The 461373-nt window shown below is 61.0% G+C and carries 426 protein-coding genes, 1 other RNA gene and 4 pseudogenes (2 of these 431 only partly in view); 175 read left to right on the top strand and 256 right to left on the bottom strand.

Annotation, left to right across the window (positions count from 1 at the left end; all coding sequences use genetic code 11):
• Together AO356_RS01795 and AO356_RS01800 are read right to left on the bottom strand one after the other, a co-directional pair.
• Positions 1–701, bottom strand: partial view of a TerC family protein gene (locus AO356_RS01795; RefSeq protein ID WP_060738328.1) — the 5' portion only. The gene continues 49 nt to the left of window position 1, outside the view; 701 of the gene's 750 nt are visible here — the first part of the coding sequence; its start codon is at positions 699–701; the stop codon falls past the left edge of the window.
• A 26-nt stretch (positions 702–727) separates the two neighbouring features.
• Positions 728–979, bottom strand: a complete 252-nt coding sequence (locus AO356_RS01800; protein ID WP_060738329.1) for a hypothetical protein — start codon at positions 977–979, stop codon at positions 728–730.
• 140 nt (positions 980–1119) lie between these two features.
• Between AO356_RS01800 and nhaR the strand changes: the two genes are divergently transcribed.
• Positions 1120–2016, top strand: a complete 897-nt coding sequence (gene nhaR, locus AO356_RS01805) for a transcriptional activator NhaR (RefSeq protein WP_060738330.1) — start codon at positions 1120–1122, stop codon at positions 2014–2016.
• On the opposite strand, the gene AO356_RS01810 is transcribed toward nhaR, so the two are convergent.
• Positions 2013–3173 (bottom strand): MFS transporter, encoded by a 1161-nt coding sequence (locus tag AO356_RS01810; RefSeq protein ID WP_060738331.1) that lies wholly within the window; start codon positions 3171–3173, stop codon positions 2013–2015. The genes nhaR and AO356_RS01810 overlap by 4 nt on opposite strands.
• A 281-nt stretch (positions 3174–3454) precedes the next feature.
• Here AO356_RS01810 and sstT point away from each other — a divergent pair, with 281 nt between their 5' ends.
• Entirely contained in the window at positions 3455–4687 is a 1233-nt protein-coding gene (gene sstT, locus AO356_RS01815; protein WP_060738332.1) for a serine/threonine transporter SstT, read from the top strand.
• 200 nt (positions 4688–4887) lie between these two features.
• Here the strand turns inward: sstT and AO356_RS01820 are convergent, their stop codons facing one another.
• Positions 4888–5397: a DUF1993 domain-containing protein gene (locus tag AO356_RS01820; protein ID WP_060738333.1), complete on the bottom strand. Its 510-nt coding sequence runs from the start codon at positions 5395–5397 to the stop codon at positions 4888–4890.
• A gap of 129 nt (positions 5398–5526) precedes the next feature.
• Here AO356_RS01820 and AO356_RS01825 point away from each other — a divergent pair, with 129 nt between their 5' ends.
• On the top strand, positions 5527–6174 hold the full coding sequence (locus AO356_RS01825) for a YceH family protein (protein WP_060738334.1): 648 nt from the start codon (positions 5527–5529) through the stop codon (positions 6172–6174).
• A gap of 6 nt (positions 6175–6180) precedes the next feature.
• Here the strand turns inward: AO356_RS01825 and AO356_RS01830 are convergent, their stop codons facing one another.
• On the bottom strand, positions 6181–7002 hold the full coding sequence (locus tag AO356_RS01830) for a shikimate 5-dehydrogenase (protein ID WP_060738335.1): 822 nt from the start codon (positions 7000–7002) through the stop codon (positions 6181–6183).
• Positions 7003–7262: 260 nt separating this feature from the next.
• Between AO356_RS01830 and AO356_RS01835 the strand changes: the two genes are divergently transcribed.
• Positions 7263–7613 carry a hypothetical protein gene (locus AO356_RS01835; RefSeq protein ID WP_060738336.1) on the top strand — a complete coding sequence of 117 codons (351 nt, stop codon included), beginning with the start codon at positions 7263–7265 and terminating at the stop codon, positions 7611–7613.
• Positions 7614–7691: 78 nt separating this feature from the next.
• Here AO356_RS01835 and AO356_RS01840 read toward each other — a convergent pair whose 3' ends face one another.
• The 4 genes from AO356_RS01840 to AO356_RS01855 form a co-directional block, all read right to left on the bottom strand.
• Entirely contained in the window at positions 7692–9209 is a 1518-nt protein-coding gene (locus AO356_RS01840) for a nucleobase:cation symporter-2 family protein (protein WP_060738337.1), read from the bottom strand.
• Positions 9210–9332: 123 nt separating this feature from the next.
• The gene (locus AO356_RS01845) at positions 9333–10157 is read right to left on the bottom strand and encodes an arylamine N-acetyltransferase family protein (RefSeq protein ID WP_060738338.1); all 825 of its coding nucleotides are present in this window, start codon (positions 10155–10157) and stop codon (positions 9333–9335) included.
• Between the two features lie 102 nt (positions 10158–10259).
• Positions 10260–11054, bottom strand: coding sequence for an exodeoxyribonuclease III (xth, locus tag AO356_RS01850; protein ID WP_060738339.1), 795 nt, complete (start codon positions 11052–11054; stop codon positions 10260–10262).
• A 102-nt stretch (positions 11055–11156) separates the two neighbouring features.
• Complete coding sequence (locus AO356_RS01855) at positions 11157–12728, bottom strand: sensor domain-containing diguanylate cyclase (RefSeq protein WP_060738340.1); 1572 nt, start codon at positions 12726–12728, stop codon at positions 11157–11159.
• Between the two features lie 322 nt (positions 12729–13050).
• Between AO356_RS01855 and chrA the strand changes: the two genes are divergently transcribed.
• The gene (gene chrA / locus AO356_RS01860; RefSeq protein WP_060738341.1) at positions 13051–14409 is read left to right on the top strand and encodes a chromate efflux transporter; all 1359 of its coding nucleotides are present in this window, start codon (positions 13051–13053) and stop codon (positions 14407–14409) included.
• Here chrA and arsN2 read toward each other — a convergent pair.
• Positions 14406–14837 (bottom strand): arsenic resistance N-acetyltransferase ArsN2, encoded by a 432-nt coding sequence (gene arsN2, locus AO356_RS01865; RefSeq protein ID WP_060738342.1) that lies wholly within the window; start codon positions 14835–14837, stop codon positions 14406–14408. The two genes, chrA and arsN2, sit on opposite strands and share 4 nt — an antisense overlap.
• Positions 14838–14964: 127 nt before the next feature.
• On the opposite strand from arsN2, the gene AO356_RS01870 reads away from it, so the two are divergent.
• From AO356_RS01870 to AO356_RS01880, 3 genes are all read left to right on the top strand, one after another.
• Positions 14965–15279: a type II toxin-antitoxin system RelE/ParE family toxin gene (locus tag AO356_RS01870; RefSeq protein WP_060738343.1), complete on the top strand. Its 315-nt coding sequence runs from the start codon at positions 14965–14967 to the stop codon at positions 15277–15279.
• A 2-nt stretch (positions 15280–15281) separates the two neighbouring features.
• Positions 15282–15569: a NadS family protein gene (nadS, locus tag AO356_RS01875; RefSeq protein ID WP_060738344.1), complete on the top strand. Its 288-nt coding sequence runs from the start codon at positions 15282–15284 to the stop codon at positions 15567–15569.
• Between the two features lie 142 nt (positions 15570–15711).
• Entirely contained in the window at positions 15712–16200 is a 489-nt protein-coding gene (locus AO356_RS01880) for a hypothetical protein (RefSeq protein WP_060738345.1), read from the top strand.
• A 45-nt stretch (positions 16201–16245) separates the two neighbouring features.
• Here the strand turns inward: AO356_RS01880 and AO356_RS01885 are convergent, their stop codons facing one another.
• Together AO356_RS01885 and AO356_RS01890 are read right to left on the bottom strand one after the other, a co-directional pair.
• Positions 16246–16482: a hypothetical protein gene (locus AO356_RS01885; protein ID WP_177344100.1), complete on the bottom strand. Its 237-nt coding sequence runs from the start codon at positions 16480–16482 to the stop codon at positions 16246–16248.
• 144 nt (positions 16483–16626) lie between these two features.
• Complete coding sequence (locus AO356_RS01890; RefSeq protein ID WP_060738346.1) at positions 16627–17844, bottom strand: MFS transporter; 1218 nt, start codon at positions 17842–17844, stop codon at positions 16627–16629.
• A 369-nt stretch (positions 17845–18213) separates the two neighbouring features.
• Here AO356_RS01890 and AO356_RS01895 point away from each other — a divergent pair, with 369 nt between their 5' ends.
• A complete protein-coding gene (locus AO356_RS01895) occupies positions 18214–19122 on the top strand; it encodes an AraC family transcriptional regulator (RefSeq protein WP_060738347.1) in 909 nt (302 codons plus the stop codon).
• Positions 19123–19183: 61 nt separating this feature from the next.
• On the opposite strand, the gene AO356_RS01900 is transcribed toward AO356_RS01895, so the two are convergent.
• Entirely contained in the window at positions 19184–20695 is a 1512-nt protein-coding gene (locus tag AO356_RS01900) for an amino acid racemase (protein WP_060743051.1), read from the bottom strand.
• 10 nt (positions 20696–20705) lie between these two features.
• Positions 20706–22001 carry a dicarboxylate/amino acid:cation symporter gene (locus tag AO356_RS01905; RefSeq protein ID WP_060738348.1) on the bottom strand — a complete coding sequence of 432 codons (1296 nt, stop codon included), beginning with the start codon at positions 21999–22001 and terminating at the stop codon, positions 20706–20708.
• 183 nt (positions 22002–22184) lie between these two features.
• Here AO356_RS01905 and AO356_RS01910 point away from each other — a divergent pair, with 183 nt between their 5' ends.
• Complete coding sequence (locus tag AO356_RS01910; protein ID WP_060738349.1) at positions 22185–23120, top strand: LysR substrate-binding domain-containing protein; 936 nt, start codon at positions 22185–22187, stop codon at positions 23118–23120.
• A gap of 608 nt (positions 23121–23728) precedes the next feature.
• Here the strand turns inward: AO356_RS01910 and AO356_RS01915 are convergent.
• On the bottom strand, positions 23729–24004 hold the full coding sequence (locus tag AO356_RS01915; protein ID WP_025212783.1) for a hypothetical protein: 276 nt from the start codon (positions 24002–24004) through the stop codon (positions 23729–23731).
• A gap of 677 nt (positions 24005–24681) precedes the next feature.
• Here AO356_RS01915 and AO356_RS01920 point away from each other — a divergent pair.
• Positions 24682–24947: pseudogene (locus tag AO356_RS01920) on the top strand (BrnT family toxin); the annotation flags it as partial.
• A 12-nt stretch (positions 24948–24959) separates the two neighbouring features.
• On the top strand, positions 24960–25322 hold the full coding sequence (locus AO356_RS01925; RefSeq protein ID WP_060743052.1) for a DUF6364 family protein: 363 nt from the start codon (positions 24960–24962) through the stop codon (positions 25320–25322).
• Between the two features lie 15 nt (positions 25323–25337).
• Here AO356_RS01925 and AO356_RS01930 read toward each other — a convergent pair whose 3' ends face one another.
• Positions 25338–26216 carry a TIGR03915 family putative DNA repair protein gene (locus AO356_RS01930; RefSeq protein WP_060738350.1) on the bottom strand — a complete coding sequence of 293 codons (879 nt, stop codon included), beginning with the start codon at positions 26214–26216 and terminating at the stop codon, positions 25338–25340.
• Complete coding sequence (locus AO356_RS01935) at positions 26207–27427, bottom strand: putative DNA modification/repair radical SAM protein (RefSeq protein WP_060738351.1); 1221 nt, start codon at positions 27425–27427, stop codon at positions 26207–26209. The genes AO356_RS01930 and AO356_RS01935 overlap by 10 nt, the downstream gene beginning before the upstream one ends.
• Before the next feature lie 166 nt (positions 27428–27593).
• Between AO356_RS01935 and AO356_RS32925 the strand changes: the two genes are divergently transcribed.
• Positions 27594–27767, top strand: a complete 174-nt coding sequence (locus tag AO356_RS32925) for a YhfG family protein (RefSeq protein WP_109791036.1) — start codon at positions 27594–27596, stop codon at positions 27765–27767.
• On the opposite strand, the pseudogene AO356_RS01940 reads toward AO356_RS32925, so the two are convergent.
• Positions 27742–28106 (bottom strand): annotated as a pseudogene (locus AO356_RS01940) (terminase); the annotation flags it as partial. The gene AO356_RS32925 and the pseudogene AO356_RS01940 sit on opposite strands and share 26 nt — an antisense overlap.
• A 191-nt stretch (positions 28107–28297) precedes the next feature.
• On the opposite strand from AO356_RS01940, the gene AO356_RS32505 reads away from it, so the two are divergent.
• Entirely contained in the window at positions 28298–29383 is a 1086-nt protein-coding gene (locus AO356_RS32505; RefSeq protein WP_152032407.1) for a hypothetical protein, read from the top strand.
• Between the two features lie 299 nt (positions 29384–29682).
• Here the strand turns inward: AO356_RS32505 and AO356_RS32930 are convergent.
• A pseudogene (locus AO356_RS32930) lies at positions 29683–29808 on the bottom strand (site-specific integrase); the annotation flags it as partial.
• Positions 29809–31137: 1329 nt separating this feature from the next.
• Here AO356_RS32930 and AO356_RS01945 point away from each other — a divergent pair.
• From AO356_RS01945 to AO356_RS01955, 3 genes are all read left to right on the top strand, one after another.
• Entirely contained in the window at positions 31138–31416 is a 279-nt protein-coding gene (locus AO356_RS01945; RefSeq protein ID WP_060738353.1) for a hypothetical protein, read from the top strand.
• Entirely contained in the window at positions 31413–31898 is a 486-nt protein-coding gene (locus AO356_RS01950) for a PIN domain-containing protein (protein WP_060738354.1), read from the top strand. The genes AO356_RS01945 and AO356_RS01950 overlap by 4 nt, the downstream gene beginning before the upstream one ends.
• 80 nt (positions 31899–31978) lie before the next feature.
• Positions 31979–32551, top strand: coding sequence for a hypothetical protein (locus tag AO356_RS01955; RefSeq protein ID WP_060738355.1), 573 nt, complete (start codon positions 31979–31981; stop codon positions 32549–32551).
• Positions 32552–32557: 6 nt separating this feature from the next.
• On the opposite strand, the gene AO356_RS01960 is transcribed toward AO356_RS01955, so the two are convergent.
• Positions 32558–33580 (bottom strand): phage portal protein, encoded by a 1023-nt coding sequence (locus tag AO356_RS01960; protein ID WP_060738356.1) that lies wholly within the window; start codon positions 33578–33580, stop codon positions 32558–32560.
• Positions 33580–35337, bottom strand: coding sequence for a terminase ATPase subunit family protein (locus AO356_RS01965; protein ID WP_060743053.1), 1758 nt, complete (start codon positions 35335–35337; stop codon positions 33580–33582). The genes AO356_RS01960 and AO356_RS01965 overlap by 1 nt, the downstream gene beginning before the upstream one ends.
• A gap of 167 nt (positions 35338–35504) precedes the next feature.
• Between AO356_RS01965 and AO356_RS01970 the strand changes: the two genes are divergently transcribed.
• The 12 genes and pseudogenes from AO356_RS01970 to AO356_RS02020 all read left to right on the top strand — a co-directional run bounded on the left by AO356_RS01970 (position 35505) and on the right by AO356_RS02020 (position 41766).
• Positions 35505–36335: a GPO family capsid scaffolding protein gene (locus tag AO356_RS01970; RefSeq protein ID WP_060738357.1), complete on the top strand. Its 831-nt coding sequence runs from the start codon at positions 35505–35507 to the stop codon at positions 36333–36335.
• 43 nt (positions 36336–36378) lie between these two features.
• Positions 36379–37398, top strand: a complete 1020-nt coding sequence (locus AO356_RS01975) for a phage major capsid protein, P2 family (RefSeq protein ID WP_047230284.1) — start codon at positions 36379–36381, stop codon at positions 37396–37398.
• A 3-nt stretch (positions 37399–37401) separates the two neighbouring features.
• Entirely contained in the window at positions 37402–38103 is a 702-nt protein-coding gene (locus tag AO356_RS01980; RefSeq protein WP_060738358.1) for a terminase endonuclease subunit, read from the top strand.
• A gap of 104 nt (positions 38104–38207) precedes the next feature.
• On the top strand, positions 38208–38669 hold the full coding sequence (locus tag AO356_RS01985) for a head completion/stabilization protein (protein WP_060738359.1): 462 nt from the start codon (positions 38208–38210) through the stop codon (positions 38667–38669).
• Entirely contained in the window at positions 38669–38881 is a 213-nt protein-coding gene (locus AO356_RS01990; RefSeq protein WP_003199765.1) for a tail protein X, read from the top strand. The genes AO356_RS01985 and AO356_RS01990 overlap by 1 nt, the downstream gene beginning before the upstream one ends.
• Positions 38882–38926: 45 nt before the next feature.
• Positions 38927–39250, top strand: coding sequence for a phage holin, lambda family (locus AO356_RS01995; RefSeq protein WP_203225774.1), 324 nt, complete (start codon positions 38927–38929; stop codon positions 39248–39250).
• Positions 39247–40089 (top strand): N-acetylmuramidase domain-containing protein, encoded by an 843-nt coding sequence (locus AO356_RS02000; protein ID WP_060738360.1) that lies wholly within the window; start codon positions 39247–39249, stop codon positions 40087–40089. Before AO356_RS01995 ends, AO356_RS02000 begins: the two co-directional genes overlap by 4 nt.
• The gene (locus AO356_RS02005; RefSeq protein WP_060738361.1) at positions 40086–40292 is read left to right on the top strand and encodes a hypothetical protein; all 207 of its coding nucleotides are present in this window, start codon (positions 40086–40088) and stop codon (positions 40290–40292) included. The genes AO356_RS02000 and AO356_RS02005 overlap by 4 nt, the downstream gene beginning before the upstream one ends.
• The gene (lysB, locus tag AO356_RS02010; RefSeq protein ID WP_060738362.1) at positions 40289–40732 is read left to right on the top strand and encodes an Rz-like lysis system protein LysB; all 444 of its coding nucleotides are present in this window, start codon (positions 40289–40291) and stop codon (positions 40730–40732) included. Before AO356_RS02005 ends, lysB begins: the two co-directional genes overlap by 4 nt.
• Positions 40644–40832, top strand: a pseudogene (gene lysC / locus AO356_RS32935) (Rz1-like lysis system protein LysC); the annotation flags it as partial. The gene lysB and the pseudogene lysC, both read left to right, overlap by 89 nt.
• Positions 40829–41305, top strand: coding sequence for a phage tail protein (locus AO356_RS02015; protein ID WP_060738363.1), 477 nt, complete (start codon positions 40829–40831; stop codon positions 41303–41305). The pseudogene lysC and the gene AO356_RS02015, both read left to right, overlap by 4 nt.
• On the top strand, positions 41302–41766 hold the full coding sequence (locus AO356_RS02020; RefSeq protein ID WP_060743055.1) for a phage virion morphogenesis protein: 465 nt from the start codon (positions 41302–41304) through the stop codon (positions 41764–41766). The genes AO356_RS02015 and AO356_RS02020 overlap by 4 nt, the downstream gene beginning before the upstream one ends.
• Here AO356_RS02020 and AO356_RS32940 read toward each other — a convergent pair.
• Entirely contained in the window at positions 41761–42552 is a 792-nt protein-coding gene (locus tag AO356_RS32940; RefSeq protein ID WP_237140796.1) for a DUF4145 domain-containing protein, read from the bottom strand. The genes AO356_RS02020 and AO356_RS32940 overlap by 6 nt on opposite strands.
• 133 nt (positions 42553–42685) lie before the next feature.
• On the opposite strand from AO356_RS32940, the gene AO356_RS02030 reads away from it, so the two are divergent.
• From AO356_RS02030 to AO356_RS02090, 14 genes are all read left to right on the top strand, one after another.
• Positions 42686–43258 (top strand): phage baseplate assembly protein V, encoded by a 573-nt coding sequence (locus AO356_RS02030; protein WP_060743057.1) that lies wholly within the window; start codon positions 42686–42688, stop codon positions 43256–43258.
• Positions 43255–43599: a GPW/gp25 family protein gene (locus tag AO356_RS02035; RefSeq protein ID WP_060738364.1), complete on the top strand. Its 345-nt coding sequence runs from the start codon at positions 43255–43257 to the stop codon at positions 43597–43599. Before AO356_RS02030 ends, AO356_RS02035 begins: the two co-directional genes overlap by 4 nt.
• On the top strand, positions 43596–44507 hold the full coding sequence (locus tag AO356_RS02040) for a baseplate J/gp47 family protein (RefSeq protein WP_060738365.1): 912 nt from the start codon (positions 43596–43598) through the stop codon (positions 44505–44507). The genes AO356_RS02035 and AO356_RS02040 overlap by 4 nt, the downstream gene beginning before the upstream one ends.
• Positions 44507–45124, top strand: coding sequence for a phage tail protein I (locus tag AO356_RS02045; RefSeq protein WP_060738366.1), 618 nt, complete (start codon positions 44507–44509; stop codon positions 45122–45124). Before AO356_RS02040 ends, AO356_RS02045 begins: the two co-directional genes overlap by 1 nt.
• On the top strand, positions 45121–46506 hold the full coding sequence (locus tag AO356_RS32945; RefSeq protein WP_237140797.1) for a phage tail protein: 1386 nt from the start codon (positions 45121–45123) through the stop codon (positions 46504–46506). The genes AO356_RS02045 and AO356_RS32945 overlap by 4 nt, the downstream gene beginning before the upstream one ends.
• Before the next feature lie 2 nt (positions 46507–46508).
• Entirely contained in the window at positions 46509–46937 is a 429-nt protein-coding gene (locus tag AO356_RS02055) for a phage tail assembly chaperone (RefSeq protein WP_060738367.1), read from the top strand.
• 116 nt (positions 46938–47053) lie between these two features.
• Complete coding sequence (locus AO356_RS02060) at positions 47054–48223, top strand: phage tail sheath protein (RefSeq protein ID WP_060738368.1); 1170 nt, start codon at positions 47054–47056, stop codon at positions 48221–48223.
• Positions 48224–48279: 56 nt separating this feature from the next.
• A complete protein-coding gene (locus AO356_RS02065) occupies positions 48280–48795 on the top strand; it encodes a phage major tail tube protein (RefSeq protein ID WP_060738369.1) in 516 nt (171 codons plus the stop codon).
• A gap of 50 nt (positions 48796–48845) precedes the next feature.
• Positions 48846–49175, top strand: a complete 330-nt coding sequence (locus tag AO356_RS02070) for a phage tail assembly protein (RefSeq protein ID WP_060738370.1) — start codon at positions 48846–48848, stop codon at positions 49173–49175.
• 8 nt (positions 49176–49183) lie between these two features.
• A complete protein-coding gene (locus tag AO356_RS30550) occupies positions 49184–49303 on the top strand; it encodes a GpE family phage tail protein (RefSeq protein WP_003183333.1) in 120 nt (39 codons plus the stop codon).
• Positions 49293–52238: a phage tail tape measure protein gene (locus AO356_RS02075; protein WP_060738371.1), complete on the top strand. Its 2946-nt coding sequence runs from the start codon at positions 49293–49295 to the stop codon at positions 52236–52238. Before AO356_RS30550 ends, AO356_RS02075 begins: the two co-directional genes overlap by 11 nt.
• 5 nt (positions 52239–52243) lie before the next feature.
• Positions 52244–52684 carry a phage tail protein gene (locus AO356_RS02080; RefSeq protein WP_060738372.1) on the top strand — a complete coding sequence of 147 codons (441 nt, stop codon included), beginning with the start codon at positions 52244–52246 and terminating at the stop codon, positions 52682–52684.
• Positions 52681–53940, top strand: a complete 1260-nt coding sequence (locus tag AO356_RS02085; RefSeq protein ID WP_060738373.1) for a phage late control D family protein — start codon at positions 52681–52683, stop codon at positions 53938–53940. Before AO356_RS02080 ends, AO356_RS02085 begins: the two co-directional genes overlap by 4 nt.
• Before the next feature lie 51 nt (positions 53941–53991).
• Complete coding sequence (locus AO356_RS02090; protein ID WP_060738374.1) at positions 53992–55365, top strand: hypothetical protein; 1374 nt, start codon at positions 53992–53994, stop codon at positions 55363–55365.
• Positions 55366–55417: 52 nt separating this feature from the next.
• Here the strand turns inward: AO356_RS02090 and AO356_RS32690 are convergent, their stop codons facing one another.
• From AO356_RS32690 to AO356_RS02100, 3 genes are all read right to left on the bottom strand, one after another.
• Entirely contained in the window at positions 55418–55579 is a 162-nt protein-coding gene (locus AO356_RS32690; protein WP_160320210.1) for a hypothetical protein, read from the bottom strand.
• Positions 55580–55708: 129 nt separating this feature from the next.
• Complete coding sequence (locus AO356_RS02095) at positions 55709–56053, bottom strand: DUF2511 domain-containing protein (RefSeq protein WP_060738375.1); 345 nt, start codon at positions 56051–56053, stop codon at positions 55709–55711.
• 11 nt (positions 56054–56064) lie between these two features.
• Positions 56065–56385 (bottom strand): helix-turn-helix domain-containing protein, encoded by a 321-nt coding sequence (locus AO356_RS02100; RefSeq protein WP_060743058.1) that lies wholly within the window; start codon positions 56383–56385, stop codon positions 56065–56067.
• 84 nt (positions 56386–56469) lie between these two features.
• Between AO356_RS02100 and AO356_RS02105 the strand changes: the two genes are divergently transcribed.
• From AO356_RS02105 to AO356_RS02160, 11 genes are all read left to right on the top strand, one after another.
• A complete protein-coding gene (locus AO356_RS02105) occupies positions 56470–56682 on the top strand; it encodes a DNA-binding protein (protein ID WP_060738376.1) in 213 nt (70 codons plus the stop codon).
• Positions 56683–56711: 29 nt separating this feature from the next.
• Entirely contained in the window at positions 56712–57185 is a 474-nt protein-coding gene (locus AO356_RS02110; RefSeq protein ID WP_060738377.1) for a YmfL family putative regulatory protein, read from the top strand.
• Positions 57182–57472: an ogr/Delta-like zinc finger family protein gene (locus AO356_RS02115; RefSeq protein WP_060738378.1), complete on the top strand. Its 291-nt coding sequence runs from the start codon at positions 57182–57184 to the stop codon at positions 57470–57472. The genes AO356_RS02110 and AO356_RS02115 overlap by 4 nt, the downstream gene beginning before the upstream one ends.
• Positions 57469–57840 carry a hypothetical protein gene (locus tag AO356_RS02120; RefSeq protein ID WP_060738379.1) on the top strand — a complete coding sequence of 124 codons (372 nt, stop codon included), beginning with the start codon at positions 57469–57471 and terminating at the stop codon, positions 57838–57840. The genes AO356_RS02115 and AO356_RS02120 overlap by 4 nt, the downstream gene beginning before the upstream one ends.
• Before the next feature lie 75 nt (positions 57841–57915).
• Positions 57916–58149 (top strand): hypothetical protein, encoded by a 234-nt coding sequence (locus tag AO356_RS02125; protein ID WP_003183349.1) that lies wholly within the window; start codon positions 57916–57918, stop codon positions 58147–58149.
• Positions 58150–58155: 6 nt separating this feature from the next.
• Positions 58156–61008 (top strand): toprim domain-containing protein, encoded by a 2853-nt coding sequence (locus AO356_RS02130; RefSeq protein WP_081015305.1) that lies wholly within the window; start codon positions 58156–58158, stop codon positions 61006–61008.
• A gap of 57 nt (positions 61009–61065) precedes the next feature.
• Positions 61066–61404, top strand: coding sequence for a DUF7673 family protein (locus AO356_RS02135; RefSeq protein WP_060738381.1), 339 nt, complete (start codon positions 61066–61068; stop codon positions 61402–61404).
• An 8-nt stretch (positions 61405–61412) separates the two neighbouring features.
• Positions 61413–61607 carry a hypothetical protein gene (locus AO356_RS02140; RefSeq protein WP_237140798.1) on the top strand — a complete coding sequence of 65 codons (195 nt, stop codon included), beginning with the start codon at positions 61413–61415 and terminating at the stop codon, positions 61605–61607.
• Positions 61608–61664: 57 nt separating this feature from the next.
• Complete coding sequence (locus AO356_RS02145) at positions 61665–61928, top strand: hypothetical protein (RefSeq protein WP_060738383.1); 264 nt, start codon at positions 61665–61667, stop codon at positions 61926–61928.
• Between the two features lie 275 nt (positions 61929–62203).
• Positions 62204–62749 (top strand): DUF2786 domain-containing protein, encoded by a 546-nt coding sequence (locus AO356_RS02150; RefSeq protein WP_060738384.1) that lies wholly within the window; start codon positions 62204–62206, stop codon positions 62747–62749.
• A 256-nt stretch (positions 62750–63005) separates the two neighbouring features.
• Positions 63006–63281 carry a pyocin activator PrtN family protein gene (locus tag AO356_RS02160; protein WP_060738386.1) on the top strand — a complete coding sequence of 92 codons (276 nt, stop codon included), beginning with the start codon at positions 63006–63008 and terminating at the stop codon, positions 63279–63281.
• Here AO356_RS02160 and AO356_RS02165 read toward each other — a convergent pair.
• Entirely contained in the window at positions 63256–64407 is a 1152-nt protein-coding gene (locus AO356_RS02165) for a site-specific integrase (RefSeq protein WP_060738387.1), read from the bottom strand. The genes AO356_RS02160 and AO356_RS02165 overlap by 26 nt on opposite strands.
• A gap of 173 nt (positions 64408–64580) precedes the next feature.
• Between AO356_RS02165 and dusA the strand changes: the two genes are divergently transcribed.
• Together dusA and tal are read left to right on the top strand one after the other, a co-directional pair.
• Complete coding sequence (gene dusA, locus AO356_RS02170) at positions 64581–65519, top strand: tRNA dihydrouridine(20/20a) synthase DusA (RefSeq protein ID WP_237140799.1); 939 nt, start codon at positions 64581–64583, stop codon at positions 65517–65519.
• A gap of 177 nt (positions 65520–65696) precedes the next feature.
• Positions 65697–66623: a transaldolase gene (gene tal / locus AO356_RS02175; RefSeq protein ID WP_060738388.1), complete on the top strand. Its 927-nt coding sequence runs from the start codon at positions 65697–65699 to the stop codon at positions 66621–66623.
• Between the two features lie 204 nt (positions 66624–66827).
• Here the strand turns inward: tal and rssC are convergent, their stop codons facing one another.
• From rssC to AO356_RS02190, 3 genes are all read right to left on the bottom strand, one after another.
• The gene (gene rssC / locus AO356_RS02180) at positions 66828–67310 is read right to left on the bottom strand and encodes an anti-sigma factor antagonist RssC (protein WP_025212773.1); all 483 of its coding nucleotides are present in this window, start codon (positions 67308–67310) and stop codon (positions 66828–66830) included.
• On the bottom strand, positions 67310–68491 hold the full coding sequence (gene rssB, locus AO356_RS02185; protein WP_060738389.1) for a two-component system response regulator RssB: 1182 nt from the start codon (positions 68489–68491) through the stop codon (positions 67310–67312). Before rssB ends, rssC begins: the two co-directional genes overlap by 1 nt.
• Before the next feature lie 346 nt (positions 68492–68837).
• Positions 68838–69527, bottom strand: a complete 690-nt coding sequence (locus tag AO356_RS02190) for a VacJ family lipoprotein (RefSeq protein ID WP_060738390.1) — start codon at positions 69525–69527, stop codon at positions 68838–68840.
• Positions 69528–69728: 201 nt separating this feature from the next.
• On the opposite strand from AO356_RS02190, the gene AO356_RS02195 reads away from it, so the two are divergent.
• Both AO356_RS02195 and AO356_RS02200 read left to right on the top strand, forming a co-directional pair.
• A complete protein-coding gene (locus AO356_RS02195) occupies positions 69729–70349 on the top strand; it encodes a hypothetical protein (protein ID WP_060738391.1) in 621 nt (206 codons plus the stop codon).
• A gap of 109 nt (positions 70350–70458) precedes the next feature.
• Positions 70459–70722: a DUF4404 family protein gene (locus AO356_RS02200; RefSeq protein WP_060738392.1), complete on the top strand. Its 264-nt coding sequence runs from the start codon at positions 70459–70461 to the stop codon at positions 70720–70722.
• A 184-nt stretch (positions 70723–70906) separates the two neighbouring features.
• Here the strand turns inward: AO356_RS02200 and queF are convergent, their stop codons facing one another.
• Entirely contained in the window at positions 70907–71737 is an 831-nt protein-coding gene (gene queF / locus AO356_RS02205; protein WP_060738393.1) for an NADPH-dependent 7-cyano-7-deazaguanine reductase QueF, read from the bottom strand.
• Between the two features lie 61 nt (positions 71738–71798).
• Complete coding sequence (locus tag AO356_RS02210; RefSeq protein ID WP_060738394.1) at positions 71799–72320, bottom strand: cupredoxin domain-containing protein; 522 nt, start codon at positions 72318–72320, stop codon at positions 71799–71801.
• A 152-nt stretch (positions 72321–72472) separates the two neighbouring features.
• On the opposite strand from AO356_RS02210, the gene AO356_RS02215 reads away from it, so the two are divergent.
• On the top strand, positions 72473–73153 hold the full coding sequence (locus AO356_RS02215; RefSeq protein WP_060738395.1) for a heavy metal response regulator transcription factor: 681 nt from the start codon (positions 72473–72475) through the stop codon (positions 73151–73153).
• The gene (locus AO356_RS02220; RefSeq protein WP_060738396.1) at positions 73150–74502 is read left to right on the top strand and encodes a heavy metal sensor histidine kinase; all 1353 of its coding nucleotides are present in this window, start codon (positions 73150–73152) and stop codon (positions 74500–74502) included. Before AO356_RS02215 ends, AO356_RS02220 begins: the two co-directional genes overlap by 4 nt.
• A gap of 101 nt (positions 74503–74603) precedes the next feature.
• Here the strand turns inward: AO356_RS02220 and AO356_RS02225 are convergent, their stop codons facing one another.
• The 3 genes from AO356_RS02225 to AO356_RS02235 form a co-directional block, all read right to left on the bottom strand.
• Positions 74604–75848: a lipoprotein-releasing ABC transporter permease subunit gene (locus tag AO356_RS02225; RefSeq protein WP_060738397.1), complete on the bottom strand. Its 1245-nt coding sequence runs from the start codon at positions 75846–75848 to the stop codon at positions 74604–74606.
• Positions 75849–75911: 63 nt separating this feature from the next.
• Positions 75912–76595: a lipoprotein-releasing ABC transporter ATP-binding protein LolD gene (lolD, locus tag AO356_RS02230; protein WP_162843734.1), complete on the bottom strand. Its 684-nt coding sequence runs from the start codon at positions 76593–76595 to the stop codon at positions 75912–75914.
• A 7-nt stretch (positions 76596–76602) separates the two neighbouring features.
• Positions 76603–77853, bottom strand: coding sequence for a lipoprotein-releasing ABC transporter permease subunit (locus tag AO356_RS02235; RefSeq protein ID WP_060738398.1), 1251 nt, complete (start codon positions 77851–77853; stop codon positions 76603–76605).
• 94 nt (positions 77854–77947) lie between these two features.
• Here AO356_RS02235 and AO356_RS02240 point away from each other — a divergent pair, with 94 nt between their 5' ends.
• Together AO356_RS02240 and AO356_RS02245 are read left to right on the top strand one after the other, a co-directional pair.
• Complete coding sequence (locus tag AO356_RS02240) at positions 77948–78544, top strand: PilZ domain-containing protein (protein WP_060738399.1); 597 nt, start codon at positions 77948–77950, stop codon at positions 78542–78544.
• Entirely contained in the window at positions 78541–79263 is a 723-nt protein-coding gene (locus AO356_RS02245; RefSeq protein WP_060738400.1) for a glycerophosphodiester phosphodiesterase, read from the top strand. The genes AO356_RS02240 and AO356_RS02245 overlap by 4 nt, the downstream gene beginning before the upstream one ends.
• Before the next feature lie 42 nt (positions 79264–79305).
• Here AO356_RS02245 and sthA read toward each other — a convergent pair whose 3' ends face one another.
• Together sthA and AO356_RS02255 are read right to left on the bottom strand one after the other, a co-directional pair.
• A complete protein-coding gene (sthA, locus tag AO356_RS02250) occupies positions 79306–80700 on the bottom strand; it encodes a Si-specific NAD(P)(+) transhydrogenase (RefSeq protein ID WP_003183399.1) in 1395 nt (464 codons plus the stop codon).
• 211 nt (positions 80701–80911) lie between these two features.
• Positions 80912–81961 (bottom strand): FAD:protein FMN transferase, encoded by a 1050-nt coding sequence (locus AO356_RS02255; RefSeq protein ID WP_219739293.1) that lies wholly within the window; start codon positions 81959–81961, stop codon positions 80912–80914.
• Positions 81962–82155: 194 nt separating this feature from the next.
• On the opposite strand from AO356_RS02255, the gene AO356_RS02260 reads away from it, so the two are divergent.
• A complete protein-coding gene (locus tag AO356_RS02260; RefSeq protein WP_060738402.1) occupies positions 82156–83454 on the top strand; it encodes an MFS transporter in 1299 nt (432 codons plus the stop codon).
• Between the two features lie 168 nt (positions 83455–83622).
• Here AO356_RS02260 and AO356_RS02265 read toward each other — a convergent pair whose 3' ends face one another.
• Entirely contained in the window at positions 83623–85086 is a 1464-nt protein-coding gene (locus AO356_RS02265) for a glyceraldehyde-3-phosphate dehydrogenase (protein WP_060738403.1), read from the bottom strand.
• 168 nt (positions 85087–85254) lie between these two features.
• Between AO356_RS02265 and mfd the strand changes: the two genes are divergently transcribed.
• From mfd to AO356_RS02280, 3 genes are read left to right on the top strand one after another with little or no spacing between them, the layout of a single operon-like run.
• Complete coding sequence (gene mfd, locus AO356_RS02270; RefSeq protein WP_060738404.1) at positions 85255–88704, top strand: transcription-repair coupling factor; 3450 nt, start codon at positions 85255–85257, stop codon at positions 88702–88704.
• A 10-nt stretch (positions 88705–88714) separates the two neighbouring features.
• Positions 88715–89281, top strand: a complete 567-nt coding sequence (locus AO356_RS02275; protein ID WP_060738405.1) for a CsiV family protein — start codon at positions 88715–88717, stop codon at positions 89279–89281.
• A gap of 11 nt (positions 89282–89292) precedes the next feature.
• A complete protein-coding gene (locus AO356_RS02280) occupies positions 89293–91986 on the top strand; it encodes a DEAD/DEAH box helicase (protein WP_060738406.1) in 2694 nt (897 codons plus the stop codon).
• A 274-nt stretch (positions 91987–92260) separates the two neighbouring features.
• Here AO356_RS02280 and nagZ read toward each other — a convergent pair whose 3' ends face one another.
• The gene (gene nagZ, locus AO356_RS02285; RefSeq protein ID WP_177431707.1) at positions 92261–93259 is read right to left on the bottom strand and encodes a beta-N-acetylhexosaminidase; all 999 of its coding nucleotides are present in this window, start codon (positions 93257–93259) and stop codon (positions 92261–92263) included.
• Positions 93260–93442: 183 nt separating this feature from the next.
• Positions 93443–94150, bottom strand: a complete 708-nt coding sequence (locus AO356_RS02290) for a TetR/AcrR family transcriptional regulator (RefSeq protein ID WP_013692622.1) — start codon at positions 94148–94150, stop codon at positions 93443–93445.
• Between the two features lie 241 nt (positions 94151–94391).
• On the opposite strand from AO356_RS02290, the gene lexA reads away from it, so the two are divergent.
• A complete protein-coding gene (lexA, locus tag AO356_RS02295) occupies positions 94392–95000 on the top strand; it encodes a transcriptional repressor LexA (RefSeq protein ID WP_003199651.1) in 609 nt (202 codons plus the stop codon).
• A 10-nt stretch (positions 95001–95010) separates the two neighbouring features.
• Positions 95011–95484 (top strand): SOS-induced cell division inhibitor SulA, encoded by a 474-nt coding sequence (sulA, locus tag AO356_RS02300; protein WP_060738408.1) that lies wholly within the window; start codon positions 95011–95013, stop codon positions 95482–95484.
• A 71-nt stretch (positions 95485–95555) separates the two neighbouring features.
• Here the strand turns inward: sulA and AO356_RS02305 are convergent, their stop codons facing one another.
• The 7 genes from AO356_RS02305 to AO356_RS02335 all read right to left on the bottom strand — a co-directional run bounded on the left by AO356_RS02305 (position 95556) and on the right by AO356_RS02335 (position 104111).
• On the bottom strand, positions 95556–95789 hold the full coding sequence (locus tag AO356_RS02305; RefSeq protein ID WP_003183419.1) for a hypothetical protein: 234 nt from the start codon (positions 95787–95789) through the stop codon (positions 95556–95558).
• Between the two features lie 106 nt (positions 95790–95895).
• Complete coding sequence (locus AO356_RS02310; RefSeq protein WP_060738409.1) at positions 95896–96420, bottom strand: DUF6586 family protein; 525 nt, start codon at positions 96418–96420, stop codon at positions 95896–95898.
• A gap of 236 nt (positions 96421–96656) precedes the next feature.
• Positions 96657–99269: a type I DNA topoisomerase gene (topA, locus tag AO356_RS02315; protein ID WP_060738410.1), complete on the bottom strand. Its 2613-nt coding sequence runs from the start codon at positions 99267–99269 to the stop codon at positions 96657–96659.
• Between the two features lie 115 nt (positions 99270–99384).
• The gene (locus AO356_RS02320) at positions 99385–99621 is read right to left on the bottom strand and encodes a DUF1653 domain-containing protein (protein WP_060738411.1); all 237 of its coding nucleotides are present in this window, start codon (positions 99619–99621) and stop codon (positions 99385–99387) included.
• A gap of 108 nt (positions 99622–99729) precedes the next feature.
• Positions 99730–100905, bottom strand: coding sequence for an acetyl-CoA C-acyltransferase FadA (fadA, locus tag AO356_RS02325; RefSeq protein ID WP_060738412.1), 1176 nt, complete (start codon positions 100903–100905; stop codon positions 99730–99732).
• Positions 100906–100935: 30 nt separating this feature from the next.
• On the bottom strand, positions 100936–103083 hold the full coding sequence (gene fadB, locus AO356_RS02330) for a fatty acid oxidation complex subunit alpha FadB (protein WP_060738413.1): 2148 nt from the start codon (positions 103081–103083) through the stop codon (positions 100936–100938).
• Between the two features lie 590 nt (positions 103084–103673).
• Positions 103674–104111, bottom strand: a complete 438-nt coding sequence (locus tag AO356_RS02335; protein ID WP_060738414.1) for a hypothetical protein — start codon at positions 104109–104111, stop codon at positions 103674–103676.
• Positions 104112–104212: 101 nt separating this feature from the next.
• On the opposite strand from AO356_RS02335, the gene AO356_RS02340 reads away from it, so the two are divergent.
• A complete protein-coding gene (locus AO356_RS02340) occupies positions 104213–104653 on the top strand; it encodes a universal stress protein (protein WP_060738415.1) in 441 nt (146 codons plus the stop codon).
• Positions 104654–104827: 174 nt separating this feature from the next.
• On the opposite strand, the gene AO356_RS02345 is transcribed toward AO356_RS02340, so the two are convergent.
• On the bottom strand, positions 104828–106744 hold the full coding sequence (locus AO356_RS02345; RefSeq protein ID WP_060738416.1) for an ATP-binding cassette domain-containing protein: 1917 nt from the start codon (positions 106742–106744) through the stop codon (positions 104828–104830).
• Between the two features lie 214 nt (positions 106745–106958).
• On the opposite strand from AO356_RS02345, the gene AO356_RS02350 reads away from it, so the two are divergent.
• The gene (locus AO356_RS02350; RefSeq protein ID WP_060738417.1) at positions 106959–108887 is read left to right on the top strand and encodes a transglycosylase SLT domain-containing protein; all 1929 of its coding nucleotides are present in this window, start codon (positions 106959–106961) and stop codon (positions 108885–108887) included.
• A 144-nt stretch (positions 108888–109031) separates the two neighbouring features.
• Here AO356_RS02350 and AO356_RS02355 read toward each other — a convergent pair whose 3' ends face one another.
• Complete coding sequence (locus AO356_RS02355; RefSeq protein WP_060738418.1) at positions 109032–110804, bottom strand: ABC transporter transmembrane domain-containing protein; 1773 nt, start codon at positions 110802–110804, stop codon at positions 109032–109034.
• A 258-nt stretch (positions 110805–111062) separates the two neighbouring features.
• On the opposite strand from AO356_RS02355, the gene AO356_RS02360 reads away from it, so the two are divergent.
• A complete protein-coding gene (locus AO356_RS02360; protein ID WP_003199629.1) occupies positions 111063–111242 on the top strand; it encodes a PA1571 family protein in 180 nt (59 codons plus the stop codon).
• 120 nt (positions 111243–111362) lie between these two features.
• Here the strand turns inward: AO356_RS02360 and pdxB are convergent, their stop codons facing one another.
• Positions 111363–112517 (bottom strand): 4-phosphoerythronate dehydrogenase PdxB, encoded by a 1155-nt coding sequence (gene pdxB / locus AO356_RS02365; protein ID WP_060738419.1) that lies wholly within the window; start codon positions 112515–112517, stop codon positions 111363–111365.
• A 284-nt stretch (positions 112518–112801) separates the two neighbouring features.
• On the opposite strand from pdxB, the gene AO356_RS02370 reads away from it, so the two are divergent.
• Entirely contained in the window at positions 112802–114205 is a 1404-nt protein-coding gene (locus AO356_RS02370) for an MATE family efflux transporter (RefSeq protein WP_060738420.1), read from the top strand.
• Here AO356_RS02370 and tusA read toward each other — a convergent pair.
• Together tusA and rlmM are read right to left on the bottom strand one after the other, a co-directional pair.
• Positions 114202–114453, bottom strand: a complete 252-nt coding sequence (gene tusA / locus AO356_RS02375) for a sulfurtransferase TusA (RefSeq protein ID WP_003183455.1) — start codon at positions 114451–114453, stop codon at positions 114202–114204. The two genes, AO356_RS02370 and tusA, sit on opposite strands and share 4 nt — an antisense overlap.
• 144 nt (positions 114454–114597) lie before the next feature.
• Positions 114598–115686 carry a 23S rRNA (cytidine(2498)-2'-O)-methyltransferase RlmM gene (gene rlmM, locus AO356_RS02380; RefSeq protein ID WP_060738421.1) on the bottom strand — a complete coding sequence of 363 codons (1089 nt, stop codon included), beginning with the start codon at positions 115684–115686 and terminating at the stop codon, positions 114598–114600.
• Positions 115687–115859: 173 nt separating this feature from the next.
• Between rlmM and acnA the strand changes: the two genes are divergently transcribed.
• The 3 genes from acnA (at position 115860) to AO356_RS02395 (ending at position 121464) form a co-directional block, all read left to right on the top strand.
• The gene (acnA, locus tag AO356_RS02385) at positions 115860–118601 is read left to right on the top strand and encodes an aconitate hydratase AcnA (RefSeq protein ID WP_060738422.1); all 2742 of its coding nucleotides are present in this window, start codon (positions 115860–115862) and stop codon (positions 118599–118601) included.
• 431 nt (positions 118602–119032) lie between these two features.
• Complete coding sequence (locus AO356_RS02390) at positions 119033–119821, top strand: CPBP family intramembrane glutamic endopeptidase (protein WP_060738423.1); 789 nt, start codon at positions 119033–119035, stop codon at positions 119819–119821.
• 77 nt (positions 119822–119898) lie between these two features.
• Positions 119899–121464 carry a methyl-accepting chemotaxis protein gene (locus tag AO356_RS02395; RefSeq protein WP_060738424.1) on the top strand — a complete coding sequence of 522 codons (1566 nt, stop codon included), beginning with the start codon at positions 119899–119901 and terminating at the stop codon, positions 121462–121464.
• A 160-nt stretch (positions 121465–121624) separates the two neighbouring features.
• On the opposite strand, the gene AO356_RS02400 is transcribed toward AO356_RS02395, so the two are convergent.
• The gene (locus AO356_RS02400) at positions 121625–122317 is read right to left on the bottom strand and encodes an alpha/beta family hydrolase (protein WP_060738425.1); all 693 of its coding nucleotides are present in this window, start codon (positions 122315–122317) and stop codon (positions 121625–121627) included.
• 96 nt (positions 122318–122413) lie between these two features.
• On the opposite strand from AO356_RS02400, the gene ccoN (AO356_RS02405) reads away from it, so the two are divergent.
• The 18 genes from ccoN (AO356_RS02405) (at position 122414) to AO356_RS02490 (ending at position 138921) form a co-directional block, all read left to right on the top strand.
• Complete coding sequence (ccoN, locus tag AO356_RS02405) at positions 122414–123838, top strand: cytochrome-c oxidase, cbb3-type subunit I (RefSeq protein WP_060738426.1); 1425 nt, start codon at positions 122414–122416, stop codon at positions 123836–123838.
• 10 nt (positions 123839–123848) lie between these two features.
• Positions 123849–124457, top strand: a complete 609-nt coding sequence (gene ccoO, locus AO356_RS02410) for a cytochrome-c oxidase, cbb3-type subunit II (protein WP_053120686.1) — start codon at positions 123849–123851, stop codon at positions 124455–124457.
• 5 nt (positions 124458–124462) lie between these two features.
• Positions 124463–124663, top strand: a complete 201-nt coding sequence (locus AO356_RS02415) for a cbb3-type cytochrome oxidase subunit 3 (protein ID WP_060743060.1) — start codon at positions 124463–124465, stop codon at positions 124661–124663.
• Positions 124660–125613, top strand: coding sequence for a cytochrome-c oxidase, cbb3-type subunit III (gene ccoP, locus AO356_RS02420; RefSeq protein WP_060738427.1), 954 nt, complete (start codon positions 124660–124662; stop codon positions 125611–125613). Before AO356_RS02415 ends, ccoP (AO356_RS02420) begins: the two co-directional genes overlap by 4 nt.
• A 482-nt stretch (positions 125614–126095) precedes the next feature.
• Entirely contained in the window at positions 126096–127538 is a 1443-nt protein-coding gene (ccoN, locus tag AO356_RS02425; RefSeq protein ID WP_030140905.1) for a cytochrome-c oxidase, cbb3-type subunit I, read from the top strand.
• The gene (gene ccoO, locus AO356_RS02430; protein ID WP_053120680.1) at positions 127538–128146 is read left to right on the top strand and encodes a cytochrome-c oxidase, cbb3-type subunit II; all 609 of its coding nucleotides are present in this window, start codon (positions 127538–127540) and stop codon (positions 128144–128146) included. Before ccoN (AO356_RS02425) ends, ccoO (AO356_RS02430) begins: the two co-directional genes overlap by 1 nt.
• A gap of 5 nt (positions 128147–128151) precedes the next feature.
• Positions 128152–128337 carry a CcoQ/FixQ family Cbb3-type cytochrome c oxidase assembly chaperone gene (locus tag AO356_RS02435; RefSeq protein ID WP_003183474.1) on the top strand — a complete coding sequence of 62 codons (186 nt, stop codon included), beginning with the start codon at positions 128152–128154 and terminating at the stop codon, positions 128335–128337.
• Positions 128334–129317: a cytochrome-c oxidase, cbb3-type subunit III gene (gene ccoP, locus AO356_RS02440; protein WP_060738428.1), complete on the top strand. Its 984-nt coding sequence runs from the start codon at positions 128334–128336 to the stop codon at positions 129315–129317. The genes AO356_RS02435 and ccoP (AO356_RS02440) overlap by 4 nt, the downstream gene beginning before the upstream one ends.
• A gap of 149 nt (positions 129318–129466) precedes the next feature.
• Positions 129467–129721 (top strand): type II toxin-antitoxin system Phd/YefM family antitoxin, encoded by a 255-nt coding sequence (locus tag AO356_RS02445; RefSeq protein ID WP_060738429.1) that lies wholly within the window; start codon positions 129467–129469, stop codon positions 129719–129721.
• Positions 129721–130143 carry a type II toxin-antitoxin system VapC family toxin gene (locus tag AO356_RS02450; protein WP_060738430.1) on the top strand — a complete coding sequence of 141 codons (423 nt, stop codon included), beginning with the start codon at positions 129721–129723 and terminating at the stop codon, positions 130141–130143. Before AO356_RS02445 ends, AO356_RS02450 begins: the two co-directional genes overlap by 1 nt.
• Before the next feature lie 205 nt (positions 130144–130348).
• Positions 130349–131764 (top strand): cytochrome c oxidase accessory protein CcoG, encoded by a 1416-nt coding sequence (ccoG, locus tag AO356_RS02455; RefSeq protein ID WP_060738431.1) that lies wholly within the window; start codon positions 130349–130351, stop codon positions 131762–131764.
• Between the two features lie 11 nt (positions 131765–131775).
• On the top strand, positions 131776–132315 hold the full coding sequence (locus AO356_RS02460) for a FixH family protein (RefSeq protein WP_060738432.1): 540 nt from the start codon (positions 131776–131778) through the stop codon (positions 132313–132315).
• Positions 132316–132493: 178 nt separating this feature from the next.
• The gene (locus AO356_RS02465) at positions 132494–134944 is read left to right on the top strand and encodes a heavy metal translocating P-type ATPase (RefSeq protein WP_060738433.1); all 2451 of its coding nucleotides are present in this window, start codon (positions 132494–132496) and stop codon (positions 134942–134944) included.
• Between the two features lie 24 nt (positions 134945–134968).
• Positions 134969–135187, top strand: coding sequence for a cbb3-type cytochrome oxidase assembly protein CcoS (ccoS, locus tag AO356_RS02470; protein WP_060738434.1), 219 nt, complete (start codon positions 134969–134971; stop codon positions 135185–135187).
• A complete protein-coding gene (locus AO356_RS02475) occupies positions 135180–135863 on the top strand; it encodes a sulfite exporter TauE/SafE family protein (protein ID WP_060738435.1) in 684 nt (227 codons plus the stop codon). The genes ccoS and AO356_RS02475 overlap by 8 nt, the downstream gene beginning before the upstream one ends.
• A gap of 221 nt (positions 135864–136084) precedes the next feature.
• Positions 136085–137467, top strand: a complete 1383-nt coding sequence (gene hemN, locus AO356_RS02480; protein ID WP_060738436.1) for an oxygen-independent coproporphyrinogen III oxidase — start codon at positions 136085–136087, stop codon at positions 137465–137467.
• Between the two features lie 94 nt (positions 137468–137561).
• Positions 137562–138296 (top strand): fumarate/nitrate reduction transcriptional regulator Fnr, encoded by a 735-nt coding sequence (fnr, locus tag AO356_RS02485; RefSeq protein WP_060738437.1) that lies wholly within the window; start codon positions 137562–137564, stop codon positions 138294–138296.
• A gap of 76 nt (positions 138297–138372) precedes the next feature.
• Positions 138373–138921, top strand: a complete 549-nt coding sequence (locus tag AO356_RS02490; protein WP_003183509.1) for an adenine phosphoribosyltransferase — start codon at positions 138373–138375, stop codon at positions 138919–138921.
• Between the two features lie 126 nt (positions 138922–139047).
• Here the strand turns inward: AO356_RS02490 and recR are convergent, their stop codons facing one another.
• The 4 genes from recR to dnaX all read right to left on the bottom strand — a co-directional run bounded on the left by recR (position 139048) and on the right by dnaX (position 143505).
• Positions 139048–139650 (bottom strand): recombination mediator RecR, encoded by a 603-nt coding sequence (gene recR, locus AO356_RS02495; RefSeq protein WP_060743061.1) that lies wholly within the window; start codon positions 139648–139650, stop codon positions 139048–139050.
• Between the two features lie 66 nt (positions 139651–139716).
• Positions 139717–140751, bottom strand: coding sequence for an NADP-dependent oxidoreductase (locus tag AO356_RS02500; RefSeq protein ID WP_060738438.1), 1035 nt, complete (start codon positions 140749–140751; stop codon positions 139717–139719).
• 275 nt (positions 140752–141026) lie between these two features.
• Entirely contained in the window at positions 141027–141365 is a 339-nt protein-coding gene (locus AO356_RS02505) for a YbaB/EbfC family nucleoid-associated protein (protein WP_003183512.1), read from the bottom strand.
• A 64-nt stretch (positions 141366–141429) separates the two neighbouring features.
• Positions 141430–143505 carry a DNA polymerase III subunit gamma/tau gene (dnaX, locus tag AO356_RS02510; RefSeq protein ID WP_060738439.1) on the bottom strand — a complete coding sequence of 692 codons (2076 nt, stop codon included), beginning with the start codon at positions 143503–143505 and terminating at the stop codon, positions 141430–141432.
• 142 nt (positions 143506–143647) lie between these two features.
• Here dnaX and AO356_RS02515 point away from each other — a divergent pair, with 142 nt between their 5' ends.
• The gene (locus AO356_RS02515; RefSeq protein WP_060738440.1) at positions 143648–144418 is read left to right on the top strand and encodes a substrate-binding periplasmic protein; all 771 of its coding nucleotides are present in this window, start codon (positions 143648–143650) and stop codon (positions 144416–144418) included.
• On the opposite strand, the gene AO356_RS02520 is transcribed toward AO356_RS02515, so the two are convergent.
• The gene (locus AO356_RS02520; protein ID WP_060738441.1) at positions 144364–146112 is read right to left on the bottom strand and encodes a putative bifunctional diguanylate cyclase/phosphodiesterase; all 1749 of its coding nucleotides are present in this window, start codon (positions 146110–146112) and stop codon (positions 144364–144366) included. The genes AO356_RS02515 and AO356_RS02520 overlap by 55 nt on opposite strands.
• A 338-nt stretch (positions 146113–146450) precedes the next feature.
• Here AO356_RS02520 and AO356_RS02525 point away from each other — a divergent pair, with 338 nt between their 5' ends.
• Both AO356_RS02525 and AO356_RS02530 read left to right on the top strand, forming a co-directional pair.
• The gene (locus tag AO356_RS02525; RefSeq protein ID WP_053120652.1) at positions 146451–146765 is read left to right on the top strand and encodes a helix-turn-helix domain-containing protein; all 315 of its coding nucleotides are present in this window, start codon (positions 146451–146453) and stop codon (positions 146763–146765) included.
• A gap of 199 nt (positions 146766–146964) precedes the next feature.
• Positions 146965–147471 carry a DUF4823 domain-containing protein gene (locus tag AO356_RS02530; RefSeq protein ID WP_060738442.1) on the top strand — a complete coding sequence of 169 codons (507 nt, stop codon included), beginning with the start codon at positions 146965–146967 and terminating at the stop codon, positions 147469–147471.
• Between the two features lie 181 nt (positions 147472–147652).
• On the opposite strand, the gene ffs is transcribed toward AO356_RS02530, so the two are convergent.
• The 6 genes from ffs to AO356_RS02560 all read right to left on the bottom strand — a co-directional run bounded on the left by ffs (position 147653) and on the right by AO356_RS02560 (position 157080).
• Positions 147653–147749: signal recognition particle sRNA small type (ffs, locus tag AO356_RS02535), an RNA gene on the bottom strand.
• A 294-nt stretch (positions 147750–148043) separates the two neighbouring features.
• The gene (locus tag AO356_RS02540) at positions 148044–149204 is read right to left on the bottom strand and encodes a zinc-binding metallopeptidase family protein (RefSeq protein ID WP_060738443.1); all 1161 of its coding nucleotides are present in this window, start codon (positions 149202–149204) and stop codon (positions 148044–148046) included.
• Positions 149205–149329: 125 nt separating this feature from the next.
• Positions 149330–151693: an NAD-dependent DNA ligase LigA gene (gene ligA / locus AO356_RS02545; RefSeq protein ID WP_060738444.1), complete on the bottom strand. Its 2364-nt coding sequence runs from the start codon at positions 151691–151693 to the stop codon at positions 149330–149332.
• 133 nt (positions 151694–151826) lie between these two features.
• Positions 151827–152672, bottom strand: coding sequence for a cell division protein ZipA (gene zipA / locus AO356_RS02550; protein ID WP_060738445.1), 846 nt, complete (start codon positions 152670–152672; stop codon positions 151827–151829).
• A 258-nt stretch (positions 152673–152930) separates the two neighbouring features.
• Positions 152931–156419, bottom strand: coding sequence for a chromosome segregation protein SMC (smc, locus tag AO356_RS02555; protein WP_060738446.1), 3489 nt, complete (start codon positions 156417–156419; stop codon positions 152931–152933).
• A 1-nt stretch (position 156420) separates the two neighbouring features.
• Positions 156421–157080 (bottom strand): GntR family transcriptional regulator, encoded by a 660-nt coding sequence (locus tag AO356_RS02560; protein WP_060738447.1) that lies wholly within the window; start codon positions 157078–157080, stop codon positions 156421–156423.
• A 370-nt stretch (positions 157081–157450) separates the two neighbouring features.
• Between AO356_RS02560 and xdhA the strand changes: the two genes are divergently transcribed.
• The 4 genes from xdhA to guaD all read left to right on the top strand — a co-directional run bounded on the left by xdhA (position 157451) and on the right by guaD (position 163588).
• On the top strand, positions 157451–158905 hold the full coding sequence (xdhA, locus tag AO356_RS02565; protein WP_060738448.1) for a xanthine dehydrogenase small subunit: 1455 nt from the start codon (positions 157451–157453) through the stop codon (positions 158903–158905).
• Positions 158898–161297, top strand: coding sequence for a xanthine dehydrogenase molybdopterin binding subunit (gene xdhB / locus AO356_RS02570; protein ID WP_060738449.1), 2400 nt, complete (start codon positions 158898–158900; stop codon positions 161295–161297). Before xdhA ends, xdhB begins: the two co-directional genes overlap by 8 nt.
• A gap of 124 nt (positions 161298–161421) precedes the next feature.
• Entirely contained in the window at positions 161422–162264 is an 843-nt protein-coding gene (gene xdhC / locus AO356_RS02575; RefSeq protein WP_060738450.1) for a xanthine dehydrogenase accessory protein XdhC, read from the top strand.
• 19 nt (positions 162265–162283) lie between these two features.
• Positions 162284–163588: a guanine deaminase gene (guaD, locus tag AO356_RS02580; protein ID WP_060738451.1), complete on the top strand. Its 1305-nt coding sequence runs from the start codon at positions 162284–162286 to the stop codon at positions 163586–163588.
• A gap of 122 nt (positions 163589–163710) precedes the next feature.
• Here guaD and AO356_RS02585 read toward each other — a convergent pair whose 3' ends face one another.
• A complete protein-coding gene (locus AO356_RS02585) occupies positions 163711–164475 on the bottom strand; it encodes a GntR family transcriptional regulator (protein ID WP_003183531.1) in 765 nt (254 codons plus the stop codon).
• A gap of 355 nt (positions 164476–164830) precedes the next feature.
• Here AO356_RS02585 and AO356_RS02590 point away from each other — a divergent pair, with 355 nt between their 5' ends.
• The gene (locus tag AO356_RS02590; protein ID WP_060738452.1) at positions 164831–166021 is read left to right on the top strand and encodes a benzoate/H(+) symporter BenE family transporter; all 1191 of its coding nucleotides are present in this window, start codon (positions 164831–164833) and stop codon (positions 166019–166021) included.
• A 169-nt stretch (positions 166022–166190) separates the two neighbouring features.
• On the opposite strand, the gene AO356_RS02595 is transcribed toward AO356_RS02590, so the two are convergent.
• Together AO356_RS02595 and AO356_RS32510 are read right to left on the bottom strand one after the other, a co-directional pair.
• Complete coding sequence (locus AO356_RS02595) at positions 166191–166535, bottom strand: YggL family protein (RefSeq protein WP_060738453.1); 345 nt, start codon at positions 166533–166535, stop codon at positions 166191–166193.
• Positions 166525–166719, bottom strand: coding sequence for a hypothetical protein (locus AO356_RS32510; RefSeq protein WP_139236193.1), 195 nt, complete (start codon positions 166717–166719; stop codon positions 166525–166527). Before AO356_RS32510 ends, AO356_RS02595 begins: the two co-directional genes overlap by 11 nt.
• Positions 166720–166766: 47 nt before the next feature.
• On the opposite strand from AO356_RS32510, the gene dacB reads away from it, so the two are divergent.
• A complete protein-coding gene (gene dacB, locus AO356_RS02600) occupies positions 166767–168233 on the top strand; it encodes a D-alanyl-D-alanine carboxypeptidase/D-alanyl-D-alanine-endopeptidase (protein WP_060738454.1) in 1467 nt (488 codons plus the stop codon).
• Between the two features lie 149 nt (positions 168234–168382).
• On the opposite strand, the gene AO356_RS02605 is transcribed toward dacB, so the two are convergent.
• Both AO356_RS02605 and rlmKL read right to left on the bottom strand, forming a co-directional pair.
• A complete protein-coding gene (locus AO356_RS02605; RefSeq protein WP_060738455.1) occupies positions 168383–170767 on the bottom strand; it encodes a GGDEF domain-containing protein in 2385 nt (794 codons plus the stop codon).
• Between the two features lie 143 nt (positions 170768–170910).
• Entirely contained in the window at positions 170911–173181 is a 2271-nt protein-coding gene (gene rlmKL, locus AO356_RS02610; protein ID WP_060738456.1) for a bifunctional 23S rRNA (guanine(2069)-N(7))-methyltransferase RlmK/23S rRNA (guanine(2445)-N(2))-methyltransferase RlmL, read from the bottom strand.
• 531 nt (positions 173182–173712) lie between these two features.
• On the opposite strand from rlmKL, the gene rmf reads away from it, so the two are divergent.
• Positions 173713–173928 carry a ribosome modulation factor gene (gene rmf / locus AO356_RS30565; protein WP_003223300.1) on the top strand — a complete coding sequence of 72 codons (216 nt, stop codon included), beginning with the start codon at positions 173713–173715 and terminating at the stop codon, positions 173926–173928.
• A 398-nt stretch (positions 173929–174326) separates the two neighbouring features.
• On the opposite strand, the gene AO356_RS02615 is transcribed toward rmf, so the two are convergent.
• From AO356_RS02615 to AO356_RS02750, 28 genes are all read right to left on the bottom strand, one after another.
• Entirely contained in the window at positions 174327–175346 is a 1020-nt protein-coding gene (locus AO356_RS02615; RefSeq protein ID WP_060738457.1) for a quinone-dependent dihydroorotate dehydrogenase, read from the bottom strand.
• 96 nt (positions 175347–175442) lie between these two features.
• Positions 175443–176813, bottom strand: coding sequence for a hypothetical protein (locus AO356_RS02620; RefSeq protein WP_103308503.1), 1371 nt, complete (start codon positions 176811–176813; stop codon positions 175443–175445).
• A gap of 51 nt (positions 176814–176864) precedes the next feature.
• On the bottom strand, positions 176865–177302 hold the full coding sequence (locus tag AO356_RS02625; RefSeq protein ID WP_060738458.1) for a hypothetical protein: 438 nt from the start codon (positions 177300–177302) through the stop codon (positions 176865–176867).
• Positions 177292–177993, bottom strand: coding sequence for a hypothetical protein (locus AO356_RS02630; RefSeq protein ID WP_060738459.1), 702 nt, complete (start codon positions 177991–177993; stop codon positions 177292–177294). The genes AO356_RS02625 and AO356_RS02630 overlap by 11 nt, the downstream gene beginning before the upstream one ends.
• Entirely contained in the window at positions 177965–178531 is a 567-nt protein-coding gene (locus AO356_RS02635; RefSeq protein ID WP_060738460.1) for a secretion system protein, read from the bottom strand. The genes AO356_RS02630 and AO356_RS02635 overlap by 29 nt, the downstream gene beginning before the upstream one ends.
• On the bottom strand, positions 178518–179240 hold the full coding sequence (locus AO356_RS02640; protein WP_060738461.1) for an EscJ/YscJ/HrcJ family type III secretion inner membrane ring protein: 723 nt from the start codon (positions 179238–179240) through the stop codon (positions 178518–178520). Before AO356_RS02640 ends, AO356_RS02635 begins: the two co-directional genes overlap by 14 nt.
• Complete coding sequence (gene sctI / locus AO356_RS02645) at positions 179237–179545, bottom strand: type III secretion system inner rod subunit SctI (RefSeq protein WP_060738462.1); 309 nt, start codon at positions 179543–179545, stop codon at positions 179237–179239. The genes AO356_RS02640 and sctI overlap by 4 nt, the downstream gene beginning before the upstream one ends.
• Positions 179546–179604: 59 nt before the next feature.
• Positions 179605–179850, bottom strand: coding sequence for a type III secretion system needle filament subunit SctF (gene sctF, locus AO356_RS02650; RefSeq protein WP_109791136.1), 246 nt, complete (start codon positions 179848–179850; stop codon positions 179605–179607).
• A 21-nt stretch (positions 179851–179871) separates the two neighbouring features.
• Positions 179872–181050 (bottom strand): PrgH/EprH family type III secretion apparatus protein, encoded by a 1179-nt coding sequence (locus tag AO356_RS02655; protein WP_060738464.1) that lies wholly within the window; start codon positions 181048–181050, stop codon positions 179872–179874.
• 128 nt (positions 181051–181178) lie between these two features.
• Complete coding sequence (locus tag AO356_RS02660; RefSeq protein ID WP_060738465.1) at positions 181179–181643, bottom strand: transglycosylase SLT domain-containing protein; 465 nt, start codon at positions 181641–181643, stop codon at positions 181179–181181.
• Entirely contained in the window at positions 181640–182821 is a 1182-nt protein-coding gene (locus tag AO356_RS02665; RefSeq protein WP_237140800.1) for a winged helix-turn-helix domain-containing protein, read from the bottom strand. Before AO356_RS02665 ends, AO356_RS02660 begins: the two co-directional genes overlap by 4 nt.
• A 341-nt stretch (positions 182822–183162) precedes the next feature.
• A complete protein-coding gene (locus tag AO356_RS02670) occupies positions 183163–183420 on the bottom strand; it encodes an acyl carrier protein (RefSeq protein ID WP_060738467.1) in 258 nt (85 codons plus the stop codon).
• 79 nt (positions 183421–183499) lie between these two features.
• Entirely contained in the window at positions 183500–184606 is a 1107-nt protein-coding gene (locus tag AO356_RS02675; protein WP_060738468.1) for an IpaD/SipD/SspD family type III secretion system needle tip protein, read from the bottom strand.
• A gap of 13 nt (positions 184607–184619) precedes the next feature.
• The gene (locus AO356_RS02680) at positions 184620–185717 is read right to left on the bottom strand and encodes a hypothetical protein (protein WP_060738469.1); all 1098 of its coding nucleotides are present in this window, start codon (positions 185715–185717) and stop codon (positions 184620–184622) included.
• A gap of 24 nt (positions 185718–185741) precedes the next feature.
• Positions 185742–187511, bottom strand: a complete 1770-nt coding sequence (gene sctE / locus AO356_RS02685; RefSeq protein WP_060738470.1) for a type III secretion system translocon subunit SctE — start codon at positions 187509–187511, stop codon at positions 185742–185744.
• A gap of 2 nt (positions 187512–187513) precedes the next feature.
• Positions 187514–187996 carry a type III secretion system translocator chaperone SicA gene (gene sicA, locus AO356_RS02690; RefSeq protein ID WP_060738471.1) on the bottom strand — a complete coding sequence of 161 codons (483 nt, stop codon included), beginning with the start codon at positions 187994–187996 and terminating at the stop codon, positions 187514–187516.
• A gap of 271 nt (positions 187997–188267) precedes the next feature.
• Positions 188268–189302 (bottom strand): EscU/YscU/HrcU family type III secretion system export apparatus switch protein, encoded by a 1035-nt coding sequence (locus AO356_RS02695; protein ID WP_060738472.1) that lies wholly within the window; start codon positions 189300–189302, stop codon positions 188268–188270.
• The gene (gene sctT, locus AO356_RS02700; protein ID WP_060738473.1) at positions 189277–190080 is read right to left on the bottom strand and encodes a type III secretion system export apparatus subunit SctT; all 804 of its coding nucleotides are present in this window, start codon (positions 190078–190080) and stop codon (positions 189277–189279) included. Before sctT ends, AO356_RS02695 begins: the two co-directional genes overlap by 26 nt.
• Before the next feature lie 3 nt (positions 190081–190083).
• Complete coding sequence (locus tag AO356_RS02705) at positions 190084–190338, bottom strand: EscS/YscS/HrcS family type III secretion system export apparatus protein (protein WP_014337351.1); 255 nt, start codon at positions 190336–190338, stop codon at positions 190084–190086.
• Between the two features lie 8 nt (positions 190339–190346).
• Positions 190347–191006, bottom strand: coding sequence for an EscR/YscR/HrcR family type III secretion system export apparatus protein (locus tag AO356_RS02710; protein WP_060738474.1), 660 nt, complete (start codon positions 191004–191006; stop codon positions 190347–190349).
• Positions 190999–191928, bottom strand: coding sequence for a FliM/FliN family flagellar motor switch protein (locus AO356_RS02715; protein WP_060738475.1), 930 nt, complete (start codon positions 191926–191928; stop codon positions 190999–191001). Before AO356_RS02715 ends, AO356_RS02710 begins: the two co-directional genes overlap by 8 nt.
• Positions 191925–192794: a hypothetical protein gene (locus tag AO356_RS02720; protein WP_060738476.1), complete on the bottom strand. Its 870-nt coding sequence runs from the start codon at positions 192792–192794 to the stop codon at positions 191925–191927. Before AO356_RS02720 ends, AO356_RS02715 begins: the two co-directional genes overlap by 4 nt.
• Positions 192791–193246, bottom strand: coding sequence for a type III secretion protein (locus AO356_RS02725; protein WP_060738477.1), 456 nt, complete (start codon positions 193244–193246; stop codon positions 192791–192793). The genes AO356_RS02720 and AO356_RS02725 overlap by 4 nt, the downstream gene beginning before the upstream one ends.
• Positions 193230–194516: a type III secretion system ATPase SctN gene (sctN, locus tag AO356_RS02730; protein WP_060738478.1), complete on the bottom strand. Its 1287-nt coding sequence runs from the start codon at positions 194514–194516 to the stop codon at positions 193230–193232. Before sctN ends, AO356_RS02725 begins: the two co-directional genes overlap by 17 nt.
• Before the next feature lie 66 nt (positions 194517–194582).
• Positions 194583–196634, bottom strand: a complete 2052-nt coding sequence (locus tag AO356_RS02735) for an EscV/YscV/HrcV family type III secretion system export apparatus protein (RefSeq protein WP_060738479.1) — start codon at positions 196632–196634, stop codon at positions 194583–194585.
• A gap of 24 nt (positions 196635–196658) precedes the next feature.
• Positions 196659–197765: a type III secretion system gatekeeper subunit SctW gene (gene sctW, locus AO356_RS02740; RefSeq protein WP_060738480.1), complete on the bottom strand. Its 1107-nt coding sequence runs from the start codon at positions 197763–197765 to the stop codon at positions 196659–196661.
• On the bottom strand, positions 197762–199417 hold the full coding sequence (sctC, locus tag AO356_RS02745; RefSeq protein WP_060738481.1) for a type III secretion system outer membrane ring subunit SctC: 1656 nt from the start codon (positions 199415–199417) through the stop codon (positions 197762–197764). The genes sctW and sctC overlap by 4 nt, the downstream gene beginning before the upstream one ends.
• Before the next feature lie 4 nt (positions 199418–199421).
• The gene (locus AO356_RS02750) at positions 199422–200159 is read right to left on the bottom strand and encodes a helix-turn-helix domain-containing protein (protein WP_060738482.1); all 738 of its coding nucleotides are present in this window, start codon (positions 200157–200159) and stop codon (positions 199422–199424) included.
• Positions 200160–200404: 245 nt separating this feature from the next.
• Between AO356_RS02750 and AO356_RS02755 the strand changes: the two genes are divergently transcribed.
• The 8 genes from AO356_RS02755 to cobA all read left to right on the top strand — a co-directional run bounded on the left by AO356_RS02755 (position 200405) and on the right by cobA (position 212547).
• Complete coding sequence (locus AO356_RS02755; protein WP_060738483.1) at positions 200405–201616, top strand: CmpA/NrtA family ABC transporter substrate-binding protein; 1212 nt, start codon at positions 200405–200407, stop codon at positions 201614–201616.
• Positions 201617–201630: 14 nt separating this feature from the next.
• Positions 201631–202206 (top strand): ANTAR domain-containing response regulator, encoded by a 576-nt coding sequence (locus tag AO356_RS02760; protein ID WP_060738484.1) that lies wholly within the window; start codon positions 201631–201633, stop codon positions 202204–202206.
• 771 nt (positions 202207–202977) lie between these two features.
• Positions 202978–204189: a nitrate/nitrite transporter gene (locus AO356_RS02765; RefSeq protein WP_025212688.1), complete on the top strand. Its 1212-nt coding sequence runs from the start codon at positions 202978–202980 to the stop codon at positions 204187–204189.
• Positions 204190–204198: 9 nt separating this feature from the next.
• Complete coding sequence (locus tag AO356_RS02770; protein ID WP_060738485.1) at positions 204199–205869, top strand: bifunctional protein-serine/threonine kinase/phosphatase; 1671 nt, start codon at positions 204199–204201, stop codon at positions 205867–205869.
• Between the two features lie 427 nt (positions 205870–206296).
• On the top strand, positions 206297–208750 hold the full coding sequence (gene nirB / locus AO356_RS02775; RefSeq protein WP_060738486.1) for a nitrite reductase large subunit NirB: 2454 nt from the start codon (positions 206297–206299) through the stop codon (positions 208748–208750).
• Complete coding sequence (gene nirD, locus AO356_RS02780) at positions 208747–209064, top strand: nitrite reductase small subunit NirD (RefSeq protein ID WP_018605256.1); 318 nt, start codon at positions 208747–208749, stop codon at positions 209062–209064. The genes nirB and nirD overlap by 4 nt, the downstream gene beginning before the upstream one ends.
• Positions 209064–211781 (top strand): nitrate reductase, encoded by a 2718-nt coding sequence (locus AO356_RS02785; RefSeq protein WP_060738487.1) that lies wholly within the window; start codon positions 209064–209066, stop codon positions 211779–211781. Before nirD ends, AO356_RS02785 begins: the two co-directional genes overlap by 1 nt.
• Positions 211782–211791: 10 nt before the next feature.
• A complete protein-coding gene (gene cobA / locus AO356_RS02790) occupies positions 211792–212547 on the top strand; it encodes a uroporphyrinogen-III C-methyltransferase (RefSeq protein ID WP_060738488.1) in 756 nt (251 codons plus the stop codon).
• 216 nt (positions 212548–212763) lie between these two features.
• Here the strand turns inward: cobA and AO356_RS02795 are convergent, their stop codons facing one another.
• From AO356_RS02795 to ppsA, 8 genes are all read right to left on the bottom strand, one after another.
• Positions 212764–213798 (bottom strand): OmpA family protein, encoded by a 1035-nt coding sequence (locus tag AO356_RS02795; RefSeq protein WP_060738489.1) that lies wholly within the window; start codon positions 213796–213798, stop codon positions 212764–212766.
• Positions 213799–213905: 107 nt separating this feature from the next.
• Positions 213906–214496: an RNA polymerase sigma factor SigX gene (sigX, locus tag AO356_RS02800; RefSeq protein WP_003183614.1), complete on the bottom strand. Its 591-nt coding sequence runs from the start codon at positions 214494–214496 to the stop codon at positions 213906–213908.
• A gap of 91 nt (positions 214497–214587) precedes the next feature.
• Positions 214588–215412, bottom strand: coding sequence for a mechanosensitive ion channel family protein (locus AO356_RS02805; protein WP_003199523.1), 825 nt, complete (start codon positions 215410–215412; stop codon positions 214588–214590).
• Positions 215413–215414: 2 nt separating this feature from the next.
• Positions 215415–215660 (bottom strand): hypothetical protein, encoded by a 246-nt coding sequence (locus tag AO356_RS02810; RefSeq protein WP_014337331.1) that lies wholly within the window; start codon positions 215658–215660, stop codon positions 215415–215417.
• A 64-nt stretch (positions 215661–215724) separates the two neighbouring features.
• Positions 215725–216720: a zinc transporter ZntB gene (locus tag AO356_RS02815; RefSeq protein WP_060738490.1), complete on the bottom strand. Its 996-nt coding sequence runs from the start codon at positions 216718–216720 to the stop codon at positions 215725–215727.
• 25 nt (positions 216721–216745) lie between these two features.
• A complete protein-coding gene (rraA, locus tag AO356_RS02820) occupies positions 216746–217237 on the bottom strand; it encodes a ribonuclease E activity regulator RraA (RefSeq protein ID WP_060738491.1) in 492 nt (163 codons plus the stop codon).
• A gap of 126 nt (positions 217238–217363) precedes the next feature.
• Positions 217364–218353, bottom strand: coding sequence for an alpha/beta fold hydrolase (locus AO356_RS02825; RefSeq protein WP_060738492.1), 990 nt, complete (start codon positions 218351–218353; stop codon positions 217364–217366).
• A gap of 157 nt (positions 218354–218510) precedes the next feature.
• A complete protein-coding gene (ppsA, locus tag AO356_RS02830) occupies positions 218511–220886 on the bottom strand; it encodes a phosphoenolpyruvate synthase (RefSeq protein ID WP_060738493.1) in 2376 nt (791 codons plus the stop codon).
• A gap of 184 nt (positions 220887–221070) precedes the next feature.
• On the opposite strand from ppsA, the gene ppsR reads away from it, so the two are divergent.
• The gene (gene ppsR / locus AO356_RS02835) at positions 221071–221889 is read left to right on the top strand and encodes a pyruvate, water dikinase regulatory protein (RefSeq protein WP_003199510.1); all 819 of its coding nucleotides are present in this window, start codon (positions 221071–221073) and stop codon (positions 221887–221889) included.
• A gap of 132 nt (positions 221890–222021) precedes the next feature.
• Here ppsR and AO356_RS02840 read toward each other — a convergent pair whose 3' ends face one another.
• On the bottom strand, positions 222022–222867 hold the full coding sequence (locus AO356_RS02840; protein WP_060738494.1) for a type 1 glutamine amidotransferase domain-containing protein: 846 nt from the start codon (positions 222865–222867) through the stop codon (positions 222022–222024).
• 103 nt (positions 222868–222970) lie between these two features.
• Between AO356_RS02840 and AO356_RS02845 the strand changes: the two genes are divergently transcribed.
• Positions 222971–223867 carry a LysR family transcriptional regulator gene (locus AO356_RS02845; protein ID WP_060738495.1) on the top strand — a complete coding sequence of 299 codons (897 nt, stop codon included), beginning with the start codon at positions 222971–222973 and terminating at the stop codon, positions 223865–223867.
• A 192-nt stretch (positions 223868–224059) separates the two neighbouring features.
• Here AO356_RS02845 and AO356_RS02850 read toward each other — a convergent pair whose 3' ends face one another.
• The 5 genes from AO356_RS02850 to AO356_RS02870 all read right to left on the bottom strand — a co-directional run bounded on the left by AO356_RS02850 (position 224060) and on the right by AO356_RS02870 (position 228672).
• Positions 224060–224287 (bottom strand): MbtH family protein, encoded by a 228-nt coding sequence (locus AO356_RS02850; protein WP_060738496.1) that lies wholly within the window; start codon positions 224285–224287, stop codon positions 224060–224062.
• A gap of 84 nt (positions 224288–224371) precedes the next feature.
• Positions 224372–225784 carry an aspartate aminotransferase family protein gene (locus AO356_RS02855; protein ID WP_060738497.1) on the bottom strand — a complete coding sequence of 471 codons (1413 nt, stop codon included), beginning with the start codon at positions 225782–225784 and terminating at the stop codon, positions 224372–224374.
• A gap of 97 nt (positions 225785–225881) precedes the next feature.
• Positions 225882–226403 carry a GNAT family N-acetyltransferase gene (locus tag AO356_RS02860; protein WP_060738498.1) on the bottom strand — a complete coding sequence of 174 codons (522 nt, stop codon included), beginning with the start codon at positions 226401–226403 and terminating at the stop codon, positions 225882–225884.
• A gap of 266 nt (positions 226404–226669) precedes the next feature.
• The gene (locus AO356_RS02865) at positions 226670–227995 is read right to left on the bottom strand and encodes an ATP-binding protein (RefSeq protein WP_060738499.1); all 1326 of its coding nucleotides are present in this window, start codon (positions 227993–227995) and stop codon (positions 226670–226672) included.
• Complete coding sequence (locus tag AO356_RS02870; RefSeq protein ID WP_060738500.1) at positions 227992–228672, bottom strand: response regulator; 681 nt, start codon at positions 228670–228672, stop codon at positions 227992–227994. The genes AO356_RS02865 and AO356_RS02870 overlap by 4 nt, the downstream gene beginning before the upstream one ends.
• 175 nt (positions 228673–228847) lie before the next feature.
• On the opposite strand from AO356_RS02870, the gene dsbD reads away from it, so the two are divergent.
• From dsbD to dsbG, 3 genes are read left to right on the top strand one after another with little or no spacing between them, the layout of a single operon-like run.
• The gene (gene dsbD / locus AO356_RS02875; RefSeq protein WP_060738501.1) at positions 228848–230575 is read left to right on the top strand and encodes a protein-disulfide reductase DsbD; all 1728 of its coding nucleotides are present in this window, start codon (positions 228848–228850) and stop codon (positions 230573–230575) included.
• Entirely contained in the window at positions 230575–231444 is an 870-nt protein-coding gene (locus AO356_RS02880) for a TlpA disulfide reductase family protein (protein ID WP_060738502.1), read from the top strand. Before dsbD ends, AO356_RS02880 begins: the two co-directional genes overlap by 1 nt.
• The gene (gene dsbG, locus AO356_RS02885; protein WP_060738503.1) at positions 231420–232187 is read left to right on the top strand and encodes a thiol:disulfide interchange protein DsbG; all 768 of its coding nucleotides are present in this window, start codon (positions 231420–231422) and stop codon (positions 232185–232187) included. Before AO356_RS02880 ends, dsbG begins: the two co-directional genes overlap by 25 nt.
• 168 nt (positions 232188–232355) lie before the next feature.
• Here the strand turns inward: dsbG and AO356_RS02890 are convergent, their stop codons facing one another.
• A complete protein-coding gene (locus AO356_RS02890) occupies positions 232356–233162 on the bottom strand; it encodes an alpha/beta fold hydrolase (protein ID WP_060738504.1) in 807 nt (268 codons plus the stop codon).
• Between the two features lie 197 nt (positions 233163–233359).
• Complete coding sequence (locus tag AO356_RS02895) at positions 233360–246346, bottom strand: non-ribosomal peptide synthetase (protein WP_060738505.1); 12987 nt, start codon at positions 246344–246346, stop codon at positions 233360–233362.
• Positions 246347–246627: 281 nt separating this feature from the next.
• Here AO356_RS02895 and AO356_RS02900 point away from each other — a divergent pair, with 281 nt between their 5' ends.
• On the top strand, positions 246628–247176 hold the full coding sequence (locus tag AO356_RS02900; RefSeq protein WP_024619408.1) for an RNA polymerase factor sigma-70: 549 nt from the start codon (positions 246628–246630) through the stop codon (positions 247174–247176).
• Positions 247177–247285: 109 nt separating this feature from the next.
• Here the strand turns inward: AO356_RS02900 and AO356_RS02905 are convergent, their stop codons facing one another.
• The 3 genes from AO356_RS02905 to AO356_RS02915 all read right to left on the bottom strand — a co-directional run bounded on the left by AO356_RS02905 (position 247286) and on the right by AO356_RS02915 (position 249888).
• Positions 247286–248299: a GNAT family N-acetyltransferase gene (locus AO356_RS02905; RefSeq protein WP_060738506.1), complete on the bottom strand. Its 1014-nt coding sequence runs from the start codon at positions 248297–248299 to the stop codon at positions 247286–247288.
• 70 nt (positions 248300–248369) lie between these two features.
• Positions 248370–249146 carry a substrate-binding periplasmic protein gene (locus AO356_RS02910; RefSeq protein ID WP_060743063.1) on the bottom strand — a complete coding sequence of 259 codons (777 nt, stop codon included), beginning with the start codon at positions 249144–249146 and terminating at the stop codon, positions 248370–248372.
• A gap of 115 nt (positions 249147–249261) precedes the next feature.
• Positions 249262–249888 (bottom strand): TetR/AcrR family transcriptional regulator, encoded by a 627-nt coding sequence (locus tag AO356_RS02915; protein ID WP_060738507.1) that lies wholly within the window; start codon positions 249886–249888, stop codon positions 249262–249264.
• 180 nt (positions 249889–250068) lie between these two features.
• Between AO356_RS02915 and AO356_RS02920 the strand changes: the two genes are divergently transcribed.
• The 6 genes from AO356_RS02920 to AO356_RS02945 all read left to right on the top strand — a co-directional run bounded on the left by AO356_RS02920 (position 250069) and on the right by AO356_RS02945 (position 257901).
• The gene (locus tag AO356_RS02920) at positions 250069–251859 is read left to right on the top strand and encodes an acyclic terpene utilization AtuA family protein (protein ID WP_060738508.1); all 1791 of its coding nucleotides are present in this window, start codon (positions 250069–250071) and stop codon (positions 251857–251859) included.
• 166 nt (positions 251860–252025) lie between these two features.
• Positions 252026–253642, top strand: a complete 1617-nt coding sequence (gene atuC, locus AO356_RS02925) for a geranyl-CoA carboxylase subunit beta (RefSeq protein WP_060738509.1) — start codon at positions 252026–252028, stop codon at positions 253640–253642.
• A gap of 26 nt (positions 253643–253668) precedes the next feature.
• Complete coding sequence (atuD, locus tag AO356_RS02930) at positions 253669–254826, top strand: citronellyl-CoA dehydrogenase (protein WP_060738510.1); 1158 nt, start codon at positions 253669–253671, stop codon at positions 254824–254826.
• Positions 254827–254947: 121 nt separating this feature from the next.
• Positions 254948–256918, top strand: coding sequence for an acetyl/propionyl/methylcrotonyl-CoA carboxylase subunit alpha (locus AO356_RS02935; RefSeq protein WP_060738511.1), 1971 nt, complete (start codon positions 254948–254950; stop codon positions 256916–256918).
• Between the two features lie 62 nt (positions 256919–256980).
• On the top strand, positions 256981–257523 hold the full coding sequence (locus tag AO356_RS02940; RefSeq protein WP_060738512.1) for an exonuclease domain-containing protein: 543 nt from the start codon (positions 256981–256983) through the stop codon (positions 257521–257523).
• A 93-nt stretch (positions 257524–257616) separates the two neighbouring features.
• Positions 257617–257901, top strand: coding sequence for a pyrimidine/purine nucleoside phosphorylase (locus AO356_RS02945; protein ID WP_003183665.1), 285 nt, complete (start codon positions 257617–257619; stop codon positions 257899–257901).
• Positions 257902–258113: 212 nt separating this feature from the next.
• On the opposite strand, the gene AO356_RS02950 is transcribed toward AO356_RS02945, so the two are convergent.
• Entirely contained in the window at positions 258114–258923 is an 810-nt protein-coding gene (locus tag AO356_RS02950) for an MOSC domain-containing protein (RefSeq protein ID WP_060738513.1), read from the bottom strand.
• A gap of 71 nt (positions 258924–258994) precedes the next feature.
• Positions 258995–259918: a chemotaxis protein CheV gene (locus AO356_RS02955; RefSeq protein ID WP_053120553.1), complete on the bottom strand. Its 924-nt coding sequence runs from the start codon at positions 259916–259918 to the stop codon at positions 258995–258997.
• 479 nt (positions 259919–260397) lie between these two features.
• Between AO356_RS02955 and AO356_RS02960 the strand changes: the two genes are divergently transcribed.
• The 3 genes from AO356_RS02960 to AO356_RS02970 all read left to right on the top strand — a co-directional run bounded on the left by AO356_RS02960 (position 260398) and on the right by AO356_RS02970 (position 262638).
• Entirely contained in the window at positions 260398–260868 is a 471-nt protein-coding gene (locus tag AO356_RS02960) for a hypothetical protein (RefSeq protein WP_060738514.1), read from the top strand.
• Between the two features lie 220 nt (positions 260869–261088).
• Positions 261089–261982 carry a sensor histidine kinase gene (locus AO356_RS02965; RefSeq protein WP_060738515.1) on the top strand — a complete coding sequence of 298 codons (894 nt, stop codon included), beginning with the start codon at positions 261089–261091 and terminating at the stop codon, positions 261980–261982.
• Entirely contained in the window at positions 261979–262638 is a 660-nt protein-coding gene (locus AO356_RS02970) for a response regulator transcription factor (protein ID WP_060738516.1), read from the top strand. The genes AO356_RS02965 and AO356_RS02970 overlap by 4 nt, the downstream gene beginning before the upstream one ends.
• Here the strand turns inward: AO356_RS02970 and yegS are convergent.
• Positions 262622–263539 (bottom strand): lipid kinase YegS, encoded by a 918-nt coding sequence (gene yegS, locus AO356_RS02975; protein WP_060738517.1) that lies wholly within the window; start codon positions 263537–263539, stop codon positions 262622–262624. The two genes, AO356_RS02970 and yegS, sit on opposite strands and share 17 nt — an antisense overlap.
• A gap of 316 nt (positions 263540–263855) precedes the next feature.
• Here yegS and AO356_RS32955 point away from each other — a divergent pair, with 316 nt between their 5' ends.
• On the top strand, positions 263856–264164 hold the full coding sequence (locus AO356_RS32955) for a hypothetical protein (RefSeq protein WP_237140801.1): 309 nt from the start codon (positions 263856–263858) through the stop codon (positions 264162–264164).
• A gap of 58 nt (positions 264165–264222) precedes the next feature.
• Here AO356_RS32955 and glp read toward each other — a convergent pair whose 3' ends face one another.
• Both glp and moaB read right to left on the bottom strand, forming a co-directional pair.
• Positions 264223–265410, bottom strand: a complete 1188-nt coding sequence (glp, locus tag AO356_RS02985) for a gephyrin-like molybdotransferase Glp (RefSeq protein ID WP_162491249.1) — start codon at positions 265408–265410, stop codon at positions 264223–264225.
• A 22-nt stretch (positions 265411–265432) separates the two neighbouring features.
• On the bottom strand, positions 265433–265972 hold the full coding sequence (gene moaB / locus AO356_RS02990; protein WP_053120541.1) for a molybdenum cofactor biosynthesis protein B: 540 nt from the start codon (positions 265970–265972) through the stop codon (positions 265433–265435).
• A 78-nt stretch (positions 265973–266050) separates the two neighbouring features.
• On the opposite strand from moaB, the gene mobA reads away from it, so the two are divergent.
• Positions 266051–266653 (top strand): molybdenum cofactor guanylyltransferase MobA, encoded by a 603-nt coding sequence (mobA, locus tag AO356_RS02995; protein ID WP_060738520.1) that lies wholly within the window; start codon positions 266051–266053, stop codon positions 266651–266653.
• A gap of 75 nt (positions 266654–266728) precedes the next feature.
• On the top strand, positions 266729–266950 hold the full coding sequence (locus AO356_RS03000; protein WP_003199454.1) for a YgdI/YgdR family lipoprotein: 222 nt from the start codon (positions 266729–266731) through the stop codon (positions 266948–266950).
• A 77-nt stretch (positions 266951–267027) separates the two neighbouring features.
• Here the strand turns inward: AO356_RS03000 and AO356_RS03005 are convergent, their stop codons facing one another.
• The 3 genes from AO356_RS03005 to AO356_RS03015 all read right to left on the bottom strand — a co-directional run bounded on the left by AO356_RS03005 (position 267028) and on the right by AO356_RS03015 (position 268640).
• Positions 267028–267918 carry a pseudouridine synthase gene (locus tag AO356_RS03005; RefSeq protein ID WP_060738521.1) on the bottom strand — a complete coding sequence of 297 codons (891 nt, stop codon included), beginning with the start codon at positions 267916–267918 and terminating at the stop codon, positions 267028–267030.
• 72 nt (positions 267919–267990) lie between these two features.
• Positions 267991–268311, bottom strand: a complete 321-nt coding sequence (locus AO356_RS03010) for a hypothetical protein (RefSeq protein WP_060738522.1) — start codon at positions 268309–268311, stop codon at positions 267991–267993.
• Between the two features lie 92 nt (positions 268312–268403).
• Positions 268404–268640 carry a glutaredoxin family protein gene (locus tag AO356_RS03015; protein ID WP_060738523.1) on the bottom strand — a complete coding sequence of 79 codons (237 nt, stop codon included), beginning with the start codon at positions 268638–268640 and terminating at the stop codon, positions 268404–268406.
• A gap of 189 nt (positions 268641–268829) precedes the next feature.
• On the opposite strand from AO356_RS03015, the gene AO356_RS03020 reads away from it, so the two are divergent.
• The gene (locus AO356_RS03020) at positions 268830–270542 is read left to right on the top strand and encodes a cation:proton antiporter (protein ID WP_060738524.1); all 1713 of its coding nucleotides are present in this window, start codon (positions 268830–268832) and stop codon (positions 270540–270542) included.
• Between the two features lie 29 nt (positions 270543–270571).
• Here AO356_RS03020 and AO356_RS03025 read toward each other — a convergent pair whose 3' ends face one another.
• On the bottom strand, positions 270572–271780 hold the full coding sequence (locus tag AO356_RS03025) for an ammonium transporter (RefSeq protein WP_060738525.1): 1209 nt from the start codon (positions 271778–271780) through the stop codon (positions 270572–270574).
• Positions 271781–272117: 337 nt separating this feature from the next.
• Here AO356_RS03025 and AO356_RS03030 point away from each other — a divergent pair, with 337 nt between their 5' ends.
• From AO356_RS03030 to AO356_RS03060, 7 genes are all read left to right on the top strand, one after another.
• Positions 272118–272432, top strand: a complete 315-nt coding sequence (locus AO356_RS03030; RefSeq protein WP_060738526.1) for a DUF883 family protein — start codon at positions 272118–272120, stop codon at positions 272430–272432.
• A gap of 2 nt (positions 272433–272434) precedes the next feature.
• Positions 272435–272824: a phage holin family protein gene (locus AO356_RS03035; RefSeq protein WP_060738527.1), complete on the top strand. Its 390-nt coding sequence runs from the start codon at positions 272435–272437 to the stop codon at positions 272822–272824.
• On the top strand, positions 272821–273156 hold the full coding sequence (locus tag AO356_RS03040; protein WP_060738528.1) for a hypothetical protein: 336 nt from the start codon (positions 272821–272823) through the stop codon (positions 273154–273156). The genes AO356_RS03035 and AO356_RS03040 overlap by 4 nt, the downstream gene beginning before the upstream one ends.
• Positions 273157–273282: 126 nt before the next feature.
• The gene (locus tag AO356_RS03045; RefSeq protein WP_053183171.1) at positions 273283–274611 is read left to right on the top strand and encodes a deoxyguanosinetriphosphate triphosphohydrolase; all 1329 of its coding nucleotides are present in this window, start codon (positions 273283–273285) and stop codon (positions 274609–274611) included.
• Between the two features lie 492 nt (positions 274612–275103).
• A complete protein-coding gene (locus AO356_RS03050; RefSeq protein WP_042730435.1) occupies positions 275104–275730 on the top strand; it encodes a response regulator transcription factor in 627 nt (208 codons plus the stop codon).
• A 9-nt stretch (positions 275731–275739) separates the two neighbouring features.
• Entirely contained in the window at positions 275740–279360 is a 3621-nt protein-coding gene (locus AO356_RS03055) for a transporter substrate-binding domain-containing protein (RefSeq protein WP_060738529.1), read from the top strand.
• 116 nt (positions 279361–279476) lie between these two features.
• Positions 279477–282425, top strand: coding sequence for an HD domain-containing phosphohydrolase (locus tag AO356_RS03060; RefSeq protein WP_060738530.1), 2949 nt, complete (start codon positions 279477–279479; stop codon positions 282423–282425).
• Here AO356_RS03060 and AO356_RS03065 read toward each other — a convergent pair whose 3' ends face one another.
• Entirely contained in the window at positions 282426–282908 is a 483-nt protein-coding gene (locus AO356_RS03065) for a GAF domain-containing protein (RefSeq protein WP_060738531.1), read from the bottom strand. It lies immediately after the preceding gene.
• A complete protein-coding gene (locus AO356_RS03070; protein ID WP_060738532.1) occupies positions 282905–283795 on the bottom strand; it encodes an ATP-binding protein in 891 nt (296 codons plus the stop codon). Before AO356_RS03070 ends, AO356_RS03065 begins: the two co-directional genes overlap by 4 nt.
• Before the next feature lie 163 nt (positions 283796–283958).
• On the opposite strand from AO356_RS03070, the gene AO356_RS03075 reads away from it, so the two are divergent.
• Positions 283959–286280: a hybrid sensor histidine kinase/response regulator gene (locus AO356_RS03075; protein WP_060738533.1), complete on the top strand. Its 2322-nt coding sequence runs from the start codon at positions 283959–283961 to the stop codon at positions 286278–286280.
• Here AO356_RS03075 and AO356_RS03080 read toward each other — a convergent pair.
• The 3 genes from AO356_RS03080 to msrB all read right to left on the bottom strand — a co-directional run bounded on the left by AO356_RS03080 (position 286264) and on the right by msrB (position 287789).
• Positions 286264–286725, bottom strand: a complete 462-nt coding sequence (locus AO356_RS03080) for a MarR family winged helix-turn-helix transcriptional regulator (RefSeq protein WP_060738534.1) — start codon at positions 286723–286725, stop codon at positions 286264–286266. The two genes, AO356_RS03075 and AO356_RS03080, sit on opposite strands and share 17 nt — an antisense overlap.
• A complete protein-coding gene (locus AO356_RS03085) occupies positions 286722–287207 on the bottom strand; it encodes a glutathione peroxidase (RefSeq protein WP_003199416.1) in 486 nt (161 codons plus the stop codon). Before AO356_RS03085 ends, AO356_RS03080 begins: the two co-directional genes overlap by 4 nt.
• A 186-nt stretch (positions 287208–287393) precedes the next feature.
• The gene (gene msrB, locus AO356_RS03090; RefSeq protein ID WP_060738535.1) at positions 287394–287789 is read right to left on the bottom strand and encodes a peptide-methionine (R)-S-oxide reductase MsrB; all 396 of its coding nucleotides are present in this window, start codon (positions 287787–287789) and stop codon (positions 287394–287396) included.
• A 221-nt stretch (positions 287790–288010) separates the two neighbouring features.
• Here msrB and AO356_RS03095 point away from each other — a divergent pair, with 221 nt between their 5' ends.
• Positions 288011–289222, top strand: a complete 1212-nt coding sequence (locus AO356_RS03095) for a pyridoxal phosphate-dependent aminotransferase (protein WP_018603142.1) — start codon at positions 288011–288013, stop codon at positions 289220–289222.
• Between the two features lie 302 nt (positions 289223–289524).
• Positions 289525–290412: a protease HtpX gene (gene htpX, locus AO356_RS03100; RefSeq protein ID WP_003183732.1), complete on the top strand. Its 888-nt coding sequence runs from the start codon at positions 289525–289527 to the stop codon at positions 290410–290412.
• 195 nt (positions 290413–290607) lie between these two features.
• Here htpX and AO356_RS03105 read toward each other — a convergent pair whose 3' ends face one another.
• The gene (locus tag AO356_RS03105; RefSeq protein ID WP_060738536.1) at positions 290608–291261 is read right to left on the bottom strand and encodes a thiopurine S-methyltransferase; all 654 of its coding nucleotides are present in this window, start codon (positions 291259–291261) and stop codon (positions 290608–290610) included.
• Positions 291262–291364: 103 nt separating this feature from the next.
• On the opposite strand from AO356_RS03105, the gene AO356_RS03110 reads away from it, so the two are divergent.
• The gene (locus tag AO356_RS03110; protein ID WP_060738537.1) at positions 291365–292132 is read left to right on the top strand and encodes a DODA-type extradiol aromatic ring-opening family dioxygenase; all 768 of its coding nucleotides are present in this window, start codon (positions 291365–291367) and stop codon (positions 292130–292132) included.
• 190 nt (positions 292133–292322) lie between these two features.
• Here the strand turns inward: AO356_RS03110 and AO356_RS03115 are convergent, their stop codons facing one another.
• On the bottom strand, positions 292323–293996 hold the full coding sequence (locus tag AO356_RS03115) for a DEAD/DEAH box helicase (protein ID WP_014337279.1): 1674 nt from the start codon (positions 293994–293996) through the stop codon (positions 292323–292325).
• A gap of 490 nt (positions 293997–294486) precedes the next feature.
• On the bottom strand, positions 294487–295242 hold the full coding sequence (locus AO356_RS03120) for a spermidine synthase (RefSeq protein ID WP_025212625.1): 756 nt from the start codon (positions 295240–295242) through the stop codon (positions 294487–294489).
• A 142-nt stretch (positions 295243–295384) separates the two neighbouring features.
• Between AO356_RS03120 and AO356_RS03125 the strand changes: the two genes are divergently transcribed.
• Positions 295385–296731 carry a class II 3-deoxy-7-phosphoheptulonate synthase gene (locus tag AO356_RS03125; RefSeq protein ID WP_060738538.1) on the top strand — a complete coding sequence of 449 codons (1347 nt, stop codon included), beginning with the start codon at positions 295385–295387 and terminating at the stop codon, positions 296729–296731.
• A gap of 127 nt (positions 296732–296858) precedes the next feature.
• On the opposite strand, the gene AO356_RS03130 is transcribed toward AO356_RS03125, so the two are convergent.
• Together AO356_RS03130 and AO356_RS03135 are read right to left on the bottom strand one after the other, a co-directional pair.
• A complete protein-coding gene (locus AO356_RS03130) occupies positions 296859–298088 on the bottom strand; it encodes a winged helix-turn-helix domain-containing protein (RefSeq protein WP_060738539.1) in 1230 nt (409 codons plus the stop codon).
• Between the two features lie 64 nt (positions 298089–298152).
• Entirely contained in the window at positions 298153–298371 is a 219-nt protein-coding gene (locus tag AO356_RS03135; protein WP_053120494.1) for a DUF1127 domain-containing protein, read from the bottom strand.
• Positions 298372–298468: 97 nt separating this feature from the next.
• Here AO356_RS03135 and AO356_RS03140 point away from each other — a divergent pair, with 97 nt between their 5' ends.
• The gene (locus AO356_RS03140; RefSeq protein WP_027912697.1) at positions 298469–299323 is read left to right on the top strand and encodes a LysR substrate-binding domain-containing protein; all 855 of its coding nucleotides are present in this window, start codon (positions 298469–298471) and stop codon (positions 299321–299323) included.
• Here AO356_RS03140 and AO356_RS03145 read toward each other — a convergent pair.
• Complete coding sequence (locus AO356_RS03145) at positions 299313–300062, bottom strand: sulfite exporter TauE/SafE family protein (protein ID WP_060738540.1); 750 nt, start codon at positions 300060–300062, stop codon at positions 299313–299315. The genes AO356_RS03140 and AO356_RS03145 overlap by 11 nt on opposite strands.
• A 147-nt stretch (positions 300063–300209) precedes the next feature.
• Between AO356_RS03145 and AO356_RS03150 the strand changes: the two genes are divergently transcribed.
• From AO356_RS03150 to AO356_RS03160, 3 genes are all read left to right on the top strand, one after another.
• Positions 300210–300671 carry a MarR family winged helix-turn-helix transcriptional regulator gene (locus AO356_RS03150; protein WP_060738541.1) on the top strand — a complete coding sequence of 154 codons (462 nt, stop codon included), beginning with the start codon at positions 300210–300212 and terminating at the stop codon, positions 300669–300671.
• A 352-nt stretch (positions 300672–301023) separates the two neighbouring features.
• Positions 301024–301443: an organic hydroperoxide resistance protein gene (locus AO356_RS03155; RefSeq protein ID WP_060738542.1), complete on the top strand. Its 420-nt coding sequence runs from the start codon at positions 301024–301026 to the stop codon at positions 301441–301443.
• A gap of 35 nt (positions 301444–301478) precedes the next feature.
• Positions 301479–302492, top strand: a complete 1014-nt coding sequence (locus AO356_RS03160) for an alpha/beta hydrolase (RefSeq protein ID WP_060738543.1) — start codon at positions 301479–301481, stop codon at positions 302490–302492.
• Positions 302493–302587: 95 nt separating this feature from the next.
• Here AO356_RS03160 and AO356_RS03165 read toward each other — a convergent pair whose 3' ends face one another.
• Positions 302588–303157 (bottom strand): elongation factor P, encoded by a 570-nt coding sequence (locus AO356_RS03165; RefSeq protein ID WP_003199385.1) that lies wholly within the window; start codon positions 303155–303157, stop codon positions 302588–302590.
• Between the two features lie 48 nt (positions 303158–303205).
• On the bottom strand, positions 303206–304339 hold the full coding sequence (earP, locus tag AO356_RS03170; RefSeq protein WP_060738544.1) for an elongation factor P maturation arginine rhamnosyltransferase EarP: 1134 nt from the start codon (positions 304337–304339) through the stop codon (positions 303206–303208).
• Between the two features lie 121 nt (positions 304340–304460).
• Between earP and AO356_RS03175 the strand changes: the two genes are divergently transcribed.
• Positions 304461–304847: a hypothetical protein gene (locus AO356_RS03175; RefSeq protein ID WP_060738545.1), complete on the top strand. Its 387-nt coding sequence runs from the start codon at positions 304461–304463 to the stop codon at positions 304845–304847.
• Between the two features lies 1 nt (position 304848).
• Entirely contained in the window at positions 304849–305331 is a 483-nt protein-coding gene (locus AO356_RS03180) for a GreA/GreB family elongation factor (protein ID WP_060738546.1), read from the top strand.
• Between the two features lie 14 nt (positions 305332–305345).
• On the opposite strand, the gene cysB is transcribed toward AO356_RS03180, so the two are convergent.
• The 4 genes from cysB to AO356_RS03200 form a co-directional block, all read right to left on the bottom strand.
• Entirely contained in the window at positions 305346–306320 is a 975-nt protein-coding gene (gene cysB / locus AO356_RS03185; protein ID WP_003199376.1) for an HTH-type transcriptional regulator CysB, read from the bottom strand.
• A gap of 110 nt (positions 306321–306430) precedes the next feature.
• The gene (locus tag AO356_RS03190; protein WP_060738547.1) at positions 306431–306931 is read right to left on the bottom strand and encodes a universal stress protein; all 501 of its coding nucleotides are present in this window, start codon (positions 306929–306931) and stop codon (positions 306431–306433) included.
• 96 nt (positions 306932–307027) lie between these two features.
• Positions 307028–307933 carry a 5'-nucleotidase gene (locus AO356_RS03195; protein ID WP_060738548.1) on the bottom strand — a complete coding sequence of 302 codons (906 nt, stop codon included), beginning with the start codon at positions 307931–307933 and terminating at the stop codon, positions 307028–307030.
• 21 nt (positions 307934–307954) lie between these two features.
• Positions 307955–308908, bottom strand: coding sequence for a putative 2-dehydropantoate 2-reductase (locus AO356_RS03200; RefSeq protein ID WP_060738549.1), 954 nt, complete (start codon positions 308906–308908; stop codon positions 307955–307957).
• 268 nt (positions 308909–309176) lie between these two features.
• Here AO356_RS03200 and AO356_RS03205 point away from each other — a divergent pair, with 268 nt between their 5' ends.
• The gene (locus AO356_RS03205) at positions 309177–310253 is read left to right on the top strand and encodes a 3-deoxy-7-phosphoheptulonate synthase (protein ID WP_060738550.1); all 1077 of its coding nucleotides are present in this window, start codon (positions 309177–309179) and stop codon (positions 310251–310253) included.
• 163 nt (positions 310254–310416) lie between these two features.
• On the opposite strand, the gene AO356_RS03210 is transcribed toward AO356_RS03205, so the two are convergent.
• Positions 310417–310698 (bottom strand): GNAT family N-acetyltransferase, encoded by a 282-nt coding sequence (locus AO356_RS03210; protein ID WP_053120470.1) that lies wholly within the window; start codon positions 310696–310698, stop codon positions 310417–310419.
• A gap of 635 nt (positions 310699–311333) precedes the next feature.
• On the opposite strand from AO356_RS03210, the gene oprI reads away from it, so the two are divergent.
• A complete protein-coding gene (oprI, locus tag AO356_RS03215; RefSeq protein WP_003183784.1) occupies positions 311334–311585 on the top strand; it encodes an outer membrane lipoprotei OprI in 252 nt (83 codons plus the stop codon).
• A gap of 123 nt (positions 311586–311708) precedes the next feature.
• On the opposite strand, the gene AO356_RS03220 is transcribed toward oprI, so the two are convergent.
• The 3 genes from AO356_RS03220 to AO356_RS03230 form a co-directional block, all read right to left on the bottom strand.
• Complete coding sequence (locus tag AO356_RS03220) at positions 311709–312680, bottom strand: L,D-transpeptidase family protein (protein ID WP_060738551.1); 972 nt, start codon at positions 312678–312680, stop codon at positions 311709–311711.
• 252 nt (positions 312681–312932) lie between these two features.
• Positions 312933–313226: a hypothetical protein gene (locus AO356_RS03225; protein WP_003199347.1), complete on the bottom strand. Its 294-nt coding sequence runs from the start codon at positions 313224–313226 to the stop codon at positions 312933–312935.
• A gap of 56 nt (positions 313227–313282) precedes the next feature.
• Entirely contained in the window at positions 313283–313888 is a 606-nt protein-coding gene (locus AO356_RS03230) for an arylesterase (protein ID WP_060738552.1), read from the bottom strand.
• Between the two features lie 10 nt (positions 313889–313898).
• On the opposite strand from AO356_RS03230, the gene AO356_RS03235 reads away from it, so the two are divergent.
• Genes AO356_RS03235 through greB form a run of 3 tightly spaced genes read left to right on the top strand, consistent with a single transcriptional unit; the run spans position 313899 to position 317618 of the window.
• Positions 313899–314582: an ABC transporter ATP-binding protein gene (locus AO356_RS03235; protein ID WP_060738553.1), complete on the top strand. Its 684-nt coding sequence runs from the start codon at positions 313899–313901 to the stop codon at positions 314580–314582.
• Entirely contained in the window at positions 314582–317086 is a 2505-nt protein-coding gene (locus AO356_RS03240; RefSeq protein ID WP_060738554.1) for an ABC transporter permease, read from the top strand. Before AO356_RS03235 ends, AO356_RS03240 begins: the two co-directional genes overlap by 1 nt.
• A 34-nt stretch (positions 317087–317120) precedes the next feature.
• A complete protein-coding gene (gene greB, locus AO356_RS03245; protein WP_003199337.1) occupies positions 317121–317618 on the top strand; it encodes a transcription elongation factor GreB in 498 nt (165 codons plus the stop codon).
• An 8-nt stretch (positions 317619–317626) separates the two neighbouring features.
• Here the strand turns inward: greB and AO356_RS03250 are convergent, their stop codons facing one another.
• From AO356_RS03250 to AO356_RS03260, 3 genes are all read right to left on the bottom strand, one after another.
• Positions 317627–317935 carry a hypothetical protein gene (locus AO356_RS03250; RefSeq protein WP_024618163.1) on the bottom strand — a complete coding sequence of 103 codons (309 nt, stop codon included), beginning with the start codon at positions 317933–317935 and terminating at the stop codon, positions 317627–317629.
• Between the two features lie 249 nt (positions 317936–318184).
• Entirely contained in the window at positions 318185–318619 is a 435-nt protein-coding gene (locus tag AO356_RS03255; protein WP_060738555.1) for a DoxX family protein, read from the bottom strand.
• A gap of 100 nt (positions 318620–318719) precedes the next feature.
• Positions 318720–320141: a transglycosylase SLT domain-containing protein gene (locus AO356_RS03260; protein ID WP_060738556.1), complete on the bottom strand. Its 1422-nt coding sequence runs from the start codon at positions 320139–320141 to the stop codon at positions 318720–318722.
• Positions 320142–320376: 235 nt separating this feature from the next.
• Between AO356_RS03260 and AO356_RS03265 the strand changes: the two genes are divergently transcribed.
• The 3 genes from AO356_RS03265 to AO356_RS03275 all read left to right on the top strand — a co-directional run bounded on the left by AO356_RS03265 (position 320377) and on the right by AO356_RS03275 (position 323515).
• Positions 320377–321183, top strand: a complete 807-nt coding sequence (locus AO356_RS03265; RefSeq protein WP_060738557.1) for a TatD family hydrolase — start codon at positions 320377–320379, stop codon at positions 321181–321183.
• A gap of 245 nt (positions 321184–321428) precedes the next feature.
• Positions 321429–322910 carry a methyl-accepting chemotaxis protein gene (locus tag AO356_RS03270; protein ID WP_060738558.1) on the top strand — a complete coding sequence of 494 codons (1482 nt, stop codon included), beginning with the start codon at positions 321429–321431 and terminating at the stop codon, positions 322908–322910.
• Between the two features lie 230 nt (positions 322911–323140).
• Positions 323141–323515 carry a hypothetical protein gene (locus AO356_RS03275; RefSeq protein ID WP_060738559.1) on the top strand — a complete coding sequence of 125 codons (375 nt, stop codon included), beginning with the start codon at positions 323141–323143 and terminating at the stop codon, positions 323513–323515.
• Between the two features lie 11 nt (positions 323516–323526).
• Here AO356_RS03275 and AO356_RS03280 read toward each other — a convergent pair whose 3' ends face one another.
• The 3 genes from AO356_RS03280 to AO356_RS03290 all read right to left on the bottom strand — a co-directional run bounded on the left by AO356_RS03280 (position 323527) and on the right by AO356_RS03290 (position 325715).
• Positions 323527–324324 carry an acyl-CoA thioesterase gene (locus tag AO356_RS03280; RefSeq protein WP_060738560.1) on the bottom strand — a complete coding sequence of 266 codons (798 nt, stop codon included), beginning with the start codon at positions 324322–324324 and terminating at the stop codon, positions 323527–323529.
• A 233-nt stretch (positions 324325–324557) separates the two neighbouring features.
• On the bottom strand, positions 324558–325319 hold the full coding sequence (locus AO356_RS03285; protein ID WP_060738561.1) for a CHAD domain-containing protein: 762 nt from the start codon (positions 325317–325319) through the stop codon (positions 324558–324560).
• Positions 325320–325424: 105 nt separating this feature from the next.
• The gene (locus tag AO356_RS03290) at positions 325425–325715 is read right to left on the bottom strand and encodes a hypothetical protein (RefSeq protein WP_060738562.1); all 291 of its coding nucleotides are present in this window, start codon (positions 325713–325715) and stop codon (positions 325425–325427) included.
• Between the two features lie 207 nt (positions 325716–325922).
• Between AO356_RS03290 and AO356_RS03295 the strand changes: the two genes are divergently transcribed.
• The gene (locus AO356_RS03295; RefSeq protein WP_060738563.1) at positions 325923–326960 is read left to right on the top strand and encodes a patatin-like phospholipase family protein; all 1038 of its coding nucleotides are present in this window, start codon (positions 325923–325925) and stop codon (positions 326958–326960) included.
• A 117-nt stretch (positions 326961–327077) separates the two neighbouring features.
• Here AO356_RS03295 and AO356_RS03300 read toward each other — a convergent pair whose 3' ends face one another.
• The 6 genes from AO356_RS03300 to kdpF form a co-directional block, all read right to left on the bottom strand.
• Complete coding sequence (locus AO356_RS03300; protein ID WP_060738564.1) at positions 327078–327776, bottom strand: response regulator; 699 nt, start codon at positions 327774–327776, stop codon at positions 327078–327080.
• A gap of 64 nt (positions 327777–327840) precedes the next feature.
• Positions 327841–330492 (bottom strand): sensor histidine kinase, encoded by a 2652-nt coding sequence (locus AO356_RS03305; RefSeq protein WP_060738565.1) that lies wholly within the window; start codon positions 330490–330492, stop codon positions 327841–327843.
• Between the two features lie 191 nt (positions 330493–330683).
• On the bottom strand, positions 330684–331229 hold the full coding sequence (kdpC, locus tag AO356_RS03310; protein WP_060738566.1) for a potassium-transporting ATPase subunit KdpC: 546 nt from the start codon (positions 331227–331229) through the stop codon (positions 330684–330686).
• 204 nt (positions 331230–331433) lie between these two features.
• Positions 331434–333488 (bottom strand): potassium-transporting ATPase subunit KdpB, encoded by a 2055-nt coding sequence (gene kdpB, locus AO356_RS03315; RefSeq protein ID WP_060738567.1) that lies wholly within the window; start codon positions 333486–333488, stop codon positions 331434–331436.
• Positions 333489–333498: 10 nt separating this feature from the next.
• Positions 333499–335193, bottom strand: a complete 1695-nt coding sequence (gene kdpA, locus AO356_RS03320) for a potassium-transporting ATPase subunit KdpA (RefSeq protein ID WP_060738568.1) — start codon at positions 335191–335193, stop codon at positions 333499–333501.
• A gap of 8 nt (positions 335194–335201) precedes the next feature.
• Positions 335202–335291: a K(+)-transporting ATPase subunit F gene (kdpF, locus tag AO356_RS03325; protein WP_003218754.1), complete on the bottom strand. Its 90-nt coding sequence runs from the start codon at positions 335289–335291 to the stop codon at positions 335202–335204.
• Positions 335292–335687: 396 nt separating this feature from the next.
• On the opposite strand from kdpF, the gene eat reads away from it, so the two are divergent.
• Positions 335688–337052: an ethanolamine permease gene (gene eat, locus AO356_RS03330; RefSeq protein WP_014337249.1), complete on the top strand. Its 1365-nt coding sequence runs from the start codon at positions 335688–335690 to the stop codon at positions 337050–337052.
• 119 nt (positions 337053–337171) lie between these two features.
• Positions 337172–337339 carry a DUF2897 family protein gene (locus AO356_RS30575; RefSeq protein WP_003183831.1) on the top strand — a complete coding sequence of 56 codons (168 nt, stop codon included), beginning with the start codon at positions 337172–337174 and terminating at the stop codon, positions 337337–337339.
• Between the two features lie 184 nt (positions 337340–337523).
• Here the strand turns inward: AO356_RS30575 and AO356_RS03335 are convergent, their stop codons facing one another.
• The 3 genes from AO356_RS03335 to AO356_RS03345 all read right to left on the bottom strand — a co-directional run bounded on the left by AO356_RS03335 (position 337524) and on the right by AO356_RS03345 (position 339549).
• Entirely contained in the window at positions 337524–338375 is an 852-nt protein-coding gene (locus tag AO356_RS03335; RefSeq protein WP_060738569.1) for an urea carboxylase-associated family protein, read from the bottom strand.
• A gap of 15 nt (positions 338376–338390) precedes the next feature.
• On the bottom strand, positions 338391–339044 hold the full coding sequence (locus AO356_RS03340) for a GntR family transcriptional regulator (RefSeq protein WP_060738570.1): 654 nt from the start codon (positions 339042–339044) through the stop codon (positions 338391–338393).
• 169 nt (positions 339045–339213) lie between these two features.
• Entirely contained in the window at positions 339214–339549 is a 336-nt protein-coding gene (locus AO356_RS03345; protein ID WP_060738571.1) for a ComEA family DNA-binding protein, read from the bottom strand.
• Positions 339550–340000: 451 nt separating this feature from the next.
• On the opposite strand from AO356_RS03345, the gene AO356_RS03350 reads away from it, so the two are divergent.
• A complete protein-coding gene (locus AO356_RS03350) occupies positions 340001–340903 on the top strand; it encodes an acyltransferase family protein (RefSeq protein ID WP_060738572.1) in 903 nt (300 codons plus the stop codon).
• Between the two features lie 55 nt (positions 340904–340958).
• Here AO356_RS03350 and AO356_RS03355 read toward each other — a convergent pair whose 3' ends face one another.
• The 28 genes from AO356_RS03355 to mtnA all read right to left on the bottom strand — a co-directional run bounded on the left by AO356_RS03355 (position 340959) and on the right by mtnA (position 375189).
• Positions 340959–342953 (bottom strand): polysaccharide biosynthesis protein, encoded by a 1995-nt coding sequence (locus AO356_RS03355; RefSeq protein WP_060738573.1) that lies wholly within the window; start codon positions 342951–342953, stop codon positions 340959–340961.
• A 114-nt stretch (positions 342954–343067) separates the two neighbouring features.
• Positions 343068–344084 (bottom strand): MraY family glycosyltransferase, encoded by a 1017-nt coding sequence (locus AO356_RS03360; RefSeq protein ID WP_060738574.1) that lies wholly within the window; start codon positions 344082–344084, stop codon positions 343068–343070.
• Between the two features lie 4 nt (positions 344085–344088).
• A complete protein-coding gene (locus AO356_RS03365; protein ID WP_060738575.1) occupies positions 344089–345045 on the bottom strand; it encodes an NAD-dependent epimerase/dehydratase family protein in 957 nt (318 codons plus the stop codon).
• A 14-nt stretch (positions 345046–345059) separates the two neighbouring features.
• The gene (locus AO356_RS03370) at positions 345060–346280 is read right to left on the bottom strand and encodes a glycosyltransferase family 4 protein (RefSeq protein WP_160320212.1); all 1221 of its coding nucleotides are present in this window, start codon (positions 346278–346280) and stop codon (positions 345060–345062) included.
• Positions 346281–346326: 46 nt separating this feature from the next.
• Complete coding sequence (gene wecB / locus AO356_RS03375) at positions 346327–347391, bottom strand: non-hydrolyzing UDP-N-acetylglucosamine 2-epimerase (protein ID WP_060738577.1); 1065 nt, start codon at positions 347389–347391, stop codon at positions 346327–346329.
• Between the two features lie 7 nt (positions 347392–347398).
• Entirely contained in the window at positions 347399–348499 is a 1101-nt protein-coding gene (locus tag AO356_RS03380; protein WP_310650587.1) for a glycosyltransferase family 4 protein, read from the bottom strand.
• A 30-nt stretch (positions 348500–348529) separates the two neighbouring features.
• Positions 348530–349663, bottom strand: a complete 1134-nt coding sequence (locus tag AO356_RS03385) for an N-acetyl sugar amidotransferase (protein ID WP_103308852.1) — start codon at positions 349661–349663, stop codon at positions 348530–348532.
• Positions 349664–349764: 101 nt separating this feature from the next.
• Positions 349765–350526 (bottom strand): AglZ/HisF2 family acetamidino modification protein, encoded by a 762-nt coding sequence (locus AO356_RS03390; RefSeq protein WP_060738580.1) that lies wholly within the window; start codon positions 350524–350526, stop codon positions 349765–349767.
• Positions 350526–351134: an imidazole glycerol phosphate synthase subunit HisH gene (gene hisH / locus AO356_RS03395; RefSeq protein ID WP_060738581.1), complete on the bottom strand. Its 609-nt coding sequence runs from the start codon at positions 351132–351134 to the stop codon at positions 350526–350528. Before hisH ends, AO356_RS03390 begins: the two co-directional genes overlap by 1 nt.
• The gene (locus AO356_RS03400; RefSeq protein ID WP_060738582.1) at positions 351131–352366 is read right to left on the bottom strand and encodes an oligosaccharide flippase family protein; all 1236 of its coding nucleotides are present in this window, start codon (positions 352364–352366) and stop codon (positions 351131–351133) included. Before AO356_RS03400 ends, hisH begins: the two co-directional genes overlap by 4 nt.
• Positions 352363–353679 carry a hypothetical protein gene (locus AO356_RS32785; RefSeq protein WP_203225775.1) on the bottom strand — a complete coding sequence of 439 codons (1317 nt, stop codon included), beginning with the start codon at positions 353677–353679 and terminating at the stop codon, positions 352363–352365. The genes AO356_RS03400 and AO356_RS32785 overlap by 4 nt, the downstream gene beginning before the upstream one ends.
• Positions 353680–353682: 3 nt before the next feature.
• Positions 353683–354765 carry a DegT/DnrJ/EryC1/StrS family aminotransferase gene (locus AO356_RS03410; RefSeq protein ID WP_060738583.1) on the bottom strand — a complete coding sequence of 361 codons (1083 nt, stop codon included), beginning with the start codon at positions 354763–354765 and terminating at the stop codon, positions 353683–353685.
• A 2-nt stretch (positions 354766–354767) separates the two neighbouring features.
• The gene (wbpD, locus tag AO356_RS03415) at positions 354768–355343 is read right to left on the bottom strand and encodes a UDP-2-acetamido-3-amino-2,3-dideoxy-D-glucuronate N-acetyltransferase (protein WP_060738584.1); all 576 of its coding nucleotides are present in this window, start codon (positions 355341–355343) and stop codon (positions 354768–354770) included.
• Positions 355340–357190, bottom strand: coding sequence for an acyltransferase family protein (locus AO356_RS03420; protein WP_060743065.1), 1851 nt, complete (start codon positions 357188–357190; stop codon positions 355340–355342). Before AO356_RS03420 ends, wbpD begins: the two co-directional genes overlap by 4 nt.
• Before the next feature lie 110 nt (positions 357191–357300).
• A complete protein-coding gene (gene wbpB, locus AO356_RS03425; protein WP_060738585.1) occupies positions 357301–358251 on the bottom strand; it encodes a UDP-N-acetyl-2-amino-2-deoxy-D-glucuronate oxidase in 951 nt (316 codons plus the stop codon).
• 17 nt (positions 358252–358268) lie between these two features.
• Positions 358269–359582: a UDP-N-acetyl-D-glucosamine 6-dehydrogenase gene (gene wbpA / locus AO356_RS03430; protein WP_060738586.1), complete on the bottom strand. Its 1314-nt coding sequence runs from the start codon at positions 359580–359582 to the stop codon at positions 358269–358271.
• Between the two features lie 618 nt (positions 359583–360200).
• The gene (locus tag AO356_RS03435) at positions 360201–361256 is read right to left on the bottom strand and encodes an LPS O-antigen chain length determinant protein WzzB (protein ID WP_060738587.1); all 1056 of its coding nucleotides are present in this window, start codon (positions 361254–361256) and stop codon (positions 360201–360203) included.
• 176 nt (positions 361257–361432) lie between these two features.
• On the bottom strand, positions 361433–361657 hold the full coding sequence (locus AO356_RS03440) for a lipopolysaccharide assembly protein LapA domain-containing protein (protein WP_041475801.1): 225 nt from the start codon (positions 361655–361657) through the stop codon (positions 361433–361435).
• 26 nt (positions 361658–361683) lie between these two features.
• On the bottom strand, positions 361684–361980 hold the full coding sequence (gene ihfB, locus AO356_RS03445) for an integration host factor subunit beta (protein ID WP_003199243.1): 297 nt from the start codon (positions 361978–361980) through the stop codon (positions 361684–361686).
• 144 nt (positions 361981–362124) lie between these two features.
• Entirely contained in the window at positions 362125–362403 is a 279-nt protein-coding gene (locus AO356_RS32960) for a hypothetical protein (RefSeq protein WP_060738588.1), read from the bottom strand.
• A 231-nt stretch (positions 362404–362634) separates the two neighbouring features.
• Entirely contained in the window at positions 362635–364329 is a 1695-nt protein-coding gene (gene rpsA / locus AO356_RS03455) for a 30S ribosomal protein S1 (protein WP_060738589.1), read from the bottom strand.
• A gap of 120 nt (positions 364330–364449) precedes the next feature.
• Entirely contained in the window at positions 364450–365139 is a 690-nt protein-coding gene (gene cmk, locus AO356_RS03460; RefSeq protein WP_014337227.1) for a (d)CMP kinase, read from the bottom strand.
• Entirely contained in the window at positions 365136–367343 is a 2208-nt protein-coding gene (locus AO356_RS03465; RefSeq protein ID WP_060738590.1) for a bifunctional prephenate dehydrogenase/3-phosphoshikimate 1-carboxyvinyltransferase, read from the bottom strand. The genes cmk and AO356_RS03465 overlap by 4 nt, the downstream gene beginning before the upstream one ends.
• A gap of 28 nt (positions 367344–367371) precedes the next feature.
• Positions 367372–368484 (bottom strand): histidinol-phosphate transaminase, encoded by a 1113-nt coding sequence (hisC, locus tag AO356_RS03470; RefSeq protein WP_060738591.1) that lies wholly within the window; start codon positions 368482–368484, stop codon positions 367372–367374.
• 13 nt (positions 368485–368497) lie between these two features.
• Positions 368498–369592, bottom strand: coding sequence for a prephenate dehydratase (gene pheA / locus AO356_RS03475; RefSeq protein ID WP_003199233.1), 1095 nt, complete (start codon positions 369590–369592; stop codon positions 368498–368500).
• Positions 369592–370677 carry a 3-phosphoserine/phosphohydroxythreonine transaminase gene (gene serC / locus AO356_RS03480; protein ID WP_041024563.1) on the bottom strand — a complete coding sequence of 362 codons (1086 nt, stop codon included), beginning with the start codon at positions 370675–370677 and terminating at the stop codon, positions 369592–369594. Before serC ends, pheA begins: the two co-directional genes overlap by 1 nt.
• Before the next feature lie 325 nt (positions 370678–371002).
• Positions 371003–373666 (bottom strand): DNA gyrase subunit A, encoded by a 2664-nt coding sequence (gyrA, locus tag AO356_RS03485; RefSeq protein ID WP_060738592.1) that lies wholly within the window; start codon positions 373664–373666, stop codon positions 371003–371005.
• A gap of 446 nt (positions 373667–374112) precedes the next feature.
• Complete coding sequence (mtnA, locus tag AO356_RS03490) at positions 374113–375189, bottom strand: S-methyl-5-thioribose-1-phosphate isomerase (protein ID WP_060738593.1); 1077 nt, start codon at positions 375187–375189, stop codon at positions 374113–374115.
• 106 nt (positions 375190–375295) lie between these two features.
• Here mtnA and AO356_RS03495 point away from each other — a divergent pair, with 106 nt between their 5' ends.
• The 5 genes from AO356_RS03495 to AO356_RS03515 all read left to right on the top strand — a co-directional run bounded on the left by AO356_RS03495 (position 375296) and on the right by AO356_RS03515 (position 380262).
• Positions 375296–376627 carry a TRZ/ATZ family hydrolase gene (locus tag AO356_RS03495; protein ID WP_060738594.1) on the top strand — a complete coding sequence of 444 codons (1332 nt, stop codon included), beginning with the start codon at positions 375296–375298 and terminating at the stop codon, positions 376625–376627.
• 61 nt (positions 376628–376688) lie between these two features.
• Positions 376689–377387, top strand: a complete 699-nt coding sequence (gene ubiG / locus AO356_RS03500) for a bifunctional 2-polyprenyl-6-hydroxyphenol methylase/3-demethylubiquinol 3-O-methyltransferase UbiG (protein ID WP_060738595.1) — start codon at positions 376689–376691, stop codon at positions 377385–377387.
• A 4-nt stretch (positions 377388–377391) separates the two neighbouring features.
• Complete coding sequence (gene mupP, locus AO356_RS03505) at positions 377392–378063, top strand: N-acetylmuramic acid 6-phosphate phosphatase MupP (RefSeq protein ID WP_060738596.1); 672 nt, start codon at positions 377392–377394, stop codon at positions 378061–378063.
• A gap of 183 nt (positions 378064–378246) precedes the next feature.
• Positions 378247–378987: a YciK family oxidoreductase gene (locus tag AO356_RS03510; protein ID WP_060738597.1), complete on the top strand. Its 741-nt coding sequence runs from the start codon at positions 378247–378249 to the stop codon at positions 378985–378987.
• Between the two features lie 348 nt (positions 378988–379335).
• On the top strand, positions 379336–380262 hold the full coding sequence (locus AO356_RS03515; protein WP_060738598.1) for a GGDEF domain-containing protein: 927 nt from the start codon (positions 379336–379338) through the stop codon (positions 380260–380262).
• A gap of 288 nt (positions 380263–380550) precedes the next feature.
• Here AO356_RS03515 and AO356_RS03520 read toward each other — a convergent pair whose 3' ends face one another.
• The 7 genes from AO356_RS03520 to AO356_RS03550 all read right to left on the bottom strand — a co-directional run bounded on the left by AO356_RS03520 (position 380551) and on the right by AO356_RS03550 (position 388540).
• The gene (locus tag AO356_RS03520; protein ID WP_219734601.1) at positions 380551–381321 is read right to left on the bottom strand and encodes a TenA family transcriptional regulator; all 771 of its coding nucleotides are present in this window, start codon (positions 381319–381321) and stop codon (positions 380551–380553) included.
• Between the two features lie 78 nt (positions 381322–381399).
• A complete protein-coding gene (locus AO356_RS03525; protein WP_060738600.1) occupies positions 381400–383859 on the bottom strand; it encodes an EAL domain-containing protein in 2460 nt (819 codons plus the stop codon).
• Positions 383860–384040: 181 nt separating this feature from the next.
• On the bottom strand, positions 384041–385867 hold the full coding sequence (locus AO356_RS03530; RefSeq protein WP_060738601.1) for an ABC transporter ATP-binding protein: 1827 nt from the start codon (positions 385865–385867) through the stop codon (positions 384041–384043).
• Positions 385860–386462, bottom strand: a complete 603-nt coding sequence (locus tag AO356_RS03535; protein ID WP_177431752.1) for a DsbA family protein — start codon at positions 386460–386462, stop codon at positions 385860–385862. The genes AO356_RS03530 and AO356_RS03535 overlap by 8 nt, the downstream gene beginning before the upstream one ends.
• Positions 386463–386498: 36 nt before the next feature.
• The gene (locus AO356_RS03540) at positions 386499–387440 is read right to left on the bottom strand and encodes a rhodanese-related sulfurtransferase (protein ID WP_060738603.1); all 942 of its coding nucleotides are present in this window, start codon (positions 387438–387440) and stop codon (positions 386499–386501) included.
• Positions 387441–387709: 269 nt separating this feature from the next.
• The gene (locus AO356_RS03545; RefSeq protein WP_060738604.1) at positions 387710–388009 is read right to left on the bottom strand and encodes a BolA family protein; all 300 of its coding nucleotides are present in this window, start codon (positions 388007–388009) and stop codon (positions 387710–387712) included.
• A gap of 12 nt (positions 388010–388021) precedes the next feature.
• Complete coding sequence (locus AO356_RS03550; RefSeq protein WP_060738605.1) at positions 388022–388540, bottom strand: DUF2059 domain-containing protein; 519 nt, start codon at positions 388538–388540, stop codon at positions 388022–388024.
• A 202-nt stretch (positions 388541–388742) separates the two neighbouring features.
• On the opposite strand from AO356_RS03550, the gene AO356_RS03555 reads away from it, so the two are divergent.
• The gene (locus AO356_RS03555; RefSeq protein ID WP_060738606.1) at positions 388743–390137 is read left to right on the top strand and encodes a class II fumarate hydratase; all 1395 of its coding nucleotides are present in this window, start codon (positions 388743–388745) and stop codon (positions 390135–390137) included.
• Positions 390138–390322: 185 nt separating this feature from the next.
• On the opposite strand, the gene AO356_RS03560 is transcribed toward AO356_RS03555, so the two are convergent.
• Complete coding sequence (locus AO356_RS03560; protein ID WP_060738607.1) at positions 390323–391285, bottom strand: DMT family transporter; 963 nt, start codon at positions 391283–391285, stop codon at positions 390323–390325.
• 191 nt (positions 391286–391476) lie between these two features.
• Here AO356_RS03560 and AO356_RS03565 point away from each other — a divergent pair, with 191 nt between their 5' ends.
• Complete coding sequence (locus AO356_RS03565; RefSeq protein WP_060738608.1) at positions 391477–391674, top strand: DUF6316 family protein; 198 nt, start codon at positions 391477–391479, stop codon at positions 391672–391674.
• 177 nt (positions 391675–391851) lie between these two features.
• On the opposite strand, the gene AO356_RS03570 is transcribed toward AO356_RS03565, so the two are convergent.
• Both AO356_RS03570 and pap read right to left on the bottom strand, forming a co-directional pair.
• The gene (locus AO356_RS03570; protein WP_060738609.1) at positions 391852–393036 is read right to left on the bottom strand and encodes a thiolase family protein; all 1185 of its coding nucleotides are present in this window, start codon (positions 393034–393036) and stop codon (positions 391852–391854) included.
• 103 nt (positions 393037–393139) lie between these two features.
• Positions 393140–394654 carry a polyphosphate:AMP phosphotransferase gene (gene pap / locus AO356_RS03575; protein WP_060738610.1) on the bottom strand — a complete coding sequence of 505 codons (1515 nt, stop codon included), beginning with the start codon at positions 394652–394654 and terminating at the stop codon, positions 393140–393142.
• A 151-nt stretch (positions 394655–394805) separates the two neighbouring features.
• On the opposite strand from pap, the gene mnmC reads away from it, so the two are divergent.
• The 5 genes from mnmC to AO356_RS03600 all read left to right on the top strand — a co-directional run bounded on the left by mnmC (position 394806) and on the right by AO356_RS03600 (position 402394).
• Positions 394806–396788 carry a bifunctional tRNA (5-methylaminomethyl-2-thiouridine)(34)-methyltransferase MnmD/FAD-dependent 5-carboxymethylaminomethyl-2-thiouridine(34) oxidoreductase MnmC gene (mnmC, locus tag AO356_RS03580; RefSeq protein ID WP_060738611.1) on the top strand — a complete coding sequence of 661 codons (1983 nt, stop codon included), beginning with the start codon at positions 394806–394808 and terminating at the stop codon, positions 396786–396788.
• Between the two features lie 283 nt (positions 396789–397071).
• Positions 397072–398844 (top strand): N-acetylglutaminylglutamine amidotransferase, encoded by a 1773-nt coding sequence (locus AO356_RS03585; protein ID WP_060738612.1) that lies wholly within the window; start codon positions 397072–397074, stop codon positions 398842–398844.
• Between the two features lie 3 nt (positions 398845–398847).
• Positions 398848–400593 (top strand): N-acetylglutaminylglutamine synthetase, encoded by a 1746-nt coding sequence (gene ngg, locus AO356_RS03590; protein ID WP_060738613.1) that lies wholly within the window; start codon positions 398848–398850, stop codon positions 400591–400593.
• Positions 400594–400794: 201 nt separating this feature from the next.
• Entirely contained in the window at positions 400795–401985 is a 1191-nt protein-coding gene (locus AO356_RS03595; RefSeq protein WP_060738614.1) for an osmoprotectant NAGGN system M42 family peptidase, read from the top strand.
• A gap of 181 nt (positions 401986–402166) precedes the next feature.
• Positions 402167–402394 carry a YheU family protein gene (locus AO356_RS03600; protein ID WP_003199186.1) on the top strand — a complete coding sequence of 76 codons (228 nt, stop codon included), beginning with the start codon at positions 402167–402169 and terminating at the stop codon, positions 402392–402394.
• Here AO356_RS03600 and csrA read toward each other — a convergent pair.
• The 3 genes from csrA to AO356_RS03615 all read right to left on the bottom strand — a co-directional run bounded on the left by csrA (position 402383) and on the right by AO356_RS03615 (position 403940).
• Positions 402383–402583, bottom strand: coding sequence for a carbon storage regulator CsrA (gene csrA / locus AO356_RS03605; RefSeq protein WP_060738615.1), 201 nt, complete (start codon positions 402581–402583; stop codon positions 402383–402385). The two genes, AO356_RS03600 and csrA, sit on opposite strands and share 12 nt — an antisense overlap.
• 151 nt (positions 402584–402734) lie before the next feature.
• Entirely contained in the window at positions 402735–403067 is a 333-nt protein-coding gene (locus AO356_RS03610; protein ID WP_060743066.1) for a YnfA family protein, read from the bottom strand.
• A gap of 57 nt (positions 403068–403124) precedes the next feature.
• Positions 403125–403940 (bottom strand): SDR family oxidoreductase, encoded by an 816-nt coding sequence (locus tag AO356_RS03615; RefSeq protein ID WP_060738616.1) that lies wholly within the window; start codon positions 403938–403940, stop codon positions 403125–403127.
• 230 nt (positions 403941–404170) lie between these two features.
• Here AO356_RS03615 and AO356_RS30580 point away from each other — a divergent pair, with 230 nt between their 5' ends.
• The gene (locus tag AO356_RS30580; protein WP_003183939.1) at positions 404171–404323 is read left to right on the top strand and encodes a DUF3309 family protein; all 153 of its coding nucleotides are present in this window, start codon (positions 404171–404173) and stop codon (positions 404321–404323) included.
• 63 nt (positions 404324–404386) lie between these two features.
• On the opposite strand, the gene AO356_RS03620 is transcribed toward AO356_RS30580, so the two are convergent.
• The 11 genes from AO356_RS03620 to ccmA form a co-directional block, all read right to left on the bottom strand.
• Complete coding sequence (locus AO356_RS03620) at positions 404387–406480, bottom strand: LTA synthase family protein (protein WP_060738617.1); 2094 nt, start codon at positions 406478–406480, stop codon at positions 404387–404389.
• A 387-nt stretch (positions 406481–406867) separates the two neighbouring features.
• Complete coding sequence (locus tag AO356_RS03625) at positions 406868–407275, bottom strand: hypothetical protein (protein ID WP_060738618.1); 408 nt, start codon at positions 407273–407275, stop codon at positions 406868–406870.
• Positions 407276–407289: 14 nt separating this feature from the next.
• On the bottom strand, positions 407290–408492 hold the full coding sequence (ccmI, locus tag AO356_RS03630) for a c-type cytochrome biogenesis protein CcmI (RefSeq protein WP_060738619.1): 1203 nt from the start codon (positions 408490–408492) through the stop codon (positions 407290–407292).
• A complete protein-coding gene (locus AO356_RS03635) occupies positions 408485–408958 on the bottom strand; it encodes a cytochrome c-type biogenesis protein (RefSeq protein ID WP_060738620.1) in 474 nt (157 codons plus the stop codon). Before AO356_RS03635 ends, ccmI begins: the two co-directional genes overlap by 8 nt.
• Positions 408955–409491 carry a DsbE family thiol:disulfide interchange protein gene (locus tag AO356_RS03640; protein WP_060738621.1) on the bottom strand — a complete coding sequence of 179 codons (537 nt, stop codon included), beginning with the start codon at positions 409489–409491 and terminating at the stop codon, positions 408955–408957. The genes AO356_RS03635 and AO356_RS03640 overlap by 4 nt, the downstream gene beginning before the upstream one ends.
• Entirely contained in the window at positions 409488–411476 is a 1989-nt protein-coding gene (locus AO356_RS03645) for a heme lyase CcmF/NrfE family subunit (protein ID WP_060738622.1), read from the bottom strand. The genes AO356_RS03640 and AO356_RS03645 overlap by 4 nt, the downstream gene beginning before the upstream one ends.
• A 3-nt stretch (positions 411477–411479) precedes the next feature.
• A complete protein-coding gene (gene ccmE, locus AO356_RS03650; protein ID WP_060738623.1) occupies positions 411480–411935 on the bottom strand; it encodes a cytochrome c maturation protein CcmE in 456 nt (151 codons plus the stop codon).
• A complete protein-coding gene (gene ccmD / locus AO356_RS03655; RefSeq protein ID WP_003199159.1) occupies positions 411932–412108 on the bottom strand; it encodes a heme exporter protein CcmD in 177 nt (58 codons plus the stop codon). The genes ccmE and ccmD overlap by 4 nt, the downstream gene beginning before the upstream one ends.
• Positions 412105–412860: a heme ABC transporter permease gene (locus AO356_RS03660; protein ID WP_060738624.1), complete on the bottom strand. Its 756-nt coding sequence runs from the start codon at positions 412858–412860 to the stop codon at positions 412105–412107. The genes ccmD and AO356_RS03660 overlap by 4 nt, the downstream gene beginning before the upstream one ends.
• Before the next feature lie 94 nt (positions 412861–412954).
• A complete protein-coding gene (ccmB, locus tag AO356_RS03665; protein WP_003183957.1) occupies positions 412955–413623 on the bottom strand; it encodes a heme exporter protein CcmB in 669 nt (222 codons plus the stop codon).
• Complete coding sequence (gene ccmA, locus AO356_RS03670) at positions 413620–414255, bottom strand: cytochrome c biogenesis heme-transporting ATPase CcmA (protein ID WP_060738625.1); 636 nt, start codon at positions 414253–414255, stop codon at positions 413620–413622. Before ccmA ends, ccmB begins: the two co-directional genes overlap by 4 nt.
• Before the next feature lie 199 nt (positions 414256–414454).
• Here ccmA and AO356_RS03675 point away from each other — a divergent pair, with 199 nt between their 5' ends.
• A complete protein-coding gene (locus AO356_RS03675) occupies positions 414455–416026 on the top strand; it encodes a flagellar hook-length control protein FliK (protein WP_060738626.1) in 1572 nt (523 codons plus the stop codon).
• Positions 416023–416352, top strand: coding sequence for an EscU/YscU/HrcU family type III secretion system export apparatus switch protein (locus AO356_RS03680; protein ID WP_060738627.1), 330 nt, complete (start codon positions 416023–416025; stop codon positions 416350–416352). The genes AO356_RS03675 and AO356_RS03680 overlap by 4 nt, the downstream gene beginning before the upstream one ends.
• A 788-nt stretch (positions 416353–417140) precedes the next feature.
• Here the strand turns inward: AO356_RS03680 and AO356_RS03690 are convergent.
• From AO356_RS03690 to AO356_RS03905, 44 genes are all read right to left on the bottom strand, one after another.
• A complete protein-coding gene (locus AO356_RS03690; RefSeq protein ID WP_060738629.1) occupies positions 417141–417536 on the bottom strand; it encodes a DUF2802 domain-containing protein in 396 nt (131 codons plus the stop codon).
• Positions 417537–418022: a chemotaxis protein CheW gene (locus AO356_RS03695; protein ID WP_003199144.1), complete on the bottom strand. Its 486-nt coding sequence runs from the start codon at positions 418020–418022 to the stop codon at positions 417537–417539.
• A gap of 72 nt (positions 418023–418094) precedes the next feature.
• Positions 418095–418970 (bottom strand): CheW domain-containing protein, encoded by an 876-nt coding sequence (locus AO356_RS03700; protein WP_060738630.1) that lies wholly within the window; start codon positions 418968–418970, stop codon positions 418095–418097.
• A 96-nt stretch (positions 418971–419066) separates the two neighbouring features.
• Complete coding sequence (locus tag AO356_RS03705) at positions 419067–419858, bottom strand: ParA family protein (RefSeq protein ID WP_060738631.1); 792 nt, start codon at positions 419856–419858, stop codon at positions 419067–419069.
• Positions 419859–419907: 49 nt separating this feature from the next.
• Entirely contained in the window at positions 419908–420792 is an 885-nt protein-coding gene (motD, locus tag AO356_RS03710; protein ID WP_060738632.1) for a flagellar motor protein MotD, read from the bottom strand.
• A 15-nt stretch (positions 420793–420807) separates the two neighbouring features.
• On the bottom strand, positions 420808–421548 hold the full coding sequence (locus AO356_RS03715; protein ID WP_003199135.1) for a flagellar motor protein: 741 nt from the start codon (positions 421546–421548) through the stop codon (positions 420808–420810).
• A complete protein-coding gene (locus AO356_RS03720) occupies positions 421548–422681 on the bottom strand; it encodes a protein-glutamate methylesterase/protein-glutamine glutaminase (RefSeq protein WP_060738633.1) in 1134 nt (377 codons plus the stop codon). The genes AO356_RS03715 and AO356_RS03720 overlap by 1 nt, the downstream gene beginning before the upstream one ends.
• A 48-nt stretch (positions 422682–422729) precedes the next feature.
• Positions 422730–424982 (bottom strand): chemotaxis protein CheA, encoded by a 2253-nt coding sequence (locus tag AO356_RS03725; protein ID WP_060738634.1) that lies wholly within the window; start codon positions 424980–424982, stop codon positions 422730–422732.
• A gap of 30 nt (positions 424983–425012) precedes the next feature.
• On the bottom strand, positions 425013–425798 hold the full coding sequence (locus AO356_RS03730; RefSeq protein WP_060738635.1) for a protein phosphatase CheZ: 786 nt from the start codon (positions 425796–425798) through the stop codon (positions 425013–425015).
• Positions 425799–425816: 18 nt separating this feature from the next.
• Positions 425817–426188, bottom strand: a complete 372-nt coding sequence (locus AO356_RS03735; protein WP_003199125.1) for a chemotaxis response regulator CheY — start codon at positions 426186–426188, stop codon at positions 425817–425819.
• A 166-nt stretch (positions 426189–426354) separates the two neighbouring features.
• Positions 426355–427098: an RNA polymerase sigma factor FliA gene (gene fliA / locus AO356_RS03740; protein ID WP_014337177.1), complete on the bottom strand. Its 744-nt coding sequence runs from the start codon at positions 427096–427098 to the stop codon at positions 426355–426357.
• Complete coding sequence (fleN, locus tag AO356_RS03745) at positions 427095–427925, bottom strand: flagellar synthesis regulator FleN (RefSeq protein WP_003184001.1); 831 nt, start codon at positions 427923–427925, stop codon at positions 427095–427097. Before fleN ends, fliA begins: the two co-directional genes overlap by 4 nt.
• Before the next feature lie 115 nt (positions 427926–428040).
• The gene (gene flhF / locus AO356_RS03750) at positions 428041–429390 is read right to left on the bottom strand and encodes a flagellar biosynthesis protein FlhF (RefSeq protein ID WP_060738636.1); all 1350 of its coding nucleotides are present in this window, start codon (positions 429388–429390) and stop codon (positions 428041–428043) included.
• 11 nt (positions 429391–429401) lie between these two features.
• A complete protein-coding gene (flhA, locus tag AO356_RS03755) occupies positions 429402–431531 on the bottom strand; it encodes a flagellar biosynthesis protein FlhA (RefSeq protein ID WP_060738637.1) in 2130 nt (709 codons plus the stop codon).
• A gap of 135 nt (positions 431532–431666) precedes the next feature.
• Positions 431667–432350 (bottom strand): hypothetical protein, encoded by a 684-nt coding sequence (locus AO356_RS03760; protein WP_060738638.1) that lies wholly within the window; start codon positions 432348–432350, stop codon positions 431667–431669.
• A 127-nt stretch (positions 432351–432477) separates the two neighbouring features.
• Positions 432478–433614: a flagellar biosynthesis protein FlhB gene (gene flhB, locus AO356_RS03765; protein WP_060738639.1), complete on the bottom strand. Its 1137-nt coding sequence runs from the start codon at positions 433612–433614 to the stop codon at positions 432478–432480.
• 3 nt (positions 433615–433617) lie between these two features.
• Complete coding sequence (gene fliR / locus AO356_RS03770; RefSeq protein WP_060738640.1) at positions 433618–434400, bottom strand: flagellar biosynthetic protein FliR; 783 nt, start codon at positions 434398–434400, stop codon at positions 433618–433620.
• Positions 434401–434404: 4 nt separating this feature from the next.
• Positions 434405–434674: a flagellar biosynthesis protein FliQ gene (gene fliQ / locus AO356_RS03775; RefSeq protein ID WP_038858957.1), complete on the bottom strand. Its 270-nt coding sequence runs from the start codon at positions 434672–434674 to the stop codon at positions 434405–434407.
• A 23-nt stretch (positions 434675–434697) separates the two neighbouring features.
• Entirely contained in the window at positions 434698–435447 is a 750-nt protein-coding gene (gene fliP, locus AO356_RS03780) for a flagellar type III secretion system pore protein FliP (RefSeq protein WP_060738641.1), read from the bottom strand.
• Positions 435447–435884 carry a flagellar biosynthetic protein FliO gene (gene fliO / locus AO356_RS03785; RefSeq protein WP_060738642.1) on the bottom strand — a complete coding sequence of 146 codons (438 nt, stop codon included), beginning with the start codon at positions 435882–435884 and terminating at the stop codon, positions 435447–435449. The genes fliP and fliO overlap by 1 nt, the downstream gene beginning before the upstream one ends.
• On the bottom strand, positions 435885–436343 hold the full coding sequence (fliN, locus tag AO356_RS03790; protein ID WP_060738643.1) for a flagellar motor switch protein FliN: 459 nt from the start codon (positions 436341–436343) through the stop codon (positions 435885–435887).
• Between the two features lie 71 nt (positions 436344–436414).
• Entirely contained in the window at positions 436415–437383 is a 969-nt protein-coding gene (gene fliM, locus AO356_RS03795; RefSeq protein ID WP_053120288.1) for a flagellar motor switch protein FliM, read from the bottom strand.
• Positions 437384–437392: 9 nt separating this feature from the next.
• Positions 437393–437896, bottom strand: a complete 504-nt coding sequence (gene fliL / locus AO356_RS03800; RefSeq protein WP_060738644.1) for a flagellar basal body-associated protein FliL — start codon at positions 437894–437896, stop codon at positions 437393–437395.
• A 231-nt stretch (positions 437897–438127) separates the two neighbouring features.
• Entirely contained in the window at positions 438128–439501 is a 1374-nt protein-coding gene (locus AO356_RS03805) for a flagellar hook-length control protein FliK (protein WP_060738645.1), read from the bottom strand.
• An 88-nt stretch (positions 439502–439589) separates the two neighbouring features.
• Positions 439590–439934 (bottom strand): Hpt domain-containing protein, encoded by a 345-nt coding sequence (locus tag AO356_RS03810; protein ID WP_053178502.1) that lies wholly within the window; start codon positions 439932–439934, stop codon positions 439590–439592.
• Between the two features lie 31 nt (positions 439935–439965).
• Positions 439966–441672, bottom strand: coding sequence for an ATP-binding SpoIIE family protein phosphatase (locus AO356_RS03815; protein ID WP_060738646.1), 1707 nt, complete (start codon positions 441670–441672; stop codon positions 439966–439968).
• A 5-nt stretch (positions 441673–441677) separates the two neighbouring features.
• A complete protein-coding gene (locus tag AO356_RS03820) occupies positions 441678–441983 on the bottom strand; it encodes an STAS domain-containing protein (protein WP_060738647.1) in 306 nt (101 codons plus the stop codon).
• A gap of 102 nt (positions 441984–442085) precedes the next feature.
• Complete coding sequence (gene fliJ, locus AO356_RS03825) at positions 442086–442535, bottom strand: flagellar export protein FliJ (RefSeq protein WP_053182982.1); 450 nt, start codon at positions 442533–442535, stop codon at positions 442086–442088.
• A gap of 6 nt (positions 442536–442541) precedes the next feature.
• Complete coding sequence (gene fliI / locus AO356_RS03830; protein WP_003199089.1) at positions 442542–443900, bottom strand: flagellar protein export ATPase FliI; 1359 nt, start codon at positions 443898–443900, stop codon at positions 442542–442544.
• Positions 443890–444735 (bottom strand): flagellar assembly protein FliH, encoded by an 846-nt coding sequence (fliH, locus tag AO356_RS03835; RefSeq protein WP_060738648.1) that lies wholly within the window; start codon positions 444733–444735, stop codon positions 443890–443892. The genes fliI and fliH overlap by 11 nt, the downstream gene beginning before the upstream one ends.
• Before the next feature lie 7 nt (positions 444736–444742).
• Positions 444743–445762: a flagellar motor switch protein FliG gene (gene fliG, locus AO356_RS03840; protein ID WP_024778656.1), complete on the bottom strand. Its 1020-nt coding sequence runs from the start codon at positions 445760–445762 to the stop codon at positions 444743–444745.
• Positions 445755–447539 carry a flagellar basal-body MS-ring/collar protein FliF gene (gene fliF / locus AO356_RS03845; RefSeq protein WP_060738649.1) on the bottom strand — a complete coding sequence of 595 codons (1785 nt, stop codon included), beginning with the start codon at positions 447537–447539 and terminating at the stop codon, positions 445755–445757. The genes fliG and fliF overlap by 8 nt, the downstream gene beginning before the upstream one ends.
• Before the next feature lie 15 nt (positions 447540–447554).
• Positions 447555–447881 carry a flagellar hook-basal body complex protein FliE gene (gene fliE, locus AO356_RS03850; protein WP_003199082.1) on the bottom strand — a complete coding sequence of 109 codons (327 nt, stop codon included), beginning with the start codon at positions 447879–447881 and terminating at the stop codon, positions 447555–447557.
• A gap of 223 nt (positions 447882–448104) precedes the next feature.
• A complete protein-coding gene (gene fleR / locus AO356_RS03855; RefSeq protein WP_060738650.1) occupies positions 448105–449499 on the bottom strand; it encodes a sigma-54-dependent response regulator transcription factor FleR in 1395 nt (464 codons plus the stop codon).
• Positions 449500–449504: 5 nt separating this feature from the next.
• The gene (locus tag AO356_RS03860) at positions 449505–450713 is read right to left on the bottom strand and encodes a sensor histidine kinase (RefSeq protein ID WP_060738651.1); all 1209 of its coding nucleotides are present in this window, start codon (positions 450711–450713) and stop codon (positions 449505–449507) included.
• Between the two features lie 110 nt (positions 450714–450823).
• The gene (locus AO356_RS03865) at positions 450824–452299 is read right to left on the bottom strand and encodes a sigma-54 dependent transcriptional regulator (RefSeq protein WP_003199076.1); all 1476 of its coding nucleotides are present in this window, start codon (positions 452297–452299) and stop codon (positions 450824–450826) included.
• Between the two features lie 169 nt (positions 452300–452468).
• A complete protein-coding gene (locus AO356_RS03870) occupies positions 452469–452765 on the bottom strand; it encodes a hypothetical protein (RefSeq protein WP_003199075.1) in 297 nt (98 codons plus the stop codon).
• A gap of 11 nt (positions 452766–452776) precedes the next feature.
• The gene (fliS, locus tag AO356_RS03875) at positions 452777–453172 is read right to left on the bottom strand and encodes a flagellar export chaperone FliS (RefSeq protein WP_060738652.1); all 396 of its coding nucleotides are present in this window, start codon (positions 453170–453172) and stop codon (positions 452777–452779) included.
• A gap of 131 nt (positions 453173–453303) precedes the next feature.
• Positions 453304–454734 (bottom strand): flagellar filament capping protein FliD, encoded by a 1431-nt coding sequence (fliD, locus tag AO356_RS03880; RefSeq protein ID WP_060738653.1) that lies wholly within the window; start codon positions 454732–454734, stop codon positions 453304–453306.
• Between the two features lie 82 nt (positions 454735–454816).
• Positions 454817–455182 (bottom strand): flagellar protein FlaG, encoded by a 366-nt coding sequence (locus AO356_RS03885; RefSeq protein WP_060738654.1) that lies wholly within the window; start codon positions 455180–455182, stop codon positions 454817–454819.
• Between the two features lie 72 nt (positions 455183–455254).
• The gene (locus tag AO356_RS03890) at positions 455255–456103 is read right to left on the bottom strand and encodes a flagellin domain-containing protein (RefSeq protein ID WP_053178496.1); all 849 of its coding nucleotides are present in this window, start codon (positions 456101–456103) and stop codon (positions 455255–455257) included.
• Positions 456104–456377: 274 nt separating this feature from the next.
• Positions 456378–457304, bottom strand: a complete 927-nt coding sequence (locus AO356_RS03895; RefSeq protein ID WP_027912745.1) for a ketoacyl-ACP synthase III — start codon at positions 457302–457304, stop codon at positions 456378–456380.
• Positions 457305–457634: 330 nt separating this feature from the next.
• Positions 457635–460529 carry a TIGR00180 family glycosyltransferase gene (locus AO356_RS03900; protein ID WP_060738655.1) on the bottom strand — a complete coding sequence of 965 codons (2895 nt, stop codon included), beginning with the start codon at positions 460527–460529 and terminating at the stop codon, positions 457635–457637.
• A 64-nt stretch (positions 460530–460593) separates the two neighbouring features.
• On the bottom strand, positions 460594–461373 hold the final stretch of the coding sequence (locus AO356_RS03905; protein ID WP_060743067.1) for a glycosyltransferase. It continues 2802 nt past the right edge of the window; 780 of the gene's 3582 nt are visible here — the last part of the coding sequence; its start codon lies beyond the right edge, outside the window; its stop codon occupies positions 460594–460596.

The following is a 461373-nucleotide window of genomic DNA, read 5'->3' on the forward strand; positions in this document are numbered from 1 at the left end:
TTCAACACCTCGATCGCCGCCGAGAACGCCATGGCCGCATAGATATAGCCTTTCGGTACATGGGCGCCGAAGCCTTCGGCGATCAGCGTCATGCCGATCATGATCAGGAAGCCCAGGGCCAGCATGACCACCGTCGGGTTGTCATTGATGAACTTGGCGAGCGGTTCAGCCGCCAACAGCATCACCAGCACCGATACGACGACGGCGATGATCATGATCGGCAAATGCTCGGTCATGCCCACGGCGGTGATGATGCTGTCGATGGAGAACACCAGGTCCAACATCAGGATCTGACCGATGGCCGCGGCAAAGCCCAGGGTCACGCCGGACGTGGCCGACTTGGGATCATTTGGCGCAGGATCCATGCTGTGGTGGATTTCAGTGGTCGCTTTCCACAGCAGGAACAGGCCACCGGCGATCAGGATCATGTCTTTCCAGGAGAACGCCTGGCCCAGGATTTCGATGACCGGTTCGGTCAACTGCACAATGAAGGCAATGGTGCTCAACAAGCCCAGGCGCAGGATCAGCGCCATGCCGATACCGATCCGCCGAGCCTTGGCACGATGCTGTACGGGCAGCTTGTTGGTCAGAATCGAAATGAAGATCAGGTTATCGATGCCTAGCACGATTTCCATCACGACCAGAGTCGCCAGGGCAATCCACGCGGTGGGGCTGGCGGCGAGCTGTAAAAGATAATCCATGGGTCAGTCCTGACTGATGTGACGCGTTAGATGGTTTTGGTAGGGGTTTGTGTTTCGTCAGCTTCGTCCGCCGGCTCTTTCTTCGGGCTGATCAAGCCACCGGTGGCTTCGCTGATCGCCTGTTCGGCGGCCTTGTGGGTCTCGTCGATGGCCTGCTTGGCGGTTTCCGCTGCCTGTCCCATCAGTTGCTGGGCACTTTTTTCAGCCTGTTCACAACCTGCCAGTGTCGTTACGGACATCACCAACAGGGCTGCCAGCCCCAGGGATTTGTATGTCATGGAATCAATGCCTCTTGGGAGAATAAAAGGAGCACGAAAAGTGGCCCACCAATGGCGAGGCATTCTAGAGACGCGAATACTTCAGGAAAATTCGTATTTTCAGCGGTTATACTTCGGTTTTTACGAAGCAATGTGATCCCATGCTCAATTATCGACAACTGCATTACTTCTGGGTGGTGGCGAAAACCGGCAGCATCGTGCGCGCGTGCGAGCAGTTGAACCTGACGCCACAAACCATCAGCGGTCAGATTTCCCTGTTCGAGCAGACGTATAACATCAAACTGTTTCGCCGTGTCGGGCGGCAGTTGGAACTGACCGAAGCCGGCCGCCAGACGCTCCCCTACGCCGAACACATGTTCCAGTTGGGCGGCGAACTGGAACTGATGCTGCGGGCCCAGCCCAACGAACAACAGACCCTGTTCCGGGTCGGGGTGGCGGATGTGGTGCCCAAATCCATCGTCTATCGACTGCTGGCGCCGACCATGGAGTTGAGTGAGCCGCTGCGCATCACCTGCCGCGAGGACAAGCTCGAACGGCTACTGGCGGACCTGGCGATCCAGCGTCTGGACCTGGTGATTTCCGATAGTCCGATGCCGACTCACCTGGACATCAAGGGCTACAGCCAGAAACTGGGGGAATGCGGGATCAGTTTTTTCGCCACCGCCGCGCTGGCCGAACGCTACGGGCAGGATTTCCCCCATGGCCTGCATGACGCTCCGCTGCTGATTCCCGGGCCGGAGACCGTGGTGCGCAGCCGCTTGCAACGCTGGTTCGCCGAACAACAGATCCAGCCGCGCATCGTCGGCGAATTCGACGACAGCGCACTGATGCAGGCCTTCGGTCAATCCGGCAGCGGGATTTTCATCGGCCCGAGCGTGATTGCCGAAGAGGTCAAGCGCCAATACGGCGTAGAAGTGATCGGCCAGACCGATGCGGTGAGTGAGTCCTTCTACGCCATTTCCGTGGAACGCAAGGTCAGCCACCCCGGCATCGTCGCGATTGCCGAAGGTGCGCGTCGCGAGTTGTTCAGCACTTAGCCATCCATGCAAGTCGCACGGGGCTTGACGGTCATCAGCAGCAACGCCAGCAGAATCGACACAAAGATGAACCCGGCTGCAGCGAACCCGACACTGTCCAGGCCCAGGTTATCGATGACTCGGCCACCAACCATCGCCCCCAGGCCAATCCCCAGGTTGGCCCCGGCAATGTTCAACGAGGCGGCAAACGCCGGCGCCTGCGGGGCCGCCTTCATCAGCCGCACATGACTGACCAGGAACAAAGCGGCCTGGGTCACGCCCCAGATGCCCATCGCCGCCGCCAGCGCGAGGGGCGAATGAATGCTCGGCACCAACGCCACCATGCCGCCGATCAGGAACAGGCAGAACACCATCGACGCAATCAACGGATGCCGGTCCACCGCACGGCCGCCCAGGGAATTGCCCAGTAGCCCGACTGCACCAAAGCCCATCAGGCACCAGCCCACCAAGGTGCCATCGAATCCGGCGAGGCGCTCGAGGATATCCGCCAGATAGGTGTAGGCGGTGAACATGCCGCTGAACACCAGGATCGACAACAGCACGTGCCCCTGCATCAGTGGGCTGCGCAGGATCTTCAATTGGGAGCGGAAGCTCACCTGATGCTGGTGCAAATTGGTTTTCGGCAAATAGATAAACAGCAACAAGGCCTTGGCGAAGGCAATGACCGCCAGGATCGCAAACGCGCTGCGCCAGCCAAACGCATCGGCAATCAACGTGCCCACTGGAATGCCGAACACCGTGGCGCAGACGATGCCGAAGCCGATCCGGGCGATGGCCCGCCCGGCCAGCTGCGGCCCGACAATGTCCACCGCCGTTTCACTGGCCAGCGCCCAGAACACCGGCAGGCCCAGGGCCGGGATCAACCGGGCAATGGCCATCACCCAGATGTTGGGGGCGAAGGTGGCCAGCAGGTTGGCCAGGCCGAACATCACCAGCACGCTGATAAACAGCTTGCGCCGCTCGAAGCGAGCGAACCAGGCCGTCAGGAATGGCCCGAAGGCCGCTACCGTAAACGCGAACAACGTCACCAGCAGCCCCGCCTGGGGAATGGTGACGTGCAGGTCGCGGGCAATGGACGGTAACAGGCCAACGATGACGAATTCCGTGGTCAGCACGGTAAAACCGGCGGCCGACAACAGGAAAATGGGTAACAACATGCAGAACTCCAGCAAAACGACGACACCAGCGTTAGCCGGAGGCCCGCTGGCGGAAAGAAAGTGAGAGCGACAAAGCCTAACAGAATGCGTGCGTCATACAAACGCTCGGCATGACCCGGATAAGGGTGACGGACTGTCACAGGTCCGTCAGATTTTTCATCGGCTGTGATAAAGTCCGCGGCCTGCAAATGCCCTACTTTCTCTCGGTCCGCTCATGTGGCCTGCCCGCTTGTTGCCCTGATTCGTCGACCGTTGAACACAATAAAATCAGAGATGCCGCTATGACAGCTTCGTCCGTTACCCCTTTGCAACGCCTCAAACGCACCAGCCTGGTGACGCAAATCATCATTGGCCTGATCGCCGGTATTGTCCTGGCATGGCTGGCGCCCGACCTGGCGAAATCCACCGCGTTCATTGGCAAGGTCTTCGTGTCCGCACTCAAGGCCGTGGCGCCGATTCTGGTGTTCGTGCTGGTCATGGCGTCCATCGCCAACCACAAGCACGGCCAGGAAACCCATATCCGCCCCATCCTGTTTCTCTACCTGCTGGGCACCTTCGCCGCGGCGGTGGTCGCGGTGGTTGCCAGTACGCTGTTTCCGTCCAGCCTGGTGCTGTCGACCCAAGACGTCGCGGTCACAGCGCCCGGAGGCATCAGCGAGGTGCTGCAAAGCTTGCTGCTGAGCGTGGTGGATAACCCGGTCCGGGCGCTGATGGACGGTAACTTCATCGGCATCCTGGCCTGGGCCATCGGCATGGGCATCGCCATTCGTCATGCGGGCCAGACCACGCGTACCGTGCTCGAAGACCTGTCCAACGGCGTGACCGTGATCGTGCGCCTGGTCATCCGCTTCGCCCCGCTGGGGATCTTCGGGCTGGTGGCCTCGACCCTGGCCACGTCCGGCTTCGGCGCCCTGCTCGGCTACCTGCAACTGCTCACTGTACTGATCGGTTGCATGCTGTTCGTGGCGTTGGTGGTCAACCCACTCATCGTGTTCTGGAAACTGCGTCGCAACCCTTACCCACTGGTGTTCACCTGCCTGCGGGAAAGTGGCATCACGGCGTTTTTCACGCGCAGTTCGGCGGCGAATATTCCGGTGAACCTGGAACTGAGCAAACGCCTGGGCCTGCACGAAGACACCTATTCGGTGTCGATCCCCCTGGGCGCGACCATCAACATGGCCGGCGCCGCCATCACCATCACCGTACTGACCCTGGCGGCCGTACACACCCTGGGTATTGTGGTGGACGTGCCAACCGCCGTGCTGCTGAGCGTTGTCGCCGCCATTTGCGCGTGCGGTGCATCCGGGGTGGCCGGCGGTTCGCTGTTGCTGATTCCCCTGGCGTGCAGCCTGTTTGGCATTCCCAGTGAGATCGCCATGCAAGTGGTCGCGGTGGGCTTCATCATCGGTGTCCTGCAGGACTCGGCGGAGACGGCGTTGAACTCGTCGACGGATGTGCTGTTCACGGCGGCGGCGTGCCTGGGTGAGGAAGAGAAGCTCGCCCGTACGGCGTGACAATTGCTGTGGCTGTGGGCTTGTCATCGCGAGCAGGCTCGCTCCCACAGGGGCAGCGGCGCTCACACAATAGCCGCTACGCCACCAATTCTTTGTGGGAGCGAGCTTGCTCGCGATAGCGGCGCCGAGGATGTAACAGACAGCCACAAAAAAGCCCGGGAACGGCCCACACCGTCCCGGGCTTTTTCATGCCTGCGGGGTTAGAACGCGCCCATGTAGTCGCGCTTGCCCACTTCCACGCCATTGTGGCGCAGCAATGCATAAGTGGTGGTGACGTGGAAGAAGAACTGCGGCAGGCCGTAGGTCAGCAGATAATTCTGGCCGCTGAAGCGCTTCTCCTTCGGCGTCCCCGGGCGGGTAACGATTTCGATGCCTTCCTTGCCATCGATCTGCGCAGGGCTGATGCCGTCGATAAAGGCCAATACCTTGGCGATCAGGGCTTGCAGCTCAGCGAAAGTGGTCTCGCTGTCCTCATACTTCGGCACCTCGACCTCGGCCAGGCGGGCGGACACACCCTTGGCGAAATCCACCGCGATCTGCACTTGGCGCACCAGCGGGAACATGTCCGGGTACAGGCGGGCTTGCAGGAAAGCATTCGGGTCGATGTTCTTCGCGGTGGCGTGGGCTTCAGCCTTGTTCAGAACATCGCTCAACGCGTTGAGCATCTGCTTGAAAACCGGGACGGAAGCGGCGTACAGGGAAATAGTCATGGCAATCTCATGCAGGTGGCAGGAAAGAATGATCAAACGGCTGCGATTATAGCCACGCCTTGTTGCACGGCTTGTCTTTTATTACGCAAGGATTAGGCTAGGCGGCTTCCACAGCATAGGGAACGCGCGATGAGCATCGAAGAACAACAGCAGGCTGAAGAACCACGGCTCAATAGCACGGAAATCCGCATCCTCGGCGCGCTGGTCGAGAAACAGGCCACCAACCCCGAGACCTACCCGTTGACGCTCAACGCCCTGGTACTGGCCTGCAACCAGAAAACCAGCCGCGAACCGGTGATGAACCTCAACCCGGGCCAGGTCGGCCAGAGCCTGCGGGCGCTGGAAGGTCGCGGTTTCACCAAGCTGGTGATGGGCAGCCGCGCCGACCGCTGGGAGCATCGGGTCGACAAAGCCCTGGAGCTGGTGCCGGCCCAGGTGGTCCTGATGGGCCTGCTGTTCCTGCGTGGCCCGCAAACGGTCAATGAGCTGTTGACCCGCAGCGGACGGATGCACGACTTCGAAGACGCCGAACAAGTGGTGCACCAGCTCGAACGTCTGATCGCCCGCGGCCTGGCGTTGCTGGTGCCACGCCAGGCCGGCCAGCGCGAAGACCGTTATGTGCACGCCATGGGTGACCCGGCGGACGTCGAAGCGATTCTCGCCGCCCGCCAGCACCCGGTGGAGCGTGGCGCCGGCGGCAGTGTCTCGCTGGAACGCATCGAGGAGCTCGAAGCGCGGATCGCGGCACTGGAAGAACGCCTGGCGCGGCTGGAGTAGCGGCGCCTACGCCGACCGGGCGAAGGCCACGGCTTTTTCGAATTGCTCCAGATTGGGCCGCACACCGGTGTACAGCACGAACTGCTCCAGGGCCTGGATCGCAATGACTTCCAACCCGGTGATGACCCGTTTGCCTTCGGCCCGGGCGCGTACGATCAGCGGCGTTTCCGACGGGATCGCCACCACATCGAACACGGTCTCGGCCGCGGCGATGGTCTCGGGCTCAAACGCCAACTGATCGGCTTCCGGGCCGCCGGTCATGCCGATCGGCGTGACGTTGATCAGCATCTGCGGCCGCCGGGCGCCCAGTTCCGCTTGCCATTCATACCCCAGGGACTCGGCCAGGGCTCGCCCGGTGGCCTCATTGCGGGCAACGATCAGCCCGTTCCTGTAGCCCCCATCGCGCAAGGCACTGGCCACAGCCTTGGCCATACCGCCGCTGCCGCGCAGGGCAAAGGTCGAATCCTGGGGCACGGCATGGCTTTGCAGCAATTGGGCGATGGCGATGTAGTCCGTGTTGTAGGCCTTCAGATGGCCGTTGGTATTGACGATCGTATTGATCGACTGGATCGCGGCGGCCGAAGGATCCAGCTCGTCCACCAGGGCGATGCAGGCTTCCTTGAAGGGCATCGACACGCCGCAGCCGCGAATGCCCAGCGCGCGGATACCACCCACCGCCCCAGGCAGGTCCTGGCTGCTGAACGCCTTGTAGTAGAAGTTCAGCCCCAATTGTTCATACAAATGATTATGAAAGCGCAGGCCGAAGTTTCCGGGACGCCCCGAGAGCGACATGCACAGTTGGGTGTCTTTGTTGGGATTGATCTGCATGCGTGTCTCCTTGCATTCACTTTCGGACAGACGGAAACACCGTCGCCAAAGGTCTATTCGATGATGATACCGCCAGGCCCGGCCCGATCTCAGGCCGCTGGATGACGCGGCGCGGTCAAGAAAAGCGCTACAGACCTTACACAATATTTACCCAACGGCGTCGCAAATCCTGAGAAAATCGCTGTCATAGCAAGTATCCCCGCGACCCTCATCGGGTCTGTTGCAGACCACAGGCGCCGGGGCCGAAACGAGGAACAGCCATGAATCGTAGACTTCCCATCATCGCCCTGCTCATGGGGGCACTCGCGGTCACCGGCCAGGCATCCGCCCACGGTCGTGGTGGTTGGGAGGGGCCCGCCGTTTTTGGTGCCATCGTCGGTTCGGCCATCGTTGGCTCAGCCATCATCAACCGTGATCGGCCGGTGTATGTGCAGCAACCGGTCTACGTCCAGCCGCAGCCGGTCTACTACCAGGCCCCACCACCGGTCTACTATCAGCCGCAACCGGTGTATGTGGAACAGCCTATCTACTATCGCCCGGCACCGGTGTATTACGGGCCACCACGGGGCTACTACTACGGCCCGCCCCGGGGTCATTACGGCCGCTGGTAAACGCCTCCCGGGCGGCACAAGAAAGCCTGTGATCATCGATCACAGGCTTTTTCATGTCTGCTGATAAACCGGTATTTGTCAGACGTGCTCGCTGCTTTTCAGTCGGATCGGCCCATGCTCCGCCGGCTCGTGAACAGGCTCCACCACAGGAATCTCGTTGCCATCACAATCATGCAGCTTGCCGTCACTGAAATAGTCGCCTTCGCGCAGTGCCGCCAGGTCCTGGTAGCGCAACACACGCTCGGTACCGGCAGCGAAGACTGACTGCTGGTCGGAATTGCCCGCAGTGAAGTGGTTGAATGCCAGGTTCAGCACGATCGCCATGATTGCCGAAGAACTGATGCCCGAATGAAAGATGGTCGCGAACCAACTCGGGAAATGGTCGTAGAAATTCGGCGCAGCAATAGGAATCATGCCGAAGCCGATGGAGGTGGCGACGATGATCAGGTTGACGTTGTTGCGGTAATCGACTTTCGACAGCGTGCGGATGCCGCTGGCAGCCACCGTGCCGAACAGCACGATGCCGGCACCGCCCAGCACCGAGGTCGGCACTGCGGCGATCACCCGGCCCATGAACGGCAACAGGCCGAGCACCACCAGGAACACCCCACCGGTCGCCACCACGAAACGGCTCTTGATTCCAGTCACGGCCACCAGCCCGACGTTCTGGGCAAAGGCACTCTGGGTGAAGGAACCGAAGATCGGCGCGATCATGCTCGACAGCATGTCCGCCCGCAGGCCGTTACCCAGGCGCCTGGAGTCGACTTTGGTGTCGATGATCTCGCCCACCGCCAGGATGTCGGCAGAGGTTTCCACCAGGGTCACCATGATCACAATGCACATCGACAGGATCGCGGCGATATGGAACGTCGGCATGCCGAAATGGAACGGTGTCGGGAAGCCGAACATCGGGCCTTGGCTGACCGATGAAAAGTCCGCCATGCCGAGGAACACCGCGATGACCGTCCCCATGACCATCGCCAACAGAATCGACAAACGGGAGATGGTTGCGCTGCCCATTTTGCTCAACAGCAGCACCAGCACCAGGGTCACGGCGGCCAGGCCAATGTTCGCCATGCTGCCAAAATCGGCGGCGTGGCTGTCGCCACCCATCGCCCAACGCGCCGCCACCGGCATCAGGGTCAGGCCGATGGTGGTGATCACAATGCCCGTGACCAGTGGCGGAAAGAACCGGGTGATGCGTGAAAACACCGGGGTGATCAGCAGACCGATCAGCGACGCTGCGATCACCGCGCCGAGGATGGCTTGAAAGCCCCCTTCCCCGCCGCTGCCGACAATCGCCACCATGGTCGCGACGCCCGAAAACGATACGCCCTGCACCAAAGGCAACTGGCAGCCGAAAAACGGCAGGCCGAGGGTTTGCAGCAACGTGGCCAGGCCCCCTGCGAACAATGACGCGGCAATCAACAGGCCGATGTCCGCCGGCGAAAGCCCAGCCGCCTGGCCGATGATCAACGGTACGGCGACAATGCCACCGTACATGGTCAACACATGTTGCAGGCCGTAAGCCATATTCGCGCCGACGCCGAGGTTTTCGTCCTCGGGCCGTGGGAGTGAAACATGGGGCGTTTTCATGGTTCGGGGATTCCCTGTTTTTTGTTATGGGCACACTGTATTCAAAATTCAGGACAAATGTCCATAGAGTTGTATACAACTTATTGTGTGCACATTCGGAACAGGCCTGCGGCCAACCGCCTTTTATCCTTGAAGCAACCCCACAAGCGCGGGCCGCAACAGCTCCCGTGGCGGCACGCGCAGGCTGAACGCCTGTTCCAGCAGGTCGATCAACTCATCGGCATCGACGATCACGCGCCGCTCGCTCTCCTGCCCTATGCGATGCACGGCGTAGCTGTTGCCGTTCAGGGTCTTGCGCAATCCGTCACCGGTGCGGGCCACCATCAACCGGCCCATGAACGGCGACTCCGGATGGTTGCAGACATACCAGTTGCCGACGGTGTAATCGATGTCTTCCTGGCGTTGCAGGTCGAACAGGTACATCGGCCGCCATTCGCCGGCGACGTTCGCGCGCAACAGATAGCCGTCCGCAGGGGTCTCGATGCGGTACGGCTCATGGGGCGTGACTTGGGTATCACGGCTGTCCAGCAGCAGCGGCGCGGTGGGCACCATGCCGCCAAAACCGACGTCAGTGATATAGCGCACACCGTCGATCGTCACCAGGCTCAGCCGATGGGTCCGGGCAGGCCAGGCGTCCTCCGGCGCATTCATCACCACACGCCCAGTGATGCCACGGGCATCGAAACCCAATGTCTGCAACAGCGCCAGGAATAACTGGTTGAGTTCATAGCAATAGCCGCCACGCCCATCTTCGAAAACCTTGCGTTCGACCGATTCAAGGTCAATGGGCACGGGCTGACGCAGCAATGTCGACAGGGTTTCAAAGGGGAATTCAGCGGTATGCCGCCATTGCAGTTGGCGCAAGGTGTCGAGCGTCGGCGCCGGTGGTGCGTCGAAACCCAGGCGCCGCAGATAACGGCTCGTATCGCTCAGTTGGGGATGACTCATGACGGTTGTCCTTTTCCGGGGGCGGCCAGCGCTCACAACAAGCGCACGGCTAATGGGCGCAGGTATAAGGCATTCCCTTCACAGAGACAACAATCGGCCCCGTCAGCGCCGTTTACGCGAAGCCAGCCGGATCCAGGTGGGCGCATGGTCGCTGGGGTGGGGCTGGTTCCGGACCCAGGCGTCCACCCCGCCTTCGCTCAGGTAGGCGCTGGCGACCGGATTGAGCAGCAGATGATCGATGCGCAGTCCGGAGTTCTTTTGCCAGTGCTGGCGAAAATAATCCCAGAAGGTGTAGAGGCGCTCGTCCGGATACAGATGGCGCAGCGAATCGGTCCAGCCCTGGTCCAGCAACCGCTGGTAACACTCGCGGCTTTCGGGCTGCAACAGCGCATCCTTGAGCCAGGAGCGCGGGTTGTAGATGTCCAGGTCGGTGGGCACCACATTGTAGTCACCGGCGAGCACCACGGGATGGTCGCTGGCCTGCAGCCCTTGGGCGTATTCGATCAGCCGTTCGAACCAGGCCAGCTTGTAGTCGAACTTGGGGCCCGGTTGCGGATTGCCGTTGGGCAGGTAGAGGCACCCCACCAGCACGCCGTGCACCGCCGCCTCCAGATAGCGACTGTGGCTGTCGTCATCTCCACCGGGCAGGCCTCGGCGGCTCTCCAACGGCTGCGCGTCACGGGCCAGGATCGCGACACCGTTCCAGGACGCCTGCCCGTGCCAGATTGCCCCGTACCCCACCGACTCCAGCTCCGCCGCCGGGAAATCCTTGTCCACGGCCTTGAGCTCCTGCAAACAGACAATGTCGGGTTTTTCCCGCTCCAGCCATTCCAGCAGGTTGGGCAGCCGTGCCCGGATGCCATTGATATTGAAGGTCGCGATCCGCAGGTTTTTCATAGAGCCAGCACTCGAAACGTCACGTTACTGGCTGTGACCGTCAACCCGGTGCGGTGGTTGCAACGGGTCTTCGTCAGCCCATGGCCGATGTTCCAATCGCTCTCAACGATCCGAGCGCGCCAGCGTATCCAGCCCGCCTTCTGTCGATAACACCGCCACTCGGTTGCGGCCACTGTGCTTGGCCTGGTAAAGCGCCGCATCGGCGCGCTGGATGAAGACTTCGATGCTGTCCAGGCTGCTGGGCACAAAGGCATAGCAACCCAGGCTCACCGTGAGGAAGCCGGTCGGGGAGCCGGAATGGGTGATGTGCTTGTCGATGACGCTGCGGCGGATCTGCTCGGCCAACGCCATGGCCCCCGAAAGGTTCGTGTCGGGCAGCAGTACCGCAAACTCTTCGCCGCCATACCGTACCGCCAGATCGGCCTTGCGATGGCAGCAACTCTTGAGCACCTTGGCCACTTCCGCCAGGCAGTGATCCCCGGCCACGTGCCCATAGGCGTCGTTGTAGCGTTTGAAAAAATCGATGTCGAGCATGATCAGGCTCAAGGGACTGCGCTGACGAGCGCCCCGACCGAACTCGATGTCCAGGGCCCGTTCGAACAGACGCCGGTTCGCCAGCCCGGTGAGGCTGTCATGGGTGGCAATCAGTTCCAACGCCTCCTGCGCCTTGCGCAAGTCAGCTTCGATCTTTTCGCTGTTGCGTACCTGGCGCACGAAGACCCAGCCGAACAAGCAAATGCCCAGGACCACCAGGCCCACGATGAGGCTGGATTGGAACGCCCGGTCATGCCAGCCCGCCAGGATCGATTCTTCGGACATCGCGGCGGTGACCACCAACGGATAAGCCTGTAAATGTTGATGCCCATACAGCCTGACGACACCGTCGACATCTGAACGGATGATCGCATCACCAGACATCCCTCCCGAGAGGTCATGGTTGTAGATATGTTCCTCGGCCAACGGGCGGCCGATCCGCGCCTCATCGAAGGGGCGCCGGGCCAACAGCGTCCCGTCGGACAAGGCCAGGGCCATCTCGCCTTGCTCATCCAGGCTGAAGCTTTTGAAGAACCGGTCGAAGTAGGACATTTTGATGCCGGCCAGCAACACCCCCTGGAAGTTGCCGTCTCGGTCATTCAAGCGCCGGGAAACCGGGATGATCCACTCACCGTTTTGCCGACTGCGGATCGCCGGGCCGATATGGGGGACCAGGGAGGCGTTCTGCTGGTGGAAAACGAAATACTCTCGATCCGCCACCCCTGCCCCCCTGTGCAGGTCCTCGAAGGAGGTAATGACCCAATGGCCGCGCTTGTCGAACAGGAACAGGCCATGCAACTGCTCAAGCGATTGCACGCGGCGGGCAAAGGTTTGCTGCAAGCGTGGCTGAACCGCAGGGCCAAAACCGTCGACCTGGATCCAATCCGCCAGACTGGCCAGGACCAGATCGGCCTGGAGGAAGGTGTCCTGGGCCTGCTGGGCCATGGCCCGGGTAAGGGTGGCCGAGGCGATGCGGGCCGACGCCACGTCGTGGCTGCGGGATTGCTCCAACTGCAGGTAAAGCAAACCGCACAGGCACAGGCATACCGCCGCGATAAACGTAACCGCAGCCTTGAGCAGCGGCAGGCGTTTCAGGGCACCGGCTGGGGAATGAAAAGGATCGTAGATGGGGATTGGCAAGCGAATTCCTGAAGAGGGCAAAGCATGCGCGAATTCGCGCATAACCCCTAATATTCGTGAGCTTAGCCTACCGCTTGTAAGGCGGCAATTTGCCTGTGCAGCGAAGCCGATGGGTGGCTGGAGTGGATCCAAAACCCCGCACCTGGGCTTGCAAAAATGCCTGATTCAGAACGAAGAAATTCCCGTGGCGAGAGCATGCACACCCGCACTTGCGACAGCGTTGAAGGACTGTTTTTTACAAGCAAACCTTCCTGGGGCTATCTAAATTGCGTAACGCCCCATAACGTATGGTCGCCTTTGACTTCCAAGTGCCCCATCGACCATGAGCCAACCGACCCGAATCGATGATGAACAGGCCCTGACCCGACCCGGCGCCGTCAGTCTGCGCGAGGCGTTCTGGTTCTGGCTCAAACTGGGCTTCATCAGTTTCGGCGGCCCAGCGGGGCAGATCTCGATCATGCACCAGGAACTGGTGGAACGGCGGCGCTGGATTTCCGAGCGGCGCTTCCTGCACGCCCTCAATTACTGCATGTTGCTGCCGGGGCCTGAGGCCCAACAATTGGCGACGTACCTGGGCTGGTTGATGCACCGAAGCTGGGGTGGAGTGATCGCCGGCGCGTTGTTCGTGCTGCCTTCGCTGTTCATTCTCATCGCGTTGTCGTGGCTGTACATCGCCTTTGGCGAAGTGCCGGTGGTGGCCGGTATTTTCTATGGCATCAAACCGGCCGTGACGGCCATCGTGGTGCATGCCGCCCACCGGATCGGCTCCCGCGCGCTCAAGAACAATTGGCTGTGGGCGATTGCGGCGGCATCGTTCACCGCGATCTTCGCCCTTGATCTCCCCTTCCCGCTGATCGTGCTGGGTGCGGCTGCCATCGGTTATTTCGGCGGTCGCTGGGCACCGGAAAAATTCAGCCTGGGCGGTCACGATACCCGACACAAATCCTTCGGCCCTGCCTTGATCGACGACGACACGCCAACCCCGGAGCATGCCCGGTTCAGCGCCGCCAGGTTGACCCGCCTCGTGGTCGTCGGTGCCCTGTTGTGGATCGTGCCCATGGGCCTGCTGACCGCCGTGTTCGGCTGGGGCGGCACGTTGACGCAAATGGCCTGGTTCTTTACCAAGGCCGCGCTGCTGACCTTCGGCGGCGCCTATGCGGTCTTGCCCTACGTGTACCAAGGCGCCGTCGGGCACTTCGGCTGGCTGACACCGACACAAATGATCGACGGCCTGGCCTTGGGCGAAACCACGCCCGGGCCGCTGATCATGGTCGTGGCCTTCGTCGGTTTCGTCGGAGGTTATGTGATGCAGGTGTTCGGCCCCGAACAGGCCTTCCTCGCCGGGGCCGTCGCGGCCACGCTGGTGACCTGGTTCACGTTCCTGCCCTCGTTCCTGTTCATCCTGGCCGGCGGCCCTCTGGTGGAATCGACCCATAACGCGTTGAAATTCACCGCACCGCTGACGGCGATTACCGCGGCGGTGGTCGGGGTAATCCTCAACCTGGCCTGCTTCTTCGGTTACCACGTGCTCTGGCCCAACGGTTTTGCAGGTGCCCTGGACTGGCCGTCAGCGATCATCGCGATCGCGGCGGCGGTGGCGCTGTTTCGCTACAAGCGCGGGGTGATCCAGGTGTTGCTGGCGTGCGGGTTGGCCGGGTTGGCGGTGCATTTGCTGCGCTAGACGAGGCGCTTGCTCAGGTACGTCGCCGAGGCCGGACACAAGGTCTTGAACTGGGCCGTCGCGCTGATCGACGCGGGCGCCAGCGAGCGATCCTCCTGCTGATAGCCCTGGCCGGTAAAAAACGCCGCGGCACTGTCGGTCAACAAGTGGAGCCGCTCCACCCCCTCGCGTCTCGCAAACGCTTCGACAGCGGCGAGCACCGCCACACCAGCACCCCGGCCCCGCTGCCCCTCAAGGACAACCAACGAGCGCAGCAACCGCTCGGCCCCCTCCCCCTCGATGCCAGCAAACCCCACGTCGACACCCTGGTGGTTGGAGCTGAAGAACTGGCGACCGGAATATGTCAGGTCGTCCACGGGTAGCCCGGCTTGGGTGAGTGCATCGCGCAAGGGTCCCAGATCGTTATTGCTTAGAGCTGTCATGTGCATGGTGGGTGCTCGTCTACGTCTTGCCTTGATCATCGGGCACCCCGAATTTGGTTACAACTCACGGAGTGCATCGGAGGTCGGGCTTCAATAGGATTGCTCGAAAGTAAGCCACTGGCGTACATTAGCAATGATTTTTATTGAAACTCCAATTTTTACCCGTCGGGTCAAAGAACTGATGGATGACGATGATTTCGCTGTCCTACAGAAAATACGGGTCTGCAATCCTTCCGCTGGTGAAGTTATGGAAGCCACCGGGGGGATCCGAAAGATTCGTATCGCAGCCAAAGGCCATGGCAAACGGGGGGGAGCCAGGGTGATCTACTACCACTTCGTCCATGCTTCGCGGATCGCGTTACTGATGATATATCCGAAAAATGAACAGCAAGACTTGACTGTCGATCAACGAAAAGCGTTGAAATTGATTGTCGAGCACTGGAGATAACCATGAGCAAATTTTTCGATGAGCTGATGGAAAGCGTGCAGCAGATGGATGAAATCGTCCGAGGCGAACGCCAGCCATCACGGGAATTCATCGTCGATGCACTGCAAGTGAAGGCGATACGCAAGGCTACCGGCCTGACCCAAGCCAAATTTGCAGCACTGATCGATGTCCAACTGGGCACGCTTCGCAACTGGGAGCAGGGACGGCGCGAGCCTACCGGCCCCGCTAAAGCGCTGCTGCGGGCGATTCACAATGATCCGAAACACGTGATCAGCGCCTTAGCCGTTTAAGCATTGTCGAAATGAACAGAACGCTCAGGCAGTGCTTCCATGTGGCGAAGGCGCTTGCTCCCAGCCCGCCATGACCTGGCGCAAATGAACACCCCACCCCATCAGCTAAGCTCAAAACCTATCATCACGACAAGGAATCGACATGAGCAAGGCAGACGAGCTAGCGGCCAAACTGAGGAAAACCCAGCAGACCCGCACCGATACCGACAACTGCGCCGACCTGGCGATCGAGCACTGGCCGGCCCAGGTCTACGAGCTGTATCGCCAGATCGAAACCTGGCTGGCTCCCGTGTGCGAGGCGGGCCTGGACATTCGGCGCAACCCCACCCACGTCTTTGAAAGTCACTCCAGCGGTTCGACGTACAACTACGCCATCGACCAACTGATGATCGAAGGCAATCATCGCCGCATTTCATTCGACCCGATTGCGCGCTTCTCGGCCAAGGGAGAGGGCTGCATTGAAGTCCATATGAAAGGGCAGGAACACTGCATCGTGCGCACACTCGGTGAGCATGGCGAATCGCTTTGGCATATCCAGGCCCTGCGCTCGACAGGGCAACAGCCCGCTGAACCTACCATTCTGGACGAGGACGCCTTGCTCTCGCTGGTAGAAGAAGGCCTTGGCCTATAACGTAAACGGGCGATCCTTGATCGCCCATTTTCATTGGAGGGCACGCTAGATCTGTGGCGCTGATTCGAGTGCTGGATCGTTTCCGGGCACCGGCAGCGTCAGTTCTTGGGCCGGTCTTCCTACCAGTAAATTCAAGGCATTGTCGATTTCGTCAGCCGCGCCTTGCGCGTATCGAGTATCCGCCCAGCTCCAGTACGGATCGGATATCAGCCCACCCACGGCCTGTGCGCACAATTCATCGCGGCTGATGCCCATCTTCCCGGCCGCGGCGATCACGGCCATAAGGGCTTGCTCTAATTGGGAAATTCGCTCGGTCGTCACAATGAACCAACGTGATGGATGACAAACCCAGAGCATAACAAGCCATCAATGTGCCACCAAACTCAAGCGCCCAACGGTCGCTCTTCCTGGCGTGGATGATCCGCCTCAACCCGCCGCGCCATAGGACGCCGCCCCCCCAGTCGATGACGACTCCCGGACCGCTGACCGAGCAGCCAGCACCGTCAGCACAGCGGCCATGGCCAACACGGCCGCACTGGTTTCGAAGGTCGCGCGATAGCCACTCAGATCAAACAGCAGGCCACCCACTGTCGCGCCCGCTGCGATGGCGAGCTGGACGATCGCCACCATCAGGCCGCCACCGGCTTCGGCATCTTCCGGTAGCGTTCGCGAGAGCCAGGTCCACCAGCCTACGGGCGCTGCCGTAGCCACCAGGCCCCAAAGGCCGAGCAGGAGGGTCGTGATCGTGACCGAGCCGCCGCCCCCCACCAGGGCAATGGCAATCACGGCCATCAACAGGGGGATGACGATAAGCGTCCGATAGAGGTTGTTTTTCAAGCAGGTCCCGATCAGGAAGGTGCCCAGCAGCCCCGCCACACCGATCACCAACAACATGAAGGACAACCTTGAAACGCTCACTTGCGTCACTGTTTCAAGGAACGGGCGCAGGTAGGTGAACAACATGAACTGGCCCATGAAAAACGTGCTGACCGCCAGCATGCCCAGCGCGACCGGTGCCCGGGTCATCAACTTGAAGACGTTGGTACTGCCCTGCTTCGCCTTCGAAGGCATGGAGGGCAGGCGCAACAGCAGCCAGACCAGGGCGATGGCGGCGACCGGCACGATGCAGAAAAACGCGCCACGCCAACCGATGATCGCCCCCAGGAAGCTGCCCAGCGGCGCAGCGACCACGGTCGCCAAGGCATTGCCGCCATTGACCACGGCCAGTGCCCGCGGAACCTGAGCGTCCGGCACGAGCCGCATGGCCGTGGCCGCCGACAGCGACCAGAAGCCGCCAATCGCCACGCCGATCAACGCGCGACCGACCATGAATACCGGGTAATTCGGTGCGAACGCCACCACGGTGCCTGAAACGATCATCAGCAAGGTCAGCCCCAGCAGAAGCCATTTGCGGTCGACCCGGGCGGCAATCGAGGCGATGAACAGGCTGGTGATCAGGGCAAACGCGCCAGAGACGGCAATGCCTTGACCGGCCTGCCCTTCACTGACATGAAGATCGGCCGCTACCGGCGTCAGCAAGCTGACGGGCATGAACTCCGAGGCAACCAGCACGAATGCGGCGAGCGCCATGGCAAATACCGCACCCCAGGCGGGCGGGTCTTGTGGCAATGAGTTATCGGTCATGGAATGACAATCCTGTGTTGCTTGATGGAGCTGTGGGAGCGAGCTCGCTCGCGATGACGGCGGCACATCCGACACCACCGCCTTAGGCAGACCGCTATCGCGAGCAAGCTCGCTCCCACAGTTTTGAATGGGGTGTTCACATATTTCGTGCCCGCCACACCTCCCCCTGTGGGGGCGAGCTTGCTCGCGATTCTTTGGTGGATTGAGTGAGGGAGTATTTTCAGCGCTCGATCCGGCCGGTCGGTAACGCATTACGCTGAGATGCTTGCCTGATCCTATGAGTTCTTCCATCGCGCATAGGCAGCGCTTCGTTTAGCGCGTTAATGTTCTGCCTATAGCGCTTGAGCCGAGATGACACCCGGAGCCGACATGGTCGTCCAACGCAGATCCGTACAAGAGACATTGACCGCCATCATTGGCGCCTGGACACCACACCCGGGCGACGTCGAAACGCCCATTCCCGGCCTGGTCTTCTTCCGGCGTGAAGCCCCGGCGCCACCGGTGATTTGCATGATCGAACCGAGCATCGTGCTGGTGGCCCAAGGCGAGAAGCAGGTGTGGATCGGTGGCGAAGCCTATGGCTACGACACCGAGCGGTTCCTCATGACCTCCCTGGACATCCCGGCCAATTCCGAAGTGCTGCAGGCAAGCCCGGAGCAACCCTGCCTGGGCCTGGTCCTGAGGCTCGACTTGCGCATGGTGGCCGACCTGATCGCCCTGGGCAGCCTGTCGCCGCCGCGTGATCGAGCGGTCGGGATCGGCGCAGGAATCGGCACCGCGACGCCGGACCTTTTGGCGCCGTTCGCACGCCTGCTGGCGCTGCTCGACGAACCGGAAGCGATTCCCATACTGGCACCGTTGATCCAGCGCGAGATCCACTACCGGCTGCTGCTCAGCGACCAGGCCGCCCGACTGCGGCAGATCGCCTCGGTCGACAGCCAGGGCTACCGGATCGCCAAGGCCATCGACTGGCTGAAATTGAACTACACCGAGCCCGTGCGCGTGGACGACCTCGCGGCGCGGGTGCAAATGAGCGCGCCGACGTTTCACCACCACTTCCGCCAGCTCACGGCGATGAGCCCACTGCAATACCAGAAGTGGCTGCGGTTGAACGAAGCCAAACGCTTGATGCTCAACGAACATGTGGACGTCGCGAGTGCGGCCTTCAAGGTGGGTTACGAAAGCCCTTCACAATTCAGCCGCGAATATGCCCGCTTGTTTGGTGTGCCGCCCAAGCGGGACATTGCGGCGTTGCGTGGGCCGGCCAAGGCTGGCTGATTCATCATCGAGCATGGCCCTGTGGGAGCAAAGCTTGCTCGCGATGCCGTTACCTTGGCTTTCAGAAGACCGCATCAGCTTCATCGCGGGCAAGCCTTGCTCCCACAGAGCCATGCCTTTGCGCCAACGTCACACACCTCAACGCCAGGATCATCGTCGGATCAACCAGCGCCACCCTGTGCCCATTGATATCGAACGCTTCGCAATGTTCCAGCACCAGCGGCAACTCCGTACACCCCAGGATCAACACCCCCGCCCCCAACTCGCACAGGTGCTCAGCCGCCAGCAACAATTGCTCCCTGCAGAGCCCCTGTGTGAAGCCAGCCTTGATACCCCGCGGTCCGTAGATGGCGTCCATGACCATCGCCTGGTAATCGACACCTGGCGTAAGAAGCTGGAACCCGGCATGACGCGCCGCCTGGTGATAAACCTGGCTCTGCACCGTACCGGACGTCGCCAGCAGGCCAATCGCCTTGCCCGAACCATAAGTGCCCGCGATCCACGCCACCGTCTCGCTCAGCATGTTCACGATGGGCACCCTCAGGTGCGCCTGGATCCGGTCGACGAAGGCATGGGCGGTGTTGCAGGGAATTGCGATGGCGTTGGCGCCGGCGCTTTCGAGACGTTTGCACGTGGCGTACATCGCCATCGTCGGATCGGTCTCATCCCGCAACAGATTCGCCGTCCGGTCCGGTATCTGCGGGTTTTGCTCGACCACCATCTTGATGTGGTCCTGGTCCTTTCCCGCTGGCGTATTGGCCACCACCTTGGCCATGAAATCCACCGTGGCGGCAGGCCCGACGCCCCCCACGATGCCCAGCTTGAAGGGTGGGCGCCTGGGCTGCTGGTCCAGCGTCGCGAAGTCGGCGTAGATCTCATTGATGTCCAGCACAGTGACCCCGCGACGCTGCAAGTCGGCACAGACCAGGGAAAGCTCGGTCATGCCGGGCAGGATCACCGTCGCCCCCTGGGCCTGCAATGAGAGACACGCCCGATAGACCGCCTCAAGCGGCACACCTTCGAGATGACCGTCCTTGATGCCATTGAGGCCGTACATCGCCTCCATCAAACCCGCTTGAGCGTCTGCGTCGGGGTAAACGATCTGAAAGTCTTTGCCAAAATGTCGCTCGAACAATCCGCAATGACGCACAAAGTCGGAGGCGATCACCCCCAACGTCGCCTGGGACGGCACCGTGTGGCTGACGTGCTGGGTCAAGGCGGCCATCATGTCCAGCACGGGAATGCCCAGCGCCTCCTCGATTTCAGCGCGAAACGTATGGCTGGCGAAACATGGAAGCATCACCGCATCGAAGCCACTGTCCTCGAACGACTTGCACACCTGGAACACATAGAACTTGCGCGACGTCATGTTCGCGCCCTGGTCCAGCGGCAGCAGCACATCCTTGAAGGGGTGCTGCTCGAACAGGAAATGGTAGCGCCCCTGATCCTCGAGCACCGCCCGGGACTTGACCAACTTGTAGAACAGGTCGCCACCGGCCAGTGACCCGAGCCCACCAACAATCCCCAACTTGCGCACCACAGCCTTGTGGCTCGACTTCGCTTTAGCCTTCATGAGTCTCTCCTCAAGCCACCGGCACCGGCTCGGATCGCGACCGAGCCGGAGCATGTTCACCCTCTTCCTCGTCGGCTTCTTCGTGGGATTCGGACTTGGCGACAACCGCCGTCGCAATGCTGTTACCCACCACATTCGTGGCCGTACGGGCCATGTCGAGGAACTGGTCGATGCCGATGATCAACAGCAGCCCCGCCTCGGGAAGATTGAACATCGGCAACGTGGCCGCGACCACGACCACCGAAGCCCGGGCGACACCGGCCATGCCCTTGCTGGTGATCATCAGCGTCAGAAGAATCAGCAACTGCTGGGTGAAACTCAGATCAATGTTGTAGGCCTGGGCGATGAACAGGATGGCGAACGCCTGGTACATCATCGAGCCGTCAAGGTTGAACGAATAGCCCAGCGGCAACACGAAGCTGGACACACGTTTTGGCGCGCCAAACTTCTCCAGCGCCTCGATGGTTTTCGGGTAGGCGGACTCACTGCTGGCGGTGGAAAAGGCCAGGAGAATCGGCTCACGGATGAGCTTGCCGAGGTGGAAAACAGAGCGACCGAGGAACAGGTAGCCGGCACCGAACAGCAACGCCCAGAGGATCAGGATCCCCAAGTAGAACTCGGCGATCAGCTTGCCGTAATCCACCAGCAAGCCAAGCCCCTGGGTGGTGATTGCCGAGGCGATGGCGGCAAACACCCCAATCGGCGCGAAGGCCATCACGTAGTCGGTGATCTTGAACATCACCTTCGCTAACTCTTCGATGGAATCGGTGATCCGGGTGTAGCCCGCCCGCTTCACCCCCGCCAACGCAAAGCCGAAAAACAGCGAAAACACCACGATCTGCAGGATCTCGTTGTTGGCCATCGCTTCGGCAATGCTGCGGGGAAACACGTGGCCGATGAACGCCTTGAGACTGAAGTCGCCGGTATTGACCGGCACGGCCGCCGTTGCGTGCTGGGCCACGTCCATGTTCAGCCCGGCACCGGGTTGAAACAGGTTGACCAGCCCCATTCCGATCAGCAGCGAGACGACCGAGGCGGTGACAAACCAGGCCATCGCCCGGGCCCCGATCCTGCCGACAGAGCGAGAATTGCCCATGCTGGCGATACCGCCCACCAACGTCGCGAACACCAGGGGCGCGATGATCATCTTGATCATGCGCAGGAAAATATCAGTGACCATCGAGAAGTAACTGGCGATCTCTTTGGCACTTTGCTCGCTCCCTGCGAAATGGTGACACGCCCAACCGACCAGCACGCCCAGGGCTATGCCCATTGCAATTCGACGTGGGAGCTTATTCTTCTTCACGGTGCTGTCCTCAAGTAGTTCTTGGAGTTTTTTACTTGGCAGGATCGATTCTAAGGAGCAGATCCGGGAGGATGATGAGTAATCCGGCTAACCCCATGCGCTTTTGGAATAGTTAGCGAAAGGCCGCGCTATGCTGGGGAATTGCCCAGTAAAATCGCGCTCTCACAGGGGGAGTTTCTCGATATGCAACTCAAATGGCTGGATGATCTTCTGGCGATTGGCGAATGGAAAAATTTCTCACGCGCGGCCGAGGTTCGATGCGTGACGCAATCGGCCTTGTCCAGGCGTATTCGTTCACTTGAGGAATGGGTGGGCGTCAAGCTGGTGGACCGGGGCACCTACCCTGTCCAACTCACCCCCGCGGGAGTCACCTTCTGCGATGAAAGCCGAGAGGCCCTCGCCGGACTACTGCGGTTGCGCTCGACGCTGCGGGACGTGGAACGAATGCCGGGACGCTCCATCCAGATCACCGCCGGCCACAGCCTGTCGATGACCTTCCTACCCAAGTGGCTGTCGCAGTTCCAGCAACACAACGAGCAGTTCAACGCCCGGGTGGTGGCTGCCAACATCCATGACGCCGTCATTGCATTGGAGGAAGGCAGTTGCGACTTGATGATGGTCTACCATCACCCGCTTGCGCCCATCCTGCTGGACGCCGAGCGTTTTGGCAGCCTGGTGCTCGGCCACGACGCGTTCATCCCCTTATGCGCGCCCAACCGCAAGGGCGAACCGCTGTTCCGCCTGCCCGGACGCGCCGGCAAACCGGTGCCCTACCTGGCCTATACGGCAACGACATTCCTCGGGCGCGTCGCCGACATCGTCATCAACAACGGCCCTGAACCCATCGCGCTGGAGCGCTGTTACGAAGCGGACATGGCGATGCTGCTGATGCGCATGGCCATCGAGGGCTACGGCGTGGCCTGGTTGCCGCAGAGTGCGGTGGCCGACGAGCTGGAGCGTGGGCTGTTGGTGCGGGCCGGCGGTGAGCAATGGAGCACGCGATTGGAGATTCGCTCGTATTGTGCGATTGCCAATCGCAATCCGACGATGCGCAAGTTGTGGAAGACATTGGAGGGTGCTTCGTTGCATCGGCTGGGCAGCGCACCGAGTGCGAACTGATCAACACCACCCAAGCGTTGCTCGCAAAGGGTAGGTACACGCCGATTAACTGTGGGAGCGAGCTTGCTCGCGATGACGGCATCACATCAAACATCGCCATCAACTGAACCACCGCTATCGCGAGCAAGCTCGCTCCCACAGAGGATTGAGGGTGTACGCCACATTTGTATGCCCACCAAACCCTGTGGGAGCGAGCTTGCTCGCGAAGACGGCAGCACATCAGACATCACCATCAACTGAACCACCACTATCGCGAGCAAGCTCGCTGCCACAGTGGATTGAGGGTGTACGCAACATTTGTGTACCCACCAAACCCTGTGGGAGCGGGCTTGCTCGCGAAGGCGTCAGCACAACCAACATCCTGCAAACTGACACACCGCTTTCGCGAGCAAGCCCGCTCCCACACAGGGATTTGTGGTGAACGCACTATCTGTGAACAACTCGGAAAAAACTGTGGGAGCGAGCTTGCTCGCGATGACGGCATCACATCAAACATCGCCATCAACTGAACCACCGCTATCGCGAGCAAGCTCGCTCCCACAGGTTCCAGGCTGCACAGGATGATGAGCAAGGCAATGCAGGCGACCTTGTGAGGTCGCCCACTTCCCTTACGACGCCAGAACCTGCGCCTGCAATCGCCGCCCAATCACATCCAGCAAATCACACCCATCGCGCAGGGGAATCGCCAACACTTGGGCAAAATCATGGAGTACCACCGCGTCCGTACTGATGTCGGACCGCATGGCGAGGTTTTCCAGTAACTGGGTGACAGCGGCGATGCGGTAAGCGGCGGTGTCGTGCAACACGTCCAACGGCGCTTCCGTGTCGATCAGCAGCGCGTGGAAATTGTTTTCGATACCGGTAATAGGCATGTAACGGGACATAACGGGTTACTCCTGCGGGAATGGGCGGTCAGTGGCGGATTGGGATGCCGCTGGCGAAGGGAGTGAATCCGGGAGCGAGATTCGGATACGTGGCAGGAGATGTTCTTGGGTGACGCTAGACGAAAGCCACCTTGGATTGGCTGTGGCTGTCGGAGGGTTGGGGGTGAGTTTTTTCATTGGCTTGTACCTAGGTTATGTAAAGGAACTGCCTTCACCACTTCCACCTGGTGGGTGGCAGCTGTACGCGGGTGTGGAAGACCGAGAACCTAGGACCCGGCGCACCCGAAGGCGCCCCGCGTACAGCCGCCGTAATTTAACAGCAGACCTAGGAAAAGCGTCTGCTTTTTAATTTAGCGGTGCAACGCGCTAGGTTTTCGTGAGGGCTTCCACACCCTCTCGCTGAATTTGCAGCGACGGAGAGAACTTAGCCCACGGGGTGATTAGGTGGATAGTCAGCGGGGAGCGACGCAGCTTGAGGGAAATTTCCGATGAGGGTGTCCGGAGCTGGACTCAGCAGTTCAGGCGGTGGGATGCAAAGAATGATTTCGATACGAATGAGCGCTCAGCGCCATAAGCAAGGGCTGAGGTTTCATCGTATGGTTGAGCACACCCGTCCTGGCTGCAAGTCAAACGAAAGGGCTGACACAGGGTCTTTTTATACATATAGAATATGCATAATGACAACATTCAGAACTCAGTATGATCCAGCAAAAAACGTCGCTAACAAGAAGAAACACAAGGTGAGCCTGGCCGATGCCGAAGCTGTGTTTTATGACGAAATGGCTCTTGAGCGTGAGGATAATGATCATGATGAAAGCGGTGGATTATCATGGGGCAAGACGCCTGCGGTCGTGTACTCGTCGTTGCATACACCTACCGTGAGCCAGATTTCGTTCGTCTTATCAGCGCACGACTAGCCTCCAAAAAAGAACTACGTCAGTACCAGGTTGAACCCATGAAAGAAGAATACGATTTCAGCACAGCCAAGCGTGGGGCGGTTGCAAGCAGCAAAGGCAAAACCCGCATAACCATCATGCTTGATGAGGACGTGATCGAGGCCGCTCGCGAACGCGCCGAAAGTGCTGGTACTGGATATCAGACACTCATCAACAATCTACTGCGTCAGGCTTTGATATCTGAAACTGCCCACAATCTGTCACCGGCAGCCCAAAAGCGAACCCGAACAGTTAAACCCTATGCAAACGGTATTACCCGGTCCGACGTGAAGGATCTGGAAAAGCGCCTAGCCGCCATGACTGAGGAGCTGCACAAGATGGTGGACGCATCCAGGCCCGGTAAAGCCAAAGCATCGGTATGAACCGAGAAGATCGATTTACTCAGGAGCAAGGCACTGTCTTAACCCGGTGCCTTCACCCACACCCACAATAATCCGCTTGCCCATTTTCTCCCCCACCTCCAACGCCTGCCCATCCCGCTGCTTTCCCCGCCGCGCCAACCCCACCAGGCGCGGAATCAACTCTCCTTCCGGCAAGTGCTGCCAGAATCGCCCCGGCATGTGCTGACGCAACGCCTGGGGATTGAGCCGCGCCGGGTTAAAGATGTGACTGTAATAGGTCCGCCACAGCTCGGCGCCGGGATCTTCAGCGTGACGTGCCCAATGCTGCCACTGCTCGGGGCAACGTCGCTGGTAATCCAACGACTGCCCATCGAAACGGATACCGTCGCGAGGCGTTGCGATCAGCCAGCGTTGTTGCCCCAACCGCTCGGCAAAATGGCCGCTGGCACTTTCGAGGATGTCATGGGCCGGTTGATGAAAGGCGACCAGATCCAGTTGCAGTTGCTCGGCCAATGCTTGCGGCAAGGGAACGAAGCGCACGAAGGCATGCAGGTGATGAGCCTCGCGTTGGACCTGCTTGATCCGCCGCTGCAGCTCACTGCCCAGGCGGTCGCCCGCGAGCATGGCCGTGCGGTCGCCGTGGGCAACCCGCCAAAGCACCTCATACAGCAGATTCCAACGTTGCTCGCCCCGGTAGCGACCAGCCTGTTCGAGTTGGGTCAGCAAGGCGGCGGGAACCCGCGTACGGAACGGGCCCGGCCCTTGGGGCAGCGGTGCCGGCACGGCCAACAAGTCGGCCATTGGGCCCTGGGCCCATGTGACATCGCTCGGATCGATGCCGTGGCCGAGCAGCGTTCGAGCCTGGTCCCGCCACGTAGCGAAATCATCCTCGCAATCCAGGGCAATCACGACCAAAGCCCCATCTGCACCGGCCGCTGGGGATCACGCAATCGCGCCCGCAGCAGACCACTGCGCACCTGGGCGTCGGCAGGCCGGTAATCGCTGGTGACAATGAACGGTCGCGCCTTCTCCAGCACGCACCGCAACTGCACCAAGTCGTCATAACGCACCCGCCGCTCCCGGCGCAACGCAACCAGGCGTTGCACACTACGCAGGCCAATCCCCGGAATACGCGCCAACAAGGCGGGTTCGGCGCGATTGATATCCAGCGGGAACACCTCGCGATTGGCCAGCGCCCACGCCAGCTTGGGGTCGATGTCCAAGTCCAGGTTGTGGGTTTCGCTCAAAAGCTCGCCTGCCTTGTAGCCATAACCGCGCATGAGAAAATCGGCCTGATACAGCCGGTGCTCGCGCAGCAACGGCGGCGCTGCCAGGGGCACACTGGCGGGGCTGTCGGGAATCGGGCTGAACGCTGAATAGTAAACCCGTCGCAAACCGTACCCCTGGTAGAGCGACTCGGCGTTGCTCAGGATGGCGTAATCATCGGTGGCATCGGCCCCCACAATCACCTGCGTGCTCTGCCCGGCCGGAGCGAAGCGAGGCGCCCGCGGCTCACCGGCCGCCGCCTGTTGCCCCTGGTGGATGGTGCCCATGGCTTGGCGGATGGTCGTCAACTGCTTTTCCGGTGCGAGACGCTTGAGGCTGATATCGGAGGACAACTCGATATTCACGCTCAAGCGATCAGCCAACCGCCCCGCTTCCTCGATCAATAGCGGATCGGCATCGGGAATGGTCTTGAGGTGGATATAGCCACGAAACTGGTGCTCCTCCCGCAACAACCGCGCCACTCGTATCAACTGCTCCATGGTGTAATCGGCCGAGCGAATGATGCCGGAACTCAGAAACAGCCCACTGATGCAGTTGCGGCGATAAAAATCCAGGGTCAACCGCACCACCTCCTCCGGCGTAAAACGCGCCCTCGGCACATTGCTGGAACGACGGTTGACGCAATACTGGCAGTCGTACAGGCAAAAATTGGTCAGCAACACCTTCAGCAACGAAACGCAGCGCCCATCCGGCGTATAGCTATGGCAAATACCCATGCCATCGGTGGCCCCCAGCCCCTCACGACCACGGGAGCTACGCTTGGGGGCACCGCTGCTGGCGCAGGAGGCGTCGTACTTGGCAGCATCGGCGAGAATGCCGAGCTTGGCGATAAGCTGCATGAAGTGAACTCAGATACTGGATATAAACACAGTATTTTGAGATGCACCGAGATGCAAGCGCCATTGGTCAATTCAACACCTGCCATGAGTCGCCCAGGCCGTGACGTAGGCCATGCCGGTGGGATGGGGTATAATCGGCCAACCAACGCGATTGAGGTCCAGCCCCATGGGCAATGTCAGCCTTGAAACCAAAAAGGCCTATGCCGCCAGGACGCGCAGATCCAACTACGCGGCTAGCTTGCGCCTGGAAGGCTTCAAAACGACCTTCGCGGACGGCGAACGCAAAATGCCAACGCGCGAAGAGGTCTTGAAGGCCAGTAGCGGTCGCACACGCCCTTGATGGCGGCGGCCTGGGCGGCGAAGTCCATGCCGCGAAACTGGTGGCGCTCGAGCACGCGGAACTTGCCTCCCGGCACCAGAGGCCGCGCGACCACCACCAGGCCGGAACAATCGCCCGTCTCGGCCGGGTCATAGCCGACCCACACCTGGCGGTCGCCGAACGGGCGCATGGCGAACGGTTTGTAGTCCTCGGCCCACTCCACCCAGCTATCGACCATGCAGGGCTGCAACACCGACAACGGAAAATCAGCAGGTTGGCGAAAGCCTCCGGGCTGTACTCCCGACTTAGCTCTTCGATATCGAATAGGTCTCAGCCGCCCCGCTCGGCGTCGAGGATGATGAACATTCTCTGACGCATTGGAGTGAAAGCCATAGCGCGCCGGAATGCACACCGAAGGGCTTTCTATCCTGGCCCTTGTTGCAAGGCGCATTCGAAACATCCATGCACCAGTTACAACAAATTCCAACTCGCACTCACCAATTTGATACTATATAGCCACCACTCATTCTCAACCACATATGGAAATGTAAATGGCTCCAACAATCAAATTAGCTTTATGCATTTTAGGCCCACTGCTTTTAAGTTACATAGTTGTGCAAGGTGCTTATTGGCTTATAAATCGACATAACGCAGCAAAGGCTTCAACCTATAAAAAACTTGAAGTATTCGCCTTAGATGCTGATCGTGGCTTAGCAGAGCAAGGCTACCTATGGCTAAGCATTGTTACACCCATCATCTACTTCATAGTATTTGGGAGTTTCGCCTGGAGCGATTACAGTCTTTCTTTGACGAGCGAGGGGTTTAGAACATTTATAGAAATAAGTGCTTTACCTCTAGCACTTCTCTCTCTAGCTATTCCGACAACGGTTTTAATCGCAAGAATTCACGCAACTCATCAAACATCCGTACAAATAGCTACAACCCGTCACAAAAACAATATAGATGCCTATTACGCCCATAGAAAGGCAATGTTCGAATATTTTGGCAGCTTAAAAAAAACCAAATATCCAGGTGAAATAGAAGGTGATTTTTATGCTCACCCGAGGCTGCACCTTCGCTTCTTCGTCGATAGGGGACCCACTAACGGCACGCCAGAGGTTAATACTAAAAAATTCGAAGAAGCCATCAACACCCTTTCTGAGATTCAAGACCACATAAACGAAGCACTATTGCAAAGAAACTACAAGGAACAGCTTGACATCTTCCTAAAAAACTATATGCCGGCCTGTACTAAAATATTTAAACTTTCCAGCACTCTACACTTACCGTGTATATATGAAGATTTGAAAACCAATTCCACAGAGCATCACCTATGCCGAAACAGCTCGCTCCCGGAAGAAAACGACATAACATTTAATGCAGTCGGAGCATCCACCGATCATTTAATCGGAGCCTATCGATATACTCGATCTTTCCTACGAGTTTTATGTGAATTTGCAGGACATGACGTTTCTTTCTTCGATAAAAAACTACACCTAGCTATCGACAAGGGAGATGACTACAAACGCAGGCCGTACACCACTTCCGACGCAGAACATCTAATGAACATAATTAAAGACAGCAGCGATCGACTAACAAAAGAGCGAAGAGAACTAAATGAACAAGCCGTAGATTAAAATACACCTATCGATATATGAAACCTGACATGGAACTGGCTCCCCGCTAGGGGGGGGGAGGCCAGGATAGGTCGACATGCTGGCGAGGATTGGTTGAGGGGTTTATCGGTTTGGTGATAAGCCCTTTCGACATAAAGGTTCAGGTCCTGAAGCTTATCCAGGCGGCCCGGCGCAACTCAAAGAACACATGATAGGATCCGCTCGAATAATACTGATCAATCAACCGTGGTGCCTTCAGTTTGTCCGCTCATCGGACCAGGCTCATCCAGTTCGGATTCACGCTTGCGTTCCCAGGTCTACGCCGCCTGTTTTCGGGCGAAGGTCTGGCTCTCTTGATAGACTTGCACTCCGTCGCGCTTGATGCGGATCTGAGCCGTGTAGCTAACAGACCCATCCGCCAGTTTTCTTGCCCTGATAGTCGCCATGTCAAAAGTGGTACGCGTCAGTTTTGGAGTGGTACATCGTATCACCGAGCCTTAAAAAACGCCTGAAAACGCCCGAAATCACGCCCAGAACACGTTGAGTAAAATGCTAGATAAACAGAGCTTTAGCCCAGTAAATACGCGGCCTACGCTGTCTCGGCGCTTCAGTGTTGCACCCATGATGGATTGGAACCTCTAACTCTGGAGGCCGCGTAATACAAGCTCTCCAGCACCTACCGAAAACGCCCGTACCATTTTCGTACCACTCACTTCCTGAAACATTCACTCCCCTAGTGAGCTGACCCGTGCGAATGGCCGCGCTGTAATGCTTGTCGCTCCAATCCCAACACCATCCACAAACGCACCGACTGATACGGTGTGTACGAGGGTGTGTGCGTGTAAATGACGAACGTGAGGCGGAGTGTCCATTTCTGTATGCAGCGTCAGTAGATGCTCCGCCCGAGGCATGTCCGGCGTTTTTATGTTGACCCACGGGAAAGAGGTTAGGAGGGTTAGTTTTTTACTCGCTGCCCTGAAAGGCTTGTCTGGCAAGGCTTTGCGAAGGATTTAGAAGGTTAGTTTCTGGTTAGATTTTGGTTATTTCCTAACCTTTATTGATGTTAAATATTCATTTTATAAATTCCTTTAAAAACAGTTAGTTATACATTACTAACCTTTGACCTAACCCAACCTAACCCATCAAAGTTAGGTCTCAAGCCCAACAAATACGGGCCCTCCAGCTCAAAACACCCCTCTCAAAAAAAACCTAACCCTTTTCCCGTGGCGCCTCCGAAATTCGTATGCCTGTGCATGCGTATGAGCATTACGAAAAGACACCCACCTTCGCAGGGATCCGCAGGTATTCGATAGCCTGGATAAGCTCCGATAGCGCCCAGCGGGCTTGGTTGCAATGGGGGTGCAGAAGTGCGGAAAAAAAGACCTATTTAGACCGGAGGCGAGGTGGGGGGACGACGGCGCGCGCCAGGTTTGAAGCACGCCACTGGCCGCCAGCCGCGTCCCATTTCGGTGCATTTTTCTCTGAACGAAAAAGCCGCCTCGACGGGCGGATCATGGGTCATACACCTGCCAGAGCCGTCTAGCCTGGTCGTGTAAACTCTGGCTCATGGCTGTCGCTAGATCTTGAGCCTGACCGTGCCGCTGAGATTGCGAATAGGCGTTGCCGTCCCGTCGGAGATTTCGAGTGGTATCCCATGGACGAAACGTTGGGAGACGTGAGAAACCAGGGCGCCTAATCGATATCATGAGTGTCGCAAGGTGAAGTGCTATAATTTGAGAAACTTAGGGGTACCTCAACCCAATGAAGGAGTTGAAATGATAGAAGTGAAAGATGCGGTCAAGGTTGCCAAGTCGGCGGCAAATGATTTCCTAGGGGCTGAGACAGCGCTCAACGATCTCTTGCTTGAAGAGGTCGAGCTTGACAAAGCAAGCCGAGCATGGGTAATCACATTAGGATACAACGTACCCGCCCCAAATAAGTTTGAAAGATTAGGGGCGACACTTGCTGGGCAGATGTATACACGAAAATATAAAATGTTCATTGTCGATGCGGAGACCGGAGAGTTTCGTTCTATGAAGATCCGCGATCTATGATAGATGCCTACGTAAAGCAATATCAAAAAAAAGGAATCATAGTCGACACTAATCTCTTGCTATTAGTAATAGCCGGAGGCACGCCAAGCATTGCGAACTTTAAGCGAACTAGTGGATATACGCCTGACGATTATTTTCTTTTGCTCAAGGTAATAGATCAGTTTGAAAAGCTTATTGCAACTCCCCACATCCTTGCAGAACTAAGCAACCTCACAAACGGCTTATACGGCAAGCATCTGCAAGATTTTTATGTAACATTGAAGAACTCCCTATCTACAATATGTGAAATTCATCACCCTGCTGCTGACATCTGCAAGGATTATGAACTATTCCCCTTCGGCCTGGCTGATATAGGGATCATCGCCGCAGCGAAGAACAACTATCTTGTCCTCACCGATGACTTGAGAGTTGCTAGATTCGCGAATCAACACTGCGTTGACGTTGTAAACTTCAACCATCTAAGGGATGCAGCCTGGGGTTAGACTCTTGCCTCACAGACACACTAGGTGCCTTAATGATATTTATACCCCATAACATATAACGACAAACAACAGGACTACACATGAGCAAAATGGATTTAATCATAGAACTCAAAGAGACCATTGAAAAACTTCAGAAGAACGGTGAAACCCAAATAGAACTCTCAAAACTCATTACTTACTTGCAGCTCGCTTCTGAAAATCCACCTCAAGACTTACCACCAGATCACCTCGAAAAATTGAAGGCCCAGCTACAAATATTGGTAGAAGCACATAAGAGCAATCATGCATCGGACCTCGAAATGTTTAGGTCCGTCATGCAATCAGGCCAGAACGCAATAAAGACGTCATTCCTTATGAATGGAGGCGCATCCGTTGCTATACTAGCCTTTATTGGTAAACTCACTGAGTCCAACAAACCAAATATTCCGATCTTCGCAGAGACACTTACCTTATTCGTAATAGGTGTTTTTTTAATTAGTGTTACGGCTGGATTAACATACCTTAGCCAATGGTTCTATGCGGAAGACTCTTCGCGAAAACAGCTAGCCGGTTCTATGTTCAATTTTTCAGCAGTCGTGGTTGGATTAGGCTCTTATGGGATGTTTATTTGGGGAATGAAAGCTGCTTATGATGCGTTCCTTTCGCTTACATAGTTTCCATTATAAGCTGCCAAGATCGTATGGTTCGAAACGCACCACCTCTTCACCTAACCAATCATTCAGTTGCCCCATTCGCGTCTGGATGGGCTCCAGCTCGTTGGCCGCATAGATCTGCGTCGCCTCCCTGATCGACCCGAACCCACCCGCGTTCTGCGGCACGATGCCCATCAACTGCGGTGGAATACGCAGGCTAGCCAGCACATCGTCACGGGTCTGATTCTTGATCGAGTTGAATTCGTCCTTAGCCGCCACCTCGCTGACGGGGATGAGTTGAATCCCATCCTTCTTACCGGTCGGCGAATAGACAAACAGATTCCGAAAATTCCCCGGCCCCTTCGAATCCTTTAACGCCTTGCGCAAGGCATCGATGTCCGCCTCGGTCTGGGCTGCATCGGTCATGTACAAGATGAAACCGGCGTGACTACCATTCTCGTAATACTTGCGCCGGAACAACGTCGCCGACTCGTTCAACAGCGCCGACTGCAAAGCACTGACCCACTCCGGCAACCCATAAATCTCCTGGTGCAAATCCGCCTCGCGCAAGTGGAAGATGCTGCCAGGCTCAAACGCATGCTCATTCTTCCACCCCTGCACCTGGTAAAACTGCCCCTCCGGCCCAACCCGCATGTACTTCGCCAACGACGGCACCAGTTGCCGCGTGCTGCCTAGCACCGAACGACGTTTCTCCAGATACCCATTGCCCAGGCAAAGGAAGTCCAGGGCGAACTGTTCAAAAGCTGCCCGAGACAGCATCGGATGCGGGATAAACGTTTTACTCAACAGGTTGCGCTTGAACATCAACCCCGAATGCAGATGCACGCTCGCACCCACCGACCGGGCCAGGCCGTTGAGCGACAGCGGCGGCTCATACCACCGCCCGTTGAACCAACACTCCAGGTAATCGAACACCTCTCGCTCACCCAGCACCGGCGTCGGCTCTCCGAAGCTAAACACCTGGGTACCCGCACTCGCGACATCGAGGGCGGCGGGCAAAAGTTCCTGGCTGGCAAGTTGTTCGGTCATCAGTAAATCTCCATCCGCCCGGTATTGGCAGCGGTCTGCCCTTCGAGCGGTTCGTTCTGCAATGCGTGGAAGAGCGCCCAGGCCAGGTCGGCGTGGCCGGTGTTGTCGTTGCGGCCGGCGGTGTAGGTGAACTGGCGACCGCCTGCGGTGATGGTTTTGCGAATCGCCATGAGCGACTGGGCCATGTCGGTCCAGCCGGCGTCGAACTCCAGCCGCCCCTTGTGGATCACGTCGTAGGCCTTGAGCACCAGGCGGGTTTTCACCTCAGGCGAGTAGCTGAAGGTGGTCACCGCCGGGAAGAACTGGCGCACCAGCTGAGCCACGCCGCTACCCAGGCCGGTGACGTCGATGCCGATATAGGTCACCCAGTAGCGGTCGCACACGCCCTTGATGGCGGCGGCCTGGGCGGCGAAGTCCATGCCACGAAACTGGTGGCGCTCGAGAACGCGGAACTTGCCGCCCGGCACCAGCGGCGGCGCGGCCACCACCAGGCCGGAACAATCGCCCGTCTCGGCCGGGTCATACCCGACCCACACCTGACGGTCGCCGAACGGACGCATGGCGAAAGGCTTGTAGTCCTCGGCCCACTCCACCCAGCTATCGACCATGCAGGACTGCAACACCGATAGCGGGAAGATGCTCGCGCCGTCATCGACGAACTCGCACATCAGCAGATTGGCGAACGCCTCGGGGCTGTACTCCCGGCGCAGCTCTTCGATGTCGAACAGGTCGCAGCCGCCCCGCTCCGCGTCGAGGATGGTGACGATCTGGCGCCACAGCCGGTCCTCACAGAACCGTCCCTGCTGGAGCGCGCCGTGGGTCACATCAACCTTGGTGTGCTGCGCGGCGGGCTTGCCCTTGTTGAAGCGCTCGCCCGTCCAGAAGGTGTACGCCTCGTGGGCCATACTCGACGGCGTGGAGAAGTAGGTTTTGCGCCACTTCTTGTGCATCGCCATGCCCGAGGCGACCTTGTTCAACTCCTCGAACTTGAACGTCCAGAAGAACTCGTCGAAGTAGAAATTGCCGTGGTAGCCCTGGGCGGTACGGGCATTGGTGCCGAGGAAAAACAGCTCGGCGCCGTTGGGCAAGACAATCGGGTCGCCAGTCAGCTCGACGCCGATGACTTCCCGGGCGAAGGCCTGGATGTAGCCACGGAACAGGTAGGCCTGGTTCTTCGAAGCCGACAGGAAAATCTGGTTGCGACCGGTGTCCAGGGCGTCGATGAACGCCTCGCGGGCGAAGTAGTACGTGGCACCGATCTGGCGGCTCTTGAGGATGACGCGGGTGCGTTGGTTGCCGGCCCGATACCAGTCTTTCTGGTAATCGAAACAGCCGTCGATGAAGGCCTCGCGCAGCAGCTCGATCTGGTCTTCGCTGATATCGTTCTTCGGGGATTTTTTCTTCGGTCCCTCGTTGCGCTTGGCGAGATTCGGGTTGAGGTCGGTTTCGGTACCGCCGCCCTGGAAACGCTGAATGCGGGCCTGGCGCTCAAGCTGCCGATGCAGCAGATCGATCTCTTTGAAATCGCCGCCAGTCTTGTTGTCCTTGAGGATCAACTGCACTAAGCGCGCTTCCAGGGCGCCGCCGATGCGCTCGACGTTGTCGGCCCGGTCCCAATCGTCGCGGGCCTTCCAACTGTGTAGCGTTTTTTCTTTTTCGCCCGTAGCCTCGGCAATCTCGCAGATGCGCCAACCCATCCAGTACAGGAACTTGGATTGGCGTCGCGGATCGATAGGCAGCAGGGTGGTCGTCGTCATGGCCGAGATGCTGCCGCCCACGGCGGCGACTCAATAGCGCCGCCCCTTGTACCCTCCCCGCCTACAGTCCCGTCTCGTTGCCGCCGCTCGCGCCCGTGACGACCATGCCCCTCATTGCAACGCACTGCTCAACCCAGCAGGCGCCCCACGCACTGAGGATTCCCGGCATGAAGAAGTTTCGCAGCAACTGGTTCCGCGTCGCCGTCGAGGGCGCTACTTCGGACAAGCGCACCATCAAACGCAGCTGGCTGGAACAGGCCGCCAAGAACTTCAACCCGTCCACCTACGGCGCCCGCATCTGGCTGGAGCATTTCCGCAGCCTGTTGCCCGACAGCCCGTTCAAGGCCTACGGCGACGTGCTGGCTGTGAAAACCGAAGAAGTGGACATCGCCGGCCAGAAGAAACTGGCCCTGTTCGCCCAGGTTGAGCCGACCCCAGAGCTGATCGCCATGAACAAGGCGAAACAGAAGATCTACACCTCCATCGAAATCGACGACAGCTTTGCCGACACCGGCGAGGCCTACATCGTCGGCCTGGCGGTCACTGACTCGCCCGCCAGCCTGGGCACCGACGTCCTGGCGTTCTCTGCGCAGAAACCTGACGCCAGCCCCTTCAAGGATCGCCACTACTCGGCAACGTCGATGTTTACCGAGGCGGTGGAAACCGAGTTGAAGTTCGAAGAAATCGAAGAGAAGCCCAGCATCGGCGCCCAGCTGTTCAACAAGGTGCAAGCGCTGCTGACTGGCAAGCAGGCCAAGGACGACACCGAGTTCGCCCAGATTGGCGAAGCCGTCGAAGCCATCGCCGAACACGTCAAGGATCTGCCCGACCAACTGGCCGCAGAAAAGCAATTTTCCGCAGGGCTGAAAACCCAGCTCGACCAGGTCAGCACGGAACTCACAGAGCTGAAAAACAAGCTCTCCACCACCCAGGACCACAACCAAAAGACGCGCCCTCCGGTCACCGGTGGCGACAAACAGGTCATGACCGACTGCTAACAGCCGGCCACCCACAGCCCCGAACAAACGAAGGACGATATTCATGCGCAACGATACTCGCGAACACTTCAACGCCTACTTGAGCCAGCTCGCCCGACTCAACGGTGTGTCTTCTACCACCGCGACCTTTTCCGTAGATCCCACGGTTCAGCAGACGCTGGAAACCCGGATGCAGGAATCCAGCGAGTTCCTGGGCAAGATCGGCATCATCGGCGTCGATGAACTCCAAGGCGAGAAAGTCGGCCTGGGTGTCAGCAGCACCATTGCCGGTCGTACCGACACCACCGGCAACGGCGTGCGCCAACCTCGTGACGTCTCCTCCCTGGATAAGAAAGGCTACGAAGCCAAGAAAACCGACTTCGACACCGCGATCCGCTACGCACAACTCGACGCCTGGGCGAAATTTCCAGACTTCCAGGCTCGTCTGCGCGACGCGATCCTCAAGCGCCAGGCGCTCGACCGCATCATGATCGGCTTCAATGGTGTCAGCGCAGCCGCAACGACCGACCGCCAGGTCAATGCACTGTTGCAAGACGTCAATATCGGCTGGCTGGAACAGTACCGTCTCAACGCGCCTGCGCGAGTCCTCAAAGAGGGGAAAACTGCCGGCAAGATCATCATCGGCAGCGGTGCCACCGCCGACTACAACAACCTTGATGCATTGGTGTTCGACGCGGTCGCCAACCTCATCGACCCATGGCACCGCAAGGATCCAGGCATCGTCGTCATCCTGGGCAGCAATCTGGTACACGACAAATATTTCCCGCTGATCAACAAGGAACAGCCAGCCTCCGAAAAACTGGCGACCGACATGATCCTTTCGCAGAAGCGCATGGGCGGGAAGCAACCGGTTGAAGTGCCGTATGTGCCTGACGGCGCGGCGTTGGTCACCACCCTGGCGAACCTGGCTATCTACTGGCAGATCGGCGGTCGGCGCCGCTATGTCAAAGAAGCACCGGAAAAAAACCGCATCGAAAACTACGAGTCCAGCAACGACGCGTATGTCGTCGAGGATTACGGCCTCGGCTGCCTGATCGAAAACATCGAGCTTGAGGAGGCCTGATCCATGGCTAACAGCCTCGCCAAGCGCCACTACCAGCGCGTCACTGCCGCCATCGAGGCGGCAGCGACCGAGCCCACCCAGACCATGGCCGGCGCGACGGCCTACGAGCACCAGCTCAACCAGCTGCTGCAAGACCGCTTGCGCCTGAAACAGGTCCAGTCCAACCAGGGCAAGGCCGAACTCAAGCGCCAGTTGCTGCCGAGCTATGAATCCTATGTGCAAGGTGTGCTGGAAGGCGGCCAGGGCGCCCAGGACGAGGTCCTGACCACCGTCATGGTCTGGCGCTTCGACGCTGGCGACTTCACCGGTGGGCTCGACATCGCGACCTACGTGCTGGAACACAAGATGGTCATGCCCGACCGCTTCGCCCGCACCTTGGGTTGCCTGGTCGCCGAGGAAGTCGCGACGGCAGCCTTCAAGGCTCAGAAGGTGGGCGAACCGTTCGACCTGGCAATCCTTCACCGCACCGCCGAACTCACCGACGCCGAAGACATGCCCGACCAGGCCCGCGCCAAGCTGTTTCTCGCCATGGGCCGCGCCACGCTGGAAGGCGTCACCGAAGAGGCCCCGGGCCAACCCGGCAAGCTCCAGGCCGGTGTGGATCTGCTGAAAAAAGCCATCGCCCTCCACGACGCCTGCGGTGGCAAGAAAGATCTGGAGCGGGCCGAACGCCTGCTCAACAAACTTGCCGGCCCTGCCGGCTAACCGAGCGTCCCCACGCACCCCGCCGGCTCGGGGCGGATCGGCCAGGCCGCTCCTCCTGAACGTGAAGCCCCGACCACCGGCGACCTATTTTTGAGTGCTGTTCTATGAGCGGATTCGTAGCCGGCGGTACCGTCGCCAGCGGCCATATCAACACCGACGCCTTCTGGCCCTCCATCGATCTGGATCAATTGCGCGCGACGCTGAGGATCGACGCGAGCGTCACTGCGCCGCGCCTGGAAACCGCCGCTGTGGCCGCCGCCATCAGCGTCAACCGCGAACTGAGCGAATGGCGAGCCAGGCAGGAAGCCGCAGGCCATGCCGAACTGGCGGATGTTCCTGGTGACAAGATCAACGACGTGTCGGTACTGGAGCACCTCTACCGCCGCGCCATCGAAGCCGCCACCGGTGCCGAAGTGTGTGAGCGCTACCGCTCCTACGACACCACCAACAGTGGCAACCAGAACGCCGAAGATCTCACACCAAACATCGACGATTACCGCCGCGACCTGCGCTGGGCCGTGCGTGACTTCCTCGGCATCAACCGCACTACCGTGGAGCTGATCTGATGCCCGTCACCGTCCGCGCCTTTCAAAACGACACCGTAGACGCCCTGTGCTGGCGTCACTACGGCCGCACCGCCGGCGTGACCGAAGCGGTACTCGAAGCCAACCCCGGCCTGGCCGATTACGGGCCGATTCTGCCCCAAGGCCTGGCAGTACAAATGCCCGAAGCCCAGACGGCCGCCCCACAGCGGCAGATGGTGAACTTATGGGACTGATCAACCTGCAGCGAGCCCACGAACCCACCAACCCTGGATTACGGAATGAAGCGCATGCCTGAACGTCCCGACACCTGGGCCTGGCTCGCCGCCTGGCTCGAACAGAACTGGCCGGCCCTATACGCGGGAATCCTGGCTCTGACCATCGCCGCTCTACGGATCATGTATGGCGGCGGAACCCTGCGCCGGATGGCAGTTGAGGCCCCGCTTTGCGGTGCTCTAGCGCTGGCCGCCAGCCATGGCTTGGCGCTGCTAGGTATCCCCGCCTCCACTGCGCCGTTCTTCGGTGGGGTGATCGGCTTGCTTGGCGTCGAGGGGACTCGCGCCGCTGCCAAAAAGTTTTTCATCCGAAAGGTAGAACAACTATGACGACACTTCGCCACGGCGACCGCTCGCAAGCGGTGCGCATCCTGCAAAAGAACCTGAACGACCACGGTGCCGGACTGGTAGCGGACGGCGACTATGGTGACTCCACCGAGGCCGCCGTGCGGGCGTATCAGTTGAAAGTCGGCTTGGTCGCCGATGGCGTTGCCGGCGAAAAGACCCAGGCCAGCCTGGCCGGTGGCGACTGCCAGCTCCTGCTAAAAAACGAAGACCTGGTGCAGGCTGCTCAGATCCTCGACGTACCGCTGGCAAGCGTCTATGCCGTCAACGAGGTTGAATCCAAGGGCAAGGGCTTCTTGGCGAATGGCAAGCCGGCGATTCTGTTCGAGCGGCACATCATGTACCGCCAGCTCGCCATGCCGCGCCACGAAGGCGACAACCCCGACGAACTCAAGCGCCACGCCGACCAACTGGCCGCCGCCAATCCCGCCATCGTCAACCCGAAATCCGGCGGCTATGCCGGCGGTACTGCTGAACACCAACGCCTGAGCCATGCGCGTCTGATCGATGACACCGCCGCGCTGGAATCTGCCTCATGGGGTGCGTTCCAGATCATGGGCTTTCACTGGCAGCGCCTGGGCTACGCCAGTGTGCAGGCATTCGTCGATGACATGAGCGCAGGCGAGTCTCAGCAGCTCGCCGCCTTCGTGCGTTTCATCCAGACCGACCCGGTGCTGCACAAGGCCTTGAAAGGCCGTAAATGGGCCGAATTCTCCAAGCTCTACAACGGCCCGGATTACCAGCGGAACCTGTACGACATCAAGCTCCAACGCGCATATGAGCGGCACGCGGACTGCGGCTGCGGCCAGGCGGTGGCGGCATGATCGATTTAGAGGCGGTGCGCAAACTGGACGTCCAAGACGGCAACCTGCTGGAGGTGCCGGAAAATGCTGACCAAGAGGATATGAGACAGCTGCTCGAAGCCTTGAACCGCATGAAGTCGGGTTGCCAGGTGATGATTGTGCGAGGACCACTGGAGCTGATGGACGTTGGCGACATGAACAAACTGGGCTGGTACCGCGCATGAGTACCCTGCGCCAGGCGCTGTACGGCATCGCCCTGCTGGGCGCCCTGGCGCTGCTCATCTGGGGCCAAGAGCAACGCATCACCGTGGCCGAGAAGAATACCGAACTCGCGGGGAAGGACACCAAAAGCGCCCGAGATGAAGCTGACAGGCTGCGCGCCAATCTCAGCACCCTGCAAAACACCCTGAACGACGAGCGCATCGCCCAGGCTGCCCTGCGAACCCAGCAGGATCAGCTGCGCCAGGGCCTGGCGAAGCGCGAGCAAACCATCGAGGCGTTGAAACGTGAAAACGAAGACCTTCGCAACTGGGCTGACCAGCCTTTGCCTGAGCTTGCTCGCCGGCTGCGCGAGCGCCCCACCCTCATCGGCGCCGACGCTTATCGTCAGTGGCTGTCCGGCCGTGGTGCCCTGCACTCTGCCGGCAACGGGCCCGCTCAATAACGGCGATCAGCTCACCGACCAGGACCGCGTCGAAGCCGCATGGGCAGAATGCGCGGGCCAGGTGGATATGGTTTACAACCACCAACAGGCCCAGCCATGAACAAGCCCAACAGTCTGAAGGCTCACTTGCTCGCCACCGTGGCCGAACTGAAGCACAACCCCGACCGGCTGTTGATCTTCATCGACAACGGCAAAATCCGCTGCACCGCGGCTGCCTCGCTGTCGTTCGAATACAGCTTTGATTTACAGGTCATCCTTACCGACTACGCAGGTCATCCCGACAGCGTCATGTTGCCGTTGCTGGGCTGGCTGAGCGTGAACCAGTCCGAACTGCTGGAGAACCTGAACAAGTCCGCCGAGGGTATCCAGTTCGAGGCCGACATCCTGGACAACAGCAAGGTGGACCTGAGCCTAACACTGCCGCTAACCGAGCGTGTGGTTGTGGGGAAAGACGCCGACGGCAATACCACCCTCCACCATCCTGGCGAACCTAAGCAGGTGGCCGCATTCCTTGACCCGGCGTGGATACCTGGTACCCAAGGCACCGGCAGTGAATGGGTCGTGCCGAAATGACCAACCGATTGGAAACGCTGGAGGATTGGGCCGCCGGCCTACTGGGACAACTGGAACCGGCATCGCGCAACAAACTGGCCCGCAGCATCGGCCAGGCCCTGCGGCGCAGCCAGCAACAACGAATCATTGACCAGCGCAACCCAGACGGCAGCAAATACGCGCCGCGAAAGCAGCGTAACCTGCGTGGGAAACAAGGACGGGTGAAGCGAAAGGTTCAGATGTTTCAGAAGCTGCGCACAGCGAGCTTTTTGAAAGTCAAAGGCGACGGGAACGGTATTAGCGTCGGGTTTACAGGACGGATTGCCCGAATCGCTAGGGTGCATCAGTACGGCTTGAAGGACAGGGCCGAACGCGGTGCACCGGATGTGCGGTACGAACAAAGAGAGATACTTGGCTTCATCGACGCGGATATAGATCTGATCCGCGACGGCCTCCTGGCACATTTCACAAACAATTCATGACTTAGGAGTATCACGCTTAGCAATTGCCTCCCGGAGGTTCTCAGGTAAGGATTCATATATTTCTTTAATGTGCTTAGGTTCGGAAATCGTCTTATCAACAATCAAATTAAGAAGCTTGAATAGCGCTTCAGCAGTGGCACGATCATCCCTGATATCAATTTTACCAGGATGGACAGCTGAGTTACCAATCACGCGCACGGCGTCAAGCGACTGCTGAACTCTTGCATCCAATCCAGCTGCAACGAGCGATTTAATATCTTCGTTAATATTTTCCCCTGGCTGCCCCAGCTCCTTGCAAAGCTTCTGAATTGCAAGTCTTAAAAGCGCCGCAGCACCACGAGGTGATTGATTTAGAATCGCTCCAGCCTCTTCATAATCACGCCTAATATCATCAGACATATCAGGATTAGCGGGAACAACACTACCAACAACAGGATAGATTAATTTATCGTAGATCCAAATCGAGATTTTGCGACAGTTAAAACAGTTGCTGATATTGCAGTTCCTAATTTGGCGCTTTAAATATGCGCCATCATCCTTAACATCGATAAAAGGGGCGCCTTCTGCCATCCGCACAAACCAAGAAAGCAGTTCTTCTCGCTCAGAAACATTCTTAATATCGCTAAGATCCAACTCATCAAGAAAGGCCTTATCAACAAGTCGAGGACGCGGCATATCTTCGGAATAACCTTCAATAAATACATTTGACCAAAACTGTTTTGCTAGTGCCCCACAGTGCGGACAGTTAAATGCAGTTTCTTGTATAGATGGTGAGATGTATTTCATTTACATTCCTTTGATTTCTGAACCGTTGAAATGATGACCCGTCCGCCACAGCAGCACATTACCGGACTGTAACCAAGCTTGCTACAAGTTGACAAAGCTGCGCTTGCGCACGCGTGGCGCCACCATCGGCGCCATGAACGACTTAGCCACACTCGCCCGCCTGATCGAAAATCTCATCCGCTTCGGCACCATCGCCGCCGTCCAGATGCAGCCCCCGCGTGTGCAGGTCAAAACCGGAACCCTGACCACCGCCTGGCTACCATGGATCGCCCTGCGCGCCGGTGCCGACCGGGAGTGGAATCCACCGACGGTCAATGAACAGGTTCTGCTGTTCAGCCCCTCGGGCCAGCTCGGCAACGGTGTCGCCTTGACCGGCCTTTTCAGCGACCAGATCCCCGCCAACGGCGACCGCGAAGGCCTGCACCGCGTCACCTACCGCGACGGCACGGTGATCGAGTACGACAGCGTCGCTCACCACCTCAACGCCACGCTCACCGATGGCGGCACCACCAACCTCATCAGCACCGGCGGCATCAACATCGTCGGCGACATCACGCATCAGGGCGATTACACCCAGACCGGCAACCAAAACGTCACCGGCAAAGTCACCGTGTCGGTGGATGTGGTGGCCGCCGGCATCAGCTTGGTGAAACACCTGCACGGCGGCGTCATGCCTGGCAGCGGCAAGACGGGGAAACCGGAATGAACCGACACACCGGCGCCGCCATCACCACCGTGGAGAGCATTGCCCAATCCATGAGCGATGTTCTCAGCACGCGCCTCGGTACCCGGGTGATGCGCCGCGAATACGGCAGCCTGTTGCCCGAACTGGTGGACCACCCTTTCAACGACATCACCCGCTTGCAGGTGTACGCCGCCACCGTCATGGCGCTGATGCGCTGGGAGCCGCGTATCAGTCTGAGCCGCGTGCAGTTCCAGGGCGCCACCCTGCAAGGTCAAACATCACTGGACATCGAGGGCAGCATCGTCGATAGCAACGAGCCGCTGAGCCTGAGCGTGCCGCTGAACCTTGGGGGTAGCGCATGAACTCATTCGTCGCGATTGACCTGGGCCAGCTCCCTGCGCCCGAAGTCGTAGAGCAAATTGATTACGAGCAGATCCTCGCCGAGCGCAAGGCATACGCCATCAGCCTCTGGCCGGTCGAGGAACAAGCCGAGATCGCCGCACGGCTTGAGCTGGAATCTGAGCCCCTGACCAAACTGCTCCAGGAGAACGCCTACCGCGAGACGGTGTGGCGCCAGCGCGTCAATGAGGCATCCGTCGCCAACATGCTGGCTCTGGCAAAGGGCAGTGACCTGGAGAACCTGGCCGGCAACTTCAACGTCAAGCGCCTGGTCATCCAGGCCGCCAAGCCCACGGCCGTGCCGCCGGTACCGTTGCTGATGGAAAGCGACGACAGCCTGCGGGAGCGGGCTCAAATGGCGTGGGAAGGCCTCAGCACCGCCGGCCCGCGCAATAGCTACATCTTCCATGCGCGGTCTGCTGACGGTCAGGTGGCCGATGCCACTGCCGAGAGTCCCGCCCCAGCCGAGGCGGTGGTGACAGTGCAATCGATCCTGGGTGACGGCACCGCCTCGCCCGCGCTGCTGGCAAAGGTCAATGCCTACCTCAGCGACGACGACCGCCGCCCGGTCGCGGATCGGCTCACCGTGCAAAGTGCGCAGGTCATCAACTACCAGGTCAAGGCCAAGCTGTTTCTTTCGACGTCCGGCCCTGAGAGCGAGTTGATTCTCGCGGCGGCCAATGCGCAGTTGCTGGCCTTCGTGCACCAGCGGCGTCGCCTGGGCCTGGAGGTTTCAGAATCAATCATCCACGCCTCGCTACACGTCGAGGGTGTGCGCAAGGTCGTGCTGGAGAACTGGGCCGACATCGTTGCCACGAAGTACCAGGCGCCGTACTGCACGGCCGTCGATTTGGCGTTGGGGGTTGAGTGATGGCTGACGCGCCCCTTCTTCCAAGCAATTCGACGCCGTTGGAGCGCCAAGCGGCGCAGGCACTGGCTCAGATCCAGCGCGTGCCGATTCCGCTGCGCACGCTGTACAACCCCGACCTTTGCCCGCTGCCCCTTTTGCCCTACCTGGCCTGGGCCTTCTCCGTGGACCGTTGGGACAGCAAATGGACCGAAGCGGCCAAACGCGCCGCCATCCGCAGTGCGTACTACATCCATTCACGCAAGGGCACTATCGGCTCTCTGCGCCGTGTCGTTGAACCGCTCGGCTACCTGATTGAAATCATCGAATGGTGGCAGACCGTGCCGGTCGGTCCTCGCGCCACCTTCAGGCTCAAGGTCGGCGTGCTGGACACTGGTATCACCGAAGAGATGTACCAGGAGCTCACCTGGCTGATCGACGATGCCAAACCCCTGACACGCCACCTCACCGGGCTCGCCATCAGCCTGGAGACCACCGGTTCAGTTCATATCGGCGCCTGCATCACCGAGGGCGACGAGATTGATATCTATCCACCCACACAGCGGGACATCGAGGTCACGGGCTACATCCACCAGGGCGGCCGTGAACACCAGATCGACACCATGGACATCTACCCATGACAGACCAAAACAGCCAGTTTTTCGCCATTCTCACCGCCATCGGCAAGGCCAAGCAGGCCAACGCGGACGCCCTGGGCATTCCCTGGACATTCGCGCAGATGGGCGTCGGGGACGCCAACGACACCGACCCAATCCCCAGCGAGCAACAGACGCACTTAATCAATGAGCGGCGACGCGCCCCGCTGAATCAGTTGAAGGTTGACTCAGCCAACCCGAACATCATCATTGCCGAGCAGGTTATTCCTGAGAACGTAGGTGGGTGGTGGATTCGTGAGGTTGGTTTGTATGACGCCGACGGTGACCTGGTCGCCGTGGCGAACTGCGCGCCAAGCTTCAAGCCGTTGCTGACTCAAGGATCTGGACGCACCCAGGTGGTGCGCATGAATCTCATCATCAGCAACACCGCCAACGTCGAGTTGAAGATTGACCCGTCCGTTGTGCTGGCTACTCGTGCTTATGTGGATGGCTTGACTGTACGCGCCAACCAAGTCGAGGCCGAGACAGGAACGGAAAACAGCAAAATCATGACCCCGTTGCGGGTATTTCAGGCCATTGGCAAGGTAATAAAACAGGCAACGGAGAGTGCATTCGGCTGGGCAAAAATTGCTACCCAAGCTCAAGTCACCACAGGGACAGATGACACAGCAATCGTCACGCCCAAAAAACTCAGGGCTGCTCAAGCCACGCAGGTGGAAGCCGAGGCAGGCACTGACAATACAAAAACTATGACACCGCTACGCGTGTTCCAGGCCATCGCCAAAGTAGTAGGACAGGCCACCGAGACGGTGTTCGGCTGGGCAAAGGTCGCCACCCAAGCCCAAGTCACAATCGGCACAGACGACACCTGCCTCATAACGCCGAAGAAGCTTCGAGCCGCACAAGCCACTCAGGCTGAGGCCGAGGCTGGAACTGACAATACAAAGATCATGACCCCGCTGCGGGTATTCCAAGCCATTGCCAACGTAGTGACCCAGTCAACGGAGTCGGCTTTCGGTTGGGCAAAGATCGCAAGCCAATCGCAAGTCAATTTGGGCACCGACGACGCGACCATTGTTTCTCCCAAAAAACTGCGATGGGGCTTTTCCATCAGTCTGACCAGCAACGGCTACATCGTCTTCCCGACGTGGCTCGGCGGCTTGATCATTCAGTGGGCAAATGGAGCGATCCCTGCGGGAGCGGGCATCGTACATGTGAACCTGGCGCTGGCGTTTCCGAACACATTGACCGCCTACTCTGTCTCCACCTCACAGACGGGGACGATGATGAGTGCACAAAGTGCGACCCCCAACGGAATCGATTTATTGGCACGTACTGTCAGCGGAGGGGCGATATCGACTCCCCCGGGGGTCATTGGATACACGTTCATTTGTTTGGGGAGCTAGTCATGCGCAAGTACAGCAAAACAACGGGGAACTGCTACATCGTTGGTCTGCATACCGAAATACCCGCCGATGCCGTGGACATCCCCGATGACCGTTATGACCAGGTTATTGCCAATCCTGCTTTCGGCAAGATTCGCGCTCACGACCCTGATGGCCTACCGACGCTAATCGATCCTCCACCAGCAACCATCGAGGAGCGGACGGCAGCCGAACGCCTTTGGCGGGACGCCCAAATCGAAAGCGTACGCTGGTTGCGGGAGCGTCACCGTGACGAAGTCGATTCAGCCCGGCCAACGACCCTCACGGCTGAGCAGTCAGGGGAACTGCTCGATTACGTACAGGCCCTGCGCGACTGGCCGCAAACAGCGGCTTTCCCTGCCGTCGAGTTTCGGCCCATGGCGCCGTCATGGATCGCTGGGCAGGTTCAATGAACTGTTTAAGTCATCTCGTCCTGTAACCCCCTCCCCTACAAGCCCCCGCGCTCGCCCAACCGGCGCGCGCGCGGCAGCCTGTGCACTGTCATCCCAATCACTGCGCAGGCAAACCCATGACCGATTATCTCCACGGCGTGCGGGTTATCGAACTCAACGACGGCACCCGCCCCATTCGCACCATCCCCACCGCTGTTATCGGCATGGTCTGCACGGCCGACGACGCCGATGCCACCGTTTTCCCATTCGACACACCGGTATTGCTTAGCAACGTTCAAACCGCCATCGGCAAGGCCGGCACCACGGGAACCCTGGCGAAGAGTCTTCAGGCCATCGCCGACCAGACCAAGCCCTACACCATCGTCGTGCGAGTGAAGGAAGGCGCCACCGAGGCAGAAACCACCAGTGCCCTGATCGGCACCACCACGGCCGAGGGCAAATACACCGGCATGAAAGCCCTGCTCGCTGCCAAGGCCCGCCTTGGCATGGTGCCGCGCATCCTCGGAGTGCCAGGCCTCGACAGTCTGCCGGTTGCCACCACCCTGGTCACCATCGCCCAGCAGTTGCGCGCATTCGCCTACATCAGCGCCTGGGACTGCAAAACCAAGGAAGAAGTGGTCGCCTACCGTGACAACTTCGGCGCTCGGGAAGCCATGGTCATCTGGCCGGAGTTCCAGAACTGGAGCACCGTCACCAACGCGACCGTCACCGCCTCGGCCGTGGCCCGTGCATTGGGCCTGCGCGCCAAGATCGACCAGGAAGTAGGCTGGCACAAGACGCTCTCCAACGTCGCCGTCAATGGCGTGACCGGCATCAGCGCCGACGTGTTCTGGGATCTGCAAAACCCGGCCACGGACGCCAACTACCTCAACAGCAACGAAGTCACCACGCTCATCAATGAGGGCGGCTTTCGCTTCTGGGGAAGCCGCACGACCAGCGAAGACCCTTTGTTTGCCTTTGAGAACTACACGCGCACTGCGCAGATCCTCGCCGACACCATGGCCGAAGCGCATATGTGGGCCGTGGATAAGCCCATGCATGCCTCCCTGGTGCGCGACATCATCGAAGGGATCAACGCCAAATTCCGCGAGCTGATCGCGGCGGGCTACCTGATCGGCGGCAGGTGCTGGTACCCAGAGGACGCCAACGACAAGGACACGCTCAAGGCCGGCAAGCTGTTCCTGGACTACGACTACACGCCGGTACCGCCGCTGGAAGATCTCACGTTGCGGCAACGCATCACCGACCGCTACCTGATCGACTTCGCCAGCAAGATCAACAGCTAACCCGGGCCTCCCCGCAAGGGGAGGTGACCCGTGCCTGAGCAACGGAGACACGCACCATGGCTATGCCTCGCAAACTCAAAAACCTCAACCTGTTCAACGACGCCAACAGCTACTTGGGCGTGGTCAAAACCGTCACTCTGCCCCCGCTCGGCCGCAAGATGGAAGGCTATCGCGGCGGCGGCATGAACGGCCCGGTCAAGGCCGATCTGGGCTTCTCGGATGATGGCATCCAATTCGAATGGAAGACCGGCGGCCTGGATCTGATCGCACTCAAACAGTTCGGCGCCGTCAACGCCTCGGGCGTCGCGTTACGCTTCACCGGATCGTTCCAGCAGGACGACACCGCCGAGATCAGCGCCGTAGAAGTCGTAATGCGCGGCCGGCACGAAACCATCGAAATGGGCGATGCGCAGCCAGGTGAAGACACCGAGCACAGCATCACCACCACCTGCACCTATTACAAACTGATCGTCGATAACGAAGAGATCATCGAAATCGACCTGCTCAATTTCATCGAAGTCGTCGATGGCGTAGACATGATGGCCGAGCAGCGCCGAGCCCTCGGCATCTGACCAATCTCGCCCTGATCCAGGGCGGTTAACCCTGCAAACTGGAGCAAGTTATGAAACCAGAAGACACCCTCGAAGCGCTGCCCCCGGTTGACGACAACACCGTCACCCTGGACACCCCGATCACCCGTGGCAAGACCGTCATCGACAGCATCACCCTGCGCAAACCGCAATCCGGCGAGCTGCGCGGCGTGCAGTTGGTCGAGCTGCTGAACATGGACGTAGCCACCCTCATCAAGATCCTGCCGCGCATCAGCAGCCCAGGCATCACCGCCCCCGAAGCCGCCACTATGGACCCGGCCGACCTCCTCGCCTGTGGCAGCAAGATCTCCGGTTTTTTGTTGCAGAAGTCGGTGAAGACGGACGCGTCCCTCGTTGCGTAGAAGACGCCATGGCCGACCTGGCCGTGGTTTTTCACTGGGCACCGGCTGACATGGACCAGCTGGGCCTTCAAGAGCTGATGGAGTGGCGCGAGCGCGCCCGGGTGCGGAGTTCCACCGATGGCGAATGACTTAAAACTTCAGGTGCTACTCAATGCCATCGATAAGGCGAGCGGCCCCCTGAAGGCCATCAACAACGGCAGCATCGGGGCCGCCCGCGCCCTCAAGGAAGCCCGCGACCGCCTCAAGGAACTCAACGCTCAACAGAAGGACGTCAGCGCCTGGCGCACCCAGCGCGCTGCCGCCGAGCAAACCGAGCAAGCCCTCATCGCCGCCCGCGACAAAGTCAGGGCCCTGTCCCAGCAGTTCGCCGCTACAGGCGCACCAACCAAGGCCATGACCAGGGACTTCCGTGCAGCCGTTCGCGAAGCGCAGAAGCTCAAGGAACAACATCAACAACAGGGCGAACAGCTCCAGGCCCTGCGCAGCAAACTGCAAGGCGCCGGTATCAGCACCAAGAACCTGAGCAGCCACGAACGCCAGCTGCGCGAGCAAATCAGCGCCACCAACGCCAGCATCAGCGAACAGGGCAAACGTCTGGTCGCGTTGAATGCTCAGCAAAAGCGCCTTGCCATCGAGCGCGCCAAGCTGGAGAAAACGCAGAACCTCGCCGGCAACATGGCTATGAACGGCGCCGCCGGCCTGGGTGTGGGATATGCAGCGAGTCGGCCGGTGGCTAAGGCCATCGGTGCCTTTGCGCCAAACGAAGACTCGGCCACGCAACTCAAGGTTTCAATGATGGACGGCACCGGCAAGGTGTCTGAAGACTTCCAGAAAATCACCGACCTGGCGACCAAGCTTGGCGACCGCCTGCCTGGTACCACGGCCGACTTCCAGGAAATGATGACCATGCTGCGGCGCCAGGGCCTGAGCGCGCAGAGCATCCTCGGCGGCACCGGTGAAGCGGCCGCGTACCTGGGCGTTCAATTGCAGATGCCCGTAACCGCCGCGGCTGAATTCGCCGCGAAGATGCAGGACGCGACTCGAACATCCGAAAAAGACATGATGGCGCTGATGGACATCATCCAGCGCGGGTTCTACTCCGGCGTAGACCCGACCAACATGCTCCAGGGTTTCAGCAAGATCGCGCCGGTCATGGACACCATCAAGAAGTCGGGTATCGACGCCGCTGCCGAGCTGGCCCCGCTGCTGATCATGATGGACCAAGCTGGCATGGAAGGCGGTGCAGCCGGTAACGCCTACCGGAAGATCTTCCAGGCCGGCCTGGACAAGGACGGGATCAAGGACGTCAACAAAATCATGGAGCTGGAAGGCAAAAACATCCGCTTCAAGTTCACCGACAACAAAGGCAACTTCGCCGGCCTGGAGAACCTGTTCGCCCAGGTCGAAAAACTCAAATCACTGAACGACGAAGACCGCACGTCCACGATCAAACTGCTGTTCGGCGACGACTCCGAAACCATGACCACCTTGAACACCATGATGAACAAGGGAATCGCGGGTTATCGGGAAGTGCAACAAAAGCTTCAAAACCAGGCCGACTTGCGCAAGCGAGTCAACGAACAGCTCGCCACGCTCACCAACGTAATGGAGGCCGCAGAAGGCAGCTTCACCAACGCCCTGGCTGAGTTCGGCGCCGCCGTTGCGCCCGAGCTGAAACAGATCATCACCACCTTGGGAGAAGTCGCTAACAGCGTTGGCGCCTGGGCTCGTGAAAACCCGAGACTGGCGGGCGGCCTGGTGAAGGTAGTAGCGGCCGTTGCCGGTCTGGCCTTCGTGTTTGGGGGCCTGGCCTTGACGATGGCGAGTCTGCTCGGCCCTTTCGCTATGGTGCGTTACGGCATGGGCATGTTTGGCATTCGCTTGGGCATCGTGAAAGCCCAACTGATAGGCACGCGCACCGCAGCAGCAGGCGCCGGAGCCAACATTGGCAGGCTTGGGAAAGTCTGGCGGTCCCTGGTAGCCACTCGCTCGGCGGGTGGATTGCTCAGTGCGTTACCCGCTTTCGTCAGCAGCGCCCGCCTGGCTGCCGCCAGCGTGCTGCCGATGCTCGGTGGAGCGATCAGTGCCGTCGGTACCGCCATCATGGCGACGCCCATCGGCTGGCTGCTGGCGGCTATCGCCGCCCTGGTTGGTGCTGGTGTGTTGGTCTACAAGTACTGGAACCCCATCAAGGGCTTTTTCCTCGGTTTCTGGCAGGGGCTCGTCGGTGCCCTTCAACCCGTGCTCGATAGCTTTGCAGGCCTCGGCCAATCGCTGCTAAACCTGGGCCAAGTCGTCATGACGTTGCCAGGTGTCGGGGCAGCCTTGGAGCTTCTGGGTAGCATCGCTCGCCCGTTGTTCAGCTTGATCTCGGCTGGTGTCAGCAGTCTGATCAACTGGTTCGGCCAGCTACTCACTCCCGTCGAAGATGTCGGCGGCGCGGCTCAGTCAATGGGCGAGCGTTTTGGCGCAGTCATCGGCAACATGCTCAGCCTTTTGTTGGGTCTACCCGCACAGTTCGCTGAACTGGGTACGCAGATGATTCAAGGCCTAGCAAATGGCATCACCAACAGCCTGACCGTAGCCAAGGAGGCCATTACCGGGGCAGGCGATGCGGTGATTGGTTGGTTCAAGGAAAAGCTCGACATCCACAGCCCCTCGCGTGTGTTCGCGGAGCTGGGCGGCTTCACCATGGCAGGCCTTGCTCAGGGGCTTGAGGGCAGCCAGAACGGGCCGCTGAGCGCCATGACCAGCCTGAGCAAACAACTCACGGCAGCCGGCACACTGGCCCTCGGCGCAACCGCCATGCCTCTGGCCGCCATGCCGTTGCCGCAATTTCCGGTCGGGGCTGCCGGTGCCTCTTCGTTGTCGATCGATGATCGTGCGCCCATCAGCCCTGCACCGGCGCCGGTTCATGACAGCCACGACACCTACGAAATCAACATCCACACCACGCCAGGCATGGACGCCCAGGCGATCAGCCGCGCCGTGCGGGCCGAGCTGGCGCGTATCGCTAGCGAGAAAGCCGCACGCCAGCGCAGCAAACTGTCAGATCTGGAGTAATCCCCATGATGCTTGCCTTGGGCATGTTCGTGTTCAGCCTGTCCACCGCCGCTTACCAAAAGCTGCAACGCCAAACCGAATGGCGCCATGCGAGCAACAGCCGCGTCGGCGCCGCTCCGGCTCGGCAGTTTGTCGGTCGCGGCGACGACACCATCACCCTGCCCGGCGTCATCCTGCCGGAACTGGCCGGCAGCGCCTTGAGCCTCGACGCCCTGCGCCTGATGGCAAACACCGGCAGGGCGTGGCCGATGGTTGAAGGCAGCGGCCGAATCTACGGCCTGTGGATTATCGATGGCCTGAGCGAAACCAAAACGCTGTTCTTCCGTGACGGCACGCCTCGGCGTATTGAATTCACGATCAACCTCAAGCGCATCGATGACGACCGGATCGATCTCCTCGGCGCTGGCACCAGCGCAGGCGTCAACATCTTGAGGGCGTTGCTGTGATTGATGCGACCCTGTCGAAGGTTACCGGCTACGTCGAAGATCTGGTCGAACGCTACCGCCGCGATGCTGCCTACCCGGTGCCGGCGTTTCGAATCACGGTCGATGGCAACGACATCGCCCAGTTGATCAGTCCACGGCTGATGAGCCTGGAGCTGACCGACAATCGCGGGATCGAGGCAGACCAACTCAGCATCACCCTCAGCGACCACGACGGCCTGCTGGCGATCCCGCCCAAGGGCGCGGTCATTCGGTTGTGGCTGGGTTGGAGCGACACAGGCTTGGTGGACAAAGGCACCTATACCGTCGATGAAACCGAGCATAGCGGTGCTCCGGACGTGCTGAGCATTCGCGCTCGCTCTGCCGACTTGCGCAAAGGCCTGAAGACCAAGCGCGAGCGCAGTTGGAGCAACACCACCCTCGGCGACGTCCTGGGCGACATCGCCCTGGGCAACGGCCTCACGGCCACTATCGCCGGCGCCCTGGACGGTTTGCCTATCCTGCAGTTGGACCAGGCCAACGAGTCCGATGCCAACCTCATCAGCCGCGTAGGGGAAGAATTCGATGCGGTGGTCACCGTCAAGGCCGGCTGCCTGCTGTGCCTGCCGGCGGGCGGCGGCAAGACTGCCACCGGCGCTGAGCTGCCGCATATAACCCTCACCCGCGTCGATGGCGACCAACACCGTTATCTGCAAGCTGACCGCGACAACTACGACGGTGTGCGCGCCTATTTTTACGACGTGAACAGTGCGAAGAAACAGGAGGCCATCGCCGGCGGTGGCGAGAACCTCAAAGACCTGCGCCATACCTTCAGCGACCGCCAGTCCGCCCTGCGCGCTGCCCGGGCGGAATTCAACCGACTGCAACGTGGCAGCGCGACGCTGAGCTACACCCTCGCCCGGGGTCGGCCTGACCTGATTCCCGAACTGACCTACACGCTCCAGGGCGTGAAGCCGGAGATTGACGAGATCATCTGGTACGGCGGAAACGTGCAGCACACCCTGAGCCCGGACAATGGATACACCGTCAGCCTGGAGCTGGAGAGCAAGTTGCCCGAGGATACGGTTGAGGGATTGGCCGAGGAAAACAAAGGGGATTACACAGGGATCATCGCGTACTACCGCGACAAGAAAACCGGGAAGGAAAAGACTGTAACGGCGGGAGATCAGAGTAAGCCGAGGCGGTTGCGGTGGTTGTATGCTTCGGAGAAGACAGCAAAGAGAGCGGTTGATCGGGAATACAGAAGAATGAAGAAGTAGCGCATAGCCACCAATCTGCTATCTTGGCTTGTAATGTCAAGGAGCCGGATAATGAATCTTATTACTACTGAAGAATTGGACGCAACACTTGAAGAGTATGACGCCAAACTGCCTAAAATTGACGGCATTAAAAGTATCCTTTGGAAAACTACCAATCAGTGTCAAGTACTTCTAAATGAATCAGCAGCCATCACCAAGCCTGTTAAAATAACCGGTGCAGCAAAACGCTTTACACCCAACGGTCTTTTTTATTTAGAGTATCTCAGCTTTAATGGCACAAGCCCAAGACTTGCGAACTCCCTAACTGTAATTGTAAAGCCCGTTGACGCCCCCATATTTACGCTCAAACTCAAATCTAATAAAGACACCACATTTAGTTTTGGGTTTGTTCGTAAGTTCTGTGAATGGTTCGAAATTTACAGCACTGTATCCAGCCCTAAACCACTTCTAACCAAAATCAATGTTTACGGCACCGACTCCGTACAACTGACAAATTTTGCAAATGACATAGAATTCATCATACATTCTCGCGACAACTTTGAATCCATAAAAGAAGAACTTAAAAAAGAAATCACCGACTCCACAACCAAACATATAGCACTAACAGAACAAAACACCGAGCTAAACAGAACAGTAACAACATACCACCTCGAACTAAACCGTCTTGAAAAATTACTTGAAAACTCACAAACACAGCTACAAGAAGAAAGCTCAAAACTAATCCAATTAAAACTCGAAGCCAATCATGCGGAAGAGAGGCTAACATCAGCTTCGAACAACATCACACAACTACAAGAAACTTCCGACGAACTAAACAAGAATATATCCGTATTAAATAGCGAACTGAAAAAACTGACCTCCGACAAGAATCTAATATCAGATGAATACGGACCTTACGTGAAGGAAGGAAGTTCACAGGCAAAAGTTTATTCAGCCCTTATGACTATTCCACTAGCAGCTATTTTCTTTTCGATTTATCAGCTATATGCTGGAGCTAGCAAGCTCCTTGCTACCGAAAACCAATCAGCTATAGAAATATTAGCAGCCTTTATCCTGAGAATCCCTTTTGCAGCCATATTTGGAGTAGCGATTTATTACAGCTGGAAAATAGCAAGCGCAATGATCCAGCGAGTATTCAAGATCCATAGCGACCGCCTAACACTAGCTAAGCTCTTAGTCGTTGCACGGGAAACCGTTCATTCATCTGCTAAAAATCTATCTATTACGGACCACGAAAAATTTCAAGAACAGACCTCACTTAAAATTGAAGTTCTAAAAAGCCACATGGCTCGCGATCTCAATGAAGGCTTTTCTTACAAACCCGTACCTAACCAGAAACAAACCGTAAAAGAAGCTTCAGCTGAGGCTTCACCGGAAGCAGTTAATGATGAGCTTGTTCCACAGGACCTAAGGAGCCCTGCTTAACGCGACTAGTCAGCGTTGTCGTAGGAAAACCCGGCTCATGGCCGGGTTAGTTTTACTTGGGGGTAAGCAGTACATTAAGAAAACGAATCAAGTCTTGCTGACTAATCTCGTCGAGCAGCCTGAATAGCTGAACAAATTTCAGTTCACGCTCATTCAACTCAGACCATCCAACTGCTTCTAATTGATCGACATCTACCTTATTCATCACCGACATGTGTCACTCCATTCAACACGTTCGGGCGCCCGGTACCAACATCGGTACCAACCAAAGCACCCGGGGAGTGCGTCATTCTCAGCATGTTTGGGTGTGTCACCAGCCCATCGGAAAAAATTTTATTGCAAATTACGCACCGGCGCAGAGCGCCTGCGCACGTTGGACGATATCGCTGTAGTCCATTTTTATGGATGGCATCGTAGGGTTGGGTTTGGTGATGTCATGGCCGTCAGACCAACCGCGATCTTTTGCCTGACTCCGTGCACTACCGCTCAACGCATAGACAGTCCCATCCGAGGTTCGGGCCAACGCCTTGGGCGACGGTCCGAAGCACAGCAGCTCAACGCTATCGACCGTAAACGGCCAAGCATCTCCGTAGTCCTTGCTCGAAACCTTCTGGGTCTTCTCCTGGGCACCACACACGCCCGAAGCCAACATTGCCAGCACCATGACTGATGTCGTCATCCTTTTCATGCCACAACTCCTTATCTTTTAACTGTAAAAGCCCTAAGTAGGCGCATCACCGCGCCTTTGTCCTCATCGTCCAGGCTGCGCACATGCATTACGATTTCCAAGTCATCGTCGGACAGCTGATTTTCTCCCACAGATGAGCGCTGGCCGGTCACCACGTAAAGAACATCCACCCCTTGTTCAGCAACTGCCGCCAGGTAACTGGCATCCGGGCTGCGCTCGCCCTTCTCATAGTTGTACTGACTGTTTTTCGAGGCGCCAGCCTTCGCCGCGAACTCGGTCTGATTGAAGCCCAAGCGCTCGCGCTCTTCTTTTAGGCGATCACCAATTCCCACAAACGTCTCCATGACGATTTGACATTCCCACAATCATGGGAAATACTTCGCCTGTCATCACACGAAATCACACGAAACGAGACTATGCCGAACGCATACCCCACGGAGCAAGCTTGCCGAAAGGCACGTGAGCGCCTCACGCATCAAGGCCTCTCGGCCAAAGACTGGGCCGATCAGCACAACTTGACCCCGTCCACGGTGTACGCCGTGTTGAACGGACAGAAGAAATGCCTGCGGGGTGAGTCCCACCGCGCAGCGGTGTTGCTCGGTATCAAAGACGGCGTCCTCACAAATTAGGCCCGTTGGCTCAGGTAGGAAACCAGAAGATGAAACGTTCAGTTCTAGCCAACCGCAAAGACGTAGTCAGCGCCGTCATTGCTGCGTACCCCGGGGGCCGGCATTACGCTGCGGCTGACCTTGGAATGCCGATCAAGAAGTTTGATAACCAGGCCTATGAGAACGCTGGCAGCCGGCCTCTGAGCGACGAACATATCCATCGCCTCGAGCAAATTGCAGGTACGTCATATCTCGCGGATTACATCACCGGCATGTATGGCGGCATGTTTGTGCCCGTCGCGGTGCCTGGAACGCTGGATAACGTCGAGCTGTACAACCGCTCGGTAAGAGCCGCCGCCAAGCGTGGGTTGGTTGACCAGATCATTGCCCAAGCGCTGGACGACGGTGTCATTGAGCATGGTGAGGCCGAAGTAATCGTGTCAGCCCTGATGAAGTACATGTCCGCGCGCTACGCCGAGGTGCTAGCGACCATTCAACTGCACGGCCGGGGGTTCGCTGGGTGAGCACCTACAAACTTGTCTGCCCTCACTGCCTGGGCCGCATGCGCATCCGCACCAGCGAAGGCACACACATTTTCCTGCGGGTGGCCTACCTGCAATGCACCAACGAAGCCTGCGGCTGGTCGGTGCGGGCGGAGTTCGAAATGACTCATGAAATGAGCCCAAGCGGCATGGCGAACCCCGCCGTCAAGCTGCCCATCGCTGACATTGTCCTACGCCGTGCCGCGATGAAGTCCGCCAACGATCAACCCGACCTGCTCGACCAAATGGAAATGGAGTGTGCGCAATGAACCATGAACAGCTTGACCACGATTACCGCAGCAGCATGCAACGTGCCGCATTCGCTTATCTGGAACGGCACGAAGCGCAGCACCTGGTGGATTCGGACCTGCTGTATGAAAACTGCGTCCGGCACATGACCACCGCATTGGAAGTACCAGTTTTCATGGCGCAGCAACTGGTGCACAACGCCTGGACTGAATTGCAGATCATCAACCAACGCAAGTGGATCGGCGTGGACTGGGGCTCCAGCCCTGGCAGCACCGTCGTGCATTTGATCGACACCCGGGCGGACCTTCGCTACCCGGTCCCGGCAAGGCTGCTACCACAGACGATGCTGGCCCAGCGCGATGCCGCGCTGAAGCAACAACCTCAGTAACCCCCTTTTAAACAACCCGCCCTACCCCGCTTCCCGTGGGTTTGGGTGAGCTTTGCCCGAAATCCGAGGTGGACCATGGAAATCGACGTCGCCATCACCGCAAAACTGCCCCGCGAAGAGGCCGAAGCGCTGCTCCAGGCGCTACGGAATCAGTACGCCCAGCAGTTTAACGAGCATTGGTACGACGACCGCTTTCGCATGATCCCCGAGGGTTTACGGCATGGCTCGTTGCTCGCGGCCTTCCCGGTAATGGCCGCGCAAAAACGCCTGATTGGCGCCCTTAAACACAGTCTCGGCGAAGTGAAATAAGCCCCGATGAATAAGCGACTCGTCCCCACCCATGGCGCAAAGGCTTTTGTACGCGAGCCCATGGAGCACAAGCTGCGCGCCGACGTGCTTCAGCGCCTTGAGTCAGATTACGGCCTGCAACATATGGCCGGCACGCATTACATGCGCAAGGGTACTTGCCCACAGTGCAATCAGAAGCGCCTGTTTTCTCGTCACGATGAACCGTGGTTTATCCGCTGCGGCCGCGAGGAAAAGTGTCGGTACCAGGCCCCGGTAAAGGAGCTGTACCCCGACCTGTTTGACGATTGGAGCAAGCGTGCGCCAGCCACCAATGACCAGCCAACCGCCACCGCAAAGGCGTACCTGACCTTTGCTCGCGGCTTCCGCCTGGAACTGATTGAAGGTTGGTACACCCAGGAAAGTTATTTTGACCGCGACCTAAATATCGGCTCGGCCACGGTGCGGTTCCCTCTCGAACATGGCGGTTATTGGGAACGCCTGATTGACCAGCCCTCGCGCTTTGGTAAGAAGAAAGCCCGTTTCCAACCCAAGCAAAGCTACAAGGGCTACTGGTGGTGCCCACCTTGTGTTGATGTTCTTCAGGTTGATGAACTGTGGATTGTCGAAGGCATTTTCGACGCCATAGCGCTCATCCATAACGGCATTTCTGCGGTCGCCGCGCTGTCCTCGAATGCATTCCCTGAAGAATCGCTCAAGACATTGATCGCGGACTGTGAAGGAAAGCCGCCCAAGTTGGTTTGGGCATTGGACAACGAGCCTGGCGCGCAGAAATACACCCGCTCATGGGTCAAGCAAGCCCGGGAGTTGGGCTTTTTTTGCGAGGCTGCCCAGATCCTGCAGCCCGATAACCGCAAGGTCGATTGGAATGACCTGCATCAGCGCTGGGCTTTTTTGGACGATGACGAGGCACGAGCGCAGCGAATTGAAAAAGACCTCAAAGAAGCCAGGCACCAGGGCGCGCTGCTGATTGCCGAAAGCGCCAGCGACAAGGCCCTGCTCATGTACCAGTGGCGCGAGCGGGAGGAGTTCCACTTCTGCTTCGACTCGCGCTTGTACTGGTGGAAGCTGGACATTTCCAAATTCAACAGTGCCAAACAGGCGCTTGATGACAGCGACAAACAGGAAGACCAACTGCTCAACGAAAAGGCCATTCGCGAAAAGGCACTGCGCATGTCTGGCTGCGTTGTCGAGATCGCGAATTGCTACCCCAAGGCACTGTATTTCCAGCGCAACGAGATAACCGACGAGTCCTGGTATTTCTTCCGCGTCGATTTCCCACACGACGGCGGCTCAGTGAAAAACACCTTCACCGGCGGCCAGGTCGCTGCTGCCAGTGAGTTCAAGAAAAGGCTTCTTGGCATGGGCGCCGGGGCCGTGTTCACCGGCAGCGGACAGCAGCTGGACAAAATCATGAAAGACCAACTGTTCGGCATTAAAACCGTTCAGACCATCGACTACGTCGGCTACAGCCGGGAGTACGGCTGCTACGTGTTCAACGATGTAGCCGTTCGCGAAGGGCAACTGATCACCATCAACGAAGAAGAGTTTTTCGAAATGGGCAAGCTGAAACTCAAGAGCTTGCAGAAAGGGGTAAAAATCCAATTAACCAAGGATGCCAAAAACTACGACCCGCGCTGGCTGGATCTGCTGTGGCAATGCTTCGGTACGCAGGGAATCGTCGCCCTGACGTTTTGGTTCGGCTCGCTGTTTGCTGAGCAAATCCGTCATCGCTACCAGTCGTTCCCCTTTCTTGAGGCCACCGGTGAAGCCGGCGCCGGCAAGACGACCTTGCTGACGTTGTTATGGAAGCTACTCGGCCGTGATGGGTATGAGGGCTTTGACCCTTCCAAATCCACCAAGGCCGGCCGCAGCCGCTTGATGGGCCAGGTGTCTGGCATGCCTATCGTGTTGCTGGAATCCGACCGAAGCGGCGAAGACAAGGCGCACTCCAAAACTTTCGAATGGGATGAACTGAAGGACTATTACGGCGGCGGCACCCTGGCGACCAAAGGGGTTAAAACCGCCGGCAACGAGACATATGAGCCACCCTTTCGAGGAACGATCGCCATCAGCCAGAACGCGCCGGTAGTGGCCTCCGAAGCGATCATGACCCGGATCGTCAAACTGCACTTCGTGCGACCGAACGTAACCCCGGAGAGCCGCGCTGCTGCGGACTTACTCAACGCCTTGGAAGGCGCGACGCTGAGCAACTTCGTGTTGCAGGCCGTGCGCAAAGAAGCCGAGGTCATGGATCTGTTTGCACAGCGCCTGCCCGGCTACGAAGCGAAACTGCGCTGCCTGCACTCGCACTGCTTCGCTTGCGATACCCCTTTCAAAGACGAGCAAAGCGACTGTGCCCATTGCGGCAACAAGCTACGCGGTTACATCCGTGTCGAGCGTATCAACAAGAACCACGCCCAACTGCTCGCGTTGCTCGACTGCCTGCGGATGGTGGTTTCGCTCACCGATGCGCAGATCAGCAACACCCGCACCCAGATCATTCGCATGGCGATAGAGCGCCAGGCCTCCATCAGTTCTGATCATCCGGTCGTGGCCGAATTTTGGGAGGTATACGAATACCTCGAAAGCCTTGACGCCGATGGGCCCGTGGTCAACCACAGCAAGAAAGACAACATCATCGCCATCAACCTCAACGACTTCGTGAAGTGCGCCGCCGAGCATCGCCAAAAAATTGCCGATGTCAGCGAGCTGCGCGAGCGGCTGAAGGACTCCCGCTCTCGAAAGCTGATCGACATCAACAAGGCAACGGACAGCGCGGTACGGGCTTACCAGGCCAAGCACAGCAACGCGGTCATCACCAAGCAGCCCATCGTGAAGTGTTGGCACTTCCAGGCTTGACCAATCAACAGCACATACACCAGGCGCGGCAACGCCTGCCACTCAAGGAGAAGCACCATGCACAACAAAACGCTCAAAGATGCCTTTGACGAGTTGTTCCAGTACCAGGCCGAGCGTCCGGCCATCCGCAAAGCCGGCGTCGAGGCGCTGGTTCGCTTGCTGCCAGTCGCCCAGCGCGACACCGGGCAAAGCGGGGTCATCGGCCGCTTCCTGCTCGGTTTGTACAACGGCCCCGCACATCCATTTGACCTGACCGAGCTGCGCCGTCTCGACGCGGGACTGTTCGACGACTGCATTGCCGTCCTTCGACTGGATAACAGCCCCGAGCAAGAGGTTCACACCTACTTCCCAGACGGCGATGCGATCTGGCAGGACCTGCGTAGGGCCTGGGCATGAAGTGGGCAGTGAAACGCAACAGAGACGGGCAAGTGCAGCAGAACTGCTGGATCACCGACAACGGCTACACCGTGGCCGAGTGCCGGTTGCCTGAAGCGCGGTACCCCATCACTCGCCCAGGCGCCGACCTGCCTTTCGCTTATGCGAAAGACCGGGACGAAGTCATAGCGATCATCAAGCAAGACCAGGCCAGAACGGCCTAAAAGACGGTGTCGGGGAGCGGCAACTCCCCGACACCTACCACCAAAGGGAGAAGCACCATGCAAGTGAATCAAACCCAAGGTAGCGCCGCAGAGGCTACCACACCCCCGCTGAGTATCGGCGACACAGTCAGCTATGTGGCAATCAGTGGCGGCGGTCGCAGCTATCGCTTCAGTGCTCGCAAAGCTGTGATTGAAGAGATCAACGGTGACGTAGCCACGTTGCGTAGCGCCAATGGACGCACCACCACCCAGCCGCTGAGCAAATTGACACCGGACGGTCAACCCAACGCCCTGACAAGCATGCTCATGGGAGGGCGATGACTATGGCTACCAGCCCAGGGCGGACACGGCCAGCCATGGCAAGTCAACGCCTCGACCTCCCTAGCCGTTGTGATATCTGTGGCAAAGCGCGTTCCACCCGCAAGCACCAGGCCTGTAGCCGCATTCGCCAGAAACGCAAATCGCTGGAGTGGGCCGCTCTTATGGCCGAGCGGGAAGCGATCAGACAAAACAAAACGCGTCGATACGCACGCTGATAATCAAAAAGGCGGAACGGGGGAGCGGCAACTCCCCCACCGCTGACAAGGAGAAGCACCATGCAAGCACAAATGCCCCGTGGAGGCGATGCGAAGGTCCAGGCCAAGCTACGCAAGCTGATGGCTCTCGCAGAGCGTGGCGAAGGCGGCGAGAAGGAAAATGCACAACGCATGCTGGATAACTTATTAGCGCGTCACGGCTTAACCATCGACGACTTAAACGACGAGTGCCGAGAAATCCGCTGGTTTCCGATTTTGAATGTGTACGACCGTAAACTCGCGGCACAGATCATGTCCAAGGTCTGCGATACATGCACACCTGGCCTGTATACCAGCAAGAGCCGACCAAAGAAGGTCGGCGTGGAAGTTACACCGGCTGAGGCAATTGAGTTTGAGCTTCACTACGACGCCTTGCGAAACGCACTGGCCGCGCACTTCGACGAGGCCTTCTCCGCATTTATACAGGCCAACCGATTGTTCCCCACGACACCATCAGGCAATAGGGACATGGCGCTGAGTGAAAGCGATATGCGGGTCGTCGCTATGGCTTCAGCGATAAGACCAACACCTGTCCGCCCCCGCCTTGAACGGAAGGAGAACGTATGACAGTCCTCCTGCTTTTGTACTTATGCAGCGACGCAACTCGTACTGACTGCCAGGTTCTGCCGGCTCAAACCTGGCATGGGCCGAATGCCTATGAGCAATGCGTCGGCGCGTTGCCAAGGCTCACCCAGGCACTGAGCGCAGCGAATCGGAACAGGCACAGGTTCATTTGCGAGATTCAGCCGGACGAGGCACAACCTGCAGGACGTACCGCCCGGCCGACGCTCATTCATCAATCGTTTCGAATGTGAGGGACATCATGAACACAGCCTTTATCCTGATGGCCCAATACAACGGCCAAGCTATTATCTCGCTGGAGCAGGTTTGCCGGGACTACTTCACGCACCTGACGCCTGACATGTTTCAACGCAAGGTGATGAGCGGGCAGATCAAGATCCCCATCACCCGCCTGGAACGCAGCCAGAAGTCGGCCAAGGGGATCCACATCACCGACCTGGCTGCTTACCTCGATCTACAGCGCGCAGCCGCGGTTAAAGAGAACAGCCAGCTCAACGGGTTAAAACACGCCTTTTAAGCCACTTCATTGATGCGGCGCCCAGTTGTACGGGCGCCCTCAATATCTCTTCGTGCCATTCCCACCCTATGTAGCGGTCACCTTTACCGCGTAGGTGTGTGTAGCGCCTAAGCGAATTCCAGTCCCGATGCCCCGAAACGCTCGCCACCCGAGGGATATCCCAGTCCATTTCGAACAGCCGGCTTACACCTTCGTGACGGAGGTCATGGAAGTGCAGATCTTGGATATTCAGGAGCTTGCAGGCCTTCGCCCAGGACGTGGAGATTGATTCAGGGCTGTAGGGGAAAATATCTTCGCCGGCGCGGGGCATGGTCTGGAGGATCTTCCAAGCCTCGTCGGGCAGGTAGCACCACACATCGTTGCCGATCTTCTGGCCTGGGTTCTTCATGTCGCGTACCAGCACTCGCTGGCCGGGCTCGTCGAGGTCGTCCCAGCGAATCCGGGTGATTTCGTCGAGACGGCGCGTCGAGAACAGTGCAAAGCCCACAACTTTCATCATGTTGATGATGCTTCGGCGCCGGGCCTGCATGTCCTGATAATGCTTCATGAGCTTCCCCAGCTCATCCAGCGTGGGGCGACGGTCACGCTCGCGGCTCTTCAAGTTGTAGCCGAGCTTGCGAAGTACGCGCCGTGCGCCGCCCATCGCCATCGGGTCAAGCTGATAACCCCAAGCGTCCTTGCCGATGGAAAGCACGGCGCCGAGGTGCGCCAGGTCGTTGCCAGCGGTCTGCGCCTGGACGCCCCCACCTTCGGGGCTCATCCGCCATAGCGCGTAATCGACCAGGCATTGGGTATTGATCTGGGTATCGGCCAACTTGCCCAGGTACGTTTCGCCGACGGCCGTAAGGGTTGCGCGTTTGGTTTTGCCCAGCGGCCGGGCTTTCTCAACCTCGATCAGGTACTGGTCAATCATTTCTTTGAGCGTGGCGCTTTTGCGGTTCGCCCGCTCAATCGCACCAGGCTCATCCAGTTCGGACTCACGTTTGCGCGCCCAAGCTTGCGCCGCCTGTTTCCGGGCGAAGGTCTGGCTCTCTTGGTAGACTGTCACCTTGTCGCGGTTGATGCGGATCTGAGCTGTGTAGCTGATGGTGCCGTCGGCCTTTTTGCGTGATCTGATCGTTGCCATGAGAATTGGTACACGTTCTGATTCGGTTGGTACATTGTACCAACCGATTGGTAAAAACGCCCCAAAACCCCCGAAAATCGGTACGAAACACGTTGAATACAAACACTGCAAAAACAGGCTCAAAGCTAGAGAATACGCGACCTGAGCCTTCCCGCCGCTTCAGTGTGGCCCCCATGATGGACTGGACCGACGCCCACTGCCGCTTCTTCCTACGCACCCTCTCCAAGCACGCCCTGCTCTACACCGAAATGGTCACCACCGGCGCGCTGCTCAACGGTGACCACGAACGCTTCCTGCGCCATCACCCATCCGAACACCCCCTGGCCCTGCAACTGGGCGGCAGCGTCCCTGCCGACCTGGCCGCCTGCGCCCGTATGGCCCAGGAGCACGGCTACGACGAGGTAAACCTCAACGTCGGCTGCCCCAGCGACCGGGTGCAGAACAATATGATCGGCGCGTGCCTGATGGGGCATCCGGGGTTGGTGGCCGATTGTGTGAAGGCCATGCGTGATGCGGTGTCGATTCCGGTGACGGTCAAGCATCGCATCGGGATCAATGGGCGGGACAGTTACGAGCAGTTGTGTGAGTTCGTCGGGACGGTGCGCGAGGCCGGTTGCACGAGTTTTACCGTGCACGCGCGGATTGCGATTCTGGAGGGGCTGTCGCCGAAGGAGAACCGCGACATCCCGCCGCTGCGTTATGACGTGGCCGCGCGGTTGAAGGCGGATTTTCCGGAGTTGGAGATTGTGCTCAACGGTGGGATCAAGACGCTGGAGGCCTGCCATGAGCACCTGCAGACGTTCGACGGTGTGATGCTGGGACGTGAGGCTTATCACAACCCGTATCTGCTGGCCGAAGTGGATCAGCAGTTGTTTGGCAGCACCGCACCGATCATCACCCGGGCCGAGGCGCTGGCGCAGTTGCGGCCTTATATTGCCGATCACCTGGCCGCTGGCGGGGCGATGCATCACATCACTCGTCATGTGTTGGGGCTGGGCACCGGGTTTCCGGGGGCGCGGCGGTTTCGGCAGTTGTTGTCGGTAGACATTCACAAAACCAAGGATCCGTTGGCGTTGCTGGATCAGGCGGGGCAACTGCTGGAAGGGCGTTAACCGTCACTTGCTTTGAACCTGCACGCTGTTTTGGCATCGTATCTACCGATACCGCCCCGGCCTTTCAAACAGCCGTTTTCAGGTTGTTGCCGCTGGGGCCGTCGATACCTCTTCACGCCCTTGAGTGGCTGCCGGCCCTCGGGTAATGTCAACGGACCCATAGGACAGAGCACGCTCATGACTTCCAAGCTGGAACAACTCAAACAATTCACCACTGTCGTGGCCGATACCGGCGACTTCGAGGCCATCGCCCGCGTCAAACCCGTGGACGCCACCACCAACCCTTCCCTGCTGCTCAAGGCGTCAGCCATTCAGGGCTATGCCGAGCAACTGAACGCCTGTGTGGCGGACTGCAAGGGCGATGTGGGCCTGGCCAGCGATCGTTTTGCCGTAGCGGTCGGGCAAGAAATCCTGAAAGTGATCCCGGGGCGTATTTCCACTGAAGTGGACGCGCGCCTGTCGTTCGATACCGAGGCCATGTTGAAGCGTGCGCATCGTCTGATCGACCTGTACGAAAAGGCCGGTATTGGCCGGGATCGGGTGTTGATCAAGATTGCCTCCACCTGGGAAGGCATTCGTGCTGCCGAGCAGTTGGAGCGTGAAGGCATCCAGTGCAACCTGACGCTGCTGTTCTCCTTCGCCCAGGCTGCGGCCTGTGCCGATGCCGGGGTGTTCCTGATTTCGCCGTTCGTGGGCCGCATCTACGACTGGTACAAGAAAGCCAATGGCAACGACTACACCGGCGCGGATGATCCGGGCGTGCAGTCGGTGACCCGCATCTACAACTACTACAAGGCCAATGACTACAAGACCGTGGTCATGGGCGCGAGCTTCCGCAACCTCAACCAGATCGAGCAACTGGCCGGGTGCGACCGCTTGACCGTCAGCCCGGACCTGCTGGAAAAACTCGCCGCCGACGAAGGCAAGCTGGAGCGCAAGCTGGCGCCAGGGCAAGCCGGAGAAGCGCGCTTGATCCTCGACGAAGCGCAGTTCCGCTGGTTGTCCAACGAGGACGCCATGGCGACCGAGAAACTGGCCGAAGGCATTCGTCAGTTCGCCCGGGACCAGGAGAAACTGGAGGCGTTGCTGCAAGCCAAGCTTTGAGCTGATTCAGCCGGCATGCAAAAAGGGCGAACCTGGTTGGGTTCGCCCTTTTTTATGCGGCTTGCTTGGCTTAAGCGATGTGGCGGGTCGGCAAACGCCATCGCGAGCAAGCTCGCTCCCACAAGGGATGTCAGAACACCACAAAACCTGTGGGAGCGAGCTTGCTCGCGATAAAGCCGGTGCAGCCTACACGAAGCCCAGGGCTCAAGGCCGCTCCAGCGCATTCACCAGATCATGGAACGCTTCACGATTGGAATCGTTGAGCCCCATGAGGATCTTGTGGGCTTCAAGCACCTTGATCCGCACTTCCTCTTCGGACTGATCCTGGTCAGGCAGGTCGTCCAGGCATTCCGGACACGGCACAGGGTCGCCCACGATGTTGAACACCTGGTCGAAGCCCATCGATTGCAGCAGACGGGTGATGTCATTGTGGGTGGTGACGACGGTCGGCAGCAGGCCGACCTTTTGCCGCGACAGGATCGACAGCTTGGCCAACAGGCCCAATGTGGTGCTGTCGATGCTGCGGGTTTCGGTCAGGTCGATCACGATGGCGCTGAAGTTCAGCGCGGTGAAGATCCGCTCAATAGTCGCATCCAGCGCCGAACACAGGGTCAGGCGCACTTCACCGACAAACTTCAGGACGAAGGTGCCGTCCTGCTCGGCGAACTGGATTCTACCGGTACTCATCAAAGGTTCCTGCTCAACACTAACAGGGCGATATCATCCGGCATCTCCCCGAGCGTGGCTAATCCAAACACTTGACGCAAGCCTTCCAGGCTGCCGCCCGCTGCGCTTACCCGTTCAGGCAAGGCCGCTTCTTTCTCTTTGAGTGTAGGTTCTGTCAAAAGGTCCAAAATGCCATCAGACATCAGCGTCAGGCTGAATGTCGGTGGCAATTCCAGTACGTGGTCTTCGTAGGTGGCCTCGTTGAACAGGCCCACCGGCAAACCACGCCCCTCCAGGTAACGAACACTGTCTGGCGTATACAACACAGGCAACGGCAGGTGACCGCCGATGCTATAGGTCAACAAACCAGTCTCCTCGTCGATGACTCCACCGACCATTGTGACGTGTTTGCCCAGCTTACAACTGATCAGGCCTCGGTTGATATGCCCAAGGACTTCCGACGGCTTGAACTCTGGCAGCGTGCCATTGCGCTTGGATTCGAACAGCAGCCGCGTGGTCATGAATTTCAACAGCACCGTCACGAAGGCCGAGGACGCGCCATGGCCGGAAACATCCGCCAGGTAGAACGCCACTCGCCGCTCATCGACGCGGAAATAGTCCACGAAATCGCCCGACAGGTACAACGACGGGATGATCTGGTGGGCAAAACGGAAATCGTCGACGGTCCAGGGGCTGACCGGCAGCATGTTCATCTGCACCTGGCGCCCGGCGTTCTGGTCTTCCTGCAACAGGTTCAGGCTGGCTTCCAGCTCGCGGTTGGCGGTTTCCAGCTTCTCGCGGTAGCGCTGGTTTTCCACCAACAGCCGCGAACGGTCCAAGGCCCGGCGTACCGAGTGCTCGAGCACCGCGAGGTCTTCAAGGGGCTTGATCAGGTAATCCGCCGCGCCCAGGCGCAATGCCTCGACTGCGTCGTTCATCACGCCCGCGCCCGACACCACGATCACCGGGGTCTGCGAGGAAAGCTCGGTCACCTGGCGAATGAGTTCGAGTCCGCCCATCTGCGGCATGCGCAGGTCGCAGATGACCAGGTCGGGCTTGTCTTGCTCGAATACCTGAAGACCCTGTTGGCCATTGCTGGCCTGCAGGACGCTGAAACCACTGTCTTCCAAGTAGGCTGCGAGACTGGCTCGCACCACTTCGTCATCATCGATTATCAGCAGCGTGGCACTGGTTTTTGGCATGTGGGCAAACGGCGCCAGAATTAGGTTGGCGTAGCGGGCTGGGCGGTCTGGCCTGGCACGCACTACTGGATTCGCTTTCTAGCCTCTCTGTCGTACCGGCTTCAGGCCTTTGCCCTACACGCCCTTACATCAGAGGTGCCCTTCTAAGGCGCAGACGGTACTCCCATCCGCGGGGCGTTTCAAGCTCATGCAGATAGCCGCTTGCCGTCTTTATTTGTCAAAGCACAGAGAGTTATAAGAACCGAGCGAAGCGTAACTCAATGGAAGGATCAAACCCGCTCAAACACGACGCCAAACCACAGAAGGCGGCCTTTTGGGCCGCCTTCTGTGGTTTTACAAATCGAAATCAAAAATCGTCTTCGACCTGACCGTCCTTGACTTTGAATTCGCGGTTCTGCAGGTAGGCATTGCGGATGAAGACGTATTTGTCGCCGCTCACCATCTTCTCGGCCGACAACAGGCTGGCGCGGGTATCGACGATGTTCAGGCCGTGAATGGAGTTACGCACCGAGACGTTATCGATATAACGATAAGGAGCGGTGTAGTCATCGACCAGTTTGGCCGGTGCGTCACGCAGGGTGCTTGGCCCCAGCAGCGGCAGCATCACATACGGACCACTGCCCAGGCCCCAGTAGCCAAGGGTCTGGCCGAAATCTTCATCGCTGCGCTGCAGGCCCATCTGGGTGCCCACGTCAAAGAAGCCCAGCAGGCCGAAGGTGGTGTTGAAGATCAACCGGGCGGTGTCGACCCCGGCGGCGGCCGGCTTGGCCTGCAGCACGTTGTTGGCCAGGTTGCCGACGTCGCCGATGTTACGAAACATGTTGTGGATGCCGTCTTCGAGGAACTGCGGCGTCACGTATTGATAACCCTGGGCCAGTGGCTTGAGCGCATAGGTATCGACGGTGTCGTTGAAGGTGAAGATTGGACGGTTGATGCTTTCCCAAGGATCTTCTTCCGTCGCGGCCTGAGTGGCGAACGGAACCAGCAGGACACAAGCGGAAAGACTCAGCTGAGCTAGACGATGGCTCCAGCGCATAGGGAAAAACTCCTTGGATTATTCAGGCAAGGGCGCCGAGCCCAGGCGGTAAGCTGGCTAGTATAAGACGGAACGCGTGGATAGGCAGCACCGAAAAACACCCAGGCCGTAGGACTTTTCCGCAACTGGCAGCCTTCATCTCACTGTCACCGGACTGTCATCGGAGCCCATTAGGCTGCTGGTTATTTCAAGGACGTTCCCATGCCCCGCGCCGAAGCCCTGCCCCTCCCCGTCCCCAGCCTGACCGCCGTACTGTTTGGCCTCAGCGGATGCCTGGTGGATTTCGGGGCGCGCATTCGTCAGCCAGGGGCAGCACCAGCGGATCACGCCCAGCCGACACCCGGAGCCCTGGAAAGCCTGCAACGCTTGCAACATCTGAATATCCCCTGCGCCTGGCTCGACGAATTGCCTCCCGCCATCAGCCATAGCCTGGCGGCTTCATTGCCCACGTCCATCAAAGCGCCGCAACTTCCCGCAACAAATTATCCATGGCCAGCACCGCATGCCTGCTGGCAAGCGCTGATGGCGCTGAACGTCCAGCAGTTGGACGGCTGCGTGCTGGTCAGCGGCGAACCGCGGTTGTTGCAGTCAGGGCTCAATGCAGGTTTATGGACGATCGGACTGGCATCCTGCGGCTCTTTGTGTGGCCTGGCGCCCGCCGAGTGGCAGGCATTGAGCCAACAGGCGCGGGAAAACAAACGCGCCAAGGCCACCGTGCAATTGTTCGGCCTCGGGGTGCATTCAGTGATCGATCACTTGGGCGAGCTCGACACTTGCCTGGCCGATATCTGCCTGCGCCGCATTAAAGGCGAGAAGCCCTGACCGGGATCATGCAGGGCGCGTCAGTGTGGATTACTCTTAAGGCAGGCCATGGACTTTTGACGCAGCGTCGCGGTCCATGGCTGTGCCTATCAATAAAGGGAGTACGCCAATGCCTGCCCGCGAATTGCAAGACCAGCTCAACACACTGCGCGAGCAATTGGACCAGAATCCACCCCTGTCCGAAGCCGAACGCGCCGACCTGCAGGCGCTGATGGAACAGATCGAATTCGAGCTTGAACTGGAAACCCAAACACAGGACACCAACCTCGCTGACAATGTGAACCTGGCTGTCGAACGCTTCGAGCTGGAGCACCCCACGCTGGCCGGGACCTTGCGCAACATCGTGCAAGCCTTGGGCAACATGGGGATCTGAACCCTTCGCATGCAAAAAGCCCTGCTATCTAGCAGGGCTTTTTAGTTTCACGTGCCTGCAATGCATCCCCTGTGGGAGCGAGCTTGCTCGCGATAGCGGTGTATCAGCCAACCTCAATCTTGGATGTGCTGCCCTCATCGCGAGCAAGCTCGCTCCCACAAGAGCTCACCTCCACAAGAAAAGTTTACTGACGGACCAGGCGGTGGTTCGGCAGTTGGACATCTTCGGTACTGCGATACGGGTTGATGTCCAGCCCACCACGCCTTACATACCGCGCATACACCGTCAATTTCTCCGGTTTGAGCAAGCGCTGCAGGTCGAGAAAGATTCGTTCCACGCATTGCTCATGGAAATCGGAATGCTGGCGGAAGCTGACGAGGTAGGCCAGCAGGCTGGCCGGGTCCAGGGCAGCGCCGCGATATTCCACCGCCACGCTGCCCCAGTCTGGCTGGCTGGTCACCGGGCAGTTGGATTTGAGCAGGTGGCTGTGCAGGCTTTGCTCGACGATGCGTGAAGCATCGCAGCGCAGCAGCTCCGGGCGCGGGTGTGCGTAGGAGTCGACGCTGATGTCCAGATCGTCGATGCAGGTACCGGGCAGCGCCACGATGCCTTCACGCTCCACGTCCTTGAGGCTGCGGATTCGCACACCCACCGCCTTGCCGGCCGCAGCCGACAGGTCCTGGCGCAGGGTGGCTTCCAGGCTCGCGGTGTCGGCGAACGGAGTCTGGTTCAAGGAGTTGAGGTACAGCTTGAAGGATTTGGACTCGATGATATTCGGCGAATCCGCCGGAATCGCGAATTCACCGATGGCCACCACCGGCTTGCCGGACGGCAACAGCCACGACAGCTCGAAACAGTTCCAGAAATCCACGCCCTTGTACGGCAGGGTCTCGGCCGTCAGGCCCAGTTCCGCCCATTTCGCGGTGCGCGGGATCGGGAACAGCAGTGACGGCGTGTACGTGGCGATGTATTCGCTGGATTTGCCCAGCGGCGAATGTTCGGCTGCGGGATGCATGACGGAAACCTGACTGAAGAATCAGCGGATTCTATCAGCCTTTGCCGCAGCCTTTGAGTGCTTACTGACTGACTGTCAGGTCGCCCTTCATCCCGGCCTGGTAGTGACCGGGAATATTGCAGGCAAACTCCAAGCGCGTGGCCTTGCTGAAGGTCCAGGTCAGCTCGGCGGTCTTGCCCGGCTCCACCAACACGCTGTTGGGGTCATCGTGGCGCATGCTCGCCTGGTCGTGGCCCATGGCGGCATGATCCATCCCCGGCTTCATCGCGGTTGGCATCAACTGGCCGCTCTGCTGCATCTTGAACATTTCCTGTTGATGGTCGGCGTGCATGGCCGCGTTGCCCAGGTTGAACTCGTGGAGCAACTGGCCCTTATTGATCAGCACGAACCGAACCGTCTCGCCGGCCTTGATATCAAGGGCTCCGGGATCGAACGTCATATCGCCCATCACCACGTCAATGCTGCGACTGGCCTTGGCCGCCGGCGCGGGCTGGCCAAAATCGAAATGACCGGGCGATGCCCACAGCGGCGCACTGAGGGCCAGTGCACAAGCAGCCAGGATCAAGCGGTTTCCCATCAACATGTCCATACTCCAATCGGATTCAGCGTGTGGGAAACTCTATCGCTGCAGCCCTGCCAGTCGGCTGACAGCTCGATTACAACTTTGTCAGGTTGCGCCACCAGCCCGCCTGCCACGGTATAACGCCCTTGTCCCAACCCAGCCTTGAGCCGCCCATGAAACTGCTGATCGTCGAAGACCAAACCAAAACCGGCCAATACCTGCGCCAAGGCCTGGGCGAAGCCGGGTTCAACGCCGACCTGGTGGCCGACGGCATCACCGGTCAGCAACTGGCCTTGAGCGGTGAATACGCCTTGCTGATCCTCGACGTGATGTTGCCCGGCCGCGATGGCTGGCAGATCCTGCAAGCCGTCCGCGGGGCTGGCCTGGATACCCCGGTGCTGTTCCTCACCGCGCGGGACGCGGTACAGGAACGGGTGCATGGGCTGGAGCTGGGCGCCGATGATTACCTGGTCAAGCCCTTTGCTTTTTCCGAGTTGCTGGCGCGGGTGCGCAGCCTGTTGCGCCGAGGCGGTTCGACGCAACAGGAAACCAGCCTGCAACTGGCCGACTTGCGCCTGGACCTGATCCGCCGTCGCGTCGAACGCAGCGGTCGGCGCATCGACCTCACCGCCAAGGAGTTCGCCTTGCTGGAAATGCTCCTGCGCCGCCAGGGTGAAGTGCTGCCCAAATCGCTGATCGCGTCCCAGGTCTGGGACATGAACTTCGACAGCGACACCAACGTCATCGAGGTCGCCATCCGGCGCCTGCGCATCAAGATCGACGATGAGTTCCCCAATAAGCTCATCCACACCGTGCGGGGCATGGGGTATGTGCTTGAAGAGCGCAGCCTGTGAGGGGCCGGTGGTCGCTGAGCAGCCGCCTGGCGCTGCTGTTCGCCGCCTGCACGGCAGTTGTGTCGTTGTTTGCCGGCGTGCTGTTCAGCCGTGGCAGCGAGGCACACTTCATCGAGTTGGACCAGCAACTGCTCGAAGGCAAGCTGATCGGCCTGCGCCGCGCCCTGCAAGACCTCAACGCCGAGCAGACCCAGCGCCGACTGGAAGATGAGCTGAGCCGTCAGGCCGACCTGGCGCTGCGCATCAAGGGCAGCGATGGCGTGCGCTGGTACGACAGCTCGATCCGGATTCCGGCTCAGTTGCCGGAGCGGCCCGGCCTGTCGACCCTCAGCGATGCCGACAACGATTACCGGGTGTTGAATGCACCGCTGTATCCCGACCGAGCCGATTCACCGCAACTGACCCTGTTGCTGGACATCACCCACCACCAGCACTTCCTGCAACGCATGCAAAGGCTGATCTGGCTGACCGTCGGCCTTTCGGCCCTGGCCACCGCCCTGCTCGGTGCCTGGGCCGCCCGGCGGGCCCTGCGGCCGTTGCGACGCATGGGCGCCATCGCCGGCAACGTCTCGGCCCGTTCCCTCAACGCCCGCCTGCCCGAAGAGCAAATGCCCGCCGAACTGGCGGAATTGGCCCACAGCATCAACGCCATGCTCGGACGCCTCGACGATGCGTTTCAGCGGCTCTCGGCGTTCTCTGCCGACATCGCCCATGAGTTGCGCACGCCGCTGTCGAACCTGCTGACCCACACCCAGGTCACCCTCACCCGCGAACGCTCCCTGGAGGATTACCGCGAGGCGTTGCACAGCAATCTCGAAGAACTGCAATGGATGGCGCAACTGGTCAACGACATGCTGTACCTGGCCAAGGCCGACCATGGCCTGCTGGCGCTCAATCGCGAACCGCTGCAGTTGGGCGAGGAAGTGGACGTGCTGCTGGACTTCTTCGCGCCGCTGGCCGAAGACACCAACGTCCGCCTGAGCCGCGAGGGCGATGGCCGCATAGAGGGTGACCGCAACATGTTGCGCCGGGCGCTCTCCAACCTGCTGGACAACGCCCTGCGCTTCACCCCCGCTGACGGCGAAGTGCGGGTGCACATTGTCGATGCGACTCAAGGAGTGAGCGTTAGTGTGGAGAACAGTGGCGAAGGAATTGCAGCGGACTTGCTGCCGCGCCTGTTCGACCGCTTCTACCGCGCCGACCCGGCTCGCCAGGAAGGCAGCAGCGAACATGCGGGGCTTGGACTGGCCATCACCCGCTCGATCATCCGCGCCCATGGCGGGCAGATCCGTTGTGAATCGGCCGATGGCTGGACGCGGTTCCTGATCGAATTGCCGAAGGGGGATTAAGCCCGACACAACCCCTGTGGCGAGGGAGCTTGCTCCCGCTGGAGCGCGAAGCGCTCCAAAAAAAAGCCACAAGCCTGGCAAGCATCCAGACCTACGGGGTATCAGGAATACCGCAACGCCTGCGCCGGTTCGATCTTCGCCGCGCGCCATGCCGGGTAGACGGTGGCGAGGAAGCTCAGGATGAACCCGGCCGAGCAGATCAGCACGACGTCGCCACGCTGCAGCTCCGACGGCAGGTTGCTGACGAAATACACATCGGAACTGAAGATGTGCTGGCCGCTGACCCGTTCCAGCCAGCCCACCAGCGCACTGACGTTCAACGCCGCGATCACCCCCAGCACGCCACCGATGAGCGTGCCGACGACACCAATCACCGTGCCCTGGACCATGAAGATCGCCATGATCTGCCGCGGCGTGGCGCCGATGGTACGCAGGATCGCGATGTCCGCGCCCTTGTCGTTCACCACCATGATCAGCGTGGCGATGATGTTGAACGCCGCCACCGCGACAATCATCAGCAACAGCAAGCCAATCATGGTTTTTTCCATTTTCATGGCGCTGAACAGGCTGCCCTGGGTATGAGTCCAGTCGTCAGCCTTGTAATCCGCGCCAAGGCCAGTGGCGATTTCACCGGAGACCTTCGGCGCTGCGTACAAGTCTTTCACCGCCAGGCGCACGCTTTGCACCTGGTTCGGCTGCCAATGCTGCATCTGCGCGGCGTCGGCCAGGTGAATCAGGGCCATGGAACCGTCCAGCTCGGCGCCGACCTTGAACACACCCACGACGTTCAAGCGCTGCATCCGCGGCGTGATGCCCCCCGGCGCGGTGCTGACTTCCGGCACGATCAACGTCAGTTTGTCACCGACATTCAAACGGAAACGCCGGGCCGTGATCTCGCCGATGACCACACCGTATTCGCCCGGCTTCAAGGCATCGAGACGCCCCTGGACGATATGCTGGGCAACGATGGACACCTTGCCTTCCTGGGCCGGATCGATGCCGCTGATCTGGATCGGCTGCATCGAACCTTTATGGCTCAGCATGCCTTCCATCTCGGTAAACGGCACGGCGGCGGTGACTTCGGGGTTCTTCAGCGCCGCGGCGGCCACCGGCTGCCAGTCGTCGATCGGGTTCACACCGACGATCGTGGCGTGGGGCACCATGCCGAGGATGCGCGAGCTCATCTCGCGCTGGAAGCCGTTCATCACCGACAACACCACGATCATTGCCAGCACACCCAGGGCGAGGCCGATCATCGAGGTCATGGAGATGAACGAAACAAAGCGATTGCGGCGCTTGGCGCGGGTATAGCGCGTGCCGATAAAGATCGATAACGGTCTGAACATTCGCGGGGCACCGTATGAAAATAAAAGACCCGGCACTGTTTCCAAGTGTCGGGTTTCGGTCGGTCAGATGGGCGTCAGGCAACCTTCCTGCAAGTGCAGGACGCGGTCCATCTGCCGGGCCAGGTTCATGTCGTGGGTCACCACCAGGAACGCCGTGCGCATCGAGGTGCTGAGCTCCAGCATCAAGTCCTGGATGCCTTGGGCGGTGTGGGAGTCGAGGTTGCCGGTCGGCTCATCGAGCATTACCAGACCAGGCTTGTTGACCAGGGCCCGGGCAATCGCCACGCGCTGACGCTCGCCACCGGACAGTTCGGCCGGCTTGTGTTCCAGGCGATGCCCCAGCCCTACCCGCTCCAGCAACGCCGTGGCGCGCTGACGGGCCTCGGGAATCGCCGTGCGGCCGATCAACAGCGGCATGCAGACGTTTTCCAGCGCGGTGAACTCGGGCAGCAGATGGTGGAACTGGTAGACGAAACCCAGGGAACGGTTGCGCAGCAGGCCACGGGCCTTCTCGTTCAGCGCCGACAGTTCTTCGCCGGCCAGCCAGACGCTGCCGGCGGTTGGCGTATCCAGGCCGCCCAGCAGGTTGAGCAAGGTACTTTTGCCGGACCCGGAGGTACCGACAATCGCCACGCGCTCGCCCGGGTGCAGTTCCAGTTGCAGGCCCGACAACACCACCACCGACTCCGGGCCTTCCTCGTAGGATTTGCCCAGGTTGCGGCAGCTCAAGATTGCTTTTTCACTCATGCCCGACTCACTCATAACGTAACGCCTCCGCAGGCTGGGTGCGCGCGGCACGCCAGGCAGGATACAGGGTGGCGAGGAAACTCAGGACCAACGCGGCGCCGCAGACCATCAACACGTCATCGGACTGCAACTGCGATGGCAGGTAGTCGATGAAGTACACGTCGGCGTTGAGAAACTTGTGCCCGATCAGGCCCTCGAGGGCGGCGATCGCGGCGCTGACATTCAGTGCGGCGAACATCCCGACCAGGGCCCCCACGAACGTACCGATCACGCCAATGACCGTGCCCTGGACCATGAAGATCCGCATGATCTGCCCTGGCGTGGCACCGAGGGTGCGCAAGATCGCGATGTCGCCCTTCTTGTCGTTCACCACCATCACCAGCGTGGAGATGATGTTGAACGCCGCCACGGCGACAATCAGCAACAGCAGCAGGCCGATCATGGCTTTTTCCATGCGGATCGCCTGGTACAGGTTGCCGTGGGTGCGGGTCCAGTCCCGGGCGTAGTAGCGGTCTTCGCCAAGCTGCTGGGCGATGGTCCAGGCCACACGCGGAGCCTGGAACAGGTCATCGAACTTCAACCGCAGGCCCTGGACCTGATCCGGTTTCCAGCGATGCAGGCGGGCCAGGTCCTGGAGGTTGGTGACCCCCAGGTAACCGTCCAGCTCGCCGGCGCCGACATGGAAGATGCCGACCACGGTAAAGCGTTTCATGCGCGGGAACATGCCGCCCGGGGTCACGGTGACCTCCGGGGCGACGAAGGTCAGCTTGTCGCCGATGGCAACGCCGAGCTTGGCCGCGGCCTTGTCGCCGATGACGATGCCGAAGCTGCCGGGCGCCAGGTCGTCGAGTTTGCCCTGCTGCATGAAGTTATCGATGATCGACACCTGCCGCTCGAGTCCGGGGTCGATGCCATTGAGCAACACCTTGGACACTTTGCCGTCGTTGGTCAGCAACCCCTGCATCTGGATGAATGGCGCCACGGCCAGCACCTGCGGGTTCTGCTTGACCTTGGCGGCCAGGCTCGGCCAGTCGCCGATGGCTTCGCCGGTTTCGAGGGTCGCGTGGGGCACCATGCCCAGCACGCGGGTGCGCATCTCATGGTCGAAGCCGTTCATCACCGAGAGCACGACGATCATCACGACCACGCCAAGGGCCAGTCCGATGATGGACGTCAGGGAAATGAACGATACGAAATGATTGCGACGCTTTGCACGGGTATAACGCGTGCCGATAAATACGAAGAGAGGTCTGAACATGTCGGGGCTTGTTCGGAGGGAAAAGGAACGTCCTTGTGGCGGGGGTCACAAACCAGCTTTACACTCAGACCACCGCCGCTACCATGGGTTCGCCATGTCGACATTAGATGAAGAAGATCGCCGCGAATACTACCGTATCGAGGACACGATCGCACTGGAAATTCGGCCCCTCTCCATTCCTGAAGCTGCTGGCCAGGAAGTGTTGCAGGATGCTTCTCCACTGTTCAACCTGCTCAGTGAACTGCACCTGAGCGAATTCGAGTCACAGCACCTGCTGCGCCAGATCAGCGAGCGCGAACGCAGCGTCGCGGCGTACCTCAAGGCGATGAACAAACGCATCGACCTGCTCAGCCAGGTCATTGCCCTGACGGTGCTCGGCGAAATCGGCGAGCCACAGCCGGTGATCATTTCCGAAGGCGGCGTCGACTTCCAATACCCCACCCCAATCGCCGTCGGCGCCCACTTGTCGATCAAGCTGGTACTGATGCCCCAGGCCCTCGGCTTGCTGCTGCGGGCGCGGGTCACCCACTGCGACCCCAAGGGCGACGGCTACGACGTGGGCACCGAGTTCGAACGCCCCACCGACGCCCAGCGCCAGTTGCTGGCCCGCTACATCCTGCAGAAACAGGCGCAAGAACGGCGCCTGGCCCGGGAACTGAACGAATCAGGTATCAATAAGGAAGAACCGTGACCCTCATTTATGGCCACCGCGGCGCCAAGGGCGAAGCGCCGGAAAACACCCTGACCGGTTTTCAGGAGTGCCTCAAGCACGGCGTACGCCGTTGCGAGCTGGACCTGCATCTTTCGATGGACGGCGAGTTGATGGTCATCCACGACCCGACCCTCAAGCGCACCACGGACCGCCGCGGCAAGGTGGTGGAACATTCCGCCGCCGAACTGGTGACCTACGATGCGCGCAAGGGTGGCCCGGGCTGGATCAAGCCGTGCCCGATCCCACGCCTGGAGGAGCTGTTCGAGACGTGTGATTTCGAGCACTGGCAACTGGAGGTCAAGAGTGCTTCGCGCACCCGCGCTGCGGCCACGGTGCTGGGCATCCGCGAAATGGCCCAGCGGTTCGGGTTGCTGGACAGGATCACCATCACGTCCAGTTCCCGGGAAGTGCTCAAGGCAGCCCTGGACTTGACCCCGGACATCTCCCGCGGACTGGTGGCCGAATACGCCTGGCTCGACCCGTTGAAGGTCGCCCAGAGCTACGGCTGCGAGATTCTGGCGCTGAACTGGACCCTGTGCACGCCGGAACGCCTGATCAAAGCGCAGCGCCAGGGGCTGCATGTGTCGGTGTGGACCGTCAACGAGCCCGCGCTGATGCGCAGGCTCGCCGACTTTGGCGCTGACAGCCTGATTACAGACTTTCCCGGTTTGGCCACTGCCACCCTCGGGAAGGGCTGAAATCGGTCTCCCCGGCCGGCTCAGGCCACCGGCCGGAGCCGCTCAAAAAAGCCGGTTGAGCCCGTCATAGGCCGCTACCCGATAGGCTTCGGCCATGGTCGGGTAGTTGAACGTGGTGTTGACGAAGTACTTCAGCGTGTTCAGCTCGCCCGGCTGGTTCATGATCGCCTGGCCGATGTGCACGATCTCCGACGCCTGGTAGCCGAAGCAGTGCACGCCCAGCACTTCCAGGGTCTCGCGGTGGAACAGGATCTTCAGCATGCCTTGCGGCTCGCCGGCGATCTGCGCGCGCGCCATGCTCTTGAAGAACGCCTTGCCCACCTCGTACGGCACCTTGGCCTGGGTCAGCTCCTGCTCGTTCTTGCCGATCGAGCTGATCTCCGGAATGGTGTAGATGCCGGTCGGCACGTCGTTGACGAAACGCCAGCTGCCGTTGTCGACAATGCTGCCGGCGGCCGAACGGCCCTGGTCGTGGGCGGCACTGGCCAGGCTCGGCCAACCGATCACGTCACCGGCACCATAGATGTTCGGCACGCAGGTGCGGTAGTTCTCGTCGACTTCGATCTGGCCGCGGCTGTTGACCTTCACGCCGATGTTTTCCAGGCCCAGGGTGTCGGTGTTACCGGTACGGCCGTTGCACCAGAGCAAGGCGTCGGCCTTGATCTTCTTGCCGGACTTGAGGTGCAGGATCACGCCATTATCGACGCCTTCGACCCGGTCATAGTCTTCGTTGTGGCGCACGGTGATGTTGTTGTTGCTGAAGTGATAGCTCAGGGCCTGGGAGATTTCCGAGTCCAGGAAGCTCAGCAACTGGCCGCGGTTATCCACCAGCTCCACCAGCACACCCAGGCCGCTGAAAATCGAGGCGTATTCGCAACCGATCACGCCAGCACCGTAGACGATGAGCTTACGCGGGGTGTGACCCAGGCTCAGGATGGTGTCGCTATCGTAGATCCGCGCATGGTTGAAATCGATGTCGGCCGGGCGATAGGGGCGCGAACCGGTGGCGATGATGATGTGCTTGGCCACCAGCTTCTCGACCACGCCATTGCCGCAGACCACTTCGACCGTCTGCTCGTCGGCAAAGCTGCCCGTGCCGAAGAACACGTCCACGCGGTTGCGGGCGTAGTAGCCGGTGCGCGAGGCCACTTGCTTGGAGATCACCTTCTCGGCGCTCTTGAGCACGTCCGGGAAGGAGAACCAGCGCGGCTCGCCGATGGCCCGGAACATCGGGTTGGTGTTGAACTGCATGATCTGCCGGACCGAGTGACGCAAGGCCTTGGACGGGATGGTACCCAAGTGGGTGCAGTTGCCGCCGACCTGCCGACGGCTGTCGACCATCGCCACCTTGCGCCCTGCCTTGGCCGCGTTCATTGCCGCGCCTTCCCCCGCCGGGCCGGAACCCAGTACCACCACGTCGTAGTTGTAGACAGCCATGCGTACTCCTCAGAACAGGCCGCGACGCCTCACTAGGCATCGGCGGCTAAATCATGCCGGCCTGCGGCATGAAGGAACAATTTGGGGCCGGTTCACGAGCCCGGCCACAGTCTATAGAAGCGTCAACGCCGCGCACATTACCCCTTGGTCGCGTCGTAGGCTAGTTTTGCCTGCGCTATTTCGCCACAGGTGACCTTTCAGGGCGCTGTCATCATTGAGGTTTTCCGCCCGTCATCCGTTCAAATGCTTCATTGGTGCGAACGACGAAACGGTCATTGTCCCGCAATACGAAAAATACCCCGACGCCCTGTTTCTGGGCATAGTCCCAACCCCGTTCAGGGCCGAGAATCAGCAACAGCGTCGATAGTCCATCGGCCATCAGCGCCGAAGGATGAATCACCGTGACTGACGCCAGGTTATGTAGGACCGGCGCACCAGTACGTGCATCAAAGGTGTGGGAATAACGCTGACCGCCCTGTTCGAAATAATGACGGTAGTCACCCGAGGTGGAAACGCCGTAGCCGTTGACCTCGATGACACGCTCCGCCACTTGCCGGTCATCCCGGGGCTCCTCCAGGGCGATGCGCCAGGCCGAACCATCGGGTTTGCGCCCGACCGCCTTGAGTTCCCCAGTGGCTTCAGCGAGGTAACTGTCGATGCCCAGGGCCTGGAGCCTGGCGGCGATGCGGTCGACGGCATAACCGGCGGCGATACTGTTGAAGTCGACTTCAACCGCGGCATCCTTGCACAACCGGTCGCCCTCAATACGCAAATGACCATGACCGACGCGCTGGCGCACCAAGGCCAAGGCTTCTGCAGTCGGCACTTTCTCTTCCCGGGACTGGGGCCCGAAGCCCCACAGGTTCAACAGCGGCTCCACGGTCAGATCAAAGGCCCCATCGCTTTGAACCGACAACTGCTCGCCCACGCGGATCAACTCCAGGACCGGCCCAGGCATGACCTGACAACTGTTGGCCGGCAATGCGTTGAAGCGCTCAACGTCTGAATCGCTGCGATAAGTCGAGAATTGCCGATCCACTTCGGCAAGGATGCTTTCCACCTCGACCTGCACCGTTTTCGGCGCGGGCCCGGCGGAATGCCTGACGTACTGAATGGAATAATGACTGCCCATGGTCGGGCCGTCGAAACGTTCCAGGGTGTCGCCGCCGCCACAACCGGACAACACGCCGGCCAGCACCACAAGCTTTCCCCACCGTCCAGTTAACAAATCTTCATCTCCCCTCAAAACCGCGCCGGCCATTATGAGCTTCAGCGCGTGCATGCGCGAACCTGTAGGCGCACACCTGTGGGAGCAAAGCTTGCTCGCGATGAACGATAACGCAGCCTTGCAGCTGGACCGTGTCGCATGCATCGCGAGCAAGCTTTGCTCCCACAGGCTGCCCCCACAGCGTACAAGCACCCTCATACAAGATTTGCCAGAGTGAGTACCTACCCATGTCTTCCACCACGAGCAACGGCAAGGCGATTTTTCGCGTTGTCAGCGGCAACTTCCTGGAGATGTTCGACTTCATGGTCTACGGCTTCTACGCCACAGCCATCGCCAAGACGTTCTTCCCCGCCGACAGTGCGTTCGTCTCGCTGATGCTGTCCCTGGCCACGTTCGGTGCCGGGTTCCTGATGCGTCCCCTGGGGGCGATTTTTCTCGGTGCCTACATCGACCGCCATGGCCGTCGCAAAGGCTTGATCATCACCCTGGCGCTGATGGCCATGGGCACCATACTGATCGCCTGCGTGCCAGGCTACGCCGTCCTCGGCGTGGTGGCCCCCTTGCTGGTGCTGCTGGGCCGATTGCTGCAAGGCTTCTCCGCGGGCGTGGAGCTGGGTGGTGTGTCGGTCTACCTGGCGGAAATCTCCACGCCGGGACGCAAGGGTTTCTTTGTCAGTTGGCAATCCGCCAGCCAACAGGCGGCGGTGGTGTTTGCCGGCCTGCTGGGGGTTGGCCTCAATCACTGGCTGAGCCCCCAGGAGATGGGTGACTGGGGCTGGCGCGTACCGTTCCTGGTGGGCTGCATGATTGTCCCGGCCATCTTCATGATTCGTCGTTCGCTGGAAGAAACACCTGAATTCCAAGCAAGAAAACACCGCCCCAGCCTGTCGGAAATTGTCCGCTCCATCGGTCAGAACTTCGGCATTGTCTTGGCAGGTATGGCGCTGGTGGTGATGACTACCGTGTCGTTCTACCTGATCACCGCCTATACACCGACCTTCGGCAAGGCCGAGTTGAACCTGTCGGACCTGGATGCGCTGCTGGTCACGGTGTGCATCGGCTTGTCGAATTTCTTCTGGCTGCCTGTGATGGGGGCGTTTTCCGACAAGATCGGACGCAAACCCCTACTGCTCGGTGCGACGATCCTGGCGATCCTGACGGCCTATCCGGCGCTGTCCTGGCTGGTAGCCAACCCCAGCTTCAGCCATTTGCTGATCGTCGAGCTGTGGTTGTCGTTCCTGTACGGATCCTACAACGGTGCCATGGTGGTGGCCTTGACGGAAATCATGCCGGTCGAGGTACGCACCACCGGTTTCTCCCTGGCCTACAGCCTGGCGACGGCAACGTTCGGCGGATTTACGCCGGCGGCCTGTACCTACCTGATCCATGTGCTCGACAACAAGGCTGCACCGGGGATATGGCTCAGTGGGGCGGCGGTGCTGGGGCTGATTGCGACCCTGGTGTTGTTCAAGGGCAATCGGCATGAACTGCGGACCGCACAAGCTTCGATGGTGAGCGGCGCCTGATAGATCGCCATCGTCGGATCGCCGCCCGGAGCAAGCTCGCTCCCACAGGATGTACACGATCAAACTGTGGGAGCGAGCTTGCTCGCGATGAGGCCAGCCCAGACACCACAAAACCCGGACAAAAAAAACGCCCCGACAAGTCGGGGCGTTTTCACAAGCGGCTAAGGCTTAGCGCGGGAACGCTGGCGGGTTTACCCCGGCCATGTCTTCCATCACGCGAACCACCTGGCAGCTGTAACCGAACTCGTTGTCGTACCAGACGTACAGGACAACGCGGTTATCTTGGCTGATGGTGGCCTCGGCATCCACGACACCGGCGTGGCGCGAACCCACGAAGTCGGTGGACACCACTTCCTGGGAATTGACGAAGTCGATCTGCTTATGCAGATCGGAGTGCAGCGCCATGTAGCGCAGGTACTCGTTCATCTCTTCACGGGTGGCGGCTTTCTCGAGGTTCAGGTTGAGAATCGCCATCGACACGTTCGGCGTCGGCACGCGGATCGCGTTGCCGGTCAGCTTGCCGGCCAGTTCAGGCAGGGCCTTGGCGGCGGCGGTGGCTGCACCGGTCTCGGTGATGACCATGTTCAGCGCGGCGCTGCGGCCACGGCGATCGCCCTTGTGGAAGTTGTCGATCAGGTTCTGGTCGTTGGTGTACGAGTGAACCGTTTCGACGTGACCGTTGACGATGCCGAACTTGTCGTTCACTGCCTTGAGCACCGGCACGATGGCGTTGGTGGTGCAAGAGGCGGCGGAGACGATCTTGTCATCAGCGGTGATGTCACCGTGGTTGATGCCGTGAACGATGTTCTTCAGCTTGCCCTTGCCTGGCGCGGTCAGGACAACGCGGTCGACACCCGGGCAGGCCAGGTGCTGGCCCAGGCCTTCGGCGTCACGCCATACACCGGTGTTGTCCACCAGCAGCGCATCCTTGATACCGTACTGGGTGTAGTCCACCTCGGTCGGGTTCTTCGCGTAGATCACCTGGATCAGGTTGCCGTTGGCAGTGATGGTGTTGTTTTCTTCGTCGATGGTGATGGTGCCGTTGAAGGAACCATGGACCGAGTCACGGCGCAGCAGGCTGGCACGCTTGGTCAGGTCGTTCTCGGCGCCCTTGCGCACCACGATGGCCCGCAGGCGCAGGCCGTCGCCACCACCGGTTTTTTCAATCAGGATGCGCGCCAGCAGACGGCCGATACGACCGAAGCCGTACAGGACCACGTCAGTGCCTTTGCGAGCCGAAACGTTCTGCTGGCCAACCACATCAGCCATCTCTTCACGCACGAACTGCTCGGCGCTACGGCCATTGCCTTCGTTGCGGAATTTGAACGCCAACTTGCCCAGGTCCACCGACGCCGCGCCGAGCTTGAGCTCGCTCATGGCCTTGAGCAGAGGGAATGTTTCGTGGACGGAGAGTTCGCTGTCGTCGGAAGAACGGTGGCGAGCAAAGCGGTGGGCTTTGAGGATCGCGATGACAGACTGGTTGATCAGGCTGCGGCCATAGATCGAGCTCACCACGTTGTTATTGCGGTAGAGCTGACCGATGAGAGGGATCATCGCTTCGGCGAGCGCTTCACGATCAATCCATTCACCAAGACACTGGTCGGGCTTCTGAGTCACGGTAACCTTCCACATGTAGGGGCTGAAAAAAGGGGCTACATTATGCCGCCGAGTCCTCGGCGGAGCAATGCGCGCCCGTCGCGCCGTGGTTTTCCTGCCGGCCAGGGTAGTCTGCGACTGACAGCAGCCCCCTTCCCCCGCTACAATTGTCGACTTTGTCGCAATGCTGGAGCTCAATCTTCCGTGCCCGTTCTGCGTCTTCCGCTTCTCCCTGCCGCGGCAGGTAAACAGCACTGGGGCAACCTGCCCGGTGCCGCCCTGAGCCTGGCCATCGCCGAGGCTGCCAGCGCTGCAAAGCGTTTTACCCTGCTGCTGACCGCCGACAGCCAAAGCGCCGAACGGTTGGAACAGGAGCTGAGTTTTTTCGCTCCGGATTTGCCGGTCTTGCATTTCCCGGACTGGGAAACCCTGCCCTACGATCTTTTTTCACCGCACCAGGACATCATTTCCCAGCGAATCGCCAGCCTTTATCGGCTGCCGGAGCTCAGTCATGGCGTTTTGGTAGTGCCGATCACCACGGCCCTACATCGCCTGGCTCCGACCCAATTCCTGCTTGGCAGCAGCCTGGTGCTGGACATCGGCCAGAAGCTCGATGTCGAGCAAATGCGCACCCGCCTTGAGGCCAGTGGCTATCGCTGCGTCGACACGGTGTACGAGCACGGCGAGTTCGCGGTACGCGGCGCCTTGATCGACCTGTTCCCGATGGGCAGCAAACTGCCTTATCGCATCGACCTGTTCGACGACGAAATCGAGACCCTGCGCACTTTCGACCCGGAAAACCAGCGCTCCATCGACAAAGTGCAGTCGATCCGCCTGTTGCCTGCCAAGGAATTCCCGCTGCAGAAAGACGCCGTGACCCGTTTCAAAGCGCGCTTTCGCGAGCGCTTCGATGTGGATTTCCGCCGCTGCCCGATCTTCCAGGACCTGAGCAGCGGGATCACCCCCGCCGGTATCGAGTATTACCTGCCGCTGTTTTTCGAAGAAACCTCCACCCTGTTCGATTACCTGCCCCAGGACACCCAGGTGTTCTCCCTGCCGGGCATCGAGCAGGCGGCGGAAAACTTCTGGAACGATGTGCGCAATCGCTACGAAGAGCGTCGCGTCGATCCTTCCCGGCCTTTATTACCGCCGGCCGAACTGTTCCTGCCGGTGGAAGACTGCTTTGCCCGCCTCAAGAGCTGGCCGCGAGTGGTGGCAAGCCAGCAGGACGTGGAAACCGGCGTCGGCCGCGAACGCTTCCCGGCCAAGGCGTTGCCGGACCTGGCCATCGAAGCCAAGGCCACGCAGCCATTGGCGGCACTGGCGAGCTTTCTCGACGCATTCCCCGGTCGCGTCCTGTTCACCGCCGAATCCGCGGGGCGTCGCGAAGTGCTGTTGGAACTGCTCGAACGCCTGAAGCTGCGGCCGAAGACAGTGGACAGTTGGCCGGACTTCGTCGCCGGCAAGGATCGCCTGGCGATCACCATCGCGCCGTTGAACGACGGCCTGGTCCTGGATGACCCGGCCCTGGCACTGGTGGCGGAAAGTCCTTTGTTCGGCCAGCGCGTCATGCAGCGCCGCCGTCGCGAGAAACGCGCCGACGCCGCCAACGACGCCGTCATCAAGAACCTCACCGAGCTGCGCGAAGGCGCGCCGGTGGTGCACATCGACCACGGCGTGGGCCGCTACCTGGGCCTGGCGACACTGGAAATCGACAACCAGGCCGCCGAGTTCCTGACCCTGGAATACGCCGAGGGCGCCAAGCTCTACGTGCCGGTGGCGAACCTGCACCTGATCGCCCGCTACACCGGCAGCGACGACGCCCTCGCCCCACTGCATCGCCTGGGCTCGGAAACCTGGCAGAAAGCCAAGCGCAAGGCGGCCGAACAGGTGCGCGACGTGGCCGCCGAACTGCTGGACATTTATGCCCGTCGCGCCGCCCGCGAGGGCTACGCCTTCGCCGATCCGAAAGCCGACTACGAAACCTTCAGCGCCGGTTTCCCGTTCGAAGAAACCGTCGACCAGCAGACCACCATCGAAGCCGTGCGCGCCGACATGCTCGCGCCCAAGCCCATGGACCGGCTGGTGTGCGGCGACGTGGGCTTCGGCAAGACCGAAGTGGCGATGCGCGCCGCGTTCATTGCCGTGCACGGTGGCAAGCAGGTGGCGATCCTGGTCCCGACCACCCTGCTCGCCCAGCAGCACTACAACAGTTTCCGCGACCGCTTCGCCGACTGGCCGGTGACCGTGGAAGTGATGAGCCGCTTCAAATCCACCAAGGAAGTGAACGCCGCCGTGGCCGAACTGGCCGAGGGCAAGATCGACATCGTCATCGGCACGCACAAGCTGCTGCAGGACGACGTGAAGATCAAGAACCTGGGGCTGGTGATCATCGACGAAGAACACCGTTTTGGCGTGCGCCAGAAAGAACAGCTCAAGGCCCTGCGCAGCGAAGTCGACATCCTGACCCTGACCGCCACGCCGATCCCGCGCACGCTGAACATGGCGGTGTCGGGCATGCGCGACCTGTCGATCATTGCCACGCCACCGGCCCGTCGCCTGTCGGTGCGCACCTTTGTCATGGAGCAGAACAAAAGCACGGTCAAGGAAGCCTTGCTGCGTGAGTTGCTGCGTGGCGGCCAGGTCTATTACCTGCACAACGACGTGAAGACCATCGAGAAGTGCGCCGCCGACCTGGCCGAACTGGTGCCGGAAGCGCGCATCGGCATCGGTCACGGGCAAATGCGCGAGCGTGAACTCGAACAGGTGATGAGCGACTTCTACCACAAACGCTTCAACGTGCTGATCGCCTCGACCATCATCGAGACCGGCATCGACGTGCCGAGCGCCAACACCATCATCATCGAGCGCGCCGACAAGTTCGGCCTGGCCCAACTGCACCAGTTGCGCGGCCGGGTCGGTCGTAGCCACCACCAGGCCTATGCCTACCTGTTGACGCCTCCGCGCCAGCAGATCACCCCGGATGCGGAAAAGCGCCTGGAAGCCATCGCCAATACCCAGGACCTGGGCGCCGGCTTCGTGCTGGCCACCAACGACCTGGAAATCCGCGGTGCCGGCGAATTGCTCGGCGACGGCCAGAGCGGCCAGATCCAGGCCGTCGGCTTCACCCTGTACATGGAAATGCTCGAACGCGCGGTCAAGTCGATCCGCAAGGGCGAACAGCCGAACCTCGATCAACCCCTGGGCGGCGGGCCGGAAATCAACCTGCGGGTGCCGGCGCTGATCCCGGAAGACTACCTGCCAGACGTCCACGCGCGGCTGATCCTCTACAAACGCATCGCCTCGGCCAGCGACGAGGAAGGCCTCAAGGACCTGCAGGTGGAGATGATCGACCGCTTCGGCCTGCTGCCGGAACCGACCAAGAACCTGGTGCGAACCACGCTGCTCAAGCTCAAGGCCGAGCAACTGGGCATCAAGAAAGTCGATGGCGGCCCCAACGGCGGCCGGATCGAGTTCGAAGCCCAGACTCCGGTCGACCCGCTGGTGCTGATCAAGTTGATCCAAGGCCAGCCCAAACGCTACAAATTCGAAGGGGCCACGATGTTCAAATTCATGGTGCCCATGGAACGCGCGGAAGAGCGTTTCAATACCGTAGAGGCGCTGTTCGAGCGCCTCACTCCGACCACTGCTTGAAGGACGCCCCATGCGCCTGTTTCGCTCACTGACCTTGCTGTTGACCCTGGTCGCTCCCCTGGCGTTTGCCGATGACCTGTATCAGGTTGAAATGATTCTGGTCCGCCAGAACGCCGAACCGGCGATTGTCAGCCGTGCTGCACCGGAAGACTGGGACGCCGGCGCGCAACGCCTGGGCGCGGACAGCCAGCGCACGCCGGCCCTGGGCAACATCGTCGAGAAACTCACCGCCAGCGGCCAATACACGGTATTGATGCACAAGGCCTGGCAGCAGACCCTCGGTGAACAGGGCCGCAAAGTCGCCATCAGCGATGGTGCCGAACAGTTTGGGCAATTTCCCATCGAGGGCACCCTGGAACTGAAACTGGGCCGTTTCACCGACGTGGATGCCGATTTCTGGATCAACCAGATCGACGCCAATGGCCTGGTCACTGCCAGCGAGCGCCTCAAACAGCAGAGCCATACCAAGAATGGCCAACTGAATTTCCTCGATAACGGCCACCTCGGCCTGCTGATCAAGATCACCTCGCTGACCGCGCCCGCGCCACGGCAGGCACCTGAAGTCATTCCGGACTGATTGGCGCGCCTATGCCCTCGCCCCTGAGCAAACCCCTGGCACCTTCCTGGGTCAATCGATTCAAGGAACAGAGCCTGGAGCGCGGGCGCCGTTATGCGCTGGAAAACCGCGTCAGGATCGTCGAGGCCGGCGACAGCACCATCACCGCCAGTTGCGAAGGCTCTGGCGGCAACGTCTACCGTCAGACCATTCGCCTTAAAGAGTCAGCCAAGGGCGCGCTGATTCTGCTGGAAGCCGCGTGCTCCTGCCCGGTGCGCATCAACTGCAAGCACTGCGCGGCGGTGTTGCTGCAAGTCCAGGAAACCCTGGCCTACCCGGCCGCCGAAAAAGACGCGCAATTGCTGGAAAAACTCCAGGCCGTGCTGGACAACCGCAGCCCCAAGGCCCCACCGCAAGTGCTGGTGGACAACATACAACCGGTGCCGCGCCTGTGGCTGGCCAGTATCGAGTTCAGCGCCTTCGAGCCACGCAACGGCAAGATGCAACGCTACATCCAGCACCGCGCCGCCTTGTCCTTCAGCTATCTGGACGAATACGTCAGCGGCCAGCGCAACACCGACGTGCTGATTCGCCAGGAAACCCAGACGCTGCGGATAAAACGCCACACCGATGTGGAACAGTCCTACCGCGAACAGCTGAGAATCCTCGGTTTCAAGGTCGCGACCCGACAAAGCAAGGCCCTGCCGGAAAGCGCTGGCGAACTGTACGAAATGGTCAACGACAGCGCCTGGCTGACGTTCACCCTCAACGACCTGCCGAAACTGCGCACCCAGGGCTGGGAATTGCAGATCGACGAGGACTTCGGCTTCGACCTGACGGCCGTGGACGAATGGTACGCCACGGTCGAGGAAACACCGGAACGGGATTGGTTCGACCTGGAACTGGGGATCATCGTTAACGGCGAGCGCCTGAGCCTGCTGCCGATCCTGTTGAACCTGATGCGCTCGCACATCGAGTTGTTCAACCCGGAACGCTTGGCCAGGCGTCGGGACGATGAACTGATTCTGGTCAACCTGCCCAACCGTCCGAACTCGGAGTTCGGTCCGCAGCAGGTGGCCCTGCCCTATGGCAGGCTGAAACCGGTGCTGGCGACCCTGGGCGAGTTCTACCTGCAAGAACCCGGCACCACCAAACTGCGCCTCAACAGCGCGGACGCCTTGCGCCTGAACCCGCTGCAGGACATGCCACTGACCTGGGAAGGTGGCGAACACATTCGCGGCCTGGCCCAGCGCCTGCGGGACATCAAGGATTACACCACCACCGCGCCGGAAGGCCTGAACGCGACGCTACGGCCTTATCAACTCGAAGGCTTGAGCTGGATGCAATCACTGCGGCAGCTGGAAGTCGGCGGCATCCTCGCGGACGACATGGGCCTGGGTAAAACCCTACAGACCCTGGCGCACATTCTCAGCGAAAAAAACGCCGGGCGCCTCGATCGCCCATGCATGGTGGTGATGCCCACCAGCCTGATCCCCAACTGGCTCGACGAGGCCGCTCACTTCACGCCGCAACTCAAGGTACTGGCCCTGTATGGCGCCGGGCGCAAAAAGCATTTCGAACGACTGGCCGATTACGACCTGGTCCTCACCACCTATGCCTTGCTACCCAAGGATGTCGAGCGCCTGGCCGCGCAGCCATTGCACGTGCTGATCCTCGATGAAGCCCAGTACATCAAGAACCCCACCAGCAAAGCCGCCCAGGCCGCCCGCGAGCTGAACGCCCGCCAGCGGCTGTGCCTGTCCGGTACGCCCCTGGAAAACCACCTGGGCGAATTGTGGTCGTTGTTTCACTTCCTGCTGCCGGGCTGGCTCGGGGACGTCAAGAGTTTCAACCGCGATTACCGCGTACCGATCGAAAAGCGCGGCAGCGATGTACGACTGCAGCACCTCAACGGTCGGATAAAACCCTTCCTGCTGCGCCGGACCAAGGAACAAGTGGCGACCGAGCTGCCGCCCAAGACCGAGATCATCCATTGGGTCGAACTCAGCGATGCCCAGCGCGACGTCTACGAAACCATGCGCCTGGCGATGGACAAGAAGGTCCGCGACGAGATCACGCGCAAAGGCGTGGCCCGCAGCCAGATCATCATTCTTGAGGCGCTGCTCAAGCTGCGCCAGGTGTGTTGCGACCTGCGCCTGATCAACGATGCCACCCTGCCCGCCCGAGGCAGCACCTCGGGCAAGCTCGACAGCCTGATGGAAATGCTCGACGAGCTGTTTGAAGAAGGCCGTCGGGTGCTGCTGTTTTCCCAGTTCACGTCCATGTTGGCGCTGATTGAAGATGAGCTGAAGAAACGCGGTGTCGATTACGCCATCCTGACCGGCCAGACCCGGGACCGTCGCACGCCCGTCAAGGAATTCCAGAGTGGCAAGCGTCAGATCTTTCTGATCAGCCTGAAGGCCGGTGGTGTAGGCCTGAACCTGACCGAGGCCGACACGGTGATTCACTACGACCCGTGGTGGAACCCGGCCACCGAAAACCAGGCCACCGACCGTGCCTACCGCATCGGCCAGGAGAAGCCGGTGTTCGTCTACAAGCTGATAGCCCGAGGCACGGTGGAAGAGAAGATCCAGCTGCTGCAAAAGGAAAAGTCCGACCTCGCGGCCGGCGTGCTGGACGGACGCGTGGCCGGAGATTGGAAATTGCAGAGCGACGATATCGAAGCGTTGTTCGCGCCGCTGCCGGACAAACTGGAAAAGCGCTGACCCCCCTCAATTCCTGTGGGAGCCGAGCTTGCTCGCGATAGCGGTAGTTCAGCGGGTGCGGATGTTGACTGTGCTCGCGATAGCGGTGGTTCAGCGGGTGCAGAGGCTGACTGTGCTGCCGTCATCGCGAGCAAGCTCGGCTCTCACAGGGGAGAGGCGGTGTTCATATAACCTGAGTCCACCACACTTCCAATGTGGGAGCGAGCTTGCTCGCGATAGTGGTGGTTCAGCGGGCGTAGATGTTGACTGTATGCCCCCCCCACATTGCTCAGCGCTAATCAATCAGCTGGGCAGCCCTCAGCGCGCCGAGCGCCGCCAGCCAGCGAGGGTCCTGGCGATATTCCGTTGAAGCATAGGCCTGGCCGCGCATACGGGCGATCCGCGCCGAAGGCTTGACCTTCAGGCGTTGGGCAGCGCTCAAGGCCAACTCCGCGGCGGCGCGATCATTACACACCAGCCCCATGTCGCAACCCGCCGTCAACGCCGCCTCGATACGACTGGCGGCATCACCGACCACATGCGCACCGGCCATCGACAGATCATCACTGAAGATCACGCCCTCGAATTGCAACTCGCCGCGCAGGATGTCCTGCAACCAGCGGCGGGAAAACCCGGCTGGATTGGCGTCAACCTGCGGATAGATGACATGGGCCGGCATCACGGCGGCCAGTTGCTTGCTCAACCTGGCAAACGGCACCAGGTCGTTGGCCCGAATCTGTTCGAGGCTGCGCTCATCGGTCGGAATCGCCACATGGGAATCGGCCTCGGCCCAGCCATGCCCCGGGAAGTGCTTGCCGGTGGCGGCCATGCCGGCGGCACTCATGCCACGGATGAAGGCACCGGCCAGCAACGCCGCGCGCTCGGGGTCGCCTTCAAAGGAACGACTGCCGACGACGGCGCTGCGCTGATAGTCGAGATCCAGCACCGGGGCAAAACTCAAGTCGAGACCGACCGCCAGCACTTCGGTGGCCATGATCCAGCCGCACTGCTCGGCCAGGTATTCAGCGTTCGGGTTGTCGGCTATCGCCCGCATCGCCGGCAACCGCACAAAGCCCTGGCGCAGCCGCTGAACGCGACCACCTTCCTGGTCCACCGCCAGTAAAAGGTCGGGACGAATGGCGCGGATCGACGCGCTCAGCTCGCGCACCTGCCGCGGATGCTCGATATTGCGGGCAAAAATGATCAGGCCGCCTACTTCTGGCTGGCGCAACAGGTGGCGATCTTCGGCCGTCAGCCAGGTACCGGCGACGTCCACCATCAACGAGCCTTGCAGGCCAGCAGTCATAGCATTTCCTTAATAACGATGAACCCGAGCGGCGACACAGGCATGAGCAAACTGCCAGGCCCAGGGCCCGGCAGGTCGCGGTCATGCACTAAAGAATGGAACGGGTTCGAAACGAGAGTCGGCATGGGCGGCTAGCTTAGCGGATGTGGGCAGCCGCGCCCACCCGTGCACTCAAGCCTTGGCCAGCGCCGGCGTCGATTTGCTGCGTGGACGCAGTTGCGCGGCCGCCATGGCCTCATCGGTGACGCCACTCTCGGCACGCATGCCGGCCGCCAGGAACGGCACCATCAGGCGCATCACCTGCTCGATCGAGGTGTTCACGCCAAAATCGGTTTCAGCGATGGCCCGCAGCGCCTTGATCCCGGACATGCTGAACGCGGCGGCGCCGAGCATGAAGTGCACTCGCCAGAACAACTCGATGGGTGGGATGCGCGGTGCGGCTTCGTTGACCAACAGCATATAGCGACGGAACACCTTGCCGTACATGTCTTCCAGGTATCGCCGCAGGTGGCCCTGGCTCTGGCTGAAGGCCAGGCCCAGCAGGCGCATGAAAATGGACAGGTCGTTACCGCTGCGCGGTTGCACGACAAGGGCTTGCTCGACCAGGATTTCCAGCAGCTCTTCCAGGGTAGGCTTGACGTCAGGCTTGGCTTGGCGCCGCTCCAGTTCACGATCGAGGCTGAGGCAGAAAGGCCCGAGGAAGCGCGAGAAGACCGCTTGGATCAAGGCCTTTTTCGAGCCGAAGTGATAATTCACCGCCGCCAGGTTGACCCCGGCCTTGCTGGTGATCAGACGCAATGAGGTTTCGGCGAAACCTTTTTCCGCGAACAACTGCTCGGCAGCATCGAGAATGCGTTCAACGGTTTCCGACTGGGCCATGGTTACTCCGCCTGACAAACACTTGTTTGAAACATACGTTTCAGCCCAGGGGTTGTCAAGCCTGCCGGGGCGTTTTGCGAACGCCCGGTCACGTATTTAACCACACCTTTTCACAGGGGGTAGCCCTGCCCCATCCCACAACCCGACCGACCGTCCAGCGGCCTGTGGAAAAAGGAGGATTGCCAAGTGGCGTTCACTGTATATAATCCCAGTCACTGTATAAAAAGACAGAGCGATCAATATGCTAAAGCTGACGCCACGCCAAGCAGAGATTCTGGCCTTCATCAAACGCTGCCTCGAAGACAACGGCTACCCGCCGACCCGTGCGGAAATCGCACAGGAACTGGGTTTCAAGTCGCCCAACGCGGCTGAAGAACACCTCAAGGCGCTGGCGCGCAAGGGCGCGATCGAAATGACCCCGGGCGCATCCCGTGGCATTCGTATCCCCGGCTTCGAAGCCAAGGCCGACGAAACCACCCTGCCGATCATCGGCCGAGTCGCGGCGGGCGCACCGATCCTTGCCCAGCAGCACGTCGAGGAATCCTGCAACATCAACCCTTCGTTCTTTCATCCCCGGGCCGATTACCTGCTTCGTGTACACGGCATGAGCATGAAGGACATCGGCATCTTCGACGGTGACCTCCTGGCCGTCCACACCACCCGCGAAGCCCGCAATGGCCAGATCGTGGTGGCGCGAATCGGTGACGAGGTGACCGTCAAGCGCTTCAAGCGCGACGGCAGCAAGGTCTGGCTCATTGCCGAGAACCCGGAGTTCGCCCCCATCGAAGTGAACCTGAAAGATCAGGACCTGGTCATCGAAGGCTTGAGCGTCGGCGTCATTCGCCGCTAAAGGAGGCTTTATGCAGTTCCCTCACACACCACAACACACACAACTTCCGCTGTTCGAGGCATTCATGGCCCAACCGCTGGTTCCAGTCCTGAAAGAGGTCATCGAGTCGCCCTGGGGCGTCGAACCCGAGGCCTTCAGCGAACTGTCGTTACGTGGTGCGGCCGGAAACTGCCTGAACCTGCTGGCGCCGATTCTGCGAGAACTCAGCCAGGACCAGGATGCTCGCTGGTTGACGCTGATCGCCCCACCGGCCAGCGTTACCCAGGCCTGGCTGCGTGACGCCGGCCTGAACCGTGAGCGCATCCTGTTGCTGCAGCCGAGGGGCACCCAAAGCGCCCAACAGTTGACTTGCGAGGCCTTGCGTCTGGGCCGTAGCCACACCGTGGTCAGCTGGCTCAACCCACTGACCACGGCCGCACGGCAACAGTTGATCAGCGCCGCCCGCACCGGGGACGCACAAAGCCTGAATATTCGATTGGGCTAAGACAAACGCGGGGCTTCTCCAAAGTAGAGAAGCCGACCAGCCACACTATTCAAAAAAGCCGACAGACGGGATCAGTGAAGAACCCGCGGCCCCTCTTCCTTGTTGAATTCGCCTTCAACCAGGCGACCTGCCATCTGGACGCCCACGCTCAGCATCGCCTTGGCGACTTCGACGTGTTGGCCCTGGAGGAATACCTTGGCATCTTCGGAGAAGTTCAAGGTCACCAGAGAACCCTCGTCCTCGGCCCTGCGCAGCTCGATGCGGCCATCAGGAAGTTCGACAATTTCTAGAAAGGACGTAGGCATAAAAGTCTGTTCTCCACGAAAGGCGAGGATTATATAGTCATCGGCCAGGCTCCGCTCGGGATCTTGACCAAGCGTTATCAACGAACGTAACGGGCCGAGGAGAAACTCAGCACTCGTTCAACCCTTCACGAAAGCGTATCGCCAGGCTCTTGAGGTTCTGGCGCCAGCTCTCCAGTTCCTCCCGGCTCAACTCCTGCTCCGGGTCTTGCTCATCCAGATTGACCGCCACGATCAACGGTTGGGTCACGTCCCCCTTGGGCTTGCGCGGGGCCCGGGGCGGCTCGAACAGCGCCGCATGGGCCGCCAATAGCTTCGCAAGCCAGGTTTCCGGGTTATGCGCCAGTTCGACCATTTCGGCCAACTCCGGAATCGCGATGGTTTCCAGCGCTTCGCGGGTCAACAGCAGCTCGGCTCGCGGGGCGTTCGCTTGTGGCAGGCGATAGAAACCAGCGATTTCATGGCACAACCCCAACAACGCACCGTACAGGTGGAACAGCGCGGACTCACGTCCTGCCTGGAGCAGCGCCGGGGAATTCATCGCGCGCCCGTCCTCGGCCCTGGTGAGTGCTTCGAGCGACAGGCCGGCGAAATAGATTTTCTGATTGGTGCGGGTATAGAGTTCGTGGGCCATGGCGGCATCTCCCCAACGAAATGAAAGCTTCACGCAAGTGCGACAGTGTCGTGGATCAACCGAGGCCACTGCAAGCCAAAAACAAAAAGGCCGCATGAAAACCTATGGGTTGTCATGCGGCCTTTTTGTCAGGTCCATGCAGATTTAGCGATTGTAGAGGGCGGCTGCGCCGCCAGCGGGAGCAAGCCCCCTCGCGACAAGAGCCTCAACCCCGCCCTCCAGACAAGCCCTGGCGATCAGCGCTTGTCTTCAACGGTCCATTTACCGCCATCGTAGTACGCCTTCCAGCCGGTCGGCTTGCCGTCGACTTCGGTCTGCACATACTGCTCCTTGGTCTTGCGGCTGTAGCGAATGACCGCCGGGCGTCCTTCCGGATCCTTCTGTGGTGCCTCACAGAGGAAATGGTACTTCGGATCGATTTCGTCCTTGTGCGGCACGATCTCCATCACCAATGGCGCACGGGTCTCACGGTTTTTCGGGAACTGGCTGGCCGCCAGGAACAGGCCAGAGGCACCGTCACGCAGGATATAGGTGTCGTTGACCTTCTCGCACTTGAGCTCCGGCATTTTCACCGGGTCCATCTTCGGCGGCGCCGCGTCACCGCTCTTGAGCAGTTTGCGCGTGTTTTTGCAGGTCGGGTTGGTGCAGCCGAAGAACTTGCCGAAACGGCCGGTCTTGAGCTGCATCTCGCTGCCACACTTGTCGCATTCCAGGCTCGGGCCTTCGTAACCCTTGATGCGATAAGTGCCCTCTTCAATCTCGTAGCCGGCACAGTCCGGATTGTTACCGCAGATGTGCAGCTTGCGCTTCTCATCCAGCAGGTAGGCATCCATCGCCGTGCTACAGATCGGGCAGCGATGCTTGCCACGCAGCACCAGGGATTCCGATTCGCCCTCGTCGTCCGCGGCGATTTCGTCGCCCGGCACCAGGTTGACCGTCGCCTTGCAGCGTTCCTTGGGCGGCAGGCTGTAGCCCGAGCAACCGAGGAAGACACCGGTCGAGGCGGTCCGGATTTGCATCGGACGGCCGCAGGTGAGACACGGGATGTCGGTCATGACCGGCTGGTTGGCCCGCATGCCGTTGTCCGGGCTCTCCGCCACTTCAAGTTTTTTCTTGAAGTCGCCGTAGAACTCGTCGAGAACGTTTTTCCAGTCCCGCTCGCCCTGGGCCACATCGTCGAGGTTCTCTTCCATGCCGGCGGTGAAGCCGTAGTCCATCAGGTTCGAGAAGCTCTCGGACAAACGCTCGGTGACGATGTCACCCATCTTTTCCGAATAGAAACGACGGTTGTGCAGCGCCACGTAACCGCGGTCCTGGATGGTGGAAATGATGGCGGCATAGGTCGAAGGACGACCGATACCGCGCTTTTCCATTTCCTTGACCAGGCTGGCTTCGGAGTAACGGGCCGGCGGCTTGGTGAAGTGCTGGGTCGGATCGAGCTTGATCAGCTTCATCACGTCGCCCTGGGCCATGTCCGGCAGGACGTCGTCATCCCCAGGCTTGGTGATTTGCGGCATGACGCGGGTGTAGCCGTCGAACTTCAGGATGCGGCCCTTGGCACGCAACTCGAAGTCACCGGCACCAACGCTGACCGTGGTCGACAGGTATTGCGCCGGCAGCATCTGGCAAGCCAGGAACTGGCGCCAGATCAGCTCGTAGAGGCGCTCGGCGTCACGTTCCATGCCCGACAGCTTGCTTGGCTCGGTGTTGGCATCGGACGGACGAATCGCTTCGTGAGCCTCCTGCGCGCCTTCCTTGCTGCTGTAGACGTTCGGCGTGTCCGGCAGGTACTTCTTGCCGAATTCGCTTTCTATATAAGTGCGCGCCATCGCCACCGCATCGACCGACAGGTTGGTCGAGTCGGTACGCATATAGGTGATGTATCCGGCTTCGTACAGACGCTGGGCCATCATCATGGTCTTCTTCACGCCAAAGCCCAGGCGGTTGCTTGCGGCCTGTTGCAGCGTGGAGGTGATGAACGGCGCCGACGGCTTGCTGCTGGTCGGCTTGTCTTCGCGCTTGACGATGCTGTAGCTGGAAGCCTTGAGCTTCTCCAGCGCCGCCATGGCCTGGGCTTCGTTGAGTGGCTTGAAGGCCTCGCCCTTCTCGCGGGCCACGTCGAAGCGCACGGTCGCGCCCTTGGCGGTGCCGAGGTCGGCGTGGACTTCCCAGTACTCTTCAGGGATGAACGCGCGGATCTCACGCTCGCGCTCCACCACCAGCTTCACCGCAACCGACTGTACGCGACCAGCCGACAGGCCACGGGCGATCTTGGCCCACAGCAGCGGCGAGACCATGTAGCCCACCACGCGGTCGAGGAAGCGACGCGCCTGCTGGGCGTTGACCCGATCGATATCCAACTCGCCCGGTTGGGAAAAGGCTTCCTGGATGGCCTTCTTGGTAATTTCGTTGAACACCACGCGCTTGTAGCGGCTGTCATCCCCACCGATGGCTTCGCGCAGGTGCCAGGCAATGGCTTCCCCTTCGCGGTCCAAGTCCGTCGCGAGATAGATGGTGTCGGCATCCTTGGCGAGCCGGCGCAGCTCTTCGATGACCTTTTCCTTGCCCGGGAGGATCTCGTACTTGGCTTTCCAGCCGTGTTCCGGATCGACCCCCATGCGGGAGACCAGCTGCTTGCGCGCCTTGTCCTTGGGCGACAGCGCCGGCACTTCACCGGCAGCAGCCTTGCCGCGCTTGGCGGCTGGCTCCTTGCTGGCGCTAGCCGAACCGCTGGTGGGCAGGTCTCGGATATGGCCGATACTCGACTTCACCACGTATTGGTTGCCCAGATACTTGTTGATGGTCTTGGCCTTAGCCGGGGATTCCACAATGACCAGCGATTTGCCCATGGATCAGAAAATTCCTGAATTCTAAAAAGTGAAAGGCGGTTGGCGCCTGACGCGGCACCGCTATATATAGTGGCTGCAAGGTGAGGTCAAGCGCAGGGTTGCCCGCATGCCGGCCTCAAGGCGTGGAAAAAATGCTCTCCTCGGCCTGCACCAAAGCAAAGCGTGGCACCTGTTCGCCGTCAACCTCGACGGACTCCTGGAACATGCTCAAGGGACGCACCCAAAAGCCGTAATCGCCATACAGGGCTTGATAGAACACCACTTCTTCTTCGGTCTCGGAATGCCGCGCGATGCTGAATACGCGGTACTGCGGACCTTTGTAATGCTGGTAGAGCCCAGGTTGTATCGGCATGTCTTGGCCCTCACTCAAATCTTTTCAAAATAAAAACAAAATTTTTCTACTAAACCCGGAAAAAACAAAAACCGGGGCACTTGGCCCCGGCTTCCATCGACGCAACGCTTAGACGCGTTCGAAGACAGTGGCGATGCCCTGGCCGAGGCCAATGCACATGGTGGACACACCGAAGGTGCCGCCATTCTGCTTCATGACGTTGAGCAGCGTGCCGGAGATACGCGCACCGGAGCAACCGAACGGGTGACCCAGGGCGATCGCGCCGCCGTGCAGGTTAACCTTCTCGTTCATCTTGTCGAGCACTTTCAAATCTTTCAGCACGGGCAGGGCCTGTGCGGCGAAAGCTTCGTTGAGCTCGAAGAAGTCGATATCGGCAATGCCCAGGCCTGCGCGCTTCAAGGCTTTCTGCGTGGCCGGCACTGGACCATAGCCCATGATTGCCGGGTCCACACCCGCCACGGCCATCGACCGGATCACCGCCATCGGCTGGATACCCAGGTCCTGGGCACGCTGGGCCGACATCACGATCATGCACGAGGCACCGTCGGTGATTTGCGACGAAGTACCGGCTGTCACGGTGCCGCCCTTCGGATTGAAGGCTGGCTTGAGAGCCGCCAGGCTTTCCAGGGTGGTTTCCGGACGAATGGTCTCGTCGTAGTCGAACAGCTTCAGGAAGCCATTCTCGTCGTAGCCCTGCATCGGGATGATCTCATCCTTGAACTTGCCCTCCACGGTCGCCTTGTGGGCGAGCTGGTGGGAGCGCACGCCGAAGGCGTCCTGCTGTTCGCGGCTGATGCCGTGCATCTTGCCGAGCATTTCCGCAGTCAGGCCCATCATGCCCGAGGCTTTTGCCGCGTACAGCGACATGTGCGGGTTCGGATCGACGCCGTGCATCATGCTCACATGGCCCATGTGCTCGACACCACCGACGACGAACACATCACCGTTGCCGGTCATGATCGCCTGGGCGGCGGTGTGCAGTGCGCTCATGGACGAACCGCACAGGCGGCTGACGGTCTGGCCCGCCGCGGTGTGAGGAATCTGGGTCATCAGCGAGGCCATGCGGGCGATGTTCCAGCCCTGCTCCAGGGTCTGGTTCACACAGCCCCAGATCACGTCTTCGACTTCGTTCGGGTCGACCTTGACGTTGCGCTCCAGCAGCTTGCTGATCAGGTGCGCCGACATGTCTTCGGCGCGGGTGTTGCGGTGCATGCCGCCCTTGGAGCGGCCCATCGGCGTACGACCGAAGTCGACGATCACGACGTCTCTAGGATTCAAGCTCATAAATGTTCTCTCGCTCTAGTCGTTGGGCGCTTAACCGAAGAAACGCTGGCCGTTCTTGGCCATCTCACGCAGCTTCGCGGTCGGGTGGTACAGCGCGCCCAGATCAGCGTACTGGTCAGCCAGGGCAACGAACTCGGCCACACCGATCGAATCGATGTAACGCAGCGCACCGCCACGGAATGGAGGGAAACCGATACCGTAGACCAGACCCATGTCGGCTTCGGCGGCGGTTTCGACAATGCCGTCTTCCAGGCAACGCACGGTTTCGAGGCACAGCGGGATCATCATCCAGTTGATGATGTCCTCGTCGGTGACTTCGCGCTGCTCGTAGACGATCGGCTTGAGCACTTCCAGCACCGACGAGTCGGCGACTTTCTTCTGCTTGCCGCGCTTGTCGGTCTCGTAGGCGTAGAAGCCCTTGCCGTTCTTCTGGCCCAGGCGCTTGGCTTCGTAGAGCACGTCGACAGCCGAACGACGGTCGTCCTTCATGCGGTCCGGGAAACCTTCAGCCATCACGTCGCGACCATGGTGGCCGGTGTCGATGCCGACCACGTCCATCAGGTACGCCGGGCCCATCGGCCAGCCGAATTTTTCCATGATCTTGTCGATGCGCACGAAGTCCACACCGGCGCTGACCAGCTTGGCGAAACCGCCGAAGTACGGGAACAGCACACGGTTGACCAAAAAGCCCGGGCAGTCGTTGACGACGATCGGGTTCTTGCCCATTTTCTTGGCGTAGGCCACGGTGGTGGCCACCGCCAGTTCGCTGGACTTCTCGCCACGGATCACTTCCACCAGCGGCATCATGTGCACCGGGTTGAAGAAGTGCATGCCGACGAAGTTCTCCGGACGCTTGAGGGCCTTGGCCAGCAGCGAAATGGAGATGGTCGAGGTGTTCGAGGCGAGGATGGTGTCCTCTTTGACCTTGTCTTCGACTTCAGCCAGTACCGCCTGCTTGACCTTCGGGTTCTCGACAACCGCTTCGACCACCAGGTCGACATGGCCGAAATCGCCATAGGACAGGGTCGGACGAATGCCGTTGAGCACTTCGGCCATCTTCGCGGCGGTCATGCGACCTTTGTCGACACGACCGACCAACAGCTTGGCGGCTTCGGCCAGGCCTTGCTCGATCCCGTGTTCGTTGATGTCCTTCATCAGGATCGGCGTGCCTTTGGACGCCGACTGGTAGGCGATGCCGCCCCCCATGATACCGGCGCCGAGCACGGCGGCCTGCTTCACGTCACGGGCGATTTCGTCGTAGGCCTTGGCCTTTTTCTTCAGTTCCTGATCGTTGAGGAACAGACCGATCAGGCTTTGTGCAGCCGAGGTCTTGGCCAGCTTGACGAAGCCGGCGGCCTCGACTTCCAGGGCCTTGTCGCGACCGAAGTTCGCGGCTTTCTGGATGGTCTTGATCGCTTCGACCGGCGCCGGGTAGTTCGGGCCTGCCTGACCGGCCACGAAACCCTTGGCGGTTTCGAAGGCCATCATTTGTTCGATGGCGTTGAGCTTGAGCTTTTCCAGCTTCGGCTGACGCTTGGCCTTGTAGTCGAACTCACCGCTGATGGCACGCTTGATGGTTTCAAGGGCCGCTTCATGGAGCTTGCCAGGTTCGACCACGGCATCCACGGCACCGACTTTCAGCGCGTCTTCGGCACGGTTTTCCTTGCCGGCGGCAATCCACTCGATAGCGTTGTCGGCACCGATCAGGCGCGGCAGGCGCACGGTGCCGCCAAAGCCCGGGTAGATGCCCAGCTTGACTTCCGGCAGGCCGATCTTGGCCGTGGTGGCCATGACGCGGTAATCCGCCGCCAGGCACATTTCCAGGCCGCCACCCAGGGCGATGCCGTTGATGGCCGCGACGGTCGGTACGTTGAGGTCTTCGAAGTCGCTGAAAATACGGTTGGCTTCGAGGTTGCCAGCGATCAGTTCGGCATCGGGCAGCTTGAAGTTGTCGACGAATTCGGTGATGTCGGCACCGACGATGAACACGTCCTTGCCGCTGCTGACGATCACACCCTTGATCGAAGCATCTGCCTTGATAGTGTCTACGGCCTGACGCAATTCATTCAGGGTTAGACGGTTGAACTTGTTGACGGACTCACCCTTGAGGTCGAACTTCAGTTCGACGATGCCACTTTCAAGAGCCTTAACCGTGATGGCTTTACCTTCGTAAATCATCAACTGATCTCCACGATATGGAAGCTGAACAGTACACGTTGGACGCTGGCTGCTGGTTCGGCATTGACGTTACCGTCGATGCTACGCCAATCCGCCAGGCACACCCGTCAACGCGATAGTCGGGGTCTGTAGGAGCCGTCTGAAAATACAAACGCTCAATTCATACGCCCGTTTGATTTGGGTACGTCACCTTCACGGAATTTCCGACAATTGTCAATCGCCCTAAACACAGGCGTGAACGCGACTTTACGGTCATTTCCGTACCCTACGGATCCGCAACACGGCGCCGCATGAGCAGCCATTCATAGAATCAATCATTAGAAAAATCGCCCTAATTCCAGACAGACCGGATCCAGCCGACTAAGCTGTCGGGAATGTGATTGAATTTTGCGAAATGAAGGGCGGTGCGAACGCACGTCCTGACACGAGATGGATTACCGGCCTGCCTGGCCAACCCGCCCGATGAGACTGTCGGGCTTTTTTATGCCCGTAGGAGCTGCCGGAGGCTGCGATCTCTTGATTTTCACTTGAGATTCAGTGAACGGTGGACAGATCGCAGCCTCGCTGCGCTCGACAGCTCCTGCAGCGCTTCAGGCCAGCGCCTTCAGCACCGAGGAAATCTCCTGTAAAACACTCGCCTCACCCTTTTCGCCCCAATACAAGGCGATCATTTGCCGGTCGGCTTCAACTTTGTAGACGTTGGCCGGCAATTTTTCGAAATGATTGAGCAGGGACTCATCCAGGCAGACTTCCCGCCACTGGTTGGCCCAGACGCCCGGCGCAGTTTGCCAGTAGCTCCAGCAGGCCGGCTGGCTGCCGCGCCGAGGCCGATAGTACTGGGCACAGGGGTTTGGCGGCTGTTGGTCGAGCCAGTGCGGCCACTCTTGTGGCGCCAGTTGCATGGCCAGGCCCAGGCGTCGCGCTTCCATGCGCAGGGCCATGCGACCGCTCTGTACACGGGACGGACGCAACCATGCCAGCGGACTTAACACCACCAACAGGATTGACAGCACTATCCAGACCGTCATATTCGTACTCCCCGATTCTGATGAGCCCATTGACCCAGGTCGCGTCAATGCGCTTGAAACCAGCCATACTTACCGTATCGCAATTCTCTGGAGTGCCTTCCATGTACTACAACCACGTTCTGGTCGCCGTTGACCTCACTGAAGAATGCGATCCGGTCGTCAAGCGCGCCCTCGCCCTCTGCGAAGGCCGAGACACCCAGCTGTCACTGGTGCATATCGTCGAACCGATGGCCATGGCCTTCGGCGGCGACGTGCCGATGGACCTTTCCCAGTTGCAGCAGCAGCAATTCGACCAGGCCAAGGAACGCCTTGACCGACTGATCGTGAAATACCCGGCCCTGAAGAAGGAATTCAGCCACCTGACCTACGGCCAGCCGCGCCAGGAGATCCATCACCTGGCCAAGGAACAGGGTTGCGACCTGATTGTCGTCGGCAGCCATGGTCGCCACGGTTTGGCGCTGCTGCTGGGCTCGACCGCCAACGATGTGCTGCATGGCGCGCCTTGCGATGTATTGGCAGTACACCTGGTCAAGCGCACATAAACCTAAACCTAAACCTGTGGGAGCGAGCTTGCTCGCGATCGCGGTAGATCAGCAGCATTGATGCTGACTGTCACACCGCTATCGCGAGCAAGCTCGCTCCCACAAGGGGATGGCGTTTCAAGTAAAAAATCCCGGCGCTCATTGCTGAACGCAGGGATTTTTCTCGACAGTGGATCAGGCGTCCAGTTCAGCCCAGCGCTCGACCAATGCATCCAGTTCGGCCTGCAGTTGCTCCAGGTGCGCGATCACCTTGGCGGTTTCGGCAGCAGGTCGCTGGTAGAACCCGGTGTCGGCCATTTCGGCTTCTACCGCTGCGATCTGCTGCTCCTTCGCGTCGATATCACCCGGCAAGGCTTCCAGTTCACGCTGCAGCTTGTAGCTGAGCTTTTTCTTCGCTGGGGCCGGGGCTGCTGCGGCAACCGGCGCGGGCTCGGCCTTGACCACAGCCGAGTTCAGGTCGGCCTTGCCGGACTTGCTCTCGGTGACCCCCAGCAGACGCGGCGAGCCGCCCTGGCGCAGCCAGTCCTGATAGCCACCGACGTATTCGCGAACCAGGCCTTCGCCTTCGAACACCAGGGTACTGGTGACCACGTTGTCGAGGAATGCCCGGTCGTGACTGACCATCAGAACGGTGCCGTTGAAGGTCAGCAACACCTCTTCCAGCAATTCCAGGGTTTCCACGTCCAGGTCGTTAGTGGGCTCGTCGAGCACCAGCAGGTTCGCCGGTTTGCTGAACAACTTGGCCAGCAACAGACGAGCACGCTCACCACCCGACAACGCCTTGACCGGCGTACGAGCACGCTGGGGGCTGAACAGGAAATCACCGAGGTAGCTCAGCACATGGCGGCTCTGGCCATCGATGTCGATGAAATCGCGGCCTTCGGCCACGTTGTCGATCACGGTCTTTTCCAGGTCCAGTTGATGACGCAACTGGTCGAAGTAGGCGACGTCGATCTTCGTGCCCTCTTCCACTTTGCCGCTGGTGGGCACCAGGCCGCCGAGCATCAGCTTGAGCAGGGTGGTCTTGCCAGTACCGTTGGCGCCCAGCAGGCCGATGCGATCGCCACGCTGCAGCACCATGGAAAAGTCCTTGATCAGGAACGGGCCGCCAGGGTGGGCGAAACTCACGTTCTCGAGAACCATCACCTGCTTGCCGGACTTGTCAGCGGTGTCCAACTGAATGTTGGCCTTGCCAGTACGCTCGCGACGCTCGCTGCGCTCCACGCGCAACGCCTTGAGCGCACGCACACGGCCTTCGTTGCGGGTGCGACGCGCCTTGATGCCCTGGCGAATCCAGACTTCTTCCTGGGCCAGTTTCTTATCGAACAGCGCGTTAGCGGTTTCTTCCGCTGCCAACGCCGCTTCCTTGTGCACCAGGAAGCTGGCGTAGTCGCCGTTCCAGTCGATCAGGCCGCCGCGGTCCAATTCAAGGATGCGCGTCGCCAGGTTCTGCAGGAAGGAACGGTCGTGGGTGATGAACAGCACCGCCCCCTGGAAGTCCTTCAGGGCTTCTTCAAGCCAGGCGATGGCGCCGATGTCCAGGTGGTTGGTCGGTTCGTCGAGCAGCAGCAGGTCTGGCTCGGAGACCAGGGCCTGGGCCAGCAGGACGCGGCGACGCCAACCGCCGGACAACTCGGCGAGGGTCTTGTCGGCCGGCAGTTGCAGGCGGCTCAGGGTGCTGTCGACCAGCTGCTGCAGACGCCAGCCGTCTCGGGCCTCAAGGTCGTGCTGCACGTGCATCAACTTGTCCAGGTCGGCATCGGTGACGATGTTCTGGCTCAGGTGGTGATACTCGGCCAACAGCGCGCCGACACCGTCCAGGCCTTCGGCGACCACATCGAACACGGTCCGCTCGTCGGCCACCGGCAGTTCCTGGGGCAATTCGCCGATTTTCAGGCCTGGCGCACGCCAGACCGAGCCGTCGTCGGGCTTCTGATCGCCCTTGACCAGCTTCATCATGCTGGACTTGCCAGTGCCGTTTCGGCCGATGATGCACACCCGCTCACCACGGGCGATCTGCCAGGACACCTTGTCCAACAACGGCATAGCGCCGAAAGCAAGGGACACATCGCTGAATTTGAGCAGGGTCATGAGCTTCTCCAAAAACCGGGCGCGCATTCTACCTGAGATGAGGCCTCAAGGGTCCGCCAATTTCGCCACTGAAGCACTCTGCATAACAAATGTTGCGAACTTGCACCGACGGCCCCGCAAAGCTTTCGCCGGCTGCTGGCAAAAGGCTAAGCTACAGACAGTTACCCTGGGTTAACCCTTGGGCTTGTCATGTTTTTTTCTGCCCGGATGTCTCATGCGCAGTCGCCTTTTCAGTGTTTTATCGTGTCTTTTTGTATGTGCCACTGCCGTTCAATCCGCTCAGGCGGTGGATATCTCCACTCAGCGCCAATACTACGACGAGGCCAAGCGTGCCTTGGCCAAGGGTGATTCCGGCCCTTACTTTCGCTACAGCCAGGCTCTTCGCGATTACCCGCTGGAGCCGTACCTGGCCTACGACGAACTGACCGCTCGCCTCAAGAGCGCCAGCAACGCCGAAATCGAGAAGTTCCTCGCCGAGCACGGCGACCTGCCCCAGGCCAACTGGATGAAGCTGCGCTGGCTGCGTTGGCTGACCGAGCGCGGCGACTGGGAAACCTTCGTCAAGTATTACGACCCCAAGCTCAATTTCACCGAACTGGATTGCCTCAACGCTCAGTACCAACTCAGCCATGGCCTGAAGGCCGAGGGCTATGCCAACACCGAAAAGCTGTGGCTCACCGGCAAATCCCAGCCCCAGGCATGCGATGCGTTGTTCGGCCTGTGGGCATCCCAGGGCCAGTTGACCGAGCAGAAGCGCTGGGAGCGCGCCAAGCTGGCCGCCCAGGCACGCAACTACCCGCTGGCCAACAGCCTGGTCAGCGGCCTGACCACCCTCGCTCCCCGTGGCAACTTGCTGGTGGACGTGGCGCAAAAGCCCGAGTTGCTCAACCAGCCCTCGCGCTTCGTTCCAGCCGATGAACCGATGTCCGATATCGTCAGTCTCGGCCTGCGTCGCCTGGCCCGCCAGGACCCGGAAAAAGCCATGGCGCTGCTGGATGGCTACGCCAGCACCATGCATTTTTCCCGGGATGAAAAAGTCGCAATCGCCCGCGAGATCGGTCTGACCCTGGCCAAGCGCTTCGACAGCCGCGCCCTGGACGTGATGACGAAATACGACCCGGAGTTGCGCGATGACACCGTTTCGGAATGGCGCTTGCGCCTGCTGTTGCGCCTCGCTCGCTGGGACGATGCCTATCAGTTGACCCGTCGCCTGCCCGAGTCGCTGTCCAGCACCAACCGCTGGCGGTACTGGCAAGCCCGCACGCTGGAACTGGCGCAGCCGCAGAACCCGGAAGCCCTGACGCTCTACAAGCACCTGGCCCGTGAGCGGGACTTCTATGGCTTCCTGGCCGCCGACCGATCCCAATCGCCGTATTCGCTCGTCAACAAGCCACTGGTGATGAGCCAGGCGTTGATCAACAAGGTACGCAACACGCCTGGCGTGCGTCGGGCGCTGGAGTTTCATGCCCGTGGCGACATCGTCGATGGACGCCGTGAGTGGTATCACGTCAGCCGTCATTTCAACCGGGACGAAATGGTCGCCCAGGCGAAACTGGCTTACGACCTGAAATGGTATTTCCCGGCCATCCGCACCATCAGCCAGGCCAAGTACTGGGACGACCTGGACATCCGTTTCCCGATGGCCCACCGCGAGACCCTGGTGCGCGAAGCCAAGATCCGCGGCTTGCATCCAAGTTGGGCGTTCGCCATTACCCGCCAGGAAAGTGCGTTCATGGATGATGCCCGCTCCAGCGTCGGCGCTGCCGGCCTGATGCAACTGATGCCTGGCACCGCCAAGGAAACCGCGCGCAAATTCAGCATTCCCCTGGCCTCGCCCCAACAAGTATTGAACCCGGACAAGAACATCCAGTTGGGTGCGGCCTACCTGAGCCAGGTTCATAGCCAGTTCAACGGCAACCGCGTCCTGGCTTCGGCGGCCTACAACGCCGGTCCCGGTCGCGTGCGCCAATGGCTGCGCGGCGCCGATCACTTGAGCTTCGACGTCTGGGTCGAGAGCATCCCGTTCGACGAAACCCGCCAATACGTGCAGAACGTGTTGTCTTATTCGGTGATCTACGGGCAGAAGCTCAACTCGCCGCAACCGCTGGTGGACTGGCATGAGCGGTATTTCGACGATCAGTGATTAACACGCCCACAAAGCGTCTTCTTTGTGGGAGCGAGCTTGCTCGCGATGGCGTCGGCACCTGCAACATGAATGCAAGCTGACTCACCGCTATCGCGAGCAAGCTCGCTCCCACAGGCTCTGCATCAAACACAGCACGCGGTATCAGTCGGTTGCCGCCTCCGCCCCCACATTGAACTGCAACGCCGCCAATCGCGCATACAGCGCATTGCTGGCGACAAGCTCCTGGTGAGTGCCCACGGCAACCACCTTGCCCTGGTCCATCACCGCAATCCGATCGGCGTTTTTCACCGTGGCCAGGCGATGGGCGATCACCAGCGTCGTGCGGTTTTTCATCAGGCTGGGCAAGGCTTGCTGGATCAGGTGCTCGCTTTGCGCATCGAGGGCGCTGGTGGCTTCGTCCAGCAGCAGGATCGGGGCATCCACGAGCAACGCTCGGGCGATGGCCAGGCGTTGGCGCTGGCCGCCGGATAACCCGAGGCCGCCGTCGCCCAGGTGCGTCTGGTAGCCGTCGGGCATTTTTTCGATGAAGTCGTGGGCGTGGGCGATCTGCGCGGCCTCGCGTACCTGCTCCGACGTCGCCTCCGGGTTGCCATAGCGGATGTTCTCTTCGACCGTGCCGAAAAACAGCGCCGGGCTTTGTGAAACCAGGGCGAAATGCCGGCGCAGGTCCAGCGGATCGAGCCGAGTCAACGGCACATCGTCGATCAGGATCTGCCCTTGCACGGGATCATAGAAACGCAGCAGCAAATCGTAGACCGTCGACTTGCCCGCGCCGGAAGGCCCGACCAGGGCCAGGGTCTCACCGGCCTTGATACTCAGGTCGAGGCCATCGACCGCATAACTGTCCGGCCGGGACGGATAGGAGAAACGCACGCCTTCGAGACGCAAATCGCCGCGGACCCGCGCCGGCAAGGTCACAAGGCCTGAAGCCGGCGGCTGGATGATGTTTTCCGAACGCAGCAGCTCGGCAATGCGCTCTGCCGCACCGGCCGCCCGCTGCAACTCGCCAATCACTTCGCTCAGGGTCCCGAAGGCACTGCCGACGATCAGGCTGTAGAACACGAACGCCGCCAGCTCACCACCGGAAATCCGCCCGGCGATCACATCCATGCCACCGACCCAGAGCATCACCCCCACCGCCCCCAGCACCAGCACGATCACCAGGGTGATCAACCAGGCCCGCTGGACAATGCGCTTGCGAGCGGTGTCGAAGGCCTGCTCCACCGTCACGGAAAAACGTTGTTCGTCCTGGACCTGATGGTTGTAGGCCTGCACGGTCTTGATCTGGCCGAGGGTTTCGGAGACATAGCTGCCTACGTCGGCAACGCGGTCCTGGCTCTGGCGCGACAAGCTGCGCACTCGACGCCCGAAGAGCAGGATCGGCACCAATACCAGCGGCAGGGCAATCACCACGATGCTGGTCAGCTTGGGATTGGTGATGAACAGCAGCACGATGCCGCCCACCACCATCAAGACATTGCGCAAAAACAACGACAGCGACGAACCGATCACCGATTGCAGCAGGGTCGTATCGGTAGTCAACCGTGACTGGATTTCCGAACTGCGGTTGTTTTCGTAGAAACCCGGGTGCAAGTACACCAGATGGTTGAACACCTGCCGCCGGATATCCGCCACCACCCGTTCGCCGATCCACGACACCAGGTAGAAACGGGCAAAGGTACCGATCGCCAACCCCACCACCAGCACCATGAACAGGCCGATGGATTGATTGAGCAGGTGCGGTGAGCGGGTCATGAAGCCCTGGTCCACCAGCAAGCGGATGCCTTGACCCATGGACAAGGTAATGCCGGCGGTGACAATCAAGGCCAGCAAAGCGCCGGCGACCTGTTTGCGATAAGGGGCGATGAAGCCGCTGGCCAGGCGTATGGCACGGCGATGTCGGGAAGAAAGCATCAAAGGCGTCCGATAATGCAGCAGGAAAAAGGCCAGCTCGCGACGCCGAAACGCAGCGGAACCAAGTTGAATCGCAATGAGTCAGGTTAAATATGACCACTATGACTAGCGGCTAGATGTTATCGGTCTAAAGTCTGGCTGGAAACGCAACTGTGTTTCTGATTGAGTGGAGGTGTCGCCATGAACCTACAAGGAGTGTCATGGCTCGGTCACCTGGCGACATTAAAGTAGGTACACAACCTGATGAGGAGACAGGCCATGTCCTTGCAACACAGCAGCGACGACAAGATTCAAGTAATCCGCACGCAACCGGACCAGTCTCTGGGCTGCTCGTTCATCGATGCCCAAGGGCGCGAGGTACCGATCACCGAAGACATGATCCAGAAAGCCTGCAGCGAGCTGGAAAAACGACTGGTCAAGCCTGCCGAACAAAAGTGATACAGCCCGTCTTCAATTGGACCCGACGTTGATGTCGGGTTTTTTATGCCTGCCAGAAAGATTGTGGAAGCAAGGCTTGCCCGCGATGCAGGCACCTCGGTCCCCTGACCGCGTCATCGTTCATCGCGAGCAAGCTTTGCTCCCACAACCCAGTGCCGTCACGATCTGTTGCAAAGCCGCCGACTGCCCTTCGATACGAACCTTCAAGCTGTCGATCTCCCGCCGAGGCGGATAATGCTTGCGCAAGGCATCGAAGGTGCGGCGTTGCTCGTCGACGGTGCCCACCAGGCTGCGGCGAAAATCCGCGTCGTCGCGACGGGGGTCGTACACGCTCCGGCACAACGCCGCCAAGGCCCAGGCCGGGTCGGTTTCGGCATCCAGGGTGATGCCACCCAGCCACGGCCGAGGCAACAGGTCGCTGAGGCTGACTTCAACCGGTCGTTCCAGGAACGCGCACAAGGCCTGGTAGATCTGGGCCGTGCCACGCTGGCGACCATCGAGGCTGTAACCGGCAATGTGTGGAGTGGCGATCACGCACAAATCGGCCAGGTCCACATCCACGGTGGGCTCCTGCTCCCAGACATCCAGCACCGCCTGCAGGTCTTCGCGCTCCAGCAACACCTCGCGCAGCGCGGCGTTATCGATCACCGGCCCTCGAGCCGCATTGATCAGCCAGGTCCCGGGCTTGAGCTGGTTCAGGCGCGTTTCGTCGAACAGGTGCCAGGTCGGTTGCTCGCCGTCGCGGGTCAACGGGGTGTGCAGGCTGATCACATCGCACTGCTCGATGATCTGCTCCAGGCTCACATAGTCGCCGCCCTCGGCGGCCTGACGCGGTGGATCGCAGACTTTCACGGCCCAGCCCAGCCCCTTGAGCACCTCGATCAACCGTCCGCCCACCTGGCCTGCACCGACCACGCCGAAGGTCCGCTGTTCCAGCGCCGCACCTTCGATGTCTGCCAGGGTCATCAGGCTGCCCAGCACGTAGTCCACCACGCCACGGGCATTGCAGCCGGGTGCGCTGGCCCAGCGGATCCCCGCCTCGGCAAGATAATCCAGGTCCAGGTGATCGGTGCCGATGGTGCAAGTGCCGACGAAGCGTACCTTGCTGCCTTCCAGCAGGGCCCGATTGACCTGGCTGACCGAACGCACCAGCAATACATCGGCGTGCTCGACCATCGTCCGGTCGATCCCCCGGCCCGGTACCCGGCGGATTTCGCCGAATCCTTGGAAGAACGCATCAAGCAGGGGGATGTTTTCGTCGGCGACGATCAGCATGGCAGAGCTCCTTTGGCGGGATGGGCAGTGTAGGCGTTCCTCGCCTCAATGGGCCAGCGCATTACTTCAGTGAACGATGGTGTGGCGAGGGAGCTTGCTCCCGCTCGGGTGCGCAGCAGCCGCCAGTCTCCTTGGGCCTGCTGCGCAGTCCAGCGGGAGCAAGCTCCCTCGCCACGGGTAAAAGCTGGAACGCTTACAAATCCACAACACAGGTTTTTTCCTGACCACCGCGTCAAAGCGTAGAATTCGCCGCCTCGCGCTTAACCCTTTCGGACGCTTGCCCTGTGAATCCTGTCATCGACACCCCCGCTCCCCTCTCCCGCCCGGCCCGGGTACGCCTGGAATTCAAGACGCTGCTGGCCCTGGCCTTGCCGATCATGGTGGCGCAACTGGCGACCACCGCCATGGGCTTCGTCGATGCGGTGATGGCCGGTCGGGTCGGTCCACGGGACCTGGCGGCCGTGGCCCTGGGCAACTCGATCTGGGTGCCGGTGTTCCTGTTGATGACTGGCACCCTGCTGGCGACCACCCCGAAAGTTGCCCAGCGCTTCGGTGCCGGTACGTTCGACGAGATCGGGCCGCTGGTACGCCAGGCGCTGTGGCTGGCGCTGGTGGTGGGGTTGATCGCGACCCTGGCGCTGTTCAGCGCCGAGCCGATCCTGCACATCATGAAAGTCGATCCCGAATTGATCGGCCCGTGCATGGAATACCTGCGGGGCATCGGCACGGGCCTGCCGGCCGTGGCGCTGTATCACGTACTGCGCTGCTTCAGCGACGGCCTGGGTCGCACGCGACCGGCGATGGTGCTGGGGCTGTGCGGACTGGCGCTGAACATTCCGCTCAATTACATCTTCATCTATGGGCACCTGGGCGTGCCCGCCATGGGCGGCGTCGGTTGCGGCTGGGCCACGGCCATCGTGATGTGGGTCATGGCCCTGGGCATGGCCGGTTGGGCGCGCTGGGCACCGGCCTATCAGTCGAGCCGGTTGTTCAGCCGTTTCGACTGGCCGCAATGGGCGGTCATCAAGCGCCTGCTGGGCATCGGCTTGCCGATCGGCATTGCGGTGTTCGCCGAGTCGAGTATTTTCGCGGTGATCGCCCTGCTGATCGGCAGCCTCGGCGCCACCGTGGTGGCCGGGCACCAGATCGCGCTGAACTTCAGTTCCCTGGTGTTCATGATCCCCTACTCCCTGGGCATGGCCGTCACCGTGCGGGTCGGCCAGGCCCTGGGACGGCAGCAGCCTCGCGAAGCGCGCTTCGCCGCCGGAGTGGGCATGGGCACCGCCCTGGCCTACGCTTGCCTCTCGGCGAGCCTGATGTTCGCGCTGCGCGGGCCTATCGCGGCGATCTATACCGCCGATCCGGTGGTCATCGGGGTGGCATCGATGCTGATCGTCTATGCGGCGCTGTTTCAGTTTTCCGATGCGATCCAGGTCACGGCGGCTGGTGCATTGCGCGGCTACCAGGACACCCGGGTGACGATGATCCTGACCCTGTTCGCCTATTGGGGCATCGGCCTGCCGGTGGGTTACGCCCTGGGCCTGACCGACTGGCTCGGCGCGGCCAGCGGTCCGAGCGGGTTGTGGCAAGGCCTGATCGTGGGCTTGAGCTGCGCGGCACTGATGTTGTCGATCCGTCTGGCACGTAGCGCGCGCAAGCAGATCCGCATCAGCCGCTCGACGGGTTAAGCGAGTTTCTTGCGGATCCAATAGAGGTAGGTGCCTGCCTCTTCCTGCTGGGCCACCAGTTCGTGGTCCAGGAACACGCAAAACTTGGGGATATCGCGGCGGGTCGAGGGGTCGGTGGCGATGACTTTCAGCAGGCCACCGGGGGCCAGGTCGCGAATGTGCTGGTGCAGCATCATCACCGGTTCCGGGCAATTGAGGCCGGTGGCATCCAGCGTGCCGTCGACCGGCGTGTCGTTCATTTCACTCATGTTCTACTCCTGAAACTGGCCGGCATTGTCGCGCAATGTCGGTTCTGAGCAAAGCCTGCGGGCTAGCAAACATGCGAAAGCAACACCGTGGGAGCAAGGCTTGCCCGCGATGCAGGCACCTCGGTCTCCTAACCGCGTCATCGTTCATCGCGAGCAAGCTTTGCTCCCACGGGGCTTCTTCGTGTCCAACCGCCGCAGATGGCAGGTCACTTCCTCACGGTCGTGATACAGCTGCTTGCAACCGATCTCGACCTTGATGCCCCGGGCCTTGAAACCCTCGGCGATGCGTTCGAGCAGGCGCTTCACCTCGGCATAACGCTGTTTCATCGGCAGCTTGAGGTTGACCACGGCCTCGCGGCAATGGCCCTCGCCAATCCACTCTTCCAGCATCGCCGCGTTGCGCGCAGGCTTTTCGACGATGTCGCAGACCATCCAGTCCACCGGCTGCTTGGGCTTGAACGTGAAGCCGTCCGCCATCAGGTGCTGCACCAGGCCAGTGTCCATCAGGCTTTCGGCCATCGGGCCGTTGTCGATGGCCGTCACCAGCATCCCACGGTTGACCAATTGCCAGGTCCAGCCGCCTGGCGCGGCACCGAGGTCCACGCCGGTCATGTCACTGTGCAGGCGCTCGTCCCACTGGTCCCGAGGGATGAAATGGTGCCAGGCCTCTTCGAGTTTGAGCGTGGAGCGACTCGGCGCTTCCCGGGGGAACTTCAGGCGCGGGATACCCATTGGCCACATCGCCGAATTATCCGCGTCCGCCAGGCCCAGGAACACTTCGCGGCCACTCTTGAACGTCAGCAGCAGGCGCGGCTTGTGCGGGTCGTCCACCAGCTTGCCGGCCCCGCTCAGCGCTTTGCGCAACGGGCCTTCGAATTTCTTGCAGAAGTTCGACAGCTCCTTGCCGTCATTGGTGTCGACCACCTCCAGCCACAGGCTGCCGCAGGTAGGGAACGCCGACATGTGAGCCAGGATCACGCTGATACGGTCGGTTTCCGGCAATTCAATGAACGTGCCCCGCGCCCACTGGCGTGGAAAAATCAGCTCGGCAAAACGCTGCCCGCGCATCAGCCGCTCGGCGCCGTCCTCTTCGGTACAGACAAATTCGGCGCAGGCACTGGCCGGTTTGGCCTTGGCGTAGCCGGCCACGTTGAGCCGGGCCGCGTGTTCGGCGATCTCGGAACAGACCTCGCCTTCGAAGCCTGGCCGGCAGTGCATAAAAAGCGTGTTCATTGAAACTCCGTAGCAAAGCCTGTCACGAAAACCGCCGCATGATAGCGGAGTTCGGAACCCCGAACCTGCCTATAGAGTCCAGTGATTAGTCATACGCTCAAAACAGGGCTAGGTTAAAGGCTCTGTCCGTCCCCCTCCGTCCGTAGCCGTGCGGACTCAAAGGAGTGATTTCAATGCCGTCCCTCGATAGCCTGAAAACCCTTAAGACACTGCAAGTCGACGCCAGGACCTACCACTACTTCAGCCTGCCGGATGCCGCCCGAAGCCTGGGTGACCTGGACAAGCTGCCCATGTCCTTGAAGGTGCTGCTGGAAAACCTGTTGCGCTGGGAAGATGAAAAAACCGTCACCGGCGCCGACCTCAAGGCCCTGGCCGGTTGGCTCAAGGAACGTCGCTCCGACCGCGAGATTCAATACCGCCCGGCACGGGTACTGATGCAGGATTTCACCGGCGTCCCCGCCGTGGTCGATCTGGCCGCCATGCGCGCCGCCGTGGAAAAGGCCGGCGGCGATCCCCAGCGGATCAACCCGCTGTCACCGGTGGACCTGGTGATCGACCACTCGGTGATGGTGGACAAGTTCGCCAGCAGCCAGGCGTTCGAGCAGAACGTCGACATCGAAATGCAGCGCAACGGCGAACGCTACGCCTTCCTGCGCTGGGGCCAGAGCGCCTTTGACAACTTCAGCGTGGTACCGCCGGGCACCGGCATCTGCCACCAGGTCAACCTCGAATACCTGGGCCGCACCGTGTGGACCAAAGAAGAAGACGGCCGCACCTACGCCTTCCCCGATACCCTGGTGGGCACCGACTCCCACACCACCATGATCAACGGCCTCGGCGTACTGGGCTGGGGCGTCGGCGGGATCGAGGCGGAAGCGGCCATGCTCGGCCAACCGGTGTCGATGCTGATTCCCGAGGTCATCGGTTTCAAACTCATCGGCAAGCTGCGCGAAGGCATCACCGCCACCGACCTGGTGCTGACCGTCACGCAGATGCTGCGCAAGAAAGGTGTGGTGGGCAAATTCGTCGAGTTCTATGGCGACGGCCTGGCCGACCTGCCCTTGGCCGACCGCGCCACCATCGCCAACATGGCCCCGGAATACGGCGCCACCTGCGGTTTCTTCCCGGTGGACGAGGTGACCCTGGACTACCTGCGCCTGTCCGGGCGTCCGGCAGAAACCGTGAAGCTGGTGGAAGCCTATTGCAAGGCCCAGGGCCTGTGGCGCCTGCCCGGCCAGGAGCCGGTCTTCACCGACACCCTGGAGCTGGACATGGGCAGCGTCGAGGCCAGTCTCGCCGGGCCAAAACGCCCTCAGGACCGGGTTTCGCTGCCGAATGTCGGCCAGGCTTTCAGCGACTTCCTGGGGTTGCAGGTCAAACCCACCAGCAAAGAAGAAGGCCGCCTGGAAAGTGAAGGCGGCGGTGGCGTCGCGGTGGGCAATGCCGACCAGGTGGGCGAAGCCGAGTACGAATTCGAAGGCCACACCCATCGCCTGAAAAACGGTGCGGTGGTGATTGCCGCCATCACCTCGTGCACCAACACCTCCAACCCCAGCGTGATGATGGCCGCCGGGCTGCTGGCAAAAAAAGCCGTGGAAAAAGGCCTGGTCCGCAAGCCTTGGGTCAAGAGCTCCCTGGCGCCGGGCTCCAAGGTGGTCACCGATTACTACAACGCGGCCGGCCTGACCGAGTACCTGGATAAACTCGGTTTCGACTTGGTGGGCTATGGTTGCACGACCTGTATCGGCAACTCCGGGCCGTTGCCAGACCCCATCGAGAAAGCCATTCAGAAAGCCGACCTGACCGTGGCCTCGGTCTTGTCGGGCAACCGCAACTTCGAAGGCCGGGTGCATCCCCTGGTGAAGACCAACTGGTTGGCCTCACCGCCGCTGGTGGTCGCCTATGCCCTGGCCGGCACGGTGCGCATCGACATCAGCAGCGAGCCGCTGGGCAACGACCGGGACGGCAAGCCGGTGTACCTGCGGGACATCTGGCCCAGCAGCCAGGAAGTGGCCGCCGCCGTGGCCCAGGTCAACACCAGCATGTTCCACAAGGAATACGCCGCCGTGTTTGCCGGTGACGAGCAATGGCAGGCCATCGAAGTGCCGCAAGCGGCGACTTACGTCTGGCAGGATGACTCGACCTACATCCAGCATCCACCGTTCTTCGACGACATCGGCGGGCCGCCACCGGCCGTCAGGAACGTCGAGGGCGCCCGGGTCCTGGCCCTGCTGGGCGACTCGGTGACCACCGACCACATCTCCCCGGCCGGTAACATCAAGGCCGACAGCCCGGCCGGTCGCTACCTGCGCGAACAAGGCGTGGAGCCACGGGACTTCAACTCCTACGGTTCCAGACGCGGCAACCATCAAGTCATGATGCGCGGCACCTTCGCCAATATCCGCATCCGCAACGAAATGCTCGACGGTGAAGAAGGCGGCAACACGATCTACATCCCCAGTGGCGAACGAATGCCGATCTACGATGCCGCCATGCTCTACCAGGCCACGGACACGCCCCTGGTGGTGATCGCCGGCCAGGAATATGGCACGGGCTCGAGCCGGGACTGGGCGGCCAAGGGCACCAACCTGCTGGGGGTCAAGGCGGTGATCGCCGAAAGCTTCGAGCGCATCCATCGCTCCAACCTGGTGGGCATGGGCGTGCTGCCGCTGCAGTTCAAGCTCGACCAGAATCGCAAGAGCCTGAACCTCACGGGCAGGGAAACCCTGGACATCCTCGGGCTCAATGACGTCGAACTGACGCCGCGCATGAACCTGCCCCTGGTCATCACCCGGGAGGATGGCCGCCAGGAGCGAATCGAAGTGTTGTGTCGGATCGATACCTTGAATGAAGTGGAATACTTCAAGGCGGGCGGGATTCTTCACTATGTGTTGCGGCAATTGATTGCAGGTTGAAGCACGCCCCCGTGGGAGCCGAGCTTGCTCGCGATAGCGGTGGATCAGCCGGCATCTGTGCTGAATGTTCCGCCGTCATCGCGAGCAAGCTCGCTCCCACAATAGATTCTGGCTGCTCACAGACGCAGCGTTCGACCCCGCTCCCCTGTGGGAGCGAGCTTGCTCGCGATAGCGATGGATCAGCCAGCATCAGTGTTGGCTGACCTGCCCCGATCGCGAACAAGCTCGCTCCCACGGTTACTTAACAGACGCTGTTTTTGTATGAGCCCGCCTATAATCCCTCCGGCACTCACGCAACCGCGTCAGCCAACTGCTTGCCCCTCCTGCGCATGAATCTGAATGGACACAAATGTGCTCTTTACGCGACATGGCGGCGTCGTAGACGCGGCGGCTACGTTCGCCCAAAGCTTCACAGCCTAAAAGGATGTTGTATGCCCGCTCTGCCCTGGCCTTACCTGGCCCTTCTTTCCATTGGCTATGGCCTGGCCCTGGCTTACGGCCAACTGGCCTGGACGGCCGGTATTTCCGTCGCGCTGCTGCTATTTGCCGGTTACGCGGTGCGCCAGCGGGAAATGCCGGTGGGCCGGTTTCTCGGGCACGTCCTGTTTCTGGTGATGGCCCTGGCCCTGGCGATGCACTGGATGCCAGGTTTCTTCAACGGCCGGGCCATCCCGGCGCAACGCCTCACCGATGATGCGGCACGCTTCGCCATGTACCTGAACCAGGACAAGCCGCTGATCGGCTTCTGGCTGTTGCTGGCCTGCCCCTGGATCGTCGGCCGGCGCTCGTTGCGCCTGTCGGTCCAGGCCACGGCGCTGGGCCTGGCGCTGAGCGCGGTGCTGGCCATTGGTGGCGCGATGCTGCTGGGGATGATCCACTGGGCGCCGAAATGGCCGGACCATGCCTGGATGTGGGTACTTAATAATCTTTTATTGGTCACGCTCGTGGAGGAAGCGCTGTTTCGCGGCTACATTCAGGGGGGCCTGAGTCGGCGCTTCAAACATATGGCCCAAGGCGACAACCTGGCGTTGCTCCTGGCTTCGCTGCTGTTCGGCCTTGTGCATGCGGGCGCGGGTTGGCAATGGGTGCTGCTGTCGGGCCTGGCGGGGCTCGGTTACGGCCTGGCGTATCGTTTTGGCGGCCTGGGCGCGGCGATTGTCACGCATTTTCTGCTCAACCTGCTTCACTTCGCCCTATTTACCTACCCGATGCTGGCGTGATAGCGACAGGCAAAAATAACTTCAACTAAAACCTGACGGCGCCGACAACCTTTCAAAGCCTTGCGGATCTACACACCATGCGTAACAACCAACCCGTCACACAACGCGAAAGGACCTTCCCGGCCCAGCAACGATTGATTTCGACCACCGACGCCAAGGGTGTCATTACCTACTGCAACGACGCGTTCGTTGAAATCAGTGGGTTTTCCAAGGAAGAACTGATCCGTTCGCCGCACAACCTCGTCCGTCACCCCGATGTTCCGTCAGCCGTGTTCGCCCATATGTGGGGCACGCTGAAACAAGGCTTGCCATGGATGGGCATCGTCAAGAACCGTAGCAAGAACGGCGACCACTACTGGGTCAACGCCTACGTCACGCCCATCTTCGAAGGTAACCAGGTGGTCGGCTACGAGTCGGTACGGGTCAAGCCCACCGCCGAGCAGATCGGCCGGGCCGAAGCACTTTACCAGCGCATCAACCAGGGCAAGTCCGCAGTGCCCGGCAGCGACAAATGGCTGCCGATGCTGCAGGACTGGCTGCCGTTCATCCTGGTCAGCCAATTGAGCTTCGTCGTGGGCGCCTTCTTGAACTCCCACTGGGGTTTTGCCCTGGCCGCCGTGCTCTCGGTGCCGCTGGGGTTGATCGGCCTGCAATGGCAGCAACGCGGGATCAAACGCCTGCTGCGCCTGGCCGAGCAAACCACTTCCGACCCGTTGATCGCCCGGATGTACACCGATAGCCGTGGCGCCCAGGCACGCCTGGAGATGTCGATCCTCAGCCAGGAAGCACGACTGAAAACCTGCCTGACGCGCCTGCAGGACACCGCCGAGCACCTTAACGACCAGGCTCGCCAGTCCAACACCTTAGCCCATGACAGCTCCAGCGGCCTTGAGCGCCAGCGGGTGGAAACCGAACAGGTCGCCACAGCCGTCAACCAGATGGCGGCAACGACCCAGGAAGTCGCCAGTCACGTGCAGCGCACCGCCGATGCCACCCAGGAAGCCAATCGCCTGACCAGCCGCGGCCGCGACATCGCCGGGGAAACCCGCGAAGCCATCGAGCGGCTGTCGGTGGTGGTCGGCGAGACCGGTAACACCGTGACTCAGCTGGCCAAGGACAGCGACGAGATCGGTGGCGTGGTCGACGTGATCAAAGGCATCGCCGACCAGACCAACCTGCTGGCCCTCAACGCCGCCATCGAAGCGGCCCGTGCCGGTGAGATGGGCCGCGGCTTTGCCGTGGTGGCCGACGAAGTACGCCAACTGGCGCAACGCACCAGCGAATCCACCGGGCAGATCCATGCCCTGATCGCCAAGCTCCAGCAAACCGCCACCAATGCCGTGCAAACCATGGAGGCCGGCCACCGCCAGGCCGAAGAAGGCGTGGCGCGGGTCATGGAAGCGGACCAGGCATTGGTGGGCATCAGCGAAGCGGTGGCCCACATCACCGACATGACCACCCAGATCGCCGCCGCCACCGAGGAGCAAAGCTCGGTGGCCGAGGAGATCAGCCGCAACATCAGCAACATCTCGGACCTGGCCGACCAGACCTCCGGCCAGGCCCACAGCTCGGCGCTGCTGAGCGAAGAGCTGACCCACACGGCGAATTCGCAGTATTCGTTGGTGGAGCGGTTCAACCGCTGACTTCAATTGGCAACAAAAAACCCGGACAGCGAACGCTTCCGGGTTTTTTGTTGCCTGGGCAGCCGCCATCGCGAGCAAGCTCGCTCCCACAAGGGGGTTGTGAACGCCACACATCCAGTGTGGGAGCGGGCTTGCTCGCGAAGAGGCCGGACAGGCACTATCAATCCTGAAAAAGAAACGCCGCCACCTTGCCCGCAGCCGCCTCCAGATGCTGCTCATGACTGAACCCCGACGCCTTCAGCGGCTTGAGGTCATGATCCCCCGCCACCAGCCACATCACCTCGATGCTCGGTGACAATTCATACCCCTGCACCGCCTCCCGGTTACCCAAGGCATCGCGCTCGCCCTGGACGATCAAGGTCCGGGTCTTTAACCCTGCCAAGTGCTCGACCCGCGGTTTCTCCGGCTTGCCCACCGCATAGAAGGGATAGCCCAGGCACACCAGCGCATCGACGCCCAACTCATCGGCCAGCAGGCTCGCCATGCGCCCCCCCATGGACTTGCCGCCAATGGCCAGCCGCCCAGCGACATAAGGCCGCACCGTGGCATACACCTCACGCCAGCATTCCAGCAACTTGGGTGCCGGGTTGGGGGGACGCTTGCCCCCATCCTGGCGCCGCTGGGCCATGTAGGGGAACTCGAAGCGCAACACGTTGACGCCCCGTACGGCAAGGCGCGCGGCCATTTCCTCCATGAAGCCGCTGTCCATCGGTGCACCGGCACCGTGGGCCAGGATCAGGGTTGGCGGCTCCGCGCCCGCGCCCGGTTGCGCGGCCGTCCACCGCCAACCGTGTTGCTCCACGCACCGCGCCCATTGATCCCCGTCAATACTGGCCTTGTGCTGTTTGTCCATGCTTGCCTCGCTTTTAGTCTGCCTATAACTCCAGGCGAAGAACGCCGCACTGCCTTGCGCAGGCGCTCACTTCGGCTGAACCGTGGATGGGGAACCATGAACACTTCTATCAGTACCGCCTACAACTACAAGGTGGTCCGCCAATTCGCCATTATGACGGTGGTGTGGGGCATCGTCGGCATGGGGCTCGGGGTTTTTCTCGCCGCCCAATTGGTCTGGCCGCAGCTCAACTTCGATTTGCCCTGGACCAGCTTCGGCCGCCTGCGCCCGCTGCACACCAACGCGGTGATCTTCGCTTTTGGGGGCTGTGCCCTGTTTGCCAGCTCGTTCTATTCGGTGCAACGCACCTGCCAGACACAGCTGTTCGCGCCGAAAATCGCCGCGTTCTGCTTCTGGGGCTGGCAATTGGTGATCCTGCTGGCGGCCATCAGCCTGCCCCTGGGCTACACCAGTTCCAAGGAATACGCCGAGCTGGAATGGCCGATAGACATCCTGATCACCATCGTCTGGGTCGCCTACGCCATCGTGTTCTTCGGCACCGTGGCCAAGCGCAACACCAAGCACATCTACGTCGGTAACTGGTTCTTCGGCGGGTTCATCCTGACCGTGGCGATCCTGCACATCGTCAACAACCTGGAACTGCCGGTGAGCCTCACCAAATCCTACTCGGTGTATGCCGGGGCCACGGACGCGATGGTGCAGTGGTGGTACGGCCACAACGCCGTAGGCTTTTTCCTCACTGCTGGCTTCCTGGGGATGATGTACTACTTCGTGCCCAAGCAGGCCGAGCGCCCGGTGTACTCCTATCGCCTGTCCATCGTCCACTTCTGGGCGTTGATCACCCTGTACATCTGGGCCGGCCCGCACCACCTGCACTACACCGCGCTGCCGGACTGGGCGCAGTCACTGGGCATGGTGATGTCGCTGATCCTGCTGGCACCCAGCTGGGGCGGCATGATCAACGGCATGATGACCCTCTCGGGGGCCTGGCATAAGTTGCGCAGCGACCCGATCCTGCGCTTCTTGGTGGTGTCCCTGGCGTTCTACGGCATGTCGACCTTCGAAGGTCCGATGATGGCGATCAAGACCGTCAACGCCCTCTCCCACTACACCGACTGGACCATCGGCCACGTACACGCCGGTGCGCTCGGCTGGGTGGCGATGATTTCCATCGGTGCGCTGTACCACATGATCCCGAAAGTCTTCGGTCGGCCACAGATGCACAGCATCGGCCTGATCAACGCGCACTTCTGGCTCGCGACCATCGGCACGGTGCTGTACATCGCCTCGATGTGGGTCAACGGCATCGCCCAGGGCCTGATGTGGCGCGCGGTGAACGAGGACGGCACGCTCACCTACTCCTTCGTCGAAACCCTGGTGGCCAGCCACCCAGGCTTCGTCGTGCGGCTGGCGGGCGGGTCGATCTTCCTTCTCGGCATGCTGCTGATGGCCTACAACACCTGGCGCACCGTGCGGGCCTACCAGCCTGCCGAAGCCGCCGCTGCCGCGCAGATGGCCTGAGGAGTCCACCATGAAACACGAAACAATCGAAAAAAACGTCGGCCTGCTGATGCTGCTGATGGTCCTGGCCGTGAGCATTGGTGGCCTGACCCAGATCGTGCCGCTGTTCTTCCAGGACGTGACCAACAAGCCGGTGGACGGCATGAAGCCCTACACCGCCCTGCAACTGGAAGGCCGCGACATCTACATCCGTGAAGGCTGCGTCGGCTGCCACTCGCAGATGATCCGTCCGTTCCGTGCCGAGACCGAGCGCTACGGCCACTACTCCGTCGCCGGCGAAAGCGTCTGGGACCACCCGTTCCTGTGGGGCTCCAAGCGGACCGGGCCGGACCTGGCACGGGTCGGCGCGCGCTACTCCGATGACTGGCACCGCGCCCACTTGTACAACCCGCGCAACGTCGTGCCCGAGTCGAAAATGCCGGCCTACCCATGGCTGGTAGCCCAGGCGGTGGACAGCAGCCACACCGAAGGCAAGCTGCGCGCCATGCGCACCCTCGGTGTGCCGTACACCGACGACGACATCGCCGGCAGCGTGGCCTCGCTCAAGGGCAAGACCGAAATGGACGCGCTGGTGGCCTACCTGCAAGTGCTCGGCACTGCCATCAAGAGCAAGAGGTGAGCCTGATGTTCTTTGAAATGAGCACTGGAATGATCCGTGGCCTGGGCACCGTCGTGGTGTTCATCGCCTTCATCGGCCTGACCCTGTGGGTATTCAGCAGCAAGCGCGGCCCGGAATTCGCCCAGGCGCGCCTGCTGCCGTTCGCCGACGAACCGCCCGCCGACATCACCCCCCAAGACCCTGCGACAAGGAGTACCCGGCCATGACCACCTTCTGGAGTACGTGGATCTGCGTACTGACCATCGGCAGCCTGATCGGCCTGACCTGGCTGCTGATCGGCACCCGCAAGGGCGAGACCAAGGGCAGCGTCGACCAGACCATGGGCCACAGCTTCGACGGCATCGAGGAGTACGACAACCCGCTGCCACAGTGGTGGTTCCTGTTGTTCGCCGGCACCCTCGTGTTTTCCGTCGGCTACCTGGTCCTGTATCCGGGCCTGGGCAACTGGAAAGGCATCCTGCCCGGCTACGAGAACGGCTGGACCGGCGCCCATGAATGGGAAAAGGAAATGGCCAAGGCCGATGCCAAATTCGGACCGATCTTCGCCAAATTCGCCGCCATGCCGGTGGAAGAAGTCGCCAAGGACCCGCAGGCACTGAAAATGGGCGGTCGCCTGTTCGCCTCCAACTGCTCGGTCTGCCATGGCTCGGACGCCAAGGGTGCCTTCGGCTTTCCGAACCTGGCCGACAGCAACTGGCGTTGGGGCGGTGCTGCCGACACCATCAAGGCGACCATCATGGGCGGCCGCATGGCGGCGATGCCGGCCTGGGGCGAAGTGCTGGGGGACGCGGGGGTCAAGAACGTGGCCGCGTATGTACGCCACGACCTGGCCGGCCTGCCGCTGCCGGCAGACAGCGGTGCCGATCTGCAAGCCGGCCAGCAGGTCTTCAACACCACCTGCGTGGCCTGTCATGGCGCCAACGGCCAAGGGACCGAAGCCATGGGCGCGCCGAACCTGACGCAACCGGCCGGTTTCATCTACGGCACCAGCCTGGCCCAGTTGCAGCAGACCATTCGCCATGGTCGCCAGGGCCACATGCCGGCGCAGAATGAGTTGCTGGGCAATGACAAAGTGCAACTGCTCGCCGCTTACGTCTACAGCCTGTCCCAGGGTGCCCGCACCGAGCGCCTGCAAGCGGAACACAAAAGCGAATAAATCCTGACCACACAAACAGCCGCATTCATCTGGATGCGGCTGCTTCGTGCCCCTGCGCGACGCATTGTCGCACCCCTCCCATCGTCTTCCTTTCGGTTCCCCGGAATCAGGTCTAAGCTTGCCTCTGCGTGCGCTGGCGACTGCCGGTTTCAGGTCGACCCGACCCGATGCGTTCGACAATCGTTCGATAAAAAGGCCGCAAAGGCAGGTGAATACCGGCTGTTGCGACAGTTGCCTGGCATCACCCGAACGCCGTGTTCGAACACACCCCGTTACAACCGACCTGACCCCCTCGCCTCTTTCCTTCGTTGCGACATTTTGCCGAGGGCCAATTTTGTCCCTACTCAGCACATGGAAAGGCCGCAGAATCAGCTTTGGAAAGCATTGACCCAGGTCATGGCGCGTTGCAATGACCCCCCGCTTTCTCCATACTTGCGACCGATTTTTATCCTAATAAAACACCCAAACCGTGGAACCTTAGAATGAGCACAGCAATCAGTCCGACTGCTTATAACTATAAGGTAGTCCGCCAGTTCGCCATCATGACGGTGGTCTGGGGGATCCTTGGCATGGGGCTCGGTGTCTTCATCGCCTCGCAACTGGTCTGGCCGGAGTTGAACTTCGATCTGCCATGGACGACATTTGGACGCCTGCGCCCGCTGCACACCAACCTGGTGATCTTCGCCTTCGGTGGTTGTGCGTTGTTTGCCACTTCTTACTACGTCGTGCAGCGAACCTGCCAAACGCGACTGATCTCCGACAGCCTCGCCGCCTTCACCTTCTGGGGCTGGCAAGCGGTCATCGTCGGTGCGATCGTGACCTTGCCAATGGGTTTCACCACCACCAAGGAATACGCGGAGCTGGAATGGCCCCTGGCTATTCTGCTGGCCATCGTCTGGGTGACCTACGGTTTGGTGTTCTTTGGCACCATCGTCAAGCGCAAGACCAAGCACATCTACGTCGGTAACTGGTTCTACGGTGCCTTCATCGTCGTGACCGCCATGCTGCACATCGTCAACCACGCCTCCCTGCCGGTCAGCTTCTTCAAGTCGTACTCGGCCTACTCGGGCGCGACCGACGCGATGATCCAGTGGTGGTACGGCCACAACGCCGTGGGTTTCTTCCTGACCACCGGCTTTTTGGGGATGATGTACTACTTCGTGCCGAAACAGGCCGAGCGTCCGATCTATTCCTATCGCCTGTCCATCGTCCACTTCTGGGCGCTGATCACCCTGTACATCTGGGCCGGTCCGCACCACCTGCACTACACCGCACTGCCGGATTGGGCGCAGTCCCTGGGCATGGCGATGTCGATCATCCTGCTGGCGCCAAGCTGGGGCGGCATGATCAACGGCATGATGACCCTCTCGGGTGCCTGGCATAAGCTGCGCACCGACCCGATCCTGCGCTTTCTGGTCGTGTCCCTGGCGTTCTACGGCATGTCGACCTTCGAAGGCCCGATGATGGCCATCAAGACCGTCAACTCCCTGAGCCACTACACCGACTGGACCATCGGCCACGTACACGCCGGTGCGCTCGGCTGGGTGGCGATGATCTCCATCGGCGCCATCTACCACATGATCCCGAAACTGTTCGGTCGTGCGCAGATGCACAGTACCGGCCTGATCAACGCGCACTTCTGGCTCGCGACCATCGGCACCGTGCTCTACATCGCCTCGATGTGGGTCAACGGCATTACCCAAGGCCTGATGTGGCGTGCGATCAACGACGACGGCACCCTGACCTACTCGTTCGTCGAAGCGCTGCAAGCCAGCCATCCTGGTTTCATCGTACGTGCCCTGGGCGGCGCGTTCTTCGCCAGCGGCATGCTGTTGATGGCCTACAACGTGTACCGCACCGTTCGTGCCTCTGACCCGGCTGAAGCTGAAGCCGCCGCCAAGATCGCCGTAGTTGGAGCTCACTGATGAAGCACGAAGCAGTAGAGAAGAATATCGGCCTGCTGGCCTTCTTCATGGTCATCGCCGTGAGCATCGGCGGCCTGACCCAGATCGTTCCGCTGTTCTTCCAGGACGTGACCAACAAGCCGGTCGAAGGCATGAAGCCGCGTACCGCCCTTGAACTGGAAGGCCGCGACATCTACATCGCCAACGGCTGTGTCGGCTGCCACTCGCAGATGATCCGTCCGTTCCGTGCCGAGACCGAACGCTACGGCCACTATTCGGTTGCCGGTGAAAGCGTCTGGGACCACCCGTTCCTGTGGGGTTCCAAGCGGACCGGCCCGGACCTGGCCCGCGTTGGCGGCCGCTACTCCGACGACTGGCAGCGTGCGCACTTGTACAACCCGCGCAACGTTGTGCCTGAGTCGAAGATGCCGGCCTACCCGTTCCTCGTAGAAAACAAGCTCGACGGCAAAGACACCGCCAAGAAAATGGAAGTCCTGCGCGCCTTGGGCGTGCCTTACACCGACGAAGACATCGCCGGTGCCAAGGATGCCGTCAAGGGCAAGACTGAAATGGACGCGCTGGTGGCCTATCTGCAAGGCCTGGGCACCATCATCAAAAGCAAACGGTGATCTGGATGGATATCGGGATGATTCGTGGCCTGGGCACCGTCGTCGTGATGGTGGCCTTTATCGGCCTGGCCTTGTGGGTGTTCAGCCCCAAGCGCAAGTCGGAGTTTGACGACGCGACCTTGCTGCCGTTCGCGGATGATCCCGAGGCCATCAAGCACGTCGAGCAAGCTTCTAGGAGTAACAAAGAATGACTACGTTCTGGAGTCTGTACGTCACAGTCCTCAGTCTGGGTACGATCTTCGCCCTGACCTGGCTGCTGCTGTCGACCCGCAAGGGCCAGCGCAGCGAAGCCACCGAAGAGACGGTTGGCCACTCCTTCGACGGGATCGAGGAGTACGACAACCCGCTGCCGAAATGGTGGTTCATGTTGTTCGTGGGCACCATCGTGTTCGCCCTCGGTTACCTGGTGCTCTACCCTGGCCTGGGCAACTGGAAAGGCCTGCTGCCAGGCTATAACTACCTGGACAACGAAAAGCAGACCGCCTTCGCCAACGGCCAGACCGGCTGGACAGGCGTTCACGAGTGGGAAAAGGAAATGGCTCGCTCGGACGCCAAGTTCGGTCCGATCTTCGCCAAGTTCGCTTCCATGCCTATCGAAGAGGTCGCCAAGGACCCGCAGGCCCTGAAGATGGGTGGCCGCCTGTTCGCCTCCAACTGCTCGGTCTGCCACGGTTCCGACGCCAAGGGTGCCTATGGCTTCCCCAACCTGACCGACGCCGACTGGCGCTGGGGCGGCGAGCCGGAAACCATCAAGACCACCATCATGGGCGGACGTCACGCCGTGATGCCGGGCTGGGCTGCCGTGGTCGGCGAACAAGGCGTGGCCGACGTGGCTTCCTACCTGGTGACCAGCCTGCACGGTCGCAAGCTGCCGGAAGGCGCCAAGGCCGACCCGGCCAACGGCCAGAAACTGTTCGCGGCCAACTGCGTGGCCTGCCACGGTCCTGCCGGCAAGGGCACGCCCGCCATGGGCGCACCTGACCTGACGCATCCGGCCGGTTTCATCTACGGTTCGAGCTTCGCTCAACTGCAGCAGACCATCCGCTACGGTCGCCAGGGCCAGATGCCGGCCCAGGCCGACCTGCAAGGCAACGACAAGGTCCACTTGCTGGCCGCCTATGTCTACAGCCTGTCTCACGGCGAGAAAGCACCTGCGGCTGACGCCCAGTAAAGCCAACGCCTGATGTACCAAAGGCCCCGTCAACCAACGTTGACGGGGCCTTTTTGTTTGCCGGTGCGACAGGACGAAATTGTTTTATCTTGCCCGCAATCAGTAGCAGTAGTAACGTGCCTACATTCAGTTTTATTGAGGACGCCGCCATGTCCATCACCACTATTTCCAGCCGCGAATTCAACCACGACACAAGTGGTGCCAAAAAAGCCACCCGCCAGGGGCCGGTCATCATCACCGACCGTGGCAAGCCGGCCCATGTGCTGCTAAGCATTGAGGAGTACCAGAAACTGACCGGCATCGGCACCAGCATTGTCGAGTTGCTGGTCATGCCCGACACGCCGGATATTGATTTCGATACCGAACGTGCCGTCATCTCTCCTCGACCGGTGGACCTGTCCTGATGTACCTGCTCGACACTAACGTCATCTCGGAACTGCGCAAGCCTCAAGCCGATAAGAACGTACAGGCCTGGGCCCGTGGCGTGCCCGCCCCCAGCCTTTACCTTTCGGCGATTACCGTATTGGAACTGGAAACCGGCGTGTTGCGCTTCGAACGCAAGGACCCGGTGCAAGGCAGCCACCTGCGCGCATGGCTGGACAACCATGTCATGCCCGCATTCGCCGGAAGAATCCTGGCGGTCGACCGCGCCGTCGCGCTGCGCTGCGCTCGCCTGCACGTTCCGGATCGCAGCAATGAATGCGATGCACTGATTGCCGCCACTGCGTTGGTCCACGGACTGACCGTCGTCACCCGCAACGTGAATGATTTCCAGAGCAGCGGCGTGGCGGTGCTCAACCCATGGTCATCCAGTCCACCCGCTTGAGACGGCAGCTCCTACAATAGTCAATTGATCTGGGTCATGACTTGTTACATCCGCTACACCATTCTGTGCAGGCACCCAACGCGACCAAAGGTCGCACCCTTGAGCCAGAGCGACAGGCGTATCATTGCGCCACTGCAATACCCTTTCTGACCGTGGTCGGCACGTACTGGCCCCGGCACTTTTCCACTGCCGTGGGATGCAATTGATGAGCAACCAGATTCCGGTACATGACGTTACCCCGCCTGCCAAGGACGCGAACAAAAGCGTCGACCTGTACGCCTCTCGGGAAAAAATCTACACCCGCGCCTTCACCGGCCTGTTCCGCAACCTGCGGATGCTGGGCGGAGCGTTCTTGTTCCTACTGTATTTCGGTACGGTCTGGTTGAACTGGGGCGGCCACCAGGCCGTCTGGTGGAACCTGCCGGAACGCAAGTTCTTCATTTTCGGTGCGACGTTCTGGCCCCAGGATTTCATCCTGCTGTCGGGGATGCTGATCATTGCGGCATTTGGCCTGTTCTTCATCACGGTCTATGCCGGACGGGTGTGGTGCGGCTACACCTGCCCACAAAGCGTGTGGACCTGGATCTTCATGTGGTGCGAAAAAGTCACCGAAGGCGATCGCAACCAGCGCATCAAGCTCGACAAGGCCCCCATGGGCGCCAACAAATTCCTGCGCAAGTTCGCCAAGCACAGCCTGTGGCTGCTGATCGGCTTCGTCACCGGCGTGACCTTTGTCGGTTACTTCACGCCGATCCGCGAACTGGTGTTCGAGTTCTTTACCGGCCAGGCCGATGGCTGGTCGTATTTCTGGATCGGCTTCTTCACCCTCGCCACCTATGGCAACGCCGGCTGGCTGCGCGAGCAGGTGTGCATCTACATGTGCCCTTACGCGCGCTTTCAAAGCGTGATGTTCGACAAGGACACCTTGATCGTGTCCTACGACCCGCGTCGTGGCGAAAGCCGTGGTCCGCGCAAGAAAGGTGTGGACTACAAGGCCCTGGGCCTTGGGGACTGCATCGACTGCACCATGTGCGTCCAGGTCTGCCCGACCGGCATCGACATCCGCGACGGCTTGCAGATCGAGTGCATTGGCTGCGCGGCCTGCATCGATGCCTGCGACAACATCATGGACAAGATGGATTATCCCCGCGGCCTGATCAGCTACACCACCGAACACAACCTCTCGGGGCAGAAAACCCATAAACTGCGCCCGCGCCTGATCGGCTATGCCCTGGTGCTGCTGGCCATGATCAGCCTGTTGGTGACGGCGTTCTTCATGCGCTCGCTGGTGGGTTTCGATGTCAGCAAGGACCGCGTGCTGTATCGCGAAAACGCCGAGGGCCGGATCGAGAACGTCTACAGCCTGAAGATCATGAACAAGGACCAACGCGACCATACGTACGTCCTGGAAGCCTCAGGCCTGCCCGACCTCAAGCTGCAAGGCCGTCGGGAAATCAAGGTCGCGGCCGGCGAGATCTACAGCCAGCCGGTTGAACTGTCCAGCGCACCGGAGCAACTGCCATCGAGCACCAACGAGGTGACCTTCATCCTCAAGGACGCCGATGACGAAAGCGTACATGTCGAAGCCAAGAGCCGGTTCATCGGCCCACAAACTCGTTGAGAGAACTGAACATGCCTGCAGCAACCGCCACCAGCCCTTGGTACAAGCACCTCTGGCCGTGGATCATCATCGCGATCCTGAGTTGTTCGGTGACCCTGAGCCTGACGATGGTGACCATTGCGGTGAAGAACCCGGACAACCTGGTCAACGACAACTATTACGAAGCCGGCAAGGGCATCAACCGCTCGCTGGAGCGCGAACTGCTGGCCCAGACCCTGCAACTGCATGCCAACGTGCAACTGGATGACGTGACCGGCGAAGTGAACCTGCGCCTGAACGGCGACAGCCGCCCCCAGACCCTGGAACTGAGTCTGATCTCACCGACCCAACCGGAGAAGGACCGCAAGATCGTCCTGACCCGCAACGACAGCGAACCGGGGCGCTACGTCGGCCAGTTGACGGACAAGATCGAAGGCCGGCGCTTTGTCGAATTGCTGGGGGTGGAGAACGACAAGACCTGGCGCCTGTTCGAAGAAGAACAGATCAACCACGACCAGGACATCCTGCTCGGCGATGAACCGCTGCAAGGCGCTGAAGACCTGAAGAAATAAATCGCTTCTCTGTGGCGAGGGAGCTTGCTCCCGCTGGGGCGCGAAGCGGCCCCGTTCTTCGTGTGACCGGCTCACCCGATTACGACTGCTACGCAGCCGAGCGGGAGCAAGCTCCCTCGCCACAACAGCGCCCATAAACCAGCAAACGCCCAGCCAGAAAGGCCTTCATGCGACAACCATGACCACTCCACAGCCCTGCTACCACTGCGCCCTGCCCGTCCCCCCTGGCAGTCGCTTCACCGCCGTTGTCCTCGGTGAAACCCGCGAGCTGTGCTGCCCGGGCTGCCAGGCGGTGGCCGAGGCCATTGTCGCCGGTGGCCTGGAAAGTTATTACCTGCATCGCAGTGAGGCGTCGGCCAATCCCGAGACCCTGCCCGTCCAGTTGATCGATGAACTGGCGCTGTACGATCGCCCTGACGTGCAGCAATCGTTCGTGCGCCATGAGGGCGAACTGGCCGAAACCACCCTGTTGATGGAAGGCATCAGTTGCGCCGCCTGCGGCTGGTTGATCGAAAAACAGCTGCGCAGCCTGCCGGCCGTGGCCGAGGCGCGGTTGAACCTGTCCAATCATCGCCTGCATGTGCGCTGGGCCGATGCGCAGTTGCCGCTGAGCACGCTGCTCGCCGAGTTGCGCCAGATCGGCTACGTCGCCCACCCGTACCAGGCCGACCAGGCGTGCGAGCAACTCGCCGCACAAAACCGCCTGGCCCTGCGCCAGTTGGGCGTGGCCGGCCTGTTGTGGTTCCAGGCGATGATGGCGACGATGGCCACTTGGCCGGAATTCAACATCGACCTGAGCCCGGAGATGCACACCATCCTGCGCTGGGTCGCCTTGTTTCTCACCACGCCCATCGTGTTCTACAGCTGCGCGCCATTCTTCAAAGGCGCCATGCGCGACCTGCGCACCCGCCACCTGACCATGGACGTTTCCGTGTCCCTGGCCATTGGCAGCGCCTACATTGCCGGGATCTGGACGTCGATCACTGGCGTTGGCGAGTTGTACTTCGATGCCGTGGGCATGTTCGCCCTTTTCCTGCTGGCCGGCCGTTACCTGGAGCGCCGGGCCCGGGAGCGCACGGCCGCCGCCACCGCCCAACTGGTCAATCTGTTACCGGCCTCGTGCCTGCGCCTGGCGGACGATGGCCAGAGCGAACGCATCCTGCTCAGCGAGTTGCGCACCGGCGACCGAGTGTTGGTGCATCCCGGGGCGGTCCTGCCGGCTGACGGCAGAATCCTCGAGGGGCAGTCCAGCATCGACGAATCCCTGCTGACCGGTGAATACCTGCCACAACCTCGGCAGGAGGGCGATGCGGTCACCGCGGGCACGCTGAACGTCGAAGGCGCCTTGACCGTCGAGGTGCTGGCCCTCGGGCAAGATACCCGGTTGTCGGCCATCGTTCGCCTGCTGGAACGGGCCCAGGCCGAGAAACCACGATTGGCGGAGATCGCCGATCGCGCCGCCCAATGGTTCCTGCTGTTCTCCCTGGTCGCGGCGGCGGCCATCGGCCTGTTGTGGTGGCAACTGGATGCCTCGCGGGCCTTCTGGATCGTCCTGGCGATGCTGGTCGCCACTTGCCCCTGTGCATTGTCCCTCGCCACGCCGACCGCCCTCACCGCAGCCACCGGCACCTTGCACAAACTTGGCCTGCTGCTGACGCGCGGCCATGTACTGGAGGGCCTGAACCAGATCGACACGGTCATTTTCGACAAGACCGGCACCCTCACCGAAGGCCGCCTGGCGTTGCGCGCCATTCGACCACTGGCGGCCCTCGACAGCGATCACTGCCTGGGCTTGGCCGCAGCCCTGGAAAACCGCTCGGAACACCCCATCGCCCGTGCTTTTGGCCGCGCGCCAATGGCCGCCGAGCAGGTGCAAAGCACCCCGGGGCTGGGACTGGAAGGCCTCGTGGCCGAACAACGCTTGCGCATCGGCCAGCCCGGTTTTGTCTGCGAACTGAGTGGCGCGGCCATACCGCAGATGCCGGACGAAGCTGGGCAATGGCTGTTGCTGGGCGATGAGCTCGGGCCGCTGGCCTGGTTCGTCCTCGATGACCGCTTGCGCGCCGACGCCCCGGCCCTGCTGGCGGCCTGCAAGGCACGGGGCTGGCGTACGCTGCTGCTGTCAGGCGACAGTTCGCCGATGGTTGCCAGCGTCGCCGCCGAACTGGGCATCGACGAGGCCCGGGGCGGCCTGCGCCCGGACGACAAACTGGCGGTGTTGCAGCAATTGCACCAACAGGGCCGCAAGGTGCTGATGCTCGGCGATGGCGTGAACGACGTGCCCGTGCTGGCGGCGGCGGACATCAGTGTCGCCATGGGCTCGGCCACCGACCTGGCCAAGACCAGCGCCGACGCCGTGCTGCTGTCCAACCGCCTCGACGCCCTGATCCACGCCTTCGACCTGGCTCGACGCACTCGCCGGGTGATCGTCGAGAACCTGGTGTGGGCAGGGCTGTACAATGGCCTCATGTTGCCGTTCGCCGCCCTCGGCTGGATTACACCGGTGTGGGCCGCGGTCGGCATGTCCATCAGTTCGTTGACCGTGGTGTTGAATGCCCTGAGGCTGACGCGTCAGCCCAAGGCGCAGGTTTTCACCGCCACGCCCGATACCCGCCCGCTGCCGGCCTGAGCCGCGCGGGCATGGAGTTCCGACATGCCAGCTCTTTACGTGATGATCCCGGCCGCGCTGCTGATCGTGGCCATCGCCGTGTACATTTTCTTCTGGGCCGTGGACAGCGGACAGTACGACGACCTCGACGGTCCGGCCCATAGCATCCTGTTCGACGATCAGGACCCGAACCACAAGGCGGCGGTGGACGAAGCCAGTGGCGAAGTCCGCAAGGCGGACGACAAGGCCCCACCCCATGCTTGACCTGGCGCCACTGCTGGTTTCGGCCGTTATCCTTGGCCTGCTGGGCGGCGGTCATTGCCTGGGCATGTGCGGCGGCCTGATGGGCGCCCTGACCCTGGCGATTCCCAAGGACCAGCGCAGCCGCCGCTTTCGGTTGCTGCTGGCGTACAACCTGGGGCGAATCCTGAGCTATGCCACCGCCGGGCTGCTGATCGGCCTGGCCGGTTGGGCCGTGTCCAACAGTCCAGCAGCGATGATCATGCGGGTGCTGGCCGGCTTGCTGTTGATTGCCATGGGCCTGTACCTGGCGGGTTGGTGGAGCGGCCTGACCCGCATCGAAAGCGTGGGGCGTGGCTTGTGGCGGCACATCCAACCCGTCGCCAACCGCTTGCTGCCGGTGTCGAGCCTGCCCCGGGCCTTGCTGCTCGGTGCCCTATGGGGCTGGCTGCCGTGCGGGCTGGTCTACAGCACCCTGCTATGGTCCGCCAGCCAGGGCAATGCCCTGGACAGCGCCCTGCTGATGCTCGCCTTCGGCCTGGGTACCTGGCCGGTGCTGCTCGCCACTGGCCTGGCCGCCGAGCGCATCACCGCCCTGCTGCGCAAACGCAGCGTGCGCATGGCCGGCGGGCTGTTGGTGATTGTTTTCGGGATCTGGACACTGCCGGGGCCGCATCAGCATTGGCTCATGGGCCACTGAATGTGGGAGCCGAGCTTGCTCGCGATGGCGGTGGTTCAGCTGACATCCGTGCTGGATGTGCCGCCGTTATCGCGAGCAAGCTCGGCTCCCACAGGTCATGTATCGTCTTCAAAGGCCTTGCACACCCTTTCTGCGCAGCGAGCTCGTTGACACAAATCAAGACCACCCCGCGCCTCCCCCCCTAGACTCGCCCCATGCCAGCCTACCCGGGGAACACCCGCATGCTCGACGCCATCCGTTGGGACTCAGACCTGATCCGCCACTACGACCTGGCGGGACCACGCTACACCTCGTACCCGACTGCGGCGCAGTTCGGCGGCCAGGTGGGCACCTTCGACCTGCTCCATGCCCTGCGTGACAGCCGCAAGGCCCGGCGGCCACTGTCGGTGTATGTGCACGTGCCGTTCTGCGCGAACATCTGCTACTACTGCGCCTGCAACAAGGTCATCACCAAGGACCGTGGCCGCGCCCACGCCTATCTGCAACGCCTGGAACAGGAGATCCAGTTGATCGGCTGCCACCTGGACCCTACCCAGCCCGTGGAACAGCTGCACTTTGGCGGCGGCACCCCGACGTTCCTCAGCCACGACGAGCTGCGCCAACTGATGGCCACGCTGCGCAAGCACCTCAACCTGCTGGACGACGATTCCGGCGACTACGGCATCGAGATCGATCCCCGGGAGGCCGACTGGTCGACCATGGGGCTGTTGCGTGAACTGGGGTTCAATCGGGTCAGCATCGGCCTGCAAGACCTTGACCCGGCGGTGCAGCGTGCCGTCAATCGCCCGCAAAGCCTGGAAGAAACCCGCGCGGTGGTCGAGGCTGCCCGAACCTTGCAGTTCCGCTCGATCAACATTGACCTGATCTACGGCCTGCCCAAGCAGACCCCGGACAACTTCGCCCGCACTGTCGAGGAAGTCATCCACCTGCAACCGGACCGGCTCTCGGTGTTCAATTACGCCCACCTGCCGGAACGCTTCATGCCCCAGCGGCGCATCAACAGCCAGGACTTGCCGAACCCGGAACAGAAACTGGCGATGCTGCAGGGCACCATCGAACAACTGACCGCCGCCGGCTACCGCTACGTCGGCATGGACCACTTCGCCCTGCCCGACGACGAGCTGGCCATCGCCCAGGAAGAGGCCACGTTGCAGCGCAACTTCCAGGGCTACACCACCCATGGCCATTGCGACCTGATCGGCCTCGGCGTGTCGGCCATCAGCCAGATCGGCGACCTGTACTGCCAGAACAGCAGCGACCTGAACCATTACCAGAACACCCTCGCCGACGGGCAACTGGCAACCAGTCGCGGCTGGGTATGCAACGCCGACGACCGGCTGCGGCGTGCGGTGATCCAGCAATTGATTTGTCATTTCAACCTGGTCTTCGCCGAGATCGAGCAAACCTTCAATATCGATTTTGGCGGATATTTTGCGCCGCTATGGCCGCAATTGCAGGCCATGGCCAAGGACGGCCTGATCGAACTCGACGACACGCACATCAAAGTCCTGCCCGCCGGGCGCCTGCTGGTGCGATCCGTGTGCATGGTCTTCGATGCCTATCTGGAGCAGCACAACCGGCAGCGCTTCTCCCGAGTTATCTGAGCGCGACAATTTGACGACGAAACCGCACTGGCCGGAGTGCCTACGCTGGGGTACCCTTACGGCCTATGTGTGTTTTCCCACAAGGATTGAAGAAATGTCCGAGCCAGTCAAACTGCGCGCCCACAACCAGGCCCACTGCAAGGATTGCAGCCTGGCCCCGCTGTGCCTGCCACTTTCATTGAATCTGGAGGACATGGAGGCGTTGGACGAAATCGTTAAACGGGGCCGCCCGTTGAAAAAAGGTGAATTCCTGTTTCGCCAGGGTGACACCTTCGATTCCGTCTACGCGGTGCGCTCGGGCGCCTTGAAAACCTTTAACTTGAGCGATGGCGGCGAAGAGCAGCTCACCGGTTTCCACCTGCCCAGCGAACTGGTGGGCCTGTCCGGCATGGACACCGAGACCCATCCGGTCTCGGCCCAGGCGCTGGAAACCACCTCAGTGTGCGAAATTCCCTTCGACCGCCTGGACGAGCTGGCCCTACAGTTGCCGCAACTGCGTCGCCAGTTGATGCGGGTCATGAGCCGGGAAATCCGTGACGATCAGCAGATGATGCTACTGCTCTCGAAAAAAACCGCCGACGAGCGCATCGCCACCTTCCTGGTCAACCTCTCGGCACGCTTCCGCGCCCGCGGGTTCTCGGCCAACCAGTTCCGCCTGAGCATGTCGCGCAACGAAATCGGCAATTACCTGGGCCTGGCGGTGGAAACCGTGTCCCGGGTGTTCACCCGTTTCCAGCAGAACGAATTGATTGCCGCCGAAGGCAAGGAAATTCACATCCTCGACCCGATCCAGCTCTGCGCCCTGGCCGGCGGCTCGATCGACGGCTGATGGACGAGCGCGGCTGAGGGATTTGCCCCGCCGCGCTATACTGCCGCGTTTGCAGCCCTGCCAGGACACCTCCACGATGGTCTTTGACTCCTTCGACATCAAATCCCTGATCCGCCCCGTGATCGATTTCCCCAAGCCCGGCGTGATCTTTCGCGACATTACCCCACTGTTCCAATCCCCGACCGCCCTGCGCCTGGTCATGGACAGTTTCGCCCACCGCTATGTCGAGGCCGAGTTCACTCACATTGGCGCGATGGATGCACGCGGTTTCCTGATCGGTTCGATCCTGGCCTATCAGCTGAACAAACCGCTGGTCTTGTTCCGCAAGCAAGGCAAGCTGCCGGCCGACGTACTGGCCGAGGGGTACCAGACCGAATACGGCGAAGCCTTCCTTGAAGTGCATGCCGACAGCCTGTGCGAGGGGGATTCGGTGGTGATGTTCGATGACCTGATCGCCACTGGTGGCACGCTGATCGCCGCCGCCAACCTGATCCGCCGCATGGGCGCCAAGGTCCACGAGGCCGCAGCGATCATTGACTTGCCGGAACTGCTCGGCTCCCAGCGCCTGGAAGACATGGGGATCCCGACGTTCTGCCTGACGCAGTTCTCCCTCAGCGAAAAATAGTTGCCAGGCAACCATCGAACCTGTGGGAGCGAGCTTGCTCGCGATGGCGGTTTATCAGTCGCATGGATGTTGACTGATCCACCGCTATCGCGAGCAAGCTCGCTCCCACAGGGTATGGGGTAGCGGTTACAACGCGATCGGCTTACGGCCCGCAAACGAATGCGCCAGCGTTCCACCATCCACCAACTCAAGCTCCCCTCCCAGTGGCACGCCGTGGGCGATGCGGGAGGCGACCAGGCCTTTGTTGTTCAGCAGTTGGGCGATGTAATGGGCGGTGGCTTCGCCTTCGACCGTCGGGTTGGTGGCGAGGATGACTTCCGTGAACGTGCCCGCCTCTTCGATCCGCGCGATCAACTGTGGAATGCCGATGGCTTCCGGCCCCAAGCCGTCGAGCGGGGACAAATGGCCCTTGAGCACGAAATAACGGCCACGAAAACCGGTCTGCTCCACCGCATACACATCCATCGGCCCCTCCACGACGCAAAGCAAGGTGTCGTCCCGACGCGGGTCGGCGCATTGCGGGCAGAGGTCGTCTTCGGTGAGGGTGCGGCATAAACGGCAATGCCCTACACCTTCCATGGCCTGGCTCAGGGCCTGGGCCAGGCGTGAACCGCCGCTGCGATCACGCTCGAGCAATTGCAACGCCATGCGCTGGGCAGTTTTCTGACCCACACCCGGCAACGTTCGCAGGGCATCGATCAGTTGGCGAATCAAAGGGCTGAAGCTCATGGAGGAAATGTCCGACATAACAACGAGACGCGGTTTATACCCGCGCCTCCGGTTAGCGTCAAATACTCAATCCTGCGCGACCCGCACCACCAACTTGCCGAAGTTGCGCCCTTCCAGCAGGCCGATAAACGCCTGTGGCGCATTTTCCAAGCCATCGACCACGTCCTCACGGAACTTGACCTTGCCATCGCGCACCCAAGGGGCCATGGCACTGATGAACTCCGGCTGACGGTCACCGTAGTCGTCGAACACAATAAACCCCTGGATTCGCACGCGTTTGGTCAGCAAGGTGCGCTGCAGTTGCGGCAAGCGATCCGGGCCGCTCGGTGCTTGATGATCGTTGTAGGAGGCGATCAGGCCGCAGAGCGGGATCCTCGCCTTGGCGTTGAGCAACGGCACGACGGCATCGAAGACCTTGCCGCCGACGTTTTCGTAATAGATATCGATGCCCTTGTCACAGGCCCGCGCCAGTTCCTCGGCAAAATTGGCGCTCCTGTGATCGACACAGGCATCAAAGCCCAGCTCATCGACCACGTACTTGCATTTCTCGCTGCCGCCCGCGACCCCGACGACACGCAGGCCCTTGATCTTCGCCACCTGGCCGACCACCGAGCCCACGGCACCCGAGGCGGCCGCGACCACCAAGGTTTCCCCGGCCTTGGGCTGGCCAATGTCCATCAGCCCCATGTAAGCGGTCATGCCCGGCATGCCCAGTACCCCCAAGGCCATCGACGGGCTGGGCAGCCCGGAGGGGATGGGCATCACGTTGCGCCCATCGCTGATGCTGTGGCTCTGCCAACCCGTGGCGCCCACCACCAGATCACCCTCCTGGAATTTCGGGTGCATCGATCGCTCCACGCGGCTGACAGCGCCGCCGGTCATCACCTCGTCGATTTCCACCGGCGCGGCGTAGGAAGGTGCATCGCTCATGCGCCCACGCATGTAGGGGTCCAGGGACAGAAACAGCGTCTTGAGCAGGATCTGCCCCTGTGCCAGGTCCGACAGGGTCACCTGCTCCAGGCGGAAATTCTCCGGGGTCGGGGCGCCGTGGGGGCGAGAGGCCAGGACGATGCGCTGGCTGGTGGTCGATGCTTGTGACATGGAAGCGTCTCCTTGATCGTTGAGTGGCACGTATAGGGAGCAGACCCTTGCCGAGGGGGCAGCGTTCGATGTTTGTTCAGCGGGCACTTGTGGGAGCAAGGCTTGCCCGCGATACAGACACCTCGGTGTGTCGGAGCGGCGCGCCATCGTTCATCGCGGGCAAGCCTTGCTCCCACAGGTATGATTTCTACCACCGCTCGCGCCTATGGCAGAAACAAAAATGCCAGGCGCGATGCCTGGCATTGTGTGTAGCCCATCCCGACCGGGATGGCGAATCAGAACGGCAATTTCATGCCCGGTGGCAGTTGCATGCCAGCGGTCATGCCGGACATCTTGTCCTGGCTGTTGGCTTCGATCTTGCGCACCGCGTCATTGACGGCGGCGGCGAACAGGGCTTCGAGCATTTCCTTGTCATCTTCGCTCAGGCCTTCGACCACGCTTGGGTCGATGCTGACACGCTTGATGTCGTGACGACCGGTCATGACCACGGTCACCATGTCGCCACCGGATTTGCCGGTGACTTCGGCGTTGGCCAGTTCTTCCTGCATCTTGGCCATTTTTTCCTGCATCTGCTGCGCCTGCTTCATCAGGCCGGCCATGCCACCTTTCATCATGGGAATCACCTCGAAAGTACTTGGATAAACAACACGCCCGGCCCGTTCGGCCTGGCGCCTTCAGTTATGAGCCCTGGGTGACCGGGGCCTCGACAGGTTCGATAGTATCGTGACGGACCACGGCGCCGAACTGTTGCATCATCTGCTGGATGAATGGATCACCGTGGATCGACTCCTCGGCTTCGCGCTGACGGTCGGCACGGCGGCGGGACGCGGCCTGGGCCGGGGTCTCCTGCTCGGGCTTGATCAGCTCGATGGTCAGCGTCAGGGTGCGCTCGTGGTACTGGTTCAGTGCATCGTTGAGGCGACGTTGCTGGGTCGCGTTGAACAGTGCGCTGTGGGCCGGGTCCAGGTGCAGCAGCCAGTGGTCGCCCTCCACGGCCATCAGCGTGCAGTTGGCGGCGATGCTGCCGGTCATGCCGCTGATCGGCAGTTTAGGGAACAGTTCCAGCCACTGCAGGGCCAGCCCGGTGGCCGGCATCGCCGCCGGTTCCGGCTCGGGCTCCGGGGCTGGCTCGGCGGCGTGCTCGCTGGCCAGGTCGTCCAGGTAGCTGTACGCCGAATCCATGTCCGGCTCGATGTAATCCTCATCCAGCGGCGGCTCGTCGTCCAGGTCGATGCCCGGCGTGGCGATATCGACGTCGGCCACCGTCGGCTCGGGCACGGGCGCTGCGACCCATTCCGGCGCATCGGGTACCACGCTGTCGGGCGTCGGCAGGGGCATCGGCGGCAACTCGGGCTGCTCGGCGACGGTTTCCAACACGGGCTCGACGACCGGCTGCTGGACCACTGGCGGCTCGACCGGGTCGTTCCAAGGCAGGTCGACGACTTCTTCGGCGACGGGCTCGGGCAGTGCCTCGACGACCGGCTCGGGTTCCGGCTCGGCCGTCGCGACCACAGGCGCCGGCACCGGCTGGGCTACAGGTGCCACCGCTGCCGGAGCCGAAGTCACTGCCGGCGCAACGACGGGCGCGGCAGCCACTGGCTTGGCGGAATCAGCTGTGGCCTGGCTGATCCCCACTGGCTTTAGCGTTTGCCTCGGGGCATCCGCCGTATCGGCTGGCCGGAACGCCAGCATTCGCAACAGGACCATTTCGAAGCCGCCTCGCGGATCCGGTGCCAGGGGCAGGTCGCGACGGCCGATCAGGCCCATCTGGTAATAGAACTGCACGTCTTCGGCCGGCAGCGCCTGGGCCAGGGCCAGTACGCGATCACGGTCGCCATGGCCGTTGTCGACGCCTTCAGGCAGGGCCTGGGCAATGGCGACACGGTGCAGCACGTTGAGGATTTCCGAGAGTACGCCATTCCAGTCCGGGCCCTGCTCGGCCAGGTGACGCACCGCCTCGAGCAGCGCCTTGGCATCGCCTTCGATCAGCGCATGCAAGACGTCATAGACCTGGCCGTGATCGAGGGTGCCGAGCATGGCTCGGACATCGGCGGCCATGACCTTGCCTTCACCGAAAGCGATGGCCTGGTCGGTCAGGCTCATGGCGTCGCGCATCGAACCATCGGCGGCCCGGCCCAACAGCCACAGCGCATCGTCTTCGAATGGCACGTTTTCGACGCCCAGTACGTGGGTCAGGTGCTCGACCACCCGCTCCGGCGTCATGTTCTTCAGGGAGAACTGCAGGCACCGCGACAGAATCGTTGCAGGAAGTTTCTGCGGGTCGGTGGTCGCCAGGATGAACTTGACGTAGGGCGGCGGTTCTTCGAGGGTCTTGAGCAGCGCATTGAAGGAATGGCTGGAGAGCATGTGCACTTCGTCGATCAGGTAGACCTTGAAGCGCCCACGGCTCGGGGCGTACTGCACGTTGTCGAGCAGTTCGCGGGTGTCTTCGACCTTGGTGCGGCTGGCGGCGTCGATCTCGATCAGGTCGACGAAGCGGCCCTCGTCGATTTCCCGGCAGACCGAACACTCGCCACAAGGTGTCGAAGTGATACCGGTTTCACAATTCAGGCACTTGGCAATGATCCGCGCGATGGTGGTCTTGCCCACGCCACGGGTACCGGTGAACAGATAGGCGTGGTGCAGCCGCTGGCTGTCCAAGGCATTGATCAGAGCCTTGAGCACATGGGTCTGGCCGACCATTTCGCGGAACGAGCGCGGACGCCATTTACGTGCAAGAACCTGATAACTCATCGAAAACCGTCGCAACGAAGGAACATAAGCGGCTAATGCTAGCGGAGCAGGGGCGAAATTGCATCCGGTGTGCTCGTCTAATGTGACTAAGCTAGGCTACGGGACTCGTTGTCGACACGGTTTTACACAGTCAGGAGAGTTTATGCGCTCAGCCATGGGGGCTTTGCTGTTGTTGAGTACCGGCTGTCTTGCCGAGGAAGCCCCCTTGCGTTTCGCCGTTACCGATGGCTGGGCAATGCCCATGGTGCAGATTGAACGAGGCCGCCCGACCCAGGGCATCATTCCCGACATCATGATCAGCCTGGCGACCCAGATAGGAAAGCCGGCGCAATTCCACGTCCTCTCCCGCGCCCGGCTCGACGGTGCCATGAAACACGGCGAGGTCGACATGCGTTGCTATGTCAGCCCTGACTGGGTGAAGGACAACGATGATTATCTGTGGAGCATCCCGTTGTTTTTCCAACGTGACCTGCTCGTCGCCACCACAAGCGTACCCGCGACGATAACGCCAACAACGCTGTCGCCCCAACCCATCGGCACGGTGCTCGGCTACAGCTACCCGACCTTGCAACCCTTGTTCGACGCCGGTCAACTGCACCGCGACGATGCCCGCAGCCAGGAACAAGTGCTGGCGAAATTGTTGGCCGGGCGTTATCGCTATGGGATCAGTAATCAATGGGCGCTGGACTGGTTCAATCAACGTCATACCGCTGATCGCCAACTCCATGAGGTGGCTGTCCTGCAGGAACAGCGGTTGAGCTGTTATGTGCGCAACGATCCGAGCATTCCCGCACAGCGCATTCTGAGGACATTACTGAACATGAAGACGTCCGGGGAAATCGACGCGATCATCCAGCTCTACACCGGCCGCAGTGAAGCATCACGGGCCGAGAGCGAGGCGCCCTCGCCCTGATCGCCTGGCCGCTGCTGCCATTGCGACGGCGGAACGAACCCCTGCACCCAGCCGGGTATCTGTTCGGGCGGCATGGGCCGGGCGATGAAATAACCTTGTGCCACCTCGCAGCCCAGGCGCAGCAACAGTTGGCCATGCTCCAGGCTGTCCAGCCCTTCGGCGACCACCTCGCGGCCAAACGCCCGAGCCAGGCCGATCACCGCTTCGGTCAGCGCCAGGTCGTCGCGGTCATCGAGAATGTCGCGCACGAAGGTCTTGTCGATCTTGATGGTTTGCGTGCGCAGGTGCTTGAGGTCGTTGAGCGAGCAGTAGCCGGTGCCGAAACCACCCAGGGAAAACCCCACGCCCAGTGCCTGGCACGCCTGGAGGCAGGCGCTGACGTGGGCCAGGTTCTCCACGGCGACGGACTCGACAATCTGCAGGTCCAACAGCCGTGGCGGCACCGCCGAATGCCGCTCCAACACCTGTCGCAGTCGCTCGACAAAATCCGCCCGCTGGAAATGCCGTGCCGAGATATTGATGCTCACCGGCCAGCCCTGCCCCGCCTGCTGCCATTGTTGCAACTGGGTCAAGACCTGTTCCATGACCCACTCGCCGATCTCGACGATCAGGTCAGTCTCCTCCACCAGGGGCAAGAACTCCCGAGGCGGCACCAGGCCACGTTGCGGATGCTTCCAGCGCAGCAGCGCCTCCAGGCCGACCACGGTGCCATGACGCATATTGACCTTGGGCTGGAAATGCAGCCGCAGTTCGTTATCGGCCAGTGCCTGGCGGACCCGCTCGACTGTCTGGTAAGTGGCCCGCACCTCCTTGTCCCGGGACACATCGAACAAGTGGAAACGATTGCGACCGCTTTGCTTGGCCACGTACATCGCCTGGTCGGCATGACGCAACAGGGTCTCGGCGTCTTCGTTGTCCCACGGGAACAACGTGACGCCAATACTGGCGAAGACCTTGATGTCCTTGCCGTCAATGGCATACGGCATGGAGACGGCGATCAACACCCGGTTCAACGCGGCATGCAGCTCTTCCATCCCGCGCACATGGCGCAACACCAGCACGAACTCATCCCCGCCCAGCCGCGCTACCACGTCCTCGCCACGCACAATGCTGCGCAGGCGCCTGGCGACCTCCACCAACAGTCGATCACCGCTGGCGTGACCATAGCCGTCATTGACCGCCTTGAAGCCATCGAGGTCGAGCATGCACACCGCCAAGGGCAGGTTTTCCTCCCGGGAAAACTCCAGGGCCTGGTCCAGCAGATCCGATAGATAAGTACGATTGGGCAGGCCGGTCAGCACATCGTGACCGACCCGCCATTGCAACGAATGCAGCAGGCGACGCTTTTCGCTGACGTCGAAGCGAATCGCCAGGTAGCGCTCGATTTGGCCGGTCTCGTCGTCGATCACCGGCACCAGGGTGGTGTCGACCCAGTGCAGCGTACCGTCCTTGGCCCGATTGCAGATTTCCCCTTTCCAGACCTGGCCCAGGGCAATGGTGCTCCACATGGCGCTGAAGAACTCGCCAGGGTGCTGGCCGGAATTGAGCAGGCGATGGTTCGCGCCCAGCAGCTCATCGCGCCGGTAACCGAAAAGACTGCAAAATTGATCGTTGACGTAGGTGATGCGCCCGCTCAGATCGGTCTCGGAAAAAATCGCGGCGGCGTCAACGGCCCTGCGGTACTTCTTATCCATCGAAGCAGTCATCCATGAGTCAGGCTCATTTGTCGCGCGCGGTTGCACCGCCTTCAAGACAGGCGAAAATCAACTAGGCTCAAACACTCTGAGAGAAGCTGGAGCGCGGGCCCTGGCGATGCCAAGGGAGAGCTTCAGCCCTTGCCTTGTATCGTGGCAAGAACACAAGGCCCGGCCCCCGCACACACCTCGGCTTCGAAAAGCAGGTCACCAAATACCCGTGCCAAAGGCCGATTCTACGAAACACATCACATTTTGCAAAGCAAGGTGATGGATCACGCGGTTGCCTAATGCGAAAATCTATCGTTAAGTTCTTGATTCTAAATGGGAATTAAGCGATGCAAATTTCAAGTTTGGGTCCGGCCATCAGACGCTACCGCAAAGTAGCGGGGCTTACTCAGGCTGAACTTGGCGAAAAAACCGGTTTTGACCCTAAAACCATCAGCCGCTTCGAAACCGGCACCTACACCCCCAGCGTCGAAGCCTTGTTCCTGCTTGCCAATGTGCTGGATGTGCAACTGAAGGCCTTTTTTGCCGACATGGCCGATGAGGACGAACAGCGGGCGTACCTGTTCGGTGTCATACACAAAGCCACCCCGAAGGACCTGGGAAAGCTGATCGCAGCGGTCGACCAGGCCTTGTCCAAGCCTTGACGCAGTGAAAGAGCAGCCTGGCCTGTCGAGGCGAGACAAGCCAGGCTTCTCTTTGCTCGCCTGCCCAATTCCGAGGATGACGCACGACATAATGTCACGTTGACATCTCTTGCCACGAACCCGGACTATCAACGCACTGATTCCTGCGTCCCGATGACGCCCACCGACTCGTCGACACAACAAAATCCCAGGGGACTCCGTGCGTAAACTTTCGATCATTCTTGTCTCGATACTCGCCACCGGCTGCACCGCCAAATACGCGCAACAAGACGTATTCCCCAACCCGGGAAAACTTGATCGGCAAATGCCCGTCACCATCGCCATACCGGTCGACGGCCGCTACGAAACGACGCCCTACCCTGCCTCCGGTGATATGACAGCTGCCGCCGTCAAGACGGCCTTCTCTTATTACACCAACCGTGTGACGGTAGTGGGCGCGTGCCGTGAATTGAGCTGCCTGAGACAGAACAGCCCTTCGGGCTACTACGTCATCCCGGAAATCCTGCACTGGGAAGAACGCGCCACGGAATGGTCGGGCCTCCCCGACAAGATTGAAGTGAAGCTCGCCATTTATGGCCCGACTGGCGCACAGCCGCTGGGGTCTGCGATCTTGTCCGGTAAAAGCAAATGGGCGACTTTCGGTGGAGATCATCCACAGGATCTTTTGCAAGAGCCGATTACTGAGTATGTGAAGGCTCAGTACTGACCCCAGGGCCCGGTCCTGTCGATGCACAGGACCGGCCTGCTTGTTGACGTTGACGCTCGATTGTCTTGTCCGGCCAAAGCCTGGACAGCAGAAAGCACCGATCGGTATCGATCAGCAAAACAGCAAGAAATTTTGAAGTTGGCAAACCTTGCGAACGAAGGCTTGGGCGTTATGGAGGCAACCCCACCAGCCACACCCCGGCACACAATGTTCCCGCTGTGGCTGCTTCCTTCCGGATCTGACCAGGTTCACGGGTAATCGTTGCGGGGGGACCGATGGGGTCACCATAACGACGCCCGCCTGACGGCGAGCCGCGCCATTGTACCTATCTGGCAAGAAGTTACAACCGTTCGCGGCGGATTAAAAAACTGAAGATGTTCAAGTACTTGCTATGGGAACAAAGCGTGTCTGCGATGAAGTCGGCACATCCGGCATGATCGCAGGCTGACCTGTCGCTATCGCGAGCAAGCTCGCTCCCACAGGGGGGATCTGCGCTTCGCGTGTGTGGGAGCGAGCTTGCTCGCGAAGGCGTCGGTACATTCAACAGGGTTGCAAGCTGCCTCCACAGAAAACTACAACAACACCTCATCCGCCCGACCACCCTCTTCCTGGATCACCAGATGGATGAAATGCAGTTTGGTGATCACCGCTGCCGGCACGACGAACGGGTAGAAGTCCGGCTGGCCCATGCTGCGGGACAATTCGTTGAGCATGCCGGCCAGTTCGATCCAGGCGTTGACGAACGAGAGGAAAGCCGCGCCGCCAGTGTGTTCGGGGTCGTACAAGGTCTCGGGCGGGAACGGTTGGTAGTCGAAATCCATCTCCCGGGCACTCATGCCGAAGCCCAGGGCGGTGTCTACCGCGTCCATCATGTGCAGGTAATGGGCCCAGGTTTCCGCCCAGTCTTCCCAAGGGTGCATGGTGGCGTAGGCACTGACATAGCGGGTTTGCCAATCCAGCGGCGCACCTTGCTGGTAGTGGCGCTCCAGGGCTTCGGCATAGCTGGCGCGCTCATCGCCGAACAACTCGCGAAACGCCTCGAGCCAGTGGCTGTTGGCAATCAGTCGATCCCAGTAGTAATGCCCCACCTCATGACGAAAATGCCCGAGCAAGGTGCGATACGGCTCGCGCATCTGCTGGCGCACGTACTCACGATGGGCATCGTCCGCCTCTTTGATGTCGAGGGTGATCAGCCCGCTGGCATGGCCGGTCATCGGCGATTTGCCGTCGGGGTCGACGCCGATGAAGTCGAAAGCCAGGCCGATGTTTTCGTCGACGGTTTTCGGGATGACCGGCAAGCCAAAGGTAATCAGTTGCGCGACCAGACGACGCTTGGCGGTCTCGACCTTGCGCCAGCGCTCAGGGTTTTCCGGAATCGACAGGTCGGGGATAGTGCGGTTCAGGCTGCAGGCGATGCACAGGGTATCGCGCCCATTGTCCGGCAGCAGCCAATTGCAGGCCGCCGGGGTGTCGAGGTTGGCGCAACGGCGGAACAGCCCGGCTTGCGGATCGGCATCCAGCGTCCAGGTGTCGGGCTGCTCAGCGGGCTGCAGGGAGGACAAGCGACTCTGCTCGGGCTGATACCCCAGGGCCGCCAGGCAGGCCAGGCATTGGCTGTTGCGAAAAAACAGGGACTGGCCGCAACGACACGGCCAGACCTTGCTGTTGCGCGACCGGTCGCCCATGAACGGTGCGGCGATGCGTGAACTCAGTTGTTCGAAGAAGCGGTACATGGCGATCTCTCCCTGGAGCCTGCAAGACTAGATCATGCTCCGTGTCGGATCGTTCCCCCGCACTGCATCACAGCACCGAATAAACCGTGGCGAGGGAGCTTGCTCCCTCGCCACGGAGGGTGCCCTCACGATTGAACCGTGATGCCATGCTGACTCAAAAAAGCCACGAACGCCGCTTCGTCGAGCACCTTGAGGCCCAGCTCGTTTGCCTTGGTCAATTTCGAACCCGCCCCCGGCCCGGCCACCACGCAATGGGTTTTCGCCGACACGGAACCGGCCACCTTGGCCCCCAGGCTCTCCAGCTTGTCCTTGGCGACGTCACGACTCATCAGCTCCAGCGAACCGGTCAGCACCCAGGTGTGCCCGGCCTCCGGCAAGCCTTCGACGACTTTCTTCTCGCTTTGCCAGTGCATGCCGAAGTCGCGCAACTGCTGTTGCGCCGCTTCGGCCTGTTGACGGTTGGCGGCGATGGCGAAGAACTCGCGTACGGCGTTGGCCTGCTTTTCCGGCAGCGCCTGGCGCATGTCCAGCCAATCGGCGTTCATCACGCCTTCGAGCGAGCCGAACTTGTCCGCCAGTTTCTGCGCCCCGCCCGGCCCCACCGAAGGAATGTGCAACTTGTCGAGAAAGCCACCCAGGGTGGTGCTGGCGGAAAACTCGGCGCCCAACTCGCCCTGGTCCTGGATCTCGAGGCCATGGCGCAGCAGGTCCTTGATCACCTGGCGGTTATGCGGGTCTTCAAAGAAGCTGTGGATCTCGTGGGCGACTTCCAGACCGACGTCCGGCAAGTACGTGAGCACCTGGGGCAAGGCCGCCTGCACGCGCTCCAGCGAACCGAGGGAGCGAGCCAGGACCTTGGCCGTCTCCTCGCCCACGTCCGGAATGCCGAGGGCGTAGATAAACCGCGCCAGGCTTGGTTTTTTGCTGTCGACGATGGCGGCCAGCAGGTTCTTGCTCGACAGTTCGGCAAAGCCTTCCAGGTCGACCACCTGCTCGAAGGTCAAGGCATACAGATCGGCAGGCGAACCCACCAGCCCCTCATCCACCAGTTGCTCGACGCTCTTCTCGCCCAGGCCCTCGATGTCCATGGCCCGACGCGAAACGAAGTGAATGATCGCCTGCTTGAGTTGCGCGCCACAGGCCAGGCGACCGACGCAGCGGTACACCGCGCCTTCGCTGACGGTTTCGCGGCCCTTGCTGCGCTTGATCAATTGCGTGCGCTCGACGTGGGAGCCGCAGACGGGACATTGCTGGGGCACCTCCACCGGGCGGGCGTTTTCCGGACGGCGCTCGGAGACGACCTGCACCACCTGCGGGATCACATCTCCGGCACGGCGGATGATCACGGTGTCGCCGATCATCACGCCCAGGCGCGCCACTTCATCCATGTTGTGCAGGGTGGCGTTGGCCACGGTCACGCCGGCGACTTTCACCGGCTTGAGTCGGGCCACCGGAGTCACCGCGCCCGTGCGGCCGACCTGGAACTCGACGTCCAGCAACTCGGTGAGTTCTTCAGTGGCGGGAAACTTGTGGGCGATGGCCCAACGCGGTTCCCGGGCGCGGAAACCGAGCTCGCGCTGGGAGGCGATGCTGTTGACCTTGAACACCACGCCGTCGATCTCGTAGGGCAACGCGTTGCGCCGCTCGCCGATGTCACGGTAGTAATCCAGGCATTCGTCGATGCCGCGGGCCAGTTTCAGCTCACGGCTGATGGGCATGCCCCAGGCCTTGAGTTGCTTGAGGTTACCGATGTGGGTGTCGGCGATGTCCGACGTCACCTGGCCGATGCCGTAGCAACAGAACTCCAGGGGCCGGTTGGCCGTGATCCTGGAATCGAGCTGACGCAGGCTGCCGGCCGCCGCGTTGCGCGGGTTGGCAAACGTCTTGCCGCCCACCTCCAACTGCGTGGCGTTGAGGCGCTCGAAGCCGGCCTTGGACATGTACACCTCGCCGCGCACTTCCAGCAGCGGCGGCCAGCCGGTGCCCTGCAACTTGAGGGGAATGTTGCGCACGGTGCGCACATTGACGCTGATGTCCTCGCCCGTGGTGCCGTCACCGCGCGTGGCGCCGCGCACCAGCATGCCGTCCTGATACAACAGGCTGACCGCCAGCCCATCGAGCTTCGGCTCGCAGCTGTACTCCACCGCCGCGCCACCGCCCAGCAAGTCACCCATGGGCAGGTCGAGACCTTCCGTCACCCGCCGGTCGAACTCACGCATGGTGGTTTCGTCGAAGGCGTTGCCCAGGCTGAGCATCGGGATCTCGTGGCGCACCTGGCTGAACGCCGACAGCGCCACGCTGCCGACCCGTTGGGTCGGGGAGTCGCTGGTGACCAGTTCCGGATGCTGCTCTTCCAGGGCCTTGAGCTCGTGGAACAGGCGGTCGTACTCGGCATCGGGAATGCTTGGCTCATCGAGGACGTGGTAGCGGTAGTTGTGCTGATCCAGCTCGGTACGCAGCTTTTGGATGCGGGTTTCAACGGCGTTCATGGGTGTTCTCTCATAAAGCAAAAGAGCAGCCTAGGCTGCTCGATTTTCTTGATACATGGGGGCGCTTCGCACCCCAGCGGGAGCAAGCTCCCTCGCCACACAAAGCTCTCTGGGCAGGAGAGCCATCTATCGCTCAGCGCTTCTGGGTCAGCGCCCGGCGCTCGAATTCGACGATGCGCTGGCGGTAGTGCTCGATGGTCTGGGCGGTCAGCACGCTGCGCTGGTCATCCTTCAGTTCACCATTGAGTTCCTGGGACAGCTTGCGCGCCGCGGCCACCATCACGTCGAAGGCTTGCTTGGGATGACGCGGGCCCGGCAGGCCGAGGAAGAAACTCACCGCTGGCGTGCTGAAATGATCGATGTCGTCGAGGTCGAACACACCGGGCTTGACCGCGTTGGCCATGGAGAACAGCACCTCGCCGTTACCGGCCATGCTTTCGTGGCGGTGGAAAATGTCCATCTCGCCGAAACGCAGGCCGCTTTCGAGGATGTTCTGCAGCAACGCCGGGCCCTTGAAGCCGGCCGGGTCGCGGCAGATCACGCTGATCACCAGCACTTCTTCAGCCTGGGCCTGGTCCTTGTCGGCGCTCGGGGTCCTGGTCTCGTCCGGGAAGTCGCCGTCGCGACTGCTGAAGCTCGGCCCACCATCCAGGTCGAGGTTCAGGTTCAAATCACCCTGGGACGGCTCGCTGTTGCGCTTGCCGCGCTTGGAACCCGACTCCCGTGGCTCGCGGACAGGTGCGCTCATCGACGGCAAGTCGTGCTCGTCCAGCTGCGGCTCCTTGTGGGTGTCCAGCACCCGCGGCGGGCCCAGCAGTTCGGCGCTGTCATCCTCATCAGGCAGGTTCGACAGGCTGCGATCCAGGCGAAACTTCAGTTTCCCCTTGCCGCCGCGCATGCGACGCCAGCCGTCGAAAAGAATACCGGCAATGACAATGATGCCGATGACGATCAGCCACTCGCGCAGACCGATTTCCATGTAATCCCGTGCCTCTATAAAAATGCTGAAAAATAAGGGGCTTAGCTATTTGCAAACCGCTTTAAAACGTGGCGCCAACTCTATGTTCTGAATGGCGTTTTGCCCACGCATACGAAAAATTGACATTAAACTAGCACGACCAAAGATAACTTTACACCGTCTGTCGCATAGGCTTGTGCCCAATCTGTGAATTGAACATCAACCCCCCGGGTAAAAAATACCTACAGCGTTCGAAGTAGAAGCCCTACAACCGGTTGTTCAGGCATCCACCATGGCCATGGCCTCCTCCACATCCACCGCCACCAGTCGCGAACAGCCAGGCTCATGCATGGTCACCCCCATCAACTGATCGGCCATTTCCATGGCGATCTTGTTGTGGGTGATGTAGATGAACTGCACCGTTTCAGACATCTCCTTCACCAGCCGTGCGTAACGGCCTACGTTGGCGTCGTCCAATGGCGCGTCGACTTCGTCGAGCATGCAGAACGGCGCCGGGTTCAATTTGAAGATGGCAAAGACCAGGGCCAGCGCGGTCAGCGCCTTTTCGCCACCGGAGAGCAAATGGATGGTGCTGTTCTTCTTGCCAGGAGGACGCGCCATGATTGTCACCCCTGTATCGAGTAAATCTTCGCCCGTCAGTTCCAAATAGGCGCTGCCGCCACCGAAAACTTTTGGGAAAAGGGCCTGCAAACCGCCGTTGATCTGATCAAAGGTATCCTTGAAGCGGTTGCGGGTTTCCTTGTCGATCTTGCGGATGACGTTTTCCAGGGTCTCCAGCGCTTCCACCAGGTCATCGTTCTGGGCGTCCAGGTAGCGCTTGCGCTCGGACTGCTGCTGGTACTCGTCGATGGCCGCCAGGTTGATTGCCCCCAGGCGCTGGATACGCTGGGCAATGCGCTCCAGTTCTTCCTCGGCGTCCTTTTCATTCGCCCCGGCCACCAAGGTGGCGAGCACGCCATCGAGGTCGTAGCCGTCTTCCAGCAATTGGTCCTGCAAGGCTTTGCGCCGCACCGTCAGGGCTTGCCACTCCATGCGCTGCTGTTCCATCTGGCCGCGGATCAGTTGGGATTGCTGCTCGGCCTGGCTGCGGCGCTTCTCAGCGTCGCGCAGTTCGCGGTCGGCGTCCTCCAGGGCGATCTGCGCCGTCTTGAGTTCTTCGTCGACGCTCATGCGCTTGTCGAGCAACTCTTCGAGTTTGAGGCGCAGCTCTTCCAAAGGTGCCTCGCCCTCCTCCAGATTGAGGCTCAGTTGCTCGCGTTTTTCGGTCAGGCGTTCGGACTGCATTTCCAGTCGTTCCAAGGCCTGGCGCGTGGAATCGTATTGAGCCTTGAGCGAGCCCAGGCGCACCGCCAACTGATGGGCGTGGTCCTTGTGCTGGCGTGCTTCCTGGCGCACCCGATCCAGGCGCTCACGCAAGCTGTCACGCTGGGCCAGCAGCAGTTCACGCTGCTCGGTGTCCAGTGCCATGGCATCGAGGGCCTCTTGCAGTTGCAAGCGCGCCTCACCGATCTGTTCGTGCTCCAGCGCCCGCTGCTCGCCCAGCTCGGTGATTTCTTCTTCCAGGCGGGTGCGACGCAGCGCCAGTTGCTCGACCTTGGCCTTGCCGGCCGACAACTGCGCCTTGAGCTCGCCTTGCTGGCGCGCTTCATCCTGCAACAGCCGCCGCAGGTGTTCGCGGCCGTTTTCCTGTTGACGCTGTTGCGCCCGCAGGTTTTGCAATTCGGTTTCCAGGGCTTCGACTCTGGCTTCGCGCTCTTCGCGTTCGGCGCCCAGGCGCTGGATTTCCTGGCCACGGGCGAGCATGCCGCTCTCGGCTTCGCTGGCCCGGCGCACCCGCAGGAAATGCCGGCCGACCCAATACCCGTCACGACTGATCAGGCTTTCGCCGGCCGCCAATTGCCCGCGCAGGGCCAACGCCTGCTCAAGGCTGTCCACCGGCTTGACCTGTCCCAGCCACGGCGACAAGTCCACCTGGGCCTCGACCTTGTCCAGCAAGCTGCCGGGAATTCGTACTCCGTCGCCGGCCGGGCTGAGCAGGCGCAGATCGCCCTGGGTAAAGCCCGACAGGTCGAAGCCGCCGAAGTCATCCACCAGCACCGCTTGCAGGTCGGCCCCCAGCACGGTTTCCACCGCCAGCTCCCAACCGGCATCGACCTTCAGCCCCTCGGCCAGCCGCGGGCGTTCGGCCAGGTGCTGGTCGCGCAGCCATTCGGCGGTGCCGGTGCCCGGGTCCAGCGCCGCTTGCTGCAAGGCCTCCAGCGAAGCCAGGCGCCCATTGAGCCGCTGCAACTCACCCTGGCCCTGCTGCTGGTTCTGCAAGGCCAATTGCAAGGCCTGGCGCAGTTGCTCAAGGCGTTCGACCTGGGCGTCTTCGCTGGCCTGCAAGTCTTCGAGGGTGGCTTCGCTGGTCGCCAGTTGTTCGCTCAGTTCCAGGATCGCTGCGTCTTCCGGGTCCGCCGCGAGCAAGGCGCGTTCTTCGGACAGGCGGCGCTGGCGTTCGGCCAGGCGCTCCATACTGGTTTCCAACTGCTGGATGCGCGACTGCTGGACTTCAGCCTGGCGCCGCGGCTCGGCCGAGGCCAGGTTGAAGCTGTCCCACTGCTCTTGCCAGCCATGCATGGTCAGTTCGGCTTCTTCCAGGGCCGCGGCGGCCTCTTCGGCGGCGGCACTGGTGATTTCCTGCTCCGGCGTGAGCCTGTCCAGCTCTTCGCCAAGGGTCAACAGCAGTGTGCGGTCGTGGCCCAGGTGCGATTCGGTTTCCAGGCGCGCCCGCTCGGCTTCCTTCAAGTCATCCTGCAACTGCCGCAGCCGTTGCTGCCCATGCTGGATGCTCTGCTCGACCCGGGCAATGTCGCCGCCCACCGAATAGAAGCGTCCTTGCACCAGATTGAAGCGCTCGGACAGGTCATGATGACCGTCGCGCAGGCGCTCGATGGCGGCGTCCGCATTACGCTGTTCGGCCACCAGGGCTTCGAAGCTGACTTCCTGGTTGCCAATGATCGCTTCACGCTGGCCGACCTGCTCGTTCAACGCCTGCCAGCGCAGGGCCGAAAGCTGGGCCTTGAGCTGGCGCTCCTCGCCCTTGTATTCCTGGTACTTCTTCGCGGCCTCGGCCTGGCGGTGCAGACGTTCGAGCTGACGTTCGAGCTCTTCGCGCAGGTCGGTCAGGCGCGCCAGGTTTTCGTGGGTGCGACGAATGCGGTTTTCGGTCTCGCGCCGCCGCTCCTTGTATTTGGAGATCCCCGCAGCCTCTTCGATGAAGTTGCGCAGGTCCTCGGGCTTGGCTTCGATCAGCTTGGAGATCATGCCCTGTTCGATGATCGAGTAGCTGCGCGGGCCCAGGCCGGTGCCGAGGAAAATATCGGTGATGTCGCGACGCCGGCACTTGGCGCCATTGAGGAAATAGCTGTTCTGGCTGTCGCGGGTCACTTTGCGACGAATGGAGATTTCCGCATAGGCTGCGTACTCGCCCACCAGGGTGCCGTCGGAGTTGTCGAACACCAGCTCGATGCTCGCCTGGCTTACCGGTTTGCGACTGGTGGAGCCGTTGAAGATGACATCGGTCATCGACTCGCCGCGCAGGTTCTTGGCTGAGCTCTCGCCCATCACCCAGCGCACGGCGTCGATGATGTTCGACTTGCCGCAACCGTTGGGTCCGACCACCGCCGCCATGTTACTGGGGAAGTTCACCGTGGTCGGGTCGACGAAGGACTTGAACCCCGCCAACTTGATGCACTTGAGCCGCACGTCAGGCCGCCGTCAGGGCAGCAACCACCAGATCGCAACTGCGCTGGGCGTAGGCCGTCAGCACGATGCGGATCTGCGGCAGATCACGGGCCAGCACGGCGGCGAGCAGGCGCTGGAACAGGTCGAGAAATTCGCTCATTTCCGCCTTGCGCTGCTCCAGGGCCAGGAAGTAGGCACGGCTCATGGCCGGTTGCAGGTTCTCGACGGTTTCCTGCAAGTACGGGTTGTTGGCGAAGAGATAGGCCGCGCGCATCACGCTGAAGCTTTCATCGACGAAGGTGCGGATGTCCTGGCGCGCGTAGGCGTCCTGGAGACGCTGCTGGATGGCCACGAACGGCGCCATGTCGGCCTGTTCTTTCCAGCCATGGGCCACGGCGTTGCCCAGCAGGATGTACAGCTCGCTCATCAGCGCGCAGAGGCTGCGCACCTTGTGTTCGGTAAGTTCGGTGACGTGGGCGCCACGGCGCGGCAGGATCGCGATCAAATGGCGTCGTTCCAGGATCAGCAAGGCTTCGCGGACCGAGCCGCGGCTGACATTGAGCGCCAGCGTGACCTTCTGTTCCTGGATGCGCTCTCCCGGCTTCATTTCGCCGCGAATGATGCGTTCGGCGAGATGGTGGGCGATTTGCTCGGCGAGGCTGTCCGGGGCCTTGAACGTCATGGTTGTCCTTCAAACTCTTCGATTTGCACAAGCGGCGCAGTGTAGCGCACTCGATACGTCATGGCGCAGGGCCTGCAGCGGGTTTTTGGCACGATATAAGCAAAAAAGTTTGAGCTTTTCATCCTGAACCAAACCTGTGGGAGCGAGCTTGCTCGCGATGGCGGTGCACCAGCCGATGAACGCATCGACAGACCCGACGCTATAGCGAGCAAGCTCGCTCCCACAATGGGTCCATACTGACCAAACACGGCAGTTCATCGACCAAACGAATTTTCCTGACCTTTAAGTCAGAAAATCATTGACCGAAAAGTCAGACCTGATAAATTCAGGCCCATGTCGATACAACAATAATGAGTCTGCGAGGCCTTCCGTGATCCAGTTTTTACTCAACCAGGAACTCCGTAGCGAGCACGCCCTGGACCCGAACCTGACCGTGCTCAACTATTTGCGCGAACACGTTGGCAAACCAGGCACCAAAGAAGGTTGCGCCAGCGGCGACTGTGGTGCGTGCACTGTGGTGGTGGGCGAATTGGAGACGGACGCGAATGGCCGCGAACGCATTCGCTACCGCAGCCTCAATTCGTGCCTGACCTTCGTCTCGTCCCTGCACGGCAAGCAACTGATCAGCGTCGAAGACCTCAAGCACCAGGGCCAACTGCACAGCGTCCAGCAGGCGATGGTCGATTGCCACGGTTCGCAGTGCGGTTTCTGCACACCCGGCTTCGTCATGTCGCTGTTCGCCCTGCAAAAAAACAGCGAGCAGCCCGACGCCCACAAGGCCCACGAAGCCTTGGCCGGCAACCTGTGCCGTTGCACCGGCTATCGGCCGATCCTGGCCGCCGCCGAGCAGGCCTGCTGCGGCAAGCAACCGGACCAGTTCGACGCCCGCGCGGCCGAGACCATCGCCCGCCTCAAAGCCATCGCGCCGACCGAGACCGGCGAGCTCAACAGCGGCGACAAACGTTGCCTGGTGCCGCTGACCGTGGCCGACCTGGCCGATCTCTACGACGCCTATCCCCAGGCGCGCCTGCTGGCCGGCGGCACGGACCTGGCCCTGGAAGTCACGCAATTTCACCGCACCCTGCCGGTGATGATCTACGTGGGCAACGTCACCGAACTCAAGCGTATCGAGCGTTTCGACGATCGCCTGGAGATCGGCGCCGCCACCGCCCTCTCCGATTGCTACGAAGCCTTGAAAGCCGAATACCCGGACTTTGGCGAACTGCTGCAACGCTTCGCCTCGCTGCAGATCCGCAACCAGGGCACCCTCGGCGGCAACATCGGCAACGCCTCGCCGATTGGCGACTCGCCGCCCCTGCTGATCGCCCTCGGCGCGCAAATCGTGCTGTGCAAGGGCCAGTCCCGGCGCACCCTGGCCCTGGAAGACTACTTCATCGACTACCGGGTCACTGCGCGCCAGGAAAGCGAATTCATCGAAAAGATCATCGTGCCCCGGGCCAGTGCCGAACAGGCGTTCCGCGCCTACAAGGTCTCCAAACGCCTGGACGATGATATTTCCGCGGTGTGCGCGGCGTTCAACCTGTGCATCGACAACGGCGTGGTCCGCGACGCCCGCGTCGCCTTCGGCGGCATGGCCGCCACACCCAAGCGGGCCAAGCATTGTGAAGCCGCACTGATCGGTGCGCCGTGGACCGACAGCACCGTCGAACGCGCCTGCGCTGCCCTGGCCGAGGACTTCACGCCGCTGTCGGATTTCCGCGCCAGCAAGGAATACCGCCTGCTCAGCGCCCGCAACCTGTTGCGCAAATACTTCATCGAACTGCAAACGCCGCACATCGAGACTCGGGTGACCGCTTATGTCTAACCATCACGCCGTAGAGAAGACCCAAGCCGAACTGGCCGAGCTGTTCGCCCGTGACCTGACCACTGGCGTAGGCCGCAGCGTCAAGCATGACAGCGCCGCCAAGCATGTGTCCGGCGAAGCGCAGTACATCGATGACCGCCTGGAATTCCCGAACCAGTTGCACGTCTACGCCCGGCTGTCGGACCGCGCCCACGCCCGGATCATCCGCATCGATACCGCGCCCTGCTATGCCTTCGAAGGCGTGCGCATCGCCATTACCCATGCCGACATTCCGGGGCTGAAGGACATCGGCCCGCTGCTGCCCGGCGACCCGCTGCTGGCCATCGATGACGTGCAGTTCGTCGGCCAACCGGTGCTGGCCGTCGCCGCCAGAGACCTGGAAACCGCCCGCAAGGCGGCGATGGCCGCCATCGTCGAATACGAAGACCTGGAACCGGTGCTGGATGTGGTCGAAGCCCTGCGCAAGCGGCATTTCGTGCTCGACAGCCACACCCACCAACGTGGCGATTCGGCCACGGCGCTGGCGAGCGCCGAACATCGCCTCCAGGGTTCGCTGCACATCGGCGGACAGGAGCATTTTTACCTGGAAACCCAGATTTCCTCGGTGATGCCCACCGAGGACGGCGGCATGATCGTCTACTGCTCGACCCAGAACCCCACCGAAGTGCAGAAGCTGGTGGCCGAAGTGCTGGGCGTGTCGATGAACAAAGTCGTGGTGGACATGCGCCGCATGGGCGGCGGCTTTGGCGGCAAGGAAACCCAGGCCGCCAGCCCGGCGTGCCTGTGCGCGGTCGTCGCGCACCTCACCGGGCAACCAACCAAGATGCGCCTGCCCCGGGTCGAAGACATGCTGATGACCGGCAAGCGCCACCCCTTCTACATCGAATACGACGTGGGCTTCGACAGCCGCGGGCGCTTGCACGGCATCGCCCTGGAACTGGCCGGCAACTGCGGTTGCTCGCCGGACCTGTCGGCTTCCATCGTCGATCGGGCGATGTTCCATGCCGACAACGCCTACTACCTGGGCGATGCCACCATCAACGGCCACCGCTGCAAGACCAACACCGCGTCGAACACCGCCTACCGTGGTTTCGGCGGGCCCCAAGGCATGGTCGCCATCGAAGAGGTGATGGATGCCATCGCCCGGCACCTGGGTCTGGATCCGCTGGCGGTGCGCAAGGCCAACTACTATGGCAAGACCGAACGCAACGTCACCCACTACTACCAGACCGTCGAGCACAACATGCTCGAGGAAATGACCGCCGAGCTTGAAGAAAGCAGCCAGTACGCCGAGCGCCGCGAAGCGATCCGCCGCTACAACGCCAACAGCCCGATCCTGAAAAAAGGCCTGGCGCTGACCCCGGTGAAATTCGGCATTTCGTTCACCGCCAGCTTCCTCAACCAGGCCGGCGCGCTGATCCACGTCTACACCGATGGCAGCATCCACCTCAACCATGGCGGCACCGAAATGGGCCAGGGCCTGAACACCAAGGTCGCTCAGGTGGTGGCCGAGGTGTTCCAGGTGGAAATGGACCGCGTGCAGATCACCGCGACCAACACCGACAAAGTGCCGAACACCTCGCCCACCGCGGCCTCCAGCGGCGCCGACCTGAATGGCAAGGCGGCGCAGAATGCCGCCGAAACCATCAAGCGACGCCTGGTGGAGTTCGCCGCGCGGCAGTACAAGGTCAGCGAAGAAGACGTGGCATTCCACAACGGCCATGTGCGGGTGCGCGATCACATCCTGAGCTTCGAGGCGCTGGTGCAGCAGGCGTATTTCGCCCAGGTCTCGCTGTCGAGCACCGGCTTCTACAAAACCCCGAAAATCTACTACGACCGCAGCCAGGCCCGCGGCCGGCCGTTCTACTACTACGCCTATGGCGCGGCCTGCGCCGAGGTGATCGTCGACACCCTCACCGGCGAGTACAAGATGCTGCGCACCGACATCCTCCACGACGTCGGCGCCTCACTGAACCCGGCCATCGACATCGGCCAGGTCGAGGGTGGTTTCATCCAGGGCATGGGCTGGCTGACCATGGAAGAGCTGGTGTGGAACGACAAGGGCAAGCTGATGACCAATGGCCCGGCCAGCTACAAGATCCCCGCCGTGGCCGACATGCCGCTGGACCTGCGGGTCAAGCTGGTGGAAAACCGCAAGAACCCTGAAGACACGGTGTTTCACTCCAAGGCCGTGGGCGAACCGCCGTTCATGCTCGGCATCGCCGCGTGGTGCGCCATCAAGGACGCCGTGGCGAGCCTGGGGGATTACCGGCATCAACCGAACATCGACGCCCCGGCCACGCCGGAGCGGGTGTTGTGGGGGTGTGAGCAGATGCGGGGGTTGAAGGCGGTCAAGGCTGAGGAAGCGGAAGTCGAAGTGGCTTCGCTCTAGACCGCGGCGCGGCCGATCGCGAGCAAGCTCGCTCCCACAGGGTATTTGTGAACACCGACCCAATGTGGGAGCGAGCTTGCTCGCGATGAGGCCGGAACAGACAAAACAGATGTCGAGGTGGAATATGTACAACTGGATCAGCGCCCTCGCCGACCTGCAAACCCGCGGCGAACCCTGTGTGCTGGTGACGATCATCGAAGAACTCGGCTCCACCCCGCGCAACGCCGGGTCGAAGATGGTCATCAGCGCCAGCCAGACGTTCGACACCATCGGTGGCGGCCACCTGGAATACAAGGCCATGGAAATCGCCCGGAACATGCTCGCCAGCGGCCAGCAGAATACCCATCTGGAGCGCTTCAGCCTCGGTGCGAGCCTGGGCCAGTGTTGCGGCGGCGTCACCGTGTTGCTGTTCGAACCCATGGGCCAGGTCCAGGCGCAGATCGCCGTGTTCGGCGCCGGCCATGTCGGCCGCGCCCTGGTGCCACTGCTGGCGAGCCTGCCCTGCAAGGTGCGCTGGATCGATTCGCGGGAGGCGGAATTCCCCGAACACTTGCCCCACGGCGTACGCAAGATCGTCACCGAAGAGCCACTGGATGAAGTCGACGAATTGCCCGCCGGCAGCTACTGCATCGTCATGACCCACAACCATCAGCTCGACCTGGAACTGAGCGCCGCGATCCTCAAGCGCAACGACTTTGCCTACTTCGGCCTGATCGGTTCGAAGACCAAACGGGTCAAGTTCGAACATCGCCTGCGCGATCGAGGTTTCGACAGCACCACCTTGCAACGCATGCGTTGCCCGATGGGCATCGGCGAAGTCAAAGGCAAGTTGCCTGTGGAAATCGCCATCTCCATCGCCGGCGAAATCATCGCCACCTATAACGCCGATTTCGGCCAGCACACCGTGCGCGCCGAACCGATTGCCAAGCTGCTGCCGGCCTCGCGCCGCAGCCAGGCGAACCGTTGAACACTCGTTGAGAATTCCCATGCCCCTGACACGCAAAGCCTACCGCGCCGCCCTGCTCCACAGCCTCGCCGACCCGGCCGAAGTGGGTATCGAGGCGTCCTATGAATATTTCGAAGACGGTTTGCTGGTGGTAGAGAACGGCCAGATCAGCGCCATCGGCCACGCCTATGACCTGCTGCCAACCCTGGCGGCGGATATCGAAATCGCCCATTACCCGGACGCGCTGATCACCCCAGGTTTGATCGACACCCACATCCACCTGCCACAAACCGGCATGGTCGGCGCCTATGGCGAACAACTGTTGGACTGGCTCAACACCTACACCTTCCCCTGTGAAAGCCAGTTCGCCGACAAGGCCCACGCCGACGCGGTGGCGGATATTTTCGTCAAGGAATTGCTGCGCAACGGCACCACCACCGCGCTGGTGTTCGGCAGCGTGCACCCGCAGTCGGTGAACGCGTTTTTCGAAGTGGCCCAGAAGCTCGACCTGCGGATGATCGCCGGCAAGGTGATGATGGACCGCAACGCCCCGGACTACCTGACCGACACCGCCGAATCCAGCTACACCGAGAGCAAGGCGCTGATCGAGCGCTGGCACGGCAAGGGTCGCCTGCACTACGCCGTGACCCCACGCTTCGCGCCCACCAGCACCCCGGAACAGCTGGCCCTGGCCGGTCAGTTGCTGGGGGAATACCCCGACTTGTACATGCAGACCCACATCAGCGAGAACCTGCAGGAAGTGCAGTGGGTCAAGGAACTGTTCCCGGAGCGCAAGGGTTACCTGGACGTCTACGATCACTACCAGTTGCTCGGCGAGCGCTCGGTGTTCGCCCACGGCGTGCACCTGTGCGACGACGAATGCGCGCGCCTGGCCGAGACCGGTTCGGCCATCGCCTTCTGCCCGACCTCGAACTTTTTCCTCGGCAGCGGCCTGTTCAACCTGCCGATGGCCGAGAAGCACAAGGTGAACGTAGGGTTGGGTACAGACGTCGGTGGCGGCACCAGTTTTTCGCTGCTGCACACCCTGAACGAAGCCTACAAGGTGATGCAGTTACAAGGGGCGCGGCTGAGCCCGTTCAAGTCGCTGTACCTGGCCACCCTCGGCGGCGCCCGGGCCTTGCGCCTGGAGGACAAGATCGGCACGTTGCAACCGGGTACGGATGCGGACTTCCTGGTGCTGGACTACAACGCCACGCCGCTGCTGGGCTATCGCCTGAAGCAGGCCAGGGACATTGCCGAGCGGTTGTTCGTGTTGATGACGTTGGGGGATGACCGGACGGTGGCGCAGACTTATGCGGCCGGTAAATTGGTGCATCAGCGCTAAAGTTTCAGCGCCTGTTGGATCGCTATCGCGAGCAAGCTCGCTCCCACAAGGGTCATGTGAACAACACAAATCCACTGTGGGAGCGAGCTTGCTCGCGATTGACGGTATGACTGATTCAACCCTCAGAGCTTGGCCGTCGACCGCCCCGGCTTCTTGCTCTGCAACAAATGCGAGAACACCGCGTGCAAGTCATCCGACGCACTTTCTTCGTCGAGGTTGAGTTTGCTGTCGATGTGGTCCATGTGATGCATCATCAGGTCCACCGCCAACGTCGCATCGCGCGCCTCGATGGCGTCGATCAACTGGGTGTGTTCGTCGTAGGAACAGTGGGAGCGGTTGCCGCTTTCGTACTGGGCGATGATCAGCGACGTCTGGGACACGAGGCTGCGCTGGAAACTGATCAGCGGTGCATTCTTCGCCGCTTCGGCCAGCTTGAGGTGGAACTCGCCCGACAAACGGATGCCGGCGCCGCGGTCGCCACGGGAGAAACTGTCGCGCTCATCGCTGACCATCTGCCGCAGCTCAGCCAGTTGTTCGGCCGTGGCGTGCTGCACCGCCAGTTCGGTGATCGCCCGCTCCACCAGGCGCCGGGCCATGAACACCTGGCGGGCCTCTTCGACGCTGGGGCTCGCCACCACGGCACCGCGATTGGGCCGCAGCAACACCACGCCTTCGTGGGCCAGGCGTGACAACGCCCGGCGGATGATCGTGCGGCTGACCCCGAAAATTTCCCCCAGTGCCTCTTCGCTCAACTTGGTACCGGGCGCCAGGCGTTGTTCGAGGATGGCCTCGAAGATATGCGCATAGACAATATCGTCCTGGGTTCCGCTGCGGCCGGCTTTACCAGCTCGCGGTTGTTTCTTGAGGGGCTGCAACTGTTCGTTCATGGGCACTCGAGTCGGGAGAACTGCGGCGAATTGACCGTGACTGTAATACGACACAGCGGGTCGCTGGCAAGTATCGCGTAAAAAACAGCTCGATTGTACACAACCTCTGATGGCAACACGACTGTACGGCTGTTTGCGGGCATGGCTGTATTGCAATCGGCAGTTGGGTTGAGTTTAGGCTTAAACCCACCATTCTGTGACACCTGTGGGAGCAAGGCTTGTGGGAGCAAGGCTTGCCCGCGATGAACGACAACGCGGTCCTTTGACAGACCGAATCGTCTGCATCGCGAGCAAGCCTTGCTCCCACAGGCCTTGCTCCCACACGCATAATCTATAACAAGGAACATCACGCACCATGACCGAAGTCACGACCACGCCACTTCGTCCATTAGCCGATACCTCGCCTTCGGCCATCGTCGCCGGGTTCATCGCGATGATGACCGGCTACACCAGCTCCCTGGTGCTGATGTTCCAGGCCGGACAGTCGGCGGGGCTGACCAGCGGGCAGATTTCCTCGTGGATCTGGGCGATTTCCATTGGCATGGCCGTGTGCTCCATCGGGTTGTCGCTGCGTTATCGCACGCCGATCACCATCGCCTGGTCGACACCTGGCGCTGCGCTGTTGATCACCAGCCTGGGCGGTGTGAGTTACGGCGAGGCCATCGGCGCCTATATAACCTGCGCAGTCCTGGTGACGATCTGTGGCCTGACCGGCAGTTTCGAGCGCCTGGTCAAGCGCATTCCGGCCTCGCTGGCGGCAGCGTTGCTGGCGGGCATCCTGTTCAAGATCGGCAGCGAGATCTTCGTCGCCACCCAGCATCGCACCGGCCTGGTGCTGGGGATGTTTTTCACCTACCTGATCGTCAAGCGCCTGTCGCCCCGCTACGCGGTATTGGCGGCGCTGCTGATCGGCACGGCGCTGTCGGGCCTGCTGGGGCTGCTGGACTTCAGCGGCTTCGCCCTGGAAGTCGCGACGCCGGTGTGGACCACGCCGCACTTCTCCCTGGCGGCCACCATCAGCATCGGTATTCCACTGTTCGTGGTGGCGATGACCTCGCAGAACATGCCCGGCATCGCCGTGCTGCGGGCCGACGGCTACAACGTGCCGGCCTCGCCTCTGATCACCAGCACCGGTATTGCCTCGCTGCTGTTGGCGCCGTTCGGCTCCCATGGCATCAACCTGGCCGCCATCAGCGCGGCCATCTGCACCGGCCCCCACGCCCACGAAGATCGCAACAAGCGCTACACGGCAGCGGTGTGGTGCGGGATTTTCTACGGGATTGCCGGGGTGTTCGGCGCGACGCTGGCGGCGTTGTTCGCGGCGCTGCCCAAGGAACTGGTGCTGTCCATCGCGGCCTTGGCACTGTTCGGCTCGATCATCAATGGCTTGAGCATCGCCATGAGCGAAGTGAAGGAACGGGAAGCGGCGTTGATCACCTTCATGGTCACGGCGTCGGGGCTGACGCTGTTCTCCATCGGTTCGGCGTTCTGGGGGATTGTGGCGGGGGTGTTGACCCTGGTGATTCTGAACTGGCGTAGCGCTTGAAAGCTTCACGAGCAAGCTCGCTCCCACAGGAGATTTGGGGTGTTCATGCGCCCCTTGTGGGAGCGAGCTTGCTCGCGATAGCGGCCTGAAGGTCACTCAATACCCAACAGACAGGCACAAAAAAACCGGCCCCCAGACGGGCAGCCGGTTTCGGAACATCATCGGACCATCAAGCGACCGGATTGATCGGCTTTTCCGGGTACCAGACGTCCATCAGCGGGCTGACTTCCACGCTGGTCAGCTCAGGACGGGCCTTGAGCCAGGCTTCAACGGCAGCGCGCTGCGCTTCGGTGACCGAGCCACGCTTCTGCAGGCAAACCAGACCGTAGTCGTCGCCGCCGACGTAGCCCAGGCCGTTGGCTTCCATGGCTTCTTTCAGGAAAGCGTCGAGGAAAGCGTCAATAGCCTCATCGGCCAGATCTTCTTTGAAATCCAGGTTCAGTTCGAAACCCAGCTCTTGAAATTCATCCACGCACAGTTTTTTGCGCAGACGCTGGGAACGGTTAGTCGCCATTGGAACAATCCTCATAAGTAATAACGGCCGGCACTTTACCAGTTTGATGCGTCGATTGCCCGACTGATCGGGCGTATCGGCCTACCGTCGGTAAAAAATAGCAGCCGAAGGGCTCAGGCACGGCCCAAGCCGTTGCAGCTTGGGGCATAATGCCGACACTTTCATGACCGTTGAGGACGTTCATTTTCATGTCCTCGTTTTTTCCCCCTCGCCCGTAGGGTTCTATTTCAAATGATCAAATCTTTGCGTCCACTGCTTCTGGCCAGCCTTCTTCTTCCCCTGGCCCTCCCTGTCACCGCCCACGCCGCCACGATCAACACTGCCCTGTCGCCCAATGTGCAAAAGGCCCTCAAGGCCAGCAAACTGCAGGATGACGCCCTGTCCCTGGTGATGGTGCCGCTCAATGGCCCCGGCACTCCGACCCTGTACAACGCCGACGTTTCGGTCAACCCCGCTTCCACCATGAAACTGGTGACCACCTACGCGGCCCTGGAAATGCTCGGCCCCAATCACCAGTGGAAAACCGAGTTCTACACCGACGGCACCCTCAGCGGCGGGATTCTCAACGGCAACCTGTACCTCAAGGGCGGCGGCGATCCCAAGCTGAACATGGAAAAACTCTGGCTGCTGATGCGCGACCTGCGGGCCAACGGCGTGCAGCAGATCACCGGCGACCTGGTCCTGGACCGCAGTTTCTTCATCCAGCCGCAACTGCCCGAGTTCAACGACGACGGCAACGACGAAAACAAGCCGTTCCTGGTCAAGCCCGACTCGCTGCTGGTCAACCTCAAGGCCCTGCGCTTCGTCGCCCGCAATGACGGCGGCCGGGTGCTGGTGTCGGTGGAACCGCCGATTGCCAGCATTCGCATCGAAAACCAGGTCAAGGCGGTCAATTCCAAGCAATGCGCCGGCGGCGTGCGCTACAACCCGGTGCCACAGGCAGACGGCAGCGTGACGGTGACCGTCGGCGGCCAGCTTGGTGACGGTTGCAGCTCCCAGACCTACCTGTCGCTGCTGGACCATGCCACCTACACCGCGGGTGCCGTGCGGGCGATCTGGAAGGAACTGGGCGGCAGCATCCAGGGCAAGGACCGCCTGGCTGCGACCCCGAGCAACGCCAAGGTGCTGGCCCGGGCGTTCTCCCCAGACCTGGCGGAGATCATCCGCGACATCAACAAATACAGTAACAACACCATGGCCCAGCAGTTGTTCCTGAGCCTCGGCGCGCAGTTCCGTAACGAAGCCGATGGTGATGACGCCAAGGCGGCACAACGGGTGGTGCGCCAGTGGCTGGCCAAGAAAGGCATCACCGCGCCGCACCTGGTGATGGAGAACGGCTCCGGTCTGTCCCGTGCCGAACGGGTCAGCGCCCGGGAAATGGCGGCGATGCTGCAAGCGGCCTGGCGCAGCCCGTATTCGGCGGAGTTCATTAGCTCGATGCCGATTGCCGGCACCGACGGCACCATGCGCAAACGCCTGAAGACCACCGCCATGGCCGGCGAGGCCCACGTCAAGACCGGTACCCTGAACACCGTCCGCGCCATCGCCGGCTACAGCCGCGACATCAATGGCAACACCTGGGCGGTGGTAGCGATCCTCAACGATCCGAAGCCATGGGGCGCTTCGTCGGTGCTGGACCAGGTGCTGCTGGACCTGTACCGCCAGCCGAAACTGCCGCAGACGGCTTCGGTGCTCTGACCCAGCGCAAAACCCAATGTGGGAGCAAGCTTGCTCGCGATTCGGTCGGCCAGTTGATAGGGATGTGACTGACCTGGCGCTATCGCGAGCAAGCTCGCTCCCACAGGGGATTTGTGTCCACTTTGACCCCATGTACCCAGCCCAAGTGGCTAACCCAACTGCGTCTCGACCCGATCCCGCCCGGCCTGCTTGGCCGCGTACACACCCGAGTCGGCCCTGAGCAGCAACGCATCGGCGCCCTCCCCGGCGCGCCAGGTGGCGATGCCGAAACTGGCGGTGACCACCCCCACATCCTCGATGGGCGCAGCCCGCAAGCCTTCCCACAGTTCCAGGGCCAGGGAATAGGCGCTGTCGCTGTCAGTGTCCGGGCACAGCACCACGAACTCTTCCCCACCCAACCGGCAGAACACATCGGTGCGGCGCAACCGTTGGGCAATGCGCTGGCAGACCGCCTGCAATACCCGGTCGCCCACCGCATGGCCGTGTTGGTCATTGATGCGCTTGAAGTGGTCGATGTCGAGCATGATGACCGCCAGCCCACCGGAACCACGCTCGACCCGGGCCATCTCCGAGGTCAGGCGCTCCTGGAAATAGCGGCGATTGCGAATGCCGGTCAGGGCGTCGGTCACGGACAGCGCCCGCAGTTCTTCTTCCACGCGTTTGAGGTCGGAAATATCCGAGATATAGCCGTGCCACAACACCCCACCGCCAGGCAGCTCCTCAGGCGTGGCCTCGCCGCGCACCCAACGCAGGCCGCGCAAAGGCAGTTGCACCCGGTACTCTTCACGCCACGGGCTCAAGGTGTGGGCCGAAGCACGGATCGAAGCGCGGACGCGTGTACTGTCCAAGGAGTGAATACGCGAGAAAATCGCCTCGGCGTTCTGCACCAGTACATCGGGTTCCAACTCATAGATGTCGCGGATGCCGTCGCTGGCATAGATCACGCTGAAGCGACCATTGAAGTCCATCTTGAACTGGTAGATCCCCCCGGGCACATGAGCGCTGAGCTTTTTCAACAGCAGGTCACGGGCCGCCAGCGCTTCGTGGACGCGTTTGCGTTCGGTGACGTCGATGCAGATTGCCAGGTGCCCGACCCACAGCCCCTGCTCATCGAGCATCGGTGTGGCGAGCATGTTCACGGTCAAGTGGCTGCCATCGCGGCGTACCAGGGTCCATTCCCGCGCCTGTTGCCCACCCTGTTCACCGCCCTCGAGCAGCATCGCATGGCAGGTGGGGATCGGTTTGCCAAAACGCGCGCCGAGCTGGGCGGCCCGGGCCTGGAGCTCGCGGGGCACATGCAGGCTTTCCAGGGTCATGCTTTGCAGCACCTCGCAACTCGGGTAGCCGAGCATCTGTTCGGCGCCAGCGTTGAATGTCGTGATAACGCCGCGCAGGTCAGTGGCAATGATCGCGACCTGGGTTGCGGCATCCAGCACACCGCGCAACTGGCCGTGGGTACCGCGCAATTCCTGTTCCCGGGCGCGCAGTTCACGGGTGCGTTGCTCCACCAGCTTCAAGGCCCGCTGCCGCTGGCTGACCAGCACGTAGAGCAAGGCACTGAGCAGCAGGCTGAGCAAGCCGCCGAGTATCACCATGCCCGTGATCGAAGAGTGATTGCTCGACAGGAACACCCGGCTGGGCCGCAATTCCACCCGGTAATTGTGATCGGCCAGGTGCAACAGGCGGGTCGCCGATAAATCACTGTCACCCGGCGCGTCGAGAGTGTCGAACAACACTTCCTCCCGGTCGGACGTGGACGGGTCCAGAACACGCATCGAAAGGTTGTCATGACCTGCGGTCGGCAAGCCATCGCCCACCAGCTGACGCATGTTGATACCCGCCACCACGTAACCGAACGGTTCCTTGGCCGAGGCTCGGGTGACCGGCGCCACCAGCAACACGCCACGGGCGAAGTCCGGTCCGACACCCATCAGGTCCAACGGCTGCGAAACCGCCACCGTACCGAGCAAACGCGCTCGTTCAAGCGCGGCCCGCCGCAATGGATGGGAAAGCAGATCGAACCCCAGGGGGGACATCGAAAGCGGCTGGCTCTGGAGGTACAGTACCGGCACGTACTCGTCCCGCTCGGCGGCCCGCCGCAAGCCGCCGCTATCGTCGGCCTCGCGGATGGCAAAGGCGTCGTCCCCCTGGGCTCGCGTCTCTTGCTCGAAGGATTGTCGCAGGTCCCGAGATACCCGGGGCGCCCAGGCGAAGGCCAGGGTGCGCCGCAACAGCGGTTCGACGTAGCCGTGAAATTCCGCGTTGGAAACCTTTACCGAATTGGCAAAGAACCGCCGCAAACCATCGAGACGTTGTTCTTCGTCCTGGAAGCGTTCTTCGATACGGCTGAAGCGCTCCTCGGCTTGCAACTCGAAGCGCTGGCGCAGTTGCTGACTGAACAGGTTCGTCATCGCCCAGCTCAGCAAGCCGGTCAGGAAGGTGCCGGCCAGCAGCACCAGCGAAGCCACTAGCCAGGCCGACACATCTTCGCTGATAAAGCCCAGGATCCTGGGGCGCACCCGATGCAATGCCATAAACACAACTCAGAATGGAGCCAGGCATAGGCACTGCCCTGGACACAACCTAAGTTATAGCCATTAGCCATTACTTTGACCAGCCCCAAAATGCAGCTGGAAGCCTTGAATTACAAGGCTTCATGGATCCAATCAGACTTCGATCAACGGGCCATGATCTTCCAGGCACGGTGGATCTTGCCGTTGCGGGCAAAATCCGGATCAATGGTCTTGGCGGTGATCTCTTCCACCGCGTAGCGCTCGCCGAGATTGTCCTCGAGCTGGAACTTGCGGAAGTTGTTGGAGAAATACAGCACACCGCCCGGGGCCAGGCGCGCCATGGCCAGGTCCAGCAACTGGACGTGGTCACGCTGCACATCGAACACGCCTTCCATGCGCTTGGAGTTGGAGAAGGTCGGCGGGTCGATGAAGATCAGGTCGTACTCGTCACGACTGGCTTCCAGCCAGGCCATCACGTCGCCCTGCTCCAGACGGTTCTTGTCGGAAAAACCATTGAGCGACAGGTTGCGCCGCGCCCAGTCCAGGTAGGTTTTCGACAGGTCGACACTGGTGGTGCTCCGAGCACCACCCTTGGCAGCGTGGACGCTGGCGGTCGCGGTGTAGCAGAACAGGTTGAGGAAGCGTTTGCCGGCTGCTTCTTTCTGGATCCGCAGGCGCATCGGCCGATGATCGAGAAACAGCCCGGTATCCAGATAGTCGGTAAGGTTGACCAGCAGCTTCACGCCGCCTTCGTTGACCTCGGTGAACTTGCCCTGGGCGCTCTGGCGCTCGTACTGCTTGGTGCCGCTCTGACGCTCGCGGCGCTTGATCACCACACGGCTCTTGTCGACGTTCAGTGCCTGGGGGATGGCCGCCAGGGCGTCGAACAAGCGGGCCGAGGCCTTTTCCGGGTCGATGGACTTCGGCGCGACGTATTCCTGGACGTGAACCCAGTCGTGGTAGAGGTCGATGGCCATGGAATATTCCGGCATGTCGGCATCGTAGACCCGGTAGCAGTCCACACCTTCACGCTTGGCCCATTTACTCAGCAACTTGAGGTTCTTTTGCAGGCGATTGGCGAACATCTGCCCGCCTTCGCTCAACCGCGCCTGCTCGACCACAGGGGCCGGTGCCGGAGCCGGTTTGATCGGGTTGCCGTTCTTGTTGTACTGGCGCTCTTGCGGTACTTCAGGGGCCTGATCGTAGGCGGCCTGCTCGCGCTCGGCCTGGCGTTGCTCCGGGGTGCGACGCTCGCCGGTGACGAACTGATCCGGCAGGACCTTGATCAGCAGCAGCTTGCACGGCAAGGCGCCGTTCCAGAACGAATACTGCTTGTGGCTGCGAATGCCCATGCGCTTGCCCAGGTCTGGCGCGCCGGTGAACACCGCCGCCTCCCAGTTCAGGCAGGCCTGGCGCAGACGTTCGCCGAGATTCTGGTAGAGGTAAAGCAGGCTGGCTTCGTCGCCCAGACGCTCGCCGTACGGCGGGTTGCAGATCACCAGGCCTTTCTGGTTCTGGTCCGGACGCGGTTCAAAGGTGGCGACTTCGCCCTGATAGATCTTGATCCACTCGCTCAGGCCCGCACGCTCGACGTTGTTGCGGCCCGGCTGGATCAGCCGTGGGTCGGCTTCGTAGCCGCGAATCCACAACGGCGGCTTGGCCAGCCCGGCGGCGGCGCGGGCGGTGGCCTCTTCGTGGAGTTTCTTCCACAACGCCGGCACATGGCCGAGCCAGGCGGTGAAGCCCCACTGCTGGCGACGCAGGTTCGGCGCCATATCGGCGGCGATCATGCCTGCTTCCACCAGGAACGTGCCGACACCGCACATCGGGTCGGCCAGCGCCCCGCCTTCAGCGGCAATGCGCGGCCAACCGGCGCGGATCAGGATCGCGGCGGCGAGGTTTTCCTTCAGCGGCGCGGCGCCTTGCTGCAGGCGATAACCGCGCTGGTGCAGGCTGTGGCCGGAAAGGTCGAGGGAGAGGATCGCTTCGCCGCGGTCCAGGCGCAGGTGGATACGCAGGTCCGGGTTGAGCTTGTCGATGGACGGTCGCTCGCCCGTCGGGGTGCGCAGTTTGTCGACAATGGCGTCCTTGACCTTCAAGGCGCCGAAGTGAGTGTTGTCGATACCCGAGCCATGACCACTGAACTCCACCGCCAGGGTGCCATCGGCCAGCATATGGTCTTGCCAGTCGACATCCAGCACACCGTGGTACAGGTCTTCGGCATCCTTCATCGGGAAGCGCTTGAGCACCAGCAACACGCGGTTGGCCAGGCGCGACCACAGGCACAGGCGGTAAGCCGTTTCCATGTCGGCCATGCCGCGCACGGCCGAGGTGTGCTCGCGCGCCTCTTCAAGGCCAAGCCCGACGGCTTCCTCGATCAGCAGGCCTTCGAGGCCCTTGGGGCAGGTGAGGAAGAGTTCGAAACGATCGGACATGGGATTTCCAGAGCCTTTGGCTAAGTGGACCGGGCAACGCATTGCCGGGCCGGGTTCAGTCAGGTGCTTTTCTCAAGAGCACCCGCGTGGCACGAATGTGTGCCGTGCCGCCCTCGCCGCTCAGGTTAAAAGAGCTTTGATGCGAAGGCAGGTAAAAAATTCTGTGCAACAAATTGTGAAAACTCGACCCTTTCGTCGAATAGTACCCGAGTGCAACAGGGGGACATTCTCATTCAAGCAAAGCCAGTCCCCTTTGGCGCAGGGCCGATCATACAGGGGTCTTGCTCAAAAGCGGTCAACGAACATGAAGTTACTTATCGCCCTAACATCTTTATTGTTACGTGCTTATGACAAAACGATCATTCCATCCCTGTGACGCTTTGGTTAGAACTCAACACAGGTTGACGTCGCAACGGCGTCAACACCTCGGCTCGTCACGCCGGCAACGAGCCACCAACGGCAGAATGATTCTGCCCCGGCCTCGATAGAGGTCGACGCTAAGTAACAGTCAACAAGTGAGGGCAACACCCTATGAGAAGACTTAAGCGTGATCCGTTGGAAAGAGCATTTTTACGTGGTTACCAATATGGCGTTGGTGGTAAATCCCGTGAGCTTTGCCCCTTTACTCTACCGTCGGTACGTCAAGCCTGGATCAACGGCTGGCGAGAAGGACGCGGCGACAACTGGGACGGTATGACCGGCACTGCGGGTATCCACAGACTCAACGAACTTCACGCCGTCGGCTGACACAGGGCTTAATACTCAAGAACTCGACAATTTGACACCCATATCGATTTAACCACGCACGTCCCATCCGGACGGCGGGCTACGGCCCAGGGGGCTCCTTCGAGGAGCCCTTTTTAATGCCTGGGCTTTATGCGATCGCCTGAGCGGCAAACACCAATACCTTGGCTTTATGTAATTACTAAGTTGCAAACGCCGTTGTGGCGAGGGAGCTTGCTCCCGCTGGGCTGCGCCCTGTAGGAGCTGACGAGTGCAACGAGGCTGCGATCTTGCTCCAGACAATTGAGTCGAGAGCGAACGATCAAGATCAAAAGATCGCAGGCTGCGCCAGCTCCTACAGAGTCCAGCGGGAGCAAGCTCCCTCGCCACAGGGGTCTGTTCAGACTTCAAGGCGCGGCTGATCAACCCAACGCCGCAATGGCATCCACCGATTCGCGGATCAACGCCGGCCCTTTATAGATGAACCCCGAATAGATCTGCACCAGGCTCGCCCCGGCGGTGATCTTCTCGGCGGCATGCTTGCCTTCGGTAATCCCGCCCGCCGCGATGATCGGCAAGCGCCCCGCCAATTCAGCGGCCAGCACCTTCACGGTGTGGGTGCTCTTGTCACGCACTGGCGCGCCAGACAAACCACCCGCCTCGTCACCGTGCTCCAGCCCTTCGACACCTTCGCGCCCCAGGGTCGTGTTGGTGGCGATCACCGCGTCCATGCCCGTCTCGATCAGGGCCTGGGCCACCTGGGTGGTCTCCTCGTCGGTCATGTCCGGGGCGATCTTGATCGCCAGTGGCACATGCCGGCCGTGGGTCAACGCCAGTTCCGCGCGACGCCGGGCCAGGTCGGCCAGCAATTGCTTGAGGGAATCACCGAATTGCAGGCTGCGCAGCCCCGGGGTGTTGGGGGAGCTGACGTTGACGGTCACGTAGCTGGCGTGGGCGTAGACCTTGTCCAGGCAGATCAGGTAGTCGTCGACGGCCCGCTCCACTGGCGTGTCGAAGTTCTTGCCGATGTTGATGCCCAGCACGCCCTGGTACTTGGCCGCTGCGACGCGAGCCAGCAGGTTGTCTACACCCAGGTTGTTGAAACCCATGCGGTTGATGATCGCCTCGGCTTGCGGCAGGCGGAAGATCCGTGGCTTGGGGTTGCCCGGCTGGGGTCGTGGGGTAACGGTGCCGATTTCGACGAAACCGAAACCCAACTGGGCGAACCCGTCGATGGCCGCACCATTCTTGTCCAGGCCCGCCGCCAACCCGACCGGGTTGGGAAACGCCAGGCCCATGACCGTCACCGGCAATTTCGCCGGTGCCTTGCACAGCAAACCGTTGAGGCCCAAACGTCCGCCCGCGCCGATCAGGTCAAGGGACAGATCGTGGGAGGTTTCCGGGGAAAGTTTGAACAACAGCTGACGGGCCAGGGTGTACATGGGCGGGTTTGACTCGATCGACGAAATGAGGCGCGGATTATAGCCGGGGTGAAGGGATGGGAGCGAGCAACCGATGGCGGCTGCTCCCGGGTTGAATCAAGACGTGGTCGTTTCCTGCAGAGTATAGGTATTGCCGGTTTGTTTCAGGTTGGCAAAGATGAGTGGAAAATAAAGAACCGTCATCATTATGGCGAAACAGCCATTGAGCATATGGCCCTGGGTATCGTCTCCGAACTGGGATTCACTCAATATGGCCGCTATCGCACCTAGGAACAGGGTGAGAGTATGACCAAACGATAGACGTACCCCCGCAACATTCACGAATGCATCGGCCAATTGCGTTCTGGTGGGCCACTGAACACCAGCGCGCACCTCCAAGGCCACTTGTTGTAAAGACTCAGGATCAGAAAAGACCGAATCCAGTCCTCGTTGGGGCGAAAGCACATGCCAACTTTTGCAGACAATCAAGGTAGCCACATCGGCTACCATTCCGAGCGCGTTCAGCCCGGCTTGAATAGCGTCCGCCCCGAAATCGTGACCAAGCTCCCCGGCTGCCCTGGCAGGCCCACTCAATGGCATGACCTTTCCCAGCTCAGCCAAAGCAAATTGACCTGCGCCATAAGCCGCTGCTGTCACCGCGGTTGACGCTGCGTTCGCGGGACCTGCGTTGTCTTTCAAAGGAAAGAAGGATTGAGCCACCGCCCGAGCCATGATGTAGACGACTCCACCGGTCAATGCTGGGAAAACCTTTGACGCCGCTCCCGTGAGAACGGCCGCGACCGAACCTCCCAGCGCAGCAGACGCTATGCACAAATTCCCCAACCGAGACTTCCAGGTCGCCTCCCCTGCCATCTCCCTGCGGACAGCCCCCATCAGCGTCAATGCCGGCCCCATCATTGCCAGCGCAACGGTCGCCCATGCCCGCGTGGCCTCAGGTGTATCACCTTCGCGCAGAGCGTGTTCGACGTGATAGCCAACGTACTGGCGCAAACAGGTGGCCAGCGCAATGATCAAGCCCGTGTGCCCAGCGACATTCAGGAGATTGAGTCCTGGCCCCTTGGCGGCTTCGAGCAGTTCCATGCCAGCCTCAAGTACTTCCTTCAAGCGATCTACACGGCTTTCGGCGCCAGTAGTGCCCCCTTCGCCGATTAAATTAAAAATTCCGCTGTTTTCAGGATCAGCGGGCATTTCACCCGATTCGATAAAGTGTTCAATTCGGATTTTCGCATCTAGATCCAGCTGTCCCAGATTCTTATTGCACTCCTGAAAGAAAGGCTCCGTTGCGCGACTTAAAAGCTCAAAGGCCGCTTTGACTTGCCTGGGTGATCCCAACTCGCTCGGTTGAAATCCCGTAGCGTTCAACATCGCGGGATCAAGCTTCTCTAGAGGCCCTGCTGAGGTATTTGAAACCGAAACAACGTCGTTCCGAGCCGCAGCGGGTATGCCGGCTCCTCCTGTAATTTGCATGGTCAATTTCTCCTTGTAGTTTGATCAACAGCCAAATTTTCCGAGCGTTACTCACCACTCACTCATCTCCCAAGCCTCATCCCCCATAGGCTGAAACACATCCCGCATAAATCCCTTAACAAACAGGTCCACCGCAAACGCCAGGCCATTGGCACCGCTGACCTCCCGGTAAAGCTGCGACTTTTCCAACCCCTGCTCCTTCAGTCGAACCAGCACCTGCAGCGTGACCGCCATCAGCGCCTGAGCGGTGGGATAGGCTGCGGTTTCGCCGTCGGCTCCCCGCAGGGCGCGGAGGAATTCATGGATGGCCTTCTCACCCTGCCCTTCCATCGCCAGCAGTACCTGATACAGATGCTCGAACTCAGGGTCCGGGCGTTTGCCCTGGCTCGTCCCCTGATGGGCGGCCAACAGGCGCGACTCCAGGCTCTGCACCGCAACATCCGCGCCGCGCTCAAAGGCGATTGGAGCGGTCGACGATTCAATCTTCATGGTCGTGCATCGCCTCGGCTGCCTGCCCGGTGAAGCTTGAGCACAACGCTTCAAGCGCCTGGGTCGCCCCTTGGTCCAGGACGCGAACCGTCTCCGGCAACTGCGCAATGCGCGCCATCAAGCGGGGCTCCAGACGTTGCCGGGTGGCTTCAACGTCGAACTCCAGCAGTTGATCGCCAAGCCGCAGCACGTAGCGGTTGTGCGGGTGGTAGTGCACGAGCAGATCGCCGGTCCACAACGGGCGCAGGCGTTCGCGCCATTCATCGCCACGTTCCCGGCAATGCTGCGGCAACAGTAGGTGCAGTACCGCGCCAATCTCGCCCGGTTGCGCGGTAAGCCAACGCTGGAGCATTTCATCCAGCCACTGGGGTTGCTCCAGGGTCTGGGCGAGCAGGTCCCGGGCAGCCTGAGCCAGCGCGTTGCGCAATTGCAGACCCAGCGATTGCCCGTTCCGCAAGCCTTCGGCCAGGTGCCTGGTGGCGCGCAGAATGCCTTCGGCATACCCCCGTTGGAATGCCTCGGCATGCAGCGCTTGCGCATCGCGCTGGGCCTGCTCGATGCACTCACGCGCCCGGCGCCGGGCCTCGAGCTGCAAGGCATGGCGGCGCCGGGCGGCGGCGATGTCTTCGCGAGCCAGGTGCACGTCTTCGCCAACGGGCACGTCAGTCAGGGTTCGGATGGAGTCGAGCATGCTGCACCGCCAAAAAGAACAAGGTTGGATCAGGTTTCGTGACGGGCCATTGCCGGTGCAGGTGAACCACCGCCTCGCAGAACTGCAAGTCCAGGCGTTCGAGCAGCGGGGACGGGACGTACCCGTGCCAGCCCCATAATGCGTTGAGGCCGGCCGCTTGTACCTGTTCCAGCGAAACCGGCGGACATTCGATCGTCAGGCGTTCCCGAGCCTCCAGGTTGAAACTGGCGAACCGGCGAACCGAGCCTGGCAGGCCCAGCAGCGCCGCGCCGCGCGCCAGTTCGGCGCGCATGCGACAGGCGCCCATGAGCGAGGCGATGTAGGGCAATTGCCGCCAATGACGAACCCACTGCTTCGCCACGCCGGTCAACGGCGGTGAGGGCCACGGCCCTTGCAGTGCCAGCCCCTCGAGGACGATCCGGTCGAGCAGATCGCGGGCCTCATCGCCCTCGAACCCCGCCGGTACGACCAGGCGCTGGGGGTGCAGGTAGGCCAAAGGCTCGGCGAGGATGCGTTCCAGACACTCAAGGTCCGACATCACGCGGCCTTGCAGTTGACTGGCGATACAACCAAGCGCCACCACCGGCCACCAGCACCGCGCCAATCGCCGCCAACCACCACGGCCACGGCGAATGCCGCCGCGTCGTGACCACCGACGGCGCGACATGCTGGGTTGCAGAGCGTTTGGACAGCACCACCGAAACGTTCTCGTACGCCACCGCGGCAAAACTGTTCTTGAGAAAGCGCTTGATGTCGGTGATCAGCAACTGCGGTTCGACATCGCGCTCATGCAACACCACCGCTGAAAGGTGGATGGGCGACGGCTTGCGCCCACCTTCGCCCGCATCGAGGTCGTAACTGACGTGGACCCGTGCCGACACCACGCCTTCGAGCACACCCAGCGACTGTTCGATGCGCTGCTCCAACGCCGAATACAGTCGGGCCTTTTCCGCACGGGGCGAGGCCACCAGGGAATCGGCGGGAAACATTTCGGCCACTTGCAGGCGTGGCCGGGAGGGCAACGAATACAGATTGAGCAGGTCGACGGCGGCGGGCAAATCCACTTGATCGATTTTCACCGCATAACCGCTCTTGCCAGCGTCGACTTTCACCGCGGCGATATTGTTGCGCTGCAGCACCGAAAGCACTTCATTGGCCTGTTGTTGATCCAGCCCTTCCAGCAGGTTCGGCTGACGGCAACCCGCCAGCGCCAGGCACAACAGCAGTCCCCACAGGCCTGGCTTCATGACGCACGCAACAAGGTTTCTGCCGTGCTCACCCCTTTGCGCACCAGCACGTTGAGCAGATTGATCTCCACGTTGTACTGCCCGGTCAACTCCTGCAGGTGGGCCAGCACTTCGGGGTGAGTGACGTCCGGCCGTTGCATCAACTGATTGATCGCCGAGACCTCTTGCTCGCTGTTGACGGCGGAACCGGCAAACAATTCGATCATTCGCGATTCCAGTGACACGACCGGACCTTCCTGCGGGCCGCGCAACTCAATCAAGGCCGAGCGCGCACTGACCGACGGGGAAACAGCTTGGATAGACATACGATGCACTCATGAAAATGGCCATCGTCATGAGCGATGGCCAACTGAAAGAGAACGGGTCAGCGAGCCGCCTGGATGATCGCCATGTCGATATCCTTGAAGCCCTTGATCGTGTTGGTCTGGGCGTTGCGGAACACCGTGTAGGAGGAAAACGCGGTCTGATAGGCCGCCAGTTTTCCGGGGTCTGAAGCATCCGCCTTGAGGTCCACCAGCGCTTGGTCCAAGGCTTCCTTCAGGCCTTGGGCGCCAAGCTCGAAGGCAACGGCTTGCTTGCCGAGAAAGTCATCGGGGAATAAGGGAATCATGATCGGGATACCAGGCATTCGTTATTCACTCTGCATGTTGGAGAAATGCCAGGACGAAGCGCTCGTCTTGACGTAGCCCTGCGGGCCGGTTTGGAACGACTTGCCCTTGAGTCCGTCGTCCCTGAGCTCGACAGTGAAATGCACGTAGCGGCCACCCCACTGCCGGTAAAAATCGTCGACGTACTGGCGGGCGGCAGCCAGTTCGGCATCCTGCAAATCGCCCGCGACGGCAAACGTGACACTGTCCCCATGCTCGACCCGACTGAAGGTCAGCGAAAGACGCTGCAAACCGCCCTGGGCCAGATCGGCGAGCAGCGCGTCATCCTGCACTTGCAGCACGACGTCGCGGGCATACGGCGCCGCCGCGAGCAAGGTCTCGAGCAGCCTGGCCTGCTGGTCCGGCGTGAGCAGGTTGCGTTGCGCGCTGAGCAGCAGCCGCGGCACCGACGGGTCCTTGAGGTCGAGGAAATGCCAGGCCAGTTGCGGATCATGGTCCACCAGCACCTGCTCCAGCCGGCGCCGCTCCTGGTCCATCACCCGCACGTGCCCGCTCAAGGTGGCGTGGCGCGTCAGCACCTGTCGGCTCCAGCCGGCATCGCGCTCGGACGCCACAAAGACATAAACCCCCTGATCACGCCCGCGCAGCACCTGGACCTGCGCACTGGCGCCCGCCATCAGCTCACGCACATCGGTTTCAGGCGCAGGCGTCGGCATCCACCAGAGGCTGATCGCGACGATCGCTACCGCCAACGCCAGAGCGCCGCCAAGCCCGCGCAGCCACCGCCGGCGCCCACCCAGCAGCACGCCAGTCTCTCCCCGGGCGTCGAGTGGCGAATCGAGCAACTCCGGCGCCCAAGGCTGGTCTTCAGGACGCAAGGCGATATACAGGCCGTCGATCTGCACCCTGGACTGGAAGGCACACTGCCGGACTTGCACGGGGTCGCCGAGCAGCCGCAGCGGCAAACCGTCTGGCGTGACCTGATCGGCCAGCACCTCGAAATTGCACCCGCCGTCCTCCAGGGGCACGAAGAAAGCATCCGCCGGCACGCTGGCTGAATGTGAGCCTTCTGCGAGCACATTCACCGCCCCAACGATGAACAGGGTCGTGCCTTCGCCAAGGGGAAACTCGCAGCCCTGCAAGGGACCATTGAGTATCCGCAGGACACAGGGCTGTGGCGTGGGGGCTGTCAGGACTGTCACCGTCCAGGCTCCAGAGCAGTCAAATGAGCTGCCATGGTAGAAAGGCCGGCCGCCGGCTTCCTGATCGGATTCTGCCGATAGCGTGCGGCAAAGGATCAGAATCCTGCGCCGGCCTGGTCATGGCGCGGTCATCGTCGGGCCTGGGTAAACACTTGATAGCGCTGCCAGACCTTGCGCGCATAACGCAGGCGCGCGGCCTGGCGCCGGGGAGAATTGCCAGCGTTGTAGGCACCGACCGCCGTCCAGTTATAGCCATAACGGGTGATGAACCCGGCCAGCACCGACGCCCCGACCTCCACCGACAGGCAAGGATCGTCCAGCAGGCGTTGTTCGGTAATGCCCTGGGTGCTCAGCCGTGGGAGATGGATGCTGTTGATCTGCATCAGCCCGATATCGCGGGTGCCATCGCGGTTGTGGTTGATGGCATCCGAGCGCAGGCCCGACTCGACCTCGGCAATCGCCTGAAGCAGTTCGGGTTCGATGGCGTGCAATTGTCCCGCCTTGCTCCAGCACCAGGCGTGCGCCTGGGCCATGCCAAACCCCAGGCCGAGACACACCGGCAGGCATAACCACGGTTTGCTGCGCCGCGTCATGCCAGGCGTCTCTCGCGGATCCACACCGGCTGTTCATGAATGCGCGCCCGCAAGATCTGCGCCCGAACACAGCCCGGATCATGCGCCAGACACTGGTCAAGCACTTGCAGCGCCTGCTCGTTGCGTTGCCAGAACCAGTGATGCCAGGCATGAAAATACAGCACGTCCGCCTGATCGGCCGACAACAGGCAGCGCCGGAACAACACTTGGGCCGCCTGCTCGCAGCCGCGCAAACTGGTAAGCAACGCCAGGCGTGTCAACGCCGGGATGCTGCCAGGGTCCAGCGCCAACGCACTGGAAACCGCCGAATGCGCCTCTTCGATGGCGCGCTCCGGGTCACCCAGGCCCATCATCGCCTGCCCCAGCCACACATCCGCCAGACCACACCAGGGTGGCGCGTACCCGGCATCGAGTTTCAAACACTGCCTGAACAGCACCCGGGCATCGCACAGGCTTTGCACCGTGTGCTGTTGCACGCTGCACAAGCCATTGAGATACGCCACCGCCACCGGATAGGACCCGCAGCGATCACCGACCGGCCGCAGCCCCGGTACGTGCTGGGCAACCAGGCATGTCAACGTACCCAGCGCCTCCCCCGGATCCCAGGCATCCAGCGTCTGACCGTGCAGCAAGGCCTGGTCGCGTCCACGAATCAACTCGATCGACCAGTGTTGCAACCCGCCCGCACCGATAAAACGACCGTTCAAGCAATAATCCGCCGACAACTGCCCGGCCAACGACCGCACGTCGTCCGAAGCCCCGCAGGCCGCGATCAGACCCGAGGGAATGACATGCAATGCCTCACCGAACGCCGTGGTCAGTTGGCGGATCATCAGATCCTGCAGATCCAGCGCCGCGATCTCGTCCAGATTGCGAAAAGGCAACACCGCCAGCGAAGGCGCCACCGCTCTCGCCTCGCTCGGTACGTCGAGCTCGACCACGGAACCGGTGAACCGATAACCCTGGCCGTAAACCGTCGCAATGTAGCCCTTGTTCTCCTTGAACAACTTGCGCAATGCGTAGATACAACGGGTCAACGACTCCTCCGCCGCATCCATCCGGGGCCAGACATGGTCCAGCAGAAAATCCTTGCTGACGACCGTACCCGCCGACTTCAACAACAGACGCAGTACGTGCAGCTCTTTGGGTGGAACATGAACGCCTTGTCCATCTCGCATCAGCGTTCCATCGCTTTGCAATAGCCAGTGGTCAAAAACGAATGACTTGACCAGCGGTTGATCAGTTGCACTGTCCATACTTTGAAACTTCTCTATAGAAAGTTACTGAAGCGCGCGTGAGCCTGTGGGTGTGACAGGCCCGGGATGACGAGCTGCTTGACTATAGGAAGATGCGTAGGAGGATTCCGTAGGTCGCTGAACGTTATTAACGTAGGAAACCGCGACGAAAACCGTAGGAAGGCACTCAATAAAATCAAGATATAAAACTTAACCACACCGCAAAGAGCGAACAAACACGGCAATGAATATTAAAAACGCTTTACCCCCTGGATAGGTACCCATCAAGGGCTATTCCCTATATGCCTCTGCACCGAATCGACTACATCCTGCACTGTCCTCCACACCTCCACCTCACCTTCGGGCAGCTCGATACCGAAAGCGTTATTAAGCGCCAGGACAAGCTCCACCAGACTCATGGAATCGATAAACAGGTCCTCGACCAACCGCGAAGCATCGCCAATGACCCGATCACTGGGGGGAATACCAAGCGCCAATGATTTGATGACGGCCTGGATACTTTCGCTTAGATTTTCTGACATTTTCTTTCCTGAAAAGAATCTGACAGACGTGGAACAGTACACGCCATGCCAGATTGAATATTGCAGCCGTTGCTCGACCTTAGAAGTTCAACATCGCCCTCAACATATCCGCATACTGATTCAAATGCGCCGACAAAGTCTTATTGAAGTTATCGTGATAAGCGTTGGCGTTCGAATACTTCTGCGTGAAGGACTGCAATCTGTTTTTCAGAAGTTCCTCCTGGGCGTTGAAGCCGGTTTGCCAGGCGTTGAATGCGGCCGTATCGAGCTTTACCTTGTCGCCATAATCCTTCAGCCCCTCGTGCATCACATTCAACGGCCCGATGTCGATGACCACGCACCAGGGACCGTTCGGCTTGGGATTCTGCTGAAGGCAACTGTCAGGCAGGCCCAGCGCCTTGAGCCATTTTTCCGCGTCTTCCTTGCTCGCTCCGGTATCGGGGGGGGCCGGAAAGAGCATGGCGGCAGGGTTGGGCAGGGAATATTTTGCAATCAGTTTTTCCAGTGCCTCGCGCAACGGGCCCGCACTTAACTCGACCTCTTTACCGTCGTTAACCCCTTCGACCCAATCCTTCATCATCGCGGTGATTTCGGTGTTGAAATCGGAGAAGAAGTCCGAATAGGCCGAGATGATGTGTTCGTAGCCGGCGAGGTAGCCGTTCTTGATCAGGTCGATCAGCTCAAGGAGTTTGTCGAAGAAGTCGTTCGATGAGTTTATCGTCGCATCCAAGGCCTCGGCGATCTCGAGGGGCTTGTCCTGCTCCAGGTGTTCCTGGAGGGCTCGGAGGATCTTGCCTTGTTCGTCATTGAGTTGCTGGCGCTGGCTGTTGTCCAGAAGCCCCGTGCCCTGGCTGTGGGTCATCACGGCAACGCATTGGCGCACCTGTACGGCCCACATTTGTGCTCGATCACGTTTGGCGTGGATCAGTTCGACAAACTCCGCGACGAGGTGCTGCGTCGTGGACTCGGCGGCATCGCCCTGCACTGGCTTGGCGATGATGGACGGGCACTTGAGCAGATGACCAAGGCTGCGGTTCATTGCGTTCATGGACCGATCGAGCAGATTCGTCAGGGAACTGACCGTTTGAATCTCAGCCGGTACGTCTGGAGGCGGGGCTGCATCGGTGATGGCCTCCACGTTCGGCAGCAGTACGATAGGCGAACGAATAGATTGAGTGATTTCCATAGGCCTCGCTCCTTCACGCCGTCACGGCACGAATGCCATCGCTACGGGATTGGAAAATCTGCATCACCGTGTCCATCATTTTTTGCAGCAGCGCCGCGTCGGCCCCATCCCTCTGGCTGACTTCATCAGCCAGGCTCTTCTGGCTGCTTTGCGCACTTTGCATCAGCACTTCTTTCTCCTTCGCCGCGAACTCGGTCAGACGCACCATGTTCGTGACCACTTGGCTGAAGCTCATCGACAGGGCGCTGAGGGCGCGGCCGATTTCCAGTTTCCTTTCGATCCCCTTGCTGCCCATCTGGCTCAGCCAGTCGGAGGTCTGGCCGACCTTCTGGGCCTTGAGGATCTCCCCGTCGAACCAGGCACGTTCCTTGTCCGTCAGTGTCGAACCCTTGGGTTTGAAGTCGACCGTTTTCGGCCGAGCGAAATCATCGAAGGTCTTGATCTTGTAGGTGGTCTGCGGGTTCCACTCATTGCGACCGCGTTCCAACGTGAGGTCGCGTTCCAGGTTGCCGGCATCCATGGCATTACGACGGTTCACGTCGATGTCGGCATGCTTCAACGCCTGGCCCTGGAAGGTCTTGACCATGGCAAACCCGGCGATGGCGCCGGACACCACCGCGCCGGTGATGGCGCTGTTCAGCGCCGCCCGGCCCGACTCGACAATGGCCGCGCCCTGGGATTTCGCCGCCTCAGAAGCCATGACGCTGAAGTGGCCGCGCAGTTGCGCATTGGCGACCCGCGCGACGTTCAAGGCAATGATCGCGGCCACCAGGACGTTGGCGTGTTTCTCCCAGGCGCCCGGGTCAAATGCCAGGTCGGTGCGCACGTCATCGCTGACCATCAACAACGCTTCAGCGAAGTCCTCCTGGTCCGATTCAGTGGGCTGGTAGGCGTTGATCCGGCTTCCCAGTTCCGCAGCCGAAGGGCCTGCGAAGTGACCGTTCTGGAGGATTTGCTTTGCAGCGATCTGGTCGAGGATCGGCGAATCCTCAAGGGATTTGCGTTTTGAAAATTGCTCTTGGGCGATCAACTCGCTCAGCCCTGCGTCATTGATCCGGTCGTGGTCAATGACAGGGGATGCGATGGTGGTTGGAACGTAAATAGTGCTCATCGTAGATACCTGTTGTCCGTGATTTCAAACATGCCTGACCATTTGCAGGCTGACGGAATGGCTGCGTTGCATATCGGCAAACAAGTGCTCGATCTGGCGGGTTCGTTCCTGCATCGCCTGGCCATAGTTGCTGACCACTTGGGTCAGGTAGGCGCTGATTTCCTCGCTGATTGCCATGCGTACCCGCACATCGGCCAGGTGCACGGCAGCCTGGGCCTGGTGCTGGCCGCTTTTGATCTGCAGCCCGCCCTGCACCGCGACATGGCCGAACTCGGTGACGGCCTGGGCGATTTCCAGGTTGGCGGCATAACGGGCCAGCAATACCGGATCGGCACCGTTGGTGATGAAGCCGCGCAACTGGGTGAGCATCTGGGTCAGCGTGTTGCCGACCGAGCTTGCCACTTGCTTCATCGCTTGCATGGCGGCGGGCGCGGCCTGGGCGGCCACCGACGCCAGTTTCGAGGCGACGGCACTGACCATCGGCCCGATCACCTGCACCCCGACCACGGCCACCAGCGCGACGGCAGCCAGCGTCGAAACGACACCCTGGATCATGCCGGCGATCTGCGCGATTTCCTTGGCCTTGTCTTCATCGACGCCCAGCTCTATCAGCATCTTGGTATAGATCTCGGTGAACAGCTTGATGGCTTCCTGCATGACGAGGGTCAGCGGCTTCATCGCTTCGGCCATGAACGACACGCCGGTTTTGTCCTGGATCACCGAGTCGGCAATCATCACGGCCGCGCCGACCACGCCCACGGCGATGAGCACCGGGTTGGCGGTCAAGACACCGGCGGCGATGGTCGCCACGGTCAAGATCGCCCCGACGATCTTGCCGATGCAGCCCATGGTCTTTTGCAGGGCCTCGGCCTTGCGGACTTCTTCCAGGTACTTTTCCGACTCGCGCTGCATGTGCGCCTGGAGCCTGGCTTGCAGTTCCTGGAACAGCTCCTGGCTGAGCTCCTCTTTGCTTTGCGCCGACTCGCCGAGCAACTCGATGATTTTCAAGCGGTTCAATAGCGCCAGCGCACTGCTGCTGAGGGCCTGTTCGTCGGTTTGCTTGGGGGTCGAACTCGTGGCGCTGAACACCAGCACTTTGCCGAACACCACGCTCACCGTTTTCGCGCAGGCGTTGGCGACCTCGATCAGTTTCAGATGCGCATCGGTGGCGGTCTGCAGGGTCTGGACCTGGCTGGTCAAGTCGCCGCGGATCTGGTCGCGCCGGGCCAGCTCCTGGGCATATTCGGGGGACTCCGGGTCCAGCTGCGCCAGTCGCGCCTCGCTTTCTTGAAGCAACGCCTGGACATGCAGGACCCGCTCCTGCAATTGATCGAGGTGTTCCTGGCTGCTCCCGACGTTGCCCTCGGCCGCCGTCATGGCCTCGACGGCGGCGGTGTATTCAGCCGACAGGTTTTCATGGGCCTGTTGCCTGGCGCCGGCCATGCTCTGCAGCATGGCCAGGCGATTTTTCAGTTTTTTGACGTCGACCTCGCCGATCAGCTCGCTGATCATCGCCATCAACAGGGTGAACAGGTCGCCGTTGGTTTCCTGTTTGTTGCCATCGGCGCGCGGTGGCGGCGCATGTAGCATGGGCCGGCCTGTAGAGGCGGCGGATGTGCCGGTTTGACCTTCGTATTTCACTGACATCAGGTCCGCCAGCGCTTTTTGGCCGGCCTCCTGGAAGTCCGCGGTCCGAGCGGCCTTGCTGGCCGCCGCGGCGTATTTTTCAAAGGCCTCGCTGCGGCTCATCGTGCCGTGAAGTGCCGGGTTAAATGCAGCCCTTATCTCACTCATGTTCAGTCCTCCGAACAGTGCTGTTCCATGTGGGCCAGGGTGTCGAGATACACCTTGGCCTGCTCGCGCAGGTCGTCTTGCGGGGCTTGCTCAAGCACATACTCGAAACACAACCGAGCCTTGCCGACCTTGCCCAGGGCCAGATGACATTGGCCGGTGTAGAGCATCGGCCGGTAGTCGTTGCTGCCTTGGGCAAAGGCGATGGCATACAGGTCGATTGCCTTTTGGTGGTTTTGCTTGAGCTGGTGCACCGCCGCCAGTCCCATCCAGTAATGGCTGTTGTAGAAGTCGTAGATGCACAGGAAGTGAAAGAACTTCTCGGCATCGTCCAGCCGCCCCTGTTCGTAGAACTGGAAGGCGAAGGCATAGAGACTGTCCATGTGCTCGTCACTGAGGCCTTGCACGTCCTTCAACGCCGCGCCACCGAGCACCGCGTCGACGACGTCCAGGGCCACCTGCTCGTCTTGTTTGTTGTCACGACTCATCAGCCACACTCCTGAAAAAACGTCAGCGTCGCTGACCGGTGCATTGGGCCAAAACACCGATAGGCCTCGCTGCCAAATTGCGCTCATCAATCCCTTTGTGGCGAGGGAGCAAGCTCGCGCTGGGCTGTGTAGGAGCTGGCGAAGCCTGCGATCTTTTGATCTTTCGCTTGAGACTCAAGTGCCAGGGGAAAGATCGCAGCCTCGCTCCGCTCGACAGCTCCTACAGGCCCAGCGCGAGCTTGCTCCCTCGCCACAGGGGCTTTGCCTGGCTTCAGGCCTGTTCGACCTGCTCCAGCCAGATCAACAGGCGCAGCACCTCCTCGACTTCCTGCACCTGCAGAAAGCTGTAGCGCTGGTGGGTCTTGAAGATCCGTCGGGCCAAGGCGACGTCGTTGATCACCGGCACCCCGACTTCCTTGGCGTATGCCCGGACCGCCAGGGCACGCTGGTTGGTTTCCATCAGGGAAATGAACGGCAGCAGGGTGATTTCCGGGCGGAAATACACGCCGATGGCAATGTGGGTCGGGTTGGCGATGATCATCCGCGAGCTGCGCACATCGGACTTGACCTGCTCCGACAACAGCTCCATGTGCAGGTCGCGACGGCGCCCCTTGATCTGTGGGTTGCCGTCCTGCTCCTTGTGTTCACGCTTGACCGAATCCTTGTCCATCATCTGGTCTTTCATGAACAACCAGTACTCGCTGAGGGCATCGAGCACGACGATCAGCAGGACACAGGCGAGAAATGCCAGCACCAACACCAGCAACAAACGCCCCCAGATCGCGAACAACGCCGGTGCCTGGACGAACAGTTGGGCGAAGATCAATTGCCGCTGGGTGATCCAGACGACCCACAGCGCCATGGCGAAACTGCCCAGGTACAACAGCGCCTTGAGCGTGTCCTTCACCGTGCGCAGGCTGAACAGTTTTTTGAAGCCATTGATCGGGTTCAACGCACCCAGGTTTAGCTTCAAGGCTTCGCTGGCCAAGGCAAAACCGCTTTGCAGCAATGCCGGTAACGCACTGGTCAGCACGCAGACCAACAACAACGGCAGCAACGCCTTGAGGCCGATCAGCACCAGCATCACCGAATAGGCCTGCAGGTCGGCGTCAAAATCGCTGGCGATGATCCGCCGGTAGACCTCCATGACCTCGACTAACGAGCTGTTGAACACCATGTAGCTGATGCCGCAGAGGGTCAGGCAGGTGATGACCAGGTCCTTGGCCTTGAACGTCTGCCCTTTGCGCGCGGCATCGCGCAAGCGCTTGGCCGTGGGTTTCTCAGTCTTCGAGGCGCTGGATGACATCACCCTCCTCCCCGCCGCCCAGCGCCTGCGCCACACCGTCGGCCATCGTGCCCATGCGCAAGACTTCGTCCGGCAGATGCACGCCGAAGTACAGCATCAGCACCACCAACGCCACCAGGCTCTTGACCGTCAGCGACACGGAGAAGGCGTTCATCTGCGGCGCATAGCGCGAAAGCAAACCCAGCAGCGCCTCGCTGACCAGCAAGGTCGCCACCACCGGCGCACTGATGACCAGCGTCTTGCTCACCAGCGCATCCAGCAACCCCAGGACCGCCGGCAAGTGCAGCTGACAGCCGCTCACCGGTGCACACAGGCGATAACTGTGGCCAACGGTTTCGAGCATCAACAGCATCCCGCCACCGGCGAGATACACCGCCGCGGCAAACAACTGGAGAAAATTCGCCAGCTCCGAGGTGTCGACACCGTTGGCCGGATCCATGGTGCTGCTGAGCATCGCCCCGCGCTGGTTGTCGATCAGGTTGCCCATGGCGTGCAACACCCAGAACGGCCAGCCCAACAGCATTCCCAACAGCACGCCGATACTCGCCTCGCGCAGCACCAGGCCGAGGAACGCCAGGCTGTCGAGGGCGGGTGCGGGCACACCGATGTAGCGCCAGAACCCCAGCGCCACCAGAACAATCACCGCCTGACGCGCGACACCGGTGAGCACACCACTGTTGAGAAACGGCAACATGAAAAAAATCGGTGCCAGCCGCGCCACACCCAGGACCGCTGCGGCGAACCAGGCGTACAGGTCGAAAAACAACGCCACCGACATCGGCTAGCTCAACGCCAGGCGGATAACTTCACGACTGAAATCCAGCAGCGTTTCGCCGTACCAGCCCGACAGCAGGAACAGGCACGCCGCCACCGCCAACAACTTGAAACCAAACGGCAGCGTCTGTTCCTGCAACTGGGTCACGGTCTGGATCAATCCGACCACCAGGCCGACCACGGTGGCGACGATGATCGGCCAGGCCACCATCAGCAGGATCAGGTACAGGGTTTTGTTGCCGGCATAGACCAGATCGTTCATCGGTGCACCTAGGCCAGCAAGGTCAGGTATTGCTTGACCAGCCCGGTCGACAGCAGCGCCCAACCATCCAGCGCGACAAACAGCACCAGTTTGATCGGCACGGAAATGATCACCGGGCTCATCATCATCATGCCCAGCGCCAGCAGGATGCTGGAGATCACCAGGTCGACGATCACGAAGGGCAAGTACAGGTAGAAGCCAATCTTGAAGGCACTCTTGATTTCACTCAGGGCATAGGCCGGCAACAGCGCAAACAGCGAGGGCTCAAGTTCTTCATCGGCAGGCAGGCCCACGTCGGATTCATCCTGGAGCGCCTGGGCCCGCTCGAAAAACTGCGCCAGTTCCGGGTCGGTGTAGGTGCGCAGGTAATCCTTGTAACTGCCCAGGCCGTTCTCGGCGAAGTTCACCACCGACTCGACATCGGTAAAGGCCACCGCCTCGCGCTTGTAGTAGTCATGGCCCTGCTTCATGACCGGCGTCATGACGAAAATCGCCAGCATCAACGCAATCGCATTGAGCGCCATGTTCGACGGCACCTGCTGCAGGCCCAACGCGTTGCGCACGATGATGAACACAATGGAAAACTTGAGGTAGCACGTGCCCGCCGCCACCAGGAACGGCAGCAGCGACGCGAACGCCAACAGCGCGATCAGCGAGACATCATTCATCGGCGCTGGCCCGATAGACCTGGAGCAATTCGACACCCAACTGACCGTCCAACCGCACCAGCTCCCCGCGGGCCACCGGCTTGCCGTTGGCCCGCACCTCGATGTGCCGCGCCGCGTCCTCGGTCAGCGGGATCAGTTGCCCATCGATGATGCGCGACAAGGTGGCCAGGTCGGTTTCATGGCTGGGGAGCAGGAACTCCAGGCGCACCGGGAGCGCTCCCAGGTCGATCGTCGCGTCGGTTTCTGGCGGGTTATCCGCATTGGCATCGGTCACGCTCGGTTGCATGTGTAGACCCTCCTGGGTAAAGGTGAAAGTGCCAAGGCAGTAGTCGGCCAGCCAACAGCGCTGAGAACCCTGGACGATGCGCACGACATCGCCCTCTTCCAGGCGCATCCGGCTGGCGCGGCTCAGGTGGCTGACGCCGAGCATCAACTCCAGGCGCAACGGCAATTCGTCCAGCCATGAATCGACACCCACGCGCTCGCTGGCAACGGGTGTCGGCGGTAGTTGCAGCAACCACAGGCGCCCCCGTGGGGTTTCGAGCCAGGGCAGCTCGCAGGTAGGCAATCGCGCCGGGGCGACGCATTCGATGTCGGACAGCGCCCGGTACTGCAGCTCCTCCACCTCCAGCAGCAAGGGACGTGGCAGCGCCCGAAACAACTCGACGATATTCATCAACGACGTCTCCACCTTCAGTAACGATTGCAACTGTGGAAGCGCGCGATACAGCCAGTCATGGGCCGCGATCAACCCTTGCCAGTGGCCGCCGTCGCCGTGGGCGCAAAAACGCAAATAGCCGTCATGCCCTGGCACCTGGCCCAACCCCGTACCACGACCGGCCCGTCGCCAACGTTGAACCGCCTGGGCCTGGGCATGGGCATGGGCCAACGGCTCGACCCGTCGTAGCGGCAACGCGCTCATGCCGGACGCTCGACCTGCTCGTCCTGCTCCTCATCCGGCGCCTGATGCGAGCCCTGGCGCGACTGCTCGTCGCCACTGTCGGTCAGCCGCCAGGCCGGTTCCCGGGCCTGCTCGAAAGGCGCCTTGAGTTGCTCGAACACCAGGGTATTGCTGGGGCTGAGCGTCAGGCTCCGGGGGGATTCTTCGGGCACCCGGGTAATGGTTATCTGTCCACTGGCAGCCCCTCTATTGAACGGTACTTGCAGCACGCCCCAGCCCGTGTCCGGCAACGCCTCGACCATCACCTCAAGCATTGGCGGCGCTGGTGGTAGTGCCGCTGAAGGGAGGGCCGCTGGGGCAACGGCCGGCGCCTGGCGCGGGCCTTGAGCGCTCATCGGCGCCTGGGGCAACGGTTGTTCGTCGAGACGGGGTGCAGTGAAAGGCTCCACCGCCAGCGGTTCAACCAATGCCGACACCGCCGCTTTATCGACGCCAGAGACCACAGGCTCCAGGCGTTGCGGCAACGCGTATTGGGTTGACTTGCCGAACGGAGGGCCTGCCTGTGGAAAAGCCTGGGTTTCCCGGGCAACCCACCGTTTGCCAGCAGGCTCAACCCCCTCCGTATCACGGCCAAACGGCCGGGCTTCATCGCGCTCGACCGCCAGCGCCGCCTGCCCCACCTTCATCGCCTGCCTGGTCAGCGTCAGGGCGGCGTCCATCAGGGGGCGCCGAGGCAGAATCAGCGCCGTCACCAGGTCCAGCACACCTTGTGGCAGTTCATCCTCTTGCACCGGGACGAGTTGATCCAGCAGCTCATCCAGCGGACCTTCGTCGACGGGCTCCAGGGCCTGGACCGGCCCCGTGGGCACTGCAAAGACCTCGTTCATCGCCGCACTCCGATCATCTCTTCCAGCTCCCGTTCTTCGCGGCGCACCGCCTCGAGCCGTTGCCCACGCAACAGCTGTTGGACGCCGCGCGCATACTTGTCGTGTCTGCGTTGCAGCCCACGCAGTTGCTCGCGCTGCGCCTGCAACTGTTGCTCGACCTGCCGGTACTGCTGATCCACGCGGTCACGCTCGACACGCAGCAGGTCGATGCGTCGCCGGATGACCGCCTGGGTGCGCAACAGCGCCAACAACTGGCCGTGATCCAGCACACAATCATTGGCTTGATGGCTGCTCAACAAACGTTGCAGCGCCGCCTCTTGCTCCTCGACAGCGGACTGTTCCTGGCGCAGCGGCTGCAATTGACGCTGGACACGCAACACGGCCTGCTCGCCGCGTTGCCGGCGGAACAGACTGAAGGCCAGCAGGCGTCGTCGATCAAGCAATGATTTCATGCAGGCTCCGCAGGGTTTCATCTGGCTCACTGGATTGATCCGTCGGCTGGCGCAACCATTGGTCGAGGGCTTCGCGACGTTGCAGCGCGTGATCATTGGCCGCGTCCGCGCCCGGGCTGTACTCGCCCATGTCGAGAAACACCTGCAACTGTTCAAGGCGCGCCAGGGCGTCGCGAGTCGCGGCTGCCAATTGCCGAACCTCTGGCGTAGTGACCTGCGTCGCCACCCGGCTGACGCTGCGCAAGACATCGATGGCCGGGTAATGCCCCTTGGCGGCCAAGGCACGGCTCAGGTAGACGTGGCCGTCGAGAATGGAGCGAATCTCCTCGGCGATCGGATCCGGCTCGTCGTCGCTTTCCAGCAGCACGGTGTACCAGGCCGTGATGCTGCCCGACGCGGTCACGCCCGGACGTTCCAGCAGGCGCGGCAAGGCATCGAACACCGAGGCCGGATAACCCCGCCGCGCCGGTGCTTCACCGGCGGCCAAGGCCAGGTCGCGGCGCGCGCGGGCGTAGCGGGTCAACGAGTCCAGCAACAGCACCACGCGCCGGCCCTGGTCGCGAAAATACTCGGCGATGGTGGTGGCCTGCAGCGCCGAGTTGCAGCGATCCACCGAGGAAAAATCCGACGTGGCGTACACCACCACGCAACGGGAATGCTTGGGCGACTGGCGCAAATGCTCGATGAACTCGGTGACTTCGCGCCCGCGTTCGCCAATCAGGCCAATGACAAAAACCTCCGCGTCCGTGTGTTCGATCAGCATGTTGATCAAGGTGGTCTTGCCGGAACCGGCGGCGGCAAAAATGCCGATGCGCTGGCCGACGCCGCAGGTCAGCAAGCCGTCGATGACGCGAATGCCGGTGCGCAGCGGCTCCACCACCGGGCGGCGCTGCTGGTACGACGGTGGGTCGGCATCCACCGCACAATCGCGCTGGGTGACCGCCGTCGACGGCGCCAGGCGCTCGACGATAACGCCCTGGGGATCGACCACGCTGCCGAGCAAGGCGTCACTGCACGTCAACTGCAAAGTCGAGCCGGTGGGCACGATCATCGATTCCCGGGACAAGCCTTTCGCCTCGCCCAGCAAACTGAGCAGCACCGCGCCGGGCTTGAAGCCGATGACCTGCGCCCTGGCTGCGACCTGGGGCGAACGCCAATGCCGGCGCACTTCACAGATTTCGCCGACCACCACCTCACTCAGCGCCGCCTCGATCAATGGACCGCTCAAACGCAAGGGATGGGCCGCCCGTCTTTCCAGCTGGACACTCATCGTCACGGCTGCTCATCCAGCGTTTCAACAACCTGCAAAAAGATGTGCGACATGGGGCAGATCTCCTCAAAGCGTCTTGATGACATTGACCGAGACATTCTCGGAAACCTCGCCGAACGACATGACGTCCAGCTCCCGGAAACGTCCCTCGATCAGTTTCTTGATGTAGCGCCGCACGTCGACCGAACACAGCAGCACCATGTCCTTGTGGGCGATGTGCACGCTGTCCAGGCCGACACTGAGACGGTCCATCAGCTCTTCCGAGTCGGCCGGCTCCAGGTTGAGGAAATTGCCGCCCGAGGTTTGTCGGATGCCCCGGCGGACCACGTCCTCGAACTCCGCCGACAACAGCAACACCCGCAGGTCGTTGCCCTGGGCGAACTTGTTGCTGATGTAGCGAGCCATCGCGCCGCGAACGTGCTCCACCAGCGCCAGCACATCCTTTTCCCGGGAGGCCCAATGGGCGAGGGATTCGAGGATGAGCTTCATGTTGCGCACGGAGATCCGCTCGCCGATCAAGCGTTGCAGCACCTCGGCGATCTTCTGCACCGTGACGTGGCGATAGACTTCCTTGAGCAGGTCGGGGTAACGCGCTTCCATTTCGTCGAGCAACTGCTTGGTTTCCTGCACGCCGAAAAACTCCTGGATGTTGCGCGCCAGCAACGTGACCAGGCAGCGATAACACTCTTCGTCGGCAGGCCGCAGGTGATAACCCAACTGCTGCACCCGCTCCCGGTCGGTGGCCGTAACCCAGACGCCGCCCAGGCGATTGCTGTCGGTGCCGCGCACCAGGGCAAAGCCCAACGGTTCCAATTCGGGGGAGTAATCCAGCAGGCGCCAGTGATCGAAATGAATATCGAACTGCTCGGCGCGCACTTCATTGATCAGCACCGCCACTTGATGGACCGGCAGCACCTCGCTGGCCCGCAGCCGCGGTTCGGGAATGCGCAACCCGTAATCGACGAAAAACTGGCTGCGAAAGCGCGCCGCCCAACGATTCTTCTCCAACGCTTGCAGGTGCGCCGGGGGCACCAGCAGCATCAGGGCGATGGTTTCGGTCGCAACGTTGTCGACGTCATCGATCAATCCCGACGCCCCCGGCCCCGCGCCGGCCTCGACAGGTTCGCTGCGGCTTTCCCCCGATCCAGCCGGGCGCGAGGCGCGGCGATGGCGCACGAACACCACCAGCCCCAGCACCGCGGCGATCGAGAGAAATGTCGGCAGTGGAAAACCGGGCAACAGGCCCACGCCCACCGCCAGCAACGCGGTGACGCCCAGGACGAACGGGTTGCCCAGCATCTGGGTGAGCATGTTGCGCCCCAGGTTGCTGTCATCGCCGTTGACGCGGGTGACGATGAAACCGGCGCCGATGGCGATCAGCAGCGCGGGGATCTGGGCGACCAGGCCATCGCCGATGGTCAACAGGGTGTAGGTCGACAGGGCCGTGGACAGGTCCATGCCTAGTTGCCCGACGCCGATGGCCATGCCGCCGATGAAGTTGACGAAGATAATGATGATGCCGGCGATGGCATCGCCCTTGATGAATTTCATCGCCCCGTCGAAAGAACCGTACAGTTGGCTTTCACGTTCCAGCACGCTGCGTTTTTCCCGCGCCTGGGCCGCATCGATGGCGCCGGCCTTGAGGTCGCCGTCGATGCTCATTTGCTTGCCGGGCATGCCGTCCAGGGAGAAGCGCGCCGCCACTTCGGCCACCCGCTCCGAGCCTTTGGTAATCACGATGAACTGGACAATGGTGACGATGGAAAAAATCACGAAGCCCACCACCAGGCTTTCGCCGATCACGAAGTCACCGAAGGAGGCGATGATCTCGCCGGCGTCGGCCTGGCTGAGAATCAGCCGGCTGGTGCTGATCGACAGGGCCAGGCGAAACAAGGTCGTCAACAGCAGCAGCGCCGGGAACGTCGAATAGCTGAGGATGCGCTCGATGTAGAACGAGCCCATGAACACCAACAACGAGATGACGATGTTCAGGCCGATGAGAAAATCCACCAGCACCGTCGGCAGGGGGATGATCAGCATGGCGATGATCATCACCATCAAGGTCAGGATCAGCAGCTCCGGACGCGCGCCGACACTTCGCAGGAACACATTGAGCATTTCAGGCCTGGCTCCGCGACAAGATCATGGCTGACCGCCGCACTGGCGCTGTTCGATGCATTCATGGGCATAGGCGACGTCGGCCAGGCGGGTGAACTGAATGGCCAGGCGTTGTGGCGCCTCTTCATCGGCAAACAATGGCGGCGGCAATTGCAGGCTGAGCCGCCGCAGGGTTTGCAGCAACGTCGAACGCTCGCGGTGGGCACTGAGCAGCACCGGCTCGCCCAACGCCCCGAGCAGCAGCTGGTCGAGGTCGTCGGGGTAGGTCAACACGCCGAGCAGGAACACCAGCCATTCGGCCTCATGGGGGTTGTGCCGACAGATCAGTGCATCGCCGAGCACGGCGCCGATAAACAGCCCATCGGCCGAACGCAAGCGCTTCAGGTCGGTCACCCGGGTCAGCAATTGGCCGAACTCGAGGCGCGAGCAACTGGGGTCCTGGGCGCTGATGTCAGTCAGCAACGCGGCTTCGATGAAGGCCAGCACATTCATGCGCTGTGCCGGGCCATACAGGGCGATCCAGTCCTGGTAGCAACCGAGCGGGCCTTCGTCAGACTCGAGAAAATCCCGGTAGGTCTCGCGCAACAGCCCGGCCCTGACGGCCATGCTCTTGCCGAACATCCTGGCCTTGAGCGCGGCGTTGATCCCGGCGTTCATGCGTTTGGGAGAGCCTTGGGCAACCACCGTCTGCAAGAGCGTTTCGAGGCGCTGGCGGGTGTGGGTTTCCAGGTTGCGGCGGCGCAACAACGCCCGCAGCACCAGCGCCAGGTCGCTGTCATCGGGGAACAGGCGGCGCGCCATCTGCAGCAACCAGGCCACGGGCTTGTCCGCCAGCCGCGCCAGGCTCAGCACCTGCCCGGCCTTGGGCACGGTGTCGTCCTCCAGCACGCGTTCGAAGGTGTCAGTCAGGGTTTCGGACTTGAGTTCGAACAACCGTCGGGCACGGAACTGCGTCAGCGCCGCCGACAACTCGTCGCTGATCTGCACGATGCGCTGCGCCACGGCCGCCGTCGCGCTGTCGTCCAGCGTCGCCTCGGCGTCGACTTGCGGTTGTGGATGCTCGGCGGCCTTCTCGGCATTCAACCGGGCCTGGGCGGCCCGGCCGCCCATGGAAACCGGTGGCAGGATCATTGCTCGGACATCCGGAAGTACATTCGCCGCACGCGCTCGTGCTGCTCAGGGGTCAGCAACGGCATGCCCAACTCCACCGTGGCGGATTCAAGGGCGTCGCGGATCTCCTTGGGCTGGATCAGAAACACCCGCACCGTGTTGGCCGAGCGGCCCTGGCGATAGCTGAACAAACGGCCGATCCACGGAATCGACCCCAGCACCGGCACGCGGCCGATCTGCTCGCCGTGATCGTCACGGGTGAAGCCGCCCACCAGCAGGCTCTTGCCCTGTGGCACCCGCGCCACGGTACTGATACGGGTACGCCCGACCGTCGGCAACGCACTGGGCTGCTCACCCCGGCCGGGATTCTCGACTTCGTTGCCGTCCTCGATATTGAGCGACATCTCGATCTCGTCGGCCTGGGCGAAACGCGGCAGCACGTTGACCAGGGTGCCGTAGGTGATGTGCTGCAGATCGACACTGCGCTCCCCCACCAGTGGGGCGTAGAACGTGCGGTTGTTGTCGAAGATCGCCGGCACGTTTTCCTGCGTCAGGATCACCGGTCGCGAGACCACGTTCGCCCGGTGGGTACGTTCCAGCGCCATGACCTGGGTCACGAACGAGGCGCCGTCGAGGGTGGTGGCCGAGCCGGCGTTGAGCGAGGCGCTGAACTGCCCGCCAGACTTCACCGCGCCCTGCCAGTTGATGCCCAACTGGTTGAGCTCATCCTTGTGCAGGTCGATGATCCACAGCGACAACTCGACGTGGCGTTTCGGCGTGTCGAGGGCATTGACCAGGTTCTCGATGAAACGCACCTGCTCCGGCAGCCCCTTGACCAGCAGGCTGTTGGTATCCGGGTAGGCCACCACCCGAATGTTGCCGGCGGCCACCTCGCGGGCAATGATGCGTGGGGCCGTCGGGTCCTGGTCCGAAGAGGTGTTCGCCAGGCCTTCGAGGGGAAACACCGGCATCGTCCCCCGCGGTCGCGGTTCGGGGGTTTGCGCCACCGACGGCTCGACCTGTTGCTGCTCGCCGCGCAACAACGCTTCGATCACGGTGGCCAGCCCGGGGATGGTCACCTTGTCGTCGCGCAGCTCATATTGGCGGTCGCTGACGAAGGTGTTGCGCACATGGATGACGCCAATCTGTTGCTTGCCCAGCAGCAGTTCCGAGCGCTGGTTGTCCATCAACCCGGCCGCCTGCACCACCAGGTCGACGTACATCGGCGGACCCGACACATGGAACGTCCGCAGCCCGTCGTGGCGCAACGGATAACGCCCATCGTGCAAGCCCGAACGCCCGAGGAACGCCTGGAGCTTGGCGACGGTCAAGGTCTGCAACGACATCATCGCGCTCTTGATTTCCGAGGCGTCATACAGGTAGATCGCCTGGCCATCGCTGTACCAGATCAACCCCATCTGCGCGCTGACTCGCTCGAACGTCCGTTGCGGCGTGCGCAGATCGAACGTCCCGCCAATGCGCTTGGCCGCTGCGGCCTTGCTGACGATGACCGGTTTGCCCAAGGACCCGGACAACTCGCTGAAAAACGTGCGTGCGCTCTGTTCCCGGGCCTCGAAGGTATAGACATTGGCGGCCGCGGCAACGGGTGCCAGCAGCCACGCGCCGTTCAAGCAGAGGAATAACAGGACCCGGGATAACGAACGAGGGATCATCGATTCACTTGCCTGGCAGGTAGGTGATATCGGCCAGGCTGCTGGGGGTAAAACCCACCAGCTCGCGAATCTCCTTGGAGAAATGTGACGAAGAGGCGAAGCCGAACTCCAGCGCGACATCGGTCAGCGAGCCGTCCCCAAGGCTCATGTTTAGCAACGCCTGGGCCGTGCGCCAACCGCGCAAGGCCGGCTTGGCCGCGCTGCCCAGGGCCTGGTGGCAGAGCCGGCGAAAATGCGAAACCGACACGCCATAACGCTGCGCCAGCGTGGTCAGCTTTTCACTGCGAGTACCTTGCTCCAGCAAAAAACGCACGAGCCCGTAGCTCTCGTGATGCCGCAACAGGCGAGCGACAGCGTGATAGGCCACGGTGCCGTCCATCGCTTGCCCGATGTACCAGCGTTCGAGCCGTTGGGGCGAGCGGACGGTTTCGCCGGCCACCGGCAACAAGGCCCATGGCAGCGCGTCCAGCCGTTGCCCGACATCCACCAGGGCATCGCTCATATCCAGGAACGCCTGCAGCTTGACCAGCGTCGCTTCGCACACCGGGGTGACATGCAACTTGCCGCCACTGAAGCGCAGCGAATCGCTCTGCACCACCAAACCCTCCCAACCGACGGGCAGGCAGTGACTGCGGCCCAACTGTGCAGCATTGAGCTGAACCGGGGACTGGGCCACGCGCAGGTGCAGCACGCGTTCGCCCAGATCAGGCAAGGCCGTGGCGCGAATTGATTTGTCCTGCATACCGTCTCCTTTGCGACGTGGCGTTGGAAGGAACGACAGGATGAAAGACCCGACGCCGGGAATCTTGATGGAAAGGTGATGAGGGCCGGGCTGGCATATGCCTTGCACCATTACTGTTCATCGGCGCCCATGCCGATGGCCAAATGAGTGCCAGACTGATTAAAGGGACAACGGCGGCGTCTCCAGCCCGGCTCTGGCAATTGGCTCGGACACGGCGCTTTTTTTATGTGTAAAGGTGAAGCGCGATGAATGAAGTTCCAGCCAACCCCCTGGCCTGGGTCAATGGCAGCGATGCCCCGGAAAAGAGCGCGGTCAACCTCGGTTTCATGGCCTTGAGCGACTGCGCCCCAGTGGTGGTCGCCGCCACCCAGGGCTTCGCCCAACCCTACGGCCTGACCCTGAACCTCAAGCGCCAGGCATCCTGGGCCAACCTGCGGGACAAACTGGTCAGCGGTGAAATCGATGCCGCCCACAGCCTGTATGGCCTGGTCTACGCCGTGCACCTGGGCATCGGCGGGGTCGCACCGACCGACATGGCGGTGCTGATGGGGCTGAACCAGAACGGCCAGAGCATCAACCTGTCCCATGGCTTGCAGGCCCAGGGCGTGACCAGTCCTGAAGCACTGGAACGGCACGTGCACCAAACTCGCCCGAAACTGACCTTCGCCCAGACCTTCCCCACCGGCACCCACGCCATGTGGCTCTATTACTGGCTCGCCGCCCAGGGCATCCACCCCTTGTCGGACGTCGACAGCGTGGTGGTGCCGCCGCCGCAAATGATTGCGCACCTGCAAGCCGGGCGCATCGACGGCTTTTGTGTCGGCGAGCCGTGGTGCGCCAGCGCGGTGAAGCAGAACCTCGGTTTTACCCTGGCGACCACCCAGACCATCTGGCCCGACCACCCGGAAAAAGTCCTGGGCTGCACCCGGGCGTTCGTCGAGCAATACCCCAATACCGCCCGGGCCTTGGTGATGGCGATCCTCGAAGCCAGCCGCTTCATCGAACAAAACAGCGAAAACCGTCGCAGCACCGCGCAACTGTTGAGCGCCCCCGAATACCTCGACGCCCCGCTGGACTGCATCGAGCCGCGCCTGCTGGGGATCTACGCCGATGGCTTGGGCAACAGTTGGCAAGATCCCCACGCCATGCGTTTCCACGGCAATGGCGAGGTGAACCTGCCATACCTGTCCGACGGCATGTGGTTCATGACCCAGTTCCGTCGCTGGGGCCTGCTGCGCGAAGACCCGGATTACCTGGCCGTGGCCCGGGACGTCCAGCAGCTCACGTTGTACCGTGAAGCCTGTGCGGCGCTGGACATCGCGTCCCCGGGCCAGGACATGCGCAGCAGCCAACTGATCGACGGCATTACCTGGGACGGCTCGGACCCGGCCGGGTACGCCCGCAGCTTCAAACTGCACGCCTTGAGCGATGCGGCTCCCCTTCTCGCCAGCCGCTGACAGGAGCCACGACCATGCTGCGTATCCTGCTGATCAACGACACCGCGAAAAAAGTCGGCCGCCTCAAGGCCGCCCTGATTGAAGCCGGCTTCGAAGTGATCGACGAATCCGGCCTGACCATCGACCTGCCGGCGCGCGTCGAAACGGTGCGTCCGGATGTGATCCTGATCGATACCGAGTCACCCGGACGCGATGTGATGGAGCAAGTGGTGCTGGTCAGTCGTGACCAACCACGACCGATCGTCATGTTTACCGACGAGCACGACCCCAATGTGATGCGCCAGGCGATCAAGTCGGGCGTCAGTGCCTATATCGTCGAAGGCATCCACGCCGCGCGCCTGCAGCCGATCCTCGACGTGGCCATGGCCCGCTTCGAAAGCGACCAGGCCCTGCGCGCCCAACTCCTGGCCCGGGACCAGCAACTGGCCGAACGCAAGCGCATCGAACTGGCCAAGGGCATGCTGATGAAGATGAAGGACTGCAACGAAGAGCAGGCCTACACCCTGATGCGCCGCCAGGCCATGAGCCGCCAGCAGAAGCTGATCCAGGTGGCGGAGCAGATCATTGCCATGAACGAGTTGCTCGGCTGAAAGCCTTGTAGCGCCTGGCCTGGCGCTATCGCGAGCAAGCTCGCTCCCACAGGTCCAGGGGTGAACACAATATTTGCGAACACCCCCAACCAACTGTGGGAGATCATTGCCATGAACGAGTTGCTCGGCTGAAAGCCTTGTGGCGCCTGGCCTGGCGCCATCGCGAGCAAGCTCGCTCCCACAGGTCCAGGGGTGAACACAATATTTGCGAACACCCCCCCCCCCCCCCCCCCCCCAACCAACTGTGGGAGATCATTGCCATGAACGAGTTGCCCGGCTGAAAGCCTTGTAGCGCCTGGCCTGGCGCCATCGCGAGCAAGCTCGGCTCCCACAGGTCCAGGGGTGAACACAATATTTGCGAACACCCCCCAACCAACTGTGGGAGCCGAGCTTGCTCGCGATGGCGGCCCTGCATTCAACATCACCTTTGACTGACCTACCGCTATCGCGAGCAGGCTCGCTCCCACAAGATCCGAGGGTGACCGCAGCTTCTGTGGACACCGCAAATCCATTGTGGGAGCGAGCCTGCTCGCGATAGCCCTCACGCCAATCCCTACTGTTGGCACAGATCTCGCTTAAACAAACCCACAGGTAACCAACGGCGGTTGCCCCACCTACGACAAAGACGTCGCACACCCTCCTTGCCTCTCTGGCGATCCGGGTTGCGGCGTTTTTTTGTTTTGGCTCTTCGGAGCCGGTGGTGCGACCACAGACGGCGCACTGCTCTAAGCACTGACTCATTTCTCGAGACTTTTACAGCTGAGGTGCGCGATGAATTCAAGCTTCTGGAAATCCGGCCACACCCCGACACTGTTCGCGGCCTTCCTCTACTTCGACCTGAGTTTCATGGTCTGGTACCTGCTCGGCCCACTGGCGGTGCAGATCTCCGCCGACCTGCACCTGACCACCCAACAACGCGGCCTGATGGTGGCGACGCCGATCCTGGCCGGTGCCGTACTGCGCCTGTTCATGGGCCTGCTGGCCGACCGGATTTCACCGAAGACCGCCGGCATGGTCGGCCAGGTGATTGTGATCGGTGCGCTGTTCTGCGCCTGGAAACTGGGCATCCACAGCTACGAGCAAGCCTTGTTGCTGGGCTTGTTCCTGGGCGTGGCCGGCGCGTCGTTCGCCGTGGCCCTGCCGCTGGCGTCCCAGTGGTATCCGCCACAGCACCAGGGCAAGGCCATGGGCATCGCTGGCGCCGGTAACTCGGGCACCGTGCTCGCAGCGTTGATCGCTCCAGTGATGGCGGTGGCCTTCGGCTGGACCAATGTGTTCGGCTTCGCGCTGATCCCCCTGGTGCTGACCCTGGTGCTCTTCGCCTGGCTGGCCAAGAACGCCCCCGAGCGGCCGAAAGCCAAATCCATGGCCGACTACCTCAAGGCCCTGGGCGATCGTGACAGCTGGTGGTTCATGTTCTTCTACAGCGTGACCTTCGGCGGTTTCATCGGCCTGGCCAGCGCCCTGCCCGGCTATTTCAACGACCAATACGGCCTGAGCCCGGTCACCGCCGGCTACTACACCGCCGCCTGCGTCTTCGGTGGCAGCCTGATGCGGCCCTTGGGCGGTGCCCTGGCGGACCGTTTCGGCGGCATCCGCACCTTGCTGGGCATGTACACCGTAGCGGCGGTCTGCATCGCGGCGGTGGGCTTCAACCTGCCGAGCTCCTATGCGGCCCTGGCCCTGTTCGTCTGCACCATGCTCGGTTTGGGTGCGGGTAACGGCGCGGTGTTCCAACTGGTGCCACAACGCTTCCGTCGCGAAATCGGCGTGATGACCGGGCTGATCGGCATGGCCGGCGGCATCGGTGGCTTCGCCCTGGCGGCGGGCATGGGGGCGATCAAGCAAAGCACCGGCAGCTATCAACTGGCGCTGTGGTTGTTCGCCAGCCTCGGTGTCCTGGCCTGGTTCGGCCTGCACGGCGTCAAGCGTCGCTGGAGAACCACTTGGGGTTCGGCCGCCGTCACCGCTGCTCGGGTATAACCTGCAACCATGAGCCTGCAATTGAGCTTCGCCGAAGCCAGTGCCATTGGCCCGCGGGAGGAAAACCAGGACGCCCTGCGCCTGGTCACCCCCGCCCCGGCCCTGGCCGCCAGCAAGGGTTACCTGTTCGCCATCGCCGACGGCGTGAGCCAATGCGCCGATGGCGGGCTGGCCGCCCGTTCGACCTTGCAGGCCCTGGCCCTGGACTACTATTCCACGCCACAAACCTGGGGCGTGGCCCAGGCCCTGGACCGGCTGTTGCTGGCACAGAATCGTTGGCTGCAGGCCAACGGTGGCGGGCAACCGCTGCTCACCACCGTCAGTGCCCTGGTCCTGCGAGGCCGGCGCTTCACCCTCGCGCATGTCGGCGATTGCCGGGTCTACCGCTGGCACGCCGATCATCTGCAACGGGTCAGCGAGGATCACGTCTGGGAACAGCAGGGCATGCAACATGTGCTCAAGCGCGCCCTGGGCCTGGATCAACACCTGATCCTCGACTTTCTCGACGGTGAACTGCGCATCGACGAAACTTTCGTATTGCTCAGCGACGGCGTCTGGGCGGTCTTGGGGGACACGGCCATCGCCGGCATTCTTCGGGACCAACCGGACCTGGACCTCGCCGCCCAGACCCTGGTCAACGCCGCGCACCTGGCCGGTAGCCAGGACAACGCCAGCGCCTTGTTGGTGCGGGTCGATGCGGTGGGCGAAGCCAGCATCGGCGATGCCCTGATCCAGTTGCAGCAATGGCCCCTGCCGCCGGCGCTGAAACCGGGCCAGGTCTTCGAGGGTTGGCAGATCGAAAGCCTGCTCGGCCACAGCCAGCAATCGTTGCTCTACCGGGTACACGACGGCCAAGGCCAACCCTGGCTGCTGAAAACCCTGCCCGTGCAGCTACGGGACGACAGCCGGGCCGGACAGGCCTTGCTCTCGGAAGAATGGTTTCTCAAGCGGGTCGCCGGACGACAGTTTCCCGAGGTCCATGGCGTTCCCCAGCGGCAGCACTTGTACTATGTGATGCGGGAGTATCCGGGGGCGACCCTGGCCGAACTGTTCAACCAGGGTGGACCGCTGCCTCTGGCGCAATGGCTGGACCTGGCGCAACGGCTGGTGCGGGCCGTGGGCCTGTTGCATCGAAGGCAGATCTACCACCGCGACATCAAGCCGGAAAACCTGCACCTGGGCGACGACGGGGAATTGCGCTTGCTGGATTTTGGGTTGGCGTACTGCCCGGGCCTGTCCGAAGACCAGGCCAACGTGTTGCCCGGCACCCCCAGCTACATCGCCCCGGAAGCCTTCGGCGGCACCGCGCCCACGGCCCAACAGGATTTGTATGCCGTCGGCGTGACCGTGTATTTCCTGCTGACCGGGCATTATCCCTACGGCGAGATCGAAGCCTTCCAGCGCCCGCGTTTCGGTGTGCCGGTCAGTGCCAGCCGCTATCGGCCGGACCTGCCCGAATGGCTCGGGCAAAGCCTGGAACGCGCCGTCGCGGCGGACCCGGGCCAGCGCTTTGAAACCGCCGAAGAGTGGTTATTGCTGCTGGAACAGGGCGAGCGCCGCAGCTTGAGCGTAAGGCCCAGGCCATTGCTGGAGCGCGAACCGCTGAAGGTCTGGCGGACGTTGGCGCTGGTGTCGTTGGTGGTGAATGTTGTGCTGCTGTTTTTAGTGTTTCATAGCTGAGATCCGGTCGCGCCTATCGCGAGCAAGCTCGCTCCCACAGGTTTTGCATCCACCGCAGATCCAGTGTGGGAGCGAGCTTGCTCGCGATGGCGGCCTGATCGTCCATACAACTGCTCCTGCAAGACGCTCCATTACCGGGCAACCCGCTTTGATTCGGTGCAATAAATCCTCTTCAACTCCATTCACACGCCTTCCCCCCTCAATAAATCCGCGCCTTCCAGCCACTTGGCACAACCACTGCATAACCTCTCTCACCATACATAAAGCAACGCCTCCAACGATGAAGGCGGTGCTTCCCGAGAGAACGGGACCAGGACAAAGGCGTCCTCGCTAGCTTGCTAGCGGGACGCCTTTTTTTGTTTTCGTAAAAATTGCCGAGCCAGTCCGATCGCCGTGATGAAACGGGCCTGGCTTGCGGAGAACCCTGATGAAAAAACTCAAACTGGTAATGATCGGCAACGGCATGGCCGGGGTTCGAACCCTCGAGGAACTGCTCAAGCTGAGCAACGAGCTGTACGACATCACGGTGTTCGGCGCCGAGCCCCACACCAACTACAACCGCATCCTGCTCTCGCCGGTGCTGGCCGGTGAGCAGACATTCGAAGAGATCGTGCTCAACGACCTGAGCTGGTACCTGGACAACAACATCAAGCTGCTGCTCAACCGCAAAGTGGTGGAGATCGACCGGGTCAAGCGCCGGGTCATCGCCGAAGACGGCAGCGAAGCCGAATACGACCGCCTGCTCATCGCCACCGGCTCCACCCCGTTCATCCTGCCGATCCCCGGCAATACCCTGGACGGCGTGATCGGCTACCGCGACATCGCCGACACCCAGGCGATGATCGACACCGCCAAGACCCACAAGCACGCCGTGGTCATCGGTGGCGGCCTGCTGGGCCTGGAAGCCGCCAATGGCTTGAAGCTGCGGGGCATGGACGTGACCGTGGTGCACCTGGGCGAATGGTTGCTGGAACGGCAACTGGACAAGACCAGCGGCCAATTGCTGCAGACCGCCCTGGAAAACCGGGGCCTGAAGTTCCGCCTCAGCGAGCAGACCCAGGCCTTGCACGACGCCGGCAATGGCCGGGTCGGCTCGGTGCAGTTCAAGAACGGCGACATCATCCCCGCCGATCTGGTGGTGATGGCCGCCGGCATCCGCCCCAACACCGCGCTGGCGGAAAAATCCGGCATCCCGTGCAACCGTGGGATCCTGGTCAACGACACGATGCAAACCTACGACCCGCGCATCTACGCCATCGGTGAATGCGCCAACCACCGCGGCACTGCCTACGGTTTGGTCGCACCGCTGTTCGAACAGGCCAAGGTCTGCGCCAACCACCTCGCCCAACTGGGCTTCGCCACTTACAAGGGCTCGGTCACGTCGACCAAGTTGAAAGTCACCGGCATCGACCTGTTCTCCGCCGGCGACTTCATGGGCGGCGAAGGCACCGAGACCATCACCCTTTCCGACCCCATCGGCGGCGTCTACAAAAAACTGGTGATCAAGGACGACGTGCTGGTCGGTGCCTGCCTGTATGGCGATACGGCGGACGGCGGCTGGTACTTCCGCCAGATCCGTGAAAACCACGGCATCAGCGAGATCCGCGATCACCTGATGTTCGGCGAAAACGCCTTGGGCGACGTCGGCCACCAAGGCCAGGACAAAGCCATGAGCATGGCCGACAGCGCCGAAGTCTGCGGCTGCAACGGCGTGTGCAAGGGCGCCATCGTCAAGGCGATCCAGGAGCACGGGCTGTTCAGCGTCGATGACGTGAAAAAACACACCAAGGCCGCCAGCTCCTGCGGCTCCTGCGCCGGCCTGGTGGAGCAGATCCTGATCAACACCGTCGGCGGCGCGGCGGACGTCAAACCCAAGAGCGAAAAAGCCATCTGCGGTTGCAGCGACCTCAACCACGGCCAGATCCGCCAGGCGATCCGCGACCAGCACCTGCTGACCATCGCCGGGGCCATGAGCTACCTGAACTGGCGCACCCCGAACGGCTGCGCCACTTGCCGCCCGGCGCTGAACTACTACCTGATCTCCACCTGGCCCGGCGAAGCCCAGGACGACCCGCAGTCGCGCCTGATCAACGAACGCGCCCACGCCAACATCCAGAAAGACGGCACCTACTCCGTGGTTCCGCGGATGTGGGGCGGCGTGACCAATCCTTCGGAACTGCGGCGCATCGCCGACGTGGCCGACAAGTACAACGTACCCATGGTCAAGGTCACCGGCGGCCAGCGTATCGACCTGCTGGGGATCAAGAAGCAGGACCTGCCCGGCGTCTGGAAAGACCTCGACATGCCGTCCGGCCACGCCTACGGCAAATCCATCCGCACCGTGAAGACCTGCGTGGGCAGCGAGTTCTGCCGCTTCGGCACGCAGAACTCGACGCAACTGGGCATCGAGCTGGAACACGACCTGTTCAACATGTGGTCCCCCCACAAGGTCAAGCTGGCCGTCTCCGGTTGCCCACGCAACTGCTCGGAAGCCGGGATCAAGGACGTCGGGATCATTGGCGTCGACTCCGGCTGGGAGATGTACATCGGTGGCAACGGCGGGATCAAGACCGAGGTCGCCGAATTCTTCGTCAAGCTCAAGACCGCTGAAGAAGTGCGTGAATACAACGGCGCCTTCCTGCAGTTGTACCGCGAGGAAGCCTTCTACCTCGAACGCACTGTGCATTACATGCAGCGAGTTGGCATGGAGCACATCAAGAAAGCCGTGCTGGAAGACCCCGAGCGGCGCAAGGCCCTCCACGAACGCCTGAAGTTTTCCCTGTCGCTGGAACAGGACCCTTGGAAGCAACGCCTGGAACAGCCTCAGTTGAAGAAAGAATTCGAGGTCATCCCTGTGAAAAACCTGGAGGTGCCGGCATGAACTGGTTGGATATCTGCGCACTGGAAGAGATCAATATCCTCGGTTCGCGCATCATCAATGGCCCCAAAGGCGATATCGCGATTTTCCGCACCAGCGACGATGAAGTGTTCGCCCTCGATGACCGTTGCCCGCACAAGGGCGGCCCGTTGTCCCAAGGCTTGGTCTACGGCAAGCGCGTGGCCTGCCCGCTGCACAACTGGCAGATCGACCTGGAAAGCGGCCAGGCCCAAGCCCCCGACGTGGGCTGCGCCCATCATCATTCGGCCCGGGTGGAAAACGGCCGGGTGCAGTTGGCCCTGCGGGACGCAAGCTGATGAACCGCCAGATCACTGCCTCGACCTGCTGTTATTGCGGGGTCGGTTGCGGCGTCCTGATCGAGCATGACGACGAGCGCATCCTCGGCGTCAGCGGCGATCCCGCCCACCCGGCCAACTTCGGCAAACTGTGCAGCAAGGGGTCCACCCTGCACCTGACCGGCGACCTCGCCGCCCGCGCCCTGTACCCGGAACTGCGCCTGGGCAAAGGCCTGGCCCGGGCCCGTACCGACTGGGACAGCGCCCTGGATCACGCCGCCAGCGTCTTCGCGGCGACCATCGCCGAACACGGCCCCGACAGCGTGGCGTTCTACATCTCCGGCCAGTTACTGACCGAGGATTACTACGCCTTCAACAAACTCGCCCGGGCATTGGTGGGCACCAACAACATCGACAGCAATTCCCGGCTGTGCATGTCCTCCGCCGTGGTGGGCTACAAACGCAGCCTCGGCGCCGACGCCCCGCCCTGCAGCTATGAAGACCTGGAGCTGAGCGACTGCGTGATGATCGTCGGCAGTAACATGGCCTACGCCCATCCCATCCTCTTTCGCCGCCTCGAAGAAGCCAAATCCCGCCGGCCGCAGATGAAAATCATCGTCATCGATCCCCGGCGCACCGACACCTGCGACCTGGCGGACCTGCACCTGGCGATCCTGCCGGGCACCGATGTCGCCTTGTTCCATGGAATTTTGCACCTGCTGCTGTGGGAAGACTGGGTCGACCGCGACTTCATCAACGCCCACACCGAAGGTTTGGCGGACCTGAAGAACCTGGTACGCGACTACACCCCGGCGATGGTCGCCCAGTTGTGCGGCATCAGCGTCGAACAACTGCACCAGTGCGCCGAATGGGTCGGCACCTCGCCGAGCTTCCTGTCGTTGTGGTGCATGGGCCTGAACCAGTCCACCGCCGGCAGCGCGAAAAACAGCGCGTTGATCAACCTGCACCTGGCCACCGGGCAAATCGGCCGGCCGGGTGCTGGGCCCTTCTCACTGACCGGCCAACCCAATGCCATGGGCGGACGGGAAACCGGCAGCCTGTCGAACCTGTTGCCGGGCCACCGCGAAGCGGCCAACCCGGAGCACCGCTCCGACGTCGCCCGTTACTGGGGCGTCGAGCAATTGCCCGCCACCACCGGCTTGAGCGCCATCGAGCTGTTCGAGCAGGTGCGCAACGGCAAGATCAAGGCCTTGTGGATCGCCTGCACCAACCCGGCCCAGTCGATGCCGGACCAGACAGCGGTACGCGAGGCCCTGCAAGCCTGCCCGTTCGTGGTGTTGCAGGAAGCCTTCCGGACCACCGAGACCGCTGCCTTTGCCGACCTGCTGCTGCCGGCAGCCAGTTGGGGCGAGAAGGAAGGCTCGGTGACCAACTCCGAACGGCGTATTTCCCACGTCCGTCGGGCCATCGGCGCACCGGGTGAAGCACGGCCGGACTGGGCAATCACAGTGGATTTCGCACAACGCCTGGAGAAACGTCTGCGCCCAGGCCAACCCAGCCTGTTCGCCTTCGACACCCCGGCCCAACTGTTCGATGAATACAAGCAACTGACCCGTGGCCGCGACCTGGACTTGTCCGGCATCAGCCATGCCCTGATCGACCGCCTCGGCCCTCAGCAATGGCCCTTCCCGGATGGCGCCACGGTCGGGACGGCGCGCCTGTACGTGGACGGGATTTTCCCGACCGACAGTGGCCGAGCGCGCTTCGTGGCCGATCCCTATCGCGCCGCCCAGGAACTGCGTGACGCCCGCTACCCATTGACCCTCAACACTGGCCGCTTGCGTGACCAGTGGCACGGCATGAGCCGCACCGGCACCGCCGCGCAGCTGTTTGGGCATGTGAACGAAGCCGTACTCAGCCTGCATCCCGATGAACTGCAGCGGCATCGCCTGCAAGCGGGCGACCTGGTCAGCCTCAAGAGCCGTCGCGGCAGCGTGATCGTGGCGGTGGACAGCGACGACAGCGTGCGCCCCGGCCAAGCGTTCCTGCCCATGCACTGGGGTGATCGATTCCTCAAGGGCGGCGTGAATACCCTGACTCAACCGGCTTTCGACCCCTTGTCGAAACAACCGGAACTCAAGCACAGCGGCGTGCGCCTGGAGCCGGTGAACCTGCCTTGGCAGCTTTTCGCCTTGATCGAAGGCGATGTTCAACAGCATCTGGAGGCGCTGCGCCCCCTGTGCGAGGCGTTTTCCTACGTCAGCCTGAGCCTGACCGGCCGTGAGCGTCCCGCGTTGCTGATTCGCGCTGCCAGCGCCGTTGCACCCGAACCGCAACTGCTCCAGGCCATCGACCAGCAATTGGGCCTGATCGACGGGCCGGTGCTGGCCTATGACGACCCGCGTCGCGCCATCGGCAAACGGGTGCGCATCGAAAACGGCCGCATAACCGCCATTCGCCTGGCCGGCGAAACCCTGGCTCGGCACTGGCTGCAGAACCTGTGGCTCGAAGGCCGTGCCGATGAACAACTGCGGCGCTGGCTGCTGGCGCCTTTGAGCGCGCCGCCAGGCAATGTCGGCGCCGCAACGGGTGGCAGCAAAACCCTGTGCAACTGCATGAACGTCAGCCAGCGTGCGATCTGCGCAGGCATTGAACGTGGCTTGGACTTGCAGGGGCTTAAACAGGAATTGGGCTGTGGCACGCAATGCGGTTCCTGCGTACCGGAAATCAAACGCCTGCTGGTTGCCACTGCGCAACCGCTGGCGGCTATCTCGTGAGGAAAACACTATGAACGCAAAAGTCTGGCTGGTGGGTGCAGGTCCCGGTGACCCTGAATTACTGACCCTCAAAGCCGTGCGCGCCTTGGGCGAGGCCGACGTGGTGTTGATCGACGACCTGGTCAATGCCGCGGTGCTGGAGCACTGCCCCGCTGCGCGCATCATTGCCGTGGGCAAGCGCGGCGGCTGTCGCTCCACCCCCCAGGCCTTCATTCATCGGCTGATGCTGCGTTATGCCCGCCAGGGCAAATGCGTGGTGCGCCTCAAGGGCGGCGACCCGTGCATCTTCGGCCGCGGCGGCGAAGAAGCGCAGTGGTTGCGCGAGCATGGCGTCGAGGTGGAGCTGGTCAACGGCATCACCGCCGGCCTCGCGGGGGCGACCCAGTGCGATATTCCACTGACCCTGCGCGGGATTGCCCGGGGCGTGACCCTCGTCACGGCCCACACCCAGGACGGTAGCAGCCTGAACTGGCAAGCCTTGGCTCAAAGCGGCACAACGCTGGTGGTGTACATGGGCGTGGCGAAACTGAGCGAGATCCGTGAGCAGTTGCTGGCCGGTGGCCTGGCGGCGAACACGCCCGTGGCCATGATCGAAAACGCCTCCCTGCCCCACCAGCGTGATTGCCGCAGCGACCTGGCCTCGATGGAAGCCGATGCCAGCGCCTTCCAGCTCAAGAGCCCGGCGATCCTGGTGATTGGCGCGGTGGCCGGTGCTGCCGAACTGGCCGCATCACAGCCTGCGTGGGTTCAGGCTTCGGCGCTGTAACAAACAACACCCAACCCAATGTGGGAGCGAGCTTGCTCGCGATAGCGTCGGGTCAGCAGCATCAATACTGGCTGACACACCGCTATCGCGAGCAAGCTCGCTCCCACAGGTGTTGTGTTTAACCAACGGTCTTGCGGCAACGCCCCCCTCATTTTCATAAATCCCGGGCAAAGAAAAGCCCGGCCTAGGCCGGGCTTTTCCAAAGCTGTGGGCTAATTACTTAGCTTGAGCTTCAACCTGCGCTTCTACGCGACGGTTAACTGCACGACCAGCTTCAGTGGCGTTGTCGGCAACTGGGCGGGTTTCGCCGTAGCCAACAGACTGAACGCGGGACGATTCAACACCGTACTGGTTGGTCAGAACTTGCTTAACGGCGTTTGCACGACGCTCGGACAGTTTCTGGTTGTAAGCGTCAGGACCGACGGAGTCAGTGTGACCTTCAACAGTGGTGCTGGTGGATGGGTACTGCTTCATGAAGTCAGCCAGGTTCTTGATATCGCCGTAGCTGTTAGGCTTGACGACCGACTTGTCGAAGTCGAACTTGACGTCCAGCTCAACACGAACGACTTCGGCAACTGCTGGGCAGCCATCAGCGTCAACGGTTACGTTGGCTGGGGTGTCAGGGCACTTGTCGACGTTGTCGCACACGCCGTCGTTGTCGCTGTCGGAGCAGACTTCAGCCGGAGCTGGAACTGGAGCAGCAGCAGGCTTGGAGCCGCCACCGAAGTTCACACCGATACCAACGCTTGGCGCCCACTCGGTGTCGCCCTGGTCGATGTTGTACTGAGCTTCAACGCCGGCACGGGCGTAGAAGTTCTCGGTGAAATACAGCTTGGCGCCGCCACCAACGTTGGCGAAGGTAGAACGGTTACGACCGTTGCTGCCATTCTGGTCGATGCTCTGGTCGGAGAAGCCGGCCGAAACGTAAGGACGCAGCATGTCGCCTGGGTTGTTGAAGTGGTACAGGGCGTCCAGAGCGGTGTTGGCGCCCTTGACGTTAGTGCCGTCGTCGGTACGTGCGTTGTGCACTTCGTCGTAGGCCAGACGCAGTTCAACGTCGTCGGTCAGAAAGTAACCAACCGAACCGCCGAACAGGTTGCCGTTGTTCTTGAAGTTACGAGCGCTGTCGAATTGTTCTTTCTTGGCGAAGCCTTCGATTTCAACTGCGCCTTGGCCTTGTGCCAGAGCGCCGAACGAAGTGGCAGCAATCAAAGAACCAATGGCAAAGCCCAAGGTGTTTTTCAGTTTCATCCGTTAAATCCCCATCTGGTGATTGTGAAGCAGTCCCGCAAACCGGGGGACAACTCGGCGGCAAGTCTATCAGAACTTGCCTACACGTAAGAGATATTTGCGCCGAACTAAGTTTCAGCAATGCCCGCAAATTTCTCACGCAATTTGTCAAGAGCGCGCTTGTAACGCATTTTTGTCGCGCTCAAACCCATGTGCATTATGTCTGCGATCTCCTGGAATTCCAGCTCTGCGACAAATCGTAGCACCAGAATTTCCCGGTCGATCGGGTTTACATAGACCAGCCAGCGATCGAGTCCACCCTTTTCCTCGGGCTTGGGCGCCTTATCTTCCGACGCTTCCTCGAGAGGGTCCAGGCTCAACGCGTCCATCAAGCGACGCTTTCGCCGTTCCTTGCGATACTGCGTGATGCATTCGTTGTACGTGATGCTGTAGAGCCAGGTCTTGAACTTCGATTTCCCCTCGAAGTTCTTCAGGCCATACAGCACCTTCAACATCACCTCCTGACAGACATCGTCAGCATCACGATCGTTCCCGAGATAACGCGCACAAACGTTAAATAAAGTTCTCTGGTAGCGACGCATCAACTCTTCATAGGCGCGTGTTACGTGGAACAGCTCCGTATGCGCGCGCGCGACCAACTCCTCATCGGAGAGATCACGGGGGTCGTAGCGCGTGGATAGCGATTGGGGTTTGTTCAAAACAAGTCGGGCCGACAGTCTAGGTCAATGTGCGCCGCAGCCTGTGGTAGCAGGCATTTCGCGGCGGCATACATTAGCAGGGTTTGCCGGGTTAGCGGCTACTCACATGCTGTTCCAGCAGGATCCGATTGGAAAGCGACACCAACTCGCCCTCCTCGGTCAGCAATGTGGTTTTCACCGTGCCGATCTCCTCGATCTGGCCTTCGACCTCGCCAACACGCACTTGTTGCCCAACCTCATACAATTCACGCACATAGATTCCCGCAAGAATCTGACCGGCGATTTCCCGGCTTCCCAATCCCATTGCCAGCGCAACCGCCAGACCAACGGTAATCAATACGATCACGATCACGTGGTTGAGCAGGTCAGTCTTGACCTCCAACTGGCTGATCGCCACCGAAATACTGATGATAATCACCAGGCCCTGGGCGATACGCCCCACGCCAGCGGCATAGTCCAGCCCGACGCCTTCGGCCGCTCCGCGCACCAGCCCATTGGCCAGTTGTGCCAGCAGGACACCCACCAGCAACACCAGCGCAGCACCAAAAACCTTCGGCAAATACAATGCAAGCATATCGAGCGTAGCTGAAACTCGCTCAAGGCCAAGGGATTCTGCTGCGGAAACCAGGAAAATCAGCAATACGAACCAATAGACGATCTTGCCGACCAAGGTCGAGATCGGCACCTGGATGCCGCCACGGGACAGCAACTTGGTCAGGCCGGTGCCGCCCATCAGGCGATCGAGACCCAGCTTGGCGAGCAACTTGGACAGCAGCGTGTCCAGCAGCTTGGCCACGACAAAACCCAACAACAGCACCACCAACGCCCCGAAGAGGTTCGGGATGAAGTTGGCTACCTTGGTCCACAACGCAGTCATTGCCGTGACGAGGCTCTGGGTCCAGAGATCAAGTTCCATATTCAATCAGCCTTATCAGCGGTGCGAGTAACAGGTTTACGGCGGGAAACCGGCGAGACATGGGCCGATCCGTTATTCAGGGCGATCATCAGTGCGGGCAACCAGCGGCCCAGCAGACTGAACAGGTCGCCCGCGCCGACCTGGCGGTTGGCGGTTTTCAGTACACGTCCCAGGCATGCATCGTCGTCCCGGCTGGACGGCGAGGCCTTGAGCATGTCGCGCAAAGACTGTTCAAACGGATCGTGCATACGCACCTCTCGTGATGTCTGTGGAAGACGCGATCAAATTTCGTCGGGTCACATGAAACCCCTGTCACACCCAGCGCAAACGGCGGAACAACCACCACTGCCCCAGTGCCACGCAGATCATCAGCAGGCACGCGACCATGAAACCGTAGGGGCTTTCGGAAAACGGAATGCCGCCGACGTTGATACCTAAAAGGCCGGTGAGAAAACTCATCGGCAGGAAAATCCCGGTGACGATGCCGAAGCGGTACATGGTGCGGTTCATGCGCACCGAAAGGCGCCGGTCTTCGGCCTCCAGCACAAGCCCCACGCGCTCTCGAGTCAATTCCAGCTCCTCGAGGTAACGGGTCAGGCTGTTGTTCAATTCGTTCCAATAGTCGCCGTCGTCATCGAAAAACCAGGGCAGCTTGAGCCGCGTCATCTGGCCGAAGATGTCCCGCTGTGGCGCCAGGAATCGCTTGAGTCCGGCGGCCCTTCGACGGATGTGCAAAATGGCGTCGTGCTCGGGGGTATACCGTTCGTCGGTATCAAGCTTTTCTTCCTCGCCATCGACGATTTCGGACAGGCAAGTGACCAGGTCCTGCACCTTGTTGGTGAGGTATTGCGCCATATAAAGGATGAGTTCGGAGGCCGTTTTCGGCCCCTTGCCCTCGGCCAGTTGCGCCAACAGTTCATCGGTGGCGCGCAACGGACGCAGGCGCAGGGAGATCACCCGCTGGGCGGACGCGAAGATCCGTACCGACACCATGTCTTCCGGCTCGGCGCCCGGGTTGAGGTTGATCCCCCGCAGGAACAGCAGCAGTTCGGCGTTGGGCAACGGCAACAAGCGCGGCCGGGTGTTCTCTTCGAGCAGCAGGTCGCAGTTGAATTCGCTCAGGCCGCTGGATTTGCGCAGCCAGGTGTGGGTTTGCGGATGACTGCGATCCCAGTGCAGCCACAGGCTTTCGTGGGCCTGCAACTGCAAATCGTCGAGTTCGGTCCGGGCTATGGAACGCGCGCCGCCTTTACCGTCCAGCACCAGGGCATGCACCAGCCCCCATTGCGCGTTTTCTTCCTCGAACATCCTCATCCCTTATGGCTGTGGCGCTTCATTCAGGCATTTTCAGCGGGCTTGGCGAAACGATCACGCCGTTGTTGTCGGCGTAGACATACTCGCCCGGGCGGAACGTCACGCCGGCAAAGGTCACTGCCACATTGAGCTCGCCGACACCACGCCGGTCGGTCTTCATCGGATGGCTGGCCAGGGCCTGGACCCCGAGGTCGGTCTGGGCGATGACGTCGACGTCGCGGATGCAACCGTAGATCACCAGCCCTTCCCAGCCATTTTTCGCGGCTTTTTCCGCCAGCATGTCCCCCAGCAGTGCCCGGCGCAGGGAACCGCCGCCGTCGACCACCAGCACCTTGCCGTTGCCCTTGAGTTCAACCTGCTCCTTGACCCGCGAGTTGTCCTCGAAGCACTTGATGGTCACGATTTCGCCGCCGAAGGAATCGCGGCCACCGAAATTGCTGAACATCGGTTCCAACACCTGCACCAGTTCCGGGTAGGCGTCGCACAGGTCGGGCGTGAGGTAATGGTTCATCGAACAACTCCTGGAAGGCTGGAACGTCAGACTGAATGAGCAACCGTTTGTGACTGGAACTGCTTGAAGCGTCATATCTTAGCCGCAAGCCGACCAGAGCGAAATGCCCTTGTCAGAGCCTTCGCCTCAAACCGCCTCGGCCAACTGGGGCTGTTCTGCCAGCAGGGGGGCCTGTTGATCCTCGAGCCAACGCGCCACCAACGGCCAGACCTCAAGGTGGGCGGCCTTGCTGACCAGCATCTCGACATGACCGAAATCGTCAGTGAAACCCTGTCTCCGGCCCAGGCAGACAAACTGCTTGTGCACGGAGCCGATCTGATCGAAAAGCTTGCGGCAAGCCCAGGTCGGGTCCTGGTGATCACCCGCGGCACTCACCGCCAGCACCGGCAACTGGACATCGGCCAACCCGGCCCACCAGTTCTTCTCGGCATCGCCGAAACGCCCGAACAAACCGTACCAACGCATACTTTCCAGGGCCAGGCCGATAGGCTCGTCCTCGGGGCCACGCTTGAGCCTCGAGCCGGATAACTGGGCAAAGCGCTTGAGAATGAAGCGACCGCTCCATTCCACCGGCGGAATCTTCAGCGGCCAGTAGGTGCGGCTGACCTGGGTGCCGAAAAACGCCGCCGACGCCACGGCAGGCTCGCCCAGGTAGTGGCCGCCCAAGGCTGCCGCCAGGGTGATGCCCCCCAGGGAATGACCGATCCAGTGGGGAACCTGCCCGCTCTGTTCACGCACGAAGGCGCCAATGGCCGGCAAATCGTAGCGGGCGTAGTCGGCCACTCGATTGTGGCGATAGCCCTGGTTGCGCTGGGAGAGCCCATGGCCGCGCATCTCGGGGATCCACACGTCGAATCCCAGGCGTGCCAGGTACGCCCCCAGGCCCAGGCCCTTGGGCGAATACCAGAAGCGCCGGTTGGAAAAACTGCCGTGCAACAGGATCACCGGGACGCCACGGGTTTCACCCGCGTCGGCCATGCCCAGCCGGGTCACGGCCAGCTCGACGCTGTAGTCCGGGCTGTTGCCGGGTTTCAAGCGATAGACATCTTCGCTCAGATCACCGCGCCGCTCGGCGCTGATCAGGGCGACAGGAAAAAGGTTGCTGCTGCTTTGCATAATCTTCTTGCACAAAAAAAGACGACTGTGGGAGCGAGCTTGCTCGCGATTGCGGTGGATCAGCAAAATAATCTTGGCTGACACTCCGCTATCGCGAGCAAGCTCGCTCCCACATAGGTTACCCGGCTTACATTACCGGTGAGGTCCCTTCACTCGATCAGACCGCCGCCTGACCCTCGGCCAGGAAGAACCAGGTTTCCAGCACCGAGTCGGGGTTCAACGAAACGCTTTCGATGCCCTGCTCCATCAGCCACTTGGCCAGGTCCGGGTGGTCCGAAGGCCCCTGGCCGCAGATGCCGATGTACTTGCCGGCCTTGTTGCAGGCGGCGATGGCATTGGCCAGCAGCTTCTTGACCGCCGGGTTCCGCTCGTCGAACAGGTGAGCGATGATCCCGGAATCGCGGTCCAGGCCCAGGGTCAGCTGGGTCAGGTCGTTGGAACCGATGGAGAAACCGTCGAAAAACTCGAGGAACTCTTCAGCCAGGATGGCGTTGGACGGCAGTTCGCACATCATGATCACGCGCAGGCCATTGTCGCCACGGGCCAGGCCGTTTTCCGCCAGCAGGTCGACGACCTGGCTCGCTTCGCCCAGGGTCCGCACGAACGGCACCATGATCTCGACGTTGGTCAGGCCCATCTCGTTGCGCACGCGCTTGAGGGCGCGGCACTCGAGTTCGAAGCAGTCGCGGAACGATTCGCTGATATAGCGCGACGCACCACGGAAGCCCAGCATCGGGTTCTCTTCTTCCGGCTCGTAGAGCTTGCCGCCGATCAGGTTGGCGTATTCGTTGGACTTGAAGTCCGACAGGCGCACGATGACCTTTTTCGGCCAGAACGCCGCCGCCAGGGTGCTGATGCCTTCCACCAGCTTCTCGACGTAGAAACCGACCGGATCGTTGTAGCCGGCAATGCGCTTGTCGACGCTGTCCTTGATTTCCTGGGGCAGGCCGTCGTAGTTCAGCAGTGCCTTGGGGTGCACGCCGATCATGCGGTTGATGATGAACTCCAGGCGGGCCAGGCCCACACCGGCGTTCGGCAACTGCGCGAAGTCGAAGGCGCGGTCCGGGTTGCCGACGTTCATCATGATCTTGAACGGCAGCTCCGGCATGGCGTCCACGGAGTTCTTCTTGATGTCGAAGCCCAGTTCACCCTCGAAGATGTAGCCGGTATCGCCTTCGGCGCAGGAAACGGTCACGCCCTGGCCATCCTTGAGCAGTTGGGTGGCGTTGCCGCAACCCACCACGGCCGGGATCCCCAGTTCACGGGCGATGATCGCCGCGTGGCAGGTACGCCCGCCGCGGTTGGTGACGATGGCGCTGGCGCGCTTCATCACCGGTTCCCAGTCCGGGTCGGTCATGTCGGAGACCAGTACGTCGCCGGCCTGGACCTTGTCCATCTCCGAGACATCCTTGATGATCCGTACCTTGCCCGCGCCGATGCGCTGGCCAATGGCCCGGCCTTCCACCAGCACGGTGCCGGTTTCCTTGAGCAGGTAGCGCTCCATGACGTTGGCCTGGGTGCGGCTTTTCACGGTTTCCGGACGGGCCTGCACGATATACAGCTTGCCGTCGTCACCGTCCTTGGCCCACTCGATGTCCATCGGGCACTTGTAGTGCTGCTCGATGATCATTGCCTGCTTGGCCAGCTCGCTGACCTCGGCGTCGCTCAGGCAGAAACGCGCGCGCTCGGCCTTGTCCACGTCGACGGTCTTCACCGAGCGACCGGCCTTGGCTTCGTCGCCGTAGATCATCTTGATGGCCTTGCTGCCCAGGTTGCGGCGCAGGATGGCCGGGCGACCGGCTTGCAGCGTGCCCTTGTGAACGTAGAACTCATCCGGGTTCACCGCGCCCTGCACGACGGTTTCACCCAGGCCGTAGGCGCCGGTGATGAACACCACGTCACGGAAGCCGGACTCGGTGTCGAGGGTGAACATCACGCCGGCGGTGCCGGTTTCGGAGCGGACCATGCGCTGCACACCGGCGGACAGGGCGACCAGCTTGTGGTCGAAGCCCTGGTGCACGCGGTAGGAAATGGCACGGTCGTTGAAAAGGGAGGCGAAGACTTCCTTGGCGGCACGGATGACGTTTTCCACGCCACGGATGTTCAGGAAGGTTTCCTGCTGGCCGGCGAAGGAGGCATCCGGCAGGTCTTCGGCGGTGGCCGAGGAACGCACGGCGACGGCGATATCGGGATTGCCTTCGGACAGCTTGGCGAAAGCGGTGCGGATCTCGGCGTTCAGTTTCTCGGGGAACTCGGCTTCCATGATCCATTGACGGATCTGGGCACCGGTCTTGGCCAGGGCGTTGACGTCATCGACGTCCAGGGCATCGAGCGCATCGTGGATCTGCTTGTTCAGGCCGCTCAGTTCCAGGAAATCACGATAAGCCTGGGCGGTCGTGGCGAAGCCACCTGGCACCGATACGCCGGCACCGGCGAGGTTGCTGATCATCTCGCCCAGGGATGCGTTCTTGCCCCCCACATGCTCCACATCATGGACGCCGAGCTTATCGAGGGAAACTACGTACTCTACCAAGGTGATCTCTCCACTAACTGTGTTGGAAAAGCTCAAGGCACCGGCGGCTCCAGGGGAGCGCTTGCCGGCGATATGGCCTGGACCTGGAAAATAAGTGAGAATGCGGGCCACTGGCGGCCGGCAAATCGCGCCTATCATATCCAAGAATCGTCACTAGCTCACTAGCTTAAGGCCCAAGGCGCAAATGAAACGATCTGCTTTCTTTATCTCCGACGGCACCGGCATCACGGCCGAAACGCTAGGCCAGAGCCTGTTGGCACAGTTCGAAAACATTACCTTCGCCAAATTCATACGTCCGTACATCGACAGCGTCGACAAGGCGCGGGCCATGGTACAGCAAATCAATAAAGCCGCCGAAACCGACGGTTTCCGCCCGATCATCTTCGATACCATCGTCAATCAGGACATCCGTGAGATTCTTGCAACGTCCAATGGTTTCATGATCGACATTTTTTCCACCTTCCTGGCGCCCTTGGAACAGGAACTGAGCGAGCACTCTTCCTACTCGGTCGGCAAGTCCCATTCCATTGGCCACAACTCCAACTACATGGAGCGGATCGAGGCGGTGAACTTCGCGCTGGACAACGATGACGGCGCCCGCACGCATTATTACGACAAGGCCGACCTGATCCTAGTGGGCGTGTCGCGTTGTGGTAAGACACCGACGTGCCTGTACATGGCGATGCAATTCGGCATCCGCGCGGCCAACTATCCGCTGACCGAAGACGACATGGAGCGCCTGCAACTGCCCAGCGCCCTGCGCGCCCACCAGCACAAGCTGTTCGGCCTGACCATCGACCCGGACCGCCTCACGGCGATCCGCAACGAGCGCAAGCCCAACAGTCGTTATTCAAGCTACGCCCAGTGCGAGTTCGAAGTGCGTGAGGTGGAAAACCTGTTCCGGCGGGAGAACATTCCCCATATCAACTCCACGCATTTTTCCGTGGAAGAGATTTCGGCGAAGATCCTGGTGGAGAAAGGGGTGGAGCGGCGGTTCAAATAACCAGGCGGTGTGCCAGAAAACCTGTGGGAGCGAGCTTGCTCGCGATGACGGAGTGTCAGCCAACATTGATCTTGCCGACCCGCCGCAATCGCGAGCAAGCTCGCTCCCACAAGGGTTGGGAAGTCTTCCGGCCTATGGTTTCAACCGCTCAACCAACGCCTGCCCCACCGCCAGCGCCGACGCCGGGTTCTGGCCGGTAATCAATTCCCGATCCGTCACCACATGGGCAGTCCACGGCGTGGTGTTGCTGCTGTACTGCCCGCCAGCCTGCTGCAACGCGGTCTGTGGGTAGAATTTCATGCTCCCACCGCCCAGCAGCCCCTTGGCCAGTTCTTCTTCCTGATTGCTGATCACGGTCATTTTGTACCCGGCGTAGATCCAATTCGACGGGGCCGAGGCCTGGCCTTTGGTAGTCAACTGACCAACGAAGCCCTTGGCATCAGGCAGGGCCGACAGCAACGCGATCGGCCCGTGGCAAACCAGCGCGGTGGTCTTGCCCTTGTCATGGAAGTGCGTCAACACCCGCCCCAGCGGTGCGCTCGTGAGCAAATCCTGCATGGGCGCATGCCCGCCGGGAATGTACAGGGCATCGAACTGCTCCAGACCGATCTGCTCGACACGGGCCAGGCTGATCACCGGCGAGTCCTTGGCCGAAGTGATGTTCAGTTGAGCCAGCAACGCCTGGTAGCGCTCCAGCTCCGCCGGATCATTGTTGAAGTACATCTTGTCCACCGAGGACCGGTCCAGCGTCGGCGCCTTGCCCTCCGGGGTGGCGAACGTCACGTGGTGACCGGCATCCAGCAACAGCTTCACCGGTTGCAGCAATTCGTTGAGGTAAAACCCGGTGGGGAAAACCTTGCCGTTGTTCAGATCCAGATGATCGGAATCCGACAGGACCACCAGCACGTTATCGGCATGGGCCGCGACGCCAATACCCGCCAGAACGACAGACGTTGCCAAGGTCGTGAGCTTTTTCATGATGACTCCAGGCTGTTTCGATAAAAGATGCGCTCACTGTATTGATGCGCTCACCGGCGATAAACTGGCGCACCGGAACATCACTTGGCCCCTGGAGGCAACAATGGCCCGTCGATTCGATTATCTGGCCGACGTGGAAGCCTTCGTCACGGTCGTGGAAAAAGGCACGCTCAGCGCCGGTGCCGTGGCACTGGGCACTACGCCTTCGGTCCTGAGCCGCGCCATCTCCCGCCTCGAAGCCCGGCTCGGCGTGCAACTGTTGCGACGCACGACCCGGCGCCTGAACCTGACCGATGCCGGCACCTTGTACCTGGAACAGTCGCGCTCGGCCTTTGCCCTGATTGACGACGCCGAGCGGCGAATCCAGGGCCAGGACGGTGTCTTGACCGGTCGTGTGCGCTTGAGCGTACCGACCACCTACGGTCATTACCGCCTGCCATCGCTGCTGTCGCGTTTCGCCGAAGCTTACCCGCAAGTTCGGGTCGAGCTGAGTATCACCAACCGCAATGTCGATCTGGTGGCCGAGGGGTATGACCTGGCGATCCGCCTTGGGCCGCTGCCGGACAGCGGCCTGGTCGGGCGTAAGCTCGAAGACGCCGGACTGTGCCTGGTGGCCGCGCCGCATTACCTGCAGCGCGCCGGAACGCCCCGGCACGTCGATGAACTGGCTGCCCACGCCTGCCTGCCCTTCGTAATGCCCAGCAGCGGACGCATCGCACCCTGGCTGTTTCGCGACAATCATGAAGACCGGGAATGGCTGCCGACGGGCAATGTGCAAGTGTCCGATGATGTATTGGGTATCGTGTCCCTGGCACAGGCCGGGATGGGGATCTGCCAGACCTATGAATTCATTGTCCGGGAGCGAATCGAGCGTGGGGAACTGATGGCTTTGCTGGAGGACTTTGGCGGGCGCAGCCGACCCTTTTCAATCATCTACCCGCCCCATCGGCAATTGCCGGCGGCGGCACGGGCGTTGATTGATTTTTTGATCGAGCGATAGCTGGTAACGCCGGCCGGCCTCTGTGGGAGCGAGCTCGCTCGCGATTACGGAGTGTCAGCCGGCATTGATGTTGCCGATCCGCCGCTATCGCGAGCAAGCTCGCTCCCACAGCGGTTCTGATGTGACTGCAAGATTTGCATTCTCCCGCAGCCTTCCTGTGGATAACTTTCTTGCTGCCACAGGCTCTACATTTTAGTGGGTCGCAGCCGCCTGCTCGTCCATTTTCTTGCGCAGGCTCAGCGGGCGCATGTCGGTCCAGACTTCTTCGATGTAGGCCAGGCACTCCTTCTTGAAGCCGCTTTTACCGACGGTACGCCAGCCCTCGGGGACGGCCTTGTAGTCTGGCCAGATCGAATATTGCTCTTCGTGGTTGACCACGACCTGAAAGACGATGTCCTCGCGGTCGAATACTGAAGTCATGGGTGTCTCTCCATCTTTGCTCGAGGTTCGCTGCGTCACATGCGCAGCCAGGATATGAAAGGAACGTACGGGGCCGGCTGAAAATTAGCTCTCGGTGACCGCCGCATGCAGGGCTCGCCCGAAAATCTCGGCGACCCGGTCGATTTCGGCCCGGGTGATGATCAACGGTGGCAGGAACCGCACCACGCCGCCCTGGCGACCGCCCAGCTCCAGGATCAGCCCGCGCTTGAGGCATTCACGTTGCAGCCGTGGCGCCAGCTGTGCATGCACCGGTGGATGGCCCTGGGCGTCCGGCTTGCCCGCCGGGTCCACCAACTCGACACCGAGCATCAGCCCGCGACCGCGGATATCGCCCAGTTGCGGGTAGTCCCGCTGCAGGATGTGCAGGTGCTCGCTCAGGCGTTCGCCCATGGCGGCGGCGTGGGCCGGCAGGTCGTGCTCTCGCAGGTAACGCATGACCGCCGAGCCGGCGGCCATGGCCATCTGATTGCCACGGAAGGTCCCGGCGTGAGCGCCCGGCAACCAGGTGTCGAGCCAGTCGCGGTAAACCACCACCGCCAGCGGCAGGCTGCCGCCAATGGCCTTGGACAACACCACCACGTCCGGGATGATCCCGGCATGCTCGAAGGCAAACATCTTGCCGGTACGACCGAAGCCGCTCTGGATTTCATCGACGATCAACGCCACCCCTGCCTGCTCGGTGATCCGCCGCAAGCCGCGCAGCCAGTCCAGGTCGGCGGGAATGACTCCGCCCTCGCCCTGCACCACTTCGACGATGACCGCCGCCGGCAATTGCACGCCGGCCTCCGGGTCGTTCAGCAGGTTTTCCAGGTAATGCAGGTTGGCCTTCACGCCCTCGACACCGCCCAGCCCGAACGGGCAGCGGTAATTGTAGGGGTATGGCATGAACTGCACGCCGCTGCTGAGCAAGGCGCCCAAGGGTTTCTTCGGCCCCAGGCTGCCCATCAGGCTCAATGCCCCCTGACTCATGCCGTGATAACCGCCCTGGAACGACAGCACGGTGCTGCGTCCGGTCGCGGTACGCACCAGCTTGAGGGCGGCTTCCACCGCGTCGGTACCGGTGGGGCCGCAGAACTGGATCTTCGCCTCGGCGGCCAGCTCCACCGGCAACAGGCCGAACAGGTCCTGGACGAAGCGGTCCTTGACCGGCGTGGTCAGGTCCAGGGTGTGCAACGGCAGCTCGTCGGCCAGCACCTGCTGGATCGCGTCGATCACCACCGGGTGGTTATGCCCCAGCGCCAGCGTGCCGGCGCCGGCCAGGCAATCGATGAAGGTGCGGCCCTCGACGTCCTCGACATACAACCCCTTGGCGCGCTTGAGCGCCAGGGGTATGCGCCGTGGATAGCTGCGGGCATTGGACTCCTGCCGACTCTGGCGAGCCAGCAGCGGCGACTCATTGAACTGGTAGAGCGTCTCGGCCGGCACGGGGCTGACCCGGGCCGGCTGTGCTTCGATAAGGCTGTTGGCGACTGACATCTCTCGACCCCGCAGTACGTAGTGACCCAAAACGACACACCGGGCAGGTGCGCATCCGGTCGAGGCGCACATGCAGGTTTCCTGTAGTGGAAACGCATCAGCCACGGGGGGATTTACTCGCGGGCAGCACTTTCTCCTGTGGCGCGATCAGTGGCTTGTGCATCGCAATGGCCTTGACCCCGCCGATGGCGAAGGCATCAGCGCTTTGCTCGAACCCCAGGTGTCGATAGAACGCCTGGCTGCTACGGGTGCTGTTGAGGCGCACCCGGGCCACGCCGCGCCCGCGCAGCCAGGCCTCGATGTCCCGCACCAGCGCCTGGCCGACACCGCGGCGGAAGGACTCCGGCTGTACGTAGCAGAAGGCGATCCGGCCACTGGCCGAGGCCATGGCGACACCCGTCGGCCGCCCCTGCAAACGGGCCAGGGTCAGGCGCAAGCGTGGGTCGACCAGCCAGGGGCGGATATGCGCGAGGGTGCTGTTGCGTACCCAGGCGGCGACGACAGTGGGATCGTTGCGATGTTCGACGGCACACCCGACCCGGATGGAGCGTTCGGCGATGCGGCTGATGATGCCGGCATCGCTGGGTGTGGCTGTGCAGATTTCGATGAAGGTGTCCATGGCGCGGTTTTCCTCAGTCCTTGAGTCGAGCTGAAAAAAACATAGACCCGGATAAGGCCGGGGCGCCAATGGCAGGTCGTTACAGCAGATGTACAACGACCTCCCGCCGAGTGCGCCTGTAGGAGCTGACGAGTGCAACGAGGCTGCGATCTTGTCCCAGACAGTTAGATCTCAAGCGAAAGTTCAAGATCAAAAGATCGCAGGCTTCGCCAGCTCCTACAGACCCAGCGGGAGCAAGCTCCCTCGCCACGGAACCCCTCGTTTGATCAGGGATGCTGCACCGGCATCGTCAATTCGACCCGCAATCCATCCGGGCGGCTGTCGAAATGCAGGCCGCAACCGCAACGCTGGACGATGGCCTGGACGATCGCCAGCCCCAGCCCGCAGCCGGTGCTCTGGCCGTTGCGCCAGAAGCGTTGGGTCAAGTGCTGGATGTCGTCGGCGGCGATGCCGGGGCCATGGTCGCGGACCTGGAAACGCACGCGCTGGCCGATCATTTCCAGGCTCAGTTCCACATCGGTATCGTCCGGAGTATGGCGCAGGGCGTTGTCCAGCAGGTTGCGCAAGGCGGCGATGGAGAGCACCGCCGGCATTTGCACCGGCGCGTCGGACAGCCCTGGGGCCAAGTGCAATTTGATTCGCCGGGACTCACTGCTGGCCGCGTCCTGGATCGCCAGTCGCGCAACCTGCTCGGCGTTGCAGTGCACGCCATCGTCGAACGACAGGCTGCCTTCGACCCGAGCCAGCAGCAGCAACTGTTCGAGTGTGCGATGCATGCGGTCGGCGCCCTCCTCGGCCCGGGCCAGGGATTGGTCGCGGGCGGCGCCCTCGGTCATGCGCGCCACTTGCAGGTGCGTCTTGATGGCGGTCAACGGGCTGCGCAGCTCGTGGGCAGCGTCGCCGGTCAACCGTCGCTCACGCTCGATGGTCTTGCCGATACGCTGGAACAGCTGGTTCTGGGTCTCCAGCAACGGTCGCAACTCGCTGGGCAGCGGATGGATCTGCAAAGGCTCCAGGGAATCGGCATTGCGCCGCATCAGCGCATCGCGCATGCGATTGAGCGGCGCCAGGCCCTGGCCGATGCCCAGCCACAACAGGCACAGGCAACCGAGCAACGCCACGCCCACCGGCACCGAGGCAGCCAGCAGTATCGACATGTTCAGGGCTTCGCGCTCGATCTGGCGGTCGGCGGTGGTGATGCGCAAGTCGCCTCGGGCCAGGGTGAAGCTGCGCCAGGGCGCACCGTCGATCATCTGGTCGTGGAAGCCCATTTTCTCGGCTTCCAGGGCCTGTTCCGGGGTCCCGTGGCTGCGGGCCAGAATCTCGCCGCGCAAGGAACTGACCTGACAGGCCATGCCGCCGGGAATGCTCAGTTGCTCGGAGCTCAAGTGCGTGCCGTCGCCCTTGCTGGGCAACGGCGGCATCTGCTCCAGCAACCCGGCAACCATCCGCGCCGATGCCACCAGGCGCTGGTCGAGGGAGAACATCATCTGGTTGCGCAGGTCGCTGAGCATCCACGCCGCGGCCAGGGCCCAGATCAGGGCGAAGGCGGCGCCGAGGGTCAGGCTCAGGCGCAGTCGCAGGCTCATCACTTGGAGGACTCTGCGCCGTCGGCCGGACCCAGGCGATAGCCCAGGCCGCGCACGGTCTCGACAATGCCATTCCCCAGCTTGCGCCGCAGGTGATGGATATGGACGTTGAGGGCATTACTTTCCAGCTCGTCGTTGAACCCGTAGACGCTGTCCTTGAGTTGCTCGGTGGACAGCACCCGGCCGCGACTGTGCAAGAGCGCCTGCAACAGCGATTGTTCGCGCCGGGACAGATCCACCGGCTGGCCGTCCAGGGTGGTTTCCCGGCTGCTGGGGTCGTAGGTCAGGCGACCGTGCTCGATCAGGTTGACGCTGCGCCCCGCCACGCGCCGCAGCAACGTGTGCAGGCGCGCCGCAAGCTCGCGCAGGTCGAAGGGTTTGAGCAGATAGTCATCGGCCCCGGCCTGCAAGCCGTCGACCCGGTCGGTCACCGAGTCACGGGCGGTGAGGATCAGCACCGGCGTCTCCAGCCCCTGCTGGCGCAGTTGCCGCAGCAGCTTGAGACCGTCCTCATCGGGCAATCCCAGGTCCAGCACCATGACATCGAACTCCGCCACGCCGACCATCGCCCGCGCCGCCGATGCGGTGGCCACGTGCTCGACCGTCAGGCCCTGCGCCGTGAGGCCGGCAACGATCCCGCTGGCAATCAACTCATCGTCTTCGCAGACCAGTACGCGCATGGTAAGCCCCGTGGAAAAAGGTACATTAGGCCGCCGGCCGATTAAGCCGACATTATGCGACGAGTACGGCAAACATGGGCGATCATTACGGCCTGCCGGTCGCCGCCGGGTTAATCGACGGTTAATCGCCAGTCGCCATTGTGTTTTCCACTCGCTTCGTTCTAAGGCTTTATCCATGCGTCGATTGTTTTTGCTGTGGCTGTTTCTGATCTCGGGCCTGGCCCAGGCCGCCAATCCCTTCGAAACCAAACCCGATTTCCTGCCGGTGGAAAAGGCGTTCGTGTTGACCTCCGAACGCCTGGACTCCGGTGAAACGCAGCTGTTCTGGCAGATTACCGATGGGTACTACCTGTATAAGCAGCGGCTCAAGTTCGAGGGCCTGGCCGAGGCGCAGAAACCCAAGTTGCCGGAGGGCGAGGCCCACAGCGACGAGTTTTTCGGCGACCAGCAAGTCTATCGCCAGGCGCTGGAACTGAAGATCCCCGCCGGTGCCACGGGCAAGATCAAGGTGGGTTTCCAGGGCTGTGCCGACGCCGGCCTGTGCTATCCGCCCCAGACCCAGGTGATTGACCTGGGCGGCAGCGCACCGGCGGCCGCCACCGGCGAGGCGCCGGACCAGGCCCTGGCCAGCGGCCTGCAACAACGGGCCTTGGGCTGGAGCCTGCTGGTGTTCTTCGGCCTGGGCCTGCTGCTGGCGTTCACCCCTTGTTCGCTGCCGATGCTGCCGATCCTGGCCGGGCTGGTGGTGGGCAGCGGCGCCGGGCCGAGACGCGGCCTGGCCTTGGCCGGCAGCTACGTGATCAGCATGGCCCTGGTGTATGCGGCCATGGGCGTGCTCGCCGCTCTGCTGGGGGCCAACCTCCAGGCACTGCTGCAACAACCGTGGCTGCTGGGCAGCTTCGCGGCCGTATTCGTGTTGCTGGCGCTGCCGATGTTCGGCTTCTTCGAATTGCAATTACCGGCGGCGCTGCGTGACCGCCTGGAAAACGCCGGACGCCAGCGACGCGGTGGCAGCCTGGTGGGCGCCGGCGTGCTCGGCGCCCTGTCCGGCCTGTTGGTGGGCCCGTGCATGACCGCCCCGCTGGCCGGCGCCCTGCTATATATCGCCCAGAGCGGCAATGCACTGCACGGCGGGTTGATCCTGTTCACCATGGGCATCGGCATGGGCCTGCCACTGTTGCTCCTGGTGACCGTGGGCAACCGCTTCCTGCCCAAGCCCGGCGCCTGGATGAACCTGCTCAAGGGCGTGTTCGGCTTCCTGTTCCTGGGCACCGCACTGCTGATGATTCGCCCGATCATCGACAGCTCGCTGTGGATCGGACTGTGGGGCGTGTTGCTGTTGATCGCCGCCTACAGCGCCTGGCGCCAGACCGAAGGCTTCGGCCGCATGGCCTACCTCTGCGGCAGCGCTTCGTTGCTGTTCGGCCTGTGGGGCAGCCTGCTGGTGATTGGCGCGGCGGGCGGTGGCGATGATCTATTCCAACCCCTGAAGGTCTACGCCGGCAGCGAGGGCAGCGTGACCGTCAAAGCCCACGACACATTCGTCACCGTCAGCGAGCCCGCCGCCCTGCAACGGGAACTGGACGCCGCCAAGGGCCAGGGCCAGTGGGTGCTGCTGGACTATTACGCCGACTGGTGCGTGTCCTGCAAGATCATGGAAAAACAGGTATTCGGCCGCGCCGAGGTGCTGGACGCCCTGCAAGGCGTGCGCCTGCTGCGCCTCGACGTCACCGCCGACAGTCCCGCCAGCCGCGCGTTGCTGAGCCGTTACCAGGTACCGGGGCCGCCGAGCCTGCTGTGGATCGGCGCCGACGGTGAAGAGCGCCGCAACCAGCGGATCACCGGAGAAGTCGACGCCAAGGCGTTCCTGGAGCGCTGGAACCTCACCCGGGACGCGCGCTGATGCTGACGTTCACCCTGGGCACCTTCGCCATCGCCCTTAACCATCTGTTGCTGATCAGCGCATTGGCCCTGGCGACCTTCGTCGGCTGGCGGGTGGCCAGGCGCGGTGGCGAGAACCCTGAGTCGGTGCTGTTCGTGTTGTTTCTACTGGGGCTTTTGGCCGCACGGATCGGCTTCGTCGTCGCCTATTGGCAACACTACCGGGACGACCCGTGGCAGATCGTCGACCTGCGGGACGGCGGTTTCCTCGCCTGGCCGGGGATCGTGGCGCTGCTGATAGGCGCCTTGTTGTGGGCCCGGCACCGCCCGGCCCTGCGCCGTCCGCTGGGCTTCGGCGTCGGCAGCGGCTTGCTGTTCTGGCTGGTGGCGAGCCTGTCGTTGACGATTTATGAACAGGGCACCCGGTTGCCGGACATCACCCTGCGCACCGCCGACGGCCAGACCGTGAAACTCACCGACTACCAGGGCGGGCCCCTGGTGATCAACCTCTGGGCCACCTGGTGCCCGCCCTGCCGACGTGAAATGCCGGTGCTCGAAGAAGCCCAGCAACAGCGTCCGGACCTGACCTTCCTGTTCGTCAACCAGGCCGAAAGCATGCAAAGCGTCAGCACCTACCTGGCCACCCAGGGCCTGAGCCTGACCAACGTATTGTTCGATGGCAGCGGCCGCCTCGGCCAGGCAGTGGGTTCCATGGCCCTGCCGACCACCCTGTTCTACAGCGCCGACGGTCGCCTGCTGGGCAGCCACCTGGGTGAATTGTCGGAAGCGAGCCTGGCCCGCGCCCTGGAAAACTTCGAAACGCCGGATTCGTCCACGACGCCCCACTCCGCCACAAGGAAACCGCCATGCCCCGCCTCCGCCACCTGCTGACCCTGGCCGTCGCCGCCGCACTGTCGCAGGCCCCGCTGCTGCAGGCCGAAGAATTGCCTGCGGCCATCAAGAAGATCGAAGCCAAGGGCGCGAAAATCGTCGGTACTTTCGAGGCCCCGGACGGGTTGCGCGGTTACGCGGCGCAGTACCAGAACCGCGGCATGGCGCTGTACCTGACCCCGGATGGGCAGCACGTCCTGCTGGGCAACCTGTACGACGCCGAGGGCAAGGACCTGAGCGCCGAGCCGCTGCAAAAACTGGTCTATGCACCGATGGCCAAGGCTATCTGGGCGAAGATGGAAGCGAGCAACTGGATCGCCGACGGCAACAAGGACGCACCGCGCACGGTGTACCTGTTCAGCGACCCGAACTGCCCGTACTGCAACATGTTCTGGGAACAGGCCCGGCCTTGGGTCAAGGCCGGCAAGGTGCAGTTGCGCCACATCATGGTGGGCATCATCCGCGAAGACAGCCCGGGTAAATCCGCCGCCTTGCTGGCCGCCAAGGACCCGGAAAAAACCCTGGCCGAGCATGAAAAGGCCGGCAAGGGCAGCACGCTCAAGCCGCTCAAGGACATACCGCCCGCCATCCAGGCCAAACTGGACGCCAACCAGCAGTTGATGGACGAACTGGAACTGTCCGCCACCCCGGCGATTTTCTATCTGGATGACAAAGGCGACCTGCAACAGCAGCAAGGCGCGCCGTCACCGGACAAGCTGGTGAAGATTCTCGGGCCGAAGTGACCGACAACCACTGCAACCCCTGTGGGAGCGAGCTTGCTCGCGATGACGGCAGATCAGTCAGCATTGATGTGACAGACACACAGCAATCGCGAGCAAGCTCGCTCCCACAGTGGGTTTGCATCGGTCACAAAATCCCAGTGGGAGCGAGCCTGCTCGCGATGCGGTGGATCAGCTGCGCAAGACCTTCAGCAACGCCTCGGTCACGAACTCCGGGTTCTCAAGATTGGAAATGTGTCCCGCGTCCGGTATCAGCAGACAAGGGCAACCGATCAGTTCGGCCATTTCCTTGGCCTCGGACGGCGGACGCGGTTTGTCCTGGTCGCCGCACATAATCACTGTGCCCTTGGCATCCAGTGCATGCAGGCGCGGCAGGATGTCGTCCCGACCGAAAATGATCCGCCCCAGCGGCACGATGCTGGCGCGCAGGCGATCGGTCGGCAGCGCGGCCAATGTGGCGCGAAACTGCTGGTAGAGCGCCGACTGCGGATCGATACCCGGTCGGAAGAAGATCGGCACGACGATGTCCAGCAATGGCTCGGGAATGCTGCCACTGGCTTCGATCCTGTCGAACAGCGAGAAATAGTACTGGCGGGTCGGCTCAGGCTCGACGCCGACGTAGGTGTCCATCAATACCAGCGTCTGCACACGCTCAGGCGCCGCCAACGCCAGCCGCGCCCCCCACATCCCGCCCACCGAAAGCCCGACCAGGTTGAAGCGGTCGATGCCCAGGTGATCCATCAATGTCAGTGCCTGGCGGGCCAGGTCGTCCAGGGAGGTCATGCCCTCAGGCAATTGCCCGGACTGGCCGTGGCCCCATAAGTCCAGGGCGATGACCCGATAATCCCGCGACAACACCTCGATCTGCGGCGCCCACATGCTGTGGTCCCACAGGTAGCTGCTGCCCAGCAGCACCACCGGGCCCTGGCCTTGGTCCAGGTAGTGAAGCGGTTGTCCGTCGATCGTTGCAAAGGGCATGGGTGGCCTCCTTGTTTGAGTCTGGAAAAAAGCTTGGGAAGACTGAGCCGTGCGGGGCGAGGCGTCAACCTTGGGCTTTGCTGTGTCAGGACTGACGCCATCGCGAGCAAGCTCGCTCCCACATGGGATTTGCGTCGTTCACAAAACCCTGTGGGAGCGAGCTTGCTCGCGAAGAGGCCTTCATAGACGCCGCAAAACTACAACCCTTCCAATTCCGCCATCAAATCATTCAACCGGTCCACCTTCTCCTCAGTGATTTCGCTGGCCGCCAGCCCATCGATGTAGTCGGCCAGTTCCAGCACCGTGCTGCACTCGAACATCGCCCGCAGCGGCACGTTGCGTTGCAGGGCCTTTTGCACCCGTGAGGCGATTTGCGTCGCCAGCAGGGAATGACCGCCCAACTCGAAGAAGTTGTCCCGTACCCCTACCCGCTCGACTTTCAGCACCTGGGCCCAGATGTCTGCCAGGGTCTGCTCCAGTTCATTACCGGGTGCCTGATAGTCCTGGCTTTGCAACTGGCCGATCTCCAGGGCCGGCAAGGCCTTGCGGTCGAGCTTGCCATTGGCGTTGAGGGGCAGGCGATCGAGCCACAGCCAGTGCAGCGGCACCATGTATTCCGGCAGTTCGGCCCGCAGGCGCTGCTTGATGCGCTCCAGGCGTTCGGCGGGTTTGAGTGCCGAGTCGGTGGCCACGAGGTAGCCCACCAGATGCTTGCCATTGGCGCCCTCCTGCACGCCCACCGCCCCATCGCGCACTTCCGGCTGCTCATGCAAGCGCGCTTCGATTTCCCCCAGCTCGATGCGGTAGCCACGAATCTTCACCTGATGGTCGATGCGCCCGACGTATTCCAAGACCCCGTCGCTGCGCCGCCGCGCCAGGTCGCCGGTGCGGTACAGCCGCTCTCCCGGTGCCCCGAACGGGTTCGGCACAAAGACCGGGGCGGTGCGCAACGGATCGCTGACATAACCGCGCCCGACCCCGGTGCCCGCCACGCACAACTCACCCACCGCACCCAGCGGCACCAGGTCCAGCGCGCCGTCGAGCAGGTACAAACGGTTGTTGTCGGTGGGCGTACCAATCGGCAGGTAAGTGCCACGGGTCGACGCCTGGTCGACGCGGAAGAACGCCACGTCATCGGAGCATTCCGCCGGCCCGTAGGCATTCACCAGACCAATGTCCGGGTAACGCAACAACCACTGGTGGGCCAGCTCCGGCGGCATCGCTTCACCGGTGGGCAGCATCCAGCGCAGGCCGTCCAGACCGATGCGCTCCTGGGCGAGCATGCCCTGGATCAGCGACGGCACGCTTTCCAGCACGGTGATGCGCTGTTGCTGCACATGCTCCAGCAGCCCTTGCGGGTCGTGGGCGATGGCGTTGGGCACGATGTCGGCCCGGGCGCCGAACAACGGCGCGGCCAGGAACTGCCAGACCGAAATATCGAAGCTTTGGGACGCCGTCTGGGCGATGACATCCGCCTCGCTCAGCGCCAGGTACGGCACTTTGCTCAGCTGGTTGTTGAGCATGCCCCGCTGTTCCACCATCACGCCTTTGGGCAGGCCAGTGGAGCCGGAGGTGTAGATCACGTAGGCGAGGTTGTCCGGCCCGCTGTAGACGCCAGGGTTTTGCGACGAAAAGTCGCTGGCCTGGACGGTTTCCCACACCAGCAACTTCGGCCGTCCGGAACAGGCGAACTCGTCCAGCAACGCCTGGGCCTGGGCCTGGCAGGCCTGGGTGCAGACCAGCAAAGGCGTGCGGCTCAATTCGATGATGCGGCTCAGGCGCTGGCTCGGCAGGCCGGGATCCAGCGGCAAGTAGCCGGCACCGGCCTTGAAGCTGCCGATGATCATGCCCAGCAGTTGCGCATCCCGTTCAGCCAGCAACGCCACCGGCTGATCCAGACCGACCCCGGCCGCGATCAGCGCGTGGCCGAGGCGGTTGCTGCGCGCATTCAACTCGGCGTAGCTGTAGGTCGTGTCCAGGCAACTGACCGCAAGACGTTGCGGATGAACCGCGACCCGCGCCTCGAACAGCTCGACATAGCTCTGCTCCAGCGGATAGCCATGCTCGCTCTGGTTGCAGCCTTCGATCAGGAAGTCCTGCTCTTGGGCACCGATCAGCGGCAACTCGCTCATGTCACCGTGCAAGCCCTCCATCAGCGCCAGCAGCAGCCGCTTGAACTCACTCAGCAAACCCTGGACGGTGACTTCATCGAAGTAACGCTGGTCGTAGGAAAGGTGCAGCCCCAGGTCATCCCCGGGGTAGCAGACCGCCGTCAGCGGGAAGTTGGTGTGGGTGCGGCCCGAGTCGGAGGTGGCATTGAGGCTTTGGGCACGGTCCAGCACCGAGACTTCCACCGGCGCGTTCTCGAACACGAACAGGCTGTCGAACAACGGTTGGCCCTTGGGCAGTTCGCTGACTTCCTGGATGCTCACCAGCGGCAGGTATTCGTACTCGCGCAGTTGCATGTTGCTGTCCAGCAAATCGCTGAGCCACTGCCGTACGCTGCAGCGCTGATGGTCCTCGGGCATCTGCACGCGCAACGCGATACTGTTGATGAACAGCCCGACGGTGCGTTGCATCTGCGGCAGTTCCACCGGGCGCCCGGCCACAGTGACGCCGAACAGCACGTCGCGGTCGCCGCTGACCCGGCGCAGGACCAGGGCCCACGCCGCCTGGGCGAAGGTGTTGACCGTCAGTTGATGGGCCTGGGCCAGTTCCCGCAGCCGTGCGCCGTCCCGGGCATCGAGACGGGTGTAGCAGTCGCCGACGATCATGCCGCCGCTGTCACCGGCGTGCTCGCGCAGGAACGGCCGGTCGCCAGGGATCGGCGTGGTCCGCTCGAAGCCTTGCAGGTTGTGCTTCCACCACTGCCGGGCTGCGTCCAGGCTCTGGTGTTGCAGCCAGCCGATGTAGTCGCGATAGCGCGGCGGCACGGCCAACTGCGGCTCGCGCTGCTCGCCCAGGGCGGTGTAGATCTCGAAAAAGTCATCCATCAGCAGCGAACGGCACCAGGCATCGATGAGGATGTGGTGGTTGCTCATCATGAACCAGTAGCGCGCCGCGCCGACCCGAATCAGCCGCAGGTGGAATGGCGCCTGGTTCAACAGATCGAAACCGGCCTCGCGTTCATCCTTGAGCAGGGCCTGGAGCTTGGCTTCCTGGGCGTCTTCAGGAACCTCGGACCAGTCGAGGTAATCCACCGGCGTGCGGCCTGGCTTGTGGATGATTTGCAGCATGTCTTCGCCGACGTTCCAGCAGAACGATGCGCGCAAGGCTTCGTGACGGGCGATGACCGCCTGCCAGGCCTGGGCAAAACGCTGCGGGTCCAGTGCGCTGTCGATGCGGTAGCGATCCTGCATGTAGTACAGGCCGGTGCCCGGCTCCAGCAGGGTATGCAACAGCATGCCTTCCTGCATGGGCGTCAACGGGTAGACGTCTTCGATCTGCGCGGCCGGCACCGGCAGGCTGTCCAGCTGGCCCTGGGTCAACTTCGCCAGGGGGAAGTCCGATGGCGTCAGCCCGCCCGCCTCGTCCGTCAGGCAGTGTTCGATGAGGCGTTGCAACTCATCGAGGTAAGCCTCGGCCAGGGCCGCGATGGTCTCGCGCTCATGGCGTTGGGCACTGAAGGTCCAGCGCAGCACCAGTTCGCCGCCGCTGACCTGGCTGTCGACGCTCAACGCGTTGGGTAGCGGCGCATCGGGATCGTGGATGGCACCCAGGGGCGCATCCAGCGGCTGGAACAGCGCCTCCTGGCCCAGGGTCTGGTCAAGCTGGCCCAGGTAGTTGAAGGTGATCGCCGCGTGTGGCAGGCCGGCCATCGCCTCGCGTGTCGGCGCGTCCGCCAGGTAACGCAGCACACCATAACCGAGGCCCTTGTGGGGCACCGCGCGCAGTTGCTCCTTGATGGCCTTGATCGAGACGCTGAAATCTTCAACCGCAGGACTCAGGCGCACGGGATAGACGCTGGTGAACCAGCCGACGGTGCGGGTCAGGTCGAGGTCGTCGAACAGCGCTTCGCGGCCGTGGCCTTCGAGCTGGACCAAGGCCGAATCATGGCCGCTCCAACGGCACAGCACCCGGGCCAACGCCGTGAGCAGCAGGTCATTGACCTGGGTGCGGTAAGCGCTTGGCGCCTGCTGCAGCAGTTGCCGGGTACGCTCGGCGTCCAGGCGCACGCTGACGGTTTGCCCGTGACGCTCCTGCAGCCCGCCGTCAGGATTCGCGCACGGCAGTTGCACTTGCGCACCGCTCAATTGCGCTTGCCACCAACCCAGCTCCTCGCGCAGGGACTCGCTGCCGGCGTAGGCCTGCAAACGCGCGGCCCAGTCGCGCAACGGGCTGGTCTTGGCCGGCAGTTGCGCCGCCTGCCCGGCGACGAGTTGGCGATAGACGGTTTGCAGATCGTCCATCAGCACTCGCCACGACACACCGTCCACCACCAGGTGATGAATGACGATCAACAACCGTTGCCGACCATCCGGCAACTGCGCCAGCACGGCACACAGCAACGGCCCGGTGGCTAGATTGAAACGGCTCTGCGCCTCGGCAAACAACGCTTCGCATGCCTGGGCAGTGTCCACGCTGACCTGCTGCAGCAGCACAGCGTCAGTCAGCGACTGGTGCTCGGCACGCCAATGTCCGGCGCTTTCGTCAAAGCCCAGGCGCAAGGCATCGTGGTGCTGGAAGACGCTACGCAGCGCCTGCTCCAGCCGTTGCGGGTCCAGGGCCGTGGTCGGTTCCAGCAGCAATGCCTGGTTCCAGTGATGGCGGTTGGGGATCGGGCGCTCGAAAAACCAGTGCTGGATCGGCGTCAACCCGGACTCGCCCTGCAACAGGCCCTGCTCGGCATGCACTTGCTGGCTGCGCGTGGCGACGGCGGCCAGGGTCTGTACGGTCTGGTGCTGGAACAAGTCCCGGGGCGTGAAATGAATGCCCTGTTGCCGGGCACGGCTGACCACCTGGATGGACAGGATCGAATCACCGCCCAGCTCGAAGAAATTATCGTTGAGGCCCACCTGCGCCACGTTCAGCACGTCGCACCAGATCGCCGCCAAGGTCTGTTCCAGGGCATTGCTCGGCGCCACGTAAAGTTGGCGATTGAGTTCAGGATCGGGCAGCGGCAAGGCGCGGCGGTCGAGCTTGCCGTTGGCGGTCAGCGGCATGCTCGCCAGCAGGATCAGGTGCGTGGGCACCATGTAGTCCGGCAACTGCGCCTTGAGGTGGTTTTTCAAGGCGTCGCGCAGGGCCGCTTGTCGCTCGTCATCCTGGCTGGCGATGTCGCTCACCAGGTAGCCGGCCAGTTGCTTGCCGCCGGGCGTGTCGAGGGCCAGGACCACGGCCTCGCGCACCGCCTCATGTTCCAGCAGGCGGGTTTCGATTTCCCCCAGTTCGATGCGGAAACCACGGATTTTCACCTGATGGTCGATCCGTCCCAGGTACTCCACCAACCCGTCGGCACGCTGGCGCACCAGGTCGCCGGTGCGATAGAGGCGTCCACCGTCGGTGGCGAACGGGTCGGCGACGAAGCGCTCGGCGGTCATCCCCGGACGCTGGTGATACCCCTGGGCCAGACCGGCGCCGCCCACATACAACTCGCCCGTGGCACCTGGCGGCACCAACGCCAGGTCCGCGTCGAGGATGTACGCCACCCGGGCACCGATCACGCTGCCAATCGGCACACTGGCCGCCCCCTCCTCCAATTGCTCGGGGGCCAGGCTCGCCAGGGGCATGACCACGGTTTCGGTCGGGCCATAGGCATTGAAGAACAGGCTCGGGCTGAACGCCGCGCGAATGCGCTGCAAGTGCTCGCCCGTCAGGGCTTCGCCGCCGGTGATGCACATGCGCACCGGCAAGGTCTGGCCCTGGGTCGCCAACCACTGCGCCAACTGGCTGCCGTAGCTGGGGGTGAAACCCAGGATGTTGATGCGGTGCTGGCGAATCAGCCCGCAGATTTCCTCGGCGTCCCACTGGCCCTGGGCCCGCAACACCACATGGGCACCACTGAGCAGCGGCACCAACAGGCGTTCGGTGGCCGCATCGAAGTTGATGGAATAGAAATGCAGCTCGCAGTCGTCCGGGCGCATGCCAAAGCGCTGGATCACCGCCTGGCAATGCATGGCGATTTCACCGTGGGACACCACCACGCCCTTGGGCTTGCCGGTGGAACCGGAGGTATAGATCAGATAGGCCTGGTGTTGCGGCAGGTTGATCAGCGGCAGTGAGTGATCCGGGTACTGCGCCAAGGCCGGCGAATCATCTTCCAGGCACCAGCACTCCACACCCTCGGGCAGTGCACCGAGGGCCTGGAGCATCGCCCGGTCGCTGAGCAGCAGGCTGATGCCACTGTCTTCGATCATGTAGTGCAGGCGATCCAGCGGGTATTCCGGGTCCAGCGGCACGTAGGCGCCGCCGGCCTTGAGGATCGCCAGCAGGCCGATGACCATTTCCAGCGAGCGCTCCAGGGCCAGGCCGACCCGCACTTGCGGCCCGACGCCTGCCTCGCGCAGGCGCCAGGCCAGGCGATTGGCGCGGCTGTCCAGTTGCGCATACGTCAGGGTCTGCCCGGCGAAGGTCAGGGCCGGTGCATCGGGACGCGCCCGGGCCTGTTCGGCGAACAGTGGGTGGATGCATTGGTCCAGGCGATGCTCACCGGGCTCGACGCCCAGGCTGTCGAGCAGTTGTTGCTGCTCGCCGGCATCGAGCAACGGCAACTCGCTCAGCCGTCGGCTCGGATCGTCCAGCAGCGCTTGCAGCAGATTGCGCCAGTGCCCGGCCATGCGCGCGATGCGCGGTTCGTCGAACAGGTCGGTGCTGTAGGTCAGGCAGCAACCCAGGCGCTGATCCAGGTCGGTGACTTCCAGGTTGAGGTCGAACTTGGTGGCCCGGGCGTCGTTGACCAGGTATTCGACGGTCATGCCGGCCAGCGTGCGGCTCTGCTGGAATTCCCAGCGCTGCACGTTGCACATCACCTGGAACAACGGGTTGTAGGCCGCACTGCGCGGTGGTTGCAGGGCTTCCACCAGATGATCGAACGGCAAGTCCTGATGGGACTGGCCTTCGATGACGGTGTGGCGCACCTGTTCGAACAGTTCGCCCACCGACATCTGCCCGTCGAGCTGGCAACGCAGCACCTGGGTATTGAGGAACGCACCGATCAGCCCTTCACTTTCCGGGCGGATGCGGTTGGCCACCGGCGCGCCGATGCGCAGGTCGGTCTGGCCGCTGTAACGGTAGAGCAGCACGGCCAGGGCGGCGGTCATGGTCATGAACAGGGTCAGGCCCTGTTGCGCGTTGAAGGCGCGGACCCGCGCAGCCAGCTCATCACTGAGATCGAAACGGAACAGTTCACCGCGATGGCTTTGCACCGACGGACGCGGGCGGTCGCCGGGCAGCTCCAGCAGCGGATGCTCGCGGCCCAGTTGCGCGGTCCAGTAGTCCAACTGCCGTTGGCGCTCGCCGGATTCCAGCCACTGGCGCTGCCAGACGCTGTAGTCCAGGTACTGCACCGGCAACGGCTCCAGCGGGGACTCACGGTCGTCGACAAAGGCTTCGTACAGCGCGCTCAGTTCACGGGCAAAAATGTCCATCGCCCAGCCTTCGGTGACGATGTGGTGCAGCGTCAGCACAAAGTAATGCTCATGCTCGGCGGTCTTGACCAGGCAGGCCCGCAGCAGCGGTCCGGTTTCCAGGTCGAAGGGCTGGTGCGCCTCGCTGTCGGCCAGTTGCTGCACCCGCTGCTGACGAATGTCAGCGGCCAGCATCGAGAAGTCCTTCCAGTCCATGCGCAGGCCCGTCTCGCCGTGCACCTGTTGGCAGGCCACGCCGTCGACGCTCGGGAACGTGGTGCGCAGGGTTTCGTGGCGCAGGATCAACGCCTGCAAGGCCGCCTCGAAGCGCCCGACATCCAGCACCCCGCGCAACCGCGCCATGCCGCCGACGTTGTAGGCCGGGCTGTCCGGCTCCATCTGCCAGAGGAACCACATGCGCTGCTGGGAATACGACAGCGGCACCGGTTGGCTGCGGTCGACCTTCTCGATGGGCGGCTGGCGATTGGTCTGGCCGCTGGCCTGGATCAAGCGCACTTGCTCGGCGAAAGCCCCCAGTTCACTCGCCTCGAACAGCGCTCGCAACGGCAGTTCCACGTCACAGGCCTGGCGAGTGCGGGAAATGATCTGGGTCGCCAGCAGCGAATGACCGCCGAGGGCAAAAAAATCGTCCCGCAGGCCGATGCGCGCCAGTCCCAGCACGTCGCGCCAGATGCCGGCGATTTGCTGTTGGAGGGCGCTGACCGGCTCGACATGCTCGCGCACCTGCCATTGCGGTTCAGGCAAGGCGCGGCGATCGAGCTTGCCGCTCGGGCTCAAGGGCATGGCGTCCAGGCGCAGCAGTTGGGCGGGCACCATGTAGTCCGGCAGTTCGGCGGCCAGGGCGGCCTTGAGCCGGGTGTTCAATTCGTCCTGGCCGTGGGCGACCTCCGGCGCGGTGTAATAACCGATCAACTGCGGGCCGGCCGAGGTGTCGCGCACCAGCACCGCCACTTGGGCGACGCCGTCCTGGGCCAGCAGGCGCGCTTCGATTTCCTGCGGTTCGACCCGGAAGCCGCGCAGCTTGACCTGCTGGTCGAGGCGGCCGAGGTATTCGATCACGCCGTCGGCGCCCCAACGCGCCCGGTCGCCGGTGCGGTACAACCGCGCACCGGCCGGCCCCATTGGGTCGGCGACGAAACGCTCGGCGCTCAGGCCCGGACGCCCGAGGTAACCCCGGGCCAGGCCCAGGCCGCCAATGCACAGCTCGCCCGGCACACCGGCCGGCACGGGATTGAGGTCGCTGTCGAGCACCCGGCACAGCACGTTGCCCAGGGGGCGACCGATGGGCGAGCGCTCACCATCAGCTTCGGTGCAATGCCAATGGGTGACGTTGATCGCGGTTTCGGTCGGGCCGTAGCGATTGTGCAATTGCGCCGACGGCAGTTGCGCCAACACCCGGTTGCGCAATTCGGCCGACAAGGCCTCACCGCCACAGAACAGCCGGCGCAGGCTGGTGCAGCGGGCGCTCAGCGGTTCTTCGACAAACAGGCTGAGCAGCGGCGGTACGAAGTGCAGCGTGGTGACGCCAAACTGCTGCACCAACTGGGCGATGCGGTGCGGGTCACGGTGCTCACCGGGGCCAGCCAGGACCAGTTGACTGCCGGTGATCAGCGGCCAGAAGCACTCCCAGACCGACACGTCGAAACTGATGGGGGCCTTTTGCATCAGCACATCGGTGGCATCCAGCCCATAGGTCGCTTGCATCCATTGCAGGCGCTCGGCCAGGGCCGCGTGGGTGTTGCCGACGCCTTTGGGCTGGCCGGTGGAGCCGGAGGTGTAGATCACGTAGGCCAGATGATCGCCGTGCAGGTGCAGGCCCGGCGGGTTGCTCGGCCATTGTTCCAGGTGCAAGGCGTCCATGGCGATGACAGTGACGCCGTCGCAGGCTGGCAAACGCTCCAGCAACGCGGTCTGGGTCAGCAGCAGGTCGACGCCGCTGTCGTCGAGCATGTAGGCCAGGCGTTCGGCCGGGTAGTCCGCATCCAGCGGCACATAGGCACCGCCGGCCTTGATGATGGCCAACACGCCGATAAGCAACTGTGGCGAACGCTCGGCGGCAATCGCCACGCACACGTCCGGGCCAACGCCCTTGTCCCGCAGGTAATGGGCCAGGCGGTTGGCCTGGGCGTGCAGCTCGGCATAATCGAGTTGACCACCGTCCCAGCGCAGGGCGATCCGTTGCGGCGTGCTGCGGGCCTGCTCGTTCAACAGTTCCGGCAGCCATTGGCTGGCCGGCGCGCACGGGGCCGCGCTCCACTGCTGCTGTTGGCTGTGTTCATCGGCGGTCAATAACGGTACATCGCCGATGGCTTGCTGCGGATCGGCACAGACCGCCCGCAACAGGTTGCAGTAATGCGCTGCCAGCCGCTCGATGGTCGCCGCCTCGAACAGTTCGTCGGCGTAGTCGAACGACAGGGTCAACCGGCCGTTGCGATCTTCTTCGCTGTGCAATTGCAGGTCGAACTTGGCTTCGCGGCTGTGCCACGGCAACTCCTCGGCCAGCAGCCCCGGCAGACGGCGCAAGGCACTCAGGTCACGCTGCTGGTGGTTGAACATCACCTGGAACAGACCTTGCTCGCGCGCCTCGGGAAACGCTTCGAGCAGTTGCTCGAATGGCAGGTCCTGGTGGGCCTGGGCCCCGAGCGTGGCTTCCCGGGCCTGGGCCAGCAACGCGGCAAACGGTTGACGGGAATCGACCTGCCCGCGCAGGACCTGAGTGTTGATGAAGAAGCCGATCAGCCCCTGGGTTTCCAGGCGCGGACGGTTGGCGTTGGGCACACCGACGCGGATGTCGGATTGCCCGGTGTAACGCTGCAACAGCGCCTGGAAAGCCGCCAGCAACAGCATGAACGGCGTCGCGTCATGGGCCTGGGCCACGTGGCGCAGGGCCTCGCCGAGGTCCTTGTCCAGGCGCAGGCTGTGCCGCGCGGCGCTGCGCTGGCGTTGAGCGCTGCGTGGATGATCCGTGCCCAGCACCAGGGGCGATTGTTCAGCGCCCAGTTGCTGCTTCCAGTAGGTCAGTTGGCGCTCGGCCTCGCCCTGGGCGAGCCACTGGCGTTGCCAACTGCCGTAGTCGGCGTATTGCAAAGGCAATGACGCCAGTTCAGCAACCTGGCCTTGGGACGCGGCGGCGTACACGCGGGAGAACTCTTCGATCAGTACATTCATCGACCAGCCGTCGGCGATGATGTGGTGCAGCGTCACCAGCAGTTGATGGTCATCCTCGTCGAGGCGCAACAGGGTGACCCGCAGCAGCGGTCCCTTCTCCAGATCGAACAGCGTGGCCGCTTCGTCTTCTCGAACCTGCCGCGCCCGGGCTTCGCGCCGGTTGGCAGGTTCGTCACTGAGATCGATCACCTGCAGCTTGAATTCGCCGGCCGGATCGACCTGTTGCAAGGCCACCCCATCCCGCTCCAGGAACCGCGTGCGCAAGGACTCGTGACGCTCGATCAGTTGCTGGAAACTGGCCCGCAGCGCGTCTTCGTCCAGCTCGCCGCGCAGGTGCAAGGCGCCGGGAATGTTGTAGGCACGGCTCGCCGGGTCGAGCTGCCAGGTGATCCACAAACGGTTCTGCGCCAGGGATTGCGGCAGTGGCGCATGGCGCGGCAATGGGCTGATCGCGCCCTGGGCCTGGCCGCCGTCCTGCTGCTGGTTCGCCACCGCCGCCGCGAACGCCGCCAGGGTCGGCGCTTCGAACAGCAGGCGCAGGTTGAGCGCCAGCCCGAGGGTTTCGCTCAGGCGTGCGATCACCTGGGTGGCGGCGATGGAGTTGCCGCCCAGCAGGAAGAAATGATCGTCGGCCCGGACCTGCTCGACCTGCAATTGCTCCCGCCAGACCTGACCGATGAGGGTTTGCAACGCGGAGGACGGCGCGGGTTCGTCAGCCACGTCTGCTGCCGCTGACGGGAACTGAGCGTAACTGTCCAAACTGCCGTCGGCTAACCGGATGCGGCAGGCCGAGCGCTGCAACTTGCCGCTGGAGGTCTTGGGCAGCGCGCCGGGATTGAGCAGCACCACCACGCTCGGGGCTTGCTGGCAGGCCTCGGCCACGGCCTGGCGAATGGCGTTGATCAAGGCTTCGGGCGGCAGGATTTTCTGCACGCTGCGGCTGATTTCCGCAGCGATGCCGATGCCCTCCTCGCCGTTGTCGTTGACCGCGAACGCCGCCACCCGGCCCTTGCGCACCACCTCCACTTCGCGTTCGATGGTTTGCTCGATGTCCTGGGGATAGAGATTGTGCCCGCGCACGATCAGCAGGTCTTTCAGGCGACCGGTGATGAACAGTTCGCCGCCGCGCCGGAAACCCAGGTCGCCGGTGCGCAGCCAGGTCTGGCCGTCGTGCTGGACAAAGGTTTTGGCGCTGGCTTCAGGGTTGCGCCAGTAACCCAGGGCGATGCTCGGCCCGGCGGCCCAGACTTCACCGACCTGATTGTCGGCCAACGGCTGCAACGTGGTGGGCTCGACGATCAGCACCGCGTGCCCGGGCTGGCTGACACCGCAACTCATCACCGCGCTGCCCTGCCCCGGCTCGGCCCGGTTCTGCGCCAAGGCTGCGTCATCCACTCGCAACGAAGGAATGCCGTGGCGGCGCGGCGTGCCGGCGACGAACAAAGTCGCTTCGGCCAGGCCATAGGAGGCCATGAAATTGTCCGGCGTGAAGCCGCACGGAGCGAATTTCTCGGCAAAACGCTCCAGGGTGTCGAGGCGGATCGGCTCGGAGCCGGAATAAGCCACGCGCCAGCCGCTCAGGTCGAGACGTTCCAGGGCCGAATCACTGACCCGCTCGCTGCACAACCGATAGGCGAAATCCGGACCGCCGCTGATGGTGCCGCCGTACTCGCTGATCGCTTCGAGCCAACGCACGGGGCGGGCCAGGAAATAAGCCGGGGACATCAATACGCAGGGAACGCCGCTGAACACCGGCTGCAACAGACCGCCGATCAGACCCATGTCGTGGTACAGCGGCAGCCAGCTGACGATGACGTCGTCGGGGTTCAGGTCGATGCCGAAGCCATGGCGGATCAGCAGTTCGTTGGCCACCAGGTTGCCGTGGCTGACCTGCACACCCTTGGGCAGCGCGGTGGAGCCGGAGGTGTATTGCAGGAAGGCAATGTCATCGTCCTGCAGCGTCGGCATCCGCCATTGCCCGGCGTGGGCCGGGTCGAGGGTATCGACGCACAACACCGGCGGCGCCGACTCGATGGCTTGCAACGGCTCGCGCAGATCGCTGCTGGTGAGCAGCAGGCGCGGTTCGGCGTCGGCGATGATCGACAGCAGGCGCTCCTGATGGTGGCGACGGGCGGACTCCGGCGGATAGGCCGGCACCGCGATCACCCCGGCGTAGAGGCAGCCAAAGAACGCCGCGACGTAATCCGGGCCACTGGGAAACAACAGCACGGCGCGATCACCCAACGCCGCTTCGGCCTGCAAGGCGCCGGCGATGGTCCGGGCGCGCAGGTCCAGGTCGCGATAACTCAACACCACACCCTGCCCAGGGGTGTCGGCAAGGAAGCGCAGGGCCACCCGGTCCGGCGTCAACGCGGCGCGGCGCTGGAGGGCATGAGCCAGGGTGCTGGGGAGTTCGAACGCGTCGGTCATGGGGGTTTCCTGCCTGAATTCGGCTTGCAAGTTGTCCCCCATGGAACGGATAGCCGCGGCAAATAATTAGTCCGGCAGCCGACTCACCGCGGCATGCAGCCAGGCAGCCAGCGGCCAGGCACCGCGGCAATGGGTCGCGGCGCCGAGGCTGGACTTTATTACATCAATAATTCTTCTTCTCAATTGACAATCATTATCATTAAGCCTAATTTGGCGCTCGATGTGTAGGACGGGTCCGGCATCCGGACGTCCCGCTAACTTTTTGCAGCAAGGTGAATTCCATGACGGAACAAGTATCCACAAGCAGGTGCGACTCACCGTTACTCCAGGCGTTCGTCGATAACCGACTGATCCTGGTCAAGATCGCGGCGCGCATTACCGGTTGCCGGTCCCGCGCGGAAGATGTGGTGCAGGACGCCTTTTTCCGGCTGCAATCGGCACCACAGATCACCTCCTCGTTCAAGGCGCAGCTCAGTTATCTGTTCCAGATCGTGCGCAACCTGGCGATCGACCACTACCGCAAGCAGGCGCTGGAACAGAAATACTCGGGGCCGGAGGAGGAAGGGTTGAACGTGGTGATCCAGGGTGCTTCGCCAGAAACCTCCCATATCAACTTCTCGACGCTGGAGCACATCGCCGACGCGCTGACCGAACTGCCCAGCCGTACCCGCTATGCCTTCGAGATGTACCGCCTGCACGGCGTGCCACAGAAGGACATCGCCAAGGAACTGGGGGTCTCGCCGACCCTGGTGAACTTCATGATCCGTGACGCACTGGTGCATTGCCGCAAGGTGTCGGGGGTTCGGGGGGATACTTTCGCCCGGCGCTGACTTGTGGTGGTTTTGCCGGCCTTATCGCGAGCAAGCTCGCTCCCACAGCGGATCTTCAGTGACCCCAAAACTGTGGGAGCGAGCTTGCTCGCGATGAGGCCATAAGGCCTTACATCAACCCACACCGATCAAAAAACCGCTCACGCCCCAGGATCATCAGCGCCGCGCGCTTGTGGGGGAAATCGAATTCCTTTTCACAATGGAAGCACTGGTTGTGCAGGTGCCCGATCATCCGCGCATTGTCGGCCCGGGGCTCGGCGACCACGCGCTGGGTGCGCGGGTCGTCCAGGAACAGGTAATGCACCAGCGCCGACAACCAACTCGCCACCTTGTGCGGCCCGCGGTGCTGCTCTTCGCCCACCAGCATGTGGATGCCGCGATCGTAGTGGTCGGCTTCATAGAACGGCGCGATCCGATCCTCCTTGGCCCAATAGGCTTCGAAGTAAGCGAACGGCTGGTCATCGAAGCAACCGATCAGGGTCAAGACCCGGGGATCGGCCTGCAGCTTGCCCAGGTACTCGCGATGCTGTTCCAGGCTGCCCTCCTCCTGCCAGAAGCTCGCCACTCGCGGGCTGTTCTGCCAGCGGTTGAAACGCTCCAGGTCCTGCTCGATTTCCAGGGTGCGCAAGGACACCCAGGCCCCCAGCCGCGCATCGAAACGTCGATACACCTCGCCACGCGGCTTCATGGGCCGGCGCGGATGGCGGCGGCCATCGGTGATGACCATCTGTTGCGGGTAACTGCCGCTGAACGACTCCCCCAGCCAGGGCTGCGGCAACTGCCAGAACATCGTGCGCTCGCAACGGTATTCACCGGCACGCTCCGTGACCGTCAATAAACCGCTGAGCAAGGCTTCGCCGGGGCGCTCGTCGAGGTGCCAGGTCAGGTGCTGACACTCGGGATCGCGGGCAAACAGCCAATAGCAGGCCGCCCATAGCGCCGGACCCACTGGGCGGTCGTTGATTTCCTGCAAATGCACATGCAACTCGGGGCCGCGCACAAGGCGCAGCCGGATCAGCGGCGCACCTTCGAGCATCAGGCTCAGGTGGCGTTCGGTTTCATCGGCGCCGAGACGACGGCCACCGGGCAAGGGCAGCGTCGTCGGGTGGTTGAGGTTGGACATGGGAGCGGCTCGCGTATTCGTCGGTAGTCAACGTGTGACGTGAGCCGGGGCGGGAAATTTAGGGTCGCCTTCAATGGGCATGCGTGGAGACCAGTTGGATCTGGTAGGGCTGGAAAATCTTCAGCATCTGACCGTTATCCCGCAGCGTTTGCAGCAACTGTGCAAACGCTTCACTGGAAATGGGCGCCTGTGGCCGGATCAGCGCGTAATGGTGGTAAACCTGATCGATGCGCTCAGACACCAGCAGCTGCGGGCCGACTTCGGGATTGCGCAACACGTAATCGTTGAGGTACGAACGGGTCACCAGGGCGATATCCGCCCGCCCGCGCAAGACCATCAGCAGATTGCTGTCGTGGGAATACGTCAGCGTGGCGTTGTATTGACCGGCGAGAAACTTGGGGTCGGCGTTGAATTCGGCAAAGGCGTAGTGATAACCGCTGAACAGCGCCAGGCGCTTGCCCCTGAGGTCGGCGAAATAACTTTGCTGGCGCTCCGGCTGGCGCTGGGCGACGAAAACTTCCGCATCCTCCAGGCCCATGTCCACCGACGTGTGCGGCACATCCTGCCAACCCCATTCGGGGTTCTCGAAAATGGCCATGTCGACCCGGCCCTGCTTGAAATCATTGAACCGGCGCGGGATCGACGTCGGCACCAGGATGAACTGATAGTCGCTTTGCGACTGGTTCAAGGCCTCCACCATCTGCGGCAGCAGGCCGGTGTCGGCACCGTTCTCGGGACGAACGGTATAGGGTGGAAAGTGTGCCGCGCCGATCCGCACCAGTTGCGCCGCCTCGATCGGCAACGCCAGGAAAACGGCCAGAGTGGCCAGCAGCACACGGGAGGTCATCCCCATCGGCGAAAACGTCAAGATAACCCACTCCCCAAAAGTCCCCATCACTACAATCAAGCTAGGCGGTTTCAGCCGCTTAGCCAGCCATGCGGCCATTTAAAGCGCCGCTCGATTATTGTTTTTCTTCAAGCACCAGGATCAAGGCCTGCTCGGCCAGTTCATCGAGGCTCAGGCTGCCTTCGGCGCGAAACCAGGTAGTGGTCCAGGACAACGCCCCCGTGAGGAATCGCCGGGTAATGGACACGTCCCCGCGAATATACCCGGCCTCCTTGGCCTGGCCCAAGACCTCGAGCCACAAGTCTTCATATGTATCACGCAGGGCCAGCACGTGCCGCTGTCCGTCCGGCGAGAGCGAACGCCATTCATAGACCAGTACTGCCATGGCCTCGCCAGTGCCGCCCATGATCGACTGCAATTCGCAGCGAATCAGCGCCAGCACCCGCTCGCGCACGTTGTCGGCCTCGGCCAGGGCCGCGCGCATCAAGGCGGTGTTGTAGCGGATGGTTTCTTCCATCACCGCCCGCAGGATGTCGTCCTTGCTCTTGAAATGGTGAAAGATGCTGCCCGACTGGATGCCCACGGCGCTGGCCAGGTCGCGCACCGTGGTGCGCTCGAAGCCCTTGTTGCGAAACAGGTGGGCGGCAGTCTGGAGCAGTTTGCCGCGCGCACTGTCCGGGTCGGTCAGTTGCCCGTTGTCGACCAGCTCACGCATCACGCCCAGGGCTTTTTGCTCGTCCACCCATTCTCTCCTACAGTCGATCAACCAACGCGCCGCCACTGCACAGCAAACCATCGGTGGCGCGGGCAATTTAAGCCGAGCGAAGCAACCAAGCAAGCGCTCGGCCAGAAGAACCGGCGGCCGTTTACAAACCAAGCGCTTGCTTGGTAGTCTCGAGCCACCTTTGCCGGAGGGAACGCCATGCCCAAAACGATCCGAATCGGTTGCGCCAGCGCCTTTTGGGGCGACACCTGCACCGCGGCGGCGCAACTGGTCGAGGGCGGTGCGCTGGACTACCTGGTGTTCGACTATCTGGCCGAAGTCACGATGTCGATCATGGCCGGGGCGCGCCTGAAAGATGCTTCGAGCGGCTATGCCACGGACTTCATCGAGGTCCTCACCCCGCTGCTTCAGCGCTTGCATGACGACGGGATCCGCGTCATCAGCAACGCCGGCGGGGTCAATCCCCAGGCCTGTGCGAAGGCTCTGCAAGCAGCCTGCGATCAGGCCGGCGTAGCACTGAAGATTGCCGTGCTGCTGGGCGATGACCTGCAACCGCAACACGAACGGCTCGCCGCCCAGGGCATCGGCGAGATGTTCAGCGGCGAGCCCCTGCCTCCCGCGTGTGTGTCCATCAACGCCTACCTCGGCGCGCCCGGCATCGTCGAGGCGCTGCGCCTGGGCGCCGATGTGGTGATCACTGGCCGCGTGGTGGACAGTGCCGTGGTCAGCGCCGCCCTGGTGCATGAGTTCGGCTGGGCCTGGGACGATTACGACAGATTGGCCCAGGCCGCGCTCGCGGGGCATCTCATCGAGTGTGGCGCCCAGTGCACCGGCGGTAATTTTACCGACTGGCAGGCAGTGCCGGATTATGAGCACATCGGCTTTCCCATCGTCGAAGTCAGCGCCGATGGCCCGTTCATTGTCACCAAGACCGAAGGCAGCGGCGGGCTGGTTACGCCGTTGACCGTCGGCGAGCAGTTGCTCTACGAAATCGGCGACCCGCAAGGCTACCTGCTGCCCGACGTGATCTGCGATTTCAGCCAGGTCAGATTGACCCAGCAGGGCAAGCACGCCGTGCGCGTCCATGGGGCCAGGGGCCTGCCGCCCGGCGACCGGTACAAGGTCTGCGCCACTTGGCTGGACGGCTGGCGCTGCACCGCCACCTGCCTGATCGCCGGCATCGATGCGGTGGCCAAGGCTGAACGGGTCAGCCAGGCGATCGTCGCCAAGACCTCACAGCTGTTGCGTCAACGTGGCTGGGCGCCCTACAGCGACGTGAACATCGAACTGCTGGGCAGCGAAGCCACTTATGGCCAGCACGGCCAGCGCCGGGACAGCCGTGAGGTGGTGATCAAGCTGGCGGTACGGCACCCGGATAAACAGCCGCTGGTGCTGTTTTCCAGGGAAATCGCCCAGGCCGCCACTGGCATGGCGCCGGGACTGACCGGCCTGGTCGGTGGCCGGCCGACGGTGTCGCCGTTGATTCACCTGTTCTCGTTCCTGATCGACAAAACCACCTGTCGGCTCGCCATCGAACTCGACGGCCAGCGCCACCCTTGCTCCCTGCCCGCTTTCGAACCGCTGCACACCACCGATCTGCCGATCGCCCCGGCCCCGCCCAAACCCCAGGGCCGGGCCGACGCCAGCGTGCCGCTGATCAAACTGGCGGTGGCGCGCTCCGGCGACAAGGGCAACCACAGCAACATTGGCGTGATCGCCCGGGAACCCGAATACCTGCCCTGGATCGCCGAGGCGCTGACCCCGGAGGTGATGGTCGACTGGATGAGCCACGTGCTCGACCCGCTGCTGGGCCGGGTCGAACGCTGGTACCTGCCGGGCACCCACAGTTTGAATTTCCTGCTGGAAAACGCCCTCGGTGGCGGCGGTGTCGCCAGCCTGCGCATCGATCCCCAGGGCAAGGCGTTCGCCCAGCAGTTGCTGGAGATTCAGATACCGGTGCCGCAACACATTGCCGATCAGGTCGGCTAAGGGCGGTCGCCATGGCAAATAAACGATCAGCAGCCCCTGTGGCGAGGGAGCTTGCTCCCGCTGGGTTGCGCAGCGACCCCGGTTTTTGCGATTGCTGCGCAATCGAGCGGGAGCAAGCTCCCTCGCCACAGGGGGTCTCTGATCCGTTCCAACACGAGGAGTGTGCATGCCGGTCATCGAATCGCACCTGGATCCCCACAGCGCTGACTTCGCACGCAACCATGCGGCGATGCTGGCCGGTGTCGAACAACTGCGCCAACTCGAACGGGCCGTGCTGGCGAAAGCCGCCCAGGCCCAGGACAAGTTCGACCAGCGCGGCCAACTGTTGCCACGCCAGCGCCTGAACTTGCTGCTGGACCCCGGCGCACCGTTCCTCGAGCTGGCGAGCCTGGCCGGCTACAAACTCCATGACGACAAGGACGGCAGCCAGGCCGGCGGCGGCCTGATCGCCGGGATCGGCTATGTGTCCGGGGTGCGGGCACTGGTGGTGGCCAACAACAGCGCGATCAAGGGCGGCACGATTTCCCCCAGCGGTTTGCACAAGACCCTGCGCCTGCAACAGATCGCCATGGAAAACAAACTGCCGGTCATCACCCTCGCCGAAAGTGGCGGCGCCAATCTCAATTACGCGGCGCAGATTTTCGTCGAAGGCGCGCGCTGCTTCGCCAATCAGGCACGTATGTCGGCCATGGGCCTGCCGCAGATCACCGTCGTGCATGGCTCGGCCACGGCCGGCGGCGCTTATCAGCCGGGTTTGTCGGATTACGTGGTGGTGGTGCGCGACAAGGCGCGGCTGTTCCTGGCCGGGCCGCCGTTGCTCAAGGCCGCGACCGGCGAAGTGGCCAGCGAAGAGGAACTGGGCGGTGCGCTGATGCACGTGCAGGTGGCCGGCACTGCCGAATACCTGGCGGAGAACGACGCCGATGGCATACGCCTGGCCCGGGAAATCCTCGATCTGCTGCCCTGGAATGCACAATTGCCGCCACAGCCCGAACGGACCTGGACGGAGCCGCTCTACCCCGCCGACGAATTATTGGGACTGGTGCCCGACGACCCGAAGAAACCCTATGACGTAGGGGAAATCATCGCCCGCATCGCCGACGGCTCGCATTTCCTGGCCTTCAAAAGCGAATTCGACACCCAGACGATTTGCGGCCACCTGCACATTCGCGGCCATACCTGCGGCCTGATCGGCAACAACGGCCCCATCACGCCACAGGGCGCGGCCAAGGCGGCGCAGTTCATCCAGTTATGCGATCAAAGCCGCACGCCGCTGCTGTTCTTGCACAACACCACCGGGTTCATGGTCGGCACCGAGTCGGAGCGACAAGGGGTGATCAAGCACGGCGCCAAGATGATCCAGGCCGTGGCCAATGCCCGGGTGCCCAAGCTGACGGTCGTGGTGGGCGGCTCCTATGGTGCCGGCAACTACGCCATGTGCGGCCGCGGGCTAGACCCGCGCTTCATCTTCGCCTGGCCCAACAGCCACACCGCCGTGATGGGCGGCGCCCAGGCCGGCAAGGTCCTGCGGATGGTCACGGAGGCCACGCAACTCAAGAACGGCCTGAGCCCCGACCCGAAGATGCTGGACCTGCTCGAGCAAACCACCGCGCAGAAACTCGACAGCCAATCCACCGCCCTCTACGGCAGCGCCAGCCTGTGGGACGACGGGCTCATCGACCCGCGCGACACCCGCACCTTGCTGGGCTTGCTGCTGGACATCTGTCACGAGGCCGAGCAGCGGCCACTGCAAGCCAACAGCTTCGGCGTGGCCCGCTTCTGAGCGCAACCTCCAGGAGAACAATAAAAATGATCTTCACCCAGGAACACGAAGCACTGCGACGCACCGTCCGCCAGTTTGTCGACCACGACATCAATCCCTACGTCGACGAATGGGAGCGGGCCGGGCGTTTCCCCATCCACGAGATTTTCCGCAAGGCCGGCGAGTTGGGCCTGCTGGGTATTTCCAAGCCGCAGGCCTTCGGCGGCATGGGCCTGGACTACAGCTATTCGATCGTCGCGGCCGAGGAGTTCGGCACTATTCATTGCGGCGGCGTGCCGATGTCCATCGGCGTGCAGACCGACATGTGCACCCCGGCCCTGGCCCGTTTCGGCTCCGACGAGTTGCGCGAAGCGTTCCTGCGCCCGGCCATTCGCGGCGAACAGGTGGGCTGCATCGGCGTCTCGGAAGTCGGTGCCGGCTCCGACGTCGCCGGCCTCAAGACCACGGCACGCAAGGACGGCGACGACTACATCATCAACGGCAGCAAGATGTGGATCACCAATGCGCCGAGCGCTGATTTCATCTGCCTGTTGGCGAATACCTCGGACGACAAGCCCCACGTCAACAAATCGCTGATCATGGTGCCGATGCGCAGCGCCGGCATCAGCCTCGGCCAGCATCTGGACAAACTCGGCATGCGCAGCTCGGAAACCGCCCAGGTGTTTTTCGACGACGTGCGGGTGCCACAACGCAATCGCATCGGCCAGGAAGGTGCCGGGTTCATGATGCAGATGCTGCAATTCCAGGAAGAACGCCTGTTCGGCGCGGCCAACATGCTCAAGGGCCTGGAGCATTGCATCGACAGCACCATCGAGTACTGCAAGGAGCGCAAGACCTTCGGCACGGCCCTGATCGACAACCAGGTGATCCACTTCCGCCTGGCGGAACTGGCCAGCGAAATCGAATCCCTGCGGGCGCTGGTCTACCAGGCCACCGAGCAGTACATCCACGGCCAGGACGTCACGCGACTGGCGTCGATGGCCAAGCTCAAGGCCGGGCGCCTGGCCCGGGAAACCACCGACAGTTGCCTGCAATACTGGGGCGGCATGGGCTTCATGTGGGACAACCCGGTCGCCCGCGCCTATCGCGACGTACGGCTGGTGTCCATCGGCGCCGGCGCGGACGAAATCATGCTGGGCATCATCTGCAAGCTCATGGGCATTTTGCCGGGGAAGAACAAGTGAGCGGTGTGCCTGACAGGCCGCTATCGCGAGCAAGCTCGCTCCCACATTTTCACCACTCACTGTGGGAGCGAGCTCGCTCGCGATGAGGCCCGAACAAACACCACACCCCAGGAATGCCCCCATGCCCGCCTTCAGCAAAATCCTCATCGCCAACCGCGGCGAAATCGCCTGTCGCATCCAGCGCACCGCCCAGGCCCTGGGTTATCGCACGGTGGCGGTGTTCAGCGAGGCCGACGCCGATGCGCTGCACGTGCGCATGGCCGATGAAGCCGTGCTGATCGGCGCGGCCCCGGTGCAGCAGTCCTACCTCGACCCCCGGGTCATTCTCGAGGCGGCCCGGCGCAGCGGCGCCGATGCGATCCACCCCGGCTACGGCTTTCTTTCGGAAAATGCGCGGTTCGCCCATGCCTGCGCGCAGGCTGGCCTGGTTTTCATCGGCCCCAGCCCCGAGGCCATCGAGTTGATGGGCAGCAAGCGCCGCGCAAAAATCGCCATGATCCAAGCCGGTGTTCCCTGCATCGCCGGTTACCAGGGCGCCGCCCAGGACGACGACACGCTGCAGCGCGAAGCCGGGCGCATCGGCTACCCGCTGATGATCAAGGCCAGTGCCGGTGGCGGCGGCCGCGGCATGCGCCTGGTCCAGCGCGCCGAGGACCTGCTGGAGCAGTTGCGCAGCGCACGCTCGGAAGCCCTGCACGGCTTCGGCAGCGACGAGTTGATCCTCGAACAAGCCTTGATCGATCCGCGGCATGTGGAAGTGCAGATCTTCGGCGACCACCACGGCCAGTTGATCCATCTGGGCGAACGGGACTGCTCGATCCAGCGGCGCCACCAGAAAATCATCGAGGAAGCGCCCTGCCCGGTCATGACCGCCGACCTGCGCCGGGCCATGGGCGAGGCAGCACTCACGGCGGGGCACGCAGTGAATTACGTCGGTGCCGGGACCGTGGAATTCCTGCTCGCGGCGGACGGTCGGTTTTACTTCCTGGAGATGAACACACGCCTGCAGGTCGAACACCCGGTCACCGAGTCGATCACCGGCCTGGACCTGGTGGCCTGGCAATTGGACGTCGCCACCGGCAAGCCGCTGCCCCTGTGCCAGGAGCAGGTGACGCTCAGCGGTCATGCCCTGCAAGTGCGGTTGTACGCCGAGGACCCAGCGGCGGATTTCCTGCCCCAGACCGGGTGCTTGGTTGGCTGGGAGCCCCCCATCCGCGACGGTGTGCGAGTCGACCATGGCCTGCTGCAGGGCCAGGCCATTACGCCGTTCTACGATTCGATGCTGGGCAAACTCATCGTCCACGGCGCCACCCGCGACGAAGCACGCCGCAAACTGTTGCGAGCGGTGGAGGATTGCGTGCTGCTTGGGGTCCAGAGCAACCAGCGCTTGCTCGCCGGCTTGCTGGCGCATCCACGGTTCATCGACGGCGACTTCAACACCGGCTTCATCAGCCAGCATTTTGCCAATCATGCGGCGCTTCTGCCCCTTGAGCCCTCGGTCGAACAACTGGCCATCGCCACGGCGGCGTTTTATCAGGCATCGCAGGCACGGCATGCACCCGGCCTGGGCGGATGGCGCAACAGCATCGGCACGGCGCTGCATTATCGGATCGGCGTCGGGGAGCGCGACTGGGTGCTGAGCCTTGAAACCGAAACCGACGGGACACTGAACATCCGCAGTGACGGGCGCTTGATCGAACTGAGGCTGCTCGACGTTGATGCGCAGGGCGCAACACTGGTCATCGACGGGATTGGCCAGCGCCACGCCTGGCACCTCGAAGGCCATGATCTCTGGCTGTCCACCCGCCCCGGCGGCCTGCACCTGCAAGACCGGACCCTGGCCCCGGTCGCCAGCAAGGCCAGTGCCGGTGCCAGTACACTCCTGGCGCCCATGGACGGTGCCATTGTCGAGGTACTGGTCAGCGAAGGCAGCCCGGTGCGCCAAGGCCAACTGCTCATGGTGCTCGAAGCGATGAAAATGGAGCACCCACTCAAGGCAGGCAGCGACGGAGTGGTCAGGCAACTGCAGGCTACACGGGGTGATCAGGTGAGAAAACGCCAGGTTTTGTTGCGCATTGAAACAGCCCACTAGTCGGATGCCTGGGGTTTGACTACGCTCAAACCCATCAGCACGCCGATACCGGGAACACTGCAATGCCTCACTGGCTGGTGATTGATCTGGAGGCCACCACCGATGAAGGTGGCTGGCCGGTAACCGAAATGGAAATTATCGAGATCGGCGCCACGCTGGTGAGTCGTGACGGCCGCGAAGTGGATCATTTCCAGCGCTTCGTGCGGCCCCTGAGACGACCGCTGCTCACGCCTTTCTGTCGCGAACTGACCCACATCACCCAGGCCAATATCGACGGCGCCGCGCCCTTGACCGAGGTCTGGCCGGCATTCGAGCGCTGGCTGGCGCCGTATCATCCGAAGCTGGAAAGCTGGGTCAGTTGGGGCGACTACGACCGCAAGCAACTGCTTCAGGAATGGCAACGCCAGCAGTTGCACAGTGTCCTCGCCCAGGTGTCGCACATGAACCTCAAGCAACGCTTCGCCAAGGCCCGTCGACTGGAACGACCGCTAGGGCTCAATGGCGCGCTGCAACTGGCGGGCCTGCAATTTTGCGGGCAACAGCACCGCGCCCTGGAAGATGCCCGCAATACCGCGCGGTTGTTGCCCCTGGTGCTTCCGGGTTGAGCGGCGTCCACCTCCCGGCGCGGCAGATGACGAATGTTGCAGCCTTGTGCATACTGGCCGGCCTTTTTCAGCCCCTTTTTCGAGGAATCGCCCATGTTTAAAGTCAACGAGTACTTCGACGGCACCGTCAAGTCGATCGCTTTTGGCACTGCCGAAGGCCCCGCGACCATCGGCGTCATGGCTCCGGGCGAATATGAGTTCGGCACGGCCCAACGGGAAATCATGCACGTCGTCTCCGGCGCCCTGACCGTGAAGCTGCCCGACAGCACCGATTGGGAAACCTTCGCGGCCGGCAGCCAGTTCAATGTACCGGCCAACAGCAAGTTCCAGCTCAAAGTGGCCGTCGACACCGCTTACCTGTGTGAATATCGCGGCTGATTCGGCGCACTGCAAAGCGGGGACACAGTTACCCCTGTGGCGAGGGAGCTTGCTCCCGCTGGACGCGCCAGCGTCCCCTGCGGTTAGCAAGAGGGGCTGCTTCGCAGCCCAGCGGGAGCAAGCTCCCTCGCCACAAAAGCTAGAAAAGCTGTTGCCAGATAAACAAAAATGCCCGGGTCATTGGACACGGGCATTTTTGTTCACGGTTCTTTTTATTCGAGCACTTCAACCGGCATGCCGACTTCAAGCCGACCGTTGCTGTCGTTGACCAGGTTCTGGCCGAACATCGCACCGTCCGGCGTCGAACGGTATTGCTGCAACGTGGCAAAGGGTTCGCGATTCGGATCGCGTTCGCCGGTGTGCGGATCGACCGTGGTCATGATGCAACGCGAGCAGGGCTTGACCAGCCGGAACTCCACCTCGCCGATACGAATACGCTTCCAACCGTCCTCGGCAAACGCCTCGCTGCCCTCCACCACCAGGTTGGGACGAAAGCGCAACATCTCCAGCGAGCGGCCGACCCGGGTCGACAGGTCCTGCAATGAGGCCTGGCCAATCAGCAGCAGGGGGAAACCATCGGCAAAGGCGACCTTGTCGTCATCCTTGCCATAACCGGCGGCGGTGGTGCGCGCCAGTTCCACCGGCACATGCACCAGCCGCGTGGGGCTGCCGATGAATTCGCTGACCCAGGCCGCCGCCTCATCACCGGCATCCGGCACACGCAAGGTGTCACGCCAGATGATCACACCGCGCCGCTGCTCTTGCTGGGTGGGTGGCAGCGGCACATCGATGGCGCCATGGCCCGGCGCGCTGAGCGTCAGGCCACCCGCCTCGTTCCACAAGGCCGAAAGCTGGCTCATCTTCGCCACGGCGCGCTGGGTCAGGAACCGCCCCGTGCCCTCATCCACCAGCATCCAGCGCCGATCGCCGTCCAGCCCTAGCTTGTCCAGGCCAATCTGCTGCAGGGGCTGGCCCTTGCCGGACTTCAACGGATACCGATACAGAGCGCTCAGCCGCAACATGGTCAACTTCCCCGGTGGCAAAAAAATGCCACCTTATACGAGCCGGCCATTGAAGCAAACCACCATCGGGTTCAGTCGAGCATCAGCCGCTGGCGCACCACATCGACCAGCTTGTCCGGCTGGAATTTGGAGAGGAAGTTGTCGCAACCGACCTTCTTGACCATCGAATCGTTGAAGCTGCCGGACAGCGAGGTGTGCAGTACGACATAGAGCCCACGCAAACGCGGGTCGTTGCGGATTTCAGTGGTCAAGCGGTAGCCGTCCATTTCCGGCATTTCGGCATCGGTGAAGATCATCAACAATTTGTCGGTCATGACCTCGCCGGTATCGGCCCAGGCCTTGAGCATGTTCAGGGCCTTCAGGCCGTCGCTGGCGATGTGCATTTTCACGCCCAGTTGACCGAGGGTGTCGCGCAATTGCGAGAGCGCGACGTTGGAGTCGTCCACCAGCAGCACTTCGCGGCCACGGGCACGCTCCAGCACCGGGTCTTCGAGTTTGTCCCGGGAGACCTTGGCGTTGTACGGCACGATTTCGGCCAGGACTTTTTCCACGTCGATGATTTCCACCAACTGATCGTCCACCTTGCTGATGGCGGTCAGGTAGTGCTCGCGGCCGGCGCTGGTCGGCGGTGGCAGGATGGCTTCCCAGTTCATGTTGACGATACGGTCGACGCCGCCCACCAGGAACGCCTGAACCGAACGGTTGTATTCGGTCACGATAATGGTGCTGTTGGCGCCCGGCACCAGCGGACGCATGCCAATGGCCTGGGACAGGTCGATCACCGGCAGCGTCTGGCCTCGCAGATTGACCACGCCGCACACGAACGGGTGACGTTGCGGCATCAGGGTCAACTTCGGCAGTTGCAGGACTTCCTGGACCTTGAATACGTTAATGGCAAACAACTGCCGACCCGCCAGGCGAAACATGAGAATTTCCAGGCGATTCTCACCCACCAGTTGGGTTCGTTGATCTACTGTGTCGAGAATGCCGGCCATCGATGACTCCTGGGCTTGTTCGGATGAATCCAATAAAACCGATATCGGCTGCACGAACCGATTCTTGACCCCGGATTAAAATACAAGTGGGGAATTGATATCACATTAACATCATGTTTTACTGGCTTCACGATTTCATCTGCTGTTTATCCCGCTGCGCGACTCCGGTTTGCGCACTAAGTTCCCCTGTCTAAGGGATTCCCCTAGGCACAATCAGGTCCAACCTGATATTCCCGTTATCCAATAGCCATTAATGTGACGCCATTCTCATTGCTGAACGGAGTCAGGCTTTTGTGCGCGACCACAGGACATCGGACCTGCAGCCTTTCGGCCGATCCCACCCGTGCAATCGTTTACGAATTCACCTTCGCTGAACGGCACGGGCGTGTATTCGCGCGTCCGTCCGCGGTCGACCTTGAGATCCAGCCGTTCGCCATACGCGGTTTCCTTTCGCCTGACATGATGTTGTGGAGATAAGCATGCCGAACGATCGTAGGAACTGGAGTCAACGTCTTCCCGAACTTCTGATCGAGGCCGAGACACTGCTGGCCAAGTCGGAGGAATGCCTGAGCCATCTGCAATTGATCAACAATGACAAGGACGCCATCGATTGCATGCTCAGCACCTTGCTGAAACTGGCAAACAAGACCAATGCCCTGGCGCTGGAAGCCGTTTCGGAGTTTTCCCTGCATATCCATGGCTTGCTCAGTCATGCGCAAAACCACATGGAATTGCATGACCAGGCCCTGGATGCCTTGAAGGATTGCTTCACCCTGATGGCCTGGCAATTGGAACTGGTCGACCACACCACCGGCCAGTTGAGCCTGGACAACAGCGAACAAACGTCCTTGATCGAGGCATTCGCTTTCCAGGTCGGCCAGAGTCCCGACCAGGCATTGGCCGCGTCACGTCCACTGGCGCTGGTGTCTTATCCCCAGAAACAAGCCTGACACGATGGCAATGCGCCTGCTCCCCAGTGCTCTCACGGCACCATGCCGAGCGCGACCAACGATAGGCGAAGTGGTACTATCTCCCGCGTCAGCCACTTCCAGGCAGCGCCGTAATAGCCGCCAACCGAAGCTGCCTTCGACTTGAAACGTTTACCCGACCCGGCCTGTCAGATGCGCTGACCGGCCTGCCCGCAGCGAACATTCATTGGCTCCATCCGCTATGCACGCCAGCCTCAAGTCATTCATCACCTGGCCTCCCTCCCGAGAAAACGCCCGTCGCTTCACATTATTATTGTGCATGTGCTCGACCCTCGGCTGCCTGCTGACCTACCTGTACGCCCACACGGTGCCGCTGGGCCTGCTGGCCGTGAATGTCGCGGCCTTGAGCTGTGTCTGGATCCACCATCGATTGTCGCGCAAGTCCATCAAGTTCCAGCCCCAGGAGCTGGCCGAGCGGTTGCTCGAGGTCCAGGAGAATGAGCGCCATCGGCTCAGCCGCGAATTGCACGACGACATTGGCCAATTGCTGACCGCGGCGAAACTGCAAGGCGAATGGCTCAAGCGGCGGATGCCGGAAGAATTGCAAGGTCAGTGCGCACTCCTGTGCGAAACCCTGGACGAAACCCTCAACAAGGTCCGCGACGTATCGGCGATCCTCAACCCCAGGGAGCTGACCAGCCTCGGGCTTGAGGCCAGCCTGCGGGCGCACCTGCTCAAGACCCTGGCCAACGCCCCGCTGAAGTGGAGCCTCGATTGCCAGCAGCGCATGACCGGTATCCCGGAGGAGATGTCAGTCGCGGTGTTCCGGATCACCCAGGAAGCGATCACCAATATCTTGCGCCATGCCCGGGCGACGAATCTGCTGGTACGCCTGCAACGCCAGCCCGACGGCCTGACCCTGCTGATCAGCGACGACGGCCAGGGATTTGTCCCGGCCAGCCACCCCGCTCGCGAAGGTCAACGGGGCATGGCCGGCATGTTGGAGCGGGTCGAACAATTGGGCGGCACCCTCAAGGTCGTGAGCGAGGCCGGCAAAGGCACGCACATCGAAGCACGCTTTCCCTGGGCGCCGCGTGCCCTGGAGCGAGCCAGTAAGAATAAGGTTCTCCTTTGATTTGTAATTTGCTCCTGGTAGATGACCACTCCCTGATCAGGGCCGGCGTACGAGCTCTGGTCATGGATATCCCGGACTATGCCGTGATCGGCGAAGCCAATGACGGCACACAATTGGTGGAACTGGTAGAACGACTGAACCCCGACATCGTGCTGCTGGACATTTCCATGAAGGACACCAGCGGCCTGGATGCCTTGCAACAGCTCAAGCGGGTGCGCCCCCACAGCAAGGTGCTGATCCTGTCGATGCATACGGATCCTGCGCTGATCATGCAGGCGCTGGAATCAGGCGCCCATGGCTACCTGCTCAAGGACACCACCGCCACCGAGCTGAAACACGCCCTGGAAGCGTTGCGCAATGACGAACGCTACCTGAGCCCGGCCATCGCCCACACGGTGATCAACCAGGCGCTGACCCGCGTCCAGAAACACCAGCCGGACCCTGCCCAGGCCCATAACCTGACGGCACGCCAGCTGGAAATCCTGCGGCTGATCGTGCGCGGCAAGTCCACTCGGGAAATTGCCAATGGGCTGAACCTGAGCGTCAAGACCGTGGAAACCCACCGGGCGCAAGTCATGAAGCGCTTGCAGATCCATGACGTGGCCGGCCTTGTGCTGTTCGCGGTGCGCGAGCAAATCATCAGCCTGGATGACTGAGCGCCGTCGCGCCGCCCAACAGCGGCGAATCGGACGGCAGGTGCAGCCGCAGCGCCTTCGGGCGGACAGTGAAGCGCAGGGTGTCGACCTGCAACGGTTCGCCATCGAGGTTGATGTCCAGGCCTTGCGCGACCTTGATTTCCACCCATGGCAAGCGCGCGCGGACAAACATGTTGTCGATGCCCAGGCCGCCTGCCAGCAAGTCCTTCAACGTACTGACCACTTCCTGGGGCGCCGGCAGGATGCTGATGTCCAGCAACCCATCATCAGCCAACGCTTGCGGGCACAGCACATGGCCTCCCCCCGCCTGCCGGCCATTACCGATGCCCAGCGCGAGCAAATCGCCCTGCCAGTAAAAATCGGGGCCCTGCAACTCACCATAGGCGGTACTCAGTTCACTGAATCGGGACAGGCCCGTGAACAGGTAGGCGGCGCCACCCAAGACCTTCTTGAGATCCTCGGAGGTGTTCGCCGTCACCTGGCTGCCAAAACCGCCAGTGGCCATGTTCAGGAAAATCCGCCCACCGACGTCACCCACATCAACGGCCTGGGGCGCAACGTCCAATAGATCCAGGGCCTGCGCGGGTTCCAACGGAACACCCGCCGCCCGGGCGAAATCATTGGCCGTGCCCAGCGGCAGCAGTACCAGGCTGGCATCGCTGGACTTGTGGACGATCGCCTCGGCGATATCACGCAAGGTTCCATCACCGCCGCCGGCGATCAGTCGCGTATAACCGGCATCCAGGGCTTCATCGACACATCGCTGGGCATCACCGGCTTCCCAGGTCAACCGTACCGCCAGCTCCCAGCCCTGTTCGCGCTTGAGCATCACTGCCGAGCGAACCTCTTCGTTGAGCGCTTGCTTGCCATGCAGAATCAACAGCGCCTTGCCTTTGCTCATCGTGGTCTCCGTCATTGGAAGGTTCAGGCATGGGACCGCTCATTGGCGCGAAAAAGCCCGGCGCGTCTCAATTTATTAAACGAGCAGGACGACTGGTCCGATCGACACGCCCTGATTCGAAGAGTTTTCTTACAAGATCTGGCGAATCAGCTCAATTGACCCTCTAGCGGTATTGAGACACCTTGGCTTCATGTTTTGCTGGATCGCTTAAACCCTCATCACACAAGGAAGCATTCTCCCATGGATGGATACGTCACGGCCCGCAGGGGCCGGATCAGTCGCTCGAACAGTTATGGCCAAGGGGATGGACCGTCCCATGCATAACCGTGAATACAAGCTGTCGCCCCGGCCGCTCGCGTCCTTTGGAAGCGGGCGGGCCGATACTCGAAACGAATGCAAAAGTTGCAGTAATCCCGTTGGAGGAATTGATTTGGAACCGCGCGTCGTTGAACTGGAAACCCACCTCAAATACATCCGCAAAGACATGGATGAAATACGCACCGACGTCAAGGTGATCCGCCACAGGCTGGCCTATTCGGCTGGCGCCGCGGCGGTGGTGCTCGGTTTGCTGGGCTGGATTGCCAACAATCGATTCGATCAGTTGGTGACGCTGCTCACGCGGTAAAGGTGAGGCGCGCAAAGGCCCGGACGTCCAACCCGGGCCGGAGAACACCTGCCAGGTGCTAGCCCAGGATTTCGCTCAAGGGAATGAAGCCCACTTCGTTGCCCTCCACCAGCGTCTGCCCTTCGAGCACCTCGACCAACCCATCGGCCCAGGCCGCGCTGCGCAGAACACCCGAGCTCTGGTTTCGGTAGATGATCGCTCGACCATTCTCCATACGGCCTCGCAGGTATTCTCGGCGACTGCCCGCCTTTGGCCAGGCGAAACCGGCCGGCACCTTGAACTTGAGTGGCGCCACCGACTGAACGCCTTGGCGTCTCAATAGGTAAGGCCTTGCCAGCAGGGCAAACGTCACGAGGGTCGAAGCGGGGTTTCCAGGCAGGCCTATGACCGGCACGCCACGGTAATGCCCGAACGTCAGCGGCTTACCCGGTTTGATGGCGAGTTTCCACAGCGCCAGCTCGCCGTCCTCGCGCAAGGCGATCCCCAGGAAGTCCGCCTCTCCCACCGATACCCCCCCGGTGGACAGGATCAGATCGACATCCGATAACTGTGCCAGGCGCTCGCGGGTGGCCGACAAATCGTCGGGCAGGATACCCGCGTCAACCACTTCACAGCCCATGCGTTGCAGCCAGCCACACAACAGCACGCGGTTGCTGTTGTAGATCTGGCCAGGACCCAACGCCTGACCGGGCTCGACCAGTTCATCGCCCGTGGACAGGACGGCGACGCGTGCCTTGCGCACCACCTCCAGCGATGCACAGCCCAAGGATGCCGCCAAGCCCAGCTCGATCGGCCCCAGGCGAGTCCCGGCAGAAAGGACTTGCTCGCCAACGGTGGTCTCCTGTCCCTGGGGACGAATGTTCTGCCCACTGACCATGGGCTCGGTAAACCGCACCCGCTGGTCGCTTTCAACCACGGCGTTTTCCTGCATCTCGACGCAATCGGCTCCGGCAGGGACTGGCGCCCCCGTGAAGATCCGCGCGCAGGTACCAACGGCCAACGGCTCCGGAGCCTGGCCGGCGAAAATCCGCTGGCTGACCACCAACGGCTCGCCATTCCAGTCCGCCAGCCGCAAGGCATAGCCATCCATGGCGCTGTTGGGCCATGGCGGCAAATCAAGGGTCGATACCAGGTCCTCGGCGAGCACTCGCCCTGACGCCGCGGCCAAAGGCAAATGTTCGCGCTGAACAATCGGTGTGGCCGCCGCCATCTCGAGCAGCCGCTCCAACGCCACCTCAACGGCCATCAAGGCGCCGGCCTTGCCCGGTTTACCCACGGGATTCACAAGGGGCTGCCTGTTTCAAATGGGCCACGAAGTTGCACGGACGATGCCGCACATCCAATTGTTCGGCCAGGATCCCATCCCATCCGGTACGCACCGCATTGGTCGACCCCGGCAGGCAACATACCAGCGTGCCATTGGCCAGGCCCGCCAGCGCGCGGGACTGCACAGTGGAAGTGCCGATGTCGGCCACTGATATTTGCCGGAACAACTCGCCAAACCCATCGACCTGCTTGTCCAGCAGACACGTGACGGCTTCCGGCGTGCTGTCACGCCCCGTGAAACCGGTGCCGCCAGTGATCAGCACCACTTGCACCACGTCTTCGGCAATCCAGGTCGCGACTTGCGCCCGGATCTTGTACAAATCATCTTTGAGCAGGACCCGCGCCGCCAGGTTGTGGCCAGCCGCCGTGAGCCGATCGACGAAGACCTGCCCGGACGTATCGGTTTCCAGGGTACGGGTGTCACTGACTGTCAGCACCGCGATATTGAGCGGCACGAAAGGTACATCAGCCTTGGCTTTCATAGGCTCGTCCAGTTGTAGAGGAAACAGCCCGGTGTTATATCACAGCGCTTCATTTTTTCGCCCGTGCGGAGACACGCCATGACCTCGATTACGCCGCTGCCATCCTGCTCCATTCTGCTCTTGGCGGGTGGCCGCGGGCAACGCATGGGCGGACAGGACAAAGGCCTGGTGCACTGGCAAGGCGAACCGCTGATTGCCCATATCCATCGCCAGACTCGCGCCATGAGCGATGACCTGATCATTTCCTGCAACCGTAATGCGCAACGTTATGCAGCGTATGCCGATCAGTTGGTGCATGACGAGGAAGGTGACTTTCCCGGGCCACTGGCGGGCATCCGGGCAGGTCTCAAGGCTGCGAGGCACCCGTATTTGCTGGTGCTGCCGTGCGACGTGCCGCAGGTCGACGCCAGCCTGCTCGACAACATGCGCAGGACGGCCAGCCAGCACCCCGATCAGCCATTGATGGTGCGGCACGGCGAGCATTGGGAACCGCTGCTGTGTGTCATCCCGTTGGCCCTGGCAACGAGCTTCGAAAAAGCCTGGAGCGAAGGCGAGCGCAGCCCCGGTCGGGTTATGCGCGCGCTGCACGCCGTTGCCTTGCAATGCCCCGCCGACGATCCGCGGCTGGCCAATCTGAACACCCCGGAGTTACTGGTCCGACATAAAGGCGTGTCAGATTGACACTAGCCAGGAACTTGCGCGCAATGTATACGTCTGAAGGTCAGTAACTTGAAGAATCCATTTCGGAGAAACACCATGACACAACGGACCCTCGCCACGTTCATGCTCGCTCTGGGCCTCGCCACCCTTGCCGGGTGCGCTTCGCCAACAGTGATCACCTTGAATGACGGTCGCGAAATCCAGGCCGTCGATACCCCTCATTACGATGAAGAAAGCGGCTTCTACGAATTCGAGCAACTGGATGGCAAGCAGACTCGCGTGAACAAGGATCAGGTTCGTACCGTTAAAGACCTGTAATCTTCAACGCTACCGCCAGATACGAAAAGCCCGCAGCATTTGCGGGCTTTTTTATGCCTGGTCGAAAACCATGGGCACTACCACTGCAATGTAATCTCGCTCTGGAATACACGCTCCTGGCCAGTGACCGGGTCGATGAAACGCAGCCCCTGTGCCAGTAGCTTGAGCGGGTTGGCGTAGTCGTCCTCGGCGTCCCGAAGCACGTCAGGGTAAAACGGATCGTTGCAGATGCCCGCTCCCAGGGCATTCATATGCACCCGCAACTGGTGTTTCTTGCCCGTGACCGGAGACAACCCGTAGCGCCACAGGTCACCGTGCCTTTCCAGGACTTCGATGGCCGTTTCGGTATTGGGCTCGCCAGGGCCTTCCTGCATCCGAAAGAACGGCTCACCATCGATCATCCGACTTCTATGCACCCGGGGGAAGGTCAGCCCAGGCAACGCGCGGGCAATGGCCTGGTAGCGCTTCTCGATCTGCCGCGTCGGGAATAACGACTGATACGCCGAACGGGTGTGCGGATTGGCGGAAAACAACACCAGCCCGGCTGTGTGCCGGTCGATGCGGTGCAGGGGCACCAGATGCGGGTTGTCCAGCCGCCGGATCAGCCTCCGCAACAAGGTTTGCTCGACGTATTCGCCCGCCGGAGTGACAGGCAGAAAATGCGGTTTGTCTGCCACCACCAGATGTTCGTCGGCGTACAGGATCGACTCCACCACCGGGATCGGCTTCTCGTCGGGTACTTCACGAAAATAGTGGATGCGCAGGCCTTCGCGGTACGGCAAGTCGACATGGATGGCCTTGCCCTCCCCGTCCAATACCCTGCCCCGGGCGATCCGGTCCAGCCACTGCTCGCGACTGATGGCGCTGAAATGCTCGCACAGGCACTCCAGCACCGTCGGCCAGGAACCGGGCGGCAGATACAGCGTACTGGCCTGATGATCAGCGGCGGAAAACGGTGAACCGGACATTGAAAACTCTCAGGCGTTTTTGCAGGGCGGCATTATCCGACAGTCACACCGGTCAGCCCAGCGATGATTGCTTTACGCCGTGACCGACGTCGATTTGGCCGCCGCTTCGGTGAACTCCTTCAACCAGCGCAGCACGTCCACCGCCTCCCAGCGGCCTGGATCGTACAGCGCATACAGCAAACCCTGGTAACCCACCACATCCAACTGTTTGTGATAGCCGGCACGCTGGAACAACGCTTCGATCTCGGCGAAACAGGTGTTGAAATGCAGTTTATTGAAAGGCGTCTTGCCTTCGGTCACCAGGCCATCCAGGCGCAGCTCCAGGACCGCCTCACGCACAACGTCCGCGGACATCCTGTTTACGCTGCTTTTCAGTTGTTCGACATTGACCAAGGGGGTGCACTCCAGATAGCTGTATGAACATACAGTAACCGAAGCTCGCTACTTTCGCCAACCGCTGTCTTGGGAACCGAAGGACGAACCGTTCAACGGAGGAAGGTCACGATCTGTTCGGCCTCGAAGGGCCAGTCCAGCTCGGCACCGGTATCCAGCCTGCGCAGCACGGGGATACGCAGGCCATAATCGTCCACCCAGGCTTGACGTTCCGAAATATCCACCAGCTCCACCAACAATCCATGTTCGACGAAAGGTATCAGTTCAGCTTCGGCGACCTCACAAAGATGACACCCCAGGGTGCCGAACAACTGGCATTCAGGAAGCATGGCGGGTAGACCCAAAAAAGATAGACGGTCATTCTAGGCCCGCCTCGGAAAACCGTCGAGTCGCTGGCTCGCTTCCGGGTGTTTCGGTAAAACGCTGATGCAAATCACTGAACATAAATGCTTTTCCAGCGACGCTGGTCACGTTTTCCCCTCTACGCTGTGCGTTGTAGCCTTGAAACGGAGTTCCCCTTGTTTGCCAACCTGCTGATCATCCTTGCCTCGTCCCTGGTGGTCATCGCCCTCTTCAGGCGGCTGCGCCTGCCGCCCGTACTGGGTTATCTCTGTGTCGGGCTGGCGGTCGGGCCTACCGCGCTGGACTGGGTCAACGACAGCGAAGAACTGCCAGACCTGGCCGAGCTCGGGGTGGTGTTCCTGTTGTTCTCGTTGGGGCTGGAGTTTTCCCTGTCGAAAATGCTCGAACTGCGCCGGGTCGTGTTCGGCCTCGGCAGCCTGCAGGTGTTGTGTTCGGGGGCGCTGCTGGCGGGATTGCTGGCCGTGTGCGGCGCGCCGGTGATCGCCGCGCTGCTGCTCGGGGCGGGGCTGGCCTTGTCCTCCACCGCCATTGTCAGCAAGGAGTTGACCAGCCTGGGCGAGATCTTCAGCAGCCACGGCCAGAACGCCATTGGCGTGTTGTTGTTCCAGGACGTCGTCGCGGTGCTGCTGTTGACCCTGGTGCCGGTCTTCGCCGGCAGCAGCGAGCACCCGTGGTACTGGGCGCTACCGCTGACCCTGGGCAAGACGCTGGTGTTGTTCGGTGGCCTGCTGCTGGCCAGCCGGCTGCTGTTGCCCCGGCTGTTCCATGAGGTGGCGGCGTCCCGGTCCGCAGAACTGTTCGTGCTGCTGGCCCTGGTGATCGTGCTGCTGACGGCATGGCTGACCCACTTGCTCGGTTTGTCGCCGGCCCTGGGGGCATTCCTGGCGGGCATGTTGCTGGGGGAAAGCCACTACCGGCATCAGATCGAAGCCGACATACGCCCATTCCGCGACATCCTGCTGGGGCTGTTTTTCGTCAGCATCGGCATGCTGATCGATCTGCAAATGTTCCTCGATGACGGCCTTTTGATCCTGGGATTGACCCTCGGCTTGATGCTCCTCAAGGGCTGCGTGGTCGCCACCCTGGTGAAATGGCGCGGCAGTGATGGAGAAACCGCCTGGCGCAGCGGCCTGGCCCTGGCCCAGGGCGGCGAATTCTGTTTTGCCTTGATGGCGCTGATGCAACAGAACAGTCTCATGCCCGCCGACATCAGCGGCCTGCTGCTGGCCGCGACATTCTGCTCGATGCTGCTGACGCCGCTGTTGCTGCGTGCGGCGCCGCGCATCGCCGCGCGCCTGCATCGCAAACCCAACGAAGAGGCGCAACTGGACCAGATCAGCGCACTCAATGCCGGCTTGTCGGATCACGTGGTGATTTGCGGCTACGGGCGCGTCGGCCAGTCCATCGGGCGCTTCCTGCGCCGCGAAGGCCAGGCGTTCGTCGCCCTGGATGACGACCCGGTGATCATCCAGGAAGCCACCGTCGGGGAAAACTGCGTGCATTACGGCGATTCGCGACGGGGTGACCTGCTCGCCGCCGTTGGCTTGAGCCGCGCCAGGCTATTGGTGATCGCGGTGGACAAGACCGACATCGCCATCACCGTGCTCAAGGCGGCCCGGCGGGTCAACCAACAGGTACCGATCCTGGTGCGCACCCGCGACGACAGCCAATTGGCCGAGTTGCAGGCCGCCGGGGCCAGCGAAGTGGTCCCGGAACTGTTGGAATCGAGCCTGATGCTGGCGTCCCATGCCCTGATCATGCTCGGCCTGCCCGAACAACAAGTCCGGCATCATGTGGATCAGGTCCGTCACGACCGTTATCGCCTGCTCCACGGTTTTTACCCTGGCAACCAGGACAAGGAGCCCTAGTGTCCTGTATCACAAATACTGTGCAACGATCAGTCCTGGCTGACCGCGCCAATCTTGTGAATCGACAGGTCGGCGCCGTAATACTCTTCTTCCTGGGTCAGGCGCAGCCCCAGCACGGCCTTGATCGCGCCATAGACCGTGAACCCACCGGCCAGGGCGACGACAACACCCAGCGCCGTGCCGATCAACTGGCTGATCAGGCTGACCCCACCCAGGCCGCCCAGGGCAGCCTGGCCAAAGATGCCACAGGCAATGCCACCCCAGACCCCGCACAACCCGTGCAGCGGCCAGACGCCGAGCACGTCGTCGATCTTCCACTTGCCTTGGGCCGCCGTGAAGCACCAGACAAACAAGGCACCGGCAATGGCACCGGTGGCCAGCGCCCCCACCGGGTGCATCAGGTCGGAACCGGCACAGACCGCCACCAACCCGGCCAGCGGGCCGTTGTGCAGGAAGCCTGGGTCATTGCGCCCGACAATCAATGCCGCCACGGTACCGCCCACCATGGCCATCAACGAATTGACCGCCACCAGCCCGCTCACCCCAGGCAGGGTCTGGGCACTCATCACGTTGAAACCGAACCAGCCGACAATCAGGATCCACGAGCCCAAGGCCAGGAATGGAATGCTCGAAGGCGCGAACGCCACCAGGCGACCATCCCGGTAGCGGCCATTACGCGGCCCGAGCAACAGCACTGCGGCCAACGCCAGCCAGCCGCCCATGGCGTGCACCACCACGGAACCGGCGAAGTCATGGAAACTGGCGCCGAACCGAGCTTGCAGCCAAGCCTGCAAGCCAAAATTGCCGTTCCAGACCAAGCCTTCGAAAAACGGGTAGACAAACGCCACGATCAACACCGTGGCGCACAACTGCGGGGCGAACCGTGCACGCTCGGCTATACCGCCGGAAATGATGGCCGGGATCGCGGCGGCAAAGGTCAGCAGGAAGAAGAACTTCACCAGGCTGTAGCCATGATCGGTGCTGAGTACCGCCGCCGGCTGCAGGAAGGTCACGCCGTAGGAAATCCAGTAACCGACAAAGAAATAGGCCAGGGTCGAGACCGCGAAATCGCTGAGGATTTTCGACAGCGCATTGACCTGGTTCTTCTGCCGGACCGTTCCCACTTCAAGGAACGCGAATCCGGCATGCATGGCCAGGACCATGACTGCGCCGAGCAGGATGAACAGCGTATTGGAGCTGTGGACCAGACTGTCCACGGCACTTTGCATATTTTCCATGGTGTTGGCAGACCTGAAAAAGTTGAAAAAAGCACCAAACCGGTTCGCTCGCCCCACGGACGCACCAAGTTGAAACGACTCATTGACCACAAACAGGCCATTGAACTGCTTTGGTGCGTAGATCGGGCAAAACGAAGTCCCGCTTCGAGGTGCTTCGCGGGTTTTGATTATTTGGTTAAGGTTTTACGGGCTTTCGCCCAGCTTCAGCGCACTGGCACAGGCTGACGCACCAGTACATGGCAGAAGCCTGAGCAAAAGTTGTACCAGTCACTTGCACTGAACCTTCCGGCAAGGCTCATACTCGAACGCTTCAGACGTCACTTACGGAGATTCACCCATGGCCAGAACCCAGGCAAAGACTGCTCAAGAAATCCTGATGGAAGATTTTCAGACGCTGGTCAGCGACACGGAGCGCTTGCTCGATCACACCGCGACGCTGGCAGGCGATCAGGCCGATGCGCTGCGCGGCCAGATCCACGAAACCCTCCTGCGCGCCCGCGAAACACTCAAGCTGACCGAAGACTCCATGCGCGAACGCGGCCAGGCTGCTGTAGTCGCCACCGAGGAATACGTACAGGCCAACCCTTGGCAATCGGTAGGCATTGCCGCGGGCGTTGGTTTTCTGATCGGTCTGTTGGCGACACGGCGCTGATCATGGGTATCGACGAATCCGGCTCGTCCGAAGCGGGCACACAACCCACAGCGCGCCGCCTGGGCGCGGCATTTCTTGGCTTGCTGCACAGCCACGTCGAATTGTTCGGCATGGAGTTGCAGGAACAGAAGGCTCGCACCGTCAGCCTCCTGCTGTTCGCCGGCCTTGCGCTGGTGTTCGGCTTGCTGCTGTTGGTCGGGCTTTCGGCGCTGGTGCTGATCCTGGTATGGGACACCTATCGCCTGTCGGGCATTATCGGCCTGTGCCTGTTCTACCTGCTGGCGGCCCTGTTCTGCGGTCTTCGGCTCAAGGCCGCGATCTACGACGAGTCCTCTCCTTTCAACGCCACCCTCGAAGAACTGGCCAATGACCGGGAGCGCCTGCTGCCATGAGCCTGCCTGATATTCCCCAAGCCCGGACACGACAGGAAATGCGCAAGGCACTGGTGCGCCTGCGCATGGAAATGCATCGCCAGGAAATCCGTCAGGAGACACGCCAATTGCTGCAACCCTTGCATCGGGTGCGCGGCTTGACGCAAAGCTGGCACGAAGGTTTCGGCATCAAGCATGCGCCACTGTGGGGCGTGGCGGCGGTGTCCCTGCTCGGCTTCCTCACCGGCAAACGGACCCGCCATGGCGGTGGCGGTGGCTTGACAGGCCTGATCCGTCTGGCGACGACTTTGCTGCCGTTGGTCAAGCTGGCCAAGGACCTGCGCAAACCCTGACGACCGACACCCTGTGGCGAGCGCCACAGGGTTACGTATCAGGTCCGTGCAGGCCCATAGGCCTTGCAGGGCGACCCACGAACCGGGAAGCTAGGGCATCGACATCATCGAACGGAGCAACCGGCCTTGGATTGGCATACCCTGCTGACTCGCGAACGTCTCGGAAAACCGCTGCACAGCCCGCAAGAGCTGGGCCGTAGCCCCTTCCACAAGGACCACGACCGCATCATCTTTTCCGGTGCCTTCCGCCGCCTGGGGCGCAAGACGCAAGTGCACCCGGTTTCCAGCAATGACCACATCCACACGCGCCTGACCCATTCCCTGGAAGTCAGTTGCGTCGGGCGCTCCCTGGGCATGCGCGTGGGAGAAACCATCCGCAATGCCCTGCCCGACTGGTGCGAGCCCAGCGACCTGGGCATGGTGGTGCAATCGGCTTGCCTGGCCCACGACATCGGCAACCCGCCGTTCGGTCATTCCGGCGAGGATGCCATTCGCTATTGGTTCCAGCAGGCAGCCGGACGGGGTTGGCTTGATGCGATGAGCGAAGCCGAGCGCAACGATTTCCTCAATTTCGAAGGCAACGCCCAAGGCTTCCGCGTCCTCACCCAGCTTGAATACCATCAGTTCGACGGCGGCACCCGGCTGACCTATGCCACCCTCGGTACGTATCTGAAATACCCCTGGACCGCCCGCCACGCCGATTCCCTGGGCTACAAGAAGCACAAGTTCGGTTGCTACCAGAGCGAACTGCCACTGCTGGAGCAGATTGCCCACAAGCTCGGTTTGCCACAGATCGAGGATCAACGTTGGGCACGGCACCCCCTGGTGTACCTGATGGAAGCCGCCGATGACATCTGCTACGCGCTGATCGACCTGGAAGACGGCGTGGAGATGGATCTTCTGGAGTACCCACAGGTGGAATCGCTGCTCCTGGACCTGGTGGGCGACGATCTTCCGGACACCTACCGGCAACTGGGGCCGCTGGACTCGCGGCGGCGCAAACTGGCGATCCTGCGAGGCAAGGCCATCGAACACCTGACCAACGCCGCCGCCCGGGCGTTTGTCGAGCAGCAGGAAGCGTTGCTTGCCGGCACGCTGCCAGGGGACCTGGTGGAACATATGCACGGCCCGGCCAAACGTTGCGTGTTGAATGCCAAGGACATGGCGCGCCGGAAAATCTTCCAGGACAAACGCAAGACCCTGCATGAAATCGGCGCCTACACCACGTTGGAAATCCTGCTCAACGGCTTTTGCGGCGCAGCCCTCGAACAGCACGGCGGCCGCACGCCTTCGTTCAAGAATCGCCGCATTCTCGACCTGCTGGGGAACAATGCGCCGGATCCCAATGGGCCTTTGCATGGCGCGTTCCTGCGAATGATCGACTTCATCGCCGGCATGACCGACAGCTACGCCAGCGAAATGGCCCAGGAGATGACAGGCCGCACGCGCCAATAAAGGCACCCTTTGCAGCACCTCGAAAAAATGTGGGAGTGAGCTTGCTCGCGATGACGCAGGCGCATCCAGCATCGATGCGCACAGATCCACCGCCATCGCGAGCAAGCTCGCTCCCACAGGGATTGCGGTGGATATGGATCGTGCAGCCACCTTACCCCCACAGGGGATTGGCGGTGCATGTGGTTTTTGTAGTGCCATCCACAAGGAGTTTGAAGTAGATAAATAAATGTATGGCTTACACAAACCTCGATTAGAACGTTTCCTTTGTTTGCACAAACAACACAATCAAAGAAATATCCCTTCACACACTGCCAACACCTTTCTCCTCTTATTGTCATCCACCTACTAAAAAACCGATTACATCGTAATATCTTGCCTCTTTTTTTGTAGGAAACTTCTGAAATTGAAGTTGCATGCCCGTCTCTTCGTACGGCCCTGGCTGTAAGTGGGCTAAGGTGCGCGCTTTATTCAAGTTCGCAGGGTAATTTATTCATGAACTCCGTTTTCATTGTCGACGATCATCCGGTCATCCGCCTCGCCGTTCGCATGCTCCTGGAACATGAGGGCTATAAGGTCGTAGGAGAAACTGACAACGGCGTCGACGCGATGCAAATGGTGCGCGAATGCATGCCAGACCTGGTTATCCTGGACATCAGCATCCCCAAACTTGACGGGCTGGAAATTCTGTCGCGCTTCAACGCCATGACCACGCCGCTCAAGACACTGGTGCTCACGGCACAGTCGCCGACGCTCTTCGGTATCCGATGCATGCAATCCGGTGCCTCTGGTTACGTTTGCAAACAGGAAGACCTCAGCGAACTTGTCAGCGCGATCAAAGCGGTATTGTCCGGCTATAACTATTTCCCCAGCCAGGCGCTGAACCCGATACGCCCGGATGATCCACGCAGTATAGAGCTGGACCTTTTCAAAAGCGTCAATGATCGGGAACTGATGGTACTGCAACTTTTTGCCCAGGGCCGAACCAACAAGGAAATAGCCAAGGGGATGTTTCTCAGCAATAAAACCGTCAGCACTTATAAAAAACGCCTGATGCAGAAACTCAAGGTCAAGTCCTTGGTCGAGCTGATTGAAATGGCGAAGCGCAACGCGCTGGTGTGAGAAAACAGGATGCTCAGACGCATAACCGAATGTCTCCTGCTGATCAGCGCAGCGTTATATGCAGGAGTGCTCGCGGCGACACCGGATGCGCCCGGGCAATACACGCTGCTGGGGCGCTCGTCCATGGCTCAGGCCGAGATCAAGCTCGATGATGTTCACCGCGCCTGGCTAAAAAGCCGGCAGGAACTGGTCCTGGGCACTTCCGCACCGGACTACCCACCCTTCGATCTGTCTGCCAGCGGACGCGACTACGAAGGCCTGACCGCCGACTATGCCGACATTCTCGCCAAGTCCACCGGCTTGCCCATGAGAGTCCTGCGTTTCGCCTCCCGTGAGGCAGCCATGGCGGCGCTCAAGGACGGGCAAATCGACATGCTTGGCACCGCCAACGGTTTCGAGGCCCGCGACCCCGACATTGCGCTCTCGACGCCGTACGCAGTGGACCAACCCGTTCTCGTCACCCGAACGAATGAAAGCCGATCCCTGAATGAAGACCTCAAGGGGTTGCGGCTGAGCATGGTCTATCACTACCTGCCGCTGCAGGAAATCGAAAAACTCTACCCCAAGGCAATCATCACCACCTATCCGTCCTACCAGAACGCCATCAATGCCGTCGCTTTTGGCCAGGCCGATGTATTTCTCGGCGATACCCTGTCCACCCACTACATGATCAGCAAGGGTTACTTGAGCAATATCCGCATGGCCAGCTTCGGCAAACATGAATCCTATGGCTTCGGTTTCGCCGTACGCCGTGGCGATACCCGCTTGCTGGAGGTCATCAACGCGACGCTGAACCAGATCCCCATCGCCGAACAGACGGCCATTGCCAAGCGCTGGAGTGCAGGCAGCGACCTGTACCTCACGGACCACCGGGTACAACTGACCGACCGCGAGCAACGCTGGCTGGCCAGGCATCCGGTGGTCAGGGTGGTGGTGAACGAAACCTCCGCCCCCTTCACCTTCTTCGATCCGGACGGCGATTTTCGCGGCATCAGCGCCGACCTGCTGGAGCTGATCCGGCTGCGCACCGGCCTGCGCCTGGACATCCAGCGCCGCCAGAACGACAGTGAAATGATTGCCGCGGTCCTCAACGATCAAGCCGACATGATCGCCGCGCTGTTGCCCAGCAGTGAACGGCAACGCCAGTTGAAATTCAGCCGCCCCTACGTCGACAGCTCGTTCGTCCTGCTGACCCGCAAGCCGTCCGACACGCCCACCACGCTCGATCAGTTCGGCCACGCCAGCCTGGCGATCGCCAAGGGCAACCCACTCATTGAATGGCTACGCAGCCAGTACCCGAACATCCGGATCATCGAAACGGACGGCCCCTTGCGCGCCGTGGAAATGCTCGCCCATGGCCAGGTCGACGGCAGCGTGAACTCGCAGGTGATGGCCAACTACTTCATCTCCTCCCAGGCGTGGCGGGACAGGTTGCAGATCAGCAGCACGGTAGGCACCCAACAGGCGCTGTTCGCGCTGGCCACGGCCAAACACGCCAGCGAGTTGAACGCCATCCTCGACAAGGCCCTGACCAGCATCGACCCCGACGAACTGGGCATCATCAACAACCGCTGGCGCGGTTACGTCTCGCCCTCGGAACACACCTGGCGCACGTATAACCGCCTATTCTTCCAGGTCGTCGCGGGCGTCGGCCTGTTGCTGCTGCTTTCCCTGACATGGAACGCCTACATGCAGCGCCAGATCAGGCAACGTCAACGGGCTGAACTGGCCCTCAACGATCAACTCGAATTCATGCATTCGCTGCTCAATGGCACCCCCCACCCTATCTACGTGAGGGATCGCAACGGCATCCTGCAGAGCTGCAACGACAGTTACCTGGAAACGTTCAACGCCAGGCGCGAAGACGTCATCGGCAAGGACTCGATGCCAGGTTCCATGAGCAATGCCTTCGAAGCACAGGAATACCAGGCGGACTACCAGCGCGTCATGGCCGAAGGCACCGCGCTGATCGTGGACCGTCCCCTGCACATCGGCGACCGGAAACTGACGATCTATCACTGGATCCTTCCCTACCGAAACTCCGCCGCGCAAGTGCAAGGCATCATCGGCGGCTGGATCGACATCAGCGAACGACGGCAGCTGTTCGAGGAACTGCGCGCATCCAAGCAACGGGCCGATGACGCAAACCGCGCCAAAAGCACGTTCCTGGCCACCATGAGCCATGAAATCCGCACCCCGATGAACGCGGTGATCGGCATGCTCGAGCTGGCCCTGAAACACGCCGACAAGGGCCACGTGGACCGCTCGACCATCGCAGTCGCCTACGAGTCGGCTTCCGGCATGCTCGAGCTGATCGGCGATATCCTGGACATCGCCCGTATCGAATCAGGCCATCTGAGCCTGGCCCCCGAACGCGTCAACCTCAGGGTTTTGCTGCAATCGGTCATACGGGTCTTCGAGGGTGTGGCCCGGCAGAAAAACCTGGCGTTGTCGCTGCAGTTCGATGCCGCCGAGGGCAATCCCGACGTGTTGATAGACCCCTTGCGATTCAAGCAGGTGCTGTCGAACCTGATCAGCAATGCCCTCAAATTTACCGAGCAGGGCCAGGTCGTGGTCAAGGTCCGGCTAGCGCCAACCGAACAGGACGACGTCCTGCACATGTATCTGGAGGTCAACGACAGCGGCATCGGTATCGGCCCGGCAGACTTGCAACGCTTGTTCGAGCCGTTTGCCCAGGTCGATAACACCAGCCGAATGGCCCGCAAAGGCGCGGGGCTGGGGCTGGTGATCAGTCGCAACCTGTGCCGGATGATGGGCGGCAACCTGCACATGAGCAGCCAACCCGGTGTCGGCACCCAGGTCCAGGTCCACCTGCAACTGACCGTCCTGTCGACGGCGCCGGTGAGCCTCCCACTCGAACCGGTCATCGAAACGGCCCAGGCCGCCTTGAACGTCCTGATCGTGGACGATCATCCCGCCAACCGCCTGCTGATGTCCCAGCAATTGGAATACCTCGGCCATCACTACCGGGTCGCCCACGATGGTGCCCACGGGCTCGAGGTCTGGCAGGAAGGCCATTTCGATCTGGTCATCGCCGATTGCAACATGCCCATCATGAGCGGTTACGAACTGGCCCGCTCGATTCGTCGCGATGAGTCCGAACAGCGACGGCCACCCTGCACCCTCCTGGGGTTCACCGCCAATGCTCAACCGGAGGAAAAACAACGCTGCCTGGACGCCGGAATGGATGACTGCCTGTTCAAACCGATCAGCCTGAGCGCCTTGAGCCAGTGGATCAAGACGGTCAAACCCGTCGGTCACCCAACGGCTTTCAGCGTGCACTGTCTCCAGGCGTTGACCGGCGGCGACCCTTCGTCCAACCGGCGCCTGCTGGCGGAGTTACTCAGCAGCTGTCGCGCGGACCGCCTGGAGTTGCTCGACGTCGCCCAGGGCGCTAACCGCCAAGCGCTGACCGAAACGGCGCACAAGATAAAAGGCGTCGCCCGCATCGTCCAGGCGACCACGCTGATCCAGCGGTGCGAGGCGCTGGAGCAGGCGTGTCATCCGGCACAGGCCCCTGAACGAATCAGCGCCTGCATCGACGCCCTCGACCGCGCCATGAGCGAACTGGAGCGGGCCCTGGAAACGGAGATCGCCAAGGCAAAATAATCCAGCGTTTACTATGCTATTCGCTCAGCAGTGCGTACCTGGGGTGTTCTCGATCGGTTTCCCTTGCACGCGGGAACACCCATCGAGAACACCCCCTGACACTTGGAGTGACTGCAATGCCCAGCGCACCGCGTCCGGACAAACGCCGGTTTCCCCTGCATGTCCACATCAGCGTGATGTTTACCCTGCTTTTGTTGTTGACCGGGGTGGTGCTGGGTATTTTCAACTACCGGCAAACCACGCAAATCATCCTGTCCAGCAGTGAACAACTGTTCAACCGCATTGAACAGGAGGTGCGCCTGGACTTGTATGACACCTACGAACCCATCCGCCACCTGCTGAGCCTGCTGGCCGACTACCCGGCAACACGCACGCCGCAGATGGCGCAACGCCTGGCCCTGCTCGTGCCCTTCAGCCAGGCATTGCGGGACAACCCGAACCTGGCGTCGTTGTACCTGGGCGATCAGCGCGGCAATTTCCTGATGGTCCGGCCATTGCGCACCCCGGCCCTGAAAACCGCCCTGCGGGCCCCCGCCGAGGCGGCCTATCAGGTCTGGACCGTGGAGCGGGCCACCGAGCAGGGCCCGGTCCACTCCCAGTCGCTGTTCTACGACGAGACCCTGACGCTCATCGATCGCCGGGACATGGCCGACGAAACCTACGATCCGCGCAGCCGTGGCTGGTTTCGCAGCGCCGTCGGCAGCGCCGGGCAGATCACCACCGAGCCCTACGTTTTCTTCTCCACGCATAACGTCGGCACCACCCTCGCCCGGCGCAGCGGCGAGCAGGCAGTCATCGGCGCCGACCTGACCCTGGCAGCCCTGTCCCAGACCCTGGCCAAGCACAAGGTGACCACCGGCACCGAGATCGTGTTGCTCGATCCCAAGGGCAACGCCGTGGGTTATCCCGACAGCGACCGGCTGCTCGCCGACGCCCGGTCGGCGCGCCTGATCAAGGCCCGCGACCTCAACCCGGCCATCGCCGCCGTCCTCGACGACAACACTGATACGACCCGACTGGAAGCGGCCGGACGCCAGTGGATCGTGTCGCGTAGCCACATGCAGGAAGGCGGGCCCCAAGGCCTGGAACTGGCGCTGCTGGTGCCTGAGGATGAACTGCTGGACAACGCTTATCGCATGCGCTGGCAAGGTGCGCTCATCACCCTGGCCACCCTGCTGCTGTGCCTGCCCCTGGGCTGGCTGACGTCCAGGATCCTGGTCAAGCCCTTGCGCGAACTGGTGCAGGAGGCCGACGCCATTCGCAGCTTTGACTTCAACTACCCGGTGTCCCGCCGCTCCCCGGTACTGGAGGTCGATCAGTTGAGCGTCTCGATGGCACGCATGAAAGAGACCCTGGCAAGTTTCTTTGAAATCACCGCCAGCCTGCGCGCCGAAACCCGCTTCGCCCCGTTGCTGGAACGCATGTTGTTCGAAACCGTGAAAATCGGCCAGGCCCAGGCCGGCCTGATCTACCTGCGCGAGAACGACGAAAATCGGCTCAAGCCCTATGGGCTGGTGATCGATGGAACCCCCAGGGACCTCGCCGCCTTCAAACTGCGCAGTCATGAGCTACAAGCGGGCGACAGCCCGCAATGGCTCCAACAACTGGTCATCGCGGACAATCTCGTGACCTCCCTGGGCTTCGAGCAGGCGGCCGACCTGCAAGGCATCCTGCAGGCACTGGACTCGCCTCGGGTCCACCTGATCGGCATCCGCCTGCGCAATCGCCATCAGGAAACCGTCGGCGTATTGGTGTTGCTGATCACCGACAGCGGCACCGAAGCAGACCTGGAAAAACTCCAGCCCGACCGCATCGCCTTCCTCCAAGCCGTGTCCGGCGCCGCCACCGTGAGCATCGAGGGCCAGCGCCTGCAAGCCAAGCAAAAGCAGCTACTGGACGCCTTCATCCAACTGCTGGCCGGCGCGATCGATGCCAAGAGCCCCTACACCGGCGGCCATTGCCAGCGGGTGCCGGTCCTGACCCTGATGCTCGCCCAGGCCGCCGCTGCCAGCCAGGCCCCGGCGTTCAGCGCCTACCGGCCCACGGAGGATGAATGGGAAGCCCTGCACATCGCCGCCTGGCTGCACGATTGCGGCAAGGTCACCACCCCCGAATACGTCGTCGACAAAGCCACCAAACTGGAAACCCTGAACGACCGGATCCACGAGATACGCACCCGTTTCGAAGTACTCAAGCGCGACGCCTGGGTCGATTACTGGCAGGCCGTGGCAAACGGCGGCGAATCGTCATCCCTGGCGCGACAGCGTGACGCGACATTAACGGCACTGGATGACGACTTTGCTTTCGTCGCCCGCTGCAACCTGGGCTCCGAAGCCATGGCCGAGGCCGATCTGCAACGCCTGCAACACATCGCGCAACGCCCGTGGAGCCGGACCCTCGATGACCGCCTGGGGGTTTCCTGGGAAGAAAACCGACGCCAGGCCCGTACGCCCAAGCCGACACTGCCGGCCACCGAGCAGCTGTTGGCGGACAAGCCCGAACACTTGTTCGAGCGCCACGCAGCCGAGCTGATCCCGGCGGACAACCCGTGGGGCTTCCAGCTCGATGTGCCGGCCTGGAAATACAACCGCGGCGAGCTCTACAACCTGAGCATCACGCGAGGCACGCTGACGCGCGAGGAACGCTACGTCATCAATCATCACATGGTGCAGACGATCCTGATGCTCAGTCAGTTGCCCTTCCCTAGCCACCTGAACAACGTGGCGGAGATCGCCGGCGGTCATCACGAGAAAATGGACGGCAGCGGTTACCCCAAGCGCCTCAAACGCGAGGAAATGAGCCTGCCGGCACGGATGATGGCCATCGCCGACATTTTCGAAGCACTGACGGCGGCCGACCGGCCCTACAAGAAAGCCAAGACGCTGAGCGAGGCCCTGGGCATCATGGCCACCATGTGCCGCGACGCCCATATCGATCCCGAGCTGTTCTGGCTGTTCATCGAAGAAAAGATCTACCTGGGCTACGCCGAGCAGTTCCTCGCCCCGCACCAGATCGATGAGGTCGACCCCGACAGCCTGTTGGTCAAGGCCGGGCTGAAGGCATGATCAGCAATCCGTCAGGCGCAGGAATATCGCAGCCAATGCTTCAATGCCAGCTTGATCATGCTCGGTAAAACGCGCCAGTTTCGGACTGTCCAGGTCAAGCACGCCGATCAGGCGCCCGTCCTTGACCAGCGGCACCACCAGTTCACTGTTCGACGCGCTGTCGCAGGCGATGTGTCCGGCGAAGGCATGGACATCTTCGACGCGCTGGGTCTGCCGGGTCGCTGCCGCCGTGCCACACACGCCACGGCCAAAGGGAATCCGCACACAGGCGATCTGGCCCTGGAACGGTCCCAGGACCAGCTCTTCGTTGCGATTGAGGTAGAAGCCGGCCCAGTTCAAGTCGTCCAGCTGACTGGACAGGAAGGCCGAGAACTGCGCGGCGTTGGCGATGAAGTCACGTTCATCGGCCAGCAAGGATTCCAACTGTGCCGATAACAAGTCGTAGCCATCGAGGCCAACACCGCTGCCCTTCAAATCGATCATGCCTTGTGCTCCAACAATTTCAGGCCTACCCAATAACGGGCAAACTGATAAGCGCAACGTCCGTTGCGGTTGCCGCGACCGGTTGCCCAGCGCACCGCCAGCACATCCAGCGCTTCGTCGCGCTGCCAGGCCAGCCCGGCCTTGGCCGCCAGTTCACCGATCCAGTGCTCCACGACGTTGAGGAAATGTTCTTGGGTAAACGGATAAAACGACAGCCACAAGCCGAAGCGGTCGGACAAGGCAATCTTGTCCTCCACCGCTTCGCTGGGATGAAGTTCACCGTCGACCCGTTTCCAGTTCTCGTTGTCGCTCTCCTTTTCCGGCACCAGGTGCCGGCGATTGGAAGTGGCATACAGCAGCACGTTGTCCGGCGCCTGTTCCAAGGAGCCATCCAACACACTCTTGAGCACGCGGTAATCGCCTTCGCCGGACTCGAACGACAAGTCATCGCAGAACAACACGAAGCGCTGCGGCAGTTTCGCAACCTGCTCGACCACCCGGGGCAGATCAGCCAGGTGATCGCGTTCGATCTCGATCAACCGCAGGCCATGCGAGGCATGTTCGGCCAACAGGGCGCGCACCAGGGACGACTTGCCGGTACCACGCGAGCCCCAGAGCAAGGCATGGTTGGCGGGCATGCCATCGAGGAACTGCCGGGTGTTGCGGCCCAGCTGTTCGACCTGGCGATCCACGCCGATCAGGTCCGACAGGCGCATGTCGAGGCTGACGTGCAGCGGCAACAGGTAGCCACTGCGGCCGTCACGCTGCCAGCGGGCGGCCAGGGTCTGGGTCCAATCGATGGCGGGCCGGGGCGCCGGCAGCAAAGGCTCGATCCGGGCCAGCACGGCATCGGCACGCTCAAGAAAAGCATTCAATCGCGAGTCCACGTCTTTTCCTCGGACAGGTTCACAGTAATGATGGCGCTCCAACAACGAAACGCCTTATCCAATGGCGGGTCTACTTCACACAATACACACCGGCCGCACCGGAATTCAGAGATGATCAGCTATGCTTGACCGGCGAAGGGAAACGTAAGTGGTTCATCACTCAATGGACATCAGATTCACCCAACGGCTTTCCTATAAGCAGGCCCGCCTGACCGTGCTGGTGGGCTTCGTGTTGGGCACCTTGCTCAGCCTGATGCAGATCGGCATCGATTATGCCAGCGAAGACGCGTCGATCAACCGTGAAATCCTGTCGCTGCTGGAAATCAGCCACAACCCGGCCTCGCGCATCGCCTACAACATCGACGCCGAACTCGCCCAGGAATTGGCCATGGGCCTGTTGCGCTCACCGGCCATCATCGGCGCCGAGCTGATCGACAACAACAATACCGTGCTGGCCAGCGTCAAGCGGCCCGAGCTGCAAAGCAGCTACCGGTTCATCAGCGACTTCCTGTTCGGTGCCCAGCGCCAGTTCGAGGACCGGCTCTACCTGGACCACTTGCCCGGCGAATCCCTGGGCATGCTGCGACTGGACGTCGACACCTATGCGTTCGGCAGTCGTTTCCTGCGCCGCGCCGAAGTCACCTTGCTCAACGGCTTCGCCCGCAGCCTGATCCTGACCGGCCTGCTGCTGGCGCTGTTCTACGTGATGCTGACCAAACCCCTGGTGCGGGTCATCCGCGAACTGAGCAGCCGCGACCCGAGCAGCAGCGAACAGAACCGCCTGGAATGCCCTTCCGGCCACCAGTCTGATGAAATCGGCGTGCTGGTGTCCGTCGCCAACCAGCAGTTCGAAAATATCTCCACGGAAATCCAACAGCGGCGCACCGCCGAAAATCGCCTCACCGAATACCTGGCGCAACTGGAAAACATCGTCTCGGCACGCACCGCCGAACTCAAGGCCATCAACGCCCGCCTCAGCCAGTCCAACGAAGAGCTGGAGGTGGCCCGGCGCACGGCCCTGGACATGGCCGAAGCCCGCTCCGTGTTCCTCGCCAACATGAGCCACGAGATCCGCACGCCGCTCAACGGCCTGCTGGGCATGATCGCCCTGTCCCTGGACGGTCCCCTGACGGCCGAGCAACAGCAGCAGCTTTCGATCGCCCATGACTCGGGCAAGGTCTTGGTCGAGTTGCTCAACGACATCCTCGACCTGTCGAAATTCGACGCCGGTCAACTGGAGCTCGAACGCATCCCGTTCGACCTCGGCGCCCTGGTGGAGGATACCGCCAACCTGCTTTCCCAGAACGCGGCTCCCAGTGTCGAGCTGGCCTGCCTGATCGATCCCCGGTTCCCGGCGCAGGTGCTCGGCGACCCGACCCGGGTACGCCAGATCGTCAGCAACCTGCTGTCCAACGCACTGAAGTTCACACGCTTCGGCCGGGTCGACGTGAAGTTGAGCCATTACGAAGGCGGCGTGCGAATCGACGTCTGCGACACCGGTATCGGCATTCCCCAGGAAGCCCAGGCGAGAATCCTGCAGCCATTCACCCAGGCCGGCGCCGGGATTACCCGTCAGTTTGGCGGCACCGGGTTGGGCCTGGCACTGACCTACAACCTCTGCGAAGCCATGCAGGGCCGATTGACGATCAGTTCCGAAGCCGGCTTCGGCAGTCAGTTCTGCGCAGACCTGCCCCTGCCCTGCCATCTCCCTGCAACGCCGGTCGACCCGTTGCGCGGCAACGTCGTCGCCATCACCGCCAGCAGCAGCGGCCTGGCCGAGTTACTGGGCATGTTGTTGCCGGAGTGGGGCCTGGATTATGTGCAGCGCTCCATCGATGACGGGCTGCTGGGACTCAAGCCTGACGTGCTGATCACTGACTGCCCGGAATGCCTGTTCAACCTGCGGCCGACCTTTGAGGCACCGATCCTGCTGGTGACCGCCTACGGCAGCTTCATGCCCGGCGAAGAGGCCGCCGCCCTCGCCCCGCTGATACAACAGGCCCGACCGCTGGCGCGCCATGCGCTGTACCAGATTGTGCGGCGCGCCATGCAGAGCGAGGCGACCACCATCAACGATGCACAGATCGAAACCCCGACGCCATCCAAGCGTGGACGGGTGCTGCTGGTGGAGGACAATCCGGTCAACCAACTGGTGGCCAAGGGCATGCTGGTGAAACTGGGCTGCGAAGTCACCGTCGCGGCCCACGGTGTCGAAGCCCTGGATCAACTGGAACAGCGGGTGTTCGACCTGGTGTTGATGGACTGCAACATGCCGGTGATGGACGGTTACGAAGCCAGCCGGCAGATTCGCCGCAGCGGGCGTTGGTCGGACCTGCCGATCGTTGCGCTGACGGCCAACGCGATGCCCGAAGAACGCGAGCGCTGCCGGGCCTCTGGCATGAACGACTACCTGTCCAAGCCGTTCCGCCGCGAAGAACTGGCAGCCGTGCTGGACCAGTGGGTGCCCACTACGTCAGCGCTTTGATCTGGCCCAGCAGATGATCGAGACCGTCTCGCAACGCGCCCAGGCGGTCCAGATCGACCCCGCTGTCGCATAACAGGCGGGCCTTGAGCGGGCCGACCTGTTCGCGCAAAGCCCGTCCCGCAGCCGACAGGCTCAAGTGGACCTCCCGCTCGTCCCGGGCCGAACGCTGGCGTTGGACCAGGTCCAACTGTTCCAGGCGCTTGAGCAGCGGCGTCAGTGTACCGGAATCCAGCAGCAAACGGTCACCCAGGGCCTTGACCGTCGGCTGTGGCGGAGCCGTGTCCTGCCATTCCCACAACACCAGCATTGCCAGGTATTGCGGGTAGGTCAGGCCAAGCTGATCGAGCATCGGCTTGTAGCCACGGATCACCGCACGTGAAGCGGCGTACAGCTTGAAGCACAACTGGCTGTCGAGCTTCAGCGAATCGGCTGACAAGTCATTCATTTGAGCAGTGCTTCGATCTCGCCGGTCAGGTCCTGGGGCTTGGTGGTCGGGGCAAACCGCTTGACCACCTGACCGTCCTTGCCGATCAGGAACTTGGTGAAATTCCACTTGATGCCTTTGGACCCCAGCACGCCGGGTGCACGCTGTTTAAGCTGGACGAACAGCGGATGGGCGTTGGCGCCGTTGACTTCGATTTTCTTGAACAGCGGAAAGCTCACGCCGAAGTTCAGCTCGCAGAACTCGGTGATCGCCCCTTCATTGCCCGGCTCCTGCTTGCCGAACTGATTGCAGGGAAAGCCCAGCACCACCAGGCCCTGGTCCTTGTAGGTCTGCCACAACGCTTCAAGTCCCTTGTATTGCGGGGTGAACCCGCACTGGCTGGCCGTGTTGACCACCAGCACGGCCTTGCCGGCGAAATCGGCGAGGGTCTTTTGCTCACCCTTGATGGTGGTGCACGGGATGCTCAGCAGGTTGTCGCTCATGGCAAGGCTCCAGTTAAAGGTTGGAGGCTGAAGATAGCGATCAATTGAATTGTGTGCAATTTAATAATTGGAACCACCGACGCCGAGAACTGTGGGAGCAAGGCTTGCCCGCGATCAAAGCGCTGCGGTCTGTCAGAAATCAAGCTGCCTGTATCGCGAGCAAGCTTTGCTCCCACAACTTACTGGTTAGTCGCGGGGCACGAGATCCAGGCACACCGAGTTGATGCAGTACCGCAACCCCGTGGGCGGCGGGCCGTCGGGGAAGACGTGGCCCAGGTGGGCATCGCATTTGGCGCAGACCACCTCGGTGCGAATCATGCCGTGGCTGACGTCCCGCACCTCCACCACCGCGCTGCCTTCGATCGGCGCGTAGAAACTCGGCCAGCCACAGCCCGAATCGAATTTGGTCTGCGAATCGAACAACGGCTCGTTGCAGCAGATGCAGTGATACACGCCGTCAGTCTTGGTGGCGTTGTATTTACCGGAGAAGGGCCGTTCGGTGCCCTTCAACCGACAGACGTTGTACTGCTCCGGGTCGAGCATGGCGCGCCATTCCTCAAGGGTTTTTTCCAACTTTTCCATCGTCCTACCTCGGCAATTGAAAAAGCCCGATCCGACGCTTTTCCGCAGATCGGGCGGCACGTATGATTGCGCCTCGTCAGACGCCAGTCTGGCAGTCACGTCATGCGCATTCAAACGGATTGTGGCGCCTATACCGCGTCAGGCCTGGGCACAGACGCAGGATTCCCAGTTACGGTAGCTCATACGCCGCCTGGATCGTTCATTTTCGGGAACACATCGCCATGCAGGTCAGCAAATCGAACAAGCTCGCCAACGTCTGCTACGACATTCGCGGCCCGGTGCTCAAGCACGCCAAACGCCTGGAAGAGGAAGGTCATCGCATCCTCAAGCTGAACATCGGCAACCCGGCACCCTTTGGTTTCGAAGCGCCCGATGAAATCCTCCAGGACGTCATCCGCAACCTGCCGACCGCCCAGGGCTACAGCGACTCCAAGGGCCTGTTCAGTGCGCGCAAGGCCGTGATGCAGTATTACCAGCAGAAGCAGGTCGAAGGGATCGGCATCGAGGACATCTACCTGGGCAATGGCGTGTCCGAGCTGATCGTGATGTCCATGCAGGCCCTGCTCAACAACGGCGACGAAGTGCTGGTACCGGCACCGGACTATCCGCTGTGGACCGCCGCGGTGAGCCTGTCCGGCGGCAACCCGGTGCATTACCTGTGCGACGAACAGGCCAACTGGTTTCCCGACCTGGCGGACATCAAGGCCAAGATCACGCCCAATACCAAGGCACTGGTGATCATCAACCCGAACAACCCGACCGGCGCCGTGTACTCCCGGGAAGTGCTGCTGGGCATGCTGGAACTGGCCCGCCAGCACAACCTGGTGGTGTTCTCCGACGAGATCTACGACAAGATCCTCTACGACGACGCCGTGCACGTGTGCACCGCATCCCTGGCGCCGGACCTGCTGTGCCTGACCTTCAACGGCCTGTCCAAGTCCTATCGGGTCGCCGGTTTCCGCTCCGGCTGGATCGCCATCTCCGGGCCCAAGCACCATGCCCAGAGCTACATCGAAGGCATCGACATGCTGGCCAACATGCGCCTGTGTGCCAACGTGCCGAGCCAGCATGCGATCCAGACGGCGCTGGGCGGCTACCAGAGCATCAACGACCTGGTCCTGCCCCAGGGCCGGCTGCTGGAACAGCGCAATCGCACTTGGGAATTGCTCAACGACATTCCCGGCGTCAGTTGTGTCAAGCCGATGGGCGCGCTGTATGCCTTCCCACGGATCGACCCGAAGGTCTGCCCGATCCACAACGATGAAAAGTTCGTCCTCGACCTGCTGCTGTCCGAGAAGCTGCTGGTGGTCCAGGGTACGGCGTTCAACTGGCCATGGCCGGACCACTTCCGCGTCGTGACCCTGCCGCGGGTCGATGACCTCGACCAGGCCATTGGCCGGATCGGCAACTTCCTCAAGTCCTACCGTCAATAAGCCGGGCGGCGTGCGGGGCGTCCTCACCTCGCACGCTGTTTGATTCAGCAACATATCCGTTCCGTCGACTTCGTCGGGTCTTCTACACTAGGGATTGGACGGTCAACGTGCATCTGGGCTCAACGTTCACGGGGGGCAGGCAGCGTATTTCTTTTCCCTGGTCACTTTCAGAAAAGTCTTTCAAACATTTAGGACGCCTGTAGGACACAGTTTGAAATAGTCGGCGAGTTGAATAGCCTGCGGCAGCACCTTATATACCCCGCATAACGCTACATCTTTAGCATGAGGAGACTTTCACAACCATGATGCGCATCCTGCTGTTCTTGGCCACTAACCTGGCGGTCGTGCTGATTGCCAGCATCACCCTGAGCCTCTTTGGCTTCAACGGGTTCATGGCGGCCAATGGGGTTGACCTCAACCTCAATCAGCTGCTGATCTTCTGTGCGGTGTTCGGTTTCGCCGGTTCCCTGTTCTCGCTGTTCATCTCCAAGTGGATGGCGAAGATGAGCACCGGTACCCAGATCATCAGCCAGCCGCGCACGCGTCACGAACAATGGCTGCTGCAGACCGTCGAGCAGTTGTCCCGCGAAGCCGGTATCAAGATGCCGGAAGTCGGTATCTTCCCGGCCTACGAGGCCAACGCCTTCGCCACCGGCTGGAACAAGAACGACGCCCTGGTCGCCGTCAGCCAGGGTCTGCTCGAACGGTTCTCGCCCGATGAAGTCAAGGCCGTGCTGGCCCACGAGATCGGCCACGTCGCCAACGGCGACATGGTGACCCTGGCGCTGATCCAGGGCGTGGTGAACACCTTCGTGATGTTCTTCGCCCGGATCATCGGTAATTTCGTCGACAAGGTGATCTTCAAGAACGAAGAAGGCCAGGGTATCGCCTACTACGTGGCGACGATCTTCGCCGAGCTGGTACTGGGCATCCTCGCCAGCGCCATCGTCATGTGGTTCTCGCGCAAGCGCGAGTTCCGCGCCGACGACGCCGGTGCACGCCTGGCCGGCACCAGCGCCATGATCGGCGCCCTGCAACGCCTGCGCGCCGAGCAAGGCCTGCCGGTGCACATGCCAGATACCCTGAATGCCTTTGGCATCAACGGTGGCATCAAGCAGGGCCTGGCACGCATGTTCATGAGCCACCCGCCGCTGGAAGAGCGTATCGACGCACTGCGTCGTCGCGGCTGACAGGTTCGAGCGTCAAGAAAAGCCCGCAGAGATGTGGGCTTTTTTTGTCTGCAGGTCTATGAGCTGTCAGGTCTGGCGTCATCGCGAGCAAGCTCGCTCCCACAGGAATCTTCGGTGGACGCAGACTCTTTATTCACTGCCGATCAACTGTGGGAGCGAGCTTGCTCGCGATGGCGCCAGCATAGACGCACAGCATCAACGACTGGAAATCCGATACACCCGCTCATCCAGCCGCGTCACACCCGCCTGCAAGAACTTCCAGCTTTCCCCCAGCACATCCTGCTCCTGCAGGACCTCCAGCCGCCAGGCATCCCCCAGCAGCCGCTGCACCTCATCGTTTCCCACGGAGAAAGGCGGGCCAGGCATTTCATCCTGGTTGTAATCCAAGGTAATCAACAACCCGACGCCGTTGGGCAAGATCCTCTGCAGATGAGCCGCATACTGCTCCCGCATCGGCGCCGGCAAGGCGATCAGCGCCGCGCGGTCGTACAATGCCGTGCAATCGGCCACATCCTCCCGGTCCAGGGCAAAGAAATCACCGCAGCGAATCTCGATATCAGCCGCACGAAAGACCTTGAATACGCCCTCCTCGCTCACGCTCGGCTCAAGCTGATGCTCAAGGAAAAAATCGGTTGCGGCTTTTTCCGACAATTCCACGCCCAACACCGAATAGCCCTGATGGGCAAGCCACAGCAGATCCAGGCTTTTGCCACACAACGGCACCAGCACTCGACTGCCCCGTTCCAACCCCAGTTGCGGCCAGAAATGCTGCAGGTAGGGGTTCACCTCCGGCAAATGAAAACCGATCTGGTTCGATGACCAGCGCTTGTGCCAAAACTCGGGCTCCATGATTCACTCCAAAAATTCGATCAAAACGCGCTAAAACTTATATTAGATTTAGATCATAGACCTGACGGAAGATGAGCCCATCTTAACGCTCAGGAGTCCGTTCATGCTGCCCAGCCTGTTTATCTCCCATGGCTCACCGATGCTCGCCCTGGAACCCGGCGCCAGCGGGCCGGCACTGGCTCGCCTGGCCAGTCAGTTGCCCAAGCCCAAGGCCATCGTCATCGTGTCCGCCCACTGGGAAAGCAACGAACTGCTGGTCAGCGCCAATCCGCAGCCGCGCACCTGGCACGACTTCGGCGGCTTTCCACCGGCGCTGTATGAGGTGCAGTACCCCGCGCCTGGCGATCCGCGCCTGGCGACGCAAGTAGCGAACATGCTCAACGCCGCGCACCTGCCGGCCCGCCTCGACTCTCAACGGCCGTCCGACCATGGCGTCTGGGTGCCATTGTCGTTGATGTACCCCGAGGCCGACATTCCGGTGGTGCAGGTTTCCCTGCCCAGCCACCAGGGACCGGCGCTGCAGACGCAGGTCGGCCAGGCCCTGGCGAGCCTGCGCCAAGAGGGCGTCTTGCTGATCGGCTCCGGCAGCATCACCCATAACCTGCGCGACCTGGACTGGAACGCCGGCCCTGACAGCATCGAACCCTGGGCCAAGGCCTTTCGCGACTGGATGGTCGAGCAACTGGCGGCCGACGACGAGACCACGCTGCACGATTACCGTCGCCAAGCCCCCAACGCCGTGCGCAGCCACCCCAGCGATGAGCACTTGTTGCCGCTGTATTTTGCCCGGGGTGCCGGTGGGACATTCAGCGTTGCCCATGCGGGGTTCACGATGGGGACGCTGGGGATGGACATTTATCGGTTCGATTGACCGATGGACCGCGTCGCTTCAATCGCGAGCGAGCTCGCTCCCACAGGGTTTTGTGAGCACCGCAAGCCCAATGTGGGAGCGAGCTTGCTCGCGATTGGCCTCCACCCTGAAAGCACACCAAACAACAGGCAAAAAAAATCCCCGAACCAGTCGGGGATTTTTCATGTTCGATCAATCAGCCAAGAGCCGATCAATCCTCGCGGTAGCGACGCAGCTTGAGCTGCTTGCCAGCGACGCGGGTGTCTTTCAGCTTGGTCAGCAACTTCTCCAGACCATCTTCCGGCAGCTCGACCAGACTGAAGCTGTCACGCACCTGGATGCGGCCGATCGCTTCGCGGGCCAGGCCGCCTTCGTTGAGGATGGCACCCAGCAGGTTCTTGGCGGCGATGCCGTCACGGGCACCCAGCGCAGTACGGCAGCGCGCACGACCTTCGGCCAGCGGGATCGGTGCACGACGCTCGCGATCACCACGGTCCGGACGATCACCGGTGCGCTCGGGACGATCGCCACGCGGTGCGTTGTTCGGCACCAGGGGACGTTCCTTCTCGATCGCAGCCAGGTTCAGCGCCTGGCCATTGGTGGCCTTGCGCAGCAGTGCCGCGGCCAGGGCGCGTGGGGTGCAACCAATGTCGGCGGTCAGGCGATCGAGCAGATCACCGTGGGTCGATTCGGCGTCAGCCACCAGGGGCGACAGGCTGTTGGTCAGTTTCTTGATGCGGGCATCGAGAACGGCCTGGGCGTCCGGCAGGCGAACTTCAGCCACCTTCTGCCCAGTCACACGCTCGATCACTTGCAGCATGCGGCGCTCACGGGGAGTGACCAGCAGCAGCGCGCGGCCTTCGCGACCGGCACGGCCGGTACGGCCGATACGGTGAACGTAGGATTCCGGATCGTACGGCATGTCCACGTTGAACACGTGGGTGATGCGCGGAACATCCAGGCCACGGGCAGCGACGTCGGTCGCCACAACGATGTCCAGGCGGCCATCCTTGAGGGAGTCGATCACGCGCTCACGCTGGTTCTGGGCAATGTCACCGTTCAGCGCGGCGGCTTTGTAGCCTTTGGCTTCCAGGGCGCTGGCCAGGTCCAGGGTCGCTTGCTTGGTGCGCACGAACATGATCAGGGCGTCGAAGTCTTCCACTTCCAGCAAGCTGAGAACGGCGGAAGTCTTCTGGTCGGCGTGAACCAGCAGGTGAGCTTGTTCGATCGCGGTGACGGTCTGGGTCTTGGTCTGGATCTTCACGTGTTGCGGATCGCGCAGGTGGCGCTCGGCAATGGCACGGATCGATTGCGGCAGGGTGGCCGAGAACAATACAGTCTGGCGGGTCGCTGGCAGCGCCTTGAAGATGACTTCCAGGTCATCCATGAAGCCCAGCTTGAGCATCTCGTCGGCTTCGTCGAGAACCAGGTGGTTCACGGTAGCCAGGACTTTTTCGTCACGACGCAGGTGGTCGCACAGACGACCCGGAGTGGCGACAACGATCTGCGCGCCATTACGGATAGCTTTCAGTTGTGGGCCCATCGGGGCGCCGCCGTAAACGGCCACAACGGTAACGCCAGGCATTTGCTTGGAGTAGGTTTCGAAAGCGGTGGCTACTTGCAGCGCCAACTCACGGGTTGGCGCCAGGATCAGGGCTTGCGGTTCGCGCTTGGCAGGATCGATGCGATGCAGGATCGGCAGAGCGAACGCAGCGGTTTTACCCGTACCGGTTTGCGCCTGGCCAATCATGTCGTGGCCGGCCATGATGATCGGGATCGATTGCTGCTGAATCGCCGAAGGTTCTTCGTAGCCAGTCGCGGTGACGGCAGCAAGAATGTTCGGGTTGAGATTAAAAGCGGCGAAGCCGCCGGTTTCCTGGGTCATGGGTCTGCCTCTAAGTGCATCCGCAAAGACCCATGCTCCAAAGCTGCGCATGCCGTGTTGAGACTCAAGAGTCGCCCTGGCTGCTTTGTCGGCGGGGATTTGCGAAAACGAATGAATGGAAAAAGAACGTCGTGGAAGCATCCGTTGTGCGGACATGCAACCGAAGCTGACTTCGGAGAATTGCGCTACCTTGACGCGGCCCGGCTAAAGGCCGGCGCGCACTATACCGGAATTCGCCCGAAAAGGGAGCTTTTTTTATTGCCAAACCCCGTTATGGGGCTCGCTGTCAGAAGGCCTTGGGGCAGCCAGCTAAAACGGTTCACCTCCAGACGACTTTGCCCTTGTGGCGAGGGAGCTTGCTCCCGCTCGGCTGCGAAGCAGACGCCTGGGTTGATATCTGAAATCGAAGGGGGCCGCTTCGCGACCCAGCGGGAGCAAGCTCCCTCGCCACAGGGGAACTCACTTGTAAAAAGGTTTTGGGGGCCTTTGATCAGGTCGCCGGGCGAATGGCCTTGATCAACGACTGCAACGAATAGCCCAGCCGCGGCGCCAGCCCTTCGGCCCTGGCGACCAGTCCTTGCATGTCCAGCTCCTGATCGAGGTCCGCCGGCACAATCAGGATCACATTGCCCTCCTTCACCGGCAGCTCCCAATAATGCCGGTGGTACAAACCGCGCAAGAGCGCCGCGCCCAATGGCTTGCCGTCGTCGGTGGCCCATTGGTTGATCACCAGCCAGCCGCCCGGGTTGAGGCGCTTCTGGCAGTTTTCCAGGAACCCCCAGGCCAGGTGCCCGACGCCCGGGCCGACATCGGTATAGAGGTCGACGAAAATCAGGTCTGCCGGCTCCGCCGTTTCAAGCAATTCCAAAGCATCGCCAACGCGGATGTACAGTCGCGGATCGTCGTCCAGCCCCAGGTATTCGATGGCCAGGCGCGGCACGTCGGGACGCAGTTCGATAGCCTCGACGTCTTCCAGTGGCAGGAACTTGAGGCAGGCCTGGGTCAGCGTACCGGCACCCAGCCCCAGGAACAGCGCGCTTTCCGGCTGCTCGTGACACAACGCACCGATGAGCATGGCGCGGGTGTAGTCATATTCGAGCCAGCTCGGATCGGCTGTGAACACGCAGCTTTGCTCGATGGCATCGCCAAACTCCAGAAACCGGTAATCGGCCACTTCGAATACGCGAATCATGCCGAACTCGTCGTGCACCTCGGCGAGCAAATGCTCGACGCGCTCCTCTGTCATTTCATCTCCTGATGGTTGCCGTGCCGGCATGAGCCTGCGGATACGGGACAAAGGCGCGATTGTCCGCGAAGCAACCGGAACAGGTCACGTACTAATTTGCTGATAACATGGCCGTCCGAGCGTAAATCACCTAGAGATCATGATGAGCCAACCCTGGAGCCCTGACAGCTGGCGTGCCCTGCCGATCCAGCAGCAACCCCGTTACCCCGACGCCGCGCACCTGTCGCAGGTGGAGCAGACCCTGGCCAGTTATCCGCCGTTGGTGTTTGCCGGCGAAGCCCGGGAGTTGCGCCGTCAGTTCGCCGAAGTCTCCCAGGGCCGGGCGTTCCTGCTGCAAGGCGGCGATTGCGCCGAAAGCTTTGCCGAGTTCTCGGCGGCCAAGATCCGCGACACCTTCAAGGTGCTCCTGCAGATGGCGATCGTCATGACCTTTGCCGCCGGCTGCCCGGTGGTCAAGGTCGGGCGCATGGCCGGACAGTTCGCCAAGCCACGCTCGGCCAACGACGAAACCATCGACGGCGTGACCCTGCCGGCCTACCGCGGCGACATCGTCAACGGTATCGGTTTCGACGAAAAAAGCCGCGTACCGGACCCGGAACGGTTGTTGCAGTCCTACCACCAGTCCACCGCCACCTTGAACCTGCTGCGCGCCTTCGCCCAGGGCGGTTTCGCCGATCTGCACCAGGTGCACAAGTGGAACCTGGACTTCATCGCCAACTCGGCCCTGGCAGAAAAATACAGCCACCTGGCCGACCGCATCGACGAAACCCTGGCATTCATGCGCGCCTGCGGCATGGACAGCTCGCCGCAACTGCGCGAAACCAGTTTCTTCACCGCCCACGAAGCACTGCTGCTCAATTACGAAGAAGCCTTCGTGCGCCGTGACAGCCTGACCAACGACTATTACGACTGCTCGGCCCACATGCTCTGGATCGGCGACCGCACCCGTCAGTTGGACGGTGCCCATGTCGAATTCCTGCGTGGGGTGAACAACCCGATCGGAGTCAAGGTCGGCCCGAGCATGGACCCGGACGACCTGATCCGCCTGATCGACGTGCTCAACCCGGACAACGACCCCGGCCGGCTGAACCTGATCGCCCGGATGGGCGCCAACAAGGTCGGCGAACACCTGCCGCCACTGTTGCGCGCCGTGCAACGTGAAGGCAAGCAGGTGCTGTGGAGCTCCGACCCGATGCACGGCAACACCATCAAGGCCAGCAGCGGCTACAAGACCCGGGACTTCGCGCAGATCCTCGGTGAAGTGAAGCAGTTCTTCCAGGCCCACGAAGCCGAAGGCACCTATGCCGGCGGGATTCACATCGAAATGACCGGGCAAAACGTCACCGAATGCATCGGCGGTGCACGACCGATTACCGAGGACGGGCTGTCGGACCGCTACCACACCCATTGCGACCCGCGGATGAATGCCGATCAGTCGCTGGAGCTGGCGTTCCTGATTGCGGAGACGTTGAAGCAGGTTCGGCGGTAGGTTCTTCTTCGCCGGTTAGACGGCTATCGCGAGCAAGCTCGCTCCCACAAGGGGTCCCGGGTGGCCACAGGTTTTGTGTTCACAACAGATCCAATGTGGGAGCGAGCTTGCTCGCGATAGAGCCTGCTCAGTCACCACCGATCTGCGCCAACGCCACCGCCAACCGCACCCCACCCACCCGCTGGCAATTGAGCTGGACCCGCTCCAACCCCAGCCAATCGGCCAAGCGCCGCAGGTTAACCGCCAAGGCCTGCACCCCCTCCTCGTCCAACCCCGGCTCTTCCTCGTGCACCGCATGCACCGCCAACCGGCCCAGGGCCCGCTCCGCCCGCAGGTCCACCCGAGCCGCGATGCGTTCATTGTGCAAGAACGGCAATACGTAATAGCCGTACATCCGCTTGTGGACAGGGGTGTAGATCTCCAGCCGATAGCGGAAATCGAACAGTCGTTCGGTACGGCTGCGCTCCCAGACCAGCGAATCGAACGGCGACAACAAGGCGCTGGCCGCTACTTTGCGAGGGATCTTGGCCGCGGGTCGACACCAGGCCGGTTGCTTCCAGCCCTGCACCTCACAGCGCAGCAGTTCGCCGGCCTCTTCCAACTCGGCCAGTCGCCCGCGACTGTCGGCCGGCCCCAGACGAAAGTAGTCGCGCAGGTCCTTCTCGGTAGCCACGCCCAAGGCCTCGGCGGCATGCAGCAACAAGGCGCGCTGGGCCTGGGCCTCGTCCGGCTGGGACTGTTGCAGGACCGAGGCCGGGAACACCCGCTCCGGCAAGTCGTAGAGCCGCTCGAACCCACGCCGCCCCGCCACCGTGACTTCGCCCGCCGCGAATAGCCATTCCAGCGCATGTTTCTCTGCGCTCCAGTCCCACCACGGCCCGGCCTTCTCCTGGCGCGTGGACAAGCTGCCGGCACCGAGGGCGCCCTGCTCCTCGACCGACGCCAGGACGCGACGGATGACATCCTGGCGTTCATGACCGAAACGCGCCAATTGCTGGTAGATGCCCTCGCCACGCGCCGCCCGATCCATGCGCCAGCGCATCAGTGGATACATGGACAGCGGCAGCAGCGACGCTTCATGGCCCCAATATTCGAACAGCGTGCGGCGTCGGCCCTGGCTCCAGGCGGCTTGATCGAGCAAATCGCGAGGGTAGTGACCGAGGCGGGAAAACAGCGGGAGGTAATGCGAGCGCACCAGCGCATTGACGGAGTCGATCTGCAGGACGCCGAGGCGTTCGATCAGACGGTTGAGGCGCGAGGGTTTCACCGAAGCTGGCGGCGACCGCCCATCGAATCCTTGGGCGGCCAACGCCAGACGCCGGGCCTGTTTGAGGGTAAAGGACACAGTCGCGGGCATGGAGATCTCCTTGTCTGCTCGCAACCTACCTCACCAATAAGGGGTTTGTGTAGGAAAGGATGGCTCATTTGTGCATTGGGTCATCCCAGAATGGCCGAACCACTTCCTGCTCCACGTCGGCACGGCTCACGCCGATGTCCTTGAGCGCCTCGTCGCTCATTCCGGCCAGCAGTTCGCGTTCATGGTGCAATTCGTACCAGCGGCTAAACTTGTGCAGCAAGGCGCTGATGGAAAAGCCGTGGGAGAGTTTGTCTATCAGTAGATAACCTTTTTGACCTTTCATCGTGATGTCCTCCGTTGGGGATGGCTCAAGTCTCGCGCTAACGCTAAGATCAATCCAACGAATGTTTCTTATGCAATACATCTCGGAGATTGATCAATTGTCGAGTTACCCGAGCATCGATACGGAAGTGCTGCGTACCTTTGTCGCCATCGCCGACCAGGGCGGTTTCACCCGGGCCGGGGAATTGGTCAATCGCACCCAGTCTGCCGTCAGCATGCAGATGAAGCGGCTGGAAGAAGACGTCTTGCAGCGACGGCTGTTCGAACGCGATGGGCGCCAGGTCAAGCTCACCGCCGAAGGCCAGGTGCTGCTGGGTTACGCCCGGCGGATCCTCAAGCTGCACAGCGAGGTGTTCAATACCCTGCGCGAACCGCATATGGTCGGCACGGTGCGCATCGGCACGCCGGACGATTACGTGATGCGTTTCCTGCCGGGCATCCTGCAACGCTTCGCCCAGTTCTATCCCCTGATCGAAATCGAAGTGCACTGCGAGTCGTCCAAGCAGTTGCTGCTGCGCCAGGACCTGGACCTGTCCATCGTCACCCGCAAACCGGGGGACGAAATCGGCCAGTTGCTGCGCAAGGAGCGTTTTGTCTGGGCCGAAGCCGCCTGCTTCAACGTCCATGAACAAACACCGCTGCCGCTGGCAATGTTCAACAGCGATTGTTTCTGCCGGCAATGGGCCTGCAATGCGCTGGATGCCATGGGCCGCGATTATCGCGTGGCGTACAACAGCTCGAGCCTGTCGGCGCTCATGGCGGTGGTGGGGGCCGGCCTGGCAATCACGGCGCAACTGGAAAGCCTGCTGACCCCGGACATGCGCGTACTGGGCGAGGCCGAAGACCTGCCGGAGCTGCCCGAGGCCAGCATCATGCTGATCCGCAACCTGCATAACCCGTCGCCGATCACCGAGTGCCTGGCCGAACACATCGTCGAAGGTTTCAAACTTTAAAGGCGAGCAACACCGCGCACAGCACCAGGAAACCACAGAACAGCCCGCGCAACAGCCGCTCTGGCAAGGCGTGGGCGACTTTCACCCCCCAACTGATGCTCAGCAGACCACCGACGGCCAGCGGCAGGCCGATGCTCCAGTCCACTTCGTGGTGAAACGCATACGTGGCGAGGGTCACGCCGGTGCTGGGCAAGGCCAGCGCCAGGGACAAACCTTGGGCAACCACCTGGCTGGTGCCAAAAATACTGGTCAGGATCGGGGTGGCGACAACGGCCCCGCCGACACCGAACAGACCGCCCATGGTGCCGGATGCGGCTCCCAGTACGCCGAGCCATGGCCAGCCATACCGCATTTGCGCCGAAGCAGGTGCGGTGGCGGCGAACATGCGAACCAGGTTGTACAGCGTCAGCGCGATCAGGAACGCCACGAAACCGATCCGCATGCTATCGGCATCGATCCCCACGGCCCAGATCGAGCCAAGCCAGGCAAAGCAGAACCCCATGGAAGCCAACGGCAGGACATGGCGCAATTCGATGCGATTGCGCTGGTGGTAACGCCACAACGCCAGCATGACGTTGGGCACCACCATGACCAGCGCCGTCCCTTGGGCCATTTGCTGGTCAAGGCCGAACCAGACGCCCAGCACCGGAATGGCAATCAGGCCGCCACCGATCCCGAACAATCCCCCCAAGGTGCCTAACACGGCACCAAACACCAAGAACAATGCAAATTCGAACACAGAAGACTCCCCTTTTCCTCAGGGCGCTTATCCTACGCAGTCGGCGCCAGCGGGGAAACGTAACATCTATCCGGAATGTCAGAATTATCTGGCGCATTAAAGATTCGCCCGCTAGATTCGTAACGATCATTGAATGAAGGTTTTGCCATGAACACCCTGCGCGACACCCCCGAAGCCTGCGAAGCCCTGTTGCTCGACAACCAGGTCTGTTTCGCCCTGCACTCCACGTCGCTGCTGATGACCAAGGTCTACAAGCCGCTGCTGCAGGCCCTGGGCCTGACCTATCCGCAATACCTGGCGATGATGGTGCTGTGGGAAAAGGACGGATTGACCGTCGGTGAAATCAGCACACGCCTGCTTACCGACCCCGGCTCGCTGACCCCCTTGCTCAAGCGCCTGGAGGCCGAAGGCCTGCTGAGCCGCACCCGCAGCCGTGAGGACGAACGGGTGGTCATTGTCGAACTCACCGAACAGGGCCGTGCCCTGCGGGAAAAAGCCCTCGACATCCCCCAATGCATCCTCGCCGCCAGCGGCCAGACCCTGGAACAGTTGAAGAAGCTGCAACATGACCTGCAAGCGCTACGCGGGCATTTGCAAGACAGCCTCTGACTCCCCCTGTGGGAGCGGGCTCGCTCGCGAAGGTGCCGGGACATCCGATCTCCCCGCCAACTGACCCACCGCAATCGCGAGCAAGCTCGCTCCCACATTGAAGTTGCGGCGCTCCCCTCTGTGGGAGCGAGCTTGCTCGCGATTGCGGCCTCCCTGCCTACCAGCTAAAAAATTTTTAACACCACCAAACCCCTCTAGCTCAAGGGGTACAAGCCCTTTCAGCCTGAATTTTCATACCTGCCTCGAAAATTTATCTTGCGCACAAAATATTAGCGCTATACATTCGCCTCACACCTACTTAGCGCGCAAACATTTAGCGCAAATAACCCAACCCAGAAACGAGGCTCCCATCATGCAAACGCTCTACACCGCAATCGCAACTTCCACCGGCGGCCGTGACGGTCGTGCGATCTCCAGTGACAACATTCTCGACGTCAAACTCGCCACGCCCAAGGAACTCGGCGGTGCGGGCGGTGCGGCGACCAACCCCGAGCAATTGTTCGCCGCCGGCTACTCGGCCTGCTTCATCGGCGCCCTGAAATTCGTGGCCAGCCAGAGCAAACGCAAGATCCCGGACGACGCCTCGATTACCGCCCACGTCGGCATCGGCCAGATCCCCGGTGGTTTCGGTCTCGACATCGACCTGCACATCAGCCTGCCAGGGCTGGACCAGACCGACGCGCAAAGCCTGGTGGACGCGGCTCACCACGTCTGCCCGTACTCCAACGCCACCCGCGGCAACGTGGATGTGCGCCTGCACGTGACCGTCTGACCACCAACCCTGGCCCCGAACTCAAGGAGATGCACATGAACACATTCAGCAAAGCCCTGACCGGCACCCTTCTCGCCCTCAGCGTCAGCAGCGCCTTCGCCGACGGGATCGTCGAACACAACACCCAGGCGTTTCTCGACGCGCTCAATGCCGGCACCGGCAAGCCACTGGAGCAGCTGTCGCCCAAGGACGCCCGCGCCGTCCTGGTGGGCGCCCAGGCGGGGGTAAAGTTGACCTTGCCCAAGGCCGACGTCAGCGAGAAAACCATCCAGGTCGATGGCCAGCCGATCAGCCTGACCATCGTTCGCCCCGCCGGGGTCAAGGGTGAGTTGCCGGTGTTCATGTTCTTCCACGGCGGTGGCTGGGTACTGGGCGACTTCCCGACCCACGAACGACTGGTCCGGGATCTGGTGGCGGGGTCCGGTGCCGTCGCGGTGTTCGTCAACTACACGCCTTCACCCGAGGCGCATTACCCGGTGGCGATCAACCAGGCTTACGCCGCAACGAGATGGGTGGCCGAGCACGGCAAGCAGATCAACGTCGATGGCAAGCGCCTGGCCGTGGTGGGCAACAGCGTCGGCGGCAACATGGCGGCGGTCGTGGCCTTGATGGCGAAGGACAAAGGCACGCCGGCGATCCGTTTCCAGGCATTGCTGTGGCCGGTGACCGATGCCAGCTTCGAGACGGCGTCCTACAACCAGTTCGCCGAAGGGCACTTCCTCAGTAAAAACATGATGAAGTGGTTCTGGGACAACTACACCACCGATGCCGGGCAACGCGGCGAGATCTATGCCTCGCCGCTACGGGCCAGCACCGCGCAACTCAAGGGCCTGCCGCCAGCGCTGGTGCAGACCGCCGAGGCCGATGTCTTGCGCGATGAAGGCGAAGCCTATGCCCGCAAACTGGACGCGGCCGGTGTGCCCGTGACGGCCGTACGCTACAACGGCATGATCCACGACTACGGCTTGCTCAACGTGGTCAGCCAGGTGCCAGCGGTGCGTTCGGCGATGTTGCAGGTGTCCGAAGAGCTCAAGCAGCACCTGAAGTGATGATGGAACCAGGAGAAGCCACGGGATCTGGTATTCAGTCCTGAAATAAAAAAGCCCGACTCAATGGTCGGGCTTTTTTATACAGAAGGCTGCGCTTACTTGGCGCGACCTTTGTAGGAACCGCCTTCGCGGGTATCGATCTCGATCATGTCGCCGATTTCGATGAAGTCAGCGACCGACAGTTCGGTACCGTTCTTCAGTTTGGCAGGCTTCATGACCTTGCCGGACGTGTCACCGCGAGCGGAACCTTCGGTGTAGTCAACCTGACGCACGATGGTGGTCGGCAGTTCTACGGAAACCAGGCGCTCTTCGAAGAACACAGCTTCGCAGACGTCGGTCATGCCTTCTTCGATGAATGGCAGAACGCTTTCGATGTCTTCGGCGTTCAGCTCGTACATGGTGTAGTCAGTGGTGTCCATGAACGTGTAGGTGTCACCGCTGATGAAGGACAGGGTCGCTTCTTTGCGGTCGAGGATCACGTCGTCCAGTTTGTCGTCGGCGCTGTAGACGATCTCGGTCTTGTAACCGGTCAGCAGGTTCTTCAGCTTGGTCTTCATGATCGCGCTGTTACGACCCGACTTGGTGAACTCAGCTTTCTGAACCAGCCAAGGATCGTTTTCGAGACGGATCACGGTCCCGGGTTTCAGTTCTTTACCAGTTTTCATTGCGAATATCCGAATTTGGATGGGATTTACAAAAATCTAGGCCGCGTATCATATCCAATTTACATAAAACTTCACCAGCGCCGCGGCAAGATCGGGTCGCGAAGCCTGTTCCAGACACCACGCCTGGGCATGTTCGGCCAGTTCCTGCTGCTGTTCGCGGCTGGTTTTCCAATGCTCGGCCATGTCCTGGCCGGCATTCCAGGCCCGCCAGAGACCATTGGTCGCTTTTTGCGCGGCCGGTGAAAGCCCCTGATTATAGAGCCTGAGAAATGCCTCGAGCTTTTCCAGGTGGACGTCTTCTTCCTGCTGGTAGATGTGCCAGAGCAGCGGCCGACCGGCCCATTGCGCGCGCACGAAGGAGTCTTCGCCACGCACGGCGTTGAAATCACAGCACCACAGCAACTGGTCGTACTGATCCTGGCGAACGAACGGCAGCACCTGCACCGTCAGTGCGCCGCGTCGATGCAGCGCACCGACCTTCAGGCCGTCGACACCGAGCCAACGCTCGACGTCGCCCAACACTCGCCCTTCGGGAACCAGCACATGAAATGCCTGGGTATCGGCTGCCATCGCGTCAAACCAGCTCGCCAGCCCGGCGTTCTCGTAGGCGAACAGCGAGATCAGGCAGGCCTGCGGCGCCCGCTCGACGCCCAATCCTTGCAGGAAACTGCGTTGCGCTTCGGCATCCTGCTGGAATTGCCGACGGCGCTCCAGCAGACCGGCCTCACGCAGCAAGCCACCCGTTCCCTCCCGAAAGCCCGGGAAAAAGAAATATTTCTGCACGTGTTTGTATTTGACTGACGGTAAGCCATGGCAACCGATCACCCAGTCTTCGGCGCTCAAATAATCGAGGTTCATCCACAAGGGCGTCGTCTGGCGTTCGGCCATCGCTTCCATGTAGGCACTCGGCAACTGGCAGGCAAATGCGGCGATCACCACCTCGGCGGCCTCGGTGGGCTGCCACTCTGCAGGCCAGTGGCACACTTGCACGCCCTGCTGCCATTGCTCGGGCAGGGTGATATCGATCTGCGGGCACAGCCGTTCGAAGGCACGCAGGTCGTCGACCCACAGCCGCACCGCGAATTGGTGCTCGGCCACCAATTGCCGAGCCAGGCGCCAAGTGACACCGATGTCGCCATAATTATCGACGACGGTGCAGAAAATATCCCAGCGCACAGCCATTCCCGACTCCCTGTGACAAAGGCCTGATTGTCCCGAATAAACCGATCGCGCAGAAGAGCCGACGGCGATTAATCTTCATGCGACAATCAGCGCCTGCCCATGACCCTGCCAGGAAGCAGCCATGCCCGATCACTCGACACCCTCGCGCCTTACGGCTTTGCAATTGACCTTCAGCATTGCCCTGGGCCTGTGGCTGGGGTTCCTGGCCATCGTGTTGACGGGCTGGCTACTGTCCCGATTCCTGTTCAACGAACAACTGGCACCGGTGGCCGCCGCCGTCCATCAACTGGCGCAACCACCGGCGGTGCAACCGGCCCCCGAGCCGCCCACGCCGATGTTCGAGCAGTATCAGCAGAACCTGCAGAGGAACGAACAGCGTCAGGCGCTTGATCAGGCCCGCAGCAATCCTCGCAACCTGTCCAACCCCAAGTGCCAGTTCTGGCTGCAACAGGACCAGAATGCACCCAGTGAAAAAAGCCGTGCCAACGTGCTGCAATTTTGCGAGTGACATGAACAAACAGACCGTCCACCAGTTGATTCTCGACAAGCTCGAGATTGATCTCGATATCGCCGAGCGCGCCGCGCAAACCGCCTACGAAACCGCGACCCACGAAGAAAACATCGCCGAGAACAAATACGACACCCTGGGCCTCGAGGCGTCCTACCTCGCCGCCGGACAAGCCAGGCGCGTGGAAGAAATCCGCCAGGCGCTCACCCTTTGTCAAAACCTGACGTTGAGGCCTTACGACGAGCAGCGCGGCGTTCAGGTCGGCACATTGATCGGGCTGGAAGATGAGCACGGCCGCCAGCAATGGCTCTTCCTCGGGCCGGATGCGGCAGGCTTGAAGGTCTCGCTGGTAGGCCAGCCGATCACCGTCATCACCCCTCGCTCACCGCTGGGCCGAGGCCTGCTGGGCAAGTTCGAAGGGGATGAAGTGGAGATCGTGGTCGCGGGCGCTCGGCAACAGTTCACTGTCACCGAGGCGATCTAGGCAGGTAACGTTTTTTAGTGCACCGGCAGTTCGACGCCGTCGAACAACTCTTCGAGTTCCTGCTTGTTGTGGCACTGGATGGCCTTGGCCATCACTTCCCGGGTCAGGTGCGGCGCGAATTTCTCGATGAAGTCGCACATGAAGCCGCGCAGGAAAGTGCCACGTCGGAAACCGATCTTGGTCACGCTGGATTCGAACAATTCGCTGGCATCCAGCACCACCAGGTCACTGTCGAGCTTGGTATCGACGGCCATCTTCGCGACGATGCCCACGCCCAGGCCCAGGCGGACGTAAGTCTTGATCACGTCGGCGTCGGCGGCGGTGAACACCACTTTCGGCGTCAGGCCACGATGGCTGAAAGCTTCGTCGAGCTTGGAACGCCCGGTGAAACCGAATACGTAGGTGACGATCGGGTATTCGGCCAGGGCTTCGAGAGTCAGCTTCGGCAGCTTGGTCAACGGATGCCCCTGGGGCACGACCACGCAGCGATTCCAGCGGTAGCACGGCATCATCACCAGGTCCCCGAACAGCTCCAGGGCCTCGGTGGCAATGGCGAAATCCACCGTACCGTCGGCAGCCATCTCGGCGATCTGCATCGGCGACCCCTGGTGCATGTGCAGCGCAACGTCGGGGTATTGCTTGATGAAGTTGCTGATCACCGGTGGCAGCGCATAGCGGGCCTGGGTGTGGGTCGTGGCGATCGACAAGGTGCCTTTTTTCTCGTTGGAGAATTCCTGGGCGATCTGCTTGATGCTTTCGACCTTGCGCAGGATCTCGCCAGCCGTGGTGATGATGCGCTCACCGGCCGGGGTCACGCGGGTCAGGTGCTTGCCGCTGCGGGCGAAGACTTCGACGCCCAGCTCGTCTTCCAACAGGCGGATCTGCTTGCTGATGCCGGGTTGCGACGTGTAGAGGCTTTGGGCAGTAGCGGAAACGTTGAGGTCGTGGTGCGCCACTTCCCAGATGTAGCGCAGTTGTTGAAGCTTCATATGTATCCCTCAAAGCAGTTGGACGCCACGGGCATCAGCGACGGTATATAACTATATGGAAGGTCACGACAATAAATCTAGAACTTTTTATAAAACGCCATCATTTAGCCTCAAGCCTCGCCCTGACGTCGACGCTGGACCAGCGGAACCAGGTAGACCGGTACCCGGGATAACTGCAATACCCGGGCAGCGGTCCTGCCCAAGGGGGTTTCACCGTTCGCCCCTTGGCAATGACTGCCTACGATCAGCAAATCAACGGAGAGTTTCGCAGCCTGCTCCAGGATGACCTGGGAAGGATCGCCCTGGTACACCCTGACCGACCTGATCAGTTTCAAGTCCTGTTGCCCTTCCCCCAATTCCTCACGAAAACTGTCGAGCACCCGCTGTTCGATATTGGCCATCACCGTATTCAGACCTTGGCGATGGAATTCGTTCAGCGCCTGCTCGTCGAGATAGCTTTGCAACACCGATTCGGCGAACAGCCCCATCGGTTCCACCGCATGCACCACATACAACTCGGCTTCAAACGTCCGTGCCAGCGCCAAGGCATGCTGCATCACATAAGGGGCATAAAGGCCCAGGTCTGTGGCGTACAGCATCGAACGAATCATGTGACCTCCTCACGTGCCAGAATGGCGGAGATTGATTCAGCTTAGCAGCGCCTCGGGGACTGCGACGTGCGGCCTGACGTCCCGACCCAGAGGCAGTCAGGGCTTTATTTCGTTACTGATGCCATGGGGCACGTGACCGGTGGCGACCACCTCCCGGGCCAGTTCGCAGTGGCCAGTCTGGTCATCGAAAAACACATCGGCGGCAAAGGCCTCCAGGAAGGCCGATTTGGTCAGGCCGCCGAGAAACAGCGACTCGTCCAAGCGGATATCCCACTCACGCAAAGTCCGGATGACCCGCTCATGGGCCGGTGCCGAACGGGCGGTCACCAGGGCCGTGCGGATGGGGCAGGCGTCCTCGGGGAACTCGCGCTGCAGCGCGTTGAGCGCCGCCAGGAAGCCCTTGAACGGCCCGCCTCGCAGCGGTTCACGGGCAGACTGCCGCTCGCTGGCCTGGAAAGCTTCCAGGCCACCGGCCTGATAGACACGCTCCGACTCATCGGAAAACAGCACGGCATCGCCGTCGAAGGCAATGCGCAGTTCTGCGCTGGCGGCGCGACTGGCCCCACCCGACAGGATGGTCGCCGCGGCAAACCCGGCGTCCAGGGCGCTGCGCACGTCTTCAGCGTGGGTGGACAAGAACAGGTCACAGCCGAATGCCTTGAGGTACGGGTAAGGACTGCGACCGCCAACGAAGGCCGCGCGCGAAATCGCCAGCCCATAATGATGGATCGAGTTGAACACCCGAAGGCCGGTGTCGGCACTGTTGCGCGACACCAGGATCACCTCGACCCGGGCACGCCCCAGGTGTTCGTTGAGGTCCAGCAGTTTCTGCACGAGGGCGAACGCGTCACCGGGTGCCAGGACTTCGTCTTCATGCTCGATCTGGTATTGCCGATAGGCCTCGACGCCACTCGACAAGTACACCTTGTGGCTTTCCCTCAGGTCGAACAACGCCCGCGACGAAATCGCCAGCACCAGTTTGTCGTCGATGTTGTTTGCCATGCCACTCCCCTTTCGCCCCGCTCAGCGGTTACAGCGATCCATGAACGCCAACGCCTGATACAAGGCTTCGATTTTCGGCAGCTCACACCCTGCCGCTTTCGCCGCCGCCAATGGCCGGCCGTAGATCGCGTCCAGTTCCAGCGCTCGCTTGTGGGAATAATCGTGGTACATGCTCGGCCAGTAATCGGGCATCTTCTCGGTCATCGTGAACAGATACTCGGCATAACCCGGCGCGATGTGATGCCCGCAGGCTTGCGCACCGCGGACCACCTCCGCCATCAGCGCCTGGATCAATTCGCGGCTATGACTGTTGGCCATCAACGGCGTGGTACTGGCGCCCAACAAAACCGAAAGACCGTTGTACGGCACATTCCACACCAGCTTCTGCCAGCGGGCCTGTTGCAAGCCAGGCATGGCCTGGGCCTCGATACCGGCGCAGCGGAACACGGTCGTCGCCTCTTCGACGATCGCCATGCGTTGCGCCTGATCGGCACAGGGACCGCTGTGATAACCGACGTTGACCGCGCCAAGTGCCTGGTGGGCGATGACGCCAGGGCCGACGCGATGCACGCAGATCAGGCACAGGCCCCCCAGCAGATGCAGCGAATCGGGCAACAACGGTCGAAGATCGTCCTCCACGTCCAGGCCGTTCTGCAGCAACAGGACTTTTGCCCCGTCAGCGGCAGCCTGGGCAATGGCCGGCGCCAGGTCGGCATTGCTGGTGGTCTTGGCGCCGACCAGCAGCCAGTCACAGGGCGGCATATCGGCTGCCGAGCGATAGGCCTGGACGGGGTCGAGGGCCAGCGTGCCATGGACCGCGCTGTCGATTCGCAAACCGGCTTCGGCCACGGCGGCAAATTCGCTGCGCAGTAGAAAGTGCACGTCAAAACCAGCGCGCGCCAGCATCACGCCATAAAACCCGCCAATCGCCCCGGTGCCGATCATTCCGATCCGCGGTTTAACCCCTGCCTGCATCGTTGCAACTCTCCTGGTAAAAAACCCCTGCACACTATCGGCGCGAGCAGCATGGCATGCAATCTTCATTACATCCGCTCACGAATCTGTTGCAGAGCCATCGCCAAGGCCTTTTCCCTGGCCTATAGGGCATTAAACCGGGCCCAGCCCATTGTCGAGCCACCTCGTAACGCGATAAGGTTCGGCTCCCCGACGCGCTTAAAATTCGCTGTGCACCGCCGCGCGGGGATCGCTGGCGGCCGGCACCCGTGACCTGACGAGTAACACGATGGCTGATTTACCGATCAATGACCTTAACGTCGCCTCCAACGAGACCCTCATCACGCCTGACCAGCTCAAGCGCGATATCCCCCTGAGCGACGCTGCCCTGCGCACCGTGACCAAGGGCCGGGAAGTCATTCGCAACATCCTGGACGGCACCGACCATCGCCTGTTCGTGGTCATCGGCCCCTGCTCGATCCATGACATCAAGGCCGCCCACGAATACGCCGAGCGCCTGAAAGTGCTGGCGGCGGAAGTCTCCGACACCTTGTACCTGGTCATGCGCGTGTACTTCGAGAAACCGCGGACCACCGTCGGCTGGAAAGGCCTGATCAACGACCCGTACCTGGATGACTCCTTCAAGATCCAGGACGGCCTGCACATCGGTCGCCAGTTGCTGCTGGACCTGGCGGAAATGGGCCTGCCCACCGCCACCGAAGCCCTGGACCCGATCTCGCCGCAGTACTTGCAGGACCTGATCAGCTGGTCGGCCATCGGCGCGCGCACCACCGAATCCCAGACCCACCGCGAAATGGCCTCCGGCCTGTCGTCGGCGGTGGGCTTCAAGAACGGCACCGACGGCGGTCTCACCGTGGCGATCAACGCCTTGCAGTCGGTTTCCAGCCCGCACCGCTTCCTGGGCATCAACCAGGAAGGTGGCGTGTCGATCGTCACCACCAAGGGCAACGCCTACGGTCACGTGGTCCTGCGCGGTGGCAACGGCAAGCCGAACTACGACTCGGTCAGCGTCGCACTGTGTGAGCAGGCGCTGAACAAAGCCAGGATCAAGCCGAACATCATGGTCGATTGCAGCCACGCCAACTCCAACAAGGACCCGGCGCTGCAACCGTTGGTGATGGAGAACGTGGCCAACCAGATCCTGGAAGGCAACCAGTCGATTATCGGCCTGATGGTCGAAAGTCACTTGAACTGGGGCTGCCAGGCAATCCCGAAAGACCTCGCCGACTTGCAGTACGGCGTCTCCATCACCGATGCCTGCATCGACTGGAGCGCGACCGAGAACACCCTGCGCAGCATGCACGCCAAACTCAAGGACGTGCTGCCGAAGCGGCAGCGTGGTTGAAAAGATCGCAGCCTCGTTTCACTCGACAGCTCCTACACAGCTCCTACATGTATTTAGGCTGGGGATGTAGGAGCTGGCGAAGCCTGCGATCTTTTGCTCTCTTTAAGGCATAAAAAACGCCGGACTCTTCAGTCCGGCGTTTTTTATTGGGGAATCCGTTTTCTCAGAGCTTCGCCGCGTGCCGCTGGTGACGCTCCATGTAACGCTCCACGTAGGAGCAGGACGGGATCACCGTGTAGCCCATCTCTTCAGCGTACTGCAGCGCCCTTTCGGTCAGCGCCGCCGCGATGCCCCGGCCGCGCAAGGCGTTGGGCACGAAGGTGCGATAGATATCCAGGGTCTGCTTGCCCAGGTCCATATAGGTCAGATAGGCACGATGACCGTCCACATTGGTCTCGAACTGATGACCAGCCTGGTCATGGTGGATGGTAACCGCCTCGCTCATCACTACTCCTCGCGGGTCTGAATGCCGACCCCTACCTTACCGATGTTTTTCCGGCGAAGGAACATCTACGCCACCCCGTGCCTTCCTGGTCACCGAGCGCCAAAACCGATCCGCTCAAACCCGAGCACGTCGTGAATAGTAGGCACCAATGACGCAAATGCTCAAGGCACGCCTGTCATCGAAGGGGTAAACCTGGTCGGGTTTATCGATTGAGCGCCATCCTCGAGCGGTAGTCGGTCACGGTGCAATAGCTGAACATCGCCAGTTGTTGAGTCTTGAGACGAGCGCGCGTAGTTAAAGTCACCGCCAATACCAATAAAGATGCCTGGGACGCTGCACAAAAAATGTACAAAAGTGTAGGTGAATCAATAAACAACGACGTTAGCGAGGGCTGCAAGAGTTCTTCCCCGCGGCGGAACTTTTTTTCGTCGACGCGCTCCAGCCATGGGCTTGGGGCTGTATATTTTTTCAACGCCCCTAAGAAAAGTTGCTCGAAAAAGAATCACCGCCTACAATTTTTTTGCTTCTTGCGCTACGTCAGTTTACTTACTACAAGTAATGGGTAGTATGTACGCCGGCTAACTCCTCAGTCTGGGGAGACAGTCACTAATAGAAAGTCCTTGAAGGGGAAACCGATGAACAACGTTCTGAAATTCTCTGCTCTGGCCCTGGCCGCAGTTCTGGCTACCGGTTGCAGCAGCGCATCGAAAGAAACCGAAGCACGTCTGACTGCTACCGAAGACGCAGCAGCTCGCTCCCAGGCTCGTGCAGACGAAGCGTACCGTAAAGCTGATGAAGCTCTGGCTGCTGCTCAAAAAGCACAACAGACTGCTGACGAAGCTAACGAGCGTGCTCTGCGCATGCTGGAAAAAGCTAGCCGCAAGTAATAGTCCTTCGGGATTGTTATCGAGCCGACCCATTTTTGGGTCGGCTTTTTTATTGCTTGGCGTTTAAGCAGGCGATAAAAAACCCGCCGACATCGCGAAACGTCGGCGGGTTGCTTTCGAGTTTTACTGCTGCAAGTCGATCGGCGCGCTCGAGACCATCGGTGCCGAGGTATTGGGAACGGCAATTTCCACCGGCAGGCCATCTTCCGCCGCCACCACGTCCCGCACCACGTCCCAGTTCATGCGCAGGTTACTGGTGATGTCTTCGCGCTTGAGCATCGCATTGATCACCGCGGTGTGCTTGTCCACCACCGACGGGTTGCCCTTGTCGTCCAGTGGCGTATGCGCTTCGAGGTACACCTTGCCACCGCTCAAGCCCAGCTTGTAGGGGTCGTTGATGATCCGCACCGACGTGCCCACCGGCACCATGCCGGCCATTTCCAGTACGTTGTTGTTGAACATCCGGAAGCAACCGTGGCTGGTCCGCATGCCGATGCCGAACTTCTTGTTCGAACCATGGATCAGGTAGCCCGGGGTGCCCAGGGTGAACTTGAAAGGGCCCAGCGGGTTATCCGGGCCGGCGGGCACGACATTCGGCAACGGGTCGCCGTCGGCAGCGTGTTCGGCCTTGATCGATGCGGGCGGCGTCCAGGTCGGGTTCGGTGTCTTGGCGATGATGCTGGTGTGAGCGATCGGCGAGCCCCAGCCCTCACGGCCAATCCCCAGCGGGAAGGTGTACACCACGTTCCGCCCCTTGGGGAAATAGTAGAGACGGTACTCGGCCAGGTTGATCACGATGCCCTCGCGCGGGCCCGGCGGCAGGATGAAACGGGTCGGCAGCACGATCTCGGTGCCAGCGCCAGGCAACCAGGGATCGACCCCCGGGTTGGCGGCGACCATCTCGCTGTAGCCCAGGTCATAAGTGGTGCCCAGGTCGGCGAAGGTGTCTTCGTACTTGGCCTTGATGACTTGCACCTGGCCAATGATGTCTTCACCCGGCGGTGGCAGAGGCAGCTCGAGTGCAGCAACGGGGCCCGCCATACACAGGGCGGCAAGAGACAGGCAGCGGGCGACGGCAGGCAAGCGCGGCAACATCCGGGAAATCCTTCGCAGATCGAACAAGGGGTATGAAAACGGCGATTGTACACTGCCACCCATTATTTCGGGGAGAGCGGCAAGGCGGCGTCCGATGCACAGCATTTTTTCGGGCATTCACCCCGCGCCCTGTGGGAGCCGAGCTTGCTCGCGATGACGGCGGTAGATTCACCCTCGATGCAAGCAGTGCCACCGCTATCGCGAGCAAGCTCGGCTCCCACAGGGGCGCGGGTCATGGCACGCGCTGAGGGATTACAACTCGAACCGCAGCTCCGGCCAGATCGGCGAGGTGCCGCGCTTCTGGGATTCCAGGATCGCCCGGCACAGCGAGCACAGGCGATGATCCTGGAAAATCTTGCGATCAACGCTCGACCAGCGCGGCTGGGCCGGCAGCAGGCTACCGCAGAGGGTCCGGTCGGCCGAGCCACCGAGTTCCAGTTGCCGGGTCACCAGGTGCACCCGCACTTCCTGGCAGGCGAACAGATCCAGCTGCTCGTCAGGCTCGATCAGTTGGTAGGCAAACAGGGACCAGGCGGGACGCGGCATCGGGGGCTCCAAATCGGGGGCGCCACATTAGCCGAAAGCCCGCCTGTAGAAAAGCGTCAAAGCAGCGGTTTTAGCGTCGGCCAGACATTTTCCAGCAACTTGCCCTGGGCCGCGACGGACGGGTGCAATCCGTCGCCTTGCATCATGGTCGGAACGCCACCGACGTCCTTGAGGAAAAACGGCACCAGCGGGACTTTTTTCTCCTCGGCCAAGGTGCTGTAGACCCGGGCAAAGGCATCTGTGTAACGCCGTCCGTAATTGGGTGGCAATTGCATGCCCAGCAAAAGCACCTCGGCACCGCTGGCGCGGGCGCTGTCGATCATCGCTGCAAGGTTTTGTTGCAATTGTGTTGGTGGTTGTCCGCGCAAGCCATCGTTGCCACCCAGCTCCAGGATCACCAGGTCCGGTTTATGGGCTGCGAGCAGCGCCGGCAGCCGCGCCTGGCCTCCGGCGCTGGTGTCGCCGCTGATGGAAGCATTGACCACTTTATCGTCAAAACCCTCGGCCTTGAGCCGTTGTTCGAGCAACGACACCCACCCTTGCCGGGTATCCAGGCCGAAAGCCGCGCTGATACTATCGCCAACGATCAGGACTGTACCCGCCGCTGCGTTCTGGGCCATGCACATCAAGGCCAGGCCGGCACTCAAAAACCACACACGCATCGGATTCTCCATGGGCTCAAGCATTCTCACCGCGACGGACCTTAGCAAAGTGGTCGCCAGCGCGGAAGGTGAACTGACCATCCTGCACGAACTCAGCCTGGAACTGAACAAAGGCGACAGCCTGGCCATCGTCGGCGCGTCCGGTTCCGGCAAATCCACCCTCCTGGGCCTGCTGGCCGGCCTCGACCTGCCCAGCAGCGGCGAAGTCACACTCGCCGGCCAGGCCCTCAGCGCACTGGATGAAGACCAGCGTGCGCGGATCCGCGCCGAACATGTCGGTTTCGTTTTCCAGTCGTTCCAGTTGCTCGACAGCCTCAATGCGCTGGAAAACGTCATGCTGCCGCTGGAACTGGACGGCCGCAAGGATGCCCGTGAACGCGCCACGCAGCTGTTGCAGCGCGTCGGCCTGGGCCAGCGCCTGACCCATTCACCGCGCCAGCTCTCCGGCGGCGAACAGCAACGGGTGGCGATTGCCCGGGCCTTTGCCGCCGAGCCCGATGTGCTGTTTGCCGACGAACCCACCGGCAACCTCGACAGCCACACCGGCGAGCGCATCAGCGACCTGCTGTTCGAACTGAACAAGGAACGCGGCACGACCCTGGTGCTGGTCACCCATGATGAACGCCTGGCCCATCGCTGCCGGCGCCTGATCCGACTTGAAGCCGGCGAGATGGTCGCCCCTCTGGAGCCTTGATGGCACGTTTGCCGCTGTTGCGCCTGTTCAGTCTCGCTGTCCGCCAATTGCTTCGCGATGCCCGCGCCGGTGAGTTGCGGGTGTTGTTCTTCGCCCTGCTGGTGGCGGTGGCGGCGAGTACCGCCATCGGTTACTTCGGTGCCCGCCTCAATGGCGCGATGATGATGCGCGCCACCGAATTCCTCGGCGCCGACCTGCTGCTCGAAGGCAGCTCGCCGGCCCGCCCGGAGCAGATCCGCAGCGGCACCGAACTGGGGCTGGAACACGCCCGGGTGGTGGAGTTCTCCAGTGTCGTGGCCACCGACAATGGCATCCAGCTGTCCAGCGTCAAGGCGGCCGATGACACCTACCCACTGCGCGGCGAGCTGAAAAGCAGCCCCGCCCCGTTCGCGCCGGAAGAAACCGGCGGACGCCCGAACCCCGGCGAGGCCTGGGTCGAGGCACGACTGCTGACGGCACTGGACCTGAAGATCGGCGACAGCATCGACGTTGGCAACCAAACCCTGCGGTTGGCCCGAGTGCTGACCTATGAACCGGATCGTGCCGGCAATTTCTACAGCCTCACCCCGCGCGTGCTGATCAACCTCAAGGATCTGGAGGCAACGGGCGTGGTGCAACCGGGCAGCCGGGTCAGCTATCGCGACCTGTGGCGCGGCCCGGCACCGGCCTTGCAAACCTACCGCGACCTGGTCAAGCCTGGCCTTGAAGCCAACCAGCGCCTGCAGGATGCCCGCGACGGCAACCGTCAGATCGGCGGCGCCCTGGGCAAGGCCGAGCGCTACCTGAACATGGCCAGCCTGGTGGCGGTGTTGCTGTCCGGGGTCGCCGTCGCGCTCTCGGCCAACCGCTTTGCCACCCGACGCTTCGATGCCAGCGCGCTGCTGCGCTGCCTGGGCCTTTCACGTCGGGAAACCATGGTGCTGTTCAGCCTGCAATTGACGGTGCTGGGCCTGCTTGCCAGTATCAGCGGCGCCCTGCTCGGCTGGATCGCCCAACTGGGCCTGTTCGCCCTGCTGCACGACCTGCTGCCCACCACCGTTCCGCCGGGCGGCCTGCTGCCGGCGATCGCCGGGATCGGCACCGGGCTGGTGGCGCTGGCGGGGTTCGCCCTGCCGCCACTGGCTGCGCTGGGACGGGTGCCACCGTTGCGCGTGCTGCGCCGGGACATGCTGCCGATCCCCTCCAGCTCCTGGGTGATCTACGGTGCCGCTCTGGGTGCCCTGGGCCTGATCATGTGGCGCCTGAGCCTGGACCTGGTCCTGACCTTCGCCCTGCTGGGCGGTGGCGTCGTTGCCGCGCTGGTGCTCGGCGGCTTGTTGTTGCTGCTGCTCCAGAGCCTGCGTCGCCTGCTGGCCCGCGCCGCCCTGCCCTGGCGGCTGGGCCTCGGCCAATTGCTGCGTCATCCCTTGGCAGCCGCCGGCCAGGCCTTGGCGTTCGGCCTGATCCTGTTGTCCATGGCGTTGATCGCGCTACTGCGCGGTGAGTTGCTGGACACCTGGCAAAACCAGTTGCCCAAAAACGCGCCGAACTATTTCGCCCTGAACATCCTGCCCAACGACAAGCAGGCCTTCACCGACAAACTGCTGGAATTGTCCGCACAATCGGCCCCGCTCTACCCCGTGGTACCCGGGCGTCTGATCAGCATCAATGGCGAACCGGCCACGGAGTTCGTCACCAAGGACTCGGCGGGTGACCGGGCGCTGCAGCGCGACCTGAGCCTGACCTGGGCTGCGGACCTGCCGACGGGCAACGTCGTCACCGCAGGGACCTGGTGGCCACAGCAGCCTGCGGACGATGTCCCTGGGGTTTCGGTGGAAGGCAAAGTGGCCGAGAACCTCAAGATCAAGTTGGGCGACCGCCTGGTTTTCAGCGTGGGCGGGGTCAACCGTGAAGCGAAGGTCACCAGCCTGCGGGAAATCAACTGGGATAATTTCCAACCCAACTTCTTCATGATCTTCCAGCCCGGTACATTGAAAGACCTGCCGGCGACCTACCTCACCAGTTTCTACCTGGCGCCGGGCCACGACCAACAGATCGTCGACCTGTCCCGGGCCTTTCCGGCGGTGACGATCCTGCAAGTCGAGGCCTTGCTCGAACAACTGCGCAGCATCCTGGCCCAAGTGACCCTGGCCGTGGAGTACGTGTTGCTGTTCGTGCTGGCGGCGGGAATGGCGGTGTTGTTCTCCGGCCTGCAAGCGACCCTCGACGAACGGATCCGCCAAGGCGCGTTGTTGCGCGCACTGGGCGCCGAACGGCCCCTGCTGGTCAAGGCCCGGCGCATCGAGTTCGGCCTGCTGGGCGCCGTCAGTGGCCTGCTGGCGGCCCTGGGTTCGGAACTGGTGAGCCTGGTGCTTTACCGGTACGCCTTCGACCTGCCCTGGCATCCGCATCCATGGCTGTTGGTATTGCCGTTGCTGGGGGCTTTGTTGATCGGCGCGGCCGGGGTGTTCGGCACCCGTCGGGCGCTCAACGCCAGCCCGCTGACAGTATTGCGCGAGGGTTGATAGACTCCCGGCTTCGCTATCACAAGAAGTTGCCATGAGCCGTTATCGCCCACCCCGCACCGCCGGCACCGCGCTGATCACCCCCGAGGGTGAAGCGCGGATGCGCGCTGAGTTCCATGAGCTGTGGCATGTGCGCCGTCCCCAGGTGACCCAGGCGGTCAGCGAGGCGGCAGCCCAGGGTGATCGTTCGGAAAATGCCGAGTACACCTACGGCAAGAAAATGCTGCGGGAAATCGACAGTCGCGTGCGTTTCCTCACCAAGCGCCTCGAAGCACTCAAAGTGGTCAGTGAAAAACCCAGCGATCCGAACAAAGTGTATTTTGGCGCCTGGGTCACGGTTGAAGATGAGGACGGCAAGGAATCACGCTACCGCATCGTCGGCCCGGACGAGCTGGACCTGAAACAGAACCTGATCAGCATCGACTCGCCGTTGGCACGGGCGCTGATCGGCAAGGCCCTGGACGCCGAGGTCAGCGTCCAGACGCCCACAGGCGAGAAACGGGTCTACATCGTGGACATCGCGTATCCGTAACCCTCACCTCAACGGCGCGTGATCAAGCCCTGCCGTGCGACACGGGTCAGTTGCCGGATCATTTCAGGAGCGTCCGCTGCGCTGGGGGACTGGATGACAGCCAGGTCGAAGCTGTCATTGGCAAAACGCGCCAGTGACTCACCGTCTTCGACAAACTGGATCAGGAAAGCGGCAGGCCCGTGGTTGCGACGCGGCCAGCCGTCGAGGTAACGCAAGAGTGTTGGCTGGTGAGTGCCGCCCAGGAGAATTTTCGGGTTGCGTTGCACAAGGTTCGCCGTGATCGGCGCAAGACGTACAAGGGGACTGGGTGCGTTCATCGTGTCGTGTCTCTGCCTCGAAAGTCTGCATGGCAGGTGAGAGGCAACACCGAACCAGCGCTTTAGCGGTATTTCGAAACCGTTCTTTCCGGCTTCTATCGGCAACGGGATGAGTCACCTGGCGCCCCGCAAGTAGCTGTTTAAATCGGCGCATGAGCGGCATCCTAGAGAAGCTGACCGGCCAGTGTCAAGAATCACGCCCCATAAAAAAGGCCCGTACAAGACGGGCCTCGGGTTCCAATCGTGCACTCAACCCGCGATGGCGTGATCGACCGACAGCTTGCCCGCCCCTTCGATCAGCACGGCAATACTGCCCGCCAGCAAGGCCAGGGCGAACTCATAACCGTTGTTGGCCATGAACAAGCCGTTACCGATGTGCACGGAGAAAATCGCCACCAGCGACAGGAAGGCCAGGCCCAGTGCCGCTGGACGCGCCAGCAGACCGACGATCAGCGCCAGCCCGGCGAAAAATTCCGTACCGCCCGCCAGTGTCGCCATCACATAGCCCGGGGTCAGGCCGATGCTTTCCATCCACTGCGCCGTGCCTGCCAGGCCGTAGCCACCGAACAGGCCAAAGAGTTTCTGCGAGCCGTGGGCGGCAAATATGACACCGACGGCGATGCGCAAGACAGTCAAGCCATAGCCGGCGCGGGTGAACAGAACTTTGTTGATGAGAGTGCTCATAAGGTCATTCCTTGGGAGTAGTAGAGAGTGGCCGCTATATTAATCAATAAAATTCATGTTAAAAGCGGAAAAAATCCGTAATACCAATCAGTTTATTCGATCACTTACGCAATGCAACCTTTTGCTCCTTCGGTTCCAAGGACTCCCGTTCACGATCAAATGCCAGGTAGTACTTATTCACACTATTAACATAGCTGACGGCGCCCATTCCTACCTGCTCCATGGCAATGCGTTCGACCTGGAAAAACCATTGGTTGGGGTTCAGCCCCCGCCGCCGGGCCTCGGCGCGCATGCCTTGGACGCGCTCGGGGCCCATGTTGTAGGCCGCCAGGACGAAAGCCATGCGCTCGCGCTCGTTGAGCTTGGGGCTGGCAAAGAACTTGCGACGGATGAGGGCCAGGTACTTGGCGCCGGCCTGTACATTGGCGTCCAGGTTCTGGATGTTATCGACCCCGACCCGCTGGGCTGCCGCCGGGGTGATCTGCATCAGGCCGGTGGGGCCTGCACCGCTGCGGGCATTGGGTTGCAGGGCGGATTCCTTGAACGCCAGGGCCGCCAGGTTGAGCCAGTCCATGCCCTGGGCATCGGCATGCTTTTGCAGCACCGGACGCAAGTTTTCCAGGCGTTGGCGGTTGGCCCGGGCCAGCGGATAGTGGACCTGATACAAACGCCGGTAGATGCGCAGGAACGCCGCGTCCTGGTTGGAGGGCACCTTGTAGGTCACCAGGAACCGGTCGATGCTCGCCCGCAGCATGGCGGCGTCACGGCGAACGAACCAATACTCGTCACCCGGCTCGCCAATCAGTACCTGGCGGTCGAAGCGCAGCTTGGGCAGGATCTTGCTCCAGCGCTCGGCAATGGGTTGCTCAACGATGGTCAGATGGAAAATCCCGCCCTGGACCATCTCCAGGACATCTTCCACAGCCAGGGTAGGATCGACCCATTCGATCTTCACCGGCGGCAGCTTGAGCAGCGCCAGTTTCTGGTTGATCTGGCTCACGGCATCCCCGGCCGCACTGCCGTTGGGCAGTGCCAGGGTTTTGCCGGAAAGTTGCTCCACGCGCGTGTAACGCTTCTCTCCCTTGATGCCCACCAACAGCAAAGGCACCTCGGTACGAATCGGGTTGCTGGCGCTGACAGCATGGCCGGCCTGAGGCTCAAGCAGCTCACCCGGCGCGACGAGGTCGCCCTCCCCGCGCTGCAAGGCACCGAGCAATTGGTCCTTGGCCTTGGGAATGATCTTGAGGGTAATTTCCTGGCCGTCCCGGGCGTGGCCGTTGAGGTATTGCTCGAAGGCGCGCAGCCGGTGGTATTCGACGCCAATGGGTTGCCCCTGGACTTCACCGGAGCTGTTGCGGCTCTGGTTGACCAACACCTTCAACACACGGCTGCTGCGGATCTGCGCCAGGTCGCGCACCGTGCCCGGCGCCGCCGCCTGCACCGGCCCGGGCAGCCGTGCCTCGGCCGGTATCGGCAACAGCAGCGAACAACACAACAGTAACAATACCTGGGGACGTGTCATCCACTCTCCGGAAGGAACACTGCGGACCGCCTCCGTGAAAAACGAGGCTGGGTCGACAGAAACAGAGCGCCTGGGGCGCTGAAAAAGTGCGGAAGACTGGCACAGTGATGGCTTTTATACCAATCCTATGTGTCTCGCGGCCTTAACAGACAGCCTCAACTCGTTGTAGTTCTTGGCTTTTCTTATAAATCTACAGCTCTGATATGCTTTCCGGCCTTTGGGCCGAGGTAGCACCATGCAACTCATCGATATCGGCGTCAACCTGACCAACCCCAGTTTCACCGACAAACACCAGGCGGTGCTTGAGCGCGCCTATGCATCCGGGGTCTGCCAACTGGTCTTGACCGGCACCAGCATCGAGGGCAGCGAACAGGCCCTGGAGTTGTGCCAACACCTCGACGAGACCGGGGAACGACTGTTTTCCACCGCCGGCATTCATCCCCACAGCGCCAGCGAGTGGACCGCCGACAGCGCCCGGCACCTCAAGGACCTGCTGATGCACAGCCGCGTGCGCGCGGTGGGCGAATGCGGGCTGGATTTCAACCGAGACTTCTCGCCCCGCCCCCAGCAGGAAAAGGTCCTGGAGGAACACCTCGCCCTGGCGGTCCAGCTGCAATTACCGGTCTTCCTGCATGAGCGCGACGCCGACCAGCGCTTGCTGGACATCCTCCGGGAGTTTCGCGATCAATTGCCAGCGGCCGTGGTGCACTGCTTCACCGGGGAAAAAAAGGCGTTGTTCAGCTACCTCGATCTCGACCTGCATATTGGTATCACTGGCTGGATCTGCGACGAACGCCGCGGCACGCACCTGCACCCGTTGGTGCGCGAAATACCCCGTGGCCGGCTGATGCTCGAAAGCGACGCGCCCTACCTGCTGCCCCGTACGCTGCGGCCCAAACCCAAGAACGGACGCAACGAGCCGGCCTACCTGACGGAAGTCCTGCGCGAAGTGGCCTTGCACCGGGGCGAAACCCAGGAAGACCTGGCAGCCCACAGCAGCGCCTGCGCCCGGGCGTTCTTTGGGTTGCCCACGATCTCCTGAACCCTGCAAACCCCTGTGGGAGCGAGCTTGCTCGCGATAGCGGCGTATCAGCCTGCACATTGGCTGACTGCACACCGCTATCGCGAGCAAGCTCGCTCCCACAAGAGGACTTCGTTGTCTGTTGGCCTACATCAAAACCCTGCGACTCTGTTGTCTGTTGACCCACATCAAAATCCCGGCACCTGAATAGCGGCAGAATAATGGCACCTTGCCAATGCTGTTTCCGCTATCAGAGAAAACCTTCCATGGGTGCCTGGCTTAGCAATATCTCGTTGAAATACAAATTCTGGGCGGTCAATGCGGTCGCCTTTATCACCACCCTGCTGCTGGTGCTCTACGCGGTGCACCTCGAACAGCAGGCGCGCAACCACGCAGCCCAGGCGAACGCCCAGGCCCAAGCACAGGTGCTCAAGGCCTGGCCTGCCGGGCAATCCTTGCCCGGGGCCGACGATCTCTTGGCATTCCGGCGCGACCAGGTCCCGGTGTTCAACGAACGACCGTTGCCTTCGCTGGCTCAGGCCGATGGCTGGGTCGAACTCGATGCCGGGCCGCTGCTTGGCGACGACCCGTTGCTGGGTGCCCAAGTGATCCGTCGAGATGACGGACAGGCACTCGCGGTGTTGGCCCGAGGTGTAAGCCTGAGCCAAGTGTTCGCTGAACGCTTCAGCCAATACGCCATGGCCGTGTTTGTGTTGATGCTGGCAATGTTGGGCGCCTCGCAACTGTTGATCCGCTTTTTGCTCAGCCAGCTCAACACGCTCAAAGACGTGATGCTGCATGTGGAAAAAACCGGTGACCTGTCCGCCCGCGTGCCTCTGGCCTGCAAGGACGAAGTGGGCCAGATGGCGGCGGCGTTCAACGCCATGCAGGCCGGTTATCAACGGGTGGTCGACACCGTCGCGAGCACTGCCCGGCAGCTGGACAGTGGTGCGGCGCGCCTGGCGTCGAGCATGAACGATGTTCGCCACGGCATGCTCGGCCAGCAAAGCGAAACCGATCAGGCAGCCACGGCGATCAACGAAATGTCCGCCACGGTTTATCACATCGCCCAGCACGCCGGCGCCACCCGCGACCTGTCGAAAACCGCCGACACCCTGGCCGGCAACGGTCACGAAGTGGTCGGTCGGGTGCAGCTGTCGATCACCGGATTGTCGTCGGGGGTGCAGCAGACTGCCGAAATGATCCAGCGCCTGGCCGAAGACAGTCAGAAGATCAACGGCGTGGTCAATGTGATCCACAGCATCGCCGAACAAACCAATCTGCTGGCCCTGAACGCGGCCATCGAAGCGGCGCGGGCCGGGGAAATGGGCCGAGGTTTTGCCGTGGTGGCCGATGAGGTGCGCAACCTGGCCAAGCGAGTACAGGCCTCCACGGATGAAATCACCACCATGGTCTCGGCCCTGCAAGCCGGGACCCGGGACGCGGTGGACTTCATGCAGGAGAGTTCGCTCAAGGCCGACGATTGCGTGCAACAGGCCCGCGAGGCCGGCGACGCGCTGGCACAGATCACCGCAGCCGTGGCCCAAATGCGCGAGAGCAACACCCAGATCGCGGTCGCGGCCGAGCAGCAAAGCCACGTCGCCGAGGAAATGAACCGGGCGGTGGTGAGCATTCGCGACGTGACCGAAAACACCGTGCGCCAGACCGTCGATTCAGCCACCACCAGCGATGAACTGGCGACATTGGCGGGCGAGTTGAGCAAGGCGATTGGGCAGCTCAAGCTTTGAGGACGCCTTCGCGAGCAAGCTCGCTCCCACATTGGATCGAGTCGGACACAAAAGTTTGTGAACCCGACAGACCCCATGTGGGAGCGAGCTTGCTCGCGAAGAGGCCAGTACAGTCAACTCAAATGTTACCTTTGAAACTCTATCGCCCCGATAACCAACCTCGATTCGCAGGCGCCCTGGGCGGCACCTATTCTTCAAGCATAAGTGCACACGAATCGAGGAATAGCATCATGGGCAAACGTCACCCCAATCTTCCAGCCTGGCAATGGCGCGCCTACCCCGACAATCATCGCCACCCCACCAACCTGGTGTTGCACCTGATTGCCGTGCCGCTGTTCATCATCGCGTTTCTGCTGATTGTGACGGGAGTATTCAGCTTGAGCCTGGGGGACATCGCCATCGGCGTCATCGGCCTGCTCGCGGCACTCGGCCTGCAGCGTCACGGACACAGCCTGGAGGCCCAGGCCTCCGAGCCGTTCAGCGATCGCAAGGATGCCGTGTCACGCCTGTTGGTGGAGCAGTTCCTGACTTTTCCGCGGTTCTTTTTCAGCGGTGGCTGGTGGCGCGCCTGGCGTGATCGCCACCGTCACCACCGTAAACCTTAGCCGGAGCAGCCTTACCCGAAGATCGTTACCGTCTGCCGGCTCAGGGCGATCAAGCGGCCATCGGCGCTCCAGAATTTCGCGGCGACATGGCCGTAGCCGTCCTGGGCATGTTCGATCTCGGCCAGGTACTTGCACCAGTCCAGTGTCGTGAGGTCCAGCAGCGGCTGGACGAACTCAATGGTCCACGTGAGCGTGCTGCCCGGGGCCATTTGCGAGAGGTGAGGCAACAACGCCGGGGGCCAGGCGTCCACCAAGGCCAGGATATGGCTTTCGTTCAGCGGCTCCTCCTGCACATCGCCGCGCAAGCGCACCCAGCCGCCCATGCTCCGGGATTTATTGCCGCTGAACGGCAAGCCGCCGACGCTCCAGCGCATTGCCAGGTGCCGCATGAATTCCGGAGTCATGCCCTTGACGTAAGGCAGTTCCTGGCATTGCTCCACGCTCTTGAATTCCGGCGCGGGGTCGGCCTGCACCGCCACCACGGACGAGCGCGAGGCACCAAAGCTGCCTTGCACCACGGTCACCACCTGACCGTTCTGCACCGCACGCCCCAACACTTGGCTTACCGCCTTGCCTTCTCGCAACACCTCGACTTCGAAACTGACCGGCACGTCGGGCTCGACCGGGCCGACAAAGGTAATCGCCAGGGAACGCACCGGGCGATCCGCCGGCACTTGGGCACGCATAGCCTCATATTGCAGCGCCGCCACCAACCCACCAAAACTGGCCCGGCCCTGGCCCCATTCCGGCGCGATGGTCACAGCACCTGGCTGCCGGCGCACGGCATCGATCAACTCGGAAAAGCGCATGACGACCTCGAAAACAGGGGAAAAGGATGAAGGCATCTTAACCAGCCCAGACAGGCGGCACAGGGCTCATTCCGGCCAAAGAGGCTGACAGAAAAGCCGAGGATTCCTGAATCCACCCCAACCACTGTGGGAGCGAGCTTGCTCGCGATGGCGGTGTATCAGTCAACCTGTATGCAAACTGACCCACCGCCATCGCGAGCAAGCTCGCTCCCACAAGGGGAAATAGGGTGGATTCAGGATTTTTCGAAGCAACTGGCAATCAGCTTGTCGAGCACCTTGTCGGACTTGGCCTCAGCCTTTTCCATCGTGGCGTGCCAGGTGGGCACGCAAGCTTGCAGATCGGTTTCTTCCCTGGCCCTGGCCAGCCATTGCCAGCAATCGTGCCAGTCGCCCAGCGCGCCCTGGGCGGACTTGAGCCGTGGCATGGCGGCTTCGGGCAGGCGGTCGAGCTCAGGGTAAGCTTCGATGGCGTAGCGCACGCGCTTGATCAGCAGACGCAACCGGTGGCGGTCATGGGCCGGATCACGCAGGGCTTCGCCGAGTTTCTTCCACTGTTTGTCCAGGCGCTTCTCGATGCTTTTGCGCAAGCCCTTCAGCAGCCCCTCACGCTGGGCGGCGCGAATGAAGCGCGGGAAGGCATCGAGCATCATCAGCAACTGGGCCAGTTCAACACTCGCGGCCACGGCGGGATAGGCATCGGCCATTTGTATCTGGCGTCGCCGCGCCGCCTCGGCCAGGCCATGTTGTTCAAGGTAAGCCGCCAACACTTCCCGATCGCGCAGGGGCGTGGTCAGGGTACCCACCGCCGAAGCCGCCGTTTCCAGTTGTTCGACGCCGGGCAACCCACGCAGCGGACGAAGCAGGCTGCGCAAACGGCGCACCGTGGTCCGCAGGTCATGCAGCGCTTCGCTGTCGGTGTGGGCATTCAAGCGGGCCTGACGGGCCAACAGGCGGACTTCCAGGCCCAATATGCGGGCCACCAGCCGATCGATCATGGACGTACTCCGTACACAACGTTGAGCGTCAAGCCGCAAGCTACCCGTGAAAAAAGATTCTGTCCCCTTCCCTTGTAGCTTGCAGCTGATGGCTTGTCGCTGCCTTTATCGTCCCGCGCGGGATTCGCGAATGTAGAAACGCGCCTTCTCGGCTTTCTTGGAGCAGCCTTCGAACGCTTCGAATTGCTGCTGGGTCTTGGCGCCTGTCAGCAGGGACAAGGCCTTGGAGTAGCTGACGGTGCCGGCAAAGCCTTCGGCCTTGGCCAGGTCCAGTTCACGCCAGGCGCTGTCGAGCTGGCTGCCACAACTATCGCGGTAAGCGGTTTTGCCTGCGCAACCGGCCAGGGCCAAAATCATCAAAGATGCCACCAAGGGCAGGCGGATCCGGGCTTTCATCAATAACACCTCAGGTCAGGTCAACAGTCGTGCTGTTAAGACGGTGGCAACGGCGAAAAGTGCCTTGCTTGACCGCGTAAATTCGAGTGTGGCCGAGCATACGCAAATGCCGTCGCAGCGTGTCAAAAAACGACGTCTGCGCCACAACGATTGAGCCGAGCCGTCGATGAGTGCATTGTTGAAGCCTGTTCGACAAGAGGCCGGGTCATGACAAAACGTGTCGCATTGGTATTGGGCTCGGGTGGCGCCCGGGGCTATGCCCATATCGGGGTGATCGAAGAAATCGAACGACGTGGCTACGACATTGCCTGCATCGCCGGTTGTTCCATGGGGGCTGTCGTGGGTGGGATCTATGCGGCGGGCAAGCTCGAGGAGTACCGCAACTGGATCGAAAGCCTGGATTACCTGGATGTCCTGCGCCTGGTGGACGTCAGTTTTCGCCTGGGGGCGATCCGCGGCGAGAAGGTCTTTGGGCAGATCCGCAAGATCGTCGGCGAACTCAACATTGAAGAGTTGCGCATCCCCTACACCGCCGTCGCAACCGACCTGACCAACCAGCAGGAAATCTGGTTCCAGGAAGGCTGCCTGCACCAGGCAATGCGCGCCTCAGCGGCGATTCCCAGCCTGTTCACACCCGTGATGCAAGGCAATCGCATGCTGGTGGATGGCGGCCTGCTCAATCCGTTGCCGATCGTGCCGGTGGTGTCGAGCCACTGCGACTTGATCATCGCGGTCAACCTCAACGCCACCAACCAGAAACAGTACCGGTTACCGGTGATCCCGCGCCCCGCCGCGTTCAGGCGCCGCTTCGACACCCTGGTCAGCTCCCTGGGTTCGCGTCTGCCGTTTCGCCGCAAGCAGGCCGAGCAGTTGTTGCTGCTGGAGCAGGAAGCCTTGAAGGCCGAGGCCGCCGACATCAACCCGTGGATCGACTCGGCCGAGCCTGAGGGCCAACAACCGGCCGCCGCGCCAGAGAACGAAGGCGCACCGAAATCCGCCACTGGCTCATTCATCATCGATAACGTCGGCCCGGCTTCGTTGCTGGACTTGATCAACCAGAGCTTCGAAGTGATGCAGACCTCACTGGCCCAGTACAAGATCGCCGGTTACCCGCCGGATGTGCTGATCAACGTGCCGAAACGGGTGTGCCGGTTCTTCGAGTTCTACAAGGCGCCGGAGTTGATCGCCCTGGGGCGGGAGATTGCCAGCGATACCCTGGATCGCTATGAGCGTGAACAGAACTAGGCATTTGCGCTGGCTGTGGGGGCCTCATCGCGAGCAAGCTCGCTCCCACGCTGAATCTGTGGTGAACCCTGTGGGAGCGAGCTTGCTCGCGATGGCGGCAACCCGGACAACATAGAACTAAAGCCCACCCTCCCCCAACAACCGATACCCCACCCCCGCCTCGGTCACGATGAACCGCGGCCGGGTCGGGTCGTCGGCCAGCTTCTGGCGCAGGTGACCGACCACGATCCGCAGGTAGTGACTGTCTTCGGTGTGGGTCGGCCCCCAGATGTCCTTGAGCAACTGCTGCTGGGTGATGACCCGCCCCGGGTGCCGCGCCAGTTGCGCCAGGACGGCGTATTCCTTACGGGTCAGCGCCACTTCGGTGCCGTCCAGCAGCACCCGTCGATAGGCCAGGTCCACCGTCAGCGGGCCGAACTTCAGCGCGGCCTCCTGTGGCTCGCCGGCCGGGGCCTGGCGCAACAAGGCGCGGATGCGGGCAAGGAATTCCTGGATGCCGAACGGCTTGGTCACGTAATCGTTGGCACCGTTGTCCAACGCCTCGACTTTCTGCGCTTCGCTGGCCCGCACCGAGAGCACGAGCACCGGCACCGTCGACCATTGGCGAAACTCGCGCAACACCTGTTGGCCGTCCATGTCCGGCAGGCCCAGGTCGAGCACCAGCAGATCGGGCTTGTTCAGCGCCGCTTGGGCCAGCCCTTCGGCGCCGGTGCCGGCTTCCAGCACCTTGTAGCCCTGGGAGCTCAAGCTGATGCGCAAGAATTTGCGGATCTGCGGTTCGTCATCGATGACCAAAAGGGTCGCGGTCTGGCTCATGGGGTTCGTTCGTTGCAATCCAGTGGAAAGGCACGCAAGTGACAAGAGAGTATCTCAGCCAGGCTCAAGCTTCATCGTCCATGCCCGGTTGCGCCTGCAACGGCAAGTGCAACGTGATGCAGGTGCCGCGTCCGTCGAGGCCGTCGGCCACGCTGATTCGCCCGCCGTGGGCACCGACCATGCCCTGGCAGATCGCCAATCCCAACCCTGTGCCCTGCCCGCCCCGATCACCGCGCGCGGCGGTGTAGAACATATCGAAGATTTTCTCCCGCTCCTCTTCAGGAATCCCGGGGCCTTCATCGGCCACGGCAAAAAACACCTCATTGGCGGTCGCCCCGGCACACAGCAGCAGGCGTCCTTGGGCTGGCGAGAACCGCGCCGCGTTCTCCAGCACGTTCACCAGGGCCTGCTCGATCAACGCTGCATGCACATACAACAAGGGCAATTCAGCGGGCACCTCGACCGTGAGCGCCAGGGGCGCCAACACCGCTCGCAGGCGATTCAGCGCACTGCCAACGATGTCGGCCGGCGCCACCCAGTCCCGCGCCAGTTTCAGGGCGCCGTGGCCCAGACGAGTCATGTCCAGCAAGTTCTGGATGTAGCGATCCAACCGCTCGGCTTCATCGCGGGTGCCTTCGAGCAGCTCGCGACGATCGGCCAGCGGGATCGCCTCCCCCAGCGCCAACAGGCTGTCGATGCTGCCGCGCATGGCGGTCAGCGGTGTGCGCAGATCGTGGGACACGGAAGCCAGCAAAGCGCTGCGCAGTTGCTCGGTTTCGCCATGCAGACGCGCCGCTTCCAGGTCCTGGGCCAGTTGCGCCCGAGCCAGCGCCTGGGCCAATGGCTGACTGAGGGCCGCCAGCAAACGGCGACGCTGACCACTCAGGGGTTGGCCTTCTTTCGGGCAGACGCCCAGCAAGGCCAGCGGTCCGCCTTCCGCCGACAACGGCCACCACCACCAACGCCCGGAGGGCAGTGTCCCGGTGCCGGCGCCGGCCGACTGATCGTGCTGCCAGGACCAATCGGCCGCCGCGCGCTCAGCCTCGGTGAGGGTCAACGGCTCACCGCTTTCGACCTTCCAATCGCCCTGGCTGTCGCGGTCGAGCAGGCATAGCTGCAAGTCGTGCCAACCGTTGAGGTGCTGCGCGGCGGCGCTGATCACGGCCTGGCGGTCGGTGGCGGCAGTGAGTTTGCGGGACAGGTCCAGCAGCTCGCCGGTTTCCTGTTGGGTGTCGCGCAGGGCCTGCAACTGGCGGCGCTGGCGAGCGGCCAGGTTGCCGGTCAGGGCCGCCATGAGCAGGAAAAACACCAGCGTCAGCACATCTTCTTCGCGCTGGATGGTCAGGGAAAAATTCGGCGGGATGAACAGGAAATCATAGGCCAGGAACGACAGCGCCGCACAGGCCAGCGCCGGGCCGAGGCTGCTGCGTACGGCCACCAGCAACACTGCCATCAGGAACACCAGGGAGATATTGGGCAACGCCAGCAATCCCGAGATTCCCCAGGCCAATGCGCTGGCCACCACGGTCGCCAGCAACGCCAGCACATAATCGAACCTGGTCTGGACGGCGCCTGAGTGCACGCGGGCGGGACGCGGTTGCTCATCGCTGTCCAGCACGTTGATTTCCAGGCCCCGGGCACCGCGCAGCAGGCGCGAAGCGAGGCCGCCGCCAAACAGCCGTCGGCGCAGGCGCGGCCGGGACTGGCCCACCAGCACCAGCGTGGCGCGACGTTCGCTGGCGTGCTGGATCAGCGTCCTGGCCACTTCACCGGCCCGCAGCAGCACCACTTCGCCGCCGAGGCGTTCAGCCAGTTGCTGGGCATTCTGCAGGCGCTGGCGCGAGGCCTCGTCACGGGCGCTGCCGTTGTCCACATGCACCAGGCTCCACGGCAGATGCCGACGCTGGGCGACGCGGCTGGCATGACGCACCAGGCGTTCAGCCTGCACATCACCGTCCACCCCCACCAGCAAGCGTCCGCGCACTGCCGGCGCGGCCTGGCCCAGTTGTCGATAGCCCAGGGCCAGGTCATTGTCGACCTGGGCGGCGGCGGTCTGCATCGCCAGCTCACGCAACGCGGTCAGGTTGGTCTGGGAGAAAAACGCATCGATCGCCGCCCTGGCCTGTTCCGGCACGTAGACCTTGCCATCGCGCAGACGCTCCAGCAGCTCACGGGGTGGCAGGTCGATCAGCAGCAGTTCATCGGCTTCCTGCAGGACCCAGTCCGGCAACGTCTCGCGCACCTGCACGCCGGTGATGCCGCGTACTTGGTCGTTGAGGCTTTCCAGATGCTGGACATTGACCGTGGTGTAGACGTCGATGCCCGCCGCGAGCAGTTCCTGAATGTCCTGCCAGCGTTTGGCATGGCGGCTGTCGGGGGCGTTGCTGTGGGCCAGTTCGTCCACGAGGACCAGGGTCGGCCGGGCGGCGAGCAGGCCATCGAGGTCCATTTCCTCGAGCATCACGCCGCGATATTCCGAGCGCACCAACGGCTGCTGCGCCAGGCCGCCGAGCAGCGCTTCGGTTTCGGCACGACCGTGAGTTTCCACCACCCCGGCGATGACCGTCACGCCTTGGCGCAGTTGGGTGTGAGCCGCTTGCAGCATGGCGTAGGTCTTGCCGACACCGGGGGCCGCGCCCAGGAAGACCTTGAGCCGACCACGGCCGTTACGGGGCAGATTGGCTAACAGTGCGTCGGCGCGGCCGGAGTCGCTCATGGCGTGGAAATCTCTTTCAAATATTGATCAAACACCCTGTGGGAGCCGGACCTGTGGGAGCAAAGCATATGGGCACTGGACCTGTGGGAGCCAAGCTTGCTCGCGATCAAGACGACACAGTTCAACGGATGGACCGCGTTATCGTTCATCGCGAGCAAGCTTTGGTCCCACAGGCGCTACTCCCACAGGTTCTACAGTTTTTCCAGGGCCAGGTTCAGCGCCAGCACATTCACCACCGGTGGACCCACCAGGGGTTGCTCGATGTTGTCGTCGAGCAATTGCTGCAAGGTCGAGGCCGGCAGGTTGCGCGCGGCGGCGACACGCGCCAGTTGATAGGCAATTGCCGCCGGAGGCAAGTGCGGATCCAGCCCGCTGCCGGAGGTGGTCAGCAATGCCAGCGGCACCGGCCCCTGACCCGGCACCTGAAGTTTGCGGGCGTCATCAATCACCCGTGTGGCCAGGGCCGGATTGCTCGGGGAGAAATTACTGGCGCCGCTGGCGACCGTGGCGAAGGCACCGGCCGATGGCCGTGGATGAAACCAGGCATCGCCGGTGAAGTCCTGGGCGATCAGCATTGAGCCACGGACCTTGCCGGCGGCATCGACGATCAGGCTGCCGTTGGCTTGGGCGGGAAAGGCGACTTGCGCCACGCCGGTGACCACCAGTGGGTAGGCGACACCGGTGATCAGGCTCATCAACAATAACAGGCTCAAGGCCGGGCGAATCAGAGTGGACATTTCAAAATCCTCGAATCAAAAAATTCATCGTGGCGAGGGAGCTTGCTCCCGCTGGGCTGCGAGGCAGACCCAAAACCAGCCCCAGCTGTGTGTCAGGCTGGTTGGAGTCAATTTCCTGGGGGTTGCTTCGCAACCCAGCGGGAGCAAGCTCCCTCGCCACAAAACCTCTCCTGGCACAAAAAATCTGTGCACCGGACATCAGGCTCAAACCAGGTGCAATGCCGTCAGCAACATATCGATCGCCTTGATCCCCACGAACGGCACCACGATCCCGCCCAGGCCATAGATCAACAGATTGCGCCGCAACAGCGCCGCCGCGCTTGCCGCTTGCACGCGCACGCCGCGCAGGGCCAGAGGGATGAGCACGACGATGATCAAGGCGTTGAAGACAATGGCCGACAAAATCGCGCTCTGCGGGCTGTTCAGGTGCATCACGTTCAGCACGCCGAGCTGTGGATAAATCGACGCGAACAGTGCCGGCAGGATGGCGAAATACTTGGCGATGTCGTTGGCGATGGAAAAGGTGGTCAGCGCCCCACGGGTCACCAACAGCTCCTTGCCGATCTGCACGACGTCCAGCAATTTGGTCGGGTCGCTGTCGAGGTCGACCATGTTGGCCGCTTCCCGCGCGGCCTGGGTGCCGTCGTTCATCGCCATGCCGACATCGGCCTGGGCCAGGGCCGGGGCGTCGTTCGCGCCGTCGCCGCACATGGCCACCAGCCGACCGTCATTTTGCTCGTGACGGATACGCGCCAGTTTTTTCTCCGGTGTGGCCTCCGCCAGCACGTCGTCGACACCGGCCTCAGCGGCAATCGCGGCGGCAGTCAGCGGGTTGTCGCCGGTGACCATCACCGTGCGAATCCCCAGCTTGCGCAGCTCGGCAAACCGCTCACGGATGCCGGGCTTGACCACGTCCTTGAGATGGATAGCGCCGAGCAGCTTGCCGTCCACACACACCAGCAACGGCGTACCGCCGCTCTGGGCGATCTTGTCGACCTCCCGCGCCAGGGCCGACGGCAATTCATTGCGTGCAAGACCGATGAAATCCAGCAAGGAATCCACGGCACCCTTACGGTAGATGCGCCCCTGATAGTCGACCCCGGACAGACGGGTTTCGGCACTGAACGGCACGGCCGTCAGTGCGTCGACGCCCGGCTCGGGCTGTGGGTGCAAACCTCGCAGATACTCGACGATGGACTTGCCCTCGGCCGTGTCGTCAGCCAAAGAGGCGAACAGCGCGCCTTCGGCCAGCTCCTTGGCACTCACACCTGGGGCGGCATAGACCGCGGTACAACGCCGATTGCCAAAGGTGATGGTGCCGGTCTTGTCCAGCATCAGCACATGCACGTCCCCCGCCGCCTCGACCGCACGGCCGGATTTGGCGATCACGTTCAGGCGCACCAACCGGTCCATCCCGGCGATGCCGATGGCCGACAGCAGCCCGCCGATGGTGGTGGGAATCAAGGTGACCAGCAGCGCCACCAGAAACACCAGCGGCAGGCTGGCGTTGGCGAAATGGGCGAACGGTTGCAGCGTCACCACCACCAACAGGAAGATCAGCGTCAGACCGATCAGCAGGATATCCAGCGCCACCTCGTTCGGCGTTTTCTGGCGCTTGGCGCCTTCCACCAAAGCGATCATGCGGTCCAGGGTGGACTCGCCGGGATTGCTGGTGATGCGTATCAGCAGCCAGTCAGAGACCAGTCGCGTATTGCCGGTGACAGCCGAGCGATCGCCGCCGGACTCGCGGATGACCGGCGCCGATTCGCCAGTGATCGCCGCCTCGTTGACCGCGGCGATGCCGTCAATCACCTCACCGTCGCCGGGGATCATGTCGCCGGCCTCGACGCGCACCACATCGCCTTTGCGCAGACGAGTGGCGGGGACTGTTTCAAACCCGCTGGCAGTCTGGCGACGTGCATTGAGGCCTTCGCTGCCGGCCTTGAGGCTGTCGGCCCGGGCCTTGCCGCGCCCTTCGGCCAAGGCTTCGGCGAAGTTGGCGAACAGCACGGTGAACCACAGCCACAGCGCAATCTGCGCGGCGACGAACGTCGGCACCGTAGTGTCGGGAATGAAGCACAACACAGTGGTGAGGATCGCGGTCAGTTCCACCACCAGCATCACCGGGGCCCGGTGCAACTGGCGAGGATCGAGCTTGACGAAGGCTTGCACCAACGCTGGCCGCCAGAGGGCCGACAGGTGGGTCTTCGGTTGTTCCAGCGCCTTGGCGGCGACGGCTTTGCTCATCGGCATATTCATCATCAGATCCTCAGAAGCCCATGCTCAGGTGTTCGGCAATCGGCCCCAGCGCCAGGGTCGGCAGGAAGGTCAAGCCGCCCACCAGCAGGATGGTCACGGTCAACAAGGTCACGAACAGCGGGCCATGGGTGGGAAAGCTGTTCTGGCCAATCGGCGCGCTCTTCTTCAAGGCCAGGCTGCCAGCCAATGCCAGCACCGGCAGGATGTAGCCGAACCGGCCGATCAACATGCCCAGGCCCAGCATCAGGTTGTGGAAAGGTGTGTTGGCGCCGAACCCGCCGAATGCCGAACCGTTGTTCGCTCCCGCTGAGGTGTAGGCGTACAACAACTGGCTGAAACCGTGGGCACCCGGGTTGCTCACCGCCGCGGCAGGCCCGGGCAGGCTCGCGGCGACGGCACCCAGCACCAGCACGCTGACGGGCATCACCAGCAGGGTCGCCACCAACAGTTGCACCTCTCGGGCGCCCAGCTTCTTGCCCAGGTACTCCGGGGTGCGACCGATCATCAAGCCGGCCAGGAACACGGCGATCAACACGTTCAACAGCATCCCGTAGAGCCCGGCCCCGACGCCGCCGAAGATCACCTCGCCGACCATCATGTTCACCAGGGCCACCATGCCACTGAGCGGGTTGAGACTGTCATGCATGGCGTTGACCGAGCCGTTGGACGCTGCCGTGGTCGTCACCGACCACAGCACCGTGGCGGTGGTGCCGAAGCGCGTCTCCTTGCCTTCCAGCGGCGCGGTCTGTTCGACGGCAGGATTGTTCAGGGCCGGGCTGGGCTGGTATTCGGCCCACAGCGACGTCGCGCCACCGATCAGGAACAGCGCCAGCATGCAGGCAATGATCGCGCGGCTCTGACGCAGGTCCTTGACGTAATGACCGAAGGTGAACACCAGCGCGGCGGGAATCAGGATGATCGACGCGAGCTCAAACAGATTGCTCCAGGCCGTCGGGTTTTCGAACGGGTGGGCCGAGTTGACGCCGAAGAAACCGCCGCCGTTGGTACCCAATTGCTTGATCGCGATCTGGCTGGCGGCCGGCCCCAGCGGGATGACTTGGTCGGCGCCCTGCATCGTGACCCCGTGCACATAGTGCGCGAAGGTCTGCGGCACGCCCTGCCAGACCAGGAACAACGCCAGCAGCAGGCACAGCGGCAACAACCCGTAGAGGGTGGCACGGGTCATGTCGACCCAGAAATTACCCAGCGTCGTGGCGGACTTGCGCCCGATCCCGCGACACAGCGCCACCAGCACGGCCAGGCCGGTGGCGGCGCTGACGAAGTTCTGCACGGTCAGGCCGACCATCTGGCTCAGGTAACTCAGGGACGCTTCACCGCTGTAGGACTGCCAGTTGGTGTTGGTCATGAAACTCACGGCCGTATTGAAGGCCTGGGTCCACTCCATGCCGGGCAGTTGCTCGGTATTGAGGGGCAGATGGCCCTGCAGCAGCAGAACCGCAAACAGCAGCACAAAACCCGCCAGGTTGAACGCGAGCATGGCCAGGGTGTATTTCTGCCAGCTTTGCTCAGCCCTGGAATCGACACCGGCCAGGCGATAGCAACCGCGCTCCACCGGGCCGAGGATCGGGGAAAGCCAGGTGCGCTGGCCTTCCATCACCCGGTAGTAAAAACGCCCCAGAAACGGTGCCGGAATCAGCACCAGGGCGAAAAAGGCGAGGATCAGCCCGTAGTCATAACCGTGCATAGCCGCTCCTAGTTCCGATCGGCGCGCAACAGCGCAACCAGCAGATAGATGAACAGCGCCACTGCCAGCAGCAGCGACACCCCGTCCAGAACACTCATGGGATTTCTCCGTGATACGGCGTCGTGCCGTGTGTGGAGTGATTGTCGGCAGGGAGGCTGTAAAGGAACGAGATCGAGAGAGGGCTTGGGGGATAAAGAAAGTGTAAAAAATGAGCGGTTGGTTGGCTGGGCTGGCCCTATCGCGAGCACGCTCGCTCCCACATTTTGATCTGTTGTGAATACAGAATCTGTGTCCACCCTGTGGGAGCGAGCTTGCTCGCGATCAGGCCTGGACAGGCGCCGACGCTCTGAACTGGGGCACAAAACCAGGCCATCCGGCAGCGAACATCCCCGATACGACACGATTTCACCTATTACGACCGCTCCCACCACACTGGCACGCCCACTGCACTGCCCCTCCCCAGCGCTTTTGCTATGGATCGAGGGGAGCCACCGATGAACACACAACTCAAACCCACCCTGGGCACCCTGCATTTATGGGGCATTGCCGTCGGCCTGGTGATTTCCGGCGAGTATTTCGGCTGGAGCTATGGCTGGGGCGTGGCCGGGACGCTGGGTTTCCTGGTGACGTCCTTCATGGTGGCGGCCATGTACACCTGCTTCATTTTCAGTTTCACTGAACTGACCACCGCCATCCCTCATGCCGGCGGGCCGTTTGCCTACAGCCGTCGCGCCTTCGGCGAGAAAGGCGGATTGATTGCAGGGCTGGCGACGCTGATCGAATTCGTCTTCGCACCGCCGGCCATTGCCCTGGCCATCGGCGCCTACCTGAACGTGCAGTTCCCGGCGCTGGACCCGAAACACGCCGCAGTCGGCGCCTATATCGTGTTCATGGGCCTGAACATCCTCGGGGTCAAATTGGCGGCGACATTCGAGCTGATTGTCTGCGTCCTGGCGGTGGCCGAACTGCTAGTGTTCATGGGCGTCGTGGCCCCGGCATTCAGTTTCAGCAGCTTTGCGCTGAACGGCTGGGCCGGTTCGGATGTGTTCGGCGCCCCAGCCATTGCCGGCATGTTCGCTGCGATCCCCTTCGCCATCTGGTTCTTCCTGGCCATCGAAGGCGCCGCCATGGCCGCCGAAGAAGCCAAGGACCCGAAACGCACGATTCCCAAGGCCTACATCAGCGGCATCCTGACCCTGGTGTTCCTGGCGATGGGTGTGATGTTCTTTGCCGGCGGCGTCGGCGATTGGCGCACCCTGTCGAACATCAACGATCCCCTGCCCCAAGCCATGAAAACCGTGGTCGGCGAAAGCTCCGGCTGGCTGCACATGCTGGTCTGGATCGGCCTGTTCGGCCTGGTGGCGAGTTTCCACGGGATCATCCTGGGCTACTCGCGACAGTTCTTCGCCCTGGCCCGCGCCGGCTACCTGCCCGCCTCCCTGGCCAAACTGTCACGTTTCCAGACCCCGCACCGGGCGATCATCGCCGGTGGACTGATCGGCATTGCCGCGATCTACAGCGACGGCCTGATCAACCTCGGCGGCATGACCCTGACAGCGGCGATGATCACCATGGCCGTGTTCGGCGCCATCGTCATGTACATCATGAGCATGCTCAGCCTGTTCAAATTGCGTAAAACCGAACCCAACCTGGAACGTACTTTCCGCGCACCGGGTTATCCGATCGTGCCGGGAATCGCCCTGGCGCTGGCGGTGGTGTGCCTGGTGGCGATGGCCTGGTTCAACGCACTGATCGGGCTGATCTTCCTCGGGTTCATGGCAGTGGGCTTCGTCTATTTCATCCTCACCGCACAACTGCGCGCAGACGCGCCCGCCGATGCGATGCTGACCGGGCTTTGAGGTGAAGCCAGCCGAACGGGCGTAGTATTGAACCACTGCGAACAACCTTCGCTCATAAGTGGTAGGTGCGATGGATCGGCGAATGTTCGTCCGTCCATCGCGCCATCAAGGAGAGCCCTATGCCCTGGTATGCCTGGTTGATTCTGATTGTTGCAATCGGCTCGATCGTTGGTGGTCTGATGATGCTGCGCGACACCGCCAACAAGGTCGAATTGACGGACGAGCAGCGCAAACGTGTTGCCGAGCGCAATGCGGAAATGGATGCGAAAGAAGCCAAGGATCGTTAACCGCGGCCTCACACACCGATCTCGTGGCGAGGGAGCTTGCTCCCGCTGGGGCGCGAAGCGGCCCTCAAAGCTACTGGCTCGGTGTGCCTGGCTGATTGAATCGTGACTGTTGGGGCTGCTGCGCAGCCCAGCGGGAGCAAGCTCCCTCGCCACACAAGCTCCGGGCCTTGCCGCGCCGATGGCACTACTTCTCCCAATCCGCCTTGGCGATGTGCAAGCCATGCATCCCTTTGTACGCCGCCCGCTCAGGCTGGCTCCAGCCTTCCAGCAATGAATCCTCCAACCGATAGATCTCCACACCCAGCGGACGACAGACGCTGAAAGGATCCTGTGCATCCGGCCCCCACATGGCCAGCGACAGGTCCCCCCCCGGGCAGGTGGACAAAGCACACAACAGATCGATCTCGGCAAAGAACTCCAGGTAATCACCCTTCTGCGCCGGACAGGCCTTCATGAAGTACATGTCGTCATGGTTAAGCCCCGTGCACTGGAAAATATTCAGTACATCGTGCACATCGAACTCGGTCAGGCCGTGGGGCAACACCGCACGGGTCAGGTTCGAATGGCAGTGATGATGGAAATCCTCCCCTGTCAGCATCCTGTTCACATACGGATCACAGCGCGTACCCAGCAGATCGTGCAGTCGTCCGCCATGCTCGTCGATGCCATAGCCTGCCAGGCTGTCATCGGTGATGGTCACCAAGGGCCGCAGGAATGGCAGGTTCGACCACAACCGATCATGGGTGCTGACGTGGGCGCCCTGGAGCTGGCGCGTGCGCGCCGCCCACAGGCGTTCCCGCGGATCGTTGGCGTTCCAGACGTTGAAGTCCCCCACCTGCGGCCCTACTGGCGTCGTGATGCGGAACACATGCCCGGCCGGTACGTGCCAGGCGCGACCGGTACGGATCGGCACCTCGAACTGTTCGATCAGGGTCCGCTTGTCCTGCTGCGCGCGAATTCGTTCGTAGAAAGGTTTATCCACCTGCAGGGCAGAACCTTTGCTGACCTGGTAGGCGGCTGGGTAGTCTTTGTACATGGCGCAGGTCCTTGATCATTGGTGATGGGTGGGAGCCAGCCACTGCAAAAGCAGTTGCTCGGAATCGTCGAGGTAAAGACCCATGGCTTCGTGAGCCGCAAGCTTGTCGCCTTCGGCCAGCGAATCATGGATGTACCGGTCACGAGCCAACCACGGAGCCTGGAAACACGCCTCATCGGGCGCGGAGCTGAACACCAGGCGCAGTTGTGCAACCACATTAGTGAAAAACTCATCGAGCAACGGACTGCGCATCAAGCCGACGATGTGCTGATGAAAGGCCAGGCCATGGGTGCCGACCGAACGCCAGTCCTCACGCTCCCGAGCCAAGTCCGCCGCCTCAAGGGCTTCAAGCATCCGGTCGGATTGATACTCACGCAATGGTTGGCTGCCCAAGATGGCTTGGAGCTCCAAGGTGCGACGGACCCTGAACAGATCTCGCACATCATCGACACCTAACCTGCGAACCATCACCCCTTTGTTGCGTACGTAACGGGTCAACCCATCCTGACCCAGGCGGTGTAACGCTTCGCGGATGGTGTTGCGCGAGGCGTTGTAGGCTGAAACCAGGTTGTTCTCTATCAGGGCCATACCTGGCAACAAGCGGCCGCTGATGATGTCGGCGCGCAGTTCCAGGGTGATTTGGTCGGCTAAGGAAAGTCCGTTGGTCACGCTCAGGCCTCATGATTGTTCAACAATCTACTGGCTGTAAGTAATCACGTTCTGTGCCAAGTGATCTTGCGCGGTAATTTCGATTTGGGCTCCGGAAATCACTCAAGAATAGGCTTTCATCCTTCAGAACAAAAAGAGACCAGTCATTCGACTGGCCTCTTGTCATGCCTCAGTTCACTTCCAGCTTGTCGCGATTCTTGTCCAGGATCGCCTTGCCAATCCCCTTGACTTCCAACAACTCCTCTACCGACGAGAAGGCTCCATTACCCTCACGATATGCAACAATTGCCTTGGCCTTGGCCTCGCCTATTCCCAATAATTCGCGTTGCAACGTAGCGGCATCCGCCCCATTGAGATCCACCTTGGCGCTTTGCGGCTTCGCCGTCATTTCCGTCGCAGGCGACGCAGCCGTGGTCTGTGGCTTGACCGCCGGCGCAGCGATGGTGGCTATAGAGGCGCTGGTCAGAAGGGCAAAAATCAAAGAGTAGAAATAGCCTGTACGCATAAATGACGCTCCATGACATCGTTAAGAGAGAAGCAGCTTTTCCGAAGCTGCCTCTCAAACTTAGGCCATGAAGATAGCTTGTCAAAAATCAGAATGTTACAGAAAGCGTAAGAAAGAGCGCGAATCCATCGAGGTGAAGTCGTGGTCGGCGGCATCCTTATGACCCTGAATATCGGGCTAAAAACTGGAAGCCCCAGGGAAGCGGCCTTGGCGGTTGCACGCACCGTGACCATACGGCAAACTTGCCGCGCTTTTAATTTTGGGGAAAGTGATGAGTTTAAAGATAAAGGGACTTGACGGTCTGCGGGGCATTTCGGTGCTACTTGTTATTATGTCCCACGCGGTCATCTAGCCTGTCATAGGGGTCACGAACCCTGCCTTCCTGTCAGTTTTGAGTCCTCATGTAGGTGTCAGCACCTTCTTTGTTCTATCTGGCTTCCTGATAACCTTTTTGCTCATTAAAGAGAAAGAGACTACTGGAAGAGTCGACATCTTTTCCTTTATAAAACGACGTGCCCTACGTATATTCCCACTCTATTATCTGGCTATTTTCTTCCTGATAATCATGGATGTAACGGGAAAAGCCGGAATAACCAATTGCATTTATCCCTATGCATTGACATACACCATAAACTTCGCCCCCAAGGCGTGCGCGTTTTCTGCAATGTCACACTTCTGGTCTCTGTCCGTTGAAGAACATTTTTATTTGTTCTGGCCAATAGTTTTTGCTTTTGGCAAACGAACCGCGATCACGACGATTTCGCTGCTGGTCCTCGGCTGCCTTTGTTTCGGAACCAGTCTTTATGAACCTACAACGCTCTATTATTTGAGCCGGTGGACTTTTCCGGCAATGTTGCCGATTTTAGTCGGCTGCCTGGTTGCCTTTGTTTGCAAGATTGAAAAGGTCAAGAGCATCTTCACAAATACGGCCACATCGGGAATATTACTCATCTCGATTTTGGCTGGACTCACTGCACCGGCCTTCATAAAAACGGAAGCTGCCTGGCTTGTCTCGGTAGGCGCCTTAGTTTTATATATCTATCACAATCAGGACTCTCTGCTGGTCAAGTTACTTGAGCTCAAACCTTTAGCAGCCGTTGGAGTCATCAGCTACGGTCTGTATGTATGGCAAGGCATTTTTACAGGTAACGGCCCTTATCGAACAGAACATGTTTTTCCGCCCAGCGTGGACATCGGCTTATGGCTAACTTTTGTAGTCGCCCCATTAAGTTACATATTCTTTGAAAAACCGCTATTGAAGCTAAAGAAAAAATATTCCTGGCAAGAGAAAAAGTCAAAGGACGATGAAGCTTTCAGTCCGGAGAAATTAATTGTCGCGAGAAATCTGGATTAACAATTAGCTTAAGATGCCTAGGGCCTGATCTCAGGCCCTAGGCATACGCACTTCGTCAAGGCTCAAGCCGACGTTGTTGATAGATCCAGTCGACAATCTCCCCGTCAGGGGCGTATCCACTGACCGTGTCCCGCAGCAACTGACGGACTCTCGAGTAGTCATCATGCTCGATGGCGGCCAGCAACTCAGCCAACCTCGCCTTAAGCACATCCCATGGCAGATGATCTTCGTTGGCGCTCATGATCATCGGATGGGAGGTTGCGACAACGTTGTCGCCGATCAGCAACTCCTCGTAGAGCTTCTCGCCAGGACGCAACCCTGTGAACTCGATTGAAATATCGCCTTGAGGGTTTTTCTCCGAACGCACACTCAAGCCGGATAAGTGAATCATTTTTTCCGCCAGCTCGACAATCTTCACCGGCTCGCCCATATCCAGCACAAACACATCCCCACCCAGCCCCATAGAGCCCGCTTGAATGACCAGTTGAGCGGCCTCGGGGATCGTCATGAAATAACGTGTGATCTTCGGATGGGTAACGGTTAATGGTCCACCTGATTTGATCTGTTTATGAAACAGTGGAATAACCGAACCGGATGACCCCAGTACATTACCGAAACGGACCATCGTAAAACGGGTTTTGTTGACGCGTGATACGTTGGCGTTGTCGCCAAACAGCACGGGCGCCAATTCACGGCTAAGGGCTTGCAAGGTCAGTTCGGCAAGGCGCTTGGTACTGCCCATCACATTCGTTGGACGTACGGCCTTATCCGTCGAAATCAATACAAAATTCGATACACCTGCCTGAAGTGCGGCTTGCGCAGTATTCAGCGTGCCGATCACATTGTTCAAAACGCCTTCGGCAATATTATGCTCCACCATCGGCACATGTTTATAAGCCGCTGCGTGATAGACCGTATCGACATTCCATGTCTTCATCACGTCCAGCAACTTGTCCTGATCCCGCACCGATCCGAGGATAGGTAATAATCGAACCGACAGTGACTCACGAGCAATTCGAGGCTCCAGTTCGGACAAAATGCTATAGAGATTGAATTCGCTATGTTCGAATAACAGCAGCGTGGTCGGCTTGAGAGCAAGGATTTGCCGACAAAGTTCGGAGCCGATCGAACCACCCGCCCCTGTCACTAAAACCGACTGTCCCGCGACGCAATGCTCAAGCAAATCAGCCTGGGCAGGTACCGGATCACGCCCGAGGAGATCCGCGATATCGACTTCCTGGATGTCGTCGACTTTGACTCGGCCGCTGGCCAGGTCCATGAAGCCGGGGACGCTACGCACATGCAGCGGAAAACCTTCAAGCAGCGTCAATATCTCTCGCCGGCGACCTCGCGAGGAGGACGGAACAGCAAGCAAAATCTCCTGCGCGCCGGTGGCATCAATCATTTTTTGAATGTGTTTAGGTTGATAGACCTGCAACCCTGCAATGACTCTATCGGCGATGCTACTGTCATCGTCGATGAACGCGACCGGCCGCATCACTCGCCCCATGCGCAATGCAGCAACGAGTTGGTTACCGGCGGCCCCAGCACCATAAATAGCGACCTTGGGCAGGCCATCGTCACGACTGGTAAACGGCACATGCTGGGCTGCGGTAAACCAATCCCCGAGAAAATACTGCCGCATCACCAGACGCAGCCCGCCAATCATGATCAGGCTCAACCACCAGTAGTTAAAAATGATAGAGCGTGGCACTACGGTCTTATGATTGCTGTACCAATACACCACAAGAGCCAGCAGCAAGGCCGAAAGGCTGACAGCCTTGCAAATGGTAATCAGCGCATCGTTGCCGAAATAACGCATGACGGCGCGATACATGCCAAAACGGATGAAAATAGGGATGGCAATCAGTGGCGCGGAGGCAAAAAGCCAAAGATGCGTTTCGATCGGACTGGCCAAAGCCTCGACCCCCAGCCGCACGACGAACGCCAGCCATAAGGCGACCCAGACCAGAACGACATCAGTGGCCACCTGGATAGCTCGCTTGTGGCGTCTCGGCAGCCCCAGCAGGACGGTTCTCAATTTGTCCATAAACCCTTCACGCACCTCGGCCAGCTCCTAAATCCAATCCATTTTCGATACACGCAGTTACATCTTCGTCCGTTGGACAATCGATAAACGAAAAACGCGAACCCTACAGCGAAATCAGGCTTTCTCAAGCTCACCGGCGTGAAACCTGACCGCCAGCACGAGCAGTGGCACGTAAGCCAATATTAAAGCCAATGCTCCATCCATGTTCCACAACACGACACAAGCTGCCAAAGGCAGCAGCCAGAACAGATTGATTGCTGTCACCACCAACGTAACCGGCAGGTGACGGCCATAATGACGGGAAGCGAATTGATAGGCATGACTGCGATGAGCCTCGTAGACCTTATCTCCACGTAGCAGGCGCCGTAACAATGTAAGGGTTGCATCGACAATAAAGACCCCCAGCAAAATCAGCCAGACCCACAGCAGCTTAGGTGAACTCCAAGCCGCCTGCAGCGACAGCACCCCCAGGATAATGCCAAGAAATCCACTACCCGCATCGCCCATGAAGATACGGGCGGGAGGAAAATTCCAATACAAGAACCCCGCTACAGCCATCGCTAGTACCAGCGGAGCCAAGATCAGGTTTTCAAAACCTCCCAACCAATAGAGCAGGCAGGCTCCAAGACAAGCACAAATAGCCTCGACGCTGGCGATTCCGTCGATCCCGTCCATGAAGTTATAAAGATTAAGCATCCAAACCAGATAAATCGCCGCGAGCACATGCCCTAGCCAGCCCAAATCCAATACGAAACCAAACAGCTCCAATGCAGGCAAGCCACCCAGCCAAAAAAGCGCCCAGATTGCACCGAGGAAATGTCCCAGCAATCTCCAGCGTGCCGCGATGTGACCATGGTCGTCGAGAAAGCCCAAAAGCGCTATACCTGATCCCGCCCCCAACAAGGCCCAGGTGAATGTCCAACTAAGCCCCCCAAGAAAAGCCAGGATCGGCAACACCGATAGAAATCCTAATACGATCGCCACCCCACCACCGCGAGGGGTTGGAACCGAATGAGAACTTCGTGCGTTCGGAACATCCATCAGGCTTCGCGCCAAAGCGTAACGTCGCAAGCCACCGGTTAAGACCAACGAAACAAAAAACACTACAAACACTACAAAAAAAATTGCCATGAATTCAAACTCGACCTTTTTTTGATGAAAGGGTCATATAATCCGCGCCGGCCTTGGATAACGCTTCAGTTGTTCCAAGCGGCGGGGTCCAGCCAAGCAGCTGATGCGCCTTGCCGGAATCGATAACCAAAGAACCAAACAATTGGGAAAACATATTCTCTCGCCCTAATAGCTTCGCCGCCACACGGATGACTCCAACGGGTACATAAATCAAGCGAGGTTTACGCCCCATACCATTGGCAATGGTACGCACAATATCTACAGTAGAGACATCCGTTCCATCGGAAATCAAAAATAGCTCCCCAGCCGCAGCAGGATGCTTAATACAATGCACGATAAAGTCAATAAGATTATCCAGCGCTATCATGCTACGTTGATTATTGGCTGCCAAGAAGGGAAGTGGCATACCGAGTCGAACAATCTTTAGCAAGCGGTGAAAGTTCCCAGGAGCACTCCCGCCATAGACCAAGGGTGGGCGGATAATAACCAGCTCCATGGAGGAATCTTTGACCAGCGCTTTTAACGCCTCTTCAGCTTCAAATTTTGAAAGCGCATACGGCGTACTTGGGTTATTGCCACTCAACTCTGAAACCTTTGAATTCTTTGTCTCAGTGGCGCTGACACCAATTGAACTGATAAAAACAAACCTCTTGACCCCCCCACGCATTGCCTCTTCGGCTAAGCGAAGAGTCGCGTTTACATTCGCACGCCTGAACGCCGAAAGAGGATCCTCTTCCTTGTCATTCAGAATATGTGCCCTTCCCGCAAGATGTACGATTGTCTCGACACCAAGACATACCCCGTCCAAAGGGTCGTTTTCAAGATCCAGGCAAACATAGTCAAAATCTTGTGACGGAGTCATGGAGCTACGACCTATGCCCTTTACGGCGTAGCCTCGCGCCTTCAGAACCTTACAAAGCAAACTACCTATATAACCTGACGCCCCGGTAACCAACTGCATGCGATGCACCTTAATCAATTTTCCAGAATCCGCCGAGCCAGAGACGTATACTCAAAATTAGCCTCAAGGAAAAGGCGACCTTTCGCGCCCATCTCACGCAAAACAGTCCCATCAAGTAACAACATTTCCTGGAACGTATGTGCAAGCTGCTCAGGTTGACCCGGAACCACGGACATGCCGCAACCAGCCTCTTTTATTGGATCATTAAAGGCATTATAAGAAGCAATGACAGGGATCCCGGCAGCCATGTAATCATATAACTTGTTTAAACTCACACCGAATCTGTAAATAGGCAGGTCATGCATAACAAAAAACCCGACATCGACAACACGAAGAGCTTGCTGGATCTCTGCTTTATCAACCTGCGGGTAAAAAAGAACAAAGTCGTAACCGAGTTTACGACAGCGAGCATTAAGCTCAGCACTTTGTTCCCCCTTGCCAACGATGATAAATTTTACTGACACGCCCTCTGGAATCTCAAAAAAATGCAACGCATCCAAAAACAGGTGCATCGCATTGGGTTCCCCCAAGGCGCCGGCGTAAAAAAACAAAAAATCGCCTTGCGATTTAAATCCCATCAGGTCATCCAATAAACTAGACCCCTGAGACTCAACGCTTGCATTTATATCATTAAGCGAAAAACCATTAGGAACGTATCTGAATTTCCCCGGTTTCATTCCCCGTGACACCATGTGCTGTTTGGCACCCGGCAAAAGGGAAATCACAGCATCCGCTGAATAATATGCGAACCTCTCAATAAGCGACAAAACCAAAACGACGGGATGGAATTTATTGAATCCAGCAATTTCCACCAAACTCAAAGGCCAGATATCCCTAACCTCAAATAGAATCTTCGATCTGAATAATTTTGCACATAGATAGGCAGCAGGGTACCCAAAGGGATGGGCAGAAGAATACAAAACCAGATCCGGCCTTTTCTTCAACCCCAAGCGCAGAAGAAAAAAGAAGAGAAAAAAGCCGAAACACAACATGGACAAAAATCGCCCCAGGCCATTCCCTTTATATTTAGGAGCTGGAACAAAATTATATGAAACGCCTTCCAGGACCTGTCCCCCGGCTTTCCCTGAGTCGTCGTCCATCAAATGGTGATAACCAGGCGTGATTATCTCCACATCATGTCCCTGAGCCTGCCATGCGTTCGCCAGATAAAAGGAGCGCCAATAGCGCCCGACTCCAGGGCCGCCGGCATAAGGGTTGATATACCAAATATTCATTGTGCTTCCCAACACGACCATAAGCGCTTATCTAACTCATGACAGCTCATGAGCGAGAAAGACAATCAGCTATGAATGACGCCGCCTGCCCACCACCGTATAAGTTCTCGTTGTCATGCACGGTGCGATTGATACCATCACGTACTGCAGCAGTAATTAAACCAGAGTCCGCCCCGCATAACACATTCGCCCCAGACTCAACGAGCTCTACCCATTCGGTTTGGTCGCGCATGGTTACGCAAGGTTTTGAAAAGAAAAAAGCCTCCTTCTGGACACCACCGCTATCAGTTAATACCAAACCACAGCGTTGAAGGAGCCAGATCATTTCCAGGTACCCGACTGGGTCAATCAGATTGACTTCCAATGCGAGGCCTGTTTTTTCGATCATGTTCCGGGTACGAGGATGCAAAGGTAATACAACCGGCGCCACTGTATTATGAATAGTGTTCAGCGCATCAACGATAGACTTCAACCTAACAGGGTCATCGGTGTTTTCCGCTCTATGCAGTGTTGCCAGGACAAAACCGTCGGAAAGATTGAAACCCTCCGGCTTAGATGCACGACGAGCAAAGAACATGGCGCTGTCCTGCATGACATCGCCCGAATTCCATATTTTTACAGGCTTGTCCGAAAAACCTTCCTTAGCCAGATTATTAATCGCGGTTTGCGTAGGGCAAAAGAGAAGATCACTCATCTGATCAGTCAAAATACGATTGATCTCCTCGGGCATGCGCATATTAAAGCTCCGCAGGCCGGCTTCAATATGGGCCACCGGAATATGAAGCTTGGCCGCTGCCAAAGCACCCGCCAGGGTTGAGTTCGTATCACCGTAAACCAGTACCCGGTCCGGCTTCTCCTGAATCATGACCCGCTCAATTTCCATCAGCATTCGGCCAGTCATTTCACCATGCGAACCGCCATGGATATCTAATTGAAAATTCGGCCTAGGAATACCCAGCTGGTCAAAAAAAATCTCCGACATATTGGCATCAAAATGCTGCCCGGTATGGATGATTTTTTCGGATAATCCGGCCTGCTCAATAATCGCCTTGGATACAACGCTGGCCTTGATAAACTGAGGTCGAGCACCAATAATCGTGAGTAATTTCATAATATTATTATCCCTTGGCCAAGCCGGCGTAGAATTTCAGTAATCGACGCCCTTCAACGTCCCAGTTATAGCGCTCAGTGACGGCCTTCTGACCGTTACGCCCCATCTGCTCGGCACGTTCGGGGTTCTCTATTATAAAATCGATCGCGTCGGCAATAGACTGTGGACTCAGCGGGTCTACACAAACCCCACAGTCATTTCCTTCAATAATTTCACGCCACAGGGGAAAATTAGAAGCAATAACTGGGATTCCCGAAGACATATACTCGAACATCTTGTTGGGCTGGGCATCGACATGATTGGGCAGCGGATAAAAAGTTACCAAACCTGCAGCCGACCGTCCCAAAATATCACGCACCTCGGAACGACCCAACTGGCCACATTGATTAACGGAAGACCATCCATTCTTTTTCTTAACATCAACCTCAACACCGGGCTCAGAAAAATTACCCACCAGATTCAGCCGCGAACCCGTATGAACAAGCCCCATCGCCTCAACAACTTCGCTAATACCTCGGATCGAGGTGATCCCGCCCACATAGCAAACTTCCTGTTTTTTTTCGCCCCATGCGACATCAGCAGCAAGTTCACCCACCAAGGGAAAGTTATTAATATCTACAACATTCGCATTGATAGACAAAAACTTATCTCGTATATATGGCGTCGCGGTCAAAATGCCATCCATCTTACGACAGGCGAAACGTTCATAAACGGAAAACAGGAAAGAAATAACTCTGCGCGAGGCCGGGCGCAAATAGGGCTTACTCAATATTTGCTTAGGAACATCCTCATGGGAGTCAAAAATTACAATTTTTCCAAGCTTCTTTAATTTAAGCCCGACTGGAATCAATTCAGGATCGTGCAAATGATAAATATCAGCCTGAAGAGAGGCCGCTTTTTTGTAAACCATCTTGGTAGTTTTGAACATTCGATTCAAGCGTCCACGCAAGAATCCCACATCCACAATATTGACTCCATCAGCCTTTTCGTCGCCCTTACCATCAGCGACTACTAACGAAACGTCATAACCATGCGCAGCCAATGTCTTGCATTCTTTCTGAAAAATGCGAATATCGAAACGAGTATGAGCTGAAGTTACATGTGCCACTTTCAAAAAGGCGTCTCCATTATTATATCTTTAAGAATAAACACTGAGACGCCGTCCCAGAAGCTTCTGCAGGAAGACTTGAGACTTTTTGGCAAACGCCTGCAACTTATCCCAACTCTTAAAGTCAGAGTAATCATGGATTGGGGCTTGCATTAACTCATCGAACTGTTGCCGGTTGACTCGCATTTTTTTACAGAAATAATCAATATCATTCTCTAGTTCATCTGCGGCATATAAAGGCTCCGCAAGCTTAACAATCGCCTCCTCACGCGACATCTGCCCAGAAAGAATCATGCTGGAATAGTGCAGCTTACGCTTGTCATAGCCAAACTTGGTAGGGAGATAGTAATTCTGAAACAGCTTGGTGAAGATGGACTCACCATGCTTGCGAGCATATGACCTATATCCCACTGTTTCCTGAAGGTACTTTTCCGCTTCGCGCTTATCATATTCCATAAAGTTCAGCGGCCTTACAGTTCGCATTCCTTTAGCAAAAGGATACCAAAAATAATACTCAAAAAAGCTAATAGTCTTATAATCACGCAAAGGTTTGGAACCGTACGTTCTATGAATGTCTTTTAGGTTAATAGCATCCATCGCACTTCCGTGCCAAGAATCTGGAAATACTGCCTCGGTTGCAAGATTCCCACCGCTCAGAATGTATTTAATATCATTCTTCACCGCAAAGTGATACATGCTCGAAAAAAACGCATGATCTTGAGGAACATCTTGATTGGCTACTGCAGCCTTCATATAAGAAAGCTGCAAGTCACGCATCTCCTCCCAGTTCATGACGTGGGTATGAAGATCGTATCCGCAATGTTTGATAATTTTCTCAATGTTACTAACCGCAAGCTCGCTGTTCCAACCTGCATCGACGTGCACGACTAATGGACGCAGTCCGAAATCCTTGATCTTTACAGCCAAATAAGAGCTGTCAACCCCACCACTCAAACCGATAATGCAATCGTATTCTTTACCAGCCCCTTCCTTCTTTATCTTGTCCACAATGTTTTGCAGCCGGGTCTTTCCGTCAACCCCGCTAAACAATTGAAGAGACTGTACCTCATCAAATCTATGACAATGATTGCAAACGCCATGCTCGTCAAACTTGATATTCGCGTCAGTCTCATCCATCACACAGCGTGAACATACTTTATACACAGTCTTCCCTCTCGAATTCATTACAACTACTTTTCGCTTTCAAATCAATAATGACGGTACGAGCAGGCTCTAGGTACTCATCAAGATTCAAGAAAAGCAATTTATTTACTTCCGGACATGGACTGATTAAGGTCCGGATAACTTATCAAAACCGCTTTATGCTTTCCGTGAAAAACAAAAAAACTTCCCGCTGCGACCGCCGACACGCCCGCCTTTTCAAAGGGTTCGTTAAGATCAGCTATTGAACCCGCCCCACCACATGCGACGACAGGTATATGAACCCCAGCAACAACCGACTTGATGAGCGGTATGTCAAACCCTTGCATCGTTCCATCGCGATCTATGGAGTTCAGGAATATTTCCCCGGCTCCGGCATCCTCGACTCTCTTTGCCCACTCGACTGGTGAAACTTTTGTATCTTTCGTACCTGATTGAGAATAGACCGAATAGCGGCCTAGTAAACTTTTCTTACAATCGATAGAACAGACGACGCTTTGAGAACCGAATTGATCAGCTATTTTTCGAAGAAGCTCGACGTCTGCCAAAGCTGCGGTATTCAGGGCTATTTTTTCAACGCCCAAAGCAAAAACACGTTGTGCGTGCTCCAGCGTACGAATACCACCACCATAACAAATAGGCATGAAACATTCGCCGGCCACTTCCGCTAACAGCTCATAGTCAGGTTCACGACCTAATATAGACGCTTCTATATCCAGTAGAACCAGCTCATCAACTTCTTTTTCATTGAAAATACGAATGGCATTAACAGGGTCGCCCACATATTTCGGAGACTTAAACTTCACCGTTTTAACCAGTCCCCTGTCCTTTAACAGCAAACATGGAATTACGCGTTTTCTCTGCATCAGATTAACTCGACGAAATTCTTGAAAAGCTGCATGCCGAAGCGATGACTCTTTTCAGGATGGAACTGAAAACCGAAAATATTATCTTTGGCGACCGCAGCCGTAAATTTCTGCCCATAATCAGCCGTCAGAAGCGTGTCGCGCTCATTGTCAGGGCACATGTAATAGCCATGCACAAAATAATAGCGACTTTCCTCTGTCAGACCTCGAACCAATGGATGCTCATAATTACAGGAGACATGGCTCCACCCCATGTGAGGCACTTTTCGTTCTGGGCGCTTCTCAAAACGCTTGATATCCATATCAATCCAGCCTAACCCTGGTTCGACACCCTCCTCAGAACGACGCCCCAGCATCTGCGACCCCAAGCATACTCCCATCACAGGTTTACGAGCGACAAGCACCTGTTGATTAAGTACATCTATGAGACCGCTCTCACGCAGGGTTTTCATTCCGGCATCAAACGCACCAACACCGGGCAAAATCAGCTTTTCTGCGTTTACAATATCGTCGACTAGGTTGGAGGACTTGGCCTTCGCCCCAACTCGCTTCAACATATTCAGCACCGAGGCTATATTCCCCACGCCATAATCGACCACTACAATCATGAGGAAACTCCCTTAGCACAACGATATGACATCGCAAAATAAATAACATACATTATGGCATAGCTTGCCGAGTACCACCACAGGGCCTCCGTCACCTCCCCCGCGAGCAGAAAGCATGCCGCCGTGATGACCAGTAACCCCAGTTGCCAAATCAGGTCCAATCCTTGTCGTTGGGCAATATAGATAGTGTAACTAAGAGGGCTCACGACAAAACGCATATAAAACATGGGGATAAGTAAAATTGCATACTTCCCTGACTCAATCCATTCTGTACCAAATACAAACATGAACGCCCACTCACCCAACCACCAAAATAAAAGAAATGGCGGAAAGGCTAATAGGGAGAGGACAATGAAAGTACGCAAGAAAACGGAACGGCAAGAGCCCGTCACCCTGTAATCCCGAGCGGCTTGCTCTTTGAACACATCCAGGACTGAAGTAGCAAGCAGGGTAATGGGTGCCCCCATCATTTTTATTGTTAGTGCGAACCAGCCTGCAGCCTCCGCGCCAAATCGGGAGGCTATCAAGATGACAGGTAATTGGCTGGCGATGGTGTTGATCAGATCAGCGGGCAGCGAGAACTTTGGAAAGTCCCTGTATCTGTACGCGACGCTTTTAACTGAACCAATACTTTCACTCCAGCATGCTTTTAGCCAAGAGCGATCAAACCAAAAAAATACCAACAGCGTAGCCAATAGCACACCAACCGCTTGGCCGTAGATCAGGCCGCTGACTCCCAACGCGAAATAACCAGCCACCACCTGAGCCACCGCGACAGCGCCCGCCAGAGCAATTCTGGCAACGCCAAGTTTGTTAAAGGCTTGTTGAAAAGCCAATAACGAAAGGAGTGCTTTATTAGCCCCCATCCCAAAGACAACAAAAGCCAGGACAAGGGAGTAACTTTTGACTATCGGCGGAATTTCCTCAACAAACGAACTCACAACTGCGATTAAAAACGTAGCTAAAATCGACAGTGCAACGGTTATCAGCAAGACCAGTTTAATGATCGATTTTGAGTCATCCTTCGTATCACCGCTGAACAACGCCAACTCATAACGCCCCGTGACCAAAACAGCCATTATCGTAGCGAATGAAAGCCAAACGTTAAATGATCCCAATTCTTCTGGAGAGTACAGCCTTACCAGAAGCAGCATCACACCCAACGATATCAACTGGGCCCCTAGAGTCCCAACGAGCACACTTCTTACTCGAGAAAAGAATTGACTCTTCAAGCTATACTCCTAGTCCTGCTCTTGGACTCCCTAGAGAAAGCCATCAACATTAGAAGCAACAGCATGAAGAAAATACCAGAACCTAACAAAACCGTTGGCAACGATTGCTCAACAATTTTAGTTACGAAGAGCAATGCAACGGGCATCGCAATGAACATGGAGCGCTTCATGTAAAGAAGATTCAACAACATAACAATCACAGCAACAATAAAAGCCTCGATTATTACTGCCGTGTACCCAAGCCTCAGATAGGCCACCGCAAAAAAATTCACGTTGGCATTAGTTTCCGAATTATTATAAATATACTCACCAATTCGAAACGTGATCGATTCACTTTTGCTAAAACCGGACAAAAGACCTATTGCTGTATCGCTATAATTATTAATCCCGTACGAGTCGTAAAACAGCTCCGCAGCCCCCAACATTGTGGCGGGTACGGTATAGGCTCGCCTAATCAGATAGTCATTCAGGTAAGAATACCCCATAAGCTCGAACTCAAGAAAACCTGCAAGCAACAAGCCTATTGCACCAAACAGCAACCAAGAGACATTGACCTTTCCATAATATCTAAAATAGGTCATCAGAACATAAACCAAAAATAAAACAACAAAGGGATATTTCTGCCCAAAGGCTCCCCACAGGATCAAAACGTTAACAACCCCAAGCCAAAAGAAGAAATTGGATTTTTTATAGACTCCCCAAGCAAATAAAACAGGAAAAAATGCCTGCGTCCCTATCGACGCAATATATCCATCTATAGATCCTGCTGAAAAAACGTCGCGTGCGATAGCACGTCGAAGGTATTGACCAGAAAAGTCGAGAGAAAAAAACGACATACTTTTGAGCAGAATAAACACCAAAACCAATATATTAACTACTGAAACAATAAACAGATATCTTTCACCACTACTGGATTGACCGCTGTCACGACGAAATTTAATCTTATTAATAAGTGAGACAAGAACAACACCCATCAGCACTGACAAACACAGCCCAGAAAATGGGCTGGCCTCTGGGTAAAATGCGTTCGCCCCGTTCAAAACAAGCGCATGAGGCACGATAACCAAAAACAGCAAGGCTACGACGATATCCCCAGGCTTACTTATACTTGAACCGCATAAAAGAGAACTGCCCACAGCTAAAAGCAACAAGTAAACGATCTGGAGGCCATCCAAGCTTTTCTGGGAGGCCCCCATATAGTCATACAGCAAGTACAGATAATTATTATTCATCCACAACAACAGGACAAAATAGACAAAAAAGTACAAGGCATTCAAAAAAGTTGCTTTATCAACTTTTAAAGAAATGTACATAGCTTAACCAGCCACCGCAGCACAAATAATTGCGACAGCCTCGTCACCCAGATACGGATGCATTGGCAAACTCATGACCTGTTCTGCGACGCGGTCTCCCGTAGGTAAATGGGCGTTTGCATCGGCTACAGCGGGCTGCTTGTTCAACGGGATGGGATAATGAACTGCCGTCGGAATGCCCTGCTTCTTTAACTTATCTTGTAACTGGTCACGCTCGTCAACAAGAATTGTATATTGAGCATAGGCACTGGTGTTCCATTCTTCCACATAAGGGATTGTCTTTACCCCCAAGGCCTCGAGTGACTCACCGTACAACCTTGCAACACGCTGACGTTGCTCAAGCTCCTTTTCAAAAATTTCAAGTTTTGGCAAGAGAATTGCCGCTTGAAGCGTATCCAGGCGACTATTAACTCCCACGCGCACATGGTGATAGCGGCGGTCCTGTCCGTGCCTGGCGATTTGACGCAGTACTTTGGCCAATTCGTCATCATTGGTAAAAATCGCGCCACCATCCCCATAGCATCCCAGCGGTTTGCTTGGAAAGAAGCTAGTACACGCTATTGTGGTGAGGTTGCAGGAGCGTTTCCCTTTGTAGGTAGCGCCAAAGCTTTGTGCTGCGTCTTCGATTACTGGGATTGAGTATTTAACGGCAATCGCATTAATCGCATCGTAGTCTGCACATTGCCCGTATAGAGAAACCGGAATGATAGCTTTCGTACGCGGGGTAATTGCTGCTTCCAGCTTTTGCGGGTCAAGATTATATGTGCGTGGATCAATATCCACATACACCGGTTTTGCGCCGAGCAAGGCAACTGTCTCGGCGGTCGCAATATAGGTGAAACCAGGTGTTATAACTTCGTCACCCGGGCCAATTCCCAGCGCCATTTGAGCGATTTGCAAGGCGTCTGTGCCATTGGCGCAAGTTATGCAGTGTTTAGCGCCAACAAACTGAGCGAGTTTTTCCTCGAGCTCCGCTACCTCTGGGCCGAGAATGTACTGGCCGTGGCTCAAGACGCGCTGGATGCCGGCATCGATCTTGTCCTTGATACGTGCTTGCTGGCTTTTCAGGTCAATGAATTCAATCATGCTCAGGCATCCGTCTTGTTCAAAAGTTTTCCGTTCAGCACGTAGCGCGCTCCCGTATGCGAGCAGAAGGCCTCACCCTGCTCGTTCAACTGCAATTGCTCGCCAAATTCGCTCATCCAGCCAATCTGCCGTGCGGGCACACCCACCATCAATGCATAGGCCGGTACATCCTTGTTGATGACCGCGCCAGCACCGACGAAGGCATATTCACCAATGGTAACGCCGCAGACGATGGTGCAATTGGCGCCAAGCGTCGCGCCCTTTTTTACCAGCGTATCGAGGTACTGGTCCTTGCGCTCGATCAGCGAACGCGGATTATAGACATTGGTGAAGACCATGCTGGGGCCACAGAATACGCCCTCTTCCAGCGTGACATTGTCGTAGACCGAAACATTGTTCTGGATCTTACAGCGGTCGCCGATCACGACTTTGTTGCCCACGAACACATTCTGACCGAGCGAAACGCCGACACCGATGCGGGCGCCCGCGCAAACATGGACAAAGTGCCAGACACGGGAGTTTTCACCGATCTGCGCGCCCTCATCGACGATCGCGCTGGGGTGCTGATAGTAACTCATGGCTTCAGACTCACATTAGACTGAGGTTGATCGAAAGCACGCTGCAGTGGCTCGGCAGCATAGTGCCCATAACGACGTGCACCTACCTCGTTGAGGTGGTGGCTGTCACGGTAGATGAGCAAACCTTGCTGGTAAGGCGCAGCGGCAAAGAAGCTGCTATTGGAAAGGTCCAGGAAACGCACGCCCGGCGTGCGGTCGACAATGGCCTGCACTTGCTGGTTGGCAACCTGCCACTCACGATTGAATGTCAATGGCACCGGCAGGCCAAGCTCGGTAAAGCGCCTTACCCGCTGCACGTCTGTTTCAAACATTGGTACCTGAGCAAGCACCACGATATGTTTATGGGCTCCTGCAGTATCGACGAGAAATTCAGCAAGCGCCTTGGCGAATGCTTGGCTCTGCATCTGGTACTGCCACATGCCTGCGACAATCACCCGCTCCACCTTCGGCAACTCACGAGCCACGGCCTCGATCTGCGCGCGGCAAGGTTTTTGCGCCCAGGCTGGCAGGCGTTCAATGTCAAAGCCGGGGATAGGCACGCAACTGCTGGCAGTGAGCACGCGGTAAGCAACGCCCTGCTCTTCGCCCACCTGGTCGAAGAAGTAGTTCAATTGGGCAGCATGGCTATCGCCAATTACCAGAACGGACACTTCGGCATCCGCCTTGCCTCGCTTGCACGCGCCCACTTGGGTGCCATGGCAGATAAGCTCTGGAGCAGCATAACGGGTGAGTTCCACAGACAACGGAGCGACCAGCGAGGCGTTGACACGTTGTCCACCCCACGCCACCAGCGCGACCACAGCACCGGTTACAGCCCACTTGGGTAGCTGGCGCATCATGCCGGAAGCGTTTCTGGCGGGTGTTTCGACCAAGCGATAGGAAAGCCATGCCAGCAGTACAGAGCTGGCCACGAAAATCGGCAACCATGCAGCCGTCAGCTCGTACTGCCCCGTGTAATAGCGAATGAACGCCAGCACCGGCCAATGCCACAGGTACAACGAATAGGAAATACCACCGATCCAGACCATCGGCCGAGTGGCTAGCAACGCGCTGACCGGACCACGCCGGGCAACGATGAGCAGCCCTGCCGCGACACAAGGCAGGATAGACCAGAAGCCTGGGAAGTGTTGCTTATCGATAGCCAGCACCGCCCAAGCCAGCAGGATTGCGCCCAGCCCACCGAATACGCTTGCAAGTAACATGGGCAGCTCGCGCTGGCGCATCAGCAAGGCAACGATGGCACCGACCATGAATTCGGGAATCCGTGCCGACAGGGCAAAGTACATCCCTTCTTGCGATTCGCCCAGTCCACGGTAGCCGCTCCAGGCAAACAGACTGGCGGCTAGCAAGGCAAACGTTATGAGACGCCATTGCTTTGGCAAGCAAATGACCAGCACCGGGAAGAACAGATAGAACTGCATCTCGATGGCCAATGACCAGGTATGCAGAAGCGGCAATTCATCGGCCCGCGGCGCGAAATAACTGCCGAAGCCAGAGAAGTACTGGTTGCTGGTAAACAACGCCGAGGACTTCAGGCTGTCGAGGAAAAATGCGAAGTCATCAGGCAGAAACAGGAGCGCGGACAGCGCGGACACCACCACCAGCATGACGAAATACGCCGGCAGAATGCGCTTGATGCGGCTGGCATAGAATGAAACGAGATCGACCTTGTCGCTTCGCTCGGTCAACAATGCCGTTATGATGAAGCCAGAGATGACAAAAAAGATGTCGACGCCGACATAGCCGGCTTTCAGCCAGCCACTATTGGCGTGATAAAGCATGACCGCCAGCACCGCGATTGCACGCAAGCCCTGAATATCGAGACGAATGCTGCGCATGCGGCGCATCTCGCCCGCTTCGTTTGGCTTGTTGAAATTATCGTTCGACACGCTGGCTTGCGATCCTGCTTGGGAAACTTGAAACGGGTGGCGCAAGGCCACCCGTGTTGTCTCGCCGATCAGCGAGAAAGGGCTTGGACGAACGGATGCGCTTCGTTGTCCGCTGCAACGACGATGGCCGCACTGCGAATGGTGTTGACCGTCTCCACGCAGTGGCGAGCATCCTCGATGCCATAACCACGCCCAGCCAGGATTTCCTCGTAGCTGGTGGTGTGCAGGTCAGTGAAGCCTTCGGAGAACTCCATTTCCTCACCGTTGACGGTAATCGAACGGTAAGTTGGCTTCTTGCCCTTTACCGACTCCGGCAGGTCGTTGGCGTCGACCGACAGGAACCAGCGTACACGTGCTTTCTCGTACTCCAGGTAACCGGCCGCCTTGTGTTCGGAAGTGAAGTGCACAACGTTGCGCTGCAACTTGCCGAAGATGAAGTGCAGCATGTCGTAGAAGTGCACGCCAATGTTGGTGGCTACGCCGAAGGACTTGCGTGGGTCACCTTTCCAGCTTTGCAGGTACCACTTGCCACGGGAAGTAATGTAGGTCAGGTCGACTTCGTACTTGTGCGGGTTGTTCTCGCGGGCAACTTTGTCCTTCAAGGCAATGATTGCCTGGTGATGGCGCAGTTGCAGGATGTTGAACAGGCGCTTGCCGGTTTCCTGCTCGATCAGGGCCAACTGGTCCAACTGCTGCGGGGTCGGCACTAGCGGTTTTTCGCAGATCACGTCACAGCCCAGGCGCAGACCAGCGGCAATGTGCGGTTGGTGCAGGTAGTTGGGCGAGCAGATCGACACGTAATCCAAGGCGTTCGCTGGGTCGCGCTTGAGGCTGTGAGCGTGATCAAGGAAGAACTCGAACTCGGTAAAGAATTCGCTTTGCGGTGAAATGCTGTCGATGATGCCTACCGAGTCATTGATGTCATAAGCGGACACCAATGTATTGCCGGTATCCTTAATGGCGCGCATATGGCGGGGGGCGATATAACCGGCAGCACCAATTAGAGCAAAACGTTTCATCCAGAACTCTCCTGTCATCAAGCTTTGATAATGTTCGATTGAGGGGCGCGATATTTACCACGACTATCGATGATCAGTTGAGCATGTTGGCTGATAAGCTCATAGTCGAACTTATCGTGGTCGGTGGCCAGGATGACAGCATCATAAGCTTTTAGAACTTCAGCCGTCAGAGGCTCACTGGAAAGGTCAAAGTGGTGCTCGCGCATCTTCGGAAACTTCAAGACGTGCGGATCGGAGTACCCTACGACGCCACCTTTGGCCTCGATCAGTTCCATGATTTCAACCGAAGGCGACTCACGCATATCATCTACGTTCTTCTTGTAGGCGATACCAAGCACTAGAATCTTGCTGCCTTTCAAAGGTTTACCGCGCTCATTCAAGCCGTCCATCAACTTGCTCAGGACGTACTCCGGCATGGCCTGGTTGACCTCTCCCGAAAGCTCGATAAACCGTGTATGCAAACCATACTCACGGGCTTTCCAAGTCAGGTAGAACGGGTCGATTGGAATGCAGTGACCACCGAGACCAGGGCCAGGGTAGTAGGCAGTAAAACCGAAGGGCTTGGTTGCAGCGGCGTCGACCACTTCGAAAATATCGATGCCCATGCGGTCAGCGACCACTTTCATCTCATTCACCAAACCGATATTGACCGCACGGTGGATATTTTCCAGTAGCTTGGTCATTTCAGCTGCTTTGGTAGAGCTGACCTGCACAACCTGGTCAATCGCGTGCTCATAGAGAGCGACACCGACCTCGAGGCACTCAGGCGTATGACCACCGATTACCTTTGGAATGGTACGGGTTTCAAAGTTGGGATTGCCCGGATCTTCGCGCTCCGGAGAATAAACCAGGAAGATATCCTCACCAACACGCAGTCCTTTCTCTTGGACACGTGGTAGCAGCTCTTCTTCTGTCGTGCCCGGATAGGTTGTACTTTCAAGAGAAACGACTTGGCCCGCCCTTAAATAGGGTTTTATCGCATCAGTCGTATTTATCACAAAACTCATATCGGGTTCGCGATATTTATTTAATGGTGTCGGTACGCAGAGAATCAGCGCATCACATTCAGGCACACGAGTAAAATCGGTAGTGGCTTCAAATCCGTTTTGGCAAGCGGCTTCGATTTTTTCGCCAGGAATGTGCTCGATGTAGCTTTTACCTGAATTCAGAAGTTCAACTTTTGAACTATCGATATCAAGCCCAATGACTTTAAACCCGATCGCATTATAACGCAGCATCAAAGGCAGGCCGACGTATCCAAGACCGACGATACCGATGACGGCCTCTTTTGCTTTAAATTTGGCGACGCTCGCCTGCTTTATGCTCGACATCCAACTCTCCATTTAACTTGTCAAAACCATCTAATTCATCAGAGCTATGAATCAAGCCTGAATCCGCCTGACCCCTACCATTGCACAACTGGCAAACCTCCGCCTCAGCCCGCCGAACGGATGCTGGACGCTTTCACTTCAGTTCTTGCCAAAACTCATTATGGAGCAGCATCTCCGGCGCCTACCGCCGACTCTCCAGATGTCCCCACCATGCACAAATTTCGATACGCCACAGGCCTGTTGCTACCGACCTCCGAACGAGACGGCCATCCCGTCCCTCACAAACCGCCATTATGCCTGTTATGTAGCAAAATGGCTTTCCTGGATTGTACTTTACTGAGTTCTGACTAGTTTTTGCAGGGCTTGCTTCAGTTGAACGGCTCGCCTTTGCCATCATTATGACATCTAACCACTGAGACCCGCCCCGTCGGAGCACCTCGTGACTACAACCGATGGAGCCTCGGCACACATTAAAACCATGAACACTTAGAGTTATTCGCCACACCAATAAAAAACCCGCCTTACGAAGATAATCCTCATAAAGACGGGCTCAAACAAGCATTCGGAATTCTCTCTAAAGAGTTACGAAAATACTTTAGGATCGAAAAATTGACCATCTCAACCCTGCACTTGCTGTTCCTTACTCCGAATAACCGCAAATCGAATTAACGCAATGAAACTACCCAGCATCCCGCCAGCAATAATGCCCAGCAGCAAAATCAAAGCCTTTCTTGGTTTAATCGGGCTTTGCGGCACTTCAACGCTGCCATCTTGCCGATAAACCGAAATGCTGTCTGGATCAATATTCAACTTACGATAAAAGCTGTATCGCATTTGGAGCGAACGCAAATCCGATATGAAGGCGTCGTCAGAAGCCCTCGACTCCAGCGCTTTCACTTCCGCAGCCAAGGCTTTGCTGCCTCGCTGGTAATCCATTTTATTGCCAGTTTCTACCGTTATATCAACAGCCGCCGTAGAGTTTATACTCGGGCTGGTGAGACCAATCGCTTCTGCAATCTTCAACGCTTCGCGCAACTGCTGAATCCGATCCTCACGTATTCGCTGCGCAGTCTCGCGCAAACCGACAATACGCTGCTCCAGATTACGCGCTCTTACCGCAGCCTCAGCCGTAACGTTCTTGATCAGCTCTGACTCAGCCGCTTCACTGGCGCGTGCCACATAAGCCTTCGCCCACTCCGTAGCTCGAACGGGATCTCCGCCCTGGACCGTTACCGAATAGCGATCCGGCGTATCCTTACCAGGCCCCTTGATTATGAGCTCTCGAGAGAAACGTTCGTACAATCGGTCGAGCGCGCCCGTTCGCTGGGATTCATCAAGTGAAGGAAGATAAACTTCATTGAAGAATGTCTGACGAAGAGATTCACCCTGTAAGTTTCGGGCAAATACGTCATAGACATGCTTGATGGAATAAGGATCCAGCTCAGTGCTTTTCCCTCGACCATAGTTCAACTCAGCAATACCATTCTGAGTAGGAGGCATGATAAAAAGTTGAGCTTGGTAGACCGGTTTGCTGAGGTACGCATAAGCAGCTGCCCCCACGGTAACCAACAAGGTGACCGCAAGGATCAACCACTTTTGCCCCCAGAGCCCGCGCGCAAGTGCGATCAGATCGATTTCATTGGTGCCCTGGGTTTCAATACGATTATTTGGCATGGGTGATTCCGCCTCCCTTTTTTGGCATTGCGTCGACAGACACATCGAACTCACTAAAAGGCAAGACAGGCACAGCGATAGACTGGATCAAGTTAAATTTGAACAAAACGCACCCAAAGTCAGAAAAAATTGTTGGCCGTGATCCTTACACCAAGACTACTGGGCTCACATATCCATTATTTCGGCCGTCTACGCATTCCCAGGAACCACGCAAGCGACGGCCCGACTATCATACCAGCGAGAAGCGCCAGGATCACGAAAACCGAGACGGGAAGCTGCGGAGCTGACCAGCCCAGAAACAGGAGTGCGACCGGCTGGTTGTTTTCAAGTACGAACAGGACAATAGCCGAGGCCACAAGTAGCGCCAGTACGACAAGGGCCAAACGCTTAAAGTTCCGCATGAAGACTCCTCTGTTTAGGTGCTGCGTCAGAGCTCATCCCCCTCCTCCTCATTGACACGATCCCTAAGCTCTTTGCCCGGCTTGAAATGAGGGACAAACTTTCCATCGAGGCTGACAGATTGACCGGTCTTTGGATTTCGACCTACACGCGGGGCGCGGTAATGCAGGGAAAAGCTGCCAAAACCACGGATTTCAATACGATCCCCCGTTGCCAGGCACTGGGACATTTGTTCAAGCATGGTCTTGATGGCCAGCTCCACATCCTTGGATGAGAGTAGCCCTTGATGGGTGACAATTCGTTCGATCAACTCCGACTTCGTCATATTTTTCCCTTCTTTTTCAAGCAGCTAGGAAAATCGCTTGAAAAGGTTTTAGCATGACCGGAGGGATTTGAACAGCCCAAGTATTGACATTCTTCACCAGTCCCTTGTTGCTTCTTTCCATGCAGACAGGAAGTTTTCCTCAAGCTATCGACAGATGACCAGCATCGTACGAGTCAAATAGCCAGCCGGATTAAAACCAAAAGGGTACTGATCGTCATCCCTCGCGTCGTCGGACCGGGTAATGACCTTGTAGCCAGCCCCCTTGCACTCCCTGGCAGCCCTCTTATGGCACTTCTCCCAGCCAGAACCCAGCCCCGAACAGTCGACCTCGATACCACTGACTCCACGCACTGCATGGGTCTTGGCGCTCGTAGAGCAACCCGCCACCACCAGGACACTCAACACCAGAAAGAGCCTATTCATTCAATTCCTTTAGACAAAGACCCAGATCGATCACTTATACAAGCCGGAGCCTTGCCCTGAATAGACGAGGATCGGCTTCATAAAAGAGACATCTTGGTCGCAGGAATGGTTTCGCAATATCCCAAATGAACACCATCATCGACAACGGCTTGCAGGAAGCAAAGGGCTATGAAATATCGCACCCACAAAAAAGGGCGACCGAAGTCGCCCTTTTTCATGGTCTGACAGAACTCAGTTCTGTTTTTCCATTTGTGCACGCAACAGGTCGCCCAGAGTGGTAGGACCAGCAGCAATGTCAGAGGTAGCTGGCTTGTCGCGCAGGCTCTGGATTGCTTCTTTCTCTTCAGCATCGTCTTTCGACTTGATGGAGAGCTGGATTACGCGGCTCTTGCGGTCAACGCTGATGATCTTGGCTTCTACTTCTTCGCCTTCTTTCAGAACGTTGCGCGCGTCTTCAACGCGGTCACGGCTGATTTCGGAGGCTTTCAGAGTCGCTTCGATATCGTCGGCCAGGGTGATGATGGCGCCTTTGGCGTCAACTTCTTTCACGATGCCCTTAACGATTGCGCCTTTGTCGTTCTCTTGAACGTACTCGGAGAACGGATCGCTTTCCAGTTGCTTGATGCCCAGGGAGATACGCTCGCGCTCTGGGTCAACCGACAGGATAACGGTGTCCAGCTCGTCGCCCTTCTTGAAACGGCGTACGGCTTCTTCGCCCACTTCGTTCCAGGAGATGTCGGACAGGTGAACCAGGCCGTCGATGCCGCCGTCCAGACCAATGAAGATACCGAAATCGGTGATCGACTTGATGGTGCCGGAGATTTTATCGCCCTTGTTGAACTGGCCAGAGAAGTCTTCCCATGGGTTGGACTTGCACTGCTTGATGCCGAGGGAGATACGACGACGCTCTTCGTCGATGTCCAGAACCATGACTTCCACTTCGTCGCCGACTTGTACGACTTTCGAAGGGTGGATGTTCTTGTTGGTCCAGTCCATTTCGGAAACGTGTACCAGGCCTTCAACGCCTTCTTCCAGCTCAGCGAAGCAGCCGTAGTCGGTGAGGTTGGTAACACGAGCGGTGACGCGGGTGCCTTCTGGGTAACGGGCTTTGATAGCAACCCATGGATCTTCACCCAGCTGCTTGAGGCCCAGGGAAACACGATTGCGCTCGCGATCGTACTTCAGAACCTTGACATCGATCTCGTCGCCAACGTTGACGATTTCCGAAGGATGCTTGATACGCTTCCAGGCCATGTCGGTGATGTGCAGCAGGCCATCGACGCCACCCAGATCGACGAATGCGCCGTAATCGGTGAGGTTCTTGACGATACCCTTGACCTGCTGGCCTTCCTGCAGCGATTCCAGCAGAGCTTCACGCTCGGCGGAGTTCTCGGCTTCCAGGACACTGCGACGGGAAACGACAACGTTGTTGCGCTTCTGGTCCAGCTTGATGACCTTGAATTCCAGCTCTTTGCCTTCCAGGTGCGTGGTGTCGCGCACTGGACGGACGTCAACCAGGGAACCTGGCAGGAACGCACGGATGCCGTTAACGTCGACAGTGAAGCCGCCTTTAACCTTACCGTTGATAACGCCCTTGACCACTTCCTCAGCTGCGAAAGCCGCTTCCAGAACGATCCAGCATTCAGCGCGCTTGGCTTTTTCACGGGACAGCTTGGTTTCACCAAAGCCATCTTCAACCGAGTCCAGCGCAACGTGAACTTCGTCACCGACGTTGATGTTCAGTTCGCCAGCGTCGTTGTAGAACTGCTCAAGCGGGATGAGTGCTTCAGACTTCAGACCAGCGTGAACGGTTACCCAGCGAGCTTGGTAATCGATATCAACGATAACACCGGTGATGATGGAGCCTGCCTGAAGGTTCAGGGTTTTCAGGCTTTCTTCAAAGAGTTCCGCAAAGCTTTCGCTCATTTTAATTCCTGTTGATTAGGGCGAAGAATACGCCCGCCTCCACACCCCAGACGGTGTGGGTTAGTTTCATATAAAAGAAGCATCGCAGGACTATGACTGGTCCCCTGCGAAGCTTCCTGGTCACCCGGCGATATCGCGAATGGCGATCTCGCTCATGATGCGTTGCAGCACCTGATCGATGGACAACTCCGTTGAATCCAGCTGTATCGCGTCGGCCGCCGGCTTGAGCGGGGCTACTGCGCGCTGGGTGTCACGCTCATCGCGTGCACGGATCTCATCTAGCAGACTCGACAGACTAACATCCTCGCCCTTGCCCTTCAACTGCAAATATCGGCGGCGCGCCCTCTCCTCGGCGCTGGCGGTGAGGAAAATCTTCAAAGGTGCGTCAGGAAAGACCACCGTGCCCATGTCGCGACCATCAGCCACTAGCCCCGGCGGCTCCTGAAAGGCGCGCTGACGTTGCAGCAACGCTTCGCGCACCGCTGGCAGCGCGGCGACCTGGGAGGCCCCGGCGCCCACGCTTTCGGTACGGATGACATCACTGACTTCGTCGCCTTCCAGGATAATGCGCTGGAGCTGGCCGTCAGTCGCCGCAATGAATTGCACGTCCAGGTGAGCCGCCAGCGCCTTGAGCAACTCCTCGTTGGTCAGGTCGACGCCATGGTTGGCGGCGGCGAATGCCAGCAGCCGGTACAAGGCACCCGAATCGAGCAGGTTCCAGCCCAACTGCCTGGCCAGGATCCCGGCGACGGTGCCCTTGCCCGAGCCGCTTGGGCCATCGATGGTGATGACCGGTGCCTTGATGTTCACGACTGCGCCTCTTGTGCTACTCGAATACCGACCTGTGCGCACAGCGCCAGGAAGTTCGGGAACGACGTGGCGACGTTGGCGCAATCATGGATGCGAATCGGTGCGCTGGCGCGCAAAGACGCAACACTGAAGGCCATGGCGATGCGGTGATCACCGTGACCATGGACTTCGCCGCCGCCGATCTGGCCGCCGTCGATGATAATGCCGTCCGGCGTCGGCTGGCACTTGACGCCCAGGGCGAGCAAGCCGTCAGCCATCACCTGGATGCGATCCGACTCCTTGACCCGCAGCTCTTCGGCACCAGTCAGCACGGTGCGCCCTTCTGCACAGGCGGCCGCCACGAACAGCACCGGGAACTCGTCGATGGCCAGCGGAACCAGCGCCTCCGGAATCTCGATACCCTTGAGCTTAGCTGCTCGTACGTGCAGGTCCGCTACGGGTTCGCCGCCGACTTCACGCTGGTTTTCCAGAGTAATGTCAGCGCCCATCAGGCGCAGGATGTCGATCACGCCGGTACGGGTCGGGTTGATGCCGACGTGTTCGAGCACCAGGTCGGAGCCTTCGGCGATCGAGGCGGCTACCAGGAAGAATGCCGAGGACGAGATATCGCCCGGCACTTCGATGTGGGTCGCGGCCAGCTTATTGCCAGATTCGACGGACGCCGTGGCGCCGTCCACCGTGACCGGGTAGCCGAAGCCGCGCAGCATGCGCTCGGTGTGGTCGCGGGTCGGGGCCGGTTCGGTGACGGTGGTCTTGCCCTCGGCGTAGAGACCGGCCAGCAGCAGGCAGGATTTCACCTGGGCGCTGGCCATCGGCATGGTGTAGGTCAGGCCCTTGAGCTTGTTGCCACCGCGGATGGTCATCGGCGGACGACCGTCGGCGGCAGTCTCGATGACCGCACCCATTTCCCGCAACGGATTGGCGACGCGGTTCATTGGGCGCTTGGACAGCGAGGCGTCGCCGGTCAGGGTGCTGTCGAAGTCCTGCGCGGCCAGCAGGCCGGACAACAGACGCATCGAAGTCCCGGAGTTACCCAGGTAGATCGGCCCTGGGGCAGGCTTGAGGCCGTGCAGGCCGACACCATGGATGGTCACGCGGCCGTGGTGCGGACCTTCGATGACCACCCCCATGTCGCGAAACGCTTGCAGCGTCGCCAGGGCGTCTTCGCCCTCGAGGAAGCCTTCCACCTCGGTCACGCCTTCGGCCAGGGAGCCGAGCATGATCGAACGGTGGGAAATCGATTTATCGCCCGGTACACGAATACGCCCACTCAGGGAGCCACCAGGTTGTGCCAGGAAAATCAGATCGTTGGAGTTCATAGCGTCCACATAGGCCCGACGGGCCAGGATTTTACTGAAATGCTCGCGGGCCACCCTGGCGCGCGTGAAAACGCCCAGCAATTGGTGCCCGTCCCCTGCATCGACCGCGTCGCGCAAGGCGTCGAGGTCGCTGCGAAATGTATCGAGTGTGCGCAAGACAGCTTCGCGGTTGGCGAGGAAGATGTCGTGCCACATGACCGGGTCGCTTCCGGCGATTCTCGTGAAATCGCGGAAACCGCCGGCAGCGTAACGGAAGATCTCAAGATTTTCATTGCGTTTGGCCAATGAATCCACCAGGCCGAACGCCAACAGGTGTGGCAAATGGCTGGTGGCCGCCAATACTTCATCGTGACGCTGGACCTGCATGTGCTCGACATCGGCGCCCAGTTCGCGCCACAAACGGTCCACCACCGCCAGCGCGGCTGGATCCGTCTGGTCCAGCGGCGTGAGGATCACTTTGTGACGACGAAACAGTTCGGCGTTGGAAGCTTCCACCCCGCTCTGCTCGGAACCGGCAATCGGATGACCGGGCACGAAGCGCGCCGGCATACCGCCGAAGGCCTCGGTGGCAGCACGCACGACGTTGCCCTTGGCGCTGCCGACATCGGTCAGGATCGCCTGCCCCAAATTCATGCTGGCCAAGCGTGCCAGCAGTTTTTCCATGGCCAGGATCGGCACGGCCAGCTGGATCACGTCCGCGCCCTGGCAAGCGATCGCCAGGTCATCCTCGCAGTGATCGACCACACCCAACTCCACGGCCAGCTTGCGCGACTGTGGATCCAGGTCGACACCGACCACCTCGCGGCACAGGCCGCTTTCACGCAAGCCCTTGGCGAACGAACCGCCGATCAACCCCAGGCCGACCACCACCAGGCGACCGATCATAGGGGCAGCAGGTTGCAGCGAAGTGACATCAACCACGAACCAGGACCTTGCTCAACGCCTCGAGGAAACGGCTGTTTTCCGTCGGCAGGCCAATGGTGATGCGCAGGTGGTTCGGCATGCCGTAATTGGCCACCGGACGCACGATCACACCTTCGCGCAACAGCCCCTGGTACACCGGGGCGGCGACACGCCCCAGGTCGACGCAGATGAAATTGCCTTTGGATGGAATCCAGCCCAGGCCCAGCTCACGCAGCCCCGCCTCCAACTGCTGCATGCCGGCCGCGTTGAGGCGACGGCTTTCAGCCAGGTAGGCTTCATCCTGCAAGGCCGCACAGGCGGCGGCCAGGGCGAAGCTGTTGACGTTGAACGGCTGACGCACGCGGTTCAGCACATCGGCCACCACGGCAGTGGACAGACCGTAGCCGACCCGCAGCGAGGCCAGGCCATAGGCTTTGGAGAAGGTGCGCGAAACCAGCAGGTTCGGGTAGGCCGCGAGGAAATCCAGGCCATCGGGCAAATCGCTGCCTTCGGCATACTCGATGTAAGCCTCGTCCAACACCACCAGCACATGCGCAGGCACATCCTGCAGGAAGTCATCCAGGGCCTGGGCATCGAACCAGGTGCCGGTCGGGTTGTTCGGGTTGGCAATGAAGACCACGCGGGTGTTGGCGTCGATGGCGGCCAGCATGGCGGGCAGGTCGTGCCCCCAGTCCTTGGCGGGAACCACATGGGCATCCGCGCCGACGGCCTGGGTCGCGATCGGGTAGACCGCAAACGCGTGCTCGCTGAACACCGCGTTGAGACCTGGCGCCAGGTACGCACGAGCCACCAGCTCAAGGATGTCGTTGGAACCATTGCCCAGCGTCACTTGGTTCAGCTCGACACCACAGCGCTCGGCCAGCAGGCTCTTGAGTGCGAAGCCATTGCCATCGGGGTAACGGGTCAGCTCGGCCAGTTCGTCGCGGATCGCCGCCAGTGCCTTGGGGCTCGCGCCCAACGGGTTTTCGTTGCTCGCCAACTTGACGATGCTGGCCGGATCCAGGTCCAGCTCACGGGCCAGTTCGTCCACGGGCTTGCCCGGAACGTAAGGCGAGAGTTGTTGCACGCCTGGCTGAGCCAGAGCGAGGAAGTTGCCACTCATTTGCTATCCGCCCTTAAAGAACTGCCTTGGGGTAGGAACCCAGCACCTTGAGTGCCACTGCTTCCTGACTGATTTTCTCCAGCACACCTTTTACCAGCGGATCGCGGTGGTGGCCGACGAAATCGATGAAGAACACGTAGGTCCATTTACCGCTGCGAGACGGACGGGTCTCGATCCGCGTCAGGTCGATACCGTTGTCATGGAACGGCACCAGCAGTTCATGGAGCGCGCCGGGCTTGTTGCTCATGGAAACGATGATCGAGGTCTTGTCGTCGCCGGTCGGCGGGACTTCCTGGCTGCCGATCATCAGGAATCGCGTGGAGTTGTCCGGGCGATCCTCGATTTTTTCCGCCAGGCGCGTCAGCCCATAGAGACCCGCCGCCATATCGCCAGCAATCGCCGCCGAGTTCCACTCGCCCTTGACCCGCTTGGCCGCCTCGGCGTTGCTCGATACCGCCACGCGCTCGACGTTCGGGTAATGGGCGTCCAGCCACTTGCGGCACTGGGCCAACGACTGGGCGTGGGAATAGATCCGGCTGATGCTGTCGGTCTTGGTGTTCTCGCCCACCAGCAGGTGGTGGTGGATGCGCAACTCGACTTCGCCGCAGATCACCATGTCGTGCTCGAGGAAGCTGTCCAGCGTGTGATTGACTGCGCCTTCGGTGGAGTTCTCCACCGGCACCACGCCAAAATTCACCGCGCCGGCGGCCACTTCACGGAACACTTCGTCAATGGCCGCCATCGGCTTGCTGATCACGGCGTGACCGAAGTGCTTCATGGCCGCCGCCTGGGTGAAGGTGCCTTCCGGCCCCAGGTAGGCGACTTTCAGCGGCTGCTCGAGGGCCAGGCACGAAGACATGATTTCGCGGAACAGACGCGCCATTTCTTCGTTGCCCAGCGGCCCCTTGTTGCGCTCCATGACACGCTTGAGCACCTGCGCTTCACGCTCGGGGCGATAGAACACCGGCACTTCGCCTTCGGCCAGGGAGGCCATCTTCACCCGGGCGACTTCCTGGGCGCAGCGCGCGCGCTCGCTGATCAGCTCCAGGACCTTTTCGTCCAGGGCATCGATACGCAGGCGCAGCGCCTTGAGTTCTTGCTCAGACATCAGCCATGTTCCTTCTCGAACTCTGCCATGTAGGCGATCAACGCATTGACGGCGTTGATGTCGACGGCGTTGTAGATGGAGGCGCGCATGCCACCGACCGAACGGTGGCCCTTGAGGTTCAGCAAACCACGCTCGTCGGCACCGGCCAGGAACGGTTTGTCGAGACGGTCGTCGGCCAGGCGGAACGGCACGTTCATCCAGGAACGATCGGTCTTGTTGATCGGGTTGCTGTAGAGGCCGCTGGCGTCGATGAAGTCATACAGCGTGCGCTGCTTCACTTCGTTGAGCTTGCCGATGGCTTCGACACCGCCCTGCTCCTTCAGCCATTCGAACACCAGGCCCGACAGGTACCAGGCCAGGGTCGGCGGGGTGTTGTACATCGAGCCGTTGTCGGCCGCGACCTTGTAGTTGAGCATGGTCGGGCACAGGGAGCGGGCACGCCCCAGCAGGTCTTCACGAATGATGCTGACCAGGATGCCGCTTGGACCGATGTTCTTCTGGGCACCCGCGTAGATCATGCCGAAACGGGAGATATCCACAGGGCGCGAGAGAATGTCCGAGGACATGTCGGCCACCAATGGCACGTCGCCCGTTTCCGGGATCCAGTTGAATTCCAGGCCACCGATGGTTTCGTTCGGTGCGTAATGAACGTAGGCCGCGTCCTTGGACAGGTTCCACTCGTTCTGGCCGGGAATCGCGAAATAGTCGTAGGGCTTGGCGGTGGCAGCCACGTTGACGTGACCGTAGCGCGAAGCTTCTTCGATGGCTTTCTGCGACCAGATGCCGGTGTCGATGTAGTCGGCCTTGCCGTTTTCCGGCAGCAGGTTCAACGGAATCTGGGCGAACTGCTGGCTCGCGCCGCCTTGCAGGAACAGCACCTTGTAGTTGGACGGGATGTTCAGCAGATCACGCAGATCCTGCTCGGCCTTGGTGGCAATGGACACGAACTCATCGCTGCGATGGCTCATTTCCATGACCGACAGGCCCTTGCCGTGCCAGTCGAGAAGTTCACCCTGGGCACGCTTCAGGACCGCTTCAGGAAGCGCCGCAGGGCCGGCACAGAAGTTATAGGCTCTCTTGCTCACATCCAATCTCGCTCTGATCTGGTGGTCACATAAATCTTGAGTCTGCACTGTGGGAGCGAGCTCGCTCGCGATAGCGATGTAACAGTCAACAGTGATGCTGAACGTCAGGCCGTCATCGCGAGCAAGCTCGCTCCCACAGAGGGTATCGTTCACTTCAGGTATGGATGAATCCGTGGCGAGGGAGCGTGCTCCCTCGCCACAGTGAATCAAACGAACCTTAAGTGAGCAGCATTACCCCCACAGGGGGGATGCGCAGTGTCGCAAATTTTCAAACGAAACAAACAACAAGGGGGCGAATCTTCATCCGCCCCCCTTGCGTGTCCGCTTAGTCCTGCGGTTCTTCTTCGTCTGCGGCAGCGTCGAGCGGTTGGTCGCCGACAGCGTCGTCGACATCGGCACCGAGAGTGCCGTCGAACGCCACGCCGTCCTCGCCGTCCAACTCCTCGCCTTCAACCTCCGACGGTTCCTGGACCCGCTCAAGCCCGACCAGCGTTTCGTCGCTGGCCAGCTTGATCAGCGTCACACCCTGGGTGTTACGGCCCAGGCTCGACACTTCAGCGACCCGCGTGCGCACCAGGGTGCCCTGGTCGGAGATCAACATGATCTCCTCGCCATCGAGCACCTGGACAGCACCCACCAGACGACCGTTACGGTCGTTGCTGACCATGGCGATCACGCCCTGGCCACCACGCTTGTACTCAGGGAACTCGCTGATGGCCGTGCGCTTGCCATAACCACGGGCCGAAGCGGTGAGGATCTGGCTGCCTTCTTCGGGGATCAGCATGGAAATCAGCTTCTGGCCTTCCGGCAGGCGCATGCCGCGCACACCGCGAGCGGTACGGCCCATGGCGCGAACGTCGGACTCCTTGAAGCGAGTGACCTTGCCGCCGTCGGAGAACAGCATGACCTCACGCTCGCCGTCGGTGATGGCAGCGGAGATCAGCACGTCACCTTCGTCCAGCTCCAGGGCGATCAGACCGACGCTGCGCTGACGGCTGAAGGATTCCAGCGGGGTCTTCTTCACGGTTCCGTTGGCGGTGGCCATGAAGATGTAGTGACCCTCGGTGTACTCTTCCACCGGCAACATGGTGGTGATGTATTCACCATCGTCCAGCGGCAACAGGTTGACCAGCGGACGGCCACGAGCGGCACGGGACGCTTCCGGGATTTCGTAGGTCTTGAGCCAGTACACCTTGCCCTTGCTGGAGAACAGCAGCAGCGTTGTGTGGCTGTTGGCGACCAGCAGGTGAGCGATGTAGTCCTCGTCCTTGACGCCCGTCGCGGACTTGCCTTTGCCGCCGCGACGCTGGGCCTGGTAGGCGGCCAGCGGCTGGGTCTTGGCGTAGCCGCCGTGGGAAATGGTCACCACGCGCTCTTCTTCCGGGATCATGTCACCCAGGGTCAGGTCCAGGCGCGCATCGAGGATCTCGGTGCGGCGCACGTCGCCGTATTCGGCGCGGATCACTTCCAGTTCTTCGCGGATCACTTCCATCAGGCGCGTAGCGCTGTTGAGGATGCGGATCAGCTCGCCGATCTGGTTGAGGATTTCCTGGTACTCGGCCAGCAGCTTCTCGTGCTCGAGGCCGGTCAGGCGGTGCAGGCGCAGTTCCAGGATGGCTTGCGCCTGCTCCGGGGACAGGAAGTACTTGCCTTCGCGCAGGCCGTATTGCGGGTCGAGGTTCTCGGGGCGGCACGAATCGGCGCCAGCGCGCTCGACCATCGCCACCACCGCGGTGGACTCCCAAGGGGTGCTGATCAGCGCTTCCTTGGCTTCCGACGGGGTTGGCGAGGCCTTGATCAGAGCGATCACCGGGTCGATGTTCGACAGGGCAACGGCCTGGCCTTCGAGAATGTGACCACGCTCGCGAGCCTTGCGCAGCTCGAACACCGTGCGGCGGGTGACCACTTCGCGACGGTGGCGCACGAAGGCTTCCAGCAGGTCCTTGAGGTTCAGGATCCGCGGACGGCCGTCGATCAGCGCAACGATGTTGATGCCGAACACGCTTTGCAGCTGGGTCTGGGCGTAGAGGTTGTTGAGGATCACCTCAGGCACTTCGCCACGGCGCAGCTCGATCACGACACGCATGCCGTCCTTGTCGGACTCGTCACGCAGCTCGGTGATGCCTTCGAGCTTCTTCTCTTTCACCAGCTCGGCGATCTTCTCGATCAGGCGAGCCTTGTTCAGTTGGTACGGCAGTTCGGTGATGACGATCTGCTGGCGGCCGCCGACCTTGTCGATGTCTTCGACCGTCGAGCGGGCGCGCATGTAAATGCGGCCACGGCCGGTACGGTAGGCTTCGATGATGCCGGCGCGACCGTTGATGATCGCAGCGGTCGGGAAGTCCGGACCGGGGATGTATTGCATCAGCTCATCGACGGTCAACTCGGGATTGTCGATGAGCGCCAGGCAACCGTCGATGACTTCACCGAGGTTGTGCGGCGGGATGTTGGTCGCCATGCCCACGGCGATACCGCTGGAGCCGTTGACGAGCAGGTTCGGGATACGGGTCGGCATGACCGCCGGGATCATTTCGGTGCCGTCGTAGTTCGGCACCCAGTCCACGGTTTCCTTGTGCAGGTCGGCCAGCAGCTCGTGGGCCAGCTTGGTCATGCGCACTTCGGTGTATCGCATGGCCGCGGCGTTGTCGCCGTCCACCGAACCGAAGTTGCCCTGGCCGTCTACCAGCAGGTAGCGCAAGGAGAAGGGTTGCGCCATACGAACGATGGTGTCGTACACGGCAGTGTCGCCGTGGGGGTGATACTTACCGATCACATCGCCGACGACACGGGCGGATTTCTTGTACGGCTTGTTGAAGTCGTTGCCCAGCTCGCTCATCGCGAACAGCACGCGCCGGTGCACGGGCTTCAAGCCATCGCGCGCATCCGGCAGCGCCCGCCCGACGATTACGCTCATTGCGTAGTCGAGGTAGGACTGTTTCAGCTCGTCTTCGATATTGACCGGGAGGATTTCTTTGGCCAGTTCGCCCATGAGAAGCCTGATTCCTTTTTCTGGTGAAACCTCGTCACATCCAGATGGGACGAACGAAGCTCGCCGCTGCAGAACAAATGCCGTGCAGCGACTTACGACAAATCAACGAGTTATGCCATGGATCTGCGCAGTAAAGGCCACCTCGCGAGGCAGCCCTGGAAACCGCCGGATGTTATCACAAGAGCCGCCACGCACCTATCCCCCAGATGCGCATGGTGCGTAGTTAGTTGACCGGTGACAGGCTGATATGGGACCAGAGGGGCTTAGAAGCACTGCCGATAGAGATTCAGGGGCCAAATGCAAGGGATTTGTTGCCTTTAAGGGCCTCATCGCGAGCAAGCTCGCCCCCCACAGGGATCTGTGCACGCTCGAGATTTCCGCCACGACCCGATCCAATGTGGGAGCGAGTTTGCTCGCGATGGCGACAGGTCAGACAGCACAAACCATCAGTGCAACCGCTTGCGGCACATCAACTGCGCCAGCTTCGCGGTGTCCGGGCGCTCGACGATGCCCTTTTCCGTGACGATGACATCGATCAGGTCCGCCGGGGTGATATCGAAGACCGGGTTGAAGGCACCCACCTGCGCGTCGAGCTCCCTGCCGCCGATTTCCAGCAGTTCGCGCCCGTCGCACTCCTCCGCCGGGATGTCTTCACCGCTGGCCAGGCTCATGTCGATGATCGAGCTCGGCGCCACCACCATGAAACGCACGCCATGGTGCATGGCACAGACCGCCATCTGATAAGTGCCGATCTTGTTCGCCACGTCACCATTGGCGGCGATGCAATCGGCACCGACGATCACCCAGGTCACACCCTTGGTCTTCATGATATGGGCAGCGGCGGAATCGGCGTTGAGGGTCACCGGAATGCCTTCGCGGGCCAGTTCCCACGCCGTCAGGCGCGAGCCTTGCAACCACGGCCGGGTTTCGTCGGCATAGACGCGCTCCACCATGCCTTCGATATACGCACCCCGGATAACCCCCAAGGCCGTACCAAAACCGCCGGTGGCCAGGGCGCCGGTGTTGCAATGGGTGAGAATCGCCTGGGCATTGCCCTGGTGCTTGCGGATCAGGTCGACCCCTAACTGGGCCATGGTCAGGTTGGCTTCGCGATCGCTCACGTGGATCGCGATGGCTTCAGCCTCGAGCACCGCCAGCGGCTCGGCATGCTCTTTCAAGCGCCCCAGCCGGTCGCGCATTCGATCCAGCGCCCAGAACAGGTTCGCCGCCGTCGGCCGGGCCTCGGCCAGCAAGGCAAAATCGGCCTCCAGGGCCGCTTGCCAATCGCCGCCTTCGGCCATCCTGGCCCGCGCCGCCAGCACCACGCCATACGCCGCACTGATGCCGATGACCGGCGCGCCGCGCACGGCCATCGAGCCAATGGCCTCGGCCACATCGGCGACACGGGTGCAGGCGATCCAGCTTTCCTCGAACGGCAAGATACGCTGGTCCAGCAGGTACAGGACGCCATCACGCCAATCGATGGCCTTCACCTTCTCCGCAGCCAATAGTCGATCGCGCATCCTTCACCCCGTACTCATGAACAAAAGCCGCCGATTATAGCGATCCCTCCGCGAAGACGCTCGGGTATACTTCGCCATCCTTTATACCCCATGGAACCGTTCCACGATGCCCAAGCCTGCCGTTGCGCTCGACTTATTATTGCTGCCGACCTGGTTGGTGCCTGTCGAACCCGCCGGTGTAGTGCTCAAGGACCATGGCCTGGGCATTCGCGACGGTTGCATCGTGTTCATCGGTCCACGGGCAGAAGCCCTGAAGTGTGACGCCACCGAGGTCCGTGAACTGCCCGGCATGCTGCTCAGCCCCGGCCTGATCAACGCCCACGGCCACGCGGCCATGACCCTTTTTCGCGGCCTGGCCGACGACCTGCCCTTGATGACCTGGCTGGAACAGCACATCTGGCCGGCTGAAGCCAAATGGGTCGATGAAGATTTCGTCCGGGATGGCACCGACCTGGCAATCGCCGAGCAGATCAAGGGTGGCATCACCTGCTTCTCCGACATGTATTTCTACCCCAAGATCGCCAGCGAGTGCGTCCACGACAGCGGTATTCGCGCGCAAATCGCCATTCCGATCCTCGACTTTCCGATCCCCGGTGCGGCCAGCGCCGACGACGCCATTCGTCAGGGCATCGAGTTGTTTGGCGACCTCAAGCACCATCCGCGGATCAAAGTCGCATTCGGCCCGCACGCGCCCTATACGGTAGGCGACGAGAACCTGGAGAAAATCCGCGTGATCGCCGAGGAACTGGACGCGGCCATTCATATGCATGTTCACGAAACCGCCTTCGAAGTGCAGCAGGCTGTGGATAACACCACTGAGCGGCCAATGGCTCGCCTGGGACGCCTTGGCCTGCTGGGGCCACGCTTCCAGGCCGTGCACATGACTCAGATCAGCGACGAGGACCAGGCCCTGCTGGTAGAAAGCAATTGCAGCGTGATCCATTGCCCGGAATCGAACCTGAAGCTGGCCAGCGGTTTCTGCCCGGTGGAACGCCTGTGGCAAGCCGGCGTCAATGTCGCCCTCGGCACCGATGGTGCGGCGAGCAACAACGACCTGGACCTGCTCGGCGAAACCCGCACCGCCGCCCTGCTGGCCAAGGCCGTCGCTGGTTCGGCCACGGCCCTGGATGCCCATCGGGCGCTGCGCATGGCCACGCTCAATGGCGCTCGGGCGCTGGGCATCGAAGCGACCGTCGGCTCCCTGGAAGTCGGCAAGGCCGCCGACCTGGTGGCCTTCGACCTGTCAGGCCTGGCCCAGCAGCCGATCTACGACCCGGTGTCGCAACTGATTTATGCCACCGGCCGCGATTGCGTCAAACACTTGTGGGTAGGCGGCAAGCCGTTACTGGAGGATGGCCGGCTGACCCGCATGGACGAACCGACACTGATCGCCACGGCCCAGGCCTGGGGTCGGCGCATCAGCGGCCACAACGAATGACCACGCCCCTGGAGCCACGGCTCGGGGCATCTGATTTTTCAAGCTTTTCGAGGATCTGCACATGAGCAACGTCGACCACGCCGAAATCGCCAAGTTCGAAGCCCTGGCCCATCGCTGGTGGGACCGTGAAAGCGAATTCAAACCGCTGCACGACATCAACCCGCTGCGGGTCAACTGGATTGACGAACGGGTCAACCTGGCCGGCAAGAAGGTCCTCGACGTCGGTTGCGGTGGCGGCATCCTCAGTGAGGCCATGGCCCAGCGCGGGGCGACGGTGATGGGCATCGACATGGGCGAAGCGCCGCTGGCGGTGGCGCAACTGCATCAATTGGAGTCCGGCGTCAGCGTGGAATACCGGCAGATCACCGCCGAAGCCCTGGCCGAAGAAATGCCCGGCCAATTCGACGTGGTCACCTGCCTGGAAATGCTCGAACACGTGCCGGACCCGTCCTCGGTCATCCGCGCTTGCTTTAGCATGGTCAAGCCGGGCGGCCAGGTGTTCTTCTCCACCATCAACCGCAACCCGAAGGCGTACCTGTTCGCCATCATCGGCGCCGAATACATCATGAAGCTGCTGCCACGCGGCACCCACGACTTCAAGAAATTCATCCGCCCTTCCGAGCTGGGCGCCTGGAGCCGTGCGGCCGGGCTGACCGTCAAGGACATCATCGGCCTGACCTACAACCCATTGACCAAGCACTACAAGCTGGCCGCCGACGTTGACGTCAACTACATGATCCAGACCCTGCGCGAGGAGTAAGACGATGCGTCTCAAAGCGGTTCTCTTCGACATGGACGGCACGCTGCTCGACACCGCGCCGGATTTCATCGCCATTTGCCAGGCCATGCGCGCCGACCGTGGCTTGCCACCGATGAACACCCAACACATTCGCGACGAGATTTCCGGCGGCGCCCGGGCGATGGTCGCGGTGACCTTCTCCATGGACCCGGAATCACCAGGGTTCGAGGAATTGCGCCAGGAGTTCCTCGACCGCTACCTCAAGGGTTGTGCGGTCCACAGCCACTTGTTCGACGGCATGGCCGAAGTGCTGGCCGATATCGAAGCGGCCAACCTGATCTGGGGCGTGGTCACCAACAAGCCCGTGCGTTTCGCCGAACCGATCATGCAGCAACTGGGCCTGGCCGAGCGTTCGAAAGTGCTGATCTGCCCTGACCACGTGAAAAACAGCAAGCCGGACCCGGAACCGCTGACCCTGGCCTGCAAGATGCTCGACCTGGACCCGGCCAGCGTGCTGTTCGTGGGCGATGACCTGCGGGACATCGAGTCCGGCCGCAGCGCCGGCACCAAGACCTGCGCGGTGACCTACGGCTACATCCACCCGGACGACAACCCCAGGCACTGGGGCGCGGATGTGGTGATCGACCACCCTTCGGCGCTACGTGAAGTGTTGGATAACGCGTTGTGCAGTTGCTGAACTGACGGAATCGATGCTACCGCCCTTGTGGCGAGGGAGCTTGCTCCCGCTGGAGCGCGAAGCGGTCCCCTGGACGACGGCTGCGCCGCCGAGCGGGAGCAAGCTCCCTCGCCACAAAAGCCTCTTTGCCACAAAAGCTTCCTCGTCACCGGTACTGTGCCGCTCTAATTGTTGAGGTTTTTTATGTTTGATTATTCCGCCCGTCCCGACCTGCTCAATGGCCGGGTGATCCTGGTCACCGGCGCCGGTCGCGGGATCGGTGCCGCTGCGGCGAAAACCTACGCCGCCCACGGTGCCACCGTACTGCTGCTGGGCAAGACCGAAGCCAACCTGACCCAGGTCTACGATGAAATCGAAGCGGCCGGTCATCCGCAGCCAGCGGTGATCCCGTTCAACCTCGAAACCGCACTGCCTCATCAGTACGATGAACTGGCGGCGATGATCGAAACCGAGTTCGGTCATCTGGACGGCTTGCTGCACAACGCCTCGATCATCGGCCCACGTACGCCACTGGAACAGTTGTCCGGTGAGAACTTCATGCGGGTGATGCACGTCAACGTCAACGCGATGTTCATGCTCACCAGCACCTTGCTGCCGCTGCTCAAGCTCTCCAAGGATGCGTCCGTGGTGTTCACCTCCAGCAGCGTCGGCCGCAAGGGCCGGGCCTACTGGGGCGCCTATGGCGTGTCCAAGTTCGCCACCGAGGGGCTGATGCAGACCCTGGCCGACGAAGTCGATACCGTCGCCGCCGTGCGCGCCAACAGCATCAACCCCGGCGCCACCCGCACCAGCATGCGCGCCCAGGCCTACCCGGGAGAAAACCCGCTCAACAATCCGACGCCCGAAGCGATCATGCCGGTCTACCTGTACCTCATGGGCCCGGACAGCACCGGCGTCAACGGTCAGGCGTTCAACGCACAATAATGAAGCCGGCATCGCGACGATTTACCGTCGCGATGCCGGCCCCCGTCGACGCCAAACCAGGCGAACCGCCAAGGCCACGTCGCCCCTGCATTCGCGACTCGCTATCAATTCATTGATTTCTAATCGGTTTTTACGCAAGTGAACCGAATGGCACGACTTTCGCTCTAACCTCTTCAAACATGCCATGTTCGGCAGGTAATGGACGTTGAGACGAGACTTATGCCTGCCATGGAAGCGGACTAGACTCAAATCAGGTGTCCTACGGGACTGAAGGACCAGTACGACGTGCAGCCCAAAGCCGCCACACCCAACCTGTCGGGACAGATTTAGCTTAGGGGCTAACGCCATATGAAAACGCCCAACCAGATCAACGCGTTCGACTTCGACAGCGCCAAATTGCAGCGTTTGGGCCTGACTCAGCCAGCGCCGCTCCCTGCACGCTCCGTCAGTCTGTCGCAATTGCGCCAGCAACTGAGCCAGCAACTACAGACCAGCCTGGAGCCACAGCGCATCCTGGGCCTGTTTTTCCGGGAAATTCAGCGACTGGTGCCCCTGGATGCGTTGGCCTATCAGCACAAAGCCAGTGACCTGCGCCTGGAGTTCGGGCAACGCGGGCATCACACCCTCAGCTACAACCTCAGCCATGAAGGCGAACACCTGGGTGAACTGGTATTCCGCCGTAACCAACGTTTCTCCGAGGCGGAACAGAGCGATCTCGAATCCATCATGTCGACGCTGCTCTATCCACTGCGCAACGCGCTGCTCTACCGCGCCGCGACCCAAAGCGCCCTGCGCGATCCGCTGACCGGCACCGGCAACCGCATCGCCATGGACCAGACCCTGATGCGGGAAATCGACATGGCCAAGCGTCATTCGCAACCCTTGTCGGTGCTGATGCTCGATATCGATCATTTCAAGCGCATCAACGACAGCCATGGTCACGGTGTTGGCGACGAAGTGCTCAAGGCCGTGGCCGAGTCGATCAAGGGCCAACTGCGCAATGTGGACATGGTGTTCAGGTTCGGTGGTGAAGAATTTCTGATCCTGCTGGCCAATACCAGCCGGGATGCCGCCGCCATGGTCGGTGAACGACTGCGTTATGCCGCCCAGGCCCAGGATTACTTCGCCACAGGCACAAGGATCGAGCTGACGGTCAGCCTGGGGTGCGCCACCCTGCTACCGGGGGAATCCTCGGAAAGCCTGCTGCGCAGGGCCGACAGCGCGCTGTACGTAGCCAAGCGCGAAGGCCGCAATCGGCTGGCGATGGCCGGCTGAAAACCACTGTGGGGGCGAGCTTGTGTGGGGGCGAGCTTGTGTGGGAGCGAGCTTGCTCGCGATGACGGCAGCACATCCAACATCTGCGCGAACTGACCCACCGCTATCGCGAGCAAGCTCGCTCCCACAGGGATTTGGGGTGAACCTGAAGCCAGCACTCATCCAAAACAACTGTGGGAGCGGGCTTGCTCGCGATAGCGGCCTGGCAGTCAACCTCCCCGTCGACTGTCAGACCTCTTCGCGAGCAGGCTCGCTCCCACAGGTTGTGGCTATCTGTAGCGGTAGTAATCAGCTCCCGGCCAGCGCCAGACGCTCACGGGTGGCTGACGCCCTGCTGGCAGGCTCCGCCTGTTCCAGCTGCATGCAACGTTCCAGGAACAGGTACATGTAGTCATAGCTCTTGCACACGGCCTGGCGCAGCTCTGTTTGCAGCGCCTTGCTCGGGTTCATCCCCGCCAGCGTACAGATGATTTCCAGGGCTTCCCAAGGATGGGCATCGTCGTACTGGGCATGCATCTTCAGCCACTTCATGGCCCGCTTGCGGTCTTCCTCGGCGAAGGCGGCCGCGTAGACACCGTTGGAACACACCAGCGCCGACCACTCTCCCGTGGCGCCCTCGATGGCGTAGTTGGTCGCGGCGATGGCCACGATCAACGAGTCCGAGGAACTGGTGTGCCAGCACCAGTGGCTCAAGGCGTGCAGCTCAGGCGGTACCTGCTGGGCTTGCAGGTCTTCCAGGGTCACGCCATGGGCGGCGCTCCAGTTGACCCAGTAGTCGGCATGGTTGAGTTCGACACGAATGTTGCGCATCAGCCAGCGACGCGCCATGTCCTCGCCGGGGTGGCGGGCAAAGCGGGTCTTGGTGAGGTTCTGTGCCATGTATAAAGCGAACTGTTCGACGACCGGCCAACCACCAATGAGGTAGTGGCGCATGGTCTTGGCGCTGAGCTTGTTGTCGCGCATGCGCTGATACAGTTCGTGTTCGACAACCCGGCGCTTGCTCTCGCTGCAATCGGTAATGAGCTGCTGTGCCCATTTCGGATAGCTTGTGGCGTCCATGAGCGGGCCTGTTCGGTTGAATGTGTCGATCACTGTCGGGCTCCTTTTGATTGTGATTTTCTCGGATCAACAAGAGGTTCAGCGGAACGTGCCGGGGGCCTTGAATAACAGCGGCTGGGGCCGGGCCGGCCGACATTGCAACGTGTCGCAGGTAAACAATTGCGGGCGTTCGATCACATACCCCTGAGCGAAGTCCACCCCTATCTCCAGCAATGCCTGCTCGATCTGGGCGGTTTCAACGAACTCGGCAATCGTGCGCTTACCCATGACGTGACCGATGTGATTGATCACTTCGACCATTGCACGGTTAATCGGGTCGTCCAGCATATCCTTTACGAAACTCCCGTCGATCTTCAAGAAGTCTACAGGTAAATGTTTCAGGTAAGCGAATGAAGACATTCCGGCGCAAAAGTCATCCAGAGAGAAATAGCAGCCCAAGCTCTTGAGTTCATTGATAAAGCGGATCGCACTGCCCAAATTCGAAATAGCGCTGGTCTCTGTAATTTCAAAACAAATCATTTCCGGCGGAATCGAGTAGGCCACGAACTGTTTACGCAGGAAGTCGAGGAACGCCTGATCTCCGATAGTTGTGCCTGACAGATTAATCGCACACATCGCCATGGGCCCCTGCCGCGATTCATTCAGGCACTGGCGGATAATCTTGAAGACATTCTCCACCACCCAACGGTCCAGGGACGTCATCAGCCCGTAGCGTTCCGCCGCGGGAATGAAGCTGTCCGGCAGGATCATCCGCCCGGCTTCGTCATGCAGGCGCAACAGGATTTCAATGTGCCCGCCACCATGATCGCCCGGCCCCAGCGCGGCGATTTCCTGGGCATACAAGCAAAAGCGGTTTTCCTCCAGGGCCATGTGCAAGCGCTGGACCCAGGCCATCTCGCCAAAGCGCAGGGACAACTCCGAGTCGTCGGCATGATAGACCTGGACCCGGTTGCGCCCCTTTTCCTTGGCCATGTAACAGGCCATGTCGGCGGCCCGCAGGGAAGCCTCCAGGGTCGTCGGGGTCTGGGCGATATGCACCAGGCCGATGCTCACGGTGGTCACGAACGGCCGGCCCTTCCAGACAAAGTGCAGGTTCTGCACGGTCTGGCGCAGCCCTTCGGCGATTTTTTCCGCCGCCTCCGGCGAACAGTTCTCCAGCAGGATCCCGAACTCATCGCCACCCAATCGGGCCAGGGTGTCATTTTCCCGCAACCCCGACTGCAGCAAGGCGCAGATATGCCGCAACAATTCGTCACCCGCCGCATGACCGCAGGTGTCGTTGACCAGCTTGAACTGATCCAGGTCGAGAAACATCAAGGCATGGCGCCCGATCTGGCGAGTGAGGTTGTGCAAGGCCTGCTCGAGGCGATACTCGAACTCCCGGCGGTTGGCCAGGCCAGTCAGGGCGTCATGGGTGGCCTGCCATGACAGGTTGGCGATGTATTGCCGCTCCTGGGTCATGTCATGCAGCACCAGCACGGCGCCACTGACCTTGCCCGCATGGCGGATCGGCGCGCCCACCAGGGTGACCGACACGGTGCTGCCATCCAGGCGCTGGATCAGTTTCGAATGTTCACTGGCGCCGCTGAGCCGACCGCTGAGGATGTGCTCGATCAGGGTCAGCCCTTCGGTCTGGGCATTGTCATCGAGCAAATTGAACAGCGCCGCCAGGGGCAAGCCCGTGGCGTGCTCGGCCTTCCAATGGGTCATCGCTTCGGCGGCGGGGTTCATGTAGGCGATGCCCCCCTCCACGTCGGTGGTGATCACCCCATCACCGATGGATTGCAGGGTGATCTGTGCCCGCTCTTTCTCCATCTGCAGCGCATTGGCGAACACCTGCCGCTGGGCCAGCAGTTTATGGGTACGCAACAACGCCAGGACGATCAACCCCAGGGCGGTGGCGAAATTGGTCACCAGCAAGAGCCGCAGGATGAAACGCGACCCCTCGCCCAAGGCGTCGCTGAACGCCTTGGCAGCCGGGGTGACGGAATCGTTGATCGCAAAGATCTGGGCCTTCCAGCCGCGAATATCCACCTCTGACGCCTGGCCCGCGACAATACTGCTGTGCATCTGCCGGGCGACGTTATCCAGTTCGGTCAGGTAGCCATCACCCACCGTCCAGAGATCGATGGCTTCTTCCAGGTAACTGAAGTGACGGAAATTCAGATAAAGCCAGATCACGCTGGCCACATCGTCCGGATGATTGCCGCCCTTGAGGATGCCGGCCCGCGCCGCTTCCAGGTTCGGCGGTTGGCGGTCCAGCGCTACCCGCAGCTCATGGCCACCCTCGGGTACGGCGATGGCTTGCTGGTATTTGCGAAAAATCGCCTCGTCACGGCTGTCGGCGTAGAGGTTGAGGTAATAGATCGCGTCTTTCTGGCCCTTGGACCAGAGACTCTCCCCCGCTACATAGCCGCGGACTGCGGAAAGCACGTAAAGGCTGACGCCGCCAAGCAATGCCTGAAATAGCACAACGGCAATAAAGGGCCAGACGATGCCCAGCAGCCGTGGTGTTCCGAGAGTCTGCTTTTGCTTCATGAGGTCCCTTGCACAGGTACTGCCGGACGAACACCCGCCAGAATTCCGCTCCTGACTCAACAGCCTAGGCTAGTTTTCGACCCATAGAATGAATGGATGAAGAGATCTTTGCGTGGAATTTGGAAGAATCGGCGGGTTTGCCTGTTTTTTCCGATACTAAGCACAGAAAACGGCGGGAAACTCAAGGCTGTTGTATCTGTTGCAAATGACCGTAGAGTCGAGCGTAGAGGCCCCCGTCGGCAATCAACTGCAAATGGTCGCCGTCTTCGGCGACTTGCCCACCGTCGAACACCAATACCCGATCGGCCTGCTTCACCGCCGAAAGCCGGTGGGCGATGATCAACGTGGTGCGTGCGCTCAAAAAACGCGCCAGTGCCTGGTGAAGGTTGTACTCGGTGGCTGCGTCCAATGCCGAGGTGGCTTCGTCGAGAATCACCACCCGTGGGTCGGCCAGTACCATGCGGGCGATGGCCAGCCGTTGGCGCTGTCCGCCCGACAGCCGAACCCCGGAACGCCCTACAACGCTTTCCAGGCCCTGGGGCAGCGCCCGTACCGTGGCGTCGAGCTGGGCGATTTCCAATGCCCGCCAGCAATCGTCGTCGCTGCACTCACGGCCCATGGCCAGGTTGGCCCGTACCGTGTCGTTGAACAGCGCCGGATGTTGCAACACCACTGCAACATTCTCCCGAATGGTTTCCAGGCCGATCTCCTGCTGCGTGGCGCCGCCGAAACGAATACTGCCCGACTGTGGCGTGTACAGCCCCAGCAGCAACTGCACCAAGGTGCTCTTGCCGCCGCCACTGGCCCCGACGATGGCGACTTTCTCGCCCGGGGAAATGGACAGGTTCAACTGGTCGAGCACCAGCTCCTCGCCGTAACCGAAACTCAACCCCTGGATTTCGATGCCCACGGTGTCACGGCCCTTGAACGGATCGACGCCCCCCGTGTACTGGGGCTCGTCAGCCCGGGCCAGCAGTTCGTTGATCCGGTTCAAGGCGCCGCCGGCCGCGTAATAGGCGTACTGCAAGTTCAACAGCTGCTCGACCGGACCGATCATGAACCAGAGGTAGCTGAACACCGCCAGCATCTGACCGATGGACAGGTCGGAAAACACCACGGTGAGCATGGCCGCCGCGCGGAAAATATCGATGCCGAACTGGAACAGCAAACCACTGGCGCGGTTCGAGGCGTCGGTTTTCCACTGTGAATTCACGGCGTAATCGCGGACCTCCTTGGCACGCATCCCCAATCGGCCAAGAAAATAACCCTGGCGGTTGCCGGCGCGCACTTCCTGGATGGCATCCAGGGTTTCGGTCAAGGCCTGGGTGAAGCGCGAGGTGCTGTCGTTCTCCAGTTTCTTGAGGTGCTTGACCCGCTTGCCCAGTTGCACCGTGGCGTAGATCACCAGCGGGTTGAACAGCAGGATCAGCAGCGCCAGTTCCCAGTGCATCCACACCAGGATCCCGGCGGTGCCCACCAGGGTCAGCATCGCCACCAGGAAACGGCTGAGGGTCTCGCCGATGAATTTGTCGAGGGTGTCCAGGTCGGTGACCAGGTGGGCCGCCACGGTGCCGCTGCCCAGGCTTTCGTACTCGCCCAGGGAGATTCGCTTGAGACGTTCGATCAAGCGGATGCGAATGCGATAGACAATGTCCTTGGCCAGCCTGGCGAACAAGCGCGCCTGCACCACGTTGAACAGTAAGGCGCCACAGCGCAGGGTCAGGGTCGCCAGCAACATCAGCCCGATATAGCCGGCTGCGCTCTGCCACGCCGTGGGCAAGGCATGGTTCATGACCTTCAAGGCCGCATCGCCGTGGCCCAGCAGGACCTCGTCCACCAGCAGCGGCAACAGCAACGGAATCGGCACGCTGCACAGCGTCGCCAGCACGGCCACGCCGTTGGCGATCCACAGGGCTTTTTTATGTTTGAGGGCCAGGCGACGGATCTCCGCCCAGCTCAACCGGTCGATGCGCTGCGAGGTCGATGGGGCTGACGGTCGCTCAGGCACAGGTCGCGCGCTCCAGCCAGCGGCCAAGCAAGGGCGACAACTGGCTCAGGGGCTGGTAACCGTTGGTCAGCAAGGCCAACTGGCCGTCACGCTCGGCCAGCAGCGTGGGGAACCCGGCAATACCCAAATCCTGGACCCAGGTGAAATCCGCTGCGGTGGCCGCATGTTGGTCGGCGCGGTCGAAAGCCGCGGCGAATTCGATGCGTGGCAGCCCGGCCTGCTCGGCCAGCTCCACCAGGACGCTGGCGTGGGTGACGTCACGGCCTTGTACATAAAAGGCCTGTTGGATCAGTTTCACCAGCGTCCAGGCCAGGTCCGGGGCCAGGCTGCGGGCCGTTACCAATGCCCGGCAGGCGGGTTCGGTGTCGTAGACGAAACCATCCGGCAACGCGCCTTCAAGCTTGAAGGGCTGGCCGGTGGCCTGGGTCACGGCCTGCCAGTGCTCGAGAATGTAGCGCCGGGTGGTCGGCTCCAGCGCCGAACCGCTGCCGGTGCGCAAACCGCCCACCACCAGGTGCAACTCCACACCCGCGGCGTGCGCCTGCTCGACCAACGCCTCGGCCACTGGCGCAAAGCCCCAGCACCAGGAACACATCGGGTCCATCACATAGAGCAGGCGTGACGTCATGGCTCAAGCCTCGGAAGATGTTTGCTTGTAGTTGTAGCCGATCGGGTGCGGCATGTTGCGCGCCTTGGCCAACTCGATCTGTTTCTGCCGGTCGATGGCGCTGCGACGGGTTTTCTCGCTCAGCTTATCCCAGCAATGCGGGCAACTGATGCCAGGCACATAGTGCTCCGAAGCGCGGTCTTCTACGCTCACCGGAGTACGACAAGCGTGACATTGATCGTAGTCCCCTTCGCTGAGGTCGTGGCGAACGGTCACGCGGTTATCGAACACGAAGCAGTCGCCACGCCACTTGGTTTCTTCCTGAGGGACCTCTTCGAGGTATTTCAGGATGCCGCCCTTGAGGTGATAGACCTCGCCGAACCCCTGGCCGAGCATGTAGCTGGAGGCTTTTTCACAGCGAATACCACCGGTGCAGAACATCGCGACTTTCTTGTGCCTGGCCGGGTCGAAGTGGGCCTTGATGTACTCGGGGAACTCGCGAAAGCTGGTGGTCTTGGGGTCGATGGCGCCTTCGAAGGTACCGATGGACACTTCATAATCGTTGCGGGTGTCGATCAGCAGCACTTCCGGGTCGCTGATCAGCGCGTTCCAGTCCTGCGGTTCGACGTAGGTGCCGACTTGCTTGTTCGGATCCACGCCTTCGACGCCAAGGGTGACGATTTCTTTCTTGAGCTTGACCTTGGTGCGGTAGAACGGCTGCTCATCGCAATACGACTCTTTATGGTCGATGTCGATCATGCGCGGATCGTTCTTGAGCCAGGCCAGCAGCCCGTCGATGCCTTCGCGGGTGCCGGAGACCGTGCCGTTGATGCCTTCCTCGGCGATCAGCAACGTGCCTTTGATGCCGTTGTCGAGCATGGCCTTGAGCAAGGGCTCACGCAGCTCGACGTAATCTTCCAGGGTGACGAACTTATACAGTGCCGCCACGACAATGGGTTGTGTCATGGGTGTTTCTCCAGGTGGCTACCCTCGTAAAGGGTGAACCGGATGCGAAAAAAAACGCGCCGGGTAAGCGGCGCGTTGCGGATTCTAGCAAAGACACGGTGGCTTTAGGAGCTGCACGCGCCTGGGAGCTGGACCAATTGTGGCGAGGGAGCTTGCTCCCGCTCGGCGGCGAAGCCGTCGTCTGTATCAGTTTCCAGGGGACCGCTTCGCGGTCCAGCGGGAGCAAGCTCCCTCGCCACAACAAGCATCCGCGCGACAAACAACCACTTTCAGTGCTTGCTGCCACCGGCACAGGTGGGCGAAGCCGGGGCGGCGTCGATCCGGGCCCACTCCTCGGGTGTGTAGGTGTGCAGCGCCAACGCATGGAATTCGCCCATCAGCTCGCCCAGCGTGCCATAGACCTTCTGGTGACGCTTGACACGATTGAGCCCTTCGAACTGCTGGCTGACCACCACCGCCTTGAAGTGGGTCTGCAGGCCACGGCTGTGCATGTGGCTTTCATCCAGCACTTGCAAATGCTCGGGCTGCAACAGCCCAAGCGTTGATTCGATGCGTTGTTGCATGCTCATACCGGGCTCCGCTTACGGCTTTTTCTTGGCTGGAGCGGCTTTTGGCTCGAGCTCGGCCGTCATGTCGGCCAGCAGCTTGTTGACCACCGGCACTGCGCTCTCAAGCTTGGCCTGGGTCAGTTGGGCCGATTGCTGGGTCAACTGTGGCATTTTTTCCAGGACTTTCTTGCCCAATGGCGACTGGTAGAAAGCGACCAGGTCCTTGAGCTCCGATTCGTTGAAGTTGCTGGTGTAGAGCTTGACCATGTCCGGCTTGAGCTTGTTCCAGCCGATGGCTTGGTCCAGCGCGGCATTGGCCTTGGCCTGGTAGGTTTCCAGGGTGGCTTTTTTCGACTCAGGGGCCTTGGTCTGTTCAAAGCGCTGGGCAAACATCTGCTGCACTTGCATGTACACCGGAGTGCCCAGTTTGTCAGCGTGCGCCAGGGTCAGGAACGCTTCGGCGCTGGCGTTGTGGCTGGCGGTATCGGCGAAAACAGGGCCGCTGGCACACACCAGAGCAACTGCGGTACAGATGGCACGAAGACGGGTCATCGAGTTTCCTTTCATTACAGGCGAGGTAAAACCCCAAGGGCGACCATTCTGCGCCTAAAAAACGCCGGGGCTCAACCCCGACGGTTGTCGGGTCCGATTGACGGGCCCAAGCCACCGTTGCTGGATTGAGGGATGATTGAGGGAACCGGAGCGGCCCATCTGGGCCTAAACTGCGCATTCAGCCTTTAAGGAGTTTGACCCGATGAGCCGTATCGAAACCGACAGCCTTGGCCAGGTTGAAGTCCCGGACGACGCCTACTGGGGCGCGCAGACGCAGCGTTCCATGATCAACTTCGCCATTGGCAACGAACGCATGCCGCTGTCGGTGTTGCACGCCCTGGCGCTGATCAAGAAGGCCGCCGCGCGGGTCAATGATCGCAATGGCGACCTGCCCGCCGACATCGCCCGCCTGATCGAACAGGCCGCCGACGAAGTGCTGGACGGCCAGCATGACGACCAATTCCCGCTGGTGGTCTGGCAGACCGGCAGCGGGACCCAGAGCAACATGAACGTCAACGAAGTGATCGCCGGACGCGCCAACGAACTGGCCGGCAACCCCCGCGGCGGCAAGAGCCCGGTGCACCCCAACGACCACGTCAACCGTTCGCAGAGTTCCAACGACTGCTTCCCCACCGCCATGCACATCGCCGCCGCCCAGGCCGTCCATCAGCAATTGTTGCCGGCCATCGGCGAGCTGTCCGGCGGTCTCGCGGAACTGGCCGCGCGCCACATGAAGTTGGTCAAGACCGGCCGTACCCACATGATGGATGCCACGCCGATCACCTTTGGCCAGGAACTGTCGGCGTTCATTGCCCAGCTCGATTACGCCGAACGGGCGATCCGCGCTGCGCTACCGGCGGTCTGCGAACTGGCCCAGGGCGGCACGGCAGTGGGCACCGGGCTCAATTCACCCCATGGGTTCGGCGAAGCGATTGCCGCAGAACTGGCGGCGCTGTCGGGCCTGCCGTTCGTCACCGCACCCAACAAGTTTGCCGCGTTGGCCGGCCATGAACCCCTGACCTCGTTGTCCGGCGCGCTGAAAACCCTCGCCGTGACCCTGATGAAAATCGCCAACGACCTGCGCCTGCTGGGCTCCGGACCACGGGCCGGGTTCGCCGAGGTGAAATTGCCGGCCAACGAACCGGGCAGTTCCATCATGCCCGGCAAGGTCAACCCGACCCAGTGCGAAGCCTTGTCGATGCTGGCCTGCCAGGTCATGGGCAACGACGTGACCATCGGTTTTGCCGCCAGCCAGGGGCATTTGCAGTTGAACGTGTTCAAACCGGTGATCATCCACAACCTGCTGCAATCGATTCGCCTGTTGGCCGATGGCTGCAGCAACTTCCAGCAGCACTGCATCGCCGGGCTCGAACCGGACGCCGAGCAGATGGCCGCGCACCTGGAACGTGGGTTGATGCTGGTGACCGCGCTGAACCCGCACATCGGCTACGACAAGTCAGCGGAAATCGCCAAGAAAGCCTACGGTGAAGGGCTGACCTTGCGCGAAGCGGCGTTGCAGCTGGGGTATCTCACCGATGAAGAGTTCGATGCCTGGGTGAGGCCGGAGAATATGCTGGAAGCGGGTAGCCAGGGCTGAGTTTTGCCTTGATCGATAGTGCGCTATCGCGAGCAAGCTCGCTCCCACAGGGCAACGTGGACCGCGACATTACATCCACTGAAGATCCACTGTGGGAGCGAGCTTGCTCGCGATGAGCCCGGCAGGCTCGGCATCACTGTTGACTCGTGAGCCGCTATCGCGAGCAGGCTCGCTCCCACAGGGGGCTAACGCCCGACAGCCAAACGCTCGCGTCGGGCCCTGAGGCCGGCGATCAGCGAGGGCCCCAGGGCGACCAGCGCCGACCCCAGGACCACCAGCACCGCTCCGCCATAGCCCAGCAGGTTGATCTGCTCGGCATGGACATAATCAGGCCACCACCAGGCCGCCATTGCCACCACGGCGAAGGTCACCAGCGGCGTGATCGCCAGGGTCGCGCTGACCCGCGACGCTTCCCAATGGGCCAGGGCTTCGGCGAACGCGCCATAGGCAATCAGGGTGTTGAGGCAGCAAGCGAGCAACAACCAGCCTTGCAGCGGGCTCAATTGCAGCGCCTCCAACGGATGCACCCAGGGTGTGAGCAGCAGCGCGCAGAACAGGTAGATCACCATCATCACCTGCAACGAGTTCCACACCGTCAACAATTGCTTCTGGCCCAGGGCATAGAACGTCCAGACCGTCGACGCCAGCAACACCATCAGCACCCCGGCGGTGTAGTCGCTCAGGGACGTCAGCAACTCGCCCAGGCGCTGGTTGAAAAACAGCGTGAAACCGATCAGCAACACCAGCAGGCCGATGCCCTGCCCCACGCTGAACCGCTCCTTGAACACGAACAGGCTGGCGACCAGCAACATGATCGGCCCCATCTGCACCACCAGTTGCGCGGTGCCGGGGCTCAAGCGATTCAGGCCCATCAGGTACAACACGTAGTTGCCCACCAGCCCGAGCACCGCCATCGCCACCAGCCAGCCGCCACGAGGGCCGAGCACCTTGCGACTGGGCAGGCGCCGGGTGGCCGCCAAATAGATGAACAGCAAACCGCCGGACACCAGCAAGCGAAACCAGGTCACGGTGACCGGGTCCATCACTTGCAGCACTTGCTTGAGCTTGATCGGCAGGATTCCCCAGAGCAGGGCGGTCAACAGGGCAAGGAACAAGCCGTAGACCCAGCGACCGGACGATATGTGCATGCAACCCTCGAAGCCCAAGACAAAGAACGCCCATTCTAGGCCTCTATCGCCCAGCAACACAGGAACAGTTGGGGATTAATTGAACCGGCTACGGGTATGGCACATGGCCGCCTATCGGCTCGCCAAGCAGCCGTCAGCACCAGCCCCTAAACTTCACTCAACCTGATCCCGCCACCTCTTTGGAGCCCCCCATGCTCGGCAAACGCGCCCAGGACCTCGCCCCTGCGATGGTCTTTCCCAGTGACCGGATTTGCCGGATAAACGGCGAGTTTTACTTCAATACCCGGGAAGGCACCCAGGAAGGGCCATTCGCCAGTCGCGAGGATGCGTTGCGGGAAGTGGAGGCGTATGTACAGCGAATGCTGCAACTGACTCAGGTCGCCAGCTAGCGCACCGCTCTCTTGTGGCGAGGGAGCTTGCTCCCGCTGGGTCGCGAAGCGGCCCCCCTGCCCCGTCAATAAACCGCATCGACAGGTTAACGACTGCTTCGCAGCCGAGCGGGAGCAAGCTCCCTCGCCACACAAGCTCCCTGGCCACAAAAGCCGCCGACCTCCCCAAGCCCGTGGTTATCCCACCGCCTCGAACAACCCCGTAGCCCCCATCCCGCCGCCCACGCACATGGTCACGATGCCGTAACGCAGGTTGCGCCGTTGCAGCTCACGCACCAGATGCCCCACCTGCCGCGAACCGGTCATGCCGAACGGATGGCCGATGGAGATCGAGCCGCCGTTGACGTTGTATTTCTGCGGATCGATTTCCAGCCGGTCGCGGCTGTACAGGCACTGGGAAGCGAACGCCTCGTTGAGTTCCCACAGGTCGATATCGGCGATCTGCAAGCCCTTGGCCTTGAGCAGCTTGGGCACCGAAAACACCGGGCCGATGCCCATTTCGTCCGGCTCGCAACCGGCCACCGTAAAGCCACGGAAAAACGCCTTGGGCTTGAGCCCCAGGGCCAGGGCCTTTTCCAGGCTCATCACCAAGGTCATCGAGGCCCCGTCGGACAACTGCGAGGAGTTGCCCGCCGTCACCGAGCCGTCTTCGGCGAACACCGGCTTCAGGCCCGCGAGGCTTTCATAGGTGGTGTCGGGACGGTTGCAGTCATCATGATCGACCACGCCATCGAGGATCTGAACGACACCCGTGTTCTTGTCCTCGACCCGGTACTTGACCGCCATCGGGATGATTTCGTCATCGAACAACCCCGCCGCCTGGGCCTTGGCGGTGCGTTGCTGGCTCTGCAAGGCGTAACGGTCCTGCTCCTCGCGGCTGACCTGGTAACGGCGGGCGACGATCTCGGCGGTCTGGCCCATGGGAAAATAAATCCCGGGCACCTGCTCCTTGAGCAGCGGGTTGATCAGGTTGTCGGTGTTGACGCTTTTCATCGTCAGGCTGATGGACTCCACCCCGCCGGCCACGATGATGTCGCTGCAACCGGAAGCGATCTGGTTGGCGGCGATGGCAATGGCTTGCAGGCCCGAAGAACAGAAGCGGTTGAGGGTCATGCCGGCCGTGCCGATGCCCAATTGCGAGAGCACCGCCACGTTGCGCCCGATGTTGTAGCCCTGGGCACCTTCATTGGACCCGGCCCCGACGATACAGTCCTCGACACTGGCCGGGTTGATGTCGTTGCGCGCCAGCAAGGCATTGACGCAATGGGCCGCCATGTCATCCGGACGGGTCATGTTGAACTTGCCACGAAAGGACTTGGCCAGGCCGGTCCGTACGCTGTCGACGATCACCACTTCACGCATGGCTGTACCTCATTGTTGTAGTCGGTTGAGAGTGGATCGAGCATAGATCCACTGGATAACCGACCGCGACAATCATTCACCTCGCGTATGCGCGCCCATCGCCCTAGCGCTTCTTCTTGCGAGCCTGTCTCGCACTGCGCTCGAAAGCCGCCTCCAGCGCCTGGTTGAGGGTGCGCAACACCTTGACCCGCGCCCAGCGCTTGTCGTTGGCCTCCACCAAGGTCCAGGGGGCAATCTCGGTGCTGGTGCGGTCGACCATGTCGCACACCGCGGCGCGGTAGGCATCCCACTTGTCGCGGTTGCGCCAGTCATCCTCAGTGATCTTGAAGCGCTTGAACGGGATGTCCTCGCGCTCCTGGAAACGTTCCAGTTGGGTTTCCTTATCGATGGCCAGCCAGAACTTGACCACCACCACGCCGGCATCGGCGAGCTGTTCCTCGAAATCGTTGATTTCCCCGTAAGCCCGCAGCCAGTCGGCCTGGCTGCAAAACCCTTCGACCCGCTCCACCAGCACCCGGCCGTACCAGGAGCGGTCGAACATGGTGAACTTGCCGCGTGCGGGAATATGCCGCCAGAACCGCCACATGTAGGGGTGGGCGCGCTCTTCTTCCGTGGGTGCGGCAATGGGCACGATGCTGTATTGGCGCGGGTCCAGGGCCGCCGTGACCCGCCGGATCGCCCCGCCCTTGCCCGCCGCGTCGTTGCCTTCGAACACCGCCACCAGGGCATGCTGGCGCATGCGTTTGTCCCGCAGCAGCCCGGCGAAGCGCGCCTGCTCGGTGATCAGTTGTTCTTCGTAGTCGGCCTTGTCCAGGCGCCGGGTCATGTCCAGGCTGTCGAGCAACGTGATCTGGCCATCCAACTCGGGCAGCGGCGCCACGCTGACCTTTTGCGGCTTGATCTTCGGCCGGTCCAGGGCCTGGCGCAAGCCGTCGAGCAGGATCCGCCCGACGGTGAGGCTGCGATAACAGCTGTCCATGCCTTCGATCACATGCCAGGGCGCGTAATCACGACTGGTGCGGCGCAGCACACGCTCGCCGTATTTGACGAACTTGTCATAGGTCTGGGATTGCTGCCAATCCAGCGGGCTGATGCGCCAACTGTGCAGCGGGTCATCCTTGAGCCCCTTGAGCCGGGCCTTCATCTGTTTCTTGGACAGGTGGAACCAGAACTTGAAAATCAGCGCGCCTTCATCGCAGAGCATTTTTTCCAGGCGCTCGGCACCGGCGATCGCCTGGTCGAGCCGTGGATCCTTGAATTCGCCATGGACCCGGCCTTGCAGCATCTGGCTGTACCAGTTGCCGAAGAAAATCCCCATGCGCCCCTTGGCCGGCAGCATCCGCCAATAACGCCACGCGGGAGGCCGCGCCAGTTCCTCGTCGGTCTGCTGATCGAAGGTGCGCACTTCGATCAGCCGCGGGTCCATCCATTCGTTGAGCAACTTCACCGTCTCGCCCTTGCCCGCGCCTTCGATGCCGTTGATCAACACGATGACCGGAAACCGACCCTGCTGCTGCAACTCGAACTGCGCTTCCAGCAGTGCTTCACGCAGGGCCGGCACCTCGGCTTCAAAGGTTTCTTTATCGATGACGTGACCGATTTCAGCGGATTCGAACATGGACAGCTCCTTCCAGGGATTGGGGCAAGACTAGCGGATTGGATGCGGCCCTGTGCAGCAGATTCCATCAAGAACAACGCTGTGTTGCGATGGGTCAAGCAAGCCGATACCGATCGGCTAGAATGGCCGCTCAGTTTCGACCGAGCCTGCCATGACGCCTGTACAGCACCACGCCCAACTCGACTGGGACGACCAGGGTCGCCCGCGCTCGCGGGTATTCGACGACGTGTATTTCTCCGATCAGTCCGGGCTGGAAGAAACCCGTTACGTGTTCCTCGAGCAGAACAACCTGGCCGAGCGCTTTGCCGCGCTGCCCGCCGACGGGCGCCTGGTGATCGGCGAAACCGGCTTTGGCACCGGCTTGAACTTCCTCTGCGCCTGGCAGTTGTTCGAACAATGCGCGCCGACCGGGGCGCGGCTGCATTTCGTCAGCGTCGAGAAGTACCCATTGACCCAGCAGGACCTGTGTCGGGCCCTGGCCCTCTGGCCGCAGCTCGCCCCCCAGGCCGAGCAACTGCTTGGGCAATACGTGGCGATCCATCAGGGTTTCCAGCGCCTGGTCCTGGCCAATGGGCGGGTGATGCTGACCTTGTTGATCGGCGATGCCCTGGAGCAGTTGCCGCAGTTGGACGGGCAGATCGACGCCTGGTTCCTGGACGGTTTCGCACCGGCCCGAAACCCCGAAATGTGGACCGCCGAGCTGTTCGCCGAACTGGCCCGGCTGGCCGCACCCGGCGCCACCCTCAGTACTTTCACCAGCACCGGCTGGGTCCGGCGCCTGCTGAACGCGGCGGGCTTCAAGATGAAGCGCACGCCGGGCATCGGCCATAAGTGGGAAATCCTGCGGGGCGTGTTTCTTGGCTGGCCGGAGCAGACAGCGACGCCGTCCCCGGCAAAACCCTGGTACGCCCGCCCCGTGCCACCCACCGGCGAGCGCCGGGCCCTGGTGGTCGGCGGTGGCCTGGCCGGTTGTGCCAGCGCGGCGAGCCTCGCCGCCCGTGGCTGGCAGGTGACACTGCTGGAGCGGCATGCCGGGTTGGCCGAGGAGGCCTCCGGAAACCCCCAGGGCGTGCTGTACCTCAAGTTGTCGGCCCACGGCACCGCATTGTCACAGATGATCCTCAGCGGCTTCGGCTACACCCGACGTGTGCTGGAGCAACTGCAACGCGGCGTTGATTGGGATGCCTGTGGCGTCTTGCAACTGGCCTTCAACAGCAAGGAAGCCGAGCGTCAGGTACAATTGGCCGAGGCGTTCCCAACGGATTTACTGCACACCCTGGATCAGTCCGAAGCCCAGGCCCGATCCGGCATCGGCCTGGCCTGTGGAGGCTTGTTTTATCCCGAGGGCGGCTGGGTGCATCCGCCAGCATTGTGTCGCTGGCAAGCCTCGGGACCGGCGATCGATGTGCAACCCCATCATGACGTGCTGCACCTGCGCCGCGTCGACGGCCAATGGCAGGCGTGGGACAGCGAACGCTGCCTGGCCAGCGCACCGGTGGTGATTCTCGCCAGTGCTGCCGAGATCAAACGCTTCGAACCGGCTGCCGACTTGCCGCTCAAGCGCATTCGCGGGCAGATCACCCGTCTGCCGCAAACCCACCGCAGCCAGAGCCTGGCGACGGTGGTCTGCGCCGAAGGTTATGTGGCGCCGCCGCGGCAGGGCGAACACACCCTGGGCGCCAGTTTCGACTTCAACAGCGACGACCTGACCCCCACCGCCGCCGAGCACGCCGGCAACCTGCGCATGCTCGAAGAAATCTCCCAAGACCTGGTGCAGCGCTTGAACGCCGCTACCTTGGACCCGGAGCACCTCGAAGGCCGCGTGGCGTTTCGCTGCACCAGCCCGGATTACCTGCCGATTGTCGGACCGTTGGCCGACCGCCAGGCCTTTACCGACGCCTATGCGGCCCTGGGCAAAGACGCCCGCCAAGTACCGGACGCCCCTTGCCCGTGGCTCGCGGGCCTGTACATCAACAGCGGCCACGGTTCCCGAGGCCTGATCACCGCGCCCCTGTCGGGCGAACTGATCGCCGCCTGGCTGGACAACGAACCCCTGCCACTGCCCCGCAGCGTGGCCGAGGCCTGCCACCCGAACCGGTTTGCGTTGCGGGCCTTGATTCGGGGCAAGGCCTGACCCCGATGGATGGCTCACAACAAACCCTGTGGGAGCTGAGCTTGCTCGCGATGGCGATGTGTCAGCCTACTAAGATGCCGGCTGATCCACCACCATCGCGAGCAAGCTCAGCTCCCACAGGTTCGCCTATCTTTAAATCCCATGGCAGACCAACCCACCCGCCCGCCGGCTTATAACGCATCGATCTAAAACTCACAGCAATCCCTCCGGTCAGTTTCAGGGTACCCGCCCTTTTGGCGCGTGCTGCTTGACCCCTCCCCAACGGAAAAACCGGTAAGGACTTATGTGCGGATTAGCTGGAGAGTTACGTTTCGATCAACAACCTGCGGACCTTGCGGCCGTAGAGCGGATCACCCATCACCTGGCCCCTCGCGGCCCCGATGCGTGGGGTTTTCATAGCCAGGGGCCGATCGCCCTGGGCCATCGGCGCCTGAAAATCATGGACCTGTCGGACGGCTCGGCCCAGCCGATGATCGACAATCAACTGGGCCTGTCCCTGGCCTTCAACGGCGCGATCTACAACTACCCGGAACTGCGCACCGAACTCGAAGCCCTGGGCTACACCTTCTATTCCGGTGGCGACACCGAAGTGCTGCTCAAGGGCTACCACGCCTGGGGCGAAGCGCTGCTGCCCAAGCTCAACGGCATGTTCGCGTTCGCTATCTGGGAGCGCGATGCCAAGCGGCTGTTCATCGCCCGCGACCGCCTCGGCGTCAAGCCGCTGTACCTGTCGCGCACCGGCCAGCGGCTACGCTTCGCCTCGGCATTGCCGGCGTTGCTCAAGGGCGGCGACATCAACCCCATGCTCGACCCGGTGGCTCTCAACCATTATCTGAATTTCCACGCCGTGGTTCCGGCGCCCCGTACCTTGCTGGCCGGTGTTGAAAAACTGCCGCCCGCTACCTGGATGCGAATCGAAGCCGACGGCACCACCGAGCAGAAAACCTGGTGGACCCTGCCCTACGGCCCTCGGGCCGACGAACAGCACCTGAACCTGGAAGACTGGATCGACCGTGTGCTCGACAGCACCCGTGAAGCCGTAGCCATTCGCCAGCGTGCCGCCGTGGATGTCGGCGTGCTGCTGTCCGGGGGCGTCGACTCAAGCATGTTGGTGGGTCTGTTGCGAGAAGTGGGCGTGGAAGACCTGTCCACGTTCTCCATCGGTTTCCAGGATGCCGGCGGCGAACGCGGTGACGAATTCCAATATTCGGACCTGATCGCCAAGCACTACGGCACCCGCCACCACCAACTGCGCATCGACGAAAAAGAGATCATCGAGCAACTGCCCGCCGCGTTCCGCGCCATGAGCGAGCCGATGGTCAGCCACGATTGCATCGCCTTCTACCTGCTGTCGCGGGAAGTGGCCAAGCATTGCAAAGTCGTACAAAGCGGCCAGGGTGCCGACGAGCTGTTCGCCGGTTACCACTGGTACCCGCAGGTCGATGGCGCCAGCGATCCGTACGCCGCCTATCGCGCTGCGTTCTTCGACCGCAGCTACGAAGAATATGCCGCCACTGTGCAACCCAACTGGCTGACGGCCAATGATGCGGCCGGTGACTTCGTCAAAGAACATTTCGCCCAACCCGGAGCCGATGCCGCGGTGGACAAGGCCCTGCGCCTGGACAGCACCGTGATGCTGGTGGACGACCCGGTCAAGCGCGTCGACAACATGACCATGGCCTGGGGCCTGGAAGCGCGCACGCCGTTCCTGGACTACCGCTTGGTGGAGCTTTCGGCCCGGGTCCCGGCGCAGTTCAAGTTGCCCGATGGCGGCAAGCAGGTGCTCAAGGAAGCCGCCCGACGGGTGATCCCCAGCGAGGTGATCGACCGCAAGAAAGGTTATTTCCCGGTGCCGGGCCTCAAGCACCTGGAAGGCCATACCCTGGCCTGGGTCCGCGAGCTGCTGCTGGATCCGAGCCAGGATCGCGGCCTGTTCAACCCGGCCATGCTCGACCGCCTGCTCACCGACCCCAACGGCCAGCTCACGCCGTTGCGCGGTTCGCGACTGTGGCAACTGGCGGCGCTGAACCTGTGGCTCAGCGAGCAAGGAATCTGATCGATGAAACCTCACGCAACCGTTCACAACCAACGCCTCTTGCGCGGCCAGGCGCCTTCTTACGAACGCCTGCAGGCACGCCTGGCCGAAGACGGCAGCGAATTGGGCGCCGACCCGATCGCGGTGCATTGCGGCTGGGGCCGACTGCTGATCGGCCACACCTTCCCGGACCCGGCGAGCCTGGCCCGGGAACTGCTCAACGAACAACCCGGTGAACGCGACATTGCCTTGTACGTGGCCGCGCCCCAGCAAGTGCTGGGGTTGGAACCGGCGCAACTGTTCCTCGATCCATCCGACACCTTGCGCCTGTGGTTCAGCGACTATCGCCAGTCCACCCGGGTGTTTCGCGGTTTCCGAATTCGCCGGGCCCAGAGCGAGACCGACTGGCAGGCCATCAACCAGCTCTACCAGGCCCGGGGCATGTTGCCCATCGACCCGCTGCGACTGACCCCGCGCCACGAGGGCGGCCCGGTCTACTGGCTGGCCGAAGACGACGACACCGGTACGGTAATCGGCAGCGTCATGGGCCTGAATCATCAGAAGGCCTTCAACGACCCGGAAAACGGCAGCAGCCTCTGGTGCCTGGCCGTCGATCCGCAATGCCCACGGCCCGGTGTGGGCGAAGTGCTGGTGCGTCACCTCATCGAGCATTTCATGAGCCGGGGCTTGAGTTACCTCGACCTGTCGGTGCTGCATGACAATCGCCAGGCGAAAAACCTCTACGCCAAACTCGGTTTTCGCCATCTCTCGACCTTCGCCATCAAGCGCAAGAACGGCATCAACCAGCCGTTGTTCCTCGGCCCAGGTCCCGAGGCGCAGTTCAATCCTTATGCGCGGATCATTGTCGAAGAAGCTCACCGTCGAGGCATCGAAGTGCAGGTGGACGATGCCGAGGCCGGCTTGTTCACCCTGGTCCACGGCAGCCGCCGGGTGCGCTGCCGCGAATCCCTGAGCGACCTGACCAGCGCCATCAGCATGACCTTGTGCCAGAACAAAAGCCTGACCCACAAGGTACTGAAAAGCGCCGGCCTGAACCTGCCGGCCCAACAGTTGGCGGGCAATGCCGATGACAACCTGGCGTTCCTCGATGAGCACGAACGGGTGGTGGTCAAGCCGCTGGACGGGGAACAGGGCCAAGGCGTGGCGGTGGATCTGCGCACCATCGAGGAAGTGCAGAGCGCCATCGAGACGGCTCGGCAGTTCGATAGCCAGGTGTTGCTGGAAAGCTTCCACGAAGGGCTGGACCTGCGCATCCTGGTGATCGGCTTTGAAGTGGTGGCGGCGGCGATCCGGCGTCCGGCGGAGGTGATCGGCGACGGCCGGCACACCATCGGCGCGTTGATTGAAGCCCAAAGCCGCCGACGGCAGGCCGCCACGGGCGGCGAAAGCAAGATCCCGATGGATGCCGAGACCCTGCGCACACTCAACGCGGCGGGGTTCGACTACGACAGCGTGCTGCCGGCCGGGGAACACCTGTTCGTCCGGCGTACGGCAAACCTGCATACCGGCGGCGTGCTGGAGGATGTCACCGCCATCCTGCATCCGACCCTCGTCGATGCGGCGGTGCGCGCCGCGCGGGCGTTGGACATTCCCATGGTCGGCCTCGACCTGCTGGTGCCGGCGGCCGATCAACCCGAGTACGTGTTCATCGAAGCCAACGAACGCGCCGGCCTGGCCAACCACGAACCCCAGCCCACCGCCGAGCGCTTTGTGGATTTGTTGTTTCCTCATAGCCAGACGGTGGCCTAGCAGAACTGTGGTGCCTGAACAGTCCTCATCGCGAGCAAGCTCGCTCCCACATGGAATTTTTGGTGTTTATACATTCTGTGTTCACTGCAAAAACTCTATGGGAGCGAGCTTGCTCGCGATAAGGCCAGTGCAGGCACCGTCATCCAACAGTCGGACTCACTCATCGAAACCATCGATGCGCTCAACCCATCAGGAGTTTCCATGATCAGTAAAATTCCCGAACCGGATCTCGAATACCTGCAGAAAGTCCTGCTGGAAATGCTCGCCATTCCCAGCCCTACCGGCTTTACCGACACCATCGTGCGCTACGTCGCCGAGCGGCTCGAGGAGCTGGGTATCGCGTTCGAAATGACCCGTCGCGGCACGATCCGCGCCACGCTCAAGGGCCGCAAGAGCAGCCCCGACCGGGCCGTCTCGGCGCACCTGGATACCATCGGTGCCGCGGTGCGGGCCATCAAGGACAACGGTCGCCTGACCCTGGCCCCGGTAGGTTGCTGGTCCAGCCGGTTTGCCGAAGGCAGCCGGGTCAGCCTGTTTACCGACACCGGCGTGATTCGCGGCAGCGTACTGCCATTGATGGCGTCCGGGCACGCGTTCAACACCGCCGTGGACGAAATGCCCATCAGTTGGGACCACATCGAATTGCGCCTGGACGCCTATTGCGCCACCCGCGCCGACTGCGAAACCCTCGGGGTGGGCATCGGCGATTACGTGGCCTTCGATCCCCTGCCGGAATTCACCGAAAGCGGCCACATCAGCGCCCGGCACCTGGACGACAAGGCCGGGGTCGCGGCGCTGCTGGCGGCGCTCAAGGCGATTGTCGACAGCGGTGAAGAACTGCTGATCGATTGTCACCCACTGTTCACCATCACCGAGGAAACCGGTAGCGGCGCCGCGGCCGCGCTGCCCTGGGACGTCAGTGAATTCGTCGGCATCGACATCGCCCCCGTCGCCCCCGGCCAGCACTCGAGCGAGCATTCGGTCAGCGTAGCGATGCAGGACTCCGGAGGCCCCTACGACTATCACCTGTCGCGGCACTTGCTGAAACTGGCCAAGGAGAACGACATATCGGCACGCCGGGACCTGTTCCGCTATTACTTCAGCGACGCTCATTCGGCCATCACCGCCGGCCACGATATTCGTACCGCCCTGCTCGCCTTCGGCTGCGACGCCACCCATGGCTACGAACGCACCCACATCGACAGCCTGGCCGCCCTCAGCCGCCTGCTCGGCGCCTACATTCTCAGCCCACCGGTGTTCGCCAGCGACGCACAACCGGCCCAAGGCTCGCTGGACCGCTTCAGTCACCAGATCGAGCACGATGCACAGATGGAAAGCGATACCCGAGTGCCGTCGGTGGATAGCCTGGTGGGGCAGCGGTCGGATAGCTGATCCAACATTCACTGCCTGGGCTATTGCCATCGCGAGCAAGCTCGCTCCCACACTTGAGATGCATTCCCCTGTGGGAGCGAGCTTGCTCGCGATGAGGCCAGAACAGGCCCCACAAAACCCAAGGCTAGCCGCAAAAGCCCATTGGCCGTAGCATCGCCTCATTGTCTAGCCGAGGTACCCCATGCTCATCCCCCACGACCAACTCGAAGTCGACACACTCACTCGCCTGATCGAGGACTTCGTGACCCGCGACGGCACCGACAACGGTGACGACACGCCCCTGGAAACGCGGGTTCTACGGGTCCGGCAAGCGCTGACCAAAGGCCAGGCGTTGATCGTCTTCGACCCCGAAAGCGAACAGTGCCAACTGATGCTCAAGCACGACGTGCCCAAGCACCTATTCGACTGAACACGCCTTGCGGGCGGCGTGGGCCTTTTTCCTCTGGATCTTTTCGTAGATTTCGGAGCGATGGACATCGACGTGCCGTGGCGCTTCCACGCCAAAACGCACGGTGGTGCCGCTGACCGACAACACACGGACGGAAATATCGTCACCGATGGAAATCAACTCACCCACAGCGCGGCTTAATACGAGCATGGTTCTTGTCCTTAAGAATGTCTGGACCCTGACCATGCCCGGCCTGCTTTCCGTTCTCAAGACACCGTCGAGAATTCAGTAAGGCCCTACAAGCAAAGTTCTTGCGACTGAAGGAAACTTCCTGCAAAACCCTGCCGAACCGTAGGTTATTTCAGGACGCCGAGAGCCGTGGGCCGAATAGAATCACGCTCGCCCCCAACACGCAGAGTGCCACGCCAATCCAGTCGGAACCCAGTGGCCGGACCCGCTCCACCACGGCCAGCCAGCCAATCGAGGCAATGATATAGATGCCGCCATAGGCGGCGTAGGCACGCCCGGCGTACGTCGCTTCGATGCGAGTCAACAACAGGGCGAACAAGGTCAGGCTGAGCAGCGCCGGGGCGATCCACCACGCGCTCTTGCCCTGGCGCAGCCACATCCAGAAGGCGTAGCAACCGGCGATTTCAAACAGCGCGGCGAGAAAAAACCACAAGTAATTGAGCATGCAGATGTCCATCAGGAAGGCCGAATGGCGCCATCCTGAGGACATCGGGCAGCCAGGTCAATTCAGGTTCTGCCGGGCCTTGGCGCGCATCTTGTCGGCCATGACGGTCATTTCGTCGTACAGCAACTGTGGGTTCTTCTGCTTGAGGGCCCACGCCATGCGTCCCTGTTCATGGGGCAGGATCATGAACTGGCCCTGGGCGACTTGCTGGTAGATGTAGTCGGCAATGTCGGCGGCGCTGATCGGCGAGCTTTCCAGCAATTTGCCAACCTGGGCTTTCATGGCCGGGGTCGGACCGCGGAAGGAGTCCAGCAGATTGGTCTGGAAGAACGACGGGCACACCACGTGTACGCCCACCTCCTGCTGCGTCAGTTCAACCAGCAGGCTTTCCGACAACGCCACCACACCGGCCTTGGCCACGTTGTAGTTGCTCATGGCTGGCCCCTGCATCAGGGCGGCCATGGAAGCAATGTTGATGATCTTGCCGCGGCTTTTTTCCAGCAGCGGCAGGAACGCCTTGCAGCCCTTGACCACGCCCATCAGGTTGATCGCGATCTGCCAGTCCCAATCCTCCAGGGAGAGTTCGCTGAAGAACCCGCCCGAAGCGACGCCGGCATTGTTGACGATGATATCGATGCCGCCGAGCTTCTCTTCGCAAGCCTGGGCGAACGCAGTCAATTGGCTGTAGTCGCGCACATCGCAGCGCTGGGTGAAGCCGTCGCCACCCGCCGCGCGCACGAGTTTGAGGGTTTCCACAAGGCCTGGTTCGCTGACATCCGATAAGGCCAGGTGCCAGCCTTCGCGGGCCCAACGCAGCGCGATTTCGCGACCCAGGCCGGAGCCGGCGCCAGTGATCATCATGCGATTTTGCATAGCAAACAGCCTTGTTCCGGGAGAGATAGGCCGAGTGTAGCGAAGGCGCCTGCCGGACCCACGCTCCATCAAATTGCTGAATGGCGAGGGCAAACCGTAGCCGCTACAAAAACTTTGAATTTTTTACCAGACGTTACGGTCGGACTTATTAAGCCGCCCGGATTTAACGCATGCGTGCTGGTAGTTGGAAGTTACAACACTCCAAAACTGACCAATAAGGAAATCTACAAATGGGCACAATACTTATCATCATCCTGATCCTCCTGCTGATCGGTGGTCTTCCGGTCTTCCCGCACTCCAGAAGTTGGGGTTACGGTCCGTCCGGTATCATTGGTGTAGTGTTGGTGGTGCTGTTGGTCCTGCTATTACTGGGCAAGATATAAACCACTAAGTAAGCGCAAAAAAAAAGAGGCCTTTACAGGCCTCTTTTTTATGCTCGCCGTTTATCAGTCCGGCTTGCCGTCGACGACGCCGGCGGTGTTATCCAACAGGCTCTTGGTCGCGGTTTGCAGGAACGATTCGAGCTTGAGTTTCATCTCGGCGGTGTCCGGTGCGTCCGGGATGATTTGCGCATGAGGGTTGGCGCCCAGTTCATAACGGTACATCTTCGGCGGCATTTCCTTCTCCTTCGGCAGGACCAGGATCTTGTCGTCGCGAATGATCGCCGTCGTCTGTTCACTGCCCGACGGCTTGATCACGCCAAAACCGGTGTCGCCTTCCGGCAGGTTCAACAGGTCACGGCCCCAGCACTGGTTCCGTACCTGCCCACCGAGCCGGCCCATGATGGTCGGCACGATGTCGACCTGGGTCCCCACGGTGTGGCTGCGCTGGCCGAATTTTTCCTGGACGCCCGGGCCGATCAACAGCATCGGCACGTTGAAACGGCCCAGGTCCATTTCGGTGATCTGGCGTTCGTTGCCAAAGCCATGGTCGCCCACCACCACGAACAGGGTTTCCTTGAAGTAAGGCTCCTTGCGGGCTTTCTCGAAGAACTGGCCCAGCGCCCAGTCGGCGTAGCGCATGGCCGTCAAGTGTTCGTTCAGGCTGCCACGGTCGGTGACCGGCTCGACCGGCAACGGTGTCGGCAACGCATAAGGCGTGTGGTTGGACAGGGTTTGCAGCAAGGCATAGAACGGCTTGCCATTTTCCCGTGCCTTGAGCTCGATCAGGCCACGGTCGAACATGTCTTGGTCGGACACGCCCCAGGTGGGGTCGGAAAACACCGGGTTCACGAAGTCGTTACGCCCGATGAAGTTGGTCATGCCCTGGCTGCTGAAGAACCCCGACTGGTTGTCCCAGGCGAAATCGCCGTTGTAGACATACACGTCGTCGTAGTCCCGGGCGCTGAGCAGTTGCGGCAAGCCTGACAGCTTGTGGCTGCCCTCCGGCGTCTGCATCAGGTATTCGAAACCCGGCAGGTTCGGGAAGCACGCCATGGTGGCGAACATACCCTGGTGGGTGTGGGTGCCATTGGAGAAGAAACGGTCGAACAGCAGACCTTCCTTGGACAATTTGTCCATGTAAGGCGTGATGTTGCCCGGCGCGCCCAGGGCGCCCACCGAGTGACCGGCCATGCTTTCCATGAGGATCACGACCACGTTCTTGATCGGCAGGGTCTTGTCCGCCGGCGGCGTGTAGTCGCGGCGCACGGCGGCGGTCTCGGTGTCCACGAGTTTGTCGTCAGACATCACCAGCATGTCACGCACGGTCTGCTGCGCCAGCGGCTGCTCGAGGGTGGCTTTCCAGATGTTGTCACGGTCTTCGGACATCCGGCTCTTGGCCGCCGCCACCAGCGACAACGTGCCATTGAGTCCCAACTGGTTGGCGAAGTTCGAATCGGTGGTGTAGACATCCCCCCAACGCAGCGGCGGACCTTGGCGCAAGGTGCCGCGCGCGGCGGCCACGGCCACCAGCAGGCAAACCATGAACACCGCGACACGCCCATACCACGGGGCGATCTGCCGGGTGCCGATAGTACCGCCACTGAACGGCCCACGGGGACGGGTGGCGCGGTCGGCGCCCTTGAACGCCAGGGCGAGGATGAGGGTACCGCCAACCCAGGCCAGCAGGTAGCGCACCACCGGGAAACCGTACCAGAGCATGCTCATCACGGTTTTCGGGTCTTCCTTCACATATTGGAAGACCAGGCCGTTGAGGCGCTGGTGGAATTCACGGTAGAAGTCCATCTCCATCAAGCCGAGGAACAGCGCGATGCTGGAGGTGACGGTCAGCCAGAAACGAAAAAAACCACGGGCAGCCATGGCCCTTGCGCTGAACAACGCCAGCAGCAACGGGATGCAGAGGTAGATCACCAGGCGCAAGTCGAAGCGCAGGCCGTTGAGGAACGCTTCAACGAAGGTCGAGGCCGGGGTGTCGAGAATCATCTCGCGGTTATAGACCAGCAGCGCCACGCGCAGCAGGCTTAACATAACCATCATCACCAGGGCGCAAAGCAACGTGTAGGCCAGGTGCGATTTGACGGTCGGTTGCAGCAGGCGATGCGTGGTGCGCTGCTGACTCAGGGCGTCCGGGATTGCCATGTCGTTTAAGGACCCTATTGGAATTGGAGTGACAAAAGAGAAACAACGGCGCGCCCTCTGTTGGCCAAAGCCTGGCCCCGGGGCTTGCGCGAGTGCGCAAATGTTGCACGAACGGCTATGGCATTGCCATTAAATAACCGACGGCGAGATGAGCGCGGGGGATTGTCCGCAAGATTTAGTGAAAATTTCGTTCAAAGAATATCCAGAAACACAAAAATCCCCGGCCTGGTAATGCGGTTGAGCCGAACACTAGGGTGGCGAGGGGATTTATCTGTGGGAGCAAAGCTTGCTCGCGAAACAGACGCCACAATTTCTGAAAGACCGCATCGCCTTCATCGCGAGCAAGCTTTGCTCCCACAGATGCCCCTGGCTCCAGGAGCCCGGTGCTTAGTGAAATTGCCGTCCAAGACCCGCCGGCACGCCTTCGATGGTGGTGTCTTCCCATGGGCCATTCGGGCTGACGGAACGGCTCCAGCCGTTGTTCCAGCGGTAATAGGTACGCTGGCGATAGAACGTATTGGTCTGGTTGTCCAGCACGTAGACCCCCAGCTTGGCGTCCCAATGGCTGTTGCCACCCGGTGGTGGGGCGAAGCTGGCGGAAGTGCGCGGCAGCGGCTTGGCCGGTTTGTTCGGGATGGCCGGCTTGCCTGGCGGCGTGGACGGGGCCGGCTTGGTGGTTGGGGTAGACGGTGGAATCGGTGGCAGCGGCGCCGAGGGCTCCGACGGACGCTGGACCGCACAAGCGCTCAGGCCCATGACGAGCGTGAGCAGGGTGATACGAGCGATGGCGGTCATGGTGCGAATTCCTGTTATTTGTCCGGGCTGTCGATGGTCAATTGTTGTTGCGCAGTGGTGCTGCTCGCCAGGGGCTGGCTGCGGCCGATCCACTCACCGGCGGTCGGCTGACCGGCCCGGGAGATGCGCGCCATCAGTTGGACTTCGGGGAAGTTCGACAGTTTCAACTGCGGCATCATGGCGTCCGCATCGCCCAATTCCACCGTGACAGGCAGATCGGCCACCGTCAGGCGTTTGGCGGCCAACGGCGCCGGTGGGCCGGAAACGGCACGGGCGAAGATGAACACGCTGTCGCCCGGCTGCACCTTGGCCTTGAGTGCCGGGGCCAGATCGACGCGGACCTTGAGCAACGCCCCGGTCTTGGCCACCGGGGCCTGGGTGACGTTGCCACCGCTGGCTTGCAGCTTCTCGGTGGCACGGGTAATACCGCCCTGCAGCGCCTCGCGGGATTTGTCGCCTTCCGGCAGTTGCGCGAGCAGACGCCCCCAGTAGTCGATCGCATCCTGATAACGCTCGCCTTCAAACGCGGCGATGCCCAATAGGCCGAGGCTGGTAACCTCCTTCGGGTCGAGCTTGAGCGCTTCGTCGGTCAAGGCCTGGACTTTATCCGACCATTTCTTGCCATCGGCGAAGTACTGCGCCTGGGCCCACTGGCCCAACAGTTCCGGTTGACGACCGGCGACGGCCACGGTGCGCTCGAAGACCTTCGCCGCGTCCGCCGGCCGATCCTGAGCCATGTAGGTACGCCCGAGGAAGTACAGCCCCTCGGCATTATCCGGCTGCGCCGCCACCGCGCGTTCCAGGCGCAGGGTCATCTCTTCCATCGACTGCGGCGCCTGGGCGAATTCACGGGTCAGCTCGACCTTGTCACTGGCACCGAAATGCAGGTACAGCGCCAGGCCCAACACCGGCACCAGCACGGCGGCGAGCAACGGCAATGGCTTGCCCAGCCGGGATTCGCGCGGTGCGTCGGCACCCTCGGTGTCGGCGAGCAGTTCACGGGCGGCTTCGGCGCGACCGGTGTCCAGTTGCGCGGCGTTGAGCACGCCCTCCTCCCGTTCAGCCTGCAATTCGGCGACGCGCTCCTGATACAGCGCCACGTTGAGCGCAGTTCGGTCCTCTTCGCGTTGAGCGCGACGACCACGCAGCACAGGGATCAACAGAAAACTCAGGGCAATCAGGAGAAGCAGACCTGCGGCGAGCCAGAAATCAATCATGCTTGGTTTTATCCAACAGTTGGTCGAGGCGCTGGCGCTCTTCGACGGAAAGCGTGTCCGGGGCGGCTGTACGCTGGACCCGGCGGCGGCGCACGATCACCGCGATGACAACGAAACCGCCGAGCAACAGCCCGGCGGGGCCGAACCAGAGCAGCGCGGTCTTGGAGGACAGGGCGGGGTTGTAGCGCACGAACTCACCGTAGCGATCGACCATGAAGTCGATGATCTGCTGGTTGTCCTTGCCCTCGCCGAGCATGCGAAAGATTTCCTTGCGCAGGTCGGCGGCAATCGGGGCGTTGGAGTCGGCGATGTCCTGGTTCTGGCACTTGGGGCAGCGCAGTTCCTTGGTCAGTTCGCGAAACCGCTCGCGCTCGCCATCGTTGGCGAATTCGTAGGTGTCGATGGCGGCCTGGGCCACACCGACCAGGCTCAAGCCGAGGATGGCGGCGGCTAACCAACGCTTCATGGCTTGGCCTCGTCCACCAGGGCCTGGTACTTGGCGGCCAGTTTCTCGCGCCAGACCTGCTCGTCGATCACGCCGACGAACTTGTCGCGGATCACGCCCTTGGCATCGATGAAGAAGGTTTCCGGTGCGCCATAGACACCCAGGTTCAGGCCCAGGGAGCCATCTTCATCACGAATGTCCAATTGATACGGGTTGTGGAATTCGGCCAGCCACTTCAAGGCGTCGGCATTGACGTCCTTGTAATTGACGCCGTAGATCACCACGCCGTTCTGGGCCAGCTTGTTCAGTACCGGGTGTTCGACCCGGCAGGAAATGCACCAGGTGCCCCACACGTTGACCAGCGCCGGCTTGCCCAGCAGGTCGGCGCGGGTCAGGGTCTTGTCACCTTGCACCGAGGGCAGGGAAAACTCCGGGAATGGCTTGCCGATCATTGCCGAGGGCAATTCGCTCGGGTTCAGGTACAACCCCCGGAACAAAAACACCGCCATCAACAGGAACAGCGCCAGCGGCAACACCATCAACCAACGTTTCATGCAGTGGCTCCCGTCACGCCCAGGGCTTCACGCACCCGGGTTTTCACCTTGACCCGATAGCGCCGATCCAGCGCCGCCAGCACCCCACCCAGGCCAGTGAGCAAGCCACCGAACCAGATCCAGCGCACGAACGGCTTGACGTGGACCCGCACCGCCCATGCGCCGTCGCCCAGGGATTCGCCCAGGGCCACGTAGAGGTCGCGGGTGAAACCGGCATCGATCCCAGCCTCGGTCATGACCGAGTTCTGCACGGTATAGAGACGTTTTTCCGGATGCAGCACGGTGATTTCCTCACCGTTGCGAATGACCCGCACGGTGCCTTTGTCGGACGTGAAGTTCGGCCCCTCGAAATGCTTGGCGCCCTCGAACACGAATTGATAACCGCCCAGGTCCATGGACTCGCCCGGCGCCAGGCGCAGGTCGCGCTCGGCACTGTTCTGGCTGGACAGCACCACGCCCAGGGCGCAGACGGCGATGCCCAGGTGGGCGATCTGCATGCCCCAGTAACTGCGGGTCAGGGTCGGCAGGCCTTTGATCAGGCCTTTGTGGCGGGTCTTGTCGAAGATATCCCGGACACCGGCCAGCAACACCCAGGCCGCCAGCACGAACGTCGCCAGCACCGCCCAATTGAAGTCGCCATAGGCCACGCCGGCCACCACGGCCAGGGCGGCCGTGCCCAGCAGCACCGGGGTCAACATGCCCAGCAGCCACTTGACCGGCGTGTCCTTCCAGCGCACCAGCACACCGATGGCCATCACCACCATCAGGATTGCCATCAGCGGGATGAACAACGCGTTGAAATACGGCGGGCCGACCGACAGCTTGGCGCCGGACAGCGCATCGAGCACCAGCGGGTACAACGTCCCCAGCAGGATCATCGACGCGGCCACCACCAGCACCAGGTTGTTGCCCAGCAACAGGGTTTCCCGTGACCAGAGGTTGAAACCGACCTGGCTCTTGACTACTGGCGCACGCAGGGCGAACAACGTCAGCGAACCGCCGACGACGAACAGCAGGAACATCAGGATGAACACGCCACGCTCAGGGTCCGAGGCGAAGGCATGCACCGACGTCAGCACGCCGGAACGCACCAGGAACGTTCCCAGCAGGCTCAGGGAGAACGCCGCGATGGCCAGCAACACGGTCCAGCTCTTGAACACACCGCGCTTTTCCGTGACAGCCAGGGAGTGAATCAGCGCCGTGCCCACCAACCAGGGCATGAACGAGGCGTTTTCCACCGGGTCCCAGAACCACCAGCCGCCCCAACCGAGTTCGTAGTAGGCCCACCACGAACCGAGGGTGATGCCGATACCGAGGAAGGCCCAAGCGACGATGGTCCACGGGCGCGACCAGCGTGCCCACGCGGCATCGAGGCGACCGCCGAGCAACGCGGCGATGGCGAAGGCGAAGGCCACGGAAAAACCGACGTAGCCCATGTAGAGCATCGGTGGGTGAACGATCAGGCCGATATCCTGCAGCAATGGGTTGAGGTCGCGGCCATCCATCGGCATCTGCGGCAGGATGCGCTTGAACGGGTTGGACGTGACGATCAGGAACAACAGGAAACCGGTGCTGATCATGCCCATCACCGCCAGCACCCGTGCCAGCATCACCTGGGGCAACTGCCGGGAAAACACCGAGACCGCGAAAGTCCAGCCGGCGAGGATCAACGCCCAAAGCAACAGCGAACCTTCGTGGGCGCCCCACACGGCGCTGAACTTGTAGTACCAGGGCAAGGCGCTGTTGGAGTTGCTGGCGACGTACTCCACGGAAAAGTCGTCGGCCATGAACGCATAGGTCAGGCAACCGAAGGCGAACAGCATGAAGGCGAACTGCCCCCACGCCGCCGGCTGGGCCAGGCTCATCCACAAGCGGTCGCCGCGCCAGGCACCGAGCAAGGGCACCACGGCCTGTACCAGGGAGAAACACAGGGCCAGGATCATCGCCAGGTGGCCCAACTCGGGAATAAAGATGCCAGCAGTCATCGATCAGCCCTCCTTCACGGGAGCGGGCGCCGACTGGCCGCTGTCTTTCAAGGCCTTGGTCACTTCCGGCGGCATGTATTTTTCATCGTGCTTGGCCAGCACTTCGTCGGCCACCACCACGCCATCGGCGTTGAGCTTGCCCAGGGCGACGATGCCCTGCCCTTCGCGGAACAGGTCCGGGAGGATGCCGCGATAGGTGATGGTCACGGTCTTGTTGAAGTCGGTGACATTGAATTTCACGTCCAGTGAATCCCCGGAGCGCACCAGCGAGCCTTTTTCCACCATGCCGCCAGCGCGGATGCGGGTGTCCTTGGGCGCTTCGCCACTGGCGATCTGGGTCGGGGTGTAGAACAGGTTGATGTTCTGCTGCAAGGCGCTCAAGGCCAGGCCGACCGCGGCACCGACACCCACCAGGATCGCCAGAATGATGACAAGACGTTTTTTGCGCAGCGGATTCACTGACCGTTCTCCCGGCGCAGACGACGCGCCTCTTGTTGCAGATACCGCTTGCGGGCCAGGATCGGCACCGCCACGTTGAGGGCCAGCACCACCAGGCAAATGCCATAGGCTGACCAGACATACAGGCCATGATGGCCCATGGCGAGGAAATCGCCGAATGAAGCGAAACTCATCGAGCGGCCTCCAGGCTGTTCTGTACTTCGGCCTTCACCCAGCTGGCCCGGGATTCGCGCTTGAGCACTTCCAGGCGCATGCGCAGCAACAGCACCGCGCCGAAGAAACAGTAGAAGCCCAATACGGTGAGCAACAGCGGCAGCCACATTTCCACGGGCATCGCCGGCTTTTCGGTGAGGGTAAACGTCGCGCCCTGGTGCAGGGTGTTCCACCATTCCACCGAGTACTTGATGATCGGGATGTTGATCACGCCGACAATCGCCAGCACCGCGCAGGCCTTGGCGGCACTGTCACGATTGCTGATGGCGTTGCCCAGCGCAATAAGACCGAAGTACAGGAACAGCAGGATCAGCATCGACGTCAGTCGCGCATCCCAGACCCACCACGACCCCCAGGTCGGCTTGCCCCAGATGGCCCCGGTGACCAGTGCTACGGCGGTCATCCAGCCGCCAATGGGTGCGGCGCATTGCAGGGCCACGTCGGCCAGCTTCATCTTCCACACCAGCCCGACCACACCGCACACGGCCAGCATCACGTAGATGGACTGGGCCAGCATCGCGGTGGGAACATGGATGTAGATGATCCGGAAGCTGTTGCCCTGCTGGTAATCCGGTGGGGCGAAGGCCAGGCCCCAGACGACGCCGGAGCCGATCAGCAGCAGAGCGGCGATGCTCAACCAGGGCAGCATCTTGCCGCTGATGCCGTAGAACCACTTGGGTGAGCCGAGCTTATGAAACCAGGTCCAGTTCATTGCTGTTTCCATCACGGTTGCGGCTCGTCATCACGAGCTGCCAGGTCTGCCTTAACTTCCGCAGAAGTGGTCAATGCTTGACCAGGCCTCATTATTATTCGCCGACGCTGATCTTCAGGCCAGCGGCTATTGCAAAGGGTGTCAGGGTTATCGCCAGGGCGGTCAGGCTCCCAAGCCACAGCAGATAACCGGTCGCGGGCATGCCTTGCAACGCCGCTTGCAAGGCACCACTGCCCAGGATCAGCACCGGGATATACAAGGGCAGGATCAGCAGCGCCAGCAACAGGCCACCGCGCTTCAACCCCACCGTCAACGCCGCGCCCACCGCACCGAGCAGGCTCAACACCGGCGTGCCCAGCAGCAGCGACACCAGCAACACCGGCATGCACGCGGCAGGCAAACCCAGCATCATCGCCAACAGCGGCGAGAGCAGCACCAGCGCCAGCCCGGAAAAAACCCAGTGTGCCAGTACCTTGGCCAAAACCAGAAGGGCCAGGGGGTGCGACGAAAGGACCCACTGTTCCAGGGAACCGTCTTCGAAATCACTGCGGAAAAGCCCGTCCAGCGAGAGCAGGACCGATAAAAGCGCGGCCACCCAGACCAGTCCCGGAGACAAGGTTTGCAACAATTGAGTCTCCGGACCGACCGCCAGCGGGAACAGCGCGATGACGATCGCGAAGAACACCAACGGATTGGCCAATTCGGCCGGACGACGAAAAAGCAGGCGCGCCTCGCGGGCCAGTAACAGGCCAAACACACTCATACGGCCCAGTTCCCCAGATCGATGTTGCGATAGCCGGACGGCATCCGCGCCAGCGTATGGTGGGTGGTCAACAGCACCATGCCGCCGTTTTCGCAATGCCGTGCCAGGTGTTCCTCGAGCTGCGCGACGCCCTGCTTGTCCAGAGCGGTGAACGGCTCGTCGAGGATCCACAGCGGTGGACCGTCCAGGTACAACCGGGCCAGGGCCACCCGGCGCTGCTGGCCAGCGGACAGAGTGTGGCTCGGTACATCCTCGAAGCCGCGCAGCCCGACCGCCGCCAACGCCTGCCAGATCGCCTCGCGACCGGCCGGCGTGTGCAGAGCGCAGAGCCAACTGAGGTTTTCTTCGGGGGTCAGCAAGTCCTTGATGCCGGCGGCATGGCCGATCCAGAGCAGGTTACGGGCCAGCTCGCTGCGCTGGCTGTGCAAGGGCTGGCCATTGAGCAGCACTTGGCCCGCGGTGGGCTGCATCAATCCGGCAAGCAGGCGCAACAGGCTGGTCTTGCCGCTACCGTTGGGGCCACTGATCTGCACCATATCGCCAGGCGAGAGTCTCAATTCGAGATTTTCGAAAAGCAGCCGCAAGTCTCGCTCACAGGCGAGGCCAACGGTTTGCAGGAGAGGACTGGTCAAGGGATCGCGGGCCTTATACGGTTCAAGTCGGCGGTGCAGCAGCCGTTAAAGAGGTGCAGCATAGATGCTTTGACGGCCTGTTCCACAGAGCTGCGTCAAACAATTGCAAGGTTTTCGCCACTCCCTGAAAGACAGGCGGCATTATACATGTGATGCCCTACTCTCAAGAGGGCTTATTTTTCCCAGGGTAAGACCGCAGATGACAGGCGACATCAACATCCCGCCGCTGCCCCAGGCCACGGCAACGGCGCGTATGCCAGCGGTGACGGGGGAGCTGCTCAAATTGCTGGCTCCGGCCGAAGGGCTGATCGGCCCCGGCCAGACCGCCCAGGCCGAAGTGCTGTCGCTCAAGCAGGCCGACCAGACTTTCCAGCTGTTGCTCAAGGTCACCCTGGAGAGCGGTCGCCAGACCACCGTGCAAGCCACCAGCACGCAGCCATTACCCCAGGGCACCAGCCTGGCCGTGACCCAACCGTCCCCCAGCAACCTGACGATTGCCGTGCAACAGGCCGTTGCCTCCAGCGTCGCCACCTTGACGCGCATCGATACGACGCAGATGCCGGTCGGCACGCTGCTGCAAGGCAAGGTGCTGACCAGCCAGGCATTGCCGTCATTGCCTGGGCAGCCGGCGGTCTACCGGTCATTGGTGAGCCTGCTCAACACCGCCCAGGCCGGCAGTACCCTGGACATCGACAGCCCCCGACCGCTGCGCATCGGCACGCTCTTGAGCGCCCAGGTGCAAGATGCCCAGACGCTGAAATTCGTTCCCCTGAGCAACCGCCAGGAGCAACTGGCGGTGAGCCAGCAACTGCTCACCCAAGTGAGCCGCCAGGGCTCGTTGGACAGCCTGATCACTGCCCTGCAAAACCTGCCGGTCACCGACGACACCGGCACCGAGCTGCGCGCCGCGGTGACTCGCTTGCTGGCTGGGCTGCCGGATGTCCAGCAACTGAGCACGCCCAAGGGCTTGGCCCAGGCCATGGTCGCCAGCGGGGTGTTCCTGGAAAGCAAACTGCTCGCCGGCCAGCCACCGAGCCTGGCGCCGGACATGAAAGGCGACCTGCTGAAACTGATTGCCCAACTGACACCGGCCCTGCCCGCCTCCACCAACCTCAGCGCCATCATTGCCGCCAATACGCTGGCCCAGGTCCTGCCGAGTTTCGTGCGCAGCGCCCTGGGGATGCTCGGCCAGGTCAGCGCCAAGCCGCAACCCACCAGTTTTCCGCTGCCCTCGCGCCAGTTGAAAGACCAGGACGAAGGCGGTGATCTGGAGCACCTGCTGCGTCTGGCCGCCGCTGCCGTGTCGCGCCTGCAAAGCCATCAGTTGTCGAGCCTGGAACAAACCGGCCTGACCGACGACGGTCGCTTGATGAGCACCTGGCAGTTGGAGATCCCGATGCGCAACCTGCAGGACATCGTGCCGTTGCAGGTCAAGTTCCAGCGCGAGGAAACCCCACCCCGGGAACAACCAGACGAACGCCGGGAAGAGCGCGAGCCGAAACAGCAGCTCTGGCGGGTCGAACTGGCATTCGACATGGAACCGCTCGGTCCGCTGCAGATTCAAGCCCAGTTGCTCAGCGGCAGCCTGTCCAGCCAATTGTGGGCAGAACGGCCGTACACCGCGAGCCTGATCGAAAGCAACCTGACAGCACTGCGTGAGCGCCTGGTGACCTGTGGCCTGAACGTCGGCGACTTGGACTGCCACCTTGGCACCCCGCCCCAAGGCCCCAAGACTCGCCTGGAACAACGCTGGGTGGACGAAACCGCATGACAACCCACACCGAACCCCGCCAGGCCATCGCCCTCAAATACGACGGCCACCACGCCCCGACCCTTACTGCCAAGGGCGACGAAGCCCTGGCCGAGGAAATCCTGCGCATCGCCCGGGACAGTGAAGTACCGATCTATGAAAATGCCGAGCTGGTGAAGCTGCTGGCACGGATGGAATTGGGCGATAGCATCCCGGAAGAGCTGTACCGCACGATTGCCGAGATCATCGCGTTCGCCTGGAACCTCAAGGGCAAGTTCCCCCAAGGCCATGACCCGAATGCGCCGAGTGTCGAAAAGGATGTGACCGACCGCGGCGACGACTACTGATCACAGCCACAAGAGCGATAGGCTGGCTGGAATGATCAGAAGTGAACACCAGAAAAACCTGTGGGAGCGAGCTTGCTCGCGATGACGGGCGCACATTCAACATCGCTGTCGACGGTCACACCGCTATCGCGAGCAAGCTCGCTCCCACACGGGGTCTGCGACAGAACGCAGGCAAAATGCTGGGGCCTGCTTCCCAGGCCAGCGGGAGCAAGCTCCCTCGCCGGCTGGCTGGAACGATCAGTGTGAACGCCAGAAAAACCTGTGGGAGCGAGCTTGCTCGCGATGACGGGTTCACATCCGACATCGCTGTCGACGGTCACACCGCTATCGCGAGCAAGCTCGCTCCCACATGGGGTCTGCGACAGAGTAAGGGCAAAATGCTGGGGCCTGCTTCCCAGGCCAGCGGGAGCAAGCTCCCTCGCCGGCTGGCTGGAACAATCAGTGTGAACGCCAGAAAAACCTGTGGGAGCCGAGCTTGCTCGCGATGACGGGCTCACATTCAACATCGCTGTCGACGGTCACACCGCTATCGCGAGCAAGCTCGCTCCCACATGGGGTCTGCGACAGAACGCGGGCAAAATGCTGGGGCCTGCTTCGCAGGCCAGCGGGAGCAAGCTCCCTCGCCACAGGGGTTATGGGCTGGCTGGAACGATCAGTGTGTGAACGCCAGAAAAACCTGTGGGAGCGAGCTTGCTCGCGATGACGGGCGCACATTCAACATCGCTGTCGACGGTCACACCGCTATCGCGAGCAGGCTCGCTCCCACATGGGGTCTGTGAAGAAAACGATCAGCCGCCTCGGTGCAGCTTGCTCATCAACTCCGCCTCGGCTTGGGTCAGGCCGCAGGCTTGGGTCAGTTCGTCGACGCTGGCGCCCATGCCCACCAGGCGGGCGGCCTGGGCGAAGGACAGGCTGGAGGGGTCACGCTGTTCCAACTGGGCGAGTTTGTCCGGCAACGGCGCAACCACGGCACGCAGCTCATGGAGCGCTTCGCCCATGCGCACGGTGCCGTTCTGGTAATCGTCGACGCGCTTGGCCAGGTCCTTGATGCGCTGGTCGCGCAGCGCATCGCCCTGGGCCTGCTGAGCGGCAATCTGCCGCTGGCCACGTATGTATGCCAAGAACATCGCCAGCGTACCTGCCCAGAAAAGGAACAGGACAATGACTGCTACCTCAAGAATCAATCAGATACTCTCCAGTTCCGACCACTCTTCTTCGCTCATCATCTTGTCCAGTTCAACCAGAATCAGCAACTCGTTATTCTTGTTGCACACGCCTTGAATGAACTTGGCGGATTCTTCGTTACCCACGTTCGGCGCCGTCTCGATTTCCGACTGGCGCAAGTAAACCACTTCGGCGACGCTGTCGACCATGATGCCAACCACTTGCTTGTCGGCTTCGATGATGACGATCCGGGTGTTGTCGCTGATCTCGGCGTTCATCAGGCCGAAGCGCTGACGGGTATCGATCACGGTGACCACGTTGCCACGCAGGTTGATGATGCCCAGCACATAGCTGGGTGCACCCGGTACCGGGGCGATCTCGGTATAGCGCAGCACTTCCTGAACGCGCATCACGTTGATGCCGTAGGTTTCGTTATCGAGCTTGAAGGTCACCCATTGCAGAATCGGATCTTCAGAACCCTTTTGAGACGACGCCTTATCATTCATACCTTGACCCCTCGAAAAACCGCCTGTGGCGGCGTGTATTCTGTCCGGCGACGCTGTGCGCCACCGGTTGTCTTATTTCGGTTTCTGGACCGGCTTCTTGCTGCCACCCAGGTGTTTTGCCCCGCCGCTGGCGATCAACTCCGCCAGCTCGGCAACGTCCAGCAAGGCGCACATGTGCTCGATCACCGTACCGGCCAGCCATGGCCGTTGCCCTCGATGGCTGCGCCACTTGATCTCGTTCGGATCCAGGCGCAGCGAACGGCTGACCTGGTGCACCGCCAATCCCCACTCGTAACCTTGCACCGAAATCACGTATTGCAGGCCCTGGCGAAAATCATCGCGATAACGGTCCGGCATCACCCAGCGCGCCGTATCCAGTACCTTCAGGTTGCCCGCCTGGCTCGGCAGGATCCCGAGAAACCATTCCGGCTGGCCGAACAACGGCGTCAGCTCCTGCCCGGCCAGGGAGTAAATCGATCCCAGGCAAACCAGCGGCACCGCCAGGGTCAACCCGGCCACATCGAACAACAAACACTCGAACGGCTCGGCAGCCCAGGCCGGACGGTCGTCGCCCGGCACCGGTGGCGGTGGGTTGCTCGGTGGCAAGTGGACTTCCACCACTGGCGTCACCAACCCCTGCAGCAACGGGGCAACGGTCGAGACCGGCGCCAGAATCGGAGCAAGTGCCTCCATTACCGCCAGCTGTGGCTTGATGAACGGTGCTTCGACCGCCGCGGCCACCACTGATTTCCGTGCGTCACGGGCCTGCTCTTCGAGCACGGCCGCTTGAAATTCATCCAGCACACCCTCGGCTTCGACGTGTTCGGGCAACGCCTCGATCACGCTTGGCGGCGGTGGCAGTTCTTCGGTCGCTTCCTGCAACAGCCCATCCAGATAGGACTGCAGGGCCATTTGCGGACGCGAGGTTGTCTTTACTGGGCGGTTCATGGGAACAGTGCGCCACTTGAAGAGGTTATCGGCATGAATGCGGCAGGACTTGAGCGTTCGCAAGCGAACACACTACCAATGGAAAGCCTCGTCACCTTAAGCCACCTGCTGCGGAACAAGCTGTTGGGCCAGCAGATGCTTGAGCAGCGCTCGGTAAGCCAGCACGCCACGGCTCTTGCCATCGAATTGCGAAGGGGTCACTCCGGCCCGGCTGGCATCCCGCAGCCGGGTGTCGACAGGGATATAACCCTGCCAGATGTCATCCGGGTACTTGTCCCGCAACACCCGCAGGGTTCCCAGGGACGCCTGGGTGCGACGGTCGAACAGCGTCGGCACGATGTTGAAGGCCAGCGTCTGCTTGCGCGAGCGGTTGACCATTGCCAGTGTATTGACCATGCGTTCCAACCCCTTGACGGCCAAATGCTCGGTCTGCACGGGGATCACCAATTGCTGACTGGCGGCCAGGGCATTGACCATCAGCAACCCCAGCAACGGCGGGCTGTCGATGATCGCGTAGTCGAAATCCTGCCAAAGCTGCGCCAGACTCTTGGCGATCACCAGGCCCAGACCGCTCTGCCCGGGCGATTGTCGCTCCAGGGTGGCCAGGGCGGTGCTCGACGGCAACAGGGAAATCCGCTCGTCGCTGGTGGACAACAACAATTGCCCCGGCAAGCCCTCGGGCACGACGCCTTTGTGCAGGAACAGGTCGAAGTTGCTGTGCTCCAGGCTGTCGGGATCGTAACCGAAATAGCTGGTCATCGAGCCATGGGGGTCCAGATCGACGATGACCACGCGCTTGCCCGCCTCGGCCAGCAACCCGGCTAAAGCGATGGAAGATGTGGTCTTGCCCACACCACCTTTTTGATTGGCGACTGCCCAGACTCTCATTCGGATCGTTCCTCCCGGCCGAAACAGGCTCGACCGAGAAATAGCTCGGTTATAAAGCGGGTGACGGAGAATTGACGGCACTCTGTCTTCCCGGCGACTTGACCGGAGCCGGTGCAGTTTGTGTGCCAGCCCGCTTCAATGCCGCATCCGGGGTTGCATTGGCCGTACCGGTACCGGTCAGGCTACGACGTACATCGAGATTACGCGACACCACCAGCACCACCCGCCGGTTGCGCGCACGCCCCTCGGCCGTGGCGTTGTTGGCCACTGGCTGGAACTCACCGTAGCCCACCGAGGCCAGGCGACCGGGGTTCACGCCCTGCATCGCCAGCATGCGCACGATGCTCGCCGAACGGGCCGAGGACAGTTCCCAGTTGGTCGGGTATTGCGCGGTACGGATCGGCTGGTCGTCCGTGAAGCCTTCGACATGGATCGGATTGTCGAAGGGCTTGAGGATCGCCGCGACCTTATCGATGATGTTGAACGCCATGTCGCTGGGCATGGCATCGCCGCTGCCGAACAACAGGCTGGAATTGAGTTCGATCTCGACCCACAGCTCGTTGCCACGCACGGTCATCTGGTTGGAGCTGATCAGGTCACCGAACGCCGCGCTGATATCGTCGGCGATGCTTTTCAACGGATCGCTGCTGCCGGCGATACCGGCATCGACCTGCTCGCTGTCCTTGACCAAGGGTTTGGCCGGGGTGGTGGTCTTGGGCCGCTCCTCGCCGATGGGGATGGGCTTGAGGGCTCGGTCGGAATCGGTGAAGACCCCGATCAACGCCTCGGAAATGACTTTGTACTTGCCTTCGTTGACCGATGAAATCGAATACATGACCACGAAAAAAGCGAACAGCAGCGTGATGAAGTCGGCGTAGGAAACCAGCCAGCGTTCATGGTTGACGTGCTCTTCACGATGCCTGCGACGTGCCATTTCCCATGTCTCCCATCAGTCCATGAAGCCCTGGAGCTTCAACTCAATGGAGCGCGGGTTTTCACCTTCGGCGATCGACAGGATCCCTTCCAGCAGCATTTCGCGATAGCGCGACTGGCGCAACGCGATGGACTTGAGTTTGGCCGCGATCGGCAACAACACCAGGTTGGCACTGGCCACGCCGTAGATCGTGGCGACGAACGCCACGGCGATACCACTGCCCAGCTGCGATGGATCAGCCAGGTTGCCCATTACGTGGATAAGGCCCATCACCGCACCGATGATGCCGATGGTCGGCGCGTAGCCGCCCATGCTTTCGAATACTTTGGCCGCTTCGATGTCGCGGCTTTCCTGAGTGTAGAAATCCACTTCCAGGATGCTGCGAATGGCTTCCGGCTCGGCGCCGTCCACCAGCAATTGCAGGCCTTTGCGTGAGTAGCTGTCGGGTTCGGCGTCGGCCACTCCTTCCAGGCCCAGCAGGCCTTCCTTGCGAGCGGTCAGGCTCCAGTTCACCACGCGGTCGATGCCACCGGCCAGGTCGACGCGAGGCGGGAACAGAATCCAGATCAGCACCTGCATGGCCCGCTTGAAAGCGCTCATGGGCGACTGCAACAGCGCCGCGCCAATGGTGCCACCGAGCACGATCAACGCCGCCGGGCCGTTGGCCAACGCGCCCAGATGACCGCCTTCCAGATAATTGCCGCCAATGATGGCGACGAACGCCATGATGATGCCAATCAGGCTGAGCACATCCATTACAGGCAGGCCTCGACCAGGTGTCTACCGATGTCGTCCAACCCGTACACCGCGTCGGCAAGATCGGCTTTGACGATAGCCATCGGCATGCCGTAGATCACGCAACTGGCTTCGTCCTGGGCCCAGATCGCACTGCCGCCCTGCTTGAGCAACCGTGCGCCTTCGCGACCGTCGGCGCCCATGCCGGTGAGCACCACCGCCAGAACTTTGTCACCGTAGGACTTGGCCGCGGAACCGAAGGTAATGTCCACGCAAGGCTTGTAGTTCAGGCGCTCATCGCCCGGCAGGATCTTCACCGCACCACGGCCGTCGATCATCATCTGTTTGCCACCCGGCGCCAGCAATGCCAGGCCCGGACGCAGGATGTCACCATCCTCGGCTTCCTTGACGTTGATGTTGCACAGCTTGTCCAGACGCTCGGCAAACGCCTTGGTGAACGCCGCCGGCATGTGCTGGATCAGCACGATGGGCGCCGGGAAGTTGGCCGGCAATTGGGTCAGGACCCGTTGCAGTGCCACCGGGCCGCCCGTGGACGTACCGATCGCCACCAGCTTGTAGGCTTTGCGCTTGGGTGCCGGCGACGTTGCACTGGCAGGTGCCGAACGCGTCGGCGCGGGTGCCGGGGCGCTGCGTACCGGGGCCGGATTGAAGCTGCTCGATGCCGTCGGCGCTGGCGCAGGGCTTGGCGCCGCAACCGGGGCTGGCGCCGGTGCGCTGTAGGCACCGACACGACGATTGCTGCGGGAAATGCTATGGACCTTTTCGCACAGCAACTGCCGGACTTTGTCGGGGTTGCGCGAAATGTCTTCGAAATTCTTCGGCAGGAAATCCACCGCCCCGGCGTCCAGCGCATCGAGGGTTACCCGGGCGCCTTCGTGAGTCAGGGACGAGAACATCAAGACCGGGGTCGGGCAGCGCTGCATGATATGCCGCACGGCCGTGATGCCATCCATCATCGGCATCTCGTAGTCCATGGTAATCACGTCCGGCTTGAGTGCCAGGGCCTGATCGATCGCCTCTTTGCCATTAGTCGCGGTACCGACGACCTGAATACTCGTGTCCGCCGAAAGAATTTCCGAGACGCGGCGACGGAAAAAACCCGAATCGTCCACCACCAGGACTTTAACTACCATAAACACTCCGTTAGACGAGGCGCGGCGCTGGGCCGCCCCCCTCCAGAATCAAATACGCCGGGCGGCGTAACGCTTGAGCATGCTTGGCACATCGAGAATCAACGCGATGCGGCCGTCGCCGGTGATGGTGGCGCCGGACATGCCCGGGGTGCCTTGGAGCATCTTGCCCAACGGCTTGATGACCACTTCTTCCTGGCCCACCAACTGGTCGACGACGAAGCCGATCCGCTGGGTGCCCACCGAAAGGATCACCACATGGCCCTCGCCCTGCTCCACATGAGCCGCGGAGCTGACCAGCCAGCGCTTGAGGTAGAACAGCGGCAATGCCTTGTCCCGTACGATCACCACTTCCTGGCCGTCCACCACGTTGGTGCGCGACAGGTCGAGGTGGAAGATCTCGTTGACGTTGACCAGCGGGAAGGCGAAGGCCTGGTTGCCCAGCATCACCATCAAGGTCGGCATGATCGCCAAGGTCAACGGGACCTTGATGACGATCTTCGAGCCCTGGCCCTTGGTCGAGTAGATGTTGATCGAACCGTTGAGCTGGGAAATCTTGGTTTTCACCACGTCCATGCCCACGCCACGGCCCGACACGTCGGAAATCTCGGTCTTGGTCGAGAAACCCGGGGCGAAGATCAGGTTGTAGCACTCGGTGTCGCTCAGGCGGTCGGCGGCATCCTTGTCCATTACACCGCGTTTCACCGCGATGGAACGCAGCACGTTCGGGTCCATGCCTTTGCCGTCATCGGAGATCGACAGCAGGATATGGTCGCCTTCCTGCTCGGCGGCCAGGATTACCTTGCCGCTGCGGACCTTGCCCGAGGCTTCGCGTTCTTCCGGCGACTCGATGCCGTGGTCGACCGCGTTGCGCACCAAGTGGACCAGCGGGTCGGCCAGGGCCTCGACAAGGTTCTTGTCGAGGTCGGTCTCTTCACCCACCAGTTCCAGGTTGATTTCTTTCTTGAGCTGGCGAGCCAGGTCGCGAACCAGGCGCGGGAAGCGCCCGAAGACTTTCTTGATCGGCTGCATCCGGGTCTTCATGACCGCGGTCTGCAAGTCGGCCGTGACCACGTCGAGGTTCGACACGGCCTTGGACATGGCTTCGTCCTGGCTGTTGAGGCCCAGGCGCACCAGACGGTTACGCACCAGTACCAGTTCGCCGACCATGTTCATGATCTCGTCCAGACGTGCGGTGTCGACCCGAACGGTGGTCTCGGCTTCGCTGGCCGGTTTTTCCGCTGGCGCAGCCGCCGGAGCCCGGGCTGGCGCCGCGGCGGCGGCAGCGGCAGGCTTGGCGGGCTCGGCCTTGGGTTCCGGTGCCTTGGCAGCGGGTTTGGGCGCAGCCTTGGCCGCCGGTGCCGCCGCGGTGGCGGCAGGCGCGGCAGACGCCGTACCGACTTCGCTGAACTTGCCCTTGCCATGCAGCTCATCGAGCAGCGATTCGAATTCGTGGTCGCTGATCAGATCGCTGCCAGCGGCAGCGGCGGCAGGCTTGGCCGGGGTCGGCGCCGAAGCGATGGCCGAATCCAGTGCGTCAACGGCAAAGGTGCCCTTGCCGTGCAGCTGGTCGAGCAACGCTTCGAATTCGTCGTCGGTGATGTCGGAGCTGTCGCCCGCCGCTTTCGCGGCGACCGGTGCCGTCGGCGGGACGACCGCATCCGGCGCGAACTGGCCCTTGCCGTGAAGCTGGTCGAGCAGCGACTCGAACTCGGCATCGGTGATTTCATCGCTGGCAGCCCCGGCGGCTTGTGCAGCAGGTGCGACCTGAGCAGCCGGCGCCTCGGCCTCGGCCTTGACGGTATTCAGGGAGTCCAGCAGTTGTTCGAATTCGTTATCGGTGATGTCGCCCGATTCTTCGGCGACCGGCTCTTCAACCACCGCTTCGGCAACCGGCGCCGCTTCGTCAGCCGATTGCGGCTCGGCCAGGCGTGCCAGCGCGGCGAGCAACTCAGGGGTGGCAGGGGTGATCGGCGAGCGCTCGCGCACTTCGCTGAACATGCTGTTGACCGCATCCAGCGCTTCGAGCACCACGTCCATCAATTCCGAGTCAACGCGACGCTCACCCTTGCGCAGGATGTCGAACACGTTCTCGGCAATGTGACAGCACTCCACCAGCTCGTTGAGCTGGAGGAAGCCGGCGCCTCCTTTTACAGTGTGGAAACCGCGAAAAATTGCATTGAGCAAGTCTGCATCATCGGGTCGACTTTCCAGCTCGACCAGTTGCTCAGACAGTTGCTCTAGAATCTCGCCGGCCTCAACCAGGAAATCCTGAAGGATCTCTTCATCGGCGCCGAAGCTCATTAATGGCTGCTCCTAAAACAGGGCTAAAACTCAGAATCCAAGGCTGGACAGCAAATCGTCCACATCGTCCTGACCGGACATAACGTCTTCTCTTTTATCGGCATGAATTTGCGGACCTTCACCCTGAGAGAGATGTTTTTGTGGATCTTTTTCAGCAAGCATCGCTTCACGGTCGTGTTCGATGCCTGCAAAGCGGTCGACCTGGCTGGCCATCAACACCAGTTTGAGCAGGTTGCTTTCCACTTCGGTGACCAACTGGGTCACACGCTTGATTACCTGGCCGGTCAGGTCTTGATAGTCCTGGGCCAGCAGAATGTCGTTGAGGTTGCTTGCCACGGCGCGGTTCTCGGTGCTGCTGCGCGTCAGGAAACCGTCGACCCGGCGGGCCAGCTCCCGAAACTCTTCAGCACCGACTTCACGACGCATGAACCGGCCCCAGTCGGTGCTCAAGGCCTGGGCCTCTTCGCTCAGGCCATTGACCAGCGGCGTTGCGCTTTCCACCAGATCCATGGTGCGGTTGGCCGCGGCTTCGGTCAGTTTGACCACATACCCCAGGCGCTCGGTGGCGTCGGTGATCTGCGAGACTTCCTCGGCCTGCGGCATGTGCGGGTCGATCTGGAAATTGACAATCGCGCTGTGCAGTTCACGCGTGAGCTTGCCCACTTCCTGATACAGACCGCGGTCACGGGTCTGGTTGAGCTCATGGATCATTTGAACCGCATCGCCAAAGCGACCTTTTTCAAGGCTGTCGACCAGTTCGCGGGCATGTTTTTTCAGGGTCGATTCGAAATCGCCCATTGAAGATTCGTTGTCCATAGCTCCCCCGTGGCGCCGTTAACCGATGCGTTCGAAGATTTTTTCGATCTTCTCTTTCAACGCCTGGGCCGTGAAGGGTTTGACCACATAGCCGTTTACACCGGCCTGGGCCGCTTCGATGATCTGCTCGCGCTTGGCTTCGGCAGTGACCATCAACACCGGGAGATGCTTGAGTTTTTCGTCGGCACGCACCTGGCGCAGCAGGTCGATACCGGTCATGCCTGGCATGTTCCAGTCGGTGACCAGAAAATCGAAGTTGCCACTGTGCAACATCGGGAGCGCAGTGGTCCCGTCATCTGCTTCGGCCGTGTTGGTGAACCCAAGGTCACGCAACAGGTTTTTAATGATCCGCCGCATCGTTGAGAAGTCATCAACGATGAGGATTTTCATGTTCTTGTCCAATTCGACCTCCAAGCAGTCTTAAACGCGCCCAGCACCTGGACGCGCCATTTCAATCAATCCGGCACAACACTCGACAACGGTCTGGAGCACAACGGATGGAGACTGGCGCAGCACCTGCCAGGCCAGCCTCGTCGCAGTGTCCCCACACTGCCTGTCAACGCGCTCGCCACTCCCCCAAACGCCCCCGCAAACGGGCCGCGCACTGGCTGTGTAACTGGCTGACCCGCGATTCGCTGACCCCCAGGACCTCACCGATTTCCTTGAGGTTCAGCTCTTCGTCGTAGTACAGCGCCAAGACCAGCCGCTCACGCTCCGGCAAATTGGCAATCGCATCCGCCAGCGCACTCTGGAAACGTTCATCTTCCAGGTCACGCGACGGCTCCATGTGAGCACTCGCGTTATCCTCGTGCAGCCCTTCGTGTTCGCCGTCCTGCAACAGGTCGTCGAAACTGAACAGGCGGCTGCCCAAGGTATCGTTCAAAATCCCGTAATAATCGTCGAGACTCAACTGGAGTTCGGCCGCAACTTCGTGATCTTTAGCGTCACGCCCGGTTTTAGCTTCAATTGCCCGAATCGCGTCACTGACCATGCGGGTATTGCGGTGCACCGAACGCGGCGCCCAATCGCCCTTGCGGACCTCATCGAGCATCGCCCCGCGAATGCGGATACCGGCATAGGTCTCGAAACTGGCACCTTTGCTGGCGTCGTATTTGTTCGACACTTCAAGCAGGCCGATCATGCCGGCCTGGATCAAGTCCTCGACCTGGACACTGGCCGGCAACCGCGCCAGCAAGTGGTAGGCAATACGCTTGACCAGTGGCGCATAACGCTCGATCAATTCGTATTGGGCGTCCCGTGCCGATTTTTTGTAGAGATGGTTGTAACCGCTGGCTGTCATAGCACGGGCCCTGCTGTTTGTTGCACAAGACGCTCGACGAAAAATTCCAGATGCCCGCGGGGGTTGGCCGGCAGTGGCCAGGTATCGACCTTCTGGGCGATCGCCTTGAACGCCAGCGCGCATTTGGAACGTGGAAAAGCTTCATAAACGGCGCGTTGCTTCTGGACGGCCTTGCGTACGCTTTCGTCGTACGGCACGGCGCCGACGTATTGTAGGGCGACGTCCAGGAAGCGATCGGTGACCTTGGTCAACTTGGCGAACAGGTTGCGCCCTTCCTGCGGGCTCTGGGCCATATTGGCCAGGACGCGGAAGCGGTTCATGCCATAGTCGCGGTTCAGCAGTTTGATCAGGGCGTAGGCATCGGTGATGGACGTCGGTTCGTCGCAGACCACCAGCAGCACTTCCTGGGCGGCGCGGACGAAACTGACGACCGAGTCGCCGATGCCGGCCGCGGTGTCGATCACCAGCACATCGAGGTTGTCGCCGATGTCGCTGAAGGCCTGGATCAGGCCCGCGTGCTGGGCCGGGGTCAGGTGAACCATGCTCTGGGTGCCGGAGGCAGCCGGCACGATGCGAATCCCGCCAGGTCCCTGCAACAGCACGTCGCGCAGTTCGCAACGGCCCTCGATCACGTCCGCCAGGGTGCGTTTGGGGGTAAGCCCCAGCAGCACGTCGACGTTCGCCAGGCCCAGGTCGGCGTCCAGCAGCATGACCCGTCGGCCAAGCTCTGCCAGAGCCAGGGACAAGTTCACTGACACGTTAGTCTTCCCGACGCCACCTTTGCCGCCGGTCACCGCGATCACCTGTACGGGATGCATGCTGCCCATGTTCGTTCTTTACCTTGTCTTCTTAGACGGAGGCCACATTACTGGCTGCGCGTTCGCATAAGGAACAATGCATGGCAGACCATCGATGTAGGTACAAAAAATATTCATGATTACCTCAGCCGACCTGCTTGGTCGGGCTGTGGTAGATGTCAGCGAACATGTCAGCCATGGCTTCTTCGCTGGGTTCTTCCTGCATTTGCACACTCACGGCACGGCTGACCAGTTGATGACGGCGCGGCAGATGCAAATCATCCGGGATCCGCGGCCCATCGGTCAGGTAGGCCACCGGCAGTTCATGACCGATCGCCAGGCTCAACACCTCGCCCAGGCTTGCCGTTTCGTCCAGCTTAGTCAGGATGCAGCCAGCCAGTCCGCAGCGCTTGTAGCTGTGGTATGCGGCGGTTAGAACCTGTTTCTGGCTGGTGGTTGCCAACACGAGATAATTTTTTGACTTGATACCGCGTCCGGCCAGGCTTTCGAGCTGCATGCGCAGGGCCGGATCGCTGGCTTGCAGGCCGGCGGTATCGATCAGTACGACGCGCTTGCGCAGCAGCGGTTCCAGCGCCTGGGCCAGGGATTGGCCCGGATCCACATGGGTCACCGACACATTGAGGATCCGGCCCAGGGTCTTGAGTTGTTCCTGGGCACCGATGCGGAAACTGTCCATGCTCACCAGGGCGATGCTCTGGGCGCCGTACTTGAGTACATAGCGGGCGGCGAGCTTGGCCAGGGTGGTGGTCTTGCCCATGCCGGCAGGACCGACCATGGCAATCACCCCGCCCTCCTCCAGCGGCTCGACTTCCGGCGTGGCGATCATTCGCGCCAGGTGCGCCAGCAACATGCGCCAGGCCTGGCGAGGCTCTTCGATACCATTGATCAGCGCCAGCAGGTCCCGGGACAACGGGCCGGACAAGCCGATGCGTTGCAGGCGACGCCACAGGTTGGCCTGGGCCGGACGGCTGCCTTGCAGTTGGTTCCAGGCCAGGGAGCCGAGCTGGACTTCCATCAGCTCGCGCAGGCTGTTGAGCTCGAAGCGCATCGAGTCCAGGGCACGCGGGTCGAGCCCGCGGGCAGGCGCGGCGGGTGCCGGCTCCGGACGACGCGGTTCGGCCTGGGCCTGCTCGATCAGCGGCTCGGCAGCGGTCAACGGCAGGCCGGCGGTCAGCGGCTGACCGGCGAACAATTGACGATTGGTGCCCGCGGCACCCTCGCCTTCGCTGCTGCGCAGGCTCAGTTCGGCCTGCGCGCTGGCGATGCGCGACTGGGTCTTGCGCAGCTCGTCTTCGAGTTCCATGTTCGGAACCCGCGGGGCCAGCGCAGACAGTTTGTAATCCAGGGCCGCCGTCAGCTCGACACCGCCGGCGATACGACGGTTGCCAATGATGGCTGCTTCAGCGCCCAGCTCGTCACGAACCAGTTTCATGGCCTGACGCATGTCGGCGGCGAAAAAACGCTTCACTTGCATAAACCACTACCTCAGCCGTTGGGCCCTACTGTCGCAACGATGGTCACTTGCTTGTTGTCCGGTATTTCCTGGTACGCCAGCACATGCAGCCCCGGGACCGCGAGGCGACCGAATCGCGAGAGCATCGCGCGAATCGGACCGGCCACCAGCAGGATCACCGGTTGGCCTTGCATCTCCTGCCGCTGGGCTGCTTCGATCAGCGAACGCTGCAGCTTCTCGGCCATGCTTGGCTCCAGCAGAACACCCTCTTCCGAGCCTTGTCCTGCCTTCTGCAGACTATTGAGCAATATCTGTTCCAACCTTGGCTCCAAGGTGATCACAGGCAGCTCAGACTCAGTGCCTACAATGCTTTGGACGATTGCGCGGGACACACCGACCCGAACCGCAGCCACCAAGGCGGCGGTATCTTGACTCTTGGAGGCGTTGTTGGCGATGGCCTCGGCGATACTGCGTATGTCGCGCACGGGCACTTGTTCGGCCAGCAGCGCCTGCAGCACCTTGAGCAACTGCGACAGCGAAACCACGCCCGGCACCAGCTCTTCAGCCAGCTTCGGCGAGCCTTTGGCCAGCACTTGCAGGAGTTGCTGGACTTCTTCGTGGCCGATCAGCTCGCTGGAGTGCTTGTACAGGATCTGGTTCAAGTGGGTCGCCACCACGGTACTGGCGTCCACCACGGTATAACCGAGGGACTGGGCCTGGGCCCGCTGGCTGATTTCGATCCACACCGCTTCCAGGCCGAAAGCCGGATCCTTGGCGGTGATGCCGTTGAGGCTGCCATAGACCTGGCCAGGGTTGATCGCCAATTCCCGGTCGGGGTAGATCTCGGCTTCGGCCAGGATCACCCCCATCAAGGTCAGGCGATAGGCGCTCGGCGCCAGGTCGAGGTTGTCGCGAATGTGTACGGTGGGCATCAGGAAGCCAAGGTCCTGGGAGAGCTTCTTGCGCACGCCCTTGATCCGCGCCAGCAACTGCCCACCCTGGTTACGGTCGACCAAGGGAATCAGGCGATAGCCGACTTCCAGGCCGATCATGTCGATCGGGGTCACGTCATCCCAGCCCAGCTCCTTGGTTTCCATGGCGCGGGCCGGCGACGGCAGCAACTCCTGCTGACGCTTGACCTCTTGCAGGGCCTGGACTTTCTGCACGTTCTGCTTCTTCCAGAACAGGTAGGCACCACCCGCGGCGGCGGCGGCCATGGTCAGGAAGGAAATGTGCGGCATCCCCGGCACCAGGCCCATCACGGCCATCAGGCCGGCGGCAACGGCCAGGGCCTTGGGCGAGGCGAACATCTGCCGACCGATCTGCTTGCCCATGTCTTCGGAGCCCGAAGCACGGGTCACCATGATCGCGGCCGCTGTGGATAACAACAGTGATGGCAATTGCGCCACCAAACCGTCACCAATGGTCAGCAAGGCGTAGACCCTGCCGGCGTCGCCAAACGACATGTTGTGCTGGAAGATGCCGACAGCCATGCCGCCGATCAGGTTGATGAACAGAATCAGCAGGCCGGCGATGGCGTCACCGCGCACGAATTTGCTGGCACCGTCCATGGAACCGTAGAACTCGGCTTCCTGGGCCACTTCCAGGCGACGCAGCTTGGCCTGGCTCTGGTCGATGAGACCGGCGTTGAGGTCGGCGTCGATCGCCATCTGCTTGCCGGGCATCGCATCGAGGGTGAAACGCGCGCTCACCTCGGAAATCCGCCCGGCACCCTTGGTCACCACGACGAAGTTGATGATCATCAAGATGGCGAAGACCACGATACCGACCACGTAGTTACCGCCGATCACCACCTCACCGAAGGCCTGGATCACCTTACCGGCGGCGGCGTGCCCGTCCTGGCCGTGGAGCATCACCACGCGGGTGGACGCCACGTTCAGCGCCAGGCGCAGCAGCGTGGCCACCAGCAGGATGGTCGGGAAGACGGCAAAATCCAGTGGCCGCAGGGCGTAGACGCATACCAGCAGCACGACGATCGACAGGGCGATGTTGAACGTGAAGAACACGTCCAGCAGGAACGGCGGCACCGGCAGCATCATCATGGCAAGCATGACCAGCAGCAACAGCGGCACGCCCAGATTACCCCGGCTGAGGTCTACGACATTGCTGCGCGCAGTGCTGAATAACTGTGAGCGATCCACCGATTTTCCCCGTTCCTGTGAAGCAAACTTTTGACGCCCGAAGGGGGCGCAAACGGGGTATTGCAAGAAGCCTTCCAACTTGCAGCCAACATTCGCAACAGCATGCATTCAGCCGGGGTTCAACTCACCGGTTGGTCACTGCGCTGTCAGTATCTGCTGCGGTGTGATCGGGCCAAAATCCAGTTTCCAGCCCCTGACATAACGCGTCCCCCTGTACATTTGCTGACCATCGACTTCCACCCGGTCTTCGCTCGTGTACGTGAACACCACCATCGAAGTCGGCGCCTTGGTATCGGACAAAGGTTGTTCAGGCGCGTTTATCTGGTGGCCCTCCATCACGTTGAGCGCCCATTGGAACCGAATGATCGGGAGATCCGCGATCGTGATGAGCCGCTGGGGGTCCTCCCATCGAAAATCCGTACGCGCGGCCAGCCTCAATTTACCGTCAAGGATCTGGAAAATCGGTTTGTGATAACGCTGCTCCATGACCCCACTCGACCACCCGTCAAAATAGCTGTCAGCACCGGTGAAAATATGAAACAGCACCTCGTTGCTGGTGATTTTTCCTGCCTGATCAGCGAAGTAATCGTAGGAGATGTGGTAAGCCAGGCCTTCCAATTCCGGCCGAATGGCATTGATCTCATTCTCCAGATAACTGGGCACGTACTTGTTTGCCGCGGCCTTGAAGCGCGCGAAATCGAGTGCCAGGTCAAACGTGAACGCACAAGCGATAGCCCGTTCGCCGAAATTGGCTTCGACCACCCCCGTCACAAACTCCAGCGCCATGCCTCCAAGATTCTTGTATTCGCGCATTGTCATGTCATACCCCTGGGTTGAGTGAGCATCCAGAAGCATTACATGGCTAGAGAAAACAGCTGTCTACTGTCAGGACTGACAGGTACAGGGCACACCAAGCGCCCGTCGCAGGCCGGGACGGAGGCCTGACTCAGGAATCGCGGCGCAAATCCGGCGGGATCGGCAGGTCCTTGAGCGGTTCGGGGCGCTTGCCCTTGCCCGCGCGGTGCTGGCGGATCTGGTAGACATAGGCCAATACCTGGGCCACGGCCAGGTACAGGCCTCCAGGGATTTCCTGGTCGAGTTCGGTGGAGTAGTAAATCGATCGCGCCAGTGCCGGGGACTCGAGCAGCATCACCTCATTGGCCACGGCGATCTCACGGATCTTCAGCGCCAGGAAGTCACTGCCCTTGGCCAGCAACACGGGCGCGTTGCCTTTTTCAGGGTCGTACTTGAGGGCGACGGCGTAGTGAGTCGGGTTGGTGATGACCACATCGGCATCGGGGATGGCCGCCATCATCCGCCGCTGGGAGACCTCGCGCTGCAATTGACGGATACGCTGCTTGACCTCCGGCTTGCCCTCCGCGTCCTTGTGCTCGTCGCGCACTTCCTGCTTGGTCATCATCAGCTTCTGCTTGCTCTGATACAGCTGGATCGGCACGTCGATGGCCGCGATCAGGATCAGGCCGCAAGCCATCCACAACGTACTCCAGCCCACCAACTGCACGCTGTGGATAATCGCCTGCTCCAGCGGTTCGTGGGCAATGCGCAGCAGATCATCGATGTCGGCCTGCAACACCGTCAGCGCCACGAACAGCACCAGCAGGAATTTCCCAAACGCCTTGAGCAACTCCATCAGCGCCGTGGTGGAAAACATGCGCTTGAGACCGGCGGCCGGGTTCATCCGGCTGAACTTGGGAGCCAGGCTGCCGGCAGCGAACAACCAGCCGCCCAGGGAAATCGGGCCGATGAGAGCAGCCAGCAGCAAGCAGATCAAGACCGGCTGCACCGCCAGGATCGCGATCTTGCCCGAGTGCAGCAGATGCTGGGACATGGCCCCCGGAGACAGCAGCACCTCGCGGGGCAGGGAGAAATTCAGGCGCATGATTTCCAGCAGGTCCAGGGCCAACCCGCCGCCATAAATCAGCAACCCACCCGCCCCGGCCAGCATGATCGCCAGCGTGTTGAGCTCCTTGGAACGGGCGGTCTCGCCCTTTTCCCGGGACTCGCGCAGGCGCTTTTCCGTGGGGTCTTCTGTCTTGTCCTGACCACTCTCGCTCTCGGCCATGGTTCAGCGTGCCTGTGCCATGTCGCGTAAAAGCTGCAAGGCCTGGGTGGCCAGCGGCTGATACTGATTGAGGATATCCCCCAGGCTGACCCAGAAAATCACCATGCCCAGCACGAGGGTGAGCGGGAAGCCAATGGAGAAAATATTCAATTGCGGCGCCGCGCGGGTCATCACGCCAAACGCGATGTTGACCACCAGCAACGCGGTGATCGCCGGCAATACCAGCACCATCGCCGCACCCAGGACCCAGCCGAGCTTGCCGGCGATTTCCCAGAAGTGATTGACCAGGAACGCACTGCCCACCGGCATGGTGGTAAAGCTCTCGGTCAACACCTCGAACACCACCAGATGCCCATTCATGGCGAGGAACAACAGGGTCACCAGCATCGTCAGGAACTGACCGATCACCGCCGTCGTCACGCCATTGGTGGGGTCGACCATGGACGCGAAGGCCATGCCCATCTGGATCGAAATGATTTGCCCGGCCACCACGAAAGCCTGAAAGAACAGCTGCAGCGAGAACCCCATCAAGGCACCGATGAGAATTTGCTCGGCCACCAGCATCAGCGCGCTGAGGTCCAGGGCATTGACCGGCGGCATCGGGGGTAGCCCGGGCGCGATGACCACTGTGATCGCCAGGGCGAAATACAAGCGCACACGCCGGGGCACCAGGGTCGTGCCGAAGACCGGCATGCTCATCAGCACCGCGGTGACACGAAACAAGGGCAGGATGAACGATGCCACCCAGGAACTGATCTGGGTGTCCGTCAGCGCGAGCATCGACATGGGGTCAGCCGATCAACTGCGGAATACTGCCGTACAGCTGCAGGATGTATTCCATGAAGGTTTGTACCATCCAGGGGCCGGCGACGATCAACGTCACCAGCATCACCAGCAGGCGCGGCAGGAAGCTCAAGGTCTGTTCGTTGATCTGGGTTGCGGCCTGGAACATCGCCACCAGCAACCCCACCAGCAGGCTGGGGATCACCAGGATGGCAACCATCATGGTCGTCAGCCAGAGCGCTTCACGGAACAGGTCTACCGCTACTTCAGGCGTCATATCGTCCTACCCGCACAAAAGGCCTAAACACCGCCGAAACTGCCCGCCAGCGTACCGATGATCAACGCCCAGCCGTCCACCAGCACAAACAGCATGATCTTGAACGGCAGGGAAATGATCAGCGGCGACAGCATCATCATACCCATGGCCATCAGCACGCTGGCGACCACCAGGTCGATGATCAGGAACGGGATGAAAATCATGAAACCGATCTGGAACGCGGTTTTCAGCTCGGACGTCACGAACGCTGGCACCAGGATGGTCAGTGGCGCCTGGTCGGCACTGGGGATGTCGGTGCGCTTGGACAGGCGCATGAACAGCTCCAGGTCACTGCTGCGGGTCTGGGCCAGCATGAAATCCTTGATCGGCACCTGAGCCTTGGCCACGGCATCCTGGGCAGTGATTTTTTCTGCCAGGTAGGGTTGCAGCGCATCCTGGTTCACCCGATCGAACACGGGCGCCATGATGAACATGGTCAGGAACAGCGCCATGCCGGTGAGGATCTGGTTCGAGGGGGTCTGCTGCAGGCCCAGGGCCTGGCGCAGGATCGAAAAGACAATGATGATCCGGGTGAAACTGGTCATCAGCATGACGAACGCCGGAATGAAACTCAGCGCGGTCATGATCAGCAGGATCTGCAGGCTGACCGAGTATTCCTGGGCCCCTTCGGCGTTGGTCCCCAGGGTGATCGCCGGGATCGACAGCGGGTCGGCGGCGAACGCCAACGGTGCGGCCAGCATCAGGGCCAATGCCAACAGAATGCGCAACGGCATTACTTTTTATCCTTCTGGTCTTTCCCCAGCAGCTCCATGAGGCGCTGGGCAAATTCGGGGCTGGCCGGCTCAGTGGAGGGTACCTGCACCGGCTCCTTGAGGACGTGCAAGGCGGTGATGGTGCCCGGGCTCAGGCCCAGCAGGATCTGCTCGTTGCCGACCTGCACCAGCACCAGCCGGTCGCGCGGCCCGAGCGCGCGCGAACCGACGATGTCGATGACCTGGCCCTTGCCGGTCGGTCCCGCCTGTTGCACGCGGCGCAACAACCAGGCGAGAAAGAAGATCAAGCCCAGCACCAACAGCAAACCGAGCACCAGTTGCGCCAGTTGCCCGGCGACCCCGCTGCCTGCCGCCGGCGCAACGGCCGCCGTGGCAACCGGTTCGGCCGCCAGCACGCTCAATGGCAGCATCGACGCTGCGGCGAAGAAACCTTTCACTCAGCGCAGCTTCTTGATGCGTTCGCTCGGGCTGATCACGTCCGTCAGGCGAATGCCGAACTTCTCGTTGACCACCACCACTTCGCCATGGGCGATCAAGGTGCCGTTGACCAGCACGTCGAGCGGCTCGCCGGCCAGGCGGTCCAGCTCGATCACCGAGCCCTGGTTGAGCTGCAGCAGGTTGCGAATGTTGATATCGGTGCTGCCCACTTCCATGGAGATGGATACCGGGATGTCGAGGATCACATCCAGGTTCGGCCCATCCAGCGTGACTGGCTCGTTGCTCTTGGGCACGCTGCCGAACTCTTCCATCGTCAGGCGGCTGGACCCCTGATTGCCGCTATCGGCGGCCAGCAAGGCATCGATATCAGCCTGCCCGGCGTCGCCGGTTTCTTCTAGGGCCGCAGCCCATTCGTCGGCCAGCGCCTGGTCATCCTGGGTATTCATATCGTCAGCCATCATTTGTCCTCGGCGGGCAAAAATCAGTAAAAAACGTAAAATCCGTTACAAACTTAAGAAGTTGACACCGCTCAGCGGCGTTCGATCGGCTCGATCACCTGCAACGCCAGGTTGCCTTTGTGAGAGCCCATCTTGACCTTGAAGGCCGGCACGCCATTGGCGCGCATGATCATATCTTCCGGCATCTCGACGGGGATGATGTCCCCCGGCTGCATGTGCAGGATGTCCCGCAGACGCAGTTGGCGCCGGGCGACCGTCGCGCCGATCGGTACATCGACATCGAGCACGTCCTGGCGCAAGGCGTTGATCCAGCGTTCGTCCTGGTCGTCGAGGTCCGACTGGAAACCGGCGTCGAGCATTTCGCGCACCGGCTCGATCATCGAATACGGCATGGTCACGTGCAGGTCGCCGCCACCGCCATCGAGTTCGATGTGGAAGGTCGAGACCACGATGGCTTCGCTCGGCCCAACGATGTTGGCCATGGCCGGGTTCACTTCCGAGTTGATGTACTCGAAGTTCACTTCCATGATCGCCTGCCAGGCCTCCTTCAAATCGATGAAGGCCTGTTCCAGCACCATGCGCACCACCCGCAGCTCGGTCGGGGTGAATTCACGCCCTTCGATCTTGGCGTGACGACCGTCACCACCAAAGAAGTTGTCCACCAGCTTGAACACCAGCTTGGCGTCGAGGATGAACAACGCGGTGCCGCGCAACGGCTTGATCTTCACCAGGTTGAGGCTGGTGGGCACGTACAACGAATGCACGTACTCGCCGAACTTCATCACCTGCACGCCGCCGACAGCCACGTCGGCCGAGCGGCGCAGCATGTTGAACATGCTGATGCGAGTGTACCGGGCGAAACGCTCGTTGATCATTTCCAGGGTCGGCATGCGTCCGCGAACGATGCGATCCTGGCTGGTCAGGTCGTAGCTTTTGACGCTGCCCGGTTCAGCAGCGTTTTCGGTCTGTACCAGACCATCGTCGACACCATGCAACAGCGCGTCGATTTCGTCCTGGGACAGCAGGTCCTGCACGGCCATGTCGTGTTCCTACTGCAATACGAAGTTAGTGAAGAGCAACTGTTCGATCACCACTTTGCCGAGCTCTTTCTGAGCCACTTCCTGCACGCTGGCCGTGGCTTTCTGGCGCAGCATTTCCTGGCCGACGGGCGTGGCCAAGGTGTCGAAACTCTGTCCGGAAAAGAGCATCACCAGGTTATTGCGGATCAGTGGCATGTGTACCCGCAGCGCTTCCAGGTCAGCCTGGTTGCGACCCTGCAGAGTAATGCTGACCTGCATGTAGCGTTGACGACCGTTCACGGTGTAGTTGGCCACGAAGGCGGGCGCCATCGGTTCGAAAATCGCCGGCTGCTTGCCCACCGGCGCAGCCTCGACCGCCACTGCCGGCTTGCTTTGAGCGCTGTGCATGAAATACCAGGTCGCCCCCACGGACACGCCGATCGCCAGGAGCAAACCCACCACGATCATGATGATCAGCTTGAGTTTGCCTTTGGTTGCAGGGTCTTTTACAGCTGCTGCTTCACTCTTCGCCATGCCAATAATCCGTCACTAATCGGGGTTTTCACTGTTGCACGGCAAGGCAGGAGCAAGTGTTATGCCAGAAGTGTCGGTACTTGGGATGACGGGCAGATACGCTCTTCAGTCCCCATGAAACCAATGTGGGAGCGAGCTTGCTCGCGATAGCGATGAACCAGCCCCTGCAAGGATGACTGACAATCGGCTATCGCGAGCAAGCTCGCTCCCACAGGGGTGAGCATCGTTGGATCAGGCGTAGTAGTCCACCGCGCTGGTGCCAATGACGCTGGTCGTGCTGGCGGCCACTTCAGCGATGCCGGCCGGGCCTGCTTCCTCTGCTGAATCCACCCGCCCGCCAGATGTCGTCGTACGTCCGGCCCGGGCCTGCTGCTGGGCTTGCTGCTCCTGGTTCTGCGAACCCCGGGATTGATCCGACACGCTGACGTCGACCTGGCCCATGCCCTGCTGGCTAAAACTGTCCCGCAGGCGATGCAACTGGCCTTCGAGGGCTTCACGAACGCCGGAGTGGGCGCTCATGAACGTGACCTGGGTCTGCTGGTCCGGAACCATGTTCACCCGGATATCCAGGCGTCCGAGCTCCGCAGGCTGCAATTGGATGTCGGCCGCCTTGAGATTGACACTGGACAGGTACATCACCCGGTTGACCACCTCTTCGGTCCAACCGCTCTGATTCATCGCGATAGGTTGGTTGACTGGCACTGCGTTGGCGGTTTTGGGTGTAGCGGCCTGGGTCAGTGCGGCCAGGCGGTTGGCGAAATCATCCACGCGGGTGTCGCTGGACGCGGCGCCCAGGTCCTTGAGGCCTTCGCTGATCAAGCCGCCGAAAGCCTTGTCGCCCCCCTGGCTACCGGATTCGGTACTGTTTTGATCGGCTTGCACGCTGAGCATGCTGGCCATACCGGCGGCAAAGGTCTGCGCTGACGTTGGCTCACCGTCGAGCGACACCGGGGCAGCGCTCTTGGGCTGCGCCTGGCTGGTGGCGGAAACATGACCACCCTGCTCCATCGCCAAGCGCAAGGCGGGCAATGCGTCGAGAGGGTCGGCTTCCGGGTCGAAGGCTGGATCGACGACCGGGGCTGCTGGCTGGGCCGCGGCGGCCAAAGGGACAACGGGCGCCGCGACTGCCGTGGCGACCGGGGCCTCAGCCGTGACCGCCACGGGGGCAGGTTCCGCCGGAGCTGTCGCGACCGGCACCGTCATGTCCGGCAGCACACCAGGATCAAGGCTCGGATCGACCGGCGCCGCATCCGCCACGGGCGTTTCAGCCGAGTCGGCGCTGGTATCGCTGGCGGCCTTGTCGTCGGTGCTGGCTGGTTTGTCCGCGGGCAAGGGTTTGCCGCTAACGGCAACCGTCGGTTCCGGGGCGGCAGGGCTTTCGTTGCCGGTGTCTTTTTTGACGGTGTTATCGGCGGCCTTGTCGCGCGCCGATTTCACCACAGGCTCCGGGGCCGCCGCCGCTTTGGCAGGCGCCTGCTTGGCGAAGACTTGAGCGAAGCTGGAGGCTCTATCCCCGAGGTCCGGGGCCGCTGCCGGCGAATTGACGGCGACCTTGGGCTTGGCCTGGACAGAGGCCTGAAGCAGTGAATTGGGGGTAACGGGCATAAAAAGGTCTCCGCTGCACTGGAATCATAGGTACAGTCGAGACTAGACAATGCAAGGCACGGGCCAACGTTTGCGTGGCCGTCAAATCTCAGCAGTGGAAGCCTTCACGCTCCTCCCGGCAAAGCTTGCGGACATGGGCGAACTCGCTGTCGATTTCGTTGACCAGATTTTCGATACCGCCCAGTGACGGCTGCTTGGCACGCTGTTCCAGTTCGCCGCACAGCTCGGCCAGACGGATGGCGCCCATGTTGCTGCTGCTGCCCTTGAAGCTGTGGGCGGTGGCGCTCAATTTCTCAGCGTCCCGCGCTTCATGCAGCACGCGCAGGCGAGCCTCGGAGTCGTTGAGGAACGTATCCAGCAACTCCAGATACCCCTCCTCCATGACTTCCTTCAACGTGCTGAGCACGTCGCGGTCCAGATGAATCTCGTTCACTTGTTCGCTCCCTGATCAAGAATAGCGCCAATTATGCCAGAGCCTCCCAGAAAAACTCCACGCGCGCACTACGACCATCGTCTGACCAGCAGGCCTGATGGCTCAACTGGCGCACCAGGCTCACGCCACGCCCCGACAACCGATCACTGTCCACGGGCCGTGCCAGCACCCGGGCGACATCGAAACCCTCGCCGCTGTCTTCAACCTCGATGGCCAGGCGACCACCCTCGCCGTTTGGCGAAACGTGCAAGTGCACCCGCACGTAACCGTCACTCAGTTCATCCAGGCGCGTATTGCGCTCGCTGTAGTAGCGAGCAAAACCCGCCGCATCACGCTTGAGGCTCGAGTCGAGCCCCAGCACCCCGTGATCCAGGGCATTGGAATAGAGCTCAGACATGACGCTATAAAGGGCGCCACTCTGCGCCCTGAGCCCATGGACCTCAAGCAGCAACTGCAACAGGTAGGGCATCGGGTTGAAGCGCTTGAGGGTCTGCGCCCGGAACTCGAAGCTCACCGACCAGTCCAGTGGGCTGGACTGTCCACTATCGGAATAGACCGGTGGCGGCGGATTGAGTTGTGTCGGTGCGACCAGCCGCACCTCGACCATGCTGAAGTCGTCACGGGCCTCACCGCGAAAATCCCGCAGGGCCTGCTGGATGTCCTCAAAAAGACAGTCAGGTTCACGGTTGGCCGAAAACACCTGCTGCAACCGCTCCACGCCAAACGGCTGGTCATCGCGGTCACTGGTCTCTATTACGCCATCGGACAACAGGAACACCCGGTCTCCCAGCGACATCGAATGCACTTCGGTGCGGTCATCGAACAAGTGCGGCGTGAGCACGCCCAACGGCAAGTGCCGCGCCGGCAACGGCGTACGCTCGCCGCTGAGGCTGTCATGCAGGTAACCATCGGGCATGCCACCGTTCCAGATTTCCACCGTGCAACGCTGGAAACTGAGGCACAACAGCGTTGCACAACAGAACATGTCCACCGGCAGGATGCGCTTGAGCTTGGCATTCATCTCCCGCAGGATCTGCGCCAGGCCGTAGCCCTTGGCCGTCATCCCGTAGAACACTTCCGCCAGCGGCATCGCCCCGACCGCCGCCGGCAAACCGTGCCCGGTGAAATCCCCCAGCAAGACGTGCATGTCGCCAGCCGGGTTGAACGCGGCCAGCAGCAAGTCGCCATTGAACAAGGCGTAAGGTGATTGCAGGTAGCGGATGTTCGGCGCGCTCAGGCAGCCGGAGTGGGCGATCTTGTCGAACACGGCCTTGGCGACCCGTTGTTCGTTGAGCAGGTAGTCATGGTGCCGGGCGATCTGGTCGCGCTGCTCCACCACCGTGGCCTGCAACCGGCGCAAGCGGTCCATGGCCTTGATCTTGGCTGCCAGGATCACCTGGTTATAGGGCTTGGCCAGGAAGTCGTCGCCGCCCGCTTCCAGGCAACGGGCCAGGCCTTCGCTCTCAGTCAGGGAGGTGAGGAAAATGATCGGGACCAATTGGTCCCCAGCCAGTTGCTTGATTCTCTGCGCAGCTTCGAAGCCGTCCATCACGGGCATCATCGCGTCCATCAGCACCAGGTGCGGACGCTGCTCCAGGTAGACGTCGACCGCTTCGGCGCCATTGGCCGCGGTAAGCACGTGGTGACCCTGGCGGCGGACAATGGTCGACAACAGCAGTCGATCAGCGGCACTGTCTTCGGCAATCAGGACCGTCAGTGACTCCGACGACGATTGCATGGCGATCAACTGATGTCGAACAGCTTGTCGAAATTGGAGATCGCGAGGATTTTCTTGACGTCGGAGCTGCTGTTGACGACCCGGATATCCGACTCATCGCCGCCAGCATGATCGCGCAACAGCAGGAGCATGCCCAAGGCGGAACTGTCGAGATAAGTCGCGTCTTTCAAATCCACCACGACGGATCCTGGCAATGGATCGAGCCGCTCATACGCCTCACGAAACTCTTGATGCCGACCGAAATCGAATCGACCCTTGATCGAAATCGTCAATTTCTGCCTATCGGGGGATACTTCGGTAACGACTGACATGATCGGCTTCCTTGTCATGGACATACGTGTACAAGGTGTAGCATCTGGTAAAGGTCTGAGCAAGGTTTTGCCTAGTTCATACGACAAAATCCTGGTTTCGCATCAATAAGGATTCTGGCGTGGCAGGCGCTGGGACAGCTCATCGAGCAGTTTCTGTTCGCGCTTGTCTTCCAACTGTCGCGCCTCATCGATATAGCGCTGCACCAGTTTGCGCAACCCTTCGACCCGGGCAAACGCCTCTTGCCAGCTCTGGCGAGCCTTCTCCAGGTTGTTCTGGTGCCAGACCAGGCTCTGGCGCTGCTGGTCGATGGCGGTACCCAGCTGCGCCAGGAACCCCTGGTAACCCAGCAACCATTGCCCGGACACCCCGTGGCTGCCCCGGGCAATCCACTGCTCCTGGTATTCGAGTCGAAAGTTCTCCAGGTCTGCCAGCTTGCTCTCGGCAACGGCCACTTGCCCCTGGAAATACGCCAGCCGCTGGACGGCGGTCTTCTCGGCCTTTTCCGCCATGTCCACCACCGGTGCCAGGCGCGCCGCACGACTCGTGGCCATGGCCGGTTACGTGCCTGAGACCGGGGCGAAAATAGTCTGCAAGTGCGCCTCGCTGGCGCCCATGCCGATGTTGTCGTTCAAGCTTTGGCGCAGGTAGACGGCCATGGCCGGGTAAAGACTGATGGCGGTGTCGGTCTCGCGGTCACCGCCGGGCACATAGGCACCGACGCTGATCAGGTCACGGCTTTGCTGATAGCGCGACCAGTACTGCTTGAACTGCTGGGCCCGTTTCATGTGTTCGGCACTGATCACCGACGGCATGACCCGGCTGATGGAAGCCTCGATGTCGATGGCCGGGTAGTGACCTTCTTCGGCCAGGCGCCTGGACAGCACGATGTGACCGTCCAGCACACCCCGGGCCGAGTCGGCGATGGGGTCTTGCTGGTCGTCACCTTCGGACAGCACGGTATAGAACGCGGTGATCGAGCCGCCACCCTTTTCCGCATTGCCGGCGCGCTCCACCAGTTTCGGCAGCTTGGCGAAGACCGAAGGCGGATAGCCCTTGGTCGCCGGCGGTTCGCCAATGGCCAGGGCGATTTCCCGCTGGGCCTGGGCGAAGCGGGTCAGCGAATCCATCAGCAACAGGACGTTCTTGCCCTTGTCGCGGAAATACTCGGCGATGCGCGTGCAATACATGGCAGCCCGCAGCCGCATCAACGGCGCATCGTCCGCTGGCGAAGCCACTACCACCGAACGCTTGAGCCCTTCCTCGCCGAGGATGTGCTCGATGAATTCCTTGACCTCACGGCCCCGCTCACCGATCAGCCCCACCACGATGATGTCGGCTTCGGTGAAGCGGGTCATCATGCCCAACAGCACACTCTTACCCACCCCGGTACCGGCAAACAGGCCCAGGCGTTGGCCGCGACCGACCGTCAATAAACCGTTGATGCAACGGATACCCACGTCCAGCGGCACGCTGATGGGGTCACGCTTGAGGGGGTTGATCGTCGGGCCGTCCATCGGCACCCAATCCTCGGCCTTCATGCCGCCCTTGCCGTCCAGCGCGCGCCCGGCCCCGTCCAGCACACGCCCGAGCATGCTCATGCCCATGGGCAAGCGACCATTGTCGGCCAGGGGCACGACGCGCGCGCCCGGTGCGATACCGGCGACGCTGCCCACCGGCATCAAGAAGACCTTGCTGCCGGAGAAGCCCATGACTTCGGCTTCGACCTGTACCGGGTGGTAGCTGTCGTCGTTGATCACCATGCAGCGGCTACCCATGGCGGCACGCAGGCCCTCGGCTTCAAGGGTCAGGCCGACCATGCGCAGCAGGCGACCTTCCAGGATCGGTTGGCCGGCCAGTTCACTGGCCTCGGCGTAGCTGCCCAGGCGCTTGCCGAAGCTGGTTCGCTCAAGGCGCATCGCGGTTGTCCGGTACAGAAGCGTCCAATTCAGGCACCTCCAGCTCCACATCGGCCGGCGCGGCATCGGCACTGATCTGCGGATCGTCCGGCAACTCCAGGCTCAGGTCGGCGGCGGCCGGATGCAGGGCCTGTTCGTGCAGTTGGTCGAACAATTTGGCCATGATCTGGCTGATGCGGGTTTCAACGGTGGCGTCGATGCGGCTGTGTTCGGTTTCCACCCGGCAACCACCCGGCAGCAGCGCCGCGTCCTCGACGATGCGCCAGGTTTCTTCATGGCGCTCGCGCAGGGCCTTGACCAGTTCGAAGTCCTGGGGATTGATGTACAGCCGCACGTTACCCACGCCCAACGGCAACAACTTGAGCGCCTCACGCATGACGTGTTCGATCTGGCTCGAATCGATGGCCAGTTCGCGCTGGATCACTTGCTTGGCGATGTGTTGCACCAGGCCCACCAGGGATTTCTCGATCTGGGTGTCCTGCTCGGCGATGGGGTCGAACAGGTTGAGCATCAGCGATTCCAACGCACGGAGCTTGGCCGTCAGCGCCACATCGGCTTCCTGGCGAACCTTGAGCGTGGTGCTGTGGAAGCCTTCCTTTTCACCCACGGCAAAGCCTTCGTTATAGGCTTCCTGGCGAATGCTCTCGACTTCTTCGAGGGTCAGTGGCTGGACTTCTTCCAGCGGCACCTCCTCCATCTCCGGCAGCTCTTCCACCGGTTCCGGCTCAGGCTCGGGCACATGGGGGTCGAAGCTGGGCAGCGACCAGACGTCGAAACCACCGACGTCCCGGGCGCGGATCAGGTCGCTGGGCGCTTCATCACTCTTGGCAGACATAACGACCTTAGATCATCTCTTCGCCGCCCTTGCCACCGAGAACGATCTCCCCGGCTTCGGCCATGCGGCGGGCGATGGTGAGGATTTCCTTCTGTGCGGTTTCCACATCGCTGACGCGCACCGGGCCTTTGGCCTCGAGGTCGTCGCGCAACAGTTCGGCCGCCCGTTTGGACATGTTCTTGAAGATTTTTTCCTTGACGCCTTCGTCCGAGCCCTTGAGGGCCAGTACCAGCACGTCGGACGACACTTCGCGCAACAGGGCCTGGATGCCCCGGTCGTCGACATCGGCCAGGTTGTTGAACACGAACATGAGGTCTTCGATCTGACCGGACAGGTCTTCGTCGAATTCGCGGATCGAGTCCATCAACTGACCTTCGATCGAGCTGTCGAGGAAGTTCATGATGTCCGCCGCACGCTTGATGCCACCCAGGGTGGTGCGCGAGGCATTGGAGTTGCCCGAGAACTGCTTCTCGAGAATCTGGTTCAATTCCTTCAGGGCCGCCGGCTGCACGGTATTGAGCGAAGAAACACGCAGGATGATGTCCAGGCGCACCTTGTGGTCGAAGTTGCCCAGCACTTCGCCGGCCTGGTCCGGGTCGAGGTAAGCCACCACGATCGCCTGGATCTGCGGATGCTCGTAACGGATCACGTCGGCAACCGCCCGCGGCTCCATCCACTTGAGGCTGTCCAGGCCGCTGGTATTGCCACCCAGCAGGATCCGGTCGATGAGACCGTTGGCCTTGTCCTCGCCCAGTGCCTGGGTGAGCATCTTGCGCACATAGTCGTCGGAACCCACGCCCAGGCTGGTCTGATCGCCGACGATATCGACGAACTCGCTCATCACCTGCTCGACCTGCTCACGGTGCACGTTACCCATCTGCGCCATGGCCACGCCCACACGCTGGACCTCCTTGGGTCCCATGTGGCGCAGCACTTGGGCGGCGTCGGTCGAACCCAGGGACAGCAGCAGGATTGCGGCTTTGTCGACCCGGGACAATTTGGCAACAGCGGCTCGATTATCACTCATCTGCGTTAATCCACTCTTTCACGACCTGGGCCACACGACCCGGGTCTTCTGCCACCAGACTCTTGATAGCGTTCAACTGAGCGTCATAGCCTTCGCTCGGGCTTGGCAGCAGAATGCTCTGCGGCCCGCCGAGGCTGACGCGATCATTGGCCAATTCGCCATCCAGGCCGCCCATGCCGCCCAGCTCCACATCACCCAAGCCGGCCAACTGCTTGTTCCTGCCGCCATTGGTGATGTTGTTGAGCACCGGACGCAGCACGCCGAACACCAGTATCAGGATGAACAGCACACCCAGTACTTGCTTGACCACATCCCAGAACCAGGGTTGCGAATAAAATGGAATATCGGCGACCACTTCACCGCGCTCCAGGGAGAACGGCACGTTGATCACGCTGACGCTGTCGCCGCGGCTGGCGTCGAAACCGACGGCGTCCTGCACCAGGCGGGTAAAGCGCGCCAATTCATCGGCGCTCCATGGCGCACGGCTGGTTTCGCCGTTGGCCGGGTTGACCTTGACCTGATCGTCCACCACCACCGCGACCGACAGGCGATTCAAACGGCCCTGCTGTTGCTTGGTGTGGCTGATGGAACGATCGAGCTCGAAGTTCTTGGTCGACTGCTGACGCTTGTCGGCCGGGTACGGCGCCAGCATCGGCTGGCCGGTGGCCGGGTCCATGATCTGCTGGCCGTTGGCATCGATCAGCGGCTGGCCTGGCTGCACCATGCCGGCGGCCGCCGTGGCGCCACCGGTGGTTTGCGGCGCACTGGCCGGCGACGGCGGCTGGTTGCTCAGGGCACCCGGGACGCCTTGCGGGCCATTGCTGGCGGTACGTTGTTCATTTACCGACTGCTCGCTGCGCAACGCAGGCTGGTCCGGGTTGAACTGCTCGGAAGTGGACTCGACGGCGCTGAAGTCGACATCGGCCGACACTTCGGCTTTATAGCGATCGTTACCCAGGATCGGTTGCAGGATGTTGTGCACCCGCTGGGTCAGCATGCCTTCCATGCGACGGCTGTAATCGAATTGCTTGCCGGCCATGGTCAGTTCGGAGTTTTCCGCCTGGTCGGACAGCAGGTTGCCCTTCTGGTCGACCACGGTGATCTGCGACTTGCTCAGTTCGGGTACGCTGGTCGCCACCAGATTGACGATGGCCACGACCTGGCCTGGCTCCAGGGAACGGCCCGAATACAGCTCGACCAATACCGAAGCACTGGGCTTGCGCTCATCGCGCACGAACACCGAGCTTTTCGGAATCGCCAGGTGCACGCGGGCACCCTTGACATTGTTCAGGCTGGAAATGGTCCGCGCCAGCTCACCTTCCAGGCCGCGACGATAACGGGTCGCTTCCATGAATTGGCTGGTGCCCAGGCCCTGGTCCTTGTCGAGGATCTCGAAACCGATGTTGCCATCGGTCGGCGTCACGCCGGCCGCGGCGAGCTTGAGGCGCGCACGAGCGACGTCATCGGCCTTGACCAGCAAGGCGCCGGAATTGGGTTCGACGGTGTAAGGAATGTCGGCGGAAGCCAGGGTCTCCATGACTTGCTTGGCGTCCATGCCCGCCAGGCTGCCATACAGCGGACGGTAGTCCGGTTGCTGGGACCACAGCACCACGGCAAAACCAATCGCCACGCTGGCAGCCAGGCCGACCAACAGGCCCACCTGACGCAGCATGGTCATCTCGGAGAGATTTTCCAGGAAGGACAGACCGAACAACGGCGGTTTGCCGTCTACCGGAGTGGCCTTGGCTGGAACGTTATCAACGGCTGCTTCTGCCATGACTCAATAATTTCCTTAAACCGGCATCTGCATGATGTCTTGGTAGGCTTGAACCAGTTTGTTGCGAACCTGGGTCAGCGCCTGAAACGAGACACTGGCTTTCTGCGAGGAGATCATTACGTCCGTCAGGTCGACGCCACTTTTGCCAATCTCGAAAGCACTGGCCAACTGGTTCGACGCCTGCTGGGTATCGTTCACTTTATTGACGGCCTGACCGAGCATGTCGGAAAAGCTGCTGCCACCCACCTGGGGGACCGCGACCGATTTAGGCTGGGCCATGGCGTCCATTTGCATGGCCCGCATGTCCAACATCAACCGATTAAATTCAATACCTTGGCTCATGGTCTACTCTCTCTGGCGGCCCGCATTTTTTTGACACTTACTCAGCGGGTATTCAGGTATTAGCAACAAGGGTGCCAGCTCCATGGCGATAGAAAACAAATGCGCGCGCAATCCCATTGTGGGAGCGAGCTTGCTCGCGATAACCCATCACATCCGACCTCGACTTGACTGACCCACCGCTATCGCGAGCAAGCTCGCTCCCACAGGGGGTATTGGTGCTTGTTCAACTGGCGAACAGATAAGCCTCGACATCCATACCGGCATCACGCATTTGCGCCAACTTGTAGCGCAGGGTGCGCGGGCTGATCCCCAGGCGTTCGGCGGCCTCCTTGCGACGACCGCGTTCGGCGCGCAGGGTGTCGATGATCATCTGGAACTCGCGACGCCGCAGGTCATCGCCCAAGGCGCCGACCGAATCGCCCTCGACGTCCATCGGCGGCACGGGGGTTGCGGTCGGTGCCGGCGCCAATGCGGGCAATGGCGCGCAGGCCACCGGACCGGCCAGGCAGAAATCCTCCGGCTGGATCAAACCGCCCTGTTGCAGGATCAAGGCCCGCTGAATGGCGTTATCCAGCTCTCGGACATTGCCCGGCCACGGGTAGGCGACCAGGCAGGCCCGGGCCTCGGCTGAAAGCCGGGCCGCCGCGTGCTTCATTTTATTGACGTGCTTGTTCAGCAGGCGCTCGGCCAGCGGCAGGATATCGGCGGTGCGCTCGCGCAACGGACGCCAGGCGAGCGGGAACACCGACAGACGGTAATAGAGGTCTTCACGGAAACGCCCCGCCGCCACTTCGCCGGCCAGGTCGCGGTTGGTGGTCGCCACCACGCGAATGTCCAGGCTGATGGGCTTGCGCGCCCCCACCCGCTCCACTTCCCGCTCCTGCAATACCCGCAGCAGCTTGGCTTGCAGGCCCAACGGCATTTCGGAAATTTCATCGAGCAGGATCGTGCCACCGTCGGCCTGCTCGAACTTGCCGGCCTGGGCCGCGATGGCGCCGGTGAACGAACCCTTTTCGTGGCCGAACAGTGTCGCCTCGAGCATGTTGTCGGGAATCGCCGCGCAATTGATGGCAATGAACGGCTCCCCGGCACGCCGGGATTGTTGATGGATGTAGCGGGCCAGCACTTCCTTGCCCGTACCGGACTCACCGGAAATCAACACGGTTGAATCACTGCGAGCGACCCGTGAGGCCAATTCCAGCAGTTGTGCACTGGCCGGTTCGATGGCCACCGGGCCTTCGCCTTCGACCGCGAGACTGCCCAAGGCATGGCGCGCGACCAGGTCCAGCAGTGCTTTTGGCTCGAACGGCTTGACCAGGTAATCCGCAGCGCCCTGACGCATGGCGTCCACCGCTCGCTCGACGGCGCCGTGAGCGGTCATCAGCAAGACCGGCAGTTGCGGCTGACGGGCCCGTAACAGGCCGAGCAATTGATGACCGTCCATGCCCGGCATGTTGACGTCACTGACCACCAGGCTGAACGCTTCGCGGCCCACCGCCTGCAGCGCCTCTTCCGCCGAACCGACGGCGGCGTAGTCGTGCCCGGCCAGCACCAGCGTGTCGGCCAGCGCTTCGCGCAGGGCCCGGTCATCCTCAACCAGCAACACCTTGATCGCCATTGCTTTCACTCCACCCCTGGCGCATTGGAAAACAGCGGCAAGCACACCGTCGCACAAGTGCCACGGCCCAACCGCGAGCGCAATTGCAATTCTCCCTGATGAGCGCGGGCCACGGCCTTGACCACGGTCAGACCCAGGCCCGTGCCAGTGGTCTTGGTGGTAAAGAATGGTTCGCCCAGGCGCGCCAGCACGGCCGGCTCGATACCGCTGCCGTTGTCACTGACAGACAGGCGCAAGGTGTTGTCGCGTGTGTACAAGTGCACTTTCAGCCGAACGTCGCCGCCGCTGGCCTGGATCGCGTTTTCGATGAGATTCAACACCGCGCCCACCAGTGTGTCGCGGTTGCACAGCACTTCACCGACATGGCTGTCGCACTGCCAGCGGATCGGCAACTCCTGCACATGAGTCAACGCCGCGGCCTGCAGCGATTGCAACAAGGCCTTGGGGGTGACACGGTCGGTCAACGGCAGCTCGCCGCGAGCGAACACCAGCATGTCGCGCACCTGGTGCTCCAGTTCGTGCAGGCGCTCTTTCAAGCGCCCGGCGAAGCGTTGCTGGGTTTCCATCGGCAATTGCTGCTCGGTCAGGTGACTGGCATAAAGCAGCGCGGCGGAAAGCGGCGTACGAATCTGGTGGGCCAGCGAGGCCACCATCCGCCCCAGGGAAGACAGGCGCTCGTGGCGAGCCAACTGGTCTTGCAGGTGACGGGTTTCAGTCAAGTCATTGAGCAGCACCAACTGCCCAGGCTCGGCGTCCAGCGAGCGCGTCGAGATGGACAGGCGCCGGCCGTCCTTGAGGGACACTTCATGGCCGTCGTCGTCCCGGGGCGCAAAGCAGCGGGCGATGACGTGCCGCCACAGCTCGCCTTCCAAGGGCAGGCCGAGCAACTCGCAGGCCGCCGGGTTGGCTTCGCGCACACGGCCGTGGGCGTCGATGACGATCACGCCACCGGGCAACAGGTCGAGGAGATTTTGCAGGCGATTGGCCAGGCGTTCCTTTTCCGCCAGCTCCTGCATGCGCTGGGCGCTGACCACGGCCAACTCGCCCTTGAGCTCGGTGACCCGGGCTTCGAGCAGGCTGTAGGAATCATTGAGTTGGCTGGACATCTGGCTGAACAGCGAAAATGCCTGCTCAAGTCCAAGCCGGCCTGCCTGTTCGGCGGACGGCATGTGTCCCGGTTCGGGGACAGGAGACATCTGGGCGGCTTGGGTCATCGTGCTCTCTCGCTTGGCTGACCGTCAGTTAAACGGAACGTTGCGAGGGCTATAGCAATACCCGTGCCGAAAAAAAACCGCCCAAGAATCAGGCGGTTGGAAAACAGGCGTCAATCATCCGCCTGTTCATCTCCTTCGCGACGGCTCATGCCGTACTTGCGCATCTTCTCCACCAGGGTGGTACGACGGATGCGCAGGCGTTCTGCCGCGCGGGCCACGATTCCGTTAGCATCGTCCAGCGCCTGCTGGATCAGCCCTTGCTCCAGGCCTCCCAGGTAATCCTTGAGGTCCAGGCCTTCGGGTGGCAGCAAGGCATTGGCGGTGAAGTCCGGCGTATGCCCGTTGATCGCCACCCGCTCTTCCAGGTCGCTGCGCAGGCTGTCGACCATCTGTTCGTCTTCGTCGTCGACGTAGCGGAACTTCTTCGGCAACTCGTTCACGCCGATCACCCCGTACGGGTGCATGATCGCCATGCGCTCCACCAGGTTGGCCAGCTCGCGGACGTTGCCCGGCCAACCATGGCGACACAGGGACATGATCGCCGCCGAATTGAAGCGGATCGAACCGCGCTTTTCGTGCTCCATGCGCGAGATCAGTTCGTTCATCAGCAACGGGATGTCTTCGACACGCTCACGCAGTGGCGCCATTTCGATCGGGAAAACATTGAGGCGGTAATAGAGGTCTTCGCGGAAACTGCCGACCTCGATCATGCTCTCGAGGTTCTTGTGCGTAGCGGCAATGATGCGCACATCGACGCTCTGGGTCTTGTTGCTGCCCACACGCTCGAAGGTGCGCTCCTGCAGGACCCGCAACAGCTTGACCTGCATCGGCAACGGCATGTCGCCGATCTCATCGAGAAACAGCGTACCGCCGTTGGCCAGTTCGAAACGCCCGGCGCGGCTGGTGATCGCGCCGGTGAAGGCGCCTTTCTCATGGCCGAACAGTTCGCTTTCCAGCAACTCGGCCGGGATCGCGCCACAGTTGACTGGCACGAATGGCGCTTCGCGGCGCTTGGAGTGGTAATGCAGGTTGCGCGCGACCACTTCCTTGCCGGTGCCCGACTCGCCCAGGATCAGCACGCTGGCGTCGGTATCGGCGACCTGCTGCATCATCTGACGCACGTGCTGGATCGCCCGGCTGGTGCCGACGAGGCTGCGGAACAGGTTGGGTTCGCGATGCCTGCCGCGTTCGCGAGCCTGATCGTACATCTCGCGATAAACCTGCGCGCGGTGCAGCGAATCGAGCAGCTTGCTGTAGCTGGGCGGCATTTCGAGCGTGGAAAGTACCCGGCGACGCTGGTCTTCAGGCAAGTCAAGGGAAGAATTTTCGCCCATTAACAAAACCGGAAGGAACTCATCCCAGGTTGAGAGTGTCTTTAGCAAGCCCAAAAGCGTTGCGGGAGCATTTACGGTCCCGATAAGGACACAGATGACTTCACGACTGGACGACAATGAGCCGACAGCCTGCTGCCAATCATGGCTTCCGCAGGGTAAATTTTCTTCGCCAAGAAAATTCAGGATCACCGCCAGGTCGCGGCGGCGGACGCTATCGTCATCGATCAGGAGAATTTTGGTTTCACGCCACATGCAATAGCAACTTCCCTAGTCAACCCAATGCCCGAAATTAGGGGGCAAGCTAGACGCTTGCAGACTTGTCATGCCTGTAGACGCCTTAAATCTGTAAACAGCTACTAGTTAAGTCAAAAAACCGTGCACAGTCAAATTTATGGCGCAACGGACTCGGATTAACTGAGCATTAACCGAACAGATGGTAAACCTTTGCGGCGTTCTGTGCTTGATGGATCTGTTGCATCTCGTCGACGATCGCCTGACGCTCTCCTGTCGCCGCCTCCAGCAATTGCCGGTACACCCCCAGCAATTCCTCAAGATTGATCCGCAACGCCGCCTCGTCCACCTGGGACTCGCCCAGGACATCTTCCATGCAGGAACGGCAAGCCAGGTCCAACTGACCGATGGCTTCCCAGTTTCGCTCGGCCAGGGCATCGACCAAGGCATCACGGGTTTGTTCGATTCGCTGCAGGACAAGACTCATGAGCGTGCTCCTTAGAATTGCGGACCAGGTGCGGCAATGGCGTCCCAGCCTTCCTTGACCGTGCGAAGCAGATCGGCGACTTCGTCGAGGATCTTCGGATCGGCCTTGACGTTGGCTTCGGCCAGACGTTTCATCATGTAAGCGTAAAGAGCATCCAATTCAGCGACCGACTCGGCCTGGTTTTCCAGGTCCAGGCCTTCACGCAAACCACCGACGATGCCGATGGCCTTGCTGATCAGGATGCCTCTGTTTGCAATATCCTTGCGCTCCATCGCACCCTTGGCCTGGGCGATACGATCCAGCCCCCCTTCCATGAGCATCTGTACAAGACGATGGGGACTTGCTTCGGAGGTTTGCGCCTGGGCGCCAATCTTCTGGTATTGGCGAAGGGCTAACATCGGATTCATGTTCTACCTCATCAAAAAACTTCGGTTCGTATAAACAGCGTATCGACGCTGCGTCAAAAAACTTTAGACCGAAAAGCCGAAAGCCCGGAACGTTGTCAAAACGTTGCCGGGCTTTTTGCATCCGTCGAAAATCAGCTGTTTTTCTGTTGCGCCGTCAATGCTTCGAACATCGAGGTGATGTTGCTCGCAGTCGCCTTCAGCTTGCCGACCAGGGTATCCATGTCGTTGTACTTTTTGGTCAGCGTGGCGGTCAGGGTCTCGACCCGGCGATCCAAAGCCTCCTGATCGTTCTTCAGGCGGGTCTGGGTCCTGGTCAGCGCCGTAGTGCGCTGATCGAGGATGCCGCCCGTCTGGCTGTAGGGTTCGATGGCCTTGCCCATGCGCTCCAGCAGGCCATTGGTGCCAGTGAACAACGTCTGGACTTCACCGCTGAGCTTCTTGTCGTTCATCGCCGTGTTGAACTTGGTGGTATCGAAGTTCAACGCGCCCGTCTTCTGGTCGGTGGTAATACCCAACTGGGCCAGCGACGTCAGCTTGTCGCCAGCGCCGGTTTCAGACAAAGGCGTTCGAATCGATGCCAGCAGCGCGCGCGGCAACGCGTCACCCGTCAATTTTGCCGACACCGTCAGCTTCCCATCACTGTCGAGCGACGGCTTGGTCAGTGCGGTGATGCTATTGGCGATCGCGTTATAGGCATCGACGAATTTCTGGATCGAGGCTTTCAGGCCATCGTTGTTCGGCGCCACGGTGACGGTTGAACTGGCGGTCGGTCCGCCACTGAGCAAATTCAAGGTCAACCCGGAAATCGCCGTGCTTACCGTATTGCTTTTGCTGGTCAGCGCCATGCCATCGACGGAGAACTTGGCATCCTGGGCCAGGGCACCGATGGCGCCCGCCGAAGTGGCTGTCAGCGCAGCACCCCCGGCCCCCACAACGTTCGTCCCATCGATCTCCAGCCCCGCAATACCACTCACCGAGATGTCGGAACCGGCGCCGGTCGTGCTTGAACCCAGCACCAGGCGCGAACCGAAAGAGTCAGTGATGATGTTGGCACTGAAACCCGCCGCCTTGAGCGAAGTGTCGGCGTTGATTGCGTCACGAACCGATTGCAGGGTCGCTCCGGACGCTACGTCGAGGTTGTAGTCGATACCGTTCTGCTTGATGGTCAACGTACCGCTCGGGATGGCACTGCTAGTGCCACCGGCGAAGGCCGCCGAGGTGACCTTGGAAGCCGTTGCGATGTTATCGACCTTGATTGCATAGGTACCGCCCACCGCTGAGTTACTGGCGGTTGCCGTCAGAACAGTGGGGGTCGAGGATGTTGCAGCAAAACCCGAGAATTGCGGGGTCGTGGTGCTGGACAAGTCCTTCATGGCGGTGTTGAACGCCGCCAACAACGACTTCAGGGTTCCCACCCCGGAGATACTGTTGGTCGTCGTCGTGGTCGCTCGGGTGATCTGACCTTGCTTGGCGGCCTTGTCGGAATCGACCAGCGCCTTGACGATCGCAGTGGTATCGAGGCCAGAGCCTAGACCCAAGCCAGGTAGAATTGGACTTGCCATGTGGGACTCCCTTCAGTGTGTCGCCGGCCTTTTGACCTTTACAACGCCCAAAAGAACATAACAACAAAATTCGTGCCGGTTGTCAGGCTTCGGCGCTGAACAACAAGCTGTTTGCATCATTCAAACTGTTGGCCAGTTTCAGAACTTCTTCGTTCGGGATCTGGCGAATCACTTCACCGGAACCACTGGCAATCACCTTGACCACTACTTTGCCTGAAGGCTCGTCAATAGAAAACTCCAGGTTGCGCTTGACCGACTGGACGAACTTCTCGATTTCCTGAACGGCCTTCTTGAGTTTGTCCTGCTCGGCGGCAGCGTCCTTAGGAGCTTCCTTGACCGGGGTCACGGTAGCAACGTCGGCTTGAGGCTTCTCCACGGGCTTGTCGGCCACTGTAGGTGCCGGCTTCGCCGCTGGATAAGACAAGTTCAGCTTCACGCTCATATCCATGTCCATCACCTCTTGAACGGAAAAAGCGAGAGAGCACGCAAGCGCACTCCCCCGCTAAAACTCATCCAGCTATTACTGAAGCAGCTTCAGTACAGCGGATGGCAGTTGGTTGGCCTGGGCCAGAACCGAGGTAGACGCTTGCTGCAGAGTCTGCTGCTTGGTCAGTTGTGCAGTTTCAGCAGCGAAGTCGGTATCTTGTACGCGACCCAGTGCAGCACTGGCGTTTTCGTTGATGTTCTGCAGGTTGGAGATGGTGCTGTTCAGACGGTTCTGGGCAGCACCGAGGTCGGCACGAGCACTGTTGATGGTGTCGATCGCGCTGGTGATTGCATCCATGGCGGCCGAGAAGTTGGTTTCCGAAGTAGCGCTGTCGGAACCAACGATGGTGATTGCCGAGTCAACACCCAGGGTTGCGGCGTCGAAGCTGGCGCTCAGAGTCAGGGTGATCTGGTTGTCAGAACCGTTTTCAGCACCGACCTGGAAGGTCATGGTGCTCGCGGTGCCGTCCATCAGGTTCTTGCCGTTCAGGTTGGTGCTGTTGGCGATACGGGTCAGTTCGTCGCTCATCTGCGAGAACTCTTTGTTCAGAGCGATACGGTCATCTGCGCTGTTGCTGTCGTTACGGGACTGGATGGCCAGTTCACGCATACGTTGCAGAATGTTGGTCTGCTCCTGCATCGCGCCTTCAGCGGTCTGCGCCATGGAGATACCGTCGTTGGCGTTTTTGATCGCCATGTTCTGACCGCGGATTTGCGAGGTCATACGGGTAGCGATCTGCAGGCCGGCGGCGTCGTCTTTGGCGCTGTTGATTTTCAGGCCGGAAGACAGGCGGGTCATCGAAGTGGACAGAGCATCGGAAGCCTTGTTCAGGTTCTTCTGAACGTTCAACGATGTGACGTTAGTGTTTACTGTTAAAGCCATGACGAATTCCTCGTTGGTTGGGTACTGCGGCTTCCGGCCCTGGCAACCGCCGGGTGTGGCCTAGAGAACCTTCGTAATAGTTATCGTCGGATTGGGAACTTGCTTGAGGGCTTTTTTCAAAAAATTTGCTAGCAGACTGCCACCCCTTGTGAAACAAGGGTTTAGCCATGGGGGAAGGTCCGAAAAATGGCGTCAATAAACCGCAGAACAATGTCGCGGGCAAAAAAAAGCGCCCCAGGTCAACCTGAAGCGCTATTGGAAGGACGTGGTTCGATCAATCGCGATACAGAATCGCCGAGCCCCACGACAGGCCCACACCGAAACCACTGATCGCCACGCGCTTCCAGTCAGCATCCAGAACATGCTTTTCCAGCAGCAGCGGAATGCTCGACGACACGGTATTGCCGGTCTCGACCATGTCCTTGATGAATTTCTCAGGCTCCCCCTCGAAACGCCTTGCCACGGCATCGACAATCGCCGCACTGCCCTGGTGGATACAGAATGCGTCGATGTCGCTGGCTTGCAATGAGGATTCGTCCAGCAGTTCGTGCAAATGAGCCGGTACTTTCAGCAAGGCAAAGTTGAACACCTGGCGACCGTTCATGAAAAACACCCCGTCGCTGACCTTCAGGTGTGGCGCGCCGGAACCGTCGGTGCCGAACTTGGCCTTGCCCAACTGCCAGCTGGCGCCCTCGGCCATCCAGGTAGCCGTAGCGGCATCGCCGAACAACATGGTGGTGTTGCGGTCTTCAGGGTCGACGATTTTCGAATACGGGTCGGCGGTCACCAGCAACCCATTCTTCAACCCTGCGGCCTCCATGAAGCCTTTCAGGGCATAAATGCCGTATACATAGCCCGAGCAGCCCAGCGATATATCGAACGCCGCCACATGGGTCGGCAACCCGAGCTTGTCCTGCACGATGGCGGCCGTGTGCGGCAACCCTTCTTCATCACCGTTCTGGGTGACAACGATCAACGCGTCGATGGATTCGCGCGAAAGCTGCGGATTGTTGGCGAACAATGCATTCACTGCTTCGACACACAGGTCCGAAGTTTCCTGGTCAGCGTCTTTGCGCGGCAGGAACGCCGAACCGATCTTGCCAAGGATGAACTCTTCATCCTTCTCGAATTTGGCACCCTGAGCGTAGTTATCCACACCAGCGGTCGGCACATAACTCGCTATGCTTTTTATGCCAATCATCATGGCTTCCCGATCATGAACTGCGACTAGGTTCACCCCCGAAAGCTCAGGGGCGCGTCAAAAATGGTTGATTTCCAAGGGCGGACGCCTTATCAGGCGAACGAACAGGCCTCCACTCCGGGGAATACAATACAGTGAAGATGCACTTTATGACCTATGCGTCACGCTGTTTTGTCCTGAAGGGGCATTTTTTCATGACAAACTAAGCCGTGTCATTTCCCGCGACAGTATTGGGTACTGGACAGAAATCTTGAGGATGGCGGTGCAATTGGGCGAGAGCGCCGGCAGGTTTTACCTGCCAGCGTCGATGGCTCGCCTCGGAAGGCGGGGTTATGCCAGCAAGTCGGTCCAGGGTACGTTGCGCACCGGCCCCAGGGCGAAACCAGCGCCTTGCAGCGCCAGGTTGGCGTTATAGAACCGATCCTGAGCGAACACCCCGGACCACTTCTCACGTAGCGCCGCACACGCCTGTGGCGTACTCGCCAGCACGCCGGACTGGATAACCTGCACATGCGGCGTCCATACCGTCAGGTAACCGGCCTGGCCGACCCTGAGGCACAGGTCCACATCACCCAAGGCATCGTCGAACAAATCGCTGTCTATACCGTCAGCCGCTTCGAACAGTTGCTTGGAAATCATCAGGCAGGCAAACGACACCGCCGAACAGTTCTGCTCGACGACCAACCTGTTCATGTAGCCTCTGGCAGCCTTCGGCTCGCCCACGAATGCCGAGCCGACTTCGCCGTTCAAGCCCAGAATCAGGCCCGCCTGGGTGATACGTCCGTCGCGCTCGACCAGCTTGGCACCGACCACGCCGACTTCCGGACGCAAGGCCTGGTTAAGCAGCGATTCGATCCAGTTGACGTTGACCACTTCACCGTCTGCCGCCAGCGTCACCAGATAGTCACCCTTGGCCTCCTGGCTGGCAGCGTTGATCAATGCGCCCGTCGCCGTGCCTGGTTCGATATCCAACAAGCGAACACGACTTGCCTGGTGCCCCTGCCCCTGGAGCCAGGTACGCAGCACAGCATTGTCTGCCGCGGCGGCGCAGAGCAATACCTCGTAGCGCTGATATCGCGTGCGCTGCAGGACGCTGAGCAGGCAGCGTTGTCGGGTCGTCAGGTCACAGGCACCGTGGACAATGATCGACACCATGGGGCGCTCGGCAAAGCGGTAGTCGATTTTATGCGTGCCCGACACGACCGCGCTCACATCGGCCTGATAACCGCGAACCGCCAGATGACGCAGCAACGTCTTGCGCTCATCGACGTTGTCTTCCACTGGAGGTGCCTGGCAAATCAGCAGCGGCTCATCCAGATGGGCAAGCCCCTCCAGGCCGTCCCGCTCGATAAGACGCAGCAGCAGGTCGAACTCCATCGCGCTCTTGAACTCGCGCGAATAACCGCCGAGTTTAACCAACGTCTCCCGGCGTACCAGCCAATGACGGGCCATCAACGCCGGAGCGCTTTGCAGCAAGTCAAGGTTGAACCCAGGCCGGAAGACATCGGCCAGAGTCCCGTCAGGCTGACGCTGGAACTCGTCCATTGCCACGGCCTGGCAGTGCGGCGCGGCCAGCAATTCCACACCCGCGCGGAACAGCCCGCCGGGCGTCAATTCATCGCCGGCCTCGGCCATGACCATCCAATCGCAATCGCTCTGGCTGACAACCTGATTGATTTTGTCGATGTAATTGCTTTCGTTGACTTTGACGAAATGCAGGACGTTCTGCGGTGTAGTCTCGCTCGGCAGCTCACCAGTGGTGAACACGACAATTTTGAACGCCCGGCAATAGCCATTGATCACGCTGTCGAAGGTTGCCTGCATCTTGAAGATGTCGGCGTCCAGGTCCAGGATCAAAATTCCAAACGTCGGGCCACCGTTGCGAGCGGCCAGGTACTTGGACACTTTCCGGGCTTCACTGGCGCTCGGTTCACGCGCCTCGAGCCAGCGCAGCAATTGACCGGAGCGTGTGACGTCGAACAGCCTCGCGGTATTTTCAAACGCCGCCGCCTTGAGCCGTTGGTCCCAGGCCTGGAGCATTTGCACGTAGCGCTTGTCACCTTTGGCCTGCATGACCTCCAGCAGTTGCTTCACCAGATCCTGGTTGAACGCATAGCTCAGGAAAGCCCTCGCCAGCTGTTCATCAAGCGGCTCGGCGCTGGTGTTGCGCTGGGGGCGAGACAGTTCCTTCTGCTTGAGCATGACGGCTTCCAGCTCTTTCAACTGCACCTGCCCGCTTGGCGCCGCATGCAGCAGGAATTCCAGCGAAGTGAGCACGTCGAAAAAAGCCTGGTTATAGAACGGCATCTCAACGTATTGCGTCGGTTCGAAACGACGGACCGGCTCGCCACGCCGCGAATCCCAGATCGACTCGAACAGTTTCCTGGTCTGTGGCACTGAACGCTCGTCCAGTTTCTTGACGATGGCCTTGGCATAGTCCCGCACCGAGTTATCCGTACCGAACGCACCGGCCAAGGCCGTGGCAAAACGCTCCTGCTCAGCGACCGCACGCAAGTCCACGGAGCCTGGCGCCGTGGCAACCAGATTCTGTGGCTTCGCCACGCGGCTACGTTCATGCAGGCCATAAGGGATGTCCAGCAAGCGAACCCTGGCATCCGCCACCACCCCATAGCAATGGCCAGCCTCCTGCAACCGCGAATCAAAACCGGCAGGCAACGCAGCGTAACTGCGCCGCAGGGTTTCAGTGCGCGTGAGGGCATTCACCAGGGACGGGCAATCCTCGGCAAACACGGCCAGCCGGGCTTCGGCCGATGGGCCGGAATAATCCTCACAGCCCTTGTGATCGAGCAAGTAATAGTCGACACGATCGGCATGGGCCTCGAACGCCAGGCTGTAGCCTTGACAGGCGCTGTATTCAACGTGCGCTTCCAGGAAACTCAACGCTTGTTCAAGCGCCTGGGGCAACAGAAAACTCTCGGCATCGGCCATCGCCAGATAAGGCGTGGCGACGCGCTCGACAGCCTGGCGAACCTTATCGCCGAAACCAATGGCCGTGGGCGCGTGCAGGTATTGCACACCGGGGAACGCTGCCTTGATATCAGCGTCGACCAGGCTCGACGAGTCGATCACCAGTACGGCGAACGAACTGTCGCGGTAATGGCGCAACGCCCGCCGCAGGGCAGTCGACTGGTCGTGAGCGAGCAGCACCAGGGTAAACCGTTCATTCAACGGCGCAGTCGATCCTGTTGGGACATTGCTTTGCATATTCATTCCTTAACAAGTGGGGTGACCGCATCAGCGACACCGGGAGTTTCGTGAGTTGAAACTCTCAATCCGGTAGCCAACCATTGGCCCAGTACTGCAGGTTATCGCCGCGCAAGATAAAGTCGCGCAGCACCACTTCACGTAATTCGTCGCCCATCCGGTAGCTGGCAATCGGATCCGCCAGGTGCATACGGATTGCCTCCAGCCATTCGTCGGTGCTGTTGGTGAGGACCCGGGTACAAGGCAGGTGCCCCCGGTAAGCCTCGGTATCCGAACAAATGACCGGATAGCCGCACGCACCGTATTCCAGCAGGCGAAGGTTGCTCTTGCAGTCGTTGAAGATATGGAACTCCAACGGCGCCAAGGCCAGGTCGAGGTTCAGGCTGGCCAGCTTCGCCGGATAAGCCGCCAGGCTCACGCCCGGATGAAACTCATGGATATAAGGCTTGAGCAAATCGGGGCACATGCCAAAGAACACCCATTCGACTTCGTCGGCCAATTCCCGAACGACATCGGCAATCAGCTCCAGGTCGCCACGGTGGCTGGTGCCGCCGCCCCAGCCGATACGCGGCTTGCTGGAGGTTGCACGCTGGCTTCTGAGCTGGTTCCACAGGCCGGCTGCCAGCATGTTCGGTACCACGCGGATATCGTGATGCATGCTCGACAAAGCATCCGCCAACGGATGAGTGGACACTACCACCCGATCACACAGGCCGATCCCCTGGCGTAGCAAGTCCTCGAGATTGTCCGGCATATTGCGGCGGTGTTCGTTTTTTTCCGGGACCCTGGCGATGTAGTCATCCAATTCGTAGATGCGCATGGCGTTGGAGTAAGTCTTGACTTG

The organism is Pseudomonas fluorescens, assembly GCF_001307275.1.
GTDB classification, from domain to species: domain Bacteria; phylum Pseudomonadota; class Gammaproteobacteria; order Pseudomonadales; family Pseudomonadaceae; genus Aquipseudomonas; species Aquipseudomonas fluorescens_AA.

Bases quoted from the DNA above. Each gene is read 5' to 3' on its own strand.
- rlmKL (WP_060738456.1), bottom strand. From the start codon at position 173,181: ATGTCCGATCGTTTCGAACTCTTCCTCACCTGCCCCAAGGGCCTCGAA.
- AO356_RS03230 (WP_060738552.1), bottom strand. From the start codon at position 313,888: ATGCGTGTGTGGTTTTTGAGTGCCGGCCTGGCCTTGATGTGCATGGCC.
- topA (WP_060738410.1), bottom strand. From the start codon at position 99,269: ATGGGCAAATCGCTGGTCATTGTGGAATCCCCGGCTAAGGCCAAGACC.
- sctT (WP_060738473.1), bottom strand. From the start codon at position 190,080: ATGTCGGTGGCGTTGTTTTTCGACCTGTACGCCTGGTTCGCCGCAGCG.
- AO356_RS02810 (WP_014337331.1), bottom strand. From the start codon at position 215,660: ATGCACGATCCGTTTGAACAGTCTTTGCGCGACATGCTCAAGGCCTCG.
- AO356_RS03805 (WP_060738645.1), bottom strand. From the start codon at position 439,501: ATGCCCGTTACCCCCAATTCACTGCTTCAGGCCTCTGTCCAGGCCAAG.
- mtnA (WP_060738593.1), bottom strand. From the start codon at position 375,189: ATGCGCGATCGACTATTGGCTGCGGAGAAGGTGAAGGCCATCGATTGG.
- ccmI (WP_060738619.1), bottom strand. From the start codon at position 408,492: ATGATTGATTTCTGGCTCGCCGCAGGTCTGCTTCTCCTGATTGCCCTG.
- AO356_RS03235 (WP_060738553.1), top strand. From the start codon at position 313,899: ATGGGCTCAAGCATTCTCACCGCGACGGACCTTAGCAAAGTGGTCGCC.
- ubiG (WP_060738595.1), top strand. From the start codon at position 376,689: ATGAGCAACGTCGACCACGCCGAAATCGCCAAGTTCGAAGCCCTGGCC.
- AO356_RS03125 (WP_060738538.1), top strand. From the start codon at position 295,385: ATGAGCCAACCCTGGAGCCCTGACAGCTGGCGTGCCCTGCCGATCCAG.
- AO356_RS32945 (WP_237140797.1), top strand. From the start codon at position 45,121: ATGACAGACCAAAACAGCCAGTTTTTCGCCATTCTCACCGCCATCGGC.
- sctI (WP_060738462.1), bottom strand. From the start codon at position 179,545: ATGTCTATCCAAGCTGTTTCCCCGTCGGTCAGTGCGCGCTCGGCCTTG.
- AO356_RS01820 (WP_060738333.1), bottom strand. From the start codon at position 5,397: ATGACTATTTCCCTGTACGCCGCTTCCGTCCCGGTTTTCAAGCAGATG.
- AO356_RS02755 (WP_060738483.1), top strand. From the start codon at position 200,405: ATGAATGAAGTTCCAGCCAACCCCCTGGCCTGGGTCAATGGCAGCGAT.
- AO356_RS02850 (WP_060738496.1), bottom strand. From the start codon at position 224,287: ATGACTTCAGTATTCGACCGCGAGGACATCGTCTTTCAGGTCGTGGTC.
- AO356_RS03210 (WP_053120470.1), bottom strand. From the start codon at position 310,698: ATGAGCGAGGCGGTTACCATCCACCATGACCAGGCTGGTCATCAGTTC.
- AO356_RS02805 (WP_003199523.1), bottom strand. From the start codon at position 215,412: ATGGAACTTGATCTCTGGACCCAGAGCCTCGTCACGGCAATGACTGCG.
- AO356_RS01985 (WP_060738359.1), top strand. From the start codon at position 38,208: ATGAGCGGATTCGTAGCCGGCGGTACCGTCGCCAGCGGCCATATCAAC.
- AO356_RS03065 (WP_060738531.1), bottom strand. From the start codon at position 282,908: ATGATCGATTTGAAGGGCAGCGGTGTTGGCCTCGATGGCTACGACTTG.
- AO356_RS02630 (WP_060738459.1), bottom strand. From the start codon at position 177,993: ATGCTCGACTCCATCCGAACCCTGACTGACGTGCCCGTTGGCGAAGAC.
- AO356_RS02045 (WP_060738366.1), top strand. From the start codon at position 44,507: ATGGCTGACGCGCCCCTTCTTCCAAGCAATTCGACGCCGTTGGAGCGC.
- AO356_RS03370 (WP_160320212.1), bottom strand. From the start codon at position 346,280: ATGAATATTTGGTATATCAACCCTTATGCCGGCGGCCCTGGAGTCGGG.
- AO356_RS02335 (WP_060738414.1), bottom strand. From the start codon at position 104,111: ATGACGGTCTGGATAGTGCTGTCAATCCTGTTGGTGGTGTTAAGTCCG.
- AO356_RS03610 (WP_060743066.1), bottom strand. From the start codon at position 403,067: ATGCTCAATTACTTGTGGTTTTTTCTCGCCGCGCTGTTTGAAATCGCC.
- AO356_RS03760 (WP_060738638.1), bottom strand. From the start codon at position 432,350: ATGACAATGCGCGAATACAAGAATCTTGGAGGCATGGCGCTGGAGTTT.
- ccoO (WP_053120686.1), top strand. From the start codon at position 123,849: ATGAAACACGAAACAATCGAAAAAAACGTCGGCCTGCTGATGCTGCTG.
- AO356_RS03560 (WP_060738607.1), bottom strand. From the start codon at position 391,285: ATGCACATATCGTCCGGTCGCTGGGTCTACGGCTTGTTCCTTGCCCTG.
- AO356_RS01885 (WP_177344100.1), bottom strand. From the start codon at position 16,482: ATGGCCGTGATCGCCGCGGCCGGGAAGATGGGCATCAGCCGCGATGAA.
- AO356_RS02260 (WP_060738402.1), top strand. From the start codon at position 82,156: ATGTCTTCCACCACGAGCAACGGCAAGGCGATTTTTCGCGTTGTCAGC.
- AO356_RS02620 (WP_103308503.1), bottom strand. From the start codon at position 176,813: ATGCAAATTACAGGAGGAGCCGGCATACCCGCTGCGGCTCGGAACGAC.
- nirB (WP_060738486.1), top strand. From the start codon at position 206,297: ATGAAAAAACTCAAACTGGTAATGATCGGCAACGGCATGGCCGGGGTT.
- sctE (WP_060738470.1), bottom strand. From the start codon at position 187,511: ATGAGTGAGATAAGGGCTGCATTTAACCCGGCACTTCACGGCACGATG.
- AO356_RS03625 (WP_060738618.1), bottom strand. From the start codon at position 407,275: ATGACCGCCATCGCTCGTATCACCCTGCTCACGCTCGTCATGGGCCTG.
- AO356_RS02210 (WP_060738394.1), bottom strand. From the start codon at position 72,320: ATGTTGATGGGAAACCGCTTGATCCTGGCTGCTTGTGCACTGGCCCTC.
- AO356_RS02360 (WP_003199629.1), top strand. From the start codon at position 111,063: ATGTCCTTGCAACACAGCAGCGACGACAAGATTCAAGTAATCCGCACG.
- kdpB (WP_060738567.1), bottom strand. From the start codon at position 333,488: ATGAATATGCCGATGAGCAAAGCCGTCGCCGCCAAGGCGCTGGAACAA.
- AO356_RS03040 (WP_060738528.1), top strand. From the start codon at position 272,821: ATGAGCCTGCCTGATATTCCCCAAGCCCGGACACGACAGGAAATGCGC.
- AO356_RS01950 (WP_060738354.1), top strand. From the start codon at position 31,413: ATGATAGATGCCTACGTAAAGCAATATCAAAAAAAAGGAATCATAGTC.
- AO356_RS02450 (WP_060738430.1), top strand. From the start codon at position 129,721: ATGTACCTGCTCGACACTAACGTCATCTCGGAACTGCGCAAGCCTCAA.
- AO356_RS02415 (WP_060743060.1), top strand. From the start codon at position 124,463: ATGTTCTTTGAAATGAGCACTGGAATGATCCGTGGCCTGGGCACCGTC.
- AO356_RS02515 (WP_060738440.1), top strand. From the start codon at position 143,648: ATGCGCTCAGCCATGGGGGCTTTGCTGTTGTTGAGTACCGGCTGTCTT.
- ccoN (WP_060738426.1), top strand. From the start codon at position 122,414: ATGAACACTTCTATCAGTACCGCCTACAACTACAAGGTGGTCCGCCAA.
- AO356_RS03360 (WP_060738574.1), bottom strand. From the start codon at position 344,084: ATGGCAATTTTTTTTGTAGTGTTTGTAGTGTTTTTTGTTTCGTTGGTC.
- AO356_RS03900 (WP_060738655.1), bottom strand. From the start codon at position 460,529: ATGCAAAGCAATGTCCCAACAGGATCGACTGCGCCGTTGAATGAACGG.
- AO356_RS03615 (WP_060738616.1), bottom strand. From the start codon at position 403,940: ATGCAAAATCGCATGATGATCACTGGCGCCGGCTCCGGCCTGGGTCGC.
- AO356_RS02910 (WP_060743063.1), bottom strand. From the start codon at position 249,146: ATGACCTCCCGTGTGCTGCTGGCCACTCTGGCCGTTTTCCTGGCGTTG.
- sthA (WP_003183399.1), bottom strand. From the start codon at position 80,700: ATGGCTGTCTACAACTACGACGTGGTGGTACTGGGTTCCGGCCCGGCG.
- AO356_RS30550 (WP_003183333.1), top strand. From the start codon at position 49,184: ATGGCCGACCTGGCCGTGGTTTTTCACTGGGCACCGGCTGACATGGAC.
- fliL (WP_060738644.1), bottom strand. From the start codon at position 437,896: ATGGCGAAGAGTGAAGCAGCAGCTGTAAAAGACCCTGCAACCAAAGGC.
- AO356_RS03205 (WP_060738550.1), top strand. From the start codon at position 309,177: ATGGCTGATTTACCGATCAATGACCTTAACGTCGCCTCCAACGAGACC.
- AO356_RS02540 (WP_060738443.1), bottom strand. From the start codon at position 149,204: ATGTACCGCTTCTTCGAACAACTGAGTTCACGCATCGCCGCACCGTTC.
- AO356_RS02040 (WP_060738365.1), top strand. From the start codon at position 43,596: ATGAACTCATTCGTCGCGATTGACCTGGGCCAGCTCCCTGCGCCCGAA.
- AO356_RS03570 (WP_060738609.1), bottom strand. From the start codon at position 393,036: ATGCGTGAAGTGGTGATCGTCGACAGCGTACGGACCGGCCTGGCCAAG.
- AO356_RS02125 (WP_003183349.1), top strand. From the start codon at position 57,916: ATGGAAATCGACGTCGCCATCACCGCAAAACTGCCCCGCGAAGAGGCC.
- AO356_RS03035 (WP_060738527.1), top strand. From the start codon at position 272,435: ATGGGTATCGACGAATCCGGCTCGTCCGAAGCGGGCACACAACCCACA.
- AO356_RS02095 (WP_060738375.1), bottom strand. From the start codon at position 56,053: ATGAAAAGGATGACGACATCAGTCATGGTGCTGGCAATGTTGGCTTCG.
- AO356_RS02035 (WP_060738364.1), top strand. From the start codon at position 43,255: ATGAACCGACACACCGGCGCCGCCATCACCACCGTGGAGAGCATTGCC.
- ccoG (WP_060738431.1), top strand. From the start codon at position 130,349: ATGAGCAACCAGATTCCGGTACATGACGTTACCCCGCCTGCCAAGGAC.
- AO356_RS02060 (WP_060738368.1), top strand. From the start codon at position 47,054: ATGACCGATTATCTCCACGGCGTGCGGGTTATCGAACTCAACGACGGC.
- htpX (WP_003183732.1), top strand. From the start codon at position 289,525: ATGATGCGCATCCTGCTGTTCTTGGCCACTAACCTGGCGGTCGTGCTG.
- AO356_RS03190 (WP_060738547.1), bottom strand. From the start codon at position 306,931: ATGATTCGTTCGATGCTGTACGCCACAGACCTGGGCCTTTATGCCCCT.
- AO356_RS03095 (WP_018603142.1), top strand. From the start codon at position 288,011: ATGCAGGTCAGCAAATCGAACAAGCTCGCCAACGTCTGCTACGACATT.
- AO356_RS03050 (WP_042730435.1), top strand. From the start codon at position 275,104: ATGAACTCCGTTTTCATTGTCGACGATCATCCGGTCATCCGCCTCGCC.
- AO356_RS02955 (WP_053120553.1), bottom strand. From the start codon at position 259,918: ATGGCCGGCATTCTCGACACAGTAGATCAACGAACCCAACTGGTGGGT.
- AO356_RS03465 (WP_060738590.1), bottom strand. From the start codon at position 367,343: ATGATCGGTCGCCTGGTGGTGGTCGGCCTGGGGTTGATCGGCGGTTCG.
- AO356_RS32785 (WP_203225775.1), bottom strand. From the start codon at position 353,679: ATGTACATTTCTTTAAAAGTTGATAAAGCAACTTTTTTGAATGCCTTG.
- AO356_RS03200 (WP_060738549.1), bottom strand. From the start codon at position 308,908: ATGCAGGCAGGGGTTAAACCGCGGATCGGAATGATCGGCACCGGGGCG.
- AO356_RS02215 (WP_060738395.1), top strand. From the start codon at position 72,473: ATGAAACTGCTGATCGTCGAAGACCAAACCAAAACCGGCCAATACCTG.
- AO356_RS02825 (WP_060738492.1), bottom strand. From the start codon at position 218,353: ATGCAAAGCAGCAGCAACCTTTTTCCTGTCGCCCTGATCAGCGCCGAG.
- AO356_RS02135 (WP_060738381.1), top strand. From the start codon at position 61,066: ATGCACAACAAAACGCTCAAAGATGCCTTTGACGAGTTGTTCCAGTAC.
- hemN (WP_060738436.1), top strand. From the start codon at position 136,085: ATGCTCGACGCCATCCGTTGGGACTCAGACCTGATCCGCCACTACGAC.
- AO356_RS02615 (WP_060738457.1), bottom strand. From the start codon at position 175,346: ATGTACACCCTGGCCCGTCAGCTGTTGTTCAAACTTTCCCCGGAAACC.
- rmf (WP_003223300.1), top strand. From the start codon at position 173,713: ATGAGAAGACTTAAGCGTGATCCGTTGGAAAGAGCATTTTTACGTGGT.
- AO356_RS03265 (WP_060738557.1), top strand. From the start codon at position 320,377: ATGCAACTCATCGATATCGGCGTCAACCTGACCAACCCCAGTTTCACC.
- fliA (WP_014337177.1), bottom strand. From the start codon at position 427,098: ATGACAGCCAGCGGTTACAACCATCTCTACAAAAAATCGGCACGGGAC.
- AO356_RS03820 (WP_060738647.1), bottom strand. From the start codon at position 441,983: ATGTCAGTCGTTACCGAAGTATCCCCCGATAGGCAGAAATTGACGATT.
- AO356_RS03660 (WP_060738624.1), bottom strand. From the start codon at position 412,860: ATGAACTGGACCTGGTTTCATAAGCTCGGCTCACCCAAGTGGTTCTAC.
- AO356_RS02490 (WP_003183509.1), top strand. From the start codon at position 138,373: ATGGTCTTTGACTCCTTCGACATCAAATCCCTGATCCGCCCCGTGATC.
- AO356_RS02760 (WP_060738484.1), top strand. From the start codon at position 201,631: ATGCTGCGTATCCTGCTGATCAACGACACCGCGAAAAAAGTCGGCCGC.
- ppsR (WP_003199510.1), top strand. From the start codon at position 221,071: ATGAAACGATCTGCTTTCTTTATCTCCGACGGCACCGGCATCACGGCC.
- AO356_RS02130 (WP_081015305.1), top strand. From the start codon at position 58,156: ATGAATAAGCGACTCGTCCCCACCCATGGCGCAAAGGCTTTTGTACGC.
- rlmM (WP_060738421.1), bottom strand. From the start codon at position 115,686: ATGAACACGCTTTTTATGCACTGCCGGCCAGGCTTCGAAGGCGAGGTC.
- yegS (WP_060738517.1), bottom strand. From the start codon at position 263,539: ATGAGCAAAGGCAAGGCGCTGTTGATTCTGCATGGCAAGCAAGCGCTC.
- AO356_RS03535 (WP_177431752.1), bottom strand. From the start codon at position 386,462: ATGTGTTCCTGGTGCTGGGGCTTTGCGCCAGTGGCCGAGGCGTTGGTC.
- eat (WP_014337249.1), top strand. From the start codon at position 335,688: ATGAACACACAACTCAAACCCACCCTGGGCACCCTGCATTTATGGGGC.
- AO356_RS03495 (WP_060738594.1), top strand. From the start codon at position 375,296: ATGCCCAAGCCTGCCGTTGCGCTCGACTTATTATTGCTGCCGACCTGG.
- AO356_RS03085 (WP_003199416.1), bottom strand. From the start codon at position 287,207: ATGAGCGACAACCTGCTGAGCATCCCGTGCACCACCATCAAGGGTGAG.
- AO356_RS02635 (WP_060738460.1), bottom strand. From the start codon at position 178,531: ATGTCGGACCTTGAGTGTCTGGAACGCATCCTCGCCGAGCCTTTGGCC.
- fliM (WP_053120288.1), bottom strand. From the start codon at position 437,383: ATGGCCGTGCAGGACCTGCTGTCCCAGGACGAAATCGACGCGCTGTTG.
- dsbG (WP_060738503.1), top strand. From the start codon at position 231,420: ATGCCCCGCCTCCGCCACCTGCTGACCCTGGCCGTCGCCGCCGCACTG.
- pheA (WP_003199233.1), bottom strand. From the start codon at position 369,592: ATGTCTGAGCAAGAACTCAAGGCGCTGCGCCTGCGTATCGATGCCCTG.
- AO356_RS03280 (WP_060738560.1), bottom strand. From the start codon at position 324,324: ATGCGCTTTTCCGAGTTGATCGATGCCGTGCGCCGGCAGCCAGGTGCT.
- AO356_RS32955 (WP_237140801.1), top strand. From the start codon at position 263,856: ATGCATAACCGTGAATACAAGCTGTCGCCCCGGCCGCTCGCGTCCTTT.
- AO356_RS02020 (WP_060743055.1), top strand. From the start codon at position 41,302: ATGACCAACCGATTGGAAACGCTGGAGGATTGGGCCGCCGGCCTACTG.
- AO356_RS03015 (WP_060738523.1), bottom strand. From the start codon at position 268,640: ATGCTTCCTGAATGCCAGTTGTTCGGCACCCTGGGGTGTCATCTTTGT.
- AO356_RS01840 (WP_060738337.1), bottom strand. From the start codon at position 9,209: ATGAAAACGCCCCATGTTTCACTCCCACGGCCCGAGGACGAAAACCTC.
- AO356_RS02705 (WP_014337351.1), bottom strand. From the start codon at position 190,338: ATGAACGATCTGGTCTATGCCGGCAACAAAACCCTGTACCTGATCCTG.
- AO356_RS02595 (WP_060738453.1), bottom strand. From the start codon at position 166,535: ATGGCGACTAACCGTTCCCAGCGTCTGCGCAAAAAACTGTGCGTGGAT.
- fliH (WP_060738648.1), bottom strand. From the start codon at position 444,735: ATGTCTGCCAAGAGTGATGAAGCGCCCAGCGACCTGATCCGCGCCCGG.
- dsbD (WP_060738501.1), top strand. From the start codon at position 228,848: ATGCGTCGATTGTTTTTGCTGTGGCTGTTTCTGATCTCGGGCCTGGCC.
- AO356_RS02400 (WP_060738425.1), bottom strand. From the start codon at position 122,317: ATGGACAAACAGCACAAGGCCAGTATTGACGGGGATCAATGGGCGCGG.
- ccoP (WP_060738427.1), top strand. From the start codon at position 124,660: ATGACCACCTTCTGGAGTACGTGGATCTGCGTACTGACCATCGGCAGC.
- ccmD (WP_003199159.1), bottom strand. From the start codon at position 412,108: ATGAGTTTCGCTTCATTCGGCGATTTCCTCGCCATGGGCCATCATGGC.
- AO356_RS02845 (WP_060738495.1), top strand. From the start codon at position 222,971: ATGGCCCGTCGATTCGATTATCTGGCCGACGTGGAAGCCTTCGTCACG.
- ccoS (WP_060738434.1), top strand. From the start codon at position 134,969: ATGCCAGCTCTTTACGTGATGATCCCGGCCGCGCTGCTGATCGTGGCC.
- AO356_RS02460 (WP_060738432.1), top strand. From the start codon at position 131,776: ATGCCTGCAGCAACCGCCACCAGCCCTTGGTACAAGCACCTCTGGCCG.
- AO356_RS01825 (WP_060738334.1), top strand. From the start codon at position 5,527: ATGAGCATCGAAGAACAACAGCAGGCTGAAGAACCACGGCTCAATAGC.
- AO356_RS02195 (WP_060738391.1), top strand. From the start codon at position 69,729: ATGCCCCGCGCCGAAGCCCTGCCCCTCCCCGTCCCCAGCCTGACCGCC.
- AO356_RS02005 (WP_060738361.1), top strand. From the start codon at position 40,086: ATGATCGATTTAGAGGCGGTGCGCAAACTGGACGTCCAAGACGGCAAC.
- xdhC (WP_060738450.1), top strand. From the start codon at position 161,422: ATGTACAACTGGATCAGCGCCCTCGCCGACCTGCAAACCCGCGGCGAA.
- AO356_RS02795 (WP_060738489.1), bottom strand. From the start codon at position 213,798: ATGAAACTGAAAAACACCTTGGGCTTTGCCATTGGTTCTTTGATTGCT.
- csrA (WP_060738615.1), bottom strand. From the start codon at position 402,583: ATGCTCGTATTAAGCCGCGCTGTGGGTGAGTTGATTTCCATCGGTGAC.
- wbpD (WP_060738584.1), bottom strand. From the start codon at position 355,343: ATGAGTTACTATCAGCACCCCAGCGCGATCGTCGATGAGGGCGCGCAG.
- AO356_RS03165 (WP_003199385.1), bottom strand. From the start codon at position 303,157: ATGAAAACTGGTAAAGAACTGAAACCCGGGACCGTGATCCGTCTCGAA.
- AO356_RS03290 (WP_060738562.1), bottom strand. From the start codon at position 325,715: ATGAAAGCCCGGATCCGCCTGCCCTTGGTGGCATCTTTGATGATTTTG.
- AO356_RS02280 (WP_060738406.1), top strand. From the start codon at position 89,293: ATGCCCTCGCCCCTGAGCAAACCCCTGGCACCTTCCTGGGTCAATCGA.
- AO356_RS02665 (WP_237140800.1), bottom strand. From the start codon at position 182,821: ATGCGAGATGGACAAGGCGTTCATGTTCCACCCAAAGAGCTGCACGTA.
- AO356_RS03715 (WP_003199135.1), bottom strand. From the start codon at position 421,548: ATGGATGTGCTCAGCCTGATTGGCATCATCATGGCGTTCGTCGCCATC.
- AO356_RS03255 (WP_060738555.1), bottom strand. From the start codon at position 318,619: ATGAGCACTCTCATCAACAAAGTTCTGTTCACCCGCGCCGGCTATGGC.
- AO356_RS02525 (WP_053120652.1), top strand. From the start codon at position 146,451: ATGCAAATTTCAAGTTTGGGTCCGGCCATCAGACGCTACCGCAAAGTA.
- AO356_RS02200 (WP_060738392.1), top strand. From the start codon at position 70,459: ATGCCTGCCCGCGAATTGCAAGACCAGCTCAACACACTGCGCGAGCAA.
- rraA (WP_060738491.1), bottom strand. From the start codon at position 217,237: ATGAACCATTACCTCACGCCCGACCTGTGCGACGCCTACCCGGAACTG.
- AO356_RS02465 (WP_060738433.1), top strand. From the start codon at position 132,494: ATGACCACTCCACAGCCCTGCTACCACTGCGCCCTGCCCGTCCCCCCT.
- AO356_RS02840 (WP_060738494.1), bottom strand. From the start codon at position 222,867: ATGAAAAAGCTCACGACCTTGGCAACGTCTGTCGTTCTGGCGGGTATT.
- AO356_RS03895 (WP_027912745.1), bottom strand. From the start codon at position 457,304: ATGATTGGCATAAAAAGCATAGCGAGTTATGTGCCGACCGCTGGTGTG.
- fliP (WP_060738641.1), bottom strand. From the start codon at position 435,447: ATGCCGTTGCGCATTCTGTTGGCATTGGCCCTGATGCTGGCCGCACCG.
- AO356_RS01945 (WP_060738353.1), top strand. From the start codon at position 31,138: ATGATAGAAGTGAAAGATGCGGTCAAGGTTGCCAAGTCGGCGGCAAAT.
- AO356_RS02240 (WP_060738399.1), top strand. From the start codon at position 77,948: ATGTCGACATTAGATGAAGAAGATCGCCGCGAATACTACCGTATCGAG.
- AO356_RS02950 (WP_060738513.1), bottom strand. From the start codon at position 258,923: ATGTTGCGGCTGAGCGCTCTGTATCGGTATCCGTTGAAGTCCGGCAAG.
- AO356_RS32925 (WP_109791036.1), top strand. From the start codon at position 27,594: ATGGGCAATGTCAGCCTTGAAACCAAAAAGGCCTATGCCGCCAGGACG.
- fliE (WP_003199082.1), bottom strand. From the start codon at position 447,881: ATGAGCCAAGGTATTGAATTTAATCGGTTGATGTTGGACATGCGGGCC.
- AO356_RS02735 (WP_060738479.1), bottom strand. From the start codon at position 196,634: ATGCTCAATGTGTTCCTGCGAAGTGTCGGCGCGCGTCCGGAGCTGCTG.
- AO356_RS01895 (WP_060738347.1), top strand. From the start codon at position 18,214: ATGGTCGTCCAACGCAGATCCGTACAAGAGACATTGACCGCCATCATT.
- fliQ (WP_038858957.1), bottom strand. From the start codon at position 434,674: ATGACGCCTGAAGTAGCGGTAGACCTGTTCCGTGAAGCGCTCTGGCTG.
- AO356_RS02225 (WP_060738397.1), bottom strand. From the start codon at position 75,848: ATGTTCAGACCGTTATCGATCTTTATCGGCACGCGCTATACCCGCGCC.
- AO356_RS02500 (WP_060738438.1), bottom strand. From the start codon at position 140,751: ATGTCACAAGCATCGACCACCAGCCAGCGCATCGTCCTGGCCTCTCGC.
- AO356_RS02445 (WP_060738429.1), top strand. From the start codon at position 129,467: ATGTCCATCACCACTATTTCCAGCCGCGAATTCAACCACGACACAAGT.
- AO356_RS03585 (WP_060738612.1), top strand. From the start codon at position 397,072: ATGTGCGGATTAGCTGGAGAGTTACGTTTCGATCAACAACCTGCGGAC.
- AO356_RS03525 (WP_060738600.1), bottom strand. From the start codon at position 383,859: ATGAAGCAAAAGCAGACTCTCGGAACACCACGGCTGCTGGGCATCGTC.
- msrB (WP_060738535.1), bottom strand. From the start codon at position 287,789: ATGGAAAAGTTGGAAAAAACCCTTGAGGAATGGCGCGCCATGCTCGAC.
- hisC (WP_060738591.1), bottom strand. From the start codon at position 368,484: ATGAGTGGCAACTTCCTCGCTCTGGCTCAGCCAGGCGTGCAACAACTC.
- AO356_RS02075 (WP_060738371.1), top strand. From the start codon at position 49,293: ATGGCGAATGACTTAAAACTTCAGGTGCTACTCAATGCCATCGATAAG.
- AO356_RS02855 (WP_060738497.1), bottom strand. From the start codon at position 225,784: ATGTCAGTCGCCAACAGCCTTATCGAAGCACAGCCGGCCCGGGTCAGC.
- AO356_RS03520 (WP_219734601.1), bottom strand. From the start codon at position 381,321: ATGGACGCCACAAGCTATCCGAAATGGGCACAGCAGCTCATTACCGAT.
- arsN2 (WP_060738342.1), bottom strand. From the start codon at position 14,837: ATGCACATGACAGCTCTAAGCAATAACGATCTGGGACCCTTGCGCGAT.
- AO356_RS03000 (WP_003199454.1), top strand. From the start codon at position 266,729: ATGACACAACGGACCCTCGCCACGTTCATGCTCGCTCTGGGCCTCGCC.
- AO356_RS02150 (WP_060738384.1), top strand. From the start codon at position 62,204: ATGCAAGCACAAATGCCCCGTGGAGGCGATGCGAAGGTCCAGGCCAAG.
- AO356_RS02255 (WP_219739293.1), bottom strand. From the start codon at position 81,961: ATGGCCGGCGCGGTTTTGAGGGGAGATGAAGATTTGTTAACTGGACGG.
- AO356_RS02015 (WP_060738363.1), top strand. From the start codon at position 40,829: ATGAACAAGCCCAACAGTCTGAAGGCTCACTTGCTCGCCACCGTGGCC.
- AO356_RS03440 (WP_041475801.1), bottom strand. From the start codon at position 361,657: ATGCGGAACTTTAAGCGTTTGGCCCTTGTCGTACTGGCGCTACTTGTG.
- AO356_RS03150 (WP_060738541.1), top strand. From the start codon at position 300,210: ATGAACACCCTGCGCGACACCCCCGAAGCCTGCGAAGCCCTGTTGCTC.
- fliJ (WP_053182982.1), bottom strand. From the start codon at position 442,535: ATGGCCACGAGTCGTGCGGCGCGCCTGGCACCGGTGGTGGACATGGCG.
- AO356_RS02105 (WP_060738376.1), top strand. From the start codon at position 56,470: ATGCCGAACGCATACCCCACGGAGCAAGCTTGCCGAAAGGCACGTGAG.
- AO356_RS02355 (WP_060738418.1), bottom strand. From the start codon at position 110,804: ATGCTTTCTTCCCGACATCGCCGTGCCATACGCCTGGCCAGCGGCTTC.
- AO356_RS02680 (WP_060738469.1), bottom strand. From the start codon at position 185,717: ATGAGCACTATTTACGTTCCAACCACCATCGCATCCCCTGTCATTGAC.
- wecB (WP_060738577.1), bottom strand. From the start codon at position 347,391: ATGAAATTACTCACGATTATTGGTGCTCGACCTCAGTTTATCAAGGCC.
- AO356_RS03030 (WP_060738526.1), top strand. From the start codon at position 272,118: ATGGCCAGAACCCAGGCAAAGACTGCTCAAGAAATCCTGATGGAAGAT.
- ccoP (WP_060738428.1), top strand. From the start codon at position 128,334: ATGACTACGTTCTGGAGTCTGTACGTCACAGTCCTCAGTCTGGGTACG.
- AO356_RS03695 (WP_003199144.1), bottom strand. From the start codon at position 418,022: ATGAATGATAAGGCGTCGTCTCAAAAGGGTTCTGAAGATCCGATTCTG.
- fliI (WP_003199089.1), bottom strand. From the start codon at position 443,900: ATGCGCCTTGAGCGAACCAGCTTCGGCAAGCGCCTGGGCAGCTACGCC.
- AO356_RS03510 (WP_060738597.1), top strand. From the start codon at position 378,247: ATGTTTGATTATTCCGCCCGTCCCGACCTGCTCAATGGCCGGGTGATC.
- AO356_RS03725 (WP_060738634.1), bottom strand. From the start codon at position 424,982: ATGAGCTTCGGCGCCGATGAAGAGATCCTTCAGGATTTCCTGGTTGAG.
- AO356_RS02475 (WP_060738435.1), top strand. From the start codon at position 135,180: ATGCTTGACCTGGCGCCACTGCTGGTTTCGGCCGTTATCCTTGGCCTG.
- fleR (WP_060738650.1), bottom strand. From the start codon at position 449,499: ATGGCGATCAAGGTGTTGCTGGTTGAGGATGACCGGGCCCTGCGCGAA.
- AO356_RS02640 (WP_060738461.1), bottom strand. From the start codon at position 179,240: ATGAAGCCAGGCCTGTGGGGACTGCTGTTGTGCCTGGCGCTGGCGGGT.
- AO356_RS02585 (WP_003183531.1), bottom strand. From the start codon at position 164,475: ATGAACGAACAGTTGCAGCCCCTCAAGAAACAACCGCGAGCTGGTAAA.
- fadA (WP_060738412.1), bottom strand. From the start codon at position 100,905: ATGAGCTTGAATCCTAGAGACGTCGTGATCGTCGACTTCGGTCGTACG.
- AO356_RS03865 (WP_003199076.1), bottom strand. From the start codon at position 452,299: ATGTGGCGTGAAACCAAAATTCTCCTGATCGATGACGATAGCGTCCGC.
- acnA (WP_060738422.1), top strand. From the start codon at position 115,860: ATGCCGTCCCTCGATAGCCTGAAAACCCTTAAGACACTGCAAGTCGAC.
- AO356_RS02890 (WP_060738504.1), bottom strand. From the start codon at position 233,162: ATGCCCTTTGCAACGATCGACGGACAACCGCTTCACTACCTGGACCAA.
- AO356_RS02905 (WP_060738506.1), bottom strand. From the start codon at position 248,299: ATGTCCAACCTCAACCACCCGACGACGCTGCCCTTGCCCGGTGGCCGT.
- AO356_RS03105 (WP_060738536.1), bottom strand. From the start codon at position 291,261: ATGGAGCCCGAGTTTTGGCACAAGCGCTGGTCATCGAACCAGATCGGT.
- AO356_RS03545 (WP_060738604.1), bottom strand. From the start codon at position 388,009: ATGAGCATGCAACAACGCATCGAATCAACGCTTGGGCTGTTGCAGCCC.
- kdpA (WP_060738568.1), bottom strand. From the start codon at position 335,193: ATGCACGGTTATGACTACGGGCTGATCCTCGCCTTTTTCGCCCTGGTG.
- AO356_RS02275 (WP_060738405.1), top strand. From the start codon at position 88,715: ATGCGCCTGTTTCGCTCACTGACCTTGCTGTTGACCCTGGTCGCTCCC.
- earP (WP_060738544.1), bottom strand. From the start codon at position 304,339: ATGGCTGTGCGCTGGGATATTTTCTGCACCGTCGTCGATAATTATGGC.
- mupP (WP_060738596.1), top strand. From the start codon at position 377,392: ATGCGTCTCAAAGCGGTTCTCTTCGACATGGACGGCACGCTGCTCGAC.
- AO356_RS02090 (WP_060738374.1), top strand. From the start codon at position 53,992: ATGAATCTTATTACTACTGAAGAATTGGACGCAACACTTGAAGAGTAT.
- AO356_RS03295 (WP_060738563.1), top strand. From the start codon at position 325,923: ATGACAAAACGTGTCGCATTGGTATTGGGCTCGGGTGGCGCCCGGGGC.
- tusA (WP_003183455.1), bottom strand. From the start codon at position 114,453: ATGAGTGAAATGAACGACACGCCGGTCGACGGCACGCTGGATGCCACC.
- AO356_RS03180 (WP_060738546.1), top strand. From the start codon at position 304,849: ATGAACAAACAGACCGTCCACCAGTTGATTCTCGACAAGCTCGAGATT.
- AO356_RS03640 (WP_060738621.1), bottom strand. From the start codon at position 409,491: ATGAAACGTTGGTTGATGGTGTTGCCGCTGGCGCTGTTCCTGTTGATG.
- nhaR (WP_060738330.1), top strand. From the start codon at position 1,120: ATGCTCAATTATCGACAACTGCATTACTTCTGGGTGGTGGCGAAAACC.
- AO356_RS03565 (WP_060738608.1), top strand. From the start codon at position 391,477: ATGCTCGGCAAACGCGCCCAGGACCTCGCCCCTGCGATGGTCTTTCCC.
- AO356_RS01830 (WP_060738335.1), bottom strand. From the start codon at position 7,002: ATGCAGATCAATCCCAACAAAGACACCCAACTGTGCATGTCGCTCTCG.
- AO356_RS03365 (WP_060738575.1), bottom strand. From the start codon at position 345,045: ATGCAGTTGGTTACCGGGGCGTCAGGTTATATAGGTAGTTTGCTTTGT.
- AO356_RS01915 (WP_025212783.1), bottom strand. From the start codon at position 24,004: ATGTCCCGTTACATGCCTATTACCGGTATCGAAAACAATTTCCACGCG.
- AO356_RS01900 (WP_060743051.1), bottom strand. From the start codon at position 20,695: ATGAAGGCTAAAGCGAAGTCGAGCCACAAGGCTGTGGTGCGCAAGTTG.
- AO356_RS01800 (WP_060738329.1), bottom strand. From the start codon at position 979: ATGACATACAAATCCCTGGGGCTGGCAGCCCTGTTGGTGATGTCCGTA.
- AO356_RS02895 (WP_060738505.1), bottom strand. From the start codon at position 246,346: ATGACCGACGCGTTCGAACTCCCCAGCACCCTGGCTCATGCCCTCCAG.
- AO356_RS01995 (WP_203225774.1), top strand. From the start codon at position 38,927: ATGAAGCGCATGCCTGAACGTCCCGACACCTGGGCCTGGCTCGCCGCC.
- fleN (WP_003184001.1), bottom strand. From the start codon at position 427,925: ATGGGCAGCATGCATCCCGTACAGGTGATCGCGGTGACCGGCGGCAAA.
- AO356_RS02290 (WP_013692622.1), bottom strand. From the start codon at position 94,150: ATGGCCCAGTCGGAAACCGTTGAACGCATTCTCGATGCTGCCGAGCAG.
- rpsA (WP_060738589.1), bottom strand. From the start codon at position 364,329: ATGAGCGAAAGCTTTGCGGAACTCTTTGAAGAAAGCCTGAAAACCCTG.
- sctN (WP_060738478.1), bottom strand. From the start codon at position 194,516: ATGAGTGTCCAGCTGGAAAGACGGGCGGCCCATCCCTTGCGTTTGAGC.
- gyrA (WP_060738592.1), bottom strand. From the start codon at position 373,666: ATGGGCGAACTGGCCAAAGAAATCCTCCCGGTCAATATCGAAGACGAG.
- AO356_RS03285 (WP_060738561.1), bottom strand. From the start codon at position 325,319: ATGATCGATCGGCTGGTGGCCCGCATATTGGGCCTGGAAGTCCGCCTG.
- AO356_RS03355 (WP_060738573.1), bottom strand. From the start codon at position 342,953: ATGGACAAATTGAGAACCGTCCTGCTGGGGCTGCCGAGACGCCACAAG.
- AO356_RS03055 (WP_060738529.1), top strand. From the start codon at position 275,740: ATGCTCAGACGCATAACCGAATGTCTCCTGCTGATCAGCGCAGCGTTA.
- AO356_RS02505 (WP_003183512.1), bottom strand. From the start codon at position 141,365: ATGATGAAAGGTGGCATGGCCGGCCTGATGAAGCAGGCGCAGCAGATG.
- AO356_RS01960 (WP_060738356.1), bottom strand. From the start codon at position 33,580: ATGACCGAACAACTTGCCAGCCAGGAACTTTTGCCCGCCGCCCTCGAT.
- AO356_RS02945 (WP_003183665.1), top strand. From the start codon at position 257,617: ATGTTTAAAGTCAACGAGTACTTCGACGGCACCGTCAAGTCGATCGCT.
- fliR (WP_060738640.1), bottom strand. From the start codon at position 434,400: ATGTCGATGCTCGCGCTGACGGACACCCAGATCAGTTCCTGGGTGGCA.
- AO356_RS03110 (WP_060738537.1), top strand. From the start codon at position 291,365: ATGCTGCCCAGCCTGTTTATCTCCCATGGCTCACCGATGCTCGCCCTG.
- atuC (WP_060738509.1), top strand. From the start codon at position 252,026: ATGCCGGTCATCGAATCGCACCTGGATCCCCACAGCGCTGACTTCGCA.
- nirD (WP_018605256.1), top strand. From the start codon at position 208,747: ATGAACTGGTTGGATATCTGCGCACTGGAAGAGATCAATATCCTCGGT.
- fliF (WP_060738649.1), bottom strand. From the start codon at position 447,539: ATGGCAGAAGCAGCCGTTGATAACGTTCCAGCCAAGGCCACTCCGGTA.
- recR (WP_060743061.1), bottom strand. From the start codon at position 139,650: ATGAGCTTCAGCCCTTTGATTCGCCAACTGATCGATGCCCTGCGAACG.
- AO356_RS02660 (WP_060738465.1), bottom strand. From the start codon at position 181,643: ATGACGCGGCGCAGCAAACCGTGGTTATGCCTGCCGGTGTGTCTCGGC.
- AO356_RS01835 (WP_060738336.1), top strand. From the start codon at position 7,263: ATGAATCGTAGACTTCCCATCATCGCCCTGCTCATGGGGGCACTCGCG.
- guaD (WP_060738451.1), top strand. From the start codon at position 162,284: ATGCCCCTGACACGCAAAGCCTACCGCGCCGCCCTGCTCCACAGCCTC.
- fnr (WP_060738437.1), top strand. From the start codon at position 137,562: ATGTCCGAGCCAGTCAAACTGCGCGCCCACAACCAGGCCCACTGCAAG.
- AO356_RS03550 (WP_060738605.1), bottom strand. From the start codon at position 388,540: ATGACCCGTCTTCGTGCCATCTGTACCGCAGTTGCTCTGGTGTGTGCC.
- ccoN (WP_030140905.1), top strand. From the start codon at position 126,096: ATGAGCACAGCAATCAGTCCGACTGCTTATAACTATAAGGTAGTCCGC.
- AO356_RS02770 (WP_060738485.1), top strand. From the start codon at position 204,199: ATGAGCCTGCAATTGAGCTTCGCCGAAGCCAGTGCCATTGGCCCGCGG.
- AO356_RS02070 (WP_060738370.1), top strand. From the start codon at position 48,846: ATGAAACCAGAAGACACCCTCGAAGCGCTGCCCCCGGTTGACGACAAC.
- AO356_RS03675 (WP_060738626.1), top strand. From the start codon at position 414,455: ATGACAGGCGACATCAACATCCCGCCGCTGCCCCAGGCCACGGCAACG.
- AO356_RS02960 (WP_060738514.1), top strand. From the start codon at position 260,398: ATGCCGAACGATCGTAGGAACTGGAGTCAACGTCTTCCCGAACTTCTG.
- AO356_RS03115 (WP_014337279.1), bottom strand. From the start codon at position 293,996: ATGACCCAGGAAACCGGCGGCTTCGCCGCTTTTAATCTCAACCCGAAC.
- AO356_RS03130 (WP_060738539.1), bottom strand. From the start codon at position 298,088: ATGCCCGCGACTGTGTCCTTTACCCTCAAACAGGCCCGGCGTCTGGCG.
- AO356_RS03135 (WP_053120494.1), bottom strand. From the start codon at position 298,371: ATGAAAGGTCAAAAAGGTTATCTACTGATAGACAAACTCTCCCACGGC.
- wbpB (WP_060738585.1), bottom strand. From the start codon at position 358,251: ATGAAACGTTTTGCTCTAATTGGTGCTGCCGGTTATATCGCCCCCCGC.
- sctF (WP_109791136.1), bottom strand. From the start codon at position 179,850: ATGATTCCCTTATTCCCCGATGACTTTCTCGGCAAGCAAGCCGTTGCC.
- AO356_RS02695 (WP_060738472.1), bottom strand. From the start codon at position 189,302: ATGTCATCCAGCGCCTCGAAGACTGAGAAACCCACGGCCAAGCGCTTG.
- lexA (WP_003199651.1), top strand. From the start codon at position 94,392: ATGCTAAAGCTGACGCCACGCCAAGCAGAGATTCTGGCCTTCATCAAA.
- AO356_RS02120 (WP_060738379.1), top strand. From the start codon at position 57,469: ATGAACCATGAACAGCTTGACCACGATTACCGCAGCAGCATGCAACGT.
- AO356_RS01925 (WP_060743052.1), top strand. From the start codon at position 24,960: ATGAAAGAAGAATACGATTTCAGCACAGCCAAGCGTGGGGCGGTTGCA.
- AO356_RS03870 (WP_003199075.1), bottom strand. From the start codon at position 452,765: ATGAGTCTTGTCCTGCAGCGAATCGAACAAACCCGTGATGCCTTGGTC.
- mnmC (WP_060738611.1), top strand. From the start codon at position 394,806: ATGACGCCTGTACAGCACCACGCCCAACTCGACTGGGACGACCAGGGT.
- ihfB (WP_003199243.1), bottom strand. From the start codon at position 361,980: ATGACGAAGTCGGAGTTGATCGAACGAATTGTCACCCATCAAGGGCTA.
- AO356_RS02625 (WP_060738458.1), bottom strand. From the start codon at position 177,302: ATGAAGATTGAATCGTCGACCGCTCCAATCGCCTTTGAGCGCGGCGCG.
- AO356_RS02590 (WP_060738452.1), top strand. From the start codon at position 164,831: ATGACCGAAGTCACGACCACGCCACTTCGTCCATTAGCCGATACCTCG.
- AO356_RS02675 (WP_060738468.1), bottom strand. From the start codon at position 184,606: ATGGAAATCACTCAATCTATTCGTTCGCCTATCGTACTGCTGCCGAAC.
- AO356_RS01990 (WP_003199765.1), top strand. From the start codon at position 38,669: ATGCCCGTCACCGTCCGCGCCTTTCAAAACGACACCGTAGACGCCCTG.
- fliS (WP_060738652.1), bottom strand. From the start codon at position 453,172: ATGAATCCGATGTTAGCCCTTCGCCAATACCAGAAGATTGGCGCCCAG.
- AO356_RS01890 (WP_060738346.1), bottom strand. From the start codon at position 17,844: ATGACCGATAACTCATTGCCACAAGACCCGCCCGCCTGGGGTGCGGTA.
- AO356_RS03225 (WP_003199347.1), bottom strand. From the start codon at position 313,226: ATGCCGCGTCCCGCCTGGTCCCTGTTTGCCTACCAACTGATCGAGCCT.
- dnaX (WP_060738439.1), bottom strand. From the start codon at position 143,505: ATGAGTTATCAGGTTCTTGCACGTAAATGGCGTCCGCGCTCGTTCCGC.
- AO356_RS03680 (WP_060738627.1), top strand. From the start codon at position 416,023: ATGACAACCCACACCGAACCCCGCCAGGCCATCGCCCTCAAATACGAC.
- chrA (WP_060738341.1), top strand. From the start codon at position 13,051: ATGAGCCAACCGACCCGAATCGATGATGAACAGGCCCTGACCCGACCC.
- AO356_RS03860 (WP_060738651.1), bottom strand. From the start codon at position 450,713: ATGACCCAAGCCGCCCAGATGTCTCCTGTCCCCGAACCGGGACACATG.
- AO356_RS02720 (WP_060738476.1), bottom strand. From the start codon at position 192,794: ATGAACGAGGTCTTTGCAGTGCCCACGGGGCCGGTCCAGGCCCTGGAG.
- AO356_RS03155 (WP_060738542.1), top strand. From the start codon at position 301,024: ATGCAAACGCTCTACACCGCAATCGCAACTTCCACCGGCGGCCGTGAC.
- kdpC (WP_060738566.1), bottom strand. From the start codon at position 331,229: ATGTCCACTCTGATTCGCCCGGCCTTGAGCCTGTTATTGTTGATGAGC.
- AO356_RS01845 (WP_060738338.1), bottom strand. From the start codon at position 10,157: ATGAGTCATCCCCAACTGAGCGATACGAGCCGTTATCTGCGGCGCCTG.
- AO356_RS03275 (WP_060738559.1), top strand. From the start codon at position 323,141: ATGGGCAAACGTCACCCCAATCTTCCAGCCTGGCAATGGCGCGCCTAC.
- AO356_RS03345 (WP_060738571.1), bottom strand. From the start codon at position 339,549: ATGCGTACAGGCTATTTCTACTCTTTGATTTTTGCCCTTCTGACCAGC.
- AO356_RS03705 (WP_060738631.1), bottom strand. From the start codon at position 419,858: ATGAGAGTCTGGGCAGTCGCCAATCAAAAAGGTGGTGTGGGCAAGACC.
- AO356_RS03335 (WP_060738569.1), bottom strand. From the start codon at position 338,375: ATGTACAAAGACTACCCAGCCGCCTACCAGGTCAGCAAAGGTTCTGCC.
- AO356_RS02065 (WP_060738369.1), top strand. From the start codon at position 48,280: ATGGCTATGCCTCGCAAACTCAAAAACCTCAACCTGTTCAACGACGCC.
- pdxB (WP_060738419.1), bottom strand. From the start codon at position 112,517: ATGCTGATCGTCGCCGACGAAAACATCCCCCTGCTTGATGCGTTCTTC.
- AO356_RS03410 (WP_060738583.1), bottom strand. From the start codon at position 354,765: ATGATTGAATTCATTGACCTGAAAAGCCAGCAAGCACGTATCAAGGAC.
- AO356_RS03435 (WP_060738587.1), bottom strand. From the start codon at position 361,256: ATGCCAAATAATCGTATTGAAACCCAGGGCACCAATGAAATCGATCTG.
- AO356_RS03080 (WP_060738534.1), bottom strand. From the start codon at position 286,725: ATGAATGACTTGTCAGCCGATTCGCTGAAGCTCGACAGCCAGTTGTGC.
- xdhB (WP_060738449.1), top strand. From the start codon at position 158,898: ATGTCTAACCATCACGCCGTAGAGAAGACCCAAGCCGAACTGGCCGAG.
- AO356_RS01870 (WP_060738343.1), top strand. From the start codon at position 14,965: ATGATTTTTATTGAAACTCCAATTTTTACCCGTCGGGTCAAAGAACTG.
- AO356_RS03060 (WP_060738530.1), top strand. From the start codon at position 279,477: ATGCCCAGCGCACCGCGTCCGGACAAACGCCGGTTTCCCCTGCATGTC.
- greB (WP_003199337.1), top strand. From the start codon at position 317,121: ATGAGCCGTTATCGCCCACCCCGCACCGCCGGCACCGCGCTGATCACC.
- AO356_RS03025 (WP_060738525.1), bottom strand. From the start codon at position 271,780: ATGGAAAATATGCAAAGTGCCGTGGACAGTCTGGTCCACAGCTCCAAT.
- AO356_RS02310 (WP_060738409.1), bottom strand. From the start codon at position 96,420: ATGGCCCACGAACTCTATACCCGCACCAATCAGAAAATCTATTTCGCC.
- AO356_RS01955 (WP_060738355.1), top strand. From the start codon at position 31,979: ATGAGCAAAATGGATTTAATCATAGAACTCAAAGAGACCATTGAAAAA.
- AO356_RS02710 (WP_060738474.1), bottom strand. From the start codon at position 191,006: ATGAATGATGTCTCGCTGATCGCGCTGTTGGCGTTCGCGTCGCTGCTG.
- ligA (WP_060738444.1), bottom strand. From the start codon at position 151,693: ATGAACGCCGTTGAAACCCGCATCCAAAAGCTGCGTACCGAGCTGGAT.
- AO356_RS30580 (WP_003183939.1), top strand. From the start codon at position 404,171: ATGGGCACAATACTTATCATCATCCTGATCCTCCTGCTGATCGGTGGT.
- AO356_RS01935 (WP_060738351.1), bottom strand. From the start codon at position 27,427: ATGCAGCTTATCGCCAAGCTCGGCATTCTCGCCGATGCTGCCAAGTAC.
- sctW (WP_060738480.1), bottom strand. From the start codon at position 197,765: ATGATCCTGCCACCGGTTTCCATGGGCGGCCGGGCCGCCCAGGCCCGG.
- AO356_RS03555 (WP_060738606.1), top strand. From the start codon at position 388,743: ATGAGCCGTATCGAAACCGACAGCCTTGGCCAGGTTGAAGTCCCGGAC.
- AO356_RS03720 (WP_060738633.1), bottom strand. From the start codon at position 422,681: ATGGTAGTTAAAGTCCTGGTGGTGGACGATTCGGGTTTTTTCCGTCGC.
- AO356_RS32960 (WP_060738588.1), bottom strand. From the start codon at position 362,403: ATGAATAGGCTCTTTCTGGTGTTGAGTGTCCTGGTGGTGGCGGGTTGC.
- fliD (WP_060738653.1), bottom strand. From the start codon at position 454,734: ATGGCAAGTCCAATTCTACCTGGCTTGGGTCTAGGCTCTGGCCTCGAT.
- AO356_RS03735 (WP_003199125.1), bottom strand. From the start codon at position 426,188: ATGAAAATCCTCATCGTTGATGACTTCTCAACGATGCGGCGGATCATT.
- AO356_RS02765 (WP_025212688.1), top strand. From the start codon at position 202,978: ATGAATTCAAGCTTCTGGAAATCCGGCCACACCCCGACACTGTTCGCG.
- moaB (WP_053120541.1), bottom strand. From the start codon at position 265,972: ATGAAAGCCAAGGCTGATGTACCTTTCGTGCCGCTCAATATCGCGGTG.
- ccmB (WP_003183957.1), bottom strand. From the start codon at position 413,623: ATGAGTGTGTTTGGCCTGTTACTGGCCCGCGAGGCGCGCCTGCTTTTT.
- AO356_RS01910 (WP_060738349.1), top strand. From the start codon at position 22,185: ATGCAACTCAAATGGCTGGATGATCTTCTGGCGATTGGCGAATGGAAA.
- sicA (WP_060738471.1), bottom strand. From the start codon at position 187,996: ATGAGTCGTGACAACAAACAAGACGAGCAGGTGGCCCTGGACGTCGTC.
- AO356_RS03885 (WP_060738654.1), bottom strand. From the start codon at position 455,182: ATGGATATGAGCGTGAAGCTGAACTTGTCTTATCCAGCGGCGAAGCCG.
- AO356_RS03175 (WP_060738545.1), top strand. From the start codon at position 304,461: ATGCCCGATCACTCGACACCCTCGCGCCTTACGGCTTTGCAATTGACC.
- AO356_RS02320 (WP_060738411.1), bottom strand. From the start codon at position 99,621: ATGCCGATACAACCTGGGCTCTACCAGCATTACAAAGGTCCGCAGTAC.
- AO356_RS02110 (WP_060738377.1), top strand. From the start codon at position 56,712: ATGAAACGTTCAGTTCTAGCCAACCGCAAAGACGTAGTCAGCGCCGTC.
- AO356_RS02160 (WP_060738386.1), top strand. From the start codon at position 63,006: ATGAACACAGCCTTTATCCTGATGGCCCAATACAACGGCCAAGCTATT.
- AO356_RS03220 (WP_060738551.1), bottom strand. From the start codon at position 312,680: ATGTTGCCGCGCTTGCCTGCCGTCGCCCGCTGCCTGTCTCTTGCCGCC.
- AO356_RS02345 (WP_060738416.1), bottom strand. From the start codon at position 106,744: ATGACCCTGCTCAAATTCAGCGATGTGTCCCTTGCTTTCGGCGCTATG.
- AO356_RS02725 (WP_060738477.1), bottom strand. From the start codon at position 193,246: ATGAAATCATTGCTTGATCGACGACGCCTGCTGGCCTTCAGTCTGTTC.
- fadB (WP_060738413.1), bottom strand. From the start codon at position 103,083: ATGATTTACGAAGGTAAAGCCATCACGGTTAAGGCTCTTGAAAGTGGC.
- AO356_RS02900 (WP_024619408.1), top strand. From the start codon at position 246,628: ATGACGGAACAAGTATCCACAAGCAGGTGCGACTCACCGTTACTCCAG.
- lolD (WP_162843734.1), bottom strand. From the start codon at position 76,595: ATGAGTGAAAAAGCAATCTTGAGCTGCCGCAACCTGGGCAAATCCTAC.
- lysB (WP_060738362.1), top strand. From the start codon at position 40,289: ATGAGTACCCTGCGCCAGGCGCTGTACGGCATCGCCCTGCTGGGCGCC.
- oprI (WP_003183784.1), top strand. From the start codon at position 311,334: ATGAACAACGTTCTGAAATTCTCTGCTCTGGCCCTGGCCGCAGTTCTG.
- atuD (WP_060738510.1), top strand. From the start codon at position 253,669: ATGATCTTCACCCAGGAACACGAAGCACTGCGACGCACCGTCCGCCAG.
- glp (WP_162491249.1), bottom strand. From the start codon at position 265,410: ATGGCCGTTGAGGTGGCGTTGGAGCGGCTGCTCGAGATGGCGGCGGCC.
- AO356_RS02165 (WP_060738387.1), bottom strand. From the start codon at position 64,407: ATGGCAACGATCAGATCACGCAAAAAGGCCGACGGCACCATCAGCTAC.
- AO356_RS03120 (WP_025212625.1), bottom strand. From the start codon at position 295,242: ATGACAGAGGAGCGCGTCGAGCATTTGCTCGCCGAGGTGCACGACGAG.
- wbpA (WP_060738586.1), bottom strand. From the start codon at position 359,582: ATGTCGAGCATAAAGCAGGCGAGCGTCGCCAAATTTAAAGCAAAAGAG.
- AO356_RS03515 (WP_060738598.1), top strand. From the start codon at position 379,336: ATGAAAACGCCCAACCAGATCAACGCGTTCGACTTCGACAGCGCCAAA.
- AO356_RS32940 (WP_237140796.1), bottom strand. From the start codon at position 42,552: ATGAAATACATCTCACCATCTATACAAGAAACTGCATTTAACTGTCCG.
- mobA (WP_060738520.1), top strand. From the start codon at position 266,051: ATGACCTCGATTACGCCGCTGCCATCCTGCTCCATTCTGCTCTTGGCG.
- AO356_RS02715 (WP_060738475.1), bottom strand. From the start codon at position 191,928: ATGAGCGCGTTGCCGCTACGACGGGTCGAGCCGTTGGCCCATGCCCAT.
- AO356_RS02605 (WP_060738455.1), bottom strand. From the start codon at position 170,767: ATGGCATTGCATCGGGTGCGCCCCAGGATCCTGGGCTTTATCAGCGAA.
- queF (WP_060738393.1), bottom strand. From the start codon at position 71,737: ATGCATCCCGCAGCCGAACATTCGCCGCTGGGCAAATCCAGCGAATAC.
- motD (WP_060738632.1), bottom strand. From the start codon at position 420,792: ATGGCACGTCGCAGGCATCGTGAAGAGCACGTCAACCATGAACGCTGG.
- AO356_RS02785 (WP_060738487.1), top strand. From the start codon at position 209,064: ATGAACCGCCAGATCACTGCCTCGACCTGCTGTTATTGCGGGGTCGGT.
- AO356_RS03890 (WP_053178496.1), bottom strand. From the start codon at position 456,103: ATGGCTTTAACAGTAAACACTAACGTCACATCGTTGAACGTTCAGAAG.
- AO356_RS03195 (WP_060738548.1), bottom strand. From the start codon at position 307,933: ATGGCAAACAACATCGACGACAAACTGGTGCTGGCGATTTCGTCGCGG.
- AO356_RS01975 (WP_047230284.1), top strand. From the start codon at position 36,379: ATGCGCAACGATACTCGCGAACACTTCAACGCCTACTTGAGCCAGCTC.
- AO356_RS02520 (WP_060738441.1), bottom strand. From the start codon at position 146,112: ATGGATAAGAAGTACCGCAGGGCCGTTGACGCCGCCGCGATTTTTTCC.
- fliN (WP_060738643.1), bottom strand. From the start codon at position 436,343: ATGGCTGACGATATGAATACCCAGGATGACCAGGCGCTGGCCGACGAA.
- AO356_RS30575 (WP_003183831.1), top strand. From the start codon at position 337,172: ATGCCCTGGTATGCCTGGTTGATTCTGATTGTTGCAATCGGCTCGATC.
- AO356_RS02965 (WP_060738515.1), top strand. From the start codon at position 261,089: ATGCACGCCAGCCTCAAGTCATTCATCACCTGGCCTCCCTCCCGAGAA.
- AO356_RS02305 (WP_003183419.1), bottom strand. From the start codon at position 95,789: ATGCCTACGTCCTTTCTAGAAATTGTCGAACTTCCTGATGGCCGCATC.
- fliG (WP_024778656.1), bottom strand. From the start codon at position 445,762: ATGAGTGATAATCGAGCCGCTGTTGCCAAATTGTCCCGGGTCGACAAA.
- AO356_RS03005 (WP_060738521.1), bottom strand. From the start codon at position 267,918: ATGTCCGGTTCACCGTTTTCCGCCGCTGATCATCAGGCCAGTACGCTG.
- AO356_RS02340 (WP_060738415.1), top strand. From the start codon at position 104,213: ATGTACTACAACCACGTTCTGGTCGCCGTTGACCTCACTGAAGAATGC.
- kdpF (WP_003218754.1), bottom strand. From the start codon at position 335,291: ATGAGTGTTCTGGACGGGGTGTCGCTGCTGCTGGCAGTGGCGCTGTTC.
- AO356_RS02880 (WP_060738502.1), top strand. From the start codon at position 230,575: ATGCTGACGTTCACCCTGGGCACCTTCGCCATCGCCCTTAACCATCTG.
- AO356_RS02000 (WP_060738360.1), top strand. From the start codon at position 39,247: ATGACGACACTTCGCCACGGCGACCGCTCGCAAGCGGTGCGCATCCTG.
- AO356_RS03540 (WP_060738603.1), bottom strand. From the start codon at position 387,440: ATGACACAACCCATTGTCGTGGCGGCACTGTATAAGTTCGTCACCCTG.
- AO356_RS32510 (WP_139236193.1), bottom strand. From the start codon at position 166,719: ATGAACGTCCTCAACGGTCATGAAAGTGTCGGCATTATGCCCCAAGCT.
- AO356_RS03600 (WP_003199186.1), top strand. From the start codon at position 402,167: ATGCTCATCCCCCACGACCAACTCGAAGTCGACACACTCACTCGCCTG.
- AO356_RS02390 (WP_060738423.1), top strand. From the start codon at position 119,033: ATGCCCGCTCTGCCCTGGCCTTACCTGGCCCTTCTTTCCATTGGCTAT.
- AO356_RS03270 (WP_060738558.1), top strand. From the start codon at position 321,429: ATGGGTGCCTGGCTTAGCAATATCTCGTTGAAATACAAATTCTGGGCG.
- AO356_RS02670 (WP_060738467.1), bottom strand. From the start codon at position 183,420: ATGTCAGAAAATCTAAGCGAAAGTATCCAGGCCGTCATCAAATCATTG.
- pap (WP_060738610.1), bottom strand. From the start codon at position 394,654: ATGTTCGAATCCGCTGAAATCGGTCACGTCATCGATAAAGAAACCTTT.
- AO356_RS02235 (WP_060738398.1), bottom strand. From the start codon at position 77,853: ATGTTCAGACCTCTCTTCGTATTTATCGGCACGCGTTATACCCGTGCA.
- AO356_RS03420 (WP_060743065.1), bottom strand. From the start codon at position 357,190: ATGCGCCGCATGCGCAGCATTCGTCTCGATATTCAGGGCTTGCGTGCA.
- AO356_RS02815 (WP_060738490.1), bottom strand. From the start codon at position 216,720: ATGTTCGAGGAAGAAAACGCGCAATGGGGGCTGGTGCATGCCCTGGTG.
- zipA (WP_060738445.1), bottom strand. From the start codon at position 152,672: ATGGAAATCGGTCTGCGCGAGTGGCTGATCGTCATCGGCATCATTGTC.
- AO356_RS03250 (WP_024618163.1), bottom strand. From the start codon at position 317,935: ATGAACGCACCCAGTCCCCTTGTACGTCTTGCGCCGATCACGGCGAAC.
- AO356_RS03595 (WP_060738614.1), top strand. From the start codon at position 400,795: ATGATCAGTAAAATTCCCGAACCGGATCTCGAATACCTGCAGAAAGTC.
- AO356_RS03260 (WP_060738556.1), bottom strand. From the start codon at position 320,141: ATGACACGTCCCCAGGTATTGTTACTGTTGTGTTGTTCGCTGCTGTTG.
- ccoO (WP_053120680.1), top strand. From the start codon at position 127,538: ATGAAGCACGAAGCAGTAGAGAAGAATATCGGCCTGCTGGCCTTCTTC.
- sstT (WP_060738332.1), top strand. From the start codon at position 3,455: ATGACAGCTTCGTCCGTTACCCCTTTGCAACGCCTCAAACGCACCAGC.
- AO356_RS03645 (WP_060738622.1), bottom strand. From the start codon at position 411,476: ATGACTGCTGGCATCTTTATTCCCGAGTTGGGCCACCTGGCGATGATC.
- sulA (WP_060738408.1), top strand. From the start codon at position 95,011: ATGCAGTTCCCTCACACACCACAACACACACAACTTCCGCTGTTCGAG.
- AO356_RS02935 (WP_060738511.1), top strand. From the start codon at position 254,948: ATGCCCGCCTTCAGCAAAATCCTCATCGCCAACCGCGGCGAAATCGCC.
- AO356_RS02435 (WP_003183474.1), top strand. From the start codon at position 128,152: ATGGATATCGGGATGATTCGTGGCCTGGGCACCGTCGTCGTGATGGTG.
- AO356_RS03160 (WP_060738543.1), top strand. From the start codon at position 301,479: ATGAACACATTCAGCAAAGCCCTGACCGGCACCCTTCTCGCCCTCAGC.
- AO356_RS03300 (WP_060738564.1), bottom strand. From the start codon at position 327,776: ATGAGCCAGACCGCGACCCTTTTGGTCATCGATGACGAACCGCAGATC.
- AO356_RS03075 (WP_060738533.1), top strand. From the start codon at position 283,959: ATGGACATCAGATTCACCCAACGGCTTTCCTATAAGCAGGCCCGCCTG.
- AO356_RS01970 (WP_060738357.1), top strand. From the start codon at position 35,505: ATGAAGAAGTTTCGCAGCAACTGGTTCCGCGTCGCCGTCGAGGGCGCT.
- tal (WP_060738388.1), top strand. From the start codon at position 65,697: ATGACTTCCAAGCTGGAACAACTCAAACAATTCACCACTGTCGTGGCC.
- AO356_RS03390 (WP_060738580.1), bottom strand. From the start codon at position 350,526: ATGCAGAGAAAACGCGTAATTCCATGTTTGCTGTTAAAGGACAGGGGA.
- AO356_RS02395 (WP_060738424.1), top strand. From the start codon at position 119,899: ATGCGTAACAACCAACCCGTCACACAACGCGAAAGGACCTTCCCGGCC.
- AO356_RS01810 (WP_060738331.1), bottom strand. From the start codon at position 3,173: ATGTTGTTACCCATTTTCCTGTTGTCGGCCGCCGGTTTTACCGTGCTG.
- dusA (WP_237140799.1), top strand. From the start codon at position 64,581: ATGATGGACTGGACCGACGCCCACTGCCGCTTCTTCCTACGCACCCTC.
- AO356_RS32690 (WP_160320210.1), bottom strand. From the start codon at position 55,579: ATGTCGGTGATGAATAAGGTAGATGTCGATCAATTAGAAGCAGTTGGA.
- AO356_RS03635 (WP_060738620.1), bottom strand. From the start codon at position 408,958: ATGAAGCGTTGGTTAGCCGCCGCCATCCTCGGCTTGAGCCTGGTCGGT.
- AO356_RS01980 (WP_060738358.1), top strand. From the start codon at position 37,402: ATGGCTAACAGCCTCGCCAAGCGCCACTACCAGCGCGTCACTGCCGCC.
- AO356_RS03700 (WP_060738630.1), bottom strand. From the start codon at position 418,970: ATGAACCGCCCAGTAAAGACAACCTCGCGTCCGCAAATGGCCCTGCAG.
- cysB (WP_003199376.1), bottom strand. From the start codon at position 306,320: ATGAAGCTTCAACAACTGCGCTACATCTGGGAAGTGGCGCACCACGAC.
- rssC (WP_025212773.1), bottom strand. From the start codon at position 67,310: ATGAGTACCGGTAGAATCCAGTTCGCCGAGCAGGACGGCACCTTCGTC.
- cobA (WP_060738488.1), top strand. From the start codon at position 211,792: ATGAACGCAAAAGTCTGGCTGGTGGGTGCAGGTCCCGGTGACCCTGAA.
- AO356_RS03730 (WP_060738635.1), bottom strand. From the start codon at position 425,798: ATGGACAACGAATCTTCAATGGGCGATTTCGAATCGACCCTGAAAAAA.
- AO356_RS01880 (WP_060738345.1), top strand. From the start codon at position 15,712: ATGAGCAAGGCAGACGAGCTAGCGGCCAAACTGAGGAAAACCCAGCAG.
- xth (WP_060738339.1), bottom strand. From the start codon at position 11,054: ATGAAAAACCTGCGGATCGCGACCTTCAATATCAATGGCATCCGGGCA.
- AO356_RS03305 (WP_060738565.1), bottom strand. From the start codon at position 330,492: ATGAGCGACTCCGGCCGCGCCGACGCACTGTTAGCCAATCTGCCCCGT.
- AO356_RS02030 (WP_060743057.1), top strand. From the start codon at position 42,686: ATGAACGACTTAGCCACACTCGCCCGCCTGATCGAAAATCTCATCCGC.
- nadS (WP_060738344.1), top strand. From the start codon at position 15,282: ATGAGCAAATTTTTCGATGAGCTGATGGAAAGCGTGCAGCAGATGGAT.
- AO356_RS32505 (WP_152032407.1), top strand. From the start codon at position 28,298: ATGGCTCCAACAATCAAATTAGCTTTATGCATTTTAGGCCCACTGCTT.
- flhF (WP_060738636.1), bottom strand. From the start codon at position 429,390: ATGCAAGTGAAGCGTTTTTTCGCCGCCGACATGCGTCAGGCCATGAAA.
- flhB (WP_060738639.1), bottom strand. From the start codon at position 433,614: ATGGCCGAGAGCGAGAGTGGTCAGGACAAGACAGAAGACCCCACGGAA.
- sctC (WP_060738481.1), bottom strand. From the start codon at position 199,417: ATGATCCCTCGTTCGTTATCCCGGGTCCTGTTATTCCTCTGCTTGAAC.
- dacB (WP_060738454.1), top strand. From the start codon at position 166,767: ATGATCAAATCTTTGCGTCCACTGCTTCTGGCCAGCCTTCTTCTTCCC.
- AO356_RS03240 (WP_060738554.1), top strand. From the start codon at position 314,582: ATGGCACGTTTGCCGCTGTTGCGCCTGTTCAGTCTCGCTGTCCGCCAA.
- AO356_RS02145 (WP_060738383.1), top strand. From the start codon at position 61,665: ATGCAAGTGAATCAAACCCAAGGTAGCGCCGCAGAGGCTACCACACCC.
- AO356_RS02055 (WP_060738367.1), top strand. From the start codon at position 46,509: ATGCGCAAGTACAGCAAAACAACGGGGAACTGCTACATCGTTGGTCTG.
- AO356_RS02860 (WP_060738498.1), bottom strand. From the start codon at position 226,403: ATGGACACCTTCATCGAAATCTGCACAGCCACACCCAGCGATGCCGGC.
- AO356_RS02940 (WP_060738512.1), top strand. From the start codon at position 256,981: ATGCCTCACTGGCTGGTGATTGATCTGGAGGCCACCACCGATGAAGGT.
- AO356_RS02190 (WP_060738390.1), bottom strand. From the start codon at position 69,527: ATGCGCTGGAGCCATCGTCTAGCTCAGCTGAGTCTTTCCGCTTGTGTC.
- AO356_RS02560 (WP_060738447.1), bottom strand. From the start codon at position 157,080: ATGACGTTCAAGGCCCCGGACAGCCTCGCCGAGCAAATCGCCCACCAT.
- AO356_RS01965 (WP_060743053.1), bottom strand. From the start codon at position 35,337: ATGACGACGACCACCCTGCTGCCTATCGATCCGCGACGCCAATCCAAG.
- AO356_RS02920 (WP_060738508.1), top strand. From the start codon at position 250,069: ATGCCCAAAACGATCCGAATCGGTTGCGCCAGCGCCTTTTGGGGCGAC.
- AO356_RS03815 (WP_060738646.1), bottom strand. From the start codon at position 441,672: ATGCAATCGTCGTCGGAGTCACTGACGGTCCTGATTGCCGAAGACAGT.
- ngg (WP_060738613.1), top strand. From the start codon at position 398,848: ATGAAACCTCACGCAACCGTTCACAACCAACGCCTCTTGCGCGGCCAG.
- AO356_RS02750 (WP_060738482.1), bottom strand. From the start codon at position 200,159: ATGCAGGACAAATCAATTCGCGCCACGGCCTTGCCTGATCTGGGCGAA.
- AO356_RS02350 (WP_060738417.1), top strand. From the start codon at position 106,959: ATGCGCAGTCGCCTTTTCAGTGTTTTATCGTGTCTTTTTGTATGTGCC.
- AO356_RS02265 (WP_060738403.1), bottom strand. From the start codon at position 85,086: ATGTGGAAGGTTACCGTGACTCAGAAGCCCGACCAGTGTCTTGGTGAA.
- rssB (WP_060738389.1), bottom strand. From the start codon at position 68,491: ATGCCAAAAACCAGTGCCACGCTGCTGATAATCGATGATGACGAAGTG.
- hisH (WP_060738581.1), bottom strand. From the start codon at position 351,134: ATGATTGTAGTGGTCGATTATGGCGTGGGGAATATAGCCTCGGTGCTG.
- AO356_RS03620 (WP_060738617.1), bottom strand. From the start codon at position 406,480: ATGGCAATCCCGGACGCCCTGAGTCAGCAGCGCACCACGCATCGCCTG.
- AO356_RS02870 (WP_060738500.1), bottom strand. From the start codon at position 228,672: ATGCGCGTACTGGTCTGCGAAGACGATGAGTTGATTGCCAGCGGGATC.
- AO356_RS02080 (WP_060738372.1), top strand. From the start codon at position 52,244: ATGATGCTTGCCTTGGGCATGTTCGTGTTCAGCCTGTCCACCGCCGCT.